Annotated in this window: 422 protein-coding genes and 6 pseudogenes (2 of these 428 only partly in view); 230 read left to right on the top strand and 198 right to left on the bottom strand. The window is 70.5% G+C overall.

Annotated features, from left to right (window positions below):
- A protein-coding gene (locus ACTRO_RS11045) for a ferritin-like domain-containing protein (RefSeq protein ID WP_034263065.1) crosses the window boundary here: on the top strand, positions 1-324 show its 3' portion. 210 nt of this gene lie to the left of the window's left edge; 324 of the gene's 534 nt are visible here — the last part of the coding sequence; its start codon lies beyond the left edge, outside the window; the stop codon is at positions 322-324.
- Positions 325-373: 49 nt separating this feature from the next.
- On the opposite strand, the gene ACTRO_RS11040 is transcribed toward ACTRO_RS11045, so the two are convergent.
- From ACTRO_RS11040 to ACTRO_RS11015, 6 genes are read right to left on the bottom strand one after another with little or no spacing between them, the layout of a single operon-like run.
- Positions 374-742 (bottom strand): sodium:proton antiporter, encoded by a 369-nt coding sequence (locus tag ACTRO_RS11040; protein ID WP_034263062.1) that lies wholly within the window; start codon positions 740-742, stop codon positions 374-376.
- On the bottom strand, positions 739-1,722 hold the full coding sequence (locus ACTRO_RS11035) for an MnhB domain-containing protein (RefSeq protein WP_034263061.1): 984 nt from the start codon (positions 1,720-1,722) through the stop codon (positions 739-741). Before ACTRO_RS11035 ends, ACTRO_RS11040 begins: the two co-directional genes overlap by 4 nt.
- Positions 1,694-1,999, bottom strand: a complete 306-nt coding sequence (locus ACTRO_RS11030) for a Na(+)/H(+) antiporter subunit B (protein WP_034263060.1) — start codon at positions 1,997-1,999, stop codon at positions 1,694-1,696. The genes ACTRO_RS11035 and ACTRO_RS11030 overlap by 29 nt, the downstream gene beginning before the upstream one ends.
- Complete coding sequence (mnhG, locus tag ACTRO_RS11025; protein ID WP_169739875.1) at positions 1,992-2,327, bottom strand: monovalent cation/H(+) antiporter subunit G; 336 nt, start codon at positions 2,325-2,327, stop codon at positions 1,992-1,994. The genes ACTRO_RS11030 and mnhG overlap by 8 nt, the downstream gene beginning before the upstream one ends.
- Entirely contained in the window at positions 2,324-2,587 is a 264-nt protein-coding gene (locus ACTRO_RS11020; protein WP_034263058.1) for an MrpF/PhaF family protein, read from the bottom strand. Before ACTRO_RS11020 ends, mnhG begins: the two co-directional genes overlap by 4 nt.
- The gene (locus tag ACTRO_RS11015; protein ID WP_051450647.1) at positions 2,584-3,099 is read right to left on the bottom strand and encodes a Na+/H+ antiporter subunit E; all 516 of its coding nucleotides are present in this window, start codon (positions 3,097-3,099) and stop codon (positions 2,584-2,586) included. Before ACTRO_RS11015 ends, ACTRO_RS11020 begins: the two co-directional genes overlap by 4 nt.
- 209 nt (positions 3,100-3,308) lie before the next feature.
- Between ACTRO_RS11015 and ACTRO_RS11010 the strand changes: the two genes are divergently transcribed.
- A complete protein-coding gene (locus ACTRO_RS11010) occupies positions 3,309-4,277 on the top strand; it encodes a TIGR03557 family F420-dependent LLM class oxidoreductase (RefSeq protein WP_034263056.1) in 969 nt (322 codons plus the stop codon).
- Positions 4,278-4,284: 7 nt separating this feature from the next.
- Here ACTRO_RS11010 and ACTRO_RS43155 read toward each other — a convergent pair whose 3' ends face one another.
- Positions 4,285-4,980, bottom strand: coding sequence for a DUF4232 domain-containing protein (locus tag ACTRO_RS43155; protein ID WP_051450646.1), 696 nt, complete (start codon positions 4,978-4,980; stop codon positions 4,285-4,287).
- A gap of 101 nt (positions 4,981-5,081) precedes the next feature.
- Positions 5,082-6,860 (bottom strand): complex I subunit 5 family protein, encoded by a 1,779-nt coding sequence (locus ACTRO_RS11000; protein WP_034263054.1) that lies wholly within the window; start codon positions 6,858-6,860, stop codon positions 5,082-5,084.
- A gap of 209 nt (positions 6,861-7,069) precedes the next feature.
- Here ACTRO_RS11000 and ACTRO_RS10995 point away from each other — a divergent pair, with 209 nt between their 5' ends.
- The 4 genes from ACTRO_RS10995 (at position 7,070) to ACTRO_RS10980 (ending at position 11,289) form a co-directional block, all read left to right on the top strand.
- Positions 7,070-8,161 (top strand): YihY/virulence factor BrkB family protein, encoded by a 1,092-nt coding sequence (locus ACTRO_RS10995; RefSeq protein WP_051450645.1) that lies wholly within the window; start codon positions 7,070-7,072, stop codon positions 8,159-8,161.
- The gene (locus tag ACTRO_RS10990) at positions 8,158-9,279 is read left to right on the top strand and encodes an enolase C-terminal domain-like protein (RefSeq protein WP_034263053.1); all 1,122 of its coding nucleotides are present in this window, start codon (positions 8,158-8,160) and stop codon (positions 9,277-9,279) included. Before ACTRO_RS10995 ends, ACTRO_RS10990 begins: the two co-directional genes overlap by 4 nt.
- A 94-nt stretch (positions 9,280-9,373) precedes the next feature.
- Entirely contained in the window at positions 9,374-10,273 is a 900-nt protein-coding gene (ddaH, locus tag ACTRO_RS10985) for a dimethylargininase (protein WP_211244190.1), read from the top strand.
- On the top strand, positions 10,273-11,289 hold the full coding sequence (locus tag ACTRO_RS10980) for an iron-containing redox enzyme family protein (RefSeq protein ID WP_034263052.1): 1,017 nt from the start codon (positions 10,273-10,275) through the stop codon (positions 11,287-11,289). Before ddaH ends, ACTRO_RS10980 begins: the two co-directional genes overlap by 1 nt.
- 52 nt (positions 11,290-11,341) lie before the next feature.
- On the opposite strand, the gene ACTRO_RS10975 is transcribed toward ACTRO_RS10980, so the two are convergent.
- The 4 genes from ACTRO_RS10975 to ACTRO_RS10960 all read right to left on the bottom strand — a co-directional run bounded on the left by ACTRO_RS10975 (position 11,342) and on the right by ACTRO_RS10960 (position 13,725).
- Complete coding sequence (locus ACTRO_RS10975) at positions 11,342-11,596, bottom strand: CDGSH iron-sulfur domain-containing protein (protein WP_245594351.1); 255 nt, start codon at positions 11,594-11,596, stop codon at positions 11,342-11,344.
- On the bottom strand, positions 11,580-12,233 hold the full coding sequence (locus tag ACTRO_RS10970; RefSeq protein ID WP_034263051.1) for a HemK2/MTQ2 family protein methyltransferase: 654 nt from the start codon (positions 12,231-12,233) through the stop codon (positions 11,580-11,582). The genes ACTRO_RS10975 and ACTRO_RS10970 overlap by 17 nt, the downstream gene beginning before the upstream one ends.
- A gap of 121 nt (positions 12,234-12,354) precedes the next feature.
- Complete coding sequence (locus ACTRO_RS10965; RefSeq protein ID WP_034263050.1) at positions 12,355-13,032, bottom strand: DUF4232 domain-containing protein; 678 nt, start codon at positions 13,030-13,032, stop codon at positions 12,355-12,357.
- Positions 13,033-13,206: 174 nt separating this feature from the next.
- Entirely contained in the window at positions 13,207-13,725 is a 519-nt protein-coding gene (locus ACTRO_RS10960) for a MarR family winged helix-turn-helix transcriptional regulator (protein WP_034263049.1), read from the bottom strand.
- Positions 13,726-13,810: 85 nt separating this feature from the next.
- On the opposite strand from ACTRO_RS10960, the gene ACTRO_RS10955 reads away from it, so the two are divergent.
- The 9 genes from ACTRO_RS10955 (at position 13,811) to ACTRO_RS45595 (ending at position 22,970) form a co-directional block, all read left to right on the top strand.
- Positions 13,811-14,293 carry a cupin domain-containing protein gene (locus ACTRO_RS10955; RefSeq protein ID WP_051450644.1) on the top strand — a complete coding sequence of 161 codons (483 nt, stop codon included), beginning with the start codon at positions 13,811-13,813 and terminating at the stop codon, positions 14,291-14,293.
- A 24-nt stretch (positions 14,294-14,317) separates the two neighbouring features.
- Positions 14,318-15,583: an IS4 family transposase gene (locus ACTRO_RS10950; protein ID WP_034261336.1), complete on the top strand. Its 1,266-nt coding sequence runs from the start codon at positions 14,318-14,320 to the stop codon at positions 15,581-15,583.
- Entirely contained in the window at positions 15,558-15,839 is a 282-nt protein-coding gene (locus ACTRO_RS48820; protein WP_051450305.1) for a hypothetical protein, read from the top strand. The genes ACTRO_RS10950 and ACTRO_RS48820 overlap by 26 nt, the downstream gene beginning before the upstream one ends.
- A 10-nt stretch (positions 15,840-15,849) precedes the next feature.
- Entirely contained in the window at positions 15,850-15,972 is a 123-nt protein-coding gene (locus tag ACTRO_RS50305; RefSeq protein ID WP_281177850.1) for a hypothetical protein, read from the top strand.
- 163 nt (positions 15,973-16,135) lie between these two features.
- Positions 16,136-16,303 (top strand): hypothetical protein, encoded by a 168-nt coding sequence (locus ACTRO_RS47110; RefSeq protein WP_157436057.1) that lies wholly within the window; start codon positions 16,136-16,138, stop codon positions 16,301-16,303.
- A 109-nt stretch (positions 16,304-16,412) separates the two neighbouring features.
- On the top strand, positions 16,413-19,109 hold the full coding sequence (locus ACTRO_RS10940) for a class III lanthionine synthetase LanKC N-terminal domain-containing protein (RefSeq protein WP_051450643.1): 2,697 nt from the start codon (positions 16,413-16,415) through the stop codon (positions 19,107-19,109).
- A 172-nt stretch (positions 19,110-19,281) separates the two neighbouring features.
- Entirely contained in the window at positions 19,282-20,058 is a 777-nt protein-coding gene (locus tag ACTRO_RS10935) for an SDR family NAD(P)-dependent oxidoreductase (protein ID WP_034263048.1), read from the top strand.
- 193 nt (positions 20,059-20,251) lie between these two features.
- Positions 20,252-21,442 carry a S53 family peptidase gene (locus tag ACTRO_RS10930; protein WP_034263046.1) on the top strand — a complete coding sequence of 397 codons (1,191 nt, stop codon included), beginning with the start codon at positions 20,252-20,254 and terminating at the stop codon, positions 21,440-21,442.
- 217 nt (positions 21,443-21,659) lie between these two features.
- Entirely contained in the window at positions 21,660-22,970 is a 1,311-nt protein-coding gene (locus tag ACTRO_RS45595) for an MFS transporter (RefSeq protein ID WP_084316160.1), read from the top strand.
- Here the strand turns inward: ACTRO_RS45595 and ACTRO_RS10915 are convergent.
- Positions 22,880-26,347, bottom strand: a complete 3,468-nt coding sequence (locus tag ACTRO_RS10915) for a discoidin domain-containing protein (RefSeq protein WP_034263042.1) — start codon at positions 26,345-26,347, stop codon at positions 22,880-22,882. The two genes, ACTRO_RS45595 and ACTRO_RS10915, sit on opposite strands and share 91 nt — an antisense overlap.
- Positions 26,348-26,589: 242 nt before the next feature.
- Here ACTRO_RS10915 and ACTRO_RS10910 point away from each other — a divergent pair, with 242 nt between their 5' ends.
- Positions 26,590-27,696, top strand: coding sequence for a LacI family DNA-binding transcriptional regulator (locus ACTRO_RS10910; protein WP_051450642.1), 1,107 nt, complete (start codon positions 26,590-26,592; stop codon positions 27,694-27,696).
- Positions 27,697-27,727: 31 nt separating this feature from the next.
- On the opposite strand, the gene ACTRO_RS10905 is transcribed toward ACTRO_RS10910, so the two are convergent.
- Positions 27,728-30,892: a discoidin domain-containing protein gene (locus tag ACTRO_RS10905; protein WP_084316159.1), complete on the bottom strand. Its 3,165-nt coding sequence runs from the start codon at positions 30,890-30,892 to the stop codon at positions 27,728-27,730.
- 497 nt (positions 30,893-31,389) lie between these two features.
- Between ACTRO_RS10905 and ACTRO_RS10900 the strand changes: the two genes are divergently transcribed.
- Positions 31,390-32,190: a GNAT family N-acetyltransferase gene (locus ACTRO_RS10900; protein WP_034263040.1), complete on the top strand. Its 801-nt coding sequence runs from the start codon at positions 31,390-31,392 to the stop codon at positions 32,188-32,190.
- A gap of 18 nt (positions 32,191-32,208) precedes the next feature.
- On the opposite strand, the gene ACTRO_RS10895 is transcribed toward ACTRO_RS10900, so the two are convergent.
- The gene (locus tag ACTRO_RS10895) at positions 32,209-32,844 is read right to left on the bottom strand and encodes a LysE family translocator (RefSeq protein WP_034263038.1); all 636 of its coding nucleotides are present in this window, start codon (positions 32,842-32,844) and stop codon (positions 32,209-32,211) included.
- Between the two features lie 489 nt (positions 32,845-33,333).
- Here ACTRO_RS10895 and ACTRO_RS10890 point away from each other — a divergent pair, with 489 nt between their 5' ends.
- A complete protein-coding gene (locus tag ACTRO_RS10890; RefSeq protein WP_034274236.1) occupies positions 33,334-33,717 on the top strand; it encodes a VOC family protein in 384 nt (127 codons plus the stop codon).
- Positions 33,718-33,724: 7 nt separating this feature from the next.
- On the opposite strand, the gene ACTRO_RS10885 is transcribed toward ACTRO_RS10890, so the two are convergent.
- Both ACTRO_RS10885 and ACTRO_RS10880 read right to left on the bottom strand, forming a co-directional pair.
- Positions 33,725-34,915 (bottom strand): NAD(P)/FAD-dependent oxidoreductase, encoded by a 1,191-nt coding sequence (locus tag ACTRO_RS10885; protein ID WP_034263036.1) that lies wholly within the window; start codon positions 34,913-34,915, stop codon positions 33,725-33,727.
- A 127-nt stretch (positions 34,916-35,042) separates the two neighbouring features.
- The gene (locus ACTRO_RS10880) at positions 35,043-35,849 is read right to left on the bottom strand and encodes a G1 family glutamic endopeptidase (protein ID WP_051450641.1); all 807 of its coding nucleotides are present in this window, start codon (positions 35,847-35,849) and stop codon (positions 35,043-35,045) included.
- 361 nt (positions 35,850-36,210) lie between these two features.
- Here ACTRO_RS10880 and ACTRO_RS10875 point away from each other — a divergent pair, with 361 nt between their 5' ends.
- A complete protein-coding gene (locus tag ACTRO_RS10875; protein ID WP_034263035.1) occupies positions 36,211-38,661 on the top strand; it encodes an endonuclease/exonuclease/phosphatase family protein in 2,451 nt (816 codons plus the stop codon).
- 65 nt (positions 38,662-38,726) lie between these two features.
- Here ACTRO_RS10875 and ACTRO_RS10870 read toward each other — a convergent pair whose 3' ends face one another.
- Both ACTRO_RS10870 and ACTRO_RS10865 read right to left on the bottom strand, forming a co-directional pair.
- Positions 38,727-39,482 (bottom strand): hypothetical protein, encoded by a 756-nt coding sequence (locus tag ACTRO_RS10870; RefSeq protein WP_051450640.1) that lies wholly within the window; start codon positions 39,480-39,482, stop codon positions 38,727-38,729.
- Between the two features lie 1,506 nt (positions 39,483-40,988).
- Positions 40,989-41,966: an isopenicillin N synthase family dioxygenase gene (locus ACTRO_RS10865; RefSeq protein ID WP_211244188.1), complete on the bottom strand. Its 978-nt coding sequence runs from the start codon at positions 41,964-41,966 to the stop codon at positions 40,989-40,991.
- Positions 41,967-42,067: 101 nt separating this feature from the next.
- Between ACTRO_RS10865 and ACTRO_RS10860 the strand changes: the two genes are divergently transcribed.
- Together ACTRO_RS10860 and ACTRO_RS10855 are read left to right on the top strand one after the other, a co-directional pair.
- On the top strand, positions 42,068-42,610 hold the full coding sequence (locus ACTRO_RS10860; protein WP_034263030.1) for a nitroreductase family protein: 543 nt from the start codon (positions 42,068-42,070) through the stop codon (positions 42,608-42,610).
- Between the two features lie 82 nt (positions 42,611-42,692).
- Entirely contained in the window at positions 42,693-44,462 is a 1,770-nt protein-coding gene (locus ACTRO_RS10855; RefSeq protein WP_051450639.1) for a penicillin-binding transpeptidase domain-containing protein, read from the top strand.
- A gap of 18 nt (positions 44,463-44,480) precedes the next feature.
- Here the strand turns inward: ACTRO_RS10855 and mscL are convergent, their stop codons facing one another.
- Together mscL and ACTRO_RS10845 are read right to left on the bottom strand one after the other, a co-directional pair.
- Positions 44,481-44,927 carry a large conductance mechanosensitive channel protein MscL gene (gene mscL / locus ACTRO_RS10850; protein ID WP_051450638.1) on the bottom strand — a complete coding sequence of 149 codons (447 nt, stop codon included), beginning with the start codon at positions 44,925-44,927 and terminating at the stop codon, positions 44,481-44,483.
- A gap of 54 nt (positions 44,928-44,981) precedes the next feature.
- Positions 44,982-47,396, bottom strand: a complete 2,415-nt coding sequence (locus ACTRO_RS10845; RefSeq protein ID WP_034263028.1) for a glycoside hydrolase family 65 protein — start codon at positions 47,394-47,396, stop codon at positions 44,982-44,984.
- Positions 47,397-47,743: 347 nt separating this feature from the next.
- On the opposite strand from ACTRO_RS10845, the pseudogene ACTRO_RS50890 reads away from it, so the two are divergent.
- From ACTRO_RS50890 to ACTRO_RS10820, 5 genes and pseudogenes are all read left to right on the top strand, one after another.
- Positions 47,744-48,004, top strand: a pseudogene (locus ACTRO_RS50890) (STM4015 family protein); the annotation flags it as partial.
- A 67-nt stretch (positions 48,005-48,071) separates the two neighbouring features.
- On the top strand, positions 48,072-49,160 hold the full coding sequence (locus ACTRO_RS10835) for an STM4014 family protein (protein ID WP_034263023.1): 1,089 nt from the start codon (positions 48,072-48,074) through the stop codon (positions 49,158-49,160).
- A 15-nt stretch (positions 49,161-49,175) separates the two neighbouring features.
- Positions 49,176-50,036, top strand: coding sequence for an STM4013/SEN3800 family hydrolase (locus ACTRO_RS10830; protein WP_169739874.1), 861 nt, complete (start codon positions 49,176-49,178; stop codon positions 50,034-50,036).
- On the top strand, positions 50,033-51,496 hold the full coding sequence (locus ACTRO_RS10825; RefSeq protein WP_034263020.1) for an STM4012 family radical SAM protein: 1,464 nt from the start codon (positions 50,033-50,035) through the stop codon (positions 51,494-51,496). Before ACTRO_RS10830 ends, ACTRO_RS10825 begins: the two co-directional genes overlap by 4 nt.
- 11 nt (positions 51,497-51,507) lie before the next feature.
- The gene (locus tag ACTRO_RS10820; protein ID WP_034263019.1) at positions 51,508-52,431 is read left to right on the top strand and encodes an STM4011 family radical SAM protein; all 924 of its coding nucleotides are present in this window, start codon (positions 51,508-51,510) and stop codon (positions 52,429-52,431) included.
- Between the two features lie 46 nt (positions 52,432-52,477).
- Here ACTRO_RS10820 and ACTRO_RS10815 read toward each other — a convergent pair whose 3' ends face one another.
- Positions 52,478-53,782, bottom strand: a complete 1,305-nt coding sequence (locus ACTRO_RS10815) for a DUF6745 domain-containing protein (protein WP_211244187.1) — start codon at positions 53,780-53,782, stop codon at positions 52,478-52,480.
- A 17-nt stretch (positions 53,783-53,799) separates the two neighbouring features.
- A complete protein-coding gene (locus ACTRO_RS10810; RefSeq protein WP_034263018.1) occupies positions 53,800-54,144 on the bottom strand; it encodes a hypothetical protein in 345 nt (114 codons plus the stop codon).
- 152 nt (positions 54,145-54,296) lie between these two features.
- On the opposite strand from ACTRO_RS10810, the gene ACTRO_RS10805 reads away from it, so the two are divergent.
- Together ACTRO_RS10805 and ACTRO_RS10800 are read left to right on the top strand one after the other, a co-directional pair.
- Entirely contained in the window at positions 54,297-54,728 is a 432-nt protein-coding gene (locus ACTRO_RS10805) for a DUF3052 family protein (RefSeq protein WP_034263016.1), read from the top strand.
- Between the two features lie 13 nt (positions 54,729-54,741).
- Entirely contained in the window at positions 54,742-55,077 is a 336-nt protein-coding gene (locus tag ACTRO_RS10800; RefSeq protein WP_034263014.1) for a cupin domain-containing protein, read from the top strand.
- Between the two features lie 12 nt (positions 55,078-55,089).
- Here ACTRO_RS10800 and ACTRO_RS10795 read toward each other — a convergent pair whose 3' ends face one another.
- Positions 55,090-55,893 (bottom strand): AraC family transcriptional regulator, encoded by an 804-nt coding sequence (locus tag ACTRO_RS10795; RefSeq protein WP_034263012.1) that lies wholly within the window; start codon positions 55,891-55,893, stop codon positions 55,090-55,092.
- Positions 55,894-56,091: 198 nt separating this feature from the next.
- On the opposite strand from ACTRO_RS10795, the gene ACTRO_RS10790 reads away from it, so the two are divergent.
- Both ACTRO_RS10790 and ACTRO_RS10785 read left to right on the top strand, forming a co-directional pair.
- A complete protein-coding gene (locus tag ACTRO_RS10790) occupies positions 56,092-57,270 on the top strand; it encodes an MFS transporter (RefSeq protein ID WP_034263011.1) in 1,179 nt (392 codons plus the stop codon).
- Positions 57,271-57,358: 88 nt separating this feature from the next.
- Positions 57,359-57,565 carry a hypothetical protein gene (locus ACTRO_RS10785; protein ID WP_034263009.1) on the top strand — a complete coding sequence of 69 codons (207 nt, stop codon included), beginning with the start codon at positions 57,359-57,361 and terminating at the stop codon, positions 57,563-57,565.
- On the opposite strand, the gene ACTRO_RS10780 is transcribed toward ACTRO_RS10785, so the two are convergent.
- Positions 57,538-58,953: a cryptochrome/photolyase family protein gene (locus ACTRO_RS10780; RefSeq protein ID WP_034263007.1), complete on the bottom strand. Its 1,416-nt coding sequence runs from the start codon at positions 58,951-58,953 to the stop codon at positions 57,538-57,540. The two genes, ACTRO_RS10785 and ACTRO_RS10780, sit on opposite strands and share 28 nt — an antisense overlap.
- A 451-nt stretch (positions 58,954-59,404) precedes the next feature.
- Here ACTRO_RS10780 and ACTRO_RS10775 point away from each other — a divergent pair, with 451 nt between their 5' ends.
- Entirely contained in the window at positions 59,405-60,604 is a 1,200-nt protein-coding gene (locus ACTRO_RS10775; protein ID WP_034263005.1) for an IS110 family RNA-guided transposase, read from the top strand.
- A gap of 729 nt (positions 60,605-61,333) precedes the next feature.
- On the top strand, positions 61,334-61,783 hold the full coding sequence (locus ACTRO_RS51385) for a transposase (RefSeq protein ID WP_425394856.1): 450 nt from the start codon (positions 61,334-61,336) through the stop codon (positions 61,781-61,783).
- Here ACTRO_RS51385 and ACTRO_RS49600 read toward each other — a convergent pair.
- The 14 genes and pseudogenes from ACTRO_RS49600 to ACTRO_RS10710 form a co-directional block, all read right to left on the bottom strand.
- Positions 61,753-62,661: pseudogene (locus ACTRO_RS49600) on the bottom strand (IS3 family transposase); the annotation flags it as partial. The gene ACTRO_RS51385 and the pseudogene ACTRO_RS49600 sit on opposite strands and share 31 nt — an antisense overlap.
- 64 nt (positions 62,662-62,725) lie before the next feature.
- Positions 62,726-62,920: pseudogene (locus ACTRO_RS51380) on the bottom strand (transposase); the annotation flags it as partial.
- A 720-nt stretch (positions 62,921-63,640) separates the two neighbouring features.
- Positions 63,641-66,040 carry an aminotransferase class I/II-fold pyridoxal phosphate-dependent enzyme gene (locus tag ACTRO_RS49595; protein ID WP_034263003.1) on the bottom strand — a complete coding sequence of 800 codons (2,400 nt, stop codon included), beginning with the start codon at positions 66,038-66,040 and terminating at the stop codon, positions 63,641-63,643.
- A gap of 28 nt (positions 66,041-66,068) precedes the next feature.
- Positions 66,069-67,037: an alpha-ketoacid dehydrogenase subunit beta gene (locus ACTRO_RS10760; RefSeq protein WP_034263002.1), complete on the bottom strand. Its 969-nt coding sequence runs from the start codon at positions 67,035-67,037 to the stop codon at positions 66,069-66,071.
- Positions 67,034-67,993, bottom strand: coding sequence for a thiamine pyrophosphate-dependent dehydrogenase E1 component subunit alpha (locus ACTRO_RS10755; protein ID WP_034263001.1), 960 nt, complete (start codon positions 67,991-67,993; stop codon positions 67,034-67,036). Before ACTRO_RS10755 ends, ACTRO_RS10760 begins: the two co-directional genes overlap by 4 nt.
- Positions 67,990-68,886, bottom strand: a complete 897-nt coding sequence (locus tag ACTRO_RS10750) for a phytanoyl-CoA dioxygenase family protein (RefSeq protein WP_034263000.1) — start codon at positions 68,884-68,886, stop codon at positions 67,990-67,992. The genes ACTRO_RS10755 and ACTRO_RS10750 overlap by 4 nt, the downstream gene beginning before the upstream one ends.
- Positions 68,883-69,839, bottom strand: coding sequence for a VOC family protein (locus tag ACTRO_RS10745; protein WP_034262999.1), 957 nt, complete (start codon positions 69,837-69,839; stop codon positions 68,883-68,885). The genes ACTRO_RS10750 and ACTRO_RS10745 overlap by 4 nt, the downstream gene beginning before the upstream one ends.
- Positions 69,836-71,110, bottom strand: coding sequence for a beta-ketoacyl-[acyl-carrier-protein] synthase family protein (locus ACTRO_RS10740; protein ID WP_034262998.1), 1,275 nt, complete (start codon positions 71,108-71,110; stop codon positions 69,836-69,838). Before ACTRO_RS10740 ends, ACTRO_RS10745 begins: the two co-directional genes overlap by 4 nt.
- Positions 71,107-72,765: a class I adenylate-forming enzyme family protein gene (locus ACTRO_RS10735; protein ID WP_051450635.1), complete on the bottom strand. Its 1,659-nt coding sequence runs from the start codon at positions 72,763-72,765 to the stop codon at positions 71,107-71,109. The genes ACTRO_RS10740 and ACTRO_RS10735 overlap by 4 nt, the downstream gene beginning before the upstream one ends.
- A 2-nt stretch (positions 72,766-72,767) precedes the next feature.
- Entirely contained in the window at positions 72,768-73,295 is a 528-nt protein-coding gene (locus ACTRO_RS10730; protein WP_051450634.1) for a beta-ketoacyl synthase chain length factor, read from the bottom strand.
- Positions 73,292-74,377 (bottom strand): beta-ketoacyl-[acyl-carrier-protein] synthase family protein, encoded by a 1,086-nt coding sequence (locus ACTRO_RS10725; RefSeq protein ID WP_034262997.1) that lies wholly within the window; start codon positions 74,375-74,377, stop codon positions 73,292-73,294. The genes ACTRO_RS10730 and ACTRO_RS10725 overlap by 4 nt, the downstream gene beginning before the upstream one ends.
- A 1-nt stretch (position 74,378) precedes the next feature.
- Positions 74,379-74,630 carry a hypothetical protein gene (locus tag ACTRO_RS10720; protein ID WP_211244185.1) on the bottom strand — a complete coding sequence of 84 codons (252 nt, stop codon included), beginning with the start codon at positions 74,628-74,630 and terminating at the stop codon, positions 74,379-74,381.
- Positions 74,627-74,911 carry an acyl carrier protein gene (locus tag ACTRO_RS10715; protein WP_034262996.1) on the bottom strand — a complete coding sequence of 95 codons (285 nt, stop codon included), beginning with the start codon at positions 74,909-74,911 and terminating at the stop codon, positions 74,627-74,629. Before ACTRO_RS10715 ends, ACTRO_RS10720 begins: the two co-directional genes overlap by 4 nt.
- 97 nt (positions 74,912-75,008) lie before the next feature.
- Positions 75,009-76,457: a class I adenylate-forming enzyme family protein gene (locus ACTRO_RS10710; RefSeq protein ID WP_425394877.1), complete on the bottom strand. Its 1,449-nt coding sequence runs from the start codon at positions 76,455-76,457 to the stop codon at positions 75,009-75,011.
- Between the two features lie 246 nt (positions 76,458-76,703).
- On the opposite strand from ACTRO_RS10710, the gene ACTRO_RS10705 reads away from it, so the two are divergent.
- Positions 76,704-77,483 carry a methyltransferase domain-containing protein gene (locus ACTRO_RS10705; protein ID WP_034262995.1) on the top strand — a complete coding sequence of 260 codons (780 nt, stop codon included), beginning with the start codon at positions 76,704-76,706 and terminating at the stop codon, positions 77,481-77,483.
- Positions 77,483-78,430 (top strand): alpha/beta hydrolase, encoded by a 948-nt coding sequence (locus ACTRO_RS10700; RefSeq protein ID WP_034262993.1) that lies wholly within the window; start codon positions 77,483-77,485, stop codon positions 78,428-78,430. The genes ACTRO_RS10705 and ACTRO_RS10700 overlap by 1 nt, the downstream gene beginning before the upstream one ends.
- On the opposite strand, the gene ACTRO_RS10695 is transcribed toward ACTRO_RS10700, so the two are convergent.
- The 3 genes from ACTRO_RS10695 to ACTRO_RS10685 are packed head-to-tail and all read right to left on the bottom strand — an operon-like array spanning position 78,423 to position 81,413.
- Positions 78,423-79,187, bottom strand: a complete 765-nt coding sequence (locus ACTRO_RS10695; RefSeq protein WP_034262991.1) for an ABC transporter permease — start codon at positions 79,185-79,187, stop codon at positions 78,423-78,425. The genes ACTRO_RS10700 and ACTRO_RS10695 overlap by 8 nt on opposite strands.
- Positions 79,188-79,227: 40 nt before the next feature.
- Positions 79,228-80,208: a daunorubicin resistance protein DrrA family ABC transporter ATP-binding protein gene (locus tag ACTRO_RS10690; protein ID WP_034262990.1), complete on the bottom strand. Its 981-nt coding sequence runs from the start codon at positions 80,206-80,208 to the stop codon at positions 79,228-79,230.
- 11 nt (positions 80,209-80,219) lie between these two features.
- Complete coding sequence (locus tag ACTRO_RS10685) at positions 80,220-81,413, bottom strand: glycosyltransferase (protein WP_034262989.1); 1,194 nt, start codon at positions 81,411-81,413, stop codon at positions 80,220-80,222.
- Between the two features lie 138 nt (positions 81,414-81,551).
- Between ACTRO_RS10685 and ACTRO_RS10680 the strand changes: the two genes are divergently transcribed.
- The 6 genes from ACTRO_RS10680 to ACTRO_RS10655 all read left to right on the top strand — a co-directional run bounded on the left by ACTRO_RS10680 (position 81,552) and on the right by ACTRO_RS10655 (position 86,905).
- Entirely contained in the window at positions 81,552-82,499 is a 948-nt protein-coding gene (locus ACTRO_RS10680; protein WP_034262988.1) for a 3-oxoacyl-[acyl-carrier-protein] synthase III C-terminal domain-containing protein, read from the top strand.
- 68 nt (positions 82,500-82,567) lie between these two features.
- Positions 82,568-82,858, top strand: a complete 291-nt coding sequence (locus tag ACTRO_RS10675; protein ID WP_034262987.1) for a phosphopantetheine-binding protein — start codon at positions 82,568-82,570, stop codon at positions 82,856-82,858.
- 4 nt (positions 82,859-82,862) lie between these two features.
- On the top strand, positions 82,863-83,603 hold the full coding sequence (locus tag ACTRO_RS10670; protein ID WP_034262984.1) for a hypothetical protein: 741 nt from the start codon (positions 82,863-82,865) through the stop codon (positions 83,601-83,603).
- Positions 83,600-84,304, top strand: coding sequence for a 4'-phosphopantetheinyl transferase family protein (locus ACTRO_RS10665; protein WP_051450632.1), 705 nt, complete (start codon positions 83,600-83,602; stop codon positions 84,302-84,304). The genes ACTRO_RS10670 and ACTRO_RS10665 overlap by 4 nt, the downstream gene beginning before the upstream one ends.
- Positions 84,297-85,175: a class-II aminoacyl-tRNA synthetase family protein gene (locus ACTRO_RS10660; RefSeq protein WP_034262982.1), complete on the top strand. Its 879-nt coding sequence runs from the start codon at positions 84,297-84,299 to the stop codon at positions 85,173-85,175. The genes ACTRO_RS10665 and ACTRO_RS10660 overlap by 8 nt, the downstream gene beginning before the upstream one ends.
- Positions 85,172-86,905, top strand: a complete 1,734-nt coding sequence (locus tag ACTRO_RS10655; protein WP_051450631.1) for a condensation domain-containing protein — start codon at positions 85,172-85,174, stop codon at positions 86,903-86,905. The genes ACTRO_RS10660 and ACTRO_RS10655 overlap by 4 nt, the downstream gene beginning before the upstream one ends.
- Here the strand turns inward: ACTRO_RS10655 and ACTRO_RS10650 are convergent.
- Complete coding sequence (locus tag ACTRO_RS10650) at positions 86,896-88,254, bottom strand: condensation domain-containing protein (protein WP_034262980.1); 1,359 nt, start codon at positions 88,252-88,254, stop codon at positions 86,896-86,898. The two genes, ACTRO_RS10655 and ACTRO_RS10650, sit on opposite strands and share 10 nt — an antisense overlap.
- An 83-nt stretch (positions 88,255-88,337) precedes the next feature.
- On the opposite strand from ACTRO_RS10650, the gene ACTRO_RS10645 reads away from it, so the two are divergent.
- Together ACTRO_RS10645 and ACTRO_RS10640 are read left to right on the top strand one after the other, a co-directional pair.
- Positions 88,338-89,639 (top strand): acyltransferase, encoded by a 1,302-nt coding sequence (locus ACTRO_RS10645; RefSeq protein ID WP_034262979.1) that lies wholly within the window; start codon positions 88,338-88,340, stop codon positions 89,637-89,639.
- Between the two features lie 93 nt (positions 89,640-89,732).
- A complete protein-coding gene (locus ACTRO_RS10640; protein WP_034274207.1) occupies positions 89,733-90,182 on the top strand; it encodes a nitroreductase family deazaflavin-dependent oxidoreductase in 450 nt (149 codons plus the stop codon).
- Between the two features lie 9 nt (positions 90,183-90,191).
- On the opposite strand, the gene ACTRO_RS10635 is transcribed toward ACTRO_RS10640, so the two are convergent.
- The 3 genes from ACTRO_RS10635 to ACTRO_RS10625 all read right to left on the bottom strand — a co-directional run bounded on the left by ACTRO_RS10635 (position 90,192) and on the right by ACTRO_RS10625 (position 93,050).
- Positions 90,192-91,127: an NADP-dependent oxidoreductase gene (locus ACTRO_RS10635; RefSeq protein WP_034262978.1), complete on the bottom strand. Its 936-nt coding sequence runs from the start codon at positions 91,125-91,127 to the stop codon at positions 90,192-90,194.
- A gap of 28 nt (positions 91,128-91,155) precedes the next feature.
- Positions 91,156-91,851 carry a type 1 glutamine amidotransferase domain-containing protein gene (locus tag ACTRO_RS10630; protein ID WP_034274205.1) on the bottom strand — a complete coding sequence of 232 codons (696 nt, stop codon included), beginning with the start codon at positions 91,849-91,851 and terminating at the stop codon, positions 91,156-91,158.
- A gap of 152 nt (positions 91,852-92,003) precedes the next feature.
- Positions 92,004-93,050, bottom strand: coding sequence for a saccharopine dehydrogenase NADP-binding domain-containing protein (locus tag ACTRO_RS10625; protein WP_034274203.1), 1,047 nt, complete (start codon positions 93,048-93,050; stop codon positions 92,004-92,006).
- Between the two features lie 108 nt (positions 93,051-93,158).
- On the opposite strand from ACTRO_RS10625, the gene ACTRO_RS10620 reads away from it, so the two are divergent.
- Positions 93,159-94,106, top strand: a complete 948-nt coding sequence (locus tag ACTRO_RS10620) for a helix-turn-helix domain-containing protein (protein ID WP_034262976.1) — start codon at positions 93,159-93,161, stop codon at positions 94,104-94,106.
- 85 nt (positions 94,107-94,191) lie between these two features.
- Positions 94,192-94,641, top strand: coding sequence for a hypothetical protein (locus ACTRO_RS10615; protein WP_034262974.1), 450 nt, complete (start codon positions 94,192-94,194; stop codon positions 94,639-94,641).
- Between the two features lie 75 nt (positions 94,642-94,716).
- Here ACTRO_RS10615 and ACTRO_RS10610 read toward each other — a convergent pair whose 3' ends face one another.
- A complete protein-coding gene (locus ACTRO_RS10610; RefSeq protein ID WP_034262973.1) occupies positions 94,717-95,409 on the bottom strand; it encodes an SDR family oxidoreductase in 693 nt (230 codons plus the stop codon).
- A gap of 148 nt (positions 95,410-95,557) precedes the next feature.
- On the opposite strand from ACTRO_RS10610, the gene ACTRO_RS10605 reads away from it, so the two are divergent.
- The 6 genes from ACTRO_RS10605 (at position 95,558) to ACTRO_RS10580 (ending at position 102,382) form a co-directional block, all read left to right on the top strand.
- Positions 95,558-96,406, top strand: coding sequence for a helix-turn-helix transcriptional regulator (locus ACTRO_RS10605; RefSeq protein WP_034262972.1), 849 nt, complete (start codon positions 95,558-95,560; stop codon positions 96,404-96,406).
- A 103-nt stretch (positions 96,407-96,509) separates the two neighbouring features.
- Entirely contained in the window at positions 96,510-97,931 is a 1,422-nt protein-coding gene (locus tag ACTRO_RS10600; protein WP_034274200.1) for an MFS transporter, read from the top strand.
- A 9-nt stretch (positions 97,932-97,940) separates the two neighbouring features.
- Complete coding sequence (locus ACTRO_RS10595) at positions 97,941-98,594, top strand: ElyC/SanA/YdcF family protein (RefSeq protein ID WP_034262970.1); 654 nt, start codon at positions 97,941-97,943, stop codon at positions 98,592-98,594.
- A gap of 201 nt (positions 98,595-98,795) precedes the next feature.
- Positions 98,796-99,422 (top strand): DUF1062 domain-containing protein, encoded by a 627-nt coding sequence (locus ACTRO_RS10590; RefSeq protein WP_063627967.1) that lies wholly within the window; start codon positions 98,796-98,798, stop codon positions 99,420-99,422.
- Positions 99,423-99,574: 152 nt separating this feature from the next.
- On the top strand, positions 99,575-101,344 hold the full coding sequence (locus ACTRO_RS10585; protein ID WP_051450629.1) for a cellulase family glycosylhydrolase: 1,770 nt from the start codon (positions 99,575-99,577) through the stop codon (positions 101,342-101,344).
- Between the two features lie 264 nt (positions 101,345-101,608).
- The gene (locus ACTRO_RS10580) at positions 101,609-102,382 is read left to right on the top strand and encodes a phytanoyl-CoA dioxygenase family protein (RefSeq protein ID WP_084316153.1); all 774 of its coding nucleotides are present in this window, start codon (positions 101,609-101,611) and stop codon (positions 102,380-102,382) included.
- Positions 102,383-102,473: 91 nt separating this feature from the next.
- Here ACTRO_RS10580 and ACTRO_RS10575 read toward each other — a convergent pair whose 3' ends face one another.
- A complete protein-coding gene (locus tag ACTRO_RS10575; RefSeq protein ID WP_034262967.1) occupies positions 102,474-103,064 on the bottom strand; it encodes a TlpA family protein disulfide reductase in 591 nt (196 codons plus the stop codon).
- Between the two features lie 237 nt (positions 103,065-103,301).
- On the opposite strand from ACTRO_RS10575, the gene ACTRO_RS10570 reads away from it, so the two are divergent.
- Entirely contained in the window at positions 103,302-105,191 is a 1,890-nt protein-coding gene (locus ACTRO_RS10570; RefSeq protein WP_034262966.1) for a glycosyl hydrolase family 79 C-terminal domain-containing protein, read from the top strand.
- A 4-nt stretch (positions 105,192-105,195) separates the two neighbouring features.
- Here the strand turns inward: ACTRO_RS10570 and ACTRO_RS10565 are convergent, their stop codons facing one another.
- The 5 genes from ACTRO_RS10565 to ACTRO_RS10545 form a co-directional block, all read right to left on the bottom strand.
- The gene (locus ACTRO_RS10565) at positions 105,196-106,797 is read right to left on the bottom strand and encodes an alpha-amylase family glycosyl hydrolase (protein WP_034262965.1); all 1,602 of its coding nucleotides are present in this window, start codon (positions 106,795-106,797) and stop codon (positions 105,196-105,198) included.
- Between the two features lie 65 nt (positions 106,798-106,862).
- Positions 106,863-107,687, bottom strand: a complete 825-nt coding sequence (locus ACTRO_RS10560) for a carbohydrate ABC transporter permease (RefSeq protein WP_034262963.1) — start codon at positions 107,685-107,687, stop codon at positions 106,863-106,865.
- 3 nt (positions 107,688-107,690) lie between these two features.
- Entirely contained in the window at positions 107,691-108,614 is a 924-nt protein-coding gene (locus ACTRO_RS10555; protein WP_034262961.1) for a carbohydrate ABC transporter permease, read from the bottom strand.
- Between the two features lie 61 nt (positions 108,615-108,675).
- Complete coding sequence (locus tag ACTRO_RS10550) at positions 108,676-109,995, bottom strand: ABC transporter substrate-binding protein (RefSeq protein WP_034262959.1); 1,320 nt, start codon at positions 109,993-109,995, stop codon at positions 108,676-108,678.
- A 105-nt stretch (positions 109,996-110,100) separates the two neighbouring features.
- Positions 110,101-111,291, bottom strand: a complete 1,191-nt coding sequence (locus tag ACTRO_RS10545) for an ROK family transcriptional regulator (protein WP_034262958.1) — start codon at positions 111,289-111,291, stop codon at positions 110,101-110,103.
- A 253-nt stretch (positions 111,292-111,544) separates the two neighbouring features.
- Between ACTRO_RS10545 and ACTRO_RS10540 the strand changes: the two genes are divergently transcribed.
- Positions 111,545-111,892, top strand: coding sequence for a hypothetical protein (locus ACTRO_RS10540; protein ID WP_034262957.1), 348 nt, complete (start codon positions 111,545-111,547; stop codon positions 111,890-111,892).
- 158 nt (positions 111,893-112,050) lie between these two features.
- Here the strand turns inward: ACTRO_RS10540 and ACTRO_RS10535 are convergent, their stop codons facing one another.
- From ACTRO_RS10535 to ACTRO_RS10520, 4 genes are all read right to left on the bottom strand, one after another.
- Positions 112,051-113,259, bottom strand: a complete 1,209-nt coding sequence (locus ACTRO_RS10535) for an ROK family transcriptional regulator (protein ID WP_051450628.1) — start codon at positions 113,257-113,259, stop codon at positions 112,051-112,053.
- Positions 113,260-113,386: 127 nt separating this feature from the next.
- Positions 113,387-114,367 (bottom strand): aldo/keto reductase, encoded by a 981-nt coding sequence (locus ACTRO_RS10530; RefSeq protein ID WP_034274194.1) that lies wholly within the window; start codon positions 114,365-114,367, stop codon positions 113,387-113,389.
- A 204-nt stretch (positions 114,368-114,571) separates the two neighbouring features.
- On the bottom strand, positions 114,572-116,251 hold the full coding sequence (locus ACTRO_RS10525) for a sialidase family protein (protein ID WP_034262955.1): 1,680 nt from the start codon (positions 116,249-116,251) through the stop codon (positions 114,572-114,574).
- A gap of 121 nt (positions 116,252-116,372) precedes the next feature.
- Positions 116,373-116,927 carry a hypothetical protein gene (locus ACTRO_RS10520; RefSeq protein ID WP_063627966.1) on the bottom strand — a complete coding sequence of 185 codons (555 nt, stop codon included), beginning with the start codon at positions 116,925-116,927 and terminating at the stop codon, positions 116,373-116,375.
- A 71-nt stretch (positions 116,928-116,998) separates the two neighbouring features.
- On the opposite strand from ACTRO_RS10520, the gene ACTRO_RS10515 reads away from it, so the two are divergent.
- On the top strand, positions 116,999-117,238 hold the full coding sequence (locus ACTRO_RS10515; RefSeq protein ID WP_034262954.1) for a TrfB-related DNA-binding protein: 240 nt from the start codon (positions 116,999-117,001) through the stop codon (positions 117,236-117,238).
- 33 nt (positions 117,239-117,271) lie between these two features.
- Here ACTRO_RS10515 and ACTRO_RS10510 read toward each other — a convergent pair whose 3' ends face one another.
- Entirely contained in the window at positions 117,272-118,033 is a 762-nt protein-coding gene (locus tag ACTRO_RS10510) for a class I SAM-dependent methyltransferase (protein WP_034274190.1), read from the bottom strand.
- 195 nt (positions 118,034-118,228) lie between these two features.
- Between ACTRO_RS10510 and ACTRO_RS10505 the strand changes: the two genes are divergently transcribed.
- From ACTRO_RS10505 to ACTRO_RS10490, 4 genes are all read left to right on the top strand, one after another.
- Positions 118,229-119,149, top strand: coding sequence for a hypothetical protein (locus ACTRO_RS10505; RefSeq protein ID WP_157436053.1), 921 nt, complete (start codon positions 118,229-118,231; stop codon positions 119,147-119,149).
- A gap of 71 nt (positions 119,150-119,220) precedes the next feature.
- Positions 119,221-120,900, top strand: a complete 1,680-nt coding sequence (locus tag ACTRO_RS10500; protein WP_034262953.1) for a DNA polymerase Y family protein — start codon at positions 119,221-119,223, stop codon at positions 120,898-120,900.
- 73 nt (positions 120,901-120,973) lie between these two features.
- Positions 120,974-124,567: an error-prone DNA polymerase gene (locus ACTRO_RS10495; protein ID WP_034262952.1), complete on the top strand. Its 3,594-nt coding sequence runs from the start codon at positions 120,974-120,976 to the stop codon at positions 124,565-124,567.
- A 1,080-nt stretch (positions 124,568-125,647) separates the two neighbouring features.
- Positions 125,648-126,148 (top strand): pyridoxamine 5'-phosphate oxidase family protein, encoded by a 501-nt coding sequence (locus tag ACTRO_RS10490; protein WP_034262950.1) that lies wholly within the window; start codon positions 125,648-125,650, stop codon positions 126,146-126,148.
- A gap of 709 nt (positions 126,149-126,857) precedes the next feature.
- On the opposite strand, the gene ACTRO_RS10485 is transcribed toward ACTRO_RS10490, so the two are convergent.
- Together ACTRO_RS10485 and ACTRO_RS50300 are read right to left on the bottom strand one after the other, a co-directional pair.
- Positions 126,858-127,982 carry an NAD-dependent epimerase/dehydratase family protein gene (locus ACTRO_RS10485; RefSeq protein WP_157436051.1) on the bottom strand — a complete coding sequence of 375 codons (1,125 nt, stop codon included), beginning with the start codon at positions 127,980-127,982 and terminating at the stop codon, positions 126,858-126,860.
- A gap of 232 nt (positions 127,983-128,214) precedes the next feature.
- Positions 128,215-129,135 carry a class I SAM-dependent methyltransferase gene (locus ACTRO_RS50300; RefSeq protein ID WP_051450626.1) on the bottom strand — a complete coding sequence of 307 codons (921 nt, stop codon included), beginning with the start codon at positions 129,133-129,135 and terminating at the stop codon, positions 128,215-128,217.
- A gap of 83 nt (positions 129,136-129,218) precedes the next feature.
- Here ACTRO_RS50300 and ACTRO_RS10475 point away from each other — a divergent pair, with 83 nt between their 5' ends.
- Entirely contained in the window at positions 129,219-129,842 is a 624-nt protein-coding gene (locus ACTRO_RS10475) for a TetR/AcrR family transcriptional regulator (RefSeq protein WP_051450625.1), read from the top strand.
- A 46-nt stretch (positions 129,843-129,888) separates the two neighbouring features.
- Here ACTRO_RS10475 and ACTRO_RS10470 read toward each other — a convergent pair whose 3' ends face one another.
- Both ACTRO_RS10470 and ACTRO_RS10465 read right to left on the bottom strand, forming a co-directional pair.
- A complete protein-coding gene (locus ACTRO_RS10470; protein WP_034262948.1) occupies positions 129,889-130,629 on the bottom strand; it encodes a tyrosine-protein phosphatase in 741 nt (246 codons plus the stop codon).
- Between the two features lie 51 nt (positions 130,630-130,680).
- On the bottom strand, positions 130,681-131,067 hold the full coding sequence (locus tag ACTRO_RS10465; RefSeq protein WP_245594349.1) for a DUF3224 domain-containing protein: 387 nt from the start codon (positions 131,065-131,067) through the stop codon (positions 130,681-130,683).
- Here ACTRO_RS10465 and ACTRO_RS10460 point away from each other — a divergent pair.
- Positions 131,054-132,286 carry a glycoside hydrolase family 6 protein gene (locus ACTRO_RS10460; RefSeq protein WP_169739870.1) on the top strand — a complete coding sequence of 411 codons (1,233 nt, stop codon included), beginning with the start codon at positions 131,054-131,056 and terminating at the stop codon, positions 132,284-132,286. The genes ACTRO_RS10465 and ACTRO_RS10460 overlap by 14 nt on opposite strands.
- Positions 132,287-132,318: 32 nt before the next feature.
- On the opposite strand, the gene ACTRO_RS10455 is transcribed toward ACTRO_RS10460, so the two are convergent.
- The 5 genes from ACTRO_RS10455 to ACTRO_RS10435 all read right to left on the bottom strand — a co-directional run bounded on the left by ACTRO_RS10455 (position 132,319) and on the right by ACTRO_RS10435 (position 136,687).
- Positions 132,319-132,972, bottom strand: coding sequence for a GNAT family N-acetyltransferase (locus ACTRO_RS10455; protein ID WP_211244182.1), 654 nt, complete (start codon positions 132,970-132,972; stop codon positions 132,319-132,321).
- A 155-nt stretch (positions 132,973-133,127) separates the two neighbouring features.
- Entirely contained in the window at positions 133,128-133,316 is a 189-nt protein-coding gene (gene dmpI, locus ACTRO_RS10450; RefSeq protein ID WP_034262946.1) for a 4-oxalocrotonate tautomerase DmpI, read from the bottom strand.
- Positions 133,317-133,464: 148 nt separating this feature from the next.
- Positions 133,465-134,106, bottom strand: a complete 642-nt coding sequence (locus ACTRO_RS10445; protein WP_034262945.1) for a response regulator — start codon at positions 134,104-134,106, stop codon at positions 133,465-133,467.
- Positions 134,070-135,431 (bottom strand): sensor histidine kinase, encoded by a 1,362-nt coding sequence (locus tag ACTRO_RS10440; protein WP_157436047.1) that lies wholly within the window; start codon positions 135,429-135,431, stop codon positions 134,070-134,072. Before ACTRO_RS10440 ends, ACTRO_RS10445 begins: the two co-directional genes overlap by 37 nt.
- 125 nt (positions 135,432-135,556) lie before the next feature.
- Positions 135,557-136,687: a glycosyltransferase gene (locus ACTRO_RS10435; RefSeq protein WP_034262943.1), complete on the bottom strand. Its 1,131-nt coding sequence runs from the start codon at positions 136,685-136,687 to the stop codon at positions 135,557-135,559.
- A gap of 72 nt (positions 136,688-136,759) precedes the next feature.
- On the opposite strand from ACTRO_RS10435, the gene ACTRO_RS10430 reads away from it, so the two are divergent.
- Both ACTRO_RS10430 and ACTRO_RS10425 read left to right on the top strand, forming a co-directional pair.
- Positions 136,760-137,215, top strand: coding sequence for a GNAT family N-acetyltransferase (locus ACTRO_RS10430; RefSeq protein ID WP_034262941.1), 456 nt, complete (start codon positions 136,760-136,762; stop codon positions 137,213-137,215).
- Between the two features lie 39 nt (positions 137,216-137,254).
- On the top strand, positions 137,255-138,184 hold the full coding sequence (locus tag ACTRO_RS10425) for a LysR family transcriptional regulator (RefSeq protein ID WP_034262940.1): 930 nt from the start codon (positions 137,255-137,257) through the stop codon (positions 138,182-138,184).
- A gap of 36 nt (positions 138,185-138,220) precedes the next feature.
- On the opposite strand, the gene ACTRO_RS10420 is transcribed toward ACTRO_RS10425, so the two are convergent.
- Positions 138,221-139,216: an Lrp/AsnC family transcriptional regulator gene (locus ACTRO_RS10420; protein ID WP_034274175.1), complete on the bottom strand. Its 996-nt coding sequence runs from the start codon at positions 139,214-139,216 to the stop codon at positions 138,221-138,223.
- A 243-nt stretch (positions 139,217-139,459) separates the two neighbouring features.
- On the opposite strand from ACTRO_RS10420, the gene ACTRO_RS10415 reads away from it, so the two are divergent.
- Entirely contained in the window at positions 139,460-140,908 is a 1,449-nt protein-coding gene (locus ACTRO_RS10415) for an MFS transporter (protein ID WP_084317039.1), read from the top strand.
- A 109-nt stretch (positions 140,909-141,017) separates the two neighbouring features.
- Here the strand turns inward: ACTRO_RS10415 and ACTRO_RS10410 are convergent, their stop codons facing one another.
- Entirely contained in the window at positions 141,018-141,443 is a 426-nt protein-coding gene (locus ACTRO_RS10410) for a PPOX class F420-dependent oxidoreductase (protein ID WP_034262938.1), read from the bottom strand.
- A gap of 131 nt (positions 141,444-141,574) precedes the next feature.
- On the bottom strand, positions 141,575-143,044 hold the full coding sequence (locus tag ACTRO_RS10405) for an FAD-dependent monooxygenase (RefSeq protein WP_245594347.1): 1,470 nt from the start codon (positions 143,042-143,044) through the stop codon (positions 141,575-141,577).
- 89 nt (positions 143,045-143,133) lie between these two features.
- On the opposite strand from ACTRO_RS10405, the gene ACTRO_RS10400 reads away from it, so the two are divergent.
- Positions 143,134-144,330, top strand: coding sequence for an aminotransferase class V-fold PLP-dependent enzyme (locus tag ACTRO_RS10400; protein WP_051450623.1), 1,197 nt, complete (start codon positions 143,134-143,136; stop codon positions 144,328-144,330).
- Positions 144,331-144,494: 164 nt separating this feature from the next.
- Positions 144,495-145,055: an SRPBCC domain-containing protein gene (locus ACTRO_RS10395; RefSeq protein ID WP_063627964.1), complete on the top strand. Its 561-nt coding sequence runs from the start codon at positions 144,495-144,497 to the stop codon at positions 145,053-145,055.
- A 481-nt stretch (positions 145,056-145,536) separates the two neighbouring features.
- Here the strand turns inward: ACTRO_RS10395 and ACTRO_RS10390 are convergent, their stop codons facing one another.
- The 3 genes from ACTRO_RS10390 to ACTRO_RS10380 form a co-directional block, all read right to left on the bottom strand.
- On the bottom strand, positions 145,537-145,962 hold the full coding sequence (locus ACTRO_RS10390; protein ID WP_051450622.1) for a GNAT family N-acetyltransferase: 426 nt from the start codon (positions 145,960-145,962) through the stop codon (positions 145,537-145,539).
- Between the two features lie 492 nt (positions 145,963-146,454).
- Entirely contained in the window at positions 146,455-149,493 is a 3,039-nt protein-coding gene (locus ACTRO_RS10385; RefSeq protein ID WP_084316147.1) for an RICIN domain-containing protein, read from the bottom strand.
- Positions 149,494-149,623: 130 nt separating this feature from the next.
- Positions 149,624-150,160, bottom strand: a complete 537-nt coding sequence (locus tag ACTRO_RS10380; protein WP_034262937.1) for a DUF402 domain-containing protein — start codon at positions 150,158-150,160, stop codon at positions 149,624-149,626.
- Positions 150,161-150,610: 450 nt separating this feature from the next.
- On the opposite strand from ACTRO_RS10380, the gene rsgA reads away from it, so the two are divergent.
- From rsgA to ACTRO_RS10360, 4 genes are all read left to right on the top strand, one after another.
- On the top strand, positions 150,611-151,660 hold the full coding sequence (rsgA, locus tag ACTRO_RS10375; RefSeq protein WP_034262936.1) for a ribosome small subunit-dependent GTPase A: 1,050 nt from the start codon (positions 150,611-150,613) through the stop codon (positions 151,658-151,660).
- Positions 151,661-151,689: 29 nt separating this feature from the next.
- A complete protein-coding gene (locus ACTRO_RS10370) occupies positions 151,690-152,202 on the top strand; it encodes a DinB family protein (RefSeq protein ID WP_211244181.1) in 513 nt (170 codons plus the stop codon).
- Between the two features lie 88 nt (positions 152,203-152,290).
- On the top strand, positions 152,291-153,772 hold the full coding sequence (locus tag ACTRO_RS10365; protein WP_034262935.1) for an RNB domain-containing ribonuclease: 1,482 nt from the start codon (positions 152,291-152,293) through the stop codon (positions 153,770-153,772).
- 121 nt (positions 153,773-153,893) lie between these two features.
- The gene (locus tag ACTRO_RS10360) at positions 153,894-154,730 is read left to right on the top strand and encodes an LLM class flavin-dependent oxidoreductase (protein ID WP_211244180.1); all 837 of its coding nucleotides are present in this window, start codon (positions 153,894-153,896) and stop codon (positions 154,728-154,730) included.
- A 361-nt stretch (positions 154,731-155,091) separates the two neighbouring features.
- On the opposite strand, the gene ACTRO_RS10355 is transcribed toward ACTRO_RS10360, so the two are convergent.
- Positions 155,092-155,685: a GNAT family N-acetyltransferase gene (locus tag ACTRO_RS10355; protein WP_169739869.1), complete on the bottom strand. Its 594-nt coding sequence runs from the start codon at positions 155,683-155,685 to the stop codon at positions 155,092-155,094.
- A 145-nt stretch (positions 155,686-155,830) separates the two neighbouring features.
- Here ACTRO_RS10355 and lnt point away from each other — a divergent pair, with 145 nt between their 5' ends.
- Positions 155,831-157,330 (top strand): apolipoprotein N-acyltransferase, encoded by a 1,500-nt coding sequence (lnt, locus tag ACTRO_RS10350; protein WP_169739868.1) that lies wholly within the window; start codon positions 155,831-155,833, stop codon positions 157,328-157,330.
- Here the strand turns inward: lnt and ACTRO_RS10345 are convergent.
- Positions 157,263-158,600, bottom strand: a complete 1,338-nt coding sequence (locus tag ACTRO_RS10345) for an MFS transporter (protein ID WP_034262933.1) — start codon at positions 158,598-158,600, stop codon at positions 157,263-157,265. The two genes, lnt and ACTRO_RS10345, sit on opposite strands and share 68 nt — an antisense overlap.
- A gap of 117 nt (positions 158,601-158,717) precedes the next feature.
- On the opposite strand from ACTRO_RS10345, the gene ACTRO_RS43140 reads away from it, so the two are divergent.
- On the top strand, positions 158,718-159,371 hold the full coding sequence (locus tag ACTRO_RS43140) for a helix-turn-helix domain-containing protein (protein WP_051450619.1): 654 nt from the start codon (positions 158,718-158,720) through the stop codon (positions 159,369-159,371).
- 9 nt (positions 159,372-159,380) lie between these two features.
- Here the strand turns inward: ACTRO_RS43140 and ACTRO_RS10335 are convergent, their stop codons facing one another.
- On the bottom strand, positions 159,381-160,238 hold the full coding sequence (locus tag ACTRO_RS10335) for a GNAT family N-acetyltransferase (protein WP_051452341.1): 858 nt from the start codon (positions 160,236-160,238) through the stop codon (positions 159,381-159,383).
- Positions 160,239-160,361: 123 nt separating this feature from the next.
- Between ACTRO_RS10335 and dnaN the strand changes: the two genes are divergently transcribed.
- Positions 160,362-161,588, top strand: a complete 1,227-nt coding sequence (dnaN, locus tag ACTRO_RS10330; RefSeq protein WP_034262931.1) for a DNA polymerase III subunit beta — start codon at positions 160,362-160,364, stop codon at positions 161,586-161,588.
- 37 nt (positions 161,589-161,625) lie between these two features.
- The gene (locus ACTRO_RS10325; protein ID WP_051450618.1) at positions 161,626-162,696 is read left to right on the top strand and encodes a glycoside hydrolase family 18 protein; all 1,071 of its coding nucleotides are present in this window, start codon (positions 161,626-161,628) and stop codon (positions 162,694-162,696) included.
- A 20-nt stretch (positions 162,697-162,716) separates the two neighbouring features.
- Here ACTRO_RS10325 and ACTRO_RS10320 read toward each other — a convergent pair whose 3' ends face one another.
- Genes ACTRO_RS10320 through ACTRO_RS10310 form a run of 3 tightly spaced genes read right to left on the bottom strand, consistent with a single transcriptional unit; the run spans position 162,717 to position 165,317 of the window.
- A complete protein-coding gene (locus ACTRO_RS10320; RefSeq protein WP_034262929.1) occupies positions 162,717-163,811 on the bottom strand; it encodes a winged helix DNA-binding domain-containing protein in 1,095 nt (364 codons plus the stop codon).
- A 56-nt stretch (positions 163,812-163,867) separates the two neighbouring features.
- On the bottom strand, positions 163,868-164,341 hold the full coding sequence (locus tag ACTRO_RS10315) for a nucleoside deaminase (protein WP_034262927.1): 474 nt from the start codon (positions 164,339-164,341) through the stop codon (positions 163,868-163,870).
- Between the two features lie 58 nt (positions 164,342-164,399).
- Complete coding sequence (locus tag ACTRO_RS10310) at positions 164,400-165,317, bottom strand: LysR family transcriptional regulator ArgP (protein WP_211244179.1); 918 nt, start codon at positions 165,315-165,317, stop codon at positions 164,400-164,402.
- 91 nt (positions 165,318-165,408) lie between these two features.
- On the opposite strand from ACTRO_RS10310, the gene ACTRO_RS10305 reads away from it, so the two are divergent.
- Positions 165,409-166,038 (top strand): LysE/ArgO family amino acid transporter, encoded by a 630-nt coding sequence (locus ACTRO_RS10305; protein WP_034262925.1) that lies wholly within the window; start codon positions 165,409-165,411, stop codon positions 166,036-166,038.
- A gap of 23 nt (positions 166,039-166,061) precedes the next feature.
- Here ACTRO_RS10305 and ACTRO_RS10300 read toward each other — a convergent pair whose 3' ends face one another.
- Positions 166,062-168,428, bottom strand: coding sequence for an ABC transporter permease (locus tag ACTRO_RS10300; protein WP_051450617.1), 2,367 nt, complete (start codon positions 168,426-168,428; stop codon positions 166,062-166,064).
- The gene (locus ACTRO_RS10295; protein ID WP_034262924.1) at positions 168,425-169,120 is read right to left on the bottom strand and encodes an ABC transporter ATP-binding protein; all 696 of its coding nucleotides are present in this window, start codon (positions 169,118-169,120) and stop codon (positions 168,425-168,427) included. Before ACTRO_RS10295 ends, ACTRO_RS10300 begins: the two co-directional genes overlap by 4 nt.
- Positions 169,121-169,350: 230 nt before the next feature.
- Here ACTRO_RS10295 and ACTRO_RS10290 point away from each other — a divergent pair, with 230 nt between their 5' ends.
- The 4 genes from ACTRO_RS10290 (at position 169,351) to ACTRO_RS10275 (ending at position 174,906) form a co-directional block, all read left to right on the top strand.
- Positions 169,351-170,595: a sensor histidine kinase gene (locus ACTRO_RS10290; RefSeq protein ID WP_211244178.1), complete on the top strand. Its 1,245-nt coding sequence runs from the start codon at positions 169,351-169,353 to the stop codon at positions 170,593-170,595.
- An 8-nt stretch (positions 170,596-170,603) separates the two neighbouring features.
- Entirely contained in the window at positions 170,604-171,335 is a 732-nt protein-coding gene (locus tag ACTRO_RS10285; RefSeq protein ID WP_034274138.1) for a response regulator, read from the top strand.
- Between the two features lie 36 nt (positions 171,336-171,371).
- Complete coding sequence (locus tag ACTRO_RS10280; RefSeq protein ID WP_034262923.1) at positions 171,372-173,186, top strand: S9 family peptidase; 1,815 nt, start codon at positions 171,372-171,374, stop codon at positions 173,184-173,186.
- A gap of 139 nt (positions 173,187-173,325) precedes the next feature.
- Entirely contained in the window at positions 173,326-174,906 is a 1,581-nt protein-coding gene (locus ACTRO_RS10275; RefSeq protein WP_157436043.1) for an ArnT family glycosyltransferase, read from the top strand.
- A gap of 57 nt (positions 174,907-174,963) precedes the next feature.
- Here the strand turns inward: ACTRO_RS10275 and ACTRO_RS10270 are convergent, their stop codons facing one another.
- Both ACTRO_RS10270 and ACTRO_RS10265 read right to left on the bottom strand, forming a co-directional pair.
- Positions 174,964-175,374, bottom strand: coding sequence for a DUF3151 domain-containing protein (locus ACTRO_RS10270; protein ID WP_034262919.1), 411 nt, complete (start codon positions 175,372-175,374; stop codon positions 174,964-174,966).
- A gap of 37 nt (positions 175,375-175,411) precedes the next feature.
- Positions 175,412-176,893 carry an APC family permease gene (locus ACTRO_RS10265; RefSeq protein WP_084316143.1) on the bottom strand — a complete coding sequence of 494 codons (1,482 nt, stop codon included), beginning with the start codon at positions 176,891-176,893 and terminating at the stop codon, positions 175,412-175,414.
- Positions 176,894-177,090: 197 nt separating this feature from the next.
- On the opposite strand from ACTRO_RS10265, the gene ACTRO_RS10260 reads away from it, so the two are divergent.
- Both ACTRO_RS10260 and ACTRO_RS43135 read left to right on the top strand, forming a co-directional pair.
- Positions 177,091-177,858, top strand: a complete 768-nt coding sequence (locus ACTRO_RS10260; RefSeq protein ID WP_034262918.1) for an ABC transporter ATP-binding protein — start codon at positions 177,091-177,093, stop codon at positions 177,856-177,858.
- Positions 177,834-179,420, top strand: coding sequence for a hypothetical protein (locus ACTRO_RS43135; RefSeq protein WP_051450615.1), 1,587 nt, complete (start codon positions 177,834-177,836; stop codon positions 179,418-179,420). The genes ACTRO_RS10260 and ACTRO_RS43135 overlap by 25 nt, the downstream gene beginning before the upstream one ends.
- Here ACTRO_RS43135 and ACTRO_RS10250 read toward each other — a convergent pair.
- A complete protein-coding gene (locus ACTRO_RS10250; RefSeq protein ID WP_034262916.1) occupies positions 179,318-179,707 on the bottom strand; it encodes a hypothetical protein in 390 nt (129 codons plus the stop codon). The two genes, ACTRO_RS43135 and ACTRO_RS10250, sit on opposite strands and share 103 nt — an antisense overlap.
- A gap of 140 nt (positions 179,708-179,847) precedes the next feature.
- Here ACTRO_RS10250 and ACTRO_RS10245 point away from each other — a divergent pair, with 140 nt between their 5' ends.
- Positions 179,848-180,603: an MBL fold metallo-hydrolase gene (locus ACTRO_RS10245; RefSeq protein WP_034262915.1), complete on the top strand. Its 756-nt coding sequence runs from the start codon at positions 179,848-179,850 to the stop codon at positions 180,601-180,603.
- A 46-nt stretch (positions 180,604-180,649) separates the two neighbouring features.
- Here ACTRO_RS10245 and ACTRO_RS10240 read toward each other — a convergent pair whose 3' ends face one another.
- Positions 180,650-182,377 (bottom strand): cellulose binding domain-containing protein, encoded by a 1,728-nt coding sequence (locus tag ACTRO_RS10240; RefSeq protein WP_034262913.1) that lies wholly within the window; start codon positions 182,375-182,377, stop codon positions 180,650-180,652.
- Positions 182,378-182,603: 226 nt separating this feature from the next.
- Between ACTRO_RS10240 and ACTRO_RS10235 the strand changes: the two genes are divergently transcribed.
- On the top strand, positions 182,604-183,974 hold the full coding sequence (locus tag ACTRO_RS10235) for a hypothetical protein (RefSeq protein WP_063627962.1): 1,371 nt from the start codon (positions 182,604-182,606) through the stop codon (positions 183,972-183,974).
- A 33-nt stretch (positions 183,975-184,007) separates the two neighbouring features.
- A complete protein-coding gene (locus tag ACTRO_RS10230) occupies positions 184,008-184,397 on the top strand; it encodes a VOC family protein (RefSeq protein ID WP_169739866.1) in 390 nt (129 codons plus the stop codon).
- Positions 184,398-184,406: 9 nt separating this feature from the next.
- Here the strand turns inward: ACTRO_RS10230 and ACTRO_RS10225 are convergent, their stop codons facing one another.
- Entirely contained in the window at positions 184,407-185,180 is a 774-nt protein-coding gene (locus tag ACTRO_RS10225) for an anti-sigma factor family protein (RefSeq protein WP_034262912.1), read from the bottom strand.
- Positions 185,177-185,776 carry a sigma-70 family RNA polymerase sigma factor gene (locus ACTRO_RS10220; RefSeq protein ID WP_245594345.1) on the bottom strand — a complete coding sequence of 200 codons (600 nt, stop codon included), beginning with the start codon at positions 185,774-185,776 and terminating at the stop codon, positions 185,177-185,179. Before ACTRO_RS10220 ends, ACTRO_RS10225 begins: the two co-directional genes overlap by 4 nt.
- 182 nt (positions 185,777-185,958) lie before the next feature.
- On the opposite strand from ACTRO_RS10220, the gene ACTRO_RS10215 reads away from it, so the two are divergent.
- The 3 genes from ACTRO_RS10215 (at position 185,959) to ACTRO_RS10205 (ending at position 189,784) form a co-directional block, all read left to right on the top strand.
- A complete protein-coding gene (locus ACTRO_RS10215) occupies positions 185,959-186,579 on the top strand; it encodes an ArsR/SmtB family transcription factor (protein ID WP_034262910.1) in 621 nt (206 codons plus the stop codon).
- A 2-nt stretch (positions 186,580-186,581) separates the two neighbouring features.
- Positions 186,582-187,301, top strand: a complete 720-nt coding sequence (locus tag ACTRO_RS10210; protein WP_034262909.1) for an SRPBCC family protein — start codon at positions 186,582-186,584, stop codon at positions 187,299-187,301.
- A 1,625-nt stretch (positions 187,302-188,926) separates the two neighbouring features.
- Entirely contained in the window at positions 188,927-189,784 is an 858-nt protein-coding gene (locus tag ACTRO_RS10205) for an alpha/beta fold hydrolase (RefSeq protein ID WP_034262907.1), read from the top strand.
- Positions 189,785-189,794: 10 nt separating this feature from the next.
- Here the strand turns inward: ACTRO_RS10205 and mmuM are convergent, their stop codons facing one another.
- Entirely contained in the window at positions 189,795-190,907 is a 1,113-nt protein-coding gene (gene mmuM, locus ACTRO_RS10200; protein ID WP_063627961.1) for a homocysteine S-methyltransferase, read from the bottom strand.
- A 215-nt stretch (positions 190,908-191,122) separates the two neighbouring features.
- Positions 191,123-192,349, bottom strand: coding sequence for a low temperature requirement protein A (locus ACTRO_RS10195; protein WP_034262905.1), 1,227 nt, complete (start codon positions 192,347-192,349; stop codon positions 191,123-191,125).
- 194 nt (positions 192,350-192,543) lie between these two features.
- Between ACTRO_RS10195 and ACTRO_RS10190 the strand changes: the two genes are divergently transcribed.
- Complete coding sequence (locus ACTRO_RS10190; protein WP_034262903.1) at positions 192,544-193,893, top strand: glycoside hydrolase family 6 protein; 1,350 nt, start codon at positions 192,544-192,546, stop codon at positions 193,891-193,893.
- 70 nt (positions 193,894-193,963) lie between these two features.
- On the opposite strand, the gene ACTRO_RS10185 is transcribed toward ACTRO_RS10190, so the two are convergent.
- The 4 genes from ACTRO_RS10185 to ACTRO_RS10170 form a co-directional block, all read right to left on the bottom strand.
- Positions 193,964-195,913 (bottom strand): cellulose binding domain-containing protein, encoded by a 1,950-nt coding sequence (locus ACTRO_RS10185; RefSeq protein WP_034262902.1) that lies wholly within the window; start codon positions 195,911-195,913, stop codon positions 193,964-193,966.
- A gap of 169 nt (positions 195,914-196,082) precedes the next feature.
- Positions 196,083-196,460, bottom strand: a complete 378-nt coding sequence (locus tag ACTRO_RS10180; protein WP_034262900.1) for a hypothetical protein — start codon at positions 196,458-196,460, stop codon at positions 196,083-196,085.
- The gene (locus ACTRO_RS48805; protein ID WP_063627960.1) at positions 196,457-198,511 is read right to left on the bottom strand and encodes a DUF6807 family protein; all 2,055 of its coding nucleotides are present in this window, start codon (positions 198,509-198,511) and stop codon (positions 196,457-196,459) included. Before ACTRO_RS48805 ends, ACTRO_RS10180 begins: the two co-directional genes overlap by 4 nt.
- 180 nt (positions 198,512-198,691) lie before the next feature.
- The gene (locus ACTRO_RS10170) at positions 198,692-199,747 is read right to left on the bottom strand and encodes a LacI family DNA-binding transcriptional regulator (protein WP_245594344.1); all 1,056 of its coding nucleotides are present in this window, start codon (positions 199,745-199,747) and stop codon (positions 198,692-198,694) included.
- 267 nt (positions 199,748-200,014) lie between these two features.
- Between ACTRO_RS10170 and ACTRO_RS10165 the strand changes: the two genes are divergently transcribed.
- A complete protein-coding gene (locus tag ACTRO_RS10165; protein ID WP_034262899.1) occupies positions 200,015-202,450 on the top strand; it encodes a beta-xylosidase/alpha-l-arabinosidase in 2,436 nt (811 codons plus the stop codon).
- Between the two features lie 183 nt (positions 202,451-202,633).
- Here the strand turns inward: ACTRO_RS10165 and ACTRO_RS10160 are convergent, their stop codons facing one another.
- Complete coding sequence (locus tag ACTRO_RS10160) at positions 202,634-203,449, bottom strand: methyltransferase domain-containing protein (RefSeq protein ID WP_034262897.1); 816 nt, start codon at positions 203,447-203,449, stop codon at positions 202,634-202,636.
- A gap of 87 nt (positions 203,450-203,536) precedes the next feature.
- Positions 203,537-204,256: a Clp protease N-terminal domain-containing protein gene (locus ACTRO_RS10155; RefSeq protein ID WP_034262896.1), complete on the bottom strand. Its 720-nt coding sequence runs from the start codon at positions 204,254-204,256 to the stop codon at positions 203,537-203,539.
- Between the two features lie 85 nt (positions 204,257-204,341).
- Between ACTRO_RS10155 and ACTRO_RS10150 the strand changes: the two genes are divergently transcribed.
- Positions 204,342-204,959 (top strand): DNA-3-methyladenine glycosylase, encoded by a 618-nt coding sequence (locus ACTRO_RS10150; RefSeq protein WP_034262895.1) that lies wholly within the window; start codon positions 204,342-204,344, stop codon positions 204,957-204,959.
- Between the two features lie 135 nt (positions 204,960-205,094).
- On the opposite strand, the gene ACTRO_RS10145 is transcribed toward ACTRO_RS10150, so the two are convergent.
- Positions 205,095-206,288: an RtcB family protein gene (locus tag ACTRO_RS10145; protein ID WP_034262893.1), complete on the bottom strand. Its 1,194-nt coding sequence runs from the start codon at positions 206,286-206,288 to the stop codon at positions 205,095-205,097.
- 361 nt (positions 206,289-206,649) lie between these two features.
- On the opposite strand from ACTRO_RS10145, the gene ACTRO_RS10140 reads away from it, so the two are divergent.
- The gene (locus tag ACTRO_RS10140) at positions 206,650-206,970 is read left to right on the top strand and encodes an L-rhamnose mutarotase (protein ID WP_034262892.1); all 321 of its coding nucleotides are present in this window, start codon (positions 206,650-206,652) and stop codon (positions 206,968-206,970) included.
- 25 nt (positions 206,971-206,995) lie between these two features.
- Here the strand turns inward: ACTRO_RS10140 and ACTRO_RS10135 are convergent, their stop codons facing one another.
- The 3 genes from ACTRO_RS10135 to ACTRO_RS10125 form a co-directional block, all read right to left on the bottom strand.
- Positions 206,996-207,772: a class I SAM-dependent methyltransferase gene (locus ACTRO_RS10135; protein ID WP_051450612.1), complete on the bottom strand. Its 777-nt coding sequence runs from the start codon at positions 207,770-207,772 to the stop codon at positions 206,996-206,998.
- Positions 207,773-207,882: 110 nt separating this feature from the next.
- On the bottom strand, positions 207,883-208,680 hold the full coding sequence (locus tag ACTRO_RS10130) for a GNAT family N-acetyltransferase (RefSeq protein ID WP_084316139.1): 798 nt from the start codon (positions 208,678-208,680) through the stop codon (positions 207,883-207,885).
- The gene (locus ACTRO_RS10125) at positions 208,655-209,143 is read right to left on the bottom strand and encodes a MarR family winged helix-turn-helix transcriptional regulator (protein ID WP_051450610.1); all 489 of its coding nucleotides are present in this window, start codon (positions 209,141-209,143) and stop codon (positions 208,655-208,657) included. Before ACTRO_RS10125 ends, ACTRO_RS10130 begins: the two co-directional genes overlap by 26 nt.
- A gap of 101 nt (positions 209,144-209,244) precedes the next feature.
- Here ACTRO_RS10125 and ACTRO_RS10120 point away from each other — a divergent pair, with 101 nt between their 5' ends.
- Positions 209,245-209,898, top strand: coding sequence for an FMN-dependent NADH-azoreductase (locus tag ACTRO_RS10120; RefSeq protein WP_034262890.1), 654 nt, complete (start codon positions 209,245-209,247; stop codon positions 209,896-209,898).
- Positions 209,899-209,943: 45 nt separating this feature from the next.
- On the opposite strand, the gene ACTRO_RS10115 is transcribed toward ACTRO_RS10120, so the two are convergent.
- Complete coding sequence (locus ACTRO_RS10115; protein WP_034262889.1) at positions 209,944-210,909, bottom strand: EamA family transporter; 966 nt, start codon at positions 210,907-210,909, stop codon at positions 209,944-209,946.
- 92 nt (positions 210,910-211,001) lie between these two features.
- Between ACTRO_RS10115 and ACTRO_RS10110 the strand changes: the two genes are divergently transcribed.
- Positions 211,002-211,931, top strand: coding sequence for a LysR family transcriptional regulator (locus ACTRO_RS10110; protein ID WP_051450608.1), 930 nt, complete (start codon positions 211,002-211,004; stop codon positions 211,929-211,931).
- A gap of 116 nt (positions 211,932-212,047) precedes the next feature.
- Here ACTRO_RS10110 and ACTRO_RS10105 read toward each other — a convergent pair whose 3' ends face one another.
- Together ACTRO_RS10105 and ACTRO_RS10100 are read right to left on the bottom strand one after the other, a co-directional pair.
- A complete protein-coding gene (locus ACTRO_RS10105) occupies positions 212,048-212,806 on the bottom strand; it encodes an LLM class F420-dependent oxidoreductase (RefSeq protein ID WP_034262888.1) in 759 nt (252 codons plus the stop codon).
- Positions 212,788-215,772, bottom strand: coding sequence for an FAD-binding and (Fe-S)-binding domain-containing protein (locus ACTRO_RS10100; RefSeq protein WP_051450607.1), 2,985 nt, complete (start codon positions 215,770-215,772; stop codon positions 212,788-212,790). Before ACTRO_RS10100 ends, ACTRO_RS10105 begins: the two co-directional genes overlap by 19 nt.
- Positions 215,773-215,819: 47 nt before the next feature.
- Here ACTRO_RS10100 and ACTRO_RS10095 point away from each other — a divergent pair, with 47 nt between their 5' ends.
- Genes ACTRO_RS10095 through ACTRO_RS10080 form a run of 4 tightly spaced genes read left to right on the top strand, consistent with a single transcriptional unit; the run spans position 215,820 to position 219,625 of the window.
- On the top strand, positions 215,820-216,902 hold the full coding sequence (locus tag ACTRO_RS10095) for an ABC transporter substrate-binding protein (protein WP_211244177.1): 1,083 nt from the start codon (positions 215,820-215,822) through the stop codon (positions 216,900-216,902).
- Positions 216,899-217,681, top strand: a complete 783-nt coding sequence (locus ACTRO_RS10090) for an ABC transporter permease (RefSeq protein WP_034262887.1) — start codon at positions 216,899-216,901, stop codon at positions 217,679-217,681. The genes ACTRO_RS10095 and ACTRO_RS10090 overlap by 4 nt, the downstream gene beginning before the upstream one ends.
- Positions 217,678-218,478 carry an ABC transporter ATP-binding protein gene (locus tag ACTRO_RS10085; RefSeq protein WP_084316136.1) on the top strand — a complete coding sequence of 267 codons (801 nt, stop codon included), beginning with the start codon at positions 217,678-217,680 and terminating at the stop codon, positions 218,476-218,478. Before ACTRO_RS10090 ends, ACTRO_RS10085 begins: the two co-directional genes overlap by 4 nt.
- A gap of 1 nt (position 218,479) precedes the next feature.
- Complete coding sequence (locus ACTRO_RS10080) at positions 218,480-219,625, top strand: phosphotransferase enzyme family protein (RefSeq protein WP_034262886.1); 1,146 nt, start codon at positions 218,480-218,482, stop codon at positions 219,623-219,625.
- A 4-nt stretch (positions 219,626-219,629) separates the two neighbouring features.
- Here the strand turns inward: ACTRO_RS10080 and ACTRO_RS10075 are convergent, their stop codons facing one another.
- Complete coding sequence (locus ACTRO_RS10075; protein WP_245594343.1) at positions 219,630-220,268, bottom strand: response regulator; 639 nt, start codon at positions 220,266-220,268, stop codon at positions 219,630-219,632.
- 43 nt (positions 220,269-220,311) lie between these two features.
- Entirely contained in the window at positions 220,312-221,499 is a 1,188-nt protein-coding gene (locus ACTRO_RS10070) for a GAF domain-containing sensor histidine kinase (RefSeq protein ID WP_034262885.1), read from the bottom strand.
- A 134-nt stretch (positions 221,500-221,633) separates the two neighbouring features.
- On the opposite strand from ACTRO_RS10070, the gene ACTRO_RS10065 reads away from it, so the two are divergent.
- The 5 genes from ACTRO_RS10065 to ACTRO_RS10045 all read left to right on the top strand — a co-directional run bounded on the left by ACTRO_RS10065 (position 221,634) and on the right by ACTRO_RS10045 (position 225,752).
- The gene (locus ACTRO_RS10065) at positions 221,634-222,395 is read left to right on the top strand and encodes an SDR family NAD(P)-dependent oxidoreductase (protein WP_051450606.1); all 762 of its coding nucleotides are present in this window, start codon (positions 221,634-221,636) and stop codon (positions 222,393-222,395) included.
- Between the two features lies 1 nt (position 222,396).
- Positions 222,397-223,470, top strand: a complete 1,074-nt coding sequence (locus tag ACTRO_RS10060; RefSeq protein ID WP_034262883.1) for an S-adenosylmethionine:tRNA ribosyltransferase-isomerase — start codon at positions 222,397-222,399, stop codon at positions 223,468-223,470.
- 153 nt (positions 223,471-223,623) lie between these two features.
- Complete coding sequence (locus ACTRO_RS10055) at positions 223,624-224,001, top strand: hypothetical protein (protein ID WP_157436038.1); 378 nt, start codon at positions 223,624-223,626, stop codon at positions 223,999-224,001.
- A 13-nt stretch (positions 224,002-224,014) separates the two neighbouring features.
- The gene (locus tag ACTRO_RS43130) at positions 224,015-224,905 is read left to right on the top strand and encodes a transglycosylase SLT domain-containing protein (RefSeq protein ID WP_051450605.1); all 891 of its coding nucleotides are present in this window, start codon (positions 224,015-224,017) and stop codon (positions 224,903-224,905) included.
- Positions 224,895-225,752, top strand: coding sequence for a hypothetical protein (locus ACTRO_RS10045; RefSeq protein WP_034262881.1), 858 nt, complete (start codon positions 224,895-224,897; stop codon positions 225,750-225,752). The genes ACTRO_RS43130 and ACTRO_RS10045 overlap by 11 nt, the downstream gene beginning before the upstream one ends.
- Positions 225,753-225,759: 7 nt before the next feature.
- Here the strand turns inward: ACTRO_RS10045 and ACTRO_RS10040 are convergent, their stop codons facing one another.
- Complete coding sequence (locus tag ACTRO_RS10040; RefSeq protein WP_051450604.1) at positions 225,760-227,199, bottom strand: aminotransferase-like domain-containing protein; 1,440 nt, start codon at positions 227,197-227,199, stop codon at positions 225,760-225,762.
- Here ACTRO_RS10040 and ACTRO_RS10035 point away from each other — a divergent pair.
- Positions 227,198-228,100 (top strand): DMT family transporter, encoded by a 903-nt coding sequence (locus tag ACTRO_RS10035; RefSeq protein WP_051450603.1) that lies wholly within the window; start codon positions 227,198-227,200, stop codon positions 228,098-228,100. The two genes, ACTRO_RS10040 and ACTRO_RS10035, sit on opposite strands and share 2 nt — an antisense overlap.
- 34 nt (positions 228,101-228,134) lie before the next feature.
- Here ACTRO_RS10035 and ACTRO_RS10030 read toward each other — a convergent pair whose 3' ends face one another.
- The gene (locus ACTRO_RS10030) at positions 228,135-228,440 is read right to left on the bottom strand and encodes a hypothetical protein (protein WP_034262880.1); all 306 of its coding nucleotides are present in this window, start codon (positions 228,438-228,440) and stop codon (positions 228,135-228,137) included.
- Positions 228,441-228,656: 216 nt separating this feature from the next.
- Here ACTRO_RS10030 and ACTRO_RS10025 point away from each other — a divergent pair, with 216 nt between their 5' ends.
- Complete coding sequence (locus ACTRO_RS10025) at positions 228,657-229,382, top strand: gamma-glutamyl-gamma-aminobutyrate hydrolase family protein (protein WP_034274088.1); 726 nt, start codon at positions 228,657-228,659, stop codon at positions 229,380-229,382.
- Between the two features lies 1 nt (position 229,383).
- Here ACTRO_RS10025 and ACTRO_RS10020 read toward each other — a convergent pair whose 3' ends face one another.
- Positions 229,384-230,466 (bottom strand): LOG family protein, encoded by a 1,083-nt coding sequence (locus tag ACTRO_RS10020; protein ID WP_211244176.1) that lies wholly within the window; start codon positions 230,464-230,466, stop codon positions 229,384-229,386.
- Between the two features lie 185 nt (positions 230,467-230,651).
- Between ACTRO_RS10020 and ACTRO_RS10015 the strand changes: the two genes are divergently transcribed.
- On the top strand, positions 230,652-232,226 hold the full coding sequence (locus ACTRO_RS10015; RefSeq protein WP_051450602.1) for a chitinase: 1,575 nt from the start codon (positions 230,652-230,654) through the stop codon (positions 232,224-232,226).
- A gap of 98 nt (positions 232,227-232,324) precedes the next feature.
- Positions 232,325-233,053 carry a hypothetical protein gene (locus tag ACTRO_RS10010; RefSeq protein ID WP_034262879.1) on the top strand — a complete coding sequence of 243 codons (729 nt, stop codon included), beginning with the start codon at positions 232,325-232,327 and terminating at the stop codon, positions 233,051-233,053.
- Positions 233,054-233,113: 60 nt separating this feature from the next.
- On the opposite strand, the gene ACTRO_RS10005 is transcribed toward ACTRO_RS10010, so the two are convergent.
- Positions 233,114-233,743 (bottom strand): TetR/AcrR family transcriptional regulator, encoded by a 630-nt coding sequence (locus tag ACTRO_RS10005; protein WP_169739865.1) that lies wholly within the window; start codon positions 233,741-233,743, stop codon positions 233,114-233,116.
- A gap of 91 nt (positions 233,744-233,834) precedes the next feature.
- On the opposite strand from ACTRO_RS10005, the gene ACTRO_RS10000 reads away from it, so the two are divergent.
- The 4 genes from ACTRO_RS10000 (at position 233,835) to ACTRO_RS09985 (ending at position 237,020) form a co-directional block, all read left to right on the top strand.
- Positions 233,835-234,992, top strand: a complete 1,158-nt coding sequence (locus ACTRO_RS10000) for an acyl-CoA dehydrogenase family protein (protein ID WP_034262877.1) — start codon at positions 233,835-233,837, stop codon at positions 234,990-234,992.
- 84 nt (positions 234,993-235,076) lie between these two features.
- Positions 235,077-235,511, top strand: coding sequence for a GNAT family N-acetyltransferase (locus tag ACTRO_RS09995; RefSeq protein ID WP_034262875.1), 435 nt, complete (start codon positions 235,077-235,079; stop codon positions 235,509-235,511).
- 131 nt (positions 235,512-235,642) lie between these two features.
- On the top strand, positions 235,643-236,314 hold the full coding sequence (locus ACTRO_RS09990; protein ID WP_034262873.1) for a FadR/GntR family transcriptional regulator: 672 nt from the start codon (positions 235,643-235,645) through the stop codon (positions 236,312-236,314).
- A 142-nt stretch (positions 236,315-236,456) separates the two neighbouring features.
- Positions 236,457-237,020: a 2'-5' RNA ligase family protein gene (locus ACTRO_RS09985; RefSeq protein ID WP_051450600.1), complete on the top strand. Its 564-nt coding sequence runs from the start codon at positions 236,457-236,459 to the stop codon at positions 237,018-237,020.
- Between the two features lie 18 nt (positions 237,021-237,038).
- On the opposite strand, the gene ACTRO_RS09980 is transcribed toward ACTRO_RS09985, so the two are convergent.
- Together ACTRO_RS09980 and ACTRO_RS43125 are read right to left on the bottom strand one after the other, a co-directional pair.
- On the bottom strand, positions 237,039-238,697 hold the full coding sequence (locus ACTRO_RS09980) for a DUF885 domain-containing protein (protein ID WP_034262871.1): 1,659 nt from the start codon (positions 238,695-238,697) through the stop codon (positions 237,039-237,041).
- Between the two features lie 101 nt (positions 238,698-238,798).
- A complete protein-coding gene (locus tag ACTRO_RS43125) occupies positions 238,799-239,317 on the bottom strand; it encodes a DUF1003 domain-containing protein (RefSeq protein WP_051450599.1) in 519 nt (172 codons plus the stop codon).
- A gap of 88 nt (positions 239,318-239,405) precedes the next feature.
- On the opposite strand from ACTRO_RS43125, the gene aroQ reads away from it, so the two are divergent.
- The 3 genes from aroQ (at position 239,406) to ACTRO_RS09960 (ending at position 241,927) form a co-directional block, all read left to right on the top strand.
- A complete protein-coding gene (aroQ, locus tag ACTRO_RS09970) occupies positions 239,406-239,873 on the top strand; it encodes a type II 3-dehydroquinate dehydratase (protein ID WP_245594342.1) in 468 nt (155 codons plus the stop codon).
- A 122-nt stretch (positions 239,874-239,995) separates the two neighbouring features.
- Positions 239,996-240,955 carry an ATP-binding protein gene (locus ACTRO_RS09965; RefSeq protein ID WP_034262869.1) on the top strand — a complete coding sequence of 320 codons (960 nt, stop codon included), beginning with the start codon at positions 239,996-239,998 and terminating at the stop codon, positions 240,953-240,955.
- A gap of 48 nt (positions 240,956-241,003) precedes the next feature.
- A complete protein-coding gene (locus tag ACTRO_RS09960; RefSeq protein ID WP_034262868.1) occupies positions 241,004-241,927 on the top strand; it encodes an LLM class F420-dependent oxidoreductase in 924 nt (307 codons plus the stop codon).
- Positions 241,928-242,077: 150 nt separating this feature from the next.
- On the opposite strand, the gene ACTRO_RS09955 is transcribed toward ACTRO_RS09960, so the two are convergent.
- The gene (locus ACTRO_RS09955) at positions 242,078-242,500 is read right to left on the bottom strand and encodes a DUF6083 domain-containing protein (protein ID WP_034262867.1); all 423 of its coding nucleotides are present in this window, start codon (positions 242,498-242,500) and stop codon (positions 242,078-242,080) included.
- Positions 242,501-242,616: 116 nt separating this feature from the next.
- Here ACTRO_RS09955 and ACTRO_RS09950 point away from each other — a divergent pair, with 116 nt between their 5' ends.
- The gene (locus tag ACTRO_RS09950; protein ID WP_157436036.1) at positions 242,617-243,555 is read left to right on the top strand and encodes a phosphotransferase family protein; all 939 of its coding nucleotides are present in this window, start codon (positions 242,617-242,619) and stop codon (positions 243,553-243,555) included.
- Between the two features lie 21 nt (positions 243,556-243,576).
- On the opposite strand, the gene ACTRO_RS09945 is transcribed toward ACTRO_RS09950, so the two are convergent.
- Entirely contained in the window at positions 243,577-243,990 is a 414-nt protein-coding gene (locus ACTRO_RS09945) for a DUF1398 family protein (RefSeq protein WP_034262866.1), read from the bottom strand.
- A gap of 135 nt (positions 243,991-244,125) precedes the next feature.
- Here ACTRO_RS09945 and ACTRO_RS09940 point away from each other — a divergent pair, with 135 nt between their 5' ends.
- Entirely contained in the window at positions 244,126-244,581 is a 456-nt protein-coding gene (locus ACTRO_RS09940; protein WP_157436034.1) for a hypothetical protein, read from the top strand.
- Here the strand turns inward: ACTRO_RS09940 and ACTRO_RS09935 are convergent.
- The 3 genes from ACTRO_RS09935 to ACTRO_RS09925 form a co-directional block, all read right to left on the bottom strand.
- Positions 244,566-245,270: a 2,3-bisphosphoglycerate-dependent phosphoglycerate mutase gene (locus tag ACTRO_RS09935; RefSeq protein ID WP_084316134.1), complete on the bottom strand. Its 705-nt coding sequence runs from the start codon at positions 245,268-245,270 to the stop codon at positions 244,566-244,568. The two genes, ACTRO_RS09940 and ACTRO_RS09935, sit on opposite strands and share 16 nt — an antisense overlap.
- Positions 245,271-245,315: 45 nt before the next feature.
- On the bottom strand, positions 245,316-246,023 hold the full coding sequence (locus ACTRO_RS09930; RefSeq protein ID WP_051450595.1) for a lysoplasmalogenase: 708 nt from the start codon (positions 246,021-246,023) through the stop codon (positions 245,316-245,318).
- A gap of 69 nt (positions 246,024-246,092) precedes the next feature.
- Entirely contained in the window at positions 246,093-246,686 is a 594-nt protein-coding gene (locus ACTRO_RS09925; RefSeq protein ID WP_034262864.1) for a TIGR03086 family metal-binding protein, read from the bottom strand.
- A gap of 219 nt (positions 246,687-246,905) precedes the next feature.
- Between ACTRO_RS09925 and ACTRO_RS43120 the strand changes: the two genes are divergently transcribed.
- Positions 246,906-247,598: a CU044_2847 family protein gene (locus ACTRO_RS43120; RefSeq protein ID WP_051450594.1), complete on the top strand. Its 693-nt coding sequence runs from the start codon at positions 246,906-246,908 to the stop codon at positions 247,596-247,598.
- A 45-nt stretch (positions 247,599-247,643) separates the two neighbouring features.
- Here ACTRO_RS43120 and ACTRO_RS43115 read toward each other — a convergent pair whose 3' ends face one another.
- Positions 247,644-248,540, bottom strand: coding sequence for a DUF1003 domain-containing protein (locus tag ACTRO_RS43115; RefSeq protein WP_051450593.1), 897 nt, complete (start codon positions 248,538-248,540; stop codon positions 247,644-247,646).
- Between the two features lie 210 nt (positions 248,541-248,750).
- Between ACTRO_RS43115 and ACTRO_RS09905 the strand changes: the two genes are divergently transcribed.
- Positions 248,751-249,542: a putative protein N(5)-glutamine methyltransferase gene (locus ACTRO_RS09905; RefSeq protein ID WP_034274059.1), complete on the top strand. Its 792-nt coding sequence runs from the start codon at positions 248,751-248,753 to the stop codon at positions 249,540-249,542.
- A gap of 1 nt (position 249,543) precedes the next feature.
- Here ACTRO_RS09905 and ACTRO_RS09900 read toward each other — a convergent pair whose 3' ends face one another.
- Positions 249,544-250,041: a PaaI family thioesterase gene (locus ACTRO_RS09900; RefSeq protein ID WP_211244175.1), complete on the bottom strand. Its 498-nt coding sequence runs from the start codon at positions 250,039-250,041 to the stop codon at positions 249,544-249,546.
- A gap of 92 nt (positions 250,042-250,133) precedes the next feature.
- Between ACTRO_RS09900 and ACTRO_RS09895 the strand changes: the two genes are divergently transcribed.
- Positions 250,134-250,841 (top strand): TetR/AcrR family transcriptional regulator, encoded by a 708-nt coding sequence (locus ACTRO_RS09895; RefSeq protein ID WP_034262863.1) that lies wholly within the window; start codon positions 250,134-250,136, stop codon positions 250,839-250,841.
- Positions 250,842-250,860: 19 nt separating this feature from the next.
- On the opposite strand, the gene ACTRO_RS09890 is transcribed toward ACTRO_RS09895, so the two are convergent.
- Positions 250,861-251,607: a superantigen-like protein SSL4 gene (locus ACTRO_RS09890; protein ID WP_034262862.1), complete on the bottom strand. Its 747-nt coding sequence runs from the start codon at positions 251,605-251,607 to the stop codon at positions 250,861-250,863.
- Positions 251,608-251,843: 236 nt separating this feature from the next.
- Between ACTRO_RS09890 and ACTRO_RS09885 the strand changes: the two genes are divergently transcribed.
- From ACTRO_RS09885 to gad (ACTRO_RS09875), 3 genes are all read left to right on the top strand, one after another.
- The gene (locus tag ACTRO_RS09885; protein WP_034262860.1) at positions 251,844-253,103 is read left to right on the top strand and encodes a phosphodiester glycosidase family protein; all 1,260 of its coding nucleotides are present in this window, start codon (positions 251,844-251,846) and stop codon (positions 253,101-253,103) included.
- 139 nt (positions 253,104-253,242) lie between these two features.
- Complete coding sequence (locus ACTRO_RS09880; protein ID WP_063627959.1) at positions 253,243-255,027, top strand: NAD(P)/FAD-dependent oxidoreductase; 1,785 nt, start codon at positions 253,243-253,245, stop codon at positions 255,025-255,027.
- 121 nt (positions 255,028-255,148) lie between these two features.
- Positions 255,149-256,525: a glutamate decarboxylase gene (gad, locus tag ACTRO_RS09875; protein ID WP_034262859.1), complete on the top strand. Its 1,377-nt coding sequence runs from the start codon at positions 255,149-255,151 to the stop codon at positions 256,523-256,525.
- Between the two features lie 22 nt (positions 256,526-256,547).
- On the opposite strand, the gene ACTRO_RS09870 is transcribed toward gad (ACTRO_RS09875), so the two are convergent.
- Positions 256,548-257,507, bottom strand: a complete 960-nt coding sequence (locus ACTRO_RS09870) for a DUF389 domain-containing protein (RefSeq protein ID WP_084316132.1) — start codon at positions 257,505-257,507, stop codon at positions 256,548-256,550.
- 74 nt (positions 257,508-257,581) lie between these two features.
- Here ACTRO_RS09870 and ACTRO_RS09865 point away from each other — a divergent pair, with 74 nt between their 5' ends.
- From ACTRO_RS09865 to ACTRO_RS43110, 4 genes are all read left to right on the top strand, one after another.
- Positions 257,582-259,999, top strand: coding sequence for an HAD-IC family P-type ATPase (locus ACTRO_RS09865; protein ID WP_051450591.1), 2,418 nt, complete (start codon positions 257,582-257,584; stop codon positions 259,997-259,999).
- A 92-nt stretch (positions 260,000-260,091) separates the two neighbouring features.
- Positions 260,092-262,167, top strand: a complete 2,076-nt coding sequence (locus ACTRO_RS09860) for an acyltransferase family protein (protein ID WP_169739864.1) — start codon at positions 260,092-260,094, stop codon at positions 262,165-262,167.
- Between the two features lie 140 nt (positions 262,168-262,307).
- Positions 262,308-262,973 carry a class F sortase gene (locus ACTRO_RS09855; protein WP_034262858.1) on the top strand — a complete coding sequence of 222 codons (666 nt, stop codon included), beginning with the start codon at positions 262,308-262,310 and terminating at the stop codon, positions 262,971-262,973.
- A gap of 584 nt (positions 262,974-263,557) precedes the next feature.
- Positions 263,558-264,349 carry a sortase domain-containing protein gene (locus ACTRO_RS43110; RefSeq protein WP_157436032.1) on the top strand — a complete coding sequence of 264 codons (792 nt, stop codon included), beginning with the start codon at positions 263,558-263,560 and terminating at the stop codon, positions 264,347-264,349.
- 6 nt (positions 264,350-264,355) lie between these two features.
- On the opposite strand, the gene ACTRO_RS09845 is transcribed toward ACTRO_RS43110, so the two are convergent.
- Positions 264,356-264,949 carry a DinB family protein gene (locus tag ACTRO_RS09845; protein WP_034274045.1) on the bottom strand — a complete coding sequence of 198 codons (594 nt, stop codon included), beginning with the start codon at positions 264,947-264,949 and terminating at the stop codon, positions 264,356-264,358.
- A 79-nt stretch (positions 264,950-265,028) separates the two neighbouring features.
- Here ACTRO_RS09845 and ACTRO_RS09840 point away from each other — a divergent pair, with 79 nt between their 5' ends.
- Complete coding sequence (locus ACTRO_RS09840; RefSeq protein ID WP_157436030.1) at positions 265,029-265,796, top strand: hypothetical protein; 768 nt, start codon at positions 265,029-265,031, stop codon at positions 265,794-265,796.
- Between the two features lie 12 nt (positions 265,797-265,808).
- Here the strand turns inward: ACTRO_RS09840 and ACTRO_RS09835 are convergent, their stop codons facing one another.
- Entirely contained in the window at positions 265,809-268,214 is a 2,406-nt protein-coding gene (locus tag ACTRO_RS09835) for a phosphoketolase family protein (RefSeq protein ID WP_034262857.1), read from the bottom strand.
- A 146-nt stretch (positions 268,215-268,360) separates the two neighbouring features.
- On the opposite strand from ACTRO_RS09835, the gene ACTRO_RS09830 reads away from it, so the two are divergent.
- The gene (locus ACTRO_RS09830; RefSeq protein ID WP_034262855.1) at positions 268,361-269,566 is read left to right on the top strand and encodes an acetate/propionate family kinase; all 1,206 of its coding nucleotides are present in this window, start codon (positions 268,361-268,363) and stop codon (positions 269,564-269,566) included.
- A 9-nt stretch (positions 269,567-269,575) separates the two neighbouring features.
- On the opposite strand, the gene ACTRO_RS09825 is transcribed toward ACTRO_RS09830, so the two are convergent.
- The gene (locus ACTRO_RS09825; protein ID WP_034262853.1) at positions 269,576-270,361 is read right to left on the bottom strand and encodes an ArsR/SmtB family transcription factor; all 786 of its coding nucleotides are present in this window, start codon (positions 270,359-270,361) and stop codon (positions 269,576-269,578) included.
- 7 nt (positions 270,362-270,368) lie between these two features.
- A complete protein-coding gene (locus tag ACTRO_RS09820) occupies positions 270,369-270,824 on the bottom strand; it encodes an SRPBCC family protein (protein WP_034262852.1) in 456 nt (151 codons plus the stop codon).
- A 201-nt stretch (positions 270,825-271,025) separates the two neighbouring features.
- On the opposite strand from ACTRO_RS09820, the gene ACTRO_RS09815 reads away from it, so the two are divergent.
- Both ACTRO_RS09815 and ACTRO_RS09810 read left to right on the top strand, forming a co-directional pair.
- On the top strand, positions 271,026-271,331 hold the full coding sequence (locus ACTRO_RS09815; RefSeq protein ID WP_034262851.1) for a hypothetical protein: 306 nt from the start codon (positions 271,026-271,028) through the stop codon (positions 271,329-271,331).
- Between the two features lie 176 nt (positions 271,332-271,507).
- Complete coding sequence (locus tag ACTRO_RS09810; protein WP_034262850.1) at positions 271,508-273,574, top strand: phosphocholine-specific phospholipase C; 2,067 nt, start codon at positions 271,508-271,510, stop codon at positions 273,572-273,574.
- Positions 273,575-273,581: 7 nt separating this feature from the next.
- On the opposite strand, the gene ACTRO_RS09805 is transcribed toward ACTRO_RS09810, so the two are convergent.
- Positions 273,582-274,673, bottom strand: a complete 1,092-nt coding sequence (locus tag ACTRO_RS09805) for an alanine racemase (protein WP_034262848.1) — start codon at positions 274,671-274,673, stop codon at positions 273,582-273,584.
- Positions 274,674-274,840: 167 nt separating this feature from the next.
- Between ACTRO_RS09805 and ACTRO_RS09800 the strand changes: the two genes are divergently transcribed.
- Positions 274,841-275,602, top strand: a complete 762-nt coding sequence (locus tag ACTRO_RS09800; protein ID WP_051450587.1) for a DUF4389 domain-containing protein — start codon at positions 274,841-274,843, stop codon at positions 275,600-275,602.
- Between the two features lie 28 nt (positions 275,603-275,630).
- On the opposite strand, the gene ACTRO_RS09795 is transcribed toward ACTRO_RS09800, so the two are convergent.
- The gene (locus tag ACTRO_RS09795; protein ID WP_211244174.1) at positions 275,631-276,530 is read right to left on the bottom strand and encodes an alpha/beta fold hydrolase; all 900 of its coding nucleotides are present in this window, start codon (positions 276,528-276,530) and stop codon (positions 275,631-275,633) included.
- Between the two features lie 125 nt (positions 276,531-276,655).
- Here ACTRO_RS09795 and ACTRO_RS09790 point away from each other — a divergent pair, with 125 nt between their 5' ends.
- Complete coding sequence (locus ACTRO_RS09790; protein WP_051450586.1) at positions 276,656-277,756, top strand: PP2C family protein-serine/threonine phosphatase; 1,101 nt, start codon at positions 276,656-276,658, stop codon at positions 277,754-277,756.
- Between the two features lie 121 nt (positions 277,757-277,877).
- Here the strand turns inward: ACTRO_RS09790 and ACTRO_RS09785 are convergent, their stop codons facing one another.
- Complete coding sequence (locus tag ACTRO_RS09785; RefSeq protein ID WP_034262847.1) at positions 277,878-278,801, bottom strand: AurF N-oxygenase family protein; 924 nt, start codon at positions 278,799-278,801, stop codon at positions 277,878-277,880.
- A 68-nt stretch (positions 278,802-278,869) separates the two neighbouring features.
- On the opposite strand from ACTRO_RS09785, the gene ACTRO_RS09780 reads away from it, so the two are divergent.
- From ACTRO_RS09780 to ACTRO_RS09765, 4 genes are all read left to right on the top strand, one after another.
- Positions 278,870-279,634, top strand: coding sequence for a TetR/AcrR family transcriptional regulator (locus ACTRO_RS09780; protein WP_211244173.1), 765 nt, complete (start codon positions 278,870-278,872; stop codon positions 279,632-279,634).
- A 15-nt stretch (positions 279,635-279,649) separates the two neighbouring features.
- Positions 279,650-281,554, top strand: coding sequence for a DUF4873 domain-containing protein (locus ACTRO_RS09775; protein ID WP_084316129.1), 1,905 nt, complete (start codon positions 279,650-279,652; stop codon positions 281,552-281,554).
- Positions 281,551-282,489 (top strand): alpha/beta fold hydrolase, encoded by a 939-nt coding sequence (locus ACTRO_RS09770; protein WP_034262846.1) that lies wholly within the window; start codon positions 281,551-281,553, stop codon positions 282,487-282,489. Before ACTRO_RS09775 ends, ACTRO_RS09770 begins: the two co-directional genes overlap by 4 nt.
- A 150-nt stretch (positions 282,490-282,639) precedes the next feature.
- Positions 282,640-283,539 (top strand): SDR family oxidoreductase, encoded by a 900-nt coding sequence (locus ACTRO_RS09765; RefSeq protein WP_034262845.1) that lies wholly within the window; start codon positions 282,640-282,642, stop codon positions 283,537-283,539.
- A 10-nt stretch (positions 283,540-283,549) separates the two neighbouring features.
- Here ACTRO_RS09765 and ACTRO_RS09760 read toward each other — a convergent pair whose 3' ends face one another.
- Positions 283,550-284,941, bottom strand: coding sequence for a family 2B encapsulin nanocompartment shell protein (locus ACTRO_RS09760; protein ID WP_034262844.1), 1,392 nt, complete (start codon positions 284,939-284,941; stop codon positions 283,550-283,552).
- Positions 284,942-285,258: 317 nt separating this feature from the next.
- Here ACTRO_RS09760 and ACTRO_RS09755 point away from each other — a divergent pair, with 317 nt between their 5' ends.
- The 6 genes from ACTRO_RS09755 (at position 285,259) to ACTRO_RS09730 (ending at position 291,938) form a co-directional block, all read left to right on the top strand.
- Positions 285,259-286,104: an aminoglycoside phosphotransferase family protein gene (locus tag ACTRO_RS09755; RefSeq protein WP_034274027.1), complete on the top strand. Its 846-nt coding sequence runs from the start codon at positions 285,259-285,261 to the stop codon at positions 286,102-286,104.
- Positions 286,105-286,751: 647 nt separating this feature from the next.
- Positions 286,752-287,285: a sigma-70 family RNA polymerase sigma factor gene (locus tag ACTRO_RS09750; protein ID WP_051450584.1), complete on the top strand. Its 534-nt coding sequence runs from the start codon at positions 286,752-286,754 to the stop codon at positions 287,283-287,285.
- A 5-nt stretch (positions 287,286-287,290) separates the two neighbouring features.
- A complete protein-coding gene (locus tag ACTRO_RS09745; RefSeq protein ID WP_034262843.1) occupies positions 287,291-288,232 on the top strand; it encodes a hypothetical protein in 942 nt (313 codons plus the stop codon).
- Between the two features lie 134 nt (positions 288,233-288,366).
- Positions 288,367-289,863, top strand: coding sequence for a glutamate decarboxylase (gene gad / locus ACTRO_RS09740; RefSeq protein WP_084316127.1), 1,497 nt, complete (start codon positions 288,367-288,369; stop codon positions 289,861-289,863).
- Between the two features lie 532 nt (positions 289,864-290,395).
- Complete coding sequence (locus ACTRO_RS09735; RefSeq protein WP_034262842.1) at positions 290,396-291,574, top strand: alpha/beta hydrolase; 1,179 nt, start codon at positions 290,396-290,398, stop codon at positions 291,572-291,574.
- Positions 291,575-291,614: 40 nt separating this feature from the next.
- On the top strand, positions 291,615-291,938 hold the full coding sequence (locus ACTRO_RS09730; RefSeq protein WP_034262840.1) for a hypothetical protein: 324 nt from the start codon (positions 291,615-291,617) through the stop codon (positions 291,936-291,938).
- Positions 291,939-291,947: 9 nt separating this feature from the next.
- Here the strand turns inward: ACTRO_RS09730 and ACTRO_RS09725 are convergent, their stop codons facing one another.
- Together ACTRO_RS09725 and ACTRO_RS09720 are read right to left on the bottom strand one after the other, a co-directional pair.
- Positions 291,948-292,412: a hypothetical protein gene (locus ACTRO_RS09725; RefSeq protein WP_157436028.1), complete on the bottom strand. Its 465-nt coding sequence runs from the start codon at positions 292,410-292,412 to the stop codon at positions 291,948-291,950.
- 96 nt (positions 292,413-292,508) lie between these two features.
- A complete protein-coding gene (locus tag ACTRO_RS09720) occupies positions 292,509-293,852 on the bottom strand; it encodes an SAM-dependent methyltransferase (protein ID WP_034274019.1) in 1,344 nt (447 codons plus the stop codon).
- Positions 293,853-294,077: 225 nt separating this feature from the next.
- Between ACTRO_RS09720 and ACTRO_RS09715 the strand changes: the two genes are divergently transcribed.
- Positions 294,078-295,505, top strand: coding sequence for an amino acid permease (locus ACTRO_RS09715; protein WP_034274016.1), 1,428 nt, complete (start codon positions 294,078-294,080; stop codon positions 295,503-295,505).
- Positions 295,506-295,529: 24 nt separating this feature from the next.
- Here ACTRO_RS09715 and ACTRO_RS09710 read toward each other — a convergent pair whose 3' ends face one another.
- From ACTRO_RS09710 to ACTRO_RS09685, 6 genes are all read right to left on the bottom strand, one after another.
- Entirely contained in the window at positions 295,530-296,387 is an 858-nt protein-coding gene (locus tag ACTRO_RS09710) for a GH25 family lysozyme (RefSeq protein ID WP_084317035.1), read from the bottom strand.
- Positions 296,388-296,602: 215 nt separating this feature from the next.
- Positions 296,603-297,463 (bottom strand): SAM-dependent methyltransferase, encoded by an 861-nt coding sequence (locus tag ACTRO_RS43105; RefSeq protein WP_051450582.1) that lies wholly within the window; start codon positions 297,461-297,463, stop codon positions 296,603-296,605.
- Between the two features lie 149 nt (positions 297,464-297,612).
- A complete protein-coding gene (locus ACTRO_RS09700; RefSeq protein ID WP_157436026.1) occupies positions 297,613-298,023 on the bottom strand; it encodes a hypothetical protein in 411 nt (136 codons plus the stop codon).
- Positions 298,024-298,179: 156 nt separating this feature from the next.
- Complete coding sequence (locus ACTRO_RS09695; protein ID WP_034262837.1) at positions 298,180-298,977, bottom strand: NERD domain-containing protein; 798 nt, start codon at positions 298,975-298,977, stop codon at positions 298,180-298,182.
- 34 nt (positions 298,978-299,011) lie between these two features.
- Positions 299,012-299,581 carry a YceI family protein gene (locus ACTRO_RS09690; protein ID WP_034262836.1) on the bottom strand — a complete coding sequence of 190 codons (570 nt, stop codon included), beginning with the start codon at positions 299,579-299,581 and terminating at the stop codon, positions 299,012-299,014.
- 106 nt (positions 299,582-299,687) lie between these two features.
- Positions 299,688-300,431: a DUF2071 domain-containing protein gene (locus ACTRO_RS09685; protein ID WP_051450581.1), complete on the bottom strand. Its 744-nt coding sequence runs from the start codon at positions 300,429-300,431 to the stop codon at positions 299,688-299,690.
- A gap of 78 nt (positions 300,432-300,509) precedes the next feature.
- On the opposite strand from ACTRO_RS09685, the gene ACTRO_RS09680 reads away from it, so the two are divergent.
- Complete coding sequence (locus ACTRO_RS09680; protein WP_084316124.1) at positions 300,510-301,130, top strand: DUF1349 domain-containing protein; 621 nt, start codon at positions 300,510-300,512, stop codon at positions 301,128-301,130.
- Between the two features lie 26 nt (positions 301,131-301,156).
- Here the strand turns inward: ACTRO_RS09680 and ACTRO_RS09675 are convergent, their stop codons facing one another.
- From ACTRO_RS09675 to ACTRO_RS09665, 3 genes are all read right to left on the bottom strand, one after another.
- Positions 301,157-301,522 (bottom strand): DUF488 domain-containing protein, encoded by a 366-nt coding sequence (locus ACTRO_RS09675; RefSeq protein WP_034262835.1) that lies wholly within the window; start codon positions 301,520-301,522, stop codon positions 301,157-301,159.
- A 70-nt stretch (positions 301,523-301,592) separates the two neighbouring features.
- Positions 301,593-302,435, bottom strand: a complete 843-nt coding sequence (locus ACTRO_RS09670; RefSeq protein ID WP_034262834.1) for an MOSC domain-containing protein — start codon at positions 302,433-302,435, stop codon at positions 301,593-301,595.
- Positions 302,432-302,917: a GbsR/MarR family transcriptional regulator gene (locus tag ACTRO_RS09665; RefSeq protein WP_034262833.1), complete on the bottom strand. Its 486-nt coding sequence runs from the start codon at positions 302,915-302,917 to the stop codon at positions 302,432-302,434. Before ACTRO_RS09665 ends, ACTRO_RS09670 begins: the two co-directional genes overlap by 4 nt.
- A gap of 98 nt (positions 302,918-303,015) precedes the next feature.
- Here ACTRO_RS09665 and ACTRO_RS09660 point away from each other — a divergent pair, with 98 nt between their 5' ends.
- Together ACTRO_RS09660 and ACTRO_RS09655 are read left to right on the top strand one after the other, a co-directional pair.
- On the top strand, positions 303,016-303,969 hold the full coding sequence (locus ACTRO_RS09660) for an ABC transporter ATP-binding protein (protein ID WP_034262831.1): 954 nt from the start codon (positions 303,016-303,018) through the stop codon (positions 303,967-303,969).
- The gene (locus tag ACTRO_RS09655) at positions 303,966-305,573 is read left to right on the top strand and encodes an ABC transporter permease (protein WP_051450580.1); all 1,608 of its coding nucleotides are present in this window, start codon (positions 303,966-303,968) and stop codon (positions 305,571-305,573) included. The genes ACTRO_RS09660 and ACTRO_RS09655 overlap by 4 nt, the downstream gene beginning before the upstream one ends.
- Here the strand turns inward: ACTRO_RS09655 and ACTRO_RS09650 are convergent.
- A complete protein-coding gene (locus ACTRO_RS09650; RefSeq protein WP_169739863.1) occupies positions 305,496-305,972 on the bottom strand; it encodes a hypothetical protein in 477 nt (158 codons plus the stop codon). The two genes, ACTRO_RS09655 and ACTRO_RS09650, sit on opposite strands and share 78 nt — an antisense overlap.
- 130 nt (positions 305,973-306,102) lie before the next feature.
- Here ACTRO_RS09650 and ACTRO_RS09645 point away from each other — a divergent pair, with 130 nt between their 5' ends.
- Positions 306,103-306,624, top strand: a complete 522-nt coding sequence (locus tag ACTRO_RS09645; RefSeq protein WP_169739862.1) for a DUF4265 domain-containing protein — start codon at positions 306,103-306,105, stop codon at positions 306,622-306,624.
- Here the strand turns inward: ACTRO_RS09645 and ACTRO_RS09640 are convergent.
- Both ACTRO_RS09640 and ACTRO_RS09635 read right to left on the bottom strand, forming a co-directional pair.
- Positions 306,602-307,654: a magnesium transporter CorA family protein gene (locus ACTRO_RS09640; RefSeq protein WP_084316122.1), complete on the bottom strand. Its 1,053-nt coding sequence runs from the start codon at positions 307,652-307,654 to the stop codon at positions 306,602-306,604. The genes ACTRO_RS09645 and ACTRO_RS09640 overlap by 23 nt on opposite strands.
- Before the next feature lie 28 nt (positions 307,655-307,682).
- Entirely contained in the window at positions 307,683-308,468 is a 786-nt protein-coding gene (locus tag ACTRO_RS09635; RefSeq protein WP_034273998.1) for a DeoR family transcriptional regulator, read from the bottom strand.
- Positions 308,469-308,645: 177 nt separating this feature from the next.
- Here ACTRO_RS09635 and ACTRO_RS47100 point away from each other — a divergent pair, with 177 nt between their 5' ends.
- Genes ACTRO_RS47100 through ACTRO_RS09620 form a run of 4 tightly spaced genes read left to right on the top strand, consistent with a single transcriptional unit; the run spans position 308,646 to position 311,679 of the window.
- A complete protein-coding gene (locus ACTRO_RS47100) occupies positions 308,646-308,798 on the top strand; it encodes a hypothetical protein (protein ID WP_157436022.1) in 153 nt (50 codons plus the stop codon).
- A 56-nt stretch (positions 308,799-308,854) separates the two neighbouring features.
- Entirely contained in the window at positions 308,855-309,430 is a 576-nt protein-coding gene (locus ACTRO_RS09630) for a GNAT family N-acetyltransferase (protein WP_245594338.1), read from the top strand.
- 10 nt (positions 309,431-309,440) lie between these two features.
- Entirely contained in the window at positions 309,441-309,995 is a 555-nt protein-coding gene (locus ACTRO_RS09625; protein ID WP_034273996.1) for a histidine phosphatase family protein, read from the top strand.
- A 37-nt stretch (positions 309,996-310,032) separates the two neighbouring features.
- Positions 310,033-311,679, top strand: a complete 1,647-nt coding sequence (locus tag ACTRO_RS09620) for an acyl-CoA dehydrogenase family protein (protein WP_034273993.1) — start codon at positions 310,033-310,035, stop codon at positions 311,677-311,679.
- A gap of 165 nt (positions 311,680-311,844) precedes the next feature.
- On the opposite strand, the pseudogene ACTRO_RS49585 reads toward ACTRO_RS09620, so the two are convergent.
- Positions 311,845-312,621: pseudogene (locus ACTRO_RS49585) on the bottom strand (YhjD/YihY/BrkB family envelope integrity protein); the annotation flags it as partial.
- A gap of 84 nt (positions 312,622-312,705) precedes the next feature.
- Here ACTRO_RS49585 and ACTRO_RS43100 point away from each other — a divergent pair.
- A complete protein-coding gene (locus ACTRO_RS43100) occupies positions 312,706-313,254 on the top strand; it encodes an ATP-binding protein (RefSeq protein WP_051450579.1) in 549 nt (182 codons plus the stop codon).
- A gap of 36 nt (positions 313,255-313,290) precedes the next feature.
- Here ACTRO_RS43100 and ACTRO_RS09610 read toward each other — a convergent pair whose 3' ends face one another.
- On the bottom strand, positions 313,291-313,629 hold the full coding sequence (locus tag ACTRO_RS09610) for an STAS domain-containing protein (RefSeq protein WP_051450578.1): 339 nt from the start codon (positions 313,627-313,629) through the stop codon (positions 313,291-313,293).
- A gap of 279 nt (positions 313,630-313,908) precedes the next feature.
- Here ACTRO_RS09610 and ACTRO_RS09605 point away from each other — a divergent pair, with 279 nt between their 5' ends.
- Complete coding sequence (locus tag ACTRO_RS09605) at positions 313,909-314,820, top strand: SigB/SigF/SigG family RNA polymerase sigma factor (protein ID WP_245594337.1); 912 nt, start codon at positions 313,909-313,911, stop codon at positions 314,818-314,820.
- Between the two features lie 111 nt (positions 314,821-314,931).
- Positions 314,932-315,417 (top strand): ATP-binding protein, encoded by a 486-nt coding sequence (locus ACTRO_RS09600; protein ID WP_157436020.1) that lies wholly within the window; start codon positions 314,932-314,934, stop codon positions 315,415-315,417.
- A 74-nt stretch (positions 315,418-315,491) separates the two neighbouring features.
- Here ACTRO_RS09600 and ACTRO_RS09595 read toward each other — a convergent pair whose 3' ends face one another.
- Complete coding sequence (locus ACTRO_RS09595; protein WP_051450576.1) at positions 315,492-316,859, bottom strand: NAD(P)/FAD-dependent oxidoreductase; 1,368 nt, start codon at positions 316,857-316,859, stop codon at positions 315,492-315,494.
- A gap of 197 nt (positions 316,860-317,056) precedes the next feature.
- Here ACTRO_RS09595 and ACTRO_RS09590 point away from each other — a divergent pair, with 197 nt between their 5' ends.
- Both ACTRO_RS09590 and ACTRO_RS09585 read left to right on the top strand, forming a co-directional pair.
- Positions 317,057-319,522, top strand: a complete 2,466-nt coding sequence (locus ACTRO_RS09590) for a transglycosylase domain-containing protein (RefSeq protein WP_051450575.1) — start codon at positions 317,057-317,059, stop codon at positions 319,520-319,522.
- Entirely contained in the window at positions 319,519-319,953 is a 435-nt protein-coding gene (locus tag ACTRO_RS09585) for a TIGR03668 family PPOX class F420-dependent oxidoreductase (RefSeq protein WP_034262824.1), read from the top strand. Before ACTRO_RS09590 ends, ACTRO_RS09585 begins: the two co-directional genes overlap by 4 nt.
- On the opposite strand, the gene ACTRO_RS09580 is transcribed toward ACTRO_RS09585, so the two are convergent.
- Both ACTRO_RS09580 and ACTRO_RS09575 read right to left on the bottom strand, forming a co-directional pair.
- A complete protein-coding gene (locus ACTRO_RS09580) occupies positions 319,928-320,638 on the bottom strand; it encodes an HAD family hydrolase (RefSeq protein ID WP_034273978.1) in 711 nt (236 codons plus the stop codon). The genes ACTRO_RS09585 and ACTRO_RS09580 overlap by 26 nt on opposite strands.
- A 27-nt stretch (positions 320,639-320,665) precedes the next feature.
- On the bottom strand, positions 320,666-321,208 hold the full coding sequence (locus ACTRO_RS09575) for an MOSC domain-containing protein (protein ID WP_034262823.1): 543 nt from the start codon (positions 321,206-321,208) through the stop codon (positions 320,666-320,668).
- A gap of 51 nt (positions 321,209-321,259) precedes the next feature.
- On the opposite strand from ACTRO_RS09575, the gene ACTRO_RS09570 reads away from it, so the two are divergent.
- Together ACTRO_RS09570 and ACTRO_RS09565 are read left to right on the top strand one after the other, a co-directional pair.
- On the top strand, positions 321,260-322,666 hold the full coding sequence (locus ACTRO_RS09570) for a pyridoxal phosphate-dependent decarboxylase family protein (RefSeq protein WP_051450573.1): 1,407 nt from the start codon (positions 321,260-321,262) through the stop codon (positions 322,664-322,666).
- A 28-nt stretch (positions 322,667-322,694) separates the two neighbouring features.
- Positions 322,695-323,207, top strand: a complete 513-nt coding sequence (locus ACTRO_RS09565) for a YceI family protein (protein ID WP_034262822.1) — start codon at positions 322,695-322,697, stop codon at positions 323,205-323,207.
- Positions 323,208-323,219: 12 nt separating this feature from the next.
- Here the strand turns inward: ACTRO_RS09565 and ACTRO_RS09560 are convergent, their stop codons facing one another.
- On the bottom strand, positions 323,220-324,026 hold the full coding sequence (locus tag ACTRO_RS09560) for a class I SAM-dependent methyltransferase (RefSeq protein WP_034262820.1): 807 nt from the start codon (positions 324,024-324,026) through the stop codon (positions 323,220-323,222).
- A gap of 521 nt (positions 324,027-324,547) precedes the next feature.
- Here ACTRO_RS09560 and ACTRO_RS09555 point away from each other — a divergent pair.
- The 3 genes from ACTRO_RS09555 to ACTRO_RS09545 all read left to right on the top strand — a co-directional run bounded on the left by ACTRO_RS09555 (position 324,548) and on the right by ACTRO_RS09545 (position 329,266).
- Positions 324,548-325,954, top strand: coding sequence for an NF041680 family putative transposase (locus ACTRO_RS09555; protein WP_084315835.1), 1,407 nt, complete (start codon positions 324,548-324,550; stop codon positions 325,952-325,954).
- 493 nt (positions 325,955-326,447) lie between these two features.
- Positions 326,448-327,779: an HNH endonuclease signature motif containing protein gene (locus tag ACTRO_RS09550; protein WP_084316120.1), complete on the top strand. Its 1,332-nt coding sequence runs from the start codon at positions 326,448-326,450 to the stop codon at positions 327,777-327,779.
- A gap of 308 nt (positions 327,780-328,087) precedes the next feature.
- Positions 328,088-329,266, top strand: coding sequence for an IS30 family transposase (locus ACTRO_RS09545; protein ID WP_051450572.1), 1,179 nt, complete (start codon positions 328,088-328,090; stop codon positions 329,264-329,266).
- 359 nt (positions 329,267-329,625) lie between these two features.
- On the opposite strand, the gene ACTRO_RS09540 is transcribed toward ACTRO_RS09545, so the two are convergent.
- The 4 genes from ACTRO_RS09540 to ACTRO_RS09525 form a co-directional block, all read right to left on the bottom strand.
- Positions 329,626-330,384 (bottom strand): SDR family NAD(P)-dependent oxidoreductase, encoded by a 759-nt coding sequence (locus ACTRO_RS09540; RefSeq protein WP_034262818.1) that lies wholly within the window; start codon positions 330,382-330,384, stop codon positions 329,626-329,628.
- Positions 330,385-330,475: 91 nt separating this feature from the next.
- Positions 330,476-331,057, bottom strand: a complete 582-nt coding sequence (locus ACTRO_RS09535) for a TetR/AcrR family transcriptional regulator (protein ID WP_034262816.1) — start codon at positions 331,055-331,057, stop codon at positions 330,476-330,478.
- A 180-nt stretch (positions 331,058-331,237) separates the two neighbouring features.
- Positions 331,238-331,843 (bottom strand): NAD(P)H-dependent oxidoreductase, encoded by a 606-nt coding sequence (locus tag ACTRO_RS09530; RefSeq protein WP_051450571.1) that lies wholly within the window; start codon positions 331,841-331,843, stop codon positions 331,238-331,240.
- Between the two features lie 26 nt (positions 331,844-331,869).
- On the bottom strand, positions 331,870-332,472 hold the full coding sequence (locus ACTRO_RS09525; protein WP_245594336.1) for a gluconokinase: 603 nt from the start codon (positions 332,470-332,472) through the stop codon (positions 331,870-331,872).
- 212 nt (positions 332,473-332,684) lie between these two features.
- Between ACTRO_RS09525 and ACTRO_RS09520 the strand changes: the two genes are divergently transcribed.
- The gene (locus ACTRO_RS09520) at positions 332,685-333,731 is read left to right on the top strand and encodes a glucose 1-dehydrogenase (RefSeq protein ID WP_034262814.1); all 1,047 of its coding nucleotides are present in this window, start codon (positions 332,685-332,687) and stop codon (positions 333,729-333,731) included.
- On the opposite strand, the gene ACTRO_RS09515 is transcribed toward ACTRO_RS09520, so the two are convergent.
- A complete protein-coding gene (locus ACTRO_RS09515) occupies positions 333,718-334,245 on the bottom strand; it encodes a P-loop nucleotide/nucleoside kinase family protein (RefSeq protein ID WP_169739861.1) in 528 nt (175 codons plus the stop codon). The genes ACTRO_RS09520 and ACTRO_RS09515 overlap by 14 nt on opposite strands.
- A 34-nt stretch (positions 334,246-334,279) precedes the next feature.
- The gene (locus tag ACTRO_RS47095; protein ID WP_157436018.1) at positions 334,280-334,909 is read right to left on the bottom strand and encodes a hypothetical protein; all 630 of its coding nucleotides are present in this window, start codon (positions 334,907-334,909) and stop codon (positions 334,280-334,282) included.
- A gap of 124 nt (positions 334,910-335,033) precedes the next feature.
- On the opposite strand from ACTRO_RS47095, the gene ACTRO_RS09505 reads away from it, so the two are divergent.
- Positions 335,034-336,350 carry a tetratricopeptide repeat protein gene (locus ACTRO_RS09505; protein WP_051450570.1) on the top strand — a complete coding sequence of 439 codons (1,317 nt, stop codon included), beginning with the start codon at positions 335,034-335,036 and terminating at the stop codon, positions 336,348-336,350.
- 44 nt (positions 336,351-336,394) lie between these two features.
- Here the strand turns inward: ACTRO_RS09505 and ACTRO_RS09500 are convergent, their stop codons facing one another.
- Positions 336,395-337,030, bottom strand: a complete 636-nt coding sequence (locus tag ACTRO_RS09500; protein ID WP_034262809.1) for a GTP cyclohydrolase II — start codon at positions 337,028-337,030, stop codon at positions 336,395-336,397.
- 121 nt (positions 337,031-337,151) lie between these two features.
- Here ACTRO_RS09500 and ACTRO_RS09495 point away from each other — a divergent pair, with 121 nt between their 5' ends.
- Positions 337,152-337,586, top strand: a complete 435-nt coding sequence (locus ACTRO_RS09495; protein ID WP_034273964.1) for a MarR family transcriptional regulator — start codon at positions 337,152-337,154, stop codon at positions 337,584-337,586.
- Positions 337,587-337,598: 12 nt separating this feature from the next.
- Here the strand turns inward: ACTRO_RS09495 and ACTRO_RS09490 are convergent, their stop codons facing one another.
- Complete coding sequence (locus tag ACTRO_RS09490; RefSeq protein WP_034262808.1) at positions 337,599-338,279, bottom strand: response regulator; 681 nt, start codon at positions 338,277-338,279, stop codon at positions 337,599-337,601.
- Complete coding sequence (locus ACTRO_RS09485; protein WP_051450569.1) at positions 338,276-339,451, bottom strand: sensor histidine kinase; 1,176 nt, start codon at positions 339,449-339,451, stop codon at positions 338,276-338,278. The genes ACTRO_RS09490 and ACTRO_RS09485 overlap by 4 nt, the downstream gene beginning before the upstream one ends.
- Before the next feature lie 86 nt (positions 339,452-339,537).
- On the opposite strand from ACTRO_RS09485, the gene ACTRO_RS09480 reads away from it, so the two are divergent.
- The 3 genes from ACTRO_RS09480 to ACTRO_RS09470 are packed head-to-tail and all read left to right on the top strand — an operon-like array spanning position 339,538 to position 342,861.
- On the top strand, positions 339,538-340,476 hold the full coding sequence (locus ACTRO_RS09480) for an ATP-binding cassette domain-containing protein (RefSeq protein ID WP_034262807.1): 939 nt from the start codon (positions 339,538-339,540) through the stop codon (positions 340,474-340,476).
- A gap of 4 nt (positions 340,477-340,480) precedes the next feature.
- Complete coding sequence (locus tag ACTRO_RS09475; RefSeq protein ID WP_051450568.1) at positions 340,481-342,058, top strand: DUF1349 domain-containing protein; 1,578 nt, start codon at positions 340,481-340,483, stop codon at positions 342,056-342,058.
- On the top strand, positions 342,055-342,861 hold the full coding sequence (locus tag ACTRO_RS09470; protein WP_034262806.1) for an ABC transporter permease: 807 nt from the start codon (positions 342,055-342,057) through the stop codon (positions 342,859-342,861). The genes ACTRO_RS09475 and ACTRO_RS09470 overlap by 4 nt, the downstream gene beginning before the upstream one ends.
- Here the strand turns inward: ACTRO_RS09470 and ACTRO_RS09465 are convergent.
- The 6 genes from ACTRO_RS09465 to ACTRO_RS09440 form a co-directional block, all read right to left on the bottom strand.
- Positions 342,839-343,705 carry a PIG-L family deacetylase gene (locus ACTRO_RS09465; RefSeq protein WP_034262803.1) on the bottom strand — a complete coding sequence of 289 codons (867 nt, stop codon included), beginning with the start codon at positions 343,703-343,705 and terminating at the stop codon, positions 342,839-342,841. The genes ACTRO_RS09470 and ACTRO_RS09465 overlap by 23 nt on opposite strands.
- A 190-nt stretch (positions 343,706-343,895) precedes the next feature.
- On the bottom strand, positions 343,896-344,816 hold the full coding sequence (locus tag ACTRO_RS09460; RefSeq protein ID WP_169739860.1) for a 2OG-Fe(II) oxygenase: 921 nt from the start codon (positions 344,814-344,816) through the stop codon (positions 343,896-343,898).
- 223 nt (positions 344,817-345,039) lie between these two features.
- Positions 345,040-345,759, bottom strand: a complete 720-nt coding sequence (locus ACTRO_RS09455; RefSeq protein WP_211244171.1) for a VOC family protein — start codon at positions 345,757-345,759, stop codon at positions 345,040-345,042.
- Between the two features lie 62 nt (positions 345,760-345,821).
- Positions 345,822-346,553 carry a YqjF family protein gene (locus tag ACTRO_RS09450; protein WP_034262802.1) on the bottom strand — a complete coding sequence of 244 codons (732 nt, stop codon included), beginning with the start codon at positions 346,551-346,553 and terminating at the stop codon, positions 345,822-345,824.
- On the bottom strand, positions 346,550-347,269 hold the full coding sequence (locus tag ACTRO_RS43095; RefSeq protein WP_051450566.1) for a VanZ family protein: 720 nt from the start codon (positions 347,267-347,269) through the stop codon (positions 346,550-346,552). The genes ACTRO_RS09450 and ACTRO_RS43095 overlap by 4 nt, the downstream gene beginning before the upstream one ends.
- A gap of 40 nt (positions 347,270-347,309) precedes the next feature.
- On the bottom strand, positions 347,310-348,443 hold the full coding sequence (locus tag ACTRO_RS09440; protein ID WP_084316118.1) for a phospholipase D-like domain-containing protein: 1,134 nt from the start codon (positions 348,441-348,443) through the stop codon (positions 347,310-347,312).
- A gap of 149 nt (positions 348,444-348,592) precedes the next feature.
- Between ACTRO_RS09440 and ACTRO_RS09435 the strand changes: the two genes are divergently transcribed.
- Positions 348,593-348,784: a hypothetical protein gene (locus ACTRO_RS09435; RefSeq protein WP_034262800.1), complete on the top strand. Its 192-nt coding sequence runs from the start codon at positions 348,593-348,595 to the stop codon at positions 348,782-348,784.
- Between the two features lie 96 nt (positions 348,785-348,880).
- On the opposite strand, the gene ACTRO_RS47090 is transcribed toward ACTRO_RS09435, so the two are convergent.
- Positions 348,881-349,027: a DUF3040 domain-containing protein gene (locus ACTRO_RS47090; protein WP_157436016.1), complete on the bottom strand. Its 147-nt coding sequence runs from the start codon at positions 349,025-349,027 to the stop codon at positions 348,881-348,883.
- Positions 349,028-349,180: 153 nt separating this feature from the next.
- Between ACTRO_RS47090 and ACTRO_RS47085 the strand changes: the two genes are divergently transcribed.
- On the top strand, positions 349,181-349,366 hold the full coding sequence (locus tag ACTRO_RS47085) for a CsbD family protein (protein ID WP_157436014.1): 186 nt from the start codon (positions 349,181-349,183) through the stop codon (positions 349,364-349,366).
- Positions 349,367-349,413: 47 nt separating this feature from the next.
- Here the strand turns inward: ACTRO_RS47085 and ACTRO_RS43090 are convergent, their stop codons facing one another.
- The gene (locus ACTRO_RS43090; protein WP_051450565.1) at positions 349,414-350,898 is read right to left on the bottom strand and encodes a serine/threonine-protein kinase; all 1,485 of its coding nucleotides are present in this window, start codon (positions 350,896-350,898) and stop codon (positions 349,414-349,416) included.
- A 148-nt stretch (positions 350,899-351,046) separates the two neighbouring features.
- Here ACTRO_RS43090 and ACTRO_RS09425 point away from each other — a divergent pair, with 148 nt between their 5' ends.
- From ACTRO_RS09425 to ACTRO_RS09405, 5 genes are all read left to right on the top strand, one after another.
- Positions 351,047-354,442 carry a phosphodiester glycosidase family protein gene (locus tag ACTRO_RS09425; RefSeq protein WP_034262799.1) on the top strand — a complete coding sequence of 1,132 codons (3,396 nt, stop codon included), beginning with the start codon at positions 351,047-351,049 and terminating at the stop codon, positions 354,440-354,442.
- Between the two features lie 225 nt (positions 354,443-354,667).
- Positions 354,668-355,693 carry a glycosyl hydrolase 53 family protein gene (locus ACTRO_RS09420; RefSeq protein WP_211244170.1) on the top strand — a complete coding sequence of 342 codons (1,026 nt, stop codon included), beginning with the start codon at positions 354,668-354,670 and terminating at the stop codon, positions 355,691-355,693.
- Between the two features lie 88 nt (positions 355,694-355,781).
- Positions 355,782-357,440 (top strand): rhamnogalacturonan lyase B N-terminal domain-containing protein, encoded by a 1,659-nt coding sequence (locus ACTRO_RS09415; RefSeq protein WP_051450564.1) that lies wholly within the window; start codon positions 355,782-355,784, stop codon positions 357,438-357,440.
- A 163-nt stretch (positions 357,441-357,603) separates the two neighbouring features.
- Positions 357,604-358,800 (top strand): mannosyltransferase family protein, encoded by a 1,197-nt coding sequence (locus tag ACTRO_RS09410; RefSeq protein ID WP_051450563.1) that lies wholly within the window; start codon positions 357,604-357,606, stop codon positions 358,798-358,800.
- Between the two features lie 145 nt (positions 358,801-358,945).
- Entirely contained in the window at positions 358,946-359,731 is a 786-nt protein-coding gene (locus ACTRO_RS09405) for a class I SAM-dependent methyltransferase (RefSeq protein WP_051450562.1), read from the top strand.
- A gap of 77 nt (positions 359,732-359,808) precedes the next feature.
- Here the strand turns inward: ACTRO_RS09405 and ACTRO_RS09400 are convergent, their stop codons facing one another.
- The 3 genes from ACTRO_RS09400 to ACTRO_RS09390 form a co-directional block, all read right to left on the bottom strand.
- Positions 359,809-360,888 carry an ABC transporter substrate-binding protein gene (locus ACTRO_RS09400; RefSeq protein ID WP_034262795.1) on the bottom strand — a complete coding sequence of 360 codons (1,080 nt, stop codon included), beginning with the start codon at positions 360,886-360,888 and terminating at the stop codon, positions 359,809-359,811.
- A 92-nt stretch (positions 360,889-360,980) separates the two neighbouring features.
- On the bottom strand, positions 360,981-361,916 hold the full coding sequence (locus ACTRO_RS09395) for an ABC transporter permease (protein ID WP_084316116.1): 936 nt from the start codon (positions 361,914-361,916) through the stop codon (positions 360,981-360,983).
- A 93-nt stretch (positions 361,917-362,009) separates the two neighbouring features.
- Positions 362,010-362,858 (bottom strand): ABC transporter ATP-binding protein, encoded by an 849-nt coding sequence (locus ACTRO_RS09390; protein ID WP_245594334.1) that lies wholly within the window; start codon positions 362,856-362,858, stop codon positions 362,010-362,012.
- A gap of 162 nt (positions 362,859-363,020) precedes the next feature.
- Here ACTRO_RS09390 and ACTRO_RS09385 point away from each other — a divergent pair, with 162 nt between their 5' ends.
- From ACTRO_RS09385 to ACTRO_RS09365, 5 genes are all read left to right on the top strand, one after another.
- Complete coding sequence (locus ACTRO_RS09385) at positions 363,021-364,094, top strand: transposase domain-containing protein (RefSeq protein ID WP_034262793.1); 1,074 nt, start codon at positions 363,021-363,023, stop codon at positions 364,092-364,094.
- Between the two features lie 212 nt (positions 364,095-364,306).
- On the top strand, positions 364,307-367,219 hold the full coding sequence (locus ACTRO_RS09380; protein WP_157436010.1) for a sensor histidine kinase: 2,913 nt from the start codon (positions 364,307-364,309) through the stop codon (positions 367,217-367,219).
- Between the two features lie 34 nt (positions 367,220-367,253).
- A complete protein-coding gene (locus ACTRO_RS09375; RefSeq protein WP_034273932.1) occupies positions 367,254-367,667 on the top strand; it encodes a roadblock/LC7 domain-containing protein in 414 nt (137 codons plus the stop codon).
- Between the two features lie 87 nt (positions 367,668-367,754).
- Entirely contained in the window at positions 367,755-368,111 is a 357-nt protein-coding gene (locus ACTRO_RS09370; RefSeq protein WP_034262789.1) for a DUF742 domain-containing protein, read from the top strand.
- Positions 368,092-368,676 carry a GTP-binding protein gene (locus ACTRO_RS09365; protein WP_084316115.1) on the top strand — a complete coding sequence of 195 codons (585 nt, stop codon included), beginning with the start codon at positions 368,092-368,094 and terminating at the stop codon, positions 368,674-368,676. The genes ACTRO_RS09370 and ACTRO_RS09365 overlap by 20 nt, the downstream gene beginning before the upstream one ends.
- A gap of 23 nt (positions 368,677-368,699) precedes the next feature.
- Here ACTRO_RS09365 and ACTRO_RS09360 read toward each other — a convergent pair whose 3' ends face one another.
- A complete protein-coding gene (locus ACTRO_RS09360) occupies positions 368,700-369,035 on the bottom strand; it encodes an AzlD domain-containing protein (RefSeq protein WP_034262787.1) in 336 nt (111 codons plus the stop codon).
- Entirely contained in the window at positions 369,032-369,706 is a 675-nt protein-coding gene (locus ACTRO_RS09355; RefSeq protein ID WP_034262785.1) for an AzlC family ABC transporter permease, read from the bottom strand. The genes ACTRO_RS09360 and ACTRO_RS09355 overlap by 4 nt, the downstream gene beginning before the upstream one ends.
- 65 nt (positions 369,707-369,771) lie before the next feature.
- On the opposite strand from ACTRO_RS09355, the gene ACTRO_RS09350 reads away from it, so the two are divergent.
- The gene (locus tag ACTRO_RS09350) at positions 369,772-370,341 is read left to right on the top strand and encodes a helix-turn-helix domain-containing protein (protein ID WP_034262784.1); all 570 of its coding nucleotides are present in this window, start codon (positions 369,772-369,774) and stop codon (positions 370,339-370,341) included.
- Positions 370,342-371,649: 1,308 nt separating this feature from the next.
- Here ACTRO_RS09350 and ACTRO_RS09345 read toward each other — a convergent pair.
- From ACTRO_RS09345 to ACTRO_RS09335, 3 genes are all read right to left on the bottom strand, one after another.
- A complete protein-coding gene (locus ACTRO_RS09345) occupies positions 371,650-372,051 on the bottom strand; it encodes a GNAT family N-acetyltransferase (RefSeq protein ID WP_051452330.1) in 402 nt (133 codons plus the stop codon).
- A 128-nt stretch (positions 372,052-372,179) separates the two neighbouring features.
- Positions 372,180-372,692: a hypothetical protein gene (locus ACTRO_RS09340; protein ID WP_034262783.1), complete on the bottom strand. Its 513-nt coding sequence runs from the start codon at positions 372,690-372,692 to the stop codon at positions 372,180-372,182.
- Positions 372,673-373,593, bottom strand: a complete 921-nt coding sequence (locus ACTRO_RS09335; RefSeq protein WP_034262782.1) for a LysR family transcriptional regulator — start codon at positions 373,591-373,593, stop codon at positions 372,673-372,675. Before ACTRO_RS09335 ends, ACTRO_RS09340 begins: the two co-directional genes overlap by 20 nt.
- A gap of 96 nt (positions 373,594-373,689) precedes the next feature.
- Between ACTRO_RS09335 and ACTRO_RS09330 the strand changes: the two genes are divergently transcribed.
- Positions 373,690-374,049, top strand: coding sequence for a YybH family protein (locus ACTRO_RS09330; RefSeq protein WP_034262781.1), 360 nt, complete (start codon positions 373,690-373,692; stop codon positions 374,047-374,049).
- 10 nt (positions 374,050-374,059) lie between these two features.
- On the opposite strand, the gene ACTRO_RS09325 is transcribed toward ACTRO_RS09330, so the two are convergent.
- The 3 genes from ACTRO_RS09325 to ACTRO_RS09315 form a co-directional block, all read right to left on the bottom strand.
- Complete coding sequence (locus tag ACTRO_RS09325) at positions 374,060-375,484, bottom strand: NAD(P)-binding protein (RefSeq protein WP_034262779.1); 1,425 nt, start codon at positions 375,482-375,484, stop codon at positions 374,060-374,062.
- 193 nt (positions 375,485-375,677) lie between these two features.
- The gene (locus ACTRO_RS09320; protein WP_034262778.1) at positions 375,678-376,316 is read right to left on the bottom strand and encodes a hypothetical protein; all 639 of its coding nucleotides are present in this window, start codon (positions 376,314-376,316) and stop codon (positions 375,678-375,680) included.
- 168 nt (positions 376,317-376,484) lie between these two features.
- Entirely contained in the window at positions 376,485-378,092 is a 1,608-nt protein-coding gene (locus ACTRO_RS09315; protein WP_084316114.1) for a carbohydrate-binding protein, read from the bottom strand.
- A 254-nt stretch (positions 378,093-378,346) separates the two neighbouring features.
- Here ACTRO_RS09315 and ACTRO_RS09310 point away from each other — a divergent pair, with 254 nt between their 5' ends.
- The gene (locus tag ACTRO_RS09310) at positions 378,347-379,396 is read left to right on the top strand and encodes a LacI family DNA-binding transcriptional regulator (protein ID WP_245594332.1); all 1,050 of its coding nucleotides are present in this window, start codon (positions 378,347-378,349) and stop codon (positions 379,394-379,396) included.
- A gap of 280 nt (positions 379,397-379,676) precedes the next feature.
- The gene (locus ACTRO_RS09305; RefSeq protein WP_034262777.1) at positions 379,677-380,627 is read left to right on the top strand and encodes an NAD-dependent epimerase/dehydratase family protein; all 951 of its coding nucleotides are present in this window, start codon (positions 379,677-379,679) and stop codon (positions 380,625-380,627) included.
- 165 nt (positions 380,628-380,792) lie between these two features.
- On the opposite strand, the gene rpmJ is transcribed toward ACTRO_RS09305, so the two are convergent.
- Positions 380,793-380,909: a 50S ribosomal protein L36 gene (gene rpmJ / locus ACTRO_RS45560; protein WP_084317032.1), complete on the bottom strand. Its 117-nt coding sequence runs from the start codon at positions 380,907-380,909 to the stop codon at positions 380,793-380,795.
- A gap of 8 nt (positions 380,910-380,917) precedes the next feature.
- Positions 380,918-381,139, bottom strand: coding sequence for a translation initiation factor IF-1 (gene infA, locus ACTRO_RS09300; RefSeq protein ID WP_034262776.1), 222 nt, complete (start codon positions 381,137-381,139; stop codon positions 380,918-380,920).
- A 254-nt stretch (positions 381,140-381,393) separates the two neighbouring features.
- On the opposite strand from infA, the gene rpmG reads away from it, so the two are divergent.
- The 3 genes from rpmG (at position 381,394) to ACTRO_RS45555 (ending at position 383,475) form a co-directional block, all read left to right on the top strand.
- Positions 381,394-381,558 (top strand): 50S ribosomal protein L33, encoded by a 165-nt coding sequence (gene rpmG / locus ACTRO_RS09295; protein WP_034262774.1) that lies wholly within the window; start codon positions 381,394-381,396, stop codon positions 381,556-381,558.
- Between the two features lie 93 nt (positions 381,559-381,651).
- Positions 381,652-381,924 carry a type B 50S ribosomal protein L31 gene (locus tag ACTRO_RS09290; RefSeq protein ID WP_034262772.1) on the top strand — a complete coding sequence of 91 codons (273 nt, stop codon included), beginning with the start codon at positions 381,652-381,654 and terminating at the stop codon, positions 381,922-381,924.
- Between the two features lie 375 nt (positions 381,925-382,299).
- Positions 382,300-383,475: a cellulose binding domain-containing protein gene (locus tag ACTRO_RS45555; protein ID WP_051450560.1), complete on the top strand. Its 1,176-nt coding sequence runs from the start codon at positions 382,300-382,302 to the stop codon at positions 383,473-383,475.
- Between the two features lie 60 nt (positions 383,476-383,535).
- Here ACTRO_RS45555 and ACTRO_RS09280 read toward each other — a convergent pair whose 3' ends face one another.
- From ACTRO_RS09280 to ACTRO_RS09265, 4 genes are all read right to left on the bottom strand, one after another.
- Positions 383,536-384,768 carry an RNA polymerase sigma factor gene (locus tag ACTRO_RS09280; protein WP_034262770.1) on the bottom strand — a complete coding sequence of 411 codons (1,233 nt, stop codon included), beginning with the start codon at positions 384,766-384,768 and terminating at the stop codon, positions 383,536-383,538.
- The gene (locus ACTRO_RS09275; protein ID WP_034262769.1) at positions 384,765-385,091 is read right to left on the bottom strand and encodes a YciI family protein; all 327 of its coding nucleotides are present in this window, start codon (positions 385,089-385,091) and stop codon (positions 384,765-384,767) included. The genes ACTRO_RS09280 and ACTRO_RS09275 overlap by 4 nt, the downstream gene beginning before the upstream one ends.
- Before the next feature lie 168 nt (positions 385,092-385,259).
- Positions 385,260-385,811, bottom strand: a complete 552-nt coding sequence (locus ACTRO_RS09270; RefSeq protein ID WP_051450559.1) for a hemerythrin domain-containing protein — start codon at positions 385,809-385,811, stop codon at positions 385,260-385,262.
- Between the two features lie 84 nt (positions 385,812-385,895).
- A complete protein-coding gene (locus ACTRO_RS09265; RefSeq protein ID WP_034262767.1) occupies positions 385,896-386,174 on the bottom strand; it encodes a GlsB/YeaQ/YmgE family stress response membrane protein in 279 nt (92 codons plus the stop codon).
- A gap of 106 nt (positions 386,175-386,280) precedes the next feature.
- On the opposite strand from ACTRO_RS09265, the gene rox reads away from it, so the two are divergent.
- Genes rox through ACTRO_RS09250 form a run of 3 tightly spaced genes read left to right on the top strand, consistent with a single transcriptional unit; the run spans position 386,281 to position 388,592 of the window.
- Entirely contained in the window at positions 386,281-387,711 is a 1,431-nt protein-coding gene (gene rox, locus ACTRO_RS09260; protein WP_034262766.1) for a rifampin monooxygenase, read from the top strand.
- Positions 387,712-387,747: 36 nt separating this feature from the next.
- Complete coding sequence (locus ACTRO_RS09255) at positions 387,748-388,083, top strand: MBL fold metallo-hydrolase (protein ID WP_034262764.1); 336 nt, start codon at positions 387,748-387,750, stop codon at positions 388,081-388,083.
- Positions 388,080-388,592 (top strand): MBL fold metallo-hydrolase, encoded by a 513-nt coding sequence (locus ACTRO_RS09250; RefSeq protein WP_051450558.1) that lies wholly within the window; start codon positions 388,080-388,082, stop codon positions 388,590-388,592. Before ACTRO_RS09255 ends, ACTRO_RS09250 begins: the two co-directional genes overlap by 4 nt.
- A gap of 1,588 nt (positions 388,593-390,180) precedes the next feature.
- Here the strand turns inward: ACTRO_RS09250 and ACTRO_RS09245 are convergent.
- Complete coding sequence (locus tag ACTRO_RS09245; RefSeq protein WP_245594331.1) at positions 390,181-391,704, bottom strand: potassium/proton antiporter; 1,524 nt, start codon at positions 391,702-391,704, stop codon at positions 390,181-390,183.
- A gap of 79 nt (positions 391,705-391,783) precedes the next feature.
- Positions 391,784-392,452, bottom strand: coding sequence for a hypothetical protein (locus ACTRO_RS09240; protein WP_034262761.1), 669 nt, complete (start codon positions 392,450-392,452; stop codon positions 391,784-391,786).
- A gap of 42 nt (positions 392,453-392,494) precedes the next feature.
- Between ACTRO_RS09240 and ACTRO_RS09235 the strand changes: the two genes are divergently transcribed.
- The 16 genes from ACTRO_RS09235 to ACTRO_RS09160 all read left to right on the top strand — a co-directional run bounded on the left by ACTRO_RS09235 (position 392,495) and on the right by ACTRO_RS09160 (position 406,723).
- Positions 392,495-393,406: a hypothetical protein gene (locus ACTRO_RS09235; RefSeq protein ID WP_034262760.1), complete on the top strand. Its 912-nt coding sequence runs from the start codon at positions 392,495-392,497 to the stop codon at positions 393,404-393,406.
- Positions 393,403-393,804 (top strand): GntR family transcriptional regulator, encoded by a 402-nt coding sequence (locus tag ACTRO_RS09230; RefSeq protein WP_157436006.1) that lies wholly within the window; start codon positions 393,403-393,405, stop codon positions 393,802-393,804. The genes ACTRO_RS09235 and ACTRO_RS09230 overlap by 4 nt, the downstream gene beginning before the upstream one ends.
- A gap of 226 nt (positions 393,805-394,030) precedes the next feature.
- Positions 394,031-394,696 carry a hypothetical protein gene (locus tag ACTRO_RS09225; RefSeq protein WP_157436003.1) on the top strand — a complete coding sequence of 222 codons (666 nt, stop codon included), beginning with the start codon at positions 394,031-394,033 and terminating at the stop codon, positions 394,694-394,696.
- Positions 394,697-394,804: 108 nt separating this feature from the next.
- The gene (locus ACTRO_RS09220; RefSeq protein ID WP_034262756.1) at positions 394,805-395,131 is read left to right on the top strand and encodes a PadR family transcriptional regulator; all 327 of its coding nucleotides are present in this window, start codon (positions 394,805-394,807) and stop codon (positions 395,129-395,131) included.
- The gene (locus tag ACTRO_RS09215; RefSeq protein WP_034262754.1) at positions 395,128-395,484 is read left to right on the top strand and encodes a DUF1048 domain-containing protein; all 357 of its coding nucleotides are present in this window, start codon (positions 395,128-395,130) and stop codon (positions 395,482-395,484) included. Before ACTRO_RS09220 ends, ACTRO_RS09215 begins: the two co-directional genes overlap by 4 nt.
- 1 nt (position 395,485) lies before the next feature.
- On the top strand, positions 395,486-395,812 hold the full coding sequence (locus ACTRO_RS09210; protein WP_034262753.1) for a DUF1048 domain-containing protein: 327 nt from the start codon (positions 395,486-395,488) through the stop codon (positions 395,810-395,812).
- A 123-nt stretch (positions 395,813-395,935) separates the two neighbouring features.
- Positions 395,936-396,847: a hypothetical protein gene (locus ACTRO_RS48800; RefSeq protein WP_211244169.1), complete on the top strand. Its 912-nt coding sequence runs from the start codon at positions 395,936-395,938 to the stop codon at positions 396,845-396,847.
- The gene (locus ACTRO_RS09200) at positions 396,844-398,013 is read left to right on the top strand and encodes a hypothetical protein (protein ID WP_034262751.1); all 1,170 of its coding nucleotides are present in this window, start codon (positions 396,844-396,846) and stop codon (positions 398,011-398,013) included. The genes ACTRO_RS48800 and ACTRO_RS09200 overlap by 4 nt, the downstream gene beginning before the upstream one ends.
- Before the next feature lie 31 nt (positions 398,014-398,044).
- On the top strand, positions 398,045-398,494 hold the full coding sequence (locus tag ACTRO_RS09195) for an effector-associated constant component EACC1 (protein WP_034262749.1): 450 nt from the start codon (positions 398,045-398,047) through the stop codon (positions 398,492-398,494).
- Positions 398,484-399,500, top strand: coding sequence for a caspase, EACC1-associated type (locus ACTRO_RS09190; protein ID WP_034262747.1), 1,017 nt, complete (start codon positions 398,484-398,486; stop codon positions 399,498-399,500). The genes ACTRO_RS09195 and ACTRO_RS09190 overlap by 11 nt, the downstream gene beginning before the upstream one ends.
- 318 nt (positions 399,501-399,818) lie before the next feature.
- Entirely contained in the window at positions 399,819-400,616 is a 798-nt protein-coding gene (locus tag ACTRO_RS09185; RefSeq protein ID WP_051450556.1) for a GntR family transcriptional regulator, read from the top strand.
- On the top strand, positions 400,607-400,837 hold the full coding sequence (locus ACTRO_RS09180; RefSeq protein WP_034262743.1) for a 4Fe-4S dicluster domain-containing protein: 231 nt from the start codon (positions 400,607-400,609) through the stop codon (positions 400,835-400,837). The genes ACTRO_RS09185 and ACTRO_RS09180 overlap by 10 nt, the downstream gene beginning before the upstream one ends.
- Before the next feature lie 73 nt (positions 400,838-400,910).
- Entirely contained in the window at positions 400,911-402,299 is a 1,389-nt protein-coding gene (locus tag ACTRO_RS09175; protein WP_245594330.1) for an ABC transporter substrate-binding protein, read from the top strand.
- Positions 402,300-402,324: 25 nt separating this feature from the next.
- On the top strand, positions 402,325-403,185 hold the full coding sequence (locus ACTRO_RS09170) for an ABC transporter permease (RefSeq protein WP_084316112.1): 861 nt from the start codon (positions 402,325-402,327) through the stop codon (positions 403,183-403,185).
- A complete protein-coding gene (locus ACTRO_RS09165) occupies positions 403,182-403,967 on the top strand; it encodes an ABC transporter ATP-binding protein (RefSeq protein WP_245594329.1) in 786 nt (261 codons plus the stop codon). Before ACTRO_RS09170 ends, ACTRO_RS09165 begins: the two co-directional genes overlap by 4 nt.
- On the top strand, positions 403,964-406,723 hold the full coding sequence (locus tag ACTRO_RS09160; RefSeq protein WP_034262742.1) for a fumarate reductase/succinate dehydrogenase flavoprotein subunit: 2,760 nt from the start codon (positions 403,964-403,966) through the stop codon (positions 406,721-406,723). Before ACTRO_RS09165 ends, ACTRO_RS09160 begins: the two co-directional genes overlap by 4 nt.
- A 69-nt stretch (positions 406,724-406,792) precedes the next feature.
- Here the strand turns inward: ACTRO_RS09160 and ACTRO_RS09155 are convergent, their stop codons facing one another.
- Complete coding sequence (locus ACTRO_RS09155; RefSeq protein ID WP_034262741.1) at positions 406,793-407,890, bottom strand: GH12 family glycosyl hydrolase domain-containing protein; 1,098 nt, start codon at positions 407,888-407,890, stop codon at positions 406,793-406,795.
- Positions 407,891-408,081: 191 nt separating this feature from the next.
- Between ACTRO_RS09155 and ACTRO_RS43080 the strand changes: the two genes are divergently transcribed.
- Positions 408,082-408,999, top strand: coding sequence for an ankyrin repeat domain-containing protein (locus ACTRO_RS43080; protein ID WP_169739859.1), 918 nt, complete (start codon positions 408,082-408,084; stop codon positions 408,997-408,999).
- 132 nt (positions 409,000-409,131) lie between these two features.
- Complete coding sequence (locus ACTRO_RS09145; protein WP_034262739.1) at positions 409,132-412,104, top strand: AfsR/SARP family transcriptional regulator; 2,973 nt, start codon at positions 409,132-409,134, stop codon at positions 412,102-412,104.
- Between the two features lie 14 nt (positions 412,105-412,118).
- Here ACTRO_RS09145 and ACTRO_RS09140 read toward each other — a convergent pair whose 3' ends face one another.
- Complete coding sequence (locus tag ACTRO_RS09140) at positions 412,119-412,640, bottom strand: NUDIX domain-containing protein (protein ID WP_034262736.1); 522 nt, start codon at positions 412,638-412,640, stop codon at positions 412,119-412,121.
- 73 nt (positions 412,641-412,713) lie between these two features.
- Here ACTRO_RS09140 and ACTRO_RS09135 point away from each other — a divergent pair, with 73 nt between their 5' ends.
- Entirely contained in the window at positions 412,714-413,262 is a 549-nt protein-coding gene (locus ACTRO_RS09135) for a P-loop NTPase family protein (protein ID WP_051450553.1), read from the top strand.
- Positions 413,263-413,311: 49 nt separating this feature from the next.
- Here the strand turns inward: ACTRO_RS09135 and ACTRO_RS09130 are convergent, their stop codons facing one another.
- A complete protein-coding gene (locus tag ACTRO_RS09130) occupies positions 413,312-415,795 on the bottom strand; it encodes a glycosyl hydrolase family 95 catalytic domain-containing protein (protein WP_034262735.1) in 2,484 nt (827 codons plus the stop codon).
- A gap of 296 nt (positions 415,796-416,091) precedes the next feature.
- Entirely contained in the window at positions 416,092-416,220 is a 129-nt protein-coding gene (locus ACTRO_RS50295; RefSeq protein ID WP_281177848.1) for a hypothetical protein, read from the bottom strand.
- A gap of 84 nt (positions 416,221-416,304) precedes the next feature.
- Between ACTRO_RS50295 and ACTRO_RS50885 the strand changes: the two are divergent.
- From ACTRO_RS50885 to ACTRO_RS09120, 3 genes and pseudogenes are all read left to right on the top strand, one after another.
- Positions 416,305-416,763, top strand: a pseudogene (locus ACTRO_RS50885) (RICIN domain-containing protein); the annotation flags it as partial.
- Between the two features lie 69 nt (positions 416,764-416,832).
- A pseudogene (locus ACTRO_RS09125) lies at positions 416,833-417,840 on the top strand (arabinofuranosidase catalytic domain-containing protein); the annotation flags it as partial.
- A gap of 158 nt (positions 417,841-417,998) precedes the next feature.
- The gene (locus tag ACTRO_RS09120; protein ID WP_034262733.1) at positions 417,999-418,934 is read left to right on the top strand and encodes a ribokinase; all 936 of its coding nucleotides are present in this window, start codon (positions 417,999-418,001) and stop codon (positions 418,932-418,934) included.
- A 251-nt stretch (positions 418,935-419,185) separates the two neighbouring features.
- On the opposite strand, the gene ACTRO_RS09115 is transcribed toward ACTRO_RS09120, so the two are convergent.
- Positions 419,186-420,007: an ATP-grasp domain-containing protein gene (locus tag ACTRO_RS09115; protein ID WP_034262732.1), complete on the bottom strand. Its 822-nt coding sequence runs from the start codon at positions 420,005-420,007 to the stop codon at positions 419,186-419,188.
- Positions 420,008-420,130: 123 nt separating this feature from the next.
- Positions 420,131-421,297, bottom strand: a complete 1,167-nt coding sequence (rhaI, locus tag ACTRO_RS09110; RefSeq protein ID WP_034262731.1) for an L-rhamnose isomerase — start codon at positions 421,295-421,297, stop codon at positions 420,131-420,133.
- A gap of 321 nt (positions 421,298-421,618) precedes the next feature.
- Here rhaI and ACTRO_RS09105 point away from each other — a divergent pair, with 321 nt between their 5' ends.
- From ACTRO_RS09105 to ACTRO_RS09085, 6 genes are all read left to right on the top strand, one after another.
- Complete coding sequence (locus ACTRO_RS09105) at positions 421,619-423,148, top strand: sugar ABC transporter ATP-binding protein (protein WP_034262729.1); 1,530 nt, start codon at positions 421,619-421,621, stop codon at positions 423,146-423,148.
- On the top strand, positions 423,145-424,182 hold the full coding sequence (locus ACTRO_RS09100) for an ABC transporter permease (RefSeq protein ID WP_051450551.1): 1,038 nt from the start codon (positions 423,145-423,147) through the stop codon (positions 424,180-424,182). The genes ACTRO_RS09105 and ACTRO_RS09100 overlap by 4 nt, the downstream gene beginning before the upstream one ends.
- Entirely contained in the window at positions 424,179-425,225 is a 1,047-nt protein-coding gene (locus ACTRO_RS09095) for an ABC transporter permease (protein ID WP_051450550.1), read from the top strand. The genes ACTRO_RS09100 and ACTRO_RS09095 overlap by 4 nt, the downstream gene beginning before the upstream one ends.
- Before the next feature lie 74 nt (positions 425,226-425,299).
- The gene (gene rhaS / locus ACTRO_RS09090) at positions 425,300-426,412 is read left to right on the top strand and encodes a rhamnose ABC transporter substrate-binding protein (RefSeq protein ID WP_034262727.1); all 1,113 of its coding nucleotides are present in this window, start codon (positions 425,300-425,302) and stop codon (positions 426,410-426,412) included.
- 72 nt (positions 426,413-426,484) lie between these two features.
- Positions 426,485-426,634, top strand: coding sequence for a hypothetical protein (locus ACTRO_RS47075; RefSeq protein ID WP_157436001.1), 150 nt, complete (start codon positions 426,485-426,487; stop codon positions 426,632-426,634).
- Between the two features lie 76 nt (positions 426,635-426,710).
- Positions 426,711-427,721 carry a LacI family DNA-binding transcriptional regulator gene (locus ACTRO_RS09085; protein ID WP_034262726.1) on the top strand — a complete coding sequence of 337 codons (1,011 nt, stop codon included), beginning with the start codon at positions 426,711-426,713 and terminating at the stop codon, positions 427,719-427,721.
- Positions 427,722-427,749: 28 nt separating this feature from the next.
- On the opposite strand, the gene ACTRO_RS09080 is transcribed toward ACTRO_RS09085, so the two are convergent.
- The gene (locus tag ACTRO_RS09080; protein WP_211244167.1) at positions 427,750-428,268 is read right to left on the bottom strand and encodes a winged helix-turn-helix transcriptional regulator; all 519 of its coding nucleotides are present in this window, start codon (positions 428,266-428,268) and stop codon (positions 427,750-427,752) included.
- A 54-nt stretch (positions 428,269-428,322) separates the two neighbouring features.
- Here ACTRO_RS09080 and ACTRO_RS09075 point away from each other — a divergent pair, with 54 nt between their 5' ends.
- The 5 genes from ACTRO_RS09075 to ACTRO_RS09055 all read left to right on the top strand — a co-directional run bounded on the left by ACTRO_RS09075 (position 428,323) and on the right by ACTRO_RS09055 (position 436,264).
- Positions 428,323-429,795, top strand: coding sequence for an MFS transporter (locus ACTRO_RS09075; protein ID WP_084316109.1), 1,473 nt, complete (start codon positions 428,323-428,325; stop codon positions 429,793-429,795).
- A 28-nt stretch (positions 429,796-429,823) separates the two neighbouring features.
- Positions 429,824-430,528 (top strand): SDR family oxidoreductase, encoded by a 705-nt coding sequence (locus tag ACTRO_RS09070; RefSeq protein WP_034262725.1) that lies wholly within the window; start codon positions 429,824-429,826, stop codon positions 430,526-430,528.
- Between the two features lie 276 nt (positions 430,529-430,804).
- Positions 430,805-434,077, top strand: a complete 3,273-nt coding sequence (locus tag ACTRO_RS09065) for an AfsR/SARP family transcriptional regulator (RefSeq protein WP_034262724.1) — start codon at positions 430,805-430,807, stop codon at positions 434,075-434,077.
- Between the two features lie 148 nt (positions 434,078-434,225).
- Positions 434,226-435,668 (top strand): dihydrolipoyl dehydrogenase family protein, encoded by a 1,443-nt coding sequence (locus ACTRO_RS09060; protein WP_034262723.1) that lies wholly within the window; start codon positions 434,226-434,228, stop codon positions 435,666-435,668.
- Between the two features lie 170 nt (positions 435,669-435,838).
- Positions 435,839-436,264 carry a hypothetical protein gene (locus ACTRO_RS09055; RefSeq protein WP_034262722.1) on the top strand — a complete coding sequence of 142 codons (426 nt, stop codon included), beginning with the start codon at positions 435,839-435,841 and terminating at the stop codon, positions 436,262-436,264.
- 14 nt (positions 436,265-436,278) lie between these two features.
- On the opposite strand, the gene ACTRO_RS09050 is transcribed toward ACTRO_RS09055, so the two are convergent.
- Positions 436,279-437,055 carry a GOLPH3/VPS74 family protein gene (locus ACTRO_RS09050; protein WP_034262721.1) on the bottom strand — a complete coding sequence of 259 codons (777 nt, stop codon included), beginning with the start codon at positions 437,053-437,055 and terminating at the stop codon, positions 436,279-436,281.
- A gap of 136 nt (positions 437,056-437,191) precedes the next feature.
- Between ACTRO_RS09050 and ACTRO_RS09045 the strand changes: the two genes are divergently transcribed.
- The 6 genes from ACTRO_RS09045 to ACTRO_RS09020 all read left to right on the top strand — a co-directional run bounded on the left by ACTRO_RS09045 (position 437,192) and on the right by ACTRO_RS09020 (position 441,008).
- Positions 437,192-437,794, top strand: coding sequence for a TetR/AcrR family transcriptional regulator (locus tag ACTRO_RS09045; RefSeq protein WP_034262720.1), 603 nt, complete (start codon positions 437,192-437,194; stop codon positions 437,792-437,794).
- Positions 437,791-438,249, top strand: a complete 459-nt coding sequence (locus ACTRO_RS09040) for a nitroreductase family deazaflavin-dependent oxidoreductase (protein WP_034262719.1) — start codon at positions 437,791-437,793, stop codon at positions 438,247-438,249. The genes ACTRO_RS09045 and ACTRO_RS09040 overlap by 4 nt, the downstream gene beginning before the upstream one ends.
- A 119-nt stretch (positions 438,250-438,368) precedes the next feature.
- A complete protein-coding gene (locus ACTRO_RS09035; RefSeq protein ID WP_051450549.1) occupies positions 438,369-438,959 on the top strand; it encodes a helix-turn-helix domain-containing protein in 591 nt (196 codons plus the stop codon).
- A complete protein-coding gene (locus ACTRO_RS48795) occupies positions 438,956-439,204 on the top strand; it encodes a PLDc N-terminal domain-containing protein (protein WP_034262718.1) in 249 nt (82 codons plus the stop codon). Before ACTRO_RS09035 ends, ACTRO_RS48795 begins: the two co-directional genes overlap by 4 nt.
- Entirely contained in the window at positions 439,201-440,205 is a 1,005-nt protein-coding gene (locus ACTRO_RS09025; RefSeq protein ID WP_211244165.1) for an ABC transporter ATP-binding protein, read from the top strand. The genes ACTRO_RS48795 and ACTRO_RS09025 overlap by 4 nt, the downstream gene beginning before the upstream one ends.
- The gene (locus ACTRO_RS09020) at positions 440,202-441,008 is read left to right on the top strand and encodes a hypothetical protein (RefSeq protein ID WP_034262716.1); all 807 of its coding nucleotides are present in this window, start codon (positions 440,202-440,204) and stop codon (positions 441,006-441,008) included. Before ACTRO_RS09025 ends, ACTRO_RS09020 begins: the two co-directional genes overlap by 4 nt.
- 219 nt (positions 441,009-441,227) lie before the next feature.
- Here the strand turns inward: ACTRO_RS09020 and ACTRO_RS09015 are convergent, their stop codons facing one another.
- Positions 441,228-442,106 (bottom strand): dihydrodipicolinate synthase family protein, encoded by an 879-nt coding sequence (locus tag ACTRO_RS09015; protein ID WP_157435997.1) that lies wholly within the window; start codon positions 442,104-442,106, stop codon positions 441,228-441,230.
- 70 nt (positions 442,107-442,176) lie between these two features.
- Between ACTRO_RS09015 and ACTRO_RS09010 the strand changes: the two genes are divergently transcribed.
- From ACTRO_RS09010 to ACTRO_RS09000, 3 genes are all read left to right on the top strand, one after another.
- On the top strand, positions 442,177-443,055 hold the full coding sequence (locus ACTRO_RS09010; RefSeq protein ID WP_034262714.1) for a LysR family transcriptional regulator: 879 nt from the start codon (positions 442,177-442,179) through the stop codon (positions 443,053-443,055).
- A 99-nt stretch (positions 443,056-443,154) separates the two neighbouring features.
- Positions 443,155-444,804: a C40 family peptidase gene (locus tag ACTRO_RS43075; RefSeq protein ID WP_051450547.1), complete on the top strand. Its 1,650-nt coding sequence runs from the start codon at positions 443,155-443,157 to the stop codon at positions 444,802-444,804.
- Between the two features lie 162 nt (positions 444,805-444,966).
- A complete protein-coding gene (locus tag ACTRO_RS09000; RefSeq protein WP_157435995.1) occupies positions 444,967-445,485 on the top strand; it encodes a hypothetical protein in 519 nt (172 codons plus the stop codon).
- An 8-nt stretch (positions 445,486-445,493) separates the two neighbouring features.
- Here the strand turns inward: ACTRO_RS09000 and ACTRO_RS08995 are convergent, their stop codons facing one another.
- From ACTRO_RS08995 to ACTRO_RS08980, 4 genes are all read right to left on the bottom strand, one after another.
- Positions 445,494-446,384: a phosphotransferase family protein gene (locus tag ACTRO_RS08995; protein ID WP_034262712.1), complete on the bottom strand. Its 891-nt coding sequence runs from the start codon at positions 446,382-446,384 to the stop codon at positions 445,494-445,496.
- Between the two features lie 99 nt (positions 446,385-446,483).
- The gene (locus ACTRO_RS08990) at positions 446,484-446,972 is read right to left on the bottom strand and encodes a hypothetical protein (protein ID WP_051450546.1); all 489 of its coding nucleotides are present in this window, start codon (positions 446,970-446,972) and stop codon (positions 446,484-446,486) included.
- Complete coding sequence (locus ACTRO_RS08985; RefSeq protein ID WP_034262710.1) at positions 446,969-447,655, bottom strand: GNAT family N-acetyltransferase; 687 nt, start codon at positions 447,653-447,655, stop codon at positions 446,969-446,971. The genes ACTRO_RS08990 and ACTRO_RS08985 overlap by 4 nt, the downstream gene beginning before the upstream one ends.
- 186 nt (positions 447,656-447,841) lie before the next feature.
- Positions 447,842-448,597 (bottom strand): hypothetical protein, encoded by a 756-nt coding sequence (locus ACTRO_RS08980; RefSeq protein WP_157435993.1) that lies wholly within the window; start codon positions 448,595-448,597, stop codon positions 447,842-447,844.
- Positions 448,598-448,905: 308 nt separating this feature from the next.
- Between ACTRO_RS08980 and ACTRO_RS47070 the strand changes: the two genes are divergently transcribed.
- Positions 448,906-449,172, top strand: coding sequence for a hypothetical protein (locus ACTRO_RS47070; protein ID WP_157435991.1), 267 nt, complete (start codon positions 448,906-448,908; stop codon positions 449,170-449,172).
- Here the strand turns inward: ACTRO_RS47070 and ACTRO_RS08975 are convergent.
- A complete protein-coding gene (locus ACTRO_RS08975; protein WP_157435989.1) occupies positions 449,156-449,836 on the bottom strand; it encodes a hypothetical protein in 681 nt (226 codons plus the stop codon). The two genes, ACTRO_RS47070 and ACTRO_RS08975, sit on opposite strands and share 17 nt — an antisense overlap.
- 54 nt (positions 449,837-449,890) lie before the next feature.
- Entirely contained in the window at positions 449,891-450,910 is a 1,020-nt protein-coding gene (locus tag ACTRO_RS08970; protein ID WP_034262707.1) for an ArsR/SmtB family transcription factor, read from the bottom strand.
- An 86-nt stretch (positions 450,911-450,996) separates the two neighbouring features.
- Here ACTRO_RS08970 and ACTRO_RS08965 point away from each other — a divergent pair, with 86 nt between their 5' ends.
- Positions 450,997-452,172, top strand: partial view of an MFS transporter gene (locus tag ACTRO_RS08965; RefSeq protein WP_051450545.1) — the 5' portion only. It continues 78 nt past the right edge of the window; only the first 1,176 of its 1,254 coding nucleotides appear in the window; its start codon is at positions 450,997-450,999; the stop codon falls past the right edge of the window.

The following is a 452,172-nucleotide window of genomic DNA, read 5'->3' as shown; positions in this document are numbered from 1 at the left end:
GCCGAGTTCACCGAGCACGCCGCGCAGGAGCTGCAGCACGCGCTGTGGGCGGCCGAGCGCGTCTCCCAGCTCGGCGGCGAGCCGGATCTGGACCCGAACACCCTCGCGGACCGGGCGCACACCGACTACACCGCGCCGGCGCCGAACGACCTCGAGCAGATGCTGCGCGACAACCTGCTGGCCGAGCGCATCGTGATCGAGACCTACCAGGAGATCGTGCGCTGGCTCGGCGACGGCGATCCGACCACGCGCCGGCTGCTCGAGCGGATCCTCGAGGAGGAGGAAGAGCACGCCGACGACATCGTGGACCTGCTCGGCATCTGAGCGCGAGCAGGCGGACGACGGACCGGCTGACCCGGCGTCTGACGTCGGGTCAGCCGCGCATCTCGCGCACGTCGTCCGAGTCGAGGGTGCGGTAGTGCTGCGCGATCCGGACGACCACCGCCAGGAACACGGCGGTGACGGCGACGCCGATCACGATCGCGGTGAGGCAGAAGTTCTGCAGCACCGGGTCGGCGGCGTCGCCGTGGGCGAGCTGGTTCGGGCTCTGGCCGTGGGGCGGGCCGAGCAGCACGGGCGCGGTGGAGCGGGCCCGGTAGGCGAGTGAGACGAACAGCAGGTAGGTCGACCCCTCCATCAGGGACAGGCCCATCACCATCTTGATCATGTTGCGCCGGGTGAGCAGGGTGTAGAGCCCCAGGCAGAACACCGCCGCCGAGGTGAGGTAGTTCGCGACGATCACGGGCTCCGCTCCCCGTCGTGCCCCTCGTCTCCGTCATCCCCCTCGTCGTCGTGCCGGGCCCAGTCCTGGCGCACTCCGAGTACCGCGAAGACCACGATCGCGAGGCCCGTACCCACCTCGATCAGCTCGCCGACCGAGAACAGCTGGACGACGCCGCCCGAGCGGATGGTGCCCGGCGCGGTCAGCGGCAGCCAGTTCGCGCTGAAGGAGCCCTTCAGCAGCAGACCGAACAGCTCGGTGGCGATGATCAGCAGCGCCCCGGCCAGCTCCGTGGTCTCCAGCAGCTTGGGCTTCGCGACCTTGGCGATCCGTCGCCGGCCGAATCCGGCGTAGGCCAACAGCAGGACGCCGAGCATGACGGCGCCGCCCGGGAAGCCGCCGCCGGGGGAGTAGCCCCAGGCGACGAGGTAGAACCCGGTGACGGCCAGCACCGGCGCGGCCAGCCGGATCGCGGTGCGGGTCACGACAGTCAGCGACTCGGCGCGCTCCGGGTCGTGTCGGCCGAGCCGCTCCTGGTCCGGGTCGTCGTCGAGGCGCCGCCTCCGGCCCTCGTGCTCCTCCTGCTCGTGCTCGTCGGCCTCGCGGGCTTCGCGCTCCTCGGAGTTCGGGGGCTGCTGCGGATCGATCTCCCGCTGCTCGCGCTCCCCGGCCGTGTGCTCGCCGAAGTAGCCGGCCCGCGCCTCCCGCGGCCGAGTCAGCACGATGACGCTGACCACGGCGGCGAGCAGCAGGAACGTCTCGCCGAACGTGTCGAAGCCGCGCGAGCCGTAGACGACCTCGTTGACCGGCTCCAGCAGCTTCCAGTCCGGCAGCGCGGTGACCAGCGCGTAGCGGGCGACGGCCGGCAAGGGCGCGTGCTCGCGCGGCGCGGTGAGGTAGCCGGCGCACAGGACCACGGCCGTCGCCGCGGTCAGCCCCAGCCCGAGCGCCCGGCGGTGCTGCGGCTCGCGTTCAACGACCGGCGTTCCCTTCCCCCTCATCCTCGCCCTCCTCCCGCAGCTCGCCCTCGTCCAGCACGTGCGCGCGGACCTTCGCGATAGCGGCGAGGTAGAGCACTGGCAGGGCGATGGCGCCCACGACGACCTCCGAGTGCGCGTCGTCGGGCGCGCCGAGGACGACGAAGAGCACGGCGAGGAACGTGCCGACGGCGGAGAGCGCCATGGTCGCGCCCGGGAGGTTGGTGACGCGCACCACGAGGACGGCGGAACCGAGGATCAACGCGAGCACCAGGTAGTCCAGCACCCAGAACTCACTCATCGTCAGCCACCTCGTCGCGCACCGCTCCGGGCCACATGGGCGTCCCGGCGCGATAGGCGGCGCGGGCCAGCGCGTGCGACGCGGCCGGGTTGACCACCAGGAGCAGGAAGCCGACGATCAGCGCCCGGGACGCATACGAACTGATGATCCCTTCGCCCGCCACCAGTGCGATCAGGGCCGGCAGGGCGCCCATGGTGATGGTCTTCGACGAGCACTGGATCCGGTTGTAGAGGTCTGGCATGCGCAGGATGCCGACCGCGCCGGAGAGGGAGAAGCCGAGTCCGACGGTGACCAGGCCGGCCACGATCGCGGTGTGCGCGGCGCTCACAGCAGCCCCCTCTCCAGGAAGCGCGCCCAGACGATGGCGCCGAGGTAGCTGAAGGAGACGAGCCAGACCGCGACGTCGAGGTAGATGGTCCGGTCGGCGTACGCGGAGTAGAAGAGCACGGCGAGGGCGGCCTGGGTCGAGGCGGTGTTGAGCGCCACCACCCGGTCGCTCACGCTCGGGCCGATGGCCAGGCGGGGCAGCAGCAGAAGCGCGACGGTCAGTTCGGCGACCGCCGCGGCCAGGTAGACGTCAGGGTTCATGATTCCGACCGATCCTCCAAACGGTGCCCGGCCAAGCCCTCGAGGCAGCGTTCGACCGGCTCGTTGATCGCCGCGCGCTTGTCCTCGGGGGAGCCTTCCGGCACGTCGACGGCGTGGTACTGCAGCAGGTGGCGGCGCCGGTCGAGGTCCACGATCTGGTTGTCCACGATCAGCGAGGTGACCAGGCCGACCGTGGTCAGTCCCAGGTCCGAGCGCTCGCGGGTGGGCACCACGACCATCCCGCTGCGCAGCGGCCGGCTCGGCTTCCAGATCCGGGCGGCCAGCCGCAGGTTCGCCATCGGGATCCGCACCGCCGCGGTGGCCAGCAGCCGCAACGCGGTCAGGGCGTTGCGCGGCACCAGCAGCCGCCACGGCCCGGCGACCTTCCCCAGCGGGGCCAGCGCGATTCCCACCGCGAGCGAGATACCCGCGCCGATGAGCAGTTGCTCGGCGGTGCGGGTCCAGGTCAGCAGGATCCACACGAGATAGCACCAGCTGGCGAGCGCGAGCATGGGCCCTCGATACCCCGGGGCGGCGAGAGCATGCGCCGCGCTGGCCGACCGGGCGAAGCGCGCGGACGGGCCGAACGGGTGAGCCGGGTGAGGAAATCGCCCGCCCCGCCGGTGAAAGGCGCCGAATCGGGTAGCCGGGGGCTTATTCACGGACCACGAGGCAGTGCGACGACAACGAGCAGCAGTGCGACAACGGAGATGAGGCGAGCATGGCGCGGGTCGGGTATTTCCTCTCCAGCGAGGAGTTCAGCCCCCGAGAACTCGTCGAGCAGGCCAAGATGGCCCAGGACGCGGGGTTCCACGCGCTGTGGATCTCAGACCACTACCATCCGTGGACCGAGGAGCAGGGCGAGGCGAGCTTCGTCTGGGCCACCATCGGCGCGCTTTCGCAGGCCGTGGAGCTGCCCATCACCACCGCCGTGACCTGCCCGACGGTGCGGATGCACCCGGCCGTGGTGGCGCAGGCGGCGGCCACGGCCGCGGTGCTCACCAACGGCCGCTTCACCCTCGGCGTCGGCTCCGGCGAGGCGCTGAACGAGCACATCCTGGGCACCGGCTGGCCCGCCTCGACCGCGGTGCGCCTCGAGATGCTCGAGGAGGCCGTCGAGGTCATCCGGCGGCTGTGGACCGGCGAGACGGTCAACCACCGCGGCAAGCACTACACCGTCGAGGGCGCGCGGCTCTTCACCGTGCCGCCCGAGCCGCCGCGGATCTTCGTCTCCGGATTCGGCCCGAAGGCGGCCACGCTGGCCGGGCGGCTGGGCGACGGGTACGTCTCCACCTTCCCGGACGCGGACCTGCTCGGGGCGTTCCGCAAGGGCGGCGGCGCCGGCAAGCCGACCCAGGCCGGGCTGAAGGTGTGCTGGGGCCCGGACCGCGCCGGCGCGGCCCGCACGGCGCACCGGCTCTGGGCGACCGAGCTGCTGCCCGGCGAGCTCGCCCAGATGCTGCCGCTGCCGGCGCACTTCGAGCAGGCCAACTCCCTGGTCGACGAAGAGGCCGTGGCGCAGCGCTTCCCCTGCGGCAACGACCCGCAGGAGCATCTGCGCGCCATCACCGAGTACTTCGACGCCGGGTTCGACGAGGTGTACGTGGGCCAGATGGGGCCGGACCAGAAGGGCTTCTTCGACTTCTACAGCCGGGAGATCCTGCCTCAGCTCGCTGCTCCGACCGAGTGACGGGGCATCACCCGCTCACGTAAGGCTGGACGCCGCTGACGACGGGGTGCACCTCGAAGTCGGCGCAGATGCCGTCGCCGCCGAGGGTGAGCGTGCCGAAGGACGAGGTGCTGCGCGTGTTCGGCGGCGTGACCTCGAGGGTGCCGGTGGCGTCGGGGTAGCAGGCTTCGCCCGCGTTGCCGACCCACTCGACTATCGCCGAAGCGCTCCCGCCCGACGCGAGGGTGACCAGCAGGGGGCTGCTGGTCCCCGGGCCGCCTCCGATATAGCCGCTGAGGGTGCGGGTCGCGTTGAGCAGCGTCGTCGAACCCTGCACGACCGCGACGCCCGGGTAGCCCTGCAGCGTGCAGGCGGAGCCGCCGCGGTTCGTGAAGATCAGCACGTCGCCCCCGTGGTTCATCGCGGCGCCGGCGCTCTTGACGGCGACCCGGATCGCCGAACCCGTACACGGCGCGGCGCCGGACTCGCTGCTCTGGCCGGCCGCCGGATGTGTCGCCGGGTGTGTGGCCGTGGGAGTGGAACCCGAGAGTATGGCTCCGCTCGTGCTCGCAGATGCTGCGGCGGACGTCGACGAGCCACTCGCGCTGCTCGCCGCGCCTGCCCCGCCCCCGACCGATGAACCGACGCAAGCGGTCGCGGCGACGAAGACCGCGATCGCGACGAGTGTGATGCCCGCGAAGCGGGCGACGCCCTTCACCTTCATGATGCCTCCCCATGTTCTGCGATCGTCGGATGATGCCCCGTGATCGCTCTAAAAGGAGAGACGAACGTCCGTCGAGTTGGTTGACGGGGATTCAGGCGACTTCATCCCCAGCGCAGCGCGGCGACCAGTACGACCAGACCGAGCACGGCGTAAGCGGTGTAATCGTTGGCCGAGCCCGTGTGCAGCGACCGCAGCAGCCGCAGCGGCGCCGGATCGCGGCGTGCGCGCAGGTATGCGCGGACGCCGAGCGCGGCCAGCGCGAGCGTGATGATGGTGATGGCCAGCTCCTGCCAGTCCGCGTAGTCGAAGGACACGTGCGTCGGCACGATCGTCCCGCCGGAACGCAGCTCCGCGGCGGCGTATCGGCCGGCCTCGAGCAGTCCGCCGGCCGCCGGCTCCATCAGGTACCTGAGGATCCGCTGCGGCAGCACGCCGAAGGCGATACAGCAGCTGCTCAGCCCGACCAGGCCCACGGCCATGCCCGGGCGCAGCCGCTCGTGCGAGGGCAGCGGCGCCTCGATCTCGGTGTCCTGCGGCTCCCGGCGGAAGAACGCGAGCCAGGTGGCCCGGCCGAGCGCGCCGACCGTCAGCAGTTGGGCCACGAGCATGATCGCGTAGGGCACGTCCTGGTGAGTCTCCGTCAGACCCTTGTGGATCAGGCTCAGCGAGACGTACCCGTTGAACGGCGGCACGCCCGCGATCGAGGCGGCGCCGATGGTGAACGCGACCGTGATCGCAGGGGCCTTGCGGGCCAGGCCGCCGAGAGCGCGCAGCGAAGTCTGCCCGGTGCGGTGCACGATCGCGCCCGCGCACAGGAACAGCAGTGACTTGAACAGCGCGTGGTTGACCAGATGGTAGACGGCGCCGGTGACACCGGTGGTGCTCCCGGAGGCGAAGCCCACCGTGATCACGCCCATCTGCGAGACCGTGTCGTAGGCAAGCACCCGCTTGAAGTCGTCCTGGGCCAGGGCGAGGGCGGCGCCGAGCACGGCCGAGCACAGCCCGACCACCATCAGCGCCCCGAGCACCGGCAGGCCGGAGCCCGGGAACACCTGGAGCGCGAGCCGGGAGATGCCGATCAGCCCGAGGTTGACCATCAGCCCGGAGAACAGCGCCGAGACCGGCCCGGGCGCCGCGGTGTGCGCGTCGGCGAGCCAGCCGTGGAACGGCACCAGCCCGGCCTTCGTGGCGAACCCGGCCAGCAGCAGACCGAGCGCGACCGCGTCGAGCACCCCGGCCGCCGCGGGCAGCGCGAGATGCAGCTGGCCGAAGTTGAGCGCTCCGGTGTGCACGTAGAGCAGGCCCGCGCCGATGAAGACCGTGAAGCCGGCCAGCGTGGTCAGCACCAGGATCTTGAACGCGGCCTCCAACGCGATCGGCCGTTCCAGGAAGAATCCGGTCAGGCCGTAGCTGGACAGCGCCGCCACCTGGAACCAGACGAACAGGTTGAACAGGTCGCCGGTGAGCGCGGCCCCGATCAGCGCCGAGAGCAGCAGCTCGAACAGGCAGGCGAAGCCGCCGAGTTCGCGGGGCCCGAGCCCGCCGAGCTCGGAGAGCACGTAGACCAGAAGGAGTAAGCCGATACCGGCGATGGAGAGCGCGCACAGCAATCCGAACGGGTCCGCCGCGAACGCGATGCCGAGCGCCGCGCCGCCGACCGGCTTCCATCCGCCGAGGTAGTGCACGAGGATCGTGCCGCCGAAGACCTTCGGGGCGACCAGCGCCAGGACGGCCAACGCGCCGCCCATGCCGACCAGGCAGCCGATCAGGGCCGCGTGCCGAGACCAGCGGGCGAGCAGCGGCGCGAGCACCGCGCCGATGAGCGGGATCGCGACCGCGAGCGGGAGGAGCGACCCGGCAGCCGCGGTCGACAGACTCATCTCGCCACAGTGCCCGTTTCGGCGGAGGACATTCTCCGCTTGGTCCGACGGAGCGGCAACCGCGGCCCATCCGCGCGGCTGCGCGCATCAGCAGCGGGAATCGGGATACCTGTTGGCTCCGGACGCGAGGGTTCCGGAGGGTCGGCGGAGCGGGAGGCGCGCACAGCGATGGGCACACCGATGGGCACAGCGACGGGCGGGGCGAGCCGATGAAGCGGTTCATCACGTCGGTGGACGCCTTCCAACAGCGTCATCGAGCACTGGCGTTCCCGATCGCGGTCTGGCACAAGTTCAGCGACGACCAGGCCGGGTCGCTCGCCGCGTTGCTGGCCTACTACGCGTTCTTGTCCACGTTCCCGCTGCTGCTGGTGCTGGTGACCGTGCTCGGCATGGTCTTGTCCGGCAACCCGCAGTTGCAGAAGGACGTGCTCAACTCGGCGCTGACCGAGTTCCCGGTGATCGGCGACCAGTTGCGAGCCAACGTGCACTCACTCGGCCGCAGCGGCTTCGGCCTGGCCGTCGGACTGGTCCTGACCTTCGTCGGCGCCCGCGGCGTCGCCAACGCGATGCAGAACGCGATGAACACCGTCTGGGGCATTCCCCGGCACGAGCGCCCCAGCTTCCCCGGTTCCTGGCTGCGCAGCTTCGCCCTCATCGCGATCATCGGGCTCGGCGTGGTGGTCACCTCGGGCCTGTCCGGGATCGCCTCGTGGAGCGGGCACACCGAGTTCGGCGGCGGGCTCAGGTTCCTGATCGTCGCCGTGTCGCTGGTGCTCAACATCCTGCTGTTCTGGCTGGGGCTGCGCACGGCCACGTCCGGCAACGTTACTTGGCGCGACCTGATCCTCGGCGCGATCCTGTCGGCGATCGTCTGGCAGGTGCTGCAATACGTGGGCGGCTACGTGGTGGCGCACTCGCTGCGGCACGCCTCCGAGCTCTACGGCACCTTCGGCTTGGTCCTCGGCCTGCTCAGCTGGTTCGCCCTGCAGGCGCAGCTGACCCTCTACGCGGTGGAGGCGGACGTGGTGCGCTCGCGCCGACTCTGGCCGCGCAGCCTGTTCCCGCCGCCGCTGACCGAGCAGGACCGGGAGGTGCTGCGCTCGTACGCCGAGGCCGAGCAGCGCCGCCCGGAGATCAGGGTCGAGACGCACTTCGAGCCGGAGCAGGATACGGAACCCCACGAACAGGCCGAGGAACCCCACGAACAGGACGTGGAACCCCACGAACAGGACGTGGAACCCCACGAACAGGACGTGGAACCCCACGAACAGGACCATGGCGAGGGCAGGAGAGACGAATGAACGCATCCCGATCCGTTGATCAGGTGACTTCGGTCGAGGTCGCGGCCTACACCGTGCCCACCGAGCAGCCCGAGGCCGACGGGACATTCGCCTGGCTCTCGACGAGCATGGTCGTCGTCCGGGTGACGGCGGCGGACGGGACCGTGGGAACCGGCTGGACCTACGGCGCGCCCGCCTGCGCAGCGATCGTGCAGGACACGCTGGCCGACGTCGTCCACGGCCGCAGCGCCTTCGACGTGGTGGGCGCCTTCGATGCGATGGTCAAGGAGATCCGCAACATCGGCCGCCCGGGCGTGGCCGGCTACGCCGTCTCAGCCGTCGATACGGCGCTGTGGGATCTCAAGGCCCGCATGCTCGATCTGCCCTTGCACCGCCTGCTCGGCGCGGCCCGGTCCGCAGTGCCCGTCTACGGCAGCGGCGGGTTCACCACGTACGACGCGGCGCGACTCGACCGACAGCTCGACAGCTGGGTCGCCGAGCAGGAGATCCCGCGCGTCAAGATCAAGATCGGCGAGTCCTGGGGAACCCGGGTCGACCGCGACCTCGACCGCATCCGGCAGGCCCGCGCGCGGATCGGCAACGGCATGGAGCTCTACGTGGAAGCGAACGGCGGTTACACGCGCAAACAGGCGATCAGGGTGCTGCGTGCGGCCGAGGACGCGGACGTGACCTGGTTCGAAGAACCCGTATCCTCCGATGATCTGCACGGACTGCGCGAGGTGCGCGACGCCGTCACCGCCGACGTGGCCGCGGGGGAGTACGGCTACGACCTGACCTACTTCGCCCGCATGTGCGCGGCCGGCGCCGTCGACTGCCTGCAGGCCGACGCGTCGCGCTGCGGCGGCATCACCGAGTTCCAGCGTGTAGCCGCCGTCGCGGCCTCCCACGGACTGGAGATCTCCGGCCACTGCGCGCCCCACCTGCACGCCCACATCGCCGCGGCGATTCCCAACTTCCGGCACCTCGAGTGGTTCCACGACCATGTGCGGATCGAATCGCTGCTGTTCGACGGCACGCTTGACCCGCATGGCGGCACCATCGAGCCCACGGACGCCCCGGGCAACGGCCTGACCCTGCGCGAGAAGGACGCCGAGCGCTATCGCGTCGCGGCCGTGTGATCGCCCGGCGATCGGGTACTTGTAACCGCTTGATAAGCCCCCCCACGCGCCGGTCCGGGCACGTCCACCCGCAGGTCCGGCGGAAGGAGGATATATGTCCCGCGGTGGCGCGCAGCGTGTCGGTGTTCCCCGTTCGTACTTGATGTGTCCCCCGGATTACTTCTCGGTCAGGTATGCGATCAACCCCTGGATGGACCCGGCCCGTCCGGTCGACGTCTTTCGCGCCCGGGTCCAGTGGCACCGGCTACGCCGCGTGCTCGCGGGCCTCGGACACGCCGTGGAGCAGGCAACCGCCCAGCCCGATCTGCCGGACATGGTCTTCACCGCGAACGCCGCCACCGTGATCGACGGCCGCGTGCTGGTGGCCTCGTTCCGCCACCCGGAACGCGCCGCCGAGTCGGCGCTGTTCGAACAGTGGTTCCGCGAACGCGGATACGGTTGGGTACGTCGGGCCCGCGGCGCCAACGAGGGCGAGGGCGACCACCTGCCAGTCGCCGGCGTCATCCTGGCCGGCCACGGACTGCGCACCGATCCCGCCTCGCACGACGAGACCAGCACCTACTTCGGCCGGCCCGTGGTCGGTCTGACCCTGGTCGACCCGCGCTTCTATCACCTGGACACCGCGCTCGCGGTGCTCGGCGAACGCGAGATCATGTACTACCCCGGGGCCTTCAACCCCGAGAGCCTGCAGCGGCTGCGCTCGCTGTTCCCCGACGCCATCGAAGCCGACGAGGCCGACGCGGCGGTGTTCGGGCTCAACGCCATCAGCGACGGGCGCCACGTCGTGCTCCCCGCCGCGGCGACCGGCCTGGCCCGGCGGATCGCGGAACGCGGATACCAGCCGGTGGCGGTGGAGCTCGGCGAACTGCTCAAGGCAGGCGGCGGACCCAAATGCTGCGTGCTGGAACTGCGGTCCCGGATGGCCGGCGCGCCAGTCCGCGCGGTCCGCGCGGACCGCGTCGTCGAAAGGCCCCTGGTGAGGAGCTTCGCCTGATGGGCATCGCCGGCAAGCACCTGCCGCCGCTGGCCCCGCCGCGCGGCCCGGTCAGCGAGCTGCTCACCGAGCGTCTCGCCGCGCCCCCGGACGGCCGGGGCCTGTATACACACGCTGCCGAAACCGGCGATCCGCTGGCCGAGGACCTCCAACTCGCGCTCTACCTCTGCTACGAGCTGCACTACCGCGGATTCACCGGCGTGGCGGCCGAATGGGAGTGGGAGCCGTCGCTACTCGCCCTGCGCGGACGCCTCGAGGAGCGCTTCCTCGAGGCGATGCGGGCTGAACTAGGCCCGGTGCCCGCCCTGAACGACCAGCTGGAAGAGCTGCTGATCGAACCTCCGACCGGCACGGGCCCGTCGTATTTCCTGCTGGAGCAAGGCGAACGATGGCAGGCGCGCGAGTATCTGGCGCTGCGTTCGCTCTACCACTTGAAGGAAGCCGACCCGCAGGCCTGGGTCATCCCGCGACTACACGGCCGTTCCCAAGCGGCACTGGTGGCGATCGAGTACGACGAGTACGGCGGCGGACATCCGCAGCGCGTGCACTCCCGGCTGTTCGCCGAGATGATGCGGGATCTGGACCTTGATACGTCGTACGGCGCGTACGTGGCGGCCTCACCCGCGCAGGCTCTGGCGGTAGTCAATCTGATGTCGTTGTTCGGCCTGCACCGCGAGCACCGCGGCGCGTTGGTCGGCCAGTTCGCCGGAGTCGAGATCACCTCGTCACCGGGCGCACGACGCCTGACGGAGGCGCTCGAACGGCTCGGAGCCGGCGAGGCGGGCACGCGCTTCTATCGGGAGCACATCGAGGCCGACGCAGTACACGAACAGCTCATGCGCCGCGAGGTCATCGGCGCGCTGCTCGACGACGAGCCAGAGCTCGAACAGGACGTCGCCTTCGGGCTCGCCGCAAGCGGTCTGGCCGACCAGCGCCTGGGTGAGCACGCAGTCGCGAGCTGGCAGAAGCGCCGCAGCTCACTGCTCGTCCCGCTCGCGGATGCTCCGTCCGGCTGAGGCGACCTGACTATGGCCGCTGGAGGCCGCGACCTGGCGCTGGTCGCTGGCGCTATTTGCTGGAGGCCGCGGGCCGCGAGCGGCGGCGGTGGCTGGTATCGCAGAACGGGAAGCTGCGGCTGCGTCGGCAGGTGCACAGCGCCACGGTCGGCCGTTCGCTGACGTGGACGCTGCCGTTAGCGAGCACGATTTCCACCGGGCCCTCGACCAGCATCGGCCCGATCTCCTCAGGCATCACGACGCGCACGCGGCGGCCGCCGCCGCACCCGCCCGGCGCCTCGGGCTCCCGCTCAGCGCGCCCGCTCACCACGCACCACCACCAGCTCCTCTTCGCGCTCGCCCGCGCCGATGAGTCCCTGCCGCTCGAACCATGCCGCGCGCGAGCGCATCACCGGCCCGAACGGCTGCCGGCTGCGACCGACCACACTGGCTTGCAGGCCACCGCGTTCCAAGGCCGCGCAGGTGGCGGCCACGCCGCTAAGGGCCGACTGCACCAGCAGCACTACGCCGCCGGGGTTGAGCACGCCGGGCACGTCCTGGCACAGCTGATCGAGCAGCACCCGCCCCTGCGGCCCGGCATCCCAGGCGCGGGCGGCGCCGTGCTCGGGCAGACGTTCGGCCGGGCAGGGGACGTAGGGCGGGTTGGACACCACCAGATCGAAGCGCCGGCCGCGGACCGGGTCGAGCAGGCTGCCGCGGCGCAGGTCGATGAACCGGCCGCGCAGCGCCGCGTTGACCCAGGCCGTGCCGAGCGCCCGCCGCGAGACGTCCACGGCGGTCACGGACGCGCCCAGGCGCGCCGCCGTGACCGCCAGCGCCCCACTGCCGGTGCCGATGTCCAGGACTCGGGTGCCCGGGCCGACCCCTTCCTGTCGCAGCGCCGAGAGCAGCAGGAGGGTGTCGCCTTGAGCTGCGTAGACCCCAGGAGCTCGGACCATGTGCATGAGCCCACTTTGCCCCCAAAACGCCGTCGCATGCGCTCGCGGGATGCGGCGGAGCCCCGGGTCAGCTGCGGTGGAGCGATCGTGGCTCGGGTCAGGTCCGCTCAGGTCCAGGGGCTCCGGGTCAGCCGTTCACGCGGCCGGCCTTCCCGGCTATGACCGGATGGGTCTGGAAGTCCCCGCACAGGTCGTTCGGCAGCTCGAACGAGGTGGTCGTGGTGGTGTTGGGCGGGGTGATCAGCAGGTGGCCGCCCGCGGCCCCCGGGCAGGACGAGCCGAGCGGCCCGGCCACATCCCACTCGAGTACGGAGGAGGCCGAGGCGCCGGGGGCGAGCGTCACCGTCGTCACCTTGGTGCCGCTGCTCTCGTAGCCGACGAGCGTGCGCTGCGCGTTGAGGACGACCTTGCCTGAGGTGTCGGCCACCGCCGCGCCCGGATATCCGCTCACCGTGCACGCCTTCGAGCTCTTATTGGTGAACACGAGCACGTACGCGCGATGCCCCAGGCTCGCGTCCGGGTTCGTCTCCGCGACGGTCAGCTGGGTGCCGGCGCAGCCGTTCGAGCTGCCGGAGCTGCCCGAGCCGGCGCTCGAACCGGTCGCGGTGGCCCCGCTCACGGCGGGGTCCGCCGCGGCGCTCGTGGCGGCGGCCGGTGCGGTCGTCGCCGTGACGACCGCGGCAGTGCTCTGCGGCGCGGACCCGGCGGAGACCGTGTCGGCCGAAGTGCAACCGCCCAGTGCGGCGGCCGCGCCCAAGGCGGCGACGCCGACCGCGCACCGCCCGATGATCTGATTGTTCGACATCTGGTTCGCTCCCTCGATCCCCGTGGGTCTTCGAGGGGAGAGACGAAGGGAACGAAGATCGGTTGTCGCAGGATGGTAACGGGTGGCGCCGGGGAGATGCGTGGGGTGGACCCGGGCTGACCTCGGAGAACCGGCTCGCCGGGCTCGCTGCGCCCATTCGAGCCCGGCGCCGCGTCAAGGCGCGGGCGGCTGCTCGCTCACGGTGCGCAGCAGGGTTCGTAGCGAGTGTTCGAGGGCCGAGCGTTCCCCCGGTTCGAGCGCCGTCTCGAGCTGGGCGAGGTTCGCCGCGTGCTCGGTGAGTGCCGCGTCGATCAGTTCGAGGCCCGAGCGGGTCAGGGTGATGCGGAAGCTGCGCCGGTCGGCCGGATCGAGGGTCCGCTCGACCAGGCCGGCCGCCTCGAGCCGGTCGAGCCGCTTCGTCATGCCGGCCCGCGACATCATGAGCGCCTCGGCCAGTTCTGAGGGGGTCAGCGCGTGCGGGGGCAGTGCCCGGCGCAATGCGGTCAGCACGTCGAACTCGCCGCCGCGCAGCCCGTGCCGGGCGTAGACCCGGTCCATCACCGAGCCCAGCACCGATGACAGCTGGGCGATCCTGCCGAACACACCCAGGGCGCTGAGGTCCAGGTCAGGACGCTCCCGGCGCCACTGGGCCAGGATCTCGTCGACGGCGTCCCCGGGCTCTTGCTCGCTCATGTCCGCGATTCTAGCTACCGGGTGATAGTATTCCGGTGTACTATCTTCTAGAGAAGTAAATCGGAGACTGCGAGGAGGCGCCATCGTGACCGTGTTCCCGAACGAGCGCGCGTGGAGTGGTAATGCCCTGCTGACCAGGGCGGACGAGGCCGAGCAGCTGGGTGCCGGGGCCAACACCGTCCGCCTGCTCGCCGACGGCTCGACCACGGACGGCGCGATCAGCGCCAACCGCACTCGGCTCGCGGCGGGCGTGGAGGGTCCGCCGCCGCACTTCCATAACGGCTCCGCGGAGATTTTCTTCGTCATCGAGGGTGTGGCGCAGGCCTTGGCCGGGGACAGGGTGCTGACGCTGGAGAAAGGGGACTTCCTGGTGGTGCCCAAGTCCATGCCACACGCCTTCGCCACGCCCGCGGGCTCGGCCGCCGACCTCCTGATCGTCTTCGCGCCCGGGATGCAGGACCGCAGTGCCTACTTCCGGTTGATCGACCGGGTGACGCGCGGCCGGGCGAGCCCCAATGCCGCTCAGCGTAGTGGGATCATGCTTGTGACCTGTGTGTTCGTGCGGTGATTGGTGGGGCGTTACGGTCGGGGGGTGTCGCATAGTGCTGTGGAGGGCCTGTCGGGCCGTTTGACGGATCATGTGTCGGTCGGGTTGTTGGCGGCGGCGGTGCCGCGTGTGGTGATCGATGACGCGGTGGCGGAGTTCGGCAGGGGTGCGAAGCGGGCGGATGCGAAGCTTCCGGCGCATGTCATGGTGTATTTCGCGATGGCGATGGCGTTGTTCGCGGACGAGGACTATCAGGAGGTCCTGACCCGGTTGACCGAGGTCCTGAAGGATTGGGGGCGTTGGGACGCCGGGTGGGAGTGTCCCGGGTCGGGCGGGATCACCCAGGCGCGCAAGCGTCTGGGTTCTGACGTGGTCCGGGAGGTGTTCGAGCAGGTTGCGCAGCCGGTGGCGGGGATGCTGACGCGGGGGGCGTGGCTGGCGGGCAGGCGGATGGTCTCGATCGACGGGTTCGAGTGGGATGTGCCGGACAGTGCGGCGAACGCGGGGTACTTCGGGTACGCCGGTTCGGGCGGCAACCGGTCGGCGTTCCCGAAGATGCGGGTGGTGACGTTGGTCGAGTGCGGCTCGCGGGCTCCGATCGGCGCGGACGCGGGGCCGTGCGGCGGCAAGGGCAGCGGGGAGCAGTCCGCGGCGCGTCGGCTCTACCGGTTCCTCGACCAGGACATGCTGTTGTTGGCCGATCGCAACTTCTACTCGTTCGCCGACTGGTGTCAGGCGTCGCAGACGGGTGCTGAGCTGCTGTGGCGCCTGGGTGACACGATTGCGCTGCCGCTGGTCGCCAAGCTCGGGGACGGCTCGTACACCTCGGTGGTGTTCGCGTCGCGTACCTCGGCGAAGGTCCGTGAGCAGGTCCTGGCGGCGGCTCGGGCGGGGGCGGATCTGGAGGAGTTCGAGGATCGCGCGCGGCTGGTTCGGGTGGTGGAGTACGAGGTGGCGGACCGGGGCACCGCTGGGGAGCGGGAGCTGTTTTGCCTGCTGACGACGCTGCTGGATGCGCGCAGTGCCCCGGCCGCGCTGCTGGCGGCGGGATATCACGAGCGGTGGGAGCACGAGCAGGCGAACGCGCAGGCCAAGACGGTTCTACGGGGACCGGGGAAGGTCATGCGGTCCCAGAGCCCTGACATGGTGATCCAGGAGCTCTACGGCTACCTGCTCACCCACTATGCGATCAACTCCCTGATCTGTCGGGCCGCGACCGAGGCGGACATCGACCCGGACCGGGTGAAGTTCACCAACGCGGTCCGCATCATCCGCCGCCGGATCGATGATCCGGCGGCCTTTTCCCCCTGAGGGCCTGGCGGCCCTGCTCGAGCGGTTCAACACGGAGATCACCGCACCGCGCGAGCTGCATCGCGAGCGGCGCCACCGTTCCTACCCGCGCGTGGTCAAACGGGCACGTCACAACCAGTACGCCGTGAAGAAGGCCACTGATGTCGGGGTACGCCACGCCGGGCCGCCGACCCTACGCATCGCCAACCTCCCGCCGGCACGCCAAGTGCTGCATCCGGGACGGATCAGCACGGGAAACCTCGAACTCACCGCATGATCAATCTACCGTGAGCGGCATTGGGGCGAGCCCGCAGGAGATTCTCGAGACGCAGGACCGGTTCGACAACCACTTCCTGGACAGCCCGCAATGGCGCGAGGCCCGCGGGGGTGGGAATGCCGGTGGCGTCTGAGTGAGTCGAAAGATTGCCGGGACGAATGCGCGGTTGACAGTCAAAGGGGCTCTGCTAGACACGATCGGGAAAGGTCGTGTCCTCGGGGCCGCACCCATCGGCCGCGAAAACGGGCGCGCCGTCGAAGAATCCGCACCACCGGATGAGGAAGGCAGGTAAACCCGTGAGGGAACTGTTCGAGCTGGAGCCCCGTGACGCCGGCACGCAGGTCGTGGAGCCCGCGATCGCCTTTGACGAGGTCACCACCGGATTGCACGACCGCAGCCGGTGCGTCGGGTGTTGCGAGGAGCACACCAACATCGATCTGATCACCCACTCCGTCACCCAGTGACGAAGGGGTCTGATTCGTAAGGTCGGCGCGGTGAGCGGCGTGGCCGTCAGGCCGTGCGGGGGCCAGGTTTCGCGCCACGCCCGGTGGCGCTCGCGGAAAGGCGTTCGACATGGCGGAAGTGGATTTCGAAGGCCGGGTCAGACACCTGCTTCAGCAGTGCCCCGGGTCGCCGCACAACCTGCGTGGCAATGAGACCTGGCTGTATCTGCACCACCCGGATCTCGGCCTGCCGCCGCACGGTTGGAAGCTGCACGTCTCCACCCGCGCCGCCACCTTCGCCGACCTGGTCGACCGGCTGATACCGGTGTTGCTCGAGGAGCGCTGCTCGTTCAAGCTCGCGCGGTCGGCCGAGGTGCTGACCCGGCTGAACAACGGCCACAGTTCGCCCGCCACGGTGGGCAAGGCGGTGACGGTCTATCCGCCGCAGGACCGGGTGCGCGAACTCGGCTTGCGCCTGGCCGACCTGTTGGGCGGCTGGGCCGGACCGCGAGTGTTGAGCGACCGCGCCGTGGCCGCGGATGCGCCGGTCTACTACCGCTATGGTCCCTTCACCCGACAGTGGGGCGCTGACGAGCGGGCCCGGCTCGTCACCGTGATCCACGGCCCGGACGCGCGGGACGAGGAGTTCGGAGGGCTCGCCACGATGCGTTACCGGCAGCCGTCCTGGACCGTCGACCCCTTCCGACAGGGTCCTGATCCGGTCGCAGCCACGCCCGGCTTCGCGGCGTTCGCGGTGGAATCCGACGGCATGGCACCGGAATCCGAAGCAGAGGTCCTGGGCGGACGCTTCCGGCTGATCGAGGGCGTTTTGGAGTCGGGGCGCGGCAACATCTACCGGGCCGTCGACGAGCGCGATGGTGCCAGTGTGATCGTCAAGCAGGCCCGCGCCCTGGTCGACGAGACCGAGGCGGCCGGCGACGTGCGGTTGCGGGTGCGCAACGAGCGGCGGGTGCTGCAGGTCCTCGCCGGGCTCGACGGGGTGGCCGGCTTCGTCGACCACTTCCGGCACGGGCCGGACGAGTTCCTGGTCACCGTGGACGCCGGTCGGTACAACCTGGCTCAGGACGTGACCTTGAACGGCCGGTACGCCCCAGTCCGCTCGGCGGCTGCGGCGCGGGGAGCGCGGCCGCTCGAGCTGCTCGCGCAGCGGCTGGCCCGGATCCTGCTCGCAGTGCACGAACGCGGCGTGATCATGCGTGATCTGACGCCGCGCAACATCGTCGTGGCGGGTGAGAGCATCACCCTCATCGACTTCGGGCTCGCCTCGTACCAGGACCTGCACCTGCCCGGCGGCACACCCGGCTACGCGCCGGCCCGGCAGCGCCGCGGTGAGGAGCCGAGCGAGTCCGACGACTTCTTCGGCCTCGGCATGACCCTGCTCTACGCCGAGAGCAGCCTGTCGCCGAGCACGCTCGGCGAGGATCTCGAGCTTCCGGCCCACCGCGCCCTGCAATACCTTCGCCGCCGCTACGGCGAGGCACCGGCCGGGGTGATGGGCGCCATCGAAGACCTGCTGAGCTTGGACGAGCGCGCCCACGCTGCCGCGCGTCGGCTTGCTGCTGGTGTGGTGGGCGACCAGACCGCGCCGCAGACCACGACCGGCGCCGCGCTCGATCCGCTGCTGCCCGCGCACATTCGGGAGAGCCTGCTCACCGACCTGCTCGAACAGTCGCATCGGAGCATCACCGGTCCGTCGAGCCGCTCGATCACCCACGACGCCTCGATCTACAGCGGCGCGGCCGGAGCAGGGCTCGAACTTCTGCATCACCTCGACCGGCCTGGTGTGCGCGAGCACGTCGGCGAATTGGCCCGGTTCGCGGTGCGGGTCGCCGACGAGATGCGCCTGCCGCACGGCTACTTGTCGGGCCGCACCGGCGTGGACGTCTTCCTCGCCCACGCTGCTGCGGCCGGCATCGACGTCGGCGACGCGTATGCCGGGCCGGTGCTGCCGGGAGAGGAGTGGAAGCCGGTCGGGGCGGACCTGATGATCGGCGCGGCAGGTGTGGGGATCGGCCACCTCGTCCTGAGCGATCTCGGAAGCGGCGGCGCGGATCACCTCGAGGTCGCCCGGTGGTGTGCGCAGGCGATCTGCGACGGCAGCGCGGCCGGGCGGAACGAGCACGACGATCTGCTTCCGGCGCAAGCTGCGGTCGAGACCTCGACCGGCCGCGCGCACGGTCTGGCCGGCACCGTCGAATTCCTGCTCTACTACGCTGAGCGGACCCATGACGACGAGATCCTCGGCCAATCCCGCGAGTGGGCGAACCTGCTGCGTGCGCGCGCGGAATCGCTGCTCGATCGGCTGCCCACGCCCTACGCCGCGCCCATAGCCGTGTCTTGGTGTCAGGGCATGGCGGGGATCAACCAGACCTTGCTGCATGCGGCCGACGTGTTCGACGATCCAGAGTTCGGCTTGCTCGCCGGGCGAATAGCTGACGCCTGCGTCGCTTTCCTACCGCACGTCAGCGTGATCGCGCAGTGCTGCGGGCTGGCCGGCGTCGGCAATACCCTGATAGATGTGGCCCTCGCCGAGCAGGGCGTCCAAGGTGGAGAAGGCGGACGGGCCGGCCGCTACTGGGACGGCGCCGACGAGGCAGCGGCCTTCTTGTTGCTGCGCGGTGCGGGCACGCCCACCCACCCGGTTTTGATGGTGGACAGACCTGAAGACGGCTGCGCGTCGTGGGCGTTCGGCAACGCGGGGGTGCTCGCGTTCTTCCGCCGCCTCGCCGAGCGCGGCGGGCCGTGGAGCCTGCCGATGCCGATGCCGATACCCGTGCGGGCGAACGGTGATGGTGGGCGCGGGTAGCCGCCTCGATGTAGAAGACCGCGACGGGCGCGGGCAAACGGTGAAGGCGCACACAGGTAGGCTGCCGCGGTACAGAAGGTAGCCATCGTGCGTGCGGGCAAAGTGTGGGTGGTGCGCGCGGGTATGCTGCCGCGGTACAGAAGATCTCCATCGCGCCGAGGGGGCTTACAACGTGAGCAGCGTTTTCGTGACCGGGTCGACCCAGGGCATCGGCCTGGAGACCGCCACCACCTTGATCGCGGCCGGGCACCAGGTCGTGCTGCACGCTCGGGACGAGGCCCGGGCGGCTGACGCCCACGTGCTCCTGCCGGAGGCCGCCGGCATCGTCGTCGGCGACCTCGCCTCGCTCGCGCAGACCCGCGAGCTCGCTGCCGCGGCCGCGCGGGTCGGGCCTTTCGACGCCGTGATCCACAACGCGGGCGTGGGCGGGGGAGTGCCCGAGCGGGCGGTCACCGCGGACGGCCTCGAGCGGATCTTCCAGATCAACGTGGTCGCTCCCTACCTGCTCACCGCCCTGATGCCCAGGCCCTCGCGGCTGATCTACCTGACCTCGGGCCTTGAGGAGGCGGGCCGGGTCGAATGGGACGACCTTCAGTTCGACTACCGCAGCTGGGACGGCATGCAGGCCTACAGCGACTCGAAGCTCTACGACGTGATGCTGGCCTTCGCGGTCGCCCGCCGCTGGCCGAAGACGGTCGTGAACGCGGTCGATCCCGGCTGGGTCAAGACCCGGATGGGCGGGCCGGCCGCCACCGACGAGCTGCCGCAGGGTGCCGACACGCAGGTCTGGCTCGCCGTCGGCACGGACTCGGACGAGATCGGGATCAGCGGCCGCTACCTCAAGCACCGCCGCGTCCTGACGGCCAATCCCGAGGCGCGCGACGAAGCCCAGCAGGAGAAGCTGCTCGCGGTGCTCGCCGAGATCACCGGGGTGCGGCTCCCCGACTAAGCCTTCTCATACTCTGGCTACCAATACAGGGTTTTGATGGCTTGCCACCTGCTCGAACAGTACGAATACGCGCAACGCTAAAGGGCTATTGCCCAGTGTTTGCCGCGGCTTTGCTCTGGTCTGGCCCGGTGTTCGCCATCCTCCGTCTCAATGCCGTCCCGACACGACGGGGCGGCTCGAGACGGAGGATCACATGCCCCGCCTGATACCCACGCTCGTCGTCGCGGCTACCGCCGTGGCGACGGGACTCGGCGCGACCCCCGCGTTCGCCGCGGCCGCGGCCCCGGCTGCCGCCCACGCGGCCGCGGCCTCCTCGGCCGCGAACTGGGCGCACAGCGACGCCATCCGCAACGACGCCAGGTCGCACAAGATCGACGCCACGGCGCACGCCACCCCCTCGGGCTACGGCCCGTCGAGCATCCAGTCGGCCTACAAGCTGCCCTCGAGCACGGCCGGCAGCGGCGAGACCGTCGCCATCGTCGACGCCTACAACGACCCGACCGCCGCGGCCGACCTCGCCGTCTACCGCAGCCAGTTCGGCCTCGCGGCGTGCACGGTGGCCAGCGGCTGCCTGAAGATCGTCAGCCAGACCGGCTCCACCACCTCGCTGCCCAAGACCGACGCCGGCTGGGCCACCGAGGAGTCGCTGGACCTGGACATGGTCTCGGCCACCTGCCCTAACTGCCACATCATCCTGGTGGAGGCCACCAGCTCCTCCAATGCGAACCTGGGCAAGGCGGTCAACGAGGCCGCGGCGCTCGGTGCCGACGCGATCTCCAACAGCTACGGCGGCAGCGAGTCCTCCTCGGACAAGACCTATGACACCACCTACTACGACCACCCGGGCATCGCGATCACCGCGTCCTCCGGCGACAGCGGCTACGGCGCCCAGTACCCGGCCGCCAGCCCCTACGTCACCGCGGTCGGCGGCACCTCGCTGAGCACGTCCTCGAACTCCCGTGGCTGGACCGAGACCGCGTGGTCCGACGCCGGCGCGGGCTGCTCGGCCTACGACGCGCAGCCGAGCTACCAGGCCAGCGTGGGCACCGGCTGCTCCAAGCGCGCCATCGCCGACGTGTCGGCCGTGGCCGACCCGAACACCGGCGTCGCCGTATACGACTCGACCGCGTACGAGGGCTACGTCGGCTGGCAGGTCTACGGCGGCACGAGCGTGGCCTCGCCGATCATCGCGAGCGTCTACGCCCTCGCCGGCAACACCGCCTCGGTGAACAACGCCGCGCTGGCCTACGCCAACACCGGCTCGCTCAACGACGTGACCTCCGGCAGTGACGGCTCGTGCTCCACGAGCCAGCTCTGCAAGGCCCGCGCCGGCTGGGACGGTCCCACCGGCCTCGGCACCCCGAACGGGGTCGGCGCCTTCTAAGACCAGAACGTGATCTTCTTCGGCCCCGGGCGCAAAGCTGCGCCGCGCCCGGGGCCGAAGAAGTCATATATAGTGCATAATCTGTAGGTAACGGACCAAAACCGCGGCCGCCGCCGAGCCGGCGCGGGAACAACTGCCGGGCTGCGGGTGTTGCCGCAGTCGGCGGACAGCGTCGTCGCCCTCCATCCTTGCGATTCATGGAAAGTAGTTGGCAGCGATGCTCTCCGGCACCGTCCGTCGTGCCCTGCTCGCCCTGGCCGTGGGCGGATTCGCCATCGGCACCGGGGAATTCGTCATCATGGGGCTGCTGCCCCAGGTGGCCGGCGACCTGTCGGTCTCCATTCCGCAGGCCGGGCAGCTGATCTCCATCTACGCGCTCGGGGTGGTGGTCGGCGCGCCGCTGCTGACCGCGGTGTCGGTCAGATATCCCCGCAAAACGGTACTCATGGTCCTGATGGGCTGGTTCGCCGTGGGCAACGTGCTCTCGGCCGTCGCGCCCACCTTCGGCCTGGCGCTGGCCGCCCGCTTCGTCTCCGGCCTGCCGCACGGCGCGTTCTTCGGCGCGGGCGCGGTGGTGGCCGGCTCGCTGGTCGAGCAAACCCGCCGCAACAGCGCGATGGCGGTGATGTTCGCCGGGCTGACCGTCGCGAACATCATCGGCGTGCCGCTGACGACGATCCTGGGCCAGCACGCCGGCTGGCGCGAGGTGTACGCGATCGTCGGGCTCATCGGCCTGCTCGCCGTTGTCGCGATCGCGGTCGCGGTGCCCGGTGAGACGGCCAAGGCCGAGGAGAACGAGGTCTCGCTGCGGCGCGAACTGCGCGCGTTCGGCAACCCGCAGGTGTGGCTGGTGCTCGGCATCGCCATGCTCGGCGGCGGCGGGCTGTTCGCCACCTTCAGCTACATCACGCCGATGATGACGAACGAGGCGCACTACGCCGACTCCTCGATCACCTGGCTGCTGGTGCTCTTCGGCCTCGGCATGACCGTCGGCAATCTGGTCGGTGCCCGGCTCTCCGACCGCTTCCCGGCCCGCACGCTGCTCATCTCGCTGGTCGCCGAGATAGCGGTGGCCTTGGCGTTCCTCGCGTTCGACCACAACCGGGTCACCGCCGCCGTGGCCATCTTCCTGTTCCCGGCGACCTCGCTGGCGGGGCTTCCCACGCTGCAGGGCCGGATCATCGCGCTCGCCGGCGGCGCGCCGAACCTGGCCGCGGCCTCGATCCAGGCCGCGTTCAACATCGCCAACTCGATCGGCGCCTACCTCGGCGGCCTGGCCATCTCCGCCGGTTACGGGTACGGCTCGCCGAACGCGGTGGCCGCCATCCTCGTCGTCATCGGCCTCAGCTTGGCGCTTTTCGCGGTGAAGGTGGAGCGCGACCGGGCCGAGCCTCCTGGTGTTCGGGAAGCTCGGCCCGGCCGGACTCAGGCCCGGGGTCAGTCCGCCGTGTTGTCCGTGATGGCGGAGGCGAGCGAGAGCGCGCCGCTCAGCGGCAGGTTGCGGGACGAGTCGCCGACCAGGATCTGATAGGAGCCGGCGCCCGCGACCCAGTTGCCCGACGTGGCGTTGTAGGCCGCCAGGTCATGCGGCGTCAGGGTGAAGGTCACCGTGCCGGAGGCGCCCGGATTGAGCGTGATCCGCTGGAACCCCTTGAGTTGGTGCGGCGGTTCCCCGGCTGATGCCGGGTCCCCGACGTAGAGCTGGGCCACCTCGGAGCCGGCCCGGCTCCCGGTGTCGGTGACCGTGGCCGTCACCGTGGCCTTACCGTTCGTCATCGCGCCCACCTGCACGTTGCTGAAGGAGAACGAGGTGTACGACAGGCCGTAGCCGAACGGGAAGAGCGGTGTGACGTTGTTCGCGTCGTACCAGCGGTATCCGACGTCGAGCCCTTCGGTGAAGTCCACCTCGCCGTTCGTGCCGGGCCACTGCGCCGTGGTGCTCGCCGGGAGCGCGGAGAGCGAGCTCGGGAACGTCACCGGCAGGTGCCCGGACGGGTTCACGTCGCCGAACAGCAGCGCCGCGATGGCCTGGCCGTACTCCTGGCCCTGGTAGAAGCCCTCGAACACACCCGCGACCTGGCCGAGCCACGGCATCAGGATCGCCGAGTTGTCGCCCAGCACCAAGATCGTGTTCGGGTTGGCCGCGGCGACCGCCTCGATCAGCTGGTCCTGGTTGTTCGGCAGGTTCAGCGTGGTGGTGTCGGACTCCTCGTGGCCGTAGTCGTCGGCCGCGAAGACGATCGCCACCTTCGAGGACTGGGCGAGCGCTACCGCGGAAGCCTGGTTCGAACCGTCGTTGTAGCTGACTGTGACGTTCGTGCCGGCCGTGCGCTGCTGAATGCTGTAGAGGGGGTCGTAGGTGCCGGAGCTAGTCGCCCCGCCGCTGCCGCCGCCGTCGGTCACGGCGCCCGAACTCGCGTCGCTCCCGATGACGGCGATGGACTCGCCGCCGGTCGGGCTCAACGGCAGGACGCCGTTGTTCTTCAGCAGCACCGTGCCCTCCTCGTCACCCTGCAGGGCGGTGGCGAGATGCGCGGGCGCGGCCACGATCGCGGTGGTCGAGCCGCTGGGCGCCTTGTCGAACATGCCGAAGCGGAACATCTGGGTCAGCACCCGGGACACCATCGTGTCGAAGGTGGCCTGGGTGACCTGGCCGCTCGCCACCGCCTGCTCGAGCGCGGAGGCGAAGAACCCGCCGAACGGCATCTCGACCGTCTCGCCGGCGTTGGCCGACGGCACGGTGGAGTGGATCCCGCCCCAGTCCGAGGTGATGAAGCCGGTGAACCCGGCCTGCTGGTAGAGCGGCACGTTCTCGATCGACGGGTTCTGACAGGAGTAGGCGCCGTTGACCATGGCGTAGGAGCACATCATCGCCGCCGCGCCGCCCTTTTGGACCACGGTCTGGAAGGAGGAGAGGTACATCTCCTCCAGCGTGCGCGGGTCGATGATCTCGTTGCCGGGCGCGGAGGGCTGTTCGATGCTGTACGCGGCCACGTGCTTGACCTCGGCCATCACGTCCTGCGCCTGCATGCCCTCGATGTCCGCGCTGCCGATCTCGCCGGCCAGGTAGGGGTCCTCGCCGAAGGTCTCGTAGGCCCGGCCCCAGCGCGGGTCGCGCACCAGGTTGATGGTCGGGCCGAGCGAGACGTTGACGCCCTTGCCGGCGAACTCCTGGCCGACGGCCACTCCGTAGTTGTATTCGTATGAGGTATCGAAGGTCGCTGCGGAGACTTCGCCGTCCGGCATCTGGGTGACGCCGCCGAGCCCGTCGCCCACGCCGGTGGGGCCGTCCTCGAGGTTGACGGCCGGGATGCACAGCGCCGGCTGCGCGGCGATCTGGCCGATGTACGTGCCGGTGCCGTCGCCGTAGAGCATCGCGTCCTTCTGGTCCTGCGTCATCTGACCCATCAGCTGCGCGACGCGGGTGGCCACCGGCGTGTTCGGCGAGTTGAGCCAGGGGCAGCTGCCGGGCGCGGGCTGCGAGGGCGGCGGAGGAACGGTCGCGGTCTGGTTGTCGGTGGTGAAGACCTGGAACTCGTAGAGCGAGTCACCGTAGCCGGTCGCTCGCGCGGTGGCGTAGAGCCGGATGTACTGGCCGGTGCCGGTGACGGACAGTGTCTGGGTGCCGCCGGCACTGGTGGTGGTCGAGTAGATCGAAGTCCAGTTCGTGCCGTCGGTCGAGGTCTGGATCTGGAACGCAGTCGCGTACGCATTCTCCCACTGCAGCACGACACCGCAGATCGGCAGGCTGGCGCCGAGGTTGACCTCCAGCCACTGCGGGTCCGCATAGGCGCTGGCCCAGCGGGTCACGGTGCTTCCGTCGACCGCGTAGAAGGGGTCGTATGCAGGATTCGAGTCCTGTGTCGAGGATGCGGTGGCCGGGTGGCCCAGGGCCGCGTTCGTCGTGCCGCAGGTGCCGTTGCCGCCACCGCTGCCCCCTCCACCGCCGGTCGAGCCGCTGCCGCCGGTGAAGACCTGGAACTCCCAGAGCGAGTAGCCGTAGCCGGTGGCTCGGGTCGTTCCGTACATCCTGATGTAGCGCCCGGTGCCGGTGACGGCCAGGGTCTGGGTGCCGCCCGTTCCCGTGGTGGTGGAGTAGATCGAGGTCCAGTTCGTGCCGTCGGTCGAGGTCTGGATCTGGAACGCGGTGGCGTAGGCGGTTTCCCAGTTCAGCACGACCTGGCAGATCGTCACGGCCGAGCCGAGGTCGACCTGAAGCCACTGCGGGTCGCTGTACGCGCTGGACCAGCGGGTGGTGGTGCTTCCGTCGGTCGCGGCCGCCGCCGGGGTGCCGGCGTTCTCCAGCGAGGACGCGGTGGTCGGCTGGTCGAGCGCGGCGTTCTGCGTGCCGCAGCTGGAGCCGGACCCGCCGCCTGACCCGCCGTAGACCTGGAATTCCCAGAGCGAGTAGCCGTAACCGGTGGCTCGGGCTGTGCCGTACATGCGGACGTAGCGGCCGCTGCCGGTGACATTCAGGGTCTGGGTGCCGCCGGTGCCGGTCGTGGTCGAGTAGATGGTGGTCCAGGTGGCGGCGTCGTTCGAGGTCTGGATCTGGAACGCCGTCGCGTACGCGGATTCCCAGTTCAGCACGACCTGCGAGATCGTGGAGACGGAGCCGAGGTCCACCTGGAGCCACTGCGGGTCGCTGAACGCGCTGGACCACCGGGTGGTGGTGGAGCCGTCGGTCGCGGCGGACGCCGGATAGCCGGCGCCTTCCAGCGAGGACGCGGTGGTCGGCTTTCCCTGGGACAGCAGCGCGGTCGCCGCATGCGCCGCCCGGGCTCCGCCGAGCAGCGAGGCGAGCAGGGCGAGGATGCTGAGGACCGCGATGAGCGGACGTCGTGATGGCCGGGCTGGTCGATACGGCCGGAACGGCCGATCGAGGGCCCGGAGGCTGGCAGCCATGACTCTCCTTCGAGGTGGGTGCGCCGTCGCGCCGATGGCGCGGCGCAGGATGGGAGAGCGCTCTCACGCGGAAGTGAACTCCCGGCCGTCCGGAGCGTCAAGGCCGCCGGGTTCCGGAATCCGGCATGCTCGCGCCGACGTCGGGTGGCGCCCGATCCGGCCGGCGAGTCCTGTGAGCCGATGGACCGCAGGGTTCGAATGCGTTTGGAGAGAGCGCTCTCGGATTCTGTTATAACTGGTCCATGGCCATCAGCGACGCGCGCCGAACCGTCGTGCCCACCCTGGAGGACGTGGCACGCGCGGCGGGGGTCTCGCGCGCCACCGTCTCCCGCGTGGTCAACGGCGCCCCGAACGTCTCCAGCGATCTGCAGCGGGTGGTCCAGGACGCCATCGCCGCGGTCGGCTACGTGCCGAACCGGGCCGCGCGCCAGCTGATCACCGGCCGCAGCGGGGTGATCGCCCTCGTCATGTCGCTCGCACCGGAGGCGGCCGGGCCCGGACCCGGCCACGACGGCGCTGAATCCGCCGCACCCGGCACGCCGGACACCGCCGACACTTCGCCGGACCGCGTCTTCGCAGACCCCTTCTTCGGCCGGATCGTCGCCGGCGTACTCGCCTACCTGCGCCCGCGTCGGCTGCACCCACTGCTGATGCTGGCCGAGGACGACGCCTCGCGCGCGCAGGTGCTGGACCATCTGCGCCAGGGCGCGGCCGACGGCGCGCTGGTGGTCTCCATCGATCCGTCCGATCCGTTGCCTGGCCTGCTGGTCGAGGCCGGGCTGCCGGCTGTCTTCTTCGCCCGCCCCGAACGCCCGCTGCCCGTGCGCTACGTAGACCTCGCGCACCAGGACGGCGGCCGGCTCGCCGCCGAACGCCTGCTCGCGCAGGGCCGCCGCCGCGTCGCGGCGATAGCCGGCCCGCTCGCGCTGCACGCCGGCCGGGCGCGGCTCGACGGCTTCTGCGACACCATGGCCCGGCACGGCGTCGCTTACGTGCCCTACACCGTCGGGAACTTCACCCAGGACAGCGGCGAGCGGGCGATGCGCGAACTGCTCGAACGCGAACCCGAGCTGGACGGGGTCTTCGCCTCCAACGACCTGATGGCCGTCGGCGCGTTGCACGTCCTGCTCGAACGCGGCCGACGGGTGCCGCAGGACGTCGCCGTCATCGGCTTCGACGACAGCAGCGCGGCCACCTCCGCCAGGCCCCGGCTGACCACGGTGCGTCAACCGGTGGAGGAGATGGCCGCGCAGATGGCGCAGCTGCTGCTCGAGCGCCTCGATGAGCCCAAGGCTCAGCCCCGCGCGGTGCTCTTCGACTCCGAACTGGTCGTGCGCGCCTCGGGCTGACCCGAAGCGCGCACGGCCGTCAGGGTTCGTACTACGGGGTGTAGACCCCGAATTCGTACAGCGAGTAGCCGTACGCGGTGCCGCGGGCGGTTCCGTAGACGCGGACGTAGCGTCCTGATACGCCGCTCAGGCTGATGCTGTCCACACCGCCGATCCCGGTCGTGGTCGAGTAGACCGTCGTCCAGGTGCTGTTGTCGTTCGACACCTGGATCTGGTAGGCCTGCGCGTAGGCCGACTCCCAGACCAGCTGAACGCCGGAGATCGGGTCCGACTTGCCGAGATCCGCCTCGATCCACTGCGGGTCGCTCCAGTCGCTGGCCCACCGGGTGGTCAGGTTCCCGTCCGTCGCGTTGCTCGGCGGGAACGGCGCGCCGGTACCAGTGGCCTGATACGACGAGGCCGTCGTGGTCGCGCCGCGGGCCACGTTCGTGCCGGACATCGTCGCGGGTACGACGTTGATCGACGCGGTCTGGATCCCGGCGTTGCCCTGATCGTCGTACACGTATACGTCGACCTTCCACACGCCGATCTGGTTCGGCGCCGTCGCGGTGATCGTGCCGCCCGACGTGGTGAAGGTCGCGCCCTGCTGCGCGGTGCCGCCGGTGATGTACTTGGCGTCGTAGTCCACGCTGTAGCGCAGCGGAGCGCCGATCGGGCTGCTCGCCCCGACGTTGATGGTGAAGGTGCCGCCGGCCGGCACCGCGGTCGGGTTGCCGATGGTCATGCTGGAGATCACCGGGGCCTGATTCACCGGGTTCTGGCCGCCGTAGAGCGCGTTGATCTCGTAGAACGAGTCGCGGCGCCAGTCACCGGTGATGAAGTTGTACCAGATGCCGCCGAAGTCGTTCTCCACGCCGTAGTTGAACAGCGTCGCGCCCAGCGCCACGCCGCTCGCGGCCTTCACGCAGTTCCAGTCGGTCGCATAGCCCTGAGTCGAGGCCTGGTCGGTGTCCTCGGTCGGCACTCCGTTCTCGTCGTTGGCCACCTCCCACTCGCCGTCCGGGCCGGCCTCGGTGAGGATGTAGGGCTTGTTGTAGCCGCCGGACTGCCAGGCGGACTGCACGCCGCAGGCCGCGCCGTACGAGTTGACCGCCATCAGGTCCAGGTGCGGGGTGTACTGCTGGTAGTACGGCCAGGCGCCCACCCACGCGTCGGTGGAGGTCACCGGGTGGTTCGGGTCGGCGGCGTGGATCGCGTCGGCGACTCTCTCCACGAACTGCGCGTACGCGATCCGCTCGTTGGTCAGCTGCGTGCCCGAGTATGTGCTCGAGAGCGAGTTCATCACCTCGTTCCCGACGTCCCACATCAGCACGCCGCCGTTGTTCTTATATTGATTCACTAGCGAGACGATGTTGTTCAAGTCGCTGGTCTCGTCGGTGGTATCGGTGATGTAGTCCTCTGATTGACTGAGCCAGAAGCCCATGACCACCTTGACCCCGTTGGCATCCGCCGCGTTGAGCAGGTCGACGGTGTCGGTGTTGTCCGTGCCCCACGTCCGTACCGTGTTCGCGCCGGTCGCCGCGATCTGCGGCAGGTAGTACGGCGCGTCGGTGTTGGCCGGGCCGTAGGTGACGCCCTTGACGTAGTACGGCGATCCGTTGACGGACAGTCCCCAGTTGCCCTGGCTGCCGGTCACCTTGACCACGCTCGGGGTGTTGGCGGGGGTCGGGGGAGCGGTCGGCTGGCTGGGAGCCGCGTTCACCGCCGCGGTCTGCACCGAGAGCGACGCGACGCTCATGGTGCCGCCGGACGAGGTCTGCGCGTTGGGCGAGGTGCACCCGCAGTCCGCGTTCGGGAAGGAACCGCCGATGGCGAGGTCGAGGATGATGAAGAACCCGTGGTCGATGGCCGCCTGCCAGGCTGCGGTGCCGACTTGGGACTCGGTGACCTGCCAGTACTCGTGGCCGTCGAGGTACCAGCGGATCGACTCGTTGCTGACGCTGCGGTCGATGACCTCGGTGTAGGTGTGGTAGCCCGTCTGGCAGCCCGCGCAGGCGGTCATCCCGCTCGTGCGCCCGGTGTACTCGTTGCAGGCCCCGCCCGGCGCGACCCCGCAGTGCAGGGTGGACGAGGTCTCGCTGTGGCCGTTGACGTCCTCGAGGATGTCCGTCTCGCCGATGGACGGCCAGGTCCCGCCGGTGCGGTCGCCTGCCCCGAGCGTCCAGAAGGCCGGCCAGTAGCCGACCCCGTGGGTGGGGTTCGGCTGCTCGATCGAGGCGGAGATCTCCATCATCCCGCCGGCCGGAGCCGCGAAGTCGGAACGCTGTGACTCGATCCGGCCCGACGTCCATGAGCCGCCGGAAGACAGAGCCGTGATATCCAGGCGGCCGCTGCCGTCCAGGTGCACGTTCGAGGTCGAATTCGACATGGTCTCGACCTCGCCGGTGCCCCAGTTGGCCGGACCGCCCGGTGAACTGGTGCCGGTGTCCTCGATCCAGTCCGAGGAAGAGGGCGCGGACCCGGCGGAGCCGCTGAAGTCGGCGTTCCAGACGGTGTTCCAGTTCTCGGCGGGGATGGTCGGGCCGGAGGTGGGCGTGGAGCTGCCGGTCGGGCTGGCCGACGCGCTTGCCGAGGCGCTGGCCGACGCGCTGGCGGAGGCGCTGGCACTGGCCGTCGGGGTGGAGCTGGCAGCGGTCCCGGCGTAGACGTCGAACTCGTAGAGCGAGTAGCCGTAGCCGGTGGCGCGCGCGGTCCCGTACATGCGGATGTAGCGCCCGCTGCCGCTGACGGTCAGGTTCTGCACCCCACCGGTGCCGGTCGTGGTGGAGTAGATCGTCGTCCAGGTGGAGTCGTCGGTCGAGGTCTGGATCTGGAACGCCTTGGCGTAGGCGGACTCCCAGTTGAGCGAGACACCGCAGATCGACTGGGTGGAGCCGAGATCCACGGCGAGCCACTGCGGGTCGCTGAAGGCGCTGGACCAGCGGGTGGCGGTGTTCCCGTCGGTGGCGGCCGACGCCGGGAACTGCGCGCCGTTCTCCAGCGAGGACGCGGTCGTGGGCTGATTCAGCGCGATGTCTGCGGTGCCGCAGCTCCCGGTGGCGTCCGGGCTCGCGGCGTGCGCCGCGAGGAGCGGAAACGCGGTGAGCGCCAGCGCGATGGCGACGGTGACGAGCACGGCCAGGCCGGCCCGTACCCGCGGTGGCAGGTCGCTGAGAGGTCTCCGGCGCGGCGTCGGGCCGGAGAAGGATGCGGTCATCGGGGCTCCTGGGTGGTTCGTAGGGACGTCGGCCGAGGTCAGAGCCGCTCAGAGGACTGTGCCGCGTGATGAGAGCGCTCTCTCGGGGTGCCTGGAGGTGCGCCGGGGACGCGGGGCGGCGGATGGGCCGTCCCGGGTGCCCGGATCCCTCCGGTGCCTCGAGCAGATCGAGCGCCCTGCCTGCGCGAAGTCCTGCGGGCGGGTGTCGCGTGCCGGCGGATGGTGCGGGTTCGGCCGCGCGCCGACGGGCCCCACCGCTCGGATCGCGAGGCGATCCGAGCGGCGGCCCGCGCCGGGTGGGGTCGCGCATGCCACGGTGGTGCCAGAGAAATGGTGCTGGTGGTACCAGAGCGGGAGAGCGCTCTCCCACGGGGATGTCTACGCTCCCCGCCCGGCCCTGTCAATATTCGGATGTTGGTGAGGACCCGCTGCGGACCCTCATCTGCGCCGACTCGCCGAGGCGTGAATCAGGTTGACGCCCGCGCTAACGTCCCTTCGTGATCGATGAGAGCTCAGCGGCTCCGGCGCTCGCCGCGGACAAGGCCGCGTTCGCTGCCGAGATCGCGGCGGCGCTTCCGGGAGCAGCCGCATTCGATGACGGCGCGCTCGCATGGCTCGATTCGGGGCTGCCGGACAGCACTTTCAACTTCGTGTACCGGAGCCCTGATTCACCCGCCGAGTTCGCCGCGGCCGTGGACAGGGTCATCGGGCACTTCCGTCAACGCGGCTTGCCCTTTCACTGGAGCCTGGGTCTGCGCGCCGACCCGGCAGGCGCCGCCGAAACGCTGCTGGAGCGCGGCCTGGGCTTCGACGAGGCAGAGCCGGCCATGCTGCTGGACCTCGCCGCGCCCCGCGTCGCCGAGGTGGCCGCAGCCGTTCCCGGCCTGGAGTTCCATCCCGTCGCCGATGACGACGCGTTGCTCACCTGGACGCGGGTCTGGGGCTGCGGCGCCCCGGACGACGTCGTCGAACGCTGGCATCGGGTCTACTCGACGTTGCCCTACGGTCCGGCTCGTGCGCTGCGGATGTTCATCGGCACACTCGCATCCGAGCCGGTCGCGACCGTCTACGTGCACGTCGTCGCGGACGTGGCCACCGTGCACTACGTCGTCACGCTTCCCGAGCACCGCCGCCGCGGCATCGGTGCGGCGATGACGGATGCCGCGCTGCGCGAGGCCCGCGCGGCCGGTTGCCGCCTCGCGGTACTGACCGCTTCCGAGTTCGGCATCGGCGTATACCGCCGCCTCGGATTCCGTGAAGCAGGCCTCGTCGACAGCTACATCTGGCGCCCTGAATAAGGCGTGAGCGGAAGAGTCTCAGCGTTCAACGGCCAAGCGCACGCCCAGCCCGATGAACACGCCGCCGGTGGCCGCGTCCAGCCTTCGCCGCGCCCGCTGCCGGCGCCCCAGCCACCGGCCGATGCGTCCCGCGAGCACGCCCACGGTCCCGTCCACCAAGAACTCCAGCGCGATGAAGACCGCGCCGAGCACCGCGAACTGCAGCCAGACCCGCCCGAGGCGAGGATCGACGAACTGCGGCAGGAACGCGATCGTGAAGGTGACCATCTTCGGGTTCACCAGGTTCGTCAGCAGACCCCGAAGATACGCGACCCGCCCGGGCATCCCCGCGCCCGCCGGACCGCCGAGTTCGAGCCGGTCCTCGCCGCGGTGTCGGATCGCCTGGACGCCGAGGTAGACGAGGTACCCGCCGCCGGCGATCCGCAGGGCGGTGAACGCGGCCGGGGCGGCGGCGAAGAACGCGGAGAGCCCCGCGGCCGCCAAGGTGATGTGCACGACCTCGCTGGTGGCCACGCCGGCCGTGGCGAGCAGGCCGGCCCGCGGCCCGCCGCGCATGCCGCAGCCGAGGATGAAGAGCATGTCGGGCCCCGGGCTGATCATCGCGATGAACGTGGTGATGAGGAACAAGGCGAACAAGTGCTGATCGATGAGCATGGGTCGATGCTCGTCAGGCTGCAGCGGATGAGGCAACTGAGATTCGAAGGCTGGGATGGTGCGGGCCGGCCGATGTCTCAGCGCCGACACCCCATCCGCCGCAACGCGTCCGCGCGCCACCATTTGGGCTGCGTCGGCCCGATGATCCGCGACGTCGGCTGATCAGGATGCAGTCCCAACCGTTGCAACGCCGAAGCCCGGATTTTGAAGGTGAACGAGCCCCAGGGCGTGCCGTCCTTGTATCTCCCACAGTAATGGTCGATCACCAGTTCGCCGGCGTCCAGGGGATACCAGTCGAATTGCCGGTCGAGCAGTCAGTCGCAGACCGCGCGATACGGGCTCGGGCAGCCGGGGAGGTTCTGGTAGGCCATGATGACGACCCAGTCAGGGATCGTGCCGTGTGTCTCCATGAAAACCATGGTGCCATGAGTCGCGCGCGCGAGCTATCGAATACTTGACCGTCCGCGGATGATCGGTCAGGCTGCGGGCATGAAATCCCGGGCTGACGGCATGTGGTGGGGAACGGCGATCGAGGCGCCGGATCCCGGCGCTCTGGCGAGGTTCTACGCCGAGCTTCTGGACTGGCACGTGGGACATGAGGACCCGGAGACGGCCGTCGTCGCGGCTTCGCCGCAGGGTCCGTACTTTGTTTTCCAGCGGGCCGAGGGTTATCAGCCTCCGGTGTGGCCGCCGGCGGACGGCCGGCAGCGGGCGATGATGCATTTCGATTTCCAGGTGGCGGATCTGGACTCGGCGGTGGCCGAGGCGGTCGCGTCGGGGGCCACCGTGGCCGAGTTCCAGCCGCAGGATCATGTCAGGGTTCTGCTCGATCCCGCCGGGCATCCGTTCTGCCTTTGTTTCGACGAGGGCTGACAGCCGCTCAGCCGGCCGCTCCGACCGCCGCGGCGAACTCGCCCATCGCGACCCGGCCGGCGTAGACGCCGAAGAACATCGAGATCAGCTCCGGCCGGTCCTCTATCGCGCGGAAGATCGGGCCGAGGGCGTCGCCTCCGCCGCCGGTGGCGAAGGCGAGGGTGGTCTCGAACCCGTTCGCGCCGTCGCGGTCGCGGCCGATGACGTGCGCGGCGGTCGCTTCGTCGACCGCCGCCGGGCCCGCCGCCAGGGCCGCGGGCAGCAGGTCGGCGAGAGACTGGGCCTGGGCGAAGGCGTCGCCGATGCCCTGCGCGGTCACGGCGTCCTTGGCCACGGCGGCATCTCCGGCCAGGACCCAGCCGGGGCCGGCGGACTCGCGGATCCGGTTGGCCATGTCGCCGGATCCGACGATGCGGGCGGTCCGGTTCTCCTCGGTCAGATAGCCCCGGATCTCCGGGGCCAGTGCCTCGACCTCGTCCAGGAAGTGGCGTTCGAGGTCGCGCTTGACCTCCTCGAACCGCTCGCGCGGCCAGCCGACGAGGACGAGGTGGCTGCCGTCGTGCGTGGGGAACGCCAGCACGGCCTTGCCCTGTCCGACGAAGACCTGCGCGCCGTTGTCCGGCAGCCCGCTCCAGTAGCCGTAGTACTGGCAGCCGAAGTTCCCCTCGTCCCGCAGGACCTGCGCGCCGACGGCTTTAGCCACCTCGGAGTTGCGTCCGTCCGTGCCGATGAGCAGCGCGGCCTGCTCGGCGAAGGCGCGGCCGTCCCGGTCTCGGAACTCCGCCCCGACCACCCTGCCGTCCTGCCAGACCGGCCGCTGGAACGAGACGCCTTCGCGCACCGTTGCGCCGGCGGCGGTCGCGGCTTCGACGAGGAGCAGGTCGAGCTTGGTCCGGCGCGGCGCCAGCACGAGAGTCGAGCCGTCCGCGGCGGGATAGGGCGCCGCACGCAGCGTCAGTTCTGGGGCCGGCTGGAACGCGATGCTCTCGATCTTCGGGCAGCCGCTGGCCAGAAGCGCGTCGAGGAGACCCCAGCTGCGCAGGTGGGCGACACCGGCAGGGTGCAGCAAGTGGGTCGAGACGGTGTCGCTCGGGAACACGACCCGGTCCGCCAGCAGCACGCGCACGCCCTGGCGGGCCAGCAGGAGCGCGGTCGACGCGCCGGCGCAGCGCGCCCCGACGATGATGACGTCATACACGTAATCATGGTGCCAGGGTCAGGGGTCGAAGTCAGCAGGGGAACAGGCGGGCGTGGCGCGGGCCCGGCAGTCCGGATCGGGCCCGCGCCACGCCGTGCCTGATCACAGGCTCAGCGGGTCAACCGGTTCAGCAGGCGTTGAGCCACGTGGTGGTGAAGTTCTCATTTCCGCTGAGCGCCGAGTCCGAGTCGCAGAGGGTGGAGCCGTTCTGGATCTCCATCTGGTAGATCGTGTACTGCGAGCCGGTGAACGAGCCGGCCGGCGAGCCGTTCACAGTGAAGCTGGTGAACGGGTCGGTCCCGGTCCACTTGGTGAGGTGGTCGCCGGCCTGCTCCATCACGGCCTCGGCGGAGGAGTTGCCGGCCGAGAGCGACTTGCTGACGCTGTAGGTCCAGCCTTCGGTGTTGTTCACCAGGGTCAGCTTGTAGGTCGTGCCGGAGGTGTGGGTCACCGTGCCGGTGAAGCTGTCGCCCTTCTTGATGGTCTTGTTGATCGTGACGTAATTGGCCGGGTACATCTCGTACCAGGCGTAGTAGTCGACGCTCGAGCCGCTGCAGTCGGCCGAGGTGCCGATCTGCTCGACGGTGCTGTCGCTGAAGCCGTCGAGGCCGACCCACGGCGACATGTCGGTCTCGCCGCCGCTGGAGGAGCAGGTCGCGGCGTTCTGCACCCAGGTCGCGCTGGCCGAGGTGAAGGCGGCGCCGGTGACGGCGTAGCCGGGCCAGTTGGTCGAGTAGTCCAGCACGGTCTTGCCGGCGGCGGCGCGGGCGGCGTTCGGGTGGGCGCCGGCGGCCGGGCGGAACAGGCCGCCGGGGTTGAACGAGGCGCCGGCCTTGGCGGCCGGGGCGGCGGCGAACGCGGGGCCGGCGGCGGCGGTCAGGCCGAGGGCGACGGCGGCCACGCCGAGGGCGGTGAGCGAGCGGTTGCGGATCATCGCGGTGGGCTCCTTCGTGGGTGGAAGGCGGCAGCGGCAGGACCCTGACACGTTGGGTGGCCGGTCGGGCCCCGTCCGCGGAAGCAGGGTGGACTCTACTGCCGAGTAGTGAGTCAGAGAACTGCTGGCGCGATGTGGTGAGGCTCACGGTTTGGCGGGGCGTCGGGTGCTGAACCGCGCGGTCCCGGACCGTTCTCGGACTCGCGGCGGACGGAGCTTGGTGAGCTGAGCCGATCGGGCCGAGGAGCGCGCGCGCCGCCGGGTGGAAACCTGGTGGTCGCGCGCTTTTCTTCTGCGCAACCATGACACGGCGCCAAGATTTCCAGATACTGGAGGGCTTCCCATTCAACTGAGGAGGACCGTGTCCAAAATCCGTTCCCTGACAGCAGCCGGCACCGCCGCTGCGTCAGCCGCGTTCGTGGCCCTGGTGCCGACCGCCGGAGCCCACGCCGACGCAGGCGCCGGCGGTGTGGTGATCGAGGAGGTGTACGGCGGCGGAGGAAACTCCGGCGCCACCTACACGAACGACTTCATCGAGCTCTACAACAGCGGCACCAGCACGGTCTCGCTCGCCAACGACTCGGTCCAGTACATCTCGGCCGCACCCGGCGCCAGCACGACCTGGCAGGTGACCGCCCTGTCCGGCTCGATCGCGCCGGGCGCGCACTACCTGGTCGGCGAGGCGGCCGGCACCGGCGGGACCACGGCGCTGCCGACCCCCGACGCCACCGGCACCATCAACATGTCCGGCACCAGCGGCACCGTCGCCCTCGACACCACGCAGACCGCGCTCACCTGCAAGACCGCCGCAGACTGCGCGGCCGACGGCACCATCGGCGACCTGGTCGGCTACGGCACGGCCGTGGTCTACGAGGGCAGCGCCGACGCGCCGCTGCTGAGCAACACGACCGCCGACTCGCGTTCCGCGACCGGCACCGACACCGGCCAGAACGGCGTCGACTTCACCGCCGGCGCGGTGGACCCGGAGAACTCCTCCTCCACCGGCTCGAGCTCCAGCCCGACCCCGACGCCGACCCCTAGCCAGACCCCGGCTCCGGGCCCGCTGCGCATCCACGACATCCAGAGCGACAAGTGGATCTCGCCGGAGAACGGGCAGCAGGTCACGAACGTGCCCGGCATCGTCACGGCGATCCGTACCAGCGGCTCGAAGGGCTACTGGGTCCAGGACCCGAACCCGGACAGCGACGCGGCGACCAGCGAGGCGGTGTTCGTCTACACCTCCTCCGCCCCGGCCGTCGCGGTGGGCGACTCGGTGCTGGTGTCCGGCAAGGTCGAGCAGTACTACCCGCTCGCCAGCGGCGACACCGACGCCACCACCTCGAACCTGTCGACCACTGAGATCGGCAGCCCGACCACGATCACGCTGAGCACCGGCAACGCGCTGCCCGCGCCGATCGTGATCACGCCAACCACCGTGCCCAGCACCTACGCGCCGGACCTCGGCAACGCCAGCATCGAGAACGGCACCATCCAGCCGACACGTTCCGCGCTCGACTACTACGAGTCGATCGAGGGCATGCGGGTCGAGGTCGACAACGCCTCCGTGGTCGGTCCGTCCGACGCCTACGGCGAGCAGTACATCACCACCAAGCCGGGCCAGGACGCCACCATCCGAGGCGGGGCCGAGCTGCTCGGCGAGAACCAGACGCCGGCCGGCCGGCTCGAGGTCGTCGCCGACAACGGCACCAACCCCGAGGTGAACGTCGGCGACGAGTTCTCCGGCGCGACCGTCGGCAACATCGACTACTCGCAGTACGGCGGCTTCCTGGTCTCGGCCTCGCAGCTCGGCACGGTCGTGTCGGGCAACCTGGCGCCGACCGTGGCCACCGCACCGGCGAAGAAGCAGCTCTCCATCGCCACCTACAACGTCGAGAACCTGGCGCCGAGCGACCCGGCGGCGAAGTTCACGGCGCTGGCCAAGGGAATCGTCACCAACCTCAACTCGCCCGACATCATCGCGGTCGAGGAGGTGCAGGACAACGACGGCGCCACCGACGACGGCACCGCTGCCGCGGACAAGACCCTGGCCGCGCTGACCACGGCGATCGCCGCGGCCGGCGGCCCGCAGTACGCCTACCGTCAGATCGACCCGGTCAACGACGCGGACGGCGGCGAGCCGGGCGGCAACATCCGCCAGGTGTTCCTGTACAACCCGGCCGTGGTCACCTTCGTCGACCGCGGCGGCGTGAACGTGGACCGGTCGACCACCGCCACCGCGGTCATCAAGACCAAGGGCGAGCCGGACCTGACCCTCTCGCCCGGCCGGATCGACCCGGCCAACCCGGTCTGGTCCTACAGCCGCAAGCCGCTGGTGGGCGAGTTCTCGTTCAACGGCAAGACCGTGTTCGTCATCGCCAACCACTTCGACGCGAAGCTCGGCGACCAGAACCAGGACGGCCGCTACCAGTACCCGGAGCAGGACTCGGCGATCCAGCGGGCCGGCCAGGCCCAGGTCGAGCACGACTTCGTGCAGCAGCTGCTCGCCATCGACAAGAAGGCCGACGTCGTGGTGGTGGGCGACCTGAACGACTACCAGTTCAGCCCGTCCCTCGCGGCGCTGGAGACCGGCAACGCCTCCGGCACCGGCCCGGCGATCCTGACCGACCTGATCACCACCCTGCCGGTGGACCAGCAGTACACGTACGACTACGACGGCGTCTCCGAGGTCCTCGACCACATCCTGGTCTCGCCCGGCATCACCTCGTACGACTACCAGGTCGTGCACATCAACGCCGAGTACGCGAACCAGACCAGTGACCACGACCCGCAGGTCGTGGACCTGAAGCCGTAGCCTCCGGCGCGGCTCGCGAAGCGGCCGTGCGGCCCACCTGGGAGTGGGCCGCACGGCCTTGGCGTTTACGAGGTCGGAAGCAGCGAGGTGCTCCAGGTGCTGTCGCGGTTGAGGGTCACCGCCAGCCCGGGCGTGCCCGGCACGAAGTCGAGCGCGACCGCCGTACTGATCTCCTCGATGTCCAGATTCTCCCCGGGCGTGAAGTTGCCCGCGGTGAGCCAGAAATGCTGGGTCGGGTGGGGCGTGAACACCAGCTCCTGGTTGGGCTCGGTCTGGACCGCGTACAGGGCGGCTCCCGACATGCCGATGCCGACTTTGCCCACGCCGTCGACCGGGACGGTGACGAGCTCGTCGACGTAGAGGCTGCCGAGCTCCGCCGTGCCGAGGGCACGGCCCGGTACCAGCGCGTAAGCCCCGTTGGTGTAGGTGAGCGCGATCTGATTCTGGTTCAGGTCGGAGGGATCGGCGTTCACGCTCTGGGTGATGGTGCTGCCGCCTTTGCCGAAGAGCAGGAAGCTGTAGTCCTGCTGCCACTGGAACTGCACCGTCTGCTGCGGATGGGCGCCCTTGACGAACCAGGCCAGGCTCATCACGTTGTAGACGCCGAGGTCGGGGTCGTTCTGGTAGACGGCGAACTGCTCGAAGGCGCTGGAGTCGTTCGTGACCTGGAGGGTGACCGCGTCCGGCGAGGCGCCGGTGCGGGGTGCGGCCGGGACGGCGGCGGCCCGGGCGAGGCCGCCGGGCAGCAGGACGGCGCCGCCGGTCAGCGCGCCTCCGACGGCGGCGGTCCGGAGGAAGGAGCGTCGCGAGCGTTCTGTCATATGCGTGTGCTTTCTCTGCGACCGTGTCCGTTTGATAACGGTTTGATCAGATTTTAGACAGCACGCGCAGCCGCCCCGGGCAGGCCCGCGTGCTCCATCCGAGTGGATTGCGCGGACCCGCCGGGGCGGGCTGAGGCCGGCCTAACGCGAGTTGATGGGCGGCCGCTTCGCGTCGCCCTGTTTGTCTGTCCACCCGCCCACCCGTTGCGTTGGCGGGGCGTGCTGCGGTTTCAAGATTTCGCCTCCGGCGGGGGCCCTTCCTCGGAGAGATTGCCGGGGTCTGTGGGGTGCTGGCGTTGGTGGGGCGGGTTGGGGTTCGGGGTGGTGGGGTTGCGGGTGTGTGCTCTCTCCTCGGTCGGTCCCCGGAGGCAATCAGGGACCTGCCGGGAGGTCAAGCGGCGGTGGTTTCCGCTCATGCTCGATTGTGCATGGCGCCGCTTGACCTCCCGGCAGAACCCTGATCGGGCTTCGCCTGCCCGACCGAGGAGAGAGCACACCCCCTAGGGAGCAGTGCGAGCTGCGCTCGGGCCTGGTCCGGTCGCGCTCGATCCGGAAGAATCCTGCATTGCCGTTCTGGGCCGCTGTCTTCTTCTCTACTCCTTCAACGCTGGGGAGCACGCCCGAGTGCCCGGAAATCTCCCGTATTTTTTCTTTTCCGGCAAAAGCCGGATTCGCTGTTTTTGTCGGTGGTGGCGTCTAGCATGGAAGAGTACGAGGGTCGGGGCTGGTGACGGGAGGGTGGTGGACGGGTTGGCTGGGCAGATGGGGTCAGGGGTGTGGCGGAAAGCGGTGCAGGATTTCCCCTCGGGGTGCGACCGGGCCGCGCGGTCCTGCGCAGTACGTGGGCATCGGGTGGATCAGACCGGGGCGATGCAGAATCCTTCCGCATCGAACGCGGCTGGCGCTGCGGGATTCTGCCGCGAGGTCTGGAATCGAGGTGGAGCCCAGGGCGATGTGAGATTTCACATCGAGCGCGACCGAAGCGCCGACCCTGCGCGCCGATCGGGAATCGGGACGGTTCGGATCACGGCGATGCAGAATCCTTCCGCATCGAGCGCGGCCGGGCCACGCGATGGGACTCGGCCCGAGCGCAGCTCGCACCGGCCCCTCAGGGGGTGTGCTCTCTCCTCGGTCGGGCAGGCGAAGCCCGATCAGGAACCTGCCGGGAGGTCAAGCGGCGCGATGCAAGATCCAGCATCAACGAGGGCCACCGCCGCTTGACCTCCCGGCAGGTTCCTGATTGCCTCTGGTGTCCGGCCGAGGAGAGAGCACGCCCCCCGGTACCCGACCACCCCGGACCTCAGCCCGCTCCGCCAACGACAGCACCCACGCGACCCCGGCACTCTCTCCGAGGGAAGGGCCCGCGCCGGAGGCGAGATCTTGAAACCGCAGCCCACCCCGCCAACGTAACGGGTGGGCGTGGACGGACGAAACAGGCGACGCGAAGCGGCCGCCCACACCTTGGCAAACACCCCAACCCGATGAGCCAGCACGTCCCACGAGCGCTCAGCCGGTCATCGACTCGGTTTCGAGCGCGACCGAGGCCGCGCGGGCGCGCTCGGCGAGGTAGTCGCCGTAGCGGACCGGCGGGAGGTCCTGGCGCACGCTGATCGGCGCGGGCAGCGGGGTGACCTCGGTGTCGACGTCGGCCTCCATGAACATGATCAGCGAGATCAGCTCCTCGCCGGGCTGGTCGGCCGGGGGCGGGAGCACGCGGTGGCGGGTCGAGCGCCAGCGGTCGCCGGTCCACCGGGCCAGCAGGTCGCCGATGTTGATGGTGTACGCGTCGTCGTGCAGGGGCGCGTCGACCCAGTCCCCGTCGAGGGTCTGGATCTGCAGCCCGCCGTAGCCGGCCTGCCGGTCGAGGATCGTGAGCATGCCCCAGTCGGTGTGCGGCGCGACCCGGAACTGGCCCTCCTGCGGCGCCCCGGTCTCGCGCAGCGGCGGGTACCGGTTGATGTTGAAGGTGTGCGGCGAGTTCCGGCTGCGAGCGCGGAAGAAGCCCTCGGGCAGCCCGAGCGCCGCGTCGCAGACGTCGAGCAGCTCGTCGTAGAGCGCGCGCACCTGCTCGGCGTAGAGAGCGCACAGTTCGGCCAGGTCGCGGACCTCGGCCGGCTGGACGTTCGGGGCGAACCAGGCCGCGTCGGTGGCCGCATCGCCGGTGGCGAAGTCGCGGCCCATGGTCAGGCTCTCTTTCAGGTCCGCCCGGGAGGTGTCGGCCTCGAGCCCGTAGAAGGCGTTGGCCTCCTTGCCGATCGGGATCCACCCCCGCCCGCCGACCGGCGCCGCGTAGCGGGACTTGGTCGAGTCCGGCAGGTCGAAGAACTCCTTCGCCGCCGTGCGCAGCTTGGCACGCAGCGTCGGATCGATCCCGTGTCCCGATATGAGGAGAAAGCCGGATTCGCGCAGCGCGGCATCGGTCTCGGCGGCGACGGCGGCCCGGTCGCCGCGGCGCCAGCGATAGAGATCGATCAGAGGAATCATGCGGTTCTCCGTCATGGTGCAGGTCGGGCGTGGCCCTCCCATGATGACGGGCCGCGGTCGCCGGGGGAAATCCGGGCCTTGACCCGTGGCAGAATCAACGCGTGGATCACGTAAGGGTCAGTCCGCTCCTGCGCGCCCGCTACAGCCCGTTGCGCTTCGACCAGGGCCACGAGCTCGCCGACGAGCAGCTCGAGGCGCTGCTCGAGGCTGCCCGCTGGGCGCCGTCGGCCGGAAACTCCCAGCCTTGGGCGTTCCACCCGCGCCGGCGCGGCGAGGAGGGGCACGCGACGCTGGTGGAGCACCTGGCCGGCAGCTCGCGGCTGTGGGCGCCGGACGCCAGCGCACTGGTGGTGAACCTGGCCCGGCGCGAAGTGGACGAAAGCGGCATGCCGTACTCCGAGTTCGCCGACTACGACCTGGGCCAGGCCGTGGCGCACATGACGCTGCAGGCGCAGGCAATGGACCTGGCCTGCCGGCAGTTCCGGGCCTTCGACCTCGACGGGCTCGAGGAGGCCCTCGGTGTGCGCCCGGGCTGGCACATCCTGACCATGACCGCGGTCGGGGTGGCGGCCGCGGCCGCGCCGGACGGCCGGGAGCGGCGCAGCATCGTCGATCTGCGCACCGCGGGCCGGTCGGACGCGTGAAGTGAGTACACCCAGTGTGTGATCTGAGTAGCAAGTCCGTAGCAATGCGCTGTCTCCGCGTGCGGTAATGGGGGGTATGGGAATGTCAGACTTCGAAGATGGGCGCGGCGGCCGCGACGACCCGGCCGAGTACGAGCGGTACCCCGAGTACGAGGAGTACGACGAATACGACGGCGGCGACGGACGCCGCGTCGGCCGCGCGCCGATGGCGCGTGGCAGACGTCTGCGATTGTCGCTGGGCATGGCCGGCGGGTTCGCGGCCGCGGGTTACGCCGCCTATCTGCTGCTCTCCTCGGGCTCCGCGCCCTCGACGCCCCCGACCGCGACCGTCGCCGGACAGGCGGCCGGCAGCGACAACGGCGCTCCCGGCCCGAGCCCGGTCGCGCAGCAGGCGGCGCAGCACACGACGCAGGCGTTCCTCGGCGACTGGCAGGCCGGCGACTACACCGCCGCGGCGAAGCTCACCGACTCTCCGAGCGCGGCGGGCAAGGCGTTGGCGGCCTACCGATCCGGGCTTGATCTCAAATCCCTGAGTATCAAGCTGAACAGCACGGACTCCTTCGGGGCCTCGGTCTTCAGCGTCTCCGCGACGGTGCGCTCGGGCAAACTCACCGGCGTCTGGCACTACACCTCGCAGCTGCAGGTCTACGTCGGCCCGTCCGGCCCGGTCGTGCAATGGCAGCCGGACGTGCTCGCGCCGAACCTGGGCGAGGACATGACACTGGGCGTGCAGACCGTGGATCCGAGCGGGGGAGAGGTCACCGACGCGAAGGGCGGCGACCTGTCCCAGGCCTCCGACCCCGGTGTGCAGCGGATAGCGAGCATGCTCGCAGGCGCCGCCGACGCCGGCCAGGGCGGCGGCACCCCCGGCCTCGACGTCGTCTACACGGACGCCGACGGCGAGGCGGGCGACACCCAGCCGTCCGTCGTCACCGCGCCGGCGGCCAAGAACCTCGCCACCACCATCGATCCGACGGTCGAGAGCGCGGCCGTTTCGGCGGTCGCGCGCCAGTCGCAGAGCTCGATGGTGGTGCTCCAGCCCTCGACCGGGCACATCCTGGCGATCGCCAACAACGACGGGCAGAACGACGACGCGCTCACCGCCCAGATCGCGCCCGGCTCCACCATGAAGGTGGTCTCCTCCGCCGCGCTGCTGAATCAGGGCATGTCGATGAACACCGACGTGGCCTGCCCCTCCGCCTACACCGTCACCGGCGTGACGTTCCACAACTCCTCGGGTGAGTCCGAGTCGGCCGGAACCCCGCTGATCGAGGACTTCGCAGCGTCCTGCAACAACGCCTTCACCACCCAGTACCAGAAGCTGTCCGACGGCACGCTGGCCGAGACCGCGCGCACCTATTTCGGGCTGGGCGCGCAGTGGGACATCGGCCTCGGCCAGGGAACCGACTACTTCAGCATCCCGCCCGCCGCCGAGGACTCCGAGCTCGCGGCCGAGTCCTTCGGCCAGGGCGTGATCCAGACGAACCCGCTGGCCATGGCCTCGGTCGCGGCGACGGTCGACACCGGCGTCTTCCGCCAGCCGATCCTGCTGCCCGGCGCCCACCAGGTGTCCGCCACGCCGCTGCCCTCGTCCACGGCGAGCCAGCTGCGCAGCATGATGCACGCGGTCGTCAGCTACTCCGACGGCACCGCCCACAAGGTCGGCTTCGGCTCCGATGTCTACGCCAAGACCGGCACGGCCGACCACGGTGCCCCGGGCACCGCGGCCGACTCGTGGATGATCGCCTACGACCCGCAGAAGGACGTGGCCATCGCCTGCGTCGTGCTCAACGGCGGGTTCGGCGACGAGGCGGCAGGTCCGCTGGTGAAATCCGTACTCAACGCGCTGTGATCGAACCGATGCAGGCGGTCAGCCCACCGGGGCCGGCCGCGGCTCCGGCACCTCGGTCGTGGCCTTGGTGCCCTCGGTCAGCACGCTCGTGCACTCCGGGCAGCGTTGCGCCGCGATCGGGATGCTGCGGGTGCACACCGGGCAGGGGCGCTCGGTCGTGGCCTGATCCTTGGCGATCATGCGCAGCAGGCGGGCGACCGGCAGCACGATCGCGAAGTAGATGACGGCGGCCGAGATCACGAACGAGATGACGTCATCGATGAACACACCGTAGGTGAAGACCGAGTGCCTGACCGTGAAGCTGTAGCTCTCGAACCTCTGCGTGCCGCCGAACATTTTGAGCAACGGCGTGATGAACGAGCTGGTCAGGCCCTTCACCAGGTCGGAGAACTGAGCGCCGATGACGACCGCGACCGCGAGGTCGACGAGGTTGCCCCGGAGGATGAACTGTCGGAAACCCTTCATGGCGCAAAGATTAGCCGTTCCGCGCCGCCGCTCCGGCGTTTGGCGCGCTGATCGCTAGAGAGCCGCGGCCTGCTCGCCGAACACGACCTGGCCGCCGGGCGCCAGCACGGCCGAACTGCCGCGGCAACGCACCCGGATCGGCGACTGGCCGCCCGGGCCGGCGCTCACCCGCACCTGGTCCTCGGCGATCTCGACGTCCAGCGCGTGCTCCCGGTAGGTCATCGAGAACTCCAGCCGGCCGAGCTCGGGCGGCCAGTAGGGGTTGAGATGCAGCACGTCGCCGCGCATCTCCACCCCGGCGAAGCAGCGCTGGAGCACGTCGAGCGAGCCGGCCATCGCCGCCAGGTGCACGCCCTCCGCCGTCGTCCCGCCCTGCACGTCGGCGACGTCGCTGCGCAGCGCCTCGAGGAAGTAGTGCAGCGCGTCGTCGCGGTGGGCCCGGGCCAGCACCGAGGCGTGGACCACGGCGCTGAGCGTCGATCCGTGCGAGGTGCGGGCCAGGTAGTAGTCGACCGTGTCCGGGATCGACGCCGGATCCCAGGCGTAGCCGAGCCGCCGCAGGATGCCGCGCAGCTCGCCCGCGGACAGCAGGTAGAACAGCATCAGCACGTCCGCCTGCTTCGAGGCCTTATACCGGTTCACGTCGTCGTGCTCGGCCTCGAGGATCCGGTCCAGCCGGGTGATGTCGCGATGCCGGGCCCGCAGCCCGTCCCAGTCCAGCTCTTCAAGCTCCTCGTATCCGGCGAACTGGCTGATCAGTCCGTCCTCATGGAAGGGTACGAACATCCGGTGCGCGATGCGATCCCATCGCTCGGTCTCTTCCGCGGTCAGCCCCAGCGCCTCGGTGAGCTGATCCCGGCGCGCGGCCGGCAGCAGCCGAAGCAGGGTCCTGGCACGCTCGAGCACCCACACGGCCATCACATTGGTGTAGGCGTTGTCGTCGATGCCCGGTTCGGTGTTGCCCGGATAGTGCGTGTGGAACTCGTCCGGGCCGACCACGCCGCGTAGCCGGTAGCGGTCGAGGGAGTGGTCGTAGCAGGCCAGCGATCCGAAGAACCGGGCGATCTCCAGGAACATCTCAGCCCCGTGATTCACCGCGAACCAGCGGTCGTCGGTGGCCTGGTAGTACTGCCAGATGTTGTACGCCACCGCCAGTCCCACGTGCCGCTGCAGGTGGGTGGCGTCCGGCAGCCACCGGCCGGACGCGGGGTTGAGATGGAAGCGCTGGCTGGTCTCGGACCCGTCCGAGCCGGACTGCCAGGGGAACATCGCGCCGCGCAGGCCCGCGTCGCGTGCGGCCCAGCGCGCCGTGTCCAGCCGGCGATGGCGGTAGTCCAGCAGCGAGCGGGCCACGTGCGGCAGGCGGGTGGTGAGCGCGGGCAGCACGAACAGCTCGTCCCAGAACACGTGGCCCCGGTAAGCCTCGCCGTGCAGGCCGCGCGCCGGCACGCCCGCGTCCAGGCCGATCGTGTTCGGCGAGACCGTCTGGAGCAGGTGGAACAGGTGCAGCCGGAGCACGTTGGCGGCGTCGTCGTCCCCGCCGAGCTCGACCCGGCAGTGCTCCCACAAGTGCCGCCACGCCCGGGTGTGCCGGTTGAGCAGCACGTCGAAGCCGTCGAGCCGGCCGAGCCAGCGCTCCGCGGCGTCCGCGGGCGCGCTGATCGCCCGATCGCGGCTGGTGAACAACGTGGCGATCTTCTCCACCGTCACCGGCTTGCCCGCCTCGAGCGGGAGGATCAGTTCGTGGCCGACGCGGGAGCCTTCGGTGATCGGCCGTCCCGTGCACGCCGACGGCTCGCCGCCGCTGAACGCCCGGCTTCGAACGGCCTGGGCGATCCGCTCCCGGGACTGCACCGTCTCCGTCTCCACCAGCGCCGAATCCGCGCTGAGCACCTCGGCCCGCTCGACCCGCAGATGCTTGCCGGAGAGCTCCCGGTACCGGCTCACCCCGGCATTGGCCGTCTGCCCGTCGAGGGTGGACTGAACCGTGAGGGTGCCGTCCCAGTCCTCCGCCAGCACGGTCGTCTGCAGCCCGCCGACATGCTGGTACTCCATGTGGGCGAAGCGCCGTTGCACCACCCGGGTGGAGCGCCCGGCCGGGTCGCGGAAGGCCAGATCGCGCACCAGGACGCCGAGCCGCAGGTCAAGCGTCTGGCGGTAGTGGGTCAGCGCCACCGAGCCGGCGTCGAACCACGGCCCGTCGTCGAACCGCAGCGTGGTGGCGAGCCAGTCCGGCAGGTTGACCACGCTCTCGTTGACCACCTCGTGCCCGGCGACCACGTCGGTGAGCGCGTTGTAGTGCCCGGCGGCATAGGTGCCCGGGTAGTGGACCGCGTCGGCGGACGACTCGGGCGCGGATCCGCGCGTGGCGAAGTAGCCGTTGCCGACTGTGCACAGCGTCTCGCGCAGCTTCTCCTGCGCGGGATCGAACCCCTCGTACGCCAGCGACCAGGCGGACCAGTCGGACATCCGGCCTCCTCGGTGATCACCTCCACTGTGACATGCGGGCGTTCCACCCGCATGGTGATGCGTCTCCTTCCGCCCTGCGCTGATGGGTGCTCCGACAGTGCCTGTCGGAGGCGAGTGATAGAAACAAGCGTTCGTGGTTCACGGGTAGGCGAACACACACCAAGGCAAGGAGCGTGCGGCGAATGGGTTTCGGCAGTCACCTCAAGGAGTTCGCCGGACTGCCGGTGCTTGATTTTCCGGTGCGGGGCAAGGGATCGGCGACTCCGGTCGAGCCGGACGGCGTGGCTTGGCGGCTGAGCGCCGACGCCTCGGAGCAGCGCCTGCGTGCCTTCCACGTCGACTGGGACGCGGACCTCGACGCGATGCTCGAGACGCTCGACCTGTCCCTGGGGACGCTCGGCGACGAGGGCGCCGCCTCGCTGCTGGCCGGTCAGCCGTTGACCCACCTGGCGAAACTCGACCTGCACCACCACTTCATGTCCGACGCGATGATGCAGCGGCTGCGCGCGGCGCTGCCCGGTGTCGACCTCGACCTGAGCGAGCAGGAAGAGCCCGAGGAGTGGGACGACGACGAGCCGCCGATGCGCTACATCGCAGTCAGCGAATAGGCCGAGGGAAGCCAGCTGTGATCGAAGTCCTGCAGCACGACCTGCCCCACCACCTCGCGGTGGGCGAGTGAGCCCCCTGCGACTGGCTGTCGTCGGCAATCCGGACAACCGGCGCGTCGGCCTGTTCAATGAGGCGGCTGCCTCCTTGGGCATGGCCGCGCCGCGCGTCGTTCCGTGGCTCGACGTGCTCGGCGGCTCCGCCGCGTTCCACCAGGGCGAGCTTGTGCGCATCGATTCGCCCGGCGAGGACGCCGAGGTCACGCGGCTACTGCGCGGTGAGTCGAGGCCGATCGACATGTATCGCGTCGAGGGAACGCGCGCGTGGTACGAGGGCTTCGTCAAGGCCCTGGAAGCGCTGCACGCTTCGATCGAGGCCGACGGCGCGCAGGCGCTTGCGAGCGCGGACGAGACGGCGATCGCCTTCGACAAGTCTCGATGCCACGCCCTGCTCAGCGAGCGCGGAATCAGTGTCCCGGAGGCGGTATCCGGCGTCGTCGATTTCGAGAGCCTCGTGGCCAGCCGGCGCGAAACCGGCTGGGACGAAGCGTATGTCAAGATCCGGCACGGCTCATCCGCTTCGGGCGTCGTCAAGGTGCGCACCTGGCAGGGCGAGCTGCGGGCTGAGACCTCGGCCGAGCTGCATCGGGCGCCGAGCGGATACGAGCTCTACAACTCGCTCAAGTTCCGCACCTATCAGCGCCGATCTGAGATCAAGTTGGTGATCGACCGGCTCGCCGAGGACGGGCTGCACGTCGAGCACGGCATCGGCAAGATCAGCATCCAGGGCCAGGCAACGGATCTGCGCCTGGTCACCGTCGGCGGCCGCGTCACCCACGCCGTCGGGCGTTCCAGCGACCTGCCGATCACCAACCTGCACCTCGGCGGCAAACGGCGCGAGGCCGCCGAGTACCGCGAGGTGATCGGCGAGGAGCGCTGGGCGCAGGTGATCGAAACGGCCGAGCGGACTGCCGCCTGCTTTCCGCAGTCGCACTGCCTCGGCATCGACATCCTGTCCGACCAGGAGCGCGACTACGTCGCCGAGGTCAACGCGTACGGTGACCTGCTCCCCAGGCTGCTCGGCCTGCCCGGCACGCTGGGCGAGGCCGTCGACACCTACACCGCCCAACTCAAGTCCCTGCAAGCACAGTACGGCTGAAGAACAATCATGGACATGAACGCGATCGTCGGGAGTCACGACCTGCTCTTCGTGACCCTCGATACCTGCCGCTACGACGTAGCCGTCGAAGCCCTCGAGGCCGGACGCCTCCCCAATCTCGCCCGTATCCTGCCGAAAGACGCCGAAGGCCGGCCGCACTGGGAAGAGCGGCACACGCCCGGCAGCTTCACCTTCGCCGCGCACGCCGCATTCTTCGCCGGTTTTCTGCCCACGCCGGTCACCCCGGGTCCGCACCCGCGCCCGTTCGCCGCTCGCTTCGGCGGAAGCGAGTCCACCGACGGAGAGACCTGGGTCTTCGACGCCCCGTCCCTGCCCGAAGGCCTCGCCAAGGCCGGATATCACACGGCCTGCATCGGCGGCGTCGGCTTCTTCAACCCCGCGAACCCGCTCGGCGGCGTGCTTCCCGGACTCTTCCGCGAGGCGCACTGGTCGCCGGAGACGAGCGTTACGGCGCCGGACGCCTTCGAGAACCAGATCGTGAAGGCCCGCGAGATCGTCGAGGCCAGGGGCGCGGACGAGCGGCTGTTCCTGTTCGTCAACGTTCCGACCCTGCATCAGCCCAACTGGTTCCACCTCGAGGGCGCAAGCCGCGACGACAGTTCGCCGACCAAGGGTGACACCCGCGCCAGCCACGCGGCAGCGCTCGAACACGTCGACCGCCATATCGCCGAGCTCTTCGAGGTGATGAGCGCGCGTCGCGACTGCTTCGCGATCGTCTGCTCCGACCACGGCACGCTCTACGGCGAGGACGGCCACAACGGCCACCGCCTCGCCCACCCGCTGGTGTGGACGGTGCCGTACGCGGAGTTCGTCCTGCCGCGCCGCACCCACGAAGGAGCGAGCACCTCATCATGAGCCTGATATCGGTCGCGTCTCCGACGTCTCACGCACTCCTCGCGCGTCCGTACGAGTCGTACGTGTACGCGTACCCTCACAAGACCGCGTACCGGCCGCTCGATCCCGCGCCCGCGCTCTCGGAAGTCTGGCACGGAGAGCAGGCGGACGCGCTCTCGCTCTACGCCCACATCCCGTTCTGCGAAGTACGCTGCGGCTTCTGCAACCTGTTCACCCGCATCGGCGCTCCCGACGAGCTGACCACGCGCTACCTCGACGCGCTCGAGCGCCAGGCGTCGCAGACCTTTGCGGCCCTGGAAGCAGCCGCCGCGGGAAGGCCCCGATTCGCCAACGCCGCGATCGGCGGCGGCACTCCGACGTTCCTGGAGGCCGCCGAGCTCTGCAGGCTGCTCGACATCCTGGAGACGACGATGGGTGCGGACCTCGGTGCGATCCCGCTGTCGGTCGAAGCCTCGCCCTCCACCGCGACCCCGGACCGCCTCGCCGTCCTGGCCGAGCGCGGCACGACGCGCCTCAGCCTCGGCGTGCAGAGCTTCGACCCGGCAGAAGCCCGCGCCGCCGTCCGTCCGCAGAAGGCGGCGGAGGTGCACCGCGCCCTGGCCGCGATCCGCGAGACCGCGATTCCCGTGCTCAACATCGACCTCATATACGGCATCGACGGCCAGACCGAGCAGTCCTGGCTGGCCTCCCTCGATGCCGCGCTGACCTGGGCCCCGGAAGAGCTCTACCTCTACCCGCTCTACATCCGGCCGCTGACCGGGCTCGGCCGCACCGCCGATCCAGCCGACCCTGAAACCGCCCTCGAAGCCTGGGACGAGCAGCGCCTGCGTTTGTACCGCGCCGGCCGCGACCACCTGCGCGGTAACGGCTACGAACAGACGTCGATGCGCATGTTCCGACGCATCGACGCGTCGGGTCCCGGCGGCGGTGGCGGTCGCGGTGGTGGTGGCAGCGGCGGTGGCGGTCGCGCGGAGCCTGCGTTCGCCTCCGGCGGCGACTACTCCTGCCAGAGCGACGGCATGATCGGCCTCGGCTGTGGTGCCCGCTCGTACACCGCGGGGCTGCACTACTCCTTCGATTACGCCGTCTCAGCGCACGAGGTCCGGGGCATCATCGACGCGTACACCACCACGGAGGACTTCCGCCGCGCCGAGATCGGGTACGGCCTGTCTGAAGACGAGCAGCGTCGCCGCCATCTGCTGCAGTCGCTGCTCCAGGCGGAAGGCCTCGACGAAGCCGAATACACGAAGAAGTTCGGCAGCCTGGCCCGGGAGGACTTCGCGCGAGAGCTCGTCCTGCTGGAGGAACGAGGCCTGCTCGAAGAAGCGCCGACCGCACCATCCCCGGCCGATTCCCGCCTTCGGCTCACTCCGGAAGGTCTCGCCTGGTCCGACGCCATCGGCCCGATGCTCTTCTCCGACCCCGTTCGCGCCGCGATGCGCGCGTACGCGCTGAAGTAGGGCCCAGAACGTTGGACGCCTCCCTCACCATCCTCTATCGCGGCCCGCTCGCCAGCTGCGACTACGACTGCGGCTACTGCCCCTTCGCCAAGCGTCGCGACAGCCCGGAGCAACTACGGGCCGACCGGGCCGCGCTGGCCAGGTTCATCGAATGGGTCGCCGCCGCCGAGCAGCGCGAGCACGGAGAGAAGATCAGTGTTCTGTTCACGCCGTGGGGCGAGGCGCTGACGCGGTCCTGGTACCGGAACGCGATCGTGGAGCTCAGCCACCTGCCGCACGTCGGCAAAGTCGCCGTGCAGACGAACCTCAGCTGCCGGCTCGGCTGGCTCGACGAAGCGAACCGCGACACCACCGCACTCTGGTGCACCTACCATCCCGACCAGGTCGAGTTCGACCGCTTCGTCGCGAAGCACCGACACCTGCTCGACCTCGGCATCCGGCACAGCATCGGCATCGTCGGCCAGCCGGAGCACCTCGACGCCGCGCGCCGACTGCGTGAAGCGATCGACGACGGTGTCTACCTGTGGGTCAACGCCGCCGAAGGCAAGACGTACACCGACGCGGAAGCGGCCGACTGGACGGCGATCGACCCCTTATTCGAAGTCTCCCGCCACGCGCACCCGTCCCTCGGCCGCGACTGCCGCACCGGAGAGACGGTGATCTCCGTCGACGGCGATGGGAACGTCCGGCGTTGCCATTTCGTCCCGCGCACCGATCCGACCGAACACCTCGGCAATCTCTACGACGGCTCCTTCCGCGCGGCGCTGCGCCCGCGCCCGTGCCCGCTCAAGCAGTGCGACTGCCACATCGGCTACGTACACATGCCTGAGCTCGGCCTCTACGGCACCTTCCGCGGCGGCGTCCTCGAACGCGTCCCGGCCGCTCTGCTGACGCACACGCTCACGCCGGCGGGCGCGCCGATGCCGCGCACCTGATTTTTGATCAGATGCGCGGCACGGCGTGCTTGTCCCCGTTTCTCGGTCAGGTCTGTATCTGCGGCTGGTACTCCTCCTCGGTCAGCCCGAACGTCCAGGCGACCGCGGCTTTGGCGGTGCGCATGTGCGGCGGCACCCGCAGCCAGTAGGTGCGGAACGTCCCGTCCGGCTCCGCGGTGGAGTTGACCACCTCGACCATGCTGATCGGTTCATCGCCCTCGATGAACACCTGCCACAGCCGGCCGGCCTCGTCCTCCTGCATCGGCTTGGCGCCCGAGTCCACGATGTAGCGCTCGTGGCCGTAGTGTTCGAGCATGATCCGGCGCACCTCGGCGTTGCGCTCGCCCTGGATGATCTGCGGCGTCAGGGTCGCGAGCGTCTGAGCGAAGTCCTCGGCGATGGTCACGCCGTGCCAGCGGTAGAGGGCGAAGCCGTCTCCGTAGGCGAGCGCCGCCCCTTCGCCGTTGTGTGCGCGGCCCTGTTCGTCTAGGTGCACGGTGGTGGGACGCTCGCACAGGATCGCGGCATCGGCGAACGGCCACCACCAGTGCAGCTGCTCGGCGACGTGGGCGAGAGCATGGAGGATTGCCGCATCGGCGGACACTGCGTCAGCGGTGGCGGCGGGCGCCTCCGACGCGATCGTTTCCTCAGCCGCGACGGCGGCGCGGTACGCCTCGAACAGCGGCAACCAGGAAGCGTCGTGCTGGCCGTGGTCGGCGAACGTCAGCGCGAGGAGCATCCGGCTGCGCTCGGCCTCGTCTTCCGCGGCATCGCCGATGCCGGTCGTGATGGTCTCCACCAGGCGCGTCGCGCTCGGCATGAGCGGGCCGCACGTCTCACGCCAGGCCTGCGTCCAGCCCTGCGCGCCGAGCTGCGTGAGCACGTCGGCCCGCGCACGCTGCCACGGCCCGTTGCGCAGCTCCTGCCGCAGCGACTCGCCGAATCGGCCGGCCTCCTCGGCGCTCGCGCCCGTGATGAGGCGGGCGCCCTCGAGGGGAGATGCGCACCAGACGAAGTGCTGCGGCGGAGCGAAGCCGGCCAGGATGTAGAGCTCGGCGACCGCCGCCTCGGCCGCGGCCCGATCGACCGGCTCGACGCAAAGGCTGATGCGCGACCACTTCTCCAACAGCTCCGGTGCTGCGGCCGCGATGATCTTGTCCAGAAGGGCGGGCGCGCCGCCGGACACGGGCGCTACCGTCGCGGTCGGTGCTTCGGCGGTCATCAGCTCTTCCTGGGGGTCTGGCGCCTCGGCCGTCGTCATGGAGCCCGTACCGGGTCCGGCGTTGATCGCCTCAGTCGCGGCTGTGGGGTCCGCATCGGTAGCCGAGCCCGAGCCGGCTTCGATCGTCATCTCTGCCGAGGTCTGCATCAGTCGGCCACGATCCGCACGGACCCGGGCTCGTACTCGCGCTGCCGGATCACTCGGTACCAACCGGGCGGGAGGGCGAACGCCGCGTGCTCCTCGTGCACGACGCGCCCGCCCTGCGGCAGGTGCAGGTGCATCGGCGCGAGCTCGGTGCGGCCGCGGTAGAGCGCGCCCTTGCCGACGACGGCGTGCGCGTGGCCGGTCGACTCGCCGAGCGCGAGCACCATGCGTCCGCGTCCGTCGCGGGCGGCCGGCTCGAGCCGGGCTATCTCCGCGGCGATCGCCGACGGCGTCTCCTGCGCCGTGCCGGGAACCGGCACGATCAGGACGTCGCCTTGTCGATACATGACTCCTCGTTCCAAGATCGGCATGGGTGATCCGTGGTCTTTCGGCGCGCGCTGCCTACTGATGAGAACTCTACGGACGACCACTGACACAAACTGAGTCCTCGTCCGCCTCAGTGGTCGAACCCGTCCCGTCCGCCGCATAAGCTGGGGCGATGGCCGAGAATCAGGGCACGCCGCTGTCCCGCAAGCTGGGGATCAAGCCGGGGCATCGGGTGGCGGTCGTGGACGCGCCGGAGACCTTCGACGCCGCGCTCGGGACGCTGCCGCCAGGCGTGGAGCTCGTCTACGCCGCTGCGGCGGATGACGCGCTGGGCGCGGCGCCGTGCGATGTCATCGTGTGGTTCGCCACGCGGCGCGATGCACTTGGCGACGCTGTGGCGCGTTTCGGCAGCCTGCTCACTCCGGCCGGTGGGTTGTGGATCGGGTGGCCCAAACGCGCGTCGGGGATCGCGACCGAGGTGGACGCCGACGTCGTGCGCGAGGTGGCCTTGCCCACGGGGCTGGTCGACAACAAGATCTGCGCCATCGACTCGGACTGGTCCGGGATCCGCCTCGTGCTGCGACGGGAGCTGCGCTCTAGCTAGTAGGGTCGCACATATGAACGCTGAAATCCTTGCGCAGGAGGGCTACTTCTCGATCTCCGTCGACGACGCGCCTGTTCGGCAGCTGTTCCCCGGCATCCGGGTGCGGCCGCTGTGGCGGGGGCCGAACGGCGCGAAGGCCGCGGTGCTGGAGATGGATCCGGGTTCGTCGTTCCCGCGGGACGATGTTCACTCGCCCGGGCCGGAAGAGGTCTACGTCGTGGCGGGCGTGTTCAACGACGGTGCGCGCGACTACCCGGCGGGGACGTTCCTGCACGCTCCAGCCGATTCTTGGCACGTGCCCGCCAGCGAGGTCGGGTGCACGCTGTTCCTGTTCTACCCAGAGGGCTGACGAAGCCTCCCGCTATTCGTTCCCTGGTTCTGGCTCTACGCTCGTGCCCTCGCGGTAACGGCCGGGAGTCGTACCGAAGGCCCGGCGGAACGCGTCGATGAACGCGCTCGGGCTGCGGAAGCCGCAAAGCCCTGCCACTGTCGTCACGGGCTTTCCGGCGGCGAGCAATGTCAGTGCCCGTTGAAGGCGCAACTGGCCCCGCCACTGCGGGAACGACATGCCCAGCTCAGCGCGGAAGAGCCGGCTGAGCGTGCGTTCGGCCGCGCCGACCTCTCGGCCGAGCTCAGCCAAGGACCGCGGGTCCGCTGGGTCGTCGGCGAGGATCGCGGCGATGGCGCGAAGCCGGTCGTCCTCGGGCGCGGGCAGCGAGAACGGTAGTTCTTCAACCCGGCGCAGCCGGTCGAGGGCGACGAGTTCGAGGTGGCGGCGCTGCCGGGCGTCGAGGGCCTGCGCCGGTACGGCGGTGGCTCCGTAAGGGCCCTGGCCCTCGCACAACGCGACGATCACCTCGCGCAGCAAGGTATCCGCGGCCAGCACGGTGGGCCGATCGAGTCGCAGAGGGTTGACGGACTCGGCGAACACGAGCGTGCGCATCTCGGTCGGACCGTGGGCGCGGTGCGCGTGCGGGACGCCGGCCGGGATCCACGCCGCTCGGTGCGGCGGAACGATCCAGATGCCGAGCGGGGTCGAGATCTCCAGCACGCCGCGCAGGGGATAACACAACTGGTTGACGTCGTGGTCGTGCCAGTCGATGAGTTCGCCGGACAGCAGCGACCGCCGGGTGGGCCCGGACAGTTCGTGGCGGTTTACCGACATGACTCGGCAGAATAGCGGAAGTCGGCACCCGGCCCGGCGCGACAGAGTCGAGGTATGAACGCCACACTCACTCAGGCGGTGCCGGACGGCCCCGGACCGGGCGGGTCAGCCGCACCTGACGCTGATCTGAACGTTGCCGACCCCGACGCCGCCGACCCAACCACTGGTGCTGAGGCCGAGCCGCGTCCGTGGACGCGGATGCGCCTATGGGCCGCCGCGCACGCGGTGGACGATCTCTATCAGGGCCTGATCCCGGCGACCGTCCCCTACTTCGTGCTGGATCGGCACTACAGCTACCTGGCGGCATCCGGCTTGACCCTTGCGGCGACGCTCGGCAGCTCCCTTCCGCAGCCGTTCATCGGGGTGGCCGTCGACCGCTTCCGCCTCGGCGGGCTCGCGGGCATCGGTGTCGCGGTCGCGGGGCTCGGCGCGGGACTGTCCGGGCTCGCCGGGCCGTACTTCCTGGTGTGGCTGCTGATCCTGATCTCCGGCGCGGGTGTGGCCATGTTCCACCCGGCCGCCGGCAAGTCGGCCCGGGAGGCGGCGGGGGAGAGCGCCTCGGCCATGAGCATGTTCGCAGCGGGCGGCAGCGTCGGGTTCTTCCTGGCGCCGGTGCTGGCCACGCCGGCGCTGTCCGCCTTGGGCGTCGGCGCCACCGCCCTGTTCATCCCGCCGGCACTGCTGGCCGGGTACGCGCTGCTGCGTTCGCACGCACGCCACGCCGCCGCCGCTAGAGCCAAAACCGAGGCTGAGGCCGCGTCCGCGGCACCGCCGGTCGCGGTCACGCCGGCCGGCCCGGACCAGTGGCGCCCGTTCGCCGCACTCACCGGCATCGAGGTGGTCCGCTCGATCGCCTTCTTCGGTGTCAATACCTTCATCGAGCTGTACTGGCTGCGCTCGCTGCACGCCTCCCGCGCGCTGGCCGGAACGGCGCTGGCCTGCTTCCTCGTCGGCGGGGTGGCCGGGACGCTGATCGGCGGCCGGATCGCCGACCGCATCGGCACCATCCGCACCGTCCGGCTCGGCAGCCTGCTCGGCCTGCCCGCGCTGGTGGCGCTGCGCCTGTGCCCGGGTGCCGTGGCCCCACTGATCTTCGCCGTGCTGGCCGGTCTGGTGCTCAACATCCCGTTCGCGGTGCTGGTCAAGCTCGGCCAGGACTACCTGCCCGCGCGCCCGGGCACGGCGGCGGGGGTCACCCTCGGGCTCGGTGTGAGCGTGGGCGGCCTCGCTTCGCCGATCCTGGGCGCGGTCGCCGAGAGCCACGGCCCGCGCGGTGTGTTCACCGTGCTGTGCGCGGTGCCGATCGCGGCCACGCTGCTCGCCTTCCTGCTGACGGCGCCGGAGAAGTACAAGGTGGCGGGAAGCGCGACGGAGTAGAACACCCGGACTCCCTCGAATGGTCTAGTGGTGCCCGTATGGCCGACGCCTGGTTGCCCCGGCGTCGGCCGGGTCGTTCCATGGGCTCATGGAGCAGCCCAAGTTCGTCGAACATCCGGACCCGAACGTCGTACTGCGCGGCGGGCCCCTCGACGGCTGCCGTACCCGCGTGCACAACTGGTCGCCGGCGTCCCTCGAGGTGGGCGGCGAGATGTACACGTACCGGCCGCTCGGCGAGTTGGACACGGAGTACCCGACGCTCAACGTCTACGTGTTCGACGAAGCCTCGCGGTAGCGCGCCAGCGCCTGCTCCCGGGCCAGGCGCAGGTCCACGATCGGCTCGGGGTAGTCGCGGCCGATGACGCAGCCGGCGGCTTCCTGCGCGTCGTCCGGCATCCGCCAAGGCTCGGCGAGATAGCGGTCCGGCACGTCAGCGAGCTCGGGCACGTACATGCGCACGTATTTGCCGTCGGGATCGTAGCGCTTCTGATGCAGGGTCGGGCTGTAGAGCCTGCGGAAGACCGGCGCCGTGTCGACGCCGACGGACGCGATCCATTGCCAGTTGCCGTTGTTGTTGGCCTGGTCGCCGTCGAGGAGCAGTCGCATGAAGTGCGATTCGCCGCGCCGCCAGTCGACTCCGAGATGCTTGGTCAGGAAGCAGCCCACGAGCATTCGAGCTCGATTATGCATCCAGCCCTCGCGCAGGAGTTGGCGCATTGCCGCATCGACCAGCGGGAAGCCGGTCTGGCCGGTGGCCCATGCGTCGAAGACCTCGTCGTCGTCCACCCACGGCAGGGTTCCCCGATAACGCTCCTGGTGCTCCTGCCACGCGTTCTCCGGCCGGAAATAGTGGACGTGGTGGTAGAAGTCGCGCCAGCACAGTTGCCGCCGGAATGCCTCGGCACCCTCGCCCGTGTGCGATAGCGCTGCTTCGATTGCGCGTGGCGAGAGGCAGCCGAGGTGCAGGTACGCGCCGAGCTTCGAGGTTCCGTCGACCCCGAGCAGGTCGTGATTGCGGGCGTAGTCGGTGACCGGGCCGTGCAGGAACCAGTCGAGCCGGTCCGAGCCGGCGCTCTCGCCGCCCGGCAGCGGCTCGTCCACCTCCGGCTCCAGGCCGAGCGCCTTGAGCGACTTGGGCACGCCATCGGACTGCGGTCGCTTCGAGGGCGCGCGGAGCGTCGGCGCGGCCAGCGGTTTGCGCCGATCGGCTTGCCCCCAGGTCCGATAGAACGGCGTGAACTGGGAGTAGGGCTTGCCTGCTTGCGTGCGTAGGGCCGTGGCGTCCTCGACCACGGTCAGGCCGGGGTGCGCGACCATCTCGGCATCCGTGTCGGCGAGCGCTTCCGCGACGCCGCGCCCTCGATCGCGGGCGAACGGCGTCAGATCCCGGGTGACGTGGACGCGGCGGGCTCCGGTCTCGCGGACCAGCTCGGGCAGCAGCTGCTCGGGCTTGCCGTGCCGCACGATCAACGGCGAACCGAGTTCGCGCAGGCTGGAGGCGAGGTCGGCCAGGCTTTCGAGCAGGAACTGCGTACGCGTCGGCGAGGCGTGGCGGCCGTGCAGCAGCCGGTCGTCCAGGAAGAAGACCGGAACGACCCGGCCCTGGGCTGCCGCGGCGTGCAGGGCCGGGTGGTCGTGTACCCGCAGGTCGCGTCGGAACCAGACGATGTCGGCGGCGGTCATGCCGAGACCCTTTCAGGCCCGCGCGCGCCGGTGGCTCAGGCGCGGCGGAAGAACGGAGCCTGGCACTCGAACGGGCGCCCCTATCGCGATTTGATGATCGGCTGAGTGCTTGTGGCGCGTGGTGGCTTGTCGGGTCGGGGTGGTCGTCGTGGTGGGGGCGGGCGCTTCGCGTCGCCTGGTTCGTCTGTCCACCCGTTACCTTTTACGTGTCCCCGCAATGGGGGCGCCTGGCCTCCGGGCCCGGTATGGCTCTGCCACCCTGCCGTGTCTATGGCCTTGGGCGTGTTGCCGCCGGGTTTTGGAGCACTGCCTGACCGCTGATAAGGGGCCTGGTCCGCATCCCGTGCCCGGCGCAACGCCGGGCGTTTTCTCGGGGCGGCCTGTGTAACGTGGTTGCCGGCTGCGGTGCGATGGTCGAGGCCAGGGCCATGCGAAGTAGAAGGCGGCGAGCGTGTACGACACCAGCGGTATCGGGGTCTTCCTCGGCCTGGACGTGGGCAAGGGCGAGCACCACGCCCACGGGCTGACCCCGGCCGGCAAGACCGTCTACGACAAGCGCCTGCCGAACACCGAACCGAAACTGCGCGCCCTGTTCGAGAAGCTGATCGCGAAGTTCGCCACCGTCCTGGTGATCGTCGATCAGCCCGCGAACATCGGCGCGCTGCCGCTGAGCGTCGCCCGCGACGTCGGCTGCCAGGTCGCCTACCTGCCCGGCCTGGCCATGCGCCGCGCCGCGGACCTCTACGAGGGCGAGGCCAAGACCGACGCCCGCGACGCCGCCGTGATCGCCGACGTCGCCCGCACCGCACCCAGGGCGCTGCGCACCCTGACCGTGCTCGATGAGACCGAGGCGGAACTGGCCATGCTCGTCGGGTTCGACCAGGACCTCGCGGGCGAGTCGACCCGCACCTCCAATCGGCTGCGCGGCCTGCTCACCCAGATCCACCCCTCCCTCGAACGCGTCCTGGGCCCACGCATCCAGCACCAGGCCGTCCTCGCGCTACTCGCCCGGTACGGCTCCCCTGAACTGCTCGCCGAGGCCGGCACCCGACGCATCGTCAAACTCCTGAAACCCCTGGCCCCGCGCCTGGCCGAGCGCCTGGCCGAGGAGATCGCCGAGGCCCTCGCAGAACAGACGGTCGTGGTGCCCGGCACCCGGGCCGCAGCCCTCGTCATCCCCTCCCTCGCCCGCCAGCTGACCGAGATCCTCGCCCAACGCCGCACGCTCGAGGGACAGCTCAGTGCCCTGCTGGAGGCCCACCCTCTTTCCCCGCTCCTGACCTCGATGCCCGGCATCGGGATCAGGACCGCCGCGACCATCCTGACCACCGTCGGCGACGCCGCCACCTTCCCCACCGCCGACCACCTCGCCTCCTACGCAGGACTTGCCCCGGTCACCAAGTCCTCCGGCAGCTCCATCCGCGGCGAACACGCACCCAGACGCGGAAACCGGCAGCTCAAACGCGCCATGTTCCTCTCCGCCTTCGCCGCCCTGGCCGACCCCGACTCCCGCGCCTACTACGACAAACACCGCGCCGCAGGCAAAACCCACACCCAAGCAATCATCCGCCTCGCCCGCAGACGCATCAACGTCCTCCACGCCATGCTCCGCAACGCCACGCTCTACACGCCCCACACCGCCACCACATAACCCGAGCAACACCCACCCACATGCCCGTTACAGCGAGCAGCCCAGACTTGACGGAAGACATAGGGGCACGCCCACCCGTTGCCTTGGCGGGGTGGGCTGGGGTTTCAAGATCTCGCCTCCGGCGCGGGCCCTTCCCTCGGAGAGAGATGCCGGGTCTGCGTGGGTGCTGGCGTTAGCGGGGCGGGCTGGGGTTCGGGGTGGTCGGGTGCCGGGGGTGTGCTCTCTCCTCGGTCGGGCACCAGAGGCAATCAGGAACCTGCCGGGAGCTCAAGCGGCGGTAGCTTCCGTTGATGCTCGATCTTGCATCGCGCCGCTTGACCTCCCGGCAGAACCCTGACCGGGCTTCGCCTGCCCGACCGAGGAGAGAGAGCCCACCCCCTGAGGTCCGGTGCGAGCTGCGCTCGGGCCGATTCCCGTCCCGTGGCCCGGCGCGTTCGATCGGAAGGATTCTGCATCGCCGTTCCGGGTCGCTCGTTCCATCTCTACTACTTCAACGCCGGGAAGCGCGCTCGAGTGCCCGGAAATCTCCAATATCTTTACTTATACGGCGAAAGCTGGATTCACGGCTTTTGTCGGTAGTGGCGTCTAGCATGGAAGAGTACGAGGGTCGGGGTTTGTGTCGGGAGGGGTGGTGGACGGGATGGCTGCGCGGACGGCGTCTGGACTTCCCCCTTGGGGCCGGGCACCTAGACTGGGTGGATCGCGTGGTCCACCAGGAAGTGGTGTCGAGTGGTGGGTAAGCAGCAGAACCCGGTGTACTCGGAGGAGTTCAAGCGGGATGCGGTGAGGCTGGTGACCTCTTCGGGGCGTACGCGGGCCGAGGTGGCGCGGGAGCTGGGGATCAGCGGGGAGACTCTGCGGACCTGGGTGAGGGCGTTTGCGGCCGAGGGCGAGGCGGCCGGTGGGTCGGATCTGAGCGCGGATGAGCGTGCTGAGCTGCGGGAGCTGCGCCGGAAGGTCAAGCAGCAGGACGAGGTCATCAGCATCCTAAAAAAGCCACTGCCTTCTTCGCGAACGACCCCCGGTAGAGGCGGTCTACCGGTTTGTCGGTGCGGAGAAGGCGCATCATGCGGTCACGCTGCTGTGTGGGGTGCTGGGGGTTTCGAGGAATGGACTTCCCCCCGGCAACCGGACACATCTTTGGTTGCTCAGGCTGCCAGGTTCAGGACCTGGCCGTAGCGCTGCCGTGCCTCGAGCGGGGTCAGATAGCCCCAGCCCGGGTACTTACGCAGCCGCTTGCGATTATAGAAGACCTCGATGTACTCGAACAGCGCAGCGCGCGCAGAGGCGCGGTCCGGCCATTCCCGCACACCGATCTCGGTTTTGATCAGGGCCCAGTGGCTCTCGGCGACCGCGTTGTCGTAGCACGACCCGGTCCGGCCCATCGATTGCCGATACCCGCATCGGGCAATCAGACCCCTGAATCCGGAGCCCGTATACTCCCCGCCCCGATCCGAATGAACCACGCACCCCGGCCGCAGCCGGCCACGCGCCCGGGCCATCTCCAGCGCCGCGCCGACCAGCGCCCCGTCGTGATGCTCGCCCATCGACCAGCCGATCACCTCCTTCGTCGCCAGATCCACCCAGCCGGCCAGATACAAAAACCCCTCACCCGTCGGGATACAGGTCACATCACCCACCAGCCGCTCCCCGGGAGCCCGCGCCGTGAAATCCCGGCCGATCAGATCCGGGGCGAACCGCGCGGCATGATCCTGCTTCGTCAAACACCGCCGCCCCCTGCGCCGGGTGAAACCCGCAATCGAGTGATCCCGCATCAGCCGCTCCACCCTCTTCCGGTTCACCCGATGACCACGCCGGACCAGCTCGGCATGCACCCGCGGCGAACCGTACGCACCGCGCGAACCGAGATGGATCAGCACGATCTCCGCCACCAGCAGCTCCTCGGCCCGCACCCGCGCCAGCCGGGCCGCAGCCGCGGCAACCCAGTCGTAGTACGCGTTCCTCGAAACCCCCAGCACCCCACACAGCAGCGTGACCGCATGATGCGCCTTCTCCGCACCGACAAACCGGTAGACCGCCTCTACCGGGGGTCGTTCGCGAAGAAGGCAGTGGCTTTTTTAGGATGCTGATGACCTCGTCCTGCTGCTTGACCTTCCGGCGCAGCTCCCGCAGCTCAGCACGCTCATCCGCGCTCAGATCCGACCCACCGGCCGCCTCGCCCTCGGCCGCAAACGCCCTCACCCAGGTCCGCAGAGTCTCCCCGCTGATCCCCAGCTCCCGCGCCACCTCGGCCCGCGTACGCCCCGAAGAGGTCACCAGCCTCACCGCATCCCGCTTGAACTCCTCCGAGTACACCGGGTTCTGCTGCTTACCCACCACTCGACACCACTTCCTGGTGGACCACGCGATCCACCCAGTCTAGGTGCCCGGCCCCAAGGGGGAAGTCCAGCCCGCGGAGTTCTGCCGCGAGGTCTGGGATCGGGGTCGGTCGCAGCAAGGCGGTGCAGGATTTCACATCAAGTGCGACGGGAGCATCGACGCCTTCGCGCGGATCGAGGACCGGGATCGTCGGACCAGGGTGATGCAGGATCCTTCCGCACCGAGCGCGGCCGGACCACGGGACGGGCTTCAGCCGAGCGCAGCTCGCACTGCTCCCTAGGGGGTGTGCTCTCTCCTCGGTCGGGCAGGCGCAGCCCGATCAGGGTTCTGCCGGGAGGTCAAGCGGCGCCATGCAAGATCGAGCATCAACCCAGGCCACCCGCCGCTTGACCTCCCGACAGGTTCCTGATTGCCTCCGGGGACCGGCCGAGGAGAGAGCACACACCCGCAACCCGACCACCCCCAACGTCAGCCCGCCCCACCAACGCCAGCACCCCACAGACCCCGGCAATCTCTCCGAGGGAAGGCCCTCGCCGGAGGCGAGATCTTGAAACCTCAGCCCGCCCGGCCAGCGCAACGGGTGGGCGGGTGGTCAGACGAACCGGGCGACGCGAAGCGGCCGCCCACACCCCGACGACAACCCCGACCCGACCGGCTACCACCTCCCACCAACACTCAGTCGATCATCAAATCGCTCTAGGCGCCGGCCGTGCTGCGCGCGGTCTCCGACGCGATGAACTCCGCCAGTCGGCCGACGCCTTCGCGGATCCGTGCCGGAGTCAGGCCACTGAAAGACAGCCGCATCTGCCGCTCGCCTCCGCCACCCGGGTAGAAGTACGCCATCGGCGTCCACAGCACGCCGAACTCGCTCGCGGAACGGTCGAGCGCGGCGTCATCCGCACGGAACGGGACGTCGAGGGTGAGGAAGAACCCTCCCTGCGGCCGGTTCCACCGCGGCCCGGATCCCGCTGGCGCGCTTTCCGGAAAGTGTTCTGAGAGCGCGTCTAAGAGGGCTGCCAGGTTCTCGCCGTAGTACGCGGCGGCACGGGCATTGAGCTCGGCCAATCGGCCGCCGCACGCAATGAGCGTTCCGGCCACAGCCGCCTGGCTGAGCGCCGAGGTGTTGACCGTGACCATGCTCTTGATACGCGCCAGCTCGTCGGCGAGCAGTCCGGCATCCACGGCTTGATCCGCGACGACATAGCCGACCCGCGCGCCGGGGAACATCGACTTGGCGAACGAGCCGATGTGCACGACGACCTGTTCACGGTCGAGAGCCTTGAGGGTGGGCAGCCGTTCGCCGGGACTGACCAGCCGATAGGGGCTGTCCTCCAGCAGCAGGACACTGTGACGTGCCGCGACCTCGAGCAGCGCGTGACGGGTCGCGAGATCGATGGTGTTGCCGGACGGGTTGGCGTGGTCGGGGATCACGTACAGTGCGCGAGGCCGCAGCCCCTTGCGACGCTGTACCTCGATGGCGCGGACCACGTCGTCCGGGTGCAGGCCTCCGACGGGACGCTCCGCGATCGTGACGATCCGCAGTCCGAGCAGCTTCGCGGCGCCGACGATGCCGACATAGCAGGGAGTCGATACCAGCAGCACGTCCCGGGGGTCGGCGAACAGGGCGCGCAGCACGAGCAGCATCGCTTCCTGCGCTCCGACCGTCACCACGATCGACTCCGGCGACGCCTCGATGTCCTCATCGAGGTGCAGCGACTGCGCAATCAGGCCTCTGATGATCCCGGCCGACGGTCCGTACTGGTAGAGCGTGCTGCGGACGGCCTGCTCGGAACGGCCCGATGTGGTAAGCGAATCAAGGTAGATGCGAACCGCACCGAAGACGTCTTCGACCTCGAAGAAACCGTCGTACGGTCGGCCCGGCGCGAACGAGACAGCGTCCGGGTAGCAGTCCGCGATCTCGTTGAGGAACGCCATCGAGTCGAGGTCCGGGTCGGACAGGCTCGAATGGAGCGATGCACGCGTGAGCGGAAGCGTGGGCTCGGCGCGAGGCGGCGTGGCGGGGGCAGGAACGAGCGCGAGGCGACTCGTGTCGAGCAGGTCACGACCGATCTCCTCAAGACTGCCGACGCCCGTAAGCGTCATCGCGTCACGCAACTCGTCCCGCAGTAGTTCAAGCACGGCTCGCACGCCGAGCTCCCCGTCCACGGCCAGGCCATGCAGCGCGGGTCGGCCCACCAGCACCGCGTCAGCGCCGAGAGCAAGCGCGGTCAAAACGTCCGTCCCCGTCCGCACGCCGCCGTCGAGAAGGACTGCCGCGCGTCCGGCTACTGCGGTGGCGATCGCGGGGAGTGCTTCCAACGTGGCTGGTGCGGCATCTAGCTGCCGGCCGCCGTGGTTCGACACGATCACGCCGTCCACGCCCGCGTCGACGGCCCGAAGAGCATCAGCGCTGCGCAGTACCCCCTTGACGAGGATAGGCAGACTGCTGATAGCGCGCATCCAGTCGATCACCGACCAGTTCAGCGAGGTGTCGTTCGTGGCACGGGCGTGATCGGTCGGGGAGGCGATGGCCGGATCATCGAGGTCTGCGGGACCGATGCCGGGCGGCAACCGGAAGCCGTTACGCAGATCCCGAAGCCGGTGGCCGAGATGCGGCGTATCCACAGTGAGAACGAGTGCTGCCGCGCCCGAGTCCTCAGCCAGCTGGATCATCCGCTCGGCTGTCGATCGGTCCCGATGACAGTAGAGCTGCTGCCACCACACCGCGCCCGCATCAGCGGCCGCCGCGCCGACCACCTTGGCCGCGCGTCCGGAGTACATGCTGCGGATGAAGGGCACACCGGCGGCGCCGGCTGCCCGAGCGGTGGCGAGTTCGCCCTCTGGATGGGCGAGCGTGTGAAAGGCACACGGCGCGATCCCGAGCGGAGCGGTGAAGGACCCGCCGAGGATCCGCGCCTCGGTCGTGGCGATACCGGCGCCTGTCAGGACACTGGGAAGGATGCGGACGGCCGCAAAAGCCGCGCGGTTCGCGGCGAGCGCGCGCTCGTCGCCCGCGCCGCCGGCCAGATAGTCCCACACCGGTTGGGACAGCCGGGCCTGCGCCGCCGCCGCGTAGTCGTCGAGGGTGAGGAGCACCGTCGTACCTCTTCCATGGTCGTTCTGCTCAGGCGGTCACGTTGCGCACGGCTTGCCGGAGCCGATCGCGCGACGGCTGCAGAGCGCGGTCGAGTTCGATGGCGAACGGCAGCACGGCGCCGTCCGGGCGGCTGACCCGGCGGGGTGCCGCACGCAGCAGGCCCGTTTCCGCCGCGAGCGCCAGGATCTCCGCGCCGAAGCCGCAGGAGCGGTTCGAGTCGTCGATCACGACGAGCCGGCCGGTCTTCGCCAGCGAGCTTTCGAGTGCGGCATGGTCGAACGGGTAGAGCGTGCGCGGATCGAGTACTTCGATCTCGATGCCATCCTGCGCGGCAACCTCGTCGGCCACCGCGAGCGCGTCATGAACGAGATGGCCCACCGCGACCACGGTGACATCGCCGCCCTCCCGGTGAATGCGTGCTCTGCCAAGCGGGATCGGCGCCAGCTGCCAGGTGACGTCCTCGCGGATGCCCATTGCCGCGGCTGGGGCGAACACCACCGTCGGGTCGTCGTCGCGGATCGCCGAGCGCAGCAGGCCGTACGCGTCAGACGGCGTTGCCGGCACCACCGTCTTGATGCCGACGTGCGCGAAGAGGCTGTAGGGATGATCAGAGTGCTGACCGGCCCAACCCTCGCGTGAGCCCGATCCGGGTACCACGTAAGTGATCGGCGCATGCGCCTGGCCGCCGGTCATCAGCGAGATCTTGTGGGCCTGGTCGACGATCTGCTCGAAGACCAGGAAGAGCAGCGACGGGATCTGGAACTCGAGCACCGGCCGCATTCCGCGCAGCGCCGCGCCCAGTGCGAGCGAGGTGAAGGCCTGCTCGGACAGCGGCACGTCGACGACGCGATCGGCGCCGAAACGCTCGACCAGCCCGAGCGTCGGACCGGCCAGCCCCGCACCGACGTCCTCGCCGATGACGCACACGTCCGGGTCTGCGGCGAGTTCGTCGACCAGCGCTCGATTCATCGCCTTCGTATAAGAGAGCTTGCTCACGACGTGGCTCCGAAGGCGGCTTGGTCGGCGTACAGGTAGCGGGACGCGTCGGCGGGGTCGGGCGGGGGACTGGCCTGAGCGAAGGCGAGCGCTTCGGCCAACTCCGCTTCGACCTCCGCGTCGACACGCTCCCGCTCCTCGTCGGAAAGCTCCGCGCCAGCGGTGAGCAGCGGGTCGCGCGCTCGCCACTGCTCGACCTCCTCGGGCGTGCGGTAGCTCAGACGAAAGCGCCGCTCGATCGTGTGGTGGCCTTCGAAGCGGTAGGTGCGGCACTCGAGAAGCGCCGGGCCCTCACCGGATCTAGCGTGTGCGACACACCCCGAGGCGGCCTCGTGCACTGCCTCGACCGACATGCCGTCCACTGACTCCGCGTGTATGCCGAAAGCTTCCGCCCGGCTGACGGCGCTGCCCGCGACAGCCGTGCGCGCCGGGAGCGTCGTCGCGTATCCGTTGTTCTCACAGACGAAAAGCACCGGCAGTCGCCAGATCGCAGCGAGGTTGAGCGTCTCGAGCACCACGCCCTGGTTCAGCGCGCCGTCGCCGAAGAACGTCACCGCCACCCGATCAGAGCCCGAACGCCGCTCCGCCCACGCCGCGCCTGCCGCGATCGGCGCACCCGCGCCCACGATCCCGTTGGCACCGAGGATGCCCTTGCCGAGGTCGGCGGCGTGCATGGAGCCGCCGCGGCCTCGGTTGAGCCCATCGCGCCGGCCGAGCAGTTCGGCCAGCACGCGGCGCGGTTCGGCACCCTTCGCCAGGACGTGACCGTGCCCGCGATGGGTGCTGGTGATCAGGTCATCCGGCCGCAGTGCCGCGCAGACCCCGACGGCCACTGCTTCCTGCCCTATATAAGAGTGTGTGCCGCCGACGACCTCGCCGTGCTTGACCAGATCGAGTACGAGTTCTTCGAATCCGCGGATCAGCCGCATCGACCGGTAGAGGTCTGCGATCGTCATCCCTCGGACCGCCAGATCACCGGGCAGAAGTCGGGATCGGCGTAGTCGGGTTCGGCGTCGGGGGTGCGGCGGACGAGCACATCGTGGTTGTAGACGACGTGCGAGCCATTCGGCTTCTCGAAGCGGCGGTAGCGGTTCTCGCCGTCCTGCAGGTGCAGCGAAACGGCACGCCGCGGATCGGCGGCCCGGTTCGGGCCGCTGCCGTGGTAGACGCGGCAATGGTGGAAGCTGACATGCCCGCGCGGGATGACCATCGGCACCTTGGTGATCCGCTCGCCGTTGGCCTCAGCCGTCTCCCGCAGAATCTGTTCCAGCTCGCCCCGGTCGCGCTCGGCGAAGTGCCGGGTCGAGTCGTCGCCGCCGTCCGGCTCCTGCCAGCGGTGGCTGCCGTCGATCATGGTGATCGTGCCCATCTCCTCCCCGCAGTCGTGGAAGGGGATGAACGCCGTGAGCATCCGCTCGGAGGTGCAGGTCTGCCAGTAGTGCCGGTCGGCGTGCCAGGGCACGAGATTGCTCAGTTCCTCCGGGTTCGGCGGCTTGTAGATCAACGTGGCCTGAAAGACGCGGATCTCCCCGGTCCCCGCCAGCGCCGCAGCCACCGCCCCGACCAACGGCTTCGTCAGGATCGCGCGCACCGCGTCGCTTTCGTAGTGCACGTAGTCGTTGTGGCGCTGCACCGGACCGTCCGCGGCCTGCCACGACGCGAGGTGCGGCGGGGGCACCGGCAGCTCGTGGTCGCGCTGGCCTCCGTAGTACTTCTCCGTGGCTTCCTGCAGTTCATCGAGCTCTGCGTCCGAGAACAGGCGCCGTGAGAGATACCAGCCGTGCTCCTGGTAGTGGGCCACTTCCTCGGGCGTGGGCAGCAGATCGGTGGGGATGTCGGTCAGGGTCACGATTGACGCTCCACAGCCTCGTACAGGGCCTTGATATTCGCGGTGCCGAAGGTGCCGGCGCCGCGCCGCTCGATCAGCTCGAAGAAGAAGGTGCGGCGCGGGTGGACGGACGCGGTGAAGATCTGGAAGAGCTGGCCGGCGTGGTCGTGGTCTACCAGCACGTTGAGTTCCCGCAGTACCTCGACCGGTATCCCGGTGGGGCCGACGCGCGGCTCCAGCCCCTCGTAGTACGCGGCGGGCGTGGTGAGGAACTCGACGTCGCGCTCGCCGAGAGCGCGCACGGCGCCGACGATGTCGTTGGTGCGCAAGGCCAGGTGCTGCACGCCCGGACCGCCGTGGGCGTCGAGGAAGGCGTCGATCTGGCCGGGGCGCCGATCCGGCCGCGGCTCGAGGAAGGTGAAGGTCAGCGCGCCGCCTTCGCTCTGCACCACGACCGAATCCATCGCCTGCTCACCGACTTCGATCAGCTCGCCGAAGATCCGGCGCAGCCCGAGCGCGCGGTCGCAGAACTCGACGGTGGGTGCGAGCGCGCCGTGCGGGACGCAGACCGCGATGTGGTCGATGGCCTCGAACATCCCGCCCGGTTCCGGGTCCGGTCCGGCTTCGGGCGGACCGACGAAGCGCAGCGAGAAATCCGGGAAGACCTCGACGGCCCGTGCCTGAGCCGAGCGCACGAGGGCGCCGGCCGCGGCGGCGCGGGCGAACGCGGCATCGGGATCATCGCAGAACACGGCGATGCCGGCGACCCCGTCGCCGTGCCGGCCAAGGAAGTCGGACCCGTCTTTCGGCCGGGTCAGCTTCAGCCGCACGCCGCCGTGCGCGAGCACGACGCCGGAGCACGGCGTGGCGTGGATCTCGTCCACCCGGAAACCGTAGCCGGACACGAGTTGGTCGGCAGCCTTGTCCACGTCCTCGACGTGGAAGTCGGCTTGGGCGATGGCTCGGATGCTCACGTGGTTACTCCCTTGGGTCGCCTGTCCGCGCGGGTCCCGGGCGGGCCGAACAGCAGGCTGAGGTTGTGGCCCCCGAAGGCGAAGGAGTTCGACAGCGCGTGGTGCACCTGTCCGGTTCTGGCCGCGCCGCGCACGTGGTCCAACGGCGCGCAGTCCGGATCCGGCTCGTCCAGGTTGAGCGTGGGCGGCAGCGCTTCGCGGCTGAGCGCGAGCACGCACGCCGCGGCCTCGGCCGCCCCCGAGGCGCCGAGCAGGTGCCCGGTGGCGCCCTTGATCGAGCTGACCGCCGGTTCGTGCGATCCGAAGACCTCCCGTATCGCCAGCGCCTCAGCCGCGTCTCCCCGTTTGGTGCCGGTACCGTGCGCGTTGACGTACCCGATGTCGGTGGCGTCGCGGTCCCCGTCGCGCAATGCCGCCGACATACAGTCGATCGCGCCCTCGCCGTCCGGGCGCGGCGAGGTCGGATGGAACGCGTCGGTGGACGCACCCCAGCCGATCAGGTCCGCGTATCCGGCGGCGCCGCGCGCGTCGGCGTGCTCCGTGCGTTCGATCACCAGCACAGCCGCGCCCTCGCCGAGCACGAATCCGTTGCGGCGCGCGTCGAACGGCCGGCTGGCCGCCTCCGGCGTCGGCCACCCCTCGGCCAAGGCGCGGGCGTTGCGGAAGGCCGCGGCGATGGTCGGATGCAGCGGCGTGTCGGTGCCGCCGCACACCACCACGTCGGCCAAGCCGTCTCGGATCAGCCGCAGCCCTTCGGCGATCGACTGAGCCCCGGCCGCGCACGCGGTGGCGATCGCCGCGCTGTGGCCGCGGATGCCGTGCCGGATCGCGATCCGGGCCGCGGCCATGTTGGGCAGCATGCCGGGAAGCAGGTAGGGGCTGACTCCGGGCCGACCCGAGCGCATCCGCCGCTGCGCCGCCGCCTCGTACGTCTCCATGCCGCCGCCTCCGCTGGAGACCACGACGGCGGCCCGGCGCGGATCGACGTCCCGCCCGACCTCGATGTCCGCGTCCGCGAGGGCGTCGCGGGCCGCAGCCAGGGCAAGCAGCGCGAAGCGGTCCACCGAGCGGCCTTCCGTCGGCGGGAGCACCTCGGTGGCGTCCACGTTCGGCGAGATGCCGGCGGCCTCCAGCCAGCCCTCCAGCGGATGGCCTTCCGGCGGACGACTCAGGCCGCTGCGACCGGAGAGCAGGGCGTCGAAGAACTCTTCCGGTTTGCGCCCGAGCGGGGTGACCAGGCCGATCCCGGTGACGGTGGCGGCCCGGCTCACCGCACTCCCTGCCCTTCGAGGAGTTGCCCCTCGAGCAAATGTCCTTCGAGGTGCCGACGGCGTAGCAGGACCTTGCGTACCTTGCCGGTCGGCCCGAGCGGGAGCGAGCCCTCGTCGACGACGATGACGTCGCGTAAGGCCTCTGCTGTAGTCTCGTCGAGAGCAGCCGCGACCTCCGCTCGCCGGTCACGCTTCTCATCCGCGCCTTCGACCAGGCACAGCAGCACGTCGGCGATGGCGCGATCTCCGTCGCGGAAGGCCACCACCGTGCAGTCGAGCACGTCCGGGCATGCCGCCAGCACCCGCTCCTCGGACCGCGCCGTGTAGAGCCGCCGTCCGTCGCCGACGTCCACCGCGTCCACGAGCCGATCGACGTGGTAGTAGTAGCCGTCCTCGTCCCGGTACATCAGGTCGCCGGTCAGGAAGTAGCCGCGCAGACGGGTGCGGAACGTGGTGACGGAGTCGTTCCAGTAGCCGAGTGCGAGCGTCGGCGACTTGGTGCCCAGCTCGCCGATCTCGTTCGGACCGAGCGCTCGTCCATGAGGGTCGAAGACCTCGCAGTCCACGAAGGTATGCGGGCGCCCCACGCAGCGGCCGTAGCGCTCGCTGTCGGGGGTGTGGCTGAGGAAGAAGTGCGAGTGGCCCATCTCGCTCGATCCGAGTCCGTCGATGAATACGGACCCTGGCTCGCGGACGCGGCCACCGGGCCGCGCGACGACGCGCGATCCGACCGCGACCAGGCGGCGGATGTGCGCTTCGTGCGCGCAGTCGCCGGTGTTCCACCACAGCGACACCGAGTCGAGGTCGCGCGAGGCGAGGTCGTGGCCCGCCATGTCAGCCCACGTGGAAGCGAAGCCGAATACGCCGTGTGGGCGCCAGGACTCGATCGCGTCGAGCACGGCGGGGCCGGTCTGCGCGGACACGTGGGCGATCGAGGCATCTGTGCTCAGAGCCTGGTTGACCGCGATGAGGGTGGCCGCGTGCGGGGACGGCAGGGCACTGAGTACCCGATCCGCACCCTGCGCGGCCGGAAGTGCGAGCCGGTGCCGGATCGCCGCGTGGAGACTCGCGTGCGAGTGGACGACGGCCTTCGGCATGCCGGTCGTTCCCGACGAGTGCGTGATCGCGACCGGATCGCCCGACCAGTACGGGTGCTGCTCGGGGGCGGCATCCGGATCGCCGTCCGCGGTTTCGGCCACGTCCGCGAGCACCGGCGCGCCGAGCGGCCGGTCGCCGATCGCGGCCAGATGGGCGGCGTCGAGCAGCACTCCGGAGGCACGCAGGCCCCTGATGTACGCTGCGGCGGTCTCCCCGTCCAGGTTCGGATTGAGCAATGCGGGGACGGCGCCGAGCCGGGTGAGCGCCAAGAACATCAGGACATTGTCGGCGGCGCTGCCCACGTGCACGGCGACCGGATCGCCCGGCCGTACTCCCCGGGCGTGCAGGGCCGCGGCCCTGGCGCGCACCGCGTGGTCCAGCTCGCGCACCGTGAACGGCGCCCAGGCCGGGTGTCCGTCCACCTCCGTGTCGAAGAAGACGCGCGGCTCATCGAGATTCACCCCGAGGCGGACGCGGGTGGCGAGCACCGTGCCCGCGCCCAGGTCGGGGTCGGCAGCTAGCAGGGCACGCAGGTTCGGGGTCTTGTCGCCGGGCATGATCAGGGTGCTTCCTTTCCGGGAAGGTGGCCGCGCAGCAGCAGTGCTTCGGCCGTGTCCTCGGCAGTGGAGTCAGGGTCCTGCTCGACCAGGACCACCAGGACCTCGTCGGCGTCGCCGTCGAGCAGCAGCAGTTCGGCCTCGGCCAGCGCGCGGTCGCGGATGGACCTCCCGCCGGGCAGCGGGCCTAGGCAGACGATCGGGCCGTCGAGCCGATGCCGGGCCGCGACGTGGCCGAGCACGGCGTTCGGGTTGGACTGAAAGAACAGCAGCGGCGCCACCCGCCGGCCGGTCGCCACCGCGTCGGCCACCTCGCGGGCGGTGCCCGCATCGCCGCTCTCGCTGGCCAGCACCAGGCCGGTGCGACGGTGCGGTTCCTCCGGACGCCCGTCCAGACAGAGTCCTGCGACGGCGGCGACCAGCGGATTGAATGAGGACACGATGAAGCCGGGCACGGCCGGCGGTTCGGCGGCAGTCGGCCAGCGCTCGTGCCGCAGCAGGTGCAGGGTGCTCGGGATCGTGATCGTCATACCGCCTGCACCACCAGCGCCGTGTTCGCGCCGCCGAACGCGCTGTTGAGGCTGAGCGCGTGGCGGGTATCGGTCACGCGTCCGGGCGTCAGCACCAGATCGAGCGGGGGCTCGTCCGGGCCGAGATACCCGGCGTTCACCGGCAGGGCGCCGGTGTTCAGGGTGAGGATCGTGGCGACGAGCTCCAGCAGCGCCGAACCCTCCAGCGCGTGTCCGTGAACTGACTTGGTGGAGCTGACCGGAACCTGGTCCAGCCCGGCTCCGAAAGCCGTGCGCAGCGCGGAGATCTCGGCGGAGTCGGCCAGCGTGGCGCCAGTGGCGTTGGCGTTGACGTACCCGACGTCCCGCGGCCCCAGCTCGGCGCGGCCGAGAGCCAGCTCGATCGCGCGGGCGAGTCCGGAGCCGTCCGGCGTCGGCCGGCAGACGTGGTAGGCGTCGCCGGTGCGGCCCCATCCGGCGATCCAGGCCAGCGGCGCCGCGCCACGCTCGCGCGCCGCCGACTCCGCCTCCAAGACGACGGCCGTGACCGCGTCGCCGAGGAGCAGGCCGCCGCGCCCCTCGCTGAACGGCCGCGCTTGGCCGTCGCGTGCGAGCGCCCGTCCGGCATCGAACATGGCGAAGGTGTCCGGCTCGACGAGGTAGCCCGCGGCCACCACCATCCGCTCGCGCAGTCCCAACGAGATGCGCGCAGCGGCGTCCGCAACGGCAGTGCTCGCCGCTACACACGCGCACGTATATACGTCCTCGAGGTGATGGATTCGGCCGACCCGCCGAGCTATCCCGGCCGTTCGCCGGTCGGCGTGTACAGCGAGAAGCACCGGAGTGCAGTCCTGTTCGACGAGGCCGGCTTGCCGGCGCGCCGAAGCGATCGCCGTCAGCACCTCCTCGGCGAGGTCCGGTGTACCCGGCAGGTGTGCGGCATCGTGGACCGCGCGCCCGGCCGTGGCGAAACGGCCGACCGGCCCGAAGGCGGCCTTGCCGGCGCAGATCGCGGTCGAGAGCGGCTCCGGGCCGCGGCCGAACGCGCTGAGCACTCCTAGCCCGGTGACGGCGACCCGCCTGCGGGACGAGCCGGCCGCCACCTCAGGCACTGTCCAGCGCGGGCAGCCCGAGCACGGTGCGCAGCGCGTTCGCCGCCTGCTCGACCGTCTCGATCCGGGCCAGCTCCGCGTCGTCGAGCTCGACGATGACCGAGTAGGCCTGCTCGAACTGCGCGATCAGCCAGGTCAGCTCGAGCGAGCCGATCTCCTCGCCGACCTCGCCCGCGGCGCGGTCGCCGAAGCCGGCCAGCAGCGCGCGCACGGTGGCCGGGTCGGGTGCGGTCGAGGGCGTCACCGGGCGCCGCCGACCGTGCTGGTGCCGGCCAGCCGCTTGCGCACCTCCGCGGCGAACTCGTCCAGGCTCATCAACGCGGTGTACTCCATGTCGTCGAGCTCGAAGACCACCCCGAACTCCTCCTCGACCTGCACCGCGAGGTCGGCCAGGGCGAGGGACTCGAGGTCCAGGCCGGCCGGGCCGAGCGTGGTGTCGCCGTCCACCTCGGACACGTCGTAGTTCATCGCGCTCAGGGAGCTGACGACGAAGGCGCGGATGCGGCTCTGGTCGACGTCGTTCATGGGTTCTCCTTCGTCGGTGTGCGGGCAGGCGCAGGCGTTCCCGCGCCGGCGGCACCTCGTCGTGCGGGGCCGGGCGGGAAGTCGGGGGTCGGGGCGGTCAGCCGGCCGGGGCCGGTCGGGTGGGCGGCTGCGCGCAGGTACGCAGGGCCGCGACGTCGCGCAGCAGCTTGCCGGTCGCGGTACGGGGGAGTTCGGCCAGCGGAACGAGGCGGCGGGGCAGCTTGTAGGAGGCGAGTTCCGCGGCCAGCTGCCGGCGCACGTCCTCGAGCTCGACGCCGTCCGCGCAGGTCAGGTAGGCGAGGATGGCGCCGTCGTCGAACACGACGATGGCGCCGGTGACGCCGGGCGTCGCGGCCAAGGCCTGCTCGACCTCGGTCAGGTCGACCTTCAGGCCGCCGATGGACACCTGCGAGTCACGCCGGCCCAGGATGGTCACCCGGCCGGTCGCCGGGTCGATCCTGGCGGCGTCCCGGGTGTGCAGCCAGCCCTCCGACCAGCGCGCCGGGTCGCTCGCCCCGAGGTAGGGGCTCTCCGGCCGGCGGATGTGCAGTTCGCCGTCCTCGATCCGCAGCTCAAGGCCCTTATTGGGGTCGAGCGCGGGGCGCGCGGTGCCGTCGAGGTCGGTGGCGATCACGCCGAGCTCGGTCATGCCGTACATCGAGCCGAGAGGCACGCCGTACGCCGCGGTGAACGCCTCGGGCACGCCGGGGCGGGTCAGCTCGCCCGCCACGATCATCCGCTCCAGCGCAAGCGTCCGGGGCGCCGCGGCCGCGGCCAGCAGCTCGGCATAGAAGGGCACGCCGATCACGGTCGTCGGTCGCGGCGGCTCCCCGGCCTCGGCCCCGGCGTCGACGGCGGCCAGGATCCCGGCGGCGGTGAGCCGCTCCGGCAGCACCAGCTCCACCCCGGCGTGCAGCCCGTGAAGCAGACCGCCGACCAGGCCGAGCACGTGCACGATCGAGGAGAGCAGCACGACCCGTCCGCCGCGCCGCGGGAAGCCGTCGAGCACCGCGTACCGGTCGAGCTCGAACTCCAGGTCGGCGGCGGTGCGCGCGATGACTTTCGAGGGTCCGGTGGAGCCCGAGCTGAGCTGGATCAAAACATGGTCGGTCTCGGCGGGGCGTCCCTCGGGGCGCGCCACCAGCCGCGGCCCGGCGACGACGCTGTAGCCGCGCATCGCCGTGTTGGCCTGCTGTTCCGGCTCGATGAGCAGCTGCGGGGCCAGCCGGTCGAGCGCGCGGCCGACCTCGGCCTCGGTCAGCCGATGGTCGAGCAGGCTGACCTGCGCCCCGATCCGCCAGGCGGCGAGCAGCGAGGTGACGAAGGCGAGCGACGGCGGCAGCCGGAGGGCGGCGCTGCCGCCGGGCGCGAGCCCGGCCGCGCGCAGCCGGTCCTCGGCTTCGGCGACGCCGGCCCGCACCAGGGTGCGGTCGAGCGCCTGCCCGAGGCGGAGGCAGGGTTCCCGGTCCGGGCCGGCCAGCAGCAGCCGGTCGACCCACGGAGCGGCGAGCCCGGGCATGGCTCGACCGCCGCTTTCTGCGTTCAACACGATCCCACCAGAGCACGTTGATCACTGAAGAAAGGTTCTGATCTAGCAGCGGAACGGTGGCGCGTGCCAGACGGTGCCATATCCGTGACGCCGGGTCAAGGGTCTATACCAATTAGCCGGAAAACTCGATACGCTGCCGCTCGTCGCGTTGCGCGCCTGTGCGGAACGCCGCTTCGACGTACCCGAGTACGCGCTCGCAATAAAAATGTTGCGATACACGTATGCGAAAACAAAGGAGTATCCGTGACGTCGGAGCCCGCCCGGGCGTTCCCCGGCTGGAACTGGCAGGACCCTGACTCACTGGCCGAGCGGATGGACGAGTTCTCCGCCTCCATCGCCCGTTGCGACAAACTCGAGCAGCTCGCGCCGCGGCTGCCGCGCACGCGCGCCGAGCTCGCCGGGCACGGGGTGACCGGGATCGAGTTCGCCGCCTTCCGCACCGAGCACCCGTCCGGCCTCGCCACCGATCTCGCCCCGCTGACCGGCCCGGACGGGGCGGCCGAGCTCGGTCCGCTCTACCGCGTCGACGGCGAGAGCCTGTTCACCCGGCTGGACGTCGGCGAGCCGTTGCCCTTCGCGGACGGCAGCCTGGACTGGGCCTACGCCGAGCACCTGATCGAGCACGTCACCCTGCCGGTCGCGATCCGCTGGCTGGCCGAGGTCCGCCGCGTCCTCGCGCCGGGCGGCCTGCTCCGGCTCACCACGCCCGATCTGCGCATTTATATCGAGGGCTATCGGGACGAGGACCGCTTCTTCGCGAAGCACCGGCGCCGGCTGGAGGTGATGCAAGTCGGTCCGCCCATGCCGGAACGCAAGGCCTTCATGCTCAATCAGATCTTTTACCTTTACGGACACCGGTGGATCTACGACCTCGATGAGCTGACGTTCGCGTTGGCGGAGGCCGGTTTCGACGTGTCGAAGGTCCGCTCGTGCGGATTCCGCACGGGCGAACGTCCGGACGTCGCAGCCCTCGATACGACGTTCCGTCGGGATGAGACGATGTACGTCGAGGCGACCGCCTGATGCCGCTGCACCCCGAGGCCGAGGCCGCTCGGCGGCACCGCGCTGAGCAGGCGGTGGCACCGCTCTACACGCTCACGCTGGCCGAAGCACGGGCCCGGGATCTCGCCGAAGTCCAGGCGGGCGGCGGCAGACCCGAGCCGGTCGGCGAGGTCTGGCATCGCGACATCCCAGGGCCGCCCGAGAGCGGGACCACGCTGACGATCCGCGGCTACGAGCCCTTAGACCGCGTCGGAACCGGCCCGCTGCCCGTGCTCGTCTACTTCTTCGGCGGGGGCTGGACTCTGGGCGACCTCGATACCTGCGACGGCATCTGCCGAGCGCTGACCAACGCCGTCGGCTGCGTCACCGTCTCGGTGCGCTACCGCCGCGCGCCCGAGGATCCGTTTCCGGCCGCCGTAGAGGACTGCTACGCCGCGGTCTCCTGGGTCGCCGAGAACATGCCGGGCAAGCTGGCCGTCGGCGGCGACAGCGCAGGCGGCAACCTCGCCGCCGCCGTCAGCCTGCGAGCCCGGGATGACGGGCAGGGGCCCGAGATCTGCCATCAGCTGCTGGTGTATCCGAACACGGATTACCGGCCGCAGGAGCCGCCAGAGCTCGATGACGAAGATCCGCTGCTGTTCAACCGTCACTCGGTCCGCTGGTACTGGGGCCATTACCTGGCCGACCCGGCCGACGGCGAGAACCCGCTCGCCTCGCCTCTGCGCGCGCCGAGCCACAAGGGCCTGCCGCCCGCGACCGTCATCACGGCCGAGTACGACCCATTGCGCGACGAGGGCGAGGCCTACGCGCGCAAGCTCGCCGACGCCGGCGTCCCGGTCGAGGCGCGCCGCTACGACGGCATGTCACACGGCTTCTTCGCGATGCCCGGCACCTTCGCCCTCGCCCGGGACGCCCAGGCGTACGCCGCGGCCCGGCTGGCCGCGGCGTACGACGCGCGGATCAGCTGACCCGGCGGGCGAACAGGCGGGCCGACCAGGCGATCGCGGCCGCCGCCAGCACGGCGGAGACCGCAAGGCCCTCCCACACCGAGTGCGCCGCGCTGTTCCCGGTGAACAGCGCGCGCATCCCGTTGACCGACCAGTAGAACGGGTTGACCGTCGCCACTCCGCGCAGCCAGGCCGGGGCGAGCGCGAGCGGCAGCAGCACGCCGGAGAGCAGCGAGATCGGCTGGGCGATCGTGTTCACCAGCGGCGCCAGTGCGGCGTCGGACTTGACCGCCATGGTGATCCCGTAGGACGCCGCGGCCGACATCAGAGCCATGAGACCGAACAGCAGGTAGGCCAGAGCCAGGTCGGCCGGCGCGACGGTGAGCCCGAACGGCAGCGCCAGCAACGTGATCACGACTGCCTGGCCGACGAGCAGCGTCGTCTCCCGCAGCGCCCGGCCGAGCAGCAGCGCCAGCCGGCTGACCGGGGTCACCCGGTAGCGCTCGATCACTCCGGCCCGCAGCTCACCGAGCAGGTTGAACCCGGTGAACAGGCCGCCGAAGATCGCCAGCGCGGCCAGCAGCCCGGGGACGTAGATGCGATACGCCTCGTTGTACGTGGTGGCGCCCATCGGGGCGAGCGCCACCTTGAGCAAGGGAGCGAACAGCAAGAGGTAGACGACCGGCTGGATCAGCCCGATGGCGATCCACACCGGCATGCGGGCCATGAGCAGCATCTGGCGCTGGTAGACGAGCCAGACGTCGCGAAGCGTCTTCATATTCCTCGTGACTCCGATGGGTGCGGCGGGATCAGGGTATTCATGCGATGGTGCGGCCGGTCTTGGTCAGGAACACGTCGTCGAGGCTGGGCCGCTGCAGCTGAACGAGATCCGGCTCGATCCCGGCGCCCTCGAGCGCGCGCAGGATCAGCGGGATAGCGGTGCCCCCGTCGACCGCGTACACGCGCAGCGCGTCCTCGGCCGACATCTCGAGCTTGCGCACGTACGGCTGGTCGGCCAACGCCTTCTGCGCCTGGGCGGCCCGGTCGGCGATGCCCGCGGCCGCGTCGGCGCCGCCGCCGAGGCCCACGATCACCACGTCGCCGGAGATCTCGCTCTTGAGGTCGTCCGGGGTGCCCTCGGCCACGATCTCGCCGTGGTCGATGATGGCCACCCGGTCGCACAGCGAGTCCGCCTCGTCCAGGTAGTGGGTGGTGACGAAGACCGTCATGCCCAGCGCGCGCAGCCGGCGGATCTCGGCCCAGACCTGGCCGCGGCTGGCCGGGTCGAGCCCGACCGTCGGCTCGTCCAGGAACAGCGCGCGCGGGCGGTGGATCACCCCGAGGGCGATGTCGAGCCGCCGCCGCTGGCCGCCGGAGTAGGTCTTGCACGGCCGGTCGGCGTACTCGCCCATGCCGAACGCCTCGACCGCCTGGGCGGCCCGCTCCAGCGCCTCCGCCTTGCCGATCCCGTGCACCCTGGCCTGGATCACCAGCTCCTCGCGGGCGGTCGCGCCGTCGGCGGTGCCGCCCTGCTGCGCGACGTAGCCGATGCGGCGGCGCACCAGGGCCGGATCGGTCATCAGGTCGGCGCCGAAGATCATCGCCTCGCCGCCGTCCGGGTGCAGCAGCGTGGCGAGCATCCGCAGCGTCGTGGTCTTGCCCGCGCCGTTCGGGCCGAGGAAGCCGAAGATCTCACCTTCGTCCACGCTCAGGTCCACCCCGCGCACCGCGTCCACCGTGGTGGTCTGCCGGCGCTTGCGGGACTGGAAGGATTTGCGCAGGCCCTTCGTCGTGATCAAGCGTGCTCTCCCTAGTCCTGGTCGGTACGGATGGTGCCGGGCTCTGGCACTAGCGCCTCGAGCCGGCGCACGGCGGCGGACAGCCCGCCGCCCTGGCGCAGCGCCTCGCCCACCCGGGCCGCGGCGGTGCGCGGCTCCGGATCGTCGAGCACTGCTTCGATCGCCCGCCGGATCTCGTCCGGCCCCGCTCCGGCGAAGTCCACCAGCCGGCCGGCACCGGCCGCCGCCACCTGGGCGGCCGTGATCGGCTGGTCGTGCCGGATCGGGGCGAGTACGAGCGGGACGCGGTGGGCGAGTGCCTCAGTGACGGAGTTGAGTCCGCCATGGCAGACGAGCGCGGCGACCGCGCCCGCTTCGAGCAGATCGAGCAGCGGGACACGCGGCAGCACCAGCACGTTCGCCGGTGCAATCTCCTCGAGCCCTGATTCGAGCGGCGCGACCAGCACGCCCTGCACGTCGGCGAGCTCGCCCAGGGCCTTGGCCGTCCGCCGCAGGAAGTCCGCGGCGAGATCGCCGGCGAGCGTGCCCATGGTGACGATGACCAGGCGGCGCCGGGGATCGAGCGCAGCCCACGGGAAGTCCGGTCCGGACGGCCGGGCTCCGAGCAGCGGCCCGACCAGCGCGTAGTGCGGAGGGTAGGCATCTTGGCCGGTCAGGGCTGGACTGGTGAGCGCGAGCACGAGGTGGGGCGAGGCGCGAGGGTCGAGGAAGCCGGCCGGATCGAGCCCTGCTTTGGCCCACAGCGTGCGCAGGTGCTCGAGGATCCAGCCGTCGAGTTCGGGCTGGTCCCGGAACGGGCGCCCGAGCTCCATCGACGAGGTCGCCAGCGTGGCCCACGGCACGCCGCGCCGCTGCGCGGCCAGCGCTCCGGCCGGGGTGTGCTCGTCGCTGATCACGACATCCGGGGCGAACTCGGCGATGGCCTTGTCCACCGCGGTGAGGGTGAAGCGGGCGTACGGGACGACGAAGTCGGCCCAGAGCGAGCGCACCGCGGCCTCGCCGCCGGCGCCCTGATCGCGGAGCATCTTCGAACCCGTACGGAAGATCTCTGCTTCCTCGCCTAGCAGGGGTCTGAGGAACATCTCCGAGCCGGCCCATGCGGCCGCGTGCCCCCGGTCCATCAGGGCTCTGCCGAGTGCCGCAGTGGGGTTGACGTGCCCGGAAAGCGGTGGAGCGACGAACAGGAAGCGGCGCTGCGGCGTCACTCGGCGGCCCTTCGGTTCCTTCAAGCGGAGACGGATGGGGATCTGCAGGACGGCGGGTGCTCTCTTGTGGAGCGCGCGGGACGGCGGCATACTACAGCTCGCCCCGCAAATGGACTAGACCACGCGAGAGGACCCCCGGTGACCGCTCTGCACGCGGTGGCCGTGCATCTCCCGCCCTCGTCCGTGCCGATCGAACAGGTCGGGCGACGGCTCGGCCTGCCGGATCGGCAGACCGTGCTGTTCCGCCGGTTCCACGGTCTGGACCAGGTGCGGCTCGACCCGGATGGCACGGTGGAAGACCTGCTGCGCGCAGCGGCCGGCGCGCTCGCCGCCCTGCGCGGCAACGAGCACCGCGTCGCTTACGTGCTCTACGCCACGAGTCTGCCGGTGCAGACCCCTTATCCGCACAACCCGCTGCGCACCCTGTGCCGCGAATTAGGCCTCGAACACGCGCTCGCGTTCAAGGTCTCGCACCACGCCTGCGCCAGCGGCCTGCTCGCGATCGACCTCGCGGGCCGATTGCTGGCCGCGCACGGCGGCGCCACCCCCGCGGGGGAGGAGCCGCTCGCGCTGGTCCTGGCCGGGGAGAAGACCTTCACCCGGGACGCGCAGATCGCGCCGGAGATCTCGGTGTTCAGCGAGGGCGCCGCGGCCTGCCTGGTGGGCCCGGGCGGCGACCGCGACCGCGTGTTGTCCTACCGGGCCGCGTTGCGCGGCGAGTACGACGGCAGGCTGTCCGAGGACCCGGCCCTGCTGACCGCCTTCAACCGGGCCTACCCAGAGCTGCTCGAAGCCGTGATCCGCGAGGCGCTGGACGCGGCCGGCACCCGGCTGGAGGAGATCAAGCTGATCGTGCCGCACAACGCGAACCGGATCTCCTGGCGCTCGCTCAGCCGCCGCACCGGCTTCCCGCTCGAGCGGATCCTGCTGGAGAACGTCGCGCCGTACGGGCACTGCTTCGCCGCGGACGCCTTCATCAACCTGCACACCGCCACCCGGCAAGGCCTGCTGCGCCCCGGCGACCGCTACCTGGTGGCGGCCGCGGGCATCGGCGCGGCATTCTCGGCGATGGTACTCGAACACTGATCCAATCGGCGGCCGGCGGGCCGCCGCGACCGTTGCACGCCTCCTTTCGGAAGGACCCGGCAATCACCATGGACCAGACGCAAGAGCAGACCGAGAGCGCCGACGTGCTGCGGCCGCGCGTGGTCGACTCCATCCGCATCCTGCTGCCCCGGGTGCTCGGCCGCGACGTGCCGCCCCCGGCCGAGAGCGCCTGCCTGTTCGACGAGGTCGGCCTGACCTCCGCGCACACCCTCTCGCTGCTGCTCGAGCTCGAGGAGGAGCTCGACATCCAGATCGACGTCGAGGAGATCGGCCAGGACGACCTCGGCTCGCTCGGCTCGCTGGCCGACTTCGTCGCCTCGCACGCCGTCGAGGGCTGAGGCGGTGCCGATCGCGCAGCGCACCGGAACGGTCCGCGCGTTGGCCCGGTTCTTCCCGGGTGCCTCGGAGCTCGCGCGCGAGCCGGTGCTGCGGGAGTACCTCGCCGATGCGGCCCGGCCCTACGGTGTCGCAGTGTGCGAAGACGAGTTGGCCGCGGGCCGTGGCCACAGCTACGGCGAGATGGGGCAGGGGCTGCTGGAGGAGGTGGTGGGCGAGGGCGAAGAGGTGGGTGTGCTGATCCTCGCGCACGCCGTCCCCGACGTCCGCCCCGGGCGCTCGACAGCCCTCTACCTCAGCAGCGTCTGCCCGGGCCGACCGCATGCGTTCGCCGTCACGGAGCAGGGCGTTTCCGCGGCGTACACGGCGATCCGTCTCGCCGCGACGTTCCTGGGCTCCGGCGAATCACGCAATGCACTGATTCTCATCGTCGAGCAGGCCGCGCAGTTCTACGAGATGCGGACGCCGGTCTCCATGCCGAAGCAGCATGCCGGCGTGGCGTTGTGGCTGGAGCCGGGCGACGCGACGGTGTATCAGCACACGTGCGTAACCCGCGCCGAAGCGCTGCGGCTACTGCCCGAGGCACCGTTGCTGCTCCTCGGTGATGGCCTCGCCGAGGTCGCGGGCGAGCAGCCGATGACCGGCGCGTGGGCCGCATACGCGGAGCAGCCTGGCCCAGCCGTGATCGCAGACTACGACCCTGATATACAAACACTAAGTATCTGTGTGCTGGGGACTCCCGCGTGACGCGGGAGGACGAGGTCACGGTGTTCCTGGTCCATACCGACCAGTCGAAGGCCGTGACCGACCGCCTCGCGCGCCACCTCGACGCACGCGAATCGCAGCGTGCCGAGGCGATCCGGGATCACTCTGGACGGAGTCGCTTCGTCGTCGCACACGGCGCGATGCGCGAGATCGTGGCCGAGCGCCTGAGTGTGCGGCCGGCCGAGATCCGTTGGCACGAGGGCCCGAACGGCAAGCCCTCGTTGGAATCAGAACTCCGTGTCAACCTCTCCACCGGCGGTGCGGCTGCCCTCGTGGCCCTGACCTGGCATCGCGACGTCGGCGTCGACATCGAGCCGCTGCCGTCCGAGCTGGTCGCGACCCGCCTCGCGTCCCGTCACTTCCCGGCGGCACAGGCTTGCTACGTCGCCGAAGGCCCGACCCCGGACGAGATCGCGGCGCGCTTCACGACTCTGTGGAGCCGCAAGGAGGCTTGCGTGAAGGCGCACGGCGGCCGGCTTTCCCAAGGCATGGCGCTGGCGGTCGACGGCGTCACCCCCATTTGCCTGCCTTTCCCGGCAGACGCGGAAGACGGCGTCGTCCGCGTGCACGACCTCCCGGCACCGCCCGGCCACCGGGCCGCAGTGGCCCTGACCGGCGCCGCGCCCTTCGACGTTTTTCACCGTGTGTGGGACCCCGAAACGGAAGCAGGGACAGATGGCTGAGGCACGACCACTTCCCACCGAGGCGCCGGGCGTCTATCTCTTCCCCGAAGCCTTCGAGCGGATCGTGGCCGGACTGCGGCGTGGGATCGACGCACTCGCCGCCGACGAGCCGATGCGGGTGCTGGGAGTGGCACCGGTGATCGCCCGCGCCACCATCGAGCGCACCGGATACCCGGCCTCGTTCCCGCACCTGCTCGGCACCGTGCACGGCTTCACCGGCGGCGCGAAGCAGTGGTCTGATCTCTCCCCGCTGGTCGAGTCCGGCGGGGCGTGGCAGAGCGAGCATGAGCCCACCGACCTCGTCCTGCTGCCCGCCGGGTGCTACCCGGTGTACGCCACGATGGCCGGGCAGACGATCGACCGGCCGCGCACGCACCGCGTCTCAGCACGCTGTTTCCGTCAGGAGGCGACCGCCGAGATCGGACGGCTGCGATCGTTCCGGATGGTCGAATTCGTCACCGCCGGAGACCCGGACCACTGCGCGAGCTGGCGTGACCGCAGGCTCGAACAGATGGCCGACTGGCTCGGATCGCTCGGTCTGAAGGTCTCCGTCGAGGATGCCGACGATCCGTTCTTCGGCACCGGACGCAAGCTCTACCAGGCGGCCCAGCGACGCCAACGGCTCAAGTTCGAACTGCGCGTCGCGCTGGCCGACGACGTGGTTCAGGCCGTGGGCTCGGCGAACTGCCACAAGGACCACTTCGGCGCGGCGTTCGACATCGCCGCCGACGGAGCTGCTGCGCACACCGCGTGCGTCGGCTTCGGCCTCGAACGCATCGCGCTCGCCCTGATCCACGCGCACGGCGCGGAACTCGAAGACTGGCCGGCCGCGGTCGCCGGCGCGCTCTGGGGAGAGGAGCACGCCGCATGATCGAGTCCCGGCGCGTCGCCATCGCCTACCACGGCCAGAGTTCGGGCAGCGGCCCGCTCTCTCTCGGCCAGGACAACATGATGCGATGCACCATCGAGAACGAGCCCGCCGACATCAACAAACAAGGCTCGTGGCCGGTGCCCGACGGCACGAGCCTCGACCAGGTCATCAGCGCCCTGCGCACGCTCGCCGAGCGGCACGAGGCTCTGCGCACCGTTTATCCGTACCCTGACGGCGGCGGCCGGCCGGTCGAACAGGTCGTGCTCGGCGAGGGTGAGTTCGGCATCGATGTCGTCGAGACCGACCGCGATCCCCTGATCGAGGTCGACGAGATCGGCCGACGCAACCGGGCCATTCGCTTCGACGTCGCTCGCGAGTTCCCGCTGCGGCTCACGCTGGTGACGGTCGACGGCGTGCCGAAGGGACTCAGTGCCGTGATCTGCCACGCGGCGGCCGACGGCGCGGCGACCGCGTTCCTGGTCACCGAATGGCTCGAACTCGTCTCCGGCCGCACTCTGCCCCCGCACACCGGTCCGACGCCGCGCCAGGTCGCGCTCGACGAGCGCTCGCCCGCCGGTCTGCGCCGGACGAAGTCCTCGCTGCAGCACTGGGAACGGATCCTGAGCACCGGCCCGCACGCGATCTTCGCGGACGCGCGCCTCGGCCCGTCCGACGGAACGCACACGTCGCTGGTGATCCACTCGGTGCGCGCCGCCGAAGCGCTGGAGGCCGTCTCCGCGAGGCTGTCGGCCAGCACTTCGACGATCATCATGGCCGCCTACGCGGCGATGGCCGCACTGCAGGCCGGCCGGGATGACGTCGTCATCGCCGCGCTCTCGGCCAACCGCCATCGCCGTTCGCTGGTCGAGTACGTCGGCACTGTCGCCCAGGACGCCCTCATCGCGCTGAGCACCGACACGCCGGACTTCGACGAACTGATCGGCCGGGCCGGCGCAGCCGGGATGACAGCGTACTGGCACAGCTCCTTCGACTCGGCCGAGATCTGGCGGCTGATCGACGAGATCGGCGCGCGGCGCGGCGCTCGCTTCGCCCGGCACCTGGTCCTCAACGACCTGAGCACGACCGTGCCGGACGCGCTGTTGCGCGACATTCCGGCCCCGCCCGAGGACCCGCACGTCATACCGTTGCCGGTGGAGCCGATCCCCACCCGCCTGATGCTCAACGTCTGGCGGCTGCGCGGCTGCGTCTCGATCACCCTGCACGCCGACCGGCAGCTGTTCACCGAGCAGGAGGCCGAGGACTTCGCGCGCGGCCTGCTCCGGCTGATCGAGGAAGCTGCGGAGCGCACTGTGCCGATCGCCGAGATCAGCGCCCTGACGGGCATCGAGCCGGGGCCGCGCCCGGGGGAGTGGCGGCTGCTCGACTCGGCCTGGGTCGATCTCGCGGCCGTGCGGGAGCTGCTCGCCACCGCGCTGGACAAGCGCCCGGTGGATCTCGAGGAGAGCGACGGCCGCCTCATCGCGCACATCGGCGACGACGACCGCCCGCTCACCCCGCGCGAGGTCCACGAAGCCCTGGTCGACGTGCTCTTCCACCGCCGGCGCGGCGGCGCGCCCGGCCTCGCCGCCGGCGACGAGAAGGTGCTCGTCGGCTCGTCCGGATCCGGGTGGGAGACCACGATCGCGCCGCATCACTACGTGATCCACCGGGGTGCGCCGCACGGACCCGTCGTCGCGGAGGGTGCCGGGCGCGACGAGGTTCAGTCGTGACCGGGCAGCCGCAGTGCCTCGTCGAGGATCAGCTCCTCCATGCCGAACAGGACACGCTCCATTTCCGGGCGCGGCAGCCGGCTCGGGTCCGCCGTCATCGTCAGGCCGAGAGAACCGGGAATGTCCACGGCGTCGAGCGCGAAGCTCACGTTGGGACGCGGCGGGAACTCGGTCGGCCAGTGCAGGCGCGTCTGCCCGCGCAGCTCCTCCAGCGCGTCGGGCGATGCCGGCGGAGCCGCGACCGTGGATTCCTGGCCCGGTTGCAAACCCCTGGTGTCGTTCACGAAGCAGCTCAGATCCCCGTTCAGGTCAGCCAGATCGGCGTCGAGCCGGGCCTTGTCGTAGTAGGCGTAGCGATACGTCGCCAGCGAGGCCCCCGCCGCCGCGTATACGAGCTCTGCGAAGGGCACGTCACGCACGTCGAGATGGAAAAGGCCCTCCTGCGCGACGGTGCTCACCGCCTGCTTCAGCCCCGGCAGGAACCGGTTGTTCACCACGACCTGGAAGAGCACCCCGCCCGACCCGCTCAGCCGGCCGATCATCGTCGCCGCCGCGGCCAACAGCAGCGTCGCCGGAGTGGTCGCGAGGTGCGTCGAGACCAGCGGCACCGCCCGGGCCAGCGCCGGCGAGTCGAGCAGCGCGTTCGGGAACAGTGCGTCCGCGGGGAGGTCCGCGCGCGGCGCGAGGAGGGTCCGCGGCCCGCGCTCGGCCTTGGCCACCCAGTGCCGTCGGGCCTTGCCGTCCTGCCGCTGGCCGCGTTCAGTAGCCTGATACTCCGCCTCGTCCAGCGGCTGGAGCGCGTCGACGGGACTCGCCTGCGTGCCCTTCACCGTCAGCTCGGCCAGATCCAGCACCAGGTGGCGCAGGCCCCAGCCGTCCACGGCGGTGTGCGGGACGGCGAACACGAGGTGGCGCACCATGCCCGCCGACTCGATGATGCCGACCCGGATCGGCCAATCGGCCGCGCAGTCGAACGGCTCGGCGCCGAGCCGCTCCAGCAGCGCGTCAGCCTCCTGCTGTACCTCCTCGGCCGCGTCGCAGGTGACCACCGTGACGGCCAACTCTCCGCTGCCCAGCAGTGTCTGGCGCAGCTCGCCGTGGGCGCCCGGGGCAAGCCGCGTGCGCAGCGACTCGTGCCGCAGCATCAGCAGGCTGACGGCCTCGATCAGCTGCTCGACCCGGTAGCCCGGCAGGACGGCCCCGCCGCCGCAGACGTTGTAGCGGGCGGCGTCCTGCGGGGCGAGCGCCGCCACCGCGTCCCAGATCGCCCGCTGGCCCCAGGTCGCCCGGGCCTGTCCGGTCCGACCGCCGTCGAAGGTGCAGCTCACCTGCCGCGCTGTGCCCGTCATCGCGTGATTCTCCCGGTAAGTTCGTGTTTCATTCGAATTCTGATGATAGAGCGGTGTTTGGTCATGGGAAAGGGGGTCTGCTGATGCGGATGTCGATCCCGGTGATCCGGTGTGCCTGGTCGGATCTCCTGCTGGCTGATCTGTCGGTCTCGGTCGTGTTCTGCTACGACCGGGAGCTGGACGCGCGATCGGTCTTGTCAGGGTTCGAATCCGCGCTGGCCCGGACGCCCGCGTTCGCCGGCCGGCTGCGGCCGTCTGGCGCGGAGCTGGAGATCGTCTGCGACGGTGAGGGAGCGGAGTTCCTCGAACGCGACTCACCGCTGACCCTGCCCGAGGCGATCGGCCGGCTGACCCTGCCGGACTCAGGCCTCGTCGATCACGTCGACGCCCCGGCGGCCCGAGCGGGGAGGGGCCCGGTGACGCGGGTGCGGCTCAACCGCCTCGCCGACGGCGGAACCGTGCTCGGTTGCTCCTGGCACCACGCGATCGGTGACATGGGCAGCTTCACGACGTTCATGCGCCAGTGGTCGGCGGCGAGCGCGGGGGAGGAGAGCGAGGAGTCGCTCCTGATCGAGGACCGCGCCGCCTTCCTGGACGCGATGCTGCCGGAGAAGGACAGCGGCCGCGCGGGATTCCGCGTCGTGGACGAGCAGGAGTCGGCGCAGCTCAGGAGCATCGCCGAGTCCTCGACTCTGGCGAACCGGCTCGTCCAGGTCTACTTCGGCGAAGCGGAACTCGCCCGGCTGCGCGCAAGGTTCGAACAGGAATCCGGCCGGCGCCTGTCCACGAACGACGTCCTCACCGCGCACGTCGTCCGCACGGTCCGCCAGCTCGACGGCGACACGGCGGAGCGCGAGCTGGTCGTGCCGGTGGATCTGCGACGCACCCTCGGCACCCCGCGCGGGACGATCGGCAATCTCCTCGGCGAGATCACCCTGCGCGGCCGCGACGTCCCCGCGTCTCGCGTCGCCGCGGACATCCGGGCGGCAGTCGAAGACTTCGCCGACGCGCACCTGACCCTGCGCACCAGCCGGACCGTGCTCGAAGAACTCGGTCCGGAAGGCCTCGACCGCTGCGTCCCGCTCGGCTTCAACCCGCCCGAGCGGACCTTCACCACCAGCAGTTGGCGCGGCTTCGGCGCTTACGAGGTTCGCTTCGACGGCGCCGCACCCGTGCTGATGGCACCGGCGATCAGCCTTCCGCTGCCCTGGGTGTGCTGGATGGTGGAAGGTTTCCACGGCACTGGCGCCCTGTGCACCATTTCCCTCCCCGCCGCGCTCGCCACACGCTTGCGCTCCGCCGACGGCCGAGCCCTGCTGCACGCCGACCGCGAGCCACAGGACGAACTGCCTGCCCTCGCCAGCGCCATCCGCCGCCTGCTCTGACGGGCCGACAGCCGCGCGTCCGGCTACCTTCCGTTAGTTGTCAGTGGCGGAGCGTAGGCTGTGCCCAAGCTGAACGACGAGGCGGAGGAAGACATGAGTGACACGCCGTACGACGAGGCCAAGGTCGTCGATTCGCCGACGGACTGGGTCAGCTCCCACATCCAGAAGTACGTCCAGACCGAGGGCGCCGACGGCCACGATTTCCGTAGCGGAGCGCCGATCCTGCTGCTGACCGTGCTCGGCCGCAAGTCCCGCGTGTGGCGGCGCACGGCGCTGATCTACGGCCAGGCCGGCGACGCGTACGTGGTGGTCGCCTCGAAGGGCGGCGCCCCGACGCACCCGGCCTGGTACGGCAACCTGGTCGCCCACCCGGAGGTGCACGTCCAGGTCAAGGGGGCCAAGTTCGAAGCGCGCGCCCGGGTCGCCGCCGGGCCGGAGCGGGAGAAGCTGTGGAAGCTGATGGCCGGGATCTGGCCGGACTACGACGCGTATCAGGCCCACACCGATCGCGAGATCCCGGTGGTGGTGCTCGACGCGGTCTGAGGTGCCCTTTCAGACGACCAGCACCAACTTCCCGCTGATGTGCCCGGCCTCGCCCAGCCGGTGTGCCTCGGCGGCCTGGCAGAGCGGCAGCGCGTCGTGGATGCTCGCGCGCAGCGCGCCGGAGCGAGCCATGTCGGCGATGACCTGCATTCCGGCGTGGTCGGACTCCACCAGCAGCGTCTTGTAGCGGATGCCGTGCTCGTCGGCGATGCGCTCCTCGTCGCTGCCCGGCTCGGTGCGCAGCAGGGTGACGAAGGTGCCGCCCTCGCGCACCGTGCTCAGCGAGTCGAGGCGGGTTTCCCCGGCGAAGGGGACGAGCGCGGCGTCCGCCTCGCGCACCGCGGCGTGGATGTCAGTGGTGTGATAGTCCAGCGCATCGGCGGCACCAAGGGAACGGACGTGGTCGAGGTCTTTCTCACTCGCGGTGCCGACGACCTTCGCGCCGAGACGGCTGGCGATCTGCACGGCGAGGTGCCCGACGCCGCCCGCCGCGCCCTGAACCAGCACGCGTTGCCCCACCGTGACCCGGGCGGTGTCGTTCAATGCCTGCCACGCGGTGAGCGAGGCCAGCGGCAGTGCGGCTGCGTGCACGAAGTCGACGTTCTCCGGCTTGCGGACCATCGACCGGGCCGGGGCGAGCACGTACTCGGCGTAGGCGCCGACCCCGTGCGGGTAGGGCAGCATGCCGAAGACCTCGTCGCCCTCGTCCAGGATGGTCACGCCGTAGCCGATCTTGTCGACGATGCCCGCCACATCCCAGCCGAGCACCAGCGGCAGCCGATCGACGAACAGCGGTGCGGCCCGGTGCTTCCAATCAGTCGGATTCACCCCCGCCGCCCGCACCCGGATCCGGATCTCGCCCGGGCCCGGCTCGGGCGTCGGCAGGTCCTCGGTCAGCCCGAGCACTTCCGGGCCCCCGTAGCTGGTTTGCACGATCGCGCGCACGGGACCTGCTCCTCTCAAGCGGGCCGGCTCAAGCCAGCACTCTGACCAGTTCGTCGGCCAACGGTGCGGACGAGCTGGGGTTCTGTCCGCTGAACAGGTTGCGGTCGCGCTGGGTGTGCGGCCGGAACGGCGGGCCTTCCTCGACCCGCAGCCCCACTTCCTTGAGCCGGGTCTCGAGCAGCCACGGCGCCGTGAGGGCCGAGCCGGCCAGCTCCTCTTCCTTGTCCGTGAAGCAGGCGATGTCGAAGCCTGCGAAGGCGTTCGAACCGTCCGGCCGGGTCGCGGTGAGCAGCGCGGCCGGGCCGTGGCAGACGATGCCGATGGGCGTGTTGGCGTCTAGAGCGCTGGTCAGCAGACGACCGGCGTCCGCGTCGACGGCCAGATCCTCCATCGGGCCGTGGCCGCCGGGGACGTAGAGCGCCGAGTAGTCCGCCGGGTTCACGTCGGCGAGCGCGATCGGATGGGCGAACTCGCTGGACTGTTCGACCGCGGCGCGCATCCGGGCCGCGCCCTCGTCGCCGCCGTTCGTCCCGGGCTCCAGGCTGGCCGGGTCAGCGGGCGGGACCACCCCGCCGGGCGTCGCCACCGTCACCTCGTGCCCGGCCGCGCGGAATGCCTCGAGCGGCGTCACGGCCTCCTCCGCCCAGAACCCGCTCGTTCTGCGCGAACCGTCCTTGAGCGTCCAGTGGTCGCTCCCGGTCATCATGAACAGTATCTTCGCCATGGTCGCGCTCCCGTCGATCAGTTCAACCGCCACCCTGGACGCACTCGCGCCCGGACGCATCCGGAGCCGCCTTGTACCCGTGGCGGCCTCGTACATCCGGGCGATCGGCGGGGGATCGCACGCCGCCGCGGTGCGGGCAGCTCAGCGCCGGCTCAGTCGCGACGCTCGAAGACGAGGTGGGGCGCGAGGGAGCGCAGGAAGTCCGGGGCGTCGAAGATCTCTCCGGCGGAGGCGACGCCGCTGATCTTCGTCCGGCCCGTCAGGATCCGGTGGACGGCCTCGACCGCGAGCGGCGCGCTGATGGCGTAGATGTCCTGGCCGGAGGCGAGGGCGCGGCGCTCCTGGTCACCACGGCGCACGACCACGTCGACGACGAAGGTCTGCGCCGAACGGCCACGCTCGTCCACCGCGGTCGGCGCAGCGGCGTTCGGGGCGGCCAGATCGTCGGCCGCCTCCACTGCCATGTAGTTGCGTACTTCGCGTACCGACAGGTGGCTCGGGATGGTCACGACATCGGCCATGGTGAACTCCGCCAGAACCTTGCGCGGACCGGTCGGAACAGGGAACGGCCATTCCTGCAGCTCAAGGTCCCCGGCGGCGTCGTAGTACGTCAGAGCGCCCTCGGTGAACCGCACGCGCTGACCAGCGCGGCGCTGGTGCGAGACCGTGCCCGCGGCCTGCGTGCCGGCCGTCGGGTGCCAGCTGCTCAGCCCGTACGCCACGTGGACCTCGTCGACCGACGTCCAGCCGTCGTCGCTGACAGCTGCCGTAGCCAGCAGGTCGCCGAGCCCGCCGAAGAACGCCATCGCGGGCACCACGGCCACGTCCGCAGCGCGGGCTCGCTCGGCGAACTGCGCGAAGGTGTCCACGTTCGCCTCGATCTCGGCCGCCACATCGACATACGGAATGCCGGCGCGCAGAGCCGCCTCGATCACCGGGATACCGGTGGACGCGAACGGGCCGGCGCAGTTGATGACTGCCGCCGCGTCCGCGAACGCCTGGTCCAGCGAGGCCGGGTCGTCGGCCGACGCCGTTCGGGTGATCAGTTGGGGGTAGGTGCTCGCCAACTGCTGGAGCTTGGACTCGTCCCGGCCGACCAACAGCGGGACGTACCCGCGGTCGATCAATTCCGCCACCACGAACCGTCCGGTGTGGCCGTACGCACCGAATACGGCCACCGTTCGAGCGAAATCCACCATCATCAACACCTATCCCTCCAGCGACACGATCTCTCGACAAAGGAATCGTGTCAGCGCAGGCGGCGGCGAACGAGTGTCTGGAACGCCAAGTGCCGTACAGTTTCGGACATGAGTACGCTCGCGTTCGCCGCCACTGACGGGATGCTGCACTACGAGCTGGCCACGGCCTGCGAGATCTTCACCCGGGACCCCTCCGGTCTCGCAGATCCCTGGTACAACGTGGCCATCTGCGCATCCGGCCCGGTCCGGATCGGTCGCTTCCAGATCGAACCCGACGCCGGCTTCGATCAGCTGGCCCGGGCCGACACGGTGATCATCCCAGCCCTCGACGACGTCGACGCCGAGATCCCGGCCGCCCTCCTCGACGCCGTCCGCACCGCCCACCGGGCCGGCGCCCGGATGGTGTCGCTGTGCACCGGCGCGTTCGTGCTCGCGGAAGTGGGGATCCTCGACGGCCTGCGCGTCACCACGCACTGGGCCCACACCGACGCGCTCGCCGCACGCTACCCCCGGGTGAAAGTCGACCCGGACGTGCTCTACGTCGACAACGGCCAGGTCCTCGCCTCGGCCGGCAAGGCCGCCGCGATCGACCTGTGCTTGCACCTGATCCGCCGCGACCACGGCCCGAGCGTCGCCAACGCGGTGGCCCGGCGCATGGTCGTGCCGCCGCACCGGGCCGGCGGCCAGGCCCAGTTCGTCGCCACGCCGGTGCCCGCGCGCGAGGACCACCCCATCAATGGCCTGCTGTCCTGGGCGATGAAGCGGCTCGACCACCGGCTGACCGTGGAGGACCTGGCCCGCCAGGCGAACATGAGCTCGCGCAACCTCGGCCGCCAGTTCAAGGCGGCGACCGGCACCACGCCGCTGCAGTGGCTGCTGATCCAGCGCATCCGCCGGGCCCAGGATCTGCTGGAGAACACCGACCGCGGCATCGACTTCATCGCGCAGGCGGCCGGGATGGGGACCGCGACGACGCTGCGCCGGCACTTCCAAGCGGCCGTCGGCGTCTCTCCGGACGCCTACCGCCGCACCTTCGCGGGCGCGAAGCCCGCCTGACGGCCCGTCGCCGGGACCCCTCCGGAGCGGCACCGGTTACGATCGAGGAAGATCAGAACCCGGACACACTCCTTGGGGGGACCCTATGCCCGGCAAAACCTTGCGCGCCCTGCCGATCGCCGCCGCGCTGCTCACCCTCGCCGCCTGCTCGAGCTCGACGAGCGCCGCGTCCTCGCCGACCAGTTCGGCGAGCACTGCGCCGTACCGCGCCGCGTGCAAGGCCGAGGACAAGGCTTACCACGACTCCGAATACATCCTCGACGGCAACCTCACCGCACGTAAGGCCTATGACCAGCTGAAGGATTACGAGGACGCGATCGACGCGGCGGAGACCAACGCCATCGAGGGCTCGAATCTGTGGAACGACCTCGTGACGGAATCGACCAAGGTCGAATACATGGCGATGGATTCGGACATCTCGCAGGACGTCGCGCAGGGGAGCCTGAAGGAGTTCAAGGACGCGCGCGGCGCCGTGGTCGCCGACTGCGAGTCCTACGGCTACGTGTCCGTCGCCCAGACGGACTTGTCGGACTGATCAGCCGCCACGTCAGGCGAGCTGATCTACCCCTCGGCGCGGCGGAAAGCCCGCCGCGCCGAGGACGGGAGAGGGTCAGGCCGACTTGAGCGTGAGGCCGCCGTCGACCGGGAGGACCACGCCGGTCACGAACGAGGCGTTGATCAGGTATCTGATCGCCTCGGCCACGTCGGCCGGCTGCCCGATCCGCTTGACCGGCGTGCCGTCGGCCGCCGCCGCGAACTGCGCGGCGCGTGCCTCCTCCGGCAGGAACGACCACCACGCGGTGTCCACCGCACCCGGGGAGACGACGTTGACCCGGACCGGAGCCAGCTCGGCCGCGAGCGGCGGCACCACGGCGTCGAGCGCGCCGTTGGCCGCGGCGAGCGTGACCGTGCCGGGCAGTGCCGCCCGCGAGGACGCCGCCCCCACCATCGTGATGGAGCCGGTGACCTGCGCCTTCTGGATCGCGTGGAGGTAGCCGAAGAGTTTGCCGTCGAAGGCGCCGCGCACCGCGTCGAGGCCGGTCTCCCTGATCAGGCCGAGCCCGAGTGGACCCGGACTGAAGGCGAGCACCAGGTGGTCGAACGCACCGGTCCGCTCGAAGAAGGCCTCCACTTCGTCCGCGTCCGTCCCGTCGACCCGCTCGGCCGCTGCGACCCCGTCCTTGACCGCCGCGAGCCGCGCCTCGTCGCGCCCGCAGACGATCACCTCCGCGCCGTCCGCCGCGAGCGCCTGCGCCGTCGCCAGACCGATCCCGGCGGTCCCGCCCATGATCACTACACGCATCGTGCTGCCACCTTCATCTGAACCAACCACGTGTGCGGGCCCGAATGGGCCCTCGATCATGGTTTCAGCGGCCGGCACGGCCTTCCAGACGGCGTTCACACCGGTAGTAGCGCTACCAGTATCCGAGCTCGGCTACCCTGGAACCGTGATGGGCAGCGCGATGCAGCAGCGGCGCGAGCTCGCCGAGTTCCTGCGCAGCCGGCGGGAGCGGCGCCGCCCGGAGGACGTAGGCCTGCCCGTGGGTGCCCGGCGTAAGACCCCGGGCCTGCGCCGCGAGGAAGTCGCCACGCTCGCCGGGCTCAGCGTGACCTGGTACACCTGGCTCGAGCAGGCCCGCGAGATCCGCGCCTCGCGCCAGGTGCTCGGCTGCCTGGTGGACGTGCTCGGCCTCGATGCGAAGGAAACCGAGCACCTGTACCAGCTGGCCGGAGAAGCCGCGCCGCTCGGACCGCCGGACCTCGCCGCTGCGGCGGCTCCCTCGCACCGGATCCTGCTCGACCAACTCGATCCCAGCCCCGCGTACCTGGTCAACCGGCGCTTCGACATCCTCGCCTGGAACCGCGGATGCGCCGCGCTGTACCCGGATCTGGCCCGTCTGCCGCCCGAGCGTCGCAACGTCCTGTGGCTCACCTTCACTTCGCCGGGGATGCGGACGATCTCCATGGACTGGGAACGCGACGCCGAGCATGCCGTCGGGGTGTTCCGGGCGCAGCTGGGACAGGGCGTGCTCGACGACTCGATCACCGCGCTGGTCGGGCAGCTCGAGGACGAGAGCGAGGAGTTCCGTCGGCTCTGGCGCTCCCGCGCGGTGGCCGCCTACGCTCCGAGCCGCCTCGCCTTCAACCACCCGCGCCTGGGACCGGTCGAGTTCGAGTACGTGAAGATGCACACCGCGGACGACGACAAGACGTTGGTGGCGTTCCTCGCCGCGCCCGGGTCCGAGCTCTCCCGACGGCTCGGCGCCCTGATCGCCGAAGGCGACGACATCGCACCGTGATCATGCGAATACCAAGGGTCGATCATACGCGGGATTGCCTGCGCTGATCCTGGTATACGGGCCGCTTGGTGCGGGAACGCGCGCGGATGGGATGCTGAACCCCATGCGAATACCCCCGTCCGGCCGTGAACCGGGCACCCTGGCGCGCCCGACCGCGCTGCTCGTGGCCGGCGCGACGTTCATGGAGCTGCTCGACGGGACGGCGCTGACCACGGCCGCGCCCAAAGTCGCGGCCTCCTTCGGCCAGTCCTCGGCCGCGATGGCGGTGCCGATCAGCGCCTACCTCGTCACCGTCGCCGCGTTCATCCCGCTCGGCGGCTGGGTCGTCGACCGGTTCGGCGGGCGCAAGACCTTCGCGGTCGCCGTGGTCGTCTTCACCCTCGCCTCGGCGCTGTGCGCCGGGGCGCCGTCGCTGGCCGCGCTGGTGGGAGCGCGCGTCGTCCAGGGCATCGGCGGCGCGCTGATGGTGCCGGTCGGCCGGCTCGTCGTGCTGCGCAACATCCGGCGAGAGGAGGTGATCCGCGCGGTGGCGCTGTTCACCTGGCCCGCGCTGGTCGCCCCGCTGCTCGGGCCGGTGATCGGCGGGATCCTGGCCACCTACACCTCCTGGCGCTGGATCTTCCTGCTCAACCTGCCGCTCGGGGTGCTCGCGCTCTGCTTCATCCGGACGATCCCGCCGGAGACCGGACCGCGCCGCCGCCTGGACGTGCGCGGCTGGTGGTCGAGCGCCGCCTGCATGGGCTGCCTCACCGCGGCCGCGGCGATCGTGGCCATCCCCGGCTCCAACCTCGCGGCCGCGGTGGCCTGCCTGCTGGTCGGCGTCGTCACCGGCGTCGTCGCCGTGCACCGGCTGCTCACCGCCGAGCACCCGCTGGTCAGCCTGGACGCGCTCAGGGTCCGTACATTCCGGGTCTCGCACGCGGGCGGCTCCGTCTTCCGGGTCGTGTGCAACTCGGTCGCGTTCCTGGTCCCGCTGCTGTTCGTGGACCAGTTCGGCTGGACGCCCGCGCGCGCCGGCGAGACGCTCATCGCCCTCTTCTTCGGAAACCTCGGGATCAAGCCGGCGACCACGCCGCTGTTGCGCCGCTTCGGCTTCCGCGCCGTCATCGTCGTCTCGGTGTGCGCACTCGCGGCCACGGTCGCGCTGATGGCGGCGCTGAGCCCGAGCACGCCGCTCGCGCTGATCCTCATCCTGCTCGCGGCCAGCGGCGCGTTCCGCTCCACCGGGTTCACCGCGTACAACACGGTCGCGTTCGCCGACGTCGACCCCGCGATCCTCACCGACGCCAACACCCTCTCGTCCGCGATCCAGCAGCTCGCGGTCGGTCTCGGCGCCGCGGCCGGCGCCCTCGCGCTCCGCCTCGCGCTCCTGCTCGACCCCCGCGAGAGCTACCGGGAGGCGTTCGTGTTCATCGCCGCGATCCTGATCGTCCCGATCGTCGAGGGCGCCCTGCTGCCGCGCGGCGCCGGCGGCAGCCTCACGCGCCGCGCGTCGTCACCCGAGCCGGCGGCCTCGCGAAGTTAGTATCGGCGCATGGCTGCCCAGGAGTCGCCGATCGCCGAGGGCATCATCGTCTTCGGCCGCGGCCACGAGACCGGCCGGGTAGACCGGCTCAGCGAGGCGAGCCTCGTCCGGGTCGAGCGGCTGCGGGAGTACCTGGTGGCCCATTCCGGGCACTTCGCCGAGCGGCCGGCGACGGTCGTGTTCAGCGGCGGTTGGGCAGGAGTGGCCGGAGCGGTGGCCGAGCGCCCGGCCGACGAACTGTGCGAGGGCAACCTCATGGCCGCCGCGGCCCGCGACCTCAGCATCGAAGGCGCCCCGCTGGCTCGCTTCGCGCGGCTCGAAGCCGAGATCGAGTCCGCGAGTACGCTGGAGAACGCGATCCAGGTGCACGCCGGACGCTATTTCGACGCGATGGCCTTCGACGCACGCCATCCACTCGGCCTCGTCGCGCACACCGGCCACGTCGAGCGAGCGGCGTATTACTGCCGGAAGGTCTTCGGCCTCGACCGCGCCGCGCTGCTGCCGATCGTGGCCGTCGGCGGCGACCAGCTCTCCGCCGGCCTGCCGGAACCGCTGATGAACCTCGTCACCCGGGCCGCCTGCCTCTGCGCCCGACGGCCCGAGGTCCTGCGGCGCCGCGAACGCGCGCTCATCCGCGTCGCCAGGGCCCTGCGACGCGAATAGCCCTGCGCCTTCGGTCATTCAGCTCTTCACCCTTGACGAAAACCAGTTGCTCGAAGCCCCGCTCTTGGCCACCCTGAACCCCGTGTACGTATGAGTACCGAGGCACCCCAGCGGGCGCGCGTGACGTCGTAGCCGCCGCCCGGCGATGAGTGCTGCCTCCCGCGACCTCCCGTCGGCGTACTCATAGAAAAACTCTTACAAATGAATCAAGATCTTGGTCGCAAGTCCCTGTGGACGGTGCGGCAGCTCGGCCTGCCCGCCGTCGTCCGCTCCTGCCCGGACTGCCGGTGCACCCGGCACCAGGCCGCCGGCAAGTTCCGGGTCAACGCGAACGGCAAGCTGCTCGACGTGTGGATGCTGGTGCTGTGCGAGGGATGCGGCCGCACCTCCAAAGTGCCCGTGCACGAGCGGATCCACGTGCGCGAACTCGACGGCGCACGCCGGACGGCGTTCGAGAACAACGACGGGGACCTGGTGCACGAACTCGTCACCAGCGCGTCGCTGGCCGAGCGCGCCGGCTACCGGCTCGACTGGGAGGGCACCTGGGCGCTGGAGACGGACATGCCCTTCATCGAGCTCGAACAAGGCGCCCTCGCGGACACGGAGGTCATCGTCGGCTTCGAGCTGCCGGTCCCGATCCGGGTGGAACGGCTGCTGATGGAAGGGCTCGGACTCAGCCGCGGCCGGGTACGGGCCCTGATCGAGGAAGGGCTCATCCGGCTGCCCGGCCGGCTGCGGGCGAGCGGCCGGGTGAGCGCGGGCTTCGGCTTCGCCGTGGGCGGCGGATCCGCGCCTTTCATGCCGGGTTTCATGAGAGAAACCCGCTGAGCTCGGTCGAATTTGTTTCGACGCATCCGCGCCGCTTGGCCACCTCCGGGAGCGTTTGTACCATCACCGGCGCGATGCCCCGTGACACGACGTGGACACCCACCGCGTCGGCCACACGACTTCCGGATCTTTCCGGTAGGAGGTAGATACGCGTGCACGACCCCTTCCACGGCGCGGCCCCGACCCCGGGCACACCCCGCCCGACCCGGCTGCGCCGCCGACTCGCTGCGCTGGCCTCGGCAGCACTGGTGGCCGTCGGTCTGAGCACCGCGGCCGCCCCGCAGGCCTCGGCGGCCGCAGGCTGCACCGCCGCCTACGCCACCCAGAGTGAGTGGAGCGGCGGGTTCGTCGGCTCGGTGACGGTGACCGACTCCGGCACCACCGCGCTCACCGCCTGGACCATCACCTTCAACTACCCCGGCGACCAGAAGGTGACGAGCAACTGGAACAGCTCCCTGGTGCAGAGCCTGGAGTACGTCACCGCCTCCAACCTCGCCTACAACGGGGCGGTCGCGGTCGGCTCCAGCACGTCGTTCGGGTTCCAGGGCACCTGGGGCTCGAGCGACGCGGTGCCCACGAGCATCACCTGCACGCCGTCCGCCGCCGTCACCCCGACCATCGTCACCACGGCTGCCGCCGCCCCGGTGATGCAGGGCTTCACCGACACGTTCGGGGTGGCGCTCTCCCAGGCGCCCACCGCCAACGTGACCGTGGCCGTGGCCCGCTCCTCGGGTAACAGCGGTCTGAGTGTCAGTGCGGGCGCATCTCTCACCTTCACCCCGACGAACTGGAACACCGCGCAGAACGTCACCGTCGCGGCGAACACCGCCGGCACTGGAGCCGCCGCCTTTGCGGCCACCTCCAGCGGCTACACCGGCGCCTCGGTCACCCTCACCGAGGTGGCCGCGACCCCGGCGCCGCAGTTGCACGTGTCCGGCAACAAGATCGAGGACGCGAGCAACAACCAGGTGATCCTGCACGGCGTCAACCGCTCCGGCGCCGAATACGCGTGCGTGCAGGGCTGGGGCTTCTTCGACGGCCCGGTCGACGAGGCGTCCATCCAGGCCATGAAGAGCTGGACCCACATCACCGCGGTGCGCGTCCCGGTCAACGAGGCCTGCTGGAACGCGGAGTCGTACGTCAACTCCGCCTACTCCGGCGCGGTCTACCAGCAGGCGGTGGAAGGCTTCGTCAAGCTCCTCAACGCGAACGGCATCGTCGCGATCATCGATCTGCAGTGGACCGACGGGCTCTACACCGGCACGTCCTCGGGCTGCTCCTCGGCCCAGGCCACCTGCCAGAAGCCCATGCCGGACGCGGCCCAGGCGATCCCGTTCTGGACCTCGGTGGCCACCGCGTTCAAGGGCAACAACTCGGTGATCTTCGACCTCTTCAACGAGCCCTACGCCTCCCGCGCCACCGGTAGCACCACCACCGGCTGGCAGTGCTGGGAGACCGGCGGCACCTGCGCCGGCATCGGCTACTCCGTCGCCGGCATGCAGGGCATGGTCACCGCGGTCCGCTCCACCGGCGCAAGCAACATCCTGATGCTCGGCGGCGAGGAGTACTCCAACGACCTGAGCCAGTGGCTGACGTACGAGCCCACCGACCCAGACGGCGACCTCGTCGCCTCCTGGCACTCGTACGACGGCAACACCTGCAACACGCAGGCCTGCTGGACCAGCCAGGTCGCGCCCGTCATGGCGAAGGTCCCGGTCATCGTCGGCGAGATGGGCGAAGGCGACTGCGCCGGCACCTACATCGATCCGCTGACCACCTGGCTGGAGAGCGAGAACACCGGCTTCCTGGCCTGGACCTGGGACGCCTGGGGCAGCTGCTCCAACGTCCTGATCACCGACTACAAGGGCGATCCGACCGGATACGGCGCCGCCTACGAAGCGATTCTCAAAGCACTGCCTTAACGCGCTCTTCTCCGGCCCTGACCCCCTGCGCTTCGCTACGGGGGTCAGGGCCTCCGTCGAGCGCACGGCACCCTGTGCCTACCTGGGGGCACGGCCCCCAGACCCCCACGCCGGGGACACCCCGGACCCCGCGCGCGGGTCAGGCGAGGGCGAGGGTGCTTCAGTGGCAATGGGTTGTCGCGGTGTTGGTTGACGGTTCGGTCGTGCCCAGGAACCGGGGCGCCTTCTCGGCCCTGCCCCGGGACTGGCGTAAAGAGCTTGGGCATGGCGCCACGGCCTGCAACCATGAAGGGCGTGGACGGGCTGGCGAGTTTCTTCGAGCGAGGCTGGGTCCGCCTGGCAGGCGCGTTCGACCCGTCGGGCCTGGCCGAGGCGCTGTGGCGAGAACTCAGCGCGCACGGCCCGCAGCCGGGCGATCCCGTGACCTGGCGGCAGGCCGGCAGCCAGTCGCCGGCGGGGAAGTGGCTCACACGGTTCGGGCAGTCGGGCGTGTTCACCGGGGTCGGCAGCGACGCCGTCGGCAACGCTCTGCAGGAGCTCCTCGGGGACGGGTGGACCGGCCAGGCAGGCGGCTGGGGACGCCCACTCGTGACCTTCACCGCAGACGGCGACTGGGAGATCCCGTCCGGCGGCTGGCATCTCGACTCGCCGCCCGCGCCCGACCTACCGTCCGTCCGGATGTTCGCCTACCTCAGTGAAGTCCGCGCGCGGGGCGGCGGCACACTGGTCATCGAGGGCTCCCACCGATTGGCCGCCGCTTATCCCGGCGCGCACTCGCGCACGGTGCGCGACGAGCTCTCACGGCAGGACCCATGGCTCCACGAGATCTGGCACCCCTCCGGCCGCGAGGATCGCATCGCGGCGCTGATGGACCACGGAGCGGAGGTAGCCGACGTCCCACTGCGGGTCACCGAGCTCACCGGCTCGCCCGGAGACGTCGTGCTCTGGCACCCGGCCCTTTTCCACACTGCCGCCCCCAACACCGCGCGCCACCCCCGATTCATGCTCACCCACACCGCGCTTCGCCGCGTCCGCTGACATCGCGGTCCGGACCGGACTCGTCAGCGGCCGGCCATGACATCTTCGACCTCTGGCGTTGGGCGCCAGCCGCGTCAGGGCTGCGCCTCGGTTAGCCCGCCGTGAGGACGTAGTCGAGCTGCTGGTCCAGCTCCGGCTCCGTGATCGCACCGATCGCGCGGACGGCGACCTTCCCGTCTTCGTCCACGATGAGCGTCGACGGAATCCCTTCGGCGGGTACGATCGACTTCAGATCGAGCACGAGCTTCTCTTCGGGATCCGCCAGCGCCGGGTATGAAATGCCGTAGCGCGACAGGTACGCGTTGGCGGAGGAGTCGTTGTCGAGCGTGTCGACGCCGACGAACCGCACGTTCTTCGACGCATAATCCTTGGCCGCCTCGGCGAACGAAGGGGCCTCTTCACGGCATTGCGTGCACCATGATCCCCATATGTTGATGACGGTGACGTGGCCGAGGTAAGAGGTCGTATACGAGGATCCGGTGGTAGTGGATCCCGAGAGCCGGGGCGCCTCGCCGCGCTCGGCGGTCTGGAACCGGGTGATGGTGGTCTCCGGGTCGACATAGCCGATCCCACCGCTGCTCACCGTGCCGCCGGAGCAGCCGGCCAGCCCGGCCGTGCCGATGAGGCCCACCGACAGCAGTGCGAGCGCACCGCGGCGGCCGCGGAGTCCTGATCCCTTCACCGCGCCAGTTTCGCATGCCCCTGAGTCGGCTCGGACCTCGGGTGGCCGAATCCAACTCCGGTCGCGCAGCCCGACCGCGTGAAGCGGCGGGCCTCGCGGCGATTCGATCTTCGCCGTGTTCAAGTTTCGGAACCCCGGACCGTTGACTGGTCTAGGCCACGGCCATATCGTGACGTCGGTTCACCCACCTAATCATTGTTCTCATACATGAACACGATTGCGGACCTAGGGATCGTCATGAACGCCATCACCGCCCACCTGCGCCCGCGCAGGCTCGGCGCCGCGGCCGTCGCGCTGGCCCTCGCCGGGACGGCGCTCGCCGCCGCGCCCGCCCCGGCCTCGGCCGCGACCGCGCCGCCGGTCGTCAGCATCACCCAGAGCGCGCTGAGCACCTCGCTCGGCGCCGGCTCCCTCGGCTTCTCCTTCGAGGCCTCCGATCTCGCCCTGCCGAGCTTCACTTCGGGCAACCTCGCCAGCTACCTCAAGACCCTGGGTTCCTCGGTGATGCGCATCGGCGGCAACACCGTGGACGAGACCTACTGGACCTCCAGCGGGGAGACGCCGCCGTCCTGGTCCATCGCCACCATCACCCCGGCCGACCTGACCGCGCTGGGCACGCTGGCGAAGGCGAGCGGCTGGAAGGTGATCCTCGGGGTCAACCTCAAGCACTACGACGCGGCCCGCGCGGCCGACGAGGCGGCGCACGCGTCGGCGGCGCTCGGATCCTCGTTGCAGGCCATCGAGATCGGCAACGAGCCGGACCTGTATTCGCAGTACTCGAGCAACACCGCGCAGTACTTCACCGACTTCAAGGCCTACGTCGCGGCCATCACCGCCGCCGCCCCGGGTGTGGCGATCGAGGGCTCGGACGCGGCCGGCTCGCCGACCGGGTTGTGGCAGAGTGCGTTCGTCACCGCCGAGGCCGGCCTCGCCCATCCCAACATCAGTGAGCTGACGAACCACTACTACCCGCTCAGCGACTGCTCCAGCGGTGACGATCCCACGATCGCCCAGCTGCTGGGCACTTCGGTGCGCAACGCGGAGACCTCCGTCGCCGACAACGCGGTCACGCAGGCGGCGAAGCTGCATGTGCCGCCGATCATCGACGAGGGCAACTCCGTGGTCTGCGAAGGCATGCAGGGGGTCAGCGACGTCTACGCGTCGGCGCTGTGGGAGATCGACGAGCAGCTCGACTTCGCCCGCGAAGGCGTGTCAGGGGACTACATGCACGGCACCGTGCTGCAGTGCGACACCGGCAAGCCGCTGTTCATGTACTACACCCCCCTGTGCGCTCCGAGCGCGGCGGCCGCCACCGCCGGCACTCTGGCCGCGCAGCCGGAGTACTACGGGCTCGCCGCCGTACACGCGGTCGGCACCGGCAGCTTCCTGAACGTGAGCAACGCCGACTGGGCCAACGTGCGCGCCTACGCGGTCCGGCACGCCGACGGCACCATGACCGTCGTGCTCGACGACGTCCAGGACCCGGCGAGCAACGGCGCGACCACGCTGCAACTCGACCTCGGCGGGAACTTCAACGCCGGCAGCCGCGTCGACCTGACCGCCGGCGGCCTGACCGCGACGAGCGGCATCACCCTCGGCGGGCAGAGCGTCCAGGCGAACGGCGCCCTGCCCGCGCCCACCGCCTCGGCCGTCGCGGTGAACGGCAGCACCCTGACGGTCTCGGTCAACGCCGGCAGCGCCGCGCTGATCACGCTCACCCCGGGCAGCGGCGGCGCCACCGGCACGACACTGGTGGGCGGCCTGTCCGGCAAGTGCCTGAGCGTGACCGGCGGCGCCACCGCCGACGGGTCCACCGCGGACATCTACACCTGCAACAGCACCCCGAGCCAGAACTGGACGATCAACGCGAACGGCACGATCGTCGGCGCCCTGTCCGGCAAGTGCCTGGAGGTGACCGGCAGCTCCACCGCCGACCGCGCCGGCGTCGACATCGCCACCTGCAACGGCGCCGCGAACCAGCAGTGGACCACCGGTTCGGGCGGCACCATCGTCGGCACGCAGTCCGGCAAGTGCCTGAGCGTCAGCGGCGCGGCCACCGCGGACGGCTCGCTGACCGACATCTACGACTGCAACGGCAGCGGCAGCGAGATCTGGTCAGAGGGCTGATCGGCTAGGAGAGCTCGAAGATGCCGTAGGCGAACCCGTCCGCGGTGATCTCCGAGCCGCTCCCGCGCACTCCGGTCTCGCGCATGGGCCGGAGTGCCCCGAGGTCGGTGCGGTCGTGTCCGATCACGACCGCACCGGCCGACGGGTTGATCACGATCAGGAACCTGCCGCCGCGCAGGTAGACCAGCGGATAGCCGTCATGCAGCACCTCGAGGCTGCCGTGTACACCGAGCTCCGGATGCGTGCGCCGCAGCTTGATCAGTTCCCTGACGTGGTGGACGAGGCTCTGTTCGTCGGCACGCTGTGAGGCGAAGTCCGGGCGATCGGCCGCCGGATCGACCGGCAGGTACAGGCGCTCGGCGGGGGCGTCGGAGAACCCTGCGTTCGGGCTCTGATCCCACTGCATCGGCGTGCGCGAGCCGGCCCGGTTGTAGCGCGGACCGAGCACGCTGCCCTCGACGTCCGGCAGATCGGGGATGTAGCGCATGCCGATCTCGTCGCCGTAGTAGATCGCCGGCAGCGTCGGGAAGGTCAGCTGGAACGCGAAGGCCGCCGGAAGCTGCGCGGCCGGGCGCGGGCCGCAGTGCAGCCGGGCGAAGTCATGGTTGGCCGTGGGCAGCACGATCCGGCCCGGACCGCCGACCGCGGCGGTGGTCTCGTCGTATGCGGCCAGGAAGGTCTTGGCGCTGCCGCGGCCCTCGGCGTCGAAGAAACAGGGCTCTGCGACCTGGTCCTCGCGGATCGTCACCTCGCCCAGGTGCCAGAGCGAACGCAGCGGCTTGCCGTCACTGGGACCGCCGAACTGCAGGAAGAAGTCGGCGTCGAAGCCGGCCGGGACGGAGGTGGCCGGGTCGCCCCACTCGGACAGCAGCACCGCGTCCGGGTGGGCTTCGGCGAGCCAGGCCCGGATCTCGCGCCACAGCTTGGCCGTCTGCTCGTGTCCCGGGTCGTCCTTGACCAGGGAAGCCGCCATGTCGACCCGGAAGCCGGAGACGCCGCGGCGCAGCCAGTAGTCCATGATCTCGGTCAGCGCGGCCCGGTTCGCCGCCGGACCCTCGGCGTCCACGGGCCGGCGCCACGGCTCCTGCGGATCCACGCGCGCATAGCCGAAGTTGAGCGCGGGCTGGCAGTCGAAGAAGTTCGGCAGGTACCCGCCGGACCGGCTGCCCGGCGAGGCGACGAATCCCTCCGGCAGCGCACCCGACGCGTCCGCCTCGGCCCAGACGTAACGGCCGTCGGCCGGGTCGGACGCGCTGGCGAGGAACCAAGGGTGCTGATCCGAAGTGTGCCCGGCCACCAGGTCAAGCAGGACCCTGATGCCAAGCTCGCGGCCGCGCAGGACGAGCGCGACCAGGTCGGCCTCGGTGCCGTAACGCGGGTCCACGCGCCGGTAGTCGGCGATGTCGTAGCCCGCGTCGCGCATCGGCGAGGCGAAGATCGGGTTGAGCCAGATCGTGTTCACCCCTAGCCAGGCCAGCTGCTCGAGACGGCCGGTGATCCCGGCCAGGTCGCCGATTCCGTCGGCGTCGGAGTCGGCGAAGGACTGCGGGTAGATCTGGTAGAGGACGGCGTCGGACAGCCAGCCGGGGGCGGGGGAGGCGGACACGTGCGGAGCCTTTCACGGAAAAAGGATGCGGTGCGAGAGCGGTGCGGCGGCCTGGATTCGCAGACCTAGCCCTTGACGGCGCCTGCCGTGAGACCGGAGACGACGGCGCGGCGGAAGATGAGCACCAGCAGGGCGATCGGGAGCATCGCCACCGCCGAGGCGGCGAAGATCGTGCCGTACGGCGTGGTGAACTGGCCGCCGAACAGCGCGATGCCCACCGCGATGGTGCGGTATCTGTCCTCGTTGTTGAGCGTCAGCGCGATGATGAACTCGGTCCAGGCGGCCACGAAGGTGAACACGCCGGCGGTGAACACGCCCGGCAGGGCCTGCGGCAGGATCACCTGGAGCACCGTGCGCACCGGCCCGGCGCCGTCCATCTTGGCGCTCTCCTCCATCGCGAACGGGATGGTCAGGAAGAAGTTGCGCAGGATCCAGATCGCGAACGGCAGCATCAGCGCCGTGTACGCGAGCACCAGGCCCTGGTAGCTGTTGAGCCAGCCGATGTCGCGCAGCAGCAGGTACAGCGGCGCCACCACGGCGATGGTCGGGAACAGCGAGATCATCAGCAGCGACGTCATGATGGCGGTCTTGCCGCGCATCGGCAGCCGGGCCAATGCGTACCCTGCGAAGGTGCCGAAGGCGAGGACGATCACGGTGGTGGCCACGGCCACGACCGCGGAGTTCTCCAGGTACTGGCCGAAGTTGTAGTTGGCGAAGGCGTTGCGGTAGTTCGAAACCGTGGGGTGCGGCGGCACGGCCGCGGCCGAGGTGATGTCGGACTGGCCCTTGAACGAGGAGGCCACCATCCAGTACAGCGGCAGCGCCACGAAGGCGGCGATGAACACCGCGGCGATGTTCGTGCCGAGGTTGCGGGTACGACGTCGGGCCATGGGTCAGTCCTCCTGCTCGCCGACCTGGGTACGGAACACTTTGAGGAACAGCAGGCAGAACACCAGCACGATCAGCGCGGTGCTGGCGGCGACCGCCGCGCCCGGGCCGAATTCGAGGTCGTTGAACAAGACCTTGTAACCGAGCACCGCCAGGGACTCGGTGCTGGTGCCGGGGCCGCCGTTGGTCAGCACGTACGGCAGGTCGAACAAGCCGAAGGCCTGCAGGATCCGGAAGAGCACGGCGACCGCGAGCGCGGGCCGCAGCAGCGGCAGCCGGATCCGCCAGAACACGGTCCAGCCGCCGGCGCCGTCCACCCTCGCCGCCTCCACCACTTCGGACGGCAGCATGACCAGGCCGGCCAGCACCATGATCGCCACGAACGGCGTGGTCTTCCAGATGTCCGCGACGGCCATCGCGATCGAGGCCTGCAACGGCGTTCCCAGGACATTGAGTTCGTGCACGCCGAAAGCGCCGCAGATCGCGTTCAGTACACCGTAGACGCCGTTGTACACGTACGCCCACAGTTCGGCGGACACGACCGTGATCAGCGCCCAGGGCAACAGCAGCAGCGCCATCATCCAGGCACGCGCCTTGGTCAGCCGCTCGAGCACGAGCGCGATGAGCGTGCCGAGCACCATCTCCACCGCGACCGTGATGACGGTGTAGAGCACGGTGAACTCGAGATCGTGCCAGAACCGTGGAGCGTGGAACAGGATCGAGTAGTTCGACCCGGTCATCCCGCTCAGATGGAAGCCGTTCCCGCTCACCTGCACGTTGCTCGCGGACATGACGACCGAGAAGACGATCGGGAAGATCATCACCGCGGCCACGACGAGCAGGGCCGGGGAGGCGAAGGCCCAGCCGAGCCGGGCGGAGCGGCGCCGCAGGCCGGAGCGCCGGCGCGAGGGCAATACAGTGCTCGACATCAAGTCACCTGTGGGTCGGGGGCGAAGGGGCGGGCCGCGCCGCGGCCCGCCCCGGGATCCTCTACAGTCCGGAGTTGCCGAGCGCCGAGTCGATCTGCGAGTTCGCGCTCGACAGGGCCGCCTGCGGGCTGACCGAGCCGCTCAGCGCGGCGTTGACGTTGTTGTAGATCGCCTGGCTGACCTGCGCGTACTGCGCGACGTAGGACGGGCGGGCGTTGAGCTTGTTCTTGGCGGCCACCGGGAAGGCCGGGTTGGCCGCCTGCACCTGCGGGTCCGCCAGCACGCCGGCCACGGTCGGGATCTCCCCGCCCTGCTCGGCGATGATCGTCTGCGCCTGGGTGCCGGTCATCCACTTGAGGAAGGCGACGTCCGCGGCGAGGTTCTTGCTGTGCGGGTTGACGTAGAGGTTCCACCCGCCGGTCACCGAGTAGCCCGGCCCGGTCTGGCCCTCGAAGGTCGGCAGGTTCACCACGCCGACGTCGCCGGCGATCTTCGAGGAGCTGCCGCTGTTCGCGTCGGCGTAGGCGTAGGTCCAGTTGCGCAGGAACGCGACCTGGCCGGAGGTGAAGAGCGACTCGGACTGCTGCTCCTGGAAGGTGGTGACGGCCGAGGGCGCCACACCGGAGGTGATCAGGCCCCGCATGTACGTCAGCGCCTTCTGCGCCGCGGCCGAGTCGATCGTGGAGGAGGTGCCGTCGGCGTTGACGCTGGCCGCGCCGGCGTCGGCCGCGAACTCGGTCCAGTCGCAGGTCAGGCCCTCGTAGGAATCGAACTGCGCGGCGAAGCCGTACTTGACCAGCCCGTCCTTCTGCAGGGTGGCGGCCTCGGACTGCAGCTGCTCCCAGGTGGTGGGCACCGGAAGCTTGGCCTTGGCCAGCAGATCCTTGCGATAGAACAGGAACGCGTTGTCGGTGAACAGCGGCACCGCGTAGGTCTGGCCCTTGTACGTCAGGGAACTGACGAGACCGTTGGAGAAGGTCTTCCAGTACGAGGAGTCGAGGTAGGAGTCGAGCGGCAGGGCGAGGTTCGCCTTGGCGAACTGGGCCGGCCAGACCACGTCGCCGTTGTAGACGTCGAAGCTGCTCGAGCCGCCGGATATCTGGGTCACCAGGGTGGAGCGGTAGGTGTCGGAGTCGCTCGGCGCCTGCTCCAGCTTGACCGTGATGCCCGGGTTGGCCTTCTCGAACGCCGCGATCAGGGTCTTGCGCACGTCCGTGCTGGTGGGCCCGAACTGGTTGGCGAACCAGGTGATGGTCCCGGTGGCCTTGCCGGTGGCCGCGGGCGTCGCGGCGGGGGAGGAGGACGAGGAGCAGGCGGCGGTGAAGGCCAGAACGGCGGCGCCCGCGGCGGCTGCCGCGGCCCTGCGCGTGGTCTTTGACATCGATCGCTTCCTTGCGATTCGGGCGGCCGGGGCCGCGGTTCGAGGTGGAGCGGGCGGTGCTCGTCGACGTACGGGTACTGCGGTGGTGCCGGTTCGGTGCGGGTTTCACGACACCGGGGCGCGGACGGTCGCCCGGAGTACCAGGCAGGCCGCGCCGCGCGTCCACATGTCGTCGTCCACCGGGTCGAGCAGGACGGTGCAGTCGGCCGCGGCGGTGGAGAAGGAATGGTGCGCCAGCGCGTCCTCGGCGGCCGGGCGCATCAGGTCGTAGACGCTCACGCCCTCGCCGGCCAGGATCACCAGCTCGGGATTGATCAGGTTGCACAGGGTGGCCAGGCCCCGGCCGAGCGCGTCGCCCGCCGCGGCGAACGCGGCCCGGGCCGCCCGGGCCCGCGGCGCGAGCGGGTCTCCGGGCCCGTACTCGCCCCGGGCCAGAGCAGCGGCCGACTCGACGTCGGGCTCGTCCACGCCCGCTTGGCGCAGCCGGGCCAGGATGGCCGGATCGCCGGCCAGCGCCTCCAGGCAGCCGCGCCGCCCGCAGGAGCAGCTCGGGCCGGCCGGATCCACCGGGATGTGGCCGAATTCCCCGGCCAGGCCGCTGGATCCGGTGAACAGCGTGCCGTCCACCAGCAGCCCGCAGCCGATGCCCGCGCCGAGCGTCACCACGGCGAAGGTCTCGGTGTCCCGGCCCGCGCCGAACCAGCGCTGCGCCACCACCAGGGCATTGACATCGTTGCCGATGTACACCGGCAGTCCGGTGGCCGCGGCCAGGGGGCCGGCCACGTCCACGTCGCGCCAGCCGAGGATGCCGGAGTAGCGGCAGCGCCCGGCGCCCGCCTCGACGTGCCCGCCGAGGCCGACCCCGATCCCGAGCGCACGCGCCGCTCCGTCCGGGAACCGGGCCAGCAGCCGGCGCACCAGGCGTCCGGCCGCGGTCAGCGCGGTCACCGGCGCGCAGCCGTCGATCCGCACCTCGTCGCGGCCGAGCACCCGGGCGCCGAGGTCGGTGACCACCGCGGTGACGGACGCGGGCGCGATCTTCACGCCGACCACCAGGTGCCGCTCGAGGTTGACCCGCAGCATCCGCTGCGGACGGCCTGGTCCGGTGGCCGGCTCGGCCTCCGCGCCCTCCCGGATGTAGTCCGCCTCCAGCAGGGCCGGCAGCAGCCGGGTCACCGTGGACGGGGAGAGCCCGAGCCGGGTGGCGATGCCCGAGCGGGAGATCGGCCCGGCGGTGAGCACCTGGCTGAAGATCTCCGCGCGGGTCGCCTCGCCGAGCAGATCCGCCGTCCGCATCGAGGGTGCCTTTCCGCGTCGAAGCAAGCTGAGGCAAGGCGGCGGCCCGCGCAGGGCCGCCCCTGATCCGGTCGGGTGACCGGATGACGAGGAGTATGGCCGAGCTGATTTTCGTGAGTCAAGAAAAAAATTCGAGGCGACGGCGTCGCGCCCGACTCGTGCCGGTTCGTCCGTGCGCGAGGACGTGGTGGCAGGACACTGCGAGTGCTGGTAAGTTCAACGGTTGTCGTCGGACGCTGGGTGGGGAGCGCGCGTGTTCTTTCTTTTCTCGGCCGGGTACCGCAAAACCGTCCGCAGGGTGGAGGAGGGCATGTTCTTCTGCCTGCGCTGTGAAGCAGAGTGCGCATACGAGCTTCGCGAACTGCACTCCGAGCAGCACGTGTTCCGCGTTCTCCCGGTGCATGAAAGCAGCCGTATGTTCGTGCTGTGCACCGGCTGCGGGACCGCGTTCGACCCGGAATGCCTGGACGAGTCATCGACGGCGGAACTCGCCGAGCTGGAGATCGAGGTTCCGCACTTCGCGTACGGAAACTTCGCGCCTCGGGGGAGCAGGTCAGGTCGGCGGAGCCTGTCGGCCCATTCGGACTTCCGGCGGCACTAGTGTCCCGATTCGGAAAACCGCTGCATGAGAAATCGGTTCCAGCGTTCGTCTGGCAAGGCGCCGGGATGCCCTCATACTCGGTCTTCTGTGGGCATTTCGGCAACGCAGCCAGGCGGGCGCTGGGGCCGATTTCTGCAGCGAATTTGCGGTGAGGGACACTAGCCCGCCACTGCCTCCCGGATCACCAGGCAGGCCGCGCCTCGTGCCCACTGCGCGTCGTCGGTCACGTCCACCGTCAGGGCGCAGTCACGCGAGGCGGTGGAGAACGAGTGGGCACGCCAGGCGTTCTCGCAGGACTGGCCGAACAGGTCGAACGCGTCGGCACGCTCTCCGGCCAGGATGATCCGGGCCGGGTTGATCAGATTGCCCAGGGTTGCCAGGGCTCTGCCGAGCTCCTCACCCATCGAGGTGAACGCGGCGGCCGCCGCCGCGTCGCCGGCCCGGGCCAGGCGTACCGCGTCCTCGATCGAGGCCGGGCGTGCTCCGCCGGCGCGTTCGATACCACGCAGGATCGCCTCGTCCGAGGCCACCGTCTCCAGGCAGCCGCGGCGTCCGCAGCCGCACTCCTCGCCGTCGGCGCGCACCGGGATGTGGCCGAGTTCCCCGGCCAGGCCGCTGGATCCGGTGAACAGCTCGCCGCCGAGGAACAGCCCGCAGCCGATCCCCGGGCCCACCGTCACCAGTGCGAAGGTGTCCACGCCGCGGCCGAGTCCGAACCAGCGTTCTGCCACCGCCAGCGCGTCCACGTCGTTGCCGACGACCGTGGGCAGGCCGGTCGCCGCGCCCAGCGGGGCCGCCACCGCCACCTCGTCCCAGCCGAGGATGCCCGAGTGCACCACCCGCCCCGCGCCCGGGTCCACGTGCCCGCCGACGCCCACGCCCACGCCGATCAGCCGGTCCGGAGCGCCGCGGTCGGAAGCCATGAGGTCCAGCACCACGGCCGCGGCCGCAGATATCGCGGCCGCCGGATCATGACCCGCCGTCAGCCGCCGCTCCCGGACGCACAGCACCTGCGCCCGCAGATCGGTGAGCACGCCGGTGACAGTGCCAGGAGCCAGCTTCACCCCGATCACCGCGTGCCGCGACGCCGCCACCTCGAGCAGCCGCTGCGGCCGCCCGACGCCCACGCTGTGCTCGCCGGTCTCCGCCACGTAGCCGGCCTCGATCAACGGATTGACGACCTTGGTCACCGTCGACTGGGACAAGCCGGTGCGCTGGGCCAGCTGGGTGCGCGAGAGCGGCCCGGCCGTGAGCACCTCGGCGAACAGCTGGGCCCGGGTGCCGTCCGCGCCCGCGCCGGCCGTGGTGGCCTGCGCGGGCGCGTCGGCGGCCAGGCCGATGGTGATGCGCTCCCTACCGACGGTCATCGCCGCACCCCGCTTGCCGTAGTCCCTGGATCACGCCGCTGCGGCCATGATAGGTCCCCGGCGCCGGTACGCCAGATATTGTTGCTTGCCAACAGCAATTAAATGGCGCCCGGCGTCTTCGGTGCCGCTACCAGCGGTCGTGGACCAGAGGCTTGATCAACTCGTCGTAGACCTCGGATACGGCCTGGTGCGCCTCCGGCGTCAGGTGCGGCAGCGAGCCGGCCGCGGCGTTCGCCCGGGCCTGCTCCGGATTGCGCGCACCCGGAATGACGACGCTGACAGCGTCCTGATCCGCGATCCAGCGCAACGCGAACTGCGCCAGGCTCACGCCCTCCGGCACCAGCGGCCGCAGCCGCTCGACCGCCTCGAGCCCGGTCTCGTAGTCCACGCCGGAGAAGGTCTCGCCGACGTCGAAGGCCTCGCCGTGGCGGTTGAACGCGCGGTGGTCGTCGGCCGCGAACTCCGTCTTCACCGTGTACCGGCCCGACAGCAGGCCGCTGGCCAGCGGGACGCGCGCGATGATGCCGACGCCCGCGGCGCGCGCGGCGGGCAGCACCTGCTCGAGCGGCTTGAGCCGGAACGCGTTCAGGATGATCTGGACCGAGGCCAGGTTCGGCCGGCGGATCGCGGACAGCGCCTGCTCGCAGGTCTCCACGCTCACCCCGTACGCCGCGATCCGGCCGCGCTCGACCAGGTCGTCGAGGGCGTCGAAGACCCGGTCGTCGGCGTAGACCTCGTCCGGCGGGCAGTGCAGCTGGACCAGGTCGATCCGCTCCACGTCGAGGTTGCGCAGCGAGCGGTCGTTCCAGGCCAGGAAGTTCTCGGCGTTGTAGTTCGCTGCCTCCTGAGCCACCCGGCGGCCCATCTTGGTGGCCACCGTGAGCGGCGCCCCGGCCTCCCGCAGGAAGCGGCCGACGAACTGCTCGCTGCGCCCGTCCCCGTAGACGTCCGCCGTGTCGATGAAGCTGACGCCCGCCTCCACCGCCGCGCGCAGGGTGGCGAACGCGTCCGCCTCGTCCACCTGCCCCCAGTCGGCGCCGAGCTGCCACGCGCCGAGCCCGATCACACCGACGTTCCGGCCGGTGCGGCCGAGTTCCCTGGTCTCCATGAGCGATCCGCCTTCGAAGAGTTCAAACGAGCTGACGTCCTGCCGGGCCATGGTAGCCCGCGCGGATCCACCGCCCGGGGAGGGCTCGCGCAGATCACGGCCGGTTCCCGGCCGTGCGCGGAGGGCATGGGAATCCCGCGAAAGCGCCGAGCGCGTCCCCCCGCGCCGAAGCCGGAGGGACGCGCTCGCTGTTGCCGGATCTCGCTACCGGAGCCGGATGGCCTGCGTGTCCACCGTCTGATGCGGCGTATCGACGCCGGGCCGGCCGCGGAAGTCGGTCCAGACCGGGTGCAACACCCCGTCGGCGCCGAGGGCCACGGCGCTGTAGTCGCCGATGAACTCGCCCTGCAGGGTCTGGCCGCTCACTGCGCCGACGCCGACGAACTGCACATCAGGGTTCTCCGAAGCGGTGGTGATGCGATGCTGCGGCGAGTGCTGCCCCGTCCGGTCCACGGTGGTGTAGGCGTAGTCGAGGTCGATGCCGCTCGGGTCGTACGAGCGGGTGTAGTAGGTCACTGCGACCCTCCCCGCATTCGCGGCCACGGCCGGGAAGAACACGTCGCCTCCGGGCTCGGCCGCGGTGACGTCGCTCCAGTGCCGGCCGTCGCCGGAGCCGGCGATGAAAGCCGTGCCGTCGGTCTGCACCGACGCTCCGGACGAGTCGTACTGGCCGTTGCGGTCATCCGACCAGACCACGTACAGGTGCTGGGTGACCGGGTCGATCGTCAACTGCGGGTACGAGTTGATCCGGAAGTTCTCGCCGGTCAAGGCGTCGTCACCGATGTCGGCGTTGAGCGGGTAGTCGAAGTTCTGCCCGATCAGCGCGTTCGTCCAGGTCCTGCCATGGTCGTGGGAGGTGGCCACGACGGTCTCGTCATGGTCTGACGCACCGGTGCAGGCGAGTGTCGCGCACACGGACGACTCGTACGCCACGTAGAGCGTTCCGTCCGCGGCCACCTGCGGGTTGGAGCCCTGGGCGAACGCCGTCAGCCCGCCGGAGAAGTCCGTCGTGGTCGGCGAGACGCGGCGCGCCGAGGACCAGGTCCTGCCCTGATCCACCGAAGTCTTGAGCATGATGGGCGACTCGAGGTAGTCGCCCGAGTCGTCGTAGGTGAAGCGGCTCCAGGTCAGGTACACCTGGCCGGTGTGCGGGTCGACCGCGATCCAGTTCTTGTCGTTGAAGTAGTCCGTGTCCGTCGGCGTGCCGTCCGCCGCCGCGCCGTCGATCTGCACGATGCTCGGCTGGCCCCAGGTCAGTCCGCCGTTGTGGGAGACCGAGACCACGAGGGCCGAGCCGTCGTTGAGGCGTGAGAAGGCGATGTTGGCGTAGTAGACGGTGTTATGCGGACCGAAGGCGAGCACCGGGTCGCCGGCTCCGTCCATGTCGGACAGTGCGCCGGTCGCGCCGGTCTCGTAGGTGAGCCCCGGCAGTTGCACGTTCTTCCAGGTGCGGCCGCCGTCGAAGGAGGTGTACGCCCAGCCCGAGGAGTCGTTGCGCTGCTCCCGGTCGTTGAACACCCGGTAGTCGTTCGAGCCCGCGACCAGGTTGCGCGGGTTCTCCGGGTTGACCGCCACCGACGTCTCGTTCTGCGCGGCGTAGCAGCCGGTCTGGCTGCCCACCGGGACGACGGTGTCGCCGGAGATCACGTCGAGGTTCGGCGCGATCGACCGGTAGACGTGTGTGTCGCCCGCATAGGACTGGCAGAGGGCTGACAGCGCCGGATCATCGCCCTGGTCGTCGTCATCGCCCTGTGAGAGCACGTACTTGAGCAGCGGGTTGTGCGGAGCCGCGGCGGTGGCCGCCACGGCCGGGGACGCGAACGCGGCGCCGGCGATGAGGGTGACGACGGCGATCGCGCCGGGTAGCAGGCCTTGGTGGCGCAAGCTGATCCCTCCCGAGAGTAGTGTGGGTGAGGGAGAAACTAGAGCCACGACAGGCCTCTGACAAGACTGTTGCGGCTCGTCGCGATCCGTCGCCGGTCCGTTCGCGGGAGCGCCGCCGGGATCAAACGGAGCCCGTCAGCCACCCGGTGAGTTCGATCACCGACCGCGCCAGTTCCTCGACGGTCCGTCCGTCCGTGGCCACCCGCGAGACCGATTCGGGCGCGGTCTGCTGCAGGTAGGACGCCATGCGAGCACTGCGTTCCGCATGCGGTTCGAGCTGGCTGCCGATCTCCCGTGCCTCCAGGCGTGCGCGCGTGACGTCGTCGGATGCGGTCAGCAGCACCGAGATCACCCGCACCGAGCCGCCCAGCGAACGCACGATCAAGTCGGGTTCGAGGACTGACACGGTGTTGGTGTAGACGAGCCGTCGGCACCCGTGCGCCGAGTAGTTGCGCCACATCGCGGTCAGGTTCGCCTCGGTGATCCCGCTCTTGCTCGGGTCCTGTGCCGGCGCGGGGAAGAGCTGGTCGAGGAAGTCGCCCTCGACGTAGGCGTGCCCGATCTCAGCGCTCTGCAACTGGGTCGAGATCTCCCAGCCGAGCGTGCTTTTTCCGACCCCCGCGCGCCCGCCTATCAGCAGTGCCTCGGCGGCGAAGCTCTGGTTCTCGTCGTGCAAGTCCCCTGATTCCCTCCGTAGGCGACAACCCCCGGTTGACATAGGCAACCTGGGGTTGTCACAATGACTGCATGGTCAAACATATCGAATCCACCGCGCACACCGAGTTGTTCGAGGACCTCTTGCGGGTGCGGGCCGCGGCGATCGAGCACGCCGCCGCGGCCCGCAGGCTCAGCCGCGAGCGCCGGGACCTGATCGAGAAGCTGATGGCCGAAGGCTTCTCCCAGGCCGACGTCGCCCGGGAGCTGGGCGTGACGCGGCAGGCGATCCAGAAGATGATGGCGGCGGTGGCGGACGCCGGCCGCGGATGATCGGGTGGCGTACCGCTGCCCGAACAGCGCTGATCAGGAGTCGCGCCGGCTGACGACGAGGCGGAAGCCGGCGTCGAAGTCAGCACGCTCCATCAGCTCGGCGTTGCGTGCGTGCCAGGTCCCGTCCTCGAGATCCGCGGCGAGCCGCGTCATCGCGCGGCGGCGCACCTCGGGCTCGAGCTTGGCCAGCGCGGAGGAATGGCGCCAAAGCCCTTGCTCCAGGAAGGCTTCGGGGCGCCGCCAGAACGCCGGGTAGACGGCATCGGTGAAGTCGTGCGGCATCCACATGACCCGCACGTCCTCGGTGCCCAGCTCGGCCGCGACCTCGGCGGCGGTGGTCTGGCGGCGCTCGTACGCGGCGAGCTCGGGCGCGTAGTCGCGGGCCAGCCAGAACTGCGCCAGCCGCTCGGTGTCGGTGGCCAGCAGCACCTGCCGCTCAGCCACCCGGCGCAGCTCGGCCAGGCCTCGCCGCCAGTCCGGCCAGTGGTGCACCGTCAGCACGCCCATCGCCGCGCCGAACGCCCCGTCGGCCGCGGGCAGGTGCTCGGCCACGCCCAGCACGCACGGCGCCGCGCCCTCCGGCCGCTGGGAGAGCATCTCCGACGACGGGTCGAGCGCGACGACGAAGCGGTCGTCGGGCTCGTACGAACCGGCCCCAGCCCCCACGTTCAGCACGGGCGAGCTTGCGCCGAGGGCGTCGAGAATCGCCGCCCGCCACCGGGGATCTTCCCGGCGAGCCGCGGCGTAGCCGACGCCGATGGAGTCGTAGAGGGCTGAGTGTGCGAGAGGTGCCATGACCGCATCCCAGCAGAACCGCCCGTCGGGAGCAACCGGGCCGGCCGCGCCGGCCGACCGCTCCCGGCCGTTCCGGCCCAGCTCACGCGGGGTGACCGGGCCGCCGCGGCGGGGCCGCGCCGGCCGCCGGATCTGATCCGGCGTCAGCGTTCTCCAGGCTTTGACACGCTCCGGGCGCCGGGTGATACTGGCGCTGTGGCTGTCGCTCATTTGTTCGAAGAACGGCCGGCGGACCCCGCCGCCCGCCGCGCCGCGCTAGCGGCCGCGGTCGAACGGCTGGCCGCACGGACGTCCGCCGCGCCGCTTCGGCCGGTGGTCACCGGCATGACGCCCGAACCCGCCGACCCCGTGGCCGACCCGGCTCCGGGCCCCGCCCCGGCCTCCGCCGGTCGCGACCCGATCGCTCTGCTCGAACCGCTGGCCGCGCTCGTCCCCGGCGGAGTCCGTCGCGGCGAGGCACTGTCGCTGGTCGGCGGCCGTCACCTCGGTGGCGCAATCTTGGGCGGCGGGCCCGTGACGGTCGACTACCTCGCCCTCGCACTGCTGGCCGGCGCGTTGCGGCAGGGCCTGTGGTGCGCGGCGGTGGGCGCGAGCGCGCTGGGCGGCGCGGCGTTGGCCGGCCTGCTCGGCGCCCACGCGGTGCGGGCTGGGGCGTTGCAGCGGTTGCTCATGGTGCCCGAGCCGGGCGAGCAGTGGGCGGAGGTGTCCGCGGTGCTGGCTGACGGAGTCGACCTGCTGCTGCTCAGCCCGCCGGGCGCGGTCTCCCCGCAGGTGGCCCGGAGAGTGGACGCGAGACTCCGGCAGGGCGCGGCGGCGGGGGAGCGGCACCGGGCGGCACTGCTCGTGCTCGGCCCCTGGCCCAGCGCCCGCACAGTACTGCGCGTGAAACGGCTCGGCTGGATGGGGCTCGGTACGGGCACCGGCCGTCTGCTCGGGGGCCAAGCGGTCGTGACCGCCGAGGACCGAGCTCGGCGCGTACGCACCGCGCAGGTCTGGCTCCCGGCCGACGAAGGCGGTCTGGCCCCCTGGGTCGAGTCCGGAGCGGTGGGTGCGCCCGCGTTCGATCCGGCCGAGAAAGACCAGGGCGGGATACGCCGGCTCACAGCCGTGGCCTGAACCTGGCGTGCGGCTCCGCTCGCGGGCTGATCCGGTGAGCCGTATAGGAAAGCGTTTCGATGGAGTAAGCAGTGGATCAGGGTGCGAGTTCCCCAGGCGAGGGGCCCCGCGACGCCGCGCCGCCCGGCGCCGACCGCGTCCTCGCCGTCTGGTGCCCGGACTGGCCGGTGCTGGCCGTGGGCGCCGACCCCGACATGCCCGCTGCCGTCTTGGCCGGCAACGGTTCCCGTCGCACTGTCCTGGCCTGCTCCCCGGCTGCCCGAGCTGCTGGGGTGCGGCGTGGGCAGGCCGTACGCGACGCACAGCGACGCTGTCCCGAACTCACCCTCCATTCGCGCGATGAACGTGCCGAGGAACTCTGGTTCGAGCCTGTGGTCCAGGCGGTCGAGGACGTCGCGGCCGGGGTGGAGGTGGTGCGCCCCGGGCTGATCGTCCTCGCCGCCCGCGGCCCGGCCCGCTACCACGGTGGCGAGAAACTGCTGGCCGCTTGCGTGCGCGAGGCCGTGGCCGATGCCGGCACTCCGGCCGGCGGCCCGCTCGGTTGCGGAGTTGCCGTCGCCGACGGAGCCTTCGCAGCTTGCTTGGCTGCTCGCCACCCGGTCGACGAGCCGCTGATCGTCCCGCTGGGAGACGCGTCCGCGTTCCTCGCCCCGCATCCCCTCGACGTGCTCGACCTACCAGACCTGGCCGAGTTGCTCGGACGCCTCGGCCTGCGCACCCTCGGCGAGTTCGCCGCCCTGCCCGCCGCCGCGGTGGCCAACCGTTTCGGCGTGGTGGGAACCCAGGCGCACCGCCTGGCTCGCGGCCTCGACCCGCGCCCGCCCGCCGCGCGCCGCCCGGGCGAGGACCTGAGCGCCGAGCACCTGTTCGACCCCCCGGCCGAGCAGGACGAACCGATCGTCTTCGCCGCCAAGGCGCTGGCCGACCGGTGGCACGCGCTCATGGCCGCTGCCGGGGTGACCTGCGCCGCCGTCCGGATCGAGCTGGTCACCGAGAGCGGCCGGGAAAGCGTGCGCAGCTGGCGCAACGGCGACGCACTCGGCGCAGCCCTATCCGCCTCCGCGCTCGCGCAGCGGGTGCGCTGGCAGCTTGACGGCTGGCGGACCCGTTCCGCGCGCGGCGAATCAGACGAATCCGGACGCACCGGAACCGGCAAGGACGACGCCGACGGCCGCGCCGTCGTCGACCCGGTCGCCTGCCTGCGTCTGGTCCCCGGCCCGCTGCAGACCGACACCGGCAGCCAGCAGACGCTTTGGGGCCGGGAGGAGGTGCCGGACCGAGTGGGCCGGGTGGCCGAGCGAGTCCAAGCGATGCTCGGCCACGAGGGCGTGGCCCTGCTGCACGAGACCGGCGGACGCGATCCGAGTTCCCGGATTCGGCGGCTGCCCTGGGGCGAGACCCCGTCCATCGGCCCGGCCGACGACCCCGCGGCCCCCTGGCCCGGCGCCCTGCCCGCCCCCGCGCCCGCGCTGGTCCCGGACGAGCCGTACCCGGCCGAGCTGCTCGACCCGCGCGGCGAGCAGGTCGGGGTGACCGGCCGGGCCCGGCTGACCGCTGGCCCCGCCGTACTGGTGCTCGGCGGCGACCGGCTGCGGGTGACCGGCTGGGCCGGCCCCTGGCCGTACCACGAGCGCCCCTGGTCCACCGCCGTCCGCCGCCGGGCCCGGCTGCAATTGTCGGTCGCGGACGGCCGCGCGTTCCTGCTCGCGCTCGAACACGGCGCCTGGCGGGTGGAAGGGGTGTATCAGTGAACGAGCTTGTTGGCGAACAAATGAGCACATTGAGTTCATGCATCCGCCCGCCTATCGTCGGCGAGGCTGCGGCATGAGCTTCAACAATCCCCTGATGCCCTGGCGAGAGCTCAATCGCGCCCTGTCCTGGACCCGGCACGGCGACCTCGAACTCACCGACGTATCGGACGCGCCGGACCCCTCGGACCCGCCTGCAGGCGACGACCCGCCGCTTGCCCCTGTGCGCCTTGCTCCGCCCCCGCGTCCGTCCTCGCTGCATCCGACCCCTGATTCCGTCGTCCCCTACGCCGAACTACACGCGCACTCCGCCTACAGCTTCCTCGACGGCGCATCTTCGCCGCGCGAGATGGTCGCCGAGGCCGTGCGGCTCGGCCTGACCGCTCTCGCGATCACCGACCACGACGGGCTCTACGGCGCGGTCCAACTGGCCCAGGCCGCCAAAGGCACCGGCTTGGGCACCGTGTTCGGGGCCGAACTCTCCCTGGCCGCCGACCGGGCCGAGCGCACCGGCGTGCCAGACCCGCCCGGCGCGCACCTACTGCTGCTTGCCCGCGACCCGGACGGATACCGGGCCCTGTCCCGGGCAATCGGCGACGCCCGACTGCGCGGCGACGGCAAGGGCCGCGCCGTCTACGACCTCGAAGACCTCGCCGCCCGCGCAGACGGACGCTGGACCGTGCTCACCGGCTGTCGCAAAGGGCTGGTTCCCCGAGCCATGGACCGAGGCGGCCCGGAGGCTGCCTCCCGCGAGCTCGACCGGCTGCGCGCGCTGTTCGGCCGGGACAACGTCGCGGTCGAGCTGGTCGACCACGACCTGCCCGAGGACGACGCCCGCAACGACGCGCTGGCGGAACTCGCGTCCCGTCACAGGGCCCTGACGGTCGTCACCAACCAGGTGCACTACGCAGCGCCCAAGGACTTTCCCACCGCCTGCGCGCTCGCCGCGTTGCGCGCCCGGCGCACCCTGGAGGAGATCGACGGCTGGCTCCCGCCCGGCCCGACCTCCCATCTGCGCACCGGCGAGGAGATGGCCGAGCGCTTCGCCCGCTTCCCCGGAATCCTCACGCGGACGGTGGATCTGGCCGCCCAATGCACGTTCGACTTCGCCGCCGTCGCTCCGTCCCTGCCGGACTACCCGGTGCCTGACGGCTTCGAAGACGAATTCTCCTGGCTGCGCCAGCTGGTGATGGACGGCGCCCGCGACCGCTACGGCACCCGGCGCGAACGCCCCGACGCCTACCGGCAGCTGGACTACGAGCTCGGCGTCATCGCCAAATACGACTTCGCGGGCTACTTCCTGATCGTGCAGGGCATCTCCGCATACTGCCGGGACAACGGGATTCTGGCCCAGGGGCGCGGTTCCGCAGCTAACTCAGCAGTTTGCTACGCGCTCGGAATCACCGCGGTCGACCCGGTGGCCTTCAAGCTCGTGTTCGAACGCTTCCTCAGCCCCGAGCGCGAAGGCTATCCGGACATCGACCTCGACATCGAGTCCAGCCGACGCGAAGAGGTGATCCAGCACGTCTACCGCGCCTACGGTCGCACCCACGCCGCGCAGGTGGCCAACGTCATCACGTACCGAAGCAAGATGGCAGTGCGCGACGCGGCCCGCGTGCTCGGCTACCCGTCCGGCGCGCAGGACGCGTGGTCCCGCGCGATCGGCCCATACACAGGCGCCGCCGACCTGGACGAGAGCGGCATCCCAGCAGACGTACTCGCACTGGCCACCGGCCTGCACGGCCTGCCGCGACACCTCGGCATCCACTCCGGCGGCATGGTGCTGTGCGACCGTCCGGTGGCCGAGGTCTGCCCGACCGAGTGGGCCCGGATGGAGAACCGCTCGGTGGTGCAGTGGGACAAAGACGACTGCGCCGACGGCGGCCTGGTCAAGTTCGACCTGCTCGGCCTCGGCATGCTCGGCGCCCTGCACGACGCCTTCGACCTGGTGCGCGAGCACCACGGCGTCGACATGACGCTCGGCCGGATCCCGACTGAGGACCCCGAGGTCTACGACATGCTGTGCGCCGCCGACTCCATCGGCGTCTTCCAAGTCGAGTCGCGCGCCCAGATGGCGACGCTCCCGAGGCTGAAGCCCAGAGAGTTCTACGACCTCGTCGTCGAGATCGCGCTGATCCGGCCAGGCCCGGTGCAGGGCGGCGCGGTCCACCCGTACATGCGCAGGCGCGCGGGCATGGAAAAGGCCGAGGCACCGCACCCGCTGCTCGAGGAGCCGCTCCGCCGGACCCTCGGCGTGCCGCTGTTCCAGGAGCAGGTGATGCAGATGGCGGTCGCCGCCGCCGGCTTCGCCCCCGCCCAAGCGGACCAGCTGCGCCGCGCCATGGGCGCCAAGCGGTCAACCGAGCGGATGCTGGCGCTCAAGAGCCAGTTGATGTCGGGCATGGCGGCCAAGGGCATCGCCGGGGAACTGGCCGAGGACATCTACGCGAAGCTCGAGGCGTTCTCCTCATACGGATTCCCGGAGTCGCACTCGATCTCGTTCGCGTACCTGGTGTATGCGAGCTCGTATCTCAAGAGGCACTATCCAGCCGCGTTCACCGCAGCCCTGCTGCGCAACCAGCCGATGGGCTTCTACAGCCCCGCCACCCTGATCGGCGACGCCCGCCGCCACGGCGTGACCGTCCTAGGCCCCGACGTGAACGCCTCAGCCGCCCAGGCAACCCTGACCCCCGCCGCCGGCCCCTACCGCCCAACCCACCCCTACGCCTCGGCCCACCCCCAGCCCGCGATCCGCCTCGGCCTCGCCTCCGTCCGCGCCCTCGGCCAATCCGCCGCCGAGCGCGTGGTGGCGGAGCGGGATGGGGCGGAGTCCGAAGCGCAACCGCCTCGCGCCGTTGGCGGCGCAGCGGGGCAGAGTTCGGCGGCGGAGCGCTCGGCGGCCGTGCAGGATTCCCACCCATCTCGCTCCACCGAGCGGTTGGGTGCGGAGCGCTCGGCGGCCGTGCAGGATTCCCAGCCACCTCGCTCCACCGAGCGGTTGGGTGCGGAGTGCGTGGCGGCTGAGCGAGAAGCCCGGCCGTTCGTCGACCTTGAGGACTTCGTCCGCCGCACCGACCTGCCCAAAGCCGTGCTCGAAGCACTGGCGACGGCCGGCGCGTTCGCCTGCTTCGGCCTCACCCGCCGCGAAGCGCTGTGGCAAGCGGGAGCGCTCGCCGGTACCCACGCCGGCCACCTGCCGGGCACAGCCGGAGCCGAATCGGTGCCGAAGCTGCCGGAGATGACCGTCGTCGAGCAGACCTTCGCGGACCTCTGGGCCGCCGGCGCGTCCCCCGACTCGCACCCGATCGCCCACGTACGCGAGCGACTGAAGGCCACCGGCCACGTGTCCATCGCCGACCTGGCCGACGTCCCGAACCACCACCTGGTCCGCATCGCCGGCATCGTCACCCACCGCCAGCGCCCCCCGACCGCCGGCGGCGTGTGCTTCCTGTCCCTGGAGGACGGGACGGGCCTGGCGAACATCGTGTGCTCCCCGACCGTGTGGGAGGACCAGAAGAAGGTGGCGCTCAACCACGGAGCCCTGCGGATCATCGGCCACCTCGAACGCTCCGACCACGGCGCGGGCGCGATCAACATCGTCGCCGGCCGCCTCGAGCCCCTCCGCGTCGCCGCGCAGCCCTCGAACATGCGCGGCCGCGACTTCCGGTGACGGATGGGGATAGGTCGACCAGGCGTGGCGGCGGGACGGTTGCGCCGCAGAACTCTCGGCAGCGAGGTCGAGCGCGTCGGCCTGCCCGTTTGATCGGGTGGTCGGTCGGGTCGGCTTGTCTCTTCGATCGGGTGATCTGGCGCGCAACTTTGGCTCTTCAATCGGGATGGTCGGGACGGTTGCGAGAGCCAGGTTGGCTCTTCCATCCGGAACGGTCGGGCGCGCGGGTTTGGCCCTTGGATCGGACCGGTCGGGCTCGCCATCACGGCTTTTCATCCACAGCGGTCGAGCCTGTCGTGCCGTGTGATTTCTCCTGTGGTTGAGGCGGTCGGGCCTTCGTGCGCCGGGCCTGCTTCGGTTCCCCGTTCTTGTACGTGAAATTGCCGAGCACTCGAGGGCGGCGCGCGATACCGTGGTAACCATGAGCACCCTGATAAGGGCGACGAGCGGGCGAGCCGAGGTCGAGCCGTGGCCGGCGACGGCTGCGTCGGCGAAGACTCCGTCTCGCGGGGCGGTAGTCGGGATGAAGGCCGCGTCGGCAGGCGCGGCGTTCAGGATGGGCGCGGTGCCGGGCGTCAAGGCGCTCTCGCACGCTGGAACCGCGCCAGACAAGGGGAAGCTCCCCAACGTCTCGTCGCCATCTCCCCATGGACCGGCCACGGCGCCGCCGCCTTGCCCGGCGGTGGTGACGGCCTGGATCGGCGCGGGTCCCGGGCTCAACGAGCCGGCCGGGTTCGCAGTGGACCTGGACCGCGTGCTGACCGTTCTGCCACGACGCAACTTCGTCCCGCCGCAGGCCAACGGCCCGGTCCCGCGTTCGCGGTGGTCGAAGGGACGGGGTCGGTGGACGGGCGTCCCGTTCGCGGGAATGGGATGGCCCAGCATGTCCCGGATCTGGGCGCGCGGAAAGGGTCGGCGTCGATAGGCCGAATCGGTGACGCGTGACGGCCATCACATGCCGCTAGCCTGTGTGATCTATGGCTAGGTGGTGGTGCTTGAGGGTGTCGCTGACGTGCATGAGTGGGCCTGAGCTCTAGGCTGAGGTGCACTGATGAACGCCTATCGGAAGAGGCGCCTCCCGTGAAGCCGAGCGACATCGCCGACGTCTTGAAGCGTCCTCTCAGTCAGGAACTCCTCGCTCGTCCGCTGACGCGCCTGGCCTACGTCGCGAAGGACGGCACGCCCCGCGCCATCCCGATGGGGTTCACCTGGAACGGCACGGAGATTGTCATGTGCACGGCGAAAAACGCGCCGAAGCTCAAGGCTCTGCGCCAGAACCCGACAGTCGCCCTGACGATCGACACGGACGCGTATCCGCCGAAAATCCTGCTCATCCGCGGTCAGGCAGAGCTCGACGTCGTCGCGGGCATCCCGGATGAGTTCCTCGCGACGAACGGCGTTTCGATGATGACACCGGAGCAGCGCACAGCCTGGGAAGCCGAGGTTCACTCGCTCTATGACGGCATGGTGCGGATCGTGGTGACTCCGGGCTGGGCGAAGCTGATCGACTTCGAGACGACCTTGCCCAGCGCCGTGGAGGAGCTGATCCGGCAGAGGGACGAACTCGGCGGACACGCCTGATCTAGGCGCCGCCAGCACCTGCCGGCCCAACTGTCGGTCTGGGGATCTTCAGTTTTTTAGAGGCCCGTACGGCGAGCCCCGCGCTGTGCGGTCTAGCAGCCAAACCGCCCAACGGCCCAGCGGCCAAGCCGTTCAGCAGTGGAGCTCCCACCAGCCGAGCCCTCCGCAACCGAGCTGCCTGCCCGCCGTGCACCGGTCGAGCCGGCCACCGGTCGAGCCGCTCAGTAGCCGAGCTGCCTACCCGGTTGGGCCGCCCGCCGGTCGAGTCGCTCAGTAGCCGAGCTGCCTATCCGGTTGGGCCGCCCGCCGGTCGAGTCGCTCAGTAGCCGAGCTGCCTATCCGGCTGGGCCGTCCACCGGTCGAGTCGCTCAGTAGCCGAGCTGCCTATCCGGTTGGGCCGCCCGCCGGTCGAGTCGCTCAGTAGCCGAGCTGCCTACCCGGTCGAGCCGGCCACCGGTCGAGCCGCTCAGTAGCCGAGCTGCCTACCCGGTTGGGCCGCCCGCCGGTCGAGCCGCTCAGTAGCCGAGCTGCCTACCCGGTTGGGCCGCCCGCCGGTCGAGCCGCTCAGCAGCCGAGCTGCCTATCCGGCTGGGCCGCCCGCCGGTCGAGTCGCTCAGCAGCCTAGGCCTGCGCGGCTGAGCCGGCCACCGCTTGGGCGGCCCAGAGGGCCAGGCGGCTCAGCCGCGGAACGACTCGACGGCTAGGCTGCTCAGTCCGAGATCGCTGCCCATGCGTCGGCGACAATCGCGCCGAGGTCGGCGTAGATCGGTGTCCAGCCTAGTTCGGTTCTGATACGCCGAGTGTCCGCGAGCAGCTTCGGCACTTCACCGCTCGCCGGCCGATGCTCGACGGGCACGGCTCGGCCGCTGACGCTACGTACGGCAGCGACGATGTCCAGCACGCTCGCGCCGACCGCGCCGACGTTGAACACCGCCCGTCTGTCCGGCTGCGCGTAGGCCAGAGCGGCCACGAACGCCCGGGCGACATCGTGGACGTGCACGAAGTCGCGCACGGCGGTGCCGTCGCCGTTGACCGTCAACTGTGCCTGCGACCCCGAAGCCACGGCAAGGGCCTTCGGCAGGATCGTGTCCGCGTCACCGATCCGACCGTCGACCGATGCCCCGGCCGCGTTGAACACTCGCAGCGCGACGGCTCCGAAGCGCCCGTCCAAGGGGGCGTCGAGTACCGCGCGTTCCGCCGCGCGCTTGGTCAGCCCGTACTCGTGCGTGTCGGTGAAGTCGAGGTCCTCCGGAATCGGCTGGACGTCAGGTGCACCGTAGACCGCCCCCGACGACGCCAGGACGAACCGGACGGGACGTCCCGAGTGCGCGGCTTCGGCGGCCGCCGCCGCAACCAAGATCGCCGTGCCCCGCTCGTTGACGTCCTTGTATTCGGCCAGACGCTCAGCCGCCTCGCGCACGCGCGTGAGCGCTGCCAAGTGGCAAACGCCGTCCACGTCGCTAACAGCTCGACGCATCGCCTCCGGATCGCGCACATCCCCGTGGACCACCTGCACGGTGCCGCGCGCAGACCCGTCGAACGCAGACCCGTCGAACGCAGACCCGACGAACGGAGAGCCAGTGGCCGCGGACCCAGCGAACGGAGAGCCAGCGGCCGCGGACCCTGCGGAAGGGGACCCTGCGGACGAAGCTCCAGCGGACGGTGACCTCGTGAACGCGGCCGCGGACGCGACGGACTGGGACGCGACAGACACGGGATGAAGCACTTCGGTGCGCCTGCTCGTCAGCGCACGCACATCGTGTCCTTCGGTCATCAGTGCATCGACGACCGCGCTGCCGAGATACCCGAAAGCTCCGGTGACCAGTACTCGCACGCTGCTATGAAATCACCTCCCTGTCCCTCGATGTCTCTGTTTCCTTGCCGCACCTTCTGCCGAGCGCCCCGTGTCGCCGTCGGCTCGCCACTCCCTGCTTGGCCGCCCTGCCCTGCCACCGGCCCCGGCACATCGCCCCGCGCCGAGCGGCCCGTGGCCCCATGGCGCTGCGCCCCGTCGACCGTCCGCCGGTCCGCCGGTCCGGTGGGCCCCCGCAGACCCACCGGCCGCCTCAGCCGCGGGTCGCTATGGCATAGGTGACCCAAGGGCGCAGGTCGCCGGTGAGCGGGGCTGGGAATCCGGCCTCGCGGAACAGGCCGGGCAGGAGCGGACGCTGGTCCTCCTGCATCGCCGGGTCGGTGATCGCGCCCACCACGCGGCGCCCGAGGCCGGTGCGTGGCGGACGGAATTCGGCTATGAGCACCCGGCCGCCCGGACGCAGGACTCGACGCATCTCGCGCAGCGCCGGCACCCGCAGCTCGGTCGGCAGGTGGTGGAGCATCAGGCTGCTGGTGACCACATCGAACCGGCCGTCCTCGAATTCCAAGCGTTCGGCCGCCCCGACGGTGTACGTGCAGTGAGTCGACGAGCGGAGCCGGTTTGCCTCGGCGACCATGGCGGCCGATGCGTCCACTCCGCTGACCGAGCCGCCGGGCGCCACGGCTGCGGCGAGCATGCTGGTCAGATATCCCGTGCCGCAGCCGACATCGAGTGCCCGGTCGCCCGGCTCGGCACCGCTCAATCCGGCGAGCTTGCGGAAGACCGCGGGCCTCCGTCCGGCGAAGAACGCGTTGACGAAGCCGTCGTAGCTCCGGCTGTGATGGAGCGTGATACCGGTGGTGTCCGCGTTGCCGTGAGCGCCGGCGTGGCCGTGCGCATGCCCGCGATCGTGCCCGTGCCCTGAGTCGTTCCCTGAACCGTCCCCCGAGCCGTGCCACCCGTGGCCACGGCCATGCCCGTCGGTGAGAGTTTGGCCGCGCCCAGCGGGTTGGCCGTCACCGTAGCCGTGGCTGTCGGCGAAAGTCCGGTCGTGGTCGTGGTCCCCATCCTGCTCGACGAGGTGGTTCTGGCGCTGGTCCCGGCCTCCGTCGGGCGTCTGGTTGTGGTTGTGCCCGTGCTGGTGCGAGCCGTGAATGCGGCTGGCGAGTGACATGGCCCCTCCTTAGTCGCCACTAAGTGTGGTTCAAACTTAGTTGCGACTAAGTTGGATGTCAAGTCTCGGCTACGATGAGATCCGTGACCGGCAAAAACGCTGTCGAGCCCCCCGTCCGCCGCCGTACCCGCCTGGCTCCGGCCGAGCGGCGCGCCTCGATCCTTGCCGCGGCCACCGAGGTGTTCGGCCGCGTCGGGTACCAGAAGGCGAAGATGTCGGACGTGGCCGCCGCCGTCGGGGTGACCGAGCCGGTGGTGTTCCAGAACTTCGGGACGAAGTCCGCGCTCTACGTCGCCGTGATCGAGCAGGTGGGAGAGCACGCGCGGGAGGCGTTCGCGCGGCGGACGTGGCACGGCACGGGGGTGCGGGGAGCGCTCGAGGAGATCCTCTCGCCCGGCCATATCGAGGCGATGCACACCGGCGCCGGGCACGGAGTGCTGTTCGCGGACGCCATGAGCCTGATCGCGGATCCGGAGATCGGCGCGGCTGCCCGGCAGGCCGTGGGGGTGCTGGCCGACGCGCTGGCCGAGATGGTGAGCGAGGGGCGTCGCGCAGGCGAGTTCCGCGCGGATCTGGATCCGGATGCCGCGTCCTGGAGCATCCTGTCGCTGATGGCCTCGTACTACTTCCGAGTGGCCGTGATGCCGGATCGTGCGGACCTACAGGAAGGCATCTCTGACCTTCTGCTCAGGTCTCTGACCGACTAGCGACCTGGGGCGCGACCGGCCGAAAACGAATCAGCCCGAAAACGAATCAGTCGAGGTACCGATCGCGCAAAGCCGAGGCCAGCGCCGGCACGTCCGCACCGGTGGACGCTATGTACTCGAGCACGGAGCCGTAGTCGCGGGCGAGTTCGAGCAGGAACAACTCCATCGCGCGGGCAGGAGCGCGGAAGACGTGGCGCATGGGAGCCGCGGTGCCTGCACCGTTTTGGGCGTACCAGTCCGCCAGGAATTGCGGACGGGCCTCCTCGGTGAGCGCATAATCCGCGACGATCTCAGCCTCGGGGACGTCCATCAGCGTGAGTATCAGAGCCGCGATGATGCCGGTGCGGTCCTTCCCGCTCTTGCAGTGGAACGCCAGTGGCGCGCTGTCCGCGTCTGCGATCACCTCGAGTGCCGTGCGCACCTGGGCCTTCCCGTCGAGGGCGGTTTCCGCGTAGCGGTCGGCGAAGAAGCGTTCCGATGGCTGGTCCGGCTTGTCCACAGTCTGGTCGTACGGCCGGTGCTCGATGCTCAGATTGTGCCAGGCCAGCGCCGCCGCGCCGGGGACCTTACCCTGGCGCTCGATCTCCCACGGGTACCTCAGATCGATCACCGTGCGCAGGTCCAGCTTCGCGAACCGCCGAAGGTCCTCGGCGCTCGCGTCATTGAGCTTGAACAGCCCGTCGGCCCGGTACAAAAGGCCTGATCGCACCGCGCGGCCGTCCTTGGTGCGCAACCCTCCGAGGTCGCGGATGTTGAACAGTCGCTCGAACTCGATCTTGCGCTCCACGGCGCTCACGATAGTGGAGCGTCTGCGTGTGTGTTGCCGCGTGCCCTGCCGTCAGCCCAGTTCGTAGTCGAACCAGATGCGGTGCGTGCCGTCCGCGTCGATCGCCATGCCGCCAGTGCCGTGGATGCCGGTGAGCAGGCCTGTGCCGCTGGCAGGCACGATGCGGAAGATCTTGTCGGCGCAGGTGGTGTTGGCGTCTGCAGTCGCGGGCGAATGGGCGAAGTCGAACGCGCCGTTGCGCCCGCTCACCGTGCCTTCGAAGGACTCGAGGGCGACGCATGTGCATTCCTCCACGCCCCTGCACGAGCTGACGTCATCGCACTGGTCGTGGGAAGTTGCGAACAAAGTAGCCGAGTGTCCGGCAATGTCACCCTCGTAGTGCTTCTCTATGCTCGCGGCCGCGTCCGGGGCGATCGAGGCCGACGTGAACGCGACCACCTTGAAGGTTCCCGAAGCTCGCATGGAGCTCATGATAGAGAATGCAGTCATGCGTGTGACGTGGCACATACCCGGGCGTCGGGCCCGGCTCCTTGCCGGAGCGGTTCTGCTCGCGGCTGCTGTTGGCGTGACAGCCGCGGTGAGCCAGAGTTCGGCTTGCGCCGCGACGATCCCGGAACAGACCGGAGCTCTATCCGCGGGCACGCACTTCTACCTCGATCCGCATTCGGCTGTCGCGTACTGGGACGCCAACAACGCGAACAGCCCGTACGAACCGGCCATCAATGCCCGGATAGGCGCGGTACCCGCGGCTGTCTGGTTCACCACCTATGATCCGGATCGCATTACTGCACGCGTGTCCAGTGTCACCTCTGCCGCAACGGCTCAGGGCGCTGTCCCGGTGCTTGTGCTGTACGCGATACCCGAGGTCAACTGCACGAAGAACGCGGTCGGCGCGGCACCGAACGTCGCCGACTACGAGTCCTGGGCCACGGCCTTCGCGGCAGGCCTGGGCGGGCATAAGGTGATCGTCATCGTGGAGCCGGATGGATTGGCGTCGCAGACGTGCCTCAACTCGCAGGAGGCCTCTCAGCGTGATGCGGCAATCGCCTTCGCGGGACGTGCCGTGCACCAGGCCGACGCGGCGGCGCGTGTCTACTTCGATGCCGGCAACTCGGCCTGGAACCCGGCCTCCGTGCAGGCGAAGCGACTGCAGGCCGCGGACGTGGTGGGAAGCGCGGACGGCATCTTCTCGAACGTGTCCAACTTCCGTTCCACCGCGGACGAGGTGGCCTACGACAAGCGGATCCTGGCGGACTTGGGCAACCCCTCCAGCCTGCACATCGTGATCGATACAAGTCGCAACGGGAACGGGCCGGGCAACACGTGGTGCGATCCGTCAGGGCGCGCGCTGGGGCATCTGCCCACGGTCGACACGGGCAGTTCGGTTGTCGACGCCTACCTGTGGATCAAGGATCCGGGGCAGGCAGACGGCTGCGCGGCCTCGGCCGGGGCCTTCGATCCCGCGCTTGCCTACGCGTTGATCGCGAACGGACCCGGGGGAGCAGGCCCTTACGCGGCAAAAACGCCGACGGCCCCGCCCTCGCAGCTTTCGGGAGCCGCATCGACGCAGCCGTCGACCGCCCCGTCTTCGAGCACGACGAACGCCGGGGACATCGCGAGCGCTGCGGACACGAAGGCGGGCGGCTGCGGCGGCTGATCAACCGAGGCCAGGGTGCCCCCGGGCGTTCCTCAGCGGTGGGCGGCGAGCCTTTCGAGCAGCCGCTCCTTCGCGGTCGGCCACTCGGTGTCGAGAAGGCCGAAGAACACCGAGTCGCGCCAGGTGCCGTCGTGGCGCTGCTTGTGCTTGCGCAGCACGCCTTCTCGCTGAGCGCCGAGCCGGGCGATCGCGGCCTGAGAACGCTCGTTGAGATGATCGGTCTGCCACTCGACCCGAACCGCGCCGAGCGTTTCGAAGGCGTGTGTCATCAGCAGGAGCTTCGCTTCGGTGTTCACGCCGGTGCGCCAGTACGCACGCGCCGTCATCGTGCCGCCGATGTGCACGGAGCGCTGCCGCTCTTCCGGCGGGCAGTAGGACGAGGTGCCGATCGCGGCGCCGCTGGCCGGGTCGCGGTAGAGCCACGGCACGCGCTGGCCGAGCGCTTGCAGCCGCAGCATGCCGTGGATGTTGGCCGCCATCTCGTCTTCGTTGGTCGGGCGCGCACCCGGGATGTAGCGCCAGACGTCCTCATGATCGAGCGCTGCGAAGAGTTCCGCCGCGTGTTCGAGGCCCAGTGGCTCGAGCGCGACGTGTTCGCCGGCCAGCGGAACCGCCTCGAGCCACGGCGACGGCGGGACGAGCGGGTGGCGGGCGATGGGCTCCAGGGCGGAGGCGAGCGACGTCACGGCGGGCGCCTTTCTGTACTCATACAAAGTAACCTTTGCAGTAATACAAGGCTACCCGCCGTGATGATTCCCCGTCCACTCGAACCGGAGACCGCGAGCCGTGAGCTCGTGAGCTCGTGAGTCTCCGGGCAGAACGAACCCGGGAGCCCGCAGCCTCAATTCGTCCGGTCCGCGATGAGCCGGCCGGCCACGGCCCAGTTCTCGGCCGGGGTCTCCTGAATCCACACCTGGACGGTGTCGGCGGGCACCTTGAGCGCGTCCACGAAGGCGTCGGTGATCTTGGCGACCAGCTCGCGCTTGAGCTCGACGCTGCGCGGGCCCTGCTGAACGGTGACGATGGGCATGGAAGGCTCCTTCGATCTGAGGTTCTTCGGTTTCCGCGGACTGCTGCTCCGCCCGCTGGATTAAGTTCACCGCGTTTCGAGCCCTAGATCGAGAAGGAGATCGCGCATACAGCGATCGCGAAACGAGATCGCCGATGCGCCCCTGGAGCTACCGGTCCAAATAGGCGAGCACCGCTAGCACGCGGCGGTTGTCGTCGTCGGAGGGCGGAAGGTCCAGTTTGCTGAAGATGTTCGAGGTGTGCTTCGCCACGGCCCGCTCGGTGACCACCAGCTTCGCCGCGATGGCCGCGTTGGACCGGCCCTCCGCCATCAGTCCGAGTACTTCCCGTTCGCGCGGAGTCAGCATGCCCAGAGGCTCGGACGCGCCGCGTGCCAGCAGCTTCGCGATCACTTCCGGGTCCATCGCCGTGCCGCCGCCGGCGACGCGTCGCACGGCGTCCACGAACTGCGCGGCGTCGAAGACCCGGTCCTTGAGCAGGTAGCCGACCGCGCCGGCACCATCGGCCAGCAACTCCCGCGCGTAGAGGCGTTCGACGTACTGCGACAGCACCAACACCGGCAGACCGGGGATGCGCTCACGGGCCGCCAGCGCGGCCTTCAGCCCCTCATCGGTGAACGTGGGGGGAAGCCTGACGTCGACCAACGCCACGTCCGGCCGATGTTCGAGCATCGCGGCCAGCAAGGACGGACCGTCGCCCACGGCTGCGACGATCTCGCAGCCGTGGGCTTCGAGCAGACGGGCCAGGCCTTCCCTCAGGAGGTAGAGGTCTTCGCCAAGGACGACACGCAAGGGATCTCCAGTGTCACGGTGGTGGGGCCGCCGACGGGGCTGTGTACGGCCATGACGCCGTCGAATGTACCGATCCTGCGCTCGATTCCCGCGAGCCCGGTCCCGCCCGCCCGTTCTGCGCCCACTGGCGTGCCGTCCACACCGGCAACCGCGGCGCCGCCGCGGCCGTCATCCGTGCACGTCACACGCAGTCGCTGGTCTCGATGCCAGAGGTCTATTCGCACGGATCGGGCGTGCGCGTGCTTGGAGACATTCGTGAGCAGTTCGCTGATAGCGAAGTAGGCGGCGGACTCGACCGCAGGCTCGAGGCGTCCGGGGACGTCCACCGTGACCTCCACCGGGAGCGCGCTGTCGAGGGCGAGCGCGCGTACCGCGTCGCCGAGCCCTCGATCGGCAAGGACCGGCGGGTGGATGCCGCGGACCAGCTCCCTGAGTTCGGTCAGCGCCTTGGCCGATGCTTCGCGGGCCTCGACGAGCAGCGCGCGGGCGGCTTCCGGATGCTTGTCCAACAGCGCTTCGGCCGCGCCGAGGTTCATGCCCATGGCGACCAGCCGCGCTTGAGCTCCGTCGTGGAGATCGCGTTCGATCCGACGTAGTTCCGCAGCTTGGGTATCGACGGCGTCGGCGCGCGTCGCGGTGAGCCTGGCGACACGGTGGGTCAGCGCTTCCTGACGCGCTTGCGTGGTCGGTCCGAGCAGAACCGCCGTCCAGCGGCCATGCGTCCGGATCAACGCCGGCGCCGCCCAAACGCTGCCGGCGATGAACGCCGTTCCGACCGGTATCGCGCACCAGCGTAGGAACGTGAGGTGGCCCGCTTGCCCGACGTGGATGAAGGTGTACCAGTCGTTCATCCCCGCGTGGGTGAGCGGATCCCAGAAGATCCCGATGACGTAGCCGTAGACGCCGTAGAGGAACAGGCCGGCGGCGAGCGAGGCGAGAAAGGCCCCGACGAGCGGATCCAGAATCGCCCACGCCAGGTCACGCCACGTCTGCGGGTCGGACATCTGCGCCCACAACCGCGCCGTCTTCGACGCGAAGTTCACTCCGGGCTCGGGCAGCGGCTGATACGGCACCGCGATCTCCACACCGCTCCACTTTGATGCGCGCTGCCGAGCCGCGTTGGCAGCCTTGCGTAGCAACACCAGGCTCGGCGGCAGCAGGACCAAACCCGCGCCGATCGAGGAGACGGAGATCGAGCCGATGACGAAGGTGAACACAACCGCGTGCCACACACTCACTCCGAGCAGCGCCCAACCATGCCCGGTCGCGGTAAACCAGGACCGCAGCAGCGATCGTCCGCGCCTTTGTCCGAACTTCCCTGCCATGCCGGTGTCCTCCTCGTTTTGCCGTATCGGCCTGCTCCTCAGTCTGTCGGCGTCAAGCATGGTGCGCACGGGCCCCAACCACCGAGCCTAGGGTGTACCTGGTGACACCTTAGGCAAGTGGTGGGCTACCTCAGCTGCTCGATCAGCGCCACAGCCCGCTCCGGACTAGGCAACGCGTTGATCTCCGCTTGCACCCGCCTGGCGGCTTCATGGAATGAAACGCCCGCCACCTTGCCCGTCAGTTCCATGATGCAGTCGGCGGCGTCCTTCGAGGTGAACGTTATCGGGTCGAGCTGACAGGCCGTGCCCAGCGCGACGCAGCGGTCGGCATTGTGCGGCTGGTCAGCGCCGAGGGGGAGCAGGATCGAAGGCAGTCCGTGCGCGAGCGAGCCGACGAGAGTGCCGGATCCGCCGTGTGCGATGACGAGATCCGTCGTGGGAAGAATCTCGTCCTGCGGGATGAAGCGTTCGATCCTCACATTTTCCGGCTGAGGGCCGAAGGACGCCGGGTCGAGCTTCGGGCCGACAGTCACCACCAGATCGACCGGGATCGTCCGTGCGGCTGCGAGGACCTTGTCGAACAGCTCCCGGAACGTGTCGATCGTGCCCAGCGTGAAGTACACCTTCGGTCGCTCGTTCGTCGGTGTCGTTACTGCCACGGCGTGGCTTGGCCGGCAGTAGAAGGTACCGGCGGGCAGTGCGTAGCGGGGATCGCGCAGGATCTGCGGCGCCGGCATGATCACGAGCTGGCCGGGCAGTTTGGTCAGGTCCGGGTCCGGGTCGAGCTCGTACTCGGCGCGCAGCTCGTCGAGCGGCTCGGCGACGACGTCCGGGCGGATGAGGCCGCCGGCGAGCAGCACGACGACCGAGGCGGTCGGGATGCCCAGTGATTCCGCGGCGATCGCCGAGCCGAAGTCGACCTCATCGCGGACGATCACATCCGGTTTCCAGTCGAGGGCGATTCGGCGCACTGCCTCCGCGTGGGTCCGGGCGCCGCCCCCGGCGAAGGCCTCGCGCATCACCTGTTCTTCGCGCTGGCGATCGGGGGCGGTGAGCGGGTCCTCTTCCGCGCCGGGCGGCCGGTGGTTGGGCGGGCTGGTCGGGATGCCGGTGAAGCCAGCGCCGGCGATCTCGTCGATGCGGCTGCCCCGTCCGGCTACGGCGACGGTGTGACCCGCGGCCCGTGCTGCCTGCGCGAAGGGAAGCAAAGGGCGCAGATGGCCGCTGCCACCGATGAATGTGAAGAGAATACGCACTATGCGAGCCTAACCCGCGCGGCCGACATGACACCCTCGAGCTGCGTACGCGGCCCCGTACAATGGATCATCATGAGCTCACTCGAAATCCGGCGCGCCCGTTTCGCCGAACTCGACGTCCCGACGTTGTACGCGCTGCTCAAGCTGCGGCAGGACGTGTTCGTCGTCGAGCAGAACTGCGCGTTCCCGGAGATCGACGGCCGAGACGCGGAGCCCGGCGTCATGCATCTGTGGGTCGCAGACGAAGAGGGCCCGCTGTCCTACTTGAGGGTGTTCGAGGACGAGGGCGATGGCGTCGCCCGCATCGGCCGCGTCGTCACCGCCGCCCACGTGCGTGGCCGCGGCCTGAGCGCGCGGCTGATGACGGCCGCGCTGGAACTCGTCGGCGATGCCCCCTCGCAGCTTGACGCCCAGGTGGAGAGCGCGTCGTTCTATGCCCGATTTGGATTTTTTGTCGCAGGGCCGGAGTACCTTGAAGATGACATTCCACATGTGCTCATGACGAGGGCCGGTCGAGCAGTCGGCTGAGCCCGGGCACGGGGCTGATTCTTTGGGGGAGGGCCGGGCATGGAGCTGCGTCAACTGCGGTACTTCGTGGCGGTGGCTGAGGAGCTGCACTTCGGGCGGGCCGCGGAACGGCTGATGATCGTGCAGTCGGCGGTCAGCCAGCAGGTGCGCCGTCTGGAGCGCGAGCTCGGCGTCGATCTGCTCGATCGATCCCCTCGACACGTGCGGCTGACCGAAGCCGGAGCTCGATTCCTGCCGCATGCCCACGCGGTGCTGGAGGCCGAACAGCGGGCTGTGGCCGCGGTCGCCGACTTCGCTGTACATTCCGGCCCGCTCGGCGCTGTGCTGCGGATCGGAACGAGTACCGGCATGGGCGAGCACCTGGAACGCTTCCTCGAAGCCATGGGTGTTCAAGCGCCGGGCACGCGCATCGAGTTGAGTTCGGGGCCGACTGCGGCGCGGCTCGAGCAGGTGGCCACGGGTCAGCTCGACGCATGCTTCGTCCGGGGAGTAGAGCAGGGTCCTGACGGCGTGCGGCTTATACCCGTATGGCAGGACGAGCTCGTTGTCGCCATATCCGCCCGGCATCCTCTGGCAGAGCGGGAGGCCGTGCAGCTGCGCGACTTAGCGGACCTGCCCCTACTGCTGACGGCGCGTCGCTACAATCCGCCGCTGGTCGACCTCATCACGGGCGCGTGCCGTGACGCAGGGTTCGAACCGGTGCCGGGTCCCGTACACAGCAGTCTGCAGGACACTCTCGCGGCGTTCGGGGCAGGCGCGTCGGGCTGGACGGTGCTCTACGCGGCGCACGCGCGGCAACTGGCGACGGGTCGCGTCAAATATCTACCGGTGGGGGAGCCGCGGGACGAGGAGGACGCCGGAGATGCGCCACTGTGCCTTCCCACGGTCCTCGCCGTGCGGCAGTCGATGCCGCGAATACGGTTGCTGCCGCTGCTGGCCGCGTGCCGGGAGAGCGGGCGGCAGGCCTAAGCACGGGAGCCGGCCTCAAGCGCCGGCAGACCTTCTTCAGCGTGGCGGGGTGCGGAGCGAGGCCGCGCCCTTGAGCGACTGCATGATCGGCGTGGTTTCCACCTGGTGAATGGCGGCCAGCGTGGCGACGCGCGTGGTCAGGTAGGTGTACACCGACTGGATGTCCCGGCACAGCGCGACGGCGTGCAGGTTGGTCGCGCCGGTCGTCGCGCAGGCGTAGGCGACTTCCGGATGCTCGGCCAGCGCCTGGCCGGTCGCCTCGAGCTCGGCGGGGGCGACCGAAAGCCACAACAGGACCCGAGCGGAAAGATCGAAGATGTCGTGGTCGTATTCGAGATCCAAGTAGACCGCGCCCGAGCTGCGCAGCTGGGTGAGGCGTCGACGCACCGTGCTCTGCGACCAGCCGGTCGCCGCGGCAAGGTCGGCGAAGTCCGCTCGGCCGTCCTTGCCCAGCACCGCGAGCATGCGCCGGTCGCCCTCATCGAGGACCACCGGATCGCCGCCGTGCCCGGTGCCGTACGCGCGCGGGGTTTCCGGTTGCAGTGCCCTGACCTGCTCTTCGGTGAGGGCGTCGGACTTGAGGGAGAGCCCGCGCGACCCGCCGAAGAAAGTGTGCATCACGCAGTGTGCGGTCATGCTGACGACGCTGGGGGTGCGCGGCAGACGGGTGAGCAGGAGGGATTGCGACTGCATCCCTTCGGGCGCGGTCGTCATGCAGCTGATCTCGGTGCCGCCCGAAGTGAGGCTGACCCAGGAAGTGTCGTTGCGCAGCGCCAGCATCTGGCCGACCTTCTGGGCGCCGTCAGGCTTGCACTGCACCCGGATGATCCACTGCACCTCGCCGAGCATCGCCGCGTCGGTGGTGGCGATCACCCGGATGCGCCCGGCCGTGCGAAGCCGGGTGTAGCGGCGGGCGACGGTCTGGTCGGAGACGCCGAGCACCTCGGCGATCCGGCTGAACGGGAGCCGGCCGTCGAGCTGCAGCGCCTGCACGAGCTGGCGGTCGAGCGCGTCGTACCTGGCGGATTTCACCAGGACAGGATAACCCGTGTCGGATTGCGCCGCGATCACAAGGCCGCGTGGAGGGTGGTTGATCCACCGTCGGCAGGGCCAGCCGCAGCGTCGTTCAGTACCCTGCGAAGCAGGTCGAACTCCAGCCACGGAGAGGCGGCGAATGTGCGGGATTTCACCGTGCCCGAGCCACGTGTGTCGGAATCCGCCGCTATCCCGTACCTGGCTGTCATGGAAGGTGTCAACGCGCAGAGAATGACCGCCATGACGACGCAGAACCTCAACGACGTGACCGACCACGTCGGCACGCACGCAGAGGCGAACCAGCGCCACGCGTGGAAGTGGACGCCCCTGGTGACGGTGTGCCTCGGCGCATTCATGCTGCTGGTCGACGTCTCCATCGTGAACGTCGCGCTGCCCAAGATGACCGAAGAGCTGCACTCGTCCTTCACCTCGCTCCAGTGGGTGGTGGACATGTACGCGCTGGTGCTGGCCTCGCTGCTGATGGTGGCGGGCTCGCTCGGCGACCGGTTCGGCCACCGGCGGCTGTATATAGGCGGCCTGGTCGTGTTCGCGCTGGCCTCCCTGGCGTGCGGCATCGCGCCGAACGTGGGCGTGCTGATCGCATCGCGCGGGGTGCAGGGCGTGGGCGCCGCCGGGATGTTCACGGCGACCACGGCTCTGCTCTCCGCGGCGTACCAGGGTCGCGACCGCGGTACGGCGTTCGGCGTGTGGGGCGCGGTGAACGGCGGCGCGGCGGCGCTCGGGCCGATCCTGGGCGGTCTGCTGACCGAGCAGTTCGGCTGGCGCTCGATCTTCCTGGTGAACCTGCCGGTGGCCGCGATCGCCGTGTTCATGTCCCTGCGGGTGCTCGGCGACGCGCCGCACCGCGGGCAGCGACGGGTAGATGTGCCGGGCGCGGTGGCCTTCACCGTGAGCGCGGCGGCGGTGACCTACGCACTGATCCAGTCCAACGACGACGGCTGGGGCTCGGCCACCGTCCTCGGCCTGTTCGCGCTCGCCGTCGTCGCCCTGATCGCGTTCATCGTGATCGAACTGCGCACCGACGACCCGCTGCTGGACCTCAAGCTGCTGCGCAACCGCTCGTTCGCGGGCCTGATGCTGGCCGGTCTGCTGCTGATGGCGGGAGCGTTCGCGCACCTGACCTACACCTCGATCTGGCTGCAGTCGATCCTCGGGATGAGCCCGATCCGGGCGGGGCTCGCGGTCTCCCCGCTGGCGCTGACCTCGTTCGTGGTGGCGGGCTTCGGCGGCAGGCACCTGGGCAAGTACGCGCCGCAGTGGCCGATCGGACTGGGCCTGACCCTGATCGGCACCGGCACCTTGCTGCTGACGCTGGTGGGCGCCGGCTCGTCGTGGACGGCGCTCGTGCCGGGCCTGATGGTCACGGGCGTCGGCGTGGGCATGAGCACGCCGGTGCTGACCTCCGCGGCGATGTCGGCGGTGCCGCATCAGCGCGCGGGTATGGCCGGCGGCGCTCTCAACACCTTCCGGCAGCTGGGCTACGCCCTCGGCATCGCGGTGCTCGGCACGGTGTTCGCCTCGGCCGCTACGGCCAAGCCGGGTGCGGAAACGCGAGCCGCGGTGGCTGCCAACCTAGACCACGTCTTCACCGTGGCGGGTGTGATCGGCCTGGTCGGCGCCGCTGTCGTGCTGCTGCTGGTGCGCCGTTCCGACCACAAGGCCTGGTGATGCCGCAGCGCGGATCGATCGGGTCCGCGTCGGGAAGACCTTGACAGGAAGAACCCGGGGCGGGGCCGCATATTCTTCGCGGCCCCGCCCCGGGTTTCGTCTGTGTGGATCAGCCCTCGACGGATGCAGCCAGCTTCGCCGCGGCGCCCCAGGCGTGCCAGCGCTCGATCTCGATCCAGCAGCTCACCCGGCCCTGGTCCCGCACGCGGTAGTCGTCACCGGTGTAGTGCCGCGAGATCCGGTCGATCACCGAGAGATCCGGGTCCCGCTCGAGCGAGACGATCCGACCCTGCACGCTCACGTGGGAGTACCAGGACTCGCCGTCGAGGACGGTCAGGCTGATCCGCGGATCCCGCTCCAGGTACTCCAAGCGCTTGCGGAAATCAGCCAGGTTCACCAGGATCCGACCGTCCTCGTACAGGTACCAGGTGGCCACGGAGACCGGCTGCCCGTCCGGCCGGTTGGAGGCGAACACGGCCGGGTTGGGCCGACTGAGGAACTCGGCGATCGGGGCGGGGACAGGGGTGTTCGGCATGAACAGACCTTATCAATCCTCGTCGGATCCGACGGTGCAGCGCGCCGCAGCGGGCTCGGCCATATCCCACGCTTCGCTTTCCGTTTCCCACCACGAGTTTTTCGGTTTCCCTGCCGGCCCGTCCGACGTGCTCAGCTTCGGTGCCGTTGCACCCAATGTCCCAGCGCCCGGCTGAGCCCCTTCGGGTCCGGGTAGGCCGCGTCGGCCGCCCACGCGACGTAGCCGTCCGGCCGAACCAGCAAGGCCGGCCCGTCCGGGTCTATCCCTGCCGCCACAATCAACCGGCCGGACGCCGCGGCGGCCGAGGCTTCGCGGTCGTACTGTCCACTGCTGTCGATGAGCGTGAATCTTCCGATGCGCAGCAACTCGTAGAGCCGCGACGGCTCGCCACGCAGCGCGAGGTCCTCGGCGCGCGAGCCGGCCAGCAGGTGCGAGCCGCGCGGCGTCGGATATTTCACCCATAGGCCGGAAAGCGCCAGCGGAAGCTTCCGAGCCACCTTCGGCATATGCAGAGCCGCCGAAACGATCTCATTGCGCGCCGTGCGAGCGGCATTGGACTGCAGCATGGCGATCCGTAGCAGCGCTCCGCTTCCCTTGATCACCTTCGCTCCGACCGGATGGCGTTCATGGTGGTAGGAATCGAGCACATCCGGGCCGCCGGTCAGCGCAGACGCCAGCTTCCAGGACAGGTTCACCGCATCCTGCATGCCGGTGTTCATGCCCTGGCCGCCCGCCGGGGAATGCACGTGCGCGGCGTCGCCGGCCAAGAAAACCCGTCCCACGCGGTACTTCGGGACCTGTCGCTCATCGCTGTGGAAACGGGACGTCCAGCGCGGCGAGTGCATGCCGAAATCCGTGCCCAGCACGGATCGCGTGATGTCCTGGAGCTGCTCGAGCTCGACCGGATCGGACTCCGAGGCTGGATGGGCCCGATCCCAAGCGATAACCCGGTAGTAGCCGTCGCCGAACGGCGCGACGAAGCTAAACCGGTCGCCGATAGAGTTCGTGGCGGCAACGCCGGGCGGCTGATCGGCCAGCTGCACATCCGCGAGTAGCACGGACGTCACCACGGTGCGCCCTGGGAACGGCTGCTTCACCAACTGTCGCACGGTGCTGTCGTGTCCGTCGGCCCCCACCAGATACGCCGCGCGGATGCGCCGCCCATCCTCGAGTTCGGCGGTCACCCCGACCGCGTCCTGCACCAGCGTCGAGAGCCGCGCCGGCCGGACGAACTCGACGCCCACCGCCTCGGCCCTCCGGGCGAGCACCTCTTCGGTGGCCGTCTGCGGCGCGACGAGCATGTACGGGTAGCGGGTACGCAGCCCGGAAAGGTCGATCACGGACTTGTCGAAGAGGCGCATCGACGGCACCGGCCGGCCGCGCTCGATCAGCGGCTCGGCCAATCCGCGCTGGTCAAGCTGCTCCAGCGTGCGCGCGTGCACCACGAACGCGCGGGTGAGCTCAGAGCCGTGCGCATGCTTCTCCACCAACGTGGTGTGGATCCCGGCCGCCGCCAGATCTCCCGCGAGCAGCAGACCCGTAGGCCCCGCGCCGACGACGATCACATTGGTATCTGAGCGTTCTGTCATCTCCGTGAGCATGCGAGGGAGCATAGATGGCGGTGTGCGCGGCGGGAAAGGCGCCCCCCGACCGCTTCCGGCCCACAGCGGTCCCGTCTACGATCATCCCCATGGACCAGACGATCTCCGCCGCGGCCGCCGAAGACCCGCTGTACCTGCCGGATCAGTGGGCCCTCGACCCGAAGGTGACGTATCTCAACCATGGGGCGTTCGGCTCGGTCCCGCGTCCGGCCCTAGCGGAGCGACGTCGCTGGCAGGACCAAATTGATGCGAATCCGATGGGGTTCTACCGGCGAGTGATGGACGGCGCGATCGACCGTTCCCGGCTGGCGACCGCGCGCTTCCTCGGCGCGGACGACGAGGGCGTGGGTCTGTGCCTTAATGCCACCACGGGCGTCGGCGCAGTGCTCGGTTCGTTCAAGCTGGCGCCTGGAGACCGGATCCTGACCACGGACCACATCTACGGCCCGGTCCTGTGGGCGGCGCAAGTGGCGGCCCAGCGCGCAGGAGCCGAGGTCGACGTAGCGAAAGTTTCCCTCGACGGCGACGACGAGGAGACGGTGAGCGCGGTCCTCGCCGAAGTGACCGGCGACACGCGCTTGGCGATCATCGACCACATCTCTTCGTCCACGGCGAAGCTGTTTCCGGTTGAGCGGCTGGTGCAAGCGCTGAAGGAACGAGGGGTCAAGGTCCTCGTAGACGCGGCGCACGCCCCCGGCGCAGTCGACGTGAACCTTGAGGAACTCGGCGCTGACTACTGGACCGGCAACCTGCACAAGTGGGCGTGCGCGCCCAGGGGCACGGCGGCGATCTACGCGGCGAAGGAACTGCGAGACGGCCTGGAATCGGTCCCGATCTCGTGGCGGCGGCCGCAAGGATTCCCGCACTCCTTCAGCAAGATCGCCACGGCCGACGTCACCGGCTGGCTCGCCGCACCGGCTTCACTGAAGTTCTTTGAGGATCTCGGGTGGGAGGCAGTGCGCCGGCGCAACAACGCGCTCGCGCACGCGGGCCAGCACCTGATCGCCGCGGAAATCGGCGTGAGCGCGAGCCTCGAATCGATGCCGGACCGAGGCGAGGAGAACGGCTACCCCATCCCGATGCGCCTGCTTCCCCTGCCCGGAGTGACGGCCACTCGCGAAGCGGCCGTCGCATTCACGGACCGTCTCGCCATCGAGTACGCCATCGAGTGCCCAGTGGACGCGTGGAACGGCCAGACGCTGCTGCGCATATCCGCCCAGCTGTACAACGCGATCGCCGACTACGAGCGCCTCGCCGCGGTGCTGAAGGAGACCCTCGCGAGGTAGGCGCGGGAAGGCCTCGAGATTGATCTGCAACTGAAGGCTTGCGCATCGCGAGACGATGTGCAACTATGGAGTTGCGGTTAACGGGGTGTCAGATCCACCGGCGCGGCTCGCAGCGCGAGCCTGCCGCTGGGGACGACGCATGATCAATCACGAGGGGATTCACCATGTCCGTCAACGATCGGATCGAACGAGACGTCTTCATCGCCGCGGACGCGGCCCGGGTCTGGGCGGTGCTCACCGAACCGGAGCACATCGGCATGTGGTTCGGCAACGGTGAGCCGGGCGAGATCGACCTCCGTCCCGGCGGTCGCATCGTCTTCGACCACGGCGACCAGGGCAAGCTCCCCGCGATCATCGAGCACGTGGACGAGCGCAAGTCGCTCTCGTTCCGCTGGGCGGCCGACGACGCGGAAAGCGGCGAGCCGGCGCGGATGAACGCGACGCTGGTCGAGTTCACGCTGACCCCGGAGGGTGCGGGGACCAGGCTGCGGGTCGTCGAGCGCGGGTTCAGCAGGATGGAGGCGGAGGATCCGGCCGAGGTCGAGCGCCGCTATAAAGCGAACGCCGGCGGCTGGGGCACGGCGATCCGCGGCCTCGCCGCCTATGTCGAGAGGCCGGATGGCGATGACTTCGAGGAGTCCGGGCACGACGACATCGGGGGAGCGGGCCACGATGCGGTCGAGGAGCCGGAGGGCGCGGTCCTCGAGGAGGTGGATGCGTTCTGAGCGATGAAGAGGCACGCCAGTCGGGAAGTGTGATGCGGCGCGCTGGAACTCCTGCTGCAGATGGCTTGCCGGCTGCAGCGGCCGGTCTGGGTTGATGCTCGCTGTCGCTGTCGCTGTCGCTGTCGCTGTCGCTGTCGCTGTCGCTATCGCTGTGGCTGTCGCTGTGGCTGTCGCTGTGGTCGAGGCGCGGTGGGGTGGGGCGTGGCGGGCCCGGCGTGGCGGGCCTGGGTCGGGTCCGGGGCCCGCAGCGCACGTCACACGTCGGCAGGGGCCTGCGGCGCACGCCGGGCGGTGGGCCGGGGTCGTGGGGTGTGGGTCGGGCGTGCGGCCGGCATCGTGAAGTGGGCTTCTCGTGGCCGCAGGGCATGTGGCGCGCTGACCTACGCGCCGAACCAACCCCTCGATCTAGAAGACGGGTACGCTGATTGCCGATTGAAGCTGCTGATGCTGTTGGCCGCCGCGTTCGCACTCGATCGCAGAGCTATGCCGTCATGTCCAGCGGGCGTGTGAAGACGACGCGGTCCTGGCCGGGGCCGTCGTAGTCCTCGACGATCTCTGCGGCGAAGCCGAGGTTGCGGTGGAACGCGATCGAGCCGGCGTTGGTTGGCGACGTGATCGCCTTGAGGCGGGTCGCCCCGGCGGCGCGGGCGGCGTCGATGAAGGCGGCGTAGAGGCTTCGGCCGAGGCCGCGGCCACGGGCGTCGTCGCGGGTGGCGATCAGGTGGACGTAGCCGGTGCCGCCCGGTGCGACGAAGCCGAAGAGGTAGCCCCGGATGCCGTCCTTGGATCTCGCCACCAGGCAGGTGTCGCCGAACTCTTGCACGAGGGCGGAGAGGTGGAGGGCGCGCAGATCACGCTCGCCCCAATAGCGTCCGTGGTCGGCGAGGACCTTCCGCAGGTCGGCCATGGTGGCGTTCTCGATGGCTTCGGCCGCAGCGTCTGCTGGTGCGCGTCCGCCGATGACGGCTGTCGCTGTCGCGGTGGCTATCGCGGTGGCTGTCGCAGTCGCAGTCGCAGTCGCAGTCGCAGTGGCGCCGGCAGTGGCAGTCGCGGTGGCATCGGCAGTGGCAGTCGCGGTGGCAGCGGATATGGCGGTCGGGGCGGGGGCGGGGGCGGGGGCGGGGGCGGGGGCGGGAGTGACGGTGCGCGGCGCGGCACCGGCGCTGTCCGCAGAGCTGGCAGAGCGGGAGTCGGTCACAGCATCGATGATCGCAGTTCGCTGCCGTGGGCGCGGTGTGGGCGCGGTGTAGACGCAGTGCGGAAGCAGGATCGCGGTCGAGGCCGACGAGAGGGGTGCGGGACGGAGAGGGGATGAGATGGAGGAGGACGGTGCCGAGCCGCCGATGGAGCGTCGGCTCGGCACCGTCCCGGGGGCGGGAAGCCCGCTGTTGCGGTTTCGTCAGTAGGCCAGGTTCAGCTGCCACTGCTGGTTCGTGCCGCCGTTCGACGGCCACTGGATCACCGTCGCGTTTTCGGCGAGCGAGGCGCCGTTGACGTCTGCCGCCATGCCGCTGTTGCGTGCGGTCAGGGTGTAGTAGCCGTCGGCGAGCTCAGTCAGCGTCCACTGCTGGTTGGTGCCGCCGTTGGCGGACCACTGTTCGAGCTGGGCGCCCTGGGTGGTCGAGCTGTTCGGGACGTCGAGGACGAGGCCGCTGTTGACGTTGGTGACGGTGTCGTAGCCGCCGGAGAGCGGGGTGAGTGTCCAGCGTTGGTTGAGGCCGCCGTTGGGGACCCACTGAATCAACAGGCCGCCGTTGGACGTCGAGCCGCCGGTGATGTCCGCGACCAGGCCGCTGTTGTGGTTGACGAGCGTGTATGTCGCGTTCGGCTCGGGGACCGAGACGAGCAGCCACTTCTGGTTCGCCGCGGCGGTTGAGCTCGCTTGGTCGACGGCGGCGCCGGTGGCGGACGAACTGCCGGCCACTTCGGCGGCGAGGCTGCTGCTGGCGCTGGTCAGCGTGTAGCTGCCGTCGGCGTTCTGGGCGACTTGCCACTGCTGGTTGGCGCCGCCGTTGGCGCTCCACTGGTCGAGCTGGACGCCCGACGTCGTGGAGCTGGCAGGGACGTCGAGGACCATTCCGCTGGCCACGTTCGTCAGCACGTCGGTTCCGTTGCCTTGGCCGAGGAGCTGCCACTGCTGGTCCGTCGCGCCTGATGCGGTCGGCTGGAGCAGGGTGGCCTGGACGATGCCGGCGCCCTGGGCGGTGGAGCCACTGGCCGTGGCCAGGGCCAGACCGCTGCTCTCGTTCAGCAGCTGGTACGTCGCCGCGACGGGGTTGGTGCCGATCGGGGTGATGGACAGGTTGGCGAACTCGTCGGTCTGCCAGCCGTTCACGCCCAGACCGACTTGGCCGTGGGAGTACGACGCGTCCGTGGCCGAACCGACGGTCGTGCCGTTGATCGCGGCGGTGATCTTGGTGCCGCTGAAGCTCAACGCGAGCTGGCTCCAACTGCCGGTCCCGGGTGCGGTGACCGTACCTGAGGCGAGGGTCGTCAGGGTGCCGTTGTAATCGTTCTTGACGATCTGCCACGCGCCGGTGTTCGACAACTGAAGGTAGTACTCGTCGATACCGGCGACCGAGAAGGGATGCTGTGAGCCGACACGCCCGAGCAGTTGCACCGCGCCGGCTTGGTTCATGAGGGCGTAGGCCGAGACGGTGTAGTTCGTCCAGCTGAGATCGCCGAGGGTCGTGTACGGGTTCGATGGGTTGTCCCAGCTGATCGGGGCCTGAGCCGCCATCTGCTCGACGCACTGCCCGCTGCGGCCGCCGGTGCAGGGCCGGATCTCGAAGGAGCCGTTCTGATCCGACAGGTACTTCGCCTCGCTGCCGGTCGCGTCGCTGCTGAACGTGTCGGTGTACGGCAGCGGGAGATCGGCCGTGGCCGGGGACGCCGCAGTTCCTTTGCCCTGGCCGGTGGTGGTCGAGACCGTGTAGATGTAGCCGGGTTGGAGTGTGAGCGAGTATGTGCCGTTGGAGGGGGTGATGTCCTGGCTGTGCACGAAGTAGGCCGACGGGTTGTTCGAGCCCAGATTCGTCGTCCAGACGTGGACGGTGCCGGTCGAGAGGCCGCCGCCGACGGTGAACGTCGCGGTCTGCGCGGCCGTCGCGGTCGTCGTCTCGAGGATCGTGGTGTAGTCGGAGCCGTTGGTGGACTTCAGGCTGACGTACGCGCCGTTGGACTCCGAGCCGCCCAGGTAGCCGCTGCCGGTGTTGAGGAACTGCCAGCCGGGTGCGGTGAACTGGGTGACCTGTGCGGTGGCCCACGTCTCGGCGCCGACCTCGTAGGCGCCGGACCACGGGGAGTTGGCGACCATCAGGCCGGTGGTGTCGTAGCCGAGGTTCGGGTAGATCGCCGCGACGAGTGGCCAGTTGATGTACGCCGTCATGCTCGCGTCGGTGTATCCGCGCACGATGGAGCGGATCATCGCCGGTGCGCCCGAGTTGGTGTCCTGCGAGCCGTTTTCGCTGGCCCACAGCGGCTTTCCGGAGGACAACGCCGCGCTGGTGGTGGAGCAGGTGTCCGCGCTGCCTCCGTCTCCGCCGCACGGGTAGTGGGTGCCGATGATGCCCACGGCGGTGGCGAAGGCGGAGTTGTCGTCGATGTCGCCGGCGATCGACCAGTCCGAGTCGGCGCCGACGATGGTGACGTTCGCGTAGCCGTCCGCGTTGAGGGTGCTGCGCAGCTGCTCGTACCAGGAGATGTTGTAGCCGCGCTCGTTCCAGCCGCCGAGATAGTTGATGCTCAGGCCGTGTGACTGGGCGCAGCCGAGCCAGGCGACCAGGTAGTTGATCGTGTCGGTGGACCAGAAGTTCCCGCCGCCGATCCACCCGGGCGCTCCCCAGGCCAGACCGTAGAGCTTGATGGCGGGATTGAGCGCCTTCGCCTGCTCCATCAGCCACCACTCGTAGCCGGTGCCGCAGTTCACGGTGCCGGAGGTGTGCTCGATGCTGGATTCCGAGCCGTCGGTGGAGTTGGTGTCGCCGCCGATCTCGACCTTGAGGATCTGCAGGTCGGCGCCGTAACCGGGCTTGAAGAGGTAGTTCAGGATGGCGGGGCGCTCGGAGGGCGGATAGTCGATGAGGAGGCGGGAGTTGCCCCCGCCGCCGCTGATCGCGCCGATGCCGTCGAACGTGCGGCCGGCCGATGTGCCGTTGACGGTGACGGGGGTGGTGGTCGTGGCGGCCGGAGCGGCGGCGCCGGCCTGACCCGCCGCGTTCGCTTCGGTCACGGAAGCCGCGTCGTCGGTGGTCGTGGACGCGTTCAGGGCAGCGCCGCCGTGAGCGGTCGGGTTCGTAGCGTTCAGAGCGGCGCTGTTGTGGGTGGTCGTGGACGCGGCGGTGGGCGCCGCGTACGCGGGAGTAAGGGGACTGAGCGCTAGCGCCGCGGCGGCCAGGCCGAGGGCGGCCGTCCGCGGGCGCCACAATCGTGTTCGCATGAGCGGGTGCTCCTCGTGGGAAAACGGCGCGAGAGGCGCCGGAGGCAGCAGATACAGACGAGATCGCACACAGATTCACTCGGTATTGCCACAATTTCCACCGTTAGTGCACAGCCGCTTTCGGGTTCTGTCAAGCGGCCGCCGCTGGGTCGCCTTCGCAGTGTTCGACCTTGCTCAGCCAGCCGTGGAACGCCTGCCGGAACGGCTCGGCGTCGCCGGCGACTTCCGGGAGCAGCGAGTCAGCTTGGTTGCGTGCGGCGGCTATGACTTCTGGCGGGTAACTGAACCGCACCTGGTGCTCCAGGAACTCGTCCTCGTCGTCGATGAAGGTGCGTCGCCCGTCGCGCATTCTGATCACGTCGAGGTCCAGGTCCACCATGGTGACCTCGTCCGGCGTCGGCCACTGCGGGATCGTCGTGATGTCGCAGTAGATCTCGACCTCGTTGGGTGCCGTGTGGAAAGTGCCGGTCCACCATGCGTTCCTGGGGAAGAGCGCGACTTGAGGCTCCTTGAAGGTGACCGGCGGGTTGTAGCCGGGCCGCATCGTCAGGCCGGCGCCCCAACCCAGCCAGACGCCGTAGTCGTCCTCGCCGAGGCGGCGCAGCACGCCGTTCCAGTGCAGCGATCCGTCGTACTTGCGGTAGGTGACGCGAATGAGAGCGCTCATGTCTACGAGCGTATCCAGCCGGCCCGCGGGGAGGCGGGCTGTTTCACGCGCCGGCGGTGATCGTCAGGGTCATGCAGACCTGGCGTGCTGGCCCGACGGCGGCGCTGAGAAAAACCCTTGCGAGGGATCCGGTTCTGGCTGTACTGTCTCAGCCGTGCCGGGGGATCGGCACCGTTCTCGCCTTGCGAGGGCGCGAGTCGAGTGAAGGAGGTGAGCCTCGATGGCCGTCACTGTCTACAGCGTGTCCGCTTTCGCAGCAGTACTCACCGATTTCACGTCCGACGTCCGACCGGTCTGACCAGCGCTCTGCGCTGTTGTATGGGCTCTGCGACCGTACGTCGCCGCGCCACCACAAGCCGGTACGGCTCGTCGGGGATACTTGCGATCCTCTTCGAAAGGCTCAACTTGTCTTCTCTCGACCGGTCTACGACCAGTCTTCACTTTCCGCCCATGCTCGGGTGGGATGTCACCTTCGATACCTGCTTCACCCCCTTCCTCGCCTCCGGAGCGGTCCCTGGGCGCGTCGTTCGCGTCGACCGAGGGCTCTGCGACGTCCTTGTCGCAGACGACGATGACCCCGGCCTGCTGCGCACGGTGCGTGCCGACTGGTCCGGTATCTCTTCGGCCGATCCGATGCGCAATCCCTGCACGGGGGACTGGGCCGTCGTGCACATGGACGCCGGCCAACCGGCCAGCATCAGTGCCCTTCTTCCGCGACGCACAGCCGTAGTGCGCGGCAGTGCGGGGGAGCGGTCGGATGGGCAGGTGCTCGCCGCCAACGTGGACCACGTGCTCATCAGCGTTTCGCTCGCCGCCAAGCCGGATGCGGGGCGCATCGAGCGGCTGCTCGCGCTGGCCTGGGAATCAGGCGCCATACCTGTCGTCGTGCTCACCAAGGCCGACGCGCCTCATGACCCGAGTTGGGTCGACGAGGTTGCCGCGGTCGCCCCCGGCGTCACCGTCGTCGCTGTCAGCGCCCTGACCGGCGTCGGCATGCTCGAGCTATCGGAGCTCCTCGGCTCGGGTACCGCCGCTCTGCTCGGGCAGTCGGGCGTCGGTAAGTCCACGTTGACCAACGCTCTCTGCGGTGCGGACGTCATGGCCACGGGTGCTACTCGCGCGGTGGACGAGAAGGGGCGGCACACCACCACGACCCGCGAACTGGTGGCGCTCCCCGGCGGCGGCGCGCTCATCGACACGCCGGGGCTGCGCAGTGTCGGGCTCTTCGGCGGTGAGTCCGGAGTGGATCAGGCCTTCAACGACGTGCTCGAACTCGCCTCCGCGTGCCGTTTCGCCGACTGCGGCCACGCCTCGGAGCCCGGGTGCGCCGTCACCGCGGCGGTGGCCCTCGGGACGCTGCCGCAACGCAGGCTGGACAGCTACCGCAAGCTCCTTCGGGAGAACGCCTGGGTCGCCTCGCGGTCGGATGCGCGCGTGGCCGCCGAGCGTCAACGCGAGTGGAAGATGCGTTCGCGCAGCTCCAACCCGGCCCGGCCCTGATCAGAACCCTCGAACTAAGGACAACACCTGTGATCAATCTGAAGAACTCTGACGTGCGCACGGGGTCGGAGAAGGACATCCTCCACGTGAGCATCGACCGCCATCGCAAAGCCCTGCTCTGGAAGATCGAAGGGCTCAGCGAGGAGCAGCTGCGCCGCGTTCTCGTGCCCTCGGGAACGAACCTGCTCGGACTCATCAAGCACCTCGGCGCGGTGGAGTACGGCTGGTTCTGCGAGACCTTCGGCGTGCCGACCGAGCCGCTGCCCTTCGATGACGACGATGAAGAAGCCGACCTGCGCATCGAGGAGGGCGAGACCGCCGAGTCGGTCCTGGCTTTCTACGAACGCGCGTGTGCGGCCGCCGACAAGGTCATCGAGGAGCATGATCTCGACTTCGTCGGGCGGGCCTGGAACGGCGATCCGGTTTCGCTGCGGTGGGTGGTCGTGCACATGATCGAGGAGACGGCCCGTCACGCCGGCCATATCGACATTCTCCGCGAGCTCATCGACGGCAAGACGGGAGACCACGACCGGACCAAGTGAGGCGGCGACCACGCAAGCACACCCGGGGATGCACGGCCTGTGACGTGTCGGACGTGCATCTCCGCGTGCGCTCACGTACGCTGCGCTGGTGCCCCGCCCCGCTCTGAATCTCGAAGGACCGGCCGACCTGCCCCCGGTGCGGCCCGGCATGCCCGAAGGCCTTGCGGCGATTCGGACCGAGCACGCGCTGCCCGACGGCTTCGCGGACGCGGTCCTCGCCGAGGCGCACGAGGCGTGCCGGGCTCCGCGCCTGCCTGCCCTCGACCGCACCGACTTGGAACTGATCACGCTCGACCCGCCGGGATCGCGCGATCTGGATCAGGCCATGGCGATCGAGCGGCGCGCGGGCGGGGCGGGTTACCGGGTCTGGTACGCCATCGCGGACGTCGCCGCGTTCGTCGCGCCGGGCGGGGAGCTCGACCGTGAGGCGCATCGCCGTGTCCTGACGTACTACCTGCCCGACGGCCGGATCCCTTTGCACCCGGCCGAGCTTTCGGAAGGCGCGGCCTCGCTGCTGCCGGGCGAGGAGAGGCCCGCGGTGCTGTGGTGCGTAGACGTGGACGGTCACGGCCGCACGACGGCAGTGGACGTGTGCCGGGCACGGGTTCGCTCGCGCGCCCAACTCGACTACCCGGCGATGGAGCGCGCCCTGGCCGACGGCACGGCGCCCGAGGTCATCAGTCTGCTGCGCGAGATCGGCACGATGCTGGAAGCGCGGCAAACCGCGCGGGGCGGACTGATCCTGAACATCCCGACTCAGGACGTGGCGGCGGCCGCGGAGGGTTGGCGGCTGTCTTACGCCGTCGAGCGACCGATCGAGCGCTGGAACGCGCAGATCTCGCTGCTGATCGGCGCAGCCGCGGCCTCGATCATGTTGGAGGGGCGGATCGGTGTGCTGCGCACGCTGCCGAACCCCTCTCCGGTGATGCTGCGCCGGCTGCGCCGCGCGGCGAAGGCGCTCGGGTTGGCCTGGCCGGAACGACGCGGCTTCCAGCAGATCATCAATGCCCTGACGCCGGATGACCCGCACCAGGCGGCGTTGCTGTGGGAGTCCATGGCTTTGCTCCGGGGCGCCGGATACACCCCGTTCGACGGCGAGGTTCCGGTAAATCACCGCCATGCGGCTCTGGCTTTGGAGTACGCGCACGCCACGGCACCGCTGCGGCGGCTGATCGACCGCTACACCTCGGAGACGTGCCTGGCGCTGGCTGCCGGCGAGCCGGTGCCGGACTGGGTGCGCACAGCGCTGCCGGTACTGCCGGGAGAGATGGAGCGCGGCGAGCGGGATTCCAAGGCGGTGGAGCGGGCGTGCATCGATCTCGCCGAGACCGTGGTGCTGAGCGAGTCGATCGGTGACGAGTTCATCGGGGTCGTCCTCGACCTCAACGACCGGATCGACTGGGACCAGAACGGCAAACCGGACGCCGGAACGGTGATGCTGCGCGACCCGGCCGTGATAGCGCGCCTGGACGGGCACGATCTTCCGCAGGGTACTGAAGTGCGGGTGCGGCTGACGAAGGTGGACCTGCCGACGCGCAAGGTCTTCTTCGACTGGATCGACGCCGAATAGGCGGACGGCTGTGCGGGCGGAGCGGCTTCGGCCCACGGCGATGAGCGAGACGCGCGCGGCGAGAGCGGGCGATTTGGGCGGCCTGCGAAGTTTTGTCGGAGGTCGCGGTTAGCCTGGTCGCATGGGTGATCAGATGCGTTACGGGGTGGTCCTGCCGGGAGGCGACGCGACGGAGCAGCTCGAGCTCGCCGTGCTGGCGGAAAAGGCCGGCTGGGACGGCGTCTTCGTCTGGGAGGGCGTCTACGGCATCGACGCCTGGGGTCTGCTGTGCGCGATGGCGGTGCGCACCAACCGGGTCCGGCTGGGCACGCTGCTGACGCCGCTGCCCTGGCGGCGGCCGTGGAAGGTGGCGAGTCAGGCCGCGACCTTGGACCAGCTCTCCCACGGCCGGGCGATCCTCGCCGTCGGGCTCGGTGCGTACCCTGACATGGTGATGGGGACCGAGGAGGTGTCCGACCGGCGGGAACGGGCCGAGCGTCTGGACGAAGGGATCGACTTGATCCGGACGCTGTGGTCGGGCGGCCGGACGTATCACGGGCGCCATTTCGACTTCGACGCGACCGAACGCGGCGAACTCGTGGACCTCGCGCGGCCGGTGCAGGAGAAGCTGCCGATCTGGGTCGTGGGGCGCTGGCCGCGGCCGAAATCGATGCGGCGGGCGGCACGGTGTGACGGGGTGATTCCGGAGTACTCCCCGCCGGACGTGCCCGCGACCTCGCAGGATCGGCGCGAGCTGCGCGCGTGGCTCGCGGAGCACGGCGCGGCGCCCGACATCGACATGGTCGCGGAAGGCCAGACGCGCGGGGATGACCCGGAGGCGGCGAGGTACGTCGCCGGCCACGGCGAGGACGGGTGCACGTGGTGGCTGGAGGTGCGTTGGGAAGGGACCGAGGAAGGCAGCCCGCTTGAGCTGATTCGCGAGCGGATCGCCGCCGGGCCGCCCCGCGAGCAGCGCTGACGGAGCGGTGCCTACGGAGCGACGCTGACGGGCTGCCCCGCGAGCAGTACTGATTGGAGTTCTGACGGGGCGGTGCTGAGAGGAGTGCTGAGGGTGCAGCGCTCGCGGCCCCGTGCAGCAGTGCGCTGTGGAGGGAGACAGGACGTCGACGGGTCAGCGCGTCAGCTCGTGGTCGGGCACGCTGATCGACTCCGGGGTCTGCACGATAGTCGACGCGAGCAGCGTGGCGGCTTCGTCGCCGCGGCCTGGTTTGGTTGGGCGGTCGGCTACGTCGCCATGGTCCGGACTTGGCAGGGCGATCGGTTTCGCCGCCATCACTGGCTCGGGTGGGAGACCGGCCCGTCGAGAGGGCCGGGCCGGGTCAGGCGGTCGCTTCCGTCGCGAGGGTCGGGCTCGGTACGGCGATCGGCTTCAGCGACGGGACTGGGTCCACAGCGTCGGCCGGCGCGTTCGTCTTGATCGGCAGCTCCATCCACATGACCAGCTTCGAGGGATCCGACAGAAGCGGTTCGCCGGTGCCGTCGTAGCGGAAGCCGTAGCGGGCGTAGAGGCGAGCGGCTGCCTCGTTGTCCTCGACGACGCCGAGGCGCAGGCGCGCGAAGCTGTTGCGCCGGCACCAGGCGACGCAGGCGTCGAGCAGCGCCGGGCCGAGGCCGCGGCCGCGGGCAACAGGGGAGATCCACATCGCGATGATCAGCGGCTGGAAGTCGTGGTCGGCCGGGAGGACGATCGAGCACATGCCTTGGGGCTTGCCGGCGATCGCGGCGATGAACCGGGGCTGCGGCGGTTCGGCGCGCCACGCGCCACGCCAGTTGTCCTCGTCGCGCTGGAGTGCTGCGGTGAGCGTCTCGCCGAAGGCGCCGGGGGCGTCGCGGAGTGCGGCGAGACGGAGATCGCGCCACACCTCCCAATCGGATTCCGGCGGTTCGAAGACGCTGATGTCGAGATCGGTCATGGACGTCATTGTTTCGGCGCGTTGATCAGCGCGGCAATCCGTTATTCCGGCCGGTAGTGAACGCCATCGTCCGGGTATGACGCGATATGTGAGGAGCTCGGGCAGCAGATGGATGCCGCGCCTGGGGACGGCGGCGGCAGGGGCGGTGGGGGTTCTGCTGTTTCCGGCGCCGGATCTCGGGGTGCTGGCCTGGGTGGCCTTCGTGCCGCTGCTTCTGCTGATAGGGGCGTCGGACACGCGCTGGGAGGCGGCGCTGCGCGGCTGGTGGGGCGGGTTCGGCTTCGTCGCGGCGACGTTGTACTGGCTTGTGCCCAACCTGATTTATTTCTTCCCGCTGGGTGCGGCGGCGCTGGGGCTGCTCTGGCTGCCGTGGGGGGTGCTGGTGTGGGCCGTGCTGCGCCCTGAACCGCCCGGGCTGCCTGAACCACACGGACCGGCCGGCCGGCTGGGATGGGGGAGATCGCTGCTCGCGCTCGCCGCAGTGCCGTCGGGCTGGGTGCTGATCGAGGTGGTGCGTTCCTGGAAGCCCTTCGGCGGCCCGTGGTCGCTGCTCGGGGCGAGTCAGTGGGACCACCCCGCCGAGTTGGGGCTCGCGTCTCTCGGCGGCGTCTGGCTGCTGAGCTTCGCGATCATGTTCGCGAACACAGCCGTCGTGCTGATCGTCCGAGCGCGCGTGCCCGTGCGCGCAGTTGCGGGTGCGCTCCTCGCTCTCGCGGTGGCCGGCGGTCCGCTCTGGTTCGCGACGCACGCGCTGCCGGCCGCCTCGCGGGAGTTGAACGTGGCGCTGGTGCAGCCCGGCGTCATCCACGACCCGCAGGCGCGCGACGAAGAAGGTGTCGCTTTGACCAGGGCGCTGGTGCGGCAAGGTTCGCATATCGATCTGGTCGTCTGGGGTGAGAGCAGCGCCGGCGACGATCTGTCCCGCGACGCCGCGGATCAACAGCAGATCGAGGCGCTCTCCGCGGCCTTGGGGGCGCCGGTCCTGGTCAACGGCAATGCCGTGCAAGCTGATCACGACGCCCGGAAAGTCAGCTATCTGTACACGGCCAGCGGCATCCACGGCGAGTACGCGAAGACGCGGCTGGTGATGTTCGGCGAGTACATCCCGTTCCGCGGCGAGCTCGGCTGGCTCACCGGCCTGACGAAGGCTGCGGGCGTCAATCTGGTGCCGGGCAACGGGCTGGACGTCTTCAAGGCCGGCGGAACGAATATCGGACCCCTGATCTGCTTCGAATCGGCGTTCCCTGACATGGGCCGCACGGAGGCGGACCACGGTGCCCAACTGCTGGTCTACCAGTCGGAGGATTCGACCTTCCAGGGCAGTTGGGAGCCGGCGCAGCATGCGAGTCTCGCGGCGGTGCGTGCTGCGGAGACCGGCCGGCCGGCCGTCCAGACCTCATTGGCGGGCGTATCAGCAGCCTTTGACGCACAGGGGCGTCAGCTGGCATGGCTGCCGAAATCGGTGGTCGGCAGCGTGGTCGCGAACGTCCCTTTGCAGGCGGCTGATACGCCCTATGATCATTACGGCAACTACGTTCCGGTGGTGTGTGCCGGACTCACGGTGTTGAGTCTCGGCGCTAGCTACCGGCTGCGTCTGATGACGAACCCGCCGGCCACTGGGCGGCACGCAGATCCGGCTGACTGACCGCGATCAGGGTGACGCACCCGAGCAGGGCGGCCGCGCCGATCAGGACGGTGGCGGGGGAGAGCACTTGGAGCACGGTGCCGCCGAAGGCCGCGCCCAGCGGAGTACCGAGGCCCATGAACGTCATAGTCGCGCTCATCACCCTGCCGCGCTGATGGTCCGGGACCTGCTGCAGAATCAGCACATTGACCAGGATTTCGACGGCCGGCAGCAGCAGGCCTATCGAGAGCATGCAGCCGGCCATCCAGAACCCGCCGAACGGCGCCGCGAGCAACGCGATGACCGCGGCGGCCCCCGCGCCGAAGGCGGCGAGCACGTTTCCGGGGCGCAGCAACGCATGCACGCGCGGCACCAGCGGTGCGCCGAGAATGCCGCCGGCCGCGAAGCAGGCGAGGATCGCGCCGAGATAGCGGGTCGGCACGCCCTGGTGCCGGGCTTCGAGGATGATGACGAGGTCCAGCGGTACCCCGATGAGGTTGATCATCGTGATGAACAGCATGGTCGATCGCATCACTGCGGACCGCCAGATGATGCGCAGGCCGGCCAGCGGGCCGTCAGAGTCCCCGCTCCCGCTCCCGGGCACGTCGGCGACGGGACGCGAGTCGAAGCGCACGAGGTAGGCGCAGGTGGCGGATACGCCCATGCCGGCCGCGATCACCGTGAACGGCAACGAGCGGCTGAGGGTGAACATCATGGCTCCCAGCGCAGGGCCGAGGAGCGCGGCCACGCCGTTGAAGATCTGCTGTGCGGCCAGCGCGGGGGTCACCTGCTCGGCCGGGACCACGCCGCGCAGGGCCAGGATCCTGACACTGCTGAAGGGTTGGCAGGCGCCTAGGGCCATGGCGACGAGGTAGACCTCGATCAGCCAGACGTGGCCGGCGGCGAGGCTGACGGCGAGCGCGGTGGCCAGCAGCGCCCGCACGATCTCGCTGGTCACCAGCACCCGCCGGCGGTCGTGGCGGTCGATGAACGCGCCTGCCGGAATCGAGCAGAGCACCATCGCGGTGAACTGGATCGCGCCGAAGAGCCCGGCCAGGATCGGCTTGCCGGTGAAGCCGAGGACGAGCAGCGGGTAGACCACGTCGGCGACGGCGACGCCGGTCAGCGCGGCGAAGGCGCCGAGGTTGAGGATCTGCAGGCGCGGATTGCGCCAGACGGAGCCGGCGGCCGCGCCTGGCACGGTGACGGTGGTGACGGCGGTTTCGGTGGTGGATACGGAGTTCACCGCGGTGGCGGTGGTGGAGTCAGCCGGTTCGGCCATGGTGGTCATCAGTCCCTGCCCCTGAGGTTCCGCATCAGCGAGTCGCATTTGCGGGTCTAGCATCATTCACGCATGCGTGAATGATGCTGTCAAGCAGAATGCTCGCGCACTGTGTAACATTGCGGCATGGCGAGTGGGAAGCAGGAAGACGTCGAGGCGCTGCCTCTCGGCCCGCAGAACCTGCCCGAAGTCGAGCGGCGCCGGACGATCAGCGATCCCGCCGCGATCAAAGCCATCGCGGACCCCCTGCGCATCCGGATCATGCGCCTTATGCAGGACGGCGCGCACGTGGAGCCGCGCAACTTCACGGTCAAGCAGATCGCGACGGAGCTGGGAGAGCCGCCGACCAAGCTCTACCGCCACATCAAGCTCTTGCTCAAGACGGGGTTTATCCAGGTCGCCGAGCTGAGGCTGGTCGGCGGGATCGTGGAGCAGCACTACCGGACCGCGGCGGCCGAATTCGCCCTCAGGCCGCAGCCCGGCGACGGGCTCGCCTCCGGCGTGATCGAGGCGGCGGCCGGAGCCGCGATCGACGAGTTTCTGGGGCGGTACCAGGATGCGCTGCGGGCGGGGCGGACGTACCTGCGCCGGGAGGACGCGCTTGAGCATCCGCCCCATGTGGCCTCGGCCGGCACCATCTCGAGCGTGCGGATCCCGCAGGCGAAGGCGGCCGAGTTCGCTGAGCGCGTTGCCGCGCTGGCAAGCGAGTTCTGCGCGTTCGACCACGAGGAGAGCGGTATCGAAGTCAATCTATTGACGATCTTCTACGCCACCGAGTAGCCCGAAGCGCTACCCGAGTTCGAGTGTCGTGGCTCCGAAGATCTTGTGACCGGCCAGCGGGCGGATCGGACCGGTGTACATGCGGGCCGTCTCGAAGACCTCTTCCAGCCCGCGCGACTTCGCCAGCGCGAGCCCTGCCTGGTTCGGCTCGGGCACGTCGAGCATGACGGGTGAGCCCGCGGCCGAGGCGGCCAGCGCGTCGAAGAGCGCGGCCGCGTCCTGCGCGGTGTCGGCGAACAGCGGGCCGATCCGGTGGCCGTCGTGTGCTGGGCGGATCGCTCCGTACCCGGCTACGCGGCCGTCGCGCAGACACGCGTAGGCGGTGTGATGCGGGCTGGCGACCCAGCGCGTGACGAATTCGGGCCGGTCGGCCGGGTAGCAGTGGCTGTCGTAGTCGGCCACCGCGTGCACGACGCCGGCTTCTTCGCCGACCTCGACCAGATCGCCCGACTGTGCACGAGCGGAGTGGCTGACGGTCGGTACGCCCGAGTATCGCAGCGTGCGATGAGCAAAGGTGAAGCCGGACTTGCGGTAGTTGGCCTGCTGCCCCACGACGCCGTCCAAGCCCACCGTGCGAGAGCCCGCGTGTTCCAGGCCGGCGCGCCAGGTGGCGAGGCCGAAGCCGCGGCCGCGCAGATCAGGCCGTACGAGGTAGAAGCCGAGGAACGCGTACGCGTCGTCGTAGGCGACGACGGAGACCGCTGACACCGGGCAACCGTCGAGGCGCCCGAGGAAGAAACCGTCCGGATCCTGCGCGAGGAAGTGCGCCCGGTCGGCCAGCCCCGGATTCCACTGCTCCTCGGCCGCCCAAGCGACGACTTCGGCCCAGTCCTGCTCATCGGCGACGCCGACCTCGAATCCCACCAGTCGCTCCCAGTGCTCTGCGAACCGCACGCTCGGATCAGCAGTCTACGAGCGAGGCGCGGAAATTGTCGGAGGGCACCGTCAGACTGAGGGTGATCAGGGAAGATCAGCAGACGGGGAGTCGGGATGAAGGTCGAGATCGAGCGCGGCGCGTTCGCCGAGATAGTCGGCGGTGCAGCTAAGGCGCTCGCCGCGCGTCCGGCCGCGCCTACGCTCGCGGGTCTGCTGCTCACCGCTGACGCGGAGGCGGGGACGTTGCGGGCCGCGGCGTTCGACTTCGAGCTCGCGGTGCGGGCTACGGCGCCGGCGCGGGTCGGCGAGTCCGGCACGGTCCTGGTCTCCGGGAAGCTGCTGGCCGAGATCACGCGGGTGCTGCCGGACGTGCCGGTGGAGCTCGTTCTTGAGGGCGGGCCGAAGGCCGCAGGCGGCCAAGACGGTGCGCAGGGGGAAGTCGCCACGACTGGGCAGAGCGGGCATCTCGTGCTGGCCTGCGGCGCGTACCGGTACACGCTGACCTGCATGCCCGTGCAGGAATACCCGGCGCTGCCGGACTTTCCCGAGTCCGTCGGCACGGTGAGCGGCGCGGCACTCGCGACGGCTGCGGCGCGCGTCGCGATGGCGGCCGAACGCGACGACGCGCTTCCGTTCCTTACCGGTGCTCGGCTCGAGTTCGGGCCCGCATACCTGCGCATGGTTTCCACCGACCGGTATCGGCTCGCCCGAGTCGACGTGCCTTGGCAGCTCACTGAGGCGGTGGGTGCCGGAGCCGAGGCGGCGGCGTTGGTCCCGGCGCGGGCATTGTCGGAGGCGGCGAAGCTGCTGCCAGGCGCGGAACAGGTCTGCATAGGACTCGGCGATGGACGGCTCGGATTGGCCGTGGGTGGCTTGGAGCTCACGCTGCGCCAGCTCGACGGCGAGTTCATTCGCTACGCCCAGCTCTTCCCCGACGAGTACGCCGGCGAGGCGGTGCTCGACGTGGCGGCGCTGACGGAGGCGGTACGGGCGATCGCGCTGGTGGCCGAGCGACACACGCCGGTGCGGCTGGAACTCACGCCCGGACAGGTGAAGGTCTCGGCGGGTTCCGGCGATCACGCCTTGGCGGACGTCACCGTCGAGGTCGGGTACGAGGGTGAGCCGGTGGTCATCGCGGCGAACCCGGCATTCCTCCTCGACGGCCTCGGCGCGCTCGGCACGGCGTATGCGCGGCTGCGCTTTCCCGCGAAGATACGGCCGGTCTTTCTCAGCCCACTGGCCGAGCCGACCGGGACGACGGGCGGCGGCGGCACCGGAACCGAGGCCGACGCATTGTTCCATTACCTTTTCATTCCATCCCGCGGAGCGGAAAGGGGTTAACCGCGCGACGATGATCCACTAACCTGCGCAAGTGGGAATGATCTCCGCGTACGGCCCGGGTGTGGCCCGGCAGTTGGTGGGCAAGTCGATGGCCGTGCTCGCGGCGATCAGCGTGTTGATCGGGGGCCGCTGGGCGGCCTTCTCGGTGCAGGGGCTCGGCACGCCGAGCTCGGCGGTCGCGCGATCGACCAGTCACGATGCGCTATGGCTCGGGCATTCCTGGGTGGACGGCCGGGAGAACGAGGCGGACGCCGCCGCGCTCGCGTTGCAGCTGCGTGGCACCGGGATCACCGACGTGTTCGTGCACGTCGGGCCGCTCAATGACGACGGGACGCTGGACCCGGCGAAGGCGCCGCGGGCGGAGTGGTTCGTCGACCAGATCCGGACGTCGATACCCAGCGTGCGGGTGCAGGCGTGGCTCGGAGACGAGGTCGAGCCGGTCGGCGCGATGAACTTGGAGGACCCGGCGGTCCGGGCCCACATCGTCGCTTCGGCTCGTGCGGTGATGGCGCGCGGCTTCGGCGGGGTACACCTCGACCTCGAGCCCATAGGGGATGCGGATCCCGGCTACCTCGCCCTCCTGTCGGCGGTTGAGCCCGTCGTCCACGCGGCGGGCGGAGTGCTGTCGGTGTCCGGCGAGCAGGTCGAGCCGGTGCCGGGGATGCGTTGGGCGATGGAGGCCGTGGCCGGGCGCGACGCCTGGTGGTCTGTCGGCTACCTGCACCAGGTCGCCGAGCGCGTGGATCAGATCGCCCTGATGACGTACGACACCGAGTTGTGGAGCGAGAGCGCGTACGCGGGCTACGTGCGCGACGAGACGGAGCGGGCTTTGGCGGCCGTGCCGAAGAACGTCGCGTTGCTGATAGGCCTGCCCGCTTACCACGACATGCACAGCCTCGGGCACTCGTCCTCTGCGGAAACGGTCGGGGCGGCGCTGCGTGGGGTGAAACTGGCGCTGCCTGACGGCACGCCGACGGACCGGCGCTTCGGTGTGGCGCTCTACGTCGACTTCGCCGCCACGCCCGCCGACTGGTCGGCCTACGACTCCCAATGGGCGCCGACGGCTGACACGCTGCTCGCGGGCCGGTCGCCGGGACCGATTTTCTGACCCGCCGACGGGGGGAAATGTCACGGTGCGAAGGCCACGCGCGCCTCGCCTTCTGGGGCGAGCAGCCCGAGCGTCCGCTCCGCTTCGGACTCCACCTCCCGCTTCTCGGTCGGCTTGAGCGTGCGCAGTGGGCTTACTGTCAGCCTGCCCGCGTCGTATCGCCACGTCGCGGCGACGAAGCCGTCGACGAGTACGCTTGCCAGGATCCTGCCGTTGGCCGTGAATATCGCGGCCCGGTATTCGGCGTCCAGGATCCTGGTCCGGTCGGCGTGGGAGAGCAGGATGTTGTCGTAGTCGGGCAGCAGGCGCACGGGCGGCTGCAGATCCTCGTCGGCGAGCGGGGCTTCGGCCGAGTCGTAGAGCACCGTGCCGTTCTCATCCATGTAGCGGGAGAGCCGGTCGCCGAGCCGCTTCACCACGGCGCTCAGGCGCGTCAGGCCACACCACATCTGCATGTCCCGGACGCTTGCTGGTCCGAAGGCCGCCAGGTAGCGCAGCACGACGGCGTCGAGTTCGTCTGGTGACTCGCCGGAGGGAGCGCCGCCGCCGCTGCTCAGCCAGGATTCCAGCGACGTGTGGGTGGCGGCGCCGCCTTGGCCCCACAAGCCGCGCGGGGGCACCTGTACCAGCGGGACGAGTTGGCGGACGCCTTGGGCCAGGGCGTTCGGCTCGGCCTGCGGGAACTCTTCAGCCAGCAGCTCGCCGAGGCGAGCGAAGGTCAGCGGCTCGCTCTCCACGAGCTCCCGGCCGCGGGTGGCGAGCGCCGGCAGGTCGACGTCGCGCAGTTGGGCGCCGTAGTTGTGTCTCAGCCCGCTGTCGATCACCGGTTTGAGGACGCGGCGCAGCAGGATCGCGTCGCTCGCCGACACCAGGTGGATCGTGTTGCGCTGCAGAGCTATGCGCACCACGCGACGGTTGCTGACCAGCTCCGACAGATCCTCGGGGTCGAACTCGCTGAGCCGCGCGAACAGGCCGAGGTACGGCGGGTTCGGGGCCTGCGCCTGCATGCCCACGAGGTGTTCGACCGCCTGCTCGGGGCTGAGCGCCGCGCGCCGCAGCAGCATTTGCCGCTTCAGGAGGGTGCGGTTGAGCGTGCGGGTGCTGAGCTCGGTCATGATCTCAGCCTAGTCGCGGCCACCGACAGAATCGTGGCGGCGACCTGCGCGGTCGGCTATTCGCCGATGTCCTCGTACCACAGCTCGGGGCGCTCGGCGATGAACGTGCGCATCAGCTCCACGCACTCCGGGTCGTCGAGCACGGTCACGCTGACGCCGTGTTCGGCGAGCCAGTCGTGACCGCCGTAAAAGGTCTGCGCCTCGCCGATGACGACGTGGCCGATGCCGAACTGGCGCACCAGGCCCGAGCAGTACCAGCAGGGCGAGAGCGTCGTGACCATGATGGTGTCGCGGTAGCCGCGCAGCCGGCCGGCGTTGCGGAACGCGGCGGTCTCGCCGTGGACCGACGGGTCGGCGTCCTGCACGCGCCGATTGTGGCCGCGGCCGAGCAGGGTGCCGTCGGTCCGGAACAGCGCGGCCCCGATGGGGATTCCGCCCTCGGACAGGCCGAGCCGCGCCTCCTCGCGGGCGACGGCGAGCAAGGCGAGGGGGTCGACGGCGCCGGGGGCCGGGGAAGTCAGGTCGGTCATGTGCTCACCTTACGACGTCCGGTGGGTGCCCCTACCCGCCCGAGGTCGGCCCGAGGGTCTACCGGGACGGTCGCCCCAAGTCGCGCGCGGCCTCGGTGACGGCTTCGGTGAGTGCGGCGAGGGCGGGGGAGTCGAGCTTCCACTGCTGCCAGTACAGCTGCACCTGCACGACGCGCCCGGGGGCGAGGTCGACGATCGTGTCCGGCGGCAGCTGAGCCTCCTGCTCGTCGGGGATCATGCCCCAGCCGAGCCCGGTGGCGACGGCCCGCAGGTAGGCCACCGACGCCGGGATCAGGTGTCTTACGTGGGGGTGGGACGACGCGCCGGTCAGCTCGCGAAGGAAGTCGTCCTGCAGACGGTCGTGCCGATCGAAGATGACGACGGGTGCCGACGGCAGCTTCTCCTTGAGCGGGCCGCCGCGCAGCCAGTGCTCGGCGAACTCGGGTGTGGCGCAGGCACGGTACGTCATCACGCCGAGCGGCTGTACGCGGCAGCCGGCGACCGGACGGGCCGAGGAGGTCACGGCCGCGGCGACGCCGCCGCTGCTGAGCAGTTCCGCGGTGTGCTCCTGATCCTCCCGGTGCAGCTCGAAGCCGACCCGCAGCGACTCGGGGACGCGGGCGAGGGCGTCCAGGAACCAGGTGGCGAGCGAGTCGGCGTTCACGGCGATGGCGAGGGTCGTCGGGGCCTGCGGCTCTCCGGCGAGTCCTGGTCCGAGTCCGAGTTCGGCCGCGGCGTCGGCCTCGAGGCGGGCGAACTGCCGCGCGTAGCGCACGAGCACTTCGCCGGACTCCGTGAGCGTCAGCGGCTTGGTGCGCGCGAGCAGTACGCGCCCGATCCGCTGCTCGAGCGCCTTCACCCGCTGGCTCACCGCAGAAGGCGTGACGTTGAGAGCTCGGGCAGCGGCGTCGAAAGTGCCTTCGTCGACGGCGGCGAGCAGGGTGCGGATCTGGTCGAGGGGAAGTTCGGGCAGCATGGTGACGATGCTACCCGAGCGTTAGCAGCTCTTATGTTAGGTAAGAATCATTAGCTGTACTGATGGACCGGCGTCCGGTTACGTTCCGGGTATGGTTCTTCATCCCCACCTCGACGTCGGCGCCGTGGCCGCCGGATTCGGCACCGGTCTGTCGCTCATCGTCGCGATCGGCGCGCAGAACAGCTTCGTGCTGCGCCAGGGCCTGCGCCGCGAGCACGTCGCGACGATCGTGACCGTGTGTGTGACCTCTGACCTCGTCCTGATCGTGAGCGGGGTGGCCGGGCTGGGCGTGCTGGTACGGACGAGTCCGACCGCGCTGGCCGTGATCGCTTGGGCCGGAGCGGCCTTCCTGATCGGGTACGCGCTCACCGCGGTACGCAGAGCCCTGCGACCGGGCGTCCTCGTCGCCGCCGAGGCGGGCGCGAGCGGGCCGACGCGCCGTGGCAGTCTGCTCACCTGCATGGGTCTGACCTGGCTCAACCCGCACGTCTACCTGGACACGGTGCTGCTGCTCGGCTCGATCTCCGCGGGCTACGGGACCGGCCGCTGGATGTTCGCGGTCGGCGCGGGCGCGGCGAGCACGCTGTGGTTCTGCGGCTTGGGGTTCGGCGCCAGGCTGGCCCGGCCGGTGTTCGCCCGGCCGGGCTCCTGGCGGGTGCTGGACGGCGTCATCGCCGCGACCATGCTCCTGATCGGAATCAAACTCCTGACGTCGCGGTGACCGCGGGTGACCGCGGGCACCGCCTACTCGGTCCGCAGCGCCGCCGCGGTGCGGAGCCGGCCGGCCCAGCCGGCCGGGCCGAGGGCGCCGATCAGGGCGATCGCGACGCCGCCGAGCGCGAATGAGACCACTTCGACCGGGTGGTAGACGTTCAGCACGTCCGAGGGGAGGTTCGCCTGAACGGCGTCGCCCATCCGAGGCATCACGAAGGCGTGTAGCGCCATGCCGAGGGGAGCTCCGATGGCGCCGGCGACGAGGCCGAGCGACAGCACTGAGGTGAGCACCATCATCGTGGTCTGTCTCGGAGTCATGCCCACAGCCTTGAAGACGCCGATGTCGTGCACCCGTTCGCGCGTGTCGAGCATCACGCTGCCGATCACGCCGAGAGCCGCGACCAGCACCAGGACCAAGGTCATCATCACCGACAGCGCGCCCATGATCAGCTTGAGCTTGCCGCCGCCCGAGGTTCCGACCACGGCGACCGAGCTGGACGGCGCCAGCGCCCGGTTCAGCGCCGACAAGTACGACCCCTGGTCGACCCCGGGCTTTATCTGCACACTGATCGATCCGAGCGGGGTAGTGTGCTGCACTGCGGCGAACGTGTCGGCGTCGGCCAGCACCTCCATGCCCTGCTGGTGCGTGTCGAACGCCTCGCCCACGATCGTGAGCGGGAAGTCCTCGCCGTATTCGCTCACTGTGATGCTGTCGCCGAGGTGCAGACCGGTCACGCGCATCAGATGGGTGGGCAGCACGGCCTGGCCCGGACCAGTGAGCCAGTGGCCTGAGACGATCGGGAGATAGCTCCACGAGCCCCGGCCGGTGAACTCGGTCACCGTGCCGTCCTCGCCGACGCCTTGGACCGACATCGGGAAGCTGACGGTGGCGGCATACGCGGCGGTGCCCGGTTGGGCTTCGATCGCCTTGATCGCCGCGGCGGAGTCCTGCGCGCTCGGCGGGCCGTCCTTGTTCGCATCGATGAACACGAGCACGCCGCCCTTGTTGTCCGACTCGTCCGCAGTGGCCTGGTTGAGCGAGCTCGCCACGCCCACCGCGAACGTCGCCGCGATCACGCCGAACACGACGGCCAGGGTGAGCGCCAGCGCGCGGGCGGGCCGGGTGAAGGGAGCGGCCAGGCCCAGGCTGACCGAGCGCGGCAGCGGGGTGCGTGTCAGCAGCCGCTGCACGGCTCGGCCTCGGCCGGCGGACGGAGTACGCCCGGCGGACAGGGCTTCGAGCACGGACATGCGCCCTGCCCGGCCGGCCGCGAGCATGGCCGTTGCCGCCACCAGGGCGAGCGCCCCGATCGGCACGAGTACTTCGATCGGCGTGGACAGCGACGGCGTGCCCACGTCGAGCGCCTCGCCGGTGTTGCCGAGCAGGCTCACGGCGCCGATGGTGCCGACGACCGTGCCCAGGACCACCCCGACCACGCACGGGATCGCGGCTTGCAGTGCGCTCATCCGGACCACCTGGGCCGGGGTGCAACCGAGGGCTTTGAGGATGCCGATACGCCGGGACGACGCCGCGATCGTCGCGTTGATCACGCTGGCCAGGATGATCACGGACAGGATCACCCCGAGCACGCCGAACGCCGCGAGGAACGGCGGGATGATCGCCGTGCCGCCGCTCTGCCGGGCCGACTGGAGGGTGAGCCAGGACTCTGTGTCGGTGACGACGCCGCTCGGCAGCCCAGTAGTCACAGCCTTCTGATCCGCTGCGATCTGCGAGGCCGTGTCGGCCGAGGTGAACCGGTAGAGCATCTCGTATCCGGTCTTCGCGCCCGCCGGAGTGAGCGTGGAGATCTCCTGCGGCAGCACCCAGGCGTCAGCGGTCTGGCTCACTGAGTCGGCGATGCCGACGATGGTGAGCGTGGGACTGCCGGGGGAGTGCGGGAAGGTCAGCGTGCTACCCATCGGCGCGCCATCGAGCGGCGAAGACCCTTCCGCGATGACGATCTGGTTCGCCGCGCTCGGCCAGTGGCCCGCAGTCAGTTGCACGGCGTCCACTGTGGTGCCCGGCTCGGCCCGGCCGACCAGGTGCATGGCCGGCAACGGAAAGTCGGCCAGGTCGAGGTCGGGGGTGTTCAGCGTGGTCGTATAGCCGCTGAGCACCACTGTGGGGAACGGGCCGGCCGAGTCGGTGACGCCGCTCGTGTGCGCGGTCGCGGCGGCCTGGGCGGCGCTGGTCCGCGCCGCGTCGTAGTGAATTGTCAGCTCACTCCCATGCTGCCGTGCGAACGCCTGGTCGAACGGTCCGTTCACCCCGGCCAGCAACTGCGCGGCCAACAGGGCGCAGGCCATCGAGCCCGCCGTGACCAGCACCAGGATCAGCGTCTGGAGTTTTCGCCGCTTCGCTCCCGCGCGCGCCGCTTTCCTGAGCAGCGGGCTCATCGAGTCACCGCCGACAGGGTCTGGTCGGACACGACGCAGCCGTCGAGCAGCCGAACCTCGCGGCTGGCGCATCCGGTCGCGAGATCCTCGTCGTGGGTGACCAGCACGATGGTCTGGCCCTGCTCGTTCAGTTCCCTGATCAGTTCCTTGACGTCCTCGCGGGAAGCGGTGTCCAGAGCGCCGGTCGGCTCGTCGGCGAGCAGCAGCGGTGGCCGGTTGATCAGGGCTCTGGCGACGGCGACGCGCTGGCGCTCACCGCCGGACAGGCGACCGGGATAGTGCTTGGCGTAGGCGTCCACGCCGAGCGACTGGAGCAGGGTCCACGCGCGGTCCCGTGCCTCGGCCCGGTTGAGGCCGGCCAGCTGTGCGGGCAGCAGGACGTTGTCCATCACGCACAGGTCGTCGATCAGGTTGAAGAACTGGAACACCATCCCGATCCGGGCCCTGCGATACTTCGCCGCTGCCGCCTCGCCCAGCCGGTCCACCCGGACCCCGTCGACCGTGATCTCACCCTCCGTCGGCCGATCCAGGGCCGCGACGAGGTTGAGGAACGTGGACTTTCCGCTGCCCGAGGGGCCGAGCAGCGCCACCGCCTCTCCCGGATACACGCTCAGCTCCACCGGGCCGAGCGCCGGCGGGCCGTCCTCGTATCGCTTCACGACCTGCTTGAACTCGATGACGGGCGCTGGCATCGGACTTCTCCTCAAACCTCATGGATACGACTGCGAATAGATGTGTTCGGCGATGCAGCGCGAGCGTATGCCGGGAAGCGGGATCGGATCGTCGGTCCGGCGGGCGAACTCTCGCTACCGCATCCGGACCATGCGAGCCCGGGTCATCCCCGCGATGTACACCGGGCCGCGGGCGCGATGATCCGGGAGACCGATGCACCAGGGTCCGGCGGCTTGTCACAATGGCTGACGTGAAATGGTTGTCTCGACCCGCTCCCGCCGAACAGCCGCGCGGCCTGGGCCGGCTGCTGCGCGCTCAGGGCCCGGCTCCCCGGCCGGGAATACGTGAGTACCTGTTCGATATTGTGCTGGCCTTCCTGCTCGCGTCGCCTATGAAGGCCGCGCGCAACTATTCGCAGGTGCATCTCGGCGGTCTCTATGCCAACATGGACGTGGACAAGGGCACGCTGGTGACGTTCGCCTTCGCCCTGCTCGTCCCGCTCTGCTTCCGCCGGCGCTTTCCGCTCACCGTGCTGTGGGCGATGATGGCGTTGCTGCCGCTCTGTCCCATGCCCTTGGTGACGATCGCGATCGGCCTGGTGATCAGCGCGTACTCAGCCACCGTGTACAGCCCTTATCGGCAGCTGGCCTACTGGCTGATACCGTTCGCGGCCGTCGAGCTGTTCGTCTTGGACTACGCGAACCTCGTTCCCGGCAACAACCTCTACGTGCTCCCGGTGGCGGTGCCGGCACTGGCGGGGCTGTACCTCTACGGCCTGCAGGTGCGTAAGGACGCGACGGGCACCGTCGCCGAGGAGCAGCGGCGGCTCGAGCGCGAGCAACAGGACGCCATCCGTCTCGCGGTCGAGGAGGAACGCGCGCGGATCGCCCGGGAGTTGCACGACGTGGTCACCCACAACGTCAGCGTGATGGTGGTCATGGCGGGCGCGGCGCGCAAGGTGCTGGACATGAGTCCGCAGCAGGCCACCGACGCGCTGCTCGAGGTCGAGGCCGCCGGACGCGCCGCCATGACGGAGCTGCGGCAGGTCATGGGCCTGCTCACAGAGAACCCGCGAGACCGCCACGAGCTGGCCCCGCAACCAGGGCTGGATCAGATCGGCGCGCTGATCAAGCGGATCCGGGCCACCGGCGTCCCGATCGAGTACCGGGTCCAGGGCACGCCGCGCCCGCTGCCGCACGGCATCGACCTGACCGCCTACCGCGTGGTGCAGGAGGCCCTGACCAACGCGATCAAGCACGCCTCGGGCGCGAGCATCGACATCGACGTCGAGTACGCGCCCGCGTTACTCGGGCTCAGGATCGACGACAGCGGCGGCGTGGCCGGCCAGACCGCGGCGAGCGGCAATGGCAGGGGACTGATCGGGTTGAAGGAGCGGGTCGGCGTGCACGGCGGGACGGTCGAGGCGGGGCCACGGGCGCTCGGCGGATATCGTGTGCGCGTGCAGCTTCCGCTTCCTGCCGAGGACACGGTGTGAACCCGACGATGACCGAGACACCCAGCACCGACCGCGTGCGCGTGGTCGTGGCCGACGACCAGCAGCTGGTGCGCACCGGCTTCCGGATGATCCTCGCGGCCGACGGGATCGAGGTGGTCGGCGAGGCCGCCGACGGGCACGCGGCGATCGAGGCGGTCCGGCGCACCCGGCCGGACGTCGTCCTGATGGACATCCGGATGCCCGAGCTCGACGGGCTCGAAGCGACCCGCCGGATCCTCGCCGGGGCTGCCGAGCCCGTCGACGCGACGCCCGACGGCACGGGGAATCCGCCCCGTATCATCATCCTGACCACCTTCGACCTCGACGAGTACGTCTACGACGCGCTCGCGGCCGGGGCCAGCGGATTCCTGCTCAAGGACGTGACGCCCGAGCACCTCGTCGGCGCGGTCCGCCTGGTGCGTTCCGGCGACGCGCTGCTCGCCCCCGCCATCACCCGCCGGCTGGTGCAGAAGTTCGCCTCTCGGCCGGCCGAGGCCCGGCCGATCCCCGCGCCCCGGGCCGAACTCGCGGCGCTCACCCCGCGTGAGCTCGAGGTCTTCCGGCTGCTGGCGCGCGGGCTGAGCAACGCGGAGCTGGCCGAGCAGCTGGTGCTGAGCGAGGCCACGGTCAAGACCCACGTCGCCAGGATCCTGGCGAAGCTTCAGCTGCGCGACCGCGCCCAGGCGGTCGTCGCAGCCTACGAATCCGGGTTGATCACCCCCGGCGAACCCCAGGACTGACGCCTGCGCAGACCGCTGAGACTCTAGGATCAGCCCATGGCCCTCGGTATACGCGAACTTCTCGACCTGCCGACCTGGCGGGCCTTCGACATCGACGAGTCCGGCCGCATCCTGGCCGGATCCGACGCGACCGGATCCGTCCAGCTGGTCGAACTCGGCCCGGACGGCACCGTCACCGAGCTCACCGCTCTGCCCGGCGCCTGCCACGGCCGCTACCTGCGCGGCCGGCGGGCCGTGGTGGTCGTGCACGACGACGGCGGCGACGAGCGCGCGCAGCTGTCCTTGCTGAGCCTCGATCCGCCGCCGGCCGAGCCGGTGGGCCTCGACGGGCTCGGGCCGCTGGTGTGCGATCCACGGTTCATCCACGACCTCTGCGACGTCGTGCCGGGTCGGATCGTCTACGGCACCAACCGGCGCAACGGCGTGGACTTCGACGTCGTCGTGCGCGAGCTCGCCGACGGCAACGAGACCGTGGTCTTCGACCAGGGCGGTTTGACCGCGCAGGTCGTGGTCGCGCCGAACGGCCGGGACTGCGCCTTCACCCGTGACGGCTCCGCGCCCATGTCCGAGCAGCTGTTCGTCTCCACCGCCGACGGGGTGCGCGCGATCACCGGCGTGGCCGAGCCGGCGTCGCACGGTCAGCTGGCCTGGGACCCCGACGGCCGTTCGATCCTGGTCAGCTCGGACCGCGATCGCGAGTTCGTCGCGGTGCTGCGCTACGACCTCGCCGCCGGAACGTGGAGCGAGGTGGTCGCAGACCCCGAACACGACGTCCACGGCTTCCCCTCGCCGGACGGCACGACCCTGCTGGTCGTCACCAACGACGGCGGGTTCACCCGGCTGAGCCTGCACGACGCGCGCACCGGCGAGGTCCGGCGCCGGCTGGAGCTGCCGGATACGGGCTGGGCCGGCCTGTTCCCGCTGCCGACGCCGGTGTGGTCGAGCGATTCGCGCTCGGTCGTGGTCAGCTTCACCGGCCCGGCCGCGCCCGGCGACATCCTCAAGATCGACGCCGTCGAGGGTTCCGTCGAGCAGGTCACCGACTCCGCCGGCCCGCTCGCCGGGCACACGCTCGCCCGGCCGGAGATCCACGCCGTACCCACCCCCGACGGGGAGTACGTGCCCTGTTTCGTCTACCGGCACCCGGATCCGACGGATCCCGCGCTGGCCGCGTCGGCCGTGCTGAACATCCACGGCGGCCCGGAAGCCCAGGCGGTGGCCGTGTTCAGCCCGGTGATCCAGGCGTTCGCCGCGCAGGGCCACACCGTGCTCGTGCCGAACGTGCGCGGCTCCGCGGGATACGGACGGCGCTGGGTCTCCCTCGACGACGTCCGGCTGCGGCTCGACTCGGTCGCCGATCTCGCCGCCTTGCACGCCTACCTGCCCAAACTCGGCGTGGACCCGGCGCGTGCGGCGCTGCACGGCGGTTCGTACGGCGGCTACATGGTGCTCGCGGGCGTGGCCTTCCAGCCGGGGTTGTGGGCCGCCGCGGTCGACCTCGTCGGCATTTCCTCGCTGGTGACTTTCCTGCGCAACACCTCCGCGTATCGGCGCGCCGCGCGGGAACGGGAGTACGGCTCGCTCGAGCACGACCTCGAATTCCTCGAGCAGGCCTCGCCGCTCAGCCGGATCGACGACGTGCGCGCGCCGCTGTTCGTCATCCACGGCGCGAACGACCCGCGCGTCCCGCTGTCCGAGGCGGAACAGCTCGTCGCCGCGGTGCGCGCGAACGGCGTCCCGTGCGACTTCCTGGTCTACGACGACGAGGGCCACGGTCTGGCCAAGCGGGCCAATCGCCTCGACGCGTACCCGCGCGTGCTGGATTTCCTCTCCCGTCATCTGATCGGGTGAACTATCGGGTGAACTGCGGGTGTCCGGCGCGTTCGCACCCCTGCGGAGTCCGTCGAATGCCTCCGCACCCGATATTGTTAGGATCCACGGGTGCGGCTAAGGGTGCTGCGAAATCCGGATAGGAACGGAGCACATGCCGATGACGCTCACTGAGGCCGTGAAGGCGGAACGGGAGCCGCGGCCGAGCGTGGGCTCGCGGCTCGCGGGCCGGGCCGACGCCCTGCTGGACCTCGGCATCGTCGCCGCGGTGGGTCTGGCGCTGCGGCTGCCCGCCGTCGGCTTCGGCCTGCCGGCCATGCTGCATCCGGACGAGCCGGGCAACGTCGTCGTCGGCGCGAGGATGGCCGTCAACAGCGACTGGAACCCGCACTACTTCGCCTATCCCTCGGTGATGTACGACGTCGAAGCCATCTCCGTCCGCGCGCAGGGCCTCGTCACCGGCCACATGCTCAACGCCTCCGACTTCACCACGCAGGGCATGGGGATCAACCAGACCAGCGACCCGGACATGGTCCTGTTCCTGCGGTTGATCACCGTCGCGCTCTCGGTGGGCCTGTGCCTGCTCGTCTACGGCCTGGTCCGCCACATCACCGGCCGCCGGTGGGTGGCGGTGGGCTGCGGACTGCTGGGCGCGACGTCGCCGCTGCTGATCACCAACGGCGTCTTCATCACGCCCGACACCTACTCGGCCTTCTTCTCCACGGCCACGCTGGCCGGCGCGCTCGCCGTCGTGCGGCGGGGCAAGCGGCTCGACTACGTCCTCGCGGGACTCGCCGTCGGCCTGGCCTGGGGCAGCAAATACGACATCGTGTGCTCGGTGCCGGTCATCGTGGCGTACCTGATTCGGGAAGGCCGCAACGCCTATCGGCCGTCCGCGCTGCTCTCGCTCGGTACTGCCGCGTTGGCGGCGGTCGTCTCCTTCGTGGTGAGCACGCCCGCCGCGCTGTTCGATACCAGCTCCCTGATCACGGGCCTGCGAGCGGAGCTGTCCCACTATGCGACCGGTCACCCGGGCGCGCAGGGCGGAGCATTCGAGTACTACCTCAGCGCGCTCAGCCACGATCAGTTCCTGCTGATCCCGGGCGCACTCTTGGCAGTGGTGGCGGCCTGGTTCGGCCACTTCCGCAAGGAGACCGTCGTCGTGGGCGCCTACAGCCTCGGCTACTTCGGCCTCATCGCGTCGGAGACCGTGCGTTTCGACCGCGACCTGCTGCCGCTGCTGCCCGGTCTGATGCTGCTCACCGGATTCGGCGTGGCCTGGATCGCCCAACTCGTCGCGGAGCGTCGGCCCGCGCTCCCGCGGCCGGCGGGCTTCGCCGTGGTGACGGCGCTGGCCGCGGCGATGCTGGTACCCGCCGTCATGGGGGCCGCCGGAGTGCCGCAGACGCTCGACGAGGCGCCGCGCACCGAAGTCGCCGCGTGGCTCGACGCGCACCTTCCCCAGGGCGCGGCGGTCGTGGACGAGCACTACGGCCCGTGGCTCGAGCCCAGCCGGTACCACGTGACCGAAGTCGGGTACGTCGTCTCGGAGGCGTCGCTGCCGGCCGGCCAGCAGGCGATCATCCTCACCGATCAGGGATCCGGCCGATTCACCGACGATCCGGCGCAGTACCCGCACGAGTTCGCCGCCTACCAGGCACTGCTGAAGAACTACTGCCTGGCGGTGAAGTACACGAACGGGCCCTGGGCGGAGGTCCTCACGCCCTGCACGAGCGGCTGAGAACGCAGCGCGGCGGCGGTGATCAGTCTTCGATCACCGCCGCGACGCGCCGAAGCTCTACCGCTCGCGCTTGGCCGGCGCGGCGGGGTCGCTGTCCGAGAGGAAGGCGGCGCAGCGCTCGGCCTCGTCGAGCTCGCCGATCTCTCCGGCCGCCTCGCCCAGTGCCCGCAGCGCGCGCAGGAAGCCGCGGTTCGGCGCGTGCGACCAGGGGATCGGGCCGTGGCCCTTCCAGCCGTTGCGCCGGAGCGCGTCGAGTCCGCGGTGGTAGCCGGTGCGGGCGTAGGCGTACGCGGCGACCGGCTCGCCGGCGTCGAGCGACTGCTCCGCGAGCAGCGCCCAGGCCAGCGACGCGGACGGGTACGAGGCCGCCACCTCGGTCGGCGTCGCACCGCCGCCGAGCAGCTGCTCGGCGCGCGGGTCGGCGGGCAGATAGGTCGGGGGCGGGCCGGCGATCAGGTTCTCAGGCATAGCCCGAGTCTAGGCCCGCCCCCTGTTCTCCGACCGGTCAGGCCGCCGCCTCGGCGGCCCCCTGCGGCAGCAGTTCATCCTCGGAGGCCAGCCGCTCCCGGCGGGAGTAGTACGGCACCTTCTTGACCATGTAGTACACCATCGGGATCAGGCCCAGGGCCAGGCCGCCGAGGCCGATCTCCTTGGTGCCGGCGCTCAGCGAGTCGCCGAACAGGTTCTCCACGAAGGTGAAGATCATGAAGGCGGAGCCGAGCAGCGGCAGGACGCCGATGAACAGAGCGTTGCTGAGCGAGGTGAGCACCTTCTTGCGGTAGACCACGGTGACCGCGAGCGAGGCGAGGCTGTAGTAGACCGCGATCTGCATGCCGATCGCGTTCACCGAGTCGGTCATCACGGTCTGCACGCTGGACTGGAACGCGGCGGCCACGAACAGGGCCAGGCTCACCAGCGTCACCGCGGCGGTGGCCACCACCGGGGTGCGGCGGGTGGCGTGGACCTTGCCGAAGATCTTGGGCAGGGTGTTGTCGCGGCCCATCGCGAACAGCGAGCGGGAGACCTGGATCAGCGTGGTCTCCAGGGTGGCGATGGTGGAGAGCATCACCGCGATGATCATCAGCTTGCCGGTGGCCGAGCCGCCGACGGCCGCGCCGAGCATGGTCGGCAGGCTGGTGCTGCCTTTCGCGATGGCGTCCTGGCTGAAGAACAGGTTGATGTCGATGGTGTAGAGCTCGAACAGTGCGAAGACGATGACCACGCCGATGATGCCGCCGCGCGCGGCCAGCTTCGAGTGCTTCGACTCCTCGTTGAGGTTCGCGGTCACGTCCCAGCCCCAGTAGTAGAAGGCCGCGATCAGAGCCGCTCCGGCGAACCCGGACATGCCGTGGAACTGGGTCGGGGAGAACCAGCTCCAGGAGAACGCGGCGCCGTGCCGCCCGGCCTCGTGGAAGAGCGCGACCAGACCCACCACGGCCAGGATCGCCACCTCCACCGCGGACATGATCCACTGCGCCTTGGTGGTGATGGTCACCCCGGCCGCCACGATCGCGGCCATGATCAGGAACCAGATCGCGCCGACCGCGGTGACCGCGCCGGTCGACCACTGCCTGTTCTCGTTGAACAGCGAGAGCGTCGCCTGCCCGGCCGGGACGGCGCCGCTGACCATGAAGATGGTGGCCGAGGCCACCACGGCCCAGCCGGATATGAACCCGAGGCCCGGGTGCAGCGCCTTGCGCACCCAGGAGTAGGCCGCGCCCGCGTTCACGTCGCTCCGGCCCAGGTGGGAGAAGGCGAGCGCGATGCCGAGCATCGGGATGCCGCACCACAGCAGCGCGGCCGGACCGCCGAGCACGGCCGCGCCCACCAGCACGGCGGTGGTGGCCGAGATCGAGTAACCGGGTGCGCTGCCGGCCACGGCCATCACGATCGAGTCGGCGCCCTTGAGGGCGCCGTGGGCCAGTTGTGGCGAGCCGCCGGAGCCGGCGGCGGCAGCGGGGGCGGGCTGCTGCAAAGTCTCACTCATCGCGGGCGACTCCCTGTGGTCGATGACTCAAGATCCGAGTGATCACATCCGGCTGGAACCTTTCCGGGGAGTAGATCACCCTGTGTAGTCGGGGACAAGAGGTCCGCGCTGAGATTTTCCATAACGTACTGGCAGTTCCGGAGGCGCTACGCTGACACGCTGTCGATACGGGTGCGAAGTCAAGGAGGGCGCAACACGTGAGTGCCGTGGCGATCTCGGTCCAAGGCCTGCGCAAGAACTTCGGCGACAAGGAGGCGGTGGCCGGCATCGATCTGGCCATCGCCGCCGGATCGTTCGCCGGGCTGGTCGGTCCCAACGGGGCCGGCAAGACCACCTCGCTGTCCATGATGACCGGGCTGCTCCGCCCTGACCTGGGGCGGATCGTGATCAACGGGGTGGACGTGTGGGCCGATCCGCCCGCGGCGAAGGCGGTGATCGGGGTGGTGCCGGCCGAGGCGCGGCTGTTCGAGCGGCTGACCGGGCGGGAGCTGCTGGAGTACGCCGGGCGCCTGCGCGAGATCGCCCCCGAGGCGTGCCGCTCCCGGGCCGGCGAGCTGCTCGACGTGCTCGATCTGGTCGGGGACGCGAACCGGCTGGTCGCGGACTACTCCACCGGCATGCGCAAGAAGATCGCGCTGGGTAGCGCGCTGATCCACAATCCGTCGGTGCTCTTCCTGGACGAGCCGCTGGAGGGGGTGGACCCGGTCTCCGCCGACGCGATCCGGCGCCTGCTGACCCGCTTCGTGGCCAGCGGCTCGACCGTGTTGTTCTCCAGTCACGTGATGGAGCTGGTCGAGCAGGTCTGCGACCACGTCTCGATCATCGACAAGGGCCGGATCGTGGCCAGCGGCACCACGGACGAGGTGCGGGCCGGCAAGTCGCTGCACCAGGCGTTCATCGACCTCGTCGGCACCCGGCTCAACGGCGGGGAGGGACTGTCGTGGCTCGGCTCCTCGTCCAACTGAAGCTGCGGCTGCTGCGCAACGCGCTGCGGGGTTCGAAGCAGGCGCGCGCCACCTTCATCTTCAGCTGCATCGCCGCCGTCCTGGTGGCCGCGCTGCTGTTCCTCGGGCTCGCCACCCAGCGTAACCAGGCCGGCGCCGTGGACGTGGCGACCACCACGTTCACCAGCCTCGCCTTCGGCTGGCTGATCCTGCCGCTGCTCGTGTTCGGCCTCGACAGCACGCTGGACCCGGCCACGCTGGCGCTCTTCCCGCTGCGCACCCGCCCGCTCGCGGTCGGCCTGCTGGCCGCCTCGGCCGCCGGAGCCTGGCCCGCGGCGAACGTCATCGGCCTGCTCGGGGTGACGGTCGGCGTCGCGCACGGAGCCCTAGGGGTGCTGTTCGCGCTGGTCGCGGTGGCGCTGCAGGTGCTGTTCTGCATCGTGCTGGCCCGCGCCGTGACCACCTCGCTGGCCGGGCTGCTGCGCTCGCGCCGCGGCAAGGACTTCGCGGCTCTGCTGATCATCCCGATCTTCGCCCTCTACGAAGCCTTCGTGCAGCTGGTGCCGAAGCTCACCGCTGAGGGCAAGATCAACGAGAACACCTTCAACGGCATCGACAAGGTGCTGCGATGGCTGCCGCCGGGCCTCGCCGCGCACGCGATCCAGGATGCCTCCACCGGCCACGCGCTGACCGGGCTGCTGCGCCTGCTGGTGCTCGCCGCGGTCATCGTGGTGCTCGCGATCGGCTGGATCCGGTCCCTGGACCGCGCACTGGTCACCGCCGACGCCACCACCCAGGCGGTGACGGTGCGCGCCTCGGCGTTGCCGTTCGCCCGCCACGGCCTGCGCGGCACGGTCGCCGCGCGGGCGCTGATCTACCAGCGCCGCGAGCCCGGGGCGAAGATCTTCTGGGGCATCGTGCTGGTGATCATGGCCGCCTCGGCGGTGAGCACCGTGCGTACCTCGGCCTACCTCGGCGGCCTCATCGGCAGCGCGGTGATCGGCTGCGCGTTCGTCGGCATCTTCAACGCGGACGCGATCGGGATGACCGGCCCCGCCTTCGGCTTCGACGCCATGGCGCTGCACAGCCGCAAGAGCTGGCGGGACTACTTCGCCGGACTCGACCTGGTGCTGGTCGTCTTCGCCGTGCCGCTGCTGGCGCTGCTCTCGTTCATCCTGGCCTTCGTGGCCGGACACCCGCTCGACGGCTTCATCCCGGTGGCCGCGGAACTCGCCGGCATAGGGGTGGCGGCCGGATTGAGCAACCTGATGAGCGTGACGCTGCCCTACCCGGTCGAGCGCCGCGTCGGCAGCCCCACGCCGCGTGCGATCGACGGCTACCGCGGCCAGGTGCTCGCGGCGACGTTCATGCTGCTGATCGCGACCATCGTGCTGATGGTGCCGGTGATCATCGCCGGCGTGGCCACCCGGCACGACCCGGCGGCGCTGCGGCTGCCGCCGCTGCTCGTCGGCGCGGCCTGCTACGGGCTGCTGTTCGCGACGCTGTTCCAGCGCATCGCGGCCCGGATCGCCGAGGGCAAGCTGCCGGAGCTGTGCGAGATCGCGTTCCGCAGCAAGCTGTGACGCGCCGCGTGCGCGGCGAGCTCGGCCGCGTACCGCTCCTCGGCCGCGGCGTGCGTGCTCTGCGCGCGCCCGGCCCGCTCGGCCGCGCGCAGCGCGAGCTGCGCGTGGAACTCGGCCGGGCGCCCGGCCGCCTCGTAGCGCCGGGCGAAGGCGGGATCGCGCTCGGCCAGCTCCGCCGCCCGCCGCGCGTACCCGGCCGCCCGGTCGGCGGCCGCGCGGGCGGCCTCGGCGTAGCTCTCGCACAGCTGGCCGGCCGTGGCCACCGAAGGGAGCCGGGTGAGGGGCATGTCAGGGATCATGGCACGCCGCCCCGCCCGGACCGGCCAGGCGCGCCGCGTATCGCGCGCGATGCGGATCCTGATTTCCCCGGCCGCTCCCGCCCGGATGATCCCTATTCGCGGCCTGTCTCCGCTTGTAGCATCAGCCCATGACCTTCACGATCACCGTGCTCGGCGCGGCCACCCCGTACCCCGCTCCCGACGCCGCCTGCTCCGGCTACCTGCTGCGGGCCGGCGCGACGAAGGTCTGGGTGGACGCGGGCTTCGGCACGTTCGCCAACCTGCAGCGCCATCTGCACCCCGCCGAGCTCGACGCGATCTGGATCTCCCACCTGCATCTGGACCACAGCCACGACCTGCAGACCGCGTTCTACGCCCTCGCCTACGGCGATCTGGGCCTCGCCGCGCCGATCCCGGTCTACGGCCCGCCCGGGTGGGTGGCGAAGTACTTCGGCGAGCACGCGGGCCACTTCAGCGACATGACCGACGTCTTCGAACCGCACGAGGTGGCCGAGGACTGGAGCCGCCATATCGGTGATCTGCGCCTTTCGCTGTGCCGGGTGCACCACAGCCAGCCCGCGTACGCGCTGCGGGCCGAGCATGAAGACAGAGTCCTGGTTTACTCGGGCGACACCGCGCCGTGCGAGGAACTCGTCCGGCTCGCGGCCGGCGCCGATCTGCTCGTGTGCGAGGCGGACTTCGACTCGCCCGAGCAGCGCACCGACGAGGTCCTGCACTCCACCCCGGAGGAGGCGGCCGAGATGGCGCTGGCCGCGGGAGCCAGGAAGCTGATGATCACGCACGTCGCCTATTCCCTGGGGATCGAGGCGGCGACGGCACGCGCGGCCGCGGCCTTCGGCGGCCCCACGGTCGCCGCCCGGGAGAACGAGACGCACGAGATCTGACCCCTTCGTCGGCGGCGTGCCGCGCACGCCGCCGACGAACGGGTTGTCAGCAGGCCTGGCCGACCACGTTCGCGTCGTAGGCGTCGTAGTCGTAGATCCAGCCCTTGGAGACCGGGCCGTCGCTCGGGTCGCCGGTGTCGTCCACCAGCACGGCGGACTGGCTCTGCGCGTAGCTGATGTAGCCGTGGTCCAGCTTGTAGATCAGATCCAGGCTGCCCACCTTGTACTGGCTCGCGCCGGCGGCGTTCGCACAGTTGAAGCCGCCGGTCGCGGTCATGGCGACCCGGCTTCCGGTGACGTTCATCCAGCCCTCGTACACGTACAGCGCCGAGCTGCGCAGGCCGCCGGAGTCGGTGGTGTCGAACTCGTGGCCCATGCCCAGCAGGCCCTGCTCCGGGCTCGTGCTGCCGTCCGCGATGTGCGCTGTGACGGACGCGCCGTTCGAGGTACCCGAGACCGAGCTGGTGACGGTCTGGTCGAAGGTGTCCTCGGCCAGCTGGTTCCAGATGCCCATCTCGTCGCTCGCCGTGTGGCCTTTCCACAACCACGCGGGCTGGATCGCCGCGTCGGCCGCGGATCCGACCGTGGTGAAGCAGCCTCCTGCGTTCGTCAGTCCCGCCGCGTCGAGAGCGGCGGCCTCGGTGGCGTCATCGAAGCCTGCCAGCATGCCGTCCCAGGTGGTCGGGCCGAAATACTCGATCGCGGCGAGCTCGACGTCGACGTATCCGTCCTCGTAGTTGGGGTTGTTGGTCTTGGCGAAATCGCCGAAACCGCAGATACCCGAGGAGAAGTCGTTGGCGTCGTTGTAGGCGTAGTTCCCGCCGTAGCCCATCGCGGCCATCAGGAGGCTGACGTCGTTCTGCTGCGTGGCGCTCAACTCGCTCCACACCGGCCCGTGCCTGACCAGCAGCAGCGCCTGGGCGACGGGCGCGGCGGCCCAGCCCTCGAGGCCGCCGTCGGCGTCCGGCTCGTGGCCGCCGGCGACGAGGTTGGCCACCTGCTTGAGCAGGGCGCTGTCGACGGTGGTGCCCTTGGTGGACTTGGCGCCGGGGTCTTGCAGGTCGACCAAGGCGAGGTAGTAAAGGGCCTTCGACGCCTTGATGCCGCTCGGGCTGGTGCCGGGCCGCGGCGTGCCCGAGGTCGGCGCGGCGAACGCGATCAGCGGCGCGGCCACGGCGGCGTCGATGTCGGCCTGGGTGAACGCGGCGGACGCAGACGACGCGGAACCGCTCGGCGATGCGCCGGCCGAAGCGGAAGCAGACGCTGATGCGGAAGCCGAAGCGGAAGGCGAGGCCGAAGCGGACACTGATGCGGATGCTGAGGGTGACGGCGAACTCACACTGCCCGGATAGGTGACCGTGACGTTCGTCGGCGCGGTGTAGCCACCGGAATCAGTGCCCTGAAAGCCGAAGGTGGTGCTGGCGCCCGCTGTCAAGGTCATGTCATAGCTCAGCGCGGTGAACGTGTACTGATTTCCGCTGGCCGCCTCGCTCGCCCGCCAGAACCCGGTCACGCTCATGCCGGCGGCCAGGTCGAACTGCACGCTCCAGCCGGAGACGGTCGCGCCGGAGGTGTTGGTGATGGTCGCGGTGTCGGTGAAGCCGCCGGTCCAGGTGCTGGTGGCGGCGATGCTCACGCTCAGCCCGCCGGCCGCGCTGGCCGGGGCGGCCAGGGCGAGCCCGGCGGCGCCGGCGGCGAGCAGGCTGAAGGCGGAGCCGAGGATCAGCCCGCGGGTGAAGAATCCGCGGGCCGCGCCGGAATCCTGTCGGGTCACCGTCGTCCCTCCAAAGGGGGGAGTGAAGAGGTCAATGAGCCATCGCCCACAGTGAGGCTTGCGCATCTCTTTCGACAAGGCGCGGCTCCTGTATCAGGGCCGTCACATCAGGCGACCCCTGACTATCTTCATCAAATTTTGTGAAAGTTTCGGCCATACGGCCTCGGGCGATGCGAGCATGTCTGCACCCGAGGTCCGTCCCCACTCAGGTGCCAGAGGAGTGCCCATGACGCAGCATGTCTCGCAGCGCCCGCGCCGAAGGCGGTTCCGGCTAGGCCTGATCGCGGCCACCGTCCCGCTGCTGGTGGGCGGAGTGGTCGCGGTCGCCATCGCCGCGCCGTCCGGGCACGGCTCCGGGCTCGGCGCCGACCACCGCAGGCCCACCGGGACGCGGCAGAGCTCCGCCGCGCCGACGAGCCCGGCCGCCGCCGACCCGAACGCGGACTGCACGCTCGTCATCCCCGCCGACCCGCTCACCGCGCGCGGGCTGGCCACGCCCTACCGGCTGACCGCGACGAACCCGGCCGACGGTCCGTGCCACGAGGCCGACGTCGATCAGTCGGCCTTCGTCCAGGCGACCGTCTACGACCCGGCCACCGGCGCGCTCTCGGTGTACGACCCCTTGGTCATCGACCAGGGCAGCCGCGCGGCCGTCGCCCCGGTCCTGCCGAAGCTGCCGTCCGGCGCCGTCGTCGGGATCTGGTTCGGCTTCGACGCGGACAACCTGACCCTGCGCTCGGCCGTCCCCGACGGCCTGCGGTCCGCGCACTGTGTCAACGGCCTGAACGACTCGCCGTTCAGCCAATACGCGTACTGCGACGCCGCGCAGTTCTTCGTCGCGGTCAACCACGGCATCGCGGTGCACAAGCTCGCCATTCCCGCGCTCGGCACCGCCGTCGACGGCCAGCCGTGCCCGAGCACCCGCGACTTCTCCATCGTCGACCAGGACCAGAGCGACAACGTCACCACCAAGTACCTGACCACGGCCGACGGACGCACGGCCCAGGACACCCCCGCGAACTCCTCCCGGATGGCGGGCGCGGCCGTGCTCGCCAACCCGAGCGACAACGCCCTGCTCGACGAGTTCGTCGATCCCGCTCTCGGCTGCAGCCCTTGGCAGGCCAAGGATCTGGCCACCGGCGGCAAGGCCACCTCGCTCGCCCTCGACGAGATCCAGGCCGCCGCGCACCAGGCCGCGCCGTCGGCGCTCGTCCCGCTCAACGACCCGATGACCGTCACCGACAACGGCCAGAGCACCCAGAAGACCAACCTGTACCGGGCCGGAGTCGACCAGGGCGCCCTGCCGGCCGGACAGCGCCCGGTCGCCTACTGCCGGGACATGGACACGATCCAGACCGCGCGGCTCAAACTCGACTACGCCCGCTTCGCCGCCGCGCCCACGCCCGACCCGGGGGCCGACAGCCTGCTGACGTTCCTGGCCGGCCGGCTGCAGGGCTCGTTCGTCAACCTCGGCTGCGATCACTACGGGCTGGCCAACCCGATATCCTCCGAGCAGACCGACGACAGCGGCGTCCTGGTGTCCTTCACCTTCGCCGGCACCGCTGCCGCGACGCCGAGCAGCACGCCGTCGCGCTGAGGCGCGCCGGCCCGAGCAGAGGAGGAAACCCGGGTGTCCCGTCCGCGCGCCAACCTGACCGCCACCGTCATCGGCACCGTCGACCCGAGCGGCCTGGCCCGCTTCTACGCCGACCTGCTCGGCTGGGAGATCCGCCGGGACGGGCCCGGCTGGGCCACGGTGCGCGACCCCGAGGGCGGCCCCGGGCTCTCCTTCCAGTTCGAGCCGCACCACCGCCACCCCGTCTGGCCCGGCCACGGCCGGCCGGAGGAGCAGCAGATGATGATGCACCTCGACATCGAGGTGCAGGACCTCGCGGAGGCCAGCGCCCTCGCCGTCTCGCTCGGCGGCGCCGTCGCCGAGTTCCAGCCGCAGGACGACGTCATCGTGCACTACGACCCGGCCGGCCACCCGTTCTGCCTCTGGGTGGCCACCGGGGAGTGAGCGCCGTCGTCAGGAGACGGGCACGGTCAGCAGCACGTTGCCGTCGGTCGTCTCCACGACGAACTGCCGGATGTTCGAGGCCTCCATCGCCACGCCGCCGGGGATGGTCGCGGTCTGCGCCCCGGAGTAGGGCACCCACCAGCTGCCCGCGACGGACTTGTTGCCGTCGAAGTCCACCGCGTACATGACGCAGTTGTCGCCTCTTGGCACGCCCTTGAGCGTCACCTGCACCCAGCTGCCCCACGCGGTGGGCCGGTACTCGACGGTGCCGGAGACGCCGTTGACCGAGTTCGCCGCGCTGACCGTGTCGACCGCCGCCGACGAGTTGCCCGCCGCCTGCACGCCCACGAAGACGCCGGCCGCGGCCAGCGCCACGAGCGCGCCGGACAGCGCCGCCGACGCGCCGGGCCGCGAGGGCCAGCGCAGCCGGGAGCGGGACCGGGGACGCGCGTGCGGCATCGGCGCCGGGGGAGCGGCCTCCGGCTTCCAGGCGCGCTGCGGCGCGACCAGGGGCGCCAGCCCGGCCCGGGCGCGCAGCCGCTCCCAGCTCGCCGTATCCGCGCCGAACCCGGCCGCCGGCTCGAAGGCCTCCGCCGGCACCTCGGCCAGCAGAGCCGTCACCGAGGTAAGGTCCTGATACTCCGCCTGGCAGACCGGGCAGTCCGCCAGGTGCCGGCGCAGCTCCCGCGCCTCATCCGGCTCGAGCGCGCCGACCACGTACGCGCCGAGCTCCGCGAGCCACGGGTGGAACCCGTCCTCGCCCGTCGGAACACTCTCGTTCATCGCGTCAGCCCCCTTTCCGCACAGGCCGACCGCAGCGCGCGCAGCGCGTAGTACGTGCGGGACTTCACGGTCCCCGGGGGCACACCGAGCGTCTTGGCCGCCTCCGCCACCGTCGCCCCCCGATAGTAGGTCTCCACCAGCACCGACCGGTGCTCCGGGCTGAGCTGCTCGAGCACCTCCGCCACCTGCAGCGCGTTCAGGCTGCGCTCGAACGCGTCCTCGCCCGGGTCCGGCACCGAGGCCGCCCAGTCCTCGCCGAGCCGCTCCGCCGCGACCTCGCGCGGCCGCGCCTGCCGGGCCCGCGCCGCGTCGATCACGAGGTTGCGTGCGACCGCGAACAGCCAGGCCCGCACCGAGCCCTTGGCCGGGTCCAGCGCGTCCGGATGGGTCCAGGCCCGCAGCAGCGTCTCCTGCACGATGTCCTCGGCCGCCTGCCGATCGCCGTGCGTCTGGCGCAGCACGTAGCCGAAGAGCTGGCCGGAGTACTGGTCGTGCAGGGCACGCAGCCGCGCCTCGTCCGCCCGCCCGTCGTTTCCGGGCGCGCCGGACGGGCCGTCCTCGGCGGCGGACGCACGTGCTCCGAATGAGCGCTTCACCAGCTCCGCTCCGGTCCGGGGGTCTGAAGGCTCGACCATAGTAACCGGGGCGGCGGCGGCGAAGGCGGTTCCCGCACTCCCGCGTGTGCTCACACAGGTGGGAACGGGGCGCGCGGAAGAAAGGTTCAATCGCCCCGGCGCGAAGACGCGGGCTCCGGCGCGGCGAGAGCAGAATAGGGGCCATGGAGATCGCCGTCATCGACGAGCCCGAGGCCGCCTGCAGCGCGCTCGATCCGGTCCGTTCCCGGCTGCTGGCCGCGCTGGCCGAGCCGGGCTCGGCCAGCACGGTGGCCAAGAGGGTGGGGCTGACCAGGCAGAAGGCCAATTACCACCTGCGCGACCTGGAGGAGCACGGGCTGGTCGAGCTGGTCGAGGAGCGCCGCCGCGGGAACATGGTGGAGCGGGTGCTGCGGGCGAGCGCGCCGTCATTCGTGATCTCGCCGGCGGCCCTGGCGGAGCTGGCGCCCGACCCGTCGCGCTCGCCCGACCAGCTCTCCGCCCGGTGGCTGCTCGCGCTGGCCGCGCGGCTGCTGCGGGAGGTGGGCGAGCTGGTGCGGGGGGCGCACAAGGCCGGCAAGCCGCTGGCCACGTTCGCCATCGACGGTGAGGTGCGCTTCGCCGGCGCCGCCGACCGCGCCGCCTTCGCCGACGAGCTGGGCACCGCCGTGCGCGAACTGGTGGCGCGCTACCACGACGAGGGCGCGCCGGGCGGCCGCAAGCACCGGATCGTCGTAGCTTTGCATCCGAGCCTTAATCCCGCCCCGTCGGAACCCTCCCCGTCCGCCGCGACCCTCGAGGAGTGAGCATGTCCCAGCAGTTCGAAGTGCGCCGCGAAGTGGTGCTGCCGGCCACGCCCGAGCAGGTCTTCGCCGCGGTGACGCGCGAGACCGCCGCATGGATGTTCCCGGTCGAGTCCTCGCCCGCGGTCGGCGGGCTGGGGCCGGAGGATCCCAAGGTCAAGGTCTGGACGCCGCCGGAGCACGTGGGCATCCGGGTGGAGGGGCCGGACGAGTTCTTCAACGCGCTCGACTATCTCATCGAGGGCCGGGACGGCGGTACCGCCGTGCTGCGCTACGTCCACAGCGGCGTGCTGATGCAGGACGACTGGCAGGACCAGTACGACGGGATCGGCGCGCACACCGACTTCTATCTGCACAGCCTCGGGCAGTACCTGGAGTTCTTCGCCGGCCGGCCGGTCGCCTACCTCGCCGTCTCCGGGCCGAAGGCCTCGGCCGAGCCCGGCGCCACCGGCCTGCTCAAGACCGCGCTGGGGCTGACCGAGTCGAGCGCGGTCGGCGACGCGGTCGCGCTGGAGATCCCAGGCTACGGCTGGATCGAATCCGAGCTCGATTATCTGAGCCCGCATTTCGTCGGATTGCGCAGTCCCGACTCGCTTTACCGCTTCTACGGCCGGGAGGCCTTCGGCGGCACCGTCGACGCGGCGCACCACCTTTTCGCGCCAGAGGCCGACGCGGCCGCGGCGACCGCGGCCTGGCAGGGCTGGCTGGACAACGTCTTCGCCTGAGGACTGGAACCGTCGTGCATGATCTCGCACCAGTCCGCGGCACGCCCGTCTTCGGCAGGTTAGTGTCCCGATCCGGAAATTCGCTGCATAAGAAATCGGTCCCAGCGTTCGTCAGGACAGGCGCCGGGATGCCCTTATTCCGCTGCGTGCTGGTGGGGCGTGGTGGCTTGTCGGGTCAAGTGGTCGTCGGGGCGCGGGCGGCCGCTTCGCGTCGCCCGGTTCTTCTGTCCACCCGTTGCGCTGGCAGGGCGAGCTGCGGTTTCAAGACGAAAAGCGCCGCTGGCAGGCCCTTCCCTCGGAGAGAATGCCGGGTTCGTGTGGGTGCTGTCGTTGGGAGGGCGGGCTGGGGTTGCGGGGGCGTGCTCTCTCCTCGGTCGGTCCCCGGAGGCAATCAGGAACCTGCCGGGAGGTCAAGCGGCGGTGGTTTCCGCTGCTCGATCTTGCATGGCGCCGCTTGACCTCCCGGCAGGTTCCTGATCGGGCTTCGCCTGCCCGACCGAGGAGAGAGCCCGCCCCCTGGGGAGGGGTCTGAGCTGCGCTCGGGCCGAGTCCTGTCCCGTGGCCCGGTCGCGCTCAGTGCGGAAGGATTCTGCATCACCCTGATCCGAACATCCGATTCTCGATCCGCGCGAAGGCGCCGATGCCCGGGTCGCGACTGATGTGAAATCCTGCACGGCCCTCGTGCGATCCACCCCGATCGCAGATCTCGCGGCAGAATCCCGCAGGCCGGCCGTGTTCGATGCGGAAGGATTCTGCATCGCCCTGGTCGGATCCACCCGGTGCTCCCGTGATGCGCACGGCCGCGTGGCCCGGTCGCATCCCGAGAGGAAATCCTGCACCGCTTTCGGCCACACCCCTGATGCCACATGCCCAGGCATCCCGTCACCCCCCCCGTCACAACTCCCGATCCCCGTACGCTTCTATACTAGACGCCACTACTGACAAAAGTCGTGAATCCGGCTTTCATTCGATAAGCAATAATTCTGGAGATTTCCGGGCACTCGGGCGAACTCCCCGGCGTTGAAGAAGTAGAAAAGAAAAGAGCGACCCGGAACGGCGATGCAGAATCCGACATCAAGCGCGACCGAGCCACCGCACCCGGCCTGAGCGCAGCTCGTACCGGTCCTCAGGAGGTGTGCTCTCTCCTCGGTCGGGCAGGCGAAGCCCGATCAGGAACCTGCCGGGAGGTCAAGCGGCGCGATGCAAGATCGAGCATCAACGGAGACCTCCGCCGCTTGAGCTCCCGGCAGGTTCCTGATTGCCTCCGGGGACCGGCCGAGGAGAGGGCACGCCCCCGCAACCTCACCATCCCGAACCTCAGCCCGCCCCGCCACGCCAGCACCCCACAGACCCGGCATCCTCCCCGAGGGAAGGGCCCCGCCGGAGGCGAGATCTTGAAACCGCAGCCCACCCCGCCAACGCAACGGGTGGGCAGGGTGGACAGAAGAACCGGGCGGCGCGAAGCGGCTGCTCACACCAAGACGACCATCCCGACTCGACAAGACACCACGCCCCACGGGCACTCAGTCGATCATCCATGCCCAGTAGGCTCGGCGACATGATGGTGATGTCGTCCGGGACTACTCGTGCAGCCCGGTAGCGGTCGGCCCGGGACGCGCGCGCCGATGCCGGATGGAGCGACGTCGCTCTATGCGACGGTCAATGGCGTGCGGCTCCACTACGTGATCGCCGGCAGCGGCGATCCGGTGCTCCTCCTGCACGGCTGGCCCGAGACCTGGTACGCATGGCGCAAGGTCATTCCGGTGCTGGCGGCCCGGTTCACCGTGGTTGCGCCCGACATGCGCGGCTACGGCGATTCGGAGCGTCCCGTCGGCGGCTACGACAAGGTGACGGTCGCAACCGACCTGCGCGAGCTGATGCGGTCGCTGGGATTCGGCCGCGTTCACCTCGTCGTCCAGGACATGGGCGGGCCGGTGGGCTTCGCCTATGCGGCGAGCTTTCCGGCCGATGTGCGCGACCTCGCCTTCATCGAGAGCGCGGTTCCGGGGTTCGGCCTCGAAGCGTCGATGGACGTGGCTCACGGCGGCAGTTGGCACATGGGGTTCAACATGGCGGAAGGGATCAGCGAGCTGCTGGTCGCCGGGCGCGAGCGAGCGTTCATCGAGTACTTCTACCGCCGCGGCACGCTGCACCCGGACGCGCTGACCCCGGCCGATATCGACGAATATGCGCGCACTTACGAGGCGGGTGGCCTCGTGGCGAGCTTCAAGTCTTACCGGACGCTGCTCGACGATGCCAAAGTCAATCGCGAGAAGCTCGCCGTGCAAGCGCTCACCCTCCCGGTGCTCTCGCTCGCAGCCGAGAAGGGGTTCGGTGACCTCTCCCATGCCTCGATCACGCAGGTCGCCGACCAAGTCGAGCGGCAGACCATCGCGGGGGCGAAGCACTTCCTGGTGCAGGATCAGCCGCAGGCGGCGACCGAGGCGATTCTGAGCTTTCTGACCCGGATGGATGAAGCCTGATACGGGCCGTTCAGCGGCGCGGCGCGCGGGGTCGGGCGAACTTGGCCCGGCTCCGCTCGACGATCTGCGGGACGTCCGTGCCGATGCCGGTGGTCGGGCTCGTACTCGCGCTCGCGCGCCCTGCGGTATCCGAGCTCTGCGACACGCCGCGCACCACCTCGGCGACCTCGGCGATGACCTCTGGCCCGACCCGGCAGCAGCCGCCGATCAGCCGCGCTCCGGCCGCGATCCAGTCACGGACCAGGCCGGCGTCGAACGACGGGTCCTCGCGCCAGGCGCGCGCCTCGGCGTCCCAGGCCTCGCCGCTGTTGGGGTAGGCCACCACCGGCTTGCCGGTGATCGAGCCGGCGATCTCCACGGCCGCGCGCACGTCCTGCGGGACGCAGCAGTTCACCCCCACCGCCACCACCTCGTCCACGTCGGCGGCGAGCGCGAAGGCGTTGCTCAGGGCCTGTCCGGCGCGGGTGCACGCGCCCACCGCGCTGAACGAGATCCAGCACGGGACGCCGGAGCCGCGCACCAGGTTCATCAGGGCCCTGGCCTCATCGGCGTCCGGGATGGTCTCCAGCGCCAGCAGATCCGGCCCGGCCTCGATCAGCGCCTCGAGCCGGGGCGCGTGGAAGGCCTCGAGCTCGGCGACCGAGAGCCCGTAGCGTCCGCGGTACTCCGAGCCGTCGGCCAGCACCGCGCCGTACGGTCCGACCGAGGCCGCCACCCACCGGCCGCGGGCCGCCTCGCCCGCCCCGGCCGCGCGTTCCTCCGCCGCTCCCCGCGCCTGCCGGGCCAGTTCCACGCTGCGCCGCAGCAGCTCGGCGGCCTGCGCGCGGCCGATGCCGCGGGCCGCGAAGCCGGGGAAGCTCGCCTGGTAGCTCGAGGTGATCACCACCTGCGCGCCGGCGGCGAAGTACGCGGCGTGCGCCGCGGTGATCTGGTCCGGGTCGTCGGCCAGCAGCCGGGCCGACCAGAGCCCGTCCCGCAGGTCCTGACCCTGCGCCTCGAGCTGGTTGGACAGCCCGCCGTCGAGCACGATCGGCCCGGCGGCCAGCGCCCGGGCGAAGTCGGCCGGCGCGGCCGCGGCGGCGGGAGTCTCGGATGCGGCGGCAGCCTGGTCGGTCGCGACCACGATTCCTCCTCGGGGGTTCCAAGTGATGGCAGGGCTCTGCTGCCCGGGCCGGAAGGGCCGAGACGCGCGGGAAACGGCCCGTGGACGCGACGCTGCGTCGGATGCCGGACGATGCGAGATCGATGCTAACCCCGTTCGATCATGCTTCACCGGACGCGCGGCGCCGTGCCGCCTCGGCTTCCCCCGTTCTGCGTAGCACTGCGCCGTTCGGTCCTTCAGTCCTCGTCGTGCCTCGGCCACGGCAGCAGGAGCAGCGGACGGCCGGTCCGCGACCGCCACCCCTCGACCAGGTGCAGCGCCACCAGGATCGCGTCGTTGAGGGCCAGCGTCGCCCAGCCCGGCAGCAGCGGGGCGGTCAGGGTTCCGAGGCCGGCCAGCACCGTGGCGGCGGCGCGCACCGTGCCGACGCCGCCGAACATCTTGTGCCGGTTGTGGCAGAAGGCGAGGATGTAGAGCGCCACGCCGAGGCCGGCCAGATACGCCGGCACGCCGTGCGGCCGCTGCGTCGGTTCGGCGACGAGCACCGACGAACCCGCCGCCGTCAGCAGCACCCCGGCGGCCAGCAGGAGATGACCGTAGCTGAAGACGTCTCGGACGATCTTGGTCTGGATCACCATGGTGCGCATGGCGAACTCGATCGCCGGCATCGCCATCGGGAAATAGGCCCACCACAGTCCGGCGGCCAGCAGGAACGCCAGGATGACGGCCACCACCACGGCCGGGCTCATCGTGCGCGAGGCGGCCTGCGAGCCGATGGTGGCGATCGTCTCGCCCAGCACGATGATCACGAACAGGCCGAAGCGCTCCGGCAGATGCGCGGGCTCCCAGCGCATGTGCGCGAAGCGGCGCGGGCGCACGACGGTCGAGCCGATCTCGATGACGGCCGCCAGCAGCCAGATCCACACCCGGTACGGCATCGGCGTCAGGCCGCCGACGAGGTAGAGCGGCGCGCCGATGCACAGGCTCACGGTGAACGGGTCGAGCCGCACCCCGAACACGCCGCGGGCCCGCATCGCCGCGCCCAGCAGGATCCTGACGAACAGGTACGACAGGGCGAAGAAGACGCCGCGCGCGCCGTACGCCCCGCTCACGCACGTCGACATGAGCAGCGCGCCGAGCGCGATCCCGAGCAGCAGCACGTGCTTGCGGACCGGCGAGATCCGCAGGCCGTTGAACAGCAGCGCGGTGCCGACCCAGCCCCACCAGAACGGGATGAGCAGCAGCAGCGAACGGCCGAGCGCGCCCCAGTCGGCGGCGAGCTGCATCTGCCGGGAGACGTCGGTCACGGCCAGCGCGACCACGAGGTCGAAGAAGCACTCGGCCCAGCTCACCCGTTGGCCGGAGGACTCGCCGTCCTCGGACTCGGCCGCCACGCCCGCCTCGCCGGCGGCCGATTCCGGCTCGCTCTCGTCGGTCAGTTCGAGGGAATCGGACTCCGTCACGCCCCTGATTATGCCCGGGCGCACGGACCGCGCGGCGCGTGAAAGTTTCACGCTCTTGGCTGAAGCCGCGCGCGAAGCGGCCGGTCCGGCCACCGGGTCGGACCGAGGCCGGCTCAGGCTGTTGACGTCCCGCAGAGAAACCGTAGGGTCACGGATCGTCTCGTTCGCTCCGCACGGGAAATCAAGGAGTCGCGTTGCCATTTCGCACACACCACCGGGCGCGCACGCGCCGCCCGGCCCTGCTCGCCGCGCTCGCACTGACCGCGACGGGCCTGTGCGCCGTACCCGGCTCGGCCCAGGCGTCCGCCGCCGACCACACGCTCTCGACGCACGCGCGCCTGTTCGTGCCGCCGCCCACCTCCGCGGCGGTGAGCCAGATCATCCAGCTGGCCAAGACCGGCGACGTCGCCGACGCGGCGCTGCTGACCAAGATGGAGGCCACCCCGCAAGCCGTGTGGTTCACCAGCGGCACGCCCGACCAGGTCCGGCAGCAGGTGCGCCAGACCATGGCCGAGGCGACGCTGGAGAGCGCCGTCCCGGTGCTGGTCGCCTATGACATCCCGGGCCGGGACTGCGCGCAGTACTCGGCCGGCGGCGCGCTCGACCCGGCTTCGTACGAGGCCTGGATCTCGGCGTTCGCGGCGGGGGTCGGCAACGGGCACGCCGTGGTGATCCTGGAACCGGACGCGCTGGGCAACCTGCCGTCGAACTGCGGCGGCTTCGGCTCGAGCTCGTATCCGTTCACTGATGCCGACCGGTACGCCGAGATCGACTACGCGGTCAGCGCCCTCGAGGCCAAGCCGAACACGAGCGTGTACCTCGACGGCACGCACAGCGGGTGGCAGTCCGTCGGCACCATGACGCAGCGGCTGCTGCTCGGCGATGTGCAGCAGGCACAGGGCTTCTACCTCAACGTCTCGAACTACCAGCCCGACAACGAGCTGACCGACTACGGCCAGTGGATCTCGGACTGCATCGCCATCGTCACCGACCCGTCGCACTGGGCTTACAACAACCCCGGCGACTGTGCCAGCCAGTACTACCCGGCGACGCAGGGCGACTTCAGCACCTGGGATCTGACCACGCAGTGGTACGCGGCGAACATGGACGGCGCGGTCTCGAGCACGCACTTCGTGATCGACACCAGCCGCAACGGCAACGGCCCGAACGCCATGTCCGAGTATGCGGCGGCGCCCTACAACCAGTCGGCGTCGGTGATCTCGTCGCTGTCCTCGGGCAGTTGGTGCAACCCCCCGAATTCCGCTCTGGGCCTGCGCCCGACCACGCAGACCGGAGTGCCGCTGCTCGACGCGTACCTGTGGGTCAAGACGCCGGGGCAGTCCGACGGTCAGTGCGACGCCGCGGGCGGCGCGCGGGCCTGGGACTACAGCGCCTACACCCAGGCGGGCTGGCCGACCGACGCCGCGGGCCAGAGCCAGTTCGACCCGCTGTGGGGCCTGACCGACCCGGCCGCGGGGGCGTGGTTCCCGCAGCAGGCCCTGCAGCTGGCCCAGGAGGCGAACCCGCCGCTGCTGCGCCACTAGTCGAATCCTGATAAGCGACGCAGTGCCCTGCCGGACCTCACGGTCCGGCAGGGCACTGTTGTCAGAGCATTCAGCCGGCGCAGGTCACGCCGTTGAGTGTGAACGCTGTCGGCGCCGCGTCACTGTTGGTCCAGGTGCCTTGGAAGCCGTAACTGGTATTGCCGCCTGGGCTGATGGCGGCGTTGTAGCTCATGTTGGTGGCCGTCACCGCCTCGCCGGACTGCGTCTGTGTCGCGTTCCAGGAGTTGGTGACCTTCTGGTCGCCTCCGAACGTGTACTTCAGTGTCCAGCCATTGATGGCGGAAGTGCCGTTGTCGGTGATGACCACGTTCGCGGTGAAGCCGCCGCCCCACTGCGAGGTGGTGGAGTACGCCACGGTGCAGGAGGCGCCGCTGGTCGCGCTGGCGGACGGCGAGGCCGAAGCGGAAGCCGAAGCCGAAGCCGACGCGGACGGAGAGGCCGAAGCCGAGGCCGACGCGGAGGGCGAGGCGGACGCCGAAGCCGAAGCCGACGCCGACGGCGAGCTGCTGGAGGTGCCGCCGCCGCTGATGACGAAGGTCTCCAGCGACCGGGCCGGCACGCTCGCGCTGAAGGCGCTGCCGCTGACCGCGATCGAGGACTGCGTGGCCGCGTTGTTCGAGCCGTTGGTCAGCACCGGGACCGCGGTGCCGGAGGTGATGCCGGTCCCGCTGAGCGAGTAGTTGACCGAGTCGGCGCTGGTGCCGGTGTTCAGCGCCACCACCGTGATCGTCCCGTCAGGGTTCTTGAACGCGCTCAGGTCCAGCGCGCTGTTGCTGGTCGTGGTGGCGATGCGCACCGCGCCCGGCTTGATGTAGCGGCTGTAGTTGGCGAAGGCCCACAGCCGGCCGGCCGGGGTGACGGTGCTGCCGTTGATCTCCAGCAGGCCCTCGTTGTCGCCGTTCTCGGACGGGGTCGTGCTGCCCCACCAGTACAGGAACGCGGAGAGGTTGGCCGAGGTCAGGCCCTTGTAGATGTTCTGCGCCCAGGTCAGGCCCGAGGCGTCGGTGTTGTCGTCCCAGGCCGGGTCCCAGGTCTCGAAGGTCGACCACTCGGTCTGCCAGGCCGGCTTGCTCCAGCCGCTCAGCGCCGAGGCGGGCGCCTGGGTGTAGCCGTGGCTGGTGAACACCTTCGTGTACTGGTTCGCGGTCGAGTCGGCCTCGATCGCGGCGGCGTAGCTCTGGGCGTAGTCCCAGCCCTCGGTGGCGCAGCACTCGACCTGGGTGGACAGGCCGGAGTTCGCCATCGTCGGGCCGAGCTTGTCGAGCAGCTGCGCGGTCTGCGCCGGGCTCAGCTGCATGCTGTCGTAGCTGGTGGAGAGGTTGGCCTCGTTCTCCGGCCCGATGTAGGTCAGCGGGATGCCGGCCGCCGAGTAGTCCGCCGCGTACTGCTCCAGGTAGTTGACGTACGCCTGGCTCCAGTCGCCGCTGCTGCAGGTCGCGCCGGTCAGGCCGCAGACGGCCCCGCCGCCGGAGGTGGAGTTGTTGGTCTTCATGAACGACGGCGCGGTCCACGCGTCGGCGAACACGTTGGTCACGCCGTAGTCCGCCTTGATCTGCTGGGCGAACCAGAGCTGGCCGGCGTCCTGGCCGATCGAGGCGAGCGAGGCGTAGGCGGGGGTCGCGGTCGGGCTCGAGGGGGCGGTGGGCTCGATGGTGGCGCCCGAGTCGGCGCTCACCTCGTTGCGCAGCATGTTCAGGCCGGCGCCGGTGGTCGGGCTGTAGAGGTCTGCCAGCACCGCCTGCTGCACCGAGCTGGAGGCGTTCATCACGGTCTGGGCTTCGCCGAAGGCCTCGGACGCGCCGAACCCGGTGATGGTCTGGTAGGTGGTGGCGCCGTTGATCGTGGCGGTGTCGGCCGCGAAGGCCTTGTGCGCGCCGTTGAACATGACCAACGAGGCGATGACGGCGACGGCCGTCGTGGCTGCCGCGGCCCGGAAGGCTTGCGGTCGCCTCGAGGTCGTCGCTCCGGCCGAGGATGGTCCGGCCAGGCTGTCAAGCATGGGTGTGCTCCTTTCGGTTGGACGGGAGGCTAGAGCGGAGGTGTGGCGAAAGCCAACAAATCATGCGGAAACAGAGCAAAGCTCCTGGTGATGCACGGAAACTTTCACCCGGCTTCGCGTGCACCGGTCCGCGGCCGCCCGTCCGCGCACACGGCGGACCGGAGGTGTGTCAGAGTTCTTGCGTCGAGAAGCGGTCGAGGCGCCCGCACATCCCGAAGGCGCGCGCCTCGGGCGCGCCCGCGGTCTCCACGCCGATCCCGGCGCCGAGCAGGTGCTCGATCCGGCCGCGGCGCAGCTCGGCCAGGTGCCCTTGCGTGCGCTGCGCGGCAGCCAGGGCGCCCTTGCGCCACACGGTTTCCCACGCCGCGTAGCGATCCGCCCGCAGCGCCACCGCAGCGTGGTAGAACTCTGCGGTGCAGGCCAGGTGCACGTGCGGGGACCCGCCGCACAGTGCGTCCGGTGCGGCCTGCCGGTACACCGAGAGCCCGGAAACGCCCGTCCCGCCGGGGAATCCGGGCCGTCGCGCCTCGTGCTCCGCCCCGCTCACCAGTGCCGCCCGGCCAGGTGCCCGACGATCCGTGCCCGATCCCAGGCGCCGTCGGCCACGGTGAGCCGGTAGCAGCGGGCCAGGGTCTCACCCGTGGGCAGCGGCAGAGCCTCGAAGAAGGCGAGTGAGGGGTTCACCGCGGCGAACGGCGCGGAGCGCACGAACCAGTGCGGATCGCCGCCCGGGATGTCCGGCGCGGCCCGGAAAACCAGCGTGGCCTGCCCGTCGTGCTCGTCGAAGGTGCCGGTGTAGGCGAGCCACGGCGCCGTCTTGCCCATCACCGCAGGGCCTTCCAACCCGCCGCCGGCCAGGATCGTCCCGTCGGCGAACGAGCGCGGTCCGCGCCAGTAGAACCCGGTGTACCCGGCGAGTTCGCGGCCTGCGACGGTCGGACTGCCGAAGTCCAGCGTGCGGCCGCTGACGTTGGTCAGCGCGGTTCGGAACTCCAGGGTCCAGTGCCCCTCGTCCCGGTTCACGTCCACGATCCGCACGCGCCGCTCTTCCCGCAGGAGCAGCTCGTCGTCAGCAGTGATCCAGCCCACTGATTCCGCGAAGCCGAGGCCGGGGTCTGATTCCCCTCGCTCCGGCTCGCCGAAGGCGCGGTGCTCGAGCCGTCCGACGTTGGGCAGGACCACATAACCGCCGTTCGGGGCGCCGTGCACGTAGCTGACGCCGCCCCAGAAGTTCTGCCCGGAAAGGTGCGAGGCCGTCATCGCCAGCCCCTTGTGCCAGCGGTGATCGTACGGCCGGTGCACGGTGACCACGCCGCCGGAAAGCGTGCGTAGCGGATGGAAGTAAGGCGCCGGGCATTCGAACGGATCGATCGCGGGCCGGTAGTGGTAGCGCAGTATCTCGGTTCCGGCGGCGTGCACGGAGATCCGGGCGGCGTCGACGTCGTGGCACAGGTGCGGCGCTGCCTCCGCCTTCGCGCAGCCGCGGCCGTCGAGCCGGTGGTAGTAGGGATCGTCAGGGCCCAGATCTTCGTGGTGCACCGGAGCACCCGTGGCCGCCGAGCGGTATATCGCGGTGATGAGTTCGAGCGCCGCACGCCCCTCGCTGCCGCTCACCGGCGGGCGTTCGCCGCGTTCCCAGGCGTCGACCAGATGGGTCAGCTGCGCAGCGTGCGAGCTCGGTATGTCCGGCCCCTGGTCCGCCCAGGCCGCAGCCGCTTCGGCGGCGGACTCGTCCGGCGACGGCGTGAAGGTCCAGTCGGCCTCGCGGTAGCCGTAGAGGTGGCGTACCTCGACGCTGCCGCGGGTGAAGTCGAAGCGCAGGTAGCTCTCCTCGCGCGGGGAGAGCACGCTGTTGAGGACGGTAGCCACGGCTCCGGACTCGAAGCGCACCACGGCGGCGGAGACGTCTTCGGTCTCCACCCGCCGGTCCAGCGTGGCCGTCATGGCCCGTACTTCCGCCCAGTCTCCGAGCACTGCGAGCATCAGGTCCATCTGATGAATGCCGTGCCCCATCGTGGGACCGCCGCCTTCGGTCTCCCAGCGACCGCGCCACGGCGCCTCGTAGTACTCGTGGCCGCGATACCAAGCGGTGACGCACTGCGCGACCAGCGGCCGGCCGAGGGCTCCAGAGCGCGCCAGGCGGGCCAAGCGCAGTCCGGCCGCGCCGAAGCGGTGCTGGAAGACGACGGAGGCATAAGGGCCCGAAGATCCCTCCGCCGCGGCGATGCGGTCGTATTCGGCCAGCGAGCGAGCCGGCGGCTTCTCCACCAGCACCCAGGCGCCGGCGGCCAGGCAACTCACCGCGTCCGACGCATGGGCGGCCGGCGGCGTGCACAGGTGGACCAGGTCGGGGCGGTCGAGTTCCAGCATCTGCTCCACGGAGCCGCGTGCGGCCGGAATCCCGTGGCGTGCCGCGAAATCCGCGAGCCGGGCCGGGTCGTTGTCGACCACTGCGACGATCTGCACCCGAGGTTCGAGCGAGCGGAGCGCGGGCAGGTGCGCGAGTTCCGCGATCGATCCGGCGCCCACGATCGCCACGCGGGCCGCGCGCCCCGGTGCGGCGGTCTCGGTCGGTGCGTGCGGCTTCGAGTCTTGCACCGAGACCTCCGAATGTTTCGCACCGAGTTTCGAGTTCGCGGTGGGAAAGTACGCCGCGCTTGCGGCGACGTCAACCGTTTCGCCGGAGTTCGCAGCGGCGTGTCCACGCCGTTCGGCCGGGCTCCGCACGGCCCCGGGCCCGGATGCGCCCCGCGCGGTTGCCCGCGCGGGGCAACGGGATCAGGCCGTGCGCGGCGAGCTCGTACTGGCCCGCTCCACCAGCTCGGTGGCCAGTTCGATGCGCAGCGCGGAGGGCCGCCGGCCCCGGGCGATGTCGATGACGATCCGGGCGGCCGCCGCGGCCATCTCGGCCAGCGGCTGGCGCACCGTGGTCAGCGGCGGCCCGACCCAGCGGGCGGCCGGCAGATCGTCGAACCCGACCACGCTCAGGTCGTCCGGGATGCGCAGGCCGAGCTCGCGCGCCGCCTCGTACAGGCCCAGCGCCTGCATGTCGTTGCCCGCGAACACGGCCGTGGGGCGGTCGGCCAGGCGCAGCAGTTCGCGGCCGCAGGCGTAGCCGGCCTCGTGGTGGAAGTCCCCGGCCCGCACCAGGCTCGGATCGAACCGGATCCCGGCCGTCTCAAGCCCGGCCCGGTAGCCGTCCACCCGGGCCCGGCTGCACAGCATCGACTCCGGCCCGGCCAGCACGCCGATCCGGCGGTGCCCGAGCTCGATCAGGTGGCGGGTGGCGGCCAGCCCGCCCTGCCAGTTCGTCGCGCCCACGGCCGGCACCTCGGCCTCGAGGTCGCCGGCCGGGTCGATCACCGCGAACGGGATGTCCCGGGTGGCCAGCTGCTCGCGCTGGGCCTGGTCCAGCTTCGCCAGCACCAGCAGCACCCCGGTCGGGCGGCGCGCGAGCACCCCGTCCAGCCAGGACTGGCCCGGCACCATCCGGCCCGCGGTCTGCGAGAGCACCAGGCTCAGGCCCTCCTCGTGCGCGACCTGCTCGGCGCCCCGGATCACCTCCATCGCCCAGGAGCTCTCGAGCTCGTGGAAGACGAGGTCCAGCAGCGGCGCGGCCTGCACCGCGCGGCGGCGGTAGCCGTACTCCCGCAGCAGCTCCTCGACCCGCTCGCGGGTCGCCGGAGCCACGTCCGCACGGCCGTTGAGCACTTTCGAAACAGTCGGGGCCGACACGCCGGCGGCACGGGCGATGTCGGCCAGAGTGGCCGTCTCGCCCGGCGCGCCCTCGGCGGCGCCCGCTTGTCCCCGCAGGGGAGTCACAGGTGAGGTCACAGCTTGGATCGTAGCTTGTGTTGCGCATATAAGCGCTACCCCTGCGCGGATCTGCGCTGAGATCTAATCGTGTCTGATCCATCAGGGCCCTGCCCTTGACGCCGAAACCGCCCCTCGCTAATTTGCCAGCAACATTCGGACATCGGCTCGAAATTATCGGCGAAGGGCGAGGTGCTTGGTGACGGCGACGTCCGGCAGGCGCAACCCGCTGGTCCACCGGCGCGGCATGACTTCGAAGGCGTCTACATCGAGAGGAACCGCGGCCCGATGACCACCGCGCCCGAATCCGCCCGCAGCGCCCCCGACCCGACCCCGCCGGACTGGCGCCGGACCGAGCTGCCGGCACAGCTCCGGGTGGCCGACTTGATCGCTCGGATGACGCCGGCGGAGAAGTGCGCCCAGCTCTACGGAGTCTGGGTGGGGGCCGATGCCGAGGGCGGCGAGGTCGCCCCGCACATGCACGAGAACCTGGCCGAGCAGGTGGACCTGGAGGAGCAGGCCAAGCTCGGCCTCGGCCAGCTCACCCGTCCGTTCGGCACCGCGCCGGTCGATCCGGCCCTCGGCGCGCTCTCGCTCGCGCGGACTCAGCGTACGATCACGGCCGCCGGCCGCTTCGGCATCCCGGCGCTCCCGCACGAGGAGTGCCTGGCCGGATTCGCCGCCTGGGGCGCCACGATCTACCCGGTCCCGCTGGCCTGGGGTGCCGCCTTCGACCCGGAGCTGATCGCCGAGATGGGCGCGCGGATCGGCGCGGACCTGCGCTCGGTCGGCGTTTACCAGGGCCTTGCGCCCGTCGTGGACGTAGTGCGCGACCTGCGCTGGGGGCGGGTCGAGGAGACCATCGGCGAAGACCCGTGCCTGGTCGGCCTGACCGGCGCCGCATATGTCAGAGGCCTGCAGGAAGGCGGCGTGATCGCGACGCTCAAGCACTTCGCCGGCTACTCCGCCTCGGTCGGCGGGCGCAACCACGCCCCGGTCCGGGCCGGGAACCGGGAGCTCGCCGACGTGATCCTGCCGCCGTTCGAGCACGCCGTGCGCGTGGCCGGCGCCCAGTCGGTCATGCAGTCCTATTGCGAGATCGACGGTCTGCCCGCCGCCGCGGACGCCGGACTGCTCACCACACTGCTCCGGGAGACGTGGGGCTTCGAGGGCACGGTCGTGTCCGACTACTTCGGCATCGGCTTCCTGCACTCGGAGCACGGCGTGGCCGCCGACGACACGGACGCGGCCTGCCAGGCGCTGTCGGCCGGGGTGGACGTGGAACTGCCCACCGTGCGCGGCTACGGGCAAAGGCTCGTCACGGCGGTGGAGAACGGCGAGATCGCGGAGACCTTCGTCGACCGGGCGCTATGGAGGGTCCTGATGCAGAAGTGCGAGCTCGGCCTGCTCGATCCGGACTGGTCACCGGTGCCGCCCGTACTCGGCGGAGGGGCCGCCGAGACCCCGCTTCCGCAGCCGGCCCCCGGCACGGTCGACCTCGACAGCGTGGCGAACCGCGCACTGGCCCGCCGCGTGGCCGAGGAATCGGTGGTGCTGCTGGACAACCGATCCGGCCTGCTCCCGCTCGACCCGGCTTCGCCGGGCTGGCCCGGGCAGCGCGGCATCGCCGTGGTCGGCCCGCTCGCGGATGAGGCCTCTGCGATGCTCGGCTGTTACTCGTTCCCGGCCCACGTCGGCCCCCAGCACCCTGGGACGCCGGTGGGCGTGCGGATTCCGACCGTGCTCGAATCGCTTCGCTGCCAATGGCCGGGCATAGAGCTGCACACGGCCAGGGGCTGCGAGGTCGCCGCCGATCTCGACCCGGAAGAACTCGGCCGCGCGGTGGCCGCCGCCCGGGACGCGGACCTGTGCATCGCAGTGCTCGGAGACCGGGCCGGACTGTTCGGCCGCGGCACCAGCGGCGAAGGCTGCGACGCCCCGGATCTGTCGCTGCCGGGCCGGCAGGGCGAGTTCCTCGACGCGCTGATCGAGACCGGCACGCCGGTCGTGCTGGTGCTGATGACCGGGCGCCCCTACGCGATCGGCCGCTACGCCGACCGCCTCGCCGCGATCGTGCAGGCGTTCTTCCCCGGCGAGGAAGGCGGCCCCGCGGTGGCCTCGGTGCTCAGCGGCCGGGTCAACCCCTCGGGCCGGCTGCCGGTCAGCGTGCCGCACAGCGAAGGCGGCCAGCCGTGGACGTACCTTCAGCCGCCGCTCGGTCTGCTCAACTCGATCAGCAGCGTGGACCCGACCCCGGCCTATGCGTTCGGCCACGGGCTGAGCTACACCGGGTTCGTCTGGGAGGACTGCGCGGTCGACGCCGACGAGGTGCCGGTGGACGGCGAGTTCGTGATCGAACTCACCGTGCGCAACGTCGGCCCGCGCGACGGCAGCGACGTGGTCCAGCTCTACCTGCACGACCCGGTGGCGCAGATCACCCGCCCGCGTGCCCGGCTGATCGGCTTCGCGAAGGTCGCCGTCCCGGCCGGTGAAGCGCGGCGGCTGCGCTTCCGTTGCCACACCGACCTCGCGGCGTTCACGGGACGGTCCGGGCAAAGGATCGTCGAGCCCGGAGACCTCGAGATCCGGGTCGCGACCTCGAGCGCCGAGGAAGCGGTCAAGCACCGGCTCGCCGTCCGCCTCGTCGGCGAGGTCCGTGACGTCGATTCCGCGGCCCCGCACCGGATCGCGGGCGAAGTCGCGATCGCCGAGGCGGCGGCGTAGGCCGAACACGGCGGCGGGCCGACCCACGAGGTCGGCCCGCCGCCGTGTTCGCCTCCGCTGATCCCGCTGCCGCAGATGGACACCGCAGGCATGGCGGGAACAGCGTCGGATCGTGTTCGGTGCGGGAGATGCGGATCACGCTTCCCGCGCCGCGGCCGAAGCGGCCGGGATCTCAGGGGTCGATCAGACCCGGCACAGCAGCTCGCCGTGCGGGATGCCCAACCAGCCGTCCCGGTCGCGCGCCCACTCCAGCCAGCCCTCGGCCAGCCGCTCCAGTTCGTCCGGAGTGGCCAGACCCCCCTCCACGGCCACGCGGGCGAAGTCGGACTTCGTCGCGCGCTCGGCCCACAGTCCGCCCCACCACTCGCGCTCGGCCGGGGTGTTGTAGCACCACATCGAGGCCGTCGCAGTGATCTGCTCTTCGGTGAAGCCGGCCTGGCGCGCCCAGGACTTCAGGTGCCGGCCGGCGTCCGGCTCGCCGCCGTTGGCCCGGGCCACCCGGCAGTACAGGCTCACCCATTCGTCCAGCGCCGGCAGCTGCGGGGACCAGAAGAACGCGCTGTAGTCGCTGTCGCGTACGGCCACGACGCCGCCGGGACGACATACCCGGCGCATCTCGCGCAGCGCGCCGACCGGATCGCCCACGTGCTGCAGCACCTGGTGCGCGTGTACGACGTCGAAGCTGTCGTCCGGGAAGTCCAGGGCGTGGACATCACCGACCACGAATCGGACGCGGTCGGCGACGCCCTTCTCCGCCGCGTGGTACCTGGCCTGATCCAGCACGCTCTCGGCCCGTTCCACGCCGACCACCTCGCCCGGCGCGACCAGGGCGGCCAGGTCCGCCGTGATCGTGCCCGGACCGCAGCCCACGTCCAGCACCGTCAGGCCGGAGCGCAGGTGGGGGAGCAGGTAGCCGCAGGAGTTGGTCGCCGTGCGCCAGGTGTGCGATCGCATCACCGAGGCATGGTGGCCATGGGTGTAGGTGGCCGTCTCGGACATCTCAGCAATCTCCTTCGAGAGCGTGTCTGGATATGGAGACCCTAGCAGCGAGTTCCATTATCCGGTCAAAGATGTCTCATATACTGATCACTCCGAGGCGGCGGCGAGCGCCGCGCGTGCGCGCACGAACCGGTCGAGCTCGGCCAGCAGGGTCGTGCGCACCGCGTCCCGTTGCGCCCCCAGTTCGGCCAGGATCCTCGCGGCCTCGGCGGATTCGTCGCGTTGCAGGGCGAGCAGCAGGTGCTCGGTGCCGATGTAGTTGTGGTTGAGGTCCAGCGCCTCGTCGAGGGTGGCGCGCATCGCGGCCTTCGTCTTGGCGGTGAACGGGATGGCCCCTTCGGTCGGTTCGCCGGCCGGCGGCTGAGCGGCGATCACGTGGTCGTACACCTGCTCCTTGCGCACCTGCAGCCGGGCCAGGGCGAGCGCGGCGAGGCTGTCTGCGGGCTCGAACAAGGCGAGCAGCAGGTGCTCGGTGCCCACCGCGGTGTGGCCGAGGGCGCGGGCCTGCTCGATCGAGCCCTGAACGACCTGCTGCGCCTTGGCGGTGTAGCGCTGGAGCGTCGGAGTCACGCCGGTGAAGCGCTTGTGCGCGGCCTGCTTGCTCACCCCGAGCGAGGCGCTCAGCTCGGCCCACGACATCCCGGCCTGCCGGCACTGGAAGACGAAGTGGTCCAGCAGCCGGTCGCCGAGCTGGCTGAGCCCGCCGGCCACCTCGGCGGCCTTGGCGAGCTGAGCGGAGGGGTCCTCGTCCGGGACGCTGGCGCGGACGGTCTCGATGAGGTCTTGCAGCGTCGGTGTCGGTGTCATGAGTCAACTGTAAGTTGACGAAGCCGGATCGTCAACGCAAAGTTGACGATCGGCTCGCGGGTGTCGCGCGGGTTAGAGTGGCGGGGTGTCGGACCGCGCCTTCTTCGCCCGAACCTCGCTGGAGGTGGCGCCCGACCTGCTCGGATGCCTGCTGACCTCACGCTCGGCGCTCGGCGAGGTGACGCTGCGGATCACCGAGGTCGAGGCGTACGCCGGATCCGCCGACCCTGCCTCGCACGCGTACCGCGGCCAGACCGCGCGCAACGCCGTGATGTTCGGCCCGGCCGGGCACGCCTACATCTACTTCATCTACGGCATGCACTACGCCATGAACGTCGTCTGCGCACAGGACGGCGTGGCCGAAGCCGTGCTCGTCCGCGCCGGCGAAGTGGTCGACGGCTTCACCCTCGCCCGCGCGCGTCGCAAGTCGAGCCGTACCGACGCGGACCTGGCACGTGGGCCGGGGCGGCTCGCCTCCGCACTGGGCCTCGGCCGCGGTCTCGACGGAGCGGACCTGTGCGAGTCGGGCGGAGAGCTCACCATCGAACGCGGCGAGCCGACCGATCCCGCCCTGATCCGCAGCGGCCCGCGCACCGGCATCACCCTCGCCGCCGACCTCCCCTGGCGCTTCTACATCCACGGCGACCGCAGCGTGAGTCCGTACCGCCGCGCGAAGTCGGCCGGCCCGCCCGACGCCGCCTGAAGCAGGCCGCGGACGCGCGATCGCCCGGTGGTCGGGACCGAAGTCCCCTACCACCGGGCGAATGCGTATTGGTGCTTATTCGGTGCGGCGTCATGCGGGCGGGCCGCCGCGTGACTTCGGCGTCAGCCCTCGAACTCAGCCCTTGACGCAGACGAGCTGGCGCAGCTCCGCCACCACCTCGACCAGGTCGGTCTGAGCCGCCATGACGCGCTCGATCGGCTTGTAGGCGCCCGGGATCTCGTCGATCACCCCGGCGTCCTTCCGGCACTCCACCCCGGCCGTCTGGCGCTCCAGATCAGCCTGCGTATACGTGCGCTTGGCCTGGCTGCGGCTCATCCGCCGCCCCGCGCCGTGCGAGGCGGAGTTGAACGCGGCCTTGTTGCCGAGGCCCTTGACGATGTAGGAGCGGGTGCCCATCGAGCCCGGGATGATCCCGAACTCCCCGGACCCGGCCCGGATCGCGCCCTTGCGGGTGACCAGCAGCTCCTCGCCGTCGTAGGTCTCCTCGGACACGTAGTTGTGGTGGCAGGAGATGGTCTGCTCGAACTTCGGCCGCGCGCCCTTGAACTCGCGCGCCACGACGTCCTGGAACAGCGCCATCATCACGGCACGGTTGTACCGCGCGTACTCCTGCGCCCAGAACAGATCGGCCCGGTAGGCGTCCATCTGCGGCGTGTGGGATAGGAAGACCGCGAGATCCCGGTCCACCAGACCCTTGTTGTGCGGCAGGCTCTGGGCGACCCCGATGTGGTGGTCCGCCAGCTCCTTGCCGATGTTGCGGGAACCGGAGTGCAGCATCAGCCACACGTGGTCCTCGCCGTCGAGACAGAACTCGATGAAGTGGTTGCCGGAGCCGAGGGTGCCCATCTGGCCGCCGGCCCGGCCCCGACGGGCCTTGACCGCGGGGGCCAGCTCGTCGAACTCGCGCCAGAAGGCCTTCCACCGGTGCTGGTCGAAGCCGTGCAGCTTCGCCGGGTCCACGGGGTTCTCGTGCAGTCCCCGGCCGACCGGGATGGCCCGCTCGATCCGGTAGCGCAGGTGGCTCAGGTCGTCCGGCAGGTCCTTCGCGGTCAGCGAGGTGCGCACCGCGGTCATCCCGCAGCCGATGTCCACGCCGACGGCCGCCGGGCAGACCGCCCCGCGCAGGGCGATCACGCTGCCGACGGTGGCGCCGATGCCGAGGTGCACGTCCGGCATCACCGCCACGCCCGCGACCTGCGGAATCGTGGTGACGTTGTAGAGCTGCTGCAGTGCCTTCGGCTCGACGGTGTCCGGGTCCGCCCACAGGCGGATGGGCACGTGCTTGCCGGGCAGTTCGTACATGGGCATGAAGAATCCTAGCTTCGTGCTTGAGATCAAGATTAGTGCGCACCCGCCGCTGACGCACGGTGGCGATGGCGGCGGCGGGGCGGGCAGACGGGCGCGGAGAGGTCCGACCGGGGACTACTCACCCACCCTGGTAAGGGGCCTGCGACAGTGGCGCGAGGATCGTCGCTGCAGCACTGGATTGCCTCCCTACCAGGTCGATGTTGCGGGCCGGTCCGCTCCAGTCGGACTCTCAGCCGCGCCGCAGTCCATTGAGCCACACCGTGCCCGACGCGGCAACGCAATTACGGCCGCCCGCCGGAGCACCGGGCGTCGTCGGCTGCCGCCCTGTCGAAACCTCGGATGTCTGTGATAAAACGGCCGCATGCGCATCGCATTGCACACCAGGGTCAGAGCAGACCGGATCGACGAGTACGAGGCCGCGCACCGCGAGGTGCCGCCGGCGCTGGCGGCGGCGATCCGGGACGCGGGCGCGAGCAGCTGGTCGATCTGGCGCAGCGGGTGCGAGCTGTTCCACCTGATCGAGTGCGAGGACTACGCGCGGCTGCTGGCGAGCCTGGAGAACCTGCCGGTCAACGTGCAGTGGCAGGCGCGGATGGCCGATCTGCTCGACGTCGTGCACGACTACTCGGCCGAGGGCTCCGAGGCCGGACTGCCCGAGGTCTGGCGACTGCCCGAGGCGTGACGCGGCGGGCAGCCGCGGCGAGTCGTCAGCCCCGGCCGGCCAGGGAGAGATCGCGGCCGAAGAGCGTGGCGGCGAGCAGCGTGGTGAACCGCTCGGTGATCTCGCCGTCCGGGAAGAGATCGGACAGGATGGCCCTCTCCCGGTCGAGGAACGCCTGCATCCCGTCGCCGAGTTCTGCGATATAGGACTTCGAGGCCAGATTCGCCAGGTGCGTCTCGAGCGGAACGGTGCGCTGCCAGTCGAAACTGAACGACTGCTTGGGCAGGTCCGGGTCGAGGTCCACGTTCTCCCAGGCGTGCTCGGCCGAATGATGATGCCACTGCATGTTGGCGGCGCTGATGCGTTCGCGCTGCTCCCACTCCCAGCCGCTCTCACGCGAGGTCTGGTTCCACCACAGCGCGAGCACGCCGTGCGGACGCAGCACCCGCCGGGCTTCGGCGAGCGCGCGCGGCTGGTCCATCCAATGCCACGCCTGGGCGTAAGTGATCAGGTCGGCGCTGTCGTCCGCGAGCGGCAGCGCGTTCCCGCTGCCCTGCACGACACGGGCGCCGGGCGTGGCCGCGACCAGTTCGCCGAGCATCGCGCCGGACAGCTCGACGGCGGTCACGTGCGCGCCGCGCTGCGCGAGCTGCCGGGTCGCGATGCCCGTGCCCGCCGCCACGTCGAGAACGTCGGCGCCGGCCAGCCGTCCGCCGAGCAATTCGTCAAGGGCGTCGAACAACGCCTCGGGATAGGTCGGCCGAGCCGCCGCGTAGTGCCGGGCCGTGGATGCGGTATCGAATTTGGACTGCTCCTGCGCCATGCCGCCAGGCTACTGGATCTTCCCCTGCCCAGGGGCGATCCGCTCCGCCGAGGCCTGCCCTGCCCTGCAGGGCCCGCGGCCCGCGGGCCCTGCGAGCGGCTGACGGCCGTTCAGCAGGCGGAAGCCTCGACCACGGGCACGGTCGCCGTCGGGAGCGGCCGGTAGTGGTAGTGGTGGTGGGTCGTGAAGCCCAGACCCCCGTACAGGGCCAGCGCCGCGTCGTTGCCCTCGGTCACTTCCAACATCGTGGAGCGGGCACCCCGCTCCGCGGCCCAGTCCAGCAGGGTCTTGATGATCAGCCGGGCCAGCCCGCGCCGCCGGGCCGCCGGGGCCGTCTCGATGCCCGCCAGGCCCACCCACTCGCCCGACGGCCCGGCCAGCACCGCGCGGCCGATCGCCAGCGGTTCGCCCGACGCCTCGTTGTACACGGTGGCGTAGCAGTACCGCTCACCGGAGCCCATGATTTCCTTGGCCTGCGGCGGAATCCCGCCCGCGCGATAGAGCCGCAGCCAGCGGTCCTGCGGCCGGTCCGCGGTGGAGAGCGCGACGTTCGGATAGCCGAAGGCGGTCAGGGCCGCACGCACCCGCGTCACATCAGCGGTCTGCCGTAGCGCGGCGGCCAGCCCCTCCGCGCAGCCGTGCGCGGTGAGCAGAGCGTCGAGCTCGCTGCCGACGACGGCCTGCACCAGCGGGGGCAGCTCCCGGCCGGCGTACCAGTCGCAGATCGAGGCCAGGGCGTCGGGAAGCTCGCGGCTGAGCGGGCCGAGCGGCCAGACCGAGTTGGCCCGGTGGGTGAACCCCACCCCGGCGCGCAGCTCCCAGCCGTCCATCCGCTCGGTCTCGAGGTACCCCCAGCAGTCCGCGGCCACCGCGAACAGTTCGTCAGCATCCGTCATTGGTACAGGCATGAGCTAGATCGTACCGGGACCCCCGGGCCGCCACACGGCGCAGCATGGAGCGCAAAAGCTCCTGCTCGGCGGGGGAGAGGTCGCCCAGCAGCTCGTCCTCGGCGGCCTTCGTCTGCTTCTGCAGCTCGAGCAGCCGATCCTGCCCGGCCGCGGTGGCCCGGATCAGCTTGCTGCGCCGGTCGCGCGGATCGGCGACGCGCTCCACCAGCCCGGCCCGCTCGAGGTCGTCGACCAGGTACACCATCACCGTCCGGTCCACCCCGAGCTGCTTGGCCAGCTCGGCCTGGTTGCGCGCGCTGCCGTGCGCGGCGCCGCACAGCGCCTCGAAGCCGCGCGGGCCGTGCGGGATGTCGCCGACCGCCGCGCGCAGGGCGCCCATGTGCGCCCGGAAGGACTCGGCGAGCAGCCAGGAAAGGCTCTCCTCGAGCCCGGCGGGCAGAGCGGGTGCGACTTCTTCCGGCATGCACTCAGCGTAGCGCACTGCGCGGACTTGACAAATAATCTGCGCGACAGACATTCTTGAAAGTAGACAAGATGCCGCACAGACAATCTTCGGAGGCACTCATGGCCCACCTGCTCCACATCGACTCCTCGCTGTTCAGCGAAGCCTCGGTGTCGAAGGAGATCGCCCGCACCTTCCGGCAGACCTGGGCCGCCGAGCACCCCGGTGGCCTGGTCACCTACCGCGACCTCGGCGCCGAGCCGGTCCCGGCGCTGACCGAGGCCGCGCTCTTCGCCGCCCAGACGCCCGAGGCGGAGCGCTCTCCGGAGCAGGCCGCCGCGCTGCGCGCCCGCGAGGAGCTGGTGAACGAGGTGCTCGAGGCCGACGCGTACCTGCTCGCGGTGCCCATGTACAACTGGGGCGTGGCCGGCACCTTCAAGGTGTGGCTGGACCAGATCCTGCTCGTCGGCACCACCGCCGGCGGCGAGGTCCCCCCGCTCTCCGGCCGCCCGGCCACGGTGGTGCTGAGCTACGGCGGCGGCTACTTCCCCGGCAGCCCGCGCGAGGGCTGGGACTTCGTCCAGCCTTACCTGGAGACGGTGCTGGGCAAGGCGATGGGCCTCGACGTCACCTTCGTCACCGCCCAGCTGACCCTGGCCGAGCGCAACCCGGCCATGGCCGACCTGATACCCCAGTCCAAGGAGCTGCGCGCCCAGGCCCACGAGCAGGCGGAGGTCTCCGCCCGCAGCCTCGCCGCCCGCTTCGCCGCGGCCTGAGCCGGGCGCGAAAAACAGAGGTCTGGCCGTTCAGCGTCGCACGGTTCAGGCCACTGGTTCGGTCGCCGGTTCGGCCGCCGGCTCGTCCATCGTCTCCCTGGCAGGGGTGGCCGGCACGGCTTTCGGCGTGTGGGCGGGGAGCGCCACCAGTGCGATGCCGGCGAGTACGAGGGCGCAGGCGCCGATCGTCGCAGCCGTCAGCGACTCGCCGATCAGCATTCTGCTGGCGATCAGCGCCACGACGGGGATGCCGAGGGCGTAGGGGGTGACGCGATCGGCCGGGTGCTTGGCCAAGAGGCTGGACCAGGCGCTCATGCCGAGAATCGTGCCCAGCACGACCATGTACGCGAGCGCGAGCCAGGCCCGGGGGCTGGCGGCGGCCATGGCGGCGATTTCGGCGTGGAGGCCTCGGCCGTGGCCGGGTACGTTCTGCGTCAGCGAGAGTGCGAGCAGCGGCAACGGCGGTATCAGCGCCGACCACACGACGAGGCGGAAGCCGTTGTCCGGCCGGGCTCGGGTGAACGGCGCCATCCGCGTGCACACGTTCCCGATCGACCAGCTCGCGCCGGCGCCGAGCACGATCAGCAGCGCAGACCACGGCACCGCCTGCCCACGCGTCAGGCCGACGAGGAGGAGTCCCAGGCAGCTGATCAGCACGCCGACGATCCGCCGACGGGTCGGGCGCTCGCGCAGCACGACGGCGGCGACCAGGATCGTCATCGGTGCCTGCGCGTTGAGCACCAGCGCGGTCAGGCCGGAGGGCATGCCGTGCGCCATGCCGAGGTACAGCAGTGCGTACTGCCCGGTGCTGCTGAACAGGCCGATCAGCACGATCCAGCGCCAGGCCAGCGGCGGGCGCGGGACGAACAGGCAGCACACCGCGACGCAGCTGAATCGCAGACCGCCGACCAGAAACGGGGGCAGTGCGCTGAGCGCACCTTCCGTCACGGGAAAGCTCAGTGCCCAACACAAGACGATGTATCCGGCGAGTAGACGGTCACGAAGAGGCATAACGCTACGTGTGGCCATGGCCTCTATGAAACAGGTCGGGTAATCTGCTCGTCTATCGCAAAGATCTGCGTGTAATCATAAAGGTGATCTGCATGATCGACCCTGTCCATCTGCGTACCCTCCGTGCCCTCGCCGACCACGGCACCGTCGTGGCCGCTTCCGAGACCCTGCACTTGAGTCCCTCGGCGGTCTCCCAACAGCTCACGTCGCTGGCCCGCACCACCGGTTGCACGTTGCTGGAGAAGCGCGGGCGCGGCGTGGTGCTGACGCAGCCTGCGAAGATCCTGCTCGAACACGCCGACGCCATCCTCGAGCGTTTCGAACAGGCCGAGAGCGACATGCGCAGCTACCAGCAGGGAGACGCCGCCGTCCTGCGCGTCGGCGGATTCTCGACGTCGCTGCAGCACTTCGTCGCCGAGGCCGTCTCCAGCGCCCTGCTGCGCAACCCCGGCTGGAGCATCCAGATCGACGAGGTCGAGTCCGAAGAGGCCATGGCCCTGCTGCTCGACCGGGAGCTCGACCTGGCTGTCGTCATGATCGCGCCGAACCGGCCGCTGTTGGCCGACCGGCGGATCAGCCTAGAACCGCTGATCGCCGACACCTACCGCGCCGTCGTCCCGCGCGCCCACCCCCTCGGCGCGCTCGACGAGATCGACCAGCTCAGCCGCCTCGCTTACGAGCCGTGGGTGCTGTCCCGGCACTGGACTTCGTGCCACGAGATCGTCATGGCCGCGTGCGCGGTGGCCGGGTTCCAGCCGCATGCCGCGCACAACACCACCGACTTCGCGGCGGCGGTGGCGATGGTCGGACACGGGCTGGGCGTCACCGTGATCCCGATGCTCGGACTGCCGCGGCACGTCCCGGAGAGCGTACGAGTGCTGCCGATCCAGGAGAGCCCGCCGACCCGCCACATAGCCGTCGCCGTCCGCAGCGGATCGGCGCAGCCGGGCTCGCCGCTCGCCCAGTTCCGCAGACTGCTCAAAGAGGTCGTCACCCCGCTCGCGGCCGTCGCGTCGCACTGAGGGGTGGAGAGACGCGGAGATCGGCGCGGCGGGCGCGCCTCGGGCACTCGACGCCGATGGCCGATGGCGGACATCGAGCGCTGAGTGCCGGGCGTCAGGTGGTGGTAACCGTCTCGTCAGCCGCGGGCGTGGGCGACGAGGCGCTCGAGCGGAGAGAGGTCGAAGGGGGCGTCGCCGCCGAGGATGATGTGGGTGGCGCCGGCGCCGAGGTACGCCTCGAAGTCGTCCACCTCCTCGTCGCGGATCATGACCGTGCGGTCGATCGACTTCGGATCGCGCCCGACCTTCTCGCACCACTCGTTCAGCACGTCGTTCTTGTGCTGGAAGTTCTCCACCGGGCCGAACGCGTTCCACATGTCGGCGTACTCGGCGACCAGACGCAGCGTCACCTTCTCGCCGGAGCCGCCGATCATGATCGGCAGGTCGGTGGCGGCCGGGTTGAGCTTGGCCAGGCGCTCCTTGATCCGGGGCAGGGAGTCCTTGAGTGCGGCGAGCCGCTCGGCGGCGGTGCCGAACTCGTAGCCGTATTCGGTGTAGTCGCGCTCGAACCAGCCGGCGCCGATGCCCAGGATGGCGCGGCCGCCGCTGATCTCGTCGATCGTGCGGGCCATGTCGGCCAGTAGCTCCGGGTTGCGGTAGGAGTTGCAGCTGACCAAGGCGCCGATGTGCGCGTTGCGGGTGATCGCGGCGGCGGCGCCGAGCAGGGTCCAGCACTCGTAGTGCGGGCCGTCGGCCTCGCCGGAGAGCGGATAGAAGTGGTCCCAGGTCCAGATCGTGTCCGCGCCGATCTCGTCGGCCGACCGCCACGCCTGGAGCAGCTGGTCCATGGTGCAGTGCTGCGGGCGCAGCTGGATGCCTACCTTGAAGCGTGCCACTGTCGTTCAGGCCCTCCAATGAGCTCGGCCAGGGTCTGCGGCCGAGGGACGGTGGATGACGGCGGAGCGAGATGCCCGTATTGGGTCGCGCAGGAGAATCCGTCGATCAGCAGCCTACAGCGATCAACATCCGTATCCGCGCGCGCCACGATCTTCGCGAGCCACTGCTCGGTACCGATCTGCCGCGACAACTCCTCGTGCTCGGCGTCGAAACCGAAGGAGCCGGCCAGGCCGCAACAGCCCGCGTCGAGTACTTCGACGCGGTAGCCGAGGCGTTCGAGGACGCGCTGATCTGCATCGATGGCGTTCACGGCTCGGGCGTGGCAGTGCGGGTGCAGCAGGACCCGCGGCGTCTCGCCGTCGGCGGTGCGCGCGGCGAGTCCGGCAGCCTCGGCGAGCTTGTCCAGCGCTTCGGGCGCGAGGGCGAGCAGATGCTCGGCGGGGGAGCGGGCGAGTTCGGCCAGGCGCTTCGCGCGGGGGTCGTCCGCGAGCAGGCCCGGCAACTCGTCGCGGAACGCTGCCAGGCAGCTCGGTTCGGGGACGACGACGGGGATCGACTGGTCGATGAAGGGCTGCAGCACGTCGAGCAGGCCGCGCAGTGTCCGCCTGGCGAGGGTGAGCATGCCCGCGTCGTAGAGCGGGCGCCCGCAGCATGCCCACGCAGTGGGGACGGCGACGCGCTCCCCGACGGACTCGAAGATCGACTTCCAGGCCTCGCCGAGCTCCGGGCGGTACGCGTCGGTGAAGGTGTCCGGCCACAGCACGACGGTCGCGGCGGCGGCCGGTGCGGAGCGCTGCCGACGACGCAGGGTCTTGGCGGCGATGACGGGCGCCGGTCGCCTGGTGGTGACGCCGACCATCTTGCGGCCGAGCTTTCCGAGGGGCCCTTCGCCTGTGGCGGCGTTCGCCAGAGCCGGCATCCGGGCGCCGAGGCGCAGCAGCCACGGTGTGAGTGCGAGCGCGTACATGGCCCGGGGTCGCAGGCGTTTGCGATAGAAGTGCGCCAGGAACTCGGCTTTGTACGTCGCCATGTCCACGTGCGTGGGGCAGTCCGTGGCGCAGCCCTTGCAGGCCAGGCACAGGTCCAGCGCCTCGCGGACGTCCTCGTTGCGCCAGGTCGCCGGCGTCACCTCGCCCTGGAAGAGCTCGACGAGCAGCTTCGCGCGGCCGCGGGTGGAGTGGCGCTCATCCCTCGTCGCTCGGTACGACGGGCACATGACGCCGGCGTCGTCACGGCGGCAGCGCCCGACGCCGACGCAGCGTTCGGCAGCGTGCTGCACAGAGCCGTCATCGTCGGCGAGTGCGAAGAACCCCGAGCCGGCGCCGAGAACGACCGACTGCCGGTAGCTCGGCCCGTAGCGCAGGTTCTGGTCGAGCGGGTACGGGTCCACGACCTTTCCCGGGTTCATCCGCCCGCGCGGGTCGAACACTGACTTGACCTGGCGGAACGCGTCCACGAGCTCGGGCCCGTACATGCGCTCGAGCAGTTCTCCGCGGGCCTGGCCGTCGCCGTGCTCGCCGGAGAGCGAGCCGCCGAGCGAGACGACCAGGTCGGCCGCGCGCTCGACATACGACCGGTACGCGCGCAGGCCCTCGCGGGTGTGCAGGTCGAAGTTGTTGCGCGTGTGCACGCAGCCTTGGCCGAAATGTCCGTACCAGGCACCGGAATAGCCGTACTCGTGCCAGAGTTCGGTGATACCCCGCAGATACTCGCCGAGCCGGTCCGGCGGCACCGCGCCGTCTTCCCAGCCTTCGGCGTTGTGGCCGCCGTCCTCGCGCAGGGCGGTGGCGCCGAGGCCGGACTCGCGGATCGACCAGGCGCCGCGCTGTTCCTCTTCTGCCCTGAGCAGACGATGGCCCACCTGGTCGGGCATGGCAGCGATCAGGGCTTGGGCCGCGGCGTCGGCCTCGGCGTCGTTCGCGCCGCCGACCTCGGCCAGCAGCCAACCGCCCGATCCGGCTTCCAGCGCCTCGTCGAGGCCGGGTAGCAGCGGCAGGTGCGCGGAGTTCAGCTTCCGTGCCCGCATCTGCCGCACGAGCGTGACATCGAACCCTTCCAAACCGAGCAGCGGATGCGGGAGAGGGGTCGCCAGGATCGAGGGAACCGCGTCGGCGGCCTCGAATACGGTCGGATACGCGAGCAACACCGCGCGGCGGACCGCGGGAATCGTGGTCAACCTGACGACTGCCTCGGTCACCAGCGCGCAGGTCGACTCGGTGCCGACCAGCAGTCGGGCGACGTGCAACGGCTGGTCGGGCAGCAGTTGGTCGAGGTTGTAGCCGGAGACGCGGCGGGGGATGTCCGGGTACCGCTCCCGGATCTGCTCGGCATGCCGGCGCCCGATCTCCCTCAGCGAGCCGAGGATGCCCGCCTCCGGCGCACCTGCGCGCACCAGCGCGGCGTACTCGGCCTCGTCATATGCGCCGAAGTCGTACTCCTCGCCGCCGTAGCACGCCACCCGCAGCCGCAGGACGTTGTCCACGGTCTTGCCGGCGTAGAGCGCGTGCGTGCCGCAGGAGTTGTTGCTGATCATGCCGCCGAGGGTGCACCAGGCGTGGGTCGCCGGGTCCGGGCCGAAGGTCAGCCCGTGCTCGGCGACGGCCGCGCGCAGGTCGTCGAGGACCACGCCCGGCTGTACCCGGGCGGTGCGGGCGTCCGGATCGATCTCCAGGATGCGGTTCATATGGCGGCTGAAGTCGAAGACCACCGCCTCGTTGCAGCCCTGGCCGGCGAGCGACGTGCCGCCGCCGCGTCCGAGCACCGGCACGTCGTGGTCGGCGCAGACCCGTAGCGCAGCCGCCACGTCCGCCGCCGACGACGGGAAGACGGCGCCGACCGGAATCTGGCGATAATTGGACGAATCGGTCGCGTATACCGCACGGGTCCCCGGGTCGAAGGCCACATCCCCGCGCACCGCGCCGCGCAGGTCGCGTTCCAGTCCCGCCGCATCCCTGACCGTGGACATACTGGCGATCTTAGGCCAGTCCGCGCGAACAGGTAGGATCATCCTCCGTGATTCCACCCCCGGACAAGGGCATACGCCCGCCCAACCTCACCCGCCGCTCGCTGGTCGCCCTCGGCGTCGGCGCCGGGGTGACCGCACTGACGGCCTGGGGCGGAGGGACGAGCCGCGGTTCCGGCACCGGAGCCGCCGGCCTGACCCCGGTCACCCTGGCCTTGGACTGGACGCCCAACACCAACCACACCGGGATCTACGTCGCCCAGCAACTCGGCTACTTCGCCCAGCGCGGCCTCGACCTGCGGATCGTGCCCTACGGCACGACCGCCCCGGAAGTGCTGGTCTCCACACACAAAGCCGACTTCGGCATCTCGTACCAGGACGGTCTGACCCAGGCCGCCGTCTCCGGCGGCGACATCGTCTCGGTGTTCGCGATCACGCAGAAGACGGATGTGTGCATCGGCGTGCGCGCCGACTCCTCCATCACCGATCCCGCGCAGCTCGACGGCAAGACGTACGCGGGCTACGGCGGACCGATGGAGGTCCCCATGCTGCAGTACGTCATCAAAGCCGCGGGCGGGACCGGCAAGTTCAAGGACGTCACCCTCAACACCGACGCCTACCAGGCACTTTATGCCGGGCAAGCCGACTTCGCGATGCCCGAGCCGACCTGGGAGGTGATCCAGGCCGCGCAGGTCGGCAAGCCGCTGCGCACCTTCGACGTCACCGCGTACGGCTTCCCGGCCATCTACTCCGCGATCATCGCGTCCTCGAACCACTACCTCAGCGCCAACGGCGACACCGCCCGGCGGTTCCTGGCCGCGATCGAGGAGGGCTACGCGTACGCGACCGCGCACCCGTCCGATGCGGCGAACCTGCTCATCCAGGCCAACACGTCGGTCCTGGGCACGCAGCGCCAACTCGTCCTGAAGAGCGCGCAGCTCGAGGCCGCCGAGTACTACAAGGACACGGCCGGCCAGATCGGGTACCAGAGCGAGGCACGCTGGCAGGCGCTGACCGACTTCATGTTCCGCAACGGCATCCTCGCGGACGCGTCCGGCAAGCCGATCACCTCCGAACCGAAGGTCTCCAAGCTGTTCACCAACGCATACCTCCCGGCGGGCGTGACCGCATGACCCTCCGCCGCGCCCTGCGCATACTCTGGCCGCCCGTCCTGCTCGCGATCGTGCTGCTGGTCGGCTGGCAGCTGCTGTCCGACCACGGCATCCGCAACCCGCAGGTGCTGCCCTCGCCGACCGCGATCGTCTCGGCCGGCTGGCATGAGCGGGCCACCATTTGGCACAACGCCGTGCCGACGCTGCGCGAGACCGAGCTCGGCTTCGCCCTCGCGTTCGCGCTCTCCTGGATCCTGGCCGCCGCCATGGACTTCACGCCGCCGATCCGCCGGGCCGTCTACCCGATCCTGGTGGCATCGCAGACCCTTCCGATCGTCGCGATCGCGCCGCTGTTCGTGGTCATCTTCGGATTCGGCATCATGCCGAAGATGCTGCTGGTGGCGCTGGCCACGTTCTTCCCGCTGACCGTGTCGCTGGCCGCGGGCTTCGCCACCGCCGACGGGGACGCCGACCGGCTGCTGCGCTCGATGGGAGCGAGCCGGTGGCGGATCTTCTGGACGGTCCGGGTGCCCGGGGCGCTCCCGTTCTTCTTCTCCGGCCTGCGGGTGGCCATCACCTACGCCATCGGCGGCGCGGTCTTCGCCGAGTACCAGGGGGCGGAGAGCGGCCTGGGCATCTATCTGCAGCAGATGCAGCAGGTCTTCCGCACCGATCTGGTCTTCGCCACGGTCGCGGTGATCGCGCTGCTGAGCGTGATCCTGTTCGCGCTGACGTACCTGTTGCAGGCTTGGCTCACCCCGTGGCGCAAGTACGAGCGCGCTCAGGAGGCGCGGCGATGACGACGAACGAGGCGAACGTGAACGAGTCGGACACGTTCCTACTGGAAGCCACCGATCTGCGGCACGAGTTCGCCCGGCCCGGCCAGGCGCCGCTGCCGGTGCTCGACGGGCTCTCGCTGCAGGTGCGGCCGGGGGAGATCGCCGCCCTGATCGGGCCGAGCGGCAGCGGCAAGTCCACCCTGCTCAACATCCTGGCGGGACTCGACCGGCCGACCGGCGGGCAGGTGCGCGTCGGCGGAGACGGCGCCGTCGGCTACATGCCGCAGAAGGACCTGCTCTTCCCGTGGCGCACCATCGAGGACAACGCGATCCTCGGCCTCGAGGTGGGCGGCCTGAAGAAGAAGGCCGCGCGCGAGCGGGTGGCGCCGCTGCTGACGGAGTTCGGCCTCGGCGGGTTCGAATACTCCTACCCGGCCCAGCTCTCCGGCGGCATGCGCCAGCGTGCGGCGCTGCTGCGCACGGTCGCGATGGGCCGGCCGCTGCTGCTGCTCGACGAGCCCTTCGGTGCCCTGGACTCGCTGACGCGCACGCAGATGCAGCTGTGGCTGGCCGAGACCTGGCAGCGTCACGGCTGGACGATCGTGCTGGTCACGCACGATATCCGGGAGGCGGTCTTCCTCGCCGACAGCGTCCACGTGCTCACCTCCCGGCCGGCCCGGGTGGCCCGGCGGATCGAGGTCGAGCTGCCCCGGCCGCGGACGGCGGAGACCTTCGGCCTGCCCGAGTTCTCCCGGATCGAGCGCGAGCTGCTCGGCGCGCTCACGGCCGGGAGCGAGCCCGGCGGATTAGCCTCCTGATATGGGATCACCGCACCTGGTGCACGGCATGGGTTCGGAGCCGGCCGAGGCGGACTGGCCGACGCTGCACCCGATCGACCTCGAGATGCTGCTGCGGACGTATCCCGAGGCGGGCGGCCTGGCCGAGGTGGAGTGGCACTCGCCGCGTCCACTCTCGGCGGCCGCGCTCGTGCGCACGAGCGCGGGCACGAGGCTCTTCGTCAAACGGCACCACTCCAGCGTCCGCAGCAGGCGGAGCATGGAGGAGGAACACGCCTTCCTCGCCCATCTCCTCGCGCACGGCGCGCCGGTCGTGCGCGTGCTGCCGGACCGTTTCGGCCGGACCGTGACGGCCGGCGGCGACAACGGCGAGTGGACCTACGAGGTGCACGAGGTCGGCGAGGGAGACGACGTCTACCGGGATGCGATCTCGTGGTCGCCGTTCCTGTCGCTGGCGCACGCGCGCTCGGCCGGGCGGACGCTCGCGACCTTGCACGCGGCCGCGGCGGGCTACGACGCGCCGGACCGCAGTCCTGCTCCGCTGGTCGGCGGCTTCACGATCTTCGGCGACCGCACGGACCCGATCGCCGCAGCCGGCCGATACCTGGCGCTACGTCCGGCCCTCGAGGCCGAGATGTGGCGTTGGCCCGACTGGCCCGAGCAGCTCCGGCGGCTGCATTTGCCCTACTGGAAACGTCTACGGCCGTTTCTCGACGAGCTCGAACCGCTGTGGACGCACAACGACCTGCACGCCTCGAACCTGTTGTGGCGCGGCGACGAGGCCGTCACCGTGATCGACTTCAACCTGGCCGATCGCGCGTTCGCCGTGCACGATCTCGCACTGGCCATCGAGCGCAACGCGATCGAGTGGGTCCGCCTGGCCGAGAGCGGCGAGGCGGCCGTACACGCGGACGCCGCGCAGGCGCTGATCGAGGGATACGAGGAGGTCAGGAAGCTTACCGACGCCGAGCGGGCCGCGCTTCCGGAGCTGCTGCCGCTGTGCCACGTCGACTTCGCGCTCAGCGAACTCGACTACTTCGCCGGCATCACCCGGTCGACGGAGAACGCAGAGCTCGCCTATCGCTACCTCATCGACCACACAGCCTGGTTCGATACTGATGCGGGACGCGAGCTTCTGCGGCACGTTCGGGCCGCGCTCGACCGCTGACTCGTCACTCCTGATGCCGCACGGCCCAGAGCGCGGCCTGCGTGCGGTCCGCGACGCCGAGCTTCATCAGGATGTTGGACACGTGCGTCTTGACCGTCTTCTCCGCCACGTTCAGGCTGCGCGCGATCTCCCGATTCGAACGCCCGGCCGCGATCAGGTCCAGCACCTCGTGCTCACGCGCCGTCAGCTGCGGGCCCTGCGGCTCCCGGCCGGACGCCCCGCCGGCCGACGCGCTCGAACCCGCCTGGGACAGCAGCTGCGCCGCCACCTGCGGACCGAGCAGCACGTGCCCGGCCGCGACCGCCCGCACCGCCGTGGCCAGCGCGGCCGGGTCCACCTCCTTCGAGATGTACCCGCGCGCACCGGCCCGCAGCGCGGGAAGAGCACTGCGATACTCGCCGAAGCTGGTGACCATCAGCACCCGCTCGGCCAAGCCCTGCTCGGCCAACTGCTCCAGCGCCGCCAGGCCGTCGACCACCGGCATGACCAGGTCGAGCAGCACCACGTCCGGGTCCAGCTCGCCGGCCAGCCGCACCGTCTCCGCACCGTCGACCGCCTCGCCCACCACCTCGAGATCCGGCTCCAGCTCGAGGAAGACCCGCAGGCCCTGGCGCACCATCGGATGGTCGTCCGCGATCAGCACACGGATACGCCGTGCCGCCGCCCCGCCGGCGGCCCCGCCCGTACTAGCCCCGACCACCCGGTACCTCCAACTCGATCACTGTGCCCTCGCCCGGCTTCGCGCGCACGGTCAGCCGACCGCCCACCGAGTCGGCGCGCTCCCGCATCGAGACCAGGCCGAGGCCCCGCCCGGCGGTCTGCGCGTCGAACCCGACGCCGTCGTCGCGCACGATCAACCGCGCGCCGCCCGGAAAGGCTCCGGCCGCCGCGCCGCGCTCGGGGATCGCGCACAGCGAGAGGTCGATCCGCTGCGCCTGCGAGTGCCTGAGCGCATTGTGTAATGCCTCCTGCGCTACCCGTAACACGACCTGATCATGCGTCGGCGGCAGCTGCGGCGACGGGCAGCAGCGGAAGGAGACCTTCGGGCCGCCGTGCGAGGCCTGAGCCCGGTCCACCACCGCGACCTGCTTGCGCAGCGCCTCGGCCAGGCCGTCCCCGTCCAGATCCGGCGTGCGCAGCTCGCCCACCGCCGTGGACAGCTCGGCCGCGGCCTCGGTGGCGAGCGCGCCCACCTGGGCCAGCTGCTCGCGGGCCCGGGCCGGGTCGGTGTCGATGAGCGAGCCCGCCGCCTTCGCGGTCAGCCGCAGCGCGAACAGCTTCTGCGCCACCGCGTCGTGCAGCTCCCGGGCCAGCCGGGCCCGTTCGGTGGTGATCGCGAGCTCGCGCTCGCGCTCGTACAGGCGCGCGTGCGTGAGGGCGATCGCGGCGTGCGCGGCCAGGATCTTCAGGACCGCCTCGTCCTCCTCGGTGAAGCCCTCGTCGTCCGGGTCGGTGTTGCCCATGAACAGCGCGCCGAGGATCTCCTCGCCGTCCCGGATCGGCACGCCCAGGAAGCCCTTGAGCCTCGGGTGCGCGGCCGGCCACCAGTTGAAGCGGGCGTCCGCGGTGATGTCGTCGAGCCGCTGCGGATGCGGGTCCTGCATCATCACCCCGAGCATGCCGTGCTGGCGCGGCAGCGGCCCGATCGCCCGCCACTGCTCGTCGGTGACGCCCTCGACCAGGAACCGCGCGAAGGACCCGGCGCCGTCCGGCACGCCGAGCGCCGCGTACTCGGCCCCGACAAGTTCGCGGGCGGTGCGCAAAATCGTGCGCAGCACCGCGGAGGTGTCCAGGTGCCTGGTCACGGCGAGCACTGCTTCGCTCAACTCGCTCATGGCGGCCAACGCGGCGGCTCTGCCTTGCTTGGTGGGCATGACCTCACGGTACCGCCCGGGCTGGTGGGAGGACATCCGGCGGTATACGGCCGTTGGTCCTAGGACCAAGGTCCCGGGCAGTCCGGGCCCCGCGCCCGATCACCGCCCGCCCGGCCCGGCGGGAGAGTCGGGGCATGACGAAGACGGATCAGAACCCCCCGCGCCAGACACAGCTGCGCGACTCCAAGCCGGTCGCCGTGATCACCGGAGCCTCCGCCGGACTCGGGCTCGAACTCGCCCGCGAACTCGCCGGGCGGGGCTGGCGCCTCGTGCTCACCGCCCGCGGCGCCGAGCGGCTCGAACGCGCGGCCGCCGAGCTGGGCGAGCTGACCGAGGTGACCGCGCTGCCCGGCAGCGTCGTCGACGACGACCACCGCGCCGAGCTCGCCCACGCCGCCGCCGAGTTCGGCGGAGCCGACCTGCTGGTCAACAACGCCTCCACCCTGGTCGGATTCGACCTCGAGGGCGAGGCCATGCCCACCCTCGCCCAGTTCCCGCTGGTCGGCCTGCTCGAGACCTTCGAGGTCAACGTGCTCGGCCCGCTCGCACTGACCCAGCTGGTGCTGCCGCAGCTGCGGCGCAAGCAGGGCCGGATCATCAACGTCTCCTCCGACGCGGCGGCCGAGGCGTACCCGGGCTGGGGCGGGTACGGCGCGAGCAAGGCAGCCCTCGACCACGCTTCGGCGATCCTGGCGCTGGAGGAGCCGGCGCTCACCGTGTGGTCGGTCGACCCGGGCGACATGAACACGCAGATGCACGACGACGCCGAGCCGGGCGTCGACCATTCCGACCTGCCGCATCCCGCCGACGTCACGCCGGCCTTCATCCGCCTGCTGGAGACGTCCCCCGCCTCCGGCCGCTACCTCGCCACCGAGCTGCTCAAGGAGGAGGTCTGAGATGACGATCAGCCTGGAGACCGGGTTCGATTTCGACGTCCCGGACGAACTGACCGCACACGAGCCGGCCGAAGCCCGCGGCCTGTCCCGGGACGGCGTGCGGATGGTGGTGGGCTACCGCGGGCGGATGAGCACCGAACACCACGCGTTCACCGACCTGCCCGCGCTTCTGACGCCGCGTGACCTGCTCGTCGTCAACAACTCGGGCACGCTGCCCGCCGCGCTGAGCGGCGTGCTGGCCGACGGCCGCCAGATCGCGCTGCACGTCTCCTCGGCGGAGCCGGACGACCGCGGCGCCTACCTGGTCGAATTGCGCGAACCGTCCCCCGACGGCGGCGCGGCCCGGTACTACGCCCCGGCCGAGTCTCCGGCCCGGGCCGGACTCGTCGTCACGCTGCCCGGCCGGGCCCACGCCCGGCTCACCGAGCGGTTCACCGACCGGCTCTGGTTCGCGCGGCTGAGCCTGCCGCGCGGATTGTCGCTGGTGGCCTATCTGGCCTGGTACGGCAAGGCGATCCGCTACGGCTACGTGGACCGGGAGTGGCCGATCGAGGCCTACCAGACGGTATTCGCCACCGAACCCGGCAGCAGCGAGATGCCGAGCGCGGCCCGGCCGTTCACCGCCGAAGTCGTCGCCGAGATCGAACGGCGCGGCACCCCGATCGCGACGATCACGCTGCACACCGGCGTCGCATCGCCGGAGGCGCACGAGGCCCCGTACGCCGAGCGGTTCAAGGTGCCCGAGCGCACGGCACGCCTGGTCGAGCGGACGCACGAGGCGGGCGGCAGGGTCGTGGCCGTCGGCACGACGGCCGTGCGGGCCCTGGAGTCGGCCGTCGGCCGGGACGGCCGGATGCGGGCGGCGGACGGGTGGACCGATCTGGTCATCACGCCCGAGCGCGGCGTGCAGGCGGTGGACGGACTGCTCACCGGCTGGCACGAGCCGCGCGCCTCGCACCTGCTCATGCTCGAAGCCGTGGCCGGCCGCCCGCTGCTCGATCTCTGCTATGCCGAAGCCATCGCAGAGGCCTACCTCTGGCATGAATTCGGAGACGTCAACCTCCTGCTGCCGTGACCTGCCGGAGTTGTCATTTCGGTACCTCCATTCTCGCGAATGCTGGCCTGGTCCGGACCGTTTGGACTAGGCTCGGCCTCCTACGGGAAACACGGGATGCGGCCGCGCCGACGTCATTGATCGGATCTGATCGCGAGGTAAGGGGGCAGGGTCATGGGCCTTTTGGGAGACGTCGAGCACGGTTTGGGCGATGTCGTACATGCCGGGGAACAAGGCCTCGGCGACGTCGTCCACGCGGGAGAGTCGGCGTTCGACGAACTCGTCTCGATGCTGGGCAAGCTGCGCGACGTGATCACCGGCGCCGGCCTCGGCTCGGCGGTCAAGGAGCTCGAACAGCTGGCCGACGAGGCGAACGCGCTGCGCGGCCGGCTGGCCGCCGCGGTGGACTCGACCCACTGGTCGGGCGCGGCCGCGGACGCGTTCAAGAAGCGGGCGCAGCAGCGTGGCGATCAGATCAGCGGCCTGGTCCGGGCGATCGACGCGGCCCACACGGCGGTCGCCGCCGCGTACGCCGTCGCCGGGATCGGTTAGGGGAGGGGCAACGATGTCCGGCAGCGGCCAGTACCAGGTCGACCTCGACTCCGTCAGTTCACTGACGAAGACGTGGCAATCCGCGGCGCAGACGGTGGGCAAGATCAGCCAGCAGCTCCAATCCGTACACGGCAGCCTCGAGAGCGCCATCCCGACCGCGCTCATCGACGGGCTGGCCGGCGAGGTTCCGCTGGCCGCCGCCTTCGCCGCCCTGGCGGAGGCGGCCAAGGCGGCCGGCACCCTCGCGCAGGGCCTGGCACAGGACGTCTCCTCGCTCGAACAGAACCACGCCAACTACGAGAAGGCCGAGGCCGAGATCACGGCCAAACTGAAGGCGGCGCAGGAGGCGCAGGCGAAGGCGAAGAAAGCGAGCGGGCCGCACGGCGGCGGGTCCACCGTCACCGCGGGCGGGAGCGGACACGGCGGGTCCGGCGGCGGCTCCGGTTCCGGCGGCGGTTCGGGCGGTTCGAGCTCCGGCGGCGGTTCCGGCTCCGGCGGGGGCGGCGGCTCGGTCCAGCCGTCCGGGCCGGCCCACTACGCCAACCAGCAGCAAGTCAACGCGTGGATCGGCGAGGCCTTCAAGATCCTCGAGGCCAACGGCGTGCCCGCGAGCGAACTCGACCAGGCCGGCGTGCTGCTCATCATCGAGCACGAGTCCGGCGGCAATCCCAACGCCATCAACAACTGGGACAGCAACGCCAAGGCCGGAGACCCCTCCCGCGGGCTGATGCAGACGATCGGCACCACCTTCGACGCCTACAAGCTCGCGGGCCACAACGACATCTACAACCCGGTCGACAACATCATCGCAGGGGTCAGATACGCGCTCAGCCGGTACGGCTCGATCCAGAACGTACCCGGAGTCAAGAACGTCGACAACGGAGGATCGTACGTTGGGTACTGAGCACGCCGGCCTTCGTGCCCTGCTGCCGGGCGTGGTCGCCGCGGCGCTGGCGCTCGCGCTCACCGGCTGTTCCGGTGGCGGCAGCCCGTCCTCGCTCGCGGGCGTGAGCAGTGCGCACCTGGGGAGTAGCGCCGGGGCCACGGACACCGCGGCGAGCCCGAGCCCGGGCCCGAGCACGGGCGCTGGACTCGGCGTCGGCGCGTCGAGCCCGGCCACGTCCGCCGCAGGGGGCGGATACGCCTCCGCCGCCCTGCCCGCCGGCGTCTGGACGAATCCTTCCGCGATCCCGCTCTACGCCGCGTACCACTGGCGATCCCCGGCCGCCGTCGACAAGAAGGCGAGCGTGCCCGTGCTGACGGCAGTGCAGGATTGCCAACCGGCCCTCAGCGCCGATGACAAGTCCGAGCTGGCCGCGTTCCCGGCCGCGCAGGCCGACCTGACGCCCACCTCGGGCGGCACCGGCGGCCAGGACGACTGGACCGCACAAGAGACGGTCCTGTCGACCGGGGATACCAGCAGCGGCGACATCCAGGGCATCTACATGCTCTACACGGACCTGGTGAGCCAGATCAGCAAGTGCGCCGCCACCGCCACGGGCGCGAAGCTCACGAGCGTCTCGTCCACCCGCGCGGGATACTCCGCCACGATCACCATCCCCACCTCGACCGGGACGACGCTGACCGTGCACGAGTACCTCGCCGCGCCGTACGGCTACCTGGTCGAGTTGTCGGTGTGGGTAGCGCCGTACAGCGGAGACAAGCCGGGCGCGGCTTGGGACGGCGCTTCGTCGAGCGCCGTGCTCGCGGCGTTGTCGACGGGGCCGTGCGCGCTGTCAAAGGCCTGCTAGATCTCCGCTACAACTGCTGCGCGAGCAGCGGCGCCAACCTGCGGATACCCTCGTCGACGTCGGCGGCTGAGGGTGCTGCGATGTAGCTCAGCCGGACGTGCAGGGCACTGGTCTCCGCGGCGTGGTAGTACGCGCCAGGGGTGATCGCGACGTCGTGAGCGAGCGCCGCGGCGACGAAGTTCGCGTCGTCGAGGTGGGCGGGCAGCGCGACCCAGAGGTGGTAGCCGCCGGTCGGCCGGAGGGCCAACGCGTGGGGGCCGAACGTCGCCGTCACTGCCGCTACGGCCACCTCGCGACGGTGCTTGAGCGCCTGGGCGAGTGTCGCGAGGCCGCGCTTCCAGCTGGGCGCCGTCACCAACTCGAGCGCGGTCAGCTGCAGTGGCGCCGGGACGAACATCGTGTCGATCACGAGCGCCGACCGCAGCCGGGCCAGCACCGGGCCCCGCGCCGCGATCGCTCCCACGCGAAGGTTGGGCGAGGTCGCCTTCGTCAGGGATCGCATATGGATCACCCGGCCGTCCTCGTCCTCGGCGATCATCGGCTTCGGCGCCGGCACGGCGTCGGCGTGGGCCAGGTGCCGGGCGAAGTCGTCTTCGATCACGAACGCGCCGTACTTGCGGGCGATCGCCAGGATCTGCCGCCTGCGGTCTGCCGACAGGCATGCTCCGGTCGGGTTCTGATACAGCGGCTGAACGACGATGACGCGGGCGCGGCGGCGGGCCAGAGTCCGCTCGAGCTCGTCCACGTCCATGCCGTCGTGGTCGAGCGGAACGGGCAGTGTGCGCAGAGATGCCGCGTGCGCGGCCGCGATCGTGCCCGGGTACGTCGGCGACTCGACGACCACCGCGTCGCCCGGCCGGCACACCGCCCGTAACGCGGTCGAGAGCGCCGATTGGCCCGCGCCGCACACCAGGATGTCCTGCCGGCCGAGGCCCGCGCCGATGTCCGCGGCGAACCAGTCGCGCAGCTCCGGCACCCCGCTGACCGACGGGCGATCCCAAGCGCCGGCGCGCTTCGAGGCGCGGGCCGAGGCGGCAGTCAGGGCAGGGAGTGGCTGCAGGTCGGGGTGGAGGTAGCCGCCGTTGAGGTCGATGATGTCCGGCCCGGCGGTCGCGAGCGTGCCGAGCAGGGCGGGCGCCTTGAAGCTCCGGGGGAGCGCGCCGCCTTCGAGGTCCTGGTCCGCTCGATCGAGCGCGGCGGACTGCCAGGATGTGTCGCCGGCCGGCTTCCTCGCTCGCGTCTCGGTGCGGAACGTGCCGGCGCCGGGCCGGGAGGCGATCAGGCCGCGTTGGGTGAGTAGCGATAGCGCTTGCGAGATCGTGGTGCCGCTCGCGGCGAACCTGCGCACCAGCTCTCGGTGCGTCGCGATCCGAGTTCCCGAGGGCAGCGGCTCGATTTCGCGTGCCAGAGCGTCCGCGATCCCGGCACCACTGCTATCGTTGTTCATGGAGATCGATGATAGCGCTCTTGCATCTCGCCGCATATCGCCACTGTCGAACGGCACCGTGCTCGCCTCGCTCGGCGTCCTCGGCTTCTCGCTGAGCCTCCCGGCGACGCAATGGGCCCTGGACGGCTTCGGGCCGTGGAGCGTGGCCGGAGTACGCGGCACGCTGGCCGCCGTTCTCGCCCTCATAGTTCTGCTTCGTTCCCGCGCAGCTCTGCCCGCGCGCGGCGACTGGCCGGCGCTCGCGATCGTCGCAGGAGGCTGCGTGATCGGCTTCCCGCTGTTGACCGCGTTCGCTCTGCGGACCGCGTCCACGGCGCACTCCGCCGTCGTGATCGGCGCGCTGCCGATGGCCACCGCCGCCGCGTCCGCGTTCCGCTCCGGCCGTCGTCCGTCGCCGGTGTTCTGGGCTGCGGCCGGGGCGGGCGCGGCCGTCGTCGTCGCGTTCACGATCTCGCAGAACCACGGCCGGCCCACGATCGCAGACCTCTACCTGCTCTTGGCCCTGCTCGGGTGCGCCGCCGGCTACGCCGAGGGCGGCCGGCTCGCCGCGCACCTGCCCGGCTGGCACGTCATCGGGTGGGCGATCGTGCTGGCCGCGCCGGTCGACGTCGCCGTGAGCGCGACGGCGCTGGCGCACGAGCCGGTCCACCTCACCGCGAAAGCCTTGGCCGCCATGGCCTACCTCGCCGCGATCTCGCAGTTCGGCGGTTTCGTCCTCTGGTATCGCGGCATGGGCGCCATCGGGGTCGCGCGGGCGAGCCAGCTGCAACTCGCGCAGCCGCTGCTGACCATCGTCTGGGCGGCACTGCTGCTGGGGGAGCACTTCACCGCCGCCGTCCCGTTGACGGCGGCGGTGGTGTTCGGCTGCATCCTCGTCACGCAGCGGGCACGGACATCCTGAGCGCTGCGCCGCCGGGATCCCTGCCGGCTCGGTCCTACAGGCCGTTCTTCACGGCGTTCGCGGCGAGCAGGCCGGTGACCAGGCTGCCGATGACCAGCAGGTAGCCGACCGTGAGCCAGTAGAACCGGCCCCGCCGCACGACGCCCGAGACGACCGCGAACAGCGCGGCCAGCACCGGGGAGATCACCAGCGGAAGCAGGTAGGTGACCAGCGGGGCGTGGCCGGTGCCGTTGGTGAGCAGGTTGTCGGCGAAGCACCCCACCGCACCGCCCACCGCGAGCAGGGGCAGCAGTATCGCCGCCCAACTGGCCGAGCGTCTCGCCTCAAGCTGCTGCTGCATCCGGATCGCTTTCTCGTTCGCTTTTAGAGCTGTATCGTACGCGGCCCGGCCGGTGTGTGCGGCCCCGCCCGCCGCCCTCGGCCGGCGCCGTCCGCGCCGGCGCTCCGCGGTCGCGCGAACCTGTCCGATCCCTGCGATACCTCGGCGCCCGGCCGCGGCGTCCGCGCTGGTCGCGCGCCGAGCCTAAACCGCCGTGTGAAGGGAAAGAGCAACCAGGTGAACAGACTTTCGCCCCGCTCTCGGCGCCCGCTGATAGGCCTGACCGCCTACCGCGAGCACGCTTCGTGGGGCGTGTGGCACACGCAGGCGGCGCTGCTGCCGCACAACTACGTGGACTTACTCACCCAGGCCGGCGGTGTGCCGGTGCTTCTGCCGCTCAGTTCCGACGACGCGGCCCCGCAGCTGATGAGCACGCTCGACGGCCTGATCGTGACCGGCGGGCCGGACATCGAGCCGGTGCGCTACGGCGCCGCGCCGGACCCGTACGCCGAGCGCTTCCAGTCCGATCGGGACACCTGGGAGAGCGCGCTGCTGGCCGCCGCGCTGCAACTGGACCGGCCGGTGTTCGGGATCTGCCGCGGCATGCAGTTGATCAACGTGCACTGCGGCGGGACGCTGGTGCAGCACCTGCCCGAGCTCTCCGGCGGCCAGCGCCACCGCCCCGCCCCCGGCGTCTTCGGCACGGTGCGGGTGCGCCTGGACACCGCGGCCATGCCCGGCTCGCTGCTCGGTCCCACCATCGACGTGCCCTGCTACCACCACCAGGCCGTGGACGTGCTGGGGGAGGGGCTCAAAGCGACCGCGTGGGCGCAGGACGAGACGGTCGAGGCGGTCTGGAATCCGGACCGCCGCTTCCTGCTCGGGGTCCAGTGGCACCCCGAGATCCGTGACGACCCGGCGCTGTTCGCCGCGCTGGTCCGCGCCGCCTCCGCGTCGCCGTGAATCAGGGCCTGGACAGCAATATGCCGGCTTCGGCGACCGTGTCCACCAGGTGCAGCGTCGCCTCCATCGGCCGCCCTTCGGCGAGTCTGCGCAGCAGCGGCCAGGCCGGGATCACCTTGGTCCAGTAGGCCACACCGACCAGGATCATCCGGCGCGCGCGGGATCCGCCGTAGTACGCCGGGGTCGCGGCCTGGAAGACCTCTTGCACGGTGCCGGCCGCTCCGGGCAGGTACACCAGCGCCGAATCCGAGTGGGCGAGCAGCACGTCCTCGCGCAGCGCGTTCGAGAAGTACTTGGCGATGGAGGTGGCGAACGCGTTCGGCGGCTCGTGCCCGTAGAACCACGTCGGCACCGAGAGCGACGCGCCCGCGCCGCCCACCGGGTACCGCCCGCGCACGGTGAACGCGACCCGGGCCCACGCGGTGACGTCCTGGAACGAGGGCACCCCGGCGAGCAGGTCGAGCGCCTCGGTCAGCGCGCCGTCCGGGTGCGGCGAGAGGTAGGCGCCCAGGTTCGCCGCCTCCATCGCGCCCGGTCCGCCGCCGGTGGCCACGGTGAACCCGTTGCGGGCCAGGCTGCGGCCGAGCAGCGCCGCCTGCGCGTAGCCGTCGGTGCCGCGCTCGAGCGCGTGGCCGCCCATCACCCCGACGATCCGGTGGCCCTTGGCCCACTCGTCCAGCGCGTCCGAGATCGCGTCGTCGTGCAGGGAGCGCAGCACAAGGGCGAGCACGTCCTCGCGGCCGCGCGGCTCCTGGTCCCACCGGTACGCGAGCGCGTCCGTGGTCTGCTCGTAGGGCTGGGAGGCGAGGTCCTGGTAGAGCTCGTCCGCGGTGTAGAGCGCTATCCGGTACGGGTCGAACGGCAGATGCGGGCTGGGCGGGAACACCAGCGCGCCGCGCTGGCGCAGATCGGCCGCCACCGAGTCGCTCAGCAGGCAGCCGAGGAACGCGGTGTCCGAGACCTCGGCCGCGCGCAGCTCCCATCCACGGTCCCTGAGATCAACGGCCTGAAGCCGGCATCCGGCCAGGCTGCCTGAGTGCGCCGCCACGTACGTGTCGAACTGGGCCAGCGATTCGATCTCCACGATCTTCGAGTCTAGCCCCTGCCCGTCGATCAGTGTTCCGCTTCGCACAAGACGGTCTTGAACCTTTCTTAGGGTTCGGGGTCTTGACGGCAGTATTGGTCTAGTCCAATCATTCTCTGCACACGGATCCTCCGGCGCACCGTGGCGTCGGGGGGCCGTGAGCGTGAAGGGACCCACCCGTACCCATGGCACCGAAGCACGCTCCCGGCTCGCGGCGCACCCGCGCCGCGATCGCCGTCTCGACGGCCGCGGCCCTGGCCGTCGGCGGTGCGATCTTCGCCGCGCAGGCCGAAGCGGCGAGCACCAACCTTCTGACGAACCCCAGTTTCGGCACCGGTTCGCTCTCCGGCTGGACCTGCGACGCCGGCACCGCCTCGGTCGTCACCAGTCCGGTCTATACCGGTGACACCTACGCCTTGGCGGGCGCCGCGAACAACACCGACGACGCCCAGTGCACCCAGACCGTCTCGGTCCAGCCGAACACCTCCTACACCCTGTCCGGCGAGGTCGAGGGCAACTACGTCTACCTCGGCATCGCCGGCGGCGCCTCCACCTGGACCCCGGCGGCGAGCAGCTGGACCTCCCTGTCGACGACCTTCACCACCACGGCGTCGCAGACCTCGGTCACCGTCTTCACCCACGGCTGGTACGCCCAGGGCACCTACTACGCGGACAACCTGGCGCTGACCGGCCCGGCCGGCGCGGGCTCCAGCCCGTCGGCCTCCCCGACCACCGCGTCGCCCAGCCCCTCGGCCTCGCCGAGCAAGTCCGCGAGCCCGTCCGCGAGCCCGTCGAAGAGCGCCTCGCCCTCGGCCAGCGCCTCGCCGACCTCCACCGGCACCACCGGCACCGGCTCCTCCGGCCTGCCCAAGCACGTGCTGGCCGGATACTGGCAGGACTTCAGCAACGGCGCCAAGGCCCTGACGCTCGCTCAGGTGCCGCAGGGCTACAACCTGGTCGATGTGGCCTTCGCCGACGCCGACTCGGCCAACGACGGCGGCGTGACCTTCTCCATCGACTCCGGCCTGTCCTCCGCGCTCGGCGGATACACGGCCGCGCAGTTCACCTCCGACGTCGCCACGCTGCACTCGCGCGGCCAGAAGGTCGTGCTCTCGGTCGGCGGCCAGAACGGCACCATCTCCATCAGCTCCTCGACCGCCGCGACCAACTTCGCCAACAGCGTGTACGCCCTGATGAAGCAGTACGGCTTCGACGGCGTGGACATCGACCTGGAGAACGGCGTCAACGCGACCTACACGGCCCAGGCCCTGCAGGACCTGCACAACCTGGTCGGCTCCTCGCTGATCATCACGCTGGCCCCGCAGACCATCGACGTCTACACCACCGGCGGGGACTACTTCCAGCTGGCCCTGGACATCAAGTCGATCCTGACCATCACCTACACCCAGTACTACAACAGCGGCTCGATGAACGGCTGCGACGGCAACGTCTACAGCGAGTCCACCGAGAACTTCATGACCGCGCTGGCGTGCACCGAGCTGGAGAACGGCCTGAGCCCGTCCCAGGTCGGCCTGGGCCTGCCGGCCTCCACCTCGGCCGCGGGCAGCGGCTACGTGGCTCCGAGCCTGGTGGACAACGCGCTCGACTGCCTGGCCGCCGGCACCAACTGCGGCAGCTTCGTCCCGCCGAGCAAGTGGCCCGGCATCGGCGGAGCGATGACCTGGTCGATCAACTGGGACGCGTCCAACGGCTACGCCTTCCTCGACACCGTCGGCGCGCACCTGGCCTCGATGTCCTGACCGGTGCCTGCCGGTAGCCGCGGCGCTACTCAATACTTTGGTAAAGAGTAGACCGGCTGCCTTGTCGGGCGCGGGGGTGCGTGCCAGGCTCACCGGCCATGGCACGCACCTACCAGTCCACGCTCTCTCCGCGCCGCCGCTGGGGCATCGCCTCGGCGGCGGCCGGAACCGCCCTCGCGCTCACCGCCGGGCTCGGCAACCCGTGGAGCCACTCCGCGATCAGCTCGCTGCCGAAGGACGCCGGGGCGAAGACGGTGCCGCTGCTGGCCGGCACTCTGCAGGTGTTCCACTGGACCACCGGCTCGGCCGCGATCGGGGGCAGCGCCCCCTGGGCGGCCGCCATCGTGCTCGACGCCGTCTGGCCCCTGCTCATCCTGCTCGGCGTGCGCGCGTTGGCCGGCGGCCTCGCGCTGCGGCGGGCGAAGCTGTCCCTGACCATCGGGGTCTGGGCGATGGCCACGCTCACCGGCGCGTTCGCCGGGCTGATCGCGGGCATCGTCGACCACCCGGCCGGCCACGCCGCGCGCGAAGCGTTCGGCACGGTCACCGCGCACAGCCCGGCCGGCGACATCCTGACCCTCCAGGCCGCGACCATGGCCCTGGTCGGCGCGTTGACCGGCTGGCTGCCGGGCTTCGCGGCGGCCGTCGCCTACGCGGTCAAGCGCACCGTCCCACCGGAGAAGACCGGCGAGGAGAACACCCTCAACGAGCTTTCCACCGGCCCCGACGGCACCCTGAGCCTCGAGAATCTCGAGGAGCTGCGCCGGGTCCGGCGCGAGGGCGGCAGCATGAAGGACGCGCGCACGAGCGAGTTCTTCAAGGTCTGACCCACCCGCGGCACCCGCCCGCGACCGCCGTCGGCTCCGGCCGGCGGCGGTCGTCGGCGTTCAGGGCCGGCGCGCGCGGCCGGCGGCGGCCCGGGAGTTGGGGTTGCGCGGCTCGTACCCGAGCAGCCGGTAGGCCAGGAACACCTGCCGCTCGACCAGGTCGTCGAGGGAGTCCGGCCCGTCCGGGCGGTACCACTGGGCCACCGCGTTGCACGAGGCGATGATGGTGCGCCGCACGTCGTCGGGGTAGGGCGTGGTGAAGATCCCGGCGGAGACGCCCGCGTCGATCGGCTCGCGGAACCGGTCGCTGGCCTGGCGCTGGCGGTCGCGGTAGCGCTCGCGCTCGGACGGCTCGAGCGCGCGGGCCTCGTTCATCAGCAGCAGGCTGGCCTCGGAGCGCTCGGCCCGGTAGCGCACCGTCGCGCCCACCACGGCGGCCAGCCGGCGGGCCGGATCGTGCCCGGCCTCGGCCAGGGCCTCGTCGCACCGGGCCTGGTAGTCGTCCATCCCCTCGTGCAGCAGCGCCGCGAGCAGCGCGTGCTTGCCCGGGTAATAGTGGTAGAGGGCGGACAGGCTCACCCCTGCCGCGGCCGCGATCTCGCGGATGGAGACCGCGTGGAAGCCCCGCTCGGCGAACTGCGCCGAGGCGGCGGCGAGCAGGGACTGGTGGCCTGCGGGGCGTGCGGCCACGGGGACCTCCGGTCTGGACAGCATGGGCTACTCACGAGTAGCTTAACGAGCGTTCGATGAGTAGGCGAGACCACAGGATAGGGGTACGAAGGTGCTTCGGAGCATCTACAACGAGGACCACGAGGCCTTCCGTGCCATGATCAGGGACTTCATCGAGTCCGAGGTCGTGCCGGCCTACCCGGAGTGGGAGAAGGCCGGCCACCCGCCGCGCGACTTCTACCTCCGGCTCGGCGAGCTCGGCGTGCACGGCATCCACGTGCCCGAGGAGTACGGCGGCGCCGGGGAGACCTCGTACAAGTTCGAGGCCATCATCATGGAGGAGACCTCCCGCGCGGGCGTGACCTTCGGGGCCGAGGGCATCCACGTCAACCTGGTCCGCCCCTACCTGCTCTCCTTCGCCTCCGAGGAGCAGAAGCAGCGCTGGATGCCCAAGTTCGTCACCGGCGAGATGATGGGCGCGCTCGCCATGACCGAGCCCGGCACCGGCTCGGACCTGGCCGGCATATCCACCACCGCGAAGCTCTCCGCGGACGGCACGCACTACGTCCTCAACGGCGCCAAGACCTTCATCTCCGGCGGCGTGCTGGCCGACCGCGTGCTCGTGGTCGCGCGCACCTCGCCTTCCACGCCGGAGGACCGCCGCGGCGGCCTGTCCATCCTGTTCGTCGACACCAAGTCCCCGGGCTACACCGTCGGCAAGAAGCTCGACAAGATCGGCCTGAAGACCTCGGACACCGCGGAGCTCGCCTTCCAGGATGTGAAGGTCCCGGTCGAGGATCTGCTCGGCGAGGAGGGACAGGCCTTCAAGTACCTGACCCACAACCTGGTCGAGGAGCGCCTCGCCATCGTCGTCGGCTCCACCGCGCAGGCCGCCGCGGCGATCGGCTTCGCCGTCGCGTACGTCAAGGAGCGCAAGGCGTTCGGCCAGCCGGTCGCCGCGTTCCAGAACACGAAGTTCGTGCTCGCCGACTGCGAGGCGGACTACCAGGCCGCGCAGGCGATGACCGACCGCGCGGTGGAGCTGTTCGACCAGGGCAAGCTCACCCCGGCCGACGCCGCGGCGTGCAAGCTGTTCTGCACCGAGGCGGCCGGGCGCATCATCGACAAGTGCCTCCAGCTGCACGGCGGCTACGGCTATATCAACGAGTACCCGATCGCCCGCCTGTACGCCGACACCCGCGTCTCGCGGCTGTACGGCGGCACCTCGGAGATCATGCGCACCATCATCGCGAAGTCGCTGGGGCTCTGAAGCTCGTCGCCGCGTGCCCGCCGGGCGTCTCGTCTGGCGGGCACGACTTCGTCATTCGACCACTGATGTGCTGGGATGGCCGTTATGGTGACGATTGCGATCCGCGCGGCCGAGCCGGAAGCGGTGGCCGAGGTACTGGAGTTCTGGCGCACGGCGGCCGAGGGCACGTCCGTCTCGGATGACCCGCGGGGTGTGCGGACCCTGATCGAACGCGACCCCGGCGCGCTGCTGCTGGCCTTCGACGGAGAGCGGATCGTCGGCAGCGTCATCGCCGGGTTCGACGGTTGGCGCTGCCACCTCTACCGGCTGGCGGTGGCTCCGGACCGGCGCCGCGAGGGCATCGCCTCGGCTCTGCTCGAAGCCGCCCACCAGCGTTTCGAATCCTTCGGCGGGCGACGCGTGGACGCGATGGTGCTCGAACGCAACGAAACCGGCCGCAAGGCGTGGGCGGCCGCCGGCTACGAGCGCGAGGACCACTGGCGCCGCTGGATCCGGCCGTTGGGCGAAAGGGCCGCCTGAGCAGGAGTTCGGGTCACCGGGAGTGGACACCCGGATCCGCTTCGCCTACTGTGTGCGCTCAGGCTCCGCACGGCACGATCATCGCCGGAGCTCGGCTTTCGACGAGCCTCAAGCGAAGGGGGCACGGGATCATGGCGGTCACCGACGAGGCGATCGAGAAGATCAAGGAGATGATCGTCTCCGGCGCGCTGCGTCCGGGCCAGCGGCTGCCCAAGGAGGCCGATCTGGCCACCGATCTCGGCCTGTCCCGCAACTCGCTGCGCGAGGCCGTCAAGGCACTGAGCCTGATGAACATCCTGGACGTGCGCCAGGGCGACGGCACCTACGTCACCAGCCTGGAATCCCCGCTGCTGCTCGAGGCGCTGAGCTTCATCGTGGACTTCCACCGGGACGACCAGGTGCTCGAGTTCCTCGCGGTGCGCCGGATCCTCGAGCCCGCCGCCACCGCGCTGGCCGCGCACCGGATGGGCGCCGCGGAGGTCGCGGAGCTGCGCGAGCTGCTCGGCACCTCCGGCCCGGCCGAGGGCATCGACAAGCTGATCGCCGCGGACCTGGAGTTCCACCGCCGGATCACCGCCGCCACCGGCAACCGCGTGCTGTGCTCGCTGCTCGACTCGCTCTCCACCCCGACCATGCGGGCCCGGGTCTGGCGCGGCCTGACCGAGCCCGCCGCGATGGAGCGCACCCTGGCCGAGCACGCGGCCATCCTCGACGCCATCGAGGCCCGCGACGCCGAGGCCGCCCGGGCCTGGTCCACCGTGCACATCGCGAACGTGGAGCGCTGGCTCGCCTCCGTGCTCTGAGGACGCCGCGTGCTCCGAGACGTTCTGGGCTCTGCGACGCTGTGTGCTCCGAGACGGTCTGGGCCGCGGAGTGCTCCGCGCGCTGAAACGTTCCGCGCGTTGAGCCCTTCTGCGCACCGAGACGATGTGGGAATATCAGGGCATGATCGTACCTGAGCCCCCGCCCGGCCGGGATGCCCCGCACAGTGCCGAAACCGACCACGTCGCGGGCGACACCGCACTGCTGGTCGGCCTGCCCGAGATCGGGCCGCACATCGAGAACTGGTTCGAGCGCGGACCGCACGACGGCATCGGCGCGCACGTGACCGTGCTGGTGCCGTTCCTGCCGGCCGATCAGATCGACGAGGCCGTGATCGAGAGTCTGGCCGGGCTGTTCCGCGGATTCGAGGCCTTCGACGTCCGGTTCGCGCAGACCGGACGGTTCCCGACAGTGCTCTACCTCAAGCCGGAGCCGGAGCGCACGTTCCGGGCGATGACCGACGCGGTCTACCGCGCCTGGCCGCACTATCCGCCCTATCAGGGCAAGTATGAGGACTCGACCCCGCATCTGACCGTGCTCATCGACGCCGAGGGCGATGACGAGTACGACGAGGCGCAGGCCGCCGTCGAGGCGTCGCTGCCGCTGGAAGCCCGCGCGGTCGCCGTCGACCTGCTCGTCTTCGACGGCGACCGCTGGAGCCTGCTGCACCGGCTTCCGCTCGGCTGAGCGGGCCGGGCCGGGCCGCTACAGCTCGGCCAGCACCTTCTGCAGCGGGTCGAGGCCGAGCGAGCCGAGGGCCAGCGCCTGGTCGTGGAACTCCTTGAGGCTGAAGGCGGAACCCTTGCGCGCCTTGGCCTGGTCCCGGGCCTCGAGCCAGATCTTCTCGCCCAGCTTGTACGAGGGCGCCTGGCCCGGCCAGCCGAGGTAGCGGTTGAGCTCGAACCGCAGGTTCGCGTCGTCCATCCGCGAGTGCGAGCGCAGGAACTCCCAGGCCAGATCGGCGTTCCAGACCTCGCCCTCGCGCCAGCCGGTGCCCGCCGGGATCGGCAGCCGCAGGTGCACGCCGAGGTCGACCACGACCCGCGCGGCCCGGAGCATCTGCATGTCCAGCATGCCCAGGTGCGCGCCCGGATCCTGGAGGTATCCGAGCTCTTCCATCAGCCGCTCGGAGTAGAGCGCCCAGCCCTCGCCGTGGCCGGAGACCCAGCACAGCAGCCGCTGCCAGCGGTTGAGCTTCTCCTGCTGGTGCACCGCGGCCGAGACCTGCAGGTGGTGGCCGGGCACACCCTCGTGGTAGACCGTGGTGACCTCCTGCCAGGTGGAGAACTCGTCGATGCCCTCCGGCACCGCCCACCACATCCGGCCCGGCCGGCTCCAGTCCTCGCTCGGACCGGTGTAGTAGACCCCGCCGTCGCCGGTCGGGGCGAGACAGGCCTCGATCCGCCGAGCCGGCTCGGGGATCTCGAAGTGCACCCCGTGCAGCTCGTCGATCGTGCGCTCGGCCAGGTCCTGCATCCAGGCCCGGAAGTTCTCCCGGCCGGCGATCCGGCGGGCCGGGTCGGCGTCGAGCAGCTCCATCGCCTCCATACCCGAGGCGTCCGCCTTGATCTTCCCGGCCACCCGGCGCTGCTCCGCGTCCAGCCGGGCCACCTCGCCCCAGCCCCACGCGTAGGCCTCGTCGAGGTCGATCTCGGCACCGAGGAACTCCCGGGACGCGCGCGCGTACCGCTCCCGGCCCACCGCGTCCTCCGGCTCGGCCAGGGGCAGCAGCTCGGACCGGAGGAACGCGCCGAGCTCGAGGGTGGCCTGCTCGGCGGCCGCGGCCCCCCGGTCGAGGTCGGCGCGCAGGGCGCCGTCGGCACCGAGCCGGGCGGCCAGCGACGCGTAGAAGCCGCCCCCGGGCTTGGCGTAGTTCTCGCACTGGATGGCCACCTCGCGCACCTGCCGCGCGGTCGGCACCCGTCCGTCCCGGGCCGCGGCCAGCAGCGTCTGGGACCACTGCCGGAAGGCCTCGGGCACCGCGGCCATCCGCTTGGCGATGTTGGCCTGCGCCGTCTCGCCCTCGGTCGGCATCAGGTCGAAGCCCTGGCGCACGGCCTGCGCGTACGACGCGATCACGTTGAGCTGGCGGGTGTCGTCCCCCGCGTCGTGCGCCTCCACGGCCAGGCCGAGCCGCTCGATCATGGCGAGCTTGGCGACCTTGTCGCTCGGCGTCTCGGCGGCGACGGACTCGACCGCGGCGAGGGTCGCGCGGTCGAGCTCCGCCCGCTCGTTGAAGCCGTCGACCGAGAGGTCGGGCAGACGGTCATCGTGCCCGACGATACCCGTGTAGGTGGCGAGGATCGGTTCGAGCGCGGCCACACGCTCGACGTAGTCGTCGGCGATTTCGTTGAGGGTGTTCATGGAGTGAGACACTAGCCGCTCGTCGCAGCCTGCGTCAGCATGCTTTCTCGCCGGTCGCGCCCGCGTCGGCGCCCGGCGTCGGCGCCCGGCGGCGGCGCCGGCTATTCGGCCGGGGCGGCCGGCGGCGCGTCCGCGGCCTCGACGTCCACGCCTTCGGGCAGGTCGATCACCGGCACCGGCTCGAGCCCGAGCTTCTGAGCCATCATCGTCAGCAGCTTGTCCTGGGCCACGAGGTGGGCCTGCAGCTGGGCGTTCTCGTGCAGCAGCGCGGTGACGTCGTGATAGGTGGCCTCGGCCCGCTTGTCCGCAGCTTCGGCCTGCACGTTCTGGCCGACCATGATGATGGAGAGCAGGACCAGCTGCAGGAACGTCTGGGCGATCCAGGCTATGAGGGTGCCTTCGCCGCCGCGTATCGCGCTGGGCAGGCTGAACAGGTCCATGATGCCGAAGACGTAGGCGCACCACATGCTGCCGACGACCTTGGTGATCCAGATGGCGAGATGGGTGTTGAAGCGGGCGACCGGGCTGCCGATGTCGTGTTGTTCGGCGACCTTGACCGGTCCCGCGGCTTTGCGAGCCGAGATGTGCGGATGCGCGATGTGCTCGTACAGGCTGCTCATGGCGATCTTCCCTCCGTGCCGGTGAATTCCGTCGGCCGCGCAGTCTAGCGGCGACGGCCGGGACAAGGCTGCGGCAAGATGGGCGATCGTGACCTCTGCACCCCACATCCCGACCACGTCCGCGCCGATCCTGGTCCTCAACGGCCCGAATCTGAACCTGCTCGGCGTCCGCGAACCGCACATCTACGGCCACGATCGGCTCTCGGACGTCGAAGCGCTCTGCGTCAAGACCGCGTCCGGCTACGGCCGCACGGTCGACTTCCGCCAGTCCAACCACGAGGGCGTCCTGATCGACTGGATCCAGGAGGCCCGGGAAGCGCACGTCGGCGTGGTGATCAACCCGGCCGGCTACAGCCACACTTCCGTCGCCCTGCACGACGCCCTCGCAGCGCTCGACGGCAAGCCGGTGGTCGAGGTGCACATCTCGAACATCCACAAGCGCGAGCCCTTCCGGCACCACTCTTATGTCTCTTCGGTGGCCGACGGCGTGATTGCCGGCTGCGGTGTGCAGGGCTACGCCTTCGCCATCGCACGGGTGTGCGCGCTGCTCGGCTGAACGAGGGAACGGCGTGCACGTGAGGTGGTCACGTGCACCCGTTCGGCCGAGCGCGCGTTGACAGGGCGTCAGCCTCCGGTGCCACAATTCCCGCAATCCCGGCATGATGGAGGTACGGCGCCGTGCGGATCGCGTTCGTGGGCAAGGGCGGCAGCGGCAAGACGACGCTCTCGGCGGTGTTCATCCGAGAGCTCGCTCGGCTCGGCCGCCCGGTGGTGGCCGTCGACGCCGACATCAACCAGCACCTCGGCGCCGCGCTCGGGCTGACCGGCCGGCAGCTCGACGACCTGGCCCCGATGAGCGCGGTGCTGCCGGAGATCAAGGAGTACCTGCGCGGAGACAACCCGCGTATCGCCTCCGCCGAGCAGATGATCAAGACCACGCCGCCCGGATCCGGTTCCCGGCTGATCCGCTTCGCCGAGCGCTCCCCGCTGGACGAGTGGTGTGCGCTGGACCTGCGCGGCGAGCTCTCCGGCGTCCGGCTCATGGTCACCGGGGCCTTCGCCGAGCAGGACCTCGGCGTCTCCTGCTACCACGCCAAGGTCGGCGCCGCAGAGCTCTACCTCAACCACCTCGTCGACGGCCCGGGCGAGTACGTGGTGCTCGACATGACCGCCGGGGCCGACGCGTTCGCCTCCGGCCTGTTCACCCGCTTCGACGTCACCTTCCTGGTGGTCGAACCGACCCGCAAGTCGGTCTCGGTCTACCGTCAGTACGTCGAGTACGCGGCCGAATACGGTATCGCCGTCCGAGTGCTCGGCAACAAGGTCGTGGACGCCGAGGACGAGGCGTTCCTGCGCGCGGAGATCGGCGAGGCGCTGGTCGGCTGGATGGGCGACTCGCGCTACATCAGGGCACTGGACCGCGGCCAGGCCCAGCCCTTCGAGGCCTTCGAGCCGGCCGGGCGGGAGCTGCTCGGCCGGATGCTGGCCGAGGTGGACGCCAGCGTGCGTGACCCGGCCCGGATGACCTCGCTCGCCCACCTCTTCCACGCCAAGAACGCGCTGGCCTGGGCCAACCGCGCGGCCGGCGCCGACGTCACGCTGCAGATCGACCCCGAGTTCGCCGCTCCCGCGCGCTGATACGGCACTTGGCGCGGCACCGGCCCGCCGCGGTGGAAGGATGGGCCCATGGATCTTCGCATTTTCACCGAGCCCCAGCAGGGCGCGGCGTACGAGACGCTGCTGGCGGTCGCCAAGGCCGCCGAGGACCTGGGCTTCGACGGGTTCTTCCGTTCCGACCACTATCTGAAGATGGGTTCGGTCGACGGCCTGCCCGGTCCGACCGACGCCTGGATCACGCTGGCCGGGCTGGCCCGGGAGACGCGGCGGATCCGGCTGGGCACGCTCGTCTCCCCGGTCACCTTCCGGCTCCCGGGCGTGCTGGCCGTCCAGGTCGCACAGGTCGACGCGATGTCCGGCGGCCGGGTGGAGCTCGGCCTGGGCGCGGGCTGGTTCGAGCAGGAGCACACCGCCTACGGCATCCCCTTCCCGGCCGACCGGATGTCGCACCTGGAAGAGCAGCTGAAGATCGTCACCGGCATGTGGTCCACCAAGGTCGGCGAGACCTTCTCCTTCTCCGGCAAGCACTACACGCTCACCGACAGCCCGGCGCTGCCCAAGCCCGCGCAGGGCGGGTCGCTGCCGGTCGTGGTGGGCGGCGGCGGCGCCAAGCGCACCCCGCGGCTGGCCGCCGAGTACGCCGCGGACTTCAACGCCGGCTTCATCGGGGTGGCGGAGACCGCCGAGCGGTTCAAGACCGTGGACGAGGCCTGCCGCGCGGCCGGGCGCGACCCCAAGACCTTGACGCACTCGATCGCCCAGGTCCTGTGCTGCGGCCGCACCGAGGCCGAGGTGGCCCGCCGCGCCGCGGCGATCGGCCGCGAGGTGGACGAGCTGCGGGAGAACGGCCTGACCGGGTCGCCGGCCGAGGTGGTCGAGAAGCTCGGCCGGTTTGCCGAGATCGGCACCGAGCGGGTCTACCTCCAGGTGCTCGACCTCTCCGACCTCGAGCACCTCGAGCTCGTCGCCAGCGAGGTGATGGCGCAGCTCTGACCTCCGCGTGCCGCGGCGGCAGGACGGCGGGTCCGGCCGCGCCGCAGGGCGCGGCCAGGGCCGGCCGGCACCGCGTGCGGGAGCACTGATCAGCGCGCGGATCCGGCGAACGGCGTGCGCGCGGTTATAGGGTCGTACGGCCGTTGGGCCTCAGGGCGACGGCGGCCGGGCAGCCGGCGGTCGCGCGGCCTCGGACCTGGCCCGGCGCCGCACCCGCAGCGCCCGCCACATCTCGAGCAGCTCGGCGTCCTCCGGCGTGGCCTCCTCCGGGCACACGGCCCGGTGCCAGATCCGGCTCCAACCGCCCGGATCGCGCCCCGGCCACAACCGGCCGCGCACGATATGCCTGGCCGCGTCCTCGGGTACCCGCGCGGTCGGGTACTCGCCCGGCACCACCGCGTCGAATCCCGAGCCGAGGGCGAGCGGGAAGACCTCCACCGGCTGTTCGCACAGCGGGCACCGGTCGAGCCCACGCCGGCGGTAGCCGGGGCCCGGGGCCGGCGCCGGCCGGGCGGAGGCGGACGACGGCGCGGCGCCGTCCTCCGGTGGGAATTCCCATAACGTCTCCTGCACAGGTCCACCATAGTCTTCACCCTGTGGACCAGTTCGGTTTAGAGTCATCGGATATCAACGCTCCGCAACCTGCGTCCTGGTCGGCGCCCTGGCAGGACCGGCAATGGTTGACGGACGTGGACGTATGGATCGGCGCTGCCTGCGAAACTCTCGGGCGTGTCCGCCGCGGCCCGGCCCGCCTGCGCGGCCGGATGTGGTCGGTCGTCGCGCGGGTCCCCGTGGCCGGGGGAGACCTCTGGTTCAAGGCCAACCCGCCGCGCTCCGCCTTCGAGCCCGCGCTCGCCGCGGCGCTCCGGAGCTGGTCGCCGAACGACGCGCCGCCCGTGCTCGCGGTCGACACGGAACGCGCTTGGGCGCTCACGGAGGACGTCGGCGAACGCCTCGACGCGCTACTGAAACAGGATCCGGACGTAGGGCACCTGCTGCCCCCGATGCGCAGATATGCGGCACTGCAGCGGGTCCTGAGCGACCGCGTGGACGACCTGCTGGCGCTGGGCCTGCCCGACGCCCGCCCGGGGAACATCCCGGCCCTGTTCGAGAACATCGTCGCCCACGCGCCGAGCGGGATACTCGACCGGGACGTGGTGACTGCGGCGGAGGCGAGGCTGCCGGAGCTCGCGGCATGGGCCGACGAGCTCGAGGCCGTCGGCGTGCGTGCGTCCATCGATCACCAGGACCTGCACCCGGGCAACATCCTCGGCACGGGACCGGACGCGCGCCCGTTCGACTGGGGAGACGCCTGCGTCGCCCACCCCTTCGGCTCACTGTTCATCCCGCTCCGCGCGCTCCCGGGTTTCCTCGGCCAGCCCGTCGACGCCGCCGCGGCCGCGCAGCTGCGTGCGGCGTACCTCGAGGCGTGGCAGGACGACGGCCGGCTGACGCAGCGCCAGCTCGAAGCTGCCGCGAACCTGGCCATGCGTCTGACGATGGTGATGCGCGCCCACACCTGGACGAGGACGTGGCCGTGCTTCCGCGAGAGCCCGGAGCCGTGGCGGAACGTGGAGAAGTGGATCGCGCGGATCGGGATGCGCGACGCGTTGGGGGAGAAGTGGTGAGCTCCGCGGGACGCGGAGGGCTCAGGGAAGCTCGACCGCCGGATAGTTCTCGACGTACTGCGCTCCATCGGCGCCCAGGTACGTGCACGTACGCTCAGCGGTGTCGATGATCCAGCGTACGACGCCCGCCTTCCAGCAGGCCGCGACGAACGCGGGGAACTCCCCGCCCTGCTTGTCGGCCTCGATCGCGGCGACCAGGGCGGGCTGGTCCCACGACGGCACGTCGCTCGGCTCGGTGACGACGGGGGCACCCGAGGGGATCACGGCGCTGCCCGCAGTCGTCGTGAACAGGCTGGTCGCGGTCGGCACGAGGAACTCGTGGCGCAGGACGCCGCCGGCGCGCAGCGCCTCGGCGAGGTAGGGGAAGCCGGCGACCTTCGGGCGGGCCGCGAAACCACGCTGCTGCGCGGCGGCGACCAGTTCGTGAACCGTCATGTGTTCAGGCTCGGCCATTGCACTCGTCGCCGCAACCAGCGAGCCGAGGCGAGGGCCGGACCCGGGTGAGGCGGGAGCCGAGCCGGAGACGGGGAACGTCTTCACGCCATCGTCGTCTTCTGAGATGGTGGGTGCGTGGCTGCTGAGGTGTCGCGTCCGTCGTTGACGTTCCGCAATCCTGCCCGAGTGTATTGGTGGGCGTTTTTCGCCCTCACGGTGATCGCCGACATGGCGGATTCGATTTACGAAGGGTCTGCTCTGAGCGTGGTGCGCGGGCTGTTCCTTCTCGCCGGCCTGGGCATGTTCATCTACCGCGTGAGTCTGGTGAAGCTCGTGGCGACCGACAGGGAACTGGTTATTCGCAATATCTCGAGCACGCGCGCTGTAGCGATGAGCGACGTCAAAGGGCTCGACGTCGGCCGTTCCTCGAGCGGGGCGGGGTGGACGATTCGCCTGGTGACGGCGCACGATTCGATACCGATCGACGCGTTCTCCCACAGCGCCCACACCACTCGCGGCGTACAAGAGCGCTTCGATCGGCGCCGACAGGAGCTGGCCGACTGGCTGGAACGCTCTCAGCAGCCGGTTTGATCGGAAAGCGGCCCGATATCCGGGAGACGCAGGCCGCCGGAGTCGACCTGCTCGAACACGGCCACGGCCCCGTTCGGTGGACGGAGGCTGAGTGCCTGTTCCGGCGTGGTCGCTTCGATGATGATCCGCAAGGCTCTGAGGGTCGTCCCGTGGGTGACGGCGGCGATGTTGCGTCCCGCGGCGACCTGTTCCAGCACCTCGTCGAGCCACGGCCGCACCCGCGCGATCACGTCCTGCAGCGACTCGCCGTCCGGCAGCTCGGCCCCCGCCTCGGGATACCGCTCTCGGTGGGCCACCTGGCGTGGGTCGTCCGGCGCGATCGCCGGCGGTCGGACATCCCAGCCCCAGCGCCACCGATCGACGGCGCCGGGGCCGTGGGCCGCTGTGACGCCCTCGTGGGATACACCCTCCAGGTCGCCGACGTGCCGCTCGTTCAGCCGCCAATGGGAGGTCATGGCGGGAAGCGGAACCCCCAGTTCGGCGAAGGCGAACTCTGCGGTAGCCACCGATCGTCGAAGCCTCGAGGTGTGTATCGCGTGCCAACGCGCCCCGAGCCGTACGAGTGACCGGCCCGCTGCCCGGGCGTCGGCCTCGCCCCGCTCGGTCAACGGCTCGTCAGCCCAGCCGGTGAATCGCCCTTCCCGATTCCATGCGGTCTCGCCGTGCCTGATCAACGCGAGATAGGCCACGCAGCTCCCCTGTCCGTCCGCTGATGCTGGTGGCGAGCGATCGGCCTATTCCGACAGGGGCAGGGCCAGCGAGCCGGTGACTAGCAGGTACTGGCCTACGAGGTAGGTCACCATGACCGCGAAGCCGGTGCCGGTCGGCGTAGACCAGTGCGCCAGGTGCGCGGCGATCATCGAGTCCGAGAGCAGGAACAGCGCGCCGCCGAGGCCGGTGCGTCGGCTCGCGCCGGACGACGTGGTGGCCATGCCCGCGAGCAGGAGGCTGTAGCAGGCCACGGGTATGCGCATCGACGAGTCCAGACCTGACCACAGGCTGCTGATGAGCGCGACCCAGATGACGCCGTAAACCGCCAGCGCGCCGCGCAGACGCCCCGGATTACGCCGCGCGGGCGCGAGGAAGAGCCGTATATAGCAGACGTGCGCGCAGGCGAAGCCGGCCATGCCGACGAGGAAGAGCGTGCCGCTGAACAACAGCATCGTGTCGCCGACGAACGAGCCCACGAGCGCGCCGACCAGCAGCTTCGAGACGCCGCGCGCCCCGGCGCCCACCGCGCCACGCCGGCCGAGCGCATACGCGGCCACGACGCCGGCGAGCAGCAGCGGCATGAGCAGCGGCTTGGTCAGCGCGAAACCGAGGTGCGGCCCGGCCGCCTCGAACAGCAGGTTGAGCCCGCTGACCAGGAAGAAAGCGGGCATCGCGAGGCGAGACCACGGCGCCAGCGGCGTGGACGGGGCGGAGACGGCCGGTGCGGACATGGGCGCGAGTGTAGGGCTGAAGATCAAGCCAGGGCTAGGGGGGAAAGCCGGGTCACGCACCTCCGGCCGTCAGCCGGCTGTCGGCGCGATCCAGTCCGGGTCGCGGCCGGCCAGGCCGAGCAGGCGGGCGAGAGCGTCGGCGTCGCCGCCGACGGGGACCTTGGCGGCGAAGGAGCCGCCGGGCTCGCGGGAGGCGTCCGGGATGACCTGGCCCACCTGGAACGCCAGGTCCGAGAGCTCGGCCGGCGGGTTGTAGGGGGCTTCGATCGAGACGGCGAGGTCCCAGGCGTGCACGACGAAGTCGAAGAAGTGGAAGGAGATCAGCGCGCCGAGCGGGACCGGACGGCCGATCTCCGGCAGCAGCACGCTGGCCGTCTCATCCACTTCGGCGAACGACTTCGTCAGGATCTCCGCGGACTCGCGCAGCGTGGCCGCCGGGTCGGCGCCGAGCGGCGGGCCCTGGACCGGGGCGGCCGACTCCGGGTCCTCGCCGCGGGCCACGGCGGCGAAGCGCAGGTGCTGGCCCACCATGTGGCACAACAGCTCGCGCACCGACCAAGGCGGGCACGGCGTGGGCTGGTCGAGGTGGTCGTCCGGGCGCAGGCGGTCGGCCACCTGCTGGCACAGGTCGAGCGCGGCGCGGTTGTGTGCGCGGAAGTCCATGGGTCGCTCCGTTCCCCTCTGCCGACGGTGACCGGCCCCGGGCCGCCGTCGGTGATGATCCATCAGATGGCCAGCATAGAGTCGCCCACCGACAGAAGGCGCACGAGCGGCGCCCAGTCCGCTGTCGGACCCTTAGGATCGTGCCCGGCCGGCCGGGTACGGTCGGACGATCTCTGGGTTCGAACCGGTATTACGTCTCGGTCGGAAGGGCGGGGGAGCATGGCGCGCAAGGGCACGGCGATGCCGATGAAGCTGCCAAGCGGGCAGGTCGTGTGGATTCGGGTGGAGGACGACGAGGAGCCCGAACTGCCGGCCCCGCCCGCGCCGTGGGACGCTCCGCCGCCGTCATACGAGAGTGCACCATCACCCGGGTCCTCGGTGATGTACATGGACGTACCGATGCCGCCGCCTCCCGCTCCTGGGTCGCCGTACGCTTACGACCGGCCGTATCCGCCGCTGCCCGCTACCGGCGCTCCGCCGCCTCCGCCCGCGCCGTACCAACCGGCCGTCCCGGATCAGTGGACGCCGTCCCCGGCCGGCACTGCCCCCGACATGCCGCCGGGGGCGCCGCCCCGGGGCTGGGCGGGCCTGCTCAGGCACAAGAAGGTCGTGCCGACGCCTGAGGACGCCAGGCCGCTGCAAGGGTTCACCGAGGCCGTTTCCGGTATCGCCGAGTCGGTGCGGGAGGGACTGCGGCATGCGAAGCCGGACACGGTGGAGATCGAGTTCGGGCTCGACATCGACGTCTCGGCCGGCGCGGCGGTGAGTCTGATCGCCGACGCCCGCGCCAAGGCCGCCGTTCGGATCACGCTCGGGTGGGACAACCGCGAGCACGCCGGAGGTCCGCCACGGGTGATCGAGGGATCCAGCGTCGGGACGACGAGCGAGGAGTCCGGCGGCTCGTCAGAATGACGCAGAGGGCTAGGCGGCGAGGCGGAGTGCTCACGCCCGGAGCGCTCAGCCCACCGGCCACTTCGCCGCGGCTTCCTCGGCGGCGGGGCGGCATTGCTCCATATGCGTGACGACGTGACGGATGGCCAGATCCTGCGCCTTGAGGTGGTGCTGCAGGCGTTCGCAGGCCTGCAGCACGGCCTCGGCGTCGACGAACGTCTGCAGCGCCCGCTTGTCCGCCGCGCGGCCTATCACCTGCTGGCCGACCATGATCACGCACATCAGCAGCAGCTGCGCGAGGCTGGAGATGAACAGCAGGAACGGGTACGGATACGGGTCGAACGTGATCACGTGCAGCTGCGCCAGCAGGATCCAGCCGAGCTGGAAGCCGGTCGCGGCGTAGAACGCGGACATGGTGCCGACGCGGTGGGTCACCCAGGCGGCGAGGCGGCCGTTGAGGCCGATGTACTCGTCGTCCATCTTGGCCGGCGCCTCGAGCCGCTCCGCCGCCAGCGTCAGCTCCTTGCGGTCCTCCTCGCTCAGCTCCACGCAGGAGCCGAGGTGCTCGTCCTGGGCGATCAGGTGGTTCTGGATCTCCTCGCAGTCGTGCAGGATCGCCTCGGCGTCCAGGTAGGTCGCCAGCGCCCGCTTGTCCGCGCTGCGGCCGAGCACCTGCTGGCCGAGCAGGATGACGAAGATGAGCAGCAGCTGCACGATGTTGCCGAGGAACAGCAGGAAGGGGTACGGGTAGGGGTCGAATCCGTACAGCGAGCCCGAGCCGAGGATCATCCACACCGAGGTGAAGGCGGCGAAGCCGTAGACCGTCCACATCGACCCGACCCGCCGGGTGACCCACGCGGCGATGCGGCCGTTGACACCCACGTGTTCGTGTGCGGAGTGGACCGGGCCGTGGTGCCGGCGCCGGTGCACGTGCGGGTGCCGGATGACGGTGTAGAGGCTCATGAATGCTGAAGTTACCTTACGTTCACCTCAGGGCCCTGAGCAGGTGGCGGTAGACGTGGCGGACGGGTGATGTACGGTCCGATAGGGTTTCGGTCCGGTTGCCGGGACGCCGGACGGGAACGCGGTCGGAGCGGGCTGCGCAGCGCGGACAGAGGGGTGGCGGAGAGACGGGTGGCGGGTCGAGGCGTGGCGGACGGAGACGTGGTGCGGATGGACGCGGTGGTCACGCGGCTGCGGGCGGCGGGCTGCGTGTTCGCCGAGGAGGAGGCGCAGCTCCTGCTGGCTCAGGCCTCGGACCCGGCCGAACTCGGGAGCATGGTCGACCGCCGGGTCGCGGGGGAGCCGTTGGAGCTCGTCCTCGGCTGGGCCGAGTTCGCCGGGCTGCGGATCGGCGTCGCTCCGGGGGTCTTCGTGCCGCGGCGCCGCACCGAGCACCTCGTGCAGGTGGCTCGCGCGCTGCTCGCGCCCGACGAGGTGGTGGTGGACCTCTGCTGCGGCGCGGGGGCGGTGGGAGCGGCGTTGGCGGACGGGCTGGCCGGCCGGCTCGAACTGCACGCGTCGGATGTGGATCCGGTGGCCACCGATTGCGCGCGTCGCAATCTCGCCGGGCTTATCGCCGAGCGCAAAGCGTTCGTCTATACGGGTGACCTGGATATGCCGCTGCCGGAGCGGCTCGCCGGGCGGGTGAGTGTGCTGACCGCCAACGTGCCCTACGTCCCGACCGCCGAGATCGAGTACCTGCCTTCGGAAGCGCGCGAGTACGAGCCCTTGGTAGCGCTGGACGGCGGCTCCGACGGTCTCGACGTGCTCCGACGCGTCGCGGCGTGTGCTCCGCGCTGGCTGCGGCCGGGCGGCCATGTGCTCATCGAGATCAGCGACCGGCAGGAAGGCGCCGCGGTCGAGGCGTTCCGAGACGCGGGACTGGAGGCCGCGGTGCACGAGTCCGACGAGGATGAGTACCCCACGTACGTGCTCGTCGGCCGGCGAACCGGTTCGGCGTAGGCTACGCCGCCGCTTCGGACTCCGCGGCGGCATCAGACGCAGGGTGGCTGGACGGCGCCGCCATGATCATCAGCGACGAGGTGGCCGTGGCCAGCACCCGCCCCTGCTCGTCGGTCAGCGTGGCCTCGGCGGTGCGGATCTTCCGGCCCCGGTGCACGACCCGGCCCTCGGCCCGCAGTTCGCCGCCGTCGACGGCGCCGGCCCTGATGTAGCGCACGGAGATGTCCAGCGAGGTGTAGACCATGCCGGCCGGCAGCGTCGTGTGCACGGCGCAGCCCATCGCCGAGTCGAGCAGAGTGGCGGCTATCCCGCCGTGCAGCATGCCGAGCGGGTTGGCGAAGTCGCGGCGGGACTTCGCGGTGAACACGATCCGCCCCTCCTCCACCTCCGGGCAGCGGAGGTCGAGCAGTTCCGCGATGCCGCTCGGTTCGAGCGCGCCCTCGCGGTAGAGCTCGAACAGGCGCAGGCCGCTGCGCTGCGCTGCGGGGAACTCGGACACGATCGGCAGCCTTCCGAACGGCGCGCCGCGGCCGCGGCGAGGTTGACGATGTCAAGTTGACAACGGCAACTGAGCGCGCGTCAACTGTGCGCATGGTTCTCGAGACGCCGAGACGCCGACGCACCCGCCCCGGCGAGGGCGGCTTGCTCCGTGAGGAGATCCTGGTCGCGGCGGAGAGCCTGCTGGCCGGCGCGCAGGACGCGTCCGTGCTCACGCTGCGCGCGGTGGCCGCGCGGACGGGCGTGACCACCCCGGCCGTCTACCGCCACTTCGCCGACAAGGACGAGCTCGTCGCCGCGGTCTGCATGCGGGTGTGGGAGCAGCTGGGCCGGGACATGCGGACCGCGATCGACGCGACCGAGGATCCGTTCCAGGGCCTGCGCCGCGGCGCGGGCGCGTTCGTGCGCTTCGGGCTCGAGCACCCGGTGCAATACCGGCTGCTGATGATGGGACGGCCCCGGGACACCGGCGCCCGGCCCGGGCAGGAGGCCGCGAAGGCCTGCCTGCGCCACTTGGCCGAGGCCACCAGGCCGTGCATCGAAGCCGGGGTGCTGCAGGGGGATCCGGAGCGGATCGCGCTGCGGGCGCTGACCTGCCTGCACGGATGTGTGGCGCTGATGATCGCGCACCCGAGCTTCCCGTGGCCCGAGGACCAGGACGCGTTCTGCGACGAGGTGGCCCGCATGTCCGGCCTCGGCAACGCGGCCCTCGGCGAGATGAACGCCGCCGCGCTGCCGGGCGTGCCGACGACCGGCCAGTTCGTGCGGGCTTTCGACGTGTGGAGCAGCCGCCTGAACTAGGCCGTCCGCCGACGGGTCGTCAGTTCTGCGGCTCGTAGACGATGCCTTGCATGGCCGGGCGCGTGCTCGGGCCGAGGTGGACCACGTACCACTCACCGCGCCACGAGATCAGCGAGAAGATGCCGAACGACGCCGTGTGGCCGTTCTCTTCGTAGGTCAGCCGGGTGCCGTAGACGCGGTAGTACGAGCCCTTGTTGTACTCGACGCCGGGCTGGATCCACTCGGCCTGAGCCTTCGGCACCGCCACGCTCACCAGCTTCGCGGTCGCGGCGCCCGCGCCGAGCTGCTGGTGCGCGGCCTTGATGTCCAGGTCGTACCAGGCCATCAGCCGGTTCTGGTAGTCCTGCGCCGGGTCCGCGATGTCCTTGACCTGGAGGTACGCGGAGCGCGGGAAGAAGAAGGGCTTGGCCAGCGCCGGGTTGTCCTGCACGATCGCCCGCCACAGCGCCTGCGTCCCGGCGATGAACTGCGGGTCCTGATCCCCGGGCATCACGTCCGTCTGCGGCAGGACGCCGGGATCGGGCACGCTCGGGGTGGTCGGGCTCGCGGAGACGGTCGTGGGCGGGACGACGACGGCGGAGCCGGGGGCCGATGCGGACGTGTCGACCGGATCGGGAGTGCGTCCGGCGTCGCGGACGCTCACGGCCGGGGGGACGGCCTCGGGGCTCTGGACCGCGGCGCTCGGGGTGTCGACGCCGCAGGCCGCGGCGAGTAGGACCGCCGCGGTGCCCGCCGCGGCCAGGGCCAGATTGGTGGTGCGGGGCATGGTCTGTGTGCCTCCATCGCAGGGCTCGTCGCTCATCCCAGATTCGGGCGCGGCCGTGGGGCCGCCCCGCGGGTACTGTGCGCGCCGCCGCGGCGCTTACGCCGTCTGACGCACCGTCGGATGCCGCGCTTCACCTTTTCGGAGCACGATTTCCCCGCTTTATGTCCAGATTATCCGTAGACTGACTATTCATATGCATATAGGCAGCATTCTCCGGAAACGCCCTAGGACGGCCGATGAACCCGCTTCCCGAGCCCGAAGCCTCCGCCGACGACGCCCACGCCGCCCTCGAACTGAGCGTCGCGCCGCCGCCCGGATCGGACCAGCCGCCGGCCGGGCCCAAGGGTCCGCGCCGCTCGCGTCGGCGCCGGTACCTGTGGCGCGGGCTCCTGGGCGTGTTCGTGCTGCTGTTCGGGTACATCGGGATCACTCTGGTGCCCTACCTCACCGCGCCGGGCACCGACCCGCTCAACGCCCGGGTGGCCGAGTGGGCCCGCGACCACGACATGAGCATGATCGTGACCTGGCTCGAGAACGAGAGCTACACGCCGCCGGCCACCGGCGGCACGCTCGACCCCTCCGAGCTGGCCCAGCTCAAGGCCCGCGGCGATGCCGCCAAGGGCGACGACGCGGCCGGCCGGGCCCGGCTCAAGCTCGCTCCGGGCGACCGGCCCGTCGACATCGTCCCGTTCGCGGCCGGCACGATCCCGGGGGAGGGCGTGTTCTCCCCGACCGTGGTCGGCCCGCTGGGCAACCCGATCGTGGAGTCGGCCGCGCTGCGCCCGGACGCCGACCACACCGCCGACCTCGCCTACGTCGCCTGGCTCAACCAGAAGGCGCTGCGCTTCACCCTGAACCCGGGCTACCAGCAGCCCGGCGGCGCCTGGGACGAGCCGGACTACCTCTCCTCGGACGTGCTCCCGCGGCTCGTGGCCACCTGGAACGGCGGGTTCAAGGTGGATCCGGACGACGCGATGGGCGGCTTCTACGAGGGCGGGCGCGAGGCGGTCCCGCTGGTGGACGGCAAGGCTGCGGAGGTGTTCTACCGCGACGGCTCGCTCAAGATCGGCCAGTGGGGGCGCGACGAGACGATGAGTCCGGACGTGTTCGCGGTGCGGGAGAACCTCAACCTGCTCGTCGACCAGGGCGAGCTGAAGGTCGGCCCGATGGACGGATCCGGCGCGGACTGGGGCTACACGATCAAGGGCTGGTACTACATCGCCCGCTCGGGCGTGGGCATGACCGCCAACGGAGACATCGTCTACGTCGGCGGCAACCAGCTGTCCGTCTACACCCTGGCCAAGCTGCTTAAGGCGGCCGGCGCCGTCTACGGCATGGAGCTGGACATCAACCCGGACTGGACCTCGTTCATGACCTACAACGGGCTGCAGGACGGGCAGCACCCGGCGGCCCAGAAGCTGTGGGACTTCAACCCGCCCGCCGACCGCTACTTCTCGCCCTCGGACCGGGACTTCGTGACCGTGCACGCCCGCTGAGCGCCCGCCGCCCGGCGTAATCCGAGCGTCATCAGCGCGCGCATATCCCGTGGTTTTCCTACTCTGAGACTGCTCCCAGTCTCGGTCGGCCGAGTAAGGCTCGGCCCCTGCGCAGTCCCCCTGTACGAGAGGCGGTCCCATGAGCGAGGTCGGCAGTCGGTTGAACGAGCGCGCCTGCGCGGTCTTGGTCGTCGACTCCGACCCGGTCCAGCGCGAGGAGACGGTCGAGGGTCTGCGCCGCCACTTCGGCCCGGCCGCGCGGGTGCACGGCGCGAACGGGCTGCGGGAGGCGGCCGAGGTGCTCGCGCACCTGAGCGTCACCGGCGCGGCCATGGCCCTCGCGGTCAGCGCGCACCGGCTGGTCGACGGCACCGGGATCGAGCTGTTCAGCCACGTCCGCGGCTCGGCGCCGACGGCCAAGCGGCTGCTGCTGACCACGATGGACCAGGCGGACGCGGCGATCCAGGCGATCAACCAGGCGCAGACCGACCGGTACGCGGTGCTGCCCGCCTATCCGCTGGAGGAGCGGATCCTGCCGATCGTGGACGACCTGCTCGGCGAGTGGTTCGCCGAGCACGCGGCCGCGCAGATCGGGGTGACCGTGCTCGGGCACCGCTTCGCCGCGATCTCCTACACGGTCAAGGACTACCTCACCCGCAGCCTCGTCCCGTTCACCTGGATGGATCTCGGCGAGGACCCGGAGGCGCAGGCGCTGGCCCGGGATCTGAACCTGCCCACCCCGGCGCCGACGACAGTGCTGCTCGACGACGGGCGCTGCCTGTTCGATCCCTCCATCGCCGAACTCGCCAAGACCCTGGGCCTGACCCAGGAGGCCACCCGGCAGTCCTACGACCTGATCATCGTGGGCGGCGGGCCGGCCGGCCTGGCCGCGGCCGTCTACGGGGCCTGCGAGGGCATGAGCGTGGTCGTGATCGAGGACGACTGCCCGGGCGGCCAGGCCGGGGTCAGCCCCCGGATCGAGAACTACCTCGGCTTCCCGGCCGGCCTGTCCGGCGCCGACTTCGCCCATCGCGCGCTGGCCCAGGCCAGGCGGCTCGGCGTGGAGTGGTGCGCGGCGAAGGTGGCCACCGGCCTGATGCCCGGCGGTGACGCGCACCTGGTCACCCTGGACGACGGCAAGTCGCTGGTCGGGCGCACGGTGCTGATCGCCACCGGCATGACCTGGCGGGCCCTGGACGCCCCGGGCGTGGAGGAACTGCACAACGCAGGGGTCTACTACGGCTCCTCGGAGGCGGAGGCCAAGCAGGCCGCCGGCGAGGACGTGGTCGTGGCCGGCTCCGGCAACCCGGCCGGCCAGGCGGCGCTCCAGTTCGCCGCATACGCGCGGTCGGTGACGCTGGTGGTGCGCGAGGAGTCGCTGCGCGGCGGCGGGATGTCGGACCGGCTGGCCGAGCAGATCGAGCACAACGGGAAGATCAGCGTCCGGACCGGCGTCGAGGTCGGCGAGGTGCGCGGCTACGGCCGGCTGGAGAAGGTGGTTCTGCTCGAGGTCGCCGGCGGCGGCACCGAGACGATCCCGGCGAACAGCATGCACATCATGGTCGGCACGGTGCCCTGCTCGGAATGGGTGCGCGGCGTGCTGGCAGTGGACGAGTTCGGCTTCATCCTCACCGACGCCGAGGTCTCCCGGCGCCCGGAGATGCTCCCTGAGCCGTGGCTGCTCGAGCGCGGGCCGCACCTGTCCGAGACCTCGGTGCCCGGCGTGTTCGCGGCCGGCGACGTGCGCGCCGGATCGGTCAAGCGGGTCGGCGCGGCAGTCGGGCAGGGCGCCGTCGCCGTCGCGGCCGTCGCCCACTACCTGCGCGAGCTCGACGACGCGCAACAGGCGGCGATCGAGGGCGTCGGCACGGTGCCCGAGGCGCTGGAGGCGCCGCCGCGCGAACTCGAGGCGCCGCAGGAGTGAGCGGGCCACCCTTCGTCGGCTGATCAGACCACTGATGTCGGAAGGGTCGCGCCGGTAGCTCGTTCGGCGTAATCGCGGCGCTGGCCGGTTCGCCGGCGCCGCCGCCGGACATCGCTTGATCATGACGGTACACACCACACACGCGCAGGTGGACCGCGCGCTGGCACCCTCGCCGCTGTACGCCGGCTCGCTCGTCTCCGAGATCCCGCGCGCGCACCTCGGCGAGCGCGGGATGAGCGCCGAACTCGCGGCCTCCATCGTGGCCGACGAACTGCTGCTCGACGGCCACGCCCGGCTCAACCTGGCCACCTTCTGCGCCACCGTCGGCGAGTCGTCCATCGACGCGCTCGCGGCCGGCGCGGCGCGGGTCAACATCACCAACCAGGACGAGTACCCGGCCTCGGTCGAGATCGAGCGGCGGCTGTGCGCCATCGTCGCGAACCTGTGGCACGCCCCCGCGGACTACGCGTCCGTGCCCACCACCGGCAGCTCGGAGGCGATCCAGCTCGCCGTGCTCGCAGCCCGGCAACGCTTCCGGGAGCGCGGCGGCACCGGCGTCCCGAACCTCGTCTACTCGGCCGCCGCGCACCCCTGCTGGGACAAGGCCTGCCGCTACTTCGACGTAGAGCCGCGCCGGCTGCCGATCCCGGCGACCCCGGGCGCCCCGCCGCTCGACCCGGCCGCCGCGCGCTCCGCGATCGACGAGAACACCATCGCCGTCGCGGCCACCCTCGGCTACCCCTCGACCGGCCTGTTCGACGACATCCACGCGCTCGCCAACATGCTCGACCGGGTCCAGCGCGACACCGGCATCGACGTCGGCCTGCACGTGGACGCCGCCTCGGGCGGTTTCACCGTGCCGTTCAGCCACCCGGACCTGCTCTGGGACTTCGCCCTCGAACGGGTGCACTCGATCAACGCGTCCGGCCACAAGTACGCCGGCGCGCCGCTCGGCCTCGGTTTCGTCGCCTGGCGGCACGACGACCTGCTGCCGGATCACCTCTGCTTCGACGTGAACCTGCTCGGCGGGCAGCCGGTGAAGTCCTTCTCGCTCACCTTCTCCCGCCCGGCCGCGCCGATCATCGCCGCGTACACGACGATGCTCCGGCTCGGCCGTGAGGGCTACACCGGGCTCGTCGACCACGAGCGCGAGGTCGCCGCGATGGTCGCGGAGGCGGTGAGCCGCTACGGCTTCACGCTCTGGGGCGACGGCACCCAGCTGCCGCTGGTGGCCTTCAGCATCCCGTCCGACTCGCCGCGCAGCTGGGGCCTGGAGCACCTGTCCGCGAAGCTGCGCGAGAAGGGCTGGCAGCTGCCGGTCTACGCCTTGCCGGCCGCAGCCGACGACGTCCTCGTCGCGCGGGTGACGTGCCGGGCCGGGCTATCGGCCGACCTCGCCTACCGGCTCGTCGCGGACATGGACGCCGCCGTCATGGCCCTCGATCTGCACGACGGCGGCCACCCCGTCGCCCCGATCGAAGGCTTCCACCAGGCCTGACGACCCCTCGCCTGATCCGACGTCAGCTGCGCGGCACTGCCTTGCCGGCGGCTGCGCGCCGATCCCAGAGGGTCTTCAGACGCAGCGTCAGGAGGACCAGCGAACCGGCCAGCACGATGCCCGCGAGGTTGATCCCGAGCTGCTGGATCGCGCCACGCCCGGCCGCGTAGAAGCCGTCGTCCACGTTGAGGGCGACGGCCGCCGCGGCCGGGATCGTGGTCACCGAGATGACCACGCCCACCAGCGCGGTCACCTGCGAGGTGGTGAACGAGAGCGCCATCGCCGCGCCGCCGAGCCAGGAGACGACGAAGGAGAAGGCGTCCGGCCGCCAGATGAACCCGGTGTTCGGGTGCGGCTTGTTCAGCGTGCCCGGCTCGAACAGGTCCGCGGCCCGCATGATCCAGCCGAACACCGCTGTGAGCGCGATCCCCACGGCGAAGCCGATCAGCAGCGTCGCCAGCGCCCGCCCGGCCAGCCGCCACCGGCGCATCGGCAGGGCCACCGCCAGCGCGCTGAGCGGGGCGTAGTCCGGGCCGAGCACCATCGACCCGACGATCAGGATCGGGTTGTCCAGCTCGATCCCGCAGGCCGCGACCATCATCGCGATCGCCATGAAGGCCAGATAGGCCCGGCTGTTCTCGGCGGCGACGGTGGCCGTGCGCACGAGATCGTCCCAGACCACCGCGTCCGCCGCGCCGGAGCCGACGAACCGTTCGGCCTGCTCGGCCCAGGGCGACATGACCGCCTCGACCGGCGCCACGAGCACCGCCCCGCGCTCGGCGAGGCCCAGCGTGCGCAGGTGCGCGAGCAGGTCGTCGGCCCGCTGGCGGACCAGGTCGCAGCTGATCACGTCCTCGGCCGGGCCGAGCGCCACGCCGTCCTGCCGGGCGAGGTGCACCGCGCCGCCGGACGCGCCGAAGGCCTCGAGCACCTCGCCGGTCAGCTCCGGCGGGCACAGCACGCGGACGTGGAGCAGGGGCACGGCCTCCAGTGTGGCCTCGTCCGTTCGGCCCGTCCGGCAGGCACGCCGCGTCCGGGCCCGCCTACCGTGGTCGCGTGGACGGCGTGCTCGAGGACCTCGCTCCGGACGGTCTGACCAGCGCCCAGGTCGCCGAGCGGGTCGCGTCCGGCCGGACCAACCGCCTCCCGCCCGCCTCCAGCCGCTCGCTCGCGGCGATCGTCCGGGCCAACGTGCTGACCTGGTTCAACGGCCTGATCTTCACCCTGTTCGTGATCATGCTGGTGGTCGGGCCGTTCCAGGACGCGCTGTTCGGCTTCGTCATCGTCTTCAACGCCCTGATCGGCATCGTGCAGGAGTGGCGGGCCAAACGCACCCTCGACTCGCTGGCCATCGTCGGCGAGGCGCGGCCGCGGGTGCTGCGCGACGGCGCCGTGCGGCAGCTGACCGCGGCGGAGATCGTGCTCGACGACGTGATCCTGCTCGGACCGGGGGAGAAGATCCCGGTCGACGGCGAGGTGCTCGACGCCGCCGCGCTCGAGGTGGACGAGTCGCTGTTGACCGGCGAGGCCGATCCGGTGCGCAAGACGGACGGCGACGAGGCGCTCTCCGGCTCGTTCGTGGTCGCCGGGCGCGGATCGATCCGCGCGAGGAAGGTCGGCGCCGACGCGCACGCGGCGCGGCTGGCGGCCGAGGCCCAGCAGTTCACGCTGGTGCGTTCCGAGCTGCGCGACGGAGTCGCCCACATCATCAGGTTCCTGACCTACCTGCTGGTGCCGGCCGGGATCCTGCAGATCATCGTGCAGACGTCCCTCGCCGGCGGTTTCCGCTCCGGACTCAGCCGTACGGTGGCCGGGATCGTGCCGATGGTGCCCGAGGGCCTGGTGCTGCTCACGTCCGTAGCCTTCGCCGTCGGGGTGGTGCGGTTGGGCCGGCGCAACTGTCTGGTGCAGGAGCTTCCCGCGATCGAGGGGCTGGCCCGGGTGGACACCGTCTGCCTGGACAAGACCGGCACGCTCACCGAAGGCGGCATGCGGTTGAGCGGGATCGAGACGCTCGCCGAGGATCCGACGGAGGAACAGGTCCGCGCCGCGCTCGGGGCGCTCGGCGCCCTGGAGGATCACCCGAACGCGACGATGGCCGCTGTCATCGAGGGCTGCCCGGCGCCGCAGCCGGTGTGGCGGCCCGAAGGCGTGGCGGCGTTCTCCTCCGCCCGCAAGTGGAGTGGCGCGAGCTTCGCCGACGACCGCGGTACTTGGCTGATCGGCGCCCCCGACATCCTCGGCGCGGGCACGGCCGCAGCGGACCGCGCGCAGGAGCGGGGCGCAGGCGGCCTACGCGTGCTGCTGCTGGCGAGATCGGCGGTCGAGCTCTCCGACGACGCCGAGTTCAGCACCGCGCAGATGCATCCGGAGCCGGCCGCGCTCGTGCTGCTCGAACAGCGCATCCGCTCCGACGCCGCGCCCACGCTCGAGTACTTCGCGCAGCAGGACGTCCATCTGAAGGTGATCTCCGGGGACAACGCGGTCTCCGTCGGCGCGGTCGCCGCGTCGCTCGGCCTGCCCGGCGCCGAGGACCCGCTCGACGCCCGAGAGCTGCCGACGGCTTCCGAGGACGACGTGCCGACGCCCGAGACCGTCGACGCCACCTTCGCCGAAGAGGTGACCGGCCACTCCGTCTTCGGCCGGGTGACGCCGCGCCAGAAGCAGCAGATGGTGGTGGCGCTGCAGAGCCGCGGCCACATCGTGGCGATGACCGGCGACGGCGTGAACGACGTGCTCGCGCTGAAGAACGCGGACATCGGCATCGCGATGGGTTCCGGCTCCGGGGCGGCGCGCGCGGTCGCCCAGATCGTGCTGCTCGACGAACGCTTCGCCACGCTGCCCTCGGTGGTGGCGGAGGGGCGGCGGGTGGTGGGCAACATCGAGCGGGTCTCGAACCTCTTCCTGGTCAAGTCCTTCGAGTCGTTCCTGCTCGTGGTGCTCACCGGCATCCTGCGGCTGCCCTACCCGTTCCTGCCGCGCCACTCCACGCTCGTGAGCACGCTGACGATCGGCACGCCCTCGTTCTTCCTCGCGCTCGCCCCCAGCCTGAGCCGGGCCCGGCCCGGCTTCGTCCGCAGGGTGCTGCGCTTCGCCGTGCCGGCCGGGCTGATCACCGGCGCCGCCGCGTTCGTGTCCTACTACCTGGCCCGCCTCCCGCCCGGGGCGACGCTGCCGACCGAGCAGACCGCCGCGATGATCACACTGTTCACGGCCAGCCTGTACGTGCTGATCCTGGTCGCCCGGCCGTTCGTGTGGTGGAAGGCGGTGCTGGTGGCGACGATGGTGGGACTGTTCGTGCTGGTCTCGGTGTTCCCGGCCGGACGCCGGTTCTTCCAGCTCGAATACGGCGGCTGGCAGCAGGTGCTGACCTCGCTGGCGGTGGCCGCCTGCGCGGCCGTGGCGCTGGAACTGCTCTATCGCTGGGTGCGCCACCGCGGCGCCCAGACCCCACCCCTCACCCGAACGGGCTAATGCGCGGCGCGCTGCGCTCTCCCGGATACGCCCGCAGATGGCCCTAGCGTCGAAGAGCACCGGACAGGGATGGGGTAAGACTTCTGATGGGCGTGCGCTCGCCTTCCTCGCGACGGCCTTCCACCGCTGCGGAGCCGGATGCGGAACCGGAGCTCTCCGCGGCACCGCGGTCTTCGGCCGCTTCGGAGCACTCCGGCGTACCGCAGCCTGCTGACGGGCCGCCGTCGCCCGCCGAGGCGGAGCCCTCGGTCGAGCCGGAGCCTGCTGCTGGGCCGGGGGTCCCGGCCGCCGGGCCTCGGGTCGCGGCGCTCGACGGGCTGCGCGGCCTGGCCGTCGCGCTGGTCGTGGTCTTCCACGTCTTCCCGAACACCCTGCCCGGCGGCTTCCTCGGCGTCGACGTGTTCTTCGTCCTGAGCGGGTTCCTGATCACCGGTCTGCTCGTGCCCCGACTGCGATCCGCGCCGGCGCGCCCGGTCCTGCGCCGATTCTGGCTCGGCCGGGCGCGCCGGCTCGCCCCGGAGCTCATCGCCGTCCTGGTCGCGGTGTGCGTCGTCGCGGGCTACGCCACCCCCGGGTTCGGCGCCGGACTGCGCGCGCAGGTCGCGGCCGCCTCGGTCTCGGGGATGAACTGGCTCCTGATCGGGCACGGCCAGGACTACTTCGCCGCATTCGCCGCGGCAGCCGGGCATCCTCCGGCGCTGCAGCACCTGTGGTCGCTCGCGGTCGAGGAGCAGTTCTACCTGCTCTGGCCGTTTTTGCTGCGCCTCGTCCTGCGCACGCCGTTCCCGGCGCTGCTGACGGCGGCCGGGTCCGGCGCGTCGTTCGCCCTGATGGCGGCGCAGTCCGACGCGGGGACCACCGACTACTACAGCACGCTGACGCACTGCGGCGGTCTGCTGCTCGGCGCGGCCGTCGCGCTGCGGCTGCCGCTCGACCGGATCCGCGCGCTCGATCCGAGGAGCGCGCCGGAGAAGCTGCGCGTGGTCGGGCGGTTCGGGCTCGGCGGCCTGGTCATCCTGCTGCTGCTGGCCGCCTGCCTCAACGGCGAGACCAGCGCGCCGGAACGCGGCGGGATCGTCCTGGCGAGCTTCGCGGCGCTGGCCGTGCTGCTCGCGGCCGCCTGTGAGACGGACGTCGCGCGGATACTGCGCTGGCGGCCGATCGTGCACCTCGGCGCCCGTTCCTACGGCGTCTACCTCTGGCACTGGCCGCTGATCGTGCTGCTCGGCACGCCCGGAACGGCGGACGGCGCGAGCGCGGCGACTGGCCGGGCCGCCGCAGAGCTCGTGCTCCCGCTGGTGCTCGCCTCGCTCAGCCACCGCGTCTTCGCGGCGCCGGCCCGCCGCTTCGATCCGCGCGCCGCGTGGCGACGGTTGCGGGGCAGGACAACGACGGCGGCCGCGTGGAAGGTCCGGACAGCGACCGGTCTCGCGGCCGCGGCGCTGGTCCCGGCGATCATCGGCCTCGCCGACGCGCCGCGCATCGACCCGCAGCAGTCGGCGATGCAGGCACAGATCTCGGCGGGCAGCGCCGTCGCCGCCGCGAGTGTCACGGGCACCGGCGCGTCGGCAGCGCCTTCGGCCGGCGCAACGCCGGGACCGTCGGCGAGCGCATCGGCCGGTGGCGAGCCGCAGCCGCGCGACCCGGCCGCGAGCGGGGGGCTCCCGGCTGCCGGGCCGCCGGATCCCGTACTGGGCGAGGAGACCACCGCCGTCGGCGACTCCGTGCTGCTCGCGAGCGCCGAGGCGTTGACCGCGCGCATGCCCGGCATCGTGATCGACGCGAAGGTCGGCCGGCAGATCTACGAGGCGACCGACGTGCTGGAGGACCTTGCCGCGAGCGGCCGGTTACGCCACTTCGTCGTCCTCGCGCTGGGTACGAACGGCGACACCACCGAGCAGACGCTGGACGAGATCAAGCGGATCATCGGGCCCGGGCGGGTCCTCGTCCTGATCACGGTGCACGTCCCCCGGTCGTGGCAGGGCACGGTGAACGACCTCTACGTCAACTACGTCGTCTCGCACCGGGACAGCCTGCTGGTCGACTGGAACGCCACGATCTCGCAGCATCCGGCACTGCTCTGGACGGATGACACCCACCCGCGCCCGTCCGGGGCCCAGGTCTACGCGAACCTGCTGGCCGACGACCTCGCCCGCGCGGCGGACTGACGGCGGCTCAGCCTCGGGCGCGCCGCCCTGAGTCCGCGCCACCCGTTTGCGCTATCACCTGAATGCCGCCAAACGGCGCAATAGTCATACTCGGGCGGGTATCAAGGCCGCGGACGTTCGAACCCTCCCGGGAGTTTGCCTTGACCGAGAAGACCGCGAAGAAGCGGAGTCCGCTCACCCGTCTGCTCGGCTGGGCCGCCCTCGGAGTCGTCGCGTTCGGCACCGTCAAGATCGTGCACTCGCAGCAGGCTCCGTCCGGCCCGCCCAGCCCCGCCGCCGCGGCCTACCTGCCGCCGGTCCCGCCGGCCGGCTCCATCTTCGCCGACCCGCTCAGCTTCTCCGCCCCCGTGCACATCGCCGTCCCGGCCGTGGGCATTGACGCCGATCTGCTCAAGGTCGGCCTCGGCGCCGACGGCGCCATCGGCGTGCCGCCGCTGGACCAGGCGCAGAAGGCCGCGTGGTACGACAAGGGCCCGGCCCCCGGCCAGTCCGGGCCCGCCGTCATCGACGCCCACGTGGACTCGAGCAAGATGAAGGACTACCGGGGTGCCTTCTACAACCTCGGCCAAGTGCTGCCCGGCGAACAGATCAACGTCACCCGCGCGGACCACACCGTGGCCGTGTTCACCGTGGACTCGGTGCAGCAGGCGCCCAAGGACGAGTTCCCCACCAGCCGTGTCTACGGCTCCGTCTCGTACGCCGCGCTGCGCCTGGTCACCTGTGGCGGCGACTTCGACTCGACCAAGCACAGCTACGTCGACAACACCATCGTCTACGCCCACATGAGTGAGACGAACGGCCGCTGAGCTTGTAAGAACAATGCTGCGCGAGAGTGATCGTGGCCCGGCGAACGGGTGGACGGCCGGGATGAGGAGATCATTACCCGAAAGCTGAGGTAGCAACCGAAGTGACGTACCGGCTGGGCCGGCGCACGGCACGGAGGTGGCGAACCATAAAGGGCACGAACACGCAGGAGCCGCGGCGGAGCCCCGGCTCGGATCCGGCGCGGCGAGCGGTGACGGCCACGTACCCGCAGCCGCCCCGGCAGCGCCCGATGCCGCGCGACGGTGCGCCGCGCCCGGCGATGGCCCGGGTACCCTCGCCGGCGCGTGCGGCGTCGGCGAGCAGCGCGGGCGCTCGACGTGCGCAGCCGGTCGGACGTGGCGGGCCCGCGGTGCCGGTGAGGCGTCCTGCCATGCCGGCTAAGCGAACCGTGCCGCCGGTGAAGCGGCCCGCGGCGCCAGCCAAGCGTCCCTCGGCGCCGGTGAAGCGAACCGCACCGCCGGCCAAGCGGCCTCCGAGCCCTGCGGCAAGGCGTGGCACGCCCGTGACGGCCGCCGGATCCGGATCCGCGCGACGCCCGGGCTATCCCGCACGGGACAGCCGCGGCGTGCGGCGCGTACCCCCCGGTGCGCGACGCCCCTACCCCCCGCGTGGCCGCAACCGCCGTAACCGGCCCAACCCGCGCCGGACGGGCGGACTGCTGCTCGCCGTCGGCACCATTCTGGCGCTCTTCGGGCTCTCCGCCGTCGATCAGCAGACGCCTTCGGCCGGCCACCTCGGCGCCGACCACGTCGCGGTCGCCGCGCACGACGCGCCGGTCCTCCTCCACCTGCCCGTCGACGTGCCGCAGGGGCACGCCGCCGACGAGTTCGCCGTCGCGCCGGACGAGCTCTCCGGACCGAAGCCTGCCGCTCCGTTGAGCTTCTCCGTGCCCGTGCACATCACCGTGCCGCAGGTCGGCCTCAACGCGGATGTCACCCCGGTCGGCCTGGTGGGCGTCGGCCACGCCGCGTCGAGCGCGGTGCCGCTCAAGGGCCCGCAGCTCGCTTCCTGGTACGACCTGAGCCCGGCGCCGGGACAGCTCGGCGTCTCCGTGTTCGGCGCGCATGTCAAGGGGCGGACGTCGGCCGTCGTGCGGCCGGGGGACACGGTCACGGTGACGCGGGCCGACCACAGTGTCGCGATCTTCACCGTCGACAAGACCGAGCTCGTTCCGGCCTGGCGGATGCGTTCCGCCTCCCAGCAGGTCACCGACGCGACGCCCTATCCCGCCCTGAACCTGGAGACCTGCACGGGGCCGGCCGACAGCTGGCGGCACGGATGCCGCGACCACACCATCGTCCACGCCCACCTCACAGCTCACCGGGCACAGGCCACCCATTCGGTCCACAAGCGCTGAGTGCGTTCACTCCGCTGACGCGCGGTCAGAAGAGGCCCGGGCGGCCTGTTCGATCTTCGTGCGTCGGGCCTCCCAGAAGGCCTCGTCGCGTCGAGGCCCTTTGAGCTCGGACGCTTGGCCGGTGACGCCGTCGAGCTGCTCGCGCAGGATGTCGGCGTGGCCGGCGTGCCGGTTGGTCTCGGTGAGCATGTGAACCAGGATGTTGAACAGCTTGACCTCGGGGCGCGGCCACCACGGGACGTGCCCCGGCGCGTCGATCGGCAGGGCGGCGACCGTCGCGTCCGAGTGCTGCCATACCCTTCGGTAGAGCCCGACGATCTCCTCCCGGCTCTCGTCCGCGGCGGCGTACATCGTGCGCTCGGCCACGGCCTCCTCGTCCCAGCGCGGCAGCGGTTCCGGGAACGGACGGGCGAAAACCTCGCCGAAGTACCAGGACTCGGAGACGGCCAGGTGCTTGATCAAGCCGAGCAGGTTCGTCCCGGTGGGGGTCAATGGCCGGCGGGAATCGTACTCGCTGAGCCCCTCGACCTTCCAGACCATCGCCTCACGCACCCAGCGCAGGTCGTCGAGCAGGTGTTCCTTCGCAAAGGCCTCATCCATCACGTCCGGGAGCCTGCCAGACGCGCCGGACGGGATCCACTCCCACGTCGCGGCCGACCCGAGGCGGCAGACTGGGGAGGTGATGATCTCGTTGCTCGTGCCATCGCCGGTGCCGCACGCGGTGCGCGCGGCGGTGACGGCGGTCGAGATCGAGGTGCACACCAACGACAGCGCGAGCCTCGGCGTGCAGTTCGCCATACTGTGCAGCTTCGTCGGCACGTTCATGCTCACCCGCATCGTGGTGCGGCTGATCCGCTCCGGCCGGGGGCCGTTCGGGAACGTGAAGGTGGGCGCGGTGCACGTGCACCACCTCGTGCCCGGGATCATCATCATGCTGGTGACCGCGCCGCTGCAGTTCATCATCGCGCCGCATGGGACGGTACGTACCGTGTTGGCCTGCATCTTCGCCGCCGGCGCGGCGCTCACCCTGGACGAGTTCGCCCTCTGGCTGCACCTGACCGACGTGTACTGGGAGGACCAGGGGCGCAAGTCCGTCGACGCGGTCGTCCTCGTGGCCGGCTTCGGCACGCTCGCCACCGTCGTGTCCGACCCCTTCGCCCGGGACGAGGGCGAGAGCCTGTGGCTCTACTTCCTCTATCTGTTCGTCACGCTCGCGTTCGTCGTGATCGGCCTGTTCAAGGGGCGGCTGTTCATGGGGCCGGCCGGCGTGCTGCTGTTCCCGCTCGCGGTGGTGGCGGCGCTGCGCCTGGCCAAGCCCGGCTCGCCCTGGTTCGGCCGCTTCTACAGCGAGGGATCGAAGAAGCAGCTCAGGTCGCTGGGCCGCGCCTCCAAGCAAGGGCTGGAGTCGCGGCTCAAACAGCTCGTCAGCGGCATGCCGCACCCCTGACGAGGCCGGATCCTATGCGTACGGCCAGACCCAGTCCTTGATCTCGGGCAGGTCGTCGCCGTGCTCGCGGGTGTAGGCGCGGGCGATGAGGCGGGCGTCCTGCATCTCCTGGCGCACGTGCGCCCCGCGGTCGGCGAGGCCCGGCACCCGGTCGATCACGTCGATCACCAGGTGGTAGCGATCGAGATCGTTGAGCATCACCATGTCGAACGGGGTCGTGGTGGTGCCCTCCTCCTTGTATCCGCGTACGTGCATGTTGTCGTGGTTGGCCCGGCGGTAGGTCAGCCGGTGGATCAGCCAGGGGTAGCCGTGGTACGCGAAGACCACCGGCTTGTCCCGGGTGAACAGCGCGTCGAACTGGCGCTCGGACAGCCCGTGCGGGTGCTCGGTGTCGTCCTGAAGCCGCATCAGGTCGACCACGTTCACGACCCGGATGCGCAGATCGGGCCAGGCCGCCCGTAGGATCGACACCGCGGCCAGCGTCTCGAGCGTGGGGATGTCCCCGGCGCAGGCGAGCACGACGTCCGGCTCGTGGCCGCCGTCTGTCGAGGCCCACTCCCAGATGCCGATGCCCCGGGTGCAGTGCAGGATCGCCTCGTCCATCGAGAGCCAGTTCAGCGCGGGCTGCTTGCCGGCCACGATCACGTTGACGTAGTGCCGGCTGCTCAGGCAGTGGTTCGCCACGCTCAGCAGGGTGTTGGCGTCCGGGGGCAGGTAGACCCGGATGACGTCCGCCTTCTTGTTCACCACGTGGTCGATGAAGCCGGGGTCCTGATGCGAGAAGCCGTTGTGGTCTTGGCGCCAGACGTGTGAAGTCAGCAGGTAGTTGAGCGAGGCGATGGGTCGGCGCCAGGGGATGTCGCGGGTGGTCTTGAGCCACTTGGCGTGCTGGTTGAACATCGAGTCGACGATGTGGATGAAGGCTTCGTAGCAGGAGAAGAAGCCGTGCCGTCCGGTCAGCAGGTAGCCCTCGAGCCAGCCCTGGCAGATGTGCTCCGAGAGCACCTCCATGACCCGGCCGTCGTGGGCCAGCGCCGCGTCGTCGTCCGGCTCGGCTTCGGCCATCCAGGCCCGGCCGGTGGCCTCGAACAGCGCGTCGAGCCGGTTCGACGCCGTCTCGTCCGGGCCGACCACGCGGAAGTTGCGGTGCTCGTAGTTCTCGGCCATCACGTCGCGCAGGAAGCCGCCGAGGACGCGGGTGGCCTCCGAGGTGGTCACGCCGTGGCCGTCGGCGGAGACGGCGTAGTCCCGGAAGTCGGGCAGCTCCAGGTCGCGCAGCAGCAGGCCGCCGTTTGCGTGCGGGTTCGCGCCCATCCGCCGCTCGCCTTCGGGCGCGAGGGCGAGCAGTTCCGGCAGCAGCGCGCCGTCCGCGTCGAAGAGCTCTTCCGGCTTGTACGAGCGCATCCACTCTTCCAGCTGCCGCAGGTGCGCCGGGTTCTCGTGCAGTTTGGCCAGCGGCACCTGGTGGGCCCGCCAGCTGCCCTCCGTGCGCTTGCCGTCCACCTCCTTCGGGCCGGTCCAGCCCTTGGGGGAGCGCAGTACGATCAACGGCCAGGACGGGCGTTCGATGCCTTCGATCCCGGACCTGCGCTCCTGGGCCCGCGCCTTCTTCTGGATCTCGGCGATCTCCTCGAGCGCCTCGTTCAGCGCGGCGGCGAAGAGCTGGTGCGCGGACGCGTGGTCGTCGGGGTCGGTGATCTCCACCCTGATCGGGCGGTAGCCGTAGCCGGTGAGCAGCTGCTCGAGCTCCTTCGGCGGGATCCGGGCCAGCACGGTCGGGTTGGCGATCTTGAACTCGTTCAGGTGCAGGACGGGCAGCACCGCGCCGTCGGTGGCCGGGTCAAGGAACTTGTTCGAGTGCCAGGAGCCGGCCAGCGGACCGGTCTCGGCCTCGCCGTCGCCGATGACGCAGCACACGACCAGGTCCGGGTTGTCGAACACGGCGCCGAAGGCGTGCGAGAGCGCGTAGCCGAGCTCGCCGCCCTCGTGGATCGAGCCCGGCGTCTCCGGCGCGACGTGGCTGGGGATGCCGCCGGGGAAGGAGAACTGGCGCATCAGCCGGCGCAGGCCCGCCTCGTCCCGGCCGATCGCCGAGTAGAACTCGCTGTAGGTGCCCTCGAGGTACGTGTTGGCCACCAGGCCGGGGCCGCCGTGGCCGGGTCCGGCGATGTAGATCGCGTCCAGGTCGCGGGCCCGGATGGCCCGGTTCATGTGCGCGTAGATCAGGTTCAGGCCGGGGGTGGTGCCCCAGTGGCCGAGCAGCCGCGGCTTGACGTGCTCCGGCTTGAGCGGCTCGCGCAACAGCGGGTTGTCCAGCAGGTAGATCTGACCCACCGACAGGTAGTTCGCCGCGCGCCAATAGGCTTCGATGAGATTGATTTCCTCACGGCTGAGCGGCCCCGACTTGGTGGTCACCATGGGCAGTCCCTTCGACGTGGTCTCTCCCGCGTACGCCGATGGCGCCCTTCGATTCTCGCCGCGGGCTCGCCGCACGCGCTTGTTCCGGTAGACCGAACGAGAGGGCGGCTCGCGCGCGGCCTGCCGCCCGAGGTGAGAATGGGGACATGACGCAGGCTGTGCTGGTGCTCAATGTCGGCTCCTCCTCGATCAAGTACCAGCTGCTCGCGCTCGACGACGCGGGTGAGGGCGATCGGCTGGCGACCGGGTCGGTGGACCGGATCGGGGAGAAGGGCCCGGGGACGCTCCGCCATCGTCCGGCCGACGCGTCGGCGTGGGAGCGCACGGAGGTGTTCGCCTCGCACGAGCAGGCCCTCGACTCGGTGCTCGAGGCGTTCCGCTCGGCCGGCCCCGGCCTGGACGCGGCCGAGCTGACCGCCATCGGCCACCGGGTGGTGCACGGCGGATCCCGGTTCACCGAAGCCACTGTGCTCGACGACGACGTGGTCGGCACTCTCAGGGAGCTCAATCCGCTGGCCCCGCTGCACAACCCGCCCAACATCACCGGCATCGAGGTCGCCCGTAAGGCGTTCCCCGGCGTGCCGCAGGTCGCGGTGTTCGACACGGCATTCCACCAGAGCCTGCCTCCGTCCGCGTACACGTACGCGGTGCCGCGCGAGTGGCGCGAGAGGTACTCCGTTCGGCGGTACGGCTTCCATGGCACCTCGCACGCCTACGTCTCCCGACGCGCCGCGGCATTCCTCGGGCAGACGGTCGAGGAGACGAACGTGATCGTGCTGCACCTGGGCAACGGCGCCAGCGTCTGTGCGGTCGAGGGCGGGCGCAGCGTGGAGACCTCGATGGGTCTGACTCCGCTCGAAGGGCTCGTCATGGGCACCCGAAGCGGCGATCTCGATCCGGCCGTGCCCGCGTACCTCCAGCGGGTGGCCGGCCTCGACGCCGAGGCGGTGGACCGCGAGCTCAACCGCTCCAGCGGGCTGCTGGGCCTGGCCGGGAGCAACGACCTGCGCGACGTGCAGAAAGCCGCCGAGGCGGGCGACCCGGACGCGCGTCTGGCCCACGAGGTCTACTGCCACCGCATCCGCAAGTACATCGGTGCGTATTACGCCGTACTCGGCCGCGTCGACGCGGTGGTCTTCACGGCCGGAGTCGGCGAGAACGACGAGCGAACCAGGGTCCTGAGCACGCAGGGGCTCGAACGGCTCGGCATCCGGGTGGACCCGGTCCGCAACGCGGCCGCCGAACGCGGCGAGCGCGCGGTCTCCGCGCCCGGAGCGCAGGTCCCGGTGCTCGTGATCCCCACCGACGAGGAGATCGAGATCGCCCGGCAGACGCTCGCCGCGCTCGCCTGAGCCGGCTCGCTACTCCGGCTTCGTCCCCGTCTCCGACTCGGTCTCCAGCAGGGTCTTGAGATCGGAGAGCACGACCGGCCAGCCGCCGCTGATGTTCGGCAGGACTCTGCTCCCCGGCGCGAAGCCGTCGTGAGTCACCGTCAGCTTCACCTTCTCGCCGAGGTCTTCGAGGTCGAAGGCCACCTGCGAGCGCGGCTCCGGCTCGCCGCCGCCGTGGCAGCCGCCGGTGTTGTCGAACCAGGTGTAGGCGAGCCGGCGGTAGGGGTCGGATTCGAGCACGACCTGCTCCGGGTCGTCGCAGATCGAGCCGTCGGTGCGGGTCACCCGCACGTGCGAGCCCGGCTTCCAGTCCGACTCGAAGGTCATCCCCTGCCAGTAGCGCCGGGTGAACGCGGGCTCGGTCAGCGCGCGCCAGAGCAGTTCGGGGGTGGTGCGGATGTACGTGGTGTAGACGAACTCGGGCCGGGCCGCGGGGGCGTCCATGCGGAGTTCTCCTTCCAGTGCCTGTTTCAGGTCGGCCAGGGCCTCGACCCGGGACCGGTCGTACCGGGTGATCCAGCGTTCGGAGATCTCGTTGATCGGCGCGGCGTTGAGATAGTGCAGCTTCTCCCGGCCCCGCCACACGGCGGTGACGAGGCCGGCCTGCTCGAGCACCGCCAGATGCTTGCTGACGGACTGCCGGGCCATCTCCAGGCCGGCGCACAGCTCGCGCAGGGTCTGCCCGTTGCGGGCGTCGAGCGAGTCCAGCAGCAGCCGTCGGCTCGGATCGGCCAGAGCCTTGAAGACCTCGTCCACCTGCGCGTCAATCCCAGCTGCTGACCCTCGGCATGTCGAGGTCCGGCTGCCAGCGGCCGTCCTCGAGGCCCGTCTTGAGGCTGATCAGGTACTGGCCCCAGCGGGTGGAGCAATGGTGCATGAACTCCACCGACTCACGCCAATCCGCGTGGGTGAACAGGACCACGGTCTCGTTCTCGTCGGGGCCGGACCGCAGGTCGAAGGTGAGGGTGGTGCCGATCCAGTCCTTCGGGCCGTCGACGCACTCCCAGACCACCCGCCCGGACGGGCTGGACTCGGCCACCCGCATGGTGGCGGCGGGACGGTCGCCGGCGCCGAAGTAGAACTCGAGGTGCTGGCCGGGCCGCTCGTCCCCGCGCACGTCCCGGGTCCACCAGTGGCTCAGGCCGGCTCGGGTGCCGAGGATCTCGTAGACCTTCTCGCGCGGGGCGTAGACGCCGACGCGGTGCCGGATGTCGGGCATGGCCGTGCTCCCTTCCAAAAGGCAGCCAATCGGCTGCATGTTCAGATTAGGCAGCCGATCGGCTGCCTGTCAAGCAGGGCTCGCCCAGGGCTCCGGAAACGTTTCCGGAAGCGGCGCCGACACGGAGTCAGCTCGTCGTATTACCTGCTCCGAGCGGGTGAATACCGGTGACTCGGGGCGGACGGGCGCCGTTGTGCGGGCATGGACGTGGACAACATCGATGCCCTGAACCCGGCGGAGTTGGAGGCCGTGCTCGAACGCGCCCTCGACCCCCGGGTTCCGGTCGAACTGCTTTACGCGGTACTCGAGCGGCTCGGCCGGCTCGACCAGGCGGCGGCCGCCCACGAGGGCGCGGCCGAGCTGCCGGCGCCGGCCGAGGCGTACCCGCCGGCCGCCCCGGTGCCGGCGGCCGCCGCGATCACCGCCTACCTGCCCGTGGTGCCGGCCCAGGGGCCCGCGCCGCTGCCGGCCGGGGCCGAGCCGGGCCCGGGTGAATCCGAGGACTGATACCCTCGGCGCCCGGGGGCGCGAGAGTTCATCGGCGCTTCACGGCCAAGTCACGGTTCTTGTATGGACAAGTCGAGGATGAGGCGGCAGGTTACGGCGTGCACCCACCCGTCCGCGGGCGGTGCCGCGCCCGCCACCGCCGGCGCGTGTGGACCGACGAAAGGCATACCCACGCCATGTCCCCGATCTCCCGGCGCACCCTCCTCGGCACCGCCGCGGCCGTCGGCACCTCGGCTGCCTTCGGCGCCGCCTCGCTGCGCCCGGCGCAGGCCCAGGCGGCGGCCACCGGCACCATCGCCGACGTCAAGCACGTGGTGATCCTGATGCAGGAGAACCGCAGCTTCGACCACTACTTCGGCATGCTGCAAGGCGTGCGCGGCTTCGGCGACCGGGCCGCGATCCAGATCCCCGGCGGCTACTGCGTCTTCGACCAGCCCAACGGCAGCGGACGGCAGTATCCGTGGAATCTGAGCAACGGCTCGGGCAACCTGGTCGCCTCGGCCGAGACCCTGGCCCAGTGCGACGGCTCGCTCGACCACGGCTGGTCCACCCAGCACGAGGCCTGGGACGGCGGCAAGATGGACGCCTGGATCTCGGCCAAGGGCTCGGCCCGCACCATGGGCTACCTCACCCGCTCCGACATCCCGTTCCACTACGCGCTCGCCGACGCGTACACCGTCTGCGACGCGTATCACTGCTCGATCCTCAGCGCCACCGGCCCGAACCGCACCTACCTGTGGAGCGGGATGATCGACCCGAACGGCACCGCGGGCGGCCCGGCCTACGACGGCGGCTCCGAGTCCGGCCTGACCTGGCAGACCTACGCCGAGGCGCTGCAGAACGCCGGGGTGAGCTGGAAGGTCTACCAGGTCGCCGGCGACAACTACGGTGACAATGCCCTGGCTTACTTCAACCAGTTCGCCAACGCCGCCGGCGGCACCCCGCTGGCCACCAGGGGCATGGGCTCCGTGGCCTCCACCACCGGCTCCACACCTACCGACATCGCCGCGGCGATCAAGAACGACGTGGTCAACGGGACTCTGCCGCAGGTGTCCTGGGTGGTGGCGAACCAGCAGTGCTCCGAGCACCCGGACGCGCCGCCGGAGGACGGCGCCCAGTTCGTGCACGAGGTGCTCCAAGCGCTGGCTGCCACCGAGTCCGTCTTCGACTCCACCGTGCTCTTCCTCAACTACGACGAGAACGACGGGTTCTTCGACCACGTGCCGCCGCCGGTCCCGCCGGCCGGCACCGCGAACGAGTTCATCCAGAACGGCACCCCGCTCGGCCTCGGCTACCGGGTTCCGATGGTCATCGCCTCGCCGTGGACCCGCGGCGGCTGCGTGGACTCGCGGACCTACGACCACACCTCGGTGATCCGCTTCCTGGAGACCTGGACCGCCGCGATCGGCACCCCGGCCGCGTGCTCCAACATCAGCGCCTGGCGGCGGCAGGTGTGCGGCGACCTGACCGGCGCCTTCGACTTCACCGCCCCGGTCTACGGCCTTCCCGCCACGCTGCCGGCGACCACCTCGACCATCAGCCAGCTGACGTGCGACATCGAGCTCAACCCGTCGGCCAAGACCAACGCGCTGCCCGCCCAGGAGTCCGGCACCCGCACCGCCCGGGCCCTGCCCTACCAGCCGGACGGCTACGTCTCCTCGCTCGAGTTCGACGCGAACGGCCAGATCCTGCTGTGGCTCAAGATGGCCAACGAGGGACCGCTGGCCACCTCCGCGGCGACCTTCGCCGTGTACGCCAACGCCAACCGCAGCGGCGGGCCGTGGCAGTACACCGTCCCGGCGCACTCCGCGTCCGGGGACGGCGTGGTGACCGACTTCTTCAACATCGGCACCGGATACGGCGCGGGTGCCTACGACCTGACCATGACCGGCCCGAACCGGTTCCTGCGCCGCTTCGTCGGCAACGCCACCGCGGCCGGCCGCTACGCCGAGGTCACCAGCTACTACGCGCCCTCGCCGAACCTGAACGAGCAGTCGATCTGGTTCACCATGACCAACACCGCGACCGCGCCGGTGACCTTCACCATCACCTCGAACCACTACCGCACCGACGGTCCGTGGACCTACACCGTCGCGGCCGGCGCGAGCGTGTCCGACTACTTCAACCAGGTCGCTTACTGCAACGGCTGGTACGACTTCACCGTCACGGTCAGCAGCGACTCGTCCTGGTCGCGCCGCTTCACCGGCCACATCGAGACCGGCTCGGCCAGCATCACCGGCTGATCGGGTCTCAGGCGTTCGCCCCGCGCGCGGCCACCGGCCAGCGGTCCACCACGCGTCCGTCCCGGACCACGAGCAGCTCGTCAGCGAGATTGACGGCATTGCACACGTGGTTCGGGATGACGGTGACCCGGTCGCCGAGGCGGGGCGAGCGTGTGTCCAGGGGAAGCGTCACGACGGCGTGGTGCTCGGAGAGCTGGGTGATCATCGCACCCGGATACCCGGGCACCAGGCCGTAGCCCCGGGCCCAGCCGTTGACGTCGGCACCGAGGGTCTTGCTGCCGGCGTCGAGCACGAACCGGTCCGGCGCCGGCACGCTGACCACCGTCGCCACCGCGGACAGGGCCACGTCCTCGATCGTGCAGGAGCCCAGCGCGACCTGCATCGCGTCGTTGAACACGTAGACGCCGGGACGCAGCTCGCTGATGACGCCGTCCTCGCGCAGGGCAGCCGTCGGGGTGGAGCCTCCGCTCACCACGTTGGGTTCGAATCCGGCCGCCCGCAGCGAGTCAGCCGCCTCGGCCAGCGCCTTCTCTTGATCCCGCGCGGCATGCAGGCGCACCTGGGTGGGCGTCGCGTCCGGATCGTGCGCCATGCCGTGGCCGGGGAAGGTGAATACGCCCTCCACGTCGAGGCCGAGCGAGCGCACGGCCTTCGCCACCGTGCCCGCCTCGGCGGGTTGGACACCGGTGCGGTGGTGGCCGCTGTCGACCTCGATGACGGCGAGCGCACCGGTGCCGATCAACCGCTGCGCGCTCTCGGCCGAGTCGACGCCCGCACTCAGCCGGACGTTCGCGGCGAGCGCGGCGACCCGGTCCCGCTTGCCCTCGTCGAGCCAGAGCGGGTAGGCGATGAACAGGTCGCGAGCTCCGGTCGCGGCGAACACCTCGGCCTCGCCGATCGTGGCCACGGTCAGGCCGACCGCCCCGGCGGCCAGCTGCAGCTCGGCGATCTGCGGGCACTTATGCGTCTTCGCGTGCGGACGCAGGGCGAAGCCGCCGGTGGCGGCGTAGCGGGCCATTCGGCCGATGTTGCGCTCGAGCACGTCGCGGTCGACCGTGAGAGCGGGCGTGGCGAAGCCCTCTGGCGGTGTGTCGGGCATCGGCGCTCCTCGGCCTGGCGGGTGGATCTTCGGCGAGCCCAGTCTGGCAAAGCCGGTGACGGGATGCCAGGCGCGCCGGCGTCCGGTGCCGCGGGGACCGGGGCCGGGGCTCACCCGTTCGACCTGGCCGGGATGCCGGGCGCGGGGCCGCGTGTGAGGGTCGGTGAGTGGAATTCCTCCCGGTTCTCGACGTGTTCCCGCCGGAGCGGCAGCGCCGGTGGACCGTGCTGGTGCGCCTGATCCTGCTGATCCCGCAGTTCGTCACGCTCTGGGTGCTCGGGGTGGTGGCCGCGCTCGCGGTCATCCTCGGCTGGTTCGCCGCGCTGGCGCTCGGCCGGCTGCCGGTGTCCGCGGCCGGGTATCTGACGAGCTATCTGGGCTACGCCGCGCGGGTCGCGGGCTACGCGATGCTGCTGGTCGACGAGTACCCGCCGTTCGCGCTCGACGCGCCGGAATACCCGGTGCGGGTCGAGTTCCAGCCGGGTCCGCTCAACCGCGTCGCGGTGCTCTTCCGGGTGATCCTGGCGATTCCCGCGGCGGTCGTTCAGGCGGTCGTCTACGGGGGCTGGCTCGTGTGCGCGTTCTTCTTCTGGGTCATCGTGCTGGTCCTCGGGCGCACGCCGCTGCCGATCTTCCAGGCGTCGGCGGCGGTCCTGCGCTACGGCCTGCGCGTCCAGGCCTATCTGTACCTGATCAGCTCGGCCTACCCGAAGCGCCTGCTCGGCGACCAGCCCTACCGCGACTACGATCCCGCTTGGGGCGCGGGCTCGCCCACCCGGCCGCTGGTGCTGGTCTCGGCGGCGCAGTGGCTGCTGGTGCTCTTCATCTTCTTCGGCGTGGCCGGCGAGGTGCTTTCCGGGAGCGGCAACTGGACGGACGAGTCCACCACGATGAACACCTCCACCATGGTGCCCGCGGCGCTGAAGTGACCCGGCCGTCCGGTTCGCCCGTTCGGCACTACCCGGCCGCGCGGGCCCGGTCCGCCTCCACGTCGGCGATGAAGGTCCGGATGAGCTCGGCCGTCCGCGGAGCCGCGGCGGTCACCGCGGCCCAATGCCCGCACCGCAGCGTACGGCGGCGTAGGTCCGGCGCCCACCGTTCGAGGTCTCCGGCCAGGGCGGGGCTGACGAAGCGGTCGGCGAGCGGACTGATCAGCTGCACCGGCACCCGCGCGTAACGCGGTTCCGGATGCCGCAGGCGGGGGAGCATGTTGGCGCGGTAGAGGCCGATGCCGCGCACGGCGTCGTCCACCAGCGTCGGCTGCGGATGGCCAGGGCCCGGCTCGACCCCCTCGGCCCGCCGCAGCAGCTCGCCCCAGCGCCGGCCCAGCCAGCAGCGCCAGGTGAGCGAGGCGAGCAGGGGCAGATGGAAGGCGTAGATGTACCAGGACTTCACACCCTGCCGGGCCACCGCGGCGATCCGGCGCGGCGTCGGACGGCGCAGCCGCTCGCGCAGCCAGAACGCGGTATGATCGAGGCAGGGTCCTGAGATCGAGGTGAAGGACGCGATCCGGCCCGCCGCCCGCGGGTCGGTGACGGCGTGCCAGGCCTGGATCGAACCCCAGTCGTGCGCGACGAGGTGGACCGGGGCATCCGGGCTCACCGCCTCGGCCACCGCGAACAGGTCCTCGGCCAAGTGGTCGAGCCGGTAGCCGGATCGCCGGGCCGGAGCCTGCGAAGCGCCCGCGCCGCGCACGTCGTAGCGCACTATGCGCAGGTCCGGGCCGAGTTCGGCGCGGATCCGGTGCCAGACCGCGTGCGTGTCCGGATATCCGTGCACGAGTAGGACGACCGGGCCCGGCCGGACCGGATCGGCGAACACGGCCAGGCGCAGCCCGCCGGAGAGGACCTCGGTCAACCCCTGCCGCCCTTCACGAGAAGACCCGATTTCGCTACCGACCAGTACGCATTCGGAACAATCCTGCGCCATTCCGGCTCAGCACCGTTGCGACCGCCCTTGACTCCCCATACGGTTTTCTCAGGATGAGCAGTCAGTTCTCTGCGGACTCGGCGCGTTCCGGGCACTCCGGCCCGGTCATGCGCTCGCTGCCCTATGCCCTGATCCTGGTGATCACCGCGGCCGACCTGGCCACGTCGCCCGGCGTCGGCTTCTCCGCGACGCTCTCGGTGCCCCCGGCCCTCGCGGCGCTGGTGGCCCCGCCGCGCCAACTGCGCCCGCTGCTGGTCGGCGCGATCTGCGTGGTGGCCGCGGCGCTGCTCGGCTCGCTGGAGGAGAACGTCCACGCGGTGGAGCAGATCGCCGAGCTGTTCGCGACCGTCATGGTCACTGTGGTCAGCTGGGTGGCCGTCAGATCCGCGCAGCTGCAGCAGCGCACGCTGACCACGGTCCGGACGGTGGCCGAGGCGGCCCAGCAGGTGCTGCTGCGCGCGCTGCCCTCGGATCTGGTCTCGGTGCGCTCGGCCGTGCGGTACGTGGCGGCGGCCGCCGAGGCGCGCATCGGCGGAGACCTGTACGAGGTGACCACCACCGCCTTCGGCGACCGGCTGATCATCGGGGACGTGCGCGGCAAGGGCCTGCCGGCGGTGGAGGCGGCCGCCGACGTCCTCGGCGTCTTCCGCGAGGCGGCGCACCAGGAGGGCGACCTGGCCGCGATCGCGGCGCGGATGCACGCGAGCCTGCTGCGCCGCACGCCCTCGGACCTCGAGGAGTTCGTCACCGCCGTGCTGGTCTCGGTGCCGCCGGGCGGCAGCCAGGCGGAGATCGTCAACTGCGGGCACCCCGCGCCGCTGCTGCTGCACCACGGCGTGATCACCCCGCTCGAGCCGCCCGAGCCCAGCCCGCCGCTGGGCCTGCTGGATCTGAGCCGGGACTCGCTGCCGGTCTACAAGGTCGACTTCGAGCCCGGCGACCACATCCTGCTCTACACCGACGGCATCACCGAGGCCCGGGACGAGGAAGGCGCCTTCTACCGGCTCGAGCAGGACAAGGGCTGGACGGTGTACCAGAACCCGGATCCGATGCTCGACCACGTGCTGCGGGCGGTGCGCGCGCACGCGGGGCCGCGGCTGAGCGACGACATCGCCCTGCTCGCGGTCAAGCGGCTGCCCGATCCCGAGCTCTGACCCGGCCATCGGCGCCTCCTGGGATCGGGATGAAGCACTCGGACATCGTGAAACGGGACAATGTTCCACGTGGAACTTTATGCGAAGCTCGCGCATATCCATGCGATCGTGAGGGCCGGGGCTAGCGGATCAGGTAGCCGGCCTTCCACCAGTGCCGCCCCGGACGTGCGATCAGGCCGTGCTCGTCGAAGAGGGCGACCAGCTTCTCCGAGGCCCACCGCAGCGTGCGCTGATAGTTCGGGTTGGCCAGCGCGATCCGCCGGGTCTTGCGCGGATCCAGGCCCACGGAGCGGTAGACCTCGGGATTGACCAGGCTGCGGCTGATGATGAACGCGATGTGCGCGAGCAGCAGCCGCTGCACCGGCCGCAGCCAGCGCGGCGTGCGGGCCACGGCCCGGGCCAGCTCCTCGCGGGCGAAGCTGATGTGCCGGGCCTCCTCCATGATGTGGATCCGGTTGACCATCAGCATCAGCGGCTGGATCCGCGCGTCCTCCACCATCTCCCGCTGCAACCGGTCCGGGATCTCCTCGCCGAGCAGCGTCGCGCCCCAGATCACCTCGTTGTGGGCGAGGAACGGCAGGATCCGGCCGAGCCGGTGGATGTGCGGGCGCACCCCGTAGGCGGGCGCTCCCATCCGGCCGATCATCCGGGCGAACATGGTCGAGTGCCGGCATTCCTCGGCGATCTCGGCCAGTGCGTACTGGACCCGGGCGGTGGTGGGATCGCCGTTGTAAGCCATCTTCGCCAGCATCCTGATGAGGATGTGCTCGAACCACAGGCCCACGCTGGCGACGCTGGCCGCCTCGTGCCGGGCCAAGGTGAGGCGCTGTTCCGGCGTCAGCCGCTCCCACGTCCCGGTGCCGTAGAGCGAGCAGCGTTCCAGCTTCATGAAGGGCGCGTCCGGCGTGAGCGGAGCGTTCCAGTCGATGTCGAGCTCTGGGTCGTATGCCCGAGCGGCGGTGGACCGCAGCAGCCGTTCGGCGGTGCGTTCGCGGTCGTCAGCGGGCTGATCGGGGGTGCGGGCGCCCACCGTGTTCGACGTCATCGACGGCCTCCGGCTGCTCATAGAAAGTATGACTTGAAGTAACAGTTACTTCTGGTAGCGTGCTCACCGTGAACGCAGCTGTCAAGGGGACGCCGAAGGAACCCGGCTCCGCCGACGCCCGCCGGGACCGGTGGAGCGCGCACCGCGCCGCCCGCCGGGGCGAGTTCGTCAAGGCCGCCCTGCGGGTGCTCGACCAGCAGGGCCCTGATCTGACCATGGACGCGGTGGCGGCCGAGGCCGGAGTGACCAAACCGGTGCTCTACCGCTACTTCGCGGACAAGACCGCGCTGGTCGCCGCGCTCGGCGAGTACGGCACCGAGGTCCTGTTCGCGCGGCTGATGCCGGCCATCGCGGCCGACCTGCCGGCGCTCAGCCGGGTGCGCGGCGCGGTCGGGGCCTACTTCGAGGTCATCGACGAGAACCCGAACCTGTACTGGCTCATCGCCCGGCACACCGCCGGCGAGATCCCGACCGAGACCGACCCGTTCCAGCGCAACAAGGAACTGATCGCGGACGCGCTGACCGCGCTGTTCGGCGATTATCTGCGGCACTACTCGCTGGACTCCGGCGGCGCCGAGCCGTGGGCGCAGGGCATCACCGGCCTGGTCCAGTCCACCGCCGAATGGTGGCTGCACCGGCGTTCGATGAGCCGCGTGCACGTGGTCGAATACACCACCAAGCTGATCTACGCCGCGCTGGCCGGAGTGCTGCCCGAGCGCGCCCTGGACGAAGAGCTCGAACTCGGCACCTCCCGGTTCGCGCAGTCCATGCAGTACCCGCCGGAGGGGACGCGGCCCGCGCCGCCCTCCTTGAAGCTCGTGTCAGGGGAGTAGGAAGGGACCGGCCGCGTGGCGGACTTCGACGACGAAGACGGTTATCAAGGCACTGCGGTATTGGACGTCGGCGAGCACCGGTTCGAGGTGCGGGTCGAGCTGCGCGGCTACTTCCAGCCGATCGACGGCCGCTACCACTGGTACGGCCGGATCGCGCCGGACGACGCGCTGGCCGGCACCCTCTCGGCCGGGCGCACCAAGGGAACGCTCAGCACCGCGCACGGTTCGGCGCCGGCCGAGGTCGGCGACCCGGACCCGTGGGGGCGCTACCGGGTCGAAGGCGTCTCCACCCCGCCGTTCGCCACCGCGTTCCGCGACCAGGCGGGCACCGGCGTCCTGCCCCCGCGCCCGGACGAGCGCCGCGAGCAGCGCACCGAGGGCGGCCTGCCGCGGCACGTGCGCGTCGCCGTCATCGGAGCCGGCTTCGGCGGCCTCGGCGCCGGGATCAAGCTCCTGGAGTCCGGGATCCGCGACTTCGCCATCCTGGAGCGCGCCGACTCCGTCGGCGGGACCTGGCGCGACAACACCTACCCGGGCTGTGCCTGCGACGTCCCCTCACACCTGTATTCGTTCTCGTTCGCGCCCAACCCGCGCTGGTCGCGCAGCTTCTCGGGCCAGCCGGAGATCCGCGCCTACCTCGAGGACGTGGCCGACCGGCCGGGCCTGCGCCCGCGGCTCTACTTCGGCGCCGCCGTGACCGGCGCGGTCTGGCAGGAGGATGAGGCGCGCTGGCGGATCGACACCGCGCGCGGCGCGATGACCGCGGACGTGCTCGTCTCCGCGGGCGGTCCGCTCTCCGAGCCGTCGATGCCGCAGATCCCCGGTCTCGACGAGTTCCCCGGCGCCGTCTTCCACTCGGCGCGCTGGGACCACGACACCGATCTGGCAGGGCGACGGATCGCGGTCATCGGCACCGGTGCCTCGGCCATCCAGCTCGTGCCGCAGCTCCAGCAAAAGGCCTCGCGGCTGGTGCTGTTCCAGCGCACGCCCGCGTGGGTCATGCCGCGTCGGGACCGGAAGATCACCGGCGCGGAGAAGTGGCTCTACCAGCACGTCCCGCCCACGCAGCGACTTGCCCGGCTCGGCATCTACCTCAGCCGGGAAGCGACGGTGGTCGGCTTCGTCAAGCGGCCCGCGCTGCTCAAGGCCGCCCAGCGGGTCGCGTTGCACCACCTCGGCCGCGCGGCCAAGGACCCGGCCCTGCGCGCGAAGCTGACGCCGCGTTACGTCATGGGCTGCAAGCGGGTCCTGCTCTCCAACGACTACTATCCCGCCCTCGCCCAGCCCAACGCGGAGGTCGTCGCCGCCGGGCTGGCCGCGATCGAGGGCAGTACCCTGATCGGCTCGGACGGGTCCCGGCACGAGGTGGACGCGATCGTGTTCGCCACCGGCTTCCACACCGTCGACATGCCGATGGCCCGGCAGGTCTGGGGCGTCGGCGGGCGCTCGCTGGACGAGGTGTGGGGCGGTGACATGCGGGCCCTGCGAGGCACCACCGTGGCCGGATTCCCCAACCTCTGCTTCGTCATCGGGCCCAACACGGGCCTCGGCCACAATTCGATGGTACACATCATCGAGTCGCAGCTCTCCTACATCGTCGACTTCGTCAAGGCCGCCGGCCGGTCCGGGCAAGGCCCGCTGGACCCGGATCAGGGCGCTCAGGACGCCTGGTGTGAACAGGTGGAGCGGCGGATGGGTCCGACGGTCTGGAACACCGGCGGCTGCAAGAGCTGGTACCTCAACGACGCCGGGCGCAACCCCACCCTCTGGCCCGCCTCGACCCTCCGGTTCCGCCGGCTCACCCGCGGGATCGACGTACGCGAATACGTCCGCCGCCCGGCCGCCGCGCCGGACCCGGACCCCACCGGCGAGACCACGCCGGCCCTGGCCTTGACCCCGAACGGAGCGGACCAAAGGTGATCAGCCCCGAACTCTTCGCCCCGCCGGAGCCCGAGGCCCGGCTGCGCGTGCCCTCCGCCGACGGCACGCAGCTCAACGTCGAGGTGCACGGACCGGCCGCAGCGCCCACCGTGGTGCTCATCCACGGCTGGACCTGCAACATCTCGTTCTGGGCTCCGGTCATCAAAGCCCTGCTCGCCGGCGCGCCGGGCCTGCGCGTGGTCGCATACGACCAACGCGGCCACGGCACCAGCGAGGCGCCGGGCAAGGGCCGCTACAGCGTCCCGATCCTGGTGGAGGACCTGGCCGCGGTGCTCGAGGCGACGCTGCCCGACGGCGAGCGGGCCGTGCTGGCCGGGCACAGCATGGGCGGCATGACGATCATGGCCGCCGCCGGGACCGAGGCGGTGCTCTCCCGCGTCGGCGGCGCCGTGCTCTGCTCGACCGGCTTCCAGCACCTGCCCGGTTCCTCCAGCGTGGTCCCGGGATTCCGCCGCATGCCGCGTGCGAACAAGGCGGTGCACCGGCTCCTGCTCTCCTCGCCGCTGCCGCTCGGCCCGGTCACGCCGATGTCGCGGGCCATGCTCGCGCACACCGCGCTGGGCCCCAAGACCGACAAGGGCCTTCGCAACGTCAATGCCCGGATGATCGCCGCGTGTCTGCCCAAGCCGAGGGCGGCCTGGGGCAGGGTGCTGAGCGAACTCGACGTCAGCTCCCTGGTGGGGCGCCTGGACGTGCCCACCTCGGTCGTGTTCGGCACGAAGGACCGGCTCACCCCGGCCGCCGCGCACGCGCAGGCCATAGCGGCTGCGCTGCCGCGCTTCGAAGGCATGACCACGCTCACCGGCCTCGGGCACATGACGCCGATGGAGGCCCCTGACACCGTCGTGACGCTGATCCGGCAGCGGGTCGCCGCGATGGACGAGGCGATCCAGCCGAAGGAGGCACAGCAGTGAGCGAGCTGGCGAGCGAACCGTCGGGCACAGTGCATGTGCGAACGCACCTACCGAGCTCTAGCGAGGTGGTCTCGTGAGCGAGCTTGCGAGCGAACCGTCGGGCACAGTGCGTGTGCGAACGCACCTACCGAGCTCTGGCGAGGTGGTCTCGTGAGCGAGCTGGCGGGCAAGACCGCACTGATCACCGGAGCCGCGCGGGGGATCGGCGCCTCGCTCGCGCTGAGTCTGGCCGCTCGCGGCGTGAACGTGGCGCTGGTGGGCCTCGAACCGGCCGTGCTCGCCGAGACCGCCGAGGCCTGCGCCGAGCGGGCCACCGCCGGCGCGCAGGCGCAAGCCTGGGAAGCGGACGTCACTGACCGCGCCCGCATGACCGAGGTGGTCGAGCAGGTGGTCGAACGGTTCGGCGCGCTCGACATAGCCGTCGCCAACGCGGGAATCGCGATCGGCGGCCCGTTCACCCAGAGCGATCCGGAGACCTTCGACCGGGTTATCGAGGTCAACCTGCTCGGCTCGATCACGACGGCTCGCGCCGTGCTGCCCGCGCTGGCAGTCTCGCGCGGCTACCTGCTCCAGATCGCGTCGCTGGCCGCGATGACCCCGACCCCGCTGATGGCCGCGTACTGCACTAGCAAGTCAGGGGTCGAAGCCTTCGCACACAGCCTGCGCAGCGAGGTCGCGCCGGACGGGGTGGACGTCGGCGTGGCGTACTTGTCGTGGACGGACACGGACATGGTGCGCAGCGCGGATCAGGATCGCGTGCTCGCCGAGATGCGCTCCCGGCTGCCCTGGCCGGCTAACCGGACCGGTCGGCTCGAACCGGCTGTGGAGCGCCTCACGACCGGGATACGGCGCCGGTCCGCGCACGTCTACGGCCAGCCCTGGGTGCGCACGATGCAGTGGTGGCCGCGCGGCTTCCTGCCCGCGGTGATCGCGCTGCGCGGGGCGCACGAGGTCAAGCGGCTCGCTCCGCGGCTGGCCGCCACCGCGGACGAGCGGATGAAGCCGGTCGGGCCCGGAGGTCTCGCGGCGACCCGCAAGACCCCCGAGTAGCCCGTTCGGATCAGTGCCCGAGCTCGACGTTCTCCAGCAGGCCGAGCGCGTCTGGCACGAGCACGGCCGCCGAGTAGTACGCGGAGACCAGGTAGGACATGATCGCCGCGGTGTCGATGCCCATGAACCGCACGTTGAGTCCGGGTTCGAACTCGTCCGGCAGCGCCGTGGGCACGAGCCCGACCACGCCCTGGTCCTGCTCCCCGGTGCGCAGGGCCAGCACGGTCGAGGCTCCGTCGGTGATCGGGATCTTGTTGCAGGGCAGCAGCGGGACGCCGCGCCACGCGCCGACGCCCTGCCCGTCGAGGTCGACGCCGGTCGGGTAGATGCCGCGGCGGGTGCACTCGCGCCCGAACGCGGCGATCACCTTGGGATGGGCGAAGAGCGCGCGCGTGCTGCGGCGCATGCTGAGCAGCTCGTCGAAGTCGTCCGGGGTCGGCGGGCCGGAGCGGGTGCTGATGCGCTGGCCGAAGTCCGCGTTGGCCAGGAAGCCGAACTCGGGGTTGTTGACGAGCTCGTCCTCCTGCCGCTCGCGCAGGGCGTGCACGGTCAGCCGGAGCTGCTGCTCGACCTGGTTCATCGGGTCGTTGTAGAGGTCCGCGACCCGGGAGTGGACGCGCAGCACGGTCTGGGTGAGGCTGAGCCCGTACTCGCGCGGCGCGAGTTCGTAGTCGGCGAAGGTCGTCGGCAGGTCCGGTTCGCCGCTGTGCCCGGCCGCGACCTCGATCTCGGCCTCGCCCTTGCGGTTGACCCGTTTGGCCCCGCGCTCGCGGTGGGCCGCCAGGGCGGCGCGCAGCGCGTCCGAACGCGCCGCCAGCTCGCGGAACGCCTGCATCGGCAGCGCGAGCAGGACCCCGGAGGTCGCCCCGCGCAGCGTCCCCGGCCAGGTGGCGTCGTCCCGGGTGAGCACCTCGTCGCCGAGGTGGTCGCCGTCGGCGTACCCGCGGGCGAGCGCCTGGCCGCCGTACTTGCCGTCGGTCAGCTCCTCCACCTTGCCGTGCGCGACCAGCAGGACCTGGTCGATCGGGCTGCCGCCCTCGACCAGGGTCTGTCCGGCCTCGTACTCGTGCCGGGTGAACCGGCCGGCGAGCAGCTCCAGCAGGTCCGCGTCCTGGATACCGCGCAGCGCCGGGATCTCGCGCAGCGTCAGCGGCAGGACCCTGACCTCCGCGCCGGTCTGGACGAAGGCCAGCCGGCCGCGCCCGGCCGCGTGGGTCAGGCGCCGGTTGACCCGGTAGGTGCCGCCGGACACCGGCACCCACGGCAGCTGCCGGAGCAGCCAGCGCGAGGAGATGTCCTGCGTCTGCGGCACGGTCTTGGTGGTGGTGGCCAGATTGCGTGCGGCCGCCGTGCTCAGGCTCTGCTGCGTTGCCGCCGCTGCGGTGTCCGCGTCGATCGTCATGCTGCCGGCCCCTTTCGGGCGAGAGTGGCCCCGGATTCGATCACACCAGAGCGCGGGGGCGCGGCGACAGGGCGCGATCGCGCAGGGGCCGGTCCGGGTTCGGCGCCGGTCAGATCCGGGTTCACCCGATAGGGGTCGGCCGCGGATCTTGCCGGTCGGCCGCCGGAAGGTGTACCCGGAGCCGAAGCCGGCGGCGGCGGGCTCCGCCGCGCGCAGCTCCTTCTACGGCCGCTGATTCGAACGGCGATGCGCAGGACGCAAGCCGTGCCAGTGGCCGAGATCGTGTCCGAAACCCACCTTGAGGTAGGTTGACGGCCGTGCATCCTGAGGTAAACGAGAAGCTTCTCGTTCTCGTCGAGGAGTTGTTGCCCGGCGTGCCGCTGGACGGCGCGTCGAGTGCCAGAGGGCAGTTCCACGACGTGGTGCTGCTGCCCGGTCGCGCGGCGATACGGATAGCCCGGGGACTCGCGGCCGAGCAGGAGCTCGAGCGCCGCACCGAGCTCAGCCGCCGGCTGGCCGGCCTCGGCCTGCCCTTCGCGGTGCCCGAACCGCTCACGCCGGTCAAGGTGTTGCACGGCCGCACCGCCGTGGCCATGTCCTGGATCGACGGCGAGCCGCGGGCGAAGGCGACCGGGGAGCCGGCGGTCCTGGCGGGCCTGCTCAGGGCGCTGGCGGAGGTCGACTGCGCGCCGCTGCGCGACGTGCTCGGCGAGCCGCACGAGTATGCCGGGCGGGCGGACTGGGTCCGCGTGCTCGAAGAACAGGCCGTGCCGGCGCTGCCCCGGCGGTGGCGGGCCGAGGCGCGCCGCCGCGTCGAGGCCGCGCAGGACCTGCCGGAGGTCGAGCCCGGCCTCGTGCACGGCGATCTGTGCGGCTACAACCTGCACTGGGGTCCGGCCGGCCGGATCGTGGGCGTGCTCGACTGGGATCTCGCCGCCCCCTTCGACCCGGCCGTGGACGCGGCCTGCCTCGGCAACCACGGCTGGGACGCGCTGCGCGCGGCGGTGCCCGCGGAGGTCTATCGGCGGGCCCGGATCTGGTACCGCACCTTCGGGATCGAGCAGGTCGCCTCGGCCCTGCTGAACGGCGAGCCGGCCCAGGTGGTCAAGCGCTACGTCGCCCGCGCGGCCGAGTTCCTGGAGCGGACCGCGGAGACGGACTGAGGCCGGCTCAGCCCTGTCCGCCCGCTCCGCCTCGGCCGCCGGGGAAGCCGCATGGCCCCGGTCGGGAAGCCGCCGGCGCACGAGGGGTGCCGTCGCCGCCGGAGGAGCCGGACGACCCGCTCGAACAGGCGGCCGGCGCCCCGACTCCGGTCAGCGCGGCCAGGGCCACGCCCGCGAACCGCACCTGAGCGCCTTGCGCCGTTCCCTCATGCCGCACCTCACCGTCGCCTGCCGCTTCCGGACCCAGGCTAAGATCGCGGGTCCGGATGAGCCGAGGGTGGTGCGGGCGTGAGAAAACCGTGGGGATCCCGGCAGGGGCCCCGTCCGTGACGAGGCCCCTGCGGAGCCGCCGTTCTCTTGACCTCTGCAGGGAAATCAGAACCCGGCGAGCGGCGCCGTGCGGCATGCGGCCGAGGTCCGCGCCGTCACTGACCGACAACTCACGGTTACGCACGGAAGCAGGACTGTCAATAAGAAGGCTGATGATCGTATGAAAACCGTGACGAACGGCGTTTGATTCGTGATTTTCGCCGCCGGCTGCATCCTGGCGCCCGGCCCGCGCGTGTGCTGTTCGTGATCGCGCCGAGGGGCGTGGCGTGGCATGCGAGGTGAACGAGCGAGATGGTGTGCGAGAGGGGAGGGGCGCGGTGGCGGATGAAACGGACTTCGACGAGTTCTTCGGCGCAAGCTTTCGGCGCGTGGTGAGCCAGATCTATGCCATGACCGGCAATCTCGCCGAGGCAGAGGACGCGGTGGCCGAGGCGTACGCCCGGGCCTGGCAGCGCTGGGACGTGGTGCGCGGCTACCTCGACCCGGAGTCCTGGATCCGGACCGTGGCCTACCGGCTGGCCGTCTCCTCCTGGCGCAAGGCGGTCAACCGCCGGGCCGCGCACCGCCGCGAGGCGGCCGCGGCGGAGGCGCCGGCGATGAGCGCGGACCACCTCACCCTGGTGGCTGCGCTGCGCCGGATCTCCGCCGAGCAGCGCCGGGCCATCGTGCTCTTCCACCTCGTCGGCCTGACGGTCAGCGAGATCGCGGCGGAGACCGGCTCGCCCGAGGGCACGGTCAAGTCGCACCTCAACCGGGGCCGCAAGGCCCTGGCCCCGCTTGTGTCCGAGTTCGCCGCGGTCGGCTCCGGAGAGCACCCCGCTCCGCGCGACGGCCTGGCCAGGGAGTGGTAGGTCCGATGCCGGAGAGCTTCGATCGCATGCTCGCCGAGATGGCCGAGGAGGCCGTGGGCGAGACCAGGACCCCGGCGGCCGCCGACGTGCGCCGCCGCGGAGCGCAGCGCACCGTCCGGCGCCGGCTGATCGCCTCGATGGCAGCGTTCGCCGCGGTCTGCGGCATGGTCGGCGGCGGCGTGGCCGAGCAGGTCCTCGGCGCCCGCCCGGGCACGCCCGTGGCGCCGGCGGCCAGCCTCTCCGCTGCACCGTCGGGCGGCTTGTTGCCGAGCCCGGGCGACCCGACCGCGTCGCCGAGCCCGACCGGCGCGGCCAAGCTGAACATGGCTCTGGTCGCGGGTCTGTGGGCGCGTTCCGACGGCAGCCAGGGCTACCTGATGATCTATCCGCTGTCGCTGTCGGGGTCGGACGATACCGCCATGATCGGCATCAGCGAGCCCGGGAACTTCCCGCTCTGCTACGGCCGCCTCTCGGTGACCAGGGTCGGCTCGTCCTATCCCATCACCGACGTGAACTGCGCGGGTACCGCCGCGCCCGACATGGCCCTGACGTACCCCGATGCCACCGGGAAGCGGCTGGTGCTGCACGTGCCCGATTCCACCGATGGGCAGGACGTCTCGACCTCGTACTCCACCCAAGCCTTGGGCGCGAACCTGGCGAAGCAGCAGACCAACTACGCAGTCATCACCGGCATCTGGGTGGCGGGTTCCGCGATGATCACGTTCCAGAAGCAGGGCACGGTCGTGTGGTCGGCGCAGATCGACGGCAGCGAACAGACCGGCGCCGGAAAAGCGACCAGCTCGTTCGAGGGCACCATGGCTGTGGTCGGCTCCTGCGCGCCCAGTGTTGCCGGGTGCTTCGTGCTCCAAGTGCAGTACGACGCCAAGAGCGACCAGCTGACGGTGATCGGCAGCGCGGGGCCGCAGGTGTTCGACCGAAAGGGTTGACCCGCCGTCAGGAGGCGCGCGGGGGCCGGGAAATCCTGCCGAAGCACCGGAGCGGACGCTGGCATCCGCCCGCGCCCGGTGGCAGGGTGTGCCGAGGGGCGGGTCTGCACGCATGCGCACGGAAGGGAATTTGCATGGCGAAAAGGCAGAGCACGGGGTCGGGCGACGAAGGGCTGCACACCCCGCGGGTGCGCGGCGTCCCGATCCACCAGGACCCGGCGAACCCGAAGTCCGCCACCCGCGACTCGAACCGCACCCTGTCCGTCAACCCCCTCACTTCCTCCGCCGCCAACCCGCTCGGCGCCATGCAGCTGGCGCCGCCGATGTACCGCATTCCAGAGCAGCCGATAGAGCCCCTCACGGCCTACCGGCTCATCCACGACGAACTCATGCTCGACGGCAACGCCCGGCTGAACCTCGCCACCTTCGTCACCACGTGGATGGAGCCCGAGGCCTCGCTGCTGATGGCCGAGTGCGCCGAGAAGAACATGATCGACAAGGACGAGTATCCGCAGACCGCCGAGCTCGAGCGGCGCTGCGTGGCGATCCTGGCCGACCTGTGGAACGTGCCCGACCCGCACACCGCCATCGGCTGCTCCACCACCGGATCAAGCGAGGCGTGCATGCTCGCCGGCCTCGCGCTCAAGCGGCGCTGGATGAACGCCAACGCCGAGCGCTACGCGGCCGGCGCCAAGCCCAACCTGGTGATGGGCATCAACGTCCAGGTCTGCTGGGAGAAGTTCTGCACCTTCTGGGAGGTCGAGCCGCGATACGTGCCGATGGAGGGTGACCGTTACCACCTCGACGGCGACAGCGCCGTGGCGAAGGTGGACGAGAACACCATCGGCGTGGTCGCCATCCTCGGCTCGACCATGGACGGCAGCTACGAGCCGGTGTGGGAGGTCTGCGACAAGCTCGACGAGCTGCAGCAGCGGACCGGGCTGGACGTGCCGGTGCACGTGGACGGCGCCTCCGGAGCCATGATCGCGCCCTTCCTCGACCCGGACGTGAAGTGGGACTTCCGCCAGCCGCGGGTGTCCTCCATCAACACCTCCGGCCACAAGTACGGGCTCGTCTACCCGGGTGTCGGCTGGGTGCTCTGGCGCAACCACGACGCCCTGCCCGAGGAGCTGGTGTTCAAGGTCAACTACCTCGGCGGCGACATGCCGACCTTCGCGCTCAACTTCTCCCGCCCCGGCGCGCAGGTCGTGGCCCAGTACTACAACTTCCTGCGCCTCGGCCGCGAGGGCTTCCGCCAAGTGCAGCAGGCCTGCCGCGACGTGGCCGGTTACCTGGCCTCCGGAGTGGAGGCGATGTCCGAGTTCCGCCTGCTCACCCGCGGCGACCAGCTGCCCGTCTTCGCCTTCACCACTGCCGACGACGTCACCGACTTCGACGTCTTCGACGTCTCCCGCCGCCTGCGCGAGCGCGGCTGGCAGGTCCCCGCCTACACCTTCCCGGCCGACCGCACCGACCTGGCGGTGATCCGGCTGGTGGTGCGCAACGGCTTCTCCCACGACCTCGCCGACCTGCTGCTCGCCGACCTCGGCCGCCTGCTGCCCCAGCTGCACAAGCAGCCCGCCCCCATGCAGGAGTTCGGCGTCCCCGCCAAAGAGGCATTTCACCACTAGATGTCTGGGCGCTCCCTCCGGCTCTGACGCCTACGCTTCACTGCGGCGTCAGAGCCGGCGTCGGGCGCACGGCACGCTGTGTTTATGCGTGGCACGGCCCCGCGCCGGGGACACCCGGACCCCGCGCGCAGGTCGGCTGGGGAGGAGGTGCGTCGGCGGCGAGAGGTTGTCGAGGCGTGGTGGGTTCTGGGTGGCCCCGGGCCCACGCGTGAATCTTGGTCCAGCGGGATGGCGAAGCGATGTTCGCCGAAATCCAAGGCGAGGATCCGATCCGGATCCGGCTCATCATCATCGACGGTCTTACCGATGCAGCAGACGGCTCAATCGAGCCCTTGCGCGCTTCGGCGCCGATCCCATGGCTCAGGCGCCGACACGTCAGATAGCTCTGGAAACTTCCTCGACTATCCCTGGAAAGCGGTCACGGCGCGGCACTCGGTCTAGGCGAGTAATCATTCTGTTAGGTATGTGCGGGTTCGAAGGTGTTCGCGTGGCATTGCCGGGAAAGGCGCATATTGAGCATTAATCTCTTCTCGTGACACCGACCAGTGATTCCCTCCTGTTGTGCACGATCGCGCTCGCGCTGTTGTCGGCGGGGGCGACGGCGCTGCTGTGGAACCGGATGCGGGGGCGGCGGGCGGCGCGGGTGGCGCAGCGGGGGGCGCTGCTGCTGTTCGGGGAGCTCATGGCGGCGACGGCGATCCTGGTGTGGGTCAACATCTCCAACGGCGGCCTGGTGGTCTCCTGGCAGGACCTGTTGGGCAATCAGAGCACGCGCGGCGGGGTGTTCGCGGGGCAGGCCGGGGCCGTGCGGCTCGATCCGGCGCCGGTGCCGGTGGCGCGGGCGGCGGCGGACGAGGAGATTCCGGCGGCCGCGGCGGCGGCTTACCGTGCGGTGCGCTTCAGCCCGTCGGCCGGCGGCTTTCAGGAGGCCACCTTCCGCGGTCCCGCGTCAGGGCTCGACTCGCAGGTCTACGTGTGGACGCCGCCGCAGTACGCGACGGAGCCGCACGCCTACTTTCCCGTGCTCGAACTGCTGCACGGCGTCGTCGGCTCGCCGGACGGCTGGATCGGGCCGATGAACGTGGTCGAGCATCTCGAGGCGGCCGAGCAGTCGGCGAAGGTCTACCCGTTCATCCTGGTCGTGCCGTCCGTCACGCCGGTGCCCGGGCACGTCTGGCCCTGGGACAACGAGGAGTGCAGCAACGTGCCCGGAGACGGCGACGTCGACTCCTGGCTCACCCAGGACGTGCGCGACGTGGTGACCTCGGACTTCCGGGCCGAGCCCGCCGCCGACGGCTGGGGGCTGATGGGCTACTCCACCGGCGGCTTCTGCGCGGCCAAGCTCGTCCTGCAGCATCCCGACCGCTATCAGGCGGCCGTCTCGCTGGCGGGCTACTACACCCCGGACTCGGACACGCTCACGGCCGACACGGCGCTGGACCACGCCAACAGCCCGCTGTGGCTGCTCGGCCACGGCCGGACGCCCGCCGTCAGCCTGTTGATGACGGCGAGCGAGCAGGACCACGTCGATCCGGCGGCCGAGACGGCGCAGGTGCTGGCCACGGCCAAGGCCAATCCGCGGGCCCGGGCGACCGAGGTGCAGTCCTTCGTCGCGCCGCTGGGCGGGGGCCACAACCAGAGCGCGTGGGAGAAGATGCTGCCCACCGCCTTCACCTGGCTCTCGCAACGGCTGACCGGGCCCACGACGTGACCGCCGCCACCATTGTCCGCAGTGTTCGAAGGGAACGGGTATGCGGCTGACCAGTCCCGCCACGCAGTATCTGAGCATCGTCGTCGCCGTGCTCGCCACCGTCGCCGTGCTGCTGCTGTGGAACCGCGTGCGCGGGCCGCGCGCCGTCAGGATGCTGGCCCGGTTCGGGCTGCTGCTCGGCGGGTACGCGGCCACCGCAGTCGCCGTGCTGGTGTCCGTGAACATCGCCTACGGCGGCCTGATCGTCAGCGTCGACGACCTCTTCGCCGATCTGAACCCGCCGATGAACTACCACCACTCCGGGCATATGCACCACCACGGGTCGGCCGGGGCCACGCCCGCGCCGAAGGCGAGCCCTGAGTAGGCCGCTCCGCTATCCGTGGCACAGGCCCTCGAGGTCCACGGTGTCCTTGAGCAGGGTCGAGAGTGGAACGCTCACGGCGTCGGTGCTCAGATCGAAGTAGTCGTCGTAGACGTCGGCCAGCGTCTGGATGTCCCGGCGTACCTGCGGCTGGTCGGCCGCGTCCGCCGCGCTGCCGAGCGCGGTCACCAGCAGTTGCACGCCCACCTTGTTCAGCGCCTTGCGGCCGTCGGCCAGGAGCTTGACCGACGACGGCCCGTACGCGCTGATCGCCTTGAGCGCCGCGACGCAGCCGGGATCCCGGCCGGGATCGGCAGCGGCCGAAGCGGAGCCGTGCGGCGCGTAGGTGTGCGCGTCCGAGGCGTCGGTCGCCTCGAGGTCGGCGCAGCCGGCCAGGCTCGCGCCGAGCAGGGCGAGCGTGGCGGCCAGAGTGATCGATGATCGGCGCGCGGCCGACCGGCCGTCGGTACGAGGCACGGCTTCCACCCCCGGAAGGCGTCGCGTCGGACTCGCTGCAGAGCCCTGATGCCCATCGTACCCACGGCCGGCCCGGCCCGGGACCCCGAGACCGGCTCAGGCCGCCGCGGCGAGGGGGTCGCGGCTGAGCACGAGCTGGTGCACGTCCAGGTAGCCGGAGGCGAATCCGGCCTCCGAGTAGGCCAGATACAGCCGCCAGGTGCGCCGGAAGGTCTCGTCGAAGCCCAGGGAGCCCAGACGGCTCGCGTTGGCCACCAGACGCTCCCCCCACAGCGCCAGCGTGCGGGCGTAGTGCGCGCCGAAGGACAGGTCGTCGCGGATGTGCAGGCCCGCCCGCGCCGCGTTCTGCCGGATCGCGGTCATCGAGGGGATCAGGCCGCCGGGGAAGATGTACTTGATGATCCAGGTCTGGGTGCGCGCGGTGGCGAGCATCCGGTCGTGCGGCATGGTGATGGCCTGCAGGCCCACCCGGCCGCCGGGGGCCAGCAGCCGGGACAGGCTGGCGAAGTAGGCGGGCCAGTGCTCCCGGCCCACCGCCTCGATCATCTCCACGCTCAGTACCGCGTCGTACTGGCCCTCGGTGTCGCGGTAGTCGCGCAGCTCCACGTGTACCGAGTCGGCGAGCCCGGCCAGGTCCGCCTGCTGCCGGGTGTAGGCCAGCTGGCGTTCGGAGAGTGTGATCGTGCGCACCTTGGCCCCGCGGCGGGCCGCCCGGCGGGCCAGCTCGCCCCAGCCGCTGCCGATCTCCAGCAGGCGGGTGCCGGGGCCGACGTCGGTCAGGTCGAGCAGCCGGTCGATCTTGCGCTCCTGCGCCGCGCGCAGCAGCTCCACACCGGGCGCGCCGTCGCTCATGTCCAGCCGCATCAGCTCGCCCGCGGGTGTACCGGCCTCGAGCGGCGTCACGGCCGGCGTGTCGAAGAGCGCGGAGGAATAGGTCATGGTCGGGTCGAGGAAGAGCGAGAACATCTCGTTGGACAGGTCGTAGTGCCGGGCGATGTTGTCCCTGGCCTCGTCCGCGGTCTCGTTCTCGGTCGGCGGCCGGCGTACCACGTGCAGCCGCCGCAGCTTCTGCAGCGGCGCGGGCACCAGTGTGGAGACGTTCGCGGCGAAAACGCCGAGCAGCCCGGCGAGGTCGTCCGCGTCCCAGTCCCCGGCCTGGTAGGACTCGCCGAAGCCGATCAGCCCGCCGGCGCCGACGCGCTGGAAGAAGGCCTCGGGACGGTGCAGCGTCATGACCGGGTCCGCCTCGCCGCCCGCGCCCAGGCTCGAACCGTCGGGCAGCACCAGCCGCACCGGCAGATCGCGCACCGCGTAGCGCACGATCCGCGCGGCCACCCGGCCCCGGATCCGCCCGCCCGGCACCGTGGCGAGGGCGGGGAAGCCACCCACGACCCGGTGCTCGGCCGGCCGTTCCGAAAGCGTGTCAGTCTCCGGATTCATCACCATTTCCCTTCTCGTGCGAACTCCTCCTGCCAGCCGGACCCGGCCGACCCCGGCCCGCCTGGCACCGCCGATACCGATACCCCGCGGCAAGCCCCTTACGCGGGAAAGTGAGCGCGGCCCTTGCTCCAAGCGGGTGAGCGGCGCCGAGCGCGCTGGTCCGAACGGGCGACGGCCGGGTCCGGCGTCCCCCCGCACACCCGGCTGCGCGGCGGCTCGCTGCGCATGCTCGACATCGCCGCCGCCACCATGGCCAACATCGGCCCGGCGATGAGCTTCTACTTCGGCTTCGGCTTCCTCGCCACCACCGCGGGCGTGGCCTCCCCGCTGACCATCCTGGCTGCGGGCGTGGCCGTGGCGCTGCTCGGCAACACCCTCGCCCAGTTCTCCCGCGCCCACCCGTCCGCCGGCGGCTTCATCACCTTCGTCGGCAAGAGCTTCGGCCCCACCAGCGCGGTGACCACCGCCCTGCTGGCCGGGCTCGGCTACATCATCGCCATGGCCTCCGTGATCGCCATCTCCGGCGGCTTCCTGGAGCTCATGCTGGAGCACTATGTCTTCCGTCAGCACAGCGTCTCCGGCTTCCACGTCCCCTGGATCATCTGGACGCTGATCCTCACCGCCGGCGCGGTCCTGCTCATGGTGCGCGGCGTGGCGCTGTCCACGAAGATCGCCGGGCTCTTCTTCGGGATCGAGATGACCGTGCTGGTGCTGGTCTCGATCGTCGCCATCGCCAAGCACGGCGCGCACCTGTCCGCGAGCCCGTTCGAGCCGAAGGACATCACTCACGGGTTCAGCGGCCTGTCGGCCGGCTTCCCGCTCGCCGTCTACCTGTTCATCGGCTGGGAGAATTCGGCGGCGCTGGCCGAGGAGACCGACAACCCGCGCCGCAACGTCGGCCGGGCCGTGTTCACCTCGGTCGGGATCATGGTGACGAGCTATCTGCTCTTCTCCTACGCCACCGTCACCGGCTTCGACTACGACGTGGCGAAGCTGGGCGGAGCTCCGATCCCGTTCATCGCGGTGGCGCAGGGCACCGTCGGCGCGCTCGTCTTCCTCGCCTACCTGGCCGGCCTGACCTCGACCCTCGGCGCGCTGATCGCCGGAGTGAACTCGCAGGCGCGGCTGATCTTCAACGCCGGCCGCGAAGGCCTGCTGCCGTCCTACATCGGTCGCGTCCACTCGACCCGGCGCACGCCGACGAAGGCCATCGTCCTGTTCGTGACAGTCTCGCTGCTGATCATCGGCGGCTGGGGGCTCGGGCACCTCGCGGGCGGCGCCGGCGGGTCGATGGACGCGGTGACCTTCTTCGCCGAGTCCTCCACCATGGGCACGGTGTTCGTCCTGCTGGTGTATCTGGCCTCGAACCTGGCCCTGCCGTTCTACTACCGCAGGTATCTGCCGGAGCGGTTCCGCGTCGTCAAACACGCCGTCCTGCCGTTGCTCGGCGCGGCTGTGATCATCGTGCCGCTGTACTACCTGTCCAAGCCCGGCCAAGCCGCGCCCTACAGCTGGTATCCGTACATCGCGCTCGGCGCTCTGGCGCTGTCCGTCGGCTACGCCGTAATCCTGGTACGACGAGACCCGACGCTGGGCGAGCGCGTCGGGTCCATCGTGGCCGATGCCGAGGAGGAGGGAGGAACGCCGGGGTGAAGCCCGGACGAATCAGCGGCGGATTCAGCCCTTCGAGGCCAGGGTCTTGAGCTGGGACAGCGCTCCGTTGAACACGTCCTGGTCGCCCGGCAGCTTTCCGTGGTCGGCGTACTGCCAGAACGTGTAGAAGCCCCAGCCCCCGGGCAGCGCCCCGCCTCCGGTGGAGGCGTAGTTCGCCACCCAGAACGGGTCGTACTTGGCGAAGCCGGTCGCGTTGCCGGTGCAGCTGCGCCACCAGTCGGTGGTGCTGTAGATCACCGGATACGCGTGCTCGCGCGCCGCGTACTCGTTCACGAAGTTCCAGATCCAGCCGGTCATCGCGGTCGTGGACAGGCCGTAGCACTTCGCGCCGTAGGGGTTGTACTCGATGTCCAGCGCGCCCGGCAGGGTCACCCCGTCGCCGGACCAGGCACCGCCGTGGCTGATGAAGTAATCGGCCTGGGCGGTGCCGCTGGAGTTGCTCGGGATGGCGAAGTGGTAGGCGCCGCGGATCACGCCGCGGCTGTGCGGACCGTTGTACTGCGCGGTGAAGTCGGGGTTGCGGTAGTACGTGCCCTCCGTCGCCTTGGCGTAGACGAAGTCGAGGCTCGAGGAGATCCCGGTCCAGTTGATCGAGCCCTGATTGCTGCTCACGTCGATCCCGGGCAGGTGCGGGATCGAGGAGTCGGGGCTGATGGGGTTGGGAGCCACCACGTCCGGGTCGTGGTCGCGGACGGTCGAGCCCATGTAGTCGGCTTCGGGATGGGTCAGCTGCTCGAGGCGCAGCGACGGAGTCGGATAGCGGTTCTGGTCGACCTCGACCAGCCGTCCGGTGACGGTGCGCGCCCAGCTGGAGCCGGTGGCGGCTGCGGCGGGTGCGGAGTTCCCCCGGTGTGCGGACATGTGCGTCGGCAGAAACGACGCGGTCACAGCCGCGGTCAATGCGCATGCCGCGACGATAATGGCACGGGGGACGGGGCGAAGCGGGGGTTGCATGTGATCCTCGCATTGCACTACGTCCGATTTGTTCTTATATCAGCGATATACCTCGATTGGTACAAGAAGAAACGCCCCGTCAGATCTTGATCGCCAGATCGCGCGCCTCTCGAAAGGCGCGGTCAGACGCGCGCGATGCCGCCGGCGACCGGGCAACGCGGCTCGAGTTCGGCGCCCGGGCCCTCGCCGTCCGGGCGCCACGAGGTGCACGGCACGAAGCCGGGGTCGACGAACTCGAACCCGGCGAGCAGTTCGCGCACCCGGCGCAGCGGCCGGGCGGTGAACTGGAAGGGGTTGTGGCCGAGCAGCCGCCGGGCTTGGGCCGAGGTGGCGGGTGCGGGGTGTTCGAGCGCGTGCTGGGCCACGATCAGGCTGCCGGGGGCGAGCGCGGCGCGCAGGTGGGAGAGCGCGAGGGTGAGCCGCTCGTCGTCGGCGGTGAAATCGAGCATCCCCACCAGCAGCACGCCGACCGGCCGGCTCAGGTCCAGCCGTTCGCTCAGCCACGGGCCGCGCAGCACCGGTCCGGGTTCGCGGAAGTCGGCGAGCTGCACGTACACCTCGCCCTGCGGACGCGCCTGCGCGGCGAGCACGCCGCGTGCGTGCGCCGCGCTGATCGAGTCGTCGGTGACGTAGACGAAGGTGGCCTCAGGGCACTGAGCGCGGACCTGGCCGTCATAGCTGTCGCGCGTCGGTACGAAGGCGCCGAGGTGCAGAAACTGCGTCAGACCTTGGGCGGGGTCGGCGATCCAGGCTATCGCCCGGCGCAGGAAGGCCTGCTCTGCCTGGAAGGCCAGTTTGAGGTCGGGGTAGACGGCGAGGGTGGCCTCGACCGCGTCCCGGTCGGCCTGGTAATTGTCCTTGCCGCCGAGCAGGAAGTCGCGCATGCGCAGCGGATGCGGCAGGTCGAAGGTCGGCTGCGGCGGGCGCCATTCCCGGCCCGGGTCGGGATTTCCGTGCGAGGGCCGGTTCTCCGCGACACCCATGGCCCCCGACCCCTTCCCGTCCCACGTTGGCTGGGAGCTTACGCGCACGCGGCGCCGGTGTCCCGCCCTCGCCCTGGCGCAGTGTGGCGCGAGCGGAACAGGGGGCCGGGAGTGACGGATGAGGCCGGATTTCCCTGGCGGAAACGGTTTCAGCGGCGCCAGGGCGAGGTCGGTCGAGGCCACGACCGGTTCGACGGACGGGCGCTCGCGTTCGGGCCGGCGCCCGGATCGGCACTCGCGTCGGCGCTCGGGTCGGCAGACGGCGTGGGCGACGGACTCGCGGCCGACGGCGAGAGGTGTGCCGTCGAGCTCCGGCCCAGCGGCTGCGCGGAGGGGTCCACTTGCGCGGTGGGGTGCGTGGTCGGCAGGCCGGCCAACGCCGGGCGGCGGTCGGTGGTGCCCGGAATGTCGCCGAGTTGGGGTGAGGCCGCGGCCAGTCCGGCGGTCAGCGCCACGCCGGCCGCCACCGCGACACAGCCGGTCACGCCCCAGATAGCCAACCGGTGCTCACGGTAGCCGCCGGTGGGCAGGCGGTGTCCCCTGCTGTCTCGTCTCGGCATGCGGGGCAGTCTGGCACGGCTTCGGGCGTAGGGCGAAGCAATCCGAGGAATCTTACGAAACCTTGGCCAACTCGCGACTCGGCTGACCGCTTCCGGGCTCACCCGCGCCCAGGGTCGATGCGCGCCACGCCAGGGCCCGGCCGGCCCGGGTCGCGGCTACAACGTCCATGCCCCGGACCGGTGCACCGCGGCCACGAGACGGTCGCGTTCCGGCAGGCTGATCGCCGCTCTGCAGTCGCGCAGCTCGTCGTCGATCCGCTCGCCGCGAACGACGAGGACGTCCGGATGGCCGTCGTGTGTGTCCACGTCCGCCGCGTCGACGAAGGCCAGCACCGGCAGCACCGGAGGCTGCTGGCCGAGCTGTGCGGCGAGACGGCGGGCGGCGAGGGCGGCCTCGTGCCGGGCGTGGCGCAGGTACTGCTTGATCGTGTTGTCCACCCACACCGCGTCCGCGCCGACCCGGATCCGGGCCCCCGGGTGGCGCAGAGCACTGACGGTGAACACGCCGGGCGGGCCGATCACCAGGTAGGCCGCCTCGGCGCCCTCGTGCGGGTCGACGGTGCGCAACAGGTCCCAGCCGTCCCGGCTGAGCCGGACCAGGCGCCGGCCGACCACGCGCTCGGCCTTCTCCCCGCGAGGCCAGGAGATCCGCGACAGCCCGTGCGGCTTGGGCCGCTCGAAGTTGTCGGAGAAGGTCTCGTACTCCTCGGTGCGGGCCAGCAGATCCTCAGGCGGGGCGGGGTACTCCGGCATCAGATGCTGCAGGCCCGCGGGCACCGAGCCGGACAGGTACGGGCGCAACGCGAGCACGATCTCGTAGGAACGGGTCTCGTCCTTGAGCGAGAGCTTCCCGGTGCGGCAGTCGTAGTAGCCGAGTTGCGCGCGGGTCTCGGTGTCCTTGACGTAGAGGCGGTGCTGGCCGTGCCGCTGCCAGCGTTCGATCAGCAGGGCCATGTCGTCGTGTCTGCCGGGCGGGCGTGCGCCAAAGCTACTCGTCCTTCGGGTCCTGGAGGCTGGCTTCGATGTCGAGGATGATCTGCACCTTGGTGCCGAGCACGACGCCGCCGCCGGGCACCGGGCCGTTGTAGCTGACCCCGAAGTCGGTGCGGTCGATCTCCACCGCCGCGCTGAAGCCGGACTTGGTCCCGCCCTGCGGTCCCGGCCCGAACGCGGGCGCTTCGAGCTCGAGCGCCACCGCCTTGGTGACGCCGCGGATGGTCAGCTCGCCGTCGAGCAGCAGCTGCCCGTCCTCGGCCCGGATCCCGGTGGAGGTGAAGGTGATCGACGGGTGGTTGCCCGCGTCGAAGAAGTCGGCGGAGCGGATGTGGTCGTCCCGCATGGAGTTGCCGGTGTCGATGGACGAGGCGTCGATCACGGCCGTGACGGTCGAGGCGAGCGGGTCCTCGGCCGTGGTGAACTCGGCGGTGTAGGCGGTGAACCGGCCCCGCACCTTGCTCACCATCATGTGCTTGATGGTGAAGCCCACGTGCGAGTGGATGTTGTCGACGGTCCAGGTCCCGGCGACGTAGCCGGGTATCTCTGCGGTGGTGATGGACAATTCCTCGCTCCTCGGTCGGGCGGGAGGCGGCGGCTCGGGGGGCGCCGCCGGTGCGCCCATCCTGATCCCGCTCCGGCACCGTTGTCCAGAGCGCGTGTCAGACCTCTCAGATCGGGTGTGCGGCCGGGCGCGCGGGGCGGTGCGCCGTACGCGCGGGCCGGGGTGCGCGCAGCGCCTCGACGTCGCGCAGGATCAGGGCGCTGTCCGGCTCGGCGGAGCCCTCGGGGAAGCGGGCCGGGTCCTCGAAGTAGCTCGAGGCCACCTGCACCAGGGTGGCCGGGCGGATGGTGAACTCCTCGGCGCGGGCGGGGAAGCCGTCGGGCGCCTCGCGCGCGAAGGCGCAGGCCTCGTCGAGGTCGGCGAACAGCGAGCTGCCCTGCCACCGGTCCGCCACCAGCGCCTGGACCTGCGCGTGCGCGCTGCCGTCGGCGCTGCGGAAGCCGATCCGCAGCCGCTGCGCGCTCTCCTCGACCTCGAACCGGGCCAGGTGGTGCTCGCCCGGCAGGAACAGCCCAGCCGTCAGGGTACTGATCCGGGAGTCGGTGTCGCGGCGCGGGATGTAGACCCCTTGCTCGGGTCCGTCCGGGCCCTGCCACACCGTGGCGATCCGGTGCACCGCGATCTCGGTGCGCAGGCCGAAGCGTCCGGCGAGGTCGGCCAGGCCGGGCAGCGGACCGCCGGAGCGGCGGGCCCCGGCCAGCCGGATCAGGCAGATCCCGCCCACGGCGTGGCCGCGGCGCAGCAGCGGCCGCATCCCGGCGGGCAGGATGCGGGCGGTGGTCTCGGGATCGAGGCGGAAGTTGACCAGAAGCCTGCGTTCGACGAAGCTGGCGATCGCGGGGCGGCTCACCGGTTCCTCCCCAAGGCGTAGGTGAGTAAAGGCCATTCTAACCGGGAACAGCGGCGTGCGGGAGAGGCAGCGGACAGCATGAACGAGGTCACGGGCATCATCCATCCGGCTCTGCCCTTCGGGTTTCATGAACACGGCGACCTGCCGGTCACGCACGCGCTCGACGCGGACGGCGCCTTGACGCTGACCGGTGCGGCGCGCTCGGACATGTTCATCGATCCGAACGGCGACGGCCCGGATTACGCCGTCGGCCTGCTGCTCGGCGAGCCCCCGGCCGGGGACTTCACGCTGTCGGCGCGGGTGACGGTACCCTTCGCCTCCACTTTCGACGCGGGCGTGCTCGTCGTCCACGCCGGCCGGGACCGGTTCGCCAAACTCTGCTTCGAGTACAGCCCGCAGAACCAGCCGACCGTGGTCTCCGTCGTCACCCGCGAGTTCTCGGACGACGCCAACGCGTTCCCGGTCGAGGGCTCCACCGTGAGCCTGCGGGTGGCGCGCGTCGGACGGACCTGGGCGTTCCACGCTTCGACCGACGAGAAGCACTGGTCTATGGTGCGCTACTTCGCCCTCGGCGAGAGCACGGAGCCGGCCCGCGTCGGGCTGCTGGCGCAGTCGCCGACCGGTGACGGGATCAGCGTGACGTTCACTCAGATCACCTTCACGCCGGGCACTCTGGCCGATCTGCGCGACGGAAGCTGAACCCCGCACCCGGACCGCCCAGCCGGCTACCGCTGCTCGAGTTCCTCGAGCAGCACGGCCAGATAGCTGTGCTCGGCGTCCGCGGTGCCGGTCAGCAGCGTGACCGTCGACTTCGCGGCCTTGCCCCGCAGGGTCGCGAGGCGCTCCTGTTGGTCGTCCCCCTGCAGTTCGGCCCGGTAGCGCTCGGAGAACTCATCGAACCGCTCATCGCGGTCGGCGTGGAACCACTTGCGCAGGTCCGTCGAGGGGGCGAGTTCCTTGTCCCACTCGTCGAGCTCCGCGTGCTCCTTGCTCATGCCGCGCGGCCAGAGCCGATCGACCAGGACCCGCATACCGTCCTGCCGTGCCGGCTCCTCGTAGATGCGCTTGAGTCGGAATCCGCCGGACGCCACGGAACACCTCCGGGTCTGGGTGAGTGCAACAGTGCGCTTACGGGAGGGTGCTTACCCTTAACGCCCGACTTTACGACATTATGCGTACGATGTCGCCGACCTCGATCGGCCCCGGCTCGAGCACTTCGGCGTACACGCCTGCGCACGGCTCGGGGGACCAGTCGGCGCGCGGAGGTACGCGGTGGTGTCGGGCCAGCGTGCGCAGGACCGCCGGGTTGCGCGGCAGGTCGCCGTGCTCCAGCGTCGGCACCGCGCACCTCGGGGTGCCGGCGATCACCCGCAGCCGCAGGCTTTCGCCGATCCGCAGCTCCCGCTCGCACCACCCGGCCTCGAGGAAGCCGGATTCGGGCGTGTCGAGCACCAGGTTGGGGCGGAAGCGCCGTACGTCCACGTCTGTCGGACCGCCGAGCTCTGCGACGCGCCGCAGTGTGGCGGTCGTGATCAGGTGCAGCGGCGCGAAATCGAAGAACGACGCCTCCGGTACGGCGCCGCCGATGTGCGAAAGGGTAGCCTCGACCTCGGCCTCCGCACCGTCCTGCAGCACCTGGTCGGGCACGGAACGGTCGAGCACGGCGTCGGCCGGGGGAGTGTCGGCCAGGTGCACGAGACGGCCCGTGTACGCCGAGAGCACTTCGTCGACGGCCGCGTCCGTGCTCCAGATCGGCTTGTCCCCGGGGATGCTGATGCGTACGGCCTCCTCCTCGCCCGCGGCCGAGCAGGCGAGCAGCGAACGCCACACCCGCGGCGCCTTCGCGCTCGCCACCTTCCCCGACTCCTGATCGATCAGTGCCAGCCGGCGGTCGCCGGCGAGCCCGCAGCCGCCGACGTCCGAGCGCTCGACCCGCTCGCCGAGCATCGACTTCACCGGGTAGCGCCACAGCTGGGCCACCGCCGCGACCTCCGACGTGTTCATCGCAGACCCCTCTCCGTCTCCCACTGCTCGAGCAGCCGGCCCACCTCGCGGTCGAGGAACTGGAAGAAGTCGCGCATCTCGTTCATCCGGCGCGCGCCCGCCCCCTGGCCGCCCGCGGCCCGCGCGCCCTGGTCGGACAGATCCGCGAGCCTTTGGTAGAGCCCTCCCTTGATGATGGCAGAGGCGTACCAGGAGTTCTCCGGCACCTCGTAGGCGTCGCTGCGCGAGCCCGCGACGGGGGTGCGCACGACCAGGCCGAGCTGCTGCAGGTACCGCACCGCGCCCGAGATCGCGGCGGCGCTCACCTCGAGCCGCTCGCCGAGCTCGCCCGCGGTCAGCCGCTCCTCGTCGGCGGCCATGAGCACCATCAGCACCCGCGCGGCCATCCGCGGGAAGCCCCAGTCGGCCAGGAACATCGCCATGTTCTCGACGAAGAGGCGCACCTGGGCCTCGTCGCGCGGGGAGGGCTGCGGCGGCGTCATGATTCGGATTCGCTCCTCACGGAAGTTCTACGCCCGTGAGGTCATTGTAGGTCCTCAACAACTTTCACAACTTTGTGAAATGTGTGTAGGCTAGCCGCATGGACCCTGTCATCGAGGTGGCCGGCCTGCGCAAGAGCTTCGGCCGCACGGTCGCGCTCGACGGCCTCGACCTGACCGTACGCCCGGGCGAGGTGCACGGATTCCTCGGCCCCAACGGCGCCGGCAAGTCCACCACCCTGCGCGTGCTGCTCGGACTCCAGCGCGCCGACGGCGGCCGGGCCGCGCTGCTCGGCGGCGATCCCTGGCGCGACGCCGTCGCCCTGCACCGGCGGCTGGCCTACGTCCCCGGCGACGTCACCCTCTGGCCGAATCTCTCCGGCGGCGAGACGATCGACCTGCTCGGCCGGCTGCGCGGCGGCCTCGATCCGGCGCGCCGGGACGACCTGCTCGCCCGGTTCGAGCTGGACCCGAAGAAGAAGGGCCGCGCCTACTCCAAGGGCAACCGGCAGAAGGTCGCGCTGATCGCCGCCTTCGCCTCGGACGCGGAGCTGCTGCTGCTCGACGAGCCCACCTCCGGCCTCGACCCGCTGATGGAGGAGGTCTTCCGCCGCTGCGTCGACGAGGAGCGCGAGCGGGGTCGCAGTGTGCTGCTGTCCAGCCACATCCTCGCCGAGGTCGAGGCGCTGTGCGACCGGGTCACCATCATCCGTCGCGGACGCACCGCCGAGACCGGCACGCTCGCCGAGCTACGCCACCTCACCCGCACCGCGGTCGAAGCCGAGCTCGCCGCCGCGCCTGAGGGCGTCGACACGCTCGAAGGCCTGCACGGGCTCGAGATCCGCGACGCCGGCACCGGTGCGCAGCTGCGGTGCGAGGTCGACACCGACCGGCTCGACGCGCTCATCCGAGCGCTCTCCGCAGCCGGTATCAGGTCTCTGACCAGTCGGCCGCCGACGCTGGAGGAGCTGTTCCTGCGGCACTATCAGGACACTGAGCCAGTGGCCGCGATTCCCGCGCCGACTGCGCCCTCCGGCTCCGGCGCGGTGCGATGAGCGGCCTCGAGACGAGCGCGGCCGGGGTGCCGCAGCTGGCCAAACTGGTCACCCGGCGGGAGCGGATCCGGCTGCCGATCTGGTGCTACGCGCTGCTCGCCTCGGTCGGCGGCACCGCGTACTCGTTCCGCCAGCTGTATCCGACCCCTGAGTCGCGAGCCGCGTTCGCCGCCACCGTCGGCACGGATCCGGCGCTGGACGTGCTCTACGGCAAGCCTTTCGACCTCACCTCGCTCGGCGGCCTCACCGCGTGGCGCATGGGCGTCTTCGGCTCGCTGCTGCTGGCCATCATGAGCATCGTCACCGTGATCCGGCACACCCGCGCGGAGGAGGAGGCCGGACGCTTCGAACTCGTCGGCGCCGGCGCGGTCGGCCGGCACGCGCCGCTGATCGCCGTGCTGCGCACCGTGCTGTCCACGCAGCTCGCCCTCGGCGTGCTCATCGGCGCGATCCTGACGGTGTTCGGCACCGGGGCCTCCGGCGCGTTCCTCTTCGGCCTGGCGATCGCCGCGTGCGGCTGGTTCTTCGCCGCCGTGGCCGCGATCACCGCGCAGCTGACCGACTTCGGCCGCTCGGCCGGCGGTCTCGCCTTCACCGTGCTCGGTGCGGCCTACCTGCTGCGCTGCTTCGGCGCCGGGACACGGGCCGGCTGGCTGAGCTGGCTGAGCCCGATCGGCTGGACCGAGCAGGCCCAAGCCTTCGCGGGTGACCGCTGGTGGGTGCTGCTGCTCGCCATCGGCGGCACGGCCGGACTGGCCGCCGTCGCCTTCCGGCTCGCCGGGGCACGCGACCTCGGCGGCGGGATCTTCCCGGCCCGTCCGGGCCCGGCCGCGGGCTCGCCGCGCCTCAGCTCGGCCGGCGCGCTAGGCTGGCGGCTGCACCGCGGCAACCTGATCGGCTGGGGCATCGGCCTGCTGCTCTTCAGCGCCGTGCTCGGAGCCATCGCCGACAGCATCGTCGAACTCGTCGGCACCAGCCGGCAGGCGAACGAGATCATCCAGCGCATGGGCGGCCAGGGCAGCATCGTGCAGGCGTATCTGGCCTCGTGCATGAACATCCTCGGCCTCGTCGTGGCCTTCTACGCGGTGCAGAGCACGATGCGGTTGCGGGCTGAGGAGAGCAGCGGGCGGGTCGAACCGCTGCTCGCCACGGGAACGTCGCGGATCCGTTGGGCGGCGAGCCACCTGGCCTACCCGCTCGCCGGTTCCGCGCTGCTGCTGGCGGTCAGCGGCGCGGCCGCCGGCCTGGCCCACGGCGGACGCTCCGGCGACCTCGGCCGCCAGCTGGCCGAAACGCTGTGGGCCGGACTGATCCAGCTGCCCGCGGTCTGGATCGCGGTCGGCCTCACCGTCGCCGTCTACGGGTACTTCCCCCGGGCCGCCGGCGCGGTCGGCTGGAGCTTCGTCGGCCTGTGCATCCTGCTGCAGGAACTCGGCCCGCTGCTCCGGCTGAGCCAATGGGTCACCGACGTCTCCCCGTTCGCCGCCGTCCCGCGCGCCCCCGGCGTCGCCATCCCCGCAGAGCCCTTACTCGTGATGGCCGCCATCGGCGTCGTGCTGACCGCCGCCGGCCTGATCGGCCTGCGCCGCAGGGACATCGGCTGACCGCTCGAGCAACCGATCCCTGCGCCACTGCCGGTAGACGAGCGCGGACAGCAGGAGGCTGAGCCAAGGGAATCGATCCAACGCCGTCCGCAGTCCGTCATGGCTCAACTGGAAGGCGAACATCGCCACGACGTACACGAGTGCGCAGACGATCAACGGGGTGATGGTCTGCTCCGCGCGGCGGATCCATTTCCGCCGCACCGGCCGATCCGATGCGTCCATCCACATCAACAGCCCGAAGACGGTGATGCCGAATCCCATCCCCACCGCGTAGAGGGCGAGCGGCGCGACGATGAGGAAGCGCCACGCGCCCAACGAGGTCCTGGTGTACTCGGCGACGGCCCACGCCGCGATTCCGGCGGCGATCGGCACCACTGGAATCATCAGCAGCTTCGGCACCGGCTCGCCGGTCCCGCCGCCGGTCGACGGCGTACGATCACTGATACTCCCCATATGTGGATCGTACGCTTCCCGGCGGTTTGACGCGATCCGGTGTCGCCGTCGGGCCTCCGCGTCCTACGATCGCGACATGACGGACGCCGCGGAAGCGACCGCAGGGTTCTACATCGTGCACGTGGACCCGGCGGAGCGTAAGGACTCGAACTACCTCGCGCAGATCGACCTGGCGCCCTTCGGCCTCGACGGCCAGTTCGAGCAGGTGTGGCTGCACGACCTCGGCGACGGCAGCTATGCGCTGGCCTGCATTCCGTTCATGGCCTACGGCCTGGCTCTGGGCGACGTGGTGCGCTTGGCCGCGGACGGGCGGGTGGCCGAGGTGGTGCGCCGGGCCGGCCACCGCGTGCTGCGAGTGCTCCTGAACGAGGACGAGGACGCGGCGCGCTGGGCCGGCACCGTGGACGCGGCGAGGTTCTGCGTGGCCAGCGCCGGACTGCTGAGCGAATGGCACGGCCCCCGGTTCGTCTCGGTCGACCTCCCGCCGGGGGCGCCGGCGGGCGTGGTGTTCGACACGATGGGCCGGATCGTGCAGGACGGGCTCGGCCACTGGGAATGGGCCGACGCCCTCCCGTTCACAGCCAGTCTCGCCGCTTGAACGACCAGTACAGCAGCGCGGAGAGCACGACGATCAGCAGGGTCGAGACCCAGAACCCGTCGTGCGTGTCGAAGCCCGGATAGGGCACGTTCTGCCCGTAGAAGCCGGTCACCGCCGTCGGCACGGCGATGATCGCGGCCCAGCTGGTCACCTTCTTCATGATCAGGTTCATCCGGTTGCCCTGGATGGTCAGCTGGGTCTCGCGCACCGTGCCGAGCAGGTCGCGCAGGTTGTCGGTCCAGTCCGCCGCGCGCAGCACGTGGTCGTAGAGGTCCTGGTAGTAGGGCATCAGGTCGGGCGTGTGGCTGGTCCAGTCCCGACGCATCAGGGCATTGACGACCTCGCGCATCGGCGAGATCACGCGCCGGGCGGTCAGGATGCCCTTGCGCAGCTCGAAGGTGCGGCGCAGCGCGGTGGCCGACTCGTGGCCGGCCGCGGCGTCGAAGATCTGGTCGCTGAGGTCCTCGAGCGTGTCGTCCAGGGCTTGGAGCGCGTCGAAGTACCCGTCGACGATGCTGTCGAGCAGGCCGTAGACCAGGAACGGCACGCCGAACTTGGCCAGGTCGGCGTTGTCGTCCCAGTGCCGGGTGAGCGCGTCCAGGTCCATCACCCCGGCCTGGTGCACCGTGATCAGCGCCTTGGGGGTGATGAACCCGAGTATCATCGCCGCGTCGAGGTCCGCGGCGTCGATCGCCCGGACCCGGTAGGCGCTCAAGACCAGGTGGCCGTCGTACCGGTCCAGCTTCGGCCGCTGCTGCAGGTGCGTGGCGTCCTCGATGGCCAGGCTGTGCAGGCCGAGCTCCTCGCGCAGCGTCTCGAGCTCCTCCGGCGTGGGATCGGGCAGGTCGAACCAGACCATGGCGTCCGAGGCCTCGGACCACTCCGAGCACATCTCCAGCGGGAAGTCCTCCGCCACCAACTGCCCGTTGTGGTAGGCCCGGCTGCGCCGCCTTATCGCCTCGGTCGTGGCGGCCCGGCCGGCCTCCGCCGCGTCGAGGGCGCCCTGCTCAACTCCGTCGCTGTCTGACATGAGACCCGAGCCTAGCGCCACCCCGGGATCAAGCCGTCACGACCCGCACCCCCGCGGCGGCGAAGCGGGCGAGCACCTCGGCGTCCGCGTCCTCGTCCGTGACCAGCACGTCCACCTGCTCGATCGAACGGATCCGGGCGAAGGTCTTGCGGGCCAGCTTGGTGGAGTCGGCCAGCACGATCACCGTGCGCGCCCGCTCCGCCATCAACTGGTTGATGACGGCCTCGCCCTCGTGGTGCGCCGTCGCCCCCCAGTCCGGGTCCACCGCGTCCACGCCGAGCAGCGCGAGGTCCAGCTGCAGCCGGTCCAGGATCCCGGTGGCCAGCGGCCCGGTGAGCTCGTAGGAGCTGGCCCGGGCCACGCCGCCGGTCACCACGGTCTTGATGTGCGGGCGGACGGCGAGCTCGTAGGCGATGTTGAGCGCGTTGGTCACCACCGTCAGCGCCGCGCCTTCCCCCGACCCGGTCAGGTCCGCGCGCGTACCCAGCGCCCGCGCCGCCTCGGTCGTCGTGGTCCCGCCGTTGATCCCGACCACCCCGCCCGCCGGCACCAGCGCGGCCGCGGCCTGCCCGATCCGCTGCTTGGCCTCGCTCTGCCGCCCCGACTTGAACCTCAGCGGCAGGTCGTAGGAGGTGCTGTTGGCCACGGCCCCGCCGTGCGTGCGGGTGAGCAGCCGCTGCTCGGCCAGGTACTCCAGATCCCGCCGGATCGTCGCCTCCGAGGCGTCCAGCCGCTCCGCGGCGCCCTCGACGTCCAGCTTCCCTTCCCGGGCCAGCAGCTCGAGGATCGCGTCGAGCCGTTCATAGCGCTTGATGTCTTCTCGCCCTCTCTCCACTTCGACGCGGCGCCTCGTGCCGACGGCAAGGGCAATCATGGTAGTCGGTTCGAGCCTGCTTTCTGTTACCGTCCGAGCGCGGCTATACGGGTGGAAAAGCGCGTGTTGGGGCCGTCCTAACGAAATCGGCGGGCTCTCGTGCCTAAGGTAGCGGCCGTGTCGCCCCTCGTTCCGCTCATCGCGGCCGGCCGGGTCGTGGCCCGCACCGCCTACCAGGGCTTCGGCGTGCCGCTGCTCGGGCTCGGCATCGTGCTGCTCGGCGTGTTCCTGCTCGTGCTCACCTGGCGCCGGCGCGATTCAGGGCGCTGACGCTTGAGTAAACTCGCAGCCGTGGATACTCGATTGCAGCACAGCGAGGGACCGTCGTGACCGATCGCCTGGTGCTGCGCCGCTTCGAGCCGGCGGACCTCGAGGACCTGGCCGCCCTGCACGCCGATCCCGCGGTGATGCGCTTCATCGACGACGGCAGGCCGGTTGCGCGCGAGGTGGTGGCCGGGCAGACGCTGCCGGGCATCCTGGCCGGCTACCAGCGGCTGCCCGCCGGCCTCGGCCGGTTCGCCCTGCAGGAGCGGAGGTCCGGCGGATTCGTCGGCTGGGCGAGCCTCGTCCCGGCGAACAGCGTCGGTCTCGAGGAGCATCCCGGGCTAGAACTCGGATACCGGATCCGTCCGTCGATGTGGGGCCGCGGATATGCCGCGGAAGGTGCGAGAGCACTGATTCTTCGGGCATTCGAGTATGCCGGAGACGGCCCCGATATCCACGGCTGTGAAAGCGTGGCCGCGACCACGATGACGGTGAACACCGCCTCCCGCCGGGTCATGGAGAAGGTCGGGCTGCGCTATGTCCGCACGTTCTTCGCCGACTGGCCGGACGCCGTCGAAGGCTCCGAGCACGGAGACGTCGTCTACGAGCGGAGCCTGTCCGAGCTGCGCCGGGAATAAGATGCCTGCCATGGCCGTCGAGCTGATCTACGAGACGCACACGCCCACCACCGACAACGAGGCCGGCATCTCGACCGGCTGGCTCCCCGGCGCACTGTCCGACGAAGGGCGCCGCGAGGCGCGCGAGTTGGGCGGGCTCTGGCGAGACCAGGGGATCGCCGTCGTGATCAGCTCGGACCTGCGCCGCGCCGTGGACACCGCCCGTATCGCCTTCCCCGACGGCCGGCCCCCGATCCTGCTCGATCCGCGCTTGCGCGAATGCGACTACGGCCGGCTCAACGGCAGCCCGGCGCAGCTCGTTGCGGCCGAGCGCGTCAGCCACATCGACGAACCCTTCCCCGGCGGCCAGAGCTACCGCCAGGTCGTGGCCGCCACCGAGGACTTCCTGCACGACCTGGTCGCGCGCTGGGACGGCGAGCGGGTCATGCTGATCGCCCACACCGCCAACCAGTGGGCACTCGACGTGCTGCTGACCGGAGCCCGCCTGGAAGACCTGCTCGCAGCGCCCTTCGACTGGCAGCCGGGCCGGAAGTACACGGTGTCCGCGGAGGTTACCAGCGAGTAGAGTTCGTGCCCAGGCTCGAACTCGAAAGGTGAAGACGGTGACGACGACGACACCGCTCGGCCGCACCCACGAGGTGCTCAACCAGGTCCCGCCGCTCGTCGGGCACGACGTGGCCGACGATCCGGTGCTGCTCGAAGGCCTCGCGCGGGAAGGCGCCGACTGGTACGCGGACGACCTGCACCGCGTCGGCGTGCTCGCCGGCTCGGCCGAGGTGCAGGAGTGGGCGAGGCTGGCCAACGAGCACGAGCCGGTTCTGCGCACGCACGACCGTTACGGCAACCGGATCGACGAGGTCGAGTTCCATCCGTCCTACCACGCGCTGATGGACGTGGCCGTGCGCGAAGGGCTGGCCGGCGCCGCCTGGGCCGAGCACAAGGCCGGCACGCACGTGGCACGCGCGGCCGGGTTCATGGCCTGGTCCTCCGCCGAGCAGGGCCACGGATGTCCGATCTCGATGACCTATGCCGTCGTGCCGGCGCTGCGTGCCAACGCTGCGCTCTCGGCCGAGTACGAGCCCTTGCTCACCAGCCGCGTCTACGACCCGGGCCTGCGCGCGCCGCTCGGCAAGCGCGGACTGCTGGCCGGGATGGGCATGACGGAGAAGCAGGGCGGCTCGGACGTGCGCGCGAACACCACCACCGCGACGCCGCAGTCCGACGGGACCTGGCTGTTGCGCGGCCACAAGTGGTTCACCAGCGCGCCGATGAACGACCTATTCCTCGTGCTCGCGCAGGCTCCCGGCGGGCTCTCCTGCTTCCTGGTCCCGCGCGTGCTGCCGGACGGGGGGCGCAACACCTTCCTGATCCAGCGGCTCAAGCAGAAGCTGGGCAACCGCAGCAACGCCAGCAGCGAGCCCGAGTTCGACCAGACCGTGGCGTGGCCGGTCGGCGCGGAGGGCCAGGGTGTACGCACGATCATCGAGATGGTCACGATGACCCGGCTCGACTGCGTGCTCGGCTCGGCCGCCGGCACCCGCGCCGCGCTGGCTCTGGCCGCCCACCAGGCCCGGCACCGGCACGCGTTCGGTTCCGCGCTCATCGACAAGCCCCTGATGCGCAACGTGCTCGCCGACTTAGCCCTCGAGTCCGAGGCCGCCACCACCCTGGCGCTGCGGCTGGCCGGGGCCGTGGACCGGTCCGCGCGCGGGTCCGAGACCGAACGCGCCTTCCTGCGCCTGGCCACCGCCGTCGGCAAGTACTGGGTGTGCAAGCGCCAGCCCGCGGCCGTCGCCGAGGCGCTCGAGTGCCTCGGCGGCAACGGATATGACGAGGCGTTCGGCGCGGCCCGGCTCTACCGCGAGGCGCCGCTCAACGGGATCTGGGAGGGCTCGGGCAACGTCAACGCGCTGGACGTGCTGCGCGCGCTCGCCCGAGAGCCCGAGGCGGTGGCCGCCTTCCGGGCCGAGATCGAAGCGGCGGCCGGCGGCGACGCACGCCTGGACGCGGCTTGGCGCGGGATCCAGGCGGAGTTGGCCGACCCGGCGGAGCTGGAGTTGCGAGCCCGGCGCGTGGTGGAGCGGATGGCGCTGGTGCTGCAGGGATCACTGCTGGTGCGGCACGCCCCCGCGGCCGTCGCCGACGCGTTCTGCGCCTCCCGGCTTGCCGGCGACCGCGGGCTTGCCTTTGGCACGCTTCCCGCCGGCGTCGCGCTTGGCGGTGTGCTGGACCGGCTTCCGCGCGGCTGACGGCTCCCACGCCACCGCGAGCCGCAGCAGCGGATGGCGCTGCTGGGTGCGCACGAGGTCGTCGAGTGCGGCCCGGTCTCCGGCCAGCAGCTCGTCGCCGACGAGCGTGCGCGGCCAGAGCCGGCGGGCCCGGACGCAGTCGGCCTCGAGCAGCAGCAGTGTCACCCGCGCCTGCACGGTCAGCCAGGCCAGCAGGCCGAGTACGAGGCCGAAGACGCCGTAGAGGTCCTCGGCGTGGCGCAGCTCGTGGTTGAGCAGGAACGTGCCGAGTGAGAGCAGGCCCTGCCAGACCACCGCGGCCGTGCAGGCGGAGCGGACGAAATCGCGCACCGGGATCTCGCGCGCCGTGGCCAGTCGGAAGCCGAGTGTGAACATCACGGCATTGACCACGGCGGAGGCGGCCGCGCCCAGCCACTGCACCAGCAGGCCGTGCACCACGCCGACGCCGCTTATGCCCGAGAGCGTGCCGGTCACGGTCACGTCCAGCACGACCACGCCCAGCAACGCGATTCCGCGCAGCTGCCGGGAGAACCAGTCCGGTCGCCGGGTGTAGGGCACCGACCAGATCGTGTTGAACACGAACTGGGTCGAAGTGGCCAGGCCGCGCGCGCCCCAGACCAGGCCGAGCAGGCCGATGCCGAGGCCGAAGCCCGCGCCGCCGAGGTGGATGTTCGCGCGCAGCTGCGTGCCGATGACCGGAAAGTCCGTCAGGGCCGAGTGCATCACGGCCTGCTGCACGCTCGGGTGGTCGCGCAGCACGAGCCCGAGCACCGCGGTCAGCACCAGCAGCAACGGGAACGCGGAGAGGAAGGCGTAGGCCGCCAGCAGCAGGGCCAGATAGCCGAAGTGGTCGTCGTTCGCCTTGCGCCACACGGCCGCGCCGAAGGCCGTGGCGCGGGTCCGGCGGAGCAGGGCGTCCAGTCGTGCCCGGGTCACGGCCATATCGAGCGGATACCCGGGCCCTCGGTCCGCATTCCCCTCGCCCCCGGCATATCTCACGGCAACGAGGGTAGACGGGGCACGACCGTGTACCCGCGGCGCCCCTCCACCCCGACGACCGGTGAGCCGACCGAGGCCATGTTCCCCAGCCCTTTTTCCGAACCCGGAGCCCCGCCCGCGCCGGGTGCCTTCCCTGAACCCGGCGCCTTTCCCGACCCCGGGGTCGAGCCGCTGCTGCGGCTCGCGTTCGCCGAGGCGGATCTGCCGGCGTTGCGGGACCGCGTCTCCCGCTCCGCGGCCGGCGCCGGGCTCGACCGGGAGCGGCTGTTCGACTTCGTCCTCGCCGCGCACGAACTGGCCGCCAACAGCGTCATGCACGCCGGCGGCGCCGGGATGCTGCGGCTGTGGGCTACGAGTGGAGAACTGGTCTGCGAGGTGAGCGACGACGGCGTGCTGCCCGACCCCGAGGTCGGCAGCCGTCAGCCGAACCTCTCGGGCAGCGGCGGCGCCGGACTGTGGATCGTGCGCCAGGCCTGCGACGCCGTGCAGATCCGGTCGGTGCCGGGCGAGGGTACGACGGTGCGGATGCTGATGATGCTCGCGTCCCGGCCGGTGCGTGACCCCGTCGGTCCGTGATCGCGTCGTCGCGGAGAGTGGCCAAGCGCGGGCGCGTCAGTCGCCGAGCGCCTCGTCGAGTGTCTGCCTGGTCTCCAGGATCGTCTTGGCCCCGGTCAGTTCCAGGGTGCGCTGGACCGCGCGGTGCGGGGCGACCAGCCGCAGCCGGCCGCCGAGTTCCTCGGCCCGCCGCGAGGCGAGGATGAGGATGCGCAGTCCGCTGGAGTCGAGGAAGTCGAGCTCCGAGCCGTCCAGGACGACGAGTCCGGCCGGTTCGAGCAGGGGTTCGAGTTCGGACCAGAATCCCTCGGAGGCGGCCAGGTCGAGCTCGCCGGCGAGGGTGACCACGAAGCGTCCCGGGCCGTCCGGTACGACGGCGACCGCGAGGCGATCCATCCCTGTACACTCCTTGACAGGTAATCGGGGCCGGACGACGGCCGCGGGGCCGTCGGCCGATGCTGTTCGCAGAGTGTACCCGGTCGCCGGAATCCGTATGCGAGAAGCCGGGTGACCGCCTCCACCTTCTCGTCGCTACCCCCGGTGCGCGCGGTTCATGCGCGGGACCGGTGCGGCGCCCGGGGGTTTGCGCGGCGGCGGAGCGGTTACCAGGCTCACGGCACAAGCGCGCCGGGCTCTGCACGCCGGCGTGTCAGGCGGATGGAGATGGGGTGAGCAGTGCCGGCGGAACGCACACGTGAAGCGTCACCGTGTACTGATACCGGCAGCGGGGCCCGGGGGCCGCAGGAGACCTCGCAGCAGGCGGGGCCGCAGGAGCCGCCGCCGCCGACCCGGGCTTCCGCGCAGATCTCGCCGCAGCGTGCGGCGCAGCGGGCCGAGACGATGCGGGTGCTGCGGCGGATGAGCGAGCTCCCGCCCGGCGATCCGGAACGCGAACGGCTGCGGGCGGAGGTGATCGAGGACCACATGCCCTTCGCCCGGCACATCGCCCAGCGCTACGGCGGCCACGGCGCGGCGGCCGAGGACTTCGTCCAGGTCGCCTACGTGGGCCTGGTCAAGGCGGTGGACAACTTCGATCCCGAGCACGGAACGGGTTTCCCCGGCTACGCCACGCCGATGATCATCGGTGAGATCAAGCGCTACTTCCGGGACGCGACCTGGGACGTGCACGTGCCGCGGCGGATGCAGGAGCTGTCCGGCGCGCTGCGCAAGGCGACGGATATCCTCACCCTGAAACTGGGCCGGGAACCGACCCTGGCCGAGCTGGCCGAGCATCTCGAGGCCGATCCGGAGGAGGTGGTGGAGGCGATGGACGCGGCGAGCGTCTACACCACCGCCTCGCTCGACCACCCGGTCGGGCCGGAGGAGCAGACCGCCTCGCTGGCCGACTTCCTCGGCCAGGAGGACACCCGGTTCGAGGCGGTGATCAACCGGCAGGTGCTCACCGAGCAGGTGGCCGCGCTGGGCGAGCGGGACAAGCGGATCCTGCTGATGCGTTATTTCCGCGGCATGACGCAGGCGGAGATAGGCGCCGAGCTGGGCGTCTCGCAGATGCAGGTCTCCCGGCTGCTCACCCGGATCCTGCGCGACCTGCGGACGGGTTTCGAACCCGGGTCGGAGGAGGAATGAACTTCGCCGGATCCTTCGCGCGCCGCGTGGCGGCGCGAGCGGGCGGGTATGGGTGCGTCCGGTGGACGCGGGCCCGGGGGAGAGTGCTGACATGGAATGGGGAACGTACCGATGTGGGATGAAAAGGCTGGGGACGCCCGGACGCGGAACGCGGTGGAGCGGTCCCGGCCGGCGCGGGACGAGCCCGCGGAGCGCGTCCCGGTCTCCGAGGTCTTCCTCGAGATTCCGGCGGACCGGCTCTACGTGGTGCTCGCCCGCTCCGCGGCGGTGCACATCGGCGCCGTGCTCAAGCTCGGCGTCACCGATGTGACCGACCTGCGGCTGGCCGTGGACGAGGCGTGCGCGATGTTCCTGCTGCACCCGGCGTTCCCGCAGAGCGCGGCCGCCGAGCACGGGCTCTCCTGCCGGTTCGAGGCGTACGAGCGGGAGCTGCTGGTGACCGTGCGCGCGCCGGTTCCGGCCGACTTCGCCCCGGACACCGACACGATCGGCTGGATCATGCTCGGTGCCCTGGTCGACGACCTGAGCTGGAAGCACGCCGACGGCTACGGCACGGTGAGCCTGCTCAAGCGGATCGAAGCTCCCAAGGAGCTCTGACCGCCGCCTGCGGCGCGATCGGGACCGGCGCCGGCCGGTCCCGATCTTCGGCGTGCCCGCGGTGATCCGCTCGGCTAGTTCGCCTGCGGGTCGGGCTTGCGGTCGTCGTGGCCGAGCGCCTGACGGGCGGTCACGGCCCGCTCGGCCCGGCCGCGGCCGGCGAAGCTGACCGCCCAGTGGAACAGCGTGGTGATCCGGTGCTCGAAGCCGACCAGGTAGAACAGGTGGATCACCAGCCACAGCAGCCAGGCCGGCCAGCCGGTGGCGCGGATCGGGCCGACGCTGGCGACGGCGTCGAACCGTGAGATGGTGGCCATCGAGCCCTTGTCCCGGTAGCGGAAGCGCTCCGGGCCGGGCCGGCCGTGCAGCCGGGCCTCGATCCGCTCGGCGGCGAACTTGCCGCTCTGGATCGCCACCTGGGCCACGCCGGGAAGTGCGTCGAGCGTCATCATGTCGCCGACCACGAAGATCTCCGGGTGCCCGGGCAGGGTGCAGTCCGGCAGCACCTTGAGCCGCCCGGCGCGGTCGGTCTCCGCGCCGGTGGCCTGGGCGAGCACGTCGGCGAAGGGCGAGGCGGCCACCCCGGCCGCCCAGATCTTCGTCATGGACTCGATGCGCTCGACGCTGCCGTCCGGGTTCTTCACCGTGATCCCGCGGGCGTCCACGTCCTCGACCTTGGTGCCGAGGCGCACCTCGACGCCGAGCTTCTTCAGGTGCTGCAGGGCCTTGTCGGACAGGTGGTCCCCGAAGCTCGGCAGCACGATGTCGGCGGCGTCGATGAGCAGCACCCGCGCCTCGCGCGAGTCCACCCGCCGGTATTCGCCGCGCAGCGCCCGGTGGGCGAGCTCGGCGATCTGGCCGGCCATCTCCACGCCGGTGGCGCCCGCGCCCACGACGGCGAAGGTGATCCGCCGGGCCCGGTCGCGCGGGTTCTCCTCCAGCTCGGCGAGCTCGAAGGCGCCGAAGATCCGGCCGCGCAGCTCCAGCGCGTCGTCGATGCTCTTGAGGCCGGGCGCGTGCTCGGCGAACTCGGGCCGGCCGAAGTAGGACTGGCTCGCCCCGGTCGCCACGATCAGGCTGTCGTAGCCCACGTCGAACGGCGCGGTGCGTCCGGGCGCCCGCGCGGTGACGGTCCGGGCGGCGGTGTCGATCTGCTCGGCGGTGCCCAGCAGCACGCTGACGTTGCGCTGGCGGCGCAGGATCTCGCGTGAGGCCGGGGCTATCTCGCCCTGCGAGAGGATGCCGGTGGCCACCTGGTAGAGCAGGGGCTGGAAGAGGTGGTGCGGCGTGCTCGCCAGCACGGTCACGTCCACCTCGGCCCGGCGCAGCGCCTTGGCCGCGAACAGCCCGCCGAAGCCGGATCCGATGATCAGCACCCGGTGACGCGAGCTGGGGTTCCAGGACAGGGGGGCGGAGGGATTCGACGGGACGGACTGCTCCATGGTGCTCCAGACGCGATTCGAGGGTCGGGCGCCAACCTAGCGTGCCGGGCGCGCGCCGACCAAGGCCTCGTGGTCTCGCCTCGTATACCCCCGAACCGGCGCCTCACCGGCCTCACCGGTCCTATCATCATCCTTCGAAACGCCCATCCGCCGCGACCTGCGCGGTTCCGGCAGGGCTGCTGGCTACATTGCAGCCCATGGGCAGTACCGAGCACACCGAGCAGGGGCCGCCGCCGGAGGAGCCGGCCGAGCCGGAAGCCGGGCGCGACGGCCCCGACGAGACCGGCGCGGGGCGCGGGTCCGACGGAGCCGACGGAGCCGACGAGGCGGCCGGGCGCGCTCAGGTGGACGAGCCCGATCGGGTGGACGAGCCGCGCCGCGCGGTGCCCTGGCGGCTGCTCGGGATCTTCCTCGGCATCAGCGTCCTGGCCGGCGTGCTGCTGGCCGGGTTCGCACTGCCGCTGCTCGGCTCCGGCGGCCTCGTGGTCAAGGCCGCCTCGGACCACTTCGAGGACCTGCCCGACGACTTCCAGGCTCCGATCCTGCCGCAGCGCACGAACATCCTCGCCTCCGACGGCTCGGTGTTCGCGCAGACCTGGGGCGACTACGGCAACCGCATCGTGGTCCCGCTCGCGAAAGTCAACGCGAACATGCCCAACGCGCTGATCGCGATCGAGGACTCGCGCTACTACCAGCACGGCGGGATCGACCTGACCGGGACCGTGCGCGCGTTCTTCCACGACGCCCAGGGCGACAGCACCCAGGGCGGCTCGACCATCGCCCAGCAGTACGTGAAGAACGTGCTGCTGCTCGAAGCGGGCACCAACAAGAAGCTCCAGCAGCAGGCGGTCGAGGACACCATCGCGCGCAAGATCACCGAGCTGCGGTACGCGGTGTCGGTCGAGAAGCAGATGGACAAGCAGAAGATCCTGGAGAACTACCTCAACCTGGTCTACTTCGGCAACGGCGCGTACGGCGTCCAGACAGCGGCGCAGCGCTACTTCTCCACCGACGCCTCCCGGCTCACCGCGCCCCAGGCGGCAACCCTCGCCGCGATCATCAACAGCCCGGTGTACTACGACCCGTTGGCCCACCCCCAGGCCGCGCTCGAACGCCGCAACCTGGTGTTGGAGAAGATGGCCTCGCCCGACCTGGAGTATCTGACACCGCAGCAGGCCGCCGCGGACGAGCAGACATCGCTCGGCCTGCACCCGGCCGCGCAGAGTGCCGGATGCATCGCCGCGTCGACGTCGGCCTCGTTCTTCTGCAACTACGTCTACACCTCGTTCCTGGCCGATCCGCAGTACGGATCCAAAGCCCAGGACCGCGACGCGCTCTGGGAGAACGGCGGCCTGACGCTGCACACCACGCTCGACCCGGTGGCGCAGAACGCCGCGGCCAAGGCGATCGCGCAACACACCTATCCCACCGACAAGGTCGCCTCCGCCATCGCGATGGTCCAGCCGGGCACCGGCCAGATCAAGGCGATGGCCCAGTCGCGGCCGATGGGCAACGGGCGCGGAGAGACCTTCGTCAACCTCGCCGCCGACCCCGGCCACAACGGCACCCTCGGCTACCAGGCCGGATCCTCGTTCAAGATCTTCACCGGCCTCGCCGCGCTGAACCAGGGCATCGATCCGAGCCAGCCGATCGACTCGCCTTCGCCGCTGACCAGTTTCGCCGGCCATCAGCTGGCGGCCTGCTACAACGGCGGGAACTCCATCACCTGGCCGTCGAACTACCGGCCGGACAACGACGACAAGGCCGACCACGTGGTGCCGATGGACCAGGCGTACTGGTTCTCCGTCAACACCTACTTCCTGACCCTCGAGGCCCAGACCGGCCTGTGCGCTCCCGCCCAGCTGGCCCAGAGCATGGGCGTGACCAAGGACAACGACGTCGGCACCGGCAAGCCGCTGGACCAGTACGCGTCCTTCTCCCTCGGCACCAACCAGATCACCCCGATCGAGATGGCCGCCGCGTACGCGACGCTGGCCGATCAGGGAACGTACTGCGCCCCCTACGTGATCACCGGGGTGAGCGCGCTGGGCGGCAAGCAGTACAAGGGCCAGACCCAGATCTGCAAGAAGGTGCTCGACCCGAACATCGCCAACGAGCTGACCTCGATGCTCGAGGGAGTGCTCACCCAGCACGGCGCCACCGCCGCCGGCCTCGGCCTGCCCGGCCGCGCGTCCGCCGGGAAGACCGGTACCACCGACAGCTCGGTGGCCACCTGGTTCGACGGCTACACGCCGCAGCTCGCGGCCGCGGTGTGGACCGGCTTCGTGGACGCGGGCAAGAAGGGCGAGGCGATGTCCGGGATCACGATCGGCGGCCAGTACTACGGCGGCGAGATCTTCGGCGCCACCATCTCCGCCCCGATCTGGCAGCAGGCCATGTCCGGCGCCCTGGCGAACCAGCCGGCGATCGGATTCACCGCGCCCAGCGGCTTTCCGACGGATCAGCCCTCCGCGTCGGCGGGCCCGACCGACGACTCGTCGAGCCCGAACGCGCTCGGCCCGGTCAACCCGCCCATCGTCGTCGACCCCGGCGACGGCACCCGCGGCGCCCCGATCCCGATGCCGGGCCCGCCGCCGCCGTACACGTGGCCGGGCGTCCCCATGCCCAACCTGACCGAAGACCCTGACAAGCTGGACTGGTGAAGCTGAGCGAGAACACCTCCCGGGAGCTGTTCGCCGCGGCGCGCTCGGCCTGCCTCGGCACGGTCGACGCCGCGGACGCGCCGCATCTGGTGCCGATCACGTTCGCCGTCGACGCGGACCGGGTGTACTTCGCCGTGGACGCCAAGCCCAAGAGCTCGCCGCATCTCAAGCGCCTGGACAACATCCGGAGGCACAGCGCGGTGTGTCTGCTCGCAGACCACTACGACGCGGACTGGACCCGGCTGTGGTGGGTGCGGGCCGACGGCGTCGCCCGGATCCTGACCGAGGAAGAGGATCGAGCCGCGCCCATCAGGCTCCTGATCGCCAAGTACCCGCAGTACGAGCAGCCGCCGCCGCAGGGCCCTGTCGTCGAGATCGAAGTCGCCCGATGGTCCGGCTGGGCCTTCAGCGAAGCGGCAACGTCGCCTTGATCGCGGCGACGAAGGCCTCCGTGTCGGCCAGGTCCGGGAAGACGACCTGGGCGCCGGCCGCCTGAAGCTGCTCGGTCGAGTGGTTCCCCGTGGCGACGCCGAAGCACGTCGCACCGACCGCCGCGGCGGCGTCGACGTCCCGGGGCGTGTCGCCCACGATCACGGTGGTGGGCCCGGAGAAGGAGACGCCCAACAGCTCGGCGGCTCGGGCGAACGCGACCGGAGCCAGGGCATTGCGTTCGATCGCGTCGGAACCGTATGCGCCGATCTCCGTGTCCAGCTGGGAAAGCAGGCCCACGGCCTCGAGCTTGACCTCGGCCACCGCGCGCACGTTCCCGGTGAGCACGGACTGGTGCACCTGCGGGTACTCGGCCAACGCCGCGATCGCCTCTCGCACGCCCGGCAACGTCCTGCTGCGCGCAGCGAACTCGTCCGCCAGGCGCACGTGCACGGCCTCGATCTCGTCCAGAAGCCGCTGCACCTGCCCGGAATCGGCGGACAGTCCGTGCGTGGACAGTGCCTCGATCGCCGCCGCCAGCTCCGTGCGTCCGTCGAAACGCCAGTTCTCCGAGATGGCCACGCCGGTGGCGGCGTGGAACGCGGCCGCGTAGGCGTCGCGGCCGAGGCCGCCGGTGTCGATGAGGGTGTGGTCGATGTCCCAGAGCACGAGCGAGTGAGCAGCCATGCGGATCATGGTAGGCGCCGCGGCCGGTCAGACCGGCTCGAGGGGCTGGTACGGCTCGGCCGGAAACTGCACCGTGATCGGGTCGCCGGGGCGGACGACGCCGCCCGCCTGGACGACGCTCATGATCCCGGCCTTGCGGATGACGTTCCCCTCCTCGTCCCGGCCCACGACCTGCTTGAGCAGGCCCTCCTGGAAGTTCTCGATCTGCAGGCAGGGGTTGCGCAGGCCGGTGAGCTCCACGACCGCTTCGCCGCCGATGCGCAGCAGGGTTCCGACGGGCAGAGCGAGCAGGTCGATGCCGCTGGTCGTGATGTTCTCGCCGAGCTGTCCGGGCGCGACGTCGAATCCCGCGTCGCTCAGCTCGGCGAACAGTTCGGTGTGGATCAGGTGGACCTGGCGGAGGTTCGGCCGGGTCGGGTCCCGGGCGACGCGCGAGCGGTGCTTGACCGTGACGCCGGCGTGCACGTCGCCTTCCACGCCGAGGCCGGCGAGCAGAGTGATCGAGCCTCGATTGGGTTTGGTGAACGAGTACTCGCCGTTGCTGCTGACCGCTGCCACCGTTCCGTCCACTGCGTGTCATCCCCCTCGTAAGCGATGATCCGACAACTCTATGATGCACTGATGGAGTACGACGAAGCGCGGGAATTCGACCAGGCCGACACCCTCTCACCGTCGTTGACACCGGAGCAGATGCGACGGCTCGGCTACCGGGTCGTCGATCTCGTCGTGGACCACCTCGCCGGCCGCGCCGGGAACCCCGCGGCGGACTGGGCTCCGGCCGACGACCTGATCGCCGAACTCGGCGGCCCGGTGCCCCGCGGCGGCTCCGACGCCGACGCCGCGCTGGACCAGATGGTCAAGGCGCTCGCCTACAAGCAGCACCTCGACCATCCGCGCTACTTCGCCCGCGTCCCCGGGCCGTCTTCATACGCTGCGATCCTCGGCGACTGGCTGGCCACCGGCTTCAACGCCACCGCGACCTCGTGGGCGACCGCGCCCGGGCCGTCGGCCGTCGAGTACGTCGTGCTCGACTGGCTGCGCTCGCTGCTCGGCCTGCCCGAGGGCACCGATTCGGTCATGGTCAGCGGCGGCGCGACGGCGAACCTGACCGCGCTCGCCGCCGCGCGCGGCGTGGCCGGGCCGGGCGTGGCGTACCTGAGCGACCAGACCCACTCCGTCCTGCCGCGCGGGCTTCGGCTGCTGGGCGTGCCCGACGAGGATGTGCGGATCCTCCCGAGCGACGAGGACCTGCGCTTCGACCTGGCCGCGCTCGCGACGGCCGTGGCCGCGGACCGCGCGGCCGGGCGCCGGCTCTGGCTGGTCGCCGCCACCGCCGGCACGACGAACACCGGCGCGATCGACCCGCTCGACGAGCTCGCCGACTTCTGCGCGGCGCAAGGGCTCTGGCTGCACGTCGACGGCGCGTACGGCGGTCCGGTCGCGCTCACCGATGAGGGCCGCGCGGCGATGTCCGGGCTGGCCCGGGCCGACTCGCTCGTCCTCGACCCGCACAAGTGGCTGTTCCAGCCCGTGGAAGCCGGCTGCGTCTTCATCCGCCGGCCCGGCACGCTGCTCGAGACCTTCAGCGTCGACCCGGAGTACCTGAGCGACGTCACCGCCCGCTCGGGCCTCGGCGACTACCGCAACCGCTCGCCCGAGATGACGCGGCGCGCGCGGGCGGTCAAACTCTGGCTGACCTTCACGATCTACGGCGCCGACCGGATCCGCGCCGCGATCTCCACCTGCCTCGACCTCGCCCGGCACGCCGAGGCGCGGCTGCGCGAATCCGAGCACTGGGATCTCGTCACGCCCGCGCAGTGCGGCATCGTCACCTTCGCGCTGCGCGGCGCCGACGCGGCGGAGCACCAGGCCCGCGCTGCGGCCCTCGCAGCCGACGGCCGAGCAGCCGTGACGACGACCACGCTGCGGGGCCGCAGTGTGCTGCGGCTCTGCCTGATCAACCCACTGACTACATTCGAGGACGTCGACAGCACCCTGCGGGCACTCGCCGCGCCGACGAACGCCTGAGAAGACTAAGATTCGTGATAATGGTCTCATGAGTAACGAATCGAACCAGGAGTTCGCCCTCCCGCCCACCGGCGCGTACAAGGTCGATACCGCCGCATCGAAGATTTCGTTCGCCACCAGGCACCTGTTCGGCCTCGGCGCGGTGCACGGCGTCTTCCCGATCCGCTCCGGCACCGTACAGGTGACGGACCCGGTCGCCGGCTCGAACGTCCGGGTGGAGATCGACGCGGCGGGCGTGAACAGCGCGAACCCGGGTCGGGACAAGAAGGTGCGGGCCAAGAGCCTGCTCGACACCGCGAACCACCCGACGATCGTCTTCTCCGCCGGCGTCGGCGAGGGCTCCACCCTCACCGGCACCTTGACCGTGCGCGACGTCACCCGGCCGCTGACGCTGCAGGTGCGCGAGCTGTCGGTGCAGCAGGGTACTTTCACGGCGCGCGCCACCACGACCGTCGACCGCTACGAGTTCGGTGTCCTCGGGATGAAGGGCCTCGCCGCCCGCATGCTCGACCTCACCGTCGAGGTACACTGCACGCTGTAAGCCGGTGACCCGTCAGCCCGCGACGCAGCGGTACAGACCCACGCTCTTGGGGTCGCGCCACACGCCCCCGCGCACATAGAGCCACATCTCGGCCTGCACGGTGGCCCAGGCTCGGATGCTGCGGAACAACTCGGGGTCGTCGGCGGCCTGCTGCGGTACCGAGAGCGTCATGAGGTAATCGACGATCGGCTTCGCCTCGGTGAAGACCAGCGCGTTGGTCAGGATCCGCTCCTCCACGACCGGGAACGCGGCGCGCAACAGGCCGGGCGCGTTGGCCGTGCTGAACGGCCCTGCCGACCTCCGCGCCTCTCGGAGGTTGAAGCGGTGCGCCACCGCCGTTTCGAGTTCGGCGAGGCCCGGGGTGTTGCGCGGGCCGTTGGTGGCCGCCAGCACGACGCCGCCCTTGCCGACGACGCGGGCGAACTCGCGCAGCGCCGCGGGAATGTCCGGGACGTGGTAAAGCATGTGCCGCGCGGAGATCACGCCGAACTCGCCGTCCGCGAACGGCAGCGCGTCCGCCTGCCCCTCGACCCACTCGATCCCGGGCTCGGCCTCAGCCGCCTCGGCCATCATGGCGGCCGACTGGTCGAGCCCGGCCAGCCGGCCGCGATGCCCGCGGCCGCGCAGGGAACGGAGAAAGTCACCGGGACCGCAGCCGACGTCGAGCAGCGCCTCGTCACCGACGAGGTCGAGCAACTCGACGGATTGCGCGTGGAGATCGACCTCTTGCTCGCTGAAGCGCTCGTGCGTCTCCCGCCGGATCCGAAGCAGATCAGTCGTCCGATACTGCTGGTGCACGTCTTCGTGGCGCATGCTCATGGCGTCAGCCTAATATCGATTGATGATCGGCTGAGTGGTCGTCAGGTTGTTGGCGGCCGCTTCGCTTCGCTGGTTTCGTCTGTCCACCCTGTCCGCCCGTTGCGTTGGTGGGGTGGGTTGGGGTTTCAAGCTTTCGCCTCCGGCGGGGGCCCTCCTCTCGGAGAGAGTGCCGGGGTCGTGTGGCTGCTGTCGTTGGTGGGGCGGGCTGTTGTTCGGGGTGGTGGGGTTGCGGGGGTGTGCTCTCTCCTCGGTCGGTCCCCGGAGGCAATCAGGGACCTGCCGGGAGGTCAAGCGGCGGTGGCTTGGGGTGGTGGTGGATTCTGCATGGCGCCGCTTGCTTGAGATTTAACCTCGGCGAGATCGTTTCTGGGGGAGTTTCGGTGTTCTGCTGACGCGCGGCACGGCCACCTGCGATTCTTCGTTTCTGTCGAAGGATACGAAGAAGGTAGGTGGCCGTGGGTCTCATGATGCCATGCCGTGAGGAGCCCGGCCAGTCCCGCGCGGCCGGGGGCGGGGGGTCGTTGAAGGTTCTGCGGGGGTTTCGGGCCGGGGTGCACGGCTGCTTCGCGCGGCGCGCGGATTCTTTGTTCGATCTCGTCGATGCGGTACTCGCGACGGACGGTCGGGTGCGCTCGCTCGCCGAGTTGTCGCTGCAGCGGCCGTTTCGTCGTGGTCACGGGGCCCTGTACGACGCCGTGGCCAGTGGCGAGATCGACGTGCCGGCATTGGCCGGATTGATCACCAGCGTGTGGGAACCCTTGGATGACGGACCGTTGAAATTCGCGATCGATGTCTCTTCGTGGCATCGTCCGCACGCCGAGTGCGCACGCGAGCGCCACCACTGCCATCACTCGTGTGCGTGCGGCAACCGGCGCGGCACCGTGCCGGGATGGCCGTACTCGGTCGCGGTCGGGCTGGAGTGGGGCGCGCACTCGTGGTGCGCACCGCTCGACGCGCGCCGCCTCGCCGTGGCCGAGGACGCGACCGCGGTCACCGTCGCGCAGGTCGAAGCGGTGCTCGAGCGCTGCGCCGCCGCCGGGCTCTCGCACGGGCGCCCTGCCGCACTGTTCGTGTTCGACTCCGGCTACGACCTGACCCGGATCGCCTATCTGACCGCCGGCCGGGGCCTGGAGAGGCAGATTCTCGGACGGGTGCGCCGCGACCGGGTCTACTACGGCGACCCGGTGCCGCGCCCGCGCGGTGCCCCGGGACGCCCGCCCGTGCACGGCCGACGCTTCGCGATCGCCGACCCGGGCACCTGGCACGACCCGGACCTGCGCGTCGAGCGGGACTCGCCGCGCTGCGGGCGCACGATCGTGACCGCCTGGCACGGGCTGCACCAGAAGCTCGAGCGCCAGGGCGCCTGGCGCGAGCACGCGCAGCAACTGCCGCGCCTGCCCGGCACCCTGATCAGGGTCCAGACCCAGCGCCTGCCCGGCGGCCGCGCACCGCAGGACCTGTGGCTCTGGCACCACGCGAGGCCCGGGACCGGGTTCGACCTCGATCAGCTCTGGACGGCCTATCTGCGGAGATTCGATATCGAGCATACATTCAGGTTCTTCAAGCAGTCGCTCGGCTGGACCGCGCCGCAGGTGGGCACCCCGGAGCAGGCCGACCGCTGGACCTGGCTGACCATCACCGCATACACCCAGCTCAGGCTCGCCCGCCGGCTCGGCGCTCACCTGCGCCTGCCCTGGCAGCGCCCGACACCCCCAGACCGGATCCCGACACCCGGCCGGGTCCGCCGGGGTTTCCCCGTACTGGCACGGAAAATCGGCACCCCCGCCGCAAAGCCGAAACCCACCACCGCCGGCCCCGGCCGCCCGACGGGCACGACCCGGCCACCGCGCACACGCCACCCAGCCGGTAAGAAGACCGGCACAAGCCATGAACGAGCGACATCGAAAACACCCGACCATGATCACTAATGGTTAAATCTTAAGCAAGCGGCGCGATACAAAATCCGCCATCAGCGCAGGCCGCCGCCGCTTGACCTCCCGGCAGGTTCCTGATCGGGCTTCGCCTGCCCGACCGAGGAGAGAGCACGCCCCCTGGGGAGTGGTGCGAGCTGCGCTCGGGCCCGGGTCCCGGCCGGTGTCCCGGTCGCGCCCTTTGCGGAAGAATCCTGCACCGCCCTGACCCGACCGACGCTCCTCTTCGGCTGCCTGGTTCGCTCAGCCTTGTGGAGTGGTGTCCGGTGGTTCGGCTGTGCTCGATACAGGATGTTGCATCACGTAGATTCCTGTATCGCCGGTTCCGGCACCGTTCCCATCTCTTACTTCAACGCCCGGGGACGTCCGCGGGTTCCCGGGAATATCCCTGATTCTTTTACCACGCAAGGGTCGTATACACGTCTTTTGTCAGTGGCGGCCTCTAGAATAGGAGCGTTCGGGGTTGTCGGGGCTGGTATGGGAGGGTGTCGTGGACGGGGTGGCTGGGCAGGTCGAGTCGATGTCCCGCGTGGTGCGCGGGGTGCTCGAGCGTGCGCGGGCGGGTGGGGATGATGTGGGGCGGGTTGACGTGGTGCGTGAGGCGATCGTGGAGGTGGGCCGGGCGGCGCAGGCGCTGCACGGGATGCTGCTGACGCTGGTCGGTGAGGGGGATCGGCTGGGTATCGCGCGTGGGGGTGTGGGTCCGTGGCTGGCGACGGTGCTGGATGTGACCGAGGGCCGGGCCCGCGCGCTCGCGCACGACGCCCGGCTGCTGGCGCGGCTGCCGGGGGTGGAGGGGGAACTGTGCTCCGGGATGATCGGGCCTGATTCCGCGCGGGCACTGGCGCGCACGGTCAAGGCGGTGCGGGCGACGGGTCTGGACCCTGCGGTGGAGGCCGCCAAGACGCTCGAGGTGACCCGGGAGCGCGGTGCGCGGGCGGGGTTGGAGCGGGTGCGGGTGCTGGAGGAGCAGGTCGCGCCGGGTTCGATCGAGGCGCGTCATGCGCGGGAGCGCGAGCGTTCCTTCGCCCGGATCACCACGTGCGGGGAGGGTCAGATGCACCGGTGTGAGATCCTGCTCGATCCGGTGCGCGGCGCCGTTTTCCAGGCCGCGGTCGATCTGCAGGTCGCCGAGATGATCCGGGTCCGGCAGTTCGACGGCGGCGAGATCGTACCGGAGGACGTGCGCAGCACCGAGCAGATGAACGCGGAGGCAGTCACCCGGCTCGCACAGGTCTTCCTCGATGCCCCGCCCGAGCAGCGCCACGCCCACTTCTCCCTACCCGCGCTCGCCGTCACCATCGAGCCTCCCGCACCCGCGGCGGCCGTGAAGAATCCTGCCGTACCCGCGGCGGCCGTGAAGGACCCTTCCGCGCATGTGGCGGGCATGAAGGACCCTTCCGCGCATGTGGCGGGCATGAAGGACCCTTCCGCGCATGTGGCGGGCATGAAGGATCCTGCGGTGCACGCGGAGATCCCGGCCGGCTGTGCGCGCACGGTGTTCGGGGCACTGGTTCCGGCCGGGCGCCTGCCCAAGCGCGGTGATCCCAGGCGCCACGAGCTGGTGACCGACGGGCGTACGGGCACCTTCGACGGGGTCGCGCTGGACCATGACCCGCGGGCGCGTCTGGCCTCGCCCGCGCAGCGCGGGTTTCTCGCGTGGCGCGACCGGTACTGCACCTACCCGGGCTGTGACCGCCCCCTCACGTTCGCCCTGCACGCCCACCACATCGTCCCGTTCGCGCACGGCGGAGAGACGAGAGTCGGAAACCTCCGGCTGTACTGCGCGAAGCATCACACCACCGTCCACCAGGAGCGGTGATGCATGATCCTGTATCGGCCGCGGCCGGGCCGCCGGACACTGATCCGCACGGCTCCCGGACCACGCAGTCGAAGAGAAGCGGCCGCATACGAGCGGTGCAGGATTCTTCCGGATCGAGCACGGCCAGGCCACGGGCCGGGACCCGGGCCCGAGCGCAGCTCACACCACTCCCCAGGGGGTGGGCTCTCTCCTCGGTCGGGCAGGCGAAGCCCGATCAGGGTTCTGCCGGGAGGTCAAGCGGCGCCCTGCAGAATCCGCCAGGCGGTTTCCAGTGATGGTTGCGAACTTCTCGTTGAGAGGTTTCGTACGTGCCCAATCCGACTGGGATACCCGTTGCGCGCGAGGTCAAGTACCGGTTCTTCGAGCTCATCCATTCGGGCTATACCCAAAGGCAGGCGGCAGCGGCGGCCGGAGTATCCGAAAGCGCCGGCTGCCGCTGGCTCCAGCACGCTGGTGGGGTGAGCATCGATGAACCAGCCCGGGTCTCAGCCCGTTTCCTCTCACTCCAAGACCGGATCGTGATCGCCGACGGCACCCGTGCACGCCGCCCCAAACCGCTGATCGCCGAGGCGATCGGCAAGAGCGTCGCGACCGTCTACCGCGAGATCGAGCGCAACAGCAGACCCAACGGGGTCTATGACCCCTACTACGCCCACAACCAGGCCTACCTCGCCCGACGCCGCGACCGCCCGGCCAAGATCGAAGCGAACGAGCCCCTGCGCGAACAGGTACACGCACTCCTCGCGGCCGGCTGGTCGCCCGGCCAGATCGCCGGACACCTCGCCGCCGCCCACCCCGACCAGTGGCACCAGCGCGCCTGCGCCGAGAGCATCTACCAGGCCTACTACGCCGGCCTGGTCGGGGAGAAGAAAGCGAAACTACGCACCGGGCGCCGCCTGCGCACTCCCCACACACGCGCCAAACCCGGCCACGCCGGCCCGATACCCCACATGACCTCGATACGCCAGCGCCCCGCCGCCGCCGACGACCGCTCCGAACCCGGCCACTGGGAAGGCGACCTGATCATCGGCAAGCACCAGCGCTCCCAGATCGGCACCCTCGTGTGCCGCCACACCCGCTACCTCAGACTCATCCACCTGCCCCACCGGCGCACCGGCGAGACGATGCGCGACGCCCTCGTCGCCCAACTCGCCGACCTGCCCGCCCAGATCCTCAAATCACTCACCTGGGACCAGGGCTCCGAAATGGCCCGCCACCGCGAGACCACCGAGCTGACCGGCATGCCCGTGTTCTTCTGCGACCCCCACTCACCCTGGCAGCGGCCGACCAACGAGAACACCAACGGCCTCCTACGCCAGTACTTCCCCAAGAGCACCGACCTCTCCCGCCACACCCTCGAAGACCTCCGCCACGTCGAACACCTCCTCAACACCCGCCCCCGCCGCGTCCTCGAATGGGCTACCCCGGAAGAACGCATGGCACAATGGATCCCCAGACAACACACCACCTTGATTCGCAACCACTGACAGACACCGCGCCAGCAGCGGAAACCACCGCCGCTTGACCTCCCGGCAGGTTCCTGATTGCCTCCGGGGACCGACCGAGGAGAGAGCACACACCCGGCACCCGACCACCCCGAACCCCAACCCGCCCCACCAACGCCAGCACCCACACGAGCCCGGCACTCTCTCCGAGGAAGGGCCTGCCAGCGGCGATTTTCGTCTTGAAACTGCAGCCCGCCCCGCCAACGCAACGGGTGGGCTGGGTGGGCAAACGAAACCGTGGGCGAAGCGAAGCACCCGCCCCCACCCGACGATCGCTCAGCTGATCAACAATCGATGATGTTGATCATTGCTCTGCCACGAGCTGGCGGCCGGTCCGCCGTCTATGCACTGGCGCCGCCGTCGAGCACGAGGTCGTGCCCGACGGTGAAACCAGCCTCCGGCGAAGCGAGCCAGAGCACTGCTGCGGCTATCTCGTCGAGCGCTCCGACCCGGCCGATCGGGAGGGTCTGCTTCATCCGCTCGGCGCGCTGATCGGCGTTCTCGCCCGGGCGCAGGGACATCGGCGTGTCGGTGGGGCCGGGGCTGACGGCGTTGATGCGGATGCCTTCGCCGATGTGCTCCTTCGCCGCCGCTTGGGTCAGGGTGCTGACGGCCGCCTTGGTGGCCGCGTAGGCGCCGAGGCTCGGCAGGCGTATGTGCGCGCCGACGTTCGAGGCAGTGTTGACGATGACGCCGCCGCCGTGGGTGCGCATGTGGGCGATCTCGTGCTTCATGCTGAGGAAAGTGCCGGTCAGGTTCACGGCGAGCTGCCGGTCCCAGGCGGCTTCGTCCATGTCCGCGAGCGCGCCGGCCTCGAGCGTCCCGGCGTTGTTGAAAGCGATGTGCAGACCGCCGTGGCGCCGCACGGTGGTCGCGACGAGCCGAGCGACGTCAGCTGAGGAGGTGACGTCGGCGGTGACGGCCGTCGCGGCTCCGCCTTCGCTCTCGATCAGCTTGACGGTCTGCTCGAGCGGTTCGGCGTTGCGCCCGGCCGCGACCACGACGGCGCCTTCACGGGCAAAGGCGCACGCGGTAGCCCGGCCTATGCCGGAGCCCGCGCCGGTGACGAGGACGACCTTGCCGGTGAAGCGTGCGTTCATTCGTGTTCTCCATTGTCATTGGCCGGCACTAGCGAGACCGATCGGTCCAGAATAGGGGCATGCGGAAGCGCTTGTAGCCATGGAAGGGCTCTCAGTCCAGGATCGCCAGGGCCTGCGCGGTGGCGTCGCGCAGCCGGCCGGTGTCGGGGTGGGCGCGGCCGAGCACGCGCATGCCCTGCAACAGCACGAGCAGGAAGCGGGCGAGTGTGCGCGGATCCTTGCCGGGCGCCAGTTCGCCCTGCGCGCGGGCGCGGGTCAGCGCCGAGGTCAGCGCCGTCTCCAGGGTGTCCCAGCTCGCCTCGACCCTCCGGGCGATCTGCGGATCGCGCGGCATGACCTCCACGGCGGCGTTGACCACCATGCAGCCGCGGCGGCGCTCGTCCCGCAGGGACTCGTCGGCGTACGCCCGGACCAGCGCGCGCACCGCCGGAAGCGCCGGCCCCGGCTGGGACAGGCGCTCGACGACCGCGCCGTCGCGCTCCTGCAGGTAGCGATCGAACGCCAGCAGGTAGAGCTCGTGCTTGCCGCCGAAGGTGGCGTAGATACTGGCGCGGGCGATGCCCAGATGCTCGACCAGGTCGGCCATCGAAGTGGCCTCGTAGCCGCGTTCCCAGAACAGTTCCAGCGCCTTGTGCAGGACGGTGTCCGGATCGAACTCCTTGGTCCTCGCCATGAACGGAACCGTAGCTGTTTCTAGATCGATCGGTCAAATATCTCGGACTCGACCGTCGACGGTTCCGCGTCGTCCCGATCAACGAACCGCCCTGATCAGGACGAGCGATCCGGCATAGGACCCCGCGCTGGCGCTCATCGAGAACTTCTGCCGTCGCCGGATCTGACCACCGTCACCCTGTCAGATCGATGCGGCGCATTCAGCTGCCTGAGCCAGGTGACGGCTCTTGAGCTTCTGCCAAAGCTCGGCGGCATCCGGCGCGTCCGTGGTGCGCAGGATCGAGCCGCCGAAGACCGTGAACTCCTTGTGCCGCGCCTTCATGCCGATCCGGTCCTGCAGCATCACCGTCCTCATGGCGCGGAGGCACCCGTCGTTTTCGAGCTGCTCGGACGTGTATCCGGCTGTGCAGAGCACGAAGGCCTTCTCGGCCCGACGCAGGCCCGCGGGCTTGTGTGAGAACCCGACCGTCCACACCCGGTCGAACCAGCCCTTCATCCGCGCGGGGCAGTCGGCCCACCAGACCGGATAGACGAACGCCCACACGTCGGCCGCGTTCAGCTTCGCGTGCTCGGCGGCGACGTCCTCCGGGATGGGAGCGTCGGCCAGGTAGGCGGATTCGCGCTCGTATTCGGCGAGAGAGAGCTCTGACCTGAAGTCCATGGCGTAGAGGTCTGAGATCGTGTGCGTGTGGCCGGCGCGCTCCAGGCCGGCGACGAAGGAGTCGAGGATCTCCCGCGTGAAGCTGTGCGCGCTCGGATGCGCGTAGACCAGGTGGACTTGTGCCATGCGGCGATTCTGGCGCAGCGCAGGATTCAGCGGACGGGCCGGTCCGCGGTGTGGGCGACGACGAACGGCTCGAGGTGCACCGACCGGATCACGGCGTCCACGGTCTGCGCGGGCGTGGGCATCGAAGTAACCTGATACACGCCCTCGTCCTGAGTGGGGCGCTCGAGGATGGCGAGCTGGCTGGCGAGCATGTCGGCGGCGAACATGTGGCCCTCGCGGGCGAGCATCCGCGAGCGCAGCCGCTCCGAGGGCACGACCAGGTACACCAGCCGCACCTGCGGCCGTCCGTCGCGAAGCACGTCCCGGTAGACCCGCTTGAGCGCCGAGCAGGCGACCACGCAGGCCTGGCTCTGCTCGCTCTCCTGGTCGATCCAGCCGCCGATCTCGGCCAGCCAGGGGCTGCGGTCCGCGTCGGTCAGCGCCTTGAGCGCCATCATCTTGGCGATGTTGCTGGGGGAGTGGAAGCGGTCGCCGTCTGCGAAGATCCAGCCGAGCCGCTTGGCCATCAGCGCGCCGACGGTGGTCTTGCCGCTGCCGGACACGCCGATGAGCACGACGGCGGGGGGCGAGGGCGGCGCGCCGTCCTGCAGCGCCGCCTCGTCCGCGGCGCGTACGGCGGCGAGACTCACCCCTCCAGGCTCACACGAACCGGCCGCCGCGGCCCGTCCGGAGCCGGCGCGGAGAGCCCCGCTGTGCTACGGATGGAGGACCCGCCTACCCGAACAGACCAGTGCCCGCTCCCGCGGCTCCGGGTCCGGTTGCCCCGTGCGCCGGGCGCCGCCGATCCTGGGCATGCCACCTTGTGCACGGCCCACGCCGTCCGACTGGAAGGTCGATCCGCATGCTCGCGCTGACCGTGAAGCCGCGCACGCCCGACTCGCTCGCCGTGCTGGAAGTCCCCGACCCCGAACCCGGTCCGGGCGAGCTGCTCGTCGACGGCATCGCGCTCGGGGTGTGCGGCACCGACGTGGAGATCTCACTCGGCGACTACGGCACCGCGCCCGAGGGCCGGGAGCGGCTGGTGCTCGGGCACGAGTCCTTCGGCCGGGTGCGCACCGCGCCGGAGGGCAGCGGCTTCTCGGTCGGCGACCTCGTCGTCGGGGTGGTGCGGCGCCCGGACCCCGAGCCCTGTCCGGCCTGCGCGCAGGGCGAGTTCGACATGTGCCGCAACAACCGCTACACCGAGCGCGGCATCGAGGGCCGCGACGGCTTCGGCTCCCAGATGTGGAGCATCGAGGCCGACTACGCGGTGGCGCTCGACCCGGCGCTCTCGCAGGTCGGCGTGCTGATGGAGCCGACCACGGTGGTGGCCAAGGCCTGGGAGCAGATCGAGCAGATCAACACCCGCGCCTGGCAGCACCCGGAGCGGCTGCTGGTCACCGGCGCCGGCCCGATCGGGCTGCTGGCCGCGCTGCTCGGGGCCGCCCGCGGCCTGCAGGTGCACGTGCTGGACCGGGCCGCGGCCGGGGCCAAGCCGCGGATGGTGGACGCGCTCGGCGGCCAGTACCACACCGGCGCGATCGACGAGGTGGCCGCGAAGGTCAAGCCGGACATCATCATCGAGGCCACCGGTTCGCCCGAGGTGGCGATGAGCGTGGTCAACGCGGTCACCCCGGCCGGCATCGTGTGCATGACCAGCGTGACGCCGATCGGGCACAACGTCGAGATCGACGCGGGCACGCTCAACCGAGAGCTGGTGCTGGAGAACCGGGTCGTGTTCGGCACGGTCAACGCCAACATGCGCCACTACCGGGCCGCGGCCAGCGCCCTCGCCGCCGCGGACACGAGCTGGCTCGAGCAGCTGATCACCCGGCGGGTGCCGCTGGCCAAGGCGGAGGAGGCGTTCGAGCGCGGCGCGGACGACATCAAGGTCGTCATCGAGCTCTGAGGCTCGCGCTCACCTCGTCGAGCGCCAGCTTCAGCATCTCCGCAGAGCCCTGCTTCGCCGAGTCCAGCACCAGGTGGGGCTCTTCCCAGGGCTCCCAGGCCGCCTTCATCCGCAGCACGTGCTCCCACGCGACGGTCGGCTTCCAGCCGGGGATGCCGCGATCGCGCCCCTCCACCCGGGTCCGGTGCACCGCATCGTCAGAGCACGTGCATTCCACGCCGACGAAGCTTCCGCCCAAATTCTCGGCGATGGCGCGGTACCGGCGCCGATCGACGGCCTTGTGCCCGAGCGCGTCGAGCACCGCGTCCAGACCGAGCTGCAGCTGCCGGGCCTGCGCCGCGACGAGCATCATCTCCGCTATCGGCGAGGCGTTCTCGTTGGTCAGCACCCGAAACGGCGTCAGCGCGCCGAGCTGCCAGTCGATGGAGAATACCGGTGCCCGCAGGCTGCGCGCCAACCCTTCGGCCAGCGTGCTCTTGCCCGCCCCGGGAACTCCGGCGACCAGGATCGCCACGCCGGGGCCGGTATCGGCCGCCCGCGCGAGCCTCTCATACACGGCGAATGCGTGTTCGTAGCCTGTTTCCATGATGTCCCCACGGTACCCGTGGCCGCGGTGCGCGGGAGGGGCTATGACCGATTACAGCTCGAACACCTTCTTGACCACCGCGAAGACGATGATGGAGAGGATCCATACGACTACGCCGCTCGCGAACAGCACGCCCGCCGCGGTCGAGCCGGCGTCGACGATGTGCCAGATCCAGCCGGAGGGCTGCGAATCCAGCGATGAAGCCGACGCCCACCACTTTGATGTACCCGGCCGCTTCCGCATGCGGGACGGTCTCGAGCGCGGCAAGATCAGCGGGATCGGCGAGGGGACGTAGCGTGATGTACTTCGCCGCGCCGCTGGTGATGTTCTCCAAGCCGCCGAAGGCGTCCGAGGGCGCACAGCCGAAGGCGGCCGCCTGCCCGTCCTGCACGGCGAAGGGCCGGATCCGGCTGGCGCACCAGTCGATTTTCAGCTGAAGAGTGTGCCGGCCCGCCGCGAGCGGGAAGCGGAGCGTCTCGCCGCGCTTGATCTTGCCGGCCTCGGCGCCGTCTATCAGGACTTTGTAGCTGCGGTAGCCGTCGCGCCGACCCGTCTTGGCGCGGGTCAGCACGAGCGTGCCGACGTCATTCACAGCATTGATGGTAGGCCCTGAGCCCGCCCCGGCGCCCCGCCGGCGCGCGGAACAGCGCTCTGCGACAGGCGTGACGCGGGGCCGCACGTTTGCAAGTCAGAACTCGGGGTTATCGGTGGTAGTCGTGGAGACTGACGCCAAGCTCAACCGGCGCGGCCGCCCGCACGACGGGTGGCTCGCGCCGCACCACGTCGACGTGCTGATCGAGCATGGACACGTGCGGGAAGTGGAACGTCTTGCCGAGGAAGGCGACTTCTACTGCGCGCGCGCCATCGCCGCACGTCACGCCGAGCAGGGCCGGCACGATGACGCGCTCGCCCTGCTCACGCCGTTCGCCGACACCGGCTGGTGGCACGCCGTGCAGTCCCTCGCCGGGGTGCTCGTCTCCTGCGGCCGGGCCGACGAAGCGATCGATCTGGCGATCGAACACGCCGAGGCGGGGGAGCGATCGGCTGTAAATTACGCGGCCGCGCTGCTTTCCCGGGACGGCCGGGTGGACGAGGCCTTCGCGATGCTGCGCCCCCGTGTCGCAGACTCCTTCCACGCGCGGGCGCTGGTCGACATCAGCGACGGGCTCGGCCGGGACGAGGAGGTCATCGACGCGCTCGACGAGTACGCGGCCGCCGCGGCTGCGCTGGAACGCTGGCAGGCGATCGATCTGCTCGCGACCGTGCTCGAGCGCACCGGCCGGGTCGACGACGCGGTGGCCACGCTCCAGCGCAACGTGCGGGTGCAGAGCATGACCTGCGTGAACCTGGTCGAGCATCTCGCCGATCTGCTGGCCCGGCACAACCGGCACGAGGAACTGCGCGCCCTGATCGACGGGCACGGCGGGGACCAGGCCGCCTTCCGCCTGGCCCGCCACCTCGAGCACGGCGGGGACGTGGACGGCGCGGTCGCCGTCCTTGCGCCGCTGGTCGCGACGGGACGGCCGCACCCGGCGATCGTGTTGGCCGGCCTGCTGGTGCGCACCGGCCAGGCGGACGAGGCGCTGCAGGTGCTGAGCGACGGGCCGCTGGGCGGTGAGGCGGACTGGCTCCGCTACACCTGGGCCGAGCTGATGGCTGCCTCGGGGCGCGCGGACGAAGCCCTGGCCGTGCTCGAGGACTCGCCGGACGGCGCGCTCGACATGAGCTGGGAGCTGTTCGAGCGGCGGCTCGGGCTGCTCGCCGCCGGCGGCCGGATCGAGCAGGCGGTGGACGAGCTGCGCGCGCACCCGCACGCGGGCGAGTGGTACGCCGCCTGGAGCCTGGCCGCGCTGCTCGAGGCCGACGGACGGCACGAGGAGGCGCTCGAAGCGCTGGAGTCGAGCCCGGATCACTCGCTGAGCGCTGATCTGCATGCCAGGCTGCTGATCGGCCAGGGCCGGGTCGAGGAAGGGGTGGCGATGATGCGGCGCCCCCGTTCGGCGCTGCCCGATCCGGCTGAGCCGTGGATCTGAGATCTGTGCCCTGAAACTCGAGCCCTGATCGACCCGGTGGCCTGCTAGACCAGCGCGGCCAGGTCGAGGCTGTGGTGGGTCAGCGTCGCCTTGGCCATCAGGTAGCCGCGGTTGTGCGAGGTGGCGTGCACGCCGGTGCTCACCCGCTCGCTCAGCTCGATGCCGTGGTCGAGCAGCTGTCGAGCCTTGTCGGGGTTGTTCGACAGCAGGTCGATCCGGTCGGCGCCGAGCGTGCGGAGCATCTGTGCGGCGGCCGTGTAGTCGCGCGCGTCCTCGGGCAGCCCGAGCGCGGCGTTGGCGGCGTAGGTGTCCAGGCCCTGATCCTGGAGGGCGTACGCGTCGAGCTTGTTGTACAGGCCTATGCCGCGGCCCTCCTGGCGCAGGTACAGCAGGTACCCGCCGCGCTCGGAGATCCGCTCGACCGCCTCGCGCAGCTGCGGGCCGCAGTCGCAGCGGGCCGAGCCGAACACGTCCCCGGTCAGGCACTCGGAGTGCAGCCGCACCAGCGGCACCTGACCCGGCTCGATCGTGCCGAGCACCACGGCCACATGCTCGAGCCCGTCGGCCAGTCCGTGGAAGGTGACCAGCTCGGATTCGGCGCGGAACCCGTCGCCGAAGCGCAGCGGCACGTGCACTCGGGTGCGCACGGACGCGGCCGGAAGGTTCAAATTTGAACTCATGAGGCTCAGCGTACGGCAGAGTTCAAATTTGAACAACCCCTGGTAGACTGGTGCCGTGAGCGAGAAGGCGCCGCACGGTACGTCGCCGGCGCCGGCGACGAAATGGCTGGACGCGCGGGAGATGCGCGCCTGGCAGGCCTTCCTCGCCGCCGGCGCGCTGGTCGCGCGGCGGGTCGAGCAGCAGCTCAAGGAGCAGGCCGGGCTCTCCCACCTGCAGTACGAGGTACTGGTCCGGCTCGCCGGGACCGAGGACGGCGAGATGCGCATGGCCGAACTCGCCGAGGCGCTCTACACCTCCAAGAGCGGGCTGACCTACCAGGTCGGCCAGTTGGAGAAGTCCGGCCTGGTGCGCCGGCGCAACTGCGAGATCGTCCACGGCGTGTTCGCCGTGCTGACCGAGGCCGGCCGGGCCAAGCTCGAACAAGTCGCCCCCGGTCACCTCGCCACCGTCCGCGCCTACCTCGTCGACGTCCTCGACGAGGAACAGCTCGACCGCATCGCCGAGGCGCTCGAACAGGTCGCCGACCAGGCCGCCGAGACCGACGGGCCGCTCTGAGCCGGAGCCCGCTCAGCGTCCGGCCCGCGGCACCACGAGCCCTGATTCGTAGGCCAAGACCACGGCCTGGGTCCGGTCGCGCAGACCCAGCTTCATCAACATCCGGCTGACGTGCGTCTTCACGGTCTGCTCGGTCACCACGAGGCGGTCCGCGATCTCCTGGTTCGAGAGTCCCTCGGCCACCTGCCGCAGCACCTGCGTCTCACGCGGCGTGAGCGCGGCCAGCGTCGCGGCGCCCGCGGTGTCCGGCACCGGCGCGGGGCCCCGCGTGGCGAACTCCTTGATCAGACGGCGGGTGACGGCCGGCGCCAGCAGCGCGTCGCCGGCCGCAACCACGCGCACCGCGTCGAACAGCCGCTCGGCGGTCACATCCTTGAGCAGGAAGCCGGACGCGCCCGCGCGTAAGGCCTCGTAGACGTATTCGTCCAGGTCGAACGTGGTCAGCATGAGGGAGCGCGGGCCCTGCCCGGCCAGCCGCCGGGTGGCCTCGATGCCGTCCATCACCGGCATCCGGATGTCCATCAGCACGACGTCGGGCTGCGCCTCCTGGCACACCCGCACGGCCTGCGCGCCGTCGCCGGCAGTGCCGACGACGCACAGATCGGGCTGCGAGTCGAGCAGCGCCGCGAAGCCGTCGCGCACGATGGCCTGGTCGTCCGCGACCACGAGCCGCACCGGGGATGTCTCGGTCACGCCGTCTCCTGAGGTTTCGCCGGAAGGGCCGCCTCGACCGAGAAGCCGCCGCCCGCCACGGCCCCGGCCGTCAGCGCGCCACCCACGGCCGCAGCCCGCTCGCGCATCCCGGCCAGGCCGTGGCCGGCCGCCGCGGCGTCCACCTGCGCGCTCACCACGCCCGGCCCGTTGTCGCGCACCCGGATCCGGACCTCCGTCTCCCCGTAGCAGAGTTCGACGTCGACCGCGGCGCCCGGCGCGTGCCTGCGCGCGTTCGTCAAAGCCTCCTGGATGATGCGGTACGCGGCGAGCTCCACGCCCGGGTCGAGCGCCGCCGGACGGCCGCTCAGCAGCAGCCGCGTCGCCGAACCGGAGGCCTCGCGCGCCTCGTCGACCAGCTCGGTGACGTGGCTGAGCCCCGGCTGCGGACGCAGCGGCGGCGTCTCGGCGTCCGGCCACTCGTCATCCTTGAGCACACCCAGCAGCCGGCGCATCTCGGTCAGCGCGGCCCGCGCCGTGTCGCCGATCGCCTGGAAGCGGCGCGCTCCCGCCTCCGGCAGACCGGGCGTGGTCAGCCGCGCGGTCTCCGCCTGCACCGAGACCATCGAGATGTGGTGCGCGACGATGTCGTGCAGTTCGCGCGCGATCCGGGCGCGCTCGCCGCGTTTCGTGTGCTCCAGCAGCTTTTCCTCGAAGTCCTGGCGGTGCGCGCTGCCCTCTTCGTCCTGCGCGCGCAGCCGACCGGACGCGCCGACGAGCGTGGCCGCGGGAACCAGCGCGGCCGTCAGCAGCGTCAGTGCGGCGCTCTCCGAGGAAGCCGGGCGCGGCCCGACCAGAACCGCGATCAGGAAAGGCAGGCACAGGGCGAGTACCAGCAACGGCGGCCCGCCGCGTCCGGCCCGGTAGCCGGCCAGCGTCGCGGCTATCAGCCCACTGACGGTCAAGCTGTGGAAGGCGACCAGCGAGAGCAGGCTGACCGCAAGGATCACCGTCGCCGCGGTGGCCGCGCTCGGCAGGATCAGCGGGAGTGCCGAGAGCGCGGAGAGCGCGCATACACCGAGAGTGCCGGGGGAGCTGCGCGCGGTCACCGGCGCCAGTCGCAATCGCACCGCCGCCTCGACGACCGCGCCCGATGCCAATAGCGCCGCGGCTCCGGGACGGAGTCGGGCGCGAGGCGCGGCGTCGGTGGTCACGGCCCCATTGTGCCTGGACCCGATACCAAGGTCGTCCCTCTCGGGAGTGACGACCCGGGCCCGGCCGCTGCGTACCGTCTCCCGGTATGGAAGCAACCATCGACGTCAGCGGCGCGCGCAAACGGTTCGGACGAACCGTCGCGCTCGACGGCCTGACCTTCTCGGTAAAGCCCGGCGAGGTCACCGGGTTCCTCGGCCCCAACGGCGCGGGCAAGTCCACCACGATGCGCGCGATCCTCGGGCTCGACGCGCTCGACGAGGGCACCGCGCTGGTCGGCGGCCGCAGCTACCGGAGCCTGGTCCGGCCGCTGGCGCAGGTCGGCTCGCTGCTCGACGCGAGTGCGCTCCAGCCCAGCCGGTCCGCCCGCAACCACCTGCTCTGGCTCGCGCACTCGCAGGGTCTCGGCGGTAACCGGGTCGACGCCGTCCTCGCGCTGGTCGGCCTGGACGCGGCGGCGCCCCGGCGCGCGGGCGGTTTCTCGCTGGGCATGCGCCAGCGCCTCGGCATCGCCGCGGCCATGCTTGCCGATCCGCCGATCCTGGTGCTCGACGAGCCCTTCAACGGCTTGGACCCGGACGGCTTCGTGTGGATGCGTGGCTTCCTGCGCGGGCTGGCCGCCGAGGGCCGCGCCGTGCTCGTCTCCAGCCACCTCATGGGCGAACTCGAGGGCAGCGCGACGCACGTCGTGGTGATCGGGCGCGGCCGCCTGGTCACCGAGGCCGCCGTGGCGGATCTGATCGCCGCCGCGTCGAGCGGATGGGTGGCGCTGCGCACCTCCGCCCGCGAGCGGGCGATGGCGGTACTGGCCGAAGCCGGCGCCACCGTCGCGGTGACCGGACCGGACACGATGACCGTGCGCGGCCTGGAAGCGGAGAAGATCGCCGCGCTCCTCGGCGCCGGTGCCGTGCCCTTCGCCGAGCTCTCCCCGCACCGAGCCAGCCTGGAAGAGGCCTACATGGAACTCACCCGCGACGCGGTGGAGTACCGCGCCCAGGGTCCGGACGCGTCGAGCACGGGAGCGTGACCAGATGACAAGCCTCGATGTCGTGCCGCCCGCACCGCAGAGCTCCTATCGCAGTACGCTGCCGCAGAGCCGGGCCGGGTTCCGCCAGCTCGTGCACGCCGAGTGGACCAAGTTCCGGACCGTCCGCGGCTGGGCGCTCGGCGTCCTCGGCGCGATCGCTCTCATGACCCTGATGTCCGTCACCGGCGCACACACCGGATCCAACTGTGTCAACGGAATCTGCTCGGCCGGCCCGAGCCTGCCGCACTACGCCCCGACCGGGATACCCGTATCAGACTCCTTCTACTTCGTCCATCAGAACCTTGACGGCGACGGCTCGATCACGGTGCGGGTCGAATCCCTCACCGACACGCTCGAAGCCGAGGGTCCGCACGAGTCCGCCCCCGACGCCGGCAGCCACGAGACCTGGGGCAAGGCCGGCATCCTGATCAAGGCGGGTTCGACCCCTGGCTCGTCCTACGCGGCCGTGATGGCCACCTCCGGCCACGGCATCCGGATGCAGTGGGACTACACCCACGACGTGGCCGGACGCCCGGCCGCAGCAAACGAGTCCGACCCCGGCTGGCTGCGCCTGACCCGTGCCGGCGACACGATCACCGGCTACGAGTCGGCCGACGCCAAGAGCTGGACGAAGCTCAGCACCGTCACACTCCCCGGTCTGAGCCCGGGCATTCAAGCGGGCATGTTCGCCACGTCGCCGGAGTTCTCGCAGGACACACAGTTGATCGGCGGCCTGGAGAGCAGCGCCTACGCCAGCACGGCGAGCGCCACACTCGACCAGGTCTCACTGCAAGGTGGCTGGTCCAGCGGCGCTTGGACCGGCACGGCGATGGGTGACGGCAACGGCAGCTACACCGCGCAGCCGGGCGCCGACGGTGACACGTCGTACTTCCTCACCGGTAACGGCGACATCGCCGCTGCCGCCGACCTGGACGACACCGCCGCGCACTCCGAGGCCGGAGCGTTCCTCGCGCTGATCATCCTCACTGTGCTCGCGACCCAGTTCGTCACCGCGGAGTTCAAGCACCGGCTGCTCGGCGCGACGCTGGCCGCGAGCCCGAGCCGCGGACGGGTGCTGGCCGCGAAGACGCTCGTGGTGGCGTCCGTCGCAGGCGTCGTCGGGCTGGTCGCCTCGGCTGTCTCCGTGCCCTTGTTCAACCGGGTCTGGCCGGCCGGAGCGCTCTACAAGGTCGGCGCGGGCACTGAAGTGCGCGTCATCCTCGGCACCGCCCTGCTGCTCGCCGTTGCCGCGGTCTTCGCCCTGGCCATCGGTACGATCTTCCGCCGCAGCGCCGTGGTGATCACGACCGTGCTGGTCGTCATGGTGCTGCCGTACATCCTGGCCATCGGCTCGCTGCTGCCCGGGGGAGCGGCGGACTGGCTGCTGCGGGTCACGCCCGCCGCGGCGTTCGCGATCCAGCAGACGATCCCGGTGTATCCGCAGGTGGATAACATCTATCTGCCTTATGCGGGCTATTACCCGCTCGCGCCGTGGGCCGGGTTCGCCGTGCTGTGCGGATACGCGGCCGTGGCGATGGGCGCGGCCTGGCTCGTGCTGCGCCGACGGGACGTGACGGCATGAGGTACGCCCTGCACGCCGAATGGACCAAGATGCGCACTGTGGCCGGGCCGTCCTGGCTGTTGCTGGCCACAGTCGTGCTGACGATCGGGCTCGGTGCCGTCATCGCCGACGCGTCGGCGGTCGCGGGCTCGGCCTCGTCGGCCCTGAACAGCGGCACTCACCACGGCGAGGACGGCGTGCGGCTGACGCTCGGCGGGATCCAGGTGAGCCAGGCCGTGATCGCGATCCTGGCTGTCCAGGCGGTGTCCGGCGAGTACGCCACCGGGATGATCCGCACCACGCTGACGGCGATGCCGAAGCGGCTGATCGCTCTCGCCGCCAAGGCCTGCGTCACCGTCGGCCTGGCCAGCCTCGCCGCCCTGCCCGCCGTCTTCGGCGCCTTCCTGCTCGGCCGGGCCATCCTGGTCGGCCACGGCTTCACCCCGGCGCACGGCTACAACACGTTGAACCTGACCGACGGCCCGATCCTGCGGGCCACCCTCGGAACAGTGCTCTACCTCGCCCTGATCGCCCTGCTGAGCATGGGAATCGCGCTGCTGGTGCAGGAGACCGCGGTGGCGATCGGCGCGGTGCTGGCCCTGCTCTACCTCTTCCCGCTGCTCGCCGCGGCCGTCGGCGACCCGGTCTGGCGCCGCCACCTCGAGCAGGCCGGACCGATGACGGCCGGCCTGCTCGTCCAGACCACCACGGATCTCAGCGCTCTGCCGCTGAGCCCGTGGCAGGGCCTGGGCGTGCTGGCGCTCTGGGCGGTGGCCGCCGCCGGAATCGGCGCGGTCGGCCTTACGCGCTCGTCGTCGGTGTGACGCGAAGCCCGGCGAACAGGTCCGTCTCCGGCACCGGGGCGCCGGTCGTGTCCTGCACCCGCACGAAGGTCTCCTGGCCCATCAGCCGGGTGAACCGCTCCACGCCCAGGTTCAGGAAGAAGATGTTCTCGCTCTGGCTCGCGTGCGTCTGCAGCGCCTTGTACTTGACCGCGCCGTAAGCCGTGACGTCGAGGAAGGTGGAGACCTCCTCGTCGGGCAGCCCGATCTCGAACGCGGGCTGCTCGGACGGCTCGGCCGTCTCCTCCGGCTCGTCCCAGTCCGCGCCCATCTCCTCGATCATCACCCGACGGAACTCGGCCATCGCCGAGCGCGGGATCGTGGTCCAGTAGACCTTGGGCCCGATGTCGGCCAGCGCGAGGGCCGCCATGGTGATGCGGTTCGCCTGGATGTGGTCGGGGTGGCCGTAGAAGCCGTTCTCGTCGTACGTCACGACGACGTCCGGCTGGTAGGTGCGCATCAGCTCGGCGAGCCGGGCCGCGGCCTCCTCGACCGGCGTGCTCCAGAACGAGCCGGGCGCGTCGTTCTGCGGCCAGCCCATCATGCCGGAGTCGCCGTAGCCGAGCAGCTCGAGGTCGCTCACCTTGAGCACCGCGCAGCTCGCCTCGAGCTCCTCCCGCCGCAGTGCGGCCACGGCCGCCGGGTCGTGGCCGGGCTCGCCCGGCTTGACTCCGCCGGGCGCGTCCCCGCAGCTACCGTCGGTGCAGGTCACCAGCACCGTGCGCACGCCTTCCGCGGCGTAGCGCGCCAGCGCGCCGCCGGTCGAGGTCGCCTCGTCGTCCGGGTGGGCGTGCACCGCCATCAACGTCAGTGGTCGATCAACCATGATTGACATCCTACGGCCTTGGCCGCCGCCATCCGGATCACATTCCATCGCAACGGCGGCGAACTAGCCCGCGCCACGCAGCTCGACCCGCAGCGGCACGCCGCCGTGCCGGCTTCAGTGTGATCATCGGGAAGTCGACCACGACGGCGTCGGTGACCGGAGGGGCGTCCTTTGGAACCTGCAGCCGGACTCAGTGCTCGTGGCCGTGCTCCTGGCCGTAGCCGGCGTTGCCGGTCTCCTTGGCCAGGCGGTCCTTGCGCATCCGCCACCACTCCGTGCCCTGGTTCGGGTTGACCAGGTGCGCGGCCAGGGAGACGGCCTTCGAGGTCTGGTTCAGGCCCTTGTAGAGGCCGAGCCGGGTCTTGCGCACGACGCCCTTGTGCTCGCCGTGGGTGCGCCACGCCGTGGTCGTGTCGCCGCCGAACTCCTTCGTCTCCTCCGCCGTGTAGTAGTACAGGGCGATCGACTTGCGCCAGCGGCCCTCGACGATCGGCTTCGGGAAGCCGTGGATGGAGCGGTTGTCGGTGGTGAAGACCATCGCGGTGCCCCAGCCGGGCACGACCGTCTTGGCCGGCTTCTCCGGGTCCCCGAGCTGCAGGCAGCCGCCGTAGGACTCGTCCCAGTCGTCGTTCAGGTAGACCAGGACGTTGATGCGCCGGTACAGGGCCAGCGGCTCGTAGAGGTGGAAGTCGGTGTGCGGCGCGAGCACCCCGCCCGGCCCGCTCATGTGCAGGCCGCCGCCCTTGAGGTAGGGGTCCGGGATGAGCTTCGGTATCCCGGTCAGCTGCTCGAGCAGGCGCAGGAAGGTCGGCTCGCACAGCTCGTGGACGAGCTGGCGGAACGGGTCCGGGATGACCTCTATGTTCGAGCAGGTGAACTTGCGGAACTGGTAGGTGTCGCCCAGCTCGGTCCAGGACGGCCACTCCGGCTCGGGGAAGTGCTCCATGGCCGACGGCGCGAGGTTGAGCATGTCCCGGAAGACGGCGTGCGGGAACGGCCCGGCCTCGTTGTACCCGGCCGCCGTCGCCTCGACCTCGGCCCGGAACTTCGAGAAGTTCCACGCTGTGGACGAGCCCGCCGCCACGGTCTCCGAACCTGGGACTACATCCACGCTCATGAGGGTCCCCCCCGGTTTTCCTGCTGTGAAGATCTCAAGGTCCGTGCGCCTTGAAAGCCGGCAGTACCATATCGCGCCCCCGCCCCCGTGTGCCAGAAGACCGGAGGAAGCCTCAGTGAACAAAGGACCCGGAGAGGTTTCGAAACATTTCGGACGTACGCCCCGGCGGCCGCCGCTGGAGCGGGGCGGCCGCCGGCGCTGCGCGGACCGGGCCGGCTCAGCCGTTCACGGTCAGGCAGAACGGGTGGCCGACCGGGTCGGCGAACACCCGGAAGGTCTTGCCCCCGCCCTCCAGCCGGCGCGCTCCGAGCTCGAGCGCCCGGGCCTGCCCGGCGTCGAGGTCCTCGACCTTGATGTCGAGGTGGAACTGCTGCGGCCGGGCCGGGTCCGGCCAGTCCGGGGCGGTGAACTCGGCGACGTTCTGGAACATCACGCTCGAGCCCTCGCCCGCCACGAGCGCGCCCTCGGGACCGTCGTAGGTGACCTCGAGGCCGAGCAGGTCGGCGTAGAAACGGGCCAGGCTGGAGGCCTCCGGCGCGTCGATGGTCACCGCGAACAGCTGGGTCGCCTCGCCCAGGCCGTCCTTCTGGCAGAGGTCGAAGGGGTGCCCGGCCGGGTCCGCCAGGGTGATCCAGGACGGGCCGGTGGCCAGCCGGGTGGCGCCGAGCTGCTCGGCCCGGGCCGCGGCCGCCTCGATCCCGTCCACCTGCAGGTCGAGGTGGAACTGCTGCGGATGCTCCTGCCCCGGCCACTGCGGGGCGACGTGGTCGGGAGCGAGCTGGAAGGAGATGCGCCGGCCGTCGCCGGTCTCGACGGTGTTCCAGTCCGAGTCGCGCTCGGCCACCCGCCACCCGGCCAGCTCGGCGTAGAAGGTGGTGAGCCGGTCGATGTCCGGCGCGTCGAGTACGACGGAGTCGATGCGTCCTGTCAGAGTCATGGGTCCATCCTGCCCCCGTGCACTGACAAACCGGGGCGAACGCGCCGCCGCAGGTCACGCCGTCAAGGGGATGAGATGCCAGGCCCGAAGCGGACCGGCACGCCGGGGGAGTACAGGACGCTCGCCGGCGGGCCGGCGATCTGCGGCAATCCCGCCGCGGCGACCAGTTCGTCCTCGCAGCGCAGCAGTTCGGCCCGGTGCAGCGGCCAGCGCGGGTGCTCGTTCGGCTGGTAGACCGGCCTGCCGCGGCGGGTGTTGTGCAGGCCCCAGCGCGCCGTGAGGAAGTGTTCGAGCTCGCTGGGCTCCTCGATCGGCTCGCCGATCCGGATCGAGATCCGGCTCCGCGCGCCGCGCGGCTCGGGCCAGCGGCGGCGGCTGGTGTAGTGGATCGTCTCGCCGTGGCGGCGGATGGACATCTTCGCCCACGTATAGGGCAGTTGGAAGCCGATCCGCGCGGTGAGCACCGGGAGCAGGCGGGAGGCTTCGAGCGAGCGGAACACCACGCCGCGGCGCCCCTGGGCGTCCACCGAGTACAGCCGCACGTTCGTCTCCGGGAACGTGCCCACGTACGGCAGCCCGGGCAGGCCGGCCCAGCCGATCCGGTGCATCCGGAACGCGATCAGGCCGACGTAGCTCACCTCGCCGAGCACGTCGGGCTCGGCGCCGGTCGGCAGCAGCGGCGCGACCGCCTCCGGCGGCACGGCCCAGTGCAAGAAGGCGAGATCCAGCCAGGACTGGGACAGCAGCGTGCGACGGATCGGGCGTGGCGCGGTGGGCGTCACCGGCTCGGTCATGCCGCCATCTTGCCACGCCGCCGGGCCACCGAGGTCTTGAGCTTGCGCTGCCACCAGTGCAGGTGGTTCGGGTGCAGGCGCATGCCGAACATCCGGCCGAGCGGGATGTAGCCGGCCGCGGCGCCGATCGCGGTCAGAATCAGCACGTCGATGGTCAACGGCGTGCCGGGGATGCAGTAGTACTGGACCAGCTGGATCCCGACGACGAACAGCGCGGTGAACGCCTCGACCCGGATCAGGCCCCGCAGTTGCGGGGTGATCTGCGGGAGCAGGAAGCCGAGCAGGAACCCGAGGGCGACGTTGCCGCCGATCTGGAAGACCTGCTCCTGCACCGTGCCCTCGTTCAGGTAGAGGTGCACCGAGGCGAAGGGGTGCAGGTTCGGATGGCTGAAGGCCACCGAGCCCGGGGTGGGCACGAGCGTGATCCGCAGCAGCTCGAGGACGCTGAGCACCAGCAGCAGCAGCGCGAGGCTCTGCAGCATCGCCTTGGCCGCCCGCTGGCCGCGCGACTGCCAGTGCAGCGCGACGCGACGTTCCCTCGGCTTCTCAGGCTCCTCAGCCTCCTTGGCCGGTCGCGCCTTCCCGGCCGACCTGGTGGCGGCCTTGACCTTGTCCAGGTTCAGCGCGCGCTTCGCCGGCGGTCGTGCCGGCGTCTTCTTCTTCGGCCGAGGCTTCGCCTTCGCCTCGGCCGCTTCTACGGACTCGCCCCTTCGCATCCCAGCCTCCCGCGCCCGCGAGTACCCGGAGGGAGGATGTTTACACCTGGGTGCCGCCCGAGAAGTCCGCGGACAGCTGGTGCTCGATCATGGTGATGTCGGGCGCGTCGTGCAGGATGATGCCGAGCTCGCGGTTGCGGTCGAGCGAATTGGTGGTGAGGTTCATCGAGCCGAGCTCGACGGCCTGGTCGGACTGGCCGGCGTCGGCCAGAACTATCTTCGCATGGATATACAAGCCCTTCGACGAAGAGTAGCCGACCACCTTGCCGCCGGCCGCCTCGAGCTTGGATATCGACGACTTGTACTGCGACGGGGATTCGACCACGACCCGGACGGCCACGCCCGCCTTCGCCTTGGCCACGAGCGCGTTGACCACGGCCGTGGCGTTGAACTCCTCAGCCTCTATGTCAATGGTCTTGTGCGCGCCCGCGATCACCGACAGGATCCGGTCCTGAGCCGAGTTGGGCGACCAGAGCAGGTCGTCGGCGTTCGACGCGGTGATCGACTTGTGCGCGTAGTCGGCGTTGAAGACCGCGACCACAGAGGCGACGTCCTTCTTGTCGGTGTCGAAGTACCCGAAGTCGCGCGTCTCGGAGTAGTAGTTCGACGTCAGATTGCCGGTGAGGATCAGCGATTCCCGGTCGTCCACCGTCAGCGTCTTCTGGTGGGTGTACTGGAAGGTGGTGGAGGACCACACGACCCCGATGCCCGCGCCGGTCAGCTTCGTGTACGCGGCCTGGTTCTTCGATTTCTCGGCCTGGTCGAGGATCACCCGCACGTGCACGCCGGCCTTCTGCTTGGAGATCAGGTCGCTGACGGCCGTCGTGTCGCTGAGCTCGTACATGGTCATGTCGATGCTGGAGTGCGCCGACTCGATGAAGTGGTAGATCGTCGGCTCGCTGGTCGTGTCGGTGGCGAAGACGAACGCCCCCTTCGTCGTCGCGCCGCCGGTGCCCCCGCCGCCGGAGCCGGAGCCGGTCGCCCCGGCGCTCGAACTCGATCCGGACTTGCCGCCGATGTCGGGCAGCTTCCCGTGATGCGCGTGCAGATACGCGTAGCCGCCGAAGATGAGCGCCGCCGCCAGAACCAGGGCGCCATAGCCGTTGCGCGACGATCCGCGCCGTCTGCTGCTTGTTGTTCTTCTCGAGCGTCCGCTCCGCCGCGTGCGCGCCATCCCGCCGATTCCCTTCGTCCGCGCCTGGAATTGCGCTTTCCGTGTGCTCGACTCGGCGTGAGGTAAACCACAGCGGGGGTTTGGCGGCGGATTGATCGGTTACGCGCACCACCTCGTACGTTCGACCCGTTCGACCGGAGGAGGACCCTTTGTACGGCAGCAGCCTCATTCCGTCCAGCGTCAACGATCCCCACGGCCTGGACCCGGCCCCGCGCGAGCGGCACGGCGCACAGCTCAAGGCTGCCAAGCACCGCGGCCGGCACGCGCGGCACAAGAGCCATAAGCCGTTCGGCTGGCTGCATCCGCACCAAGATCAGCCGCGCGAGATGATCGGAGACTGATCGAGACGGCGAGAGCGCATGCTGCCGGCCCGCGGTCCGCGGGCCGGCAATGTGCTGTCTCGGGGGATGTGTCCCTGAGATATGTGGCGAAGCGGATCAGGAGGCTTCTTCGGCGTCCTTGGCCCGCTTGTTCTTGCGGGATCGCTTCTTCAGCTTGTCGAAGCGCAGGGCCCAGCGGGGGCTCTCGAACACCAGCTGCTGCTCGATCAGGCTCAGGATCTGTTCTTCGCGTGCTGAAAGCATTCGCTCGCCTCCCGATGTCGCCCTTGCCGTCGGTCTCAGGGGACCTGCGAGTACCCGCTCGCTCCGGGTCTACGCATGATCGGCTGGGGTGGGGGCACTCGAAGTGCGGCCAAAGCACCGTCAGAACGGTTGCCGAGAGGAGCGTCGAAGCTCATGACCAGGACTGAGACGATGCATCAGCTGGTGCGCAAGGCGAAGGGCCGGATGCTGGAGGTGAAGGGCCGGACCACCGGAGACCGCCGCTCGCTGCTGCGAGGCCGCGTGCTGCGGGCGAAGGGCGACGCCCGGCTGCGGGCACACCGGTTCGGCCGCCGGCTGCGCCATTCCGGCCACCGGTGATGCCCACCGGTGACGCGCACCGGTAGGCATCCGGGCCGGCGGCTGTTCTAGCCGGCCGCGGAGATCGAGAAGGAGGCGAGTGCCTGTACGGGTCCTGCTTCGGCTTGGACGAAGTAGCTGCCCGGCGTGGCGCCGCTCGCGCGATCTTCCTGGACGGCCGGATCCACCGTCGTCCGCAGGGTTCCGTCGGCCGCGGCGTACACGCTGAACGGCGTGGCCGACGGGCCCTCCAGGGTGATCCACACCAGTCGTCCGGGCGGCCAGCCGGTGCCGCGCACCGTGAAGACCGTCTTGGGGCCGCCCTTCGCGGGCTGGATCGAGAGCGTCGCCGGGAACGGCGGCGCCTGGCCGTCGTAGGGCGGGGGCGGCGGGGGACCTCCCTGGCCGTTGTGGTCCGCGGGCGGCAGGGCCTGGCCGCTGAGATCCACGCCGGCGGCGGTGCTGCTGGCGCCGGCCGCCTTGGCCGGCACCGATGAGTTCGGCCATTCGCTGATCACGCCGTAGACCACGCCGGCCGCGACGCCGAGGACCGCGGTCGACACCGCCGCCACCGCCATCCACGTCCGGCTGCCGCGGCGCCGCGGCTCGGGCGGAGCCGGTATCTGTTGCGCGGACTGCTCCTCCGCCTCCTCCAGCAGGCGGCTCGCGTCGGCCACGCGCTGGTCGACGAGGGCGCGCCCCGCCTCCGGCAACGGCGTGTCGGCGGTGTCTCCGAGGTCTGCGGCGAGCACGGCCAGCAGGTCCGCGCAGGCGGGCCGGGCTTCGGGGGAGCGGGCGAGGCAGGCGGCGAGGGACGGCGCGATCGCCTCGGGCACGCCGTCGAGATCGGGCGCCGAGGTGAGCATCCGGAAGATGGTGGCCTCGACCCCCGGGCCGGTGAACGGCAGGTGCCCGGACGCCGCGAACACCAGCGTCGCGCCGAGCGCGTACACGTCGACGGCCGAGGTCAGCTCCTCGCGCTGGTTGAGCTGTTCCGGCGCCATGAACGCCGGGGTGCCCGGGTGAGTTCCGCTGCGGGTCAGGTGCCCGGTGTCGGAGGCGTAGGCGAGCCCGAAGTCGACGAGTACGGGCCCGGATTCGGTCACCAGGATGTTGCCGGGCTTCACGTCCCGGTGAACCAGCCCCGCGCGGTGCACGTCCATCAGGGCACGTATGCAGCCCGCGGCGATCCAGCGGACCAGTTCCTCGGAGAGCGGGCCGCAGGCGGCCACGAGCTCGTCCAGCGTGGGCGCCGGGATGTACTCGGTGGCCAGCCAGGGCGGCGAGGCGAGCGGGTCGGCCGCGATGACGTGCGCGATGTGGCCGCCGTCGACCCGGCGCGCGGCCCGGATCTCGCGGACGAAGCGCTCGCGGTAGGTCGGGTCGGCCGCCAGCTCCGGGCGGATGACCTTCACCGCCGCCAGCCCGACGGACGCGTCGTGTCCGAGGAAGACGCGCCCCATCGCCCCGGTGCCGAGCGTTCCCAGGACGGCGAACGACCCGATCCGTGGCGGTGCGGCGGCGTCTGCCGCTCCGTCGGAGCCCTCTGACATGTCGTTAGTCCTCCCCGCTTCGGCCCGGGGCCATGCTAGCGGGCGCACATACGCCAGGACCGGGAACGCCGCGCGGCTGGCGCGGATTCACCGAAAATCTGCTTGTAAGAAAGCAACCAATCCGGGCGATGATTGGTATGTTTTCGCCATGCGAACCCTGCCCCGCTCGGCGACGGCCCGCGCGGCCGCCCTCTTGCTGCTGGCCACGCTCACGACGGGCGGTAACGCCGCCCAGGCGGCGTCCGGCGCTGCGGGCGCGAGCTCCTGGCTGCCGTCGACACCGGCCGGCTGGCCGCAGGTGGTCGACTACGACAGAACTCAGGCCTCGGAGATCACCAGGGGCGTCGAAGCGTACGCCGAGACGTACGACACGGTCGCCGGCCGCGAGCATATCCGGGTTCTGTCAGCCGACCTGGCCGACCCGAACGTGCGCGCCGGTGTCGTGGCGGCGGATGACTCGGTCCTCGACCCGGCCGACGAGAGGACCTCGTCGATGGCCGACCGCACCGGCGCCGTCGCCGGCGTCAACGGCGGGTACTTCGACATCAACGCTACCGGCCAGCCGATCGGCGGCGTGATCAGCGACGGCACGATGCTCAAGTCGCCGCAGCCGGGTTTCAACGCCCAGCTCGGTGTGAAGCCCGACGGCACCATCGTCATGGGGCCGGAGAACTTCTCCGGGAGCGTCACCGATGGCGCCGACACCTACGCGCTGAGCTCCGTCAACACCGAGAGCGATGTGGCCGCCGGCCGTATCAGCGAGGTGACGCCGGACCTCGGCGCCGCAAGCGGTCTGGCCGCGGCCACGCTGGTGACCGGCCGGGCAGGATCGGATGGATCGCTCACGGTCGAGAGCGTGCAGACCGGCGTCACGTCGCTGGCCCGGCTCCCACAGGGCGAGCTCGGCCTCCTGGCAGCCGGCGCGGGCGGCAGCTGGCTCGCGGACACCACGCACGTGGGCGACGTCGTGAAGCTGACCACGCAGCTTTCCCCCGACGGTGACCTCACGCAACTGCTGAGCGGCGTGACGATGCTGGTGAAGGACGGTCAGGTCTACAACGATCCGACCGGAACACCGCCGAGCGGGTTGAATCCGGAGACGGCGATCGGCATCAGTCAGGACGGCACTCAGGTTTTCGCCGTCGCCATCGACGGGCACGGCGCCGAGGACACCGCGATCGGCGTGACGCCGGCCGAGGCCGCGGCGTACATGGTGGCGCACGGCGCGTACACCGCAGAACTCTTCGACGGCGGCGGCTCCACCACCGAGGTGGCACGCGAACCGGGCGCCTCCAAGGTGTCCGTACTGAACACGCCCTCTGATCTGCCGGGCAACACCGAGCGGCCGGTCGCCGACGGACTCTTCTTCTACTCCACCGAGGCGAAGGCGGCGCCGGCTGCCAGAACCGTGATCAACGGCGCCGCGCCCGTGACCACGGTCGCGGGCGGTTCCCTTGCAGTGCCGGTATACGCGACCGACGCGCTCGGCAATCCGGCCGCCGGGAGCACGGCCGTCCGGATCGAGCCGCCGTCGCTGGCGAGCTGGTCGAACGGCGTGCTCACGCCGAAGCGAAGCGGCTCCGGAATCATCATCGCCACGAACGGCTCCGCGCGGAGCGTGCAGCAGCTCAAAGTCGTCTCCAAGCTCGCCTCTCTCGCCATCTCGCCGGACACGCCTGATCTCGGTTCCGGTGCTGCGCAACAGTTCTCACTCAGCGGCACGGCGACCGGTCGCCGCGGCAGTGTGCAAGTGCCCGCCGACGCGGCGACCTGGACGGTGAGTCCGTCGTCCCTCGGCAGCGTCGATGCGCACGGACTGTTCACCGCAGCCACGTCCGGCGGCGGCATGGCCACGGTGACCGCCACCGTCGACAGCGCCACAGCCACCGCATCAGTAGCCGTCGGCAGCGTCGCAGAGCTCATCGACCCGATGTCGAGCACCACAGCGTGGGCGCTGTCGAACAACACCACCGGAAAGACGGCGACGCTCATCGCCGCCCCTGGCGATGTGCCGCCCGACTCCACCGCAACCGGCTCGCTCGCGCTCAGCTACACGATGCCGGCCGGCTCTGGAGTCAAGCAGTTGGTTCTCTCTCCGCGGACGACGCTGCGCACGACCACTGACAGCGGCCGCTCGCCGGACGGCATCGGCATGTGGATCAAGGGCGACGGAACCGGGATCGAACTCGCAGAGTCCTACATCGGTGCCGGCGGCGCGCGGACCACGCTTTACCCGACCACGGTGACATGGAACGGCTGGCAGTTCGTCGTCGCGCAGCTGCCTGCGGGCCTGCAGTACCCGCTGAGTATCTCCTTCATCGACTTCCTGGCCATAAGCCCGAGCACCACCACGACCGGCTCGCTCGAAGTCAGTGGTCTGCAGGCGCTCTACTCGCCGCGGCCGCTGACAACCCCGGCCTATCAAGCGATCCCGGAAAACCCGGGATGGCTCAGCTACCGAGAAGACTCCGCGGACTTCGCCAAGCACGGAAGCACGCTGCTCGTGGGCGGCGACGCTGACCTCGTCGCATCAGCGCCGACCTCGACGGCCGCTGAAGCCGTGCAGTCCGTCGCGACCGCGCTACCCGGCCTCAGCCCGCAGGCCACGCCCGACGCAGCCCAGTTCCTCGGCGACATGTCGGGCGACGGCACCACCGCCGACCTTCAGGTCGCCCAAAGAGCGATCAGCGGACTGAATATCCCGGGTCGCAACGCCGTGGGCGGCGGCGAGATCACGGCGGGCAAGAATCCTGAGACCGGCGACTACGCCCAGGTTTTCGGCGCCACCCACTACGCGTACACCGAGGGCGCGGCGACGATCATCGTCACCGACAGCGCGCACGGGGGCATCCTGGCGTCCGACGCGTATCAGGCTCCGGCGGAATCGCAGTATGCGTGGCTGGTGCAGCAGCTGACCGCTGCCACGACGAAGGACGTGCTCGTCGCAACCCAGCTCCCCGCTTACGACCCGACCGCCAACGGCAAGAACGAGTTCACCGACCGGTGGGAGGCGCAGATGTACGTGCGCCTGCTGCAGAAGTATCAGCAGGCTCATCCGGAGAAGCACGTCATCATGCTCGCCGGAGACGCGACGGGCTTCAGCGAGCAGATCCTCGACCCGACGGGCGAGAACGTCGACGCGGCGCACGGCGGGATCCCTCAGTTCACCTTCGCAGACCTCGGCGGTACGAGCGTCGCCACGGCTGACGAGGGCGGCTTCGTCCACTTCGGCCTCATCCGGATCGACGCAAGCGGCACGCTCGAGTTCGCGGTAGAGCCCGTACTCACCGGGATCGCCATCGCCGCGCCCGCGACGACCGTGGCAGTGGGCTCCGTCACCACACTCACCGCAACCGGCACTGAAGTGGGAGGCGGAGTGATGCCCATCGCCGATCCCGCTTCCCACGTGTGGTCGTCCAGCGACAGCCGGATCGCCTCCATCGACCCCGTCACCGGCAGGCTTATCGCCCACCGCGTCGGCACGGTGACCATCTCCGTCTCCTGCGGATCCGGGGCCGCTTCGACAGCGGTGACTGTGGGCTGATTCCCCGGTTCCCGTGTGATCGCTCCCGGTTCACGTGAACTTCGGCGCGATGAAAGCTTCAGCTCCGCAGGCCCGGATCTGAGGCCCAGCACCAGGATCCATGCAGGTGACAGCCCTGCCCTGACATGGACCGATTGAACGTCCGGCGACTTGTTCAGCATGCTGTTGTCGATGGCCCTCGCGCTCCTTATTTTGTTTGGGAGCGTTCACGGCAAAGGAGCCATGATGAGCGAACGGTTGATCACCAGGCGGAATCTGTTGCAGACGACCGCCGTCGGGGCGGGCGCGCTGGCGCTGGGACAGTTCGGGGTGGCGCCGCCCGCCTCCGCAGCCACCTTCTACACCGGCGCGGACGTCAGCTGGGTTCCGCAGATGGAGGCGGCCGGCTACTACTGGCTGAACTCCAGCGGAGTGCGCGAGGACATCCTGACCATCCTCAAGGGGTACGGCCTGAACGCCGTGCGGCTGCGCACCTGGGTCAACCCGTCCAGCGACCCGGTCAACGGGCACTGCAGCATCGACGAGACCGCGGCGATGGCCGTGCGGGCCAAGGCCGCGGGCCTGGCGGTCGACATCGACTACCACTTCGGCGACACCTGGAACTCGGTGGGCGTGCAGAACCCGCCGGCCGCGTGGGCGAGCATGACCTACAGCCAGATGCTCACGGCCATGTCCAACTACGTCTTCCACACGATGAACGTGATCAAGTACTACGGCGTCACCCCCACCTGGGTGCAGATCGGCAACGAGATCAACGGCGGCATCTGCCATCCCGTCGGCAGCGTGTCCAAGCCGGCGCAGATGACCGGCCTGCTCAACACGGCGCACGACATGGTCAAAGAGGTCTTCCCCAGCGCGCTCGTGATGATCCACCTGGCCCAGCCGCAGAATTACAGCTCCCTGACGACCTTCTTCAGCGGTTTCAGCGGCAACGGCGGCAAGTGGGACATGAACGGGTTCTCCTCCTACGGCAGCGCCAGCGTCGCGGCCGGGATCGTCGCGAACATGGCGTCGATCTCGAACGCGTACGGCAAGCCGTACATGCAGGTGGAGTTCGGCGGCCAGGTAGGCAAGGTCTCCAGCACCGAGTCGGCGCTCGAGGCCTATGTAACGGCGCTGCGGGCCAACGGCGGACAGGGCCTCCTGTACTGGGAGCCCGAGGTCTACACCCAGTTCACCGACTACACCATGGGCGCGTGGAACTCCAGCACCTTCGAGCCCACCGCCATCATGAACGGCTTCACCGCCTGAGCGCCTGAGCTCCTCGCCGCCGCCACCCTCACCCGTGCGCCCCACACGCACACCCACAACCCTCACCCACGACAACGGAGTCACCCACATGACGGATCCGCAGTCCCCTCCGAGCCGCCGTCAGTTCCTCAGCCGCGCGGGCGCGGGGGCGCTCGTGCTCGGCCTCGGCGCGGCCGGCGCCGAGCAGCTGCTCGTCCCCGACCGGGCCGAGGCGGCGACCGCGTTCGGGTACACCAGCAGCGGCGGCTACTACACGGTGAGCACCGGCGCCGGGCTGACGTTCAAGATCAGCCAGTCGAACGGCGACATGACCTCGTTCGCGTACAACGGCGTCGAGCTGACCTCGCCGAGCCGCCCCTCGAACGTCGAGTCCGGCCTCGGCAGCGGCGCGAGCATCAGCGCCTACCAGACCGGGAACTACATCGTGGTCACCGAGTCGGTCACCAACTGGTACGGCTCGGGGACCCTGCACCACTACATGGTCGTGCAGAGCGGCGTGAACAACGTCTACATGGCCACCTACGTCGGCAGCGCCGGCGAAGTGCGCTGGATCCAGTCGCTGAATCGCAGTGTGCTGCCGAACATGTCGGTGTACTCCGACACCAAGGGCGGCACGGCGATCGAGTCCACCGACATTTACCTGGTCGGCAGCCAGACCCGGTCGAAGTACTACGGCAACCGCCAGGCCAAGGACCTGACCATCCGCGGCGTCACCGGCAGCGGTGTCGGGGTGTTCATGGACTTCGGCAATCGTGAGTCCAGCAGCGGCGGGCCGTTCTTCCGGGACATCGAGCAGCAGGGCACCTCGGACTCGATCCAGGTCTACAACTACCTGTGGTCCGGCCACAACGACACCGAGGCGCAGCGCCTGAACGTCCTCTACGGCCCCTACGCCGTCATGGTCACCAACGGCTCGACCCCCTCGGCGCCCGACCTGAGCTTCATGTACAACTTCGGCTTCCAGGGCACGGTGAGCAGTTCGGGCCGCGGATACGTGGTCGGCAAGGCGATCGGTGTCACCGTGGCGACCGCGATGGTCGGCTGGGCGAACTCGACCGCGCAGTACTGGGCGACCACGGACCCCTCGACCGGAAACTTCTCCAGCCCCGCGATGAAGCCTGGAACTTACACGCAGACGCTGTACCAAGGCGAACTGGCCGTGGCCACGCGCAGCGTCACGGTCACCGCCGGCGCCACCACGACCGGCCAGAACATGGACAACGGCTGGTCCACGCCGGCGTCGCCCGTCTTCCAGATCGGCACCTGGGACGGCGCGCCCACCGGCTTCAAGAACTTCGCCAACCTGTCGCTGATGCACCCCTCCGACACGCGCGACGCGAGCTGGGGCCCGGTCACCTACACCGTCGGCAGCAGCCAGACCAGCGACTTCCCGGCGTACCAGTGGAAAGGCGTGAACAACCCGACCACCGTCAAGTTCACCCTCAGCTCGAGCCAGATCGCCGCGCGCACCATCCGGATCGGGCTCACCGCCGCGTACGCCGGCGGCCGTCCGCAGATCTCCGTGAACAGCTGGACCTCGTCCGCGCCGGCGGCCTCGACCCAGCCCAGCTCGCGCAGCCTGACCATCGGCACCTATCGCGGCAACAACGCGCTCTACACCTACAACGTGCCGGCCAGTGCCTTCGTCACCGGCACGAACACGCTGGTCATCACCGCGATCAGCGGTTCCAGCGGCACCGAGTACCTCAGCCCCGGCTACAGCTACGACTGCGTCGACATGTACTGAAGACCTCGCGGATCCCTCGTTCCGCCCTCGCCCGGTGTTGGAGATTTCACCGATCGGTCGGGGGCGGCGCCGCGCCGTGAAGTCGGTCGAATTCGGTTCCGCGGGCGCCCGATCCCTACACTGTGCTTCGCCGACGCGCGGCAGACCTGGGGGGAGATCCGCAATGCTCGACCGCACCCTTGCGACACCGGCCATGCCGGTCACGGTTGAGCCCGTCGAGGCGGCGGAGCTCGACGAGGCGGTTGAGCCCCCGGTCCGTCGGCGCGCGCCGAAGAGGCTCACCCGGCTCGACCGCCGGGACTGGGGCGCGATAGGCGTGGTGCTCGGCGCGCACGTGGCCCTCGCCGTCATCACGTACTGCTCCGCCTGGATCGAGGGCTCGAACGGCAGTCATCTCCCGCTGACCCGCGGCTACCAGCAGTGGGACGCGAACCTCTACGTCAACTACGCGCAGCACGGGCTGTTCTCCGCCGCCTCGACGCCGAACAACGCCGCCTTCCTGCCCGGGTTTCCGCTGCTGCTCGCGGCCGTGCACCTGATCCTGCGCAACTGGATCGACGCGGCGCTGCTCATCTCGCTCGTCGCCGACTGCTTCACCGCGGTGCTGCTGAACCGGATGGCCGGCAGCACGCGCGCGGCCCTGTTCCTGTGCGCGGCCCCCGCGGCCGCCTTCCTGGGTGTCGGCTACAGCGAGCCGTTGTTCCTGGCCTTCGCCGTGGGTGCGTGGTACCTCGCCGAACGCGGGAACTGGCCGTACGCCGCAGTGCTGGCGGCTCTGGCCGGCCTCACCCGGATCGACGGGCTCGCCCTGATTCCGGCCCTGATGCTCCTCGCCTTCGCGAACCCGGTCGGCAAGAGGCTGCGGGCCCTGGCCTACTCGGCCTTGGCGATCGCCGGACCCTTGATGTACGAGCTGTACCTCGAGGCCTCGACGGGCAGCTGGACCGCCTGGCAGCAGGCGAATCAGAAGGGCTGGGGCCTGCAGACCGACTGGCCGTGGACGGCGCTCGAGTCGAGCTGGCGCGGAGCGTTCGAGTACCGGGACGGCGCGGGCGCGTACGCCTGGTCGTACCAGCTGGAGCTGGCGTGCACGGTCGCCGCGGCGGTGCTGGTGGTCGTGCTGCTGTGGCAGCGATCCTGGGCGCAGGCCTGCTATTGCGGGCTGGTGCTGGCCGGCATGGTCTTCGTCAACACCCAGCAGGGGGCCGATCGCGGCTTCCTGATCTGCTTCCCGCTCTACCTCGTGCTGGCCCGCGCCGCGGAACGGCGCGCCTGGATCGGCAGCGCGTACGTATGGGTGAGCGCACCGGTCGCCGTGGTCCTGGCGTTCCTCTACACCGCGGGGTCCTGGGCCAACTGAGCGGCCGGCGCCGTTCCGCATTCCACCCCTCATTCGACCGTCATATCAGGGTGCGCGTATTGCGCGAGCCCTCAGTGGCGGCTGCGCTCAAATAGGCGACGAAACGGTATTTACCGGTACAGAGCTCACATATACGCTAGGCGCCATGAACTCGGATACGGATACTGCGAAAGCCGCGAAGGCCACGTCCTTCGGCGCGGCCGCGGAGGACTACGACCGGTACCGGCTCGGCATGCCGCAGGAGGTGGCCGACGCGATCCTGCCGAGCGGGATCGGGGCGGTGCTCGACCTCGGCGCCGGGACCGGCGCGATGACCCGGCGGCTGGTCGGGCGCGCCGAGAAGGTCTACGCCGTCGATCCCGACCCGCGGATGACCGCGCTGCTGGCCCGCGGCTGTCCCGACGTCGAGGTGCGCCAGGGGACCGGCGAGGACATCCCGCTGCCGGACGCCTGCGTGGACACCGTGGTGGTCTCCGCCGCCTGGCACTGGATGGACCCGGCGGCGGCGATCCCGCAGATCGCCAGGGTCCTGCGACCGGGCGGCACGCTGTGCATCGTGTGGAACCGGCGCGACCGCTCGGTGCCCTGGGTGGCCGACTTCGAAGCCCTGCGCCTCGAGGTCACCGCGGCCGACGACTGGATCGACGAGCGGATCCGGTACTACGCCTCAGAGCCCTGGCTTCCGGCCGGATCGCCTTTCGCGGACATCCGCATCGAAGCGCCGGCCTGGTCCTGCCCGATGACCAAGTACGAACTCGCCCACCTGCCCACGACCTTCCACGCCTTCATCGCCGCCCCGGAAGAGGACAAGCCGGAGATGCTGCGCAAGTTCATCGAGCACGTCGTGGGCGACGCCCGGATCGTGGCCGGCGCGGACGGACGGGTGCCGCTGCCCATGCTCACCCAGGTCTGGCGCGCCACCCGGCAGTAGCCGGATCCACCGCCCGCCCGGGTCCCCGGAGCCGCTGCTCCGGGGACCCGAGACGTTCGGCCGCTCAGGGCTTCGCGTCAGCTCGTGCTGGACGCGGCCTGCACGAACGCGTCGGTGTATGTCTGCGACAGGTCCACCGTCTTGCCCTTGACCTGCGGGTCGAAGGCCGAGAGCACCCGGTTCACGCTCTGCGGGCCGTCGGCCGGCATCAGGCCGGTCGGGCTGTAGACGCCGATCTCGTTGGCCAGCGACTCCTCCCACGCGGTCTTGCTCGCGGTGCCGAGGAACCAGCTCGGGATCACCGCGGCGATCTGCTCGACCGAGTGGCTCTGGACGTACTTGAGGCCCATCTCCAGCGCGTTCACGATCCTCTGCACGGTGTCGTGGTGCTGCTGGACGTACGAGGTCTCGAAGGACAGCGCGGTGCCCGGGTACGGTCCGCCGAGCGCGGCCTCGGTGCCGCTCGCCGAGCGCAGGTCCACGATGATCTTTGCGGCCTTCTGCGACAGCAGCGAGGAGATCGTCGGCTCGGTGGTGACGCCGAGGTCGACCTCGTCGTGCTGCATCGCCGCGATGAACGTCGGGCCCGCCGCGATGGCGACCGGATGCAGGGTACTGACGTCGACGCCGTTGTGGGCGGCGAGGTACTCCGCGAGGAACTCGGTGGAGCTGCCGAGACCGGTGATGCCCAGCTTCTTGTCGGACTCGTCGGCCGGCGAGGTGATCGTGGCCGCCTCGTCCGTGCGCACCAACTCCGCCATGCCCGGGGCCTGGTTGAGCTGGATCACCGACTCGGTCGCGGTGCCCTTGGCCCGCAGGTCGATGTTGTGGTCGTAGAACCCGATGACGCCGTTGACCTTCCCGGCGATCATGTCCGTCCAGGCCAGGCTGCCGCTCGTGACGCTGACGATGGAGAGGTTGATCCCTTCCTTCTTGAAGTAGCCGAGCGACTCGGCCAGCACCAGCGGCAGGTAGGTCTGGTTGGTCTTGTTCGACAGCGCGAAGCTGATGTTGACGGCCGGAGCCGCGGCTGCGCCCCCGGACGCGGGGGACGAGGGTGATGAGGCATTGCTGGAACAGCCGGCGGCGGTCGCGGCGAGCACCACCGCGAGCAGGGTGACCGCGGGCCTGGCCCGGTGCAGGGGTATGCGGAACATGGCTGAACACCTTTTCTTTGCGCGCGTGCGCGTGGGTGGGGAGGGAGGGTTTTCCTGGTGGGGCGGGCCGAGGAGCGGGGGTGGTGCCCGGGTCACACCTCGGCCGTGAGGGCGCGGCGGCGCGGTTTCCACCGCAGGAACCGCCGCTCGAGGACGTTGATCAGCGCCTCCGCGGTGATGGCGAGCACCGTGGTGACGATCAGCCCCGCGTAGACGCCGTCGGGGTCGAAGTTCCCCTGCGACTGCTCGATCAGCAGGCCGAGGCCCTGGGTGGAGCCGAGCAGCTCGCCGACCACGGCGCCGGTGATGGCCAGGCCGAACGCGACCCGCAGGCTGGCGATGATCCAGCTGAGCGTGGAGGGCAGCACCACGTGCAGGAAGGTCGCCGTGCGCCCGGCGCCGAGCACGTGCGCGTGCGCGATCAGATTGCGGTCCACCTCGCGCGCGCCCTGGAAGGTGTTGAAGAACACGCTGAAGAAGACCAGCAGGATCGCCAGCGCGATCTTCGAGGTCATGCCGGTGCCGAACCAGATCACGAACACCGAGCCCAGCACGATCCGCGGAATCGCGTTGAAGGTGCCGATGTAGACCGTGAACACGCGCGCGAGCCAGCCGATCCGGCCGAGCAGCATGCCCATCGCGACGCCGCACACCACGCCCACGCCGAAGCCGATCAGGGTCTCCTGCATGGTCACCCAGGCCTGCTGCCAGAGCGCGCCCTGCCCGGTGCCGTGCCGGATCCAGGCGTAGAGCTCCTTCCCGGTGCCGCCTGGGGAGCCGTAGAAGAACACGTCGATACTCTTGGTGTCCACGGCCAGCTGCCAGCTGCCGAGCACGGCCAGGAGCAGGCCGATCTGGGTCGCGGGCACCCAGGCCCGGCGGCCGAAGGCGCGCAGCCGGCGTTCTTTCGCCGGCCTGCCGGGCGCGGCGTCAGGGGAGGGGTGGGGGTGGGGTGGGGCGTCCGCGGAACCGGCCGGGAGCGGCGGATCCGACAGACCGTCGGAAATGTGGGTTTCGGGAGTCAACATCGCAGCAGCTTCACGACTTTACGAACTTGACGATTTCGCGTCGTCGGCTTCAGGTTTCATTCAGGTTCACCCCTTGGACGGGGTGGGGCGCCGTCAGGCCGCGGTGGTGGCGCGGGCGTAGGCGATCCGGACTTCGTCGCTCAGGCAGCTCCAGATCTTCTCGTAGAGGTCGACGAAGCGCGGCTGGAAGCGGATCTCGCGCAGCGACCGCGGCCGGGGGAGGTCGATGACGAACTCCTCCTTGACCGTGGCCGGGCGCGCGGTGATCACGATCACCCGGTCCGCCAGCGCGATCGCCTCCTCGAGGTCGTGGGTGACGAACAGCACCGAGGCGCCGAGCGACTCCCACAGCGCGAGCAGCTCGTCCGCCATGATCTGCCGGGTCTGCGCGTCCAGAGCGGAGAACGGCTCGTCCATCAGCAGCAGGCCCGGCCGGTTGACGAAGGTCTGGGCCAGCGCGACGCGCTTGCGCATGCCGCCGGAGAGCTGGTGCGGGTAGTGCTGTTCGAAGCCCTCCAGGCCGACCCGGACGATCCACTCGCGCGCCTGGTCCAGCGACGCCTTCCGGCCGGCGCCGCGGAACCGGGGCCCGGCCGCGACGTTGGCCAGCACCGTCTTCCACGGGAAGAGCGCGTCGTGCTGGAAGACGAAGCCGGTGCGCGGATCCGTGCCGGCCAGCTCGACCTTGTCCACCAGGACGCTGCCGGAGCTCGGCGCCTCCAGACCCGCGACCATCGAGAGCACCGTGGACTTGCCGCAGCCGCTCGGCCCGATCAGCACGCAGAACTCGCCCGGCGCCACCTCGAGTTCGAAGTCCGCCACGACGGTGCGCGCCCCGGTCGCCGGATCGGCGAAACGCTTGGTCAGCGCGGTCAGGCCGAGCACCGGAGGGGAGGCGGGCGCGGCCCGGGAGCGCGGGTCCGCCCTCGACGCTCGCATCATGCAATCCGCCTCTCGTCCGGACCGAATTCGCGGCCTGAAGATGTGTATGGGTGATGAGAATGCCATCACGGAGTCAAGCGCAACAAGAGTGGTCGGCGCGCGGCTACTAACTTAGGATTCTTCGATGCTGACCAATTCCGGCCCGTGCCCTAAAGTACGCCCATGCCAACGGCCGGCCGATTCTCCCACGATCCGGGCACGAGGCTTCCGCAGCGGGTCGCCCTCGGCGTACTGCTGCGTTCCTTCCCACCCGCGCTCGTCGACGACGTCCTAGATGAGGTGGGGCGACGCGAGCAGCGCCAGCGCCTGCTGCCCGCGCGCCTCATGGTCTATTTCACCCTTGCCATGTGGATATTCAGAGCACTTCCCTACGAGTTGATCCTGGCCGAACTGCTGCGCGACGCACCCGGTCTGGCGCCCGCGGTGACCCCGCAGGAGCAGGCCAGCGCGGCCGCCATCGGCCGCGCCCGCCGACGCCTCGGCGTCGAGCCGTTGCGCCTGCTGTTCGAACAGGGCATACCCCCCGCGGCGGTCCCGGCCGCGGCCCCGTTCCACCACCTGCGTCCGCTGCGTCTCGGCGAACTCGACGTCTCCATGCCGGCGACCCCGGCGAACACCAGCGGCTTCCCCGGCCTCGCCGCCGCGCACCCGGCCGGCCCGCCCACGGCCCGGCCCGCGCGGGCCCGCAGCAGACTGCTGATCGAAGGCGGATCGCGGCGGATCATCGCCGCCGAGGTCGTCGGGCCGGACGAAGCCGAGCGCCTGCCCGACGGAGTGCGGGCCGGAGACCTGCTCGTCACCGACGAGCAGCCGGTCTCCGCGCGCCTGTGGAGCGCGGTCGAGCGGCTCGGCGCCGAGCTGCTCTGGCCGCTGCCTGAGGCGACGGCGCTCGGCTGCGCCACCCGGCTGCCGGACGGCTCGGCGCTGGCGAAGCTGGCCGCCGAAGACGGTTCGGAGCTCGTCGTCCGGGTGCTCGCCGGGCCCGGGTCGCGGCTGCTGGCGACCTCTCTGCTCGACCACCGGGCCGTCCCGGCCGGCGAGATCGCCGAGCTCTACGAGGCGCATCCGGCCGGCCCCGGCTTCGACGGGGCCGGCGCCTACGGCCACGGCGACCGGCTGGAACTGCGGTCGAAGGATCCTGAAATGGTCCGGCAGGAGCTGTACGCGATGTTGTGCGTCCACCTGGCCATCGGCGAGCTGGTCGACCCGAATAGGGGCGAATCGGCGTGCCTCTAAAGTCAGTAACCGCCCCCGGGCGAGGTCTTGGAAGTCGAACTACCGCTGTGTTCAAATACGCCATACCCACGACTACCCACAGTCGGGATTCACACCAGCCGATCATCTCGGCCGCGCCACCACGCGGCCAATACATCGGGATTCACCATGAGGTATAAGACTCCGTTTTCCCGAGACAACTGCGAGGACGAGTGCGCAAGTCAGGCGCGGCGGTGAGCCCTTCGCCGCACAATCCGCCCAGCGCGCCCCGGCGGCGATGGAGCCTGCGCGACCTGCGGCTGCGCAAGCGCCTCGTGCTGCTCGTGCTGGTGCCGCTGGTCGCCGGGGTGGCGCTGGCCTCCGCCCGGGTGGCGAGCGAGGCCACCACCATCCGGTCCGAGAACGACCTGACCGGCCAGTCCCAGGTCGCGGTCACCATGGCCGGCCTGATCTACGCGGTCGAGGACGAGCGCGACGCGGTCGAGGTCTACCTCACCGACGGGGGTCAGAGCACCGACATGGCCGCGCTCACCCGCGCGGAGGCGCAGACCCAGGCGCACGCCGCCGAGTTCGCCTCCGTGCAGCAGCGTTACGCCGGCGCGCTGGCCGCGATGCCCGCCGCCGACCAGTCGCTGCAGGAGCACGCGGTGGCCCGGCTCGGCGACCTGCCGACGCTGCGCGCGTCGGTCACCGTCCTCGGCGCCAGCCGGCCCATCTACCAGGCCTACAACACCATCGTCAGCGACCTGCTGAACTTCAGCGGCCAGCTCGCCACCGACACCACCGACCACACCCTGGCCAACTCCGTCACCACGCTGGCCCTGGTCGAGCAGCTCGGCGAGCAGACCGCGCAGGAACGCGGCTACCTGGTGGGCATCCTGGGCGGCGGCGGCCAGCTGCTCTCCCAGGAGGAGGACCTGGTCCAGGCGCAGGCACAGTACAACAGCACCCTGGCGAACCTCGACGCGCAGGCGCCGGGCGACATCGTCGGGCTCTACCAGGCGCAGGTGAGCGGCAACGAGACCGGCGCCGCGGACAGCACCGTGCAGCAGGCCATCGACGCCGCGCTGCAGGACTTCCCGATCTCCGAGGTGGACACCACCACCACCGAGGCGGTCACCCAGGTGACCGCGAAGATCGACCAGATCCGGGCGATCGAGGAGGTCGTCGCGCAGGACATCACCGGCCGCACCGCGACCCTGCTGTCCGCGGCCAAGCGCGACATGTACCTGAACCTCGGCATCATCGTCGCGGTGCTGCTGTTCGCGTTCGTCTCCACCGTGGTCATCGCCCGCTCGATCGCCCATCCGCTGCGGGTGCTGCGTACCGCCGCGCTGGACATCGCCGGAGTGCGGCTGCCCGCGGTCATCGAACGGCTGCGCGACCCGCGGCAGGCCGAGACGCCGATCGAGGTGGAGCCGATCGCGATCGACTCCAGGGACGAGATCGGCTCGGTGGCGCGCGCCTTCGACGGCGTGCACCACGCCGCGGTCCGGCTCGCGAGCGAGCAGGCGCTGCTGCGGGCGAGCGTCAACGCGGTCTTCACCAACCTCTCCCGGCGCAGCCAGACCCTGGTGGAGCGTCAGCTCCAGCTGATCGACGACCTCGAGAGCGGCGAACGCGAACCGGCGAGGCTCTCCCAGCTCTTCCGGCTCGACCACCTGGCCACCCGGATGCGCCGCAACAACGAGAACCTGCTGGTGCTCGCCGGCGAGGAGACGGCACGCCGGTGGACCGAGGCGGTGCGCCTCGTGGACGTGGCCCGCGCCGCGGCCGCCGAGGTGGAGCAGTACGAGCGGATCATCCTGGGCGAGATGCCGCGCGTCGGCATCGTCGGCAAGGCCGCGCCCGACGTCGCGCACCTGGTGGCGGAGCTGCTGGAGAACGCCACCGCGTTCTCCGCGCCCCGCACGAAGGTGTGGATCGCCGGGCGGATGGCGGACGACTCCGGCATCGTGCTGCGGATCGAGGACGCCGGGCTCGGCATGAAGCGCGAGGAGCTGGACGAGGCCAACGAGCGGATGAACAACCCGCCGGTGGTCGACGTCTCGGTCGCGCGCCGGATGGGCCTGTACGTGGTCGGCCGGCTCGCCGCGCGCTACGGCATCGAGGTGCGGCTCGGCGAGTCCCAGGCTGGCGGGGTCGCGGCCCTGATCCACCTGCCGCTCGCCCTGCTCGGCGAAGGCGCCGACACGGTCGCGCCGGCGGCGGACCGGGTGGACGACGAGTTCTACGCGCTCTCCCGGCAGTTCGCGCACGCGGTGAACCAGACGGTGGAGCGCACCGCGGATCATCAGGGTTCGATGCGCGGCACGCCCGCGGTCCCGCTCTTCGACACGGTGCCGCGGCACGAGCGCCGGTTCGGCCAGCTCGCGGACGCCGCGAAGGCGCGGCCCGGCGGGATGATCTGGTTCCAACCCTCCGAGGATCGCAAACCGGGCGACGCGCAGGACCCGAAGCGCGCGGCGGCCGAGAGCGCGTTGGCCCGCGCGGCCGAGCAGGACGCGCGCGCGACCGTGACGGACGAGCGCTACAACGCCTTCGGCCGCTCGGCCGCGGCCGCCCGCCGGCAGGAGCCGCCGCCGGCGTTCGCGCAGGACGGCGGGCTCGGCGGTGCGCTGCCGCAGCGGCGCGGGCGGGAGCAGAACCAGCCGCCGCAGCACGTGCGGCCGATGTCGCAGGCCCCTGAGCCGGTGGCCGAACCGCTGGAGCGCACCCCGATCTTCGAGGCCATCGAGTCGGAGTGGTTCCGCCGGCGCGACGAGGCCCGCGCGGCGCACACGGGCCACCAGGCCGAGGCCGCCTGGGACGCCGAGCCTGCGCTGCTGACCGACCCGCGCACCGCGCCGGACGCCGCGGTCCGGATCCCGCAGCAGGCCGGATCGCCCGACACCGGGGGCGGCGTGCCCGCGCCCACGATCTCGCCCGCCGCGGTCGTACGCAGCTGGAGCTCGCCCGGCGACGACGGCTGGCGGGCCGCCCAGGCCCTTTCCGAACCCGCCCAGAGCGGCCAGACCCCGGCCGGCCTGCCGCGGCGCACTCCCCGGGCCAACCTCGTGCCCGGCCGCGCCGGCAGCAGCGGCGCCGCGCCCGCGGTGCCGCCGTCGCACCTGAGCCGCAACCCACCGCAGGGAGGCAGGCCGTGACCCGCCCAGATCGGAAGAGTGACCCATGGAAACGCTGAGCCAGGCCGCCAAGGACCTCAACTGGCTGATCAACAACTTCGTCGACCAGGTGCCCAAGGTCGCCCACGCCGTGGTGCTCTCGGCCGACGGACTGGTGCTCGCCTTCTCCGACGGCCTGGCCAGAGACCGGGCCGACCAGCTCGCCGCGGTCGCCTGCGGACTGGCCAGCCTCACCCAGGGCGCGTCCCGGATCTTCGAGGGCGGCCCGGTGGCCCAGACCATCGTGGAGATGAAGTACGGATTTATGTTCGTATCTTCCATCAGCGACGGCTCGGTCTTCACGGTGATGGCAGCGCCCGACTGCGACATGGGCCTGGTGGGCTATCAGATGACACTCGTGGTCGAGCGCACCGGCGACTCGCTCACCCCCGCGGTGCGCGAAGAGCTTCAGGCGTCTCTGCCGAGATGAGCCGGGCTGCGCGGGGTCGCGCGCGGGTCCGGCCGGCGGGGCCGGGCCAGGCGGGCCCCGAGGCGAGGCGACGAGGGGAGATAGCGCATGGCTCCGAGTTCTGACGGTTCCTCTCCCTTCGTGCGTCCCTACGCGGTCACCGGGGGCCGGACCGAAGCCCGCCGCCGGCTGGCGATCGAGGCGCTGGTCTCGACCACCTCGCGCGGCCGGGACACGATGCACACGTTGGTGCCGGAGTACGAGTCGGTGTGCCGGATGTGCCGCCAGCTCAAGTCGGTGGCCGAGATCGCCGCCCTGCTCGGCGTCCCGCTGGGGGTCGCCGAGGTCGTGGTGGGGGATCTGGCCGAATACGGGCTCGTGGAGATCGAGCCCAACGCCGGCGCCGACGCGGCGCCCGACATACAGCTGCTGGAAAGGGTGCTCAGTGGACTCCAGAGACTCTAGGTCCGCCGGGATCGGCGCGACCTCGGCGAAGATCGTGGTGGCCGGCGGCTTCGGCGTCGGCAAGACCACGTTCGTCGGGGCCGTCTCGGAGATCGACCCGTTGACCACCGAGGCGGTGATGACGGCGGCCAGCGTGGGCGTGGACGATCTGAGTAAGACTCCGGACAAGGTGGCCACCACGGTGGCCATGGACTTCGGCCGGATCACCCTCGGCCAGGACCTGATCCTGTACCTGTTCGGCACGCCCGGGCAGAGCCGGTTCTGGTTCATGTGGGACGACCTGTGCCGGGGCGCGATCGGCGCGGTGGTCCTGGTCGACACGCGCCGGCTGGCCGACTGCTTCTCCGCGATCGACTACTTCGAGGACGCGCGGCTGCCGTACGCCATCGGCATCAACGCCTTCAACGGCAAGCAGACCCACGCCACCGACGACGTGCGCGAGGCCCTGGCCGTCCCGCCGCACGTGCCGGTGATCCCGTGCGACGCGCGCAGCCGGGACTCGACCAAGGCGATGCTGATCCGGCTGGTGGAGCACGCGATGGCCAGCTACGTGGCGATGGCGTGAGGTCGGCGGCCTGAGCCGCGGGCTCAGGCCAGGCCGGCCAGCCGGAGCAGCGCGGTCGCGGCCGCGGCGCTGAGTACGACGACGAGGAAGGGCGCCTTGCGCCAGGCCAGGATTCCGGCGACGGCGACCCCGATCGGCCGGGCCGGGCCGGCCGGCGCATGGCCCTGCGTCAGCGCGGTCGTCGCGACCAGGGCGGTCAACAGCACGATCGCCGCGGTCTCCAGCACGCGCTGGACGGGCTCGGGCACCTGCAAGCGCGAACGCAGCAGCGGTCCGGCCAGCCGGCAGGCGAAGGTTCCGGCGGCGAGCGCGAGGATCGCGGCGATCAGGACGACGGGTTCGTGTTCTGTCGCGTTCATCGCGCGGCCCGCCGGATCCCGAGCGTGGCCAGGCCGACCAGCGCCAGCAGCTCGGGCAGGCCGGCCGGCAGGATCGGCACCGTGGCCAGCGCGATCGCGGCGCCGGTGAGCGCGGCGAGCCGCTTGTCGCGTTCCCGCAGCGAGGGCAGCACCAGGGCGAGCAGCACCGCCGGGAACATGGCGTCCAGGCCGAAGGCGTCGGTGTCGTGCGCGACCGTGCCCAGCAGCGCGCCGAGTGCGGCGCCGAGCGGCCAGCACAGCAGGATGCCGAGCCCTGATATCCAGTAGGCGGCTCGGCTGCGGACCGGATCCGGGTGGGCGAGGGCGAAGACCACGGACTCGTCGTTCATCACGTGCGTGCCCAGCACCCGCCGCCAGCCGCGCCCGATCACGTCCGGCAGCCCGAGCCCGTACGGCACGTGCCGTGCGTTGACGAGCAATCCGGCCAGCACGGCCGCGATCGGGCTGCCGCCGGCGGCGATGATGCCGACGAACAGCAGCTCGGAGGCGCCCGCGATCACCAGCACGGCCAACAGCATCGGGACCCACAGCGGGAGCCCGGAGGTCACCGCGCTCGAGCCGTAGGAGAGCCCGATGACGCCGACGCCGAGGCAGACGACAGCTATGTCGCGCCGCTCGGACCGGTCCAGTGTTCGCCAGATCGTACGCACACTCGATATAGTGAACAGGGTTCGAAGTGTTCGTCAAGCCGAACAGTAGACCGCTGGAGCGAACGATGTCCGAGGAGAGCGCCCCCAAGCCGCCGCTGGCCGCCATCGCCGCCGCCCTGCGCCGGATCCGCGAGGCCGCGGGGATGACGCTCACCGAGTTGGCCAGGCGCGCCGGAGTGGCCAAATCCACGCTCTCCCAGCTGGAATCCGGGCAGGGGAATCCGAGCCTGGAGACGCTCTGGGCGCTGTGCGGCGCGCTCGGCGTCCCGGTCTCCAGCCTGCTCGACCCGCCCCGCCCCCGGGTGCAGGTGATCCGGGCCGGCGACGGCGTCGGCACCGTCGTGGCCGCCGAAGCGGACTACCGCGCCATCCTGCTCGCCGCCTGCCCGCCCACCGCGCGCCGCGACATCTACCGCATCGACGCCGAGCCCGGCCGCGGCCGCCGCTCCGACCCGCACATGCCCGGCGCCGTCGAGCACGTCGTGCTGATGACCGGCCGCGCGCTCGTCGGCCTGACGGACGATCCGGTCGAGCTGGCCCCCGGCGATTACGTGGTCTACCCGGGGGATCTGCCGCACCTGTTCGAGGCGCTCGACCCCGGCACGCAGGCAGTGCTGCTGCAGGATCTGACCTGATCCGAGTCGGTTGTCGGTTGGGTGCTGGTGGGTGTGGTGGCTTGTCGGGTCCGGGGTGGTCGTCGGGGTGTGGGCGGCCGCTTTGCGTCGCCCCGTTTCGTCTGTCCACCCGCCCACCCGTTGCGTTGGCGGGGGCGGGCTGCGGTTTCAAGATGAAAATCGCTGCCGGCGGGCCCTTCCTCGGAGAGAGTGCCGGGGTCGTGTGGGTGCTGGCGTTGGTGGGGCGGGTTGGGGTTCGGGGTGGTGGGGTTGCGGGTGTGTGTTCTCTCCTCGGTCGGTCCCCGGAGGCAATCAGGGTCCTGCCGGGAGGTCAAGCGGCGGTAGCATCCGTTGATGCTGGATCTTGCATCGCGCCGCTTGACCTCCCGGCAGGACCCTGACCGGGCTTCGCCTGCCCGACCGAGGAGAGAACACACCCCCTGAGGGTCCGGTGCGAGCTGCGCTCGGGCCGAGTCCCATCCCGTGGTCCGGTCGCGCTCGGTGCGGAAGGATTCTGCATCGCCGTGATCCGAGCATCCCGACCCTCGATCCGTGTGAAGGCGCCGGTGCTCGGGTCGTGTGGCGCGGTCGCACGCCGAGGGGAAATCCTGCACCACTGTCGGCCACCCTCCCGACGCCATCTGACCAGCCACCCCGTCCACCACCCTCCCGTCACAAGCCCCGATCCCCGTACTCTTCCATGCTAGACGCCACCACCGACAAAAGCTGCGTATCCGTCCTTTGCCGGAAAAGGAAAAATATGGGAGATTTCCGGGCACTCGGGCGTGCTCCCCGGCGTTGAAGGAGTAGAGGAGAAGACAGCGGCCCAGAACGGCGATGCAGGATTCTTCCGCACCGAGCGCGGCCGGGCCACGGGACGTGACTCGGCCCGAGCGCAGCTCACACCGGACCTCAGGGGGTGTGCTCTCTCCTCGGTCGGGCAGGCGAAGCCCGATCAGGGTTCTGTCGGGAGGTCAAGCGGCGCGATGCAAGATCCAGCATCAACGAGGGCCGCCGCCGCTTGACCCCCCGGCAGGTTCCTGATTGCCTCCGGGGACCGGCCGAGGAGAGAGCACGCCCCCGCAACCTCACCATCCCGGACCTCAGCCCGCCCCGCCAACGCCAGCACTCCACAGACTCCGGCACTCTCTCCGAGGGAGGGCCTGCCAGCGGCGATTTTCGTCTTGAAACTGCAGCTCGCCCTGCCAACGCCACGGGTGGGGGCGTCGCAAAGCGACCGCCCACAGTTCGACGACCACCCCGATCTGACAGGCCGCCATGCCCCACGAGCACCCAGCCGTTCATCAATTTGGAGTAGGCCATACAGACTCACGGGCGCCAGACGAAGCGCACATCCGGTTCCCGTTCCTCGTTGGCAGAGCCGTCCGTTCTCTCCATCTCGACCAAGCCGTGACGTGCGTAGAAGCGCATTGCAGATTCGTTCACCTGGAACGTCCACAACTCCAGCCCGTGCGGTAGCCGGCTCTTCGCCAGCTCGACAAGCCGGTCACCCAGCCCCCGGCCGCGCCAAGACGGGTGCAGGTAGAGCTGTTCGATGGCATGCTCGCCGAGCACCAGTAAACCGACCACCACCCCGGCGTCGACGGCGACGAACGCGTCGAACTCTGGGATGACCACGTCGCGCATCCACTGGCGGACCTGGTCGTCAGTATGCGCGCGTCGCACAGTCGGCAACGCGGCGGAGAACGAGAGCAACCACGCCTCGGCCATCTGCGCGGCATCAGCGGGGGCTGCACGGCGGATGTCGATGGCGGCGGCGTCAAAAGGCTCTGAGATCACGAGGCGTGAGGATCGCAGGCCCAGCGTATAAACACAACTGAATATGGGTCGGATGCTTGCTACGACACGTCACGGCGGTCGAGCGCCGCGAGGAGTTCGTCGAGGATCGATGTCATTTCAGTGGCCTGAATGTCGAGCACGAAGACTACCCCGACGTGCTCGGGATGACTGCGCAAGTGCTCCTCGCGCCAGAACTGCCATGTGAGCTCCAGGCGATCGCCGTCGCGGAAGGCGAAAGCCATGAGGTTGTCGGTCGTTGGCCCCCACCGGTCGAAGAACTGAGATCTCCTACGCAGGACGTCGTCTTGCTCTTCCTGTCCGGACCCTGCGATCAGTCGACGATGAGCGGCGGCCGCGGACAAACCGGCGAAGGGCGCCGCCGCACCGTGCCCAGTGCGTAGCCGGTCCGCCGTGTCGGCAACGGCGATGCGGAACTGCGGGACGAAGGCCGTGTCGTCATCACAGGTCAGCCATTGGCCGGCGGCCCACAGGTCTACTCGACGTAGCGCCGGGCCCGCCCATTCGCCGACCTCGACGGCGAACCCGCCCCTGTCACCTAAGAAGACCGTCATTCGTGACCGTCGCAGATAGCGTGAAGAAGGCGCGCCGAGCATAGCCTATCAGCGCACTGACTGCTGGATTCGGCGAGCGGGGCCAGACCAGCGCGAGCACGGCCTCCGCCCGCGCGTCGGCGATCGGCAGGATCCTGAGCCGGTCGGCGTGCGGGGCGGCCGTGGTTTCGCTGAGCACTGCGACGCCCAGGCCGCGCGCGGCGAGGTCGGCCACCGTGGGTGGGGCGCCGGCCTCCAGCCGCACCGCGGCGTCGACGTCGGCCGCGGCGCAGGACAGGTCGAAGGCAGCCCGGATCCCTGCGCCTTGCGGCAGGCAGATGAGCGTGTGCTCGGCCAGTTCGCTCAGTGTCGTGCTCCGCTTCGCCGCCTTCGCCCACGCATGGCCCGGGGGCGCGGCCGCGACGAGCCGTTCCCGCGTGATCTCTATCGCGGCCAGATCCTTCGGGATCTCGTCGGCGACCGCGACGAGCGCGGCATCGGCTTCACCGGCGCGGACTTTCGCGATCAGCGCGTCCGCGTCGTCCTCGATCAGCGCCAGCCCGATGCCGGGATGGGCCTGCCGGAACGCCGCCAGTGCGTCGAAGAACGGCGCGATCGTGCAGCCCTTGAGCATGCCCACGGTCAGCTCGCCCCGGATCAGGCCGGTCACCTCGTCCACCGAACGGCGCAACTCCGCGGCCGCGCGCAGGGCCGTGCGGGCGTGCTCCAGTGCGGCCTTGCCCGCGGTGGTGAGCGTCGCGATCCGGCCCGAGCGGTCGATCAGCTCCGCGCCCAGCTCCCGCTCCAGCTGCTTGAGCTGCGCGCTCACCCCGGACTGGCTGATGTGCACCCGCTCCGCCGCCCGGGTGAAGTTCGCCTCCTCGGCGACGGCGACGAAGTACTCCAGCTGCCTCAGTTCCATAACCAATGATTCTAGTTCCGAGAAGAACCATCTGTTGGACTCATCGCTGACCGCGCTCGTAGCCTGGGGGAGAAGGCAACGAGAGAGGAGCACGTCATGGCTCGCGAGAAGGCACAGCAGCCCGAGGACCTCACCCGCCTGTTCGTCCAGGCGGCCAACGCCCGCGACACCGAGGGAATCGCAGAGCTCTACGAACCGGACGCGGTGATGGCCTACCCGCCCGGCAGCACGACTGTCGGACGGGAGGCCATCAGGGCCCTGTGGGCGAAGATCCTCGAGCAGGCACCGCACTTCGAATACGAGCAGCCGCTGCCGACGCTCGTCTCCGGCGACCTCGCGCTGACCTCCACTCCGCCGAAGGACGGCAGCGGCGCCCGCGCCCAGGTGGTCCGGCAGCAGCCGGACGGGACCTGGTTGCGCGTGCTGGACCAGCCCGAATTCCAGCGGCCCAGCTGAACGACGCCGCCTACTCCGCGATCTGCGGCAGCAGCGACTCCGCGTACTGCCAGATAAGCGAGGAGTCGTGGCCGGCGAACGCGGCGCCGTTCCAGAAGGTGTTACGGCGGCCCTGCAGGCCGTAGAGCCGCGAGTAGAAGCCGCCGGCCACGTCGGCCGCGCTCACGGTCAGCTCGTACGGCGAGTGGTTCGAGTAGTCCACGAAGACCGGCGTCGTCGCCGGGATCGTGCCCGCGGCCTGCAGCCGGCCGAGGCTCTCCTGGATCACCGAGTGCACCTGAACGTCGCTCAGCGGGACGTCGCTGCCGAACTTCAGGTCGAAGAGCCCTGGCACGCTGCTCGGGGTCACGGCGTAGAGCGCGGGCAGCGGCGGCAGGTTGTAGAGCGTGTCCGCGCCGATGTTCTGCACCGCGGTGGAGTCCGGCGCCCCGGGCAGCCGGATCAGGCCGGTGCAGTAGTTGCCCTGCCGGAAGCGGCTGAAGAGCGCGAGCTCCGAAGGGCTCGGGTCGAACGGCGCGAGCAGAGCGGGCATCGGCGGCACGGTGATGACCGCCTTTTCCGCGCGGATGGTGACCGGCCCGTGCGGTCCGACGGCGGCGAACTCCACGCCGCCGGGGCCGCGGGTGCCGCTCAGCACGTTCGTCTCGAGCAGTACGTCCTCGCCGAGGAAGGCGGTGGCGGCCTCGTACAGTGCGCTGTTGTCGTGGTTCGGCGTGCTCAGGAAGTCGCCGGTGAAGAGGCTGCCGACGACGCTGAGCCCGAAGTACTTGAGGATGTAGACCGTCGGCATCCGCAGCAGGTGCGCGAAGCCCTGGGCGTAGTCCGAGAGGATCGTCATCAGGCCGCCGAGCCCGTTCGCCGCGGCGAACTCGCCCCACGGCGTGAGCAGCTCGGCCGGGACCGGGTTCGGCAGGTCGTAGGTGCCCGCCAGATACGGGTACTTCTGCAGGATGCCGTAGTAGGCCTGGAGGGCCGCGGTCGGGTCCGGAGGCGTCCAGCCCGCGACGACCTCGCCGGTGCGGAAGTCCGCGAAGGCGGGAGTGGAGCCGCCTCCCGCGCTCCCGACGGTCAGATCCACGCCGAAGCGGGAGAAGTAGTCACGGACGACGGGCAGATCGTGGAACACGACGACCCCGATGTCGGTGGTCAGCCCGGTCGCCGGATCGGTGTAGGTCTCGCAGTGCCCGCCGAGCCGGCCCTTGTGCTCGACCACGACGACGCTCTTGCCGAGGTCGGTCAGCCGCACCGCGGTGTAGGTGCCCGCGGAGCCGCCGCCGATCACGACGACGTCCCGCTCGATGACCCGGCGCGCGCCCGACGTACCCGCGGCCGGGTCCTGCGCCGCGTGTGCGGCGGCGGGGTCGAAGACGCCGATCCCCGCCGCCGCTCCGGCCCCCGCCAACGTCTTGATCGCCTGCCTGCGTGTGGCTCGCATGGCTCTGGTTCCCTCCGAAGGTCGCGGCCGTCCGGTGGGCGGACCGGCCGTGGTCTGGAAGCCACAGTTTATGAGAACTCTGTCACGCGAGGCTGGAGAACGGGTTGATTCGGGAGTGCGCGAGGGCGCGCGCGGGTTCCGGGAACACGCCCGGCGGAGCAGGGCCGAGGGTGCGTCCGCCGGCGAATCGGGTCTAGACCCAGCGCATCGCCGGGTACGTCGGCGCGACGACGGCGGTGAACTCGCGGAACCAGCCGGCCGGACGGTAGTCGCCGATCCGCAGCCGCCGGTTCGCCTCGTGCGCCGGATCGTGCATCCCGGCGAACTCGTCGAGGAAGAGCAACGGCACGTAGGCGTGCCGGAACAGCCGCGCGTGGCACTGCGGCCAGTCGAAGTCGCCGGGCTCGGGCGCGACGGCGCCCACCGCGTGCTCGACCACGTCCGGCTGCATCGTGATCAGCAGCTCGGCCTGCACGATGGCGAGCCAGAGCGCGAACTCCTCGGCCGGCGTCCCCGGCATGGGGATGCGCCCCTGCGCCAGCTGGTCCGCGATCTCGTCGAAGACCGCGATGAAGCGGCGCCGCCAGTGCACCGACTGGTGCCAGGTGAACTCGGGCAGCGCCGTGAACAGGTCCTCGTCCTGCGCGCACACCGGCCGGTCGCCCAGCTGCGCGAGCCGGGTGTGCCCGGCCTCGCCGAGGTAGCGCAGCACGTCGTGCAGCAGCCGGGCGGTGCGCGCGGTCAGGTGGGTGCCGTGCGGCGACGCCGGGAAGAGCCGGGCGAAGTCGAGCCCTTCGTCGACGTGCGGGGACTGCAGAGTGGCGGTATTCATGGTCGAACCCTTCGGTCTTCGCCGGTGGGCGGCGAGTGGTTCAGCGGATGGAGCCGATGAAGCCGGGACGCGTGCGCGGGAAGCCGGAAGGGCCGGCCGGCACGGGGCCGGCCGGCCCGTCTGGCTTCGGGCGGTAGAGCTCATGGAGCTGGGATCAGTGAGCTGAGATCATGAAGCCGGGAAGTCGAAGTAGTGCAGGCTCACGTAGGCCGGGTTCCCGGACGCCCCGGAGACGAACTCGAGATAGACGTTGTGGGTCCCGGTGACCTTGGTGATGTTCGCCGGCACGGTCTCCCAGCTCGACCAGCCTCCGGTGTTGGCCACCGCGAAGCTGCCGATCGGGGAGTTGGTCGGGCTGTCCAGCACCACCTCGACCAGGCCGCTGACTCCGCCCGCGGCGCCGGAGGCGACCCGGGCGTCGAACTGGGTCGACCCGGTGGTTCCGAAGTTCACATTCTTATATTCGAGGTAGTTCCCGTTCGACAGCTGGGCCGTCTGGTTCGAGTCCACCCCGGACGGATCGGCGTCCGTGGTGCTCTGCACGCTGATCGTGCCGTTGGCCGCGCCGTAGCAGTCGGCTGAGATGTTGGAAGTGGCCGTCGTGGTGCACGAGGTACCGCCTCCGCTACCCGAGGTGCCCGTCGGGCTGGCCGAGGCGCTCGCGGACGCGCTCGCCGAGGCGCTCGCGGACGCGCTCGCCGAGGCACTGGCGGACGCGCTGGCCGAGGCGCCGGCAGCCTTCTGGTACACCGCCACGTAACCGATGCTCATCGAAGCGCCCGAGCTGGTGGAAGCGCTCGGCGAGCCGCAGCCGCAGATCGCGTTCGGGTAGGCGCCGCCCATGGCCAGGTCGAGGATCAGGAAGAACCCGTGGTCCACCGCCGCCTGCCACGTCGCCGTGCCTACCTGGCTCTCCGTCACCGTGTAGTACGAGATACCGTTGAGGTAGTAGGTGATCGACTCGTTGCTGGTGTTGGTGCGGTCGATGATCGCGGTGTAGGTGTTGTAGCCGGTCTGACAGCCGGAGCAGGCCACCAGTCCGCTGCCGAGACCGGTGGTCTCGTTGCACGCGCCGCCCGGGTCGACGCCGCAGTGGAAAGTGCCGGAGTGCTCGCTCAGCGCGTTGACGTCCTCCATGATGTCGATCTCGCCGGCGGACGGCCAGTTCGAGCAGTTCATCGTGCCCGAGGTGCCGGCGCCCGAGGAGCGGAATCCGGCGCCGAGCATCCAGAACGCCGGCCAGTAACCGACGCCCGAGGCGGGATTCGGCTGCTGGATGGAGGCGGTGACCTCGAGCTCTCCGCCGGCGGGCGCGGCGTAGCTGTCCGAGGTGGTCTCGATCCGGCCCGAGGTCCAGGAGCTGCCGGATTCGACCGCGGTGATCTTCAGGTGGCCGCTGCCGTCGAGCGCCACGTTCGAGGTGGAGTTCGTGTTCGACTCGACCTCGCTGGTGCCGTAGTTCGCGGTGCAGCCGTTGCCGTTGTACTGGGTGCCGGTGTCGTAGGTCCACGAGGAGTCGACCCCGCTGCCCGCGCTACCGGCGAAGGCGTCGCTGTAGACGGTGGTCCAGCCGGAGGGCGCGCTCGGAACGGTGGTGGCGGACGCGCTGTCCGGCACGATCACCGTCAGCAGCGCCGCGATCGGCGCGACGGCGGCGATGACGGCGATCAGCCCGCGGCGGCGCCGGGCGCGGTCCGGGCGCCGGGCCGCGGCGGCGGCGTCAGGGCGCGACGGGGGTGTGGGTTGGTGCGGTGCGGATGGTGCAGACGGTCGCATCTTTGCTCCGAACTGCCAAGAGGCATGATGGAAGGAACCTTCGGTCCCTGACGGCGGCCGGCCGTGGTGAGGCCGGCGCCGCACGGCGGCATCGCGCCCGAACGGGAAACGTCCGTCGCGCGCCGCGCGATCGTTCCGTAAACGTTTCCGGAAGTACTAGGCTGGAGTATCCGGAACCAGTCGGCCCGCGTCAAGACCCGGCGTGGCCGGTTCGGATACATTCGACGTCTATGGCTCGGACGGGGGGTGCCTCGGTGGCTGGTATCAGAGAACTCGCGAAGGTCTGCGGCGTGTCCGTGGCGACCGTCTCACGCGCGCTCAACGGACGCCCGGAGGTGAACGAGGAGACGCGGCGTCAGATCCAGCTGGCCGCCGAGGTCCTCGGCTACCGTCCGAGCGTGTCCGCCCGGGCGCTCGTGCGCGGTCGCTCGGACGCGGTGGGCCTGCTGTGGGACAGCGCCTACGAGACCGCGGGGCGACGCCATCCGTTCCTGCTCTCGGTGCTGGTCGGGATCAAGCAGGCGCTCGACGCGGCCGGCCGGCACCTGATCCTGCTGAACGTGGAGACCGACCGCCTCGGCAAGCGGGCGTACCTCGAGGCCGCGGCGCAGTTCCAGCTCGAGGGCGTGATCCTGATGGGCGTGGACGAGCGCCGTCCGGCGATGCGCGCCCTGCTGGGCTCGGACCTCGCCTGCATCGGCTTCGACGTGCCCATCAGCGGTCCGCGCGCGACGTACGTGACCTCGGACAACCGCGAGGGCGCGATCCAGGCCGTGCGCCACCTGCACGCGCTCGGCCACCGGAAGATCGCCACGATCACCGGCCCGCTGACCATGATGCCGGCCGAGGCGCGGCTGGAGGGATACCGCGACGCGTGCCGGGAACTGGGCCTGGAGGACGAGTACGTCTCCTCCGGCGACTTCTTCCTCGACAGCGGATACACCTGCGGCGAGCGCCTGGCCGGGATGTCCCCGGAGCACCGCCCCACCGCCGTGTTCGTGGCCGGCGACGAGATGGCGCTCGGCGCCGTGCACGCCTTCGCCGACGCGGGCCTGTCCGTCCCCGGCGACATCGCGGTGGTCGGCTTCGACGACATCGAGGCGGCGGCCCTGGTCCGCCCGGCTCTGACCACGATCAAGCAGGACTCGCACGCGCTCGGCGCCGCCGCCGTGGACACGCTGCTGCGCCTTGTCGACGGCAAGGACGCCACGCACACGATCGAGCCCGTACTCACCCCGACCCGCCTGATCGTGCGTCAGTCCTGCGGCGCCGGCGAGTCCGCGGCCACGACAGCCCGGGACTGATTCGGTTTCGGGGCGCCGCGGAGATCCACGAAAAGTCCAGCCTCGACGGACTTGACGCCGCACCCGCAGAGTTCTCATACTCTGACCCAACCCACGTTCCGTAAACGTTTCCGGTTAGTCACACCGCACCCCCCGACAGATCCCAGCCCGCAGTGGAGAGGTGATCAGGCGGCGGTTTTCTGCTGTCAGCGAAGTTGCGCCCTTGGGACCGCACAGTGGCCTCACGGGACCTTAATCTGGTCGGAGAGACAGGAGAAACCACTGGTCGGGAGGTCGCTACATGCGTGTGGTGGTGCTGGGTGGCACTTGGTTCGTCGGCCGGGCGATCTGCGCGGAGTTGGCCGCCCGAGGGCACGAACTGCTCGTGGTCCATCGCGGGCGGGCGGAGCCGCCGGAGCTGTCCTCGTTCCGACATCTGCACGCGGAGCGGGCGGCGTGGCCTGAGCATCGGGCCGAGTTCGCCGAGTTCCGGCCCGACGCGGCCGTGGACGTCTCAGCGCTCGACGGAGCCGGCGCGGACAGCTCGCTGCGGGCGCTGCCCGACGGGCTGCGCTTGGTCGCGATCTCGAGCGTGGACGTCTACCGGGCCTACGAGTCGGCCCGGGCCGGCATCCACACCGATCCGGTGCCTCTGCGCGAGGATTCGCCACTTCGTACGGCTCGTCACCTCGACGGACCGCAATGGGAGAACCTGGACATCGAGGAGCGGTACCTCGCTGCCGGCGCCACCATTCTGCGTCCCGGCGGCATCTACGGCGAGCACGACTACCAGCACCGCTTCGAGTGCATCCTGCGGCGGGTGCGGGCGGGTCGGCAACGGATCCCCTTCGGCGCGGGCACGATGCTCTTCAGCCTGGTCTATGTCGGGGATGTCGCCACCGCGGTCGCGGCCGCGCTGGAGGCCGAAGGCCAGGAAGGCGAGATCTACAACGTCGTCGAGGCGACGACGCCCTCGATGAAGCTGTACGCCCAGTGGATCCTGGCCGCCGCCGGTTCCCGCGCGGAGCTGGTCACGGTGCCGGAATCCGTGCTCCCGGCCGACCTGCGCATCACCCGTGCCGGCGCGCAGGCGATGCTGACCGACGCGACCAAGGCTCGGCAACGACTGGGGTGGCGGGAGCGCGACCCTGCCGAGAGCCTGCGGCGCTCGGTCGAGTGGCACCTCCACCACCCACCCGAGGCCCCCGACGAGGACTTCGCTGCCGATGACCTCGCGTTGAAGAGCACATGAGCCAGAGCCGGGATGGCACAGCTCGGCCCGGTACGCGGCAAAGCGCGGTACCGGGCCGGAAAGAGTCAGTGCTCTCGAGAGCAGCGGCCTCGAAAGAGCTTCGCACTTTCGAAGGGATCATTGCTCTCGAGAGAGTCGGTGCGCCCTCGCCTCAGCTCGGCGGTCTCAGCCTTGACGCTGGGCGTGGCGCGGGTTGGCGTCGCAGATCACCGTCACGCGCCCGCGACGGCGGATCGTCTTGCAGTGCGGGCACATGGGCCCGACGCTCGGCTTGACCTTCATCATACCCCTTACTTATACCGGTAGACGATGCGTCCACGGGTCAGGTCGTACGGGCTGAGCTCGACGACGACCTTGTCCTCGGGCAGGATGCGGATGTAGTTCTTCCGCATCTTGCCGCTGATGTGCGCGAGTATCCGGTGGCCGTTGGTCATCTCCACCCGGAACATCGTGTTCGGCAGGGACTCGACGACCCGGCCCTCGACCTCGATGGCGTCTTTCGTCTTCGTCATACGCGTCCTCCTCGGTTTCCGGCGGTGTAACGCTGCGGCCGGGCGGGATATTTCCCGACAACTCGGCCTCGTCACGGGGTGTGATCAATTCTGCCACGTTTCGCGGCGTCTTGGGACGACCCCGTCGATAGGGCCCCCTGAATGTCGCAGAGAGTAACACCTTGGTGCGGGAGCGGCGCGGGAATAGTTCGGGGCTCGCGAGCGTAGTTGGGAGTGACATTCATTGTCGAGAGATCCACGGAGGACCCCTGACCATGGCCCGAAGCGAACTGCGCCCCATCGTGAAGCTCCGCTCCACCGCCGGGACCGGCTATACCTACGTGACCCGCAAGAACCGCCGCAACGACCCGGACCGGCTCGTACTGCGCAAGTACGACGCCGTCGCGGGCCGGCATGTCGAGTTCCGCGAAGAGCGCTGAGGCCGGAGTTCCGCGAGGAGCACTGAAGCCGGGCCGCCTGCCCGGGCCCGGCGAGCGCACCGAACGATCCAGAAGAACGCCGAGGAGGACCGCATGAAGCCCACCATCCACCCCGCCTACGCCCCAGTCGTGTTCCGCGACAAGTCGGCCGGCTACGCCTTCCTGACCCGCTCGACCGCGGTCAGCGACGCGAGCGTCGAATGGACTGACGGCCGCACCTACCCGGTCGTCGACGTAGAGGTGTCGGCGGCGAGCCACCCGTTCTACACCGGCAACACGCGCGTGCTCGACACCGCAGGGCGCGTCGAGCGCTTCAACCGCCGCTACCAGCGCGGCGACGCAGCGCGAGCCGCCAGTTCGTCGTGAACGGCGTGAGCACCACCCGGCCGTCGGCCCCAGCCTGAACCAGGCTGGGGCCGACTGGTGTCTGGGGGCAGGTTCGGACCGGCGACGCGACGGCCTTCTGCAGCAGCCGGCAGCCGTGCCCGGCCCGCTGCGGATGCCAGTCGAAGCGCTTGCCGTTCACTCGATGAATCGAATACTTCGACTATACATAAAAGATCAAGCGTTGAAGTGCACGTTCATCAGGATTCTCACGACCTCTTGTCAATCCGGCCCATCGATACTAGATAGTACTGAGCACCCGGATGCGGCTTCGCATCGAAGCGCTTCAACACCGCATCCAGGTCGGATCCCCGCACCCCCCGGGGAGTACAGCTCATTCCTTGAGAAAGGCACGGCATGTCAGATTCCACCGTGCGCGCGCGCCGCAGCGGCGCGGCCACGCGCACCCGGGCGCGGGTGGCCGCCGCGACCGCTACGGTGCTCACGACCACCGGATTGACCGCGCTCGCACTCACGCCCACCGCGAACGCGGCGAGCGGATGCCAGGTCTCGTACACCATCTCCAGCTCTTGGTCGGGCGGCTTCACGGCCAACGTCGCCATCACCAACCTCGGCTCGGCGGTGACCAGCTGGACGCTCGGCTTCACCCTGCCGGGGACCGAGGCGGTCAGCTCCGGCTGGAACGGCACCTTCAGCCAGTCCGGCCAGAACGTGACCGTCTCCAACGTCTCTTACAACGGCAGCCTGGCCGCGAACGGCAGTACCACCGTCGGGTTCAACGGCTCGTACTCCGGCAGCACCTACCCGGGCAACCCGTCGTCGTTCACCCTCAACGGCACGGCCTGCACCGGCGCGGTCTCCTCGAGCTCGCCCAGCCCGTCGAAGTCGGCCTCCGCGTCCCCGTCGGCCTCGGCCTCCGCGTCGCCGTCCGCATCCGCCTCGTCGTCCTCTTCCCACCTGTATGAGGACTCGGGTCAGTGGGCCGAGTACACCATCGGCGGCTACACGATCTACAACGACGAGTGGGGCAGCGGCTACGGCTCGCAGACGCTCTGGGTGAACTCGGCCACCAACTGGGGCGTGAACTCCACCCAGCCGAACACCTCCGGCGTGAAGTCGTACGCGAACGAGAGCTACACCGTCGGCACGGCGCTCAACTCGTTGAGCACCGTGAGCAGCACCTTCAACGAGACCAACCCCAGCAGCGGGAACTGGGAGTCGGCCTACGACATCTGGCTCAACAGCAGCGCCATCGAGATCATGATCTGGACCGACACCAGCGGCAACGTCGGACCGCTCGGCTCCTCCGTCGGCACCGTCACCCTCGACGGCAACACCTGGACGCTCTATGCGGGCAGCAACGGCGCGAACCCGACCTACTCGTTCGTCCGGACCAGCAACGAGAGCTCGGGCACGGTCAACATCCTCAACCTGCTCAAGTACCTGGAGAACACCGAAGGCTACTTCTCCAACCCGACGCTCTCCACCGTGCAGTACGGCTGGGAGATCAGCGGTACGGGCAGCACACAGGAGAACTTCACCATCAACAACTACACCCTCAGCGTGTCCTGAGTTCCCGGACGCGCCAAGCCCGGGGGCGGGCGACCCACACGCCCGCCCCCGGAGCTCGTTCTAACGCAGCTGATCCCGACGCCGCGTCAGATACGCGGTCTCGGCGGTGTTGCCCGCCAACTCGATGGCGCGGTCGTACGCCGCACGCGCCTGCCGACCGCGGCCCAGCCGGCGCAGCAGGTCGGCGCGAGCCACGTGGAAGGCGTGATAGTCGGCCAAGTCCTCCGCGAGCTGATCGAGGGTCGCCAACGCGACCTCCGGCCCGTCGAGCTCGGCGACGGCGATCGCTCGGTTCAGCGCGACGATCGGCGAGGGATCGAGCCGGACGAGCAGGTCGTAGAGGGCGACGACCTGTGACCAGTCGGTGTCGCGCACGTCGCGCGCGGAGGTGTGCACCGCGTTCATCGCGGCGAGGATCTGATAGCGGCCCGGGGCTTCACCGGCGGCCAGACGCTCGCGCACCAGCTGGTGCCCCTCGGCGATCAGCGCCGCGTCCCAGGCCCCGCGATCCTGCTCGGCCAGGGGGACCAGTTCGCCGCTCGCCGACACCCGGGAGTCGCGGCGGGCCTCGATCAGCAGCATCAGCGCCAACAGGCCGGCCGCCTCGCCGTCGTCCGGCAGTAGAGCCCTGATCAGGCGGGCGAGCCGGATCGCCTCGGCCGTCAGGTCCCGGCGGATCGGATCGGTCTCCGGGCCCGTCGCCAGATAGCCCTCGTTGAAGACGAGGTAGAGCACGGTGAGCACACCGCTCACGCGTCCCGGCAGGTCCGGCGCGGACGGCACCCGGTAAGGGATCCGGGCCGCCTTGATCTTGGCCTTCGCCCGGGTGATCCGCTGCCCCATCGCGGTCTCGGACACCAGGAACGCGCGGGCGATCTCCGGCACCGTCAGACCGGCCACCATGCGCAGCGTCAGCGCCACCCGGGTCTGCGGCGCGAGCGCCGGGTGGCAGCAGGTGAAGATCAGCCGAAGCCGCTCGTCGTCGATCGCGCCGAGCGGCTCGGCCGGGTCGTCCTCGTACAAGAGCCGGGCCTGCATCTGCTTGTCCTCGCGTTTGCTTTCGCGCCGGATCCGGTCGATGGCCTTGCGCTGGGCGGTCGTGAACAGCCAGCCGGCCGGGTTCGGCGGCACGCCGTCGGCCGGCCACAGCTCGACCGCGGTCGCGAACGCCTCGGCCGCCGCCTCCTCGGCCACGTCGAGGTCGCCGAAGCGCCTGGTCAGAACGGCGACGATGCGGGCCCACTGCTCACGATGGGCCCGCGTGACCGCCTCCTGGGCCGAAGACCCGCTCACAGGAACGGCCGCACCTCGACCTTGCGATTGCACGCCTTCGAGCCGTCGGCGGCGAGCTTGAGCGCCACATCGAGGTCCGCCGCCGCGATGATCCAGAAGCCGGCCAGGTACTCCTTCGACTCGATGAAGGGCCCGTCCGTGACCAGTGCCTCGTCACCCCGGTAGTCGACGACGGTGGCCGGACCCTGCGACCCGAGCCCGCCTGCGAAGACCCAGTGCCCCGTGGCGCGCAGCCGGTCGTTGAACACCTCGATCGCGGCGTCTTCCTCGGGCGTGGCCGTGGTCGTCTCGTCGTCGGCGATCACGGAAAGCAGGTAGTGCATCGGATCATCTCCTGGTGTCACCGGCCACCCCTCATGGCGGCCGCTCACCTGTATCACGAACGACGCGGCTCCGTTTCGACAACGCGCCGAGGATTTTTCTCCGCCCCTGGTACGACGAAGCCGACGCCCGGCCGGGCGTCGGCTTCGTCATACCAGCGATCTGCCGCGTCAGTGCGACTCCATCGCGGAACTGGCCTCGTCCAGCCTCGCGGCGAACGGCTCGGCCGTCACCGCCGTGGCGCCGACCGGATCGCCGCCCATCTGGGCGTAGGCGTCCTCCTGTCCGCTCACCACGCGGTCCGCCATCTCCTGCAGCGTCCGCGAAGGAGTGCCCTGACGCAGCGCCGGGAACTCCTCGCGCTCCTCCTTGTCGGCGTGCGCGAGCACCGCCTGGGCGAACTCGGCGAACGCCTGGTCGAACGCCTCGCTGCTCAGGTCCAGCGACTCCAGCCGGGCGATCGCCCGAGCGGCGTGCTCCTCCTCCGCCACCCGCGCTTCCGCCACTTCGCCGTGCGCCGCCGGATGCACGATCGACTCCTCGGCCGCCTCGTGCAGCGCCAGCAGCGTCCGCAGCTCGTCGAACGCCCGCTGCCGCGCCTCGCCGTGGCCGTCGGAGACCTCGGTCATCAGCTCGCGCACGAGCCTGTGCTGGGCCAGCAGGACGTCGACGACATCGGGCTGCGAACCCGAGATGCTTTCGGCGTTGTCCACCATGGTCATCGGTCCACGCATCCTTCCGATTTTCAGATCCGGTTCTTCGATGGGTGACCCGAAAGCCACCCGGCAAACCCCGGGGTGTCCGGCTCAGCGGTAGTGGCCGGGCTCGTGGCCGGACAGGCGCAGCAGGAGCAGCACGACGAAGGCGCCGATGATCGAGCCGATGATGCCGGTGGCGTGGAACTGGTGGATCGAGAACGTGTGGAACTGGATCATGTTCTCCAGGAATCCGCCGACGAAGGAGCCGACCACTCCGAGCACGATCGTGCCGAGCAGCCCGAGCGAGTCGCGGCCCGGCAGCAGGGCCCGGGCGATCAGACCCGCGATCGCGCCGATGATGATCAGGACGATGATGAAAGTAGCCATGGCCCCCGGATGACCCGGATCCGCCCGGACATTCCTTCCCGATCCCGGCTGCGGCGCTGATCTGCGATCATTCCTCGGAGCGCAGGTGTCTGGGATCGGAGTTCTCATGTTCGATGTGATCGTCGTCGGCGGCGGGCCGACCGGGATGATGCTGGCGGGCGAGCTGCGCCTGCACGGGGTGGACGTGCTCGTGCTGGAACGGGACGCGGAGCCGAGTCCGCTGGTCCGCTCGCTCGGCCTGCACGCGCGCAGCATCGAGATCATGGACCAGCGCGGGCTGCTGGAGCGGTTCCTCGCGCACGGGCAGCGCTACCCGGAGCGGCCGCGCGGCTTCGCCGGGATCGACAAGGACTGGCCGGCCGGCGTGGACACCGCACACGGCTACATCCTCGGGCTGCCGCAGCCGGTCACCGATCGCCTGCTGGCCGAGCACGCCGCGGAACTCGGCGCGGAGATCCGCCGCGGCCACGAAGTGACCGGCATAACGCCGGAGGAGGACGCGGTCACCGTCGAACTCGCCGACGGCACCCGCCTGCAAGCGCAGTGGCTGGTCGGCTGCGACGGCGGGCGAAGCCTGGTGCGCAGGCAGCTGGGCGTCGAATTCCCCGGCGAGGCCGCGCGGACGGAATGGCTGCTCGGCGAGATGGAGGTCACGACCCCGGCCGAGGAGCTGGCCGCCGTGTCCGAAGAAGTGCGCAAGACTCACAAGGGTTTCGGCATCGGGCCAGCCGGCAACGGGTTGTACCGGGCCGTCGTCCCGGCCGCGACCGTGTCCGAGGACCGCACCACCCCGCCGACCCTGGAGGAGTTCCGGACGCAGCTCCAGGCGTATGCGGGCACTGACTTCGGTGCCCACTCGGTGCGCTGGCTGTCGCGGTTCACCGACGCGACGCGGCTGGCCGAGCACTACCGCAGCGGCCGCGTCTTCCTGGCCGGCGACGCGGCGCACGTCCACCCGCCGCTGGGCGGACAGGGGCTCAACCTCGGCATCCAGGATGCGTTCAACCTGGGCTGGAAGCTCGCCGCCGCGGTGAAGGGCTGGGCGCCGGAAGGGCTGCTGGACACCTACCACGCCGAGCGCCACCCCGTCGCCGACGACGTGCTGACCCTCACGCGCGCCCAGTCGGAGCTGATCTCGCCCGAGCCCGGGCCCCAGGCCGTACGCCGCCTGCTCAGCGAGCTGATGGACTTCGAGGACGTGCGACGCCTGCTGGTCGAGAAGGTCATGGCGGTCGGCGTGAAGTACGACTTCGGCGAGGGCCACGAGCTGCTCGGCAAGCGGCTGCGCGATATCGAACTCAAGCGCGGCCGGCTTTACGGGCTGATGCGCGACGGACGCGGGCTGCTGCTCGACCAGACCGGTCGACTTTCCGTCGAGGGCTGGGCGGACCGGGTCGAGCACGTCGTCGACCACAGCGACGAGCTGGCCGTGCCCGCCGTCCTGCTGCGTCCCGACGGCCACGTGGCCTGGTGCGGCGACGACCAAGGCGACCTGCTCGCCCACCTGCCGGCCTGGTTCGGAGCCGCCGACGCGTGATCAGGGGTGTGAGGTCCGCTGGGTAGGATCCGTGGCATGGACAGCGCATGGCACGAGGCCGCCGACCGCGTCTTCCGGGCAAGGTTCGAGCCGTTCGACGTCACGGTCACCGTCGTGGTCGGCCAAGCAGGTGTCGCGGTAGTCGACACCCGCGGCTCGCTGGCCGAGGGGCGGGAGGTCAAGGAGGCTGTGCGGGAGCTGACGGCCGCCCCGATCCGCTGGGTGGTCAACACCCACGCCCACTTCGACCACGTGTGGGGCAACGCCGAGTTCGTCGCCCCCCGCCTAACCCCGCCTGCGCGGATCTGGGACACGTCACGCTGCCCGGCAACTACGAGTTCGACCTCGCCTCGCCCGAGACTCAAGCCATGATCGAGCGCCTGCGCGCCGAGGACCCGGGCAGTGCGGACAGGCTCGACGACCTCGAAGCCGCCGTGCCCACCGAGTTAGTCGACGCGCGGGCGGTAATCGATCTCGGCGACCGCGCACTCGAACTGCTCCACCGAGGCCGCGGCCACACGGACGGAGACCTCTGGCTCAGGGTCAGCGACGCCGACCTCGTGCTCGCGGGCGACCTGGTCGAGGAATCGGGCCCACCCGCCTACGGCCCCGACTCGTTCCCGCTCGACTGGGCCGCGACGCTAGGAAGCGCGCTCGAGCTGATGGGCCCCGCGACGGTGGTCATCCCCGGCCACGGAGCGCCGGTCGACGCCGACTTCGTCCGGCGCCAGCAGGCTGATATCGACGCCGTCGCGCGGGAGATCGCCCGCCTACAGAAGGCGGGCGTACCGGTCGGTGAGGCCCTGAGTGAAGGCACGTGGTCGCTGCCGCCGGCCACGCTCGAACACGCGGTGGCGCGGGGGTACGCGGCTCTGTCGTAGGGGCCAGACTCTTCGTCGGTCCGCTCCCGCATTCAGATGCTTATGCCTCCGCATCCTCGCCGAGGCTTATCTGCTGCCGGTTAGCGATGGGATCAACGGCTGGCCGAGCCTGCTGCGAATTCATGGGTCGGCGTGGTCGTCGTGGTGGGGGCGGCTGCTTCGCTCCGCCCGCTTTGTCTGTCCACCCGCCCACCCGCCCACCCGTTGCGTGGGCGGGGTGGGCTGGGGTTTCAAGATCTCGCCTCCGGCGCGGGCCCTTCCTCGGAGAGAGTGCCGGGGTTGCGTGGGTGCTGGCGTTGGTGGGGCGGGTTGAGGTTCGGGATGGTGGGGTTGCGGGTGTGGGTTCTCTCCTCGGTCGGGCCCCGGAGGCAATCAGGAACCTGCCGGGAGGTCAAGCGGCGGATGTTTCCGTTGATGGTGAATCATGCATCGCGCCGCTTGACCTCCCGGCAGAACCCTGATCGGGCTTCGCCTGCCCGACCGAGGAGAGAACCCACCCCCTGAGGTCCGGTGCGAGCTGCGCTCGGGCCGGGTCCCTTCCCGTGGCCCGGTCGCGCTCGGTGCGGAAGAATCCTGCATCGCCGTTCTGGTCCGTTCTCCTCTTCTCTCCTACTTCAACGCGGGGGAACGCGCCCGAGTTCCCCGGAAATCTCCTTGATTTTCCCTAACCGACAAAAGCCGGATACGCGGTTTTTGTCGGTAGCGGCGTTTAGCATGGATACGTACGGGGTTGTCAGGGCTCGTGACCGGAGGGGTAATGGACGGAGTGGCTGGGCAGATGGCGTCAGAAGTGTGGCTCAAGGCGGTGCACGATTTCCCTTCGGGGTGCGACCGGGCCGCGCGATCCTGTGCAGTTGTGAGCACGGGGTGGATCGGATCAGGGCGATGCTGAATCCTTCCGCGTCGAACGGGGCCGGCCTGCGGGATTCTGCCGCGAGGTCAGGGATCGAGGCCGGTCGCACCAAAGCGGTGCAGGATGCAGCAGCAAGTGCGAACCAGACGCCGATGCCCTCGCACGGATCAAGGATCGGGATGGCAGGGGCCACGGCGATGCAGGATTTTTCCGGATCGAGCGCGACCGGGACACCGGCCGGGACCCGGGCCCGAGCGCAGCTCGCACCGGACCTCAGGGGGTGGGTTCTCTCCTCGGTCGGGCAGGCGAAGCCCGATCAGGGTTCTGCCGGGAGGTCAAGCGGCGCCATGCAAGATCGAGCATGAGCGGAAACCACCGCCGCTTGACCTCCCGGCAGGTTCCTGATTGCCTCCGGGGACCGACCGAGGAGAGAACACACACCCGCAACCCCACCATCCCAAACAACAGCCCGCCCCGCCACGCCAGCACCCACGCGACCCCGGCATTCTCTCCGAGGGAAGGCCCACGCCGGAGGCGAGATCTTGAAACTCCAGCCCGCCCCGCCAACGCAACGGGTGGGTGGGTGGCCGGACAAAACGGGCGAAGCGAAGCGGCGAGCACCCATCACGACAAGCCACCACGACCCACCAACACCCAGCCGATCATCAACTCGCGGCGATGTGTCTGCGGATTGGTGGTCGGCGTCTCTTCGCTGCGATGCTCGCTGAAGCTGCACTAACCGTGCCACCCGACGAGCTTTCCGCCCCGGCTGACCGCACGTAGCCGCTGTTCTGTCCGCTTCCGGGCGGCCGCGTTGACGACGATCAGCAACGTGTCGTCTGCCTCCAGGCGCGTCATCCGGTCGGGCACGAAGCCGTGGCCGGATCGGACGATCAGCGCCAGGCCCGCCTCCTTCGGCAGCCGCAGTTCGAACAGCTCGACTCCGTGCAGCCGCGAGCCCTCCGGTATGCGCAACTGCAGCAGATCTGCGCGCAGGCCTTCGAGCGGCGCGGACTCGATCTCAAGTCGCTTGGCCTCGCCGACCGTGAACACCGCTAGCCGACGCGCCAGCGCCGGCAGCGTCGGTCCCTGCACCAGGGTGGACACGCCCACGATCAGGAACACGAGGTCGAAGACGCGCGCGGCGTCGGGCACTTTGGCGCTCATCGGAATCGTGGCCAGCACGATCGGCACCGCGCCGCGCAGGCCGGCGTAGGACAGGAAGATCTGCTCGCGCCACGGCACGCGCATGCCGAGTGTGCAGAGCGCCACAGCCAAAGGCCGGGCTACCACCGCGAGGATTCCGCCGATCAGGAGCGCCGGCCAGATCTGTGCGGGCAGGCGGGAGGGCGAGGCGAGGAGCCCGAGCATGACGAACAGGCCGATCTGGGCGAGCCACGCCATCCCCTCGGCGAAGCCACGGGTCGCTGCGCGGTGCGGCAGCCGCGCGTTGCCGAGCACGAGGGCCGAGACGTAGACCGCCAGGAACCCGCTCGCGTGCAGGCTCGCGGCAGTGCCGTAGCCCGCCACGATCAGCGCGAGCACCGCGACCGGGTACAGCCCGGAGGCCGGCAGAGCCACCCGGCGCAGGCCGGCGACCCCGGCCAGACCCACAACCAGACCGAGCGCAGCGCCCGCCGCGAACTGATAGCAGACCTCTGCGGCCACGAGGCCGGCCGAACCGGCCGAGGCGTGCAAGCCTCCCGCGCTGAGCAGCGTCACCGCGAGGACCGACGGCGGATCGTTCAGCCCCGACTCGCCTTCGAGGATTCCGGTCAATCTTGGCGGCAGCGGAAGCCTGCGCAGCACCGAGAAGACCGCCGCGGCGTCGGTCGGCGCGAGCACTGCGCCGAGCAGCAGGCCCTGGGACCAACTCATAGACAGCCAAAGGTGCGCCGCGACGGCGACCACCCCCGCGGTCACGGCCACCCCGGCCGTCGCCAGCGCGAGAGCGGGCGCGGCCCCAGCCCGGACCGTGGCCAGGTCCGCGGTCAGTCCGCCCTCGGCCAAGATCACGATCAGCGCGCACAAACCCAGCGTCTCGGCCAGCCCCGCGTCGTCGAAGCGGATGCCCGCCCCGGACTCGCCGAGTCCGAGCCCGAGCGCGAGGAAGACCAGGAGGCCGGGCAGGCCTACGCCGTGCGACGCTCGGGCCGCGGCGATCGCGGCGATCACGATTCCGGCGCCGGCTAGCAGAATCAGGTCAAGGTCGGCTGCGCGCACACTCAGCCCTACCGCGATCTCGCCGCATGTCGGCACCTTTCGTCCACGCCGTCGAGACGAGCGCACCGAACGCGCCGGCCTCAGCGTTCCCTTGAGCCTACCCGGTAATCGATCTTCAAGCCCCGAGATTGGAGGTGAACACTGCGCGAAGCAGGCTTTCCGCTGCGGACGGGTCGGTGGCGACGCCGGTTGTGCAGACCGCGGTGCCGGGCCGGGGGATGTGATACCAGTGCCCTGGCACGTCGATCAACAGCACGGCTGCGTCGAGGCGGTCAGGGCTCACACCGTGCTCGGCGGCGAGTGCCGTGGCGACGTCCCGGGTGAGGTTCCAAGCGAACCCTTCCGGGCCGTCTCGGTGTCGCGGCACAGCGGCTGACGACGTTGCCGGTCCGTGTTCGGCATCGAACAGGGCGAGTGCCGCGGCTCGCAGCACCGGGCTCGCTCGGAGCGCTTCGAAAGACGGCGGATCGTAGACGCTTTGCCGCTCGGCGATCCGTTCGCGCGCAAGTGTGCTCGGCTCGACGTCGGGAGGTATCGGCGCATGCACCCGGAACTCGGCATCCACCAGCCGGCGCCACCAGGCGAGCCACTGCGGACCAGCCTCCCGGCGGTCGGCATCCGGAAGCCCCGCCTCGTCACGCGACACCCGCTCGTCACGCGGCGGCGCGTCGGGGGAGGGCGGCACCGGTAGGTCGAAGCGGTCGCGAAGGTAGAGCGCGAAGCGGACCGACGACGAGTCAGCGTGCACACTCAGGCGCCACGACGGCGTGCCCAGTCGTTGCATGACTGCCTCCACTTTGTATCGACTGAGTGATACATTACTGGCATGGGTTCGCAGGGGACAAGCCTCTTCACGGCGCTGCTGTGGTTCCGTACCGCGCTCGCCGTGGTCTACGTGGGAGTACCGGCGCTGCTGGTGGGCGTATCCGTCTGGTGGGCCACCCGCCGCAGCCGGCGCGACGCCGCGGACGGGCTCGGCGCCGTGGCACGCCGGGCGCGGCACGGCCGGCTCACCGGCCTCGCCGCGGGAGCCGCGGCCGGAGTGGTCGCGATCTGGTACGCCGAAGGCCTTGTGGCACCGGCTCTCGTCGCCATCGGGTACCTCTTCGGCGTGCTGCGGGAGCTGCTGTCGGTGCCCGTGCCGAGCGGGCCGGTGCGGACCGCGCTCGTGGTCAGCCGGGAGTCCAACCGATACCTGCCGCGCTGGGCGGTGTGGGTCAGCGTCGTTACCGGCGTGCTCTGTATCCTGACGCCCCTTCTGTTCGCCGTGCTGCCCCGCGTGCACTACCTGCCGTGGAGTCCGGACGTCGCTGGGCAGCAGTTCACCATCCCAGGTGGTTCTCTCTCCTGGCCGGCGGCGGCGACGAGCGTTCCACTCGCCGCAGTCGCCGCATGCGGAATCGTGGCCGGAACCCTGCTGGCGCGTCGGATCACGCTGCTTCCCCCGCTCGCCGACGACCCGGTCGTGGACGAGCGCCTGCGCTGCCGCATCGGACGCGCCGGCGCGGGCGCCATGATCGGCATCGAACTGCTCGCCTTGGCCGCGCTGACGATCGCGGCCAGCGGTGGGCTCGCCGTGCCCGGAGTGAACGGCGGCGCCGCATATCTGGCGTCGCGGATCATGCTGTGGACCGGCCTGGGTCTGGCCGTCGCGGCCATCCTGGCCTGGAGCGTCCTCGGCGCCCGCCGCCTCGCCCGCGTCACCGCCGACGTGGCCGGCGGCGTGGTCGGCGCATGACCGCCGAGTCCGCGCCGATCCTCCGGCTGGACCTGTCCAGCCCGGTTCCGCCGTACGAACAGTTGCGGGAGCAGCTGGCCGGCCTGATCTCGACCGGCGTCCTCGCCGGCGGGACGCGGCTGCCCCCGGTGCGGCAGCTCGCCGCCGATCTCGGTCTGGCCGGCGGCACGATCGCGCGCGCCTACCGGGAGCTGGAGCAGGCCGGGCTGATCACCGGGCAGGGCCGGCGCGGAACCTTCGTCTGCGCGAAGACCGAGTCCGGCCAAGAGGAGCAGGCGCGCTATCAGGCCCTTTCCACGGCCGCCGACAACCTCGCCGCCACCGCCCGGCAACTCGGCCTCACCGACGACGCGGCCCTGGCCGCGCTCCGCACCGCGCTCGCCCAGCACTCGGTGTGACGCTCGTGACGCTCCAGCCGTGCCTTGTTCGCAGCCGAGCCGGATCCGTGATTGAGATCAGGCCCCTGTGAACCATGGTGTGCGGGCCGTCTTCGGTCTAGATTGAGTCCGTCTCATCATGGGGGAGTGGATTCGCGTGCCTGCCGACTTCGGGTCGGATGAGCGGCCCAAAGCATGGACATTCAGCGTGAGAGGCCGATGGGTCTTCCGCGGCGTGTTCGCGGTCTTGTTCGCCGCCGCCATCGTGCTCGGCTCCTTCGAGATGATCGCAGCGGATCGAAACGCCGCTCAGGCTACGGCCTTCGCGGCAGCTCCGTCCTGCGCGCCGGGCACGACACCTGTCGGCAACTGCATCGGGTGGGAACAGGAGACCGTCAGTAGTGTCGTCGTCGGTAAAGGCGGTTCCACCGATGTCCGGCTGGGTGCCGGGGGGCAGACTCTCTCGTACCTGCACTACAGCTGGGCCTCCGGCCTGACCGCGGGAGCGTCCGTCCGGGTGCTCGTGTGGAGGAATCAGGCTCAGGCGCTGCGTCAACCGGACGGTGAGATCCTCTACAGCGAAGATTCTGCACCGCTGGGCCGTTACGACGACATCGGCATCGCGCTGTTCCCGTTCGGCTTGGTGGCCATCCTGTACGCCCTCTTCGGCACTCTCGACATCTCTCCGCTTCGGGTCCGCCGGCCACGGTTGTGGTTGGCCCTCAGCGTGCTCGGCGGTTCGGCCGGGGCCGGGATGTGCACGGCCGGCGCGACGATCCAGGACGCGCGATCGTACGCGACGGGCATCACCCGGGGAGTGTTCGTCTTCGCCTTCGCCGCAGTCGGCGCGACCACGCTCGCGGCGTTCGCGCGGCGCGGTCCCCGGTGGCGCAGGGGCGCGTCCGCCCGCTGAATCCCGCGGTTTCCGAGGTTCGCCACCCCAGTCGCTTGCATCTACTCGGTGACACCGTATAGTGGTACTCGGTAGTACGGAGTACCGGCGGACCCAGGAGGAGCCGCGATGGAGGGACTGACGGAAATGCTCAAGGGCACGCTCGAAGGCTGCGTGCTGGAGATCATCGGCGGCGAGGAGACCTACGGCTACGCCATCACCCGCCGCCTGAACGGGCTCGGCTTCACCGACGTCGTGGAGGGGACGGTCTACACCATCCTGCTGCGGCTCGAGCGCAACGGCCTCGTCCAGGTGGCGAAGCGGGCCTCCGAGGTCGGCCCGCCGCGCAAGTTCTACACGCTCAACGACGCCGGGCGCGCGGAGCTCGCGACGTTCTGGGCGAAATGGCAGTACGTCTCCACACGTATCGACAGCCTCAAGGAGGGCGGCAGATGAACATCTGGGAGACCGTCACGGGCAGCGATCTCACCCGGGACTGGAAGGCTTTCGAAGCCCGGGCGCAGGCGCTGCCGCCCGACTATCAGGCGGCCTGGGCGCAGATCGTGGCCCACCTGATGCCCTACGGCGGCTTCACCGGCCGCAACCTGACCCCGATCGTCGACGCCGCGCTCGCGCTGCTCGAAGAGGCCTCGGCGGACGGCCAGGGCATCTCCGAGGTGCTCGGCGAGGACATCCCGGGCTTCTGCGCGGCGCTGGCCGGCGGAGAGGGCGCCCGGACCTATCGCGACCGCTGGCGCGAGCAGCTCAATCGCAACGTCGCCCGGAAACTGAGCCGGCTAGGAGACTGACGTGGGCATCCAAGAGATCATCGAGGGCAAGAAGCAGTGGCGGGCGCACGTGGCCCGGGTCAAGGCGCTTCCGCCGGACTACCGGATCGTCTACCACGAGATGCAGCGGTACCTGTTCAAGGTCGGTCCGGTCAGCCTGACCGGCGAGAGCCTGCTCCCCGGCATCGTCGACTTCTTCGAAGAGGGCGTCGCGGAGGGCAAGGGGGTCCTCGAACTCACCGGCGCCGACGTCGCAGCCTTCTGTGACGGCCTGATCAAGGACTCGCCGACCTATGCGGACCTCTATCAGAAGTCTGCCGAAGGCGGGTCCGCCGAGGACGAGGCCTGAGGCCGGCCGTCACGTCGCAGATTCCTGCGAGCCCCTGCATATCGATCGCATAACGATGACCAGGCGAGGTAGCGGATGCCGTACAGTTGACGACTGTCAGTGATCATATGGAGGGGGTTCCAGATGAGTGATACGAGCGTGCCCGGACCAGACGTCGACGGAGTCTATCTGGAGAAGACACTCCGTCACGAGCCGATGGAATTATCGCTCGACGACTCGGTCTCCTTCCGGGCGATCCTGCTGCTGTGGTTCCGCGCGTGGTTCGTCTCGTTCGTGTTCTTCATCGTCTTCGTGGTGCTCTGGATCCTCACCGGCGGCCCGCAGTCGATGTCGAACAGCTCGAGCAGCGCGATCGACGGCGGCTCGCCCGACTTCGGCCTGCTGGCCATCGGGTTCTTCGGGTCCGGCATCATCTTCTGGGTGCTGATCCTGTTCGCCAAGATCCAGGAGCCGATCGCGGAGTGGCGGGTGCTGCTGGTCGACCGCGGACAGTACGCAGACTCGGTCTACAGCAAGGTCAACGGCGTGCTGGCGCGGCGCTTCATGCCGATCCAGCCGCGGGAACGGCGCATCTACGCCGATCCGGCCTCCCGCTCGGTCAAGAACGTGCTGGAGCTCAAGGAGGGCCAGTACTCGGTGTACGTCACGGTCTTCCCGTACGGCAGCAGCCTGTACCTGGGCTGGAACATGTGGCGGCGCCGGTCGGGCGCCGCGATGATCTGGCGCATGGTCACCGACAGCATCGGCTCGATGCTGGGCGTGGTGGACGGCGTGCGGGTCATGCTGCGCACGGACCGCCCGCGGGCCATGCGCGAGGCCGTCCACGCGGCCTGCCGCGAAGGCGTCACCAGCGCTCGGCTGCACGAGGTCGTGGGGCCGGACTACGGCTTCCCGCGGGGGCTGCCGAAGATCGAGCCGTTCGCCGTCGCGGCTCCCGCGTCCGCCCCGGTTCCGTCGGCCCCCGCGTCCGCCCCGGTGCCGGCGGCTCCGCAGCCGGCGGCGCCCGCCGGTCCGCAGCCCGGCCCGTCGCGATGAGCCCGACCGCCGGCCCCGCCGTCCTGCTGGCCGGCGGGGCCGGCGGCTGGTGGGCCTGGTCCGGCCTGCGGCTCAAACCCGTGCTGGGGCTCACTTCCGCGCACAACTACCTGGACGTGTCGGCGCCGGAGCGCGAGGAGCGGCTGGCCCAGGCCGAGGGCGCGTGGCTGTCGGCGCAGTGGTCGCCGGAGGCCGGGACGGCCTTCGAGATCAGGTATCTGAGCCGGCCGCCCTCCGGCCGGCTGGAGTGCGCGGTGCTCACCCGGGCCGGCGGCCCGACCGCCGAGGCCGCGCGGGCGCGGGCCGGGCAGGCCGTGGCGCGGCTGGCCCAGCTGCCGCCGCACGTGCGCGGCGAGGAGATCGAGGCCGAGACCGAGATCCACAGCTGGATGGTGCCCTTCACCCCGGCGGCCCGGGGGCTGGTCGAGATCCGCAAACGGCTGACGTGGGCGCAGATCACCCGGACCGAGACCGGGCGCCGGGTCGGCCTGGCGTTCGGGGAGTTCGGGCCCGGCCGGTCCGACTGGGAGGAGCTGCTGCGCGCCCTCGCGCAGCTGCCGTACCGGGCGGCGCTGAGCATCTGCTTCGTGCCCTTCCCGATCGACCTGTCGTTCCGCAAGGCGGTGGCCGATCTCGCCGAGGAGTACGCGTACCTGGGTCGGCCGGGAAACGGCGACATCATCTTCAACGCGCCCGCACAGGCCGATCCGTTCGCGAAGGACGTCACCCCGCGCTACGCGCTGGAGCGCCAGCGGTACGTCGGCCCCTGCTACCGGGTGCGCGTCTCGCTCGCCGCCGAAGGGGAACTGCCCGACTACCTCGGCCAGTTCGCCGCCACGGCGATGGCACCCGGCGGCGGCGCCGTCGCGATGCGGCCGGTCGGGGAGGAGGGCAGGACCGCCGTCTCCAACCTCAACGCGCTCAACTCGGACTGGCTCGCGGCCACCTATGCCCAGGGCGTGCCGCCGACCGCCCTCGCGCCGGCCGAGCAGGTGCTCGCCGACCTCGTCGATCCCTTCCAGGCGCGCGCCGTGATGAGGATGCCGACCCACCGGGCCGGGCACGAAGAGCTTTTCGACCCCGTTCGCCAGTACTCTGAGACGCCGCAGCGCGCGACCGAGCCGTCGTTCCCGGATCCGGGCCTGGACAAGGACCGCTTCGGCTGAGTCCGACCGACACAGAGCGAACAGGAGTCCCGTGAATCGCATAGTCTTCACCGGCGGCAGTCCGGATGACGCGCCCGGGAGCGGGCCGGACGAGATGGAGGCGGCGGAGGCGCTGCGCGATCTCGCCGAGTGGATCGAGGAGAACGACGACGTCGAGGCCGTCGCCAGCGTGCGCACGCGCGAGCCGGGCCCCGGCGAGCTCGGCGGCGTCGCCGACGCGGTCGAGGTGCTCGCCGCGCTGACGCCGCTGGCGAAGGTCGTGGTGGACTGGCTCAAGGAGCGCCTCAAGAACGGGGTCGTCGACGTCACGGCCACGAAGGCCGACGGCTCGAGCCTGCATATCAAGGCCGCCGACGAGGCCGCGGCGCAGCGGCTGGTCCCGCGGTTGACGGAGTTCTTCCGGCCCGACGCGGGCGGCGGGGCGGCCGGGCCCGTGCGCAGCGAGCTCGCCGCTCCCGACGACGGCGCCGATGCCGGCTGATCGGCCCGAGTGGCGCGCCGTGCTGGTGGGCACGTCGCAGCACACCGGCGGCCTGCCGAACGTGGAACAGGCCGTCAACAACATCAATGATCTGGCAAGCACGTTGACCGGGCCGGACGGCGTCGTGGACGAGGGCGCCGTCCGCTGCGTCATCGATCCCCAGCAGGGCACGGCGGTTCTCGACGCGATCGCCGTCCAAGAGCCCTGCGACCGGTTGCTGTTCTACTACACCGGACACGGCATGGATCATGACGGGCGCCTCTACCTGGCGCTCACCGGGTCCATCGACCAGCGCGGCCACCGCGACCGCACCGGACTCGCCCTCGCCGACGTCCTGGCCCAGCTTCAGGCCGTCACGCACGGCAGGTCGCGGTGCCGGGTCGTGGTCATCCTCGACTGCTGCTTCGCCGGCCTGGCCATGCGCGAGCCGGCGGCGGCCGAGATGCACCTCCTGACGGCGGTCGGCCCCAAGAACAAGGCACTGGTCGAAGGCGAGCGACGGCACACGGTCTTCACCGGCGGGCTCCTGCGCCTCCTGCACGAAGGGATCCCGGAGGACCGTCGATCCCTGGAGTTGCACACGATCTATCAACGGCTCGTCGTGGAGCTGCGGCACGCGCCGGACGGTCGGCTCACGCCGCATCAGCGCACGGTGGACGAGAGCGGATGGATAGCGCTGGCGCCCAACCGTGCCCACGGCACCGGGCTCACCCCGGCCGGCCTGCGCAAGCGCGCGCGATACGCCCAGTTGCTCGGGAACTCCGGCCGGCCCGAGGAAGCGGCGGAGTCGTTCACGGGCATCGTCGCCGACGCCCGGCAGGCGGCCGGAGCCGATCCGGCCGACGTATTCGACTACGCATACACCGCCGCGAACTGGCTGAGCGTCGCGGGCCGACCGGACGAGGCGCGGCAGAGTCTTGAGATCCTGCTCTCGGGCGATCTCTCCGGCTGCCGCCCCGCCGACGTCAGCCAGGCGCGCTCGACGCTGCAGAGGCTGCGCGGCTAGCGCGCTGCTGCGGTGTGGATTGCACCGGCCGGTGCGCGTTGAACGGCGAAGCGGTGGCGGCATCGCCGCCGGAATCCGCTGACCGCCGAATATCTCGTACACAGAAATATTCTGACGACCCAGCAAATAGAGAATGCATCTCGCCGTGTGCACGTACTGGCGGAACACCGGCATATTCCCGGCCACCCCGCCATCGCCGCTGACCAGCGGAAGATGAGACGGCCCCCGGGTGGCGTAACTCAAGGGAAACACACATTCTCTTGCGTCGTTGCTAACCTCCGTTCCGAAGCCGAGCGGGCTGTTCAATGCCCCTCGTGAATGAGGAATGAAAGGGCGTCATCGATGAGCACACCCCTGGCCCCGCAGCGCAGGCGGCGCGCGGACCGGGCGCGGGAGATCGCCGACGTGCTGCGCCGGCAGATCTTGGACGGCGCGCTGCGCGAGGGGACGCTGCCGGTCGAGAACGCGCTGATCCAGGAGTTCGACACGACGCGCAACACCGTCCGCGAGGCGCTGGGGCTGCTCCGGGACGAGGGTCTGGTCGACCGGGTGCCGGGCATCGGCACGTTCGTGGTCTGCGAGAAGTACCCGCACGGTCTCAATACCCTGCTGGGGCTCGGCGAGACGCTGGTCGGGCACGGCCGGGTGAGCAACGAGATCCGCTCCGCCGGGTCCGTCGCGGCGCCGCCGGCCGTCGCGCGCCGGCTCGGCCTGGCGAAGCCGACGAAGGTCGTCTACCTCGAGCGGCTGCGCAGTCTCAACGGGTTGGTCCTCTCGCTGGACCTGACCTATCTGCACCCTGACGTCGGCGAGGCCGTGCTGGCCGAGGACCTGGCGGCCAACGACGTCTTCGTGCTCATCGAAGAACTCTGCGGCCAGCGGCTCGGCACGGCCGAGATCAGTCTCGAGGCCGTCAACGCCGATCCGCACTCGGCCGCGCTGCTCCAGCTCCCCGAGGGCGCGGCGCTGCTCATGGTCGAGCGCCTGACCCACCTCGAGGACGGCCGTCCGGTCGACCTGGAGTACATCCGCTTCCGCGGCGACCGGGTGCGGATGAACGGCCTGCTCTCCCGTCCGCACCTCACCTCCCCGGGGGAAGAAGACCCGTGCCGCTGATTGAGAACTCGCGCAGCGACGTCCCGGTGACGATCGACGCGTCCTTGTGCATCGAGGGCTGCAAGCTGTGCGTCGAGGTCTGCCCGCTCGACTCGCTGGCCATCGATCCCGAGACCGGCAAGGCGTTCATGCACGTCGACGAATGCTGGTACTGCGGTCCGTGCGCCGCCCGATGTCCCACCGGCGCGGTCACGGTCAACATGCCCTACCTGCTGCGTTGAAAGGTCGACGGTGCGTCTCACCCTCCGGTCCCTCCGGTCCAGAATAAAACCCCTGATAATCCCGCTGGCGCTCGTGCTCGCGGTGCCCTCGGCGGCTGCCGGCTGCAGCGGCGGCTCCGGCAACACGGTCACCGTGGTGATCGGCTACCAGCCGAACACCATCGACACGGTCAACGCCGGCACCCTGCTGCGCTCGCTCGGCTATTTCGAGCAGCAGCTCCACCAGCTCGGCCGCACGACCGGCAAGAAGTACACGGTCGACTGGGAGGCCTACGACACCGGAGCGCCGATCACGACCCAGATGATCGCCGGGAAGATCGACATCGGCTCGATGGGCGACTATCCCTTGCTCATCAACGGCGCCAAGGCCCAGACCGGTGCGTCCACGGCCACGACGATGATCGCGACGACCGGCTACAACCTGCGCGGCTCGCTCAACATGATCGTCGTCAAGCCCGGCTCGAGTGTGCAGTCGGTCGCGCAGTTGGCCGGGCGCAACGTGTCGACGAGCGTGGGCTCCGCCGCGGACGGCACCCTCGTCCAGGCGCTGCGGCAGGCCGGGCTCGATCCCGCGAACGCGGTGCACGTGGTCAACCAGCAGCCCTCGGTCGGCTCCTCGGCTTTGCAGGCCGGCAGCGTCGCGGCGCTATCGCAGTTCATCGCGTGGCCCGGACAGCTCGTCTTTTCCGGACAGGCACAGGTGCTCTACGACGGCGGCGCGCTGAACGTGCCGACGCTGCACGGCGTCGTCGTGCGCAACGCGTTCGCGAAGAGCCATTCCGACATCGTCGAGGCCTTTCTGCGCGCCGAGATCCAGGCGACCCAGTACATCTGGAATCACCCGTTGCAGGCCGCGCAGAGTGTGGCCTCCGCGACCGGTCTGGCGCCCGAGGTCGTCTACCTCTACAACGGCCCCGACGGCATCGCGACCTTCGATCCGACGCTCAAGCCGCAGCTGACCTCTGCGATGCGCCAGGACGTGCCGTTCCTCAGCTCCATCGGAGTGCTGAACTCGATCAACCTGAACTCGTTCATCGACAGCAGCTACGTGCAGAAGGCCTACGGGACGGGGTACGCGGCGCAACTGTCCTCCACCACGAATCCGAGCACGATCACCGGGACAGACTCGGCGTGCGGCATCCCGGTGACGGATCAGGCGACAGCCGGCGAGGTCTGGCTGCAGGGCGAGGACTCCACCCACCCGGCCGCGACGCCGACCTGCCTGCTGCGCTTCATCCGCACCGCCCAGGCCGAGGGCCAGAAGGTGCGGGCGGCGTACGTTCCGGACGCGCAGATCGGCACCCGCTGGTTCGCCGAGGACGATATCTGGGTCCTGGATCCCTCAGCCGCGGCCAACGACCGGTACCTGCCGTTCACGACCCGTTCCGCCGCCGCGAGCTACGTGAGCGCGCACCCCGGCACGTCCATCGTCAGCTACACCGACGCGGTCGCGCTGGCCTGATACCGCCGACGAGGAGACGGTTTCGATGACCACTGCATCACCCGAACTCGACTGGGCTCCGGCGGCGAGCGATCCGCTGCCCGAGCACCGCGTCCGCAGCCGCTACGGCCGCCCGGCACGCTGGGGCGTGCGCATCGCCTCGCTGGTGACGGCCGTACTGCTCTGGCAGCTGCTGACCACGCACCAGGCGTCCGTCTGGATCCGCTTCGGCAACCTGCCCTCGGCCACGGCGGTCGCCTCGGAGTTCTGGCGGCAGCTGCATACCGGGCAGTACTACCAGGACCTCGGCGCGAGCCTGCTGCGCATCGTCCTCGGCTTCTGCATCGCCGGCGTCCTCGGCGTTGCGGCGGGCGTGGCGGTGGCCCGCTCCCGGGTGGCCGAGGACCTGCTCAAGCCGATCCTCGAAGTCGTCCGGCCGATCCCGGCGATCGCGCTGGTTCCAGTGGCGATCCTGGCTTTTCCCAGCAACGAGCAGGGCATGGTCGCCATCACGACCACGGCGGCCTTCTTCCCGATCTTCGTCTCCACCCGCCACGCCGTCAGGGCTCTGCCGGTCACGGTCGAGGAAGCAGTGCGGACGCTCGGCGCCGGAAGGTACACCGTGCTGCGCCGCGTCGTACTGCCGGGCGCGCTGCCCGGAATCTTCGGCGGGCTCTCGGTCGGCATGGGTGTCGCATGGATCTGCGTCGTGTCCGCGGAGATGATCTCGGGCCAATACGGGGTCGGATACCGCACCTGGGAGGCCTACACAGTGATCGACTATCCCGGCGTGGTCGTCGGCATGTTGACCATCGGGCTGCTCGGCGGCATCACCTCGGGAGCAGTCGAGCTCGCCGGACGCCGGGCGACCCGATGGCTGCCGCGCGAGGAAGGAGCACAGCGGTGAGCGCGACGCTGAGCGGCCCGGCCGCACTCGCCGACGGCCGCGACACCGCGGGCCGCGGCTCGCACATCCGCTTTGAGCGCCTCAGCCTCGGCTACGGCCGACGCACGGTCCTGGCCGATGTCGACCTCGAGGCCGCGCCCGGAGAGATCCTCGTCGTGGTCGGACCGTCGGGTTGCGGCAAGTCGACGCTGCTGCGCGGCGTCGCGGGCCTGCTGCCGGTCGGCGGCGGCCGGATCACCGTGGACGGCAGCCCTGTCACCGGCCCCGGCCCGGATCGCGCCATGATCTTCCAAGAGGATGCGTTGCTGCCGTGGCTCGACGTGCGGCGCAACATCGAATTCCCCCTCACGGTGAAGGGGCATTCGCGACTCGAGCGCGACGAGCAGGCACGAAGCTGGATCGAGCAGGTCGGCCTCGCAGGCTTCGAAAGCCACCTGCCCCGCCAGCTGTCCGGCGGCATGCGGCAACGGGTCCAGCTGGCCCGCGCGCTGATCGGCGGCCCGCCGACGGTGCTGATGGACGAACCCTTCGGCGCTCTCGATCCCGCGACCCGCGCCGCGATGCGCCGCCTGCTCGTCACGGTGTGGCAGGAGTCTTCGCCGACCGTCCTGTTCGTCACGCACGACGTGGACGAGGCCCTCGCCCTCGGCGATCGGATCGTCGTGCTCGGCCGGCGCGGCGTACGCGACCTGGTCCGAGTGCCGAGCCCGCGCGTCGAGGACGTCGCGCGTGAGCAGGCCCGCGAGCAGATCCTTGACGCACTCGAGCCGGAGAAACCATGACGAGCCACCTCACGACCCCGTCGATCGATGATCGCACCCGTCTGGAGTGCGATGTGCTGGTGATCGGCGGCGGCACCGCGGGAACCATGGCCGCGCTCAGCGCTGCCGACGAGGGCGCACGTGTCCTGATTCTCGAGAAGGCGCACGTGCGCCACTCCGGTGCCCTTGCCATGGGCATGGACGGGGTGAACAACGCCGTCATCCCCGGCAAGGCCGACCCGGACACGTACGTCGCCGACGTCACCCGCGCCAACGACGGCATCGTCAACCAGCGCACGGTGCGCCAGACCGCCATCCGCGGTTTCGAGATGGTGCAACGCCTTGAGCGCTACGGCGTGAAGTTCGAGAAGGACGAATACGGCGAGTACGCCGTGCGCAAGGTGCACCGCTCCGGCAGCTACGTCCTTCCCATGCCGGAGGGCAAGGATGTCAAGAAGGTGCTTTACCGGGTGCTGCGCGAACGCTCGATGCGCGAGCTGATCCGGATCGAGAACCGGGTCATGCCGGTGCGGGTGCTCACCGCGGAAGGCCGCGCGCTCGGTGCCGCCGGGTTCGACACTCGGACCGGCGCCTTCGTGACCGTGTCGGCAGGCGCCGTGATCTTGGCGACCGGCGCGAGCGGTCGGCTCGGTCTGCCGGCCAGCGGCTATCTGTACGGCACTTACGAGAATCCGACGAACGCCGGCGACGGCCATTCCATGGCGTACCACGCGGGCGCGGAGCTCAGCGGCATCGAGTGCTTCCAGATCAATCCCCTGATCAAGGACTACAACGGCCCGGCCTGCGCGTACGTGGCCAACCCGTTCGGCGGCTACCAGGTCAACAGCCGCGGCGAGCGCTTCGTGGACTGCGACTACTGGTCCGGCCGGATGATGGCGGAGGTCGCCCGGGAGATCGAGTCCGCGCGCGGGCCGGTCTACCTGAAGGTCAGCCATCTGCCGGAGAGCACGATCGAAGCACTCGAAGGCATCCTGCACACGACCGAGCGGCCCACCCGCGGCACCTTCCACGCCAACCGCGGGCACGACTACCGGACCCACGACATCGAGATGCACATCTCCGAGATCGGCCTGTGCGGCGGCCACTCGGGATCAGGGGTCTGGGTCGACGAGAACGCGGCCACGACGGTGCCCGGCCTTTACGCGGCGGGCGACCTGGCCTGCGTCCCGCACAATTACATGATCGGCGCGTTCGTCTTCGGCGACCTCGCCGGCCAGCATGCCGCGCACCTGGTCCGTTCCGCCGGCCCTGTGCCCGCGGAACTGCCGGAGGAGCAGGTCGCCGCCGCCCACGAGCTGATCTACCGACCGTTGCGCAACCCCGATGGTCCGCCGCAGCCGCAGGTCGAGTACAAGCTGCGCCGCTTCGTGAACGACTACGTCGCGCCGCCCAAGACCGGCCGCAAGCTGGGGATCGCGGTCGAGACCTTCGAGCGGATGGCCGACGAGGTCGCCTCGATGGGCGCCCGCACCCCGCACGAGCTCATGCGCTGCGCCGAGGTCGGGTTCATCCTGGACTGCGCGATGATGGCGGCGCAGTCCTCGCTCGTGCGTACGGAGAGCCGCTGGGGCCTCTACCACGAGCGCGCGGACATCCCTGAGCAGGACGACGCCGAGTGGCTCGACCACCTCAACCTGCGCAAGGACCCTGATGGCCGGATGGAGTTCCTCCGACGTCCGGTGGCCGCCTACCTCGTGCCGGTCGAAGAGTACGAGCCACAGCCGGACCGGCCGGTCCGTGTCCTCGGGCCGATCGTTTCAGGACTCGACGTTGCCCGCGCGGGAAGCGCTGCGGGGACGCCGGTACAGGCGGTTCGGCTCGAGGAGAGCGTCGGGCGCGACGCGCCCGCCCTGCCGAGCGGTGCGCGCATCCTGGCTCTGCTGGCCCTCGCCGAGGAGGAGGCCGGATCTGGGCAGTTGGCCGGCTACCTCGCCGACCCCGCGCCGGAAGTGCGCCGAGCCGTCATCAGTGTGCTTACCGAGACCGTGCCACCGGAGGCCGGCCGGCTGCTGACGACGCTACTCGGCGATGAGGACAGCTCCGTCCGGCGCGCTGCCGCAGCCGGCCTGACGGAACTGGTCGAGGTGCTGACTCCCTCGCCCGATCTCGTCAGTGCCCTTACTGACTCGCTCCGTCTTCCGGACCCGTACGTCAGAGCCGTGGTCGTCGACGTCCTGCGGGCGCTGCGCATGGGCGACCGCGCGTTGTTCGCTGCGGCGTTGCGCGACGAGCAGGCACGAGTCCGGGCTGCGGCTGTGCACGCGCTGGTCTCACTCGACGAACACGAGGCGCTGGCCGCGGCGATCACGGACCCTGACCGCGACGTCCGAATAGCAGCCGCCAAGGGAATCGGCACGATCGGCCACCCCGCTTCGGCAGAACCGTTGGCCCGCCTCGCGCGCGACCCGGACTACTTGGTGCGTGCGGCCGCCCTGGAGTCCGCGTCGAGTCTGGTCACGGACCCTGAGCTCGCCACCGCGGCGGTCGCGGCCGCCGAGGACGAGGCGTGGCAAGTGCGTAAGGGGGCTGCCATGGCTTTGGGCGGCGCGGCGTCCGGCTCCGAGTTCGACTCAGCGGCAACTGACGCGCTGGCCTCGCTGCTCCGGGACGAGCACGCCGACGTGCGTAAAGCGGCAGTCATAGCCCTGACACCCCGAGCGGGCCGCGCCGACGTGGACCAGGCGCTGGCCAAGGCAGCGGACGACTCGGACGCCGACGTGCGCGCCTACGTGCGTCGCGTGATCTCTCCGGCGTGAGAAAGGCGCCCTCGACCCCGCTGCAGCGGCAGGGTCGAGGGCGCGATTCAGAGAGTTGAATCAGGGCTCTCAGCTACAGGTGATGTTGGTCGGCACCGCGTCATTGCTCGTATACGTGCCGTTGAGGCCGACCTCGACCGAGGCGCCAGGGGCGATCGTCCCGTCGTAAGACGCGTTGGTCACCGTGACCGCGGCGCCCGATTGCGCGTACGTGCCCGCCCACATGCTGGTGATCTTCGTGTCGCCGGGGTAGGTCCAGGTCAGCTTCCAGCTGTTGAGCGGGCTGTTGCCGGTGTCTGTCACGATGACGTTGGCCTGCATGGACCCGTTGGAGCTGTTGTTGAGCGTGTAGGCCACGGTGCAGGACGGCGGGACCGGCGCGGCGCCGTTCACGGCCACGGAGAACGAGTTGGTGGCCAGCCCGGCCCCGCCCTGCCAGATCTCGAAGCCGGCCTCGATGTCGATGAGGTAGCAGGAGCTGGACAGGTAGCCGCGGCTGACCGCGTCCTGGGCCAGCGGCGCGAAGTCGAGCCCGCTGACCGAGGTGGCCGGAGTGGTCATGGTGTACGAGACCGTGTTACCGAACCACTGGCTGCCCTCCCAGACGTTGTAGCTCCGGCCGCCGACGCTGACGCCCGTCGCCACCTGGGTGCCGTACGGCTGGACCGGGCCGTTGTGGTTGAGCCAGACCATCAGCTCGGTGCAGTTGGGCTGGCCGTTCGTGGTCGCGGTGTGGTTGAACCAGACGTCGTAGGCGACGTCGTAGTCGTTGCTGCCCCCGGGCTGCGTGGTGGACCAGCTCGAGGTGACCTTGCCGGTCGTCAGGCTCGAGACCTGGACCGGAGTGGAGGTCAGCCCGCCCGAGGTGCAGACACCGAAGTGGCAGCCCTGATAGATGGACGGGTAGGCGCCGGGCGCGCCGTTCGTCGCGTTGGCGATTGCCGAGCTGCCGACGGTGAAGTCGGCGTTGCCGTCGGTGGTGATGCACTCGGCGGCGCCCGACCCCCACTCGTCGTTCTGCACGTTGTAGACACCGCTGACCGCAGGCGCGGACTGCTCCTGGCACAGCTGCGTGGTGGCCGCCTGGGCGCTGGTGGCCAGGGTGAGGGACCCCAGCCCTAAGAGCACTGAGATCACGATGCTGGTAGCGCGAGAGAATCTTGCCACGGATAGCCTCCTTCGCGGCCTGCGGCGAGCCGCCTGCCCGTCACGCTAAGCACGGCCACCCGGCTTGTCACAGATACCTGCGAAAAGGCCGCAGTGAGCCCGCTTTCGGGCAGCTCACCGCAGTGGCGCCGGGGGCTGCGGGTGAAAGCTTCAGGCGTCGAAGCGGCGTCGGATGCCTCAAGATGTCGACCATGGAGAATTCCAACGTACCCGCCGCGCCGGACCAGCAGATCGCGGCCAGGAGGAGAATGCTGACGCGAGCTTTGGACGACTGCGTGTACCATCCGACGCCGGCCGCTCTGGAGACCCTGCAGACGCTGCTACGCGAGGAGAGCATTCCGGCTCCGGACGACGAGACTCCGCTGATCATCGGAGTGATGAGATGCGCAGCTCCTGCGGTGTTGCGCATGCTCATCGAGCTGGGCACGGACCCGGACCAGTGCCGAACCGACGGGACGCCCGCGATCATCATTGCCGCCCGCCTGGGCGATCATGCTGCGGTCGACGTGCTTCTGCAGGCCGGCGCCGACGTGGATGCGTCGGACACGCAGGGGCGCACCGCGCTTATGCACGCGGTCGAGCGCGGTCAGAGCCGGACCGTCGGAGTTCTGCTTCACGCCGGCGCGGCGATCGACGCGGTGAGCGCCGACGGCATGACGGCGCTCGAGCTGGCCCGCGGATGGCAGCGGCAGAGAATGGAGTTCATGTTGGGCCGGAATCGAGCCGGCCTGGACAACGTGCCGATCAATCGCACCGCGCTGCGTCTCACTGCCACGGCCGTCCGTATGACCTGTGATCCCCGGATGTTCAAGGTGTTGGCGAGCGTCATCGACATCGCGATGGACGACCTCGGCGAGCGCGAATGGAGCACGCGAACGGGCATTGAGGGGCAGGCGGCGCTCGCCTTCGCGGAGAGGCTGCGCGAGGGAGGCAGCCCGGCTAGCACGGCATCGTGGCACGAGCTCGATGCGACTTCGGAGGAGGTGGGCTGCGCACGAGCTGCCCTCGTCGAACTCGCGTACGGCACCACGCGGACGATGCCGGAAGGCTTCAGCAGGCTGCAGATCGTCGACCTGCTCGAGGAACTGAACCGTGAGTTGAAGCGGTAGCCGAGCCTGCCCGGACCGGTTGCGCACGCCGGACGCCGCCATCAATTGGTCCAGACCTATTGACCCGCTCTCCCGGTGATGAGCAAACTGACTCGGGGGTCCACGGGAGGCCTTTGCGGCGGGAGGTCCTGAATGCGCTTCGGTTTACTGGGAACGGTCTTCGTCCACGACGACGTCGTGGAACGGCGGATCTCCTCCCTGCGGCAGCGCACCTTGCTGGCGGCGCTGCTGCTTGAACCGAACCGGGTCGCCTCGCTCTCCCGCCTCGCCGACCTCGTCTGGAACACAGACCCGCCGGCTTGCGCCGACACCACCCTGCACAGCTACGCGATGCGGCTTCGGCGCGCGCTCGGACCGGCCGCCGCAGCCAGGATCCTCACCCGGTCGCCGGGCTACCTCGCCGTCGTGCACGACGCGGAGCTCGACGTGGCGCAGTTCGAGGGGTTCCGGACCGCCGCGCGTCGGCATTCCGAGGCAGGAGCCTGGGACCAGGCCCGTGCCAGTTGCGTGGCCGCGCTCGCGCTGTGGCGGGGCGACCCGCTCGCCGACCTCGATCCGCCGGCCGCGTGGAGCGAGGAGATCCACCGCCTGCAGGAGGCGCGGCTGCAGACCGTCGAGGCGCGCATCGAAGCCGATCTCCAGCTCGGCGCGCACGCCGCCGTCGTCACCGATCTCGCCGGCCTCATGGCCGAGCATCCGTTCCGCGAGACCCCGGCCACACAGATGATGCTGGCGCTCTACCGGACCGGCCGGCAGAGCGAGGCCCTGGCCGTCTACCAGCGCGTACGCGCGTTGCTCAGCAGCGAGATCGGGGTCGAGCCCGGTCCGGCTCTGCGGAATCTGCACGAGCGCATACTCGACGCCGATCCGAGCCTCGAACACCGCGGCCGCGCCGCGCCGATCGCCGTCACCTCAGCCCCGGCCCCGACCGCATCGGCCGCCCCCGCCGCGCCCTCGAAGCCTGATGTCCACGACGAGCAGTACACGGCTCCAGCCCAGCTGCCCGCCGCGACCGCCGACTTCTCCGGCCGCGAGGACGACGCCCGGCTGATCGCGAAACTGCTGGACCCGGACGACGAGGCGCCGCGGATCCTCGTGGTCACCGGCCCCGGCGGTGTCGGCAAGACGGCGCTCGCCGTCCACGTCGCGAACCGGCTGCGTTCCCGGTTCCCCGACGGCCAGCTGTTCGCCTCGATGGCCGGTGTCGCGGCTGACGCGGTGTCACCGGCGGACGTTCAGCGGGGCTTCCTCGCCGCCCTCGGGACGCGGACCGAAGCCCAGCCCGCCGACGCGGCCCACCTGACCGGCGCGTACCGGTCGGCCACGAGCGGGCGCAGGCTGCTGATCCTGCTCGACGACGTCAGCGACTCGAAGGACGTGCGCGACCTGGTGCCCACAGGCCCCGGCTCGGCGGTCGTGGTGACCAGCCGCACGTCGCTGGCGGGCATCGACGGCGCCACGACGGTCGAACTCGAGGGCCTGACCGAGGCCGAGAGCCGCCAGTTGCTGGCGCGGCTGGCCGGCGAGGCGCGGGTGGCGGCCGAGCCCGAGGCCGTCGACGCCGTCGCGCGCGCCTGCGCCGGACTGCCGCTCGCGGTCCGGATCGTCGGAACCAGGCTCGCCGCCCGGCCGGCCTGGCCGATCCGGCACCTGGCGGACCGCCTGGCCGACGAGCGCGGCCGGCTCGACGCGCTGGCCTCCGGCGATCTCGACGTCCGGGCCTGCTTCGAAGTCGGCTTCGAGCAGCTCGAGGCCGCGGCAGTCTCCGCGCCGGTCTCCGCGCTCGACCCGGCGACCGCGCTGTGCCTGCTGAGTCTGTGGTCTGGCACGGACCTCTCGCTTCCCGCCGCAGCCGCCCTGCTCGGCCGCCGGCCGGCCGAGACAGAGTGCGTACTCGAACGGCTGGTCGATCGGCACATGGTGGAATCGCCCGCAGCCGGCCGGTATCGGCTGCACGATCTGCTGCGGGTCTTCGCCGCCGAGCAGGCTCAAGCGCGCCTCGACGAGCAGGTCCGCGGCGACGCCGTCGAGCGGGTCGTCGCCTGGTACGCGCACGCCGTGTACACGGCGGACCTCGTCGCGACCCCGCAGCGCCGGCGCATGGCCGCCGAAGCCGCACCGTCGCCGCCGGACGTCGGCTTCGAGCGGGTCGTCGCCTGGTACGCGCACGCCGTGTACACGGCGGACCTCGTCGCGACCCCGCAGCGCCGGCGCATGGCCGCCGAAGCCGCACCGTTGCCGCCGGACGTCGGCTTCGAGTCCCGCTCGGACGCCCTCGCCTGGGTCGACTTCGAGCACCTCAACGTGTGCGCCGCGGCATCCCACGCGCTCGCGATCGGCGCGTTCGCACACGCCTGGCGGATAGCCGTCGCGGCCTGGGGTCCGATGTCCGTGCGCCGCCGCTGGGAGCCGCTGCTCGGCGTACACCGCCACGGTCTGACCGCAGCGCGCGCGGCGGCGGACCGGCTGGCCGAGGCCTGGGTGCTCAACGGCATCGGCACCGCCTACATCGAGATGCAGAAGCTCGGGGAGGCCGAAGATGTGCTGTGCCAAGCCCTGGTGCTCCGCCAGTCGATCGACGACCCGGCCGGCGAGGCACTGACGCTCAACAACCTCGGCGTCCTGGCTTATCGCCGCGAGGACATGACCGAGGCGGTGGGGTTCCTCGAGCGTTCCCTCGCGCTCCAGGTCCGCGTCGGCGACCTGCCCGGTCAGGCGATGACGCTGAGCAATCTGGGCCAGATCGTCCCGCTCGCCGGCCGCCCCGACAAGGCGCTGGGCTACCTGACCGCGGCGATGGCGATCCGCATCGAGGTCGGCGACGTGCGCGGGACCGGCATGACCGCGCACGGCATCGGCGCCGAATACCTGCGGGGAAACCAGGCTGCTGAGGCAGTGTCCTGGTTCGAGCAGGGACTGGCGAAGTCCTTGGAGGCGGACGACTTCCATACGCAGGCGCTGATCCGCCTCGACCTCGGCCGCGCCCTGATCGCCTCCGACCGGGGCCCGGCGGCGCGCGCCCACCTCGAAGAAGCCTGCCGGCTCTTCCACATGCTCGGCGACGAGCACATCGATGAGGCGGAGACGCTCTTGCACGACTGCTGACGGCAAGGTCCGAGTTACAGCAGCTCGCGCTCGATCGACCGCAAAGCCAAGGTCTCGCGCCGATTCCAGCGCGCTGCGTGCGCGCCACGCTCCCGCTGAATCGCCTCGTTCAAGCGGATCGCATCCGCGACATCGACCCAGACCGGCGCGAGTTCGAGGTCTCGTTCATACTGCTCAAGGTTCTGCTGCCCGAACCTGTCGTCGACCTCGCAGCGCACGTAGCGCGAGACCATGCGAAACACGGCGGCTTGAGCTTCGACCGTGGCTGAATACTCGACGATCTCGCCGAACGGCTCGAGGATGGCAGTGACGTTTGCCCCGCACTCCTCCAACATCTCGCGGCGCAACGCATCGTCGTCGCTCTCGCCGGTTTCCACCCCGCCACCAGGGAACTTGTAGTCGGCATTGTGCGGCGAGTGCAGCAGGAGCAGCTCGCGGCCACGCAGGACGATGGCGCGCACGGCGGTGCGCTCGACGACGCCGGCGGCCAGGTCAAGGCCCTCCGCGTGGTGGATCTCTCCGAGTAGGCGCGACATCCAGCCGAGTCTAGAGTTGAAGGTGCTGCCGTGCTCTCACGGTCCGTGCCGGTTCGAGCGCAAGGAAGTACACGTGACCACCGCTCTGCTGATCACACTTCGCGGCAACTCCGGAAGCGGGAAGAGCACCGTCGCCGCCGGCTTGCGAGCCGCGTATGGCCGCGGGATCGCGATCATCCCGCAGGATGTCGTGCGCCGCGAGATCGTCAGGGAACGAGATCTGCCCGGCGCGATCAACGTCGACCTGATCGGTATCATCTCCAAGCACCTGCTGGACCAGGGCGTACACGTCGTGCTCGAAGGCATTCTGTACGCCTCGCATTACGGCCGGATGCTTGACTCCCTCCGCCGCGAGCACACGGGGCCCACCTTCGGGTACTACTTCGATATCCCGTACGAGGCCACTGTCGAGCGGCACTGGACCAAGAGCAACTGCGCCGACTGGTCGCCGGAGGACATGCGCGGGTGGTACCGGGAGAAGGACCTGCTGTCCGGCCACGATGAACGGATCATCGGACTGGAAAGCCGGGCTGAGGAGACGGTGCAACGCATTCTGGCCGAGACCGGTTTGCTCGACGCCCCACGTCCGCCCCACCCCGGCTTCGCCGAAGTCCGTCCGTAGGCGAGCTGGCTGCCCGCCTACGGACGGAGGGTGCTGTGGCGAGGTGCTGCTACGGCAGGCCGATCTGGACCTTGCCGCCGAGGGTCTTGTAGGCACTGGGCTGGGAACCGGTGACCTGGGCGTAGGTCATCGAGGTGGTCGGGCTGGAGACCAGCTCGACCAGGTAGGTGGAACCGGCGGTGACCGCGAACTTGAGTGTGGAGGCCGTGGTGGCGGCGAGGACGACGGCGCCGGTGGAGCCGTTGACGACCTCGGCCTGCTGGCCCGACCACGGGTTGCGCACGTTCAGAGTGGTGGTGGTTCCGGCCTGGATCGCTGCGGTGGCCAGGGTGCCGCTTTCCACCTGCACGTCGACTTTCGACCCGCCCTGGATGTAGACGGTGCCGGAGCCGGTCCAGGTGGAGGGCCAGGCGGGGGCGAAGCGGATGGTGCCGTCGTAGTCGGTGGCCAGGGCTTCGTCCATCGCGGTGGCGACGGTCGAGATCTGCTCGATGTAGCCCTCGTCGCCGACGGTGCTGCTGGAGACCTCGCCCAGGCCGTTGATGTAGACCTGGTAGTTCTCGGTGAGGGTGGTCAGGCTGGAGGCGAAGTCGGTGGCGTCGTCGAGCCGTGCGGCGTCGACGGCGTCGAAGCTCCAGTCGTGGCCGGCCTTGTTGGGCCGGTTGGTGAAGGTGCGCTTCTCGAGCGCGGTGAGGTTGTCGCCGTTGACGGTGGTGGCGTCGCCGATGACGTTCCAGGGCCAGAGCGGTTCGAGGCCGATGTTCTCGCCGTTGTGCAGGGCCGCGGAGGGCTGGTAGGAGTCTGCGATGACGTCGCTGCCCGCGGCGTCGATGGTGGCGACCGCGGATGCGGAGGTGGGCTGGGAGTTGAGCAGGCTCTTCTTGGTCGACGCGTCGGTGCGGGGGTAGGGCTGGATCTCGCCTTCGGCGGTCTTGAGCTGGCTCACGAGCGAAGTGTCGGTGCCGAGGAGTCCTGCGGCGGTGACCACGGCTGGGAACAGTGCCTGCTCGGCGGCGATGTCGGTGGTCGGGTCGGTCACGGCCCACTGGGTTTCGTGGGCGTTGGCGGTGTCGTGCAGGAAGCCGTCGGAGCCCTTGGTCTGCCAGGCGAGCAGGAAGATCGCGGCCTGTTCCATGACCGGGTAGTAGGTCTGCAGGAAGCTGAGCGAGCCGGTGTCCTGGTACTGCTGCCAGATCCACATGCCCATCTCGGCGCCGGTGGAGATGTCGAGCGCGTTCCAGCCGGGGCTGGAGGCGGTGGCGCAGGAGGCGTCGGAGGTGATCGCGCCGCCTTCCATGTAGCCGTTTCCGTTGAACCGCATCGTCTCCGGGACACAGGCCCCTGATTTACCGCTCATCTGCGCCTTGGTCCAGGATTCGATGGCCGGCAGGGCGTTGAGGTACATGTCGAAGACGGGGACGTTCAGGGAGTAGCCGCCGGAGGAGAGGTTCGCGGCGATCTGGCCGCGCAGGTTCCAGCCCCAGTAGCCGGCCGGGAACCAGTCCTGGTGGTCCTCGCTGAAGTTGAACATGTCCGCGACGCCGGCCTGGCTGCCGGGGTAGGTCCCGGACTTCATCGAGGCCGCTTCGTCGTAGAGGTACAGGGTCCTGAGGTTCTCCATGTACGCGGCGGTGCCGTCCGAGGAGGTGGCCTCGATCAGTCCGGCGTTGCCCCAGAAGGAATGCCAGGCAGAGGCCTGCGACGCGAGCAGGTTCGGGGCGGAGGTGGTGGTGTCGGAGCCGATCAGCGACTGCGCAGCGGTGATCGCGGTGCCGCCGGTCCACTTGGGTGCGGCGACGACGATGCGGTAGGAGCCGTCGGTGTTCGGGGTGAAGGTGACCTTGACCTGGGTGGAGTTGACCACGGATCCGGTGACGCTGCGCGCCCCGGCGGTGATCGCGGCCATGGCGCCGAAGGTGAGCCCTGATCCGCCGTTGGTGACGTTGTCCGTCCAGGTCTGGGCGAACGCGGCGTACGCGCCGGAGCTGCTCGTGCCCGGGGATCGCCCGGACCACAGGTTCAGTGTGGCGGACTGCGCGGTGTTCGGGTTGGCCCCGGTGACGGCGATGATCAGCTCGTCCTTGCCCTTGGGCACCCAGGCCTGCATCGTCATCCCGCCACCGGATTCGTCGAGCACGCCGCGGTAGACGTCGAGGTGCCCGGTGAAGTCGGAGGCCGAGGTCATCGTGGACAGCCCGGGGATGTTCACCTGACCGGGGGAGAGGCGGTTGGGCATGGTGTCGCTGCGGTTGAGCTGGGCGGTGAAACCGTTCGCGGCCCACGCGGCCACACCCAGGGATCCGTTGCCCAGCGGCAGCGACTGGGTGGCGGCGGTGTTCGGCTCACCGAGCACGATGTCCGAGCGCGAGACGACGCCCGCGACATCCAGGTTGAAGGCGCCGTTCTGCCACGCAGTGGTCGTCGTGGCGGCCGTGGCGGTCGAGGTGAGCGTGGCCGCGGAAAGCGGCACGCTCACGGCGAGCGCCACCACGGCGGCGAGTAGGCGATGACGAGGTCTTACTCGTCTGGTCAATTGATCCTCCGCATGATCGAGCGAGTGGGGTCGCCGCGCGGCGATACATCGGAGGTGTTTCTAGCGCCCGCCCTGCGTCGTGTCTAGGGTCCGCTCGAAACAATCGCGGCCGAGTCATCCCATGATTCAAGCTAATTCGGAAATGAGATGCCGTCCCATCTGGTCAGTCACAGGTCTTTTTCCCCTCGCCAAGGAACCGTGAGGGCGAAGATCGGGCCTTTAGTCGTGAAAGTCTCACGCTGAGGTGACAACGAGCCCTGCGACCTCGCTTCTGCCGCAGGTGCAGGCAGACGGCTTCATCGGATGTCCGGCCGGGTGAAATTTACAGTGCCCGCCACCGTGGCTTTCAATGCCTCGCGCCCGCCGTCGTTGACAGCGCCCGGGTTCGCAGGCATCGTCATCAGCCGATACCCCAGCTCTTCCACAGCGGTCAGCTCTCCATCACGATTGTGAGCGCTCACATGGCCATCGGCCGCTGATTTCCCTCACCCACGAAGGGGTCTTCTGTGATGTCTCCCCACGCGAATGCTCGGTGGCGGTCTTGGCCGGCGCTGGTTTCGGCGCTGATCGCTTTGGTGGCCGCCGTCTTGGCGCTACCGACGGTCGCGCAGGCGGCGACGGCGCCGGTGGCGGGCGGGATCTACACGCTGGTGCCGGGTGCGAGTGGCAAGTGCGTGCAGGTGCCGTCGAGTTCGAATGCGAGCGGGACGCTGTTGACGCAGGCGGCGTGCGCGACCGGGTCGACGTACCAGGAGTGGAAGGTCGTCGCGAGCGGCGGGAAGTACAACCTGGTCAACGTCGGCAGCGGGATGTGCATCGACGACCCGGGCAATTCGACCACGTCGGGCGCGCAGTTGCAGCAGTGGGGTTGTGGGGCGGCGCAGAGCAATCAGCTGTGGTCGCTCACCGGCTCCTCCGCGACCCCGGGCAAGTACGAGGTCATCAACGCCGCCAGCTCCGAGTGCCTCAGTGATCAGGGCGGCTCGACCGCCGGGAACAACCCGATCGTGCAGGAGACCTGCTCGGATATCGCCCGCATGCAGGTCGCCTTCAACCTCGTCGGCGGGACTCCGAGCGGTGGTTCGGGCACGCAGCCGTGCGACATCTACGTCTCCGGTGGAACCCCGTGCGTCGCCGCGTACAGCACTACCCGTGCGATGTACAGCGCGTACTCCGGCAACCTCTACCAGGTACGCCGCGCATCGGACAGCACCACGAAGAACATCGGCGTGCTCTCGACCGGCGGCTACGCCAACGCCGCGTCGCAGGACTCGTTCTGCTCCGGCACGACCTGCGTCATCACGGTCATCTACGACCAGAGCGGCAAGGGGAACAACCTGACCCAGGCGCCTCCGGGCCACTTCACCGGTCCCGCGTCCGGCGGAGCCGACAACCTGGCGAACGCCACCGCCGCACCCGCGACGGTAGGCGGCCACGAGGTATACGGCGTCTCCATCGTGCCCGGCGACGGATACCGCGACAACTCCACCAGCGGTATCGCCACCGGCGACCAGCCCGAGGGCATGTACGCCGTCGTCGACGGCACCCACTACAGCAACGGCTGCTGCTTCGACTTCGGCAACGCCGAGACCAACAGCAGCGACGACGGCAACGGCACCATGGAAGCGATCTACTTCGGCAACGACGGCAACTACACCCAGGGCGCAGGCAGCGGCCCGTGGGTCATGGGCGACATGGAGAACGGCATGTACGCCGGCAACGTCAAGGGCTCCGACCCCAACGACCCGACGATCGATTACCGCTTCACCACCGCGATCATCAAGGGAAAGGCCAACCAGTGGGCGATCCGGGCCGGCAACGCCCAGTCCGGCGGCCTCTCGACCTACTTCAGCGGCGTGCGCCCCGACGTGAACACCTCCGGCTACAACCCGATGCAGAAGCAGGGCGCGATCATCCTCGGCACTGGCGGTGACAACAGCATCAAGGGCGCTGGCACCTTCTACGAAGGCGTCATGACCTCCGGCTATCCCTCCGACGCCACCGAGAATGCCGTCCAGGCCGACATCACCGCGGCCGGCTACGCGCCCTGATCGCCCTCCGGCTGCGACCTCGTCGCCCAGCGCGCTTCGGCGGGTTCAGGACTCGGACCCGCCGAGGCGCAGACTGCCTGAACGGCCGCCCGGCCGGGATGGATCGGAGGCGGCGGGGTACCCAGACTGGACGATCGAGCAGGGAGGTACGGATGGCCGCGGCTGCTGTGGTGTTCGGTCCGGTGGGTCGTGACCTGCTGCTATGCGTCGACGACGTGCCGGACGCCGGTGAGTCGGCGGGCGTGTGGCAGCGGCGCGAGGTGCTGGGGGGCAAGGGCGCCAACCAGGCCGTCGCGTTCGCCCGGCTCGGCGTCGAGGTGGCGTTGGTCGGCGTGGTGGGCGACGACAGTGCGGGTGCGGACGCTCTGGCGCAGGCTGAAGCGGACGGGATCGACGTCTCCTGCGTGGTCCGGCGCGCGGGAGCCTCGACCGGGCTGATCGTCGAGGTTCTGGATGGCGAGAACCGCTGGCGCTATCTGCAGGACACTCCGGCATCGGTGCAGCTGGATGGCGCCGACGTGCTGGGCGCGCGCGACGTGGTCGAACGTGCCGCCTCGGTCGTCGTGCAGCTTCAGCAGCCGGCGGAAAGCGCGCTGACCGCAGCGCGCCTGGCGCGGGAGGTCGGCTGCCGAGTCGTTCTGGACGGAGCCCCGGAGGCGGAGCACCGCCGGGACCTACTCGAGCTCGCCCACGTGCTGCGCGCAGACGGCCACGAGGCCGAGCTGCTGACCGGCACGAGCATCAGAGGGGAGACCGACGCGTTGCATGCGGCGGGGAACCTGCTGGGCCAGGGTCCCAGACTGGTCGCGCTGGCCGTCGAAGGGGTCGGGAACCTCTTCGCGTGGTCGGAAGGGCACGTCTTCTACCCGCTCGACGGCGCCGAAGCCCGCGACACCACCGGCGCCGGTGACGCACTGGTCGCCGCCCTGGTCACGGCGCTGGACGAAGGGCTCGACGCGGCGGAGGCAGGTCGCTGGGCGGTCGCGGCGGCATCCCTCGCCGTCGAGCACGAGGGCGGCCGGCCCCGGCTGACGTACGAGAGCGTGCGAACCCGCGCCGACCGCCAGCGCGGACGGCCGGTCGGCTGACGCCGGCAGCGTTAGGACCGGCCCGAGCTGTTCGAAGATGGGCGGACCGGGTACAGCGGGCAGATAGACATCGATCACGAAGCGCACAAGCACGACGTCCCGCCCGCCACTGTCAAGGGCGAAGCCGAGCGCACCGACGCCGCCGAGGACAAGAGCGACCAGACCCAGGACACGCTCGAGGACGCGAAGAAAGTCGTTGAGGACGGAACTGAGCCGGACTCGGACTCGAAGGATGGCGCTGAGCTCCGCGGCTAACCCAGGAACCGGTGCAGGGATGCGGTCATGCTCGCCACGAACCCGTCGCGGGTCCCGTCGCTGAGCAGGTCCAGCGACAGGTAGGGGTTGAGGTCTTCGAGTTCGACGAGCAGCAGCTCCCCGTCGTGGGTGCGGCAGGCGTCGACGCGTTGGATGCCGTGGTCGAGGGTGTTCCATGCGATGAACTGGCGGGCGAAGGCCAGGTCGGCGTCGGTGGGCTGGTAGGGCTCGAGGACCCAGCGCTGCTCGGGGTCGGGGGCGTGAAGGGCGTACTGGAAGTCGTCGTCGACGAAGTAGAAGGACACTTCGTAGCGGAAGTCGACGCGCGGCTGGATCAGGATGTCGCCGTACGTGAGGTCGGCCAGCTGCTCCCGCGGCACGAAGGCCAGGCCTATCGAGTCCGCTCCCACCTTCGGCTTTACCGCGTACTGCTCGGCTTCTGGAAGCAGGTGCAGGTCTTCGGGCCGGTCGATGGTGGGAATGACCGGGTGCCCGGCGGCGGAGAGGTCGAGTAGGTACTGTTTGCCGGCCATGTCACCACGGCCGGTCAGCGGGTTGTAGACGCGGGTGCGGCGGGCGGCGGCCTGCTCCCGAAACGCGTCGTACGCGTCTTGGTAGTGCAGCACCGGCCCGCTGTTGCGGACGACGACGCCGTCGAAGGCGTCCATCAGGCTTTCTGCATCCAGCGGGTGACACAGCGCGATGTCGAAGGTCTCGCGCAGCCGGGAGGTCAGGAAGATGTCCTCGTCGCAGTAGCGCCGTCCTCGAGCCGGGTAGGCGAGGTCGGTCACGAACAGGATCCTGCTGCGGCGGTGCATCTGGTCTCTCCTCGGCTCATCCCCCGAGCCGAGACTGTACGGGATGGTATGCCTTGGTCAGGTCGGTGGCCCCGGCGCGGCGCGGAGCGGAGCAGGGAGGTCGCCGCCGTCTCGTGCATGGCCTTATGCTCCCCATCCGGCCTGGTTGCCGCCGACCCGCTCGGCGACGATCTTCGCCGCGTACCCGTTGGCCTGGTAAGCGGCCAAGGGGTTCGGATGCAGTCCCATCTCCTGACGGACCTCCGCCAGCAGTGGGCGCACGTCAGTGTTGTACGCGTCCATCAGCACGGCGTTCGCGCCGAGCACGTCGCCGGCGGATTGTGCGGCGCGCAGGGTGTCGAGGTCGACGAGCAGCGCCTTGGCCGTCGCCTCCTGGACGTTCATCACCGAGCGGATGATCGCAGGGATCTTCGCCTCGATGTTGTGGCACTGGTCCAGCATGAACGCGACGCCCTTGGCGGGGTCGAAGCCGCCGTTCTTCGCGACCTCGTGCAGGATCCGGAACAGCTGGAACGGGTCCGCCGATCCCACCATCAGATCGTCGTCCGCGTAGAAGCGGGAGTTGAAGTCGAACGCGCCGAGCTTGCCCTCCCGCAGCAGGAACGCCACGATGAACTCGATGTTCACCCCTGGCGCGTGGTGACCGGTGTCGACCACGACCTGCGCCTTCGGTCCGAGCTTGAGGCAGTGTGCGTAGCTGGTGCCCCAGTCCGGGACGTCCGTCGAGTAGAACGCCGGCTCGAAGAGCTTGTACTCCAGCACCAGCCGCTGACCGTCACCCAGCCGCGCGTAGACCGCGGTCAACGCCTCGAACAGCCGGTCCTGCCGTGCCACGATGTCGTCCTGGCCCGGGTAATTGGTGCCATCCGCGAACCAGAGCTTGAGCGAGTCCGACCCGGTCGCGTCCATGATGTCGACGCACTCGAGGAGATGATCGATCGCTTTGCGGCGCACACGCGGGTCTGGGTGGCAGACGCTGCCGAGCTTGTAGTCCTCGTCCTGGAAGGTGTTCGAGTTGATCATCCCGATCCGGACACCCAGACCCGCCGCATGCTCAGCCAGCTTGCCGTAGTCCGCGACCCTGTCCCAGGGGATGTGCAGCGACACCGGCGCCGCAACTCCCGTCACCGCGTGCACCGCCGCCGCGTCCGCCAGCTTCTCGAACGGATCGCGCGGCACACCGGCCTGTGGAAAGACCCGGAAGCGCGTGCCCGAGTTCCCGTAGCCCCACGACGGAGTCTCGATCACCTGCGCCGCCAGCGCCGCCTTCACGGCCGGTATGTCAGACATGCTCACTCTTCTCGGTCACGCGGCCGCGGCAGCGGGAACTCCGCCCGCTGAGTCATGAATCGTTTCAAGTATTGCGCAAAGGTAGTCAGCAACCTGAGGCCCGTCAAGGCCTCCGAGTCGAGGTTCTACCGCGCTGAACCCGCCTAGCTGAAACCGTTTCAGTTTCTCGATCTTGCTGAGCAAACACTCCTCCACCGACTGCAGCATGGACGATGGCAAGTCCCTTGACGACCCTCGGCGCCGAGGCTAGCCTCCCGGGCAATTCCTCTGAAACATTTCACAGCCTGCCTCAGCTGCCGAAACGATCAGGAGTCCCGCCTTATGACGACAGCCGACCAGGAACCGCGGGTTCCGGTCCTCGCGCTCGAGGGGGTGAGCAAGTCCTTCGGTGCGGTGCGCGCTCTGCGCGCGGTCTCCCTCCAGCTCCACGCCGGCGAGGCGCACGCGCTGGCCGGCGAGAACGGCGCCGGCAAGTCCACCTTGATCAAGGTGCTGGCGGGCGTGCACCGTCCGGACGAGGGCACCGTGCTGCTGGACGGTTCGCCGGTCGACTTCGCCGGGCCCGCGGACGCCCGCGACGCCGGCGTGGCCGTGATCTACCAGGAGCCGACGCTCTTCCCCGACCTCTCCGTCGCCGAGAACATCTTCATGGGCCGCCAGCCGAAGCGCTCGTTCGGCCGGGTCGACCATCGCGCGGTATATAAGGCAGCTGCGTCGCTCTTCGTCCGCCTGGGCGTGGACATGGATCCGGACCGGCCCGCTCGCGGCCTGTCGATCGCGGACCAGCAGCTCGTGGAGATCGCCAAGGCCCTGTCTTTCGATGCCGGGGTGCTGATCATGGACGAGCCGACCGCAGCGTTGACCGGCAGCGAGGTGGCTCGGCTGTTCGCGGTGGTGCGCACGCTGCGCGAGCAAGGCGCGGCGGTGCTGTTCATCTCGCATCGGCTCGAGGAGATCTTCGAACTCTGCCAGCGGGTGACGACTCTGCGGGACGGCTCGTTCGTCGCGAGCGAGCCGGTTGCCGGGCTGACCGAGTCGGATCTGGTGCAGCGGATGGTCGGGCGCACGCTCGAGGAGCTGTATCCCAAGCAGCACGACCCGACGGTCGGCGCGGTGGCGTTGGAGGTCGGCAGGCTGACGCGGGAGGGCGTGTTCACTGACGTCTCCTTCCAGGTCAGGCGTGGCGAGATCGTCGGGCTGGCAGGGCTGGTAGGTGCTGGGCGCAGCGAGGTCGCCCGGGCGGTGTTCGGCGTCGACAAGTGGGACGCCGGCAGCGTGACGGTCGACGGCAGGATCCTGCGACCCGGGTCACCGAGCCTTGCGATGGCCGCCGGGCTGGCGCTCGTGCCGGAGGATCGGCGGGCGCAGGGCCTGGTGATGGAGATGTCGATCGAGCGCAACATCGGCCTGAGCGGGCTGAAGGAGACCTCCACAGCCGGGCTGATGAGCCGCACCGGCGAGCGCGACCGGGCGTTCGACTGGGCGACGAAGCTGCAGGTCAAGTACGCACGGCTGGGCGACCTGGTCGGGACCCTCTCGGGCGGCAACCAGCAGAAGGTGGTGCTGGCCAAGTGGCTGGCCACCAAGCCGGCCGTGCTGATCGTGGACGAGCCGACCCGCGGCATCGACGTCGGGACCAAGGCCGAAGTACACCGGCTGCTCTCGCAACTGGCCGCCGACGGTGTCGCGGTCCTGATGATCTCCTCCGACCTGCCGGAGATCCTCGGCATGGCCGACCGCGTGCTGGTCATGCACGAGGGCCGGATCAGCGCCGAGATACCCCGGAGCGAGGCCACCGAGCAGTCGGTGATGGCCGCGGCCACCGGAACGACGAACAGGAGCGGCGCGTGACCGCCACCCTCGAACCCGTGCACGTCGCGGCGCAAGCGCCCGCGAGCCTGCTCGATCGGGTCCTGAAGATGCGCGAACTGGCGATCCTCGCCGTGCTCGTACTCATGTTGCTGGCGACGCAGATCGACAACAGCTCCTTCCTGTCCGAGCAGGGCATCAAGGATCTGCTGCTCAACGCGACCGTCCTCGTGCTCGTCGCGGTCGGCGAGGCCGTCGTCGTCATCACTCGCAATGTCGATCTCTCGGTCGGCTCCGTGCTCGGCGTCTCAGCGTTCGCAGCCGGCGACTATATGCAGGGCGGCGGCAGCCCCGTCGTCGCCGCGCTCATCGCGATCGTCGTAGGCGCGGTGTTCGGCGTGCTCAACGGGCTACTGGTCGGCCTCGGCAGGGTTCCCTCGCTGGTGGTGACGCTCGGCACGCTCTACATCATCCGCGGCCTCGACTCGGTGTGGGTCGGCTCGCGAGAGGTCACCGCGGCGCAGCTGCCCTCCGGGTTCACCACCTTCGGGCACGACGGCATCTGGGCGATCCCGTATCTGGCGATCCTCGCCGCCGTCGTGCTGATCGCAGTGGCCTACTATCTGCGCAACTACCGCAGCGGCCGCGAGTGCTACGCGCTCGGCTCGAATCCGCAGGCAGCAGCCTTGGCCGGCGTGGCAACGCGCAAGCGTGTCTTCGGGGCCTTCATCCTGTGCGGCGCTTTGGCGGGTCTGGCCGGCGCGCTCTATCTGGCGCGGTTCGGCTACTCCGACGCCGCCACCGGCACCGGATACGAGCTGACCGTGGTCAGCGCGGTCGTGGTCGGCGGCGTCGGCTTCACCGGGGGTTCCGGCAGCGTCTACGGCGCCGCACTCGGTGCCCTGCTGCTGACCTCCATCAACAGCGTCCTGCCCGCCATCGGCGTCAGCTCGGTGTGGGTCGAGGCGATCGACGGAGTCCTGCTGCTGTTGGCCATCTCGGTGGACCGGGTCGTGGCCCTGCGGATCGCCGACCTGCTGCGCAAGCGGGCCCGAGCGGCGAGGAGCGCCCGATGACCGAGAAGACCCTGACATCCGTGACCCGCCCGGCAGCCTCGGCGCGGCGATGGGGCGGCGCGGTGCGCTGGGACACCGTCGTCAGTGCTCTGCTGATCGTGCTGATCCTCGCGTCGTACGCGTTCGTCGGGGACTTCAGCAATGCACTGAACATCAGCTTTCTGATCGGCAACGCTTTGCCCATCGCGGCGATCGCGCTGCCGATGACGATGCTGGTGGCCTCGGGCGAGATCGACCTGTCCGTCGGCTCGACGGTCGGACTGTCCGGCTCGGTCATGGGCGCGCTGTGGAACGACGGCATGAACATCAACATGATCATCCTGATCTGCGCGGTACTCGGCGTCGTGTGCGGGCTCGTCAACGCTCTGTTGGTCACTCGGCTCGGCCTGCCCTCCCTGGCCGTGACGATCGGCACGATGGCCGCCTACCGGGGAATCGCGCAGATCGTGCTCGGCGCGAACTCCGTGACCGATTTCCCGCAGTCCTATCTGAACTTCGGCTCCGGCCGGATCGGCGGCAGCTTCATCCCGACGGCCGCGATCCCCTGGCTGGTCCTGGCCGTGATCGCCGTCGTCGTCCTGCACGCCACCGGCTTCGGCCGCTCGGTGTTCGCCATCGGCGCCTCACCCGAGGCCGCTTGGTTCGCGGGGCTGCGCGTCAAGCGGGTCAAGGCGTCGCTGTTCGTCGCCACCGGCCTCGTCTCCTCGCTCACCGGCGTGTTCTGGGTGCTGCACTACGCCAGCGCCACCTACGACAACGCCACAGGCCTCGAACTGTCCGTCGTGGCCGCGGTGCTACTCGGCGGCGTCGACTTCGACGGCGGACGCGGCACCCTCGGCGGCGCGCTCGCCGGGGTGTTCCTGCTCGGCACCCTGCAGAACGTGATGAGCCTGCTCAACGTCTCGGCGCAATCACAGATCGTCGTGACCGGGGTCCTGCTCGTCATCTCCGTCCTCGGCCCGCGCGTCGCCCGGCAGATCGCCACGGCCCGCGCCCGCCGAGCACACACCGCCCTACCGGCCGGCGCGGCGACCACAGCCTGAGCCACCGGTCGGACCACCTTCTGTTCCCCACGACTGGAACGACACCGGCGTCGCCCTTCACGAGAGGAAGAGTCATGATCAACGCTCACCCGTTCCGCGGTCACCCCGTCAAGGCACGCGTGCTCGCGGCCGCGGCCGCAAGCGGTCTGCTCGCTGTGGGCCTGTCTGCGTGCAGCGGGGCGACGAAGAGCTCGACCGATGCCGCCGCGTCCACCGCGGCCGTGGCCGGTTCGAGCTCCTCGGCGAACGCGAACGCCGCCACCAAGACCGGGCTGACCGTGGCGTTCCTGCCCAAGCAGGTCAACAATCCGTACTTCACCATCTCGGACGGCGGCGGCAAATCCGCGCTCACGACACTGGGCGAGACCTACAAGGAAGTCGGCACCACCTCGGCCACGGACACCGCCGGCCAGGTCTCCTACGTCAATACACTGACCCAGCAGAAGGTCTCCGCGATCGCCGTCTCCGCCCAGGATCCGGGCGCCCTGTGCACCTCGCTCAAGCAGGCCATGGCCAACGGCATCAAGGTCGTCACCTACGACTCCGACACCAACGCCGACTGCCGGCAGATCTTCATCTCCCAGGCCAGCGCCGAGGACATCGGCCGATCCGAGGTGGACCTGCTGGGCAAGGAACTCGACTACACCGGTGACATCGCCATTCTCTCCGCCGCGCAGACCGCGACGAACCAGAACACCTGGATCGGGTACATGCAGGACGAGCTGAAGAAGCCGCAGTACTCGAAGATGAAGCTAGTCAAGATCGCTTACGGCAACGACGACGCGCAGACCTCGTTCCAGCAAACCCAGGGCCTGCTGCAGCAGTACCCGAACCTCAAGGGCATCATCTCGCCGACGACGGTGGGCATCAAGGCCGCCGCGCAGTACCTGGACGGCTCGAAGTACAAGGGCAAGGTCCTGCTGACCGGCCTCGGCACGCCCAACGACATGCGCGCCTACGTCACCGACGGCACCGTGCAGGCCTTCGAGCTGTGGGACCCGGCCAAGCTCGGCGAGCTCGCCGCGTACGCCTGCGTGGCGCTCGCCTCCGGCCAGATCACCGGCGCCCAGGGCCAGACCTTCACGGCCGGGGACCTCGGTTCCTTCACCGTCGGCGCGCAGGGCGTGGTGACGCTCGGCCAGCCGACCGTGTTCGACAAATCCAACATCGGCCAGTTCAACTTCTGATTCCACCGACCGTGCGCCGTCCCGGTGGCGACACACCGGGACGGCGCATCCACATCTGAGAGGGCGATCATCGTGCAGCGAGTCTGCTTCACTCTGCAGATCCGGCCGGAGCGTCTGGCCGAGTACCGGCGCAGGCGCACCGCGCCCGACGCCGCCATGGCCCCGCTGCCCGAGATCTTCCGTCTCGCCGCCCCGCCCGGCGCGGCCTCAAACGCGCCCTAGCCCTAACATGGCAGCGAAACGGCCAGGCGGGGGCCGTTACGCCGCATCGAGCACGCAGGACGGACTGAAGGTATCCATGGTCGGCATCAAGGACGTCGCGCGGCACGCGGGTGTGTCGGTCGGCACGGTCTCGAACGTCATCAACCGTCCCGACTCGGTCGCCGCGGACACCCGCCAGCGGGTCCAGGCCGTCATCGCCGAACTCGGCTACGTGCGCAGCGAGCACGCCCGGCAGCTGCGGGCCGGGCACAGCCGCATCATGGGGCTGCTCGTGCTCGACATGGGCAACCCGTTCTTCGTCGACATCGCCCGCGGCGCCGAGCGCACCGCGCGCCGCGCCGGCCTGGGCGTGATGGTCTGCAACAGCAACCAGAGCGCACGCGAGGAGGCCGAGTACCTGGCGCTGTTCGCCGAGCAGCGGGTGCGCGGCGTCCTGCTCACGCCCGCCGACGACAGCGGCCAGACCGTGCAGAGCCTGCGCCGCAACGCCATACCGTTCGTGCTGGTGGACCGGGTCGGCGCGGGAGGCGGCGGCTGCTCGGTGTCGGTCGACGACGTCGTCGGCGGCACGTTGGCGGTGCGTCACCTGCTCGACGCCGGCCACCGCAACATCGCCTACGTCAGCGGGCCCTCCCACCTGCATCAGATCCGGGACCGCCGGGCCGGCGCGCTGGCGGTGTTGGCCGAGTCGGGCCTCGGCTCCGAAGCCCTCACCGAGCTTCCCACCGAGACCCTCGACGTCGCCGCCGGCCGCGACGCCGGCGCCCGGCTGCTCGGCCTGCCCCATCGCCCGACCGCAGTGTTCTGCGCCAACGATCTGCTCGCGCTCGGCATGCTGCAGGCCCTTTTCGCCGCCGGGCTCAACGTGCCGCGCGACATCGCCATCGTCGGCTACGACGACATCGAGTTCGCCTCCGCCGCGGCCGTGCCGCTCACCTCGGTCCGCCAGCCGGCCGCCGCCATGGGCCGCCTCGCCGCCGAGATGCTGCTGGAGGAGACCGACGGCGCCGGCGAGCACCAGCACCGCCAGGTCGTGCTCCAGCCGGAGCTGGTCGTGCGCCGCTCCACGCTCGTCGGGCGTCCCTGACCCGCAGTCAGGCGCCGCCGCTGCGGCGTCAGCGAACCTCAGCCTTCGCCTTGGGGACGAGGTCGGTCTCCCGCACGTCCACGGCGTGTCCGTGCGTGCAGCGCAGTTCGGCGTGCACGAGTGCCCCGCACCCGCGGTGGCGCATCTCCACGCCGGAGGGCTCGAGCCAGCGCTCGCCCCACTGCATCAGTGCCGTGATCACCGGGAAGAAGTCCGCGCCCTTCTCGGTCAGGTGGTAGTCGTACCGGGTGCGCTCGCCGGGCTCGCGGTACGGGCGCTTCTCCAGCAGACCGTCCTCGACCAGGCTCTTGAGCCGCGCCGCGGCCACCGACTCCGTCACTCCGACCCGCTCGGCGAAGTCGTCGAACCGGGTCGTGCCGTAGAACGCTTCGCGCAGCATCAGGAACGCGGAGCGGTTGCCGACCACGTCCACCGCCTTGGCCACCGTGCACCCCGAGGCGGTCCAGCCGCCGCGCGGATCGAGCGCGCCGGTCATCCGCACCGTCGGGTCCGCCCCGTTCCCGCCTGCCTTCTCGTCGACTGCCATGCCCCCATCTTAGCTGGCTTGACGAAGTCATAGCCAGCCGCCTAGGTTCTAGCTATGGTTATCAATAGTCAGCCCGGGGCGGGAGCCCGGGGGCGCGTGGCCACCCCCGGCCAGGTGCTGCTGATCGTCTCGGTCGGGGTCGCGCTCTCCTCGCTCGACCTGTTCATCGTCAACGTGGCCCTGCCGCGCATCGCGACCGACCTGCATGCCGGCGACATCGGCGAACTGTCCTGGGTGCTCAACGCCTACGCGATCGTCTACGCCGCACTACTGGTCTTCTTCGGGCGGCTCGCCGACCGCTACCGGCGCGACCGGGCCTTCCTGCTCGGCGTCGCCCTGTTCACCCTGGCCTCGGCCGGCTGTGCGGTCTCGGCGGGCGTGGGCATGCTCATCGGCTTCCGGGTGCTTCAGGCCGCCGGCGCCGCGCTGCTCACCCCGACCTCGCTCAGCCTGCTGCTGGCCGCCTACCCCCGCGAGAAGCGCGCCGGCGCGGTCCGGGCCTGGACCGCGTTCGGCGGCGTCGCAGCCTCGCTCGGTCCGGTCGTGGGCGGACTGCTCGTCGCGGTCGACTGGCGGCTGGTCTTCCTGGTCAACGTGCCGATCGGGCTCGCCGTGCTCGTCCTCGGTGCGCGCTGGCTGCCGCGCCTGCCCGGCCAGGCCATCGAACGCCCCGACCCGCTCGGCGCGGTCCTGGTCACCGCCGGTGTGGCCGCCCTCACCCTCGGCCTGGTCCAGGGCGGGGCATGGGGATGGTCCTCGCCCCGGATCCTGGCCGTCCTCGCGGCCGCCGCGCTCCTGCTGGCCGGCCTGGCCGCGCACACGGCCCGCAGCCGTACACCGCTCATCCACCCCAGCCTGTTCGCCTCGCCCGCCTTCACCGGAGCTTCGGTGATCGCCGTGTTCTTCTCCGTCGGCATGGGCGCGATGCTGCTCTCGATCGTGCTTTTCGAGCAGCAGGTGTGGGGCTGGACGGCCCTGCGCGCAGGCCTGGCGATAGCCCCCGGCCCGCTGATGGTCCCGCCCATGTCCTTCCTGGTGGCCGGGCGGGTGATCCGCAGATTCGGCCCGGGCCTCACCTCGGCCGCGGGCAGCGTCGCCTTCACCGCCGGCATCGTCTGGTGGGCCGTCGGCGCCCACGCGCACCCGGACTACGCCGCCGGCGTGCTCGGCGGGATGCTGCTGACCGGCGTCGGAGTCGGGCTGACCCTGCCCACGGTGATGTCCAGCGCCACCGTGTCCCTGCCGGCCCACTCGTTCGCCACCGGCTCCGGCGTCGTCAACATGATCCGCCAGACCGGCCTCGCCCTCGGCGTCGCGATCACCGTGGCCATCCTCGGCGACGCGACCCACGACGCGGCCGTCGCGACCACCGCGTTCCACCGGGTCTGGTGGACCACCGCGGCGATCTCCCTGGCCGGCGTCATCCCGGCCCTCACCGTCCTGCGCCGGGCCTCCGAACCGCACCTCCCGGCCGTCACCACCTCGGACGCATCGGCGCCCGCCGCCGAAGCCGCCCCGGCCCGCTGACCCGCCCTCACCCGCAAAGGAAAACGCCATGAAGATCGAAGGATCCACCGCCCTGGTCACCGGAGCCAACCGCGGCCTCGGCTCTCACCTGGCCCGGCAGCTCCTCGAGCGCGGAGCCCGGGTCTACGCCGCGGCCCGCGACCCGCGGACCGTCGACCTGCCCGGTGCCACGCCGGTCCAGCTCGACATCACCGACCACGCTCAAGTCGCCCGCGTGGCCGCCGAACTCGGCGACGTCAGCCTCCTGATCAACAACGCGGGCAGCTCCACCGGCGCCTCGCTCCTGCACGGCGACCTGGCCGACATCGACCTGGAGATGCGCACGCACTACTTCGGCACCCTCGCCATGAGCCGGGCCTTCGCCCCGCACCTGGCCGCCAACGGCGGGGGAGCGATACTCAACGTCCTGTCGGTCCTCTCCTGGCTCGCCCTGCCCGAAGCCGGCGCCTACTGCGCCGCGAAGTCCGCCGAATGGTCGCTGACGAACGCGCTCCGCCAGCAGCTCGCCCCGCAGGGCACGCAGGTCAGCGCCCTGCACGTCGGCTACATGAACACTGACTTGGCCCGGCACGTGGAGGCGGAGAAGATGGAGCCGTCCGACGTCGCGCGCATCGCCCTCGACGGCCTGGCCGCCGGCGACCCGGAGATCCTCGCCGACGACGTCAGCCGCCAGGTCCGCGCCGGACTCGCCGGCGGCGTCGCAGCCCTCTACCGAAACCTCGGGCGCGTTTGAGAAGTATCGCCGGGGCCGCGACGCCTGCCACGCACGCTCGCTGCGTTGCCGGCTCGGTTACAGACGGCCGAGTATGCGCCCGACCCGGCGCCTTGCGAGCGCACGCGTCAGACGCCGCGGCCTGATCCGACGCTACTCCTCAAACGCGCCCTAGCCGCGGCGCAGTAACAGGGCTCTGATTTGGTCGGATGCCGTGGATCTCCGGCTTCCATACGCGCGGGCAGGGCTATTATCATCTGGCCGTCGCGATTCCACGGACCGGTGAGGGGTGCGCGCATGCGCTTCGATGTGTTGGGGCCCCTCCAGGTCCATGCCGACGACGGTTCGATCGTGGAGGTGCGCGGCGCGATGCGCCGCGCACTGCTCGCGGCGCTGCTGCTGAACGCCGGCAGCGTCGTCTCGGCCGACCGGCTCTCGGACTGTCTGTGGGGCGACCGGCTCGTCGGGTCGAGCGCGACACCGCTCTACAACCAGGTCACGCGGCTGCGGCAGAGTCTCGGCGCCGCGGGGGAGCGTATCAAAGCCGTGCCACCGGGCTATCTGATCCAGCTCGGGCCTGGCGAACTCGACGCGCAGGAGTTCGAGCGGCTGTGCTCGGCCGGTCGAAAGGCACTGACAGAGAGCGACTGGGACGCGGCCGCGTCCCAGTGCGCGGCGGCGCTGGCGCTGTGGCGCGGCGAGCCGCTGGCCGACGTGCCCAACGCCGCGCTCTACGAGCCGTGGTTGCTGCGTCTCGGCCAATTGCGGTTGCAGGCAAGGGAATGGCGGATCACTGCCGATCTCAACCGAGGCCTGCACGAGGAGCTCGTTCCGGAGCTGAGCAACCTCGTCCGCGAGTTCCCCCTGCGCGAGTCGCTGCACGAATCGCTCATGCTGGCGCTGGCGCGTAGCAGCCGGCAGGCCGAGGCGCTCGCCGCGTATCAGGACGCTCGTCGGGTGCTCGTCTCGGAGTTGGGCCTCGAGCCGGGTGCCTCGCTCCAACAGCTCCACCAACGGATTCTCAGCGGAGACGTGGCGGTCGTCGCCTCACCCGCGCCTGCGGCAAGCGCGGCGAGCACGACAAGCGCATCGAGCGACAAAGCACCGAACCAACTTCCCGCGGATGTGCGGACGTTCACGGGCCGGGGCCTCGAGATCGACCGCCTGCTGGCCGAGGCGGATGAGGCACGACAGGGCACTGAGGCCGGGATGGTGGTCATCTCCGCGATCGACGGGATGGCCGGCATCGGCAAGACTGCCCTGGCGATCCACGCCGCACACCGGCTGGGCGAATGGTTCCCCGACGGCCAGCTCTTCGTCGACCTGCGCGGATTCACGCCGGATCAGGACCCGATGACGGCGGAGGAGGCGCTGGGGTATCTGCTGCGCTCGCTCGACGTCGCGCCCCGGCAGATCCCGCGCGATCTCGGCGAACGCGCGGCCTACTACCGCTCGCGTCTCGCCGGCACGAAGACGCTCATCCTGCTGGACAACGCCGCCAACTCCGCCCAGGTCCGCCCGCTGCTGCCGGGAGCGCCGGGCTGCCTGGTGCTGATCACTAGCCGTGCCGTGCTCTCCGGCCTGGACGACGCCTATCTGCTCTCACTCGATGCCTTGCCGGATCAGGATGCGATCGCGTTGCTGCACAAGGTCGCCGGGCCCGGGCGGCTGCCGGAGGGTGACCCGGCGATCGCCGAGTTGATCGCGCTGTGCGGCAACATGCCGCTGGCCATCCGCATCGCCGCCGCGAGCCTGCGTCATCCGCGTGCCCCGAAGATCGCCGAGCTGGTCGCGCAGCTGCGCGACGGTGCCGGCCGGCTCGAGCGGCTGCGCGACGACGAGCGCAACCTGTCTGCGTTGTTCGATGCCTCATACACGAGCCTCGAAGCCGGCGAGCAGCACATGTTCCGCAGCCTCGCTCTCGTGCCCGGCCCGGACGTGGACGTGTACGCCGCGGCGAACCTCGCCGAGACGGACCTCCCTGCGGCCCGGCGCGTCCTCGCATCTCTGCTCGACCAGAATCTGCTGACCCAGCACGCCACGGACCGCTATCGCATGCACGATCTACTGCGCAGCTACGCCAACGGGCTCGAAGGATCCGAACTCACCGCCCAGCGCGAGGCGGCACGCGAGCGGCTGTTGGACTACTACCTGTGCGCAGCCGAGGCGGCCGACCGCCATTTCGACCAAGCTCGCGCCGAGAGGGACTCGTCCGGCCCGGCCGCGGGTCAGATCCCTGTCATGTCCGACCGCGCAGACGCGCGGGCCTGGATGCAGACCGAGCAGGCGAACCTCGTCGCCGCCTTGGGCATCGCCGCGGCCACCGACCCGCGCCGGGCGATCGCGCTGACGAAGCGCATGGGCCAGTTCCTTCTGCTGCACGGCCCGTGGACGCAGGCGGCGGCCCTGCACCGCAAGGCCGCCGATCTGGCCTCCGGCCTCGGCGAGCGGGAGGAAGAGGCCGGGGCGCTGTTCCGCCTGGCGCGGATCATGAACGTCAGCGGACAGCTTCCCGTCGCGACAGAACTCTGCGAGCAGGCCCTGGACGGCTACCGCGAAGTCGGCGCGCTCGAGGGACAGGCCAACGTGTTGTGCGAACTCGGCCGGATCAAGCACGTGGGCGGCGAGCTCTCCGCCGCGGCCGAGCTGATCGAGACGGCGGTGGCCGTCTTCCGCGACACGGAGAACCTGCACGGCGAGGCCGCCGCGCTGATCGAACTCGGACGGGTGCGTCAAGTCGTCGGGCAGGCCGAGGCGTCGGTGGGCCTGCTGGAGCGCGCATTGCAGCTGTGGCGGCGGACCGGATACCGGCTCGGGGAGGCGAACACGCTGATCGACTTGTCCTACGCGCTGATGGTCACGGGCGGGTTCGGCCAGGCCGAGGAGTATGCCCGCCAGGCCCAAGCGCTGTATCAGGGTGAGGAGAGCGCGCACGGCGAGTCGAACGCGCTCGGACTGCGCGGCCAGATCCTGACGTGGCTCGGCGACTTCGAGGCCGCCGGCTCGCTCTACCGGCGCAAGCTGGAGATCGACATCAAGATCGGCTTCCGAGCGGGCGAGGCCATCTCGCGGTGGGGCCTCGGCCACGTCGGCCTCGCGGCCGGGGAGCTCGCCGAGGCGACCGTTCTGTTCGAGCGCTCATACGCCATCTTCGAAGAGGGCGGATACGCTCTGGGACAAGCCGACGCGCTGCACGGTCTCGCACTGACCCGCGCGGCGAGCGGCGAAAACGAGGCCGCTGCCGGACTTCTCGACCGCTCGCTGGCGATGTTCCGCGACAGCGAGGACGTGCAGAACCAGGCGGCCGTGCTCAACAGCATCGGCGCACTCGCCCATGAGACCGGACAGGCGAAGGCTGCGCTCGGCCATCACCGCCAGGCACTCGAATTGGCCCGGGAGGCCTCGAGCCCGCTGGATGAGGCACGCGCGCTCGACGGCGTCGCCCGCTGTCTCGAAACACTCGGCGAGCTCGAAGCCGCGAAAGAGGAACTGGCCGCGGCGGTAGGACTGTATCAGCGGCTTGGCGTGCGCCAGGCGGTCCCGGCGGCCGAGCGGCTCGCCGCGCTCTGAGCGACGGCAGCGCTCCTCCCGCCTTCCCGCCACCGCAACACGCCTCGAAGCTCGGCAACCCGCGCACGCGGCCGGTGAACACGGCAGGATGGGAGCGCGCGCCCGCGCGTGGAACCCGCCCTGCGCACTGGAAGGACACCTCGTGGCCATGGATTCCGAAGGCGACGTCTACGACGTGATCGTGATCGGCGCCGGTCCGGTCGGCGAGAACGTGGCCGACCGGACCCAGGCCGCCGGACTCAGCACCGTGATCGTCGAAGCCGAACTCGTCGGCGGCGAGTGCTCGTACTGGGCGTGTATGCCGAGCAAGGCGCTGCTGCGGCCGGCCGCGGCGCTGGCGGATGCGCGGCGGGTCGCCGGGGCGCGCGAGGCGGTGAGTGGTGCGCTCGACGCGGCGGCCGTGCTGGCCCGGCGCAACAGCTTCACCTCGGACTGGAAGGACGACGGCCAGGTCGGCTGGCTCGACTCGGTCGGCGTGCCGCTGGTGCGTGGGCACGCCCGGCTGCAGGGGCCTCGACGCGTCGTCGTCAGCACGCCGTCGGGCGAGGAGCGGGAGCTCACCGCCCGGCACGTGGTCGCCGTGTGCACCGGCACGCAGGCGCAGGTGCCGGGCGACCTGCCGGGCCTGGCCGGTGCGCGGGTGTGGACCAGCCGGGAGGCGACCAGCGCGCAGCAGGTGCCCGGCCGCCTGACGGTGGTCGGCGGCGGGGTGGTGGCCGTGGAGATGGCCGCCGCCTGGCAGGCGCTCGGCTCGCAGGTCACCCTGCTGGTGCGCGGCGACGCGCTGCTGGGCCGGATGGAGTCGTTCGCCGGGGAACTGGTGGCCGACGGCCTGCGGGAGGCCGGCGTGCAGGTCCGCTTCGGCGTCTCGGTCACCGCCCTCGAACGCGGCGAGCAGGAAGGCGCGCCGGTCACCGCCGTGCTCGGCGACGGGCAACGGCTCGAGTCCGACGAGATCCTCTTCGCCGTCGGGCGGGTCCCGGCCACAGCGGACCTCGGGCTGGAGACCGTCGGCCTGAAGCCCGGCTCGTGGCTCGAGGTCGACGACTCCTGCCTGGTGCGAGACGTCGACGGCGACTGGCTCTATGCCGTCGGCGACGTGAACCAGCGCTCGCTGCTCACCCACCAGGGCAAGTACCAGGCCCGGATCGCCGGAGCCGTGATCGGCGCCCGCGCCCACGGCGAGCGGGCGGAGCCGACCGCGTGGAGCCCGTTCGCGGCCACCGCCGACGAGCTTGCGGTCCCGCAGGTGGTCTTCACCGACCCGGAGGCCGCCTCGGTCGGCCTGACGGCGGCTCAGGCCGAAGCGGCCGGGCACCGGGTCCGCGCGGTGGACTACGACATGGGCGGCGTGGCCGGCGCCTCCCTCTACGCCGACGGCTACACCGGCCGGGCCCGGATGGTGGTGGACCTCGACCGCGAGGTCCTGCTCGGGGTCACCTTCGTCGGCCCGGGCGTGGCCGAACTGCTGCACTCGGCGACCGTCGCCGTGGTCGGCGAAGTCCCGATCGCACGGCTCTGGCACGCCGTGCCGTCCTACCCGACGATCAGCGAGATCTGGCTCCGCCTGCTGGAGACGTACCGGGGCTGACATCGCCACGGCGGGGCCGCCCGGCGTGCTGCCGTTAGCCCATCCGCGTGAACCGACAGGGCCGGCGCGTGAGCGTCTCGGCCCGGCCCCGGCCTGCGCCGCCGGGACATGGCAACCTGCTTTCATAGCGAAGGCGCGATCGACGAGGACGAGGTCTCCCCGTGGCTGAGATGACGTTCGAGACAGAGTGGACCGGCGGCAACGGCGCGGTCGACCGCTCCCAGCAGCTGAGCGCCGCCCTCGCGGCCGCCGCCCACACGCTGGCCGACTCCGTGGCCCGCGACGCCGGCGGCGCCGAGACGCCCGGCTCGATCTCGGAGCACGTCGTCACCCTCCGCGCGGCCGGCGAGGACCTCGCCCGCGCCTTCGAGAGTCTGGCCGGCCAGGTCGCCGACATGGCCCAACGCAATATCCTGATCAGCGTGACCGACGAGAGCGAGCAGTCGCAGAGCGCCGCCCAAGCCGTCGTCACCCTGCGCGCCGCTGCCGACGGCGCGCGGCAACTGAGCGCCCTGATCGCCCAGGCCCGGGCACCGCTGCTCGACCTGACGCTGACGGACGAGGCGGAATCAGCAGTCTGGGAACGCTACGAGTAGCCGGCGCAGGCGAGTCAGTGGTGGCCGCCGGACACGGTGACGCTGTGCGCGGCGTGATGTGCCGTCGCCGCTTCGGCCGCGTGGATCGCGGCGTCGATCGTGATGTGCATCGCGGCGTCGACGGCCTCCCTGATCGCCTGCAACGCGGCGGCACCGGCGACCTGCGCGGCGACTCCCGGCATCCCGTCGAAGCGGCCCACCGCGACCAGCCGCTCGCGCGCCGCCGCGCCCTCGGGCCCGGGGTAGAGCTCCGCGCCGAGGCCGATCGCGCCGACCAGCCCGCCGAGCGCGGCCTGCTCGGGGGTGCAGAGCGCCTCGCCGTTCTCGTCGATCCCGCCGTCCTGCGCGATCTCGTCCAGCCGAGCCCGGGCCAGACGCTGCCGTTCCGAGTCTGACACGTACCACCGGGTGGCCAAGGTCAGCCCGAGCATCCTGCGACGCTCGGTGCGGATGACCCCCGCGGCGTCGAGCGACGCCAGGTACGCGTCCACGATGCCCTGCCCACGCCCGGAAACCCACGCCTCCACCCGCGGCGCGGCCTCGGCCCGCCGGATGGAGTCGAGGGCGACCCTCAGCATCTCGTCACCCGGATCGGATTCCGCCGCGGCTAAGACCTCGATCCGCCCGTCGACGAGATCGATTCGGCCCGCGGCGGCGAGCCGGACCAACTCCGAACCGGCCAAAGCGAAGCGCAGCCGGTCCCAGACGATGAGCCGGCCGTTCGGCGCGAGCGCCAGCAGGACGATTCCTCGCCCAGAGTTCCCATGTTCTCGACCATGACTCCCGAACATAGCCCGTACCCGGTTTCCGCGACTCCCGTGGCGATCTGAAAGCGCATCAGGCCCGGGTTGCCCGCGTGCACACCGCCGAGTAATTTGGACGTATGCCCAAGGCGATCGACCAAATCCGCCACCTCCGGTATCAGCCGTGGCCACAGCGGTAGAGCAAGGCGATCAGACGCGCACGCGGCTCCTGCGGGCCGCAGCGGAGCTGATCGCCGAACGAGGGTGGGGCTCGGTGACGACGCGGCTGGCAGCCGACCGAGCCGGCGTGCGGCCCGGCCTGGTGCACTATCACTTCCGCTCGGTCACCGACCTGCTGATCGACGCCGCGCTGCGCGTGGTGCGGGAGGAGGCGGGCAGACTGACGGCCGCCGTGACTGCCATGCCCGGCGAGCAGGTGCTCGACCTGCTTCTCGAAGCAGCCGGCTCCTACGAACCCGAAGACGCGGCCACGCTCGTCTTCGCGGAGACGATGCTCGCGGCCACCCGCCACGAACGGCTTCGCAGCGAACTCGCCGTCGTGCTGCGCGAGTGCCGCGAAGCCCTCGCACAATGGTTGCGCGGCCAGGGTGCCGCGGACGACGACGCGGTGGCCAGCGCCGCGGTGCTCCTGGCGGCCTTCGACGGTCTCGTGCTCCACCGGATCATCGACGAGCAGGCGCGCGCAATGCCGATCGACAGCCCCCTGCGACGTCTCGCGGCACCGCCCGGAATTTCGCCGAGCTCGGCAGAGAGGAAACTGAGATGAGCGGGATCGGAATTCAAGTCGCCGCAAAGGCCCTGCGCACGCGCTGGTTCGTGCGCGCCCCGATCGGGCTCTACCGGGCCGGCCTCGGCTTCGTCTTCGGGTCCCGGCTGCTCATGCTGCAGCACAAGGGCCGCACCACCGGCGCGCGTCGCTACGTCGTCCTCGAGGTCGTCGACCGCCCATCCCCGAGCCAGTACGTGATCGTCTCGGGGTTCGGCATCGGAGCACAGTGGTACCGCAACATCCAGGCCGACCCGCGGGTGAGAGTCTCGGTCGGGCTACGCCGCTCGGTGCCCGCGACCGCGACCGCGATGAGCCCGCCCGAGTCGGCCGCCGCCCTCGCCCGCTACGCCGCCGCCCACCCGAAGGCCTGGGAGAAGCTGCGCGCCACTATCGAGCACGCCGTAGGGCGCCCTGTCGACGACCTGCCGATGGTGACTCTGACCACCGACTGAGGCGTCGACAGCCGACGGATGCGTGGGGCCCGTCCGCACTCGACCTGCGGCTCGAACGTTATCTCTATCGATACCGATAATGTTCTCAAGTCTGGTAACAATGGTGTAGCCTCGTCTGTATGACCGACTCCGCCGACCTGCTGCTGCACCCGGTGCGCCTGCGCATCGTGCAGGCGTTCCTGGGCGACCGCGCGCTCACCACGTCCCAGCTGCGCGAAGAGCTCTCCGACGTCCCGCCCGCGAGCCTGTACCGGCACGTCGCGACCCTCGTCGAAGCGCAAGTGCTGCAGGTGGTCGCCGAGCGGAAGATCCGCGGGACGGTCGAGCGCACCTACATCCTGCGCCTGGCGGCCGCCTCCCTCAGCCCTGATGCGATCACCGCGATGAGCCCGGCCCAGCACCGGGAGGCCTTCATGGCGTTCGTCGCGGGCCTGCTGGCCGACGCCGACCGCTACCTGCGCCGCCCCGACGTGGACCCGATCCGGGACAAGGTCGCCTACCGGCTCGGCGGGATGTGGCTCGATGACGCCGAGTACGACGAGCTGCTGCAGGACCTGGCACGGGTGCTGGCCCCGCGGGCGGCCAACGGGCCGAAACCCGGGCGCCGGCGCCGGATCCTGGCGACGGTGCTGCTGCTCGGCGACGACGCGCCGGGCAGCAATGAGAACCCTGACGCGCAAGACGATTCGAAGGGCCCCGAACCGAAATGACGAACGACAGCGTTCTCGCGGCATCCCAGTCCTCGTCCACACTTCTCGCCGCCCTCATACCGGTACTCGTCATCATCGCGGCCTTCGACATCTACTGCCTGATAGACGTGGTCCGCTCCCGGTCGGTGCTTCACCTGCCCAAGATCGTGTGGGCCCTGCTCATCCTGTTCGTCGGGTCGCCGATCAGCGGCGTGGTCTATCTGTTCGTCGGCCGCGACCACGACGGACAAGGTCGGCAGCGGTGACGAGCGCAGAACCCGTAGTGGTGGCCGGAGCCGCGAGCGCCCAGCCTGCGGCCGTCGTCACCACCAGCGGTCTCACCCGCGACTACCACGGCGCCGGAGTGTTCGACGTCGACCTGCGTGTCCCGCGAGGCAGCGTCTACGGGCTGGTCGGTCCCAACGGCGCGGGCAAGACCACGCTGCTGTCCCTGCTCACCGGCATGCGCCGGCCGAGCCGAGGCGCCGTCGAACTCGACGCCGAACCCCGCAAGATCGCGGTGTGCCCCGACGTCCCCGAGTTCGAATCCTGGCTCACCGCGTTCGAGGTCGTCGACCTCGCGCGCATGATGACCGCCCCCGACGCCCGGCCCGACACCGCCGCCGGCAACGACGACAGCTCCGACAAGGTCGCGGAGGCCCTGACCACCCTGGGCTTGGCCGACAGCATGCGGCGCCGCGTCGGCGGTTTCTCCCGGGGCATGACCCAGCGCCTGGCCCTCGCCTGCGCCCTGGTCGGCGACCCCGACCTCCTCATCCTGGACGAGCCGACCTCGGCCCTCGACCCGGCCGGCCGCGCCGAGATCCTCGACCTGATCGCGGGCATGCGCGGCGAGCGCACCGTGATCATCTCCAGCCACATCCTCGCCGACGTCCAACGCGTCGCCGACCACCTCGGCATCCTGCGCGCCGGACGCCTGCTGTACCAGGGGTCCACCCGGGACCTGCTCGAGGCCCACCTCCAGCCGCGCTGGCTGCTGCGCCTCGCGCCCGACCCCGAGGCGGTGGCCCGAGCCATCGCCGCGCAGCCCTGGGCCACCGCCGTCGAGCAGATCGCCCCCGACAGCCTGCGCATCGAGGCCACCTCGATCGAAGCGGGGGAGCGCGGCATCCCCGCCGCCGTCGCCGCGTGCGGGGCGCGCCAGATCTCCTGCGAACCGGCCGCCGCCGACCTCGAGACCGCGTTCCTCGCCCTGACCGCCGGCACCGTCGGCACCGTCGGCACCGACGAGAAGGAACTGAGATGACGACCGTCGCCGCCACCACCGCCGTCGAGAGTGCCGGTCGTCGGACGCAGATGAACCTGTGGCGACTGGAATGGCTGCGGCTGACCCGTACCCCGCGCGCCATCGCCCTCGCCGTCGTCTATGTGCTGATCGGCCTGGTCGAGCCGGTCATCACCAAGTACGAGAACCAGCTCATCGGCAGCCACGTCGGCAACGGCATCCGCATCTACCTGCCCCCGCCCACCCCGGCCGACGGGGTCAACGGATACATCAGCGAGGCCACGCTCATCGGCCTGGTCCTCGTCGTGGCGCTGGCCGCCGGCGCTCTCGGATTCGACTCGCCCAAGGGTATGGCGATCTTCCTTCGCACACGCTCGACCAGTATCTGGAGCCTGATAGCACCGCGCTACACCGTCACCGCAGGCGCGGCCGCGGTCGCCTACCTCCTCGGCAGCCTCGCCACCTGGTACGAAACCAACCTGCTGCTCGGCCCGCTTCCGATCGGCGGCATGCTCGCCGGAATGCTTTGCGGCACGGTCTATCTGGCCTTCGCCATCGCGACCACCGCCCTGGCCGCGTCTCTCGTCCGCAGCACGGTCGCGATCACCGGCACTGCGTTGGTGATCCTGCTCGCCCTGCCGGTTCTCGGCATGGTCCACCCCATCGACCTTTACATGCCCAGCGCGCTCGTCAACGCCCCTGTCCAGCTCGTCGACGGGACGTGGTCCCTGACCCACTTCGTGCCCGTCCTCGGCGTCACCGTCGCGGCCAGCGTCGGCGCTCTCGCCCTCGCGGTCGCCCGATTGCGTGCGCGGGAGATCTGAGAGCAGCGTGCTAATCCCTGTCTTCACGGTGGCATTCCTCGTCGCGACGTCATTGTGGGTCTACCGCGACGCGCAGGCATTCGCCAAGCGAGGCCGATCGGTTTACTTTTCCATCGGCACAGCCGAAATCAGTACTCCCGTGGCGTGGGCCGTCGGCTGCTTATGCTTGTGGATCCTCTTCGCTCCGCTTTACCTCACCTGCCGCAAAAATGCGTGATGTTAAATCAGAGCGCGCAAAGCCGCGAGCGTCCGTGCGAGCGCGTCGCCAGATGCGGGCAGCAGCGGGCGACGCACTGACGCGGACGGGATACGCCCGTGGTCGGCCAGGACGGCTTTGATGACCGCCGGGTTCGGCTCCGCGAACGCAGCCAGCGACACCTCCGCCAGGGCGTGGCCGAGGGTGCGCACCCGCTCCAGGTCGCCCTTGTCCCAGGCTTCGACGAACTCGACGAAGCGTGCCGTAGCCAGATGTGCCGAGGCCAGGATGCCGCCGGCGGCCCCCATTGCGAGCAGCGGCGACAGGAACGCGTCATCTCCGGCCAGCACGGCGAATCCGGGCGGCGGGTTGCCGAGCACTTCGACGGCCTCCGCGTCCACCACCCCGTGCGCGAACTTCACGCCGATGACGCCGGGCAGACTGCCGTTAGCGCCCAAGGTCTGGGCATCGAGCGCGCACCCTGTGCGATGCGGGACGTCGTAAACGATTACTGGCACAGGGCTGCGTTCGGCCAGATAGGTGAAATGCGCGAGCACTCCGTCGAGGGAGGGCCGCACCAACGGCGGTGTCGGAACCAATGCGGCGTCGGCGAGCCCTGACAGCCGTTGCAGCTCGTGCGCGCTGGATTCGATGGCGCTGCCTCCCGCCCCGACGATCAGCGGCGCGCCCGATTCACGGCATACCCGGCCGCAGACCGCGAGCACGTCACTCTTCTCCCGCGCCGTCAGCAGCGCGGATTCCCCGGTCGTGCTGAGCGCGACCAATCCCGTCGCGCCCTCGGCCAGAACCGAACGGGCCAACTCGTCCAACGCGGCCAACGCGACCGAGCCGTCCGCCTCGAAAGGCGTCACGATCGGCACATAGATCCCATGCATCTCCATGCCTCGAGGATGACGAGCCACCAGCATCAGGTCTATCTCGTATTTCCCGCGGTGAGCGTAAGCTGAGCTGATGCTCGACGTGCATCGCCTGCGCCTGCTGCGCGAACTGTCCCACCGCGGCACCATCGCAGCCGTCGCCCAAGCCCTGTCGTTCACCCCTTCGGCCGTCTCCCAACAGCTCTCCACCCTTGAACGCGAGGCCGGAGTGCCGCTGCTGGCCCGCACCGGCCGACGCGTGACCCTCACCGCCGCCGGCCGGAACCTGGTCGAGCACGCGGAGTCAGTACTCGAGCATCTCGCCAGGGCCGAGGCCGAGCTCGCCCGCGCGCGTACCGGGCCGGCCGGGCCGGTACGCATCGGCAGCTACCCGACAGCCGCTCGCATCCTCATCCCCGCCGCCCTGGCAGCCCTCTTCCTCGCCCACCCGCTCCTCGAACCGCGCATCACGGAGCTCGATCCGGCCGACGTGCCGTCCGCGCTGCGCGCCGCCGAGTTGGACGTAGCCCTGGTCCACGAGTACGACTTCGTCCCCGCCCCTGCCGAGCCGGGTCTGAGCAGCGAAGAGCTGTTCACCGAACCGCTCTATCTCGCCGCGCCCGCACCCGGCGCGATCACCGACCACCGCCGGAGCCCGTGGATCGTCTCGCCGCCCGGCACGCTATGCCGCACCATGGCCGAACGAGCGTGCGAGGCGGCCGGCTTCAGCCCGCAAGTCCGCCACGAAGTCGACGACTTCGCCACCGTGCTCGCCCTGGTCGCCCTCGGTCAGGGCGTGGCGATCGTCCCGCACCTGGGAGCCGTCAACCCGCCGGAAGGGCTGGCCCTCACCCGCCTGCCCGCGTTCCGACGCACCCGGATCGCCTTCCGTACCGGGGCCGACGACCACCCGGCGATCTCCGCGGTCGCCTTTGCGCTCCGCGCTGCCGTACCAGCCGATCTGCTTGCGTAAATACCCTGATGTGTACGGGAAACGTTGGTTGACAACGAAGATCGTTTGGCTATATCAAGGTAGCTCGGTACCACACCTCTTGGGGGAATCATCACTCGCATGCAGTTACGACGTGCGCTCGCCGGCGCCGCCGCAGTCGGCGTCCTGATATCGGCTCCGCTCTACGCAGCGGTGCCGGCCGCCGCGGCGACCGGCTTCCCGGCGGAGACCGCCCTGGACGGGCGCGACGGGCCTTCGCTCAACGCCAACGTCGTGAAGGTCGACATGTACGCGCAGGGCCAGACCGTCAACGTGGTCTGCCAGGCCTACGGCGAAGAGGCGTACGGCTCGACGATCTGGGACAAGACCACCGACAACGTCTGGGTCCCCGACTTCTACGTCAAGACCGGCGCGAGCGGCTACGCCCCCGGCGTGCCCCGTTGCAACGACACCTCCGGCGACGTGCACGAGTTCCCCGCCACCTCAGACCTCGACGGCCGGCAGACCCCGAGCCTGTCCGGCGTCGTGGTGCAGGTGAACGAGTACCTCAGCGGCAGCGAAGTGCCGGTCGTGTGCCAGGCCACCGGCGGCTCCGCGTACGGCAGCACCATCTGGGACGAGACGTCCGACGGAGTTTGGGTCACGGACGTCTACGTCAAGACCGGCGCGAGCGGCTTCGCCCCGGGCGTGCCCCGGTGCACGACCACGAGCGCGCCGAGCGAGTCCGGCTACCTCGCCGAGACCGACCTCAACGGCCGCGCCACCACCTCGGTCTCCGCCCCGGCGGTCAAGGTCTACCCGTCCGGCAGCACGATCTACGTCACCTGCCAGGCGATCGGCGAGAACGCCTACGGCTCGAACATCTGGGACAAGACCACCGACGGGCTGTGGGTCGCCGACTACTACGTCAAGACCGGCTACTCCAGCTTCATTCCGGGCATGGCCCAGTGCGCCGGCAACTCCTCCGGCAGCGGCGGCGGGTACGTCGCCGAGACCGACCTGGACGGCCGCTCGACGAAGTCCCTGTCCGCCGCCGCGGTCAAGACCTACCCGTCCGGCAGCACGATCGACATCACCTGCCAGGCCTACGGCCAGTACGCGTACGGCAGCTACATCTGGGACAAGACCACCGACGGGCTGTGGGTCACCGACTACTACGTCAAGACCGGCTCCAGCGGCTTCATCTCCGACATGCCGCGCTGCGACAACGACGCGCCCAGCGGCGGACCCACCGGCGGCGGCACCCCGGGCGGCGGCACCTGCGACAGCGCGGGCCACGGCCGCATCAGCGGCCCGCAGGGCTCGACCGCGGGCACCGCGGCCCAGAAGATCCAGCGGGTCATCGCGCTCGCCCAGCACGAGACCACCCTCGGCCTGAGCTACGCCTGGGGCGCGGGCGGCCCGGGCGGCCCGTCGTGCGGCATCGCCTCCAAGAGCCCGGGCGGCTACGTCGACTACAACATCTACGGGTTCGACTGCTCGGGCTTCACCGAGTACCTGTTCTGGGCCGCCGGCGGCGTCGACATCGGCGACAACACGAACGTGCAGGACGGCCGGGGCACCACGGTCCCCTACAGCAGCATCCAGCCCGGCGACCTGATCTTCTGGGGCCCGCAGAACAGTTCGGGCCCGACCGGGGCGTCGGACCACGTAGCGCTCTACATCGGCAACGGGCAGATGATCGAAGCGGCCCCGCCGCGCGGCACCGACAGCGTGCACGTCACCAACGTGTACGGGGAGCACGCCTACGCCATCCGGATCTTCTCCTAGCCGGACGGACCTGAGAAGCCGCCACCGGGAACGGTAGCGGCGACGGCCGCCGCGGCGCCGGCTGTGCTTGCCTGTCTGTACGCAGGCATGCGTGGCCGGCGCCGCGGTCGTTCGGATTCTGAGCGTTTCGCCGAACAGGTGCAGGCCTACGCCGAGCGTGACATGACCCTGACCCGCCCGTCGGACGGCGCCGCCTTGGTGCTGAACGTGGACGGCGACCAAGTGCCGGTGTCGATCGACGAAATCGCCCGGTGGGTCGGGGCCGCGCTCACACCGCTGAACGTCCAGTGGTGGGTGGCCGAGCACACGGACGTGATCTGCTACTTCAACTACGAGCCGCTCGGCTGGGAGTCGCAGGACTATGATCTGGGCGGCCTGACGTGGGAGCAGATGCACCTTGTGGAGGACCTGATGCTAGGTCGGGTCGCGGCGCATCCCGAGGAGACTCTCGCGGTGGTGCTCGACAGGTCCGGCTCGTCGGCCGAGTCAGACTGGGACCGGTTCATCGGAGACGAGTCCGTCGCTCTCGAGGTCATGCCCGACGCGATCGTGCTGCCTAAGGGCGACGCGAGGATCCCGGCGATCGAGGTCGGCCGCGTGCGTCGTGACCTCGGGGAACATCATGTCCTGATCTCGCGTGGCGATTGGCCTCCCGGCGCCCTAGCGCCACAGTCCCCGTGACGGCCGGCTCACGCCAGCCGGGACTCGGCCAGGTCCAACTGCCAGCCGACGGCCTCGGCCGAAGCGGACTGGATCGCCCAGCACAGTTGGTAGAGCATCCAATGCGCCCAGTACGAGCGCAGAGTGTCGGGGGCGAGCCGGTCGCGGAGAATCTCGTCAAGGTGGGCCGCGGCCGCGTTCTCCACGGGGTCGGCGTCCGGCGCCCGTACGAACCATTCCCGATCGATGCGGGTCTTGACGAGGGCGAAGAGCCGATCGCCGCGGAACGCGCCGAGATTCCAGTCGACGACCCCGGTGGCTCGGTCGTCCTCGTCGAACAGGACATTCGCCGCCGTGAGATCGACGTGCACCAGGTCACTGCCCGCCATCGAGGCCGGCTCACGTCGGCCGACGATGCGAAGGATCTCGTCGAGCACGCCGCGGCTGCGCGGGCTGTGCGCCTCCAGAACCTCGTATCGCCGGCACGGATCACCACTGCAGTACAGGCACAACTGCGGCGCCGGCACATCAGGCCGCGCGGCAAGGGCGTCGGCGAAACGGTCATTGATCTCCACCAGCGCATCGACCCGCGCGGGGCTGAGACGCCGCGGCGGCGCACTGGGCAGCCGCTCTTGCACGAGCACTACGCTGTCGCCCAAGTCGACCACAAGGTCGTACCTAGGCACCGGCAGCCCGCGATCACGGACGTAGCCGAGCACCTCGGCGGTCCGCTCCGCCTCGGCCGGCGGGCCGAGAAAACGGGTCACCACAGCCGGCCGCCCGTCCGGCCACGAGGCGTAGATCGCGCCACCCAGCCGCCCATGCTCAGCCCGGCCGACGGCTCTCAGCCCGGCGCCGGTGCGTCGGTTGATGCCCGAGACAATGTCCTGATCTCGCGTCGCCCGAGACCTGTCGTCCATGTCTTACGCCTTACTTCAGGCACGATCAGGCGATCAGCTTCGGCGCCCCTTACTGGAGTTACAGTACGCGTTCGGCACAGATCTACGCATGCTCCCTCCCTAGCCCGGCAGTCGGTTCAACCGGGATCGCGCCGTTGCCCGGACTCGGTTCGTACGGCCACCTTCCGCGAGGGCGGCCAGAGCGCGGCGTGAGTGGGCGTGTTCCGCCACTTTCCGCTGAAGCCAGTCCGAAGCGTCGGCCAACTCGGCGGTGCTCCACGCGCTGTCGCCGGCAATGGCCTTGAAAAGCGCCCACTCGGCTAACCGGCGGCGGAGGAGTTCGCGGTCCTCGACAACCGGCGCGATGCTTGAACGCCATCCCGCGTACTGCTCAGCCGATTCAACGCGCTCGGCCATGCCGTCGATGTGTTGCATGACCGCGGACTCGGCCACGGCGCGGTCCGGGTCCTGAAGGACGGTGCGTATAAGGTCGCACTCGTCCGCGTCGACGACCCCGTCGCCGACCTGGGACAGGGCACGGATATACCCGTGGAACCGGGCATGCTCAGCTGGAACTCCGCTTGCGCCGCAACCGCCGCGCGAGGTCACGTCTCGCGCCGAGGAGACGCGGTGCGACCGGGCGACGCAACGCCCGCGGCCGAGTTGCCGTCTGCCGAGCGAGCAGCGAGCTTCGACTCCAAATGACGACGGCAGTCGGCCCACTCCGCTCCGGTGATCGAGAAGATCGCGGCGTCGCGCAGCAGGCCGTCTTCACCGGGAGCCCAGGAACGCGACCAGTTGCGCAGCACCCCTTCGAAGTGGGCCCCCACGCTCTCGATCGCCGCCCGCGAACGCGCGTTGCGCGCATCGGTCTTCAAATCCACGCGCACGACGCCGAAGACTTCGAACGCGTGCCTGAACAGCAGATACTTGGCCTCCGTGTTGATACCCGTGCCCTGCGCGCTCGCGGCGAGCCAGGTGAAACCCACCTCGACCGCATACAGCGACCCGTCCTCGCGGCAACGCGGATCCCAGAACGCGGTAGCGCCCACCACCCGGCCCGAGGCCATATCAACCTGCGCATAAGGGGCAAGACGGCCGGCAGCGGCCCGCGCATGCTGTTGCTCGACATAGTCGTCCGCCTCCGGCAGGGTCGCGGGCACCCACGTAAAGCCATAGGAATCGCGTGACTGCGACGCGGCCTCAGCCAAGCCCGCCGCGTGCCGGTGATCGAGCGGCTCGAGTCGAACAAACCGGCCTTCGAGAACGGGACCGTCAAGGTGGAAGCTCATACGCTGGACTCTAGTGGGGCGTCATTCAAGACAGGGAACGAATTACCCGCTCCAGCAGCCGCGCGCCGCACACGCGCGGACGATACGTCGCCAACAACAACTCCCACGTGCTCTGCGGCTACGGGCCCTCGGGCTCCGCCCACCCGCCGAAGCCGTACGACACTGATGTCGTCCGCCGCGACGCGCTCAGCCGGCCGCCGCGACCTTCGTGATGAGCTTGGCCAGCAGACTGCCGGTGTCGACGTCGGTCGGCACCGTGCTTTGGCCTTGTTTGTCGGCGCCGACCATCAGCACGTCCGGCCCGTCCAGCGCGACAGTCGTGGCCAGTGCGGTCGGTTTGCTGTTCGCGACGCCGATCTGGGTGTTCGCGAAGTCCTGCTGGCCTACGCCGGATCTCGCAGGCGTTACCGTCACAGTGAGGGTGGTGCTGAAGCCTTGGGTCTTGATGGTGACGGTGCGGCAGGCATCCGAGTTCGTCCGTGCCTTGATGGTGGTGTAAAAGGCCTCAGCCGCATCGGCGTCGGCGAACTGGTAGACGCTCTCGGTCAGGATCTCCTTGCTCACCGAGTCGATCAGCCCGTTCGTGGACCACGCCGTCTCGCCGAAGCCGCCTCCGCCGATGCTGTTCTGCAGGTCGGCGCAAGACATGGTGCCGGGCGCCAGACTGGCATGGACGGTGGTCAGCGAACCGCCGGAGTCTGAGCTTCCAGCCTCGACGGTGAACCCGGCCACCGGCACATCACTGCTGGTCAGGCGTGCGGCGGTCAGTTGGGTACCGGTCAGCTGAGCCGCGGGGACGGCCGGGGCGGCCGGCGCCGCGCTGGGGGAGCCGGCCGGCGTGGCGGTGGATCCCCCGGAGCTCGACTTTGGACTGGAGCACCCAGCCAGCGCGAAGGCCGCCACCAATGCAGCGCCCGTACATGCGATCCTACGGCGAGTCATGGACGCAAACCATAGTTGCTCAAGGTGGCACCTTGCGCGCGAATTCCCGCGTCCAGCTCCCGTGCGGGGATCCGCGAGCGCCCATGTTCCGTCTAGCGGGCGGGGCAATGTGTTGTCCATAATCGAGGCATGCCTTCGCACGAGGGATGTCTTGATCAACGTGAGGCTGCGCACGAGCTCAACGTCGGGGTGTTCCGTGTCGTTGCAGCCGTAATTTTTTCGGAGCACTTGCGGCGTTGCCCGCAGGGCCTCCATGATCACCCGCGTCGCGAGTACATCACGGCTGAGAGCCTTCGGGAGTTCAAGGCATGGCGGACCGCGACCCCATGGTGGCGTCGAACCGTGGCCGGCACGAAGACGTTTCTGACGGTGATCATCGACGGACTCTGAGTTTCGCGCAGCTGGCGAGCGAGCGTCGCGTAGTGGCCGGCTATCGTGGTGGGCTCGAAGATCCGGGCCGCGCCGAGCGGATCGCGTGCGTGACCATGCGCGGCGTCGGTCAGGTCGCCCTCGGCCGCGAGGCTGTGTGCGACCTCGGCGATACACCGCTCGGAATCTTCACGCCCTGCCCCTGACCTCGCCGAAGATCCCGTCGCCGGCGATGTCCTCGTTCCTCAGAGTCGACGGGTCGATGCTCCAGATTCCGGCGATTCGCATGACATCCCGCTCGCTCGGCACCGTCTTGAACAACGCCTCCCACTCCTCCTCGGTCCAGTCCGAGCTGTCCTCAGGGAGCTTGTGGGTGCCTTTGCCGATCGCGCGCTCGGCCGCAGTGGGTTCGCCACGTCCGTGGAACTCGCCCGTCATGCCGCAGCAGTCGAACTCGCGCAGCACATCGCCGTCGATCGCGATCGCCCATTGGTGGTCTTCCGAGACGCGATGCGTGTGGAAGTACTGGACCTCGCCCAGTCGTGCGCTCAACATACCGAGCCAGCAAGCGCGTGCCTCGCCGTAGGCGTCGGCGGCCTCGAACGTGTGGTAGAGGCCGTCACTACCGTGGGCTAGTGTCCAGCCTCCGATCCGGGGCGCCACATAGACGCCGTGCTTGTATGCCAGATCAGTCCCGGTAATCCAGTCCAGCGGGCGCGGCTCGATGAGTCCGAGCGCCTCGGCGATCTCCTCGGGATCGTGGCGGCCCTTGACCGCGATCCACGTGGTCTTGTACCCGAATCCGCCCATAGGCACCCCGGAGTCGCGGTGCCACCTGGGCATCGAACTGCCGCGTCGTTCCTCATCCACCGGCTCATTATCAAGCAGACGGGCCCGCCGAGAAGATTCAGCGTGCGAACATGCTCAGCCCCCGTCGCCCGGCGCGGCATCCGAATCTCCCGCAGTCCCGGCGACGAGTGCGTCTCCGAGCGAAGTGCGCCAGTACAGCACCGACCGGCCGGACCGGGCTCGGGTCAGCAGGCCGGCCGTGCGGAGGACGGAGAGGTGGTCGCTCACCGCGCCTGGGGCCATCGTGAGTGCCCGGGCGAGGTGGCTGGTGCTCGCCGGGGTGTCCAACTCCAGCAGCAGGCGGGCTCGGGAGCGGCCGAGCAGGTCCGCCAGGGCGGCCGCGGTATCGGGGCCGGGGGCAGCCCGCTCCCACAGTACGGACGTGCCGCGCGCTCGGTAGATCAGGGTCTTGGGCCACGGGTCCTCGTGGAAGACTGCGAGCCCGGGCCAGACGAACACCGAGGGCACCAGCAACAGGCCCTCGCCGGCAAGGCTCACGTCCCCGTATTCGTCGCGTAGGGCCACCGCCAGTGTCCGTCCATGCCAGGCCAGGCCGTCGTCCAGGCCCTCGACCGCCTCTTTCCAGCCGCGCTCGCCGATCACGCCCACCCGATGGACGACGTCGCGCTCGCAGACGGCCCGCAGGTGCGACCAGTCGGGGGCGAGGAGCTCGTGCCAGGCCCGGTCCAGTGCGTCGGCGAGCGTCTGCACGACCTGGTCGGATGTCAGCAGGGCGTGGATCCGCGCATCGCGGGCCGGCTGCCGGCGCAGCGCCGCTTCGATCTCGGCCTGCGCCACCGCCGGCGGCGTCGCCCGGATCGTCGCGAGGTCCTCGGCCCAGGTCTGCGTGAGTCCGCGGGGCGGCGGTGCGACGAAGTCGGCACCCGCCCTCGCGGTCTGCAGGGCGAGCACCGCATCCAGCGCGGTCTCCCGGCGAAGCCGCGCGAAGCCGGGGGCCAGGCGGGCCGTCCAGCCTGCGGGCAACGGCGCGTCGCATCCGCTCAGGCGGCGCAGCAGTCCGCAGAGTTCGAAGGCGGGCGAGAGCGCGAACCGGCTGCGCAGCAGGTCTGCGGCGGACGCGGTGAGTCGGAGCACACGTCCACCCTACCTGCCGGTGCATGACCTTACGTCCTGCGGCGAATCATTCGCGGTCGGCGGGCCGATCCCCGAGGCTGTTTTCCATGACCACCGACTCCTTCACCCGCGCTGCCCCGGCGGCACGCACGGCCTACCGGCAGGTGTTCGCCGAGCCCCGGTTCCGCCTGCTCTTCCTGACCCGGGTGCTCGGTGTGACCGCGGACTCGCTCCGGATCGTCACGTTCTCGGCGCTGGTCTTCGCCGGAACCGGATCTCCGCTGCTCAGCGCGCTGGCCTTCGGCGCGGGCTTCCTGCCGCAGATCCTCGGCTCGCTGCTGTTCGGTTCGCTCGCCGACCGGCTTCCGCCCCGGGTGCTGATCGTCGGCGGGTACGTGCTGGAGGGCGTGGCCGCGGCCCTGCTCGCGCTGGTGCGGATGCCGATCGGAGCGAGCCTCGCGCTGGTTTCCGTGGTGGCACTGGCGACGCCGGCTTTCAGCGGTGCCGCCAGTCGGCTGGTTGCGCGCTGGCTCACCGGTGACGCATACGTACTCGGCCGCTCGCTCAACAACCTGGCCTCCAGCGGTGCGCAACTGTTCGGCCTGGCCCTCGGCGGTACCGTCGTCGCAGCGATGGGCCCGCGCGCGGCGCTGGCGTTGGGGGCCGTGATTTATTTTCTCTGTGCGGCGGCGGTGCGCCTGCGCCTGCCGCGCCTCACCGCGGAATCAGGGCGGAGCGGCGGGGCGGTCCGCGGCAGCCTGCAGGGCATGGGCACGCTGATGCGGGACCGCGTGATCCGACGCCTGCTGTTCGCGCAGTGGCTCCCAAGCGCGTTCGTCGCGGGTGCGGAAGGCCTGATCATCGCCTACGCCGACGGCCGCGGCTTTCCGCCCGGTTCCTACGCGGTGTTGATGGCCTGCCCGCCGGTGGGCATGCTGCTCGGTGACCTCGTGGTGGGAAGGCTGCTGCGGCCGGCCCTGCGCGAACGCCTGGTCGTTCCGCTCATCGCGCTGATGGGCCTGCCGCTGCTCGCCTTCGCCGGTGATCCGGGCCGCCCGCTCGCGGCCGGGCTGCTCCTGCTCGCCGGCTGCGGCTTCGCCAACGGCCTCGGCCTGCAGCGCGAGTTCCTCGCCGCCCTCCCCGCGCAGGACCAGGGCCAGGCCTTCGGCCTGCTCGGCTCCGGCAACATGACGCTGCAGGGCCTCGGCCCCGTCTGCGTCGGCGCGCTCGCCGGGGTGTTGGGCACCGGCGGCTCGATGGCGCTGTCGGGCGTCGGCCCGCTG

Source organism: Actinospica robiniae DSM 44927 (genome assembly GCF_000504285.1).
GTDB classification, from domain to species: Bacteria; Actinomycetota; Actinomycetes; order Streptomycetales; family Catenulisporaceae; genus Actinospica; species Actinospica robiniae.
Note: the sequence above shows the minus strand (reverse complement) of the source record. Positions and strands in the feature narration are given on the sequence as shown.

What these genes read in the sequence shown, in the direction of transcription:
- ACTRO_RS10055 (WP_157436038.1), top strand. Translation starts at nt 223,624, where the DNA reads ATGGGCCTTTTGGGAGACGTCGAGCACGGTTTGGGCGATGTCGTACAT.
- ACTRO_RS10890 (WP_034274236.1), top strand. Translation starts at nt 33,334, where the DNA reads ATGAAATCCCGGGCTGACGGCATGTGGTGGGGAACGGCGATCGAGGCG.
- ACTRO_RS10040 (WP_051450604.1), bottom strand. Translation starts at nt 227,199, where the DNA reads ATGAACAACGATAGCAGTGGTGCCGGGATCGCGGACGCTCTGGCACGC.
- ACTRO_RS47090 (WP_157436016.1), bottom strand. Translation starts at nt 349,027, where the DNA reads ATGCTTTCAGCACGCGAAGAACAGATCCTGAGCCTGATCGAGCAGCAG.
- ACTRO_RS10645 (WP_034262979.1), top strand. Translation starts at nt 88,338, where the DNA reads ATGCGGATGTCGATCCCGGTGATCCGGTGTGCCTGGTCGGATCTCCTG.
- ACTRO_RS09925 (WP_034262864.1), bottom strand. Translation starts at nt 246,686, where the DNA reads ATGGACTTCCGCGCACACAACCGCGCCGCGCTCGACCTGTGCCAGCAG.
- ACTRO_RS11030 (WP_034263060.1), bottom strand. Translation starts at nt 1,999, where the DNA reads ATGAGTGAGTTCTGGGTGCTGGACTACCTGGTGCTCGCGTTGATCCTC.
- ACTRO_RS10120 (WP_034262890.1), top strand. Translation starts at nt 209,245, where the DNA reads ATGGCCCACCTGCTCCACATCGACTCCTCGCTGTTCAGCGAAGCCTCG.
- ACTRO_RS10545 (WP_034262958.1), bottom strand. Translation starts at nt 111,291, where the DNA reads ATGCGGACGGCGGATCTGCTCGGCGAGGCGACCCGCGCGGAGATCTTC.
- ACTRO_RS10250 (WP_034262916.1), bottom strand. Translation starts at nt 179,707, where the DNA reads ATGCCCCTCACCCGGCTCCCTTCGGTGGCCACGGCCGGCCAGCTGTGC.
- ACTRO_RS09470 (WP_034262806.1), top strand. Translation starts at nt 342,055, where the DNA reads ATGAGGTACGCCCTGCACGCCGAATGGACCAAGATGCGCACTGTGGCC.
- ACTRO_RS09670 (WP_034262834.1), bottom strand. Translation starts at nt 302,435, where the DNA reads ATGAACACGTCGGAGGTCGCGGCGGTGGCCCAGCTGTGGCGCTACCCG.
- ACTRO_RS10210 (WP_034262909.1), top strand. Translation starts at nt 186,582, where the DNA reads ATGTCCCAGCAGTTCGAAGTGCGCCGCGAAGTGGTGCTGCCGGCCACG.
- dnaN (WP_034262931.1), top strand. Translation starts at nt 160,362, where the DNA reads ATGAAGGTCGAGATCGAGCGCGGCGCGTTCGCCGAGATAGTCGGCGGT.
- ACTRO_RS09885 (WP_034262860.1), top strand. Translation starts at nt 251,844, where the DNA reads ATGAACCCGCTTCCCGAGCCCGAAGCCTCCGCCGACGACGCCCACGCC.
- ACTRO_RS10065 (WP_051450606.1), top strand. Translation starts at nt 221,634, where the DNA reads ATGACGAAGACGGATCAGAACCCCCCGCGCCAGACACAGCTGCGCGAC.
- ACTRO_RS43155 (WP_051450646.1), bottom strand. Translation starts at nt 4,980, where the DNA reads ATGAAGGTGAAGGGCGTCGCCCGCTTCGCGGGCATCACACTCGTCGCG.
- ACTRO_RS09440 (WP_084316118.1), bottom strand. Translation starts at nt 348,443, where the DNA reads ATGGCGCGCACGCGGCGGAGCGGACGCTCGAGAAGAACAACAAGCAGC.
- ACTRO_RS10125 (WP_051450610.1), bottom strand. Translation starts at nt 209,143, where the DNA reads ATGCCGGAAGAAGTCGCACCCGCTCTGCCCGCCGGGCTCGAGGAGAGC.
- ACTRO_RS09985 (WP_051450600.1), top strand. Translation starts at nt 236,457, where the DNA reads ATGATCGTACCTGAGCCCCCGCCCGGCCGGGATGCCCCGCACAGTGCC.
- ACTRO_RS45595 (WP_084316160.1), top strand. Translation starts at nt 21,660, where the DNA reads ATGCTCTCCGGCACCGTCCGTCGTGCCCTGCTCGCCCTGGCCGTGGGC.
- ACTRO_RS09715 (WP_034274016.1), top strand. Translation starts at nt 294,078, where the DNA reads ATGCTCGACATCGCCGCCGCCACCATGGCCAACATCGGCCCGGCGATG.
- ACTRO_RS10605 (WP_034262972.1), top strand. Translation starts at nt 95,558, where the DNA reads ATGGGCAGCGCGATGCAGCAGCGGCGCGAGCTCGCCGAGTTCCTGCGC.
- ACTRO_RS09235 (WP_034262760.1), top strand. Translation starts at nt 392,495, where the DNA reads ATGGGTTCGCAGGGGACAAGCCTCTTCACGGCGCTGCTGTGGTTCCGT.
- ACTRO_RS09535 (WP_034262816.1), bottom strand. Translation starts at nt 331,057, where the DNA reads ATGGCGAGGACCAAGGAGTTCGATCCGGACACCGTCCTGCACAAGGCG.
- ACTRO_RS10100 (WP_051450607.1), bottom strand. Translation starts at nt 215,772, where the DNA reads ATGTCCACGGTCAGGGATGCGGCGGGACTGGAACGCGACCTGCGCGGC.
- ACTRO_RS10080 (WP_034262886.1), top strand. Translation starts at nt 218,480, where the DNA reads ATGGGATCACCGCACCTGGTGCACGGCATGGGTTCGGAGCCGGCCGAG.
- ACTRO_RS10870 (WP_051450640.1), bottom strand. Translation starts at nt 39,482, where the DNA reads ATGACAGAACGCTCGCGACGCTCCTTCCTCCGGACCGCCGCCGTCGGA.
- ACTRO_RS09190 (WP_034262747.1), top strand. Translation starts at nt 398,484, where the DNA reads ATGCCGGCTGATCGGCCCGAGTGGCGCGCCGTGCTGGTGGGCACGTCG.
- ACTRO_RS09020 (WP_034262716.1), top strand. Translation starts at nt 440,202, where the DNA reads ATGACGACCGTCGCCGCCACCACCGCCGTCGAGAGTGCCGGTCGTCGG.
- ACTRO_RS09420 (WP_211244170.1), top strand. Translation starts at nt 354,668, where the DNA reads ATGAGCGAACGGTTGATCACCAGGCGGAATCTGTTGCAGACGACCGCC.
- ACTRO_RS10205 (WP_034262907.1), top strand. Translation starts at nt 188,927, where the DNA reads ATGCCGGATGGAGCGACGTCGCTCTATGCGACGGTCAATGGCGTGCGG.
- ACTRO_RS09255 (WP_034262764.1), top strand. Translation starts at nt 387,748, where the DNA reads ATGGACAGCGCATGGCACGAGGCCGCCGACCGCGTCTTCCGGGCAAGG.
- ACTRO_RS11020 (WP_034263058.1), bottom strand. Translation starts at nt 2,587, where the DNA reads ATGAACCCTGACGTCTACCTGGCCGCGGCGGTCGCCGAACTGACCGTC.
- ACTRO_RS10320 (WP_034262929.1), bottom strand. Translation starts at nt 163,811, where the DNA reads ATGACCGAGCTCAGCACCCGCACGCTCAACCGCACCCTCCTGAAGCGG.
- ACTRO_RS09805 (WP_034262848.1), bottom strand. Translation starts at nt 274,673, where the DNA reads ATGCCCGACACACCGCCAGAGGGCTTCGCCACGCCCGCTCTCACGGTC.
- ACTRO_RS10070 (WP_034262885.1), bottom strand. Translation starts at nt 221,499, where the DNA reads ATGCCCACCAAGCAAGGCAGAGCCGCCGCGTTGGCCGCCATGAGCGAG.
- ACTRO_RS09350 (WP_034262784.1), top strand. Translation starts at nt 369,772, where the DNA reads ATGTCCGAGGAGAGCGCCCCCAAGCCGCCGCTGGCCGCCATCGCCGCC.
- ACTRO_RS10495 (WP_034262952.1), top strand. Translation starts at nt 120,974, where the DNA reads ATGAGCTTCAACAATCCCCTGATGCCCTGGCGAGAGCTCAATCGCGCC.
- ACTRO_RS43080 (WP_169739859.1), top strand. Translation starts at nt 408,082, where the DNA reads ATGGAGAATTCCAACGTACCCGCCGCGCCGGACCAGCAGATCGCGGCC.
- ACTRO_RS09625 (WP_034273996.1), top strand. Translation starts at nt 309,441, where the DNA reads ATGGCCGTCGAGCTGATCTACGAGACGCACACGCCCACCACCGACAAC.
- ACTRO_RS10930 (WP_034263046.1), top strand. Translation starts at nt 20,252, where the DNA reads ATGCCCCGCCTGATACCCACGCTCGTCGTCGCGGCTACCGCCGTGGCG.
- rpmJ (WP_084317032.1), bottom strand. Translation starts at nt 380,909, where the DNA reads ATGAAGGTCAAGCCGAGCGTCGGGCCCATGTGCCCGCACTGCAAGACG.
- ACTRO_RS10830 (WP_169739874.1), top strand. Translation starts at nt 49,176, where the DNA reads ATGAACGCGATCGTCGGGAGTCACGACCTGCTCTTCGTGACCCTCGAT.
- ACTRO_RS09050 (WP_034262721.1), bottom strand. Translation starts at nt 437,055, where the DNA reads ATGTTCGGGAGTCATGGTCGAGAACATGGGAACTCTGGGCGAGGAATC.
- ACTRO_RS10245 (WP_034262915.1), top strand. Translation starts at nt 179,848, where the DNA reads ATGACCTTCACGATCACCGTGCTCGGCGCGGCCACCCCGTACCCCGCT.
- ACTRO_RS10535 (WP_051450628.1), bottom strand. Translation starts at nt 113,259, where the DNA reads ATGACCGTCGGTAGGGAGCGCATCACCATCGGCCTGGCCGCCGACGCG.
- ACTRO_RS10165 (WP_034262899.1), top strand. Translation starts at nt 200,015, where the DNA reads ATGACCACCGCGCCCGAATCCGCCCGCAGCGCCCCCGACCCGACCCCG.
- ACTRO_RS48795 (WP_034262718.1), top strand. Translation starts at nt 438,956, where the DNA reads ATGACGAACGACAGCGTTCTCGCGGCATCCCAGTCCTCGTCCACACTT.
- ACTRO_RS09760 (WP_034262844.1), bottom strand. Translation starts at nt 284,941, where the DNA reads ATGACGATCGACGCGGACACCGCAGCGGCGGCAACGCAGCAGAGCCTG.
- ACTRO_RS10785 (WP_034263009.1), top strand. Translation starts at nt 57,359, where the DNA reads ATGGAGCAGCCCAAGTTCGTCGAACATCCGGACCCGAACGTCGTACTG.
- ACTRO_RS10620 (WP_034262976.1), top strand. Translation starts at nt 93,159, where the DNA reads ATGAGTACGCTCGCGTTCGCCGCCACTGACGGGATGCTGCACTACGAG.
- gad (WP_034262859.1), top strand. Translation starts at nt 255,149, where the DNA reads ATGACGGTACACACCACACACGCGCAGGTGGACCGCGCGCTGGCACCC.
- ACTRO_RS09425 (WP_034262799.1), top strand. Translation starts at nt 351,047, where the DNA reads ATGCGAACCCTGCCCCGCTCGGCGACGGCCCGCGCGGCCGCCCTCTTG.
- ACTRO_RS11010 (WP_034263056.1), top strand. Translation starts at nt 3,309, where the DNA reads ATGGCGCGGGTCGGGTATTTCCTCTCCAGCGAGGAGTTCAGCCCCCGA.
- ACTRO_RS10810 (WP_034263018.1), bottom strand. Translation starts at nt 54,144, where the DNA reads ATGTATCGACAAGGCGACGTCCTGATCGTGCCGGTTCCCGGCACGGCG.
- ACTRO_RS10845 (WP_034263028.1), bottom strand. Translation starts at nt 47,396, where the DNA reads ATGTCCGACTGGTCCGCCTGGTCGCTGGCGTACGAGGGGTTCGATCCC.
- ACTRO_RS10715 (WP_034262996.1), bottom strand. Translation starts at nt 74,911, where the DNA reads ATGAACGACGTCGACCAGAGCCGCATCCGCGCCTTCGTCGTCAGCTCC.
- ACTRO_RS10795 (WP_034263012.1), bottom strand. Translation starts at nt 55,893, where the DNA reads ATGTCGGTAAACCGCCACGAACTGTCCGGGCCCACCCGGCGGTCGCTG.
- ACTRO_RS09275 (WP_034262769.1), bottom strand. Translation starts at nt 385,091, where the DNA reads ATGCACTACCTGCTTTCCGTGATCGCCGACGACGAGACGACCACGGCC.
- ACTRO_RS09320 (WP_034262778.1), bottom strand. Translation starts at nt 376,316, where the DNA reads ATGAATACCGCCACTCTGCAGTCCCCGCACGTCGACGAAGGGCTCGAC.
- ACTRO_RS10970 (WP_034263051.1), bottom strand. Translation starts at nt 12,233, where the DNA reads ATGCACATGGTCCGAGCTCCTGGGGTCTACGCAGCTCAAGGCGACACC.
- ACTRO_RS09645 (WP_169739862.1), top strand. Translation starts at nt 306,103, where the DNA reads ATGACGGACGCCGCGGAAGCGACCGCAGGGTTCTACATCGTGCACGTG.
- ACTRO_RS09265 (WP_034262767.1), bottom strand. Translation starts at nt 386,174, where the DNA reads ATGGCTACTTTCATCATCGTCCTGATCATCATCGGCGCGATCGCGGGT.
- ACTRO_RS09010 (WP_034262714.1), top strand. Translation starts at nt 442,177, where the DNA reads ATGCTCGACGTGCATCGCCTGCGCCTGCTGCGCGAACTGTCCCACCGC.
- ACTRO_RS09070 (WP_034262725.1), top strand. Translation starts at nt 429,824, where the DNA reads ATGAAGATCGAAGGATCCACCGCCCTGGTCACCGGAGCCAACCGCGGC.
- infA (WP_034262776.1), bottom strand. Translation starts at nt 381,139, where the DNA reads ATGACGAAGACGAAAGACGCCATCGAGGTCGAGGGCCGGGTCGTCGAG.
- ACTRO_RS09530 (WP_051450571.1), bottom strand. Translation starts at nt 331,843, where the DNA reads ATGGCACAAGTCCACCTGGTCTACGCGCATCCGAGCGCGCACAGCTTC.
- ACTRO_RS09085 (WP_034262726.1), top strand. Translation starts at nt 426,711, where the DNA reads ATGGTCGGCATCAAGGACGTCGCGCGGCACGCGGGTGTGTCGGTCGGC.
- ACTRO_RS09695 (WP_034262837.1), bottom strand. Translation starts at nt 298,977, where the DNA reads ATGGCCCTGCTGATCGAACGCTGGCAGCGGCACGGCCAGCACCGCCTC.
- ACTRO_RS48820 (WP_051450305.1), top strand. Translation starts at nt 15,558, where the DNA reads ATGATCCGGCGGCCTTTTCCCCCTGAGGGCCTGGCGGCCCTGCTCGAG.
- ACTRO_RS09270 (WP_051450559.1), bottom strand. Translation starts at nt 385,811, where the DNA reads ATGACCATGGTGGACAACGCCGAAAGCATCTCGGGTTCGCAGCCCGAT.
- ACTRO_RS10555 (WP_034262961.1), bottom strand. Translation starts at nt 108,614, where the DNA reads ATGTCGAGCACTGTATTGCCCTCGCGCCGGCGCTCCGGCCTGCGGCGC.
- ACTRO_RS47085 (WP_157436014.1), top strand. Translation starts at nt 349,181, where the DNA reads ATGACCAGGACTGAGACGATGCATCAGCTGGTGCGCAAGGCGAAGGGC.
- ACTRO_RS10660 (WP_034262982.1), top strand. Translation starts at nt 84,297, where the DNA reads ATGGCTGAGGCACGACCACTTCCCACCGAGGCGCCGGGCGTCTATCTC.
- ACTRO_RS09335 (WP_034262782.1), bottom strand. Translation starts at nt 373,593, where the DNA reads ATGGAACTGAGGCAGCTGGAGTACTTCGTCGCCGTCGCCGAGGAGGCG.
- ACTRO_RS09480 (WP_034262807.1), top strand. Translation starts at nt 339,538, where the DNA reads ATGGAAGCAACCATCGACGTCAGCGGCGCGCGCAAACGGTTCGGACGA.
- ACTRO_RS09660 (WP_034262831.1), top strand. Translation starts at nt 303,016, where the DNA reads ATGGACCCTGTCATCGAGGTGGCCGGCCTGCGCAAGAGCTTCGGCCGC.
- ACTRO_RS10090 (WP_034262887.1), top strand. Translation starts at nt 216,899, where the DNA reads ATGACCCTCCGCCGCGCCCTGCGCATACTCTGGCCGCCCGTCCTGCTC.
- ACTRO_RS09405 (WP_051450562.1), top strand. Translation starts at nt 358,946, where the DNA reads ATGAACTCGGATACGGATACTGCGAAAGCCGCGAAGGCCACGTCCTTC.
- ACTRO_RS09250 (WP_051450558.1), top strand. Translation starts at nt 388,080, where the DNA reads ATGATCGAGCGCCTGCGCGCCGAGGACCCGGGCAGTGCGGACAGGCTC.
- ACTRO_RS09055 (WP_034262722.1), top strand. Translation starts at nt 435,839, where the DNA reads ATGACGTTCGAGACAGAGTGGACCGGCGGCAACGGCGCGGTCGACCGC.
- ACTRO_RS10315 (WP_034262927.1), bottom strand. Translation starts at nt 164,341, where the DNA reads ATGACCGACCTGACTTCCCCGGCCCCCGGCGCCGTCGACCCCCTCGCC.
- ACTRO_RS09220 (WP_034262756.1), top strand. Translation starts at nt 394,805, where the DNA reads ATGGAGGGACTGACGGAAATGCTCAAGGGCACGCTCGAAGGCTGCGTG.
- ACTRO_RS11015 (WP_051450647.1), bottom strand. Translation starts at nt 3,099, where the DNA reads ATGCTCGCGCTCGCCAGCTGGTGCTATCTCGTGTGGATCCTGCTGACC.
- ACTRO_RS10600 (WP_034274200.1), top strand. Translation starts at nt 96,510, where the DNA reads ATGCGAATACCCCCGTCCGGCCGTGAACCGGGCACCCTGGCGCGCCCG.
- ACTRO_RS09305 (WP_034262777.1), top strand. Translation starts at nt 379,677, where the DNA reads ATGCGTGTGGTGGTGCTGGGTGGCACTTGGTTCGTCGGCCGGGCGATC.
- ACTRO_RS09325 (WP_034262779.1), bottom strand. Translation starts at nt 375,484, where the DNA reads ATGCGAGCCACACGCAGGCAGGCGATCAAGACGTTGGCGGGGGCCGGA.
- ACTRO_RS11000 (WP_034263054.1), bottom strand. Translation starts at nt 6,860, where the DNA reads ATGAGTCTGTCGACCGCGGCTGCCGGGTCGCTCCTCCCGCTCGCGGTC.
- ACTRO_RS10550 (WP_034262959.1), bottom strand. Translation starts at nt 109,995, where the DNA reads ATGTCAAAGACCACGCGCAGGGCCGCGGCAGCCGCCGCGGGCGCCGCC.
- ACTRO_RS09455 (WP_211244171.1), bottom strand. Translation starts at nt 345,759, where the DNA reads ATGACTCTGACAGGACGCATCGACTCCGTCGTACTCGACGCGCCGGAC.
- ACTRO_RS10625 (WP_034274203.1), bottom strand. Translation starts at nt 93,050, where the DNA reads ATGGTGGATTTCGCTCGAACGGTGGCCGTATTCGGTGCGTACGGCCAC.
- ACTRO_RS09240 (WP_034262761.1), bottom strand. Translation starts at nt 392,452, where the DNA reads ATGCAACGACTGGGCACGCCGTCGTGGCGCCTGAGTGTGCACGCTGAC.
- ACTRO_RS10385 (WP_084316147.1), bottom strand. Translation starts at nt 149,493, where the DNA reads ATGCGAACACGATTGTGGCGCCCGCGGACGGCCGCCCTCGGCCTGGCC.
- ACTRO_RS43120 (WP_051450594.1), top strand. Translation starts at nt 246,906, where the DNA reads ATGGCGCGCAAGGGCACGGCGATGCCGATGAAGCTGCCAAGCGGGCAG.
- ACTRO_RS08995 (WP_034262712.1), bottom strand. Translation starts at nt 446,384, where the DNA reads ATGGACGACAGGTCTCGGGCGACGCGAGATCAGGACATTGTCTCGGGC.
- ACTRO_RS09345 (WP_051452330.1), bottom strand. Translation starts at nt 372,051, where the DNA reads ATGGCCGAGGCGTGGTTGCTCTCGTTCTCCGCCGCGTTGCCGACTGTG.
- ACTRO_RS10650 (WP_034262980.1), bottom strand. Translation starts at nt 88,254, where the DNA reads ATGACGGGCACAGCGCGGCAGGTGAGCTGCACCTTCGACGGCGGTCGG.
- ACTRO_RS09570 (WP_051450573.1), top strand. Translation starts at nt 321,260, where the DNA reads ATGGAGTACGACGAAGCGCGGGAATTCGACCAGGCCGACACCCTCTCA.
- ACTRO_RS09040 (WP_034262719.1), top strand. Translation starts at nt 437,791, where the DNA reads ATGAGCGGGATCGGAATTCAAGTCGCCGCAAAGGCCCTGCGCACGCGC.
- ACTRO_RS09890 (WP_034262862.1), bottom strand. Translation starts at nt 251,607, where the DNA reads ATGCCCCGCACCACCAATCTGGCCCTGGCCGCGGCGGGCACCGCGGCG.
- rox (WP_034262766.1), top strand. Translation starts at nt 386,281, where the DNA reads ATGTTCGATGTGATCGTCGTCGGCGGCGGGCCGACCGGGATGATGCTG.
- ACTRO_RS10380 (WP_034262937.1), bottom strand. Translation starts at nt 150,160, where the DNA reads ATGAGCGCTCTCATTCGCGTCACCTACCGCAAGTACGACGGATCGCTG.
- ACTRO_RS09415 (WP_051450564.1), top strand. Translation starts at nt 355,782, where the DNA reads ATGACGGATCCGCAGTCCCCTCCGAGCCGCCGTCAGTTCCTCAGCCGC.
- ACTRO_RS10815 (WP_211244187.1), bottom strand. Translation starts at nt 53,782, where the DNA reads ATGACGATCGAAGCCGGCTCGGGCTCGGCTACCGATGCGGACCCCACA.
- ACTRO_RS09655 (WP_051450580.1), top strand. Translation starts at nt 303,966, where the DNA reads ATGAGCGGCCTCGAGACGAGCGCGGCCGGGGTGCCGCAGCTGGCCAAA.
- ACTRO_RS10430 (WP_034262941.1), top strand. Translation starts at nt 136,760, where the DNA reads ATGAGCTCACTCGAAATCCGGCGCGCCCGTTTCGCCGAACTCGACGTC.
- ACTRO_RS10805 (WP_034263016.1), top strand. Translation starts at nt 54,297, where the DNA reads ATGGCCGAGAATCAGGGCACGCCGCTGTCCCGCAAGCTGGGGATCAAG.
- ACTRO_RS10185 (WP_034262902.1), bottom strand. Translation starts at nt 195,913, where the DNA reads ATGCTTGACAGCCTGGCCGGACCATCCTCGGCCGGAGCGACGACCTCG.
- ACTRO_RS09370 (WP_034262789.1), top strand. Translation starts at nt 367,755, where the DNA reads ATGGCTCCGAGTTCTGACGGTTCCTCTCCCTTCGTGCGTCCCTACGCG.
- ACTRO_RS09745 (WP_034262843.1), top strand. Translation starts at nt 287,291, where the DNA reads ATGCCGGAGAGCTTCGATCGCATGCTCGCCGAGATGGCCGAGGAGGCC.
- ACTRO_RS10215 (WP_034262910.1), top strand. Translation starts at nt 185,959, where the DNA reads ATGGAGATCGCCGTCATCGACGAGCCCGAGGCCGCCTGCAGCGCGCTC.
- ACTRO_RS10560 (WP_034262963.1), bottom strand. Translation starts at nt 107,687, where the DNA reads ATGGCCCGACGTCGTACCCGCAACCTCGGCACGAACATCGCCGCGGTG.
- ACTRO_RS10135 (WP_051450612.1), bottom strand. Translation starts at nt 207,772, where the DNA reads ATGGCGCAGGAGCAGTCCAAATTCGATACCGCATCCACGGCCCGGCAC.
- ACTRO_RS43090 (WP_051450565.1), bottom strand. Translation starts at nt 350,898, where the DNA reads ATGTCAGAGGGCTCCGACGGAGCGGCAGACGCCGCCGCACCGCCACGG.
- ACTRO_RS09120 (WP_034262733.1), top strand. Translation starts at nt 417,999, where the DNA reads ATGGCCGCGGCTGCTGTGGTGTTCGGTCCGGTGGGTCGTGACCTGCTG.
- ACTRO_RS10030 (WP_034262880.1), bottom strand. Translation starts at nt 228,440, where the DNA reads ATGCAGCAGCAGCTTGAGGCGAGACGCTCGGCCAGTTGGGCGGCGATA.
- ACTRO_RS09395 (WP_084316116.1), bottom strand. Translation starts at nt 361,916, where the DNA reads ATGTTGACTCCCGAAACCCACATTTCCGACGGTCTGTCGGATCCGCCG.
- ACTRO_RS09315 (WP_084316114.1), bottom strand. Translation starts at nt 378,092, where the DNA reads ATGCGACCGTCTGCACCATCCGCACCGCACCAACCCACACCCCCGTCG.
- ACTRO_RS09610 (WP_051450578.1), bottom strand. Translation starts at nt 313,629, where the DNA reads ATGGATCGCCTCGCGGTCGCCGTCGTACCGGACGGCCCGGGACGCTTC.
- ACTRO_RS10410 (WP_034262938.1), bottom strand. Translation starts at nt 141,443, where the DNA reads ATGCCGAACACCCCTGTCCCCGCCCCGATCGCCGAGTTCCTCAGTCGG.
- ACTRO_RS10085 (WP_084316136.1), top strand. Translation starts at nt 217,678, where the DNA reads ATGACGACGAACGAGGCGAACGTGAACGAGTCGGACACGTTCCTACTG.
- ACTRO_RS09595 (WP_051450576.1), bottom strand. Translation starts at nt 316,859, where the DNA reads ATGGAGCAGTCCGTCCCGTCGAATCCCTCCGCCCCCCTGTCCTGGAAC.
- ACTRO_RS09390 (WP_245594334.1), bottom strand. Translation starts at nt 362,858, where the DNA reads ATGATGCGAGCGTCGAGGGCGGACCCGCGCTCCCGGGCCGCGCCCGCC.
- ACTRO_RS09185 (WP_051450556.1), top strand. Translation starts at nt 399,819, where the DNA reads ATGAGGAATGAAAGGGCGTCATCGATGAGCACACCCCTGGCCCCGCAG.
- ACTRO_RS09330 (WP_034262781.1), top strand. Translation starts at nt 373,690, where the DNA reads ATGGCTCGCGAGAAGGCACAGCAGCCCGAGGACCTCACCCGCCTGTTC.
- ACTRO_RS10405 (WP_245594347.1), bottom strand. Translation starts at nt 143,044, where the DNA reads ATGCTCACGGAGATGACAGAACGCTCAGATACCAATGTGATCGTCGTC.
- ACTRO_RS10825 (WP_034263020.1), top strand. Translation starts at nt 50,033, where the DNA reads ATGAGCCTGATATCGGTCGCGTCTCCGACGTCTCACGCACTCCTCGCG.
- ACTRO_RS09990 (WP_034262873.1), top strand. Translation starts at nt 235,643, where the DNA reads ATGGCGGTCACCGACGAGGCGATCGAGAAGATCAAGGAGATGATCGTC.
- ACTRO_RS09880 (WP_063627959.1), top strand. Translation starts at nt 253,243, where the DNA reads ATGAGCGAGGTCGGCAGTCGGTTGAACGAGCGCGCCTGCGCGGTCTTG.
- ACTRO_RS09230 (WP_157436006.1), top strand. Translation starts at nt 393,403, where the DNA reads ATGACCGCCGAGTCCGCGCCGATCCTCCGGCTGGACCTGTCCAGCCCG.
- ACTRO_RS10325 (WP_051450618.1), top strand. Translation starts at nt 161,626, where the DNA reads ATGATCTCCGCGTACGGCCCGGGTGTGGCCCGGCAGTTGGTGGGCAAG.
- ACTRO_RS10800 (WP_034263014.1), top strand. Translation starts at nt 54,742, where the DNA reads ATGAACGCTGAAATCCTTGCGCAGGAGGGCTACTTCTCGATCTCCGTC.
- ACTRO_RS43115 (WP_051450593.1), bottom strand. Translation starts at nt 248,540, where the DNA reads ATGAGCCTCTACACCGTCATCCGGCACCCGCACGTGCACCGGCGCCGG.
- ACTRO_RS47070 (WP_157435991.1), top strand. Translation starts at nt 448,906, where the DNA reads ATGGCGGACCGCGACCCCATGGTGGCGTCGAACCGTGGCCGGCACGAA.
- ACTRO_RS10060 (WP_034262883.1), top strand. Translation starts at nt 222,397, where the DNA reads ATGACGATCAGCCTGGAGACCGGGTTCGATTTCGACGTCCCGGACGAA.
- ACTRO_RS09895 (WP_034262863.1), top strand. Translation starts at nt 250,134, where the DNA reads ATGGTTCTCGAGACGCCGAGACGCCGACGCACCCGCCCCGGCGAGGGC.
- ACTRO_RS10755 (WP_034263001.1), bottom strand. Translation starts at nt 67,993, where the DNA reads ATGACGATCGCAGACCTCTACCGGTCGATGCGGCTGATCCGCGGATTC.
- ACTRO_RS10570 (WP_034262966.1), top strand. Translation starts at nt 103,302, where the DNA reads ATGAACGCCATCACCGCCCACCTGCGCCCGCGCAGGCTCGGCGCCGCG.
- ACTRO_RS10865 (WP_211244188.1), bottom strand. Translation starts at nt 41,966, where the DNA reads ATGATTCCTCTGATCGATCTCTATCGCTGGCGCCGCGGCGACCGGGCC.
- ACTRO_RS09785 (WP_034262847.1), bottom strand. Translation starts at nt 278,801, where the DNA reads ATGACGTCGAACACGGTGGGCGCCCGCACCCCCGATCAGCCCGCTGAC.
- ACTRO_RS09065 (WP_034262724.1), top strand. Translation starts at nt 430,805, where the DNA reads ATGCGCTTCGATGTGTTGGGGCCCCTCCAGGTCCATGCCGACGACGGT.
- ACTRO_RS10780 (WP_034263007.1), bottom strand. Translation starts at nt 58,953, where the DNA reads ATGACCGCCGCCGACATCGTCTGGTTCCGACGCGACCTGCGGGTACAC.
- ACTRO_RS10610 (WP_034262973.1), bottom strand. Translation starts at nt 95,409, where the DNA reads ATGCGTGTAGTGATCATGGGCGGGACCGCCGGGATCGGTCTGGCGACG.
- ACTRO_RS10160 (WP_034262897.1), bottom strand. Translation starts at nt 203,449, where the DNA reads ATGTCCGAGACGGCCACCTACACCCATGGCCACCATGCCTCGGTGATG.
- ACTRO_RS08985 (WP_034262710.1), bottom strand. Translation starts at nt 447,655, where the DNA reads ATGAGCTTCCACCTTGACGGTCCCGTTCTCGAAGGCCGGTTTGTTCGA.
- ACTRO_RS09160 (WP_034262742.1), top strand. Translation starts at nt 403,964, where the DNA reads ATGACGAGCCACCTCACGACCCCGTCGATCGATGATCGCACCCGTCTG.
- ACTRO_RS10905 (WP_084316159.1), bottom strand. Translation starts at nt 30,892, where the DNA reads ATGACCGCATCCTTCTCCGGCCCGACGCCGCGCCGGAGACCTCTCAGC.
- ACTRO_RS09560 (WP_034262820.1), bottom strand. Translation starts at nt 324,026, where the DNA reads ATGAGCATGCGCCACGAAGACGTGCACCAGCAGTATCGGACGACTGAT.
- ACTRO_RS09400 (WP_034262795.1), bottom strand. Translation starts at nt 360,888, where the DNA reads ATGTTCCGCATACCCCTGCACCGGGCCAGGCCCGCGGTCACCCTGCTC.
- ACTRO_RS09215 (WP_034262754.1), top strand. Translation starts at nt 395,128, where the DNA reads ATGAACATCTGGGAGACCGTCACGGGCAGCGATCTCACCCGGGACTGG.
- ACTRO_RS09565 (WP_034262822.1), top strand. Translation starts at nt 322,695, where the DNA reads ATGAGTAACGAATCGAACCAGGAGTTCGCCCTCCCGCCCACCGGCGCG.
- ACTRO_RS10310 (WP_211244179.1), bottom strand. Translation starts at nt 165,317, where the DNA reads ATGCTGCCCGAACTTCCCCTCGACCAGATCCGCACCCTGCTCGCCGCC.
- rpmG (WP_034262774.1), top strand. Translation starts at nt 381,394, where the DNA reads ATGGCCCGAAGCGAACTGCGCCCCATCGTGAAGCTCCGCTCCACCGCC.
- ACTRO_RS09140 (WP_034262736.1), bottom strand. Translation starts at nt 412,640, where the DNA reads ATGTCGCGCCTACTCGGAGAGATCCACCACGCGGAGGGCCTTGACCTG.
- ACTRO_RS09200 (WP_034262751.1), top strand. Translation starts at nt 396,844, where the DNA reads ATGAGCCCGACCGCCGGCCCCGCCGTCCTGCTGGCCGGCGGGGCCGGC.
- ACTRO_RS10425 (WP_034262940.1), top strand. Translation starts at nt 137,255, where the DNA reads ATGGAGCTGCGTCAACTGCGGTACTTCGTGGCGGTGGCTGAGGAGCTG.
- ACTRO_RS10400 (WP_051450623.1), top strand. Translation starts at nt 143,134, where the DNA reads ATGGACCAGACGATCTCCGCCGCGGCCGCCGAAGACCCGCTGTACCTG.
- ACTRO_RS09170 (WP_084316112.1), top strand. Translation starts at nt 402,325, where the DNA reads ATGACCACTGCATCACCCGAACTCGACTGGGCTCCGGCGGCGAGCGAT.
- ACTRO_RS10980 (WP_034263052.1), top strand. Translation starts at nt 10,273, where the DNA reads ATGGGCATCGCCGGCAAGCACCTGCCGCCGCTGGCCCCGCCGCGCGGC.
- ACTRO_RS48800 (WP_211244169.1), top strand. Translation starts at nt 395,936, where the DNA reads ATGAGTGATACGAGCGTGCCCGGACCAGACGTCGACGGAGTCTATCTG.
- ACTRO_RS10590 (WP_063627967.1), top strand. Translation starts at nt 98,796, where the DNA reads ATGAATCAAGATCTTGGTCGCAAGTCCCTGTGGACGGTGCGGCAGCTC.
- ACTRO_RS09720 (WP_034274019.1), bottom strand. Translation starts at nt 293,852, where the DNA reads ATGAATCCGGAGACTGACACGCTTTCGGAACGGCCGGCCGAGCACCGG.
- ACTRO_RS09105 (WP_034262729.1), top strand. Translation starts at nt 421,619, where the DNA reads ATGACGACAGCCGACCAGGAACCGCGGGTTCCGGTCCTCGCGCTCGAG.
- ACTRO_RS10440 (WP_157436047.1), bottom strand. Translation starts at nt 135,431, where the DNA reads ATGGCAGGGAAGTTCGGACAAAGGCGCGGACGATCGCTGCTGCGGTCC.
- ACTRO_RS43140 (WP_051450619.1), top strand. Translation starts at nt 158,718, where the DNA reads ATGGCGAGTGGGAAGCAGGAAGACGTCGAGGCGCTGCCTCTCGGCCCG.
- ACTRO_RS09730 (WP_034262840.1), top strand. Translation starts at nt 291,615, where the DNA reads ATGCGGCTGACCAGTCCCGCCACGCAGTATCTGAGCATCGTCGTCGCC.
- ACTRO_RS09360 (WP_034262787.1), bottom strand. Translation starts at nt 369,035, where the DNA reads ATGAACGCGACAGAACACGAACCCGTCGTCCTGATCGCCGCGATCCTC.
- ACTRO_RS09930 (WP_051450595.1), bottom strand. Translation starts at nt 246,023, where the DNA reads ATGTCCGCACCGGCCGTCTCCGCCCCGTCCACGCCGCTGGCGCCGTGG.
- ACTRO_RS09115 (WP_034262732.1), bottom strand. Translation starts at nt 420,007, where the DNA reads ATGCACCGCCGCAGCAGGATCCTGTTCGTGACCGACCTCGCCTACCCG.
- ACTRO_RS10735 (WP_051450635.1), bottom strand. Translation starts at nt 72,765, where the DNA reads ATGCCCGGCGACAAGACCCCGAACCTGCGTGCCCTGCTAGCTGCCGAC.
- ACTRO_RS10110 (WP_051450608.1), top strand. Translation starts at nt 211,002, where the DNA reads ATGATCGACCCTGTCCATCTGCGTACCCTCCGTGCCCTCGCCGACCAC.
- ACTRO_RS09640 (WP_084316122.1), bottom strand. Translation starts at nt 307,654, where the DNA reads ATGTCAGACAGCGACGGAGTTGAGCAGGGCGCCCTCGACGCGGCGGAG.
- ACTRO_RS10285 (WP_034274138.1), top strand. Translation starts at nt 170,604, where the DNA reads ATGACCGAGACACCCAGCACCGACCGCGTGCGCGTGGTCGTGGCCGAC.
- rhaS (WP_034262727.1), top strand. Translation starts at nt 425,300, where the DNA reads ATGATCAACGCTCACCCGTTCCGCGGTCACCCCGTCAAGGCACGCGTG.
- ACTRO_RS09540 (WP_034262818.1), bottom strand. Translation starts at nt 330,384, where the DNA reads ATGAACGCACGCTTCACCGGCAAGGTCGTCCTCGTCACCGGCGCGGGC.
- ACTRO_RS09410 (WP_051450563.1), top strand. Translation starts at nt 357,604, where the DNA reads ATGCTCGACCGCACCCTTGCGACACCGGCCATGCCGGTCACGGTTGAG.
- ACTRO_RS09905 (WP_034274059.1), top strand. Translation starts at nt 248,751, where the DNA reads ATGGACGCGGTGGTCACGCGGCTGCGGGCGGCGGGCTGCGTGTTCGCC.
- ACTRO_RS09995 (WP_034262875.1), top strand. Translation starts at nt 235,077, where the DNA reads ATGGTGACGATTGCGATCCGCGCGGCCGAGCCGGAAGCGGTGGCCGAG.
- ACTRO_RS11035 (WP_034263061.1), bottom strand. Translation starts at nt 1,722, where the DNA reads ATGAGGGGGAAGGGAACGCCGGTCGTTGAACGCGAGCCGCAGCACCGC.
- ACTRO_RS09830 (WP_034262855.1), top strand. Translation starts at nt 268,361, where the DNA reads ATGACGCAGGCTGTGCTGGTGCTCAATGTCGGCTCCTCCTCGATCAAG.
- ACTRO_RS10630 (WP_034274205.1), bottom strand. Translation starts at nt 91,851, where the DNA reads ATGGCGAAGATACTGTTCATGATGACCGGGAGCGACCACTGGACGCTC.
- ACTRO_RS10015 (WP_051450602.1), top strand. Translation starts at nt 230,652, where the DNA reads ATGGCACCGAAGCACGCTCCCGGCTCGCGGCGCACCCGCGCCGCGATC.
- ACTRO_RS43125 (WP_051450599.1), bottom strand. Translation starts at nt 239,317, where the DNA reads ATGAGCAGCCTGTACGAGCACATCGCGCATCCGCACATCTCGGCTCGC.
- gad (WP_084316127.1), top strand. Translation starts at nt 288,367, where the DNA reads ATGGCGAAAAGGCAGAGCACGGGGTCGGGCGACGAAGGGCTGCACACC.
- rhaI (WP_034262731.1), bottom strand. Translation starts at nt 421,297, where the DNA reads ATGTCTGACATACCGGCCGTGAAGGCGGCGCTGGCGGCGCAGGTGATC.
- ACTRO_RS43130 (WP_051450605.1), top strand. Translation starts at nt 224,015, where the DNA reads ATGTCCGGCAGCGGCCAGTACCAGGTCGACCTCGACTCCGTCAGTTCA.
- ACTRO_RS09820 (WP_034262852.1), bottom strand. Translation starts at nt 270,824, where the DNA reads ATGCCCGACATCCGGCACCGCGTCGGCGTCTACGCCCCGCGCGAGAAG.
- ACTRO_RS10880 (WP_051450641.1), bottom strand. Translation starts at nt 35,849, where the DNA reads ATGATCCGCAACCGCTCGCTCACCGCCCTCGGCGTGGCCGCCGTCGCC.
- ACTRO_RS10990 (WP_034263053.1), top strand. Translation starts at nt 8,158, where the DNA reads ATGAACGCATCCCGATCCGTTGATCAGGTGACTTCGGTCGAGGTCGCG.
- ACTRO_RS10415 (WP_084317039.1), top strand. Translation starts at nt 139,460, where the DNA reads ATGACGACGCAGAACCTCAACGACGTGACCGACCACGTCGGCACGCAC.
- ACTRO_RS09095 (WP_051450550.1), top strand. Translation starts at nt 424,179, where the DNA reads ATGACCGAGAAGACCCTGACATCCGTGACCCGCCCGGCAGCCTCGGCG.
- ACTRO_RS09000 (WP_157435995.1), top strand. Translation starts at nt 444,967, where the DNA reads ATGACCCTGACCCGCCCGTCGGACGGCGCCGCCTTGGTGCTGAACGTG.
- ACTRO_RS43105 (WP_051450582.1), bottom strand. Translation starts at nt 297,463, where the DNA reads ATGGGTGTCGCGGAGAACCGGCCCTCGCACGGAAATCCCGACCCGGGC.
- ACTRO_RS09845 (WP_034274045.1), bottom strand. Translation starts at nt 264,949, where the DNA reads ATGGATGAGGCCTTTGCGAAGGAACACCTGCTCGACGACCTGCGCTGG.
- ACTRO_RS10640 (WP_034274207.1), top strand. Translation starts at nt 89,733, where the DNA reads ATGAGTGACACGCCGTACGACGAGGCCAAGGTCGTCGATTCGCCGACG.
- ACTRO_RS09450 (WP_034262802.1), bottom strand. Translation starts at nt 346,553, where the DNA reads ATGACCGAGCCGGTGACGCCCACCGCGCCACGCCCGATCCGTCGCACG.
- ACTRO_RS10390 (WP_051450622.1), bottom strand. Translation starts at nt 145,962, where the DNA reads ATGGCCGACCTGCGGAAGGTCCTCGCCGACCACGGACGCTATTGGGGC.
- ACTRO_RS10995 (WP_051450645.1), top strand. Translation starts at nt 7,070, where the DNA reads ATGAAGCGGTTCATCACGTCGGTGGACGCCTTCCAACAGCGTCATCGA.
- ACTRO_RS10355 (WP_169739869.1), bottom strand. Translation starts at nt 155,685, where the DNA reads ATGACCGATCTCGACATCAGCGTCTTCGAACCGCCGGAATCCGATTGG.
- ACTRO_RS09580 (WP_034273978.1), bottom strand. Translation starts at nt 320,638, where the DNA reads ATGGCTGCTCACTCGCTCGTGCTCTGGGACATCGACCACACCCTCATC.
- rsgA (WP_034262936.1), top strand. Translation starts at nt 150,611, where the DNA reads ATGCTCGGGTGGGATGTCACCTTCGATACCTGCTTCACCCCCTTCCTC.
- ACTRO_RS09340 (WP_034262783.1), bottom strand. Translation starts at nt 372,692, where the DNA reads ATGACGGTCTTCTTAGGTGACAGGGGCGGGTTCGCCGTCGAGGTCGGC.
- ACTRO_RS09290 (WP_034262772.1), top strand. Translation starts at nt 381,652, where the DNA reads ATGAAGCCCACCATCCACCCCGCCTACGCCCCAGTCGTGTTCCGCGAC.
- ACTRO_RS10035 (WP_051450603.1), top strand. Translation starts at nt 227,198, where the DNA reads ATGGAGATCGATGATAGCGCTCTTGCATCTCGCCGCATATCGCCACTG.
- ACTRO_RS10280 (WP_034262923.1), top strand. Translation starts at nt 171,372, where the DNA reads ATGGCCCTCGGTATACGCGAACTTCTCGACCTGCCGACCTGGCGGGCC.
- dmpI (WP_034262946.1), bottom strand. Translation starts at nt 133,316, where the DNA reads ATGCCCATCGTCACCGTTCAGCAGGGCCCGCGCAGCGTCGAGCTCAAG.
- mscL (WP_051450638.1), bottom strand. Translation starts at nt 44,927, where the DNA reads ATGAAGGGTTTCCGACAGTTCATCCTCCGGGGCAACCTCGTCGACCTC.
- ACTRO_RS09665 (WP_034262833.1), bottom strand. Translation starts at nt 302,917, where the DNA reads ATGACGCCGCCGCAGCCCTCCCCGCGCGACGAGGCCCAGGTGCGCCTC.
- ACTRO_RS50300 (WP_051450626.1), bottom strand. Translation starts at nt 129,135, where the DNA reads ATGTCACTCGCCAGCCGCATTCACGGCTCGCACCAGCACGGGCACAAC.
- ACTRO_RS10130 (WP_084316139.1), bottom strand. Translation starts at nt 208,680, where the DNA reads ATGCCTGTACCAATGACGGATGCTGACGAACTGTTCGCGGTGGCCGCG.
- ACTRO_RS09495 (WP_034273964.1), top strand. Translation starts at nt 337,152, where the DNA reads ATGCGCGCCTGGCAGGCCTTCCTCGCCGCCGGCGCGCTGGTCGCGCGG.
- ACTRO_RS10910 (WP_051450642.1), top strand. Translation starts at nt 26,590, where the DNA reads ATGGCCATCAGCGACGCGCGCCGAACCGTCGTGCCCACCCTGGAGGAC.
- ACTRO_RS10530 (WP_034274194.1), bottom strand. Translation starts at nt 114,367, where the DNA reads ATGGAGACCAGGGAACTCGGCCGCACCGGCCGGAACGTCGGTGTGATC.
- ACTRO_RS09945 (WP_034262866.1), bottom strand. Translation starts at nt 243,990, where the DNA reads ATGACGGTTCACGAACTGGTCGCCGCCGCGCAGCAGCGTGGTTTCGCG.
- ACTRO_RS09960 (WP_034262868.1), top strand. Translation starts at nt 241,004, where the DNA reads ATGGATCTTCGCATTTTCACCGAGCCCCAGCAGGGCGCGGCGTACGAG.
- ACTRO_RS10295 (WP_034262924.1), bottom strand. Translation starts at nt 169,120, where the DNA reads ATGCCAGCGCCCGTCATCGAGTTCAAGCAGGTCGTGAAGCGATACGAG.
- ACTRO_RS09500 (WP_034262809.1), bottom strand. Translation starts at nt 337,030, where the DNA reads ATGAGTTCAAATTTGAACCTTCCGGCCGCGTCCGTGCGCACCCGAGTG.
- ACTRO_RS09075 (WP_084316109.1), top strand. Translation starts at nt 428,323, where the DNA reads ATGGTTATCAATAGTCAGCCCGGGGCGGGAGCCCGGGGGCGCGTGGCC.
- ACTRO_RS09600 (WP_157436020.1), top strand. Translation starts at nt 314,932, where the DNA reads ATGTGGGATGAAAAGGCTGGGGACGCCCGGACGCGGAACGCGGTGGAG.
- ACTRO_RS10965 (WP_034263050.1), bottom strand. Translation starts at nt 13,032, where the DNA reads ATGTCGAACAATCAGATCATCGGGCGGTGCGCGGTCGGCGTCGCCGCC.
- ACTRO_RS10940 (WP_051450643.1), top strand. Translation starts at nt 16,413, where the DNA reads ATGGCGGAAGTGGATTTCGAAGGCCGGGTCAGACACCTGCTTCAGCAG.
- ACTRO_RS10345 (WP_034262933.1), bottom strand. Translation starts at nt 158,600, where the DNA reads ATGACCACCATGGCCGAACCGGCTGACTCCACCACCGCCACCGCGGTG.
- ACTRO_RS09590 (WP_051450575.1), top strand. Translation starts at nt 317,057, where the DNA reads ATGGGCAGTACCGAGCACACCGAGCAGGGGCCGCCGCCGGAGGAGCCG.
- ACTRO_RS43075 (WP_051450547.1), top strand. Translation starts at nt 443,155, where the DNA reads ATGCAGTTACGACGTGCGCTCGCCGGCGCCGCCGCAGTCGGCGTCCTG.
- ACTRO_RS10700 (WP_034262993.1), top strand. Translation starts at nt 77,483, where the DNA reads ATGCCGCTGCACCCCGAGGCCGAGGCCGCTCGGCGGCACCGCGCTGAG.
- ACTRO_RS08980 (WP_157435993.1), bottom strand. Translation starts at nt 448,597, where the DNA reads ATGACTCGCCGTAGGATCGCATGTACGGGCGCTGCATTGGTGGCGGCC.
- ACTRO_RS09810 (WP_034262850.1), top strand. Translation starts at nt 271,508, where the DNA reads ATGTCCCCGATCTCCCGGCGCACCCTCCTCGGCACCGCCGCGGCCGTC.
- ACTRO_RS09815 (WP_034262851.1), top strand. Translation starts at nt 271,026, where the DNA reads ATGGACGTGGACAACATCGATGCCCTGAACCCGGCGGAGTTGGAGGCC.
- ACTRO_RS09385 (WP_034262793.1), top strand. Translation starts at nt 363,021, where the DNA reads ATGCCAACGGCCGGCCGATTCTCCCACGATCCGGGCACGAGGCTTCCG.
- ACTRO_RS10695 (WP_034262991.1), bottom strand. Translation starts at nt 79,187, where the DNA reads ATGAAGACGCTTCGCGACGTCTGGCTCGTCTACCAGCGCCAGATGCTG.
- ACTRO_RS10145 (WP_034262893.1), bottom strand. Translation starts at nt 206,288, where the DNA reads ATGCCCATGTACGAACTGCCCGGCAAGCACGTGCCCATCCGCCTGTGG.
- ACTRO_RS10595 (WP_034262970.1), top strand. Translation starts at nt 97,941, where the DNA reads ATGGCTGCCCAGGAGTCGCCGATCGCCGAGGGCATCATCGTCTTCGGC.
- ACTRO_RS10270 (WP_034262919.1), bottom strand. Translation starts at nt 175,374, where the DNA reads ATGCCTGAGAACCTGATCGCCGGCCCGCCCCCGACCTATCTGCCCGCC.
- ACTRO_RS45555 (WP_051450560.1), top strand. Translation starts at nt 382,300, where the DNA reads ATGTCAGATTCCACCGTGCGCGCGCGCCGCAGCGGCGCGGCCACGCGC.
- ACTRO_RS10655 (WP_051450631.1), top strand. Translation starts at nt 85,172, where the DNA reads ATGATCGAGTCCCGGCGCGTCGCCATCGCCTACCACGGCCAGAGTTCG.
- ACTRO_RS10895 (WP_034263038.1), bottom strand. Translation starts at nt 32,844, where the DNA reads ATGCTCATCGATCAGCACTTGTTCGCCTTGTTCCTCATCACCACGTTC.
- ACTRO_RS10225 (WP_034262912.1), bottom strand. Translation starts at nt 185,180, where the DNA reads ATGAACGAGAGTGTTCCGACGGGCGAGGACGGGTTCCACCCGTGGCTC.
- ACTRO_RS09060 (WP_034262723.1), top strand. Translation starts at nt 434,226, where the DNA reads ATGGATTCCGAAGGCGACGTCTACGACGTGATCGTGATCGGCGCCGGT.
- ACTRO_RS10155 (WP_034262896.1), bottom strand. Translation starts at nt 204,256, where the DNA reads ATGACACCGACACCGACGCTGCAAGACCTCATCGAGACCGTCCGCGCC.
- ACTRO_RS10580 (WP_084316153.1), top strand. Translation starts at nt 101,609, where the DNA reads ATGGCGCCACGGCCTGCAACCATGAAGGGCGTGGACGGGCTGGCGAGT.
- ACTRO_RS10855 (WP_051450639.1), top strand. Translation starts at nt 42,693, where the DNA reads ATGTCAGACTTCGAAGATGGGCGCGGCGGCCGCGACGACCCGGCCGAG.
- ACTRO_RS09835 (WP_034262857.1), bottom strand. Translation starts at nt 268,214, where the DNA reads ATGGTGACCACCAAGTCGGGGCCGCTCAGCCGTGAGGAAATCAATCTC.
- ACTRO_RS10010 (WP_034262879.1), top strand. Translation starts at nt 232,325, where the DNA reads ATGGCACGCACCTACCAGTCCACGCTCTCTCCGCGCCGCCGCTGGGGC.
- ACTRO_RS10235 (WP_063627962.1), top strand. Translation starts at nt 182,604, where the DNA reads ATGACGCAGCATGTCTCGCAGCGCCCGCGCCGAAGGCGGTTCCGGCTA.
- ACTRO_RS10300 (WP_051450617.1), bottom strand. Translation starts at nt 168,428, where the DNA reads ATGAGCCCGCTGCTCAGGAAAGCGGCGCGCGCGGGAGCGAAGCGGCGA.
- ACTRO_RS09035 (WP_051450549.1), top strand. Translation starts at nt 438,369, where the DNA reads ATGACCGACTCCGCCGACCTGCTGCTGCACCCGGTGCGCCTGCGCATC.
- ACTRO_RS09980 (WP_034262871.1), bottom strand. Translation starts at nt 238,697, where the DNA reads ATGAACACCCTCAACGAAATCGCCGACGACTACGTCGAGCGTGTGGCC.
- ACTRO_RS10275 (WP_157436043.1), top strand. Translation starts at nt 173,326, where the DNA reads ATGACGCTCACTGAGGCCGTGAAGGCGGAACGGGAGCCGCGGCCGAGC.
- ACTRO_RS09475 (WP_051450568.1), top strand. Translation starts at nt 340,481, where the DNA reads ATGACAAGCCTCGATGTCGTGCCGCCCGCACCGCAGAGCTCCTATCGC.
- ACTRO_RS09680 (WP_084316124.1), top strand. Translation starts at nt 300,510, where the DNA reads ATGAACGAGGTCACGGGCATCATCCATCCGGCTCTGCCCTTCGGGTTT.
- ACTRO_RS10515 (WP_034262954.1), top strand. Translation starts at nt 116,999, where the DNA reads ATGGTCAAACATATCGAATCCACCGCGCACACCGAGTTGTTCGAGGAC.
- ACTRO_RS10675 (WP_034262987.1), top strand. Translation starts at nt 82,568, where the DNA reads ATGGACCAGACGCAAGAGCAGACCGAGAGCGCCGACGTGCTGCGGCCG.
- ACTRO_RS10915 (WP_034263042.1), bottom strand. Translation starts at nt 26,347, where the DNA reads ATGGCTGCCAGCCTCCGGGCCCTCGATCGGCCGTTCCGGCCGTATCGA.
- ACTRO_RS09700 (WP_157436026.1), bottom strand. Translation starts at nt 298,023, where the DNA reads ATGCCGAGACGAGACAGCAGGGGACACCGCCTGCCCACCGGCGGCTAC.
- ACTRO_RS10615 (WP_034262974.1), top strand. Translation starts at nt 94,192, where the DNA reads ATGCCCGGCAAAACCTTGCGCGCCCTGCCGATCGCCGCCGCGCTGCTC.
- ddaH (WP_211244190.1), top strand. Translation starts at nt 9,374, where the DNA reads ATGTCCCGCGGTGGCGCGCAGCGTGTCGGTGTTCCCCGTTCGTACTTG.
- ACTRO_RS09080 (WP_211244167.1), bottom strand. Translation starts at nt 428,268, where the DNA reads ATGGCAGTCGACGAGAAGGCAGGCGGGAACGGGGCGGACCCGACGGTG.
- ACTRO_RS10115 (WP_034262889.1), bottom strand. Translation starts at nt 210,909, where the DNA reads ATGCCTCTTCGTGACCGTCTACTCGCCGGATACATCGTCTTGTGTTGG.
- ACTRO_RS10790 (WP_034263011.1), top strand. Translation starts at nt 56,092, where the DNA reads ATGCGCCTATGGGCCGCCGCGCACGCGGTGGACGATCTCTATCAGGGC.
- ACTRO_RS10140 (WP_034262892.1), top strand. Translation starts at nt 206,650, where the DNA reads ATGCGCATCGCATTGCACACCAGGGTCAGAGCAGACCGGATCGACGAG.
- ACTRO_RS09465 (WP_034262803.1), bottom strand. Translation starts at nt 343,705, where the DNA reads ATGGTTGATCGACCACTGACGTTGATGGCGGTGCACGCCCACCCGGAC.
- ACTRO_RS09520 (WP_034262814.1), top strand. Translation starts at nt 332,685, where the DNA reads ATGCTCGCGCTGACCGTGAAGCCGCGCACGCCCGACTCGCTCGCCGTG.
- ACTRO_RS10265 (WP_084316143.1), bottom strand. Translation starts at nt 176,893, where the DNA reads ATGAGTGAGACTTTGCAGCAGCCCGCCCCCGCTGCCGCCGCCGGCTCC.
- ACTRO_RS09710 (WP_084317035.1), bottom strand. Translation starts at nt 296,387, where the DNA reads ATGTCCGCACACCGGGGGAACTCCGCACCCGCCGCAGCCGCCACCGGC.
- ACTRO_RS09015 (WP_157435997.1), bottom strand. Translation starts at nt 442,106, where the DNA reads ATGGAGATGCATGGGATCTATGTGCCGATCGTGACGCCTTTCGAGGCG.
- ACTRO_RS10395 (WP_063627964.1), top strand. Translation starts at nt 144,495, where the DNA reads ATGTCCGTCAACGATCGGATCGAACGAGACGTCTTCATCGCCGCGGAC.
- ACTRO_RS10305 (WP_034262925.1), top strand. Translation starts at nt 165,409, where the DNA reads ATGGTTCTTCATCCCCACCTCGACGTCGGCGCCGTGGCCGCCGGATTC.
- ACTRO_RS09145 (WP_034262739.1), top strand. Translation starts at nt 409,132, where the DNA reads ATGCGCTTCGGTTTACTGGGAACGGTCTTCGTCCACGACGACGTCGTG.
- ACTRO_RS43095 (WP_051450566.1), bottom strand. Translation starts at nt 347,269, where the DNA reads ATGCGAAGGGGCGAGTCCGTAGAAGCGGCCGAGGCGAAGGCGAAGCCT.
- ACTRO_RS09790 (WP_051450586.1), top strand. Translation starts at nt 276,656, where the DNA reads ATGAGCAGTCAGTTCTCTGCGGACTCGGCGCGTTCCGGGCACTCCGGC.
- ACTRO_RS10960 (WP_034263049.1), bottom strand. Translation starts at nt 13,725, where the DNA reads ATGAGCGAGCAAGAGCCCGGGGACGCCGTCGACGAGATCCTGGCCCAG.
- ACTRO_RS10360 (WP_211244180.1), top strand. Translation starts at nt 153,894, where the DNA reads ATGGGTGATCAGATGCGTTACGGGGTGGTCCTGCCGGGAGGCGACGCG.
- ACTRO_RS10730 (WP_051450634.1), bottom strand. Translation starts at nt 73,295, where the DNA reads ATGACGATCACGATCCCGAGCACCCTGCACCTGCTGCGGCACGAGCGC.
- ACTRO_RS10510 (WP_034274190.1), bottom strand. Translation starts at nt 118,033, where the DNA reads ATGGCACCTCTCGCACACTCAGCCCTCTACGACTCCATCGGCGTCGGC.